At 64.9% G+C, this 456,435-nt stretch carries 428 protein-coding genes, 5 tRNA genes and 3 pseudogenes (2 of these 436 cut by a window edge); 216 read left to right on the top strand and 220 right to left on the bottom strand.

The window, feature by feature from the left end; all coding sequences use genetic code 11:
* Positions 1-100: the 5' end (the start) of a methyl-accepting chemotaxis protein gene (locus tag XH83_RS03510; RefSeq protein WP_194405700.1), read on the bottom strand. The gene continues 1,976 nt to the left of window position 1, outside the view; the window shows 100 of its 2,076 coding nt (coding positions 1-100); it begins with the start codon at positions 98-100; its stop codon lies beyond the left edge, outside the window.
* A 243-nt stretch (positions 101-343) separates the two neighbouring features.
* Here XH83_RS03510 and XH83_RS03505 point away from each other — a divergent pair, with 243 nt between their 5' ends.
* Positions 344-1,639, top strand: coding sequence for a hemolysin family protein (locus XH83_RS03505; protein WP_194405699.1), 1,296 nt, complete (start codon positions 344-346; stop codon positions 1,637-1,639).
* Positions 1,640-1,675: 36 nt separating this feature from the next.
* Here the strand turns inward: XH83_RS03505 and XH83_RS03500 are convergent, their stop codons facing one another.
* The 3 genes from XH83_RS03500 to XH83_RS03490 all read right to left on the bottom strand — a co-directional run bounded on the left by XH83_RS03500 (position 1,676) and on the right by XH83_RS03490 (position 4,791).
* A complete protein-coding gene (locus tag XH83_RS03500; RefSeq protein ID WP_194405698.1) occupies positions 1,676-1,915 on the bottom strand; it encodes a PilZ domain-containing protein in 240 nt (79 codons plus the stop codon).
* Positions 1,916-2,015: 100 nt separating this feature from the next.
* Positions 2,016-3,734 (bottom strand): FMN-binding glutamate synthase family protein, encoded by a 1,719-nt coding sequence (locus tag XH83_RS03495; protein WP_194405697.1) that lies wholly within the window; start codon positions 3,732-3,734, stop codon positions 2,016-2,018.
* Positions 3,735-4,017: 283 nt separating this feature from the next.
* A complete protein-coding gene (locus XH83_RS03490; protein WP_194405696.1) occupies positions 4,018-4,791 on the bottom strand; it encodes a ferredoxin--NADP reductase in 774 nt (257 codons plus the stop codon).
* Between XH83_RS03490 and XH83_RS03485 the strand changes: the two genes are divergently transcribed.
* Together XH83_RS03485 and XH83_RS03480 are read left to right on the top strand one after the other, a co-directional pair.
* Positions 4,790-4,942: a hypothetical protein gene (locus XH83_RS03485; protein WP_194405695.1), complete on the top strand. Its 153-nt coding sequence runs from the start codon at positions 4,790-4,792 to the stop codon at positions 4,940-4,942. The two genes, XH83_RS03490 and XH83_RS03485, sit on opposite strands and share 2 nt — an antisense overlap.
* A 235-nt stretch (positions 4,943-5,177) precedes the next feature.
* Complete coding sequence (locus tag XH83_RS03480) at positions 5,178-5,978, top strand: RimK family alpha-L-glutamate ligase (protein WP_194408151.1); 801 nt, start codon at positions 5,178-5,180, stop codon at positions 5,976-5,978.
* Between the two features lie 195 nt (positions 5,979-6,173).
* Here XH83_RS03480 and XH83_RS03475 read toward each other — a convergent pair whose 3' ends face one another.
* Together XH83_RS03475 and XH83_RS03470 are read right to left on the bottom strand one after the other, a co-directional pair.
* On the bottom strand, positions 6,174-7,127 hold the full coding sequence (locus tag XH83_RS03475) for an amino acid ABC transporter substrate-binding protein (RefSeq protein ID WP_194405694.1): 954 nt from the start codon (positions 7,125-7,127) through the stop codon (positions 6,174-6,176).
* Positions 7,128-7,136: 9 nt separating this feature from the next.
* The gene (locus tag XH83_RS03470) at positions 7,137-8,435 is read right to left on the bottom strand and encodes a dicarboxylate/amino acid:cation symporter (RefSeq protein WP_194405693.1); all 1,299 of its coding nucleotides are present in this window, start codon (positions 8,433-8,435) and stop codon (positions 7,137-7,139) included.
* A gap of 212 nt (positions 8,436-8,647) precedes the next feature.
* On the opposite strand from XH83_RS03470, the gene XH83_RS03465 reads away from it, so the two are divergent.
* From XH83_RS03465 to XH83_RS03445, 5 genes are all read left to right on the top strand, one after another.
* Entirely contained in the window at positions 8,648-9,649 is a 1,002-nt protein-coding gene (locus XH83_RS03465; protein ID WP_194405692.1) for an NADP-dependent oxidoreductase, read from the top strand.
* Positions 9,650-9,805: 156 nt separating this feature from the next.
* A complete protein-coding gene (locus tag XH83_RS03460) occupies positions 9,806-10,648 on the top strand; it encodes a cysteine rich repeat-containing protein (protein ID WP_194405691.1) in 843 nt (280 codons plus the stop codon).
* 110 nt (positions 10,649-10,758) lie between these two features.
* Complete coding sequence (locus XH83_RS03455; RefSeq protein ID WP_194405690.1) at positions 10,759-10,974, top strand: hypothetical protein; 216 nt, start codon at positions 10,759-10,761, stop codon at positions 10,972-10,974.
* Positions 10,975-11,163: 189 nt separating this feature from the next.
* Positions 11,164-12,303: an FAD-dependent monooxygenase gene (locus XH83_RS03450; RefSeq protein WP_194405689.1), complete on the top strand. Its 1,140-nt coding sequence runs from the start codon at positions 11,164-11,166 to the stop codon at positions 12,301-12,303.
* Positions 12,300-13,913, top strand: a complete 1,614-nt coding sequence (locus tag XH83_RS03445) for a benzoate-CoA ligase family protein (protein WP_194405688.1) — start codon at positions 12,300-12,302, stop codon at positions 13,911-13,913. The genes XH83_RS03450 and XH83_RS03445 overlap by 4 nt, the downstream gene beginning before the upstream one ends.
* Positions 13,914-13,967: 54 nt before the next feature.
* Here the strand turns inward: XH83_RS03445 and XH83_RS03440 are convergent, their stop codons facing one another.
* Positions 13,968-14,480, bottom strand: coding sequence for a MarR family winged helix-turn-helix transcriptional regulator (locus XH83_RS03440; protein ID WP_194405687.1), 513 nt, complete (start codon positions 14,478-14,480; stop codon positions 13,968-13,970).
* Positions 14,470-15,102, bottom strand: coding sequence for a maleylacetoacetate isomerase (maiA, locus tag XH83_RS03435; protein ID WP_194405686.1), 633 nt, complete (start codon positions 15,100-15,102; stop codon positions 14,470-14,472). The genes XH83_RS03440 and maiA overlap by 11 nt, the downstream gene beginning before the upstream one ends.
* A gap of 113 nt (positions 15,103-15,215) precedes the next feature.
* Here maiA and gtdA point away from each other — a divergent pair, with 113 nt between their 5' ends.
* Positions 15,216-16,256: a gentisate 1,2-dioxygenase gene (gene gtdA, locus XH83_RS03430; RefSeq protein WP_194405685.1), complete on the top strand. Its 1,041-nt coding sequence runs from the start codon at positions 15,216-15,218 to the stop codon at positions 16,254-16,256.
* Positions 16,257-16,332: 76 nt separating this feature from the next.
* On the opposite strand, the gene XH83_RS03425 is transcribed toward gtdA, so the two are convergent.
* From XH83_RS03425 to XH83_RS03410, 4 genes are read right to left on the bottom strand one after another with little or no spacing between them, the layout of a single operon-like run.
* Entirely contained in the window at positions 16,333-17,154 is an 822-nt protein-coding gene (locus XH83_RS03425) for an ABC transporter permease (protein WP_063198012.1), read from the bottom strand.
* Positions 17,147-17,920 (bottom strand): ABC transporter ATP-binding protein, encoded by a 774-nt coding sequence (locus XH83_RS03420; RefSeq protein ID WP_194405684.1) that lies wholly within the window; start codon positions 17,918-17,920, stop codon positions 17,147-17,149. Before XH83_RS03420 ends, XH83_RS03425 begins: the two co-directional genes overlap by 8 nt.
* A 16-nt stretch (positions 17,921-17,936) precedes the next feature.
* Positions 17,937-18,941, bottom strand: a complete 1,005-nt coding sequence (locus tag XH83_RS03415) for an ABC transporter substrate-binding protein (protein ID WP_194405683.1) — start codon at positions 18,939-18,941, stop codon at positions 17,937-17,939.
* Between the two features lie 47 nt (positions 18,942-18,988).
* Complete coding sequence (locus XH83_RS03410) at positions 18,989-20,356, bottom strand: FAD-dependent oxidoreductase (RefSeq protein ID WP_194405682.1); 1,368 nt, start codon at positions 20,354-20,356, stop codon at positions 18,989-18,991.
* Positions 20,357-20,467: 111 nt separating this feature from the next.
* Between XH83_RS03410 and XH83_RS03405 the strand changes: the two genes are divergently transcribed.
* Positions 20,468-21,352, top strand: coding sequence for a LysR family transcriptional regulator (locus XH83_RS03405; RefSeq protein ID WP_194405681.1), 885 nt, complete (start codon positions 20,468-20,470; stop codon positions 21,350-21,352).
* A 75-nt stretch (positions 21,353-21,427) separates the two neighbouring features.
* Positions 21,428-21,700 (top strand): hypothetical protein, encoded by a 273-nt coding sequence (locus XH83_RS03400; protein ID WP_194405680.1) that lies wholly within the window; start codon positions 21,428-21,430, stop codon positions 21,698-21,700.
* A gap of 3 nt (positions 21,701-21,703) precedes the next feature.
* Here XH83_RS03400 and XH83_RS03395 read toward each other — a convergent pair whose 3' ends face one another.
* The gene (locus XH83_RS03395) at positions 21,704-22,507 is read right to left on the bottom strand and encodes an enoyl-CoA hydratase-related protein (protein ID WP_194405679.1); all 804 of its coding nucleotides are present in this window, start codon (positions 22,505-22,507) and stop codon (positions 21,704-21,706) included.
* Between the two features lie 153 nt (positions 22,508-22,660).
* Between XH83_RS03395 and XH83_RS03390 the strand changes: the two genes are divergently transcribed.
* Entirely contained in the window at positions 22,661-23,635 is a 975-nt protein-coding gene (locus tag XH83_RS03390; RefSeq protein ID WP_194408150.1) for a ketopantoate reductase family protein, read from the top strand.
* 3 nt (positions 23,636-23,638) lie between these two features.
* Here the strand turns inward: XH83_RS03390 and XH83_RS03385 are convergent, their stop codons facing one another.
* Positions 23,639-24,316 (bottom strand): alpha/beta family hydrolase, encoded by a 678-nt coding sequence (locus XH83_RS03385; protein WP_194405678.1) that lies wholly within the window; start codon positions 24,314-24,316, stop codon positions 23,639-23,641.
* 126 nt (positions 24,317-24,442) lie between these two features.
* Here XH83_RS03385 and XH83_RS03380 point away from each other — a divergent pair, with 126 nt between their 5' ends.
* On the top strand, positions 24,443-25,588 hold the full coding sequence (locus XH83_RS03380; protein WP_194405677.1) for an acyl-CoA dehydrogenase family protein: 1,146 nt from the start codon (positions 24,443-24,445) through the stop codon (positions 25,586-25,588).
* Positions 25,589-25,625: 37 nt separating this feature from the next.
* Here the strand turns inward: XH83_RS03380 and XH83_RS03375 are convergent, their stop codons facing one another.
* Positions 25,626-26,510 carry a LysR family transcriptional regulator gene (locus tag XH83_RS03375; RefSeq protein ID WP_194405676.1) on the bottom strand — a complete coding sequence of 295 codons (885 nt, stop codon included), beginning with the start codon at positions 26,508-26,510 and terminating at the stop codon, positions 25,626-25,628.
* A 103-nt stretch (positions 26,511-26,613) separates the two neighbouring features.
* On the opposite strand from XH83_RS03375, the gene XH83_RS03370 reads away from it, so the two are divergent.
* The 4 genes from XH83_RS03370 (at position 26,614) to XH83_RS03355 (ending at position 29,897) form a co-directional block, all read left to right on the top strand.
* A complete protein-coding gene (locus XH83_RS03370) occupies positions 26,614-27,042 on the top strand; it encodes a DoxX family protein (protein WP_246776409.1) in 429 nt (142 codons plus the stop codon).
* Between the two features lie 19 nt (positions 27,043-27,061).
* Positions 27,062-27,523, top strand: coding sequence for a DsrE family protein (locus XH83_RS03365; protein ID WP_194405674.1), 462 nt, complete (start codon positions 27,062-27,064; stop codon positions 27,521-27,523).
* A 46-nt stretch (positions 27,524-27,569) separates the two neighbouring features.
* Positions 27,570-28,121 carry a TlpA disulfide reductase family protein gene (locus tag XH83_RS03360; protein ID WP_246776408.1) on the top strand — a complete coding sequence of 184 codons (552 nt, stop codon included), beginning with the start codon at positions 27,570-27,572 and terminating at the stop codon, positions 28,119-28,121.
* A 165-nt stretch (positions 28,122-28,286) separates the two neighbouring features.
* Positions 28,287-29,897 carry an ABC transporter substrate-binding protein gene (locus XH83_RS03355; protein WP_194405672.1) on the top strand — a complete coding sequence of 537 codons (1,611 nt, stop codon included), beginning with the start codon at positions 28,287-28,289 and terminating at the stop codon, positions 29,895-29,897.
* Between the two features lie 20 nt (positions 29,898-29,917).
* On the opposite strand, the gene XH83_RS03350 is transcribed toward XH83_RS03355, so the two are convergent.
* The 7 genes from XH83_RS03350 to XH83_RS03320 form a co-directional block, all read right to left on the bottom strand.
* Positions 29,918-31,057, bottom strand: coding sequence for an amidohydrolase/deacetylase family metallohydrolase (locus XH83_RS03350; RefSeq protein ID WP_194405671.1), 1,140 nt, complete (start codon positions 31,055-31,057; stop codon positions 29,918-29,920).
* Positions 31,058-31,345: 288 nt separating this feature from the next.
* Complete coding sequence (locus XH83_RS03345; RefSeq protein ID WP_194405670.1) at positions 31,346-33,862, bottom strand: Ig-like domain-containing protein; 2,517 nt, start codon at positions 33,860-33,862, stop codon at positions 31,346-31,348.
* A gap of 539 nt (positions 33,863-34,401) precedes the next feature.
* A tRNA-Arg gene (locus XH83_RS03340) sits at positions 34,402-34,478 on the bottom strand.
* Positions 34,479-34,582: 104 nt separating this feature from the next.
* The gene (locus tag XH83_RS03335) at positions 34,583-35,539 is read right to left on the bottom strand and encodes a tripartite tricarboxylate transporter substrate-binding protein (protein WP_194405669.1); all 957 of its coding nucleotides are present in this window, start codon (positions 35,537-35,539) and stop codon (positions 34,583-34,585) included.
* Positions 35,540-35,587: 48 nt separating this feature from the next.
* A complete protein-coding gene (locus XH83_RS03330) occupies positions 35,588-35,959 on the bottom strand; it encodes a dimethylsulfonioproprionate lyase family protein (RefSeq protein ID WP_194405668.1) in 372 nt (123 codons plus the stop codon).
* A 27-nt stretch (positions 35,960-35,986) separates the two neighbouring features.
* Positions 35,987-36,625: an RraA family protein gene (locus XH83_RS03325; RefSeq protein ID WP_194405667.1), complete on the bottom strand. Its 639-nt coding sequence runs from the start codon at positions 36,623-36,625 to the stop codon at positions 35,987-35,989.
* Positions 36,626-36,646: 21 nt separating this feature from the next.
* The gene (locus tag XH83_RS03320; protein WP_194405666.1) at positions 36,647-38,164 is read right to left on the bottom strand and encodes an AMP-binding protein; all 1,518 of its coding nucleotides are present in this window, start codon (positions 38,162-38,164) and stop codon (positions 36,647-36,649) included.
* A gap of 263 nt (positions 38,165-38,427) precedes the next feature.
* Here XH83_RS03320 and XH83_RS03315 point away from each other — a divergent pair, with 263 nt between their 5' ends.
* Positions 38,428-39,054 (top strand): hypothetical protein, encoded by a 627-nt coding sequence (locus XH83_RS03315; RefSeq protein WP_194405665.1) that lies wholly within the window; start codon positions 38,428-38,430, stop codon positions 39,052-39,054.
* Positions 39,055-39,147: 93 nt separating this feature from the next.
* Here XH83_RS03315 and XH83_RS03310 read toward each other — a convergent pair whose 3' ends face one another.
* Entirely contained in the window at positions 39,148-39,351 is a 204-nt protein-coding gene (locus XH83_RS03310) for a hypothetical protein (protein WP_194405664.1), read from the bottom strand.
* Positions 39,352-39,375: 24 nt separating this feature from the next.
* Positions 39,376-40,377 carry a 2-dehydropantoate 2-reductase gene (locus tag XH83_RS03305; RefSeq protein WP_194405663.1) on the bottom strand — a complete coding sequence of 334 codons (1,002 nt, stop codon included), beginning with the start codon at positions 40,375-40,377 and terminating at the stop codon, positions 39,376-39,378.
* 160 nt (positions 40,378-40,537) lie between these two features.
* Here XH83_RS03305 and XH83_RS03300 point away from each other — a divergent pair, with 160 nt between their 5' ends.
* Positions 40,538-41,110 (top strand): YidB family protein, encoded by a 573-nt coding sequence (locus XH83_RS03300; RefSeq protein WP_194405662.1) that lies wholly within the window; start codon positions 40,538-40,540, stop codon positions 41,108-41,110.
* Between the two features lie 42 nt (positions 41,111-41,152).
* Positions 41,153-41,425 (top strand): GlsB/YeaQ/YmgE family stress response membrane protein, encoded by a 273-nt coding sequence (locus tag XH83_RS03295; protein ID WP_083636342.1) that lies wholly within the window; start codon positions 41,153-41,155, stop codon positions 41,423-41,425.
* Positions 41,426-41,480: 55 nt separating this feature from the next.
* Here XH83_RS03295 and XH83_RS03290 read toward each other — a convergent pair whose 3' ends face one another.
* Positions 41,481-42,266 carry an SDR family NAD(P)-dependent oxidoreductase gene (locus XH83_RS03290; RefSeq protein WP_194405661.1) on the bottom strand — a complete coding sequence of 262 codons (786 nt, stop codon included), beginning with the start codon at positions 42,264-42,266 and terminating at the stop codon, positions 41,481-41,483.
* A gap of 239 nt (positions 42,267-42,505) precedes the next feature.
* On the opposite strand from XH83_RS03290, the gene XH83_RS03285 reads away from it, so the two are divergent.
* From XH83_RS03285 to XH83_RS03275, 3 genes are read left to right on the top strand one after another with little or no spacing between them, the layout of a single operon-like run.
* On the top strand, positions 42,506-43,570 hold the full coding sequence (locus XH83_RS03285) for an acyl-CoA dehydrogenase family protein (RefSeq protein WP_194405660.1): 1,065 nt from the start codon (positions 42,506-42,508) through the stop codon (positions 43,568-43,570).
* Positions 43,571-43,586: 16 nt separating this feature from the next.
* Positions 43,587-44,747 (top strand): acyl-CoA dehydrogenase family protein, encoded by a 1,161-nt coding sequence (locus tag XH83_RS03280; protein ID WP_194405659.1) that lies wholly within the window; start codon positions 43,587-43,589, stop codon positions 44,745-44,747.
* A gap of 15 nt (positions 44,748-44,762) precedes the next feature.
* Positions 44,763-45,575: an enoyl-CoA hydratase/isomerase family protein gene (locus XH83_RS03275; RefSeq protein ID WP_194405658.1), complete on the top strand. Its 813-nt coding sequence runs from the start codon at positions 44,763-44,765 to the stop codon at positions 45,573-45,575.
* 186 nt (positions 45,576-45,761) lie between these two features.
* On the opposite strand, the gene XH83_RS03270 is transcribed toward XH83_RS03275, so the two are convergent.
* The 4 genes from XH83_RS03270 to XH83_RS03255 all read right to left on the bottom strand — a co-directional run bounded on the left by XH83_RS03270 (position 45,762) and on the right by XH83_RS03255 (position 50,914).
* On the bottom strand, positions 45,762-47,876 hold the full coding sequence (locus XH83_RS03270; RefSeq protein WP_194405657.1) for an acetate--CoA ligase family protein: 2,115 nt from the start codon (positions 47,874-47,876) through the stop codon (positions 45,762-45,764).
* A gap of 98 nt (positions 47,877-47,974) precedes the next feature.
* A complete protein-coding gene (locus XH83_RS03265) occupies positions 47,975-48,724 on the bottom strand; it encodes a hypothetical protein (RefSeq protein WP_194405656.1) in 750 nt (249 codons plus the stop codon).
* A 2-nt stretch (positions 48,725-48,726) separates the two neighbouring features.
* The gene (locus XH83_RS03260) at positions 48,727-49,515 is read right to left on the bottom strand and encodes an enoyl-CoA hydratase (RefSeq protein WP_194405655.1); all 789 of its coding nucleotides are present in this window, start codon (positions 49,513-49,515) and stop codon (positions 48,727-48,729) included.
* A gap of 193 nt (positions 49,516-49,708) precedes the next feature.
* Complete coding sequence (locus XH83_RS03255; protein ID WP_194405654.1) at positions 49,709-50,914, bottom strand: ABC transporter substrate-binding protein; 1,206 nt, start codon at positions 50,912-50,914, stop codon at positions 49,709-49,711.
* A 361-nt stretch (positions 50,915-51,275) separates the two neighbouring features.
* Between XH83_RS03255 and XH83_RS03250 the strand changes: the two genes are divergently transcribed.
* The gene (locus tag XH83_RS03250) at positions 51,276-52,046 is read left to right on the top strand and encodes a thermonuclease family protein (protein ID WP_194405653.1); all 771 of its coding nucleotides are present in this window, start codon (positions 51,276-51,278) and stop codon (positions 52,044-52,046) included.
* Positions 52,047-52,180: 134 nt separating this feature from the next.
* Positions 52,181-53,572, top strand: a complete 1,392-nt coding sequence (locus XH83_RS03245; RefSeq protein WP_246776535.1) for a M48 family metalloprotease — start codon at positions 52,181-52,183, stop codon at positions 53,570-53,572.
* Positions 53,573-53,625: 53 nt separating this feature from the next.
* Here XH83_RS03245 and XH83_RS03240 read toward each other — a convergent pair whose 3' ends face one another.
* Positions 53,626-54,954, bottom strand: a complete 1,329-nt coding sequence (locus tag XH83_RS03240) for an MFS transporter (protein ID WP_194405652.1) — start codon at positions 54,952-54,954, stop codon at positions 53,626-53,628.
* Positions 54,955-55,134: 180 nt separating this feature from the next.
* On the opposite strand from XH83_RS03240, the gene cyoA reads away from it, so the two are divergent.
* From cyoA to XH83_RS03205, 7 genes are read left to right on the top strand one after another with little or no spacing between them, the layout of a single operon-like run.
* Positions 55,135-56,295, top strand: coding sequence for a ubiquinol oxidase subunit II (cyoA, locus tag XH83_RS03235; protein ID WP_194405651.1), 1,161 nt, complete (start codon positions 55,135-55,137; stop codon positions 56,293-56,295).
* A gap of 25 nt (positions 56,296-56,320) precedes the next feature.
* Positions 56,321-58,318 (top strand): cytochrome o ubiquinol oxidase subunit I, encoded by a 1,998-nt coding sequence (gene cyoB, locus XH83_RS03230; protein ID WP_194405650.1) that lies wholly within the window; start codon positions 56,321-56,323, stop codon positions 58,316-58,318.
* Complete coding sequence (gene cyoC, locus XH83_RS03225; RefSeq protein WP_194405649.1) at positions 58,319-58,948, top strand: cytochrome o ubiquinol oxidase subunit III; 630 nt, start codon at positions 58,319-58,321, stop codon at positions 58,946-58,948.
* Positions 58,945-59,325: a cytochrome o ubiquinol oxidase subunit IV gene (gene cyoD / locus XH83_RS03220; protein ID WP_194405648.1), complete on the top strand. Its 381-nt coding sequence runs from the start codon at positions 58,945-58,947 to the stop codon at positions 59,323-59,325. The genes cyoC and cyoD overlap by 4 nt, the downstream gene beginning before the upstream one ends.
* Complete coding sequence (locus XH83_RS03215; RefSeq protein WP_194405647.1) at positions 59,322-60,185, top strand: SURF1 family protein; 864 nt, start codon at positions 59,322-59,324, stop codon at positions 60,183-60,185. Before cyoD ends, XH83_RS03215 begins: the two co-directional genes overlap by 4 nt.
* On the top strand, positions 60,157-61,554 hold the full coding sequence (locus XH83_RS03210; RefSeq protein WP_194405646.1) for an ATP-binding protein: 1,398 nt from the start codon (positions 60,157-60,159) through the stop codon (positions 61,552-61,554). Before XH83_RS03215 ends, XH83_RS03210 begins: the two co-directional genes overlap by 29 nt.
* Entirely contained in the window at positions 61,551-62,084 is a 534-nt protein-coding gene (locus XH83_RS03205; protein WP_194405645.1) for a response regulator transcription factor, read from the top strand. The genes XH83_RS03210 and XH83_RS03205 overlap by 4 nt, the downstream gene beginning before the upstream one ends.
* A 205-nt stretch (positions 62,085-62,289) precedes the next feature.
* Here the strand turns inward: XH83_RS03205 and XH83_RS03200 are convergent, their stop codons facing one another.
* The 5 genes from XH83_RS03200 to XH83_RS03180 form a co-directional block, all read right to left on the bottom strand.
* Positions 62,290-63,114 carry a CarD family transcriptional regulator gene (locus XH83_RS03200; RefSeq protein ID WP_194405644.1) on the bottom strand — a complete coding sequence of 275 codons (825 nt, stop codon included), beginning with the start codon at positions 63,112-63,114 and terminating at the stop codon, positions 62,290-62,292.
* Positions 63,115-63,458: 344 nt separating this feature from the next.
* Positions 63,459-63,797 carry a ferredoxin FdxA gene (gene fdxA / locus XH83_RS03195; protein ID WP_063198086.1) on the bottom strand — a complete coding sequence of 113 codons (339 nt, stop codon included), beginning with the start codon at positions 63,795-63,797 and terminating at the stop codon, positions 63,459-63,461.
* A 132-nt stretch (positions 63,798-63,929) separates the two neighbouring features.
* Positions 63,930-64,154 (bottom strand): S4 domain-containing protein, encoded by a 225-nt coding sequence (locus XH83_RS03190; protein WP_246776407.1) that lies wholly within the window; start codon positions 64,152-64,154, stop codon positions 63,930-63,932.
* 51 nt (positions 64,155-64,205) lie between these two features.
* Positions 64,206-67,640 carry a helicase-related protein gene (locus XH83_RS03185; RefSeq protein WP_194405643.1) on the bottom strand — a complete coding sequence of 1,145 codons (3,435 nt, stop codon included), beginning with the start codon at positions 67,638-67,640 and terminating at the stop codon, positions 64,206-64,208.
* 642 nt (positions 67,641-68,282) lie between these two features.
* Complete coding sequence (locus XH83_RS03180) at positions 68,283-69,146, bottom strand: DUF3108 domain-containing protein (RefSeq protein WP_246776406.1); 864 nt, start codon at positions 69,144-69,146, stop codon at positions 68,283-68,285.
* Between the two features lie 494 nt (positions 69,147-69,640).
* Between XH83_RS03180 and rpmB the strand changes: the two genes are divergently transcribed.
* On the top strand, positions 69,641-69,952 hold the full coding sequence (rpmB, locus tag XH83_RS03175) for a 50S ribosomal protein L28 (RefSeq protein ID WP_194405642.1): 312 nt from the start codon (positions 69,641-69,643) through the stop codon (positions 69,950-69,952).
* 149 nt (positions 69,953-70,101) lie between these two features.
* Here rpmB and thyX read toward each other — a convergent pair whose 3' ends face one another.
* Together thyX and dut are read right to left on the bottom strand one after the other, a co-directional pair.
* Positions 70,102-70,932 carry an FAD-dependent thymidylate synthase gene (thyX, locus tag XH83_RS03170; protein ID WP_246776405.1) on the bottom strand — a complete coding sequence of 277 codons (831 nt, stop codon included), beginning with the start codon at positions 70,930-70,932 and terminating at the stop codon, positions 70,102-70,104.
* A gap of 74 nt (positions 70,933-71,006) precedes the next feature.
* Positions 71,007-71,408: a dUTP diphosphatase gene (gene dut, locus XH83_RS03165; protein WP_246776534.1), complete on the bottom strand. Its 402-nt coding sequence runs from the start codon at positions 71,406-71,408 to the stop codon at positions 71,007-71,009.
* A gap of 93 nt (positions 71,409-71,501) precedes the next feature.
* On the opposite strand from dut, the gene XH83_RS03160 reads away from it, so the two are divergent.
* From XH83_RS03160 to XH83_RS03135, 6 genes are all read left to right on the top strand, one after another.
* The gene (locus tag XH83_RS03160) at positions 71,502-72,836 is read left to right on the top strand and encodes a hypothetical protein (protein WP_194405639.1); all 1,335 of its coding nucleotides are present in this window, start codon (positions 71,502-71,504) and stop codon (positions 72,834-72,836) included.
* On the top strand, positions 72,829-73,812 hold the full coding sequence (locus XH83_RS03155) for a hypothetical protein (protein WP_194405638.1): 984 nt from the start codon (positions 72,829-72,831) through the stop codon (positions 73,810-73,812). Before XH83_RS03160 ends, XH83_RS03155 begins: the two co-directional genes overlap by 8 nt.
* On the top strand, positions 73,812-75,854 hold the full coding sequence (locus XH83_RS03150) for a hypothetical protein (protein ID WP_194405637.1): 2,043 nt from the start codon (positions 73,812-73,814) through the stop codon (positions 75,852-75,854). The genes XH83_RS03155 and XH83_RS03150 overlap by 1 nt, the downstream gene beginning before the upstream one ends.
* 368 nt (positions 75,855-76,222) lie before the next feature.
* Positions 76,223-76,807, top strand: a complete 585-nt coding sequence (locus tag XH83_RS03145) for a hypothetical protein (RefSeq protein WP_194405636.1) — start codon at positions 76,223-76,225, stop codon at positions 76,805-76,807.
* A 94-nt stretch (positions 76,808-76,901) separates the two neighbouring features.
* Complete coding sequence (locus tag XH83_RS03140; protein WP_194405635.1) at positions 76,902-78,233, top strand: DUF2235 domain-containing protein; 1,332 nt, start codon at positions 76,902-76,904, stop codon at positions 78,231-78,233.
* A gap of 517 nt (positions 78,234-78,750) precedes the next feature.
* Positions 78,751-79,002, top strand: a complete 252-nt coding sequence (locus XH83_RS03135) for a PilZ domain-containing protein (protein WP_194405634.1) — start codon at positions 78,751-78,753, stop codon at positions 79,000-79,002.
* A 227-nt stretch (positions 79,003-79,229) separates the two neighbouring features.
* Here the strand turns inward: XH83_RS03135 and XH83_RS03130 are convergent, their stop codons facing one another.
* The 5 genes from XH83_RS03130 to cobS form a co-directional block, all read right to left on the bottom strand.
* Positions 79,230-79,637 carry a hypothetical protein gene (locus XH83_RS03130; RefSeq protein WP_194405633.1) on the bottom strand — a complete coding sequence of 136 codons (408 nt, stop codon included), beginning with the start codon at positions 79,635-79,637 and terminating at the stop codon, positions 79,230-79,232.
* 236 nt (positions 79,638-79,873) lie between these two features.
* Positions 79,874-80,986: an NADH:flavin oxidoreductase/NADH oxidase gene (locus XH83_RS03125; RefSeq protein WP_194405632.1), complete on the bottom strand. Its 1,113-nt coding sequence runs from the start codon at positions 80,984-80,986 to the stop codon at positions 79,874-79,876.
* 132 nt (positions 80,987-81,118) lie between these two features.
* Complete coding sequence (locus XH83_RS03120) at positions 81,119-82,213, bottom strand: esterase-like activity of phytase family protein (RefSeq protein WP_194405631.1); 1,095 nt, start codon at positions 82,211-82,213, stop codon at positions 81,119-81,121.
* The gene (gene cobT / locus XH83_RS03115; RefSeq protein ID WP_194405630.1) at positions 82,210-84,111 is read right to left on the bottom strand and encodes a cobaltochelatase subunit CobT; all 1,902 of its coding nucleotides are present in this window, start codon (positions 84,109-84,111) and stop codon (positions 82,210-82,212) included. The genes XH83_RS03120 and cobT overlap by 4 nt, the downstream gene beginning before the upstream one ends.
* Before the next feature lie 52 nt (positions 84,112-84,163).
* Complete coding sequence (gene cobS / locus XH83_RS03110; RefSeq protein WP_028139017.1) at positions 84,164-85,162, bottom strand: cobaltochelatase subunit CobS; 999 nt, start codon at positions 85,160-85,162, stop codon at positions 84,164-84,166.
* 294 nt (positions 85,163-85,456) lie between these two features.
* Here cobS and XH83_RS03105 point away from each other — a divergent pair, with 294 nt between their 5' ends.
* The gene (locus XH83_RS03105; RefSeq protein WP_194405629.1) at positions 85,457-86,116 is read left to right on the top strand and encodes a DedA family protein; all 660 of its coding nucleotides are present in this window, start codon (positions 85,457-85,459) and stop codon (positions 86,114-86,116) included.
* 21 nt (positions 86,117-86,137) lie between these two features.
* Complete coding sequence (locus XH83_RS03100) at positions 86,138-87,010, top strand: LysR substrate-binding domain-containing protein (RefSeq protein ID WP_371746374.1); 873 nt, start codon at positions 86,138-86,140, stop codon at positions 87,008-87,010.
* A gap of 16 nt (positions 87,011-87,026) precedes the next feature.
* On the opposite strand, the gene XH83_RS03095 is transcribed toward XH83_RS03100, so the two are convergent.
* Positions 87,027-88,256 carry a citrate synthase family protein gene (locus XH83_RS03095; protein WP_194405627.1) on the bottom strand — a complete coding sequence of 410 codons (1,230 nt, stop codon included), beginning with the start codon at positions 88,254-88,256 and terminating at the stop codon, positions 87,027-87,029.
* An 82-nt stretch (positions 88,257-88,338) separates the two neighbouring features.
* Between XH83_RS03095 and XH83_RS03090 the strand changes: the two genes are divergently transcribed.
* Positions 88,339-89,430, top strand: a complete 1,092-nt coding sequence (locus tag XH83_RS03090; protein WP_194405626.1) for a citrate synthase/methylcitrate synthase — start codon at positions 88,339-88,341, stop codon at positions 89,428-89,430.
* A 184-nt stretch (positions 89,431-89,614) separates the two neighbouring features.
* Here the strand turns inward: XH83_RS03090 and XH83_RS03085 are convergent, their stop codons facing one another.
* Entirely contained in the window at positions 89,615-90,247 is a 633-nt protein-coding gene (locus XH83_RS03085) for a J domain-containing protein (RefSeq protein WP_194405625.1), read from the bottom strand.
* 106 nt (positions 90,248-90,353) lie between these two features.
* Between XH83_RS03085 and XH83_RS03080 the strand changes: the two genes are divergently transcribed.
* The gene (locus XH83_RS03080; protein ID WP_194405624.1) at positions 90,354-90,623 is read left to right on the top strand and encodes a BolA family transcriptional regulator; all 270 of its coding nucleotides are present in this window, start codon (positions 90,354-90,356) and stop codon (positions 90,621-90,623) included.
* Positions 90,624-90,653: 30 nt separating this feature from the next.
* Here XH83_RS03080 and XH83_RS03075 read toward each other — a convergent pair whose 3' ends face one another.
* From XH83_RS03075 to XH83_RS03065, 3 genes are all read right to left on the bottom strand, one after another.
* Entirely contained in the window at positions 90,654-91,958 is a 1,305-nt protein-coding gene (locus tag XH83_RS03075; RefSeq protein WP_194405623.1) for an HlyC/CorC family transporter, read from the bottom strand.
* An 88-nt stretch (positions 91,959-92,046) separates the two neighbouring features.
* Positions 92,047-93,195 carry a 3-dehydroquinate synthase gene (gene aroB / locus XH83_RS03070; RefSeq protein ID WP_194405622.1) on the bottom strand — a complete coding sequence of 383 codons (1,149 nt, stop codon included), beginning with the start codon at positions 93,193-93,195 and terminating at the stop codon, positions 92,047-92,049.
* Complete coding sequence (locus XH83_RS03065; protein WP_194405621.1) at positions 93,192-93,815, bottom strand: shikimate kinase; 624 nt, start codon at positions 93,813-93,815, stop codon at positions 93,192-93,194. Before XH83_RS03065 ends, aroB begins: the two co-directional genes overlap by 4 nt.
* A 187-nt stretch (positions 93,816-94,002) precedes the next feature.
* Here XH83_RS03065 and XH83_RS03060 point away from each other — a divergent pair, with 187 nt between their 5' ends.
* The 12 genes from XH83_RS03060 to XH83_RS03005 all read left to right on the top strand — a co-directional run bounded on the left by XH83_RS03060 (position 94,003) and on the right by XH83_RS03005 (position 103,249).
* On the top strand, positions 94,003-94,149 hold the full coding sequence (locus XH83_RS03060) for a hypothetical protein (RefSeq protein WP_014439243.1): 147 nt from the start codon (positions 94,003-94,005) through the stop codon (positions 94,147-94,149).
* Between the two features lie 17 nt (positions 94,150-94,166).
* A complete protein-coding gene (gene xerD, locus XH83_RS03055) occupies positions 94,167-95,123 on the top strand; it encodes a site-specific tyrosine recombinase XerD (RefSeq protein WP_194405620.1) in 957 nt (318 codons plus the stop codon).
* A 182-nt stretch (positions 95,124-95,305) separates the two neighbouring features.
* Positions 95,306-96,268 (top strand): acetyl-CoA carboxylase carboxyltransferase subunit alpha, encoded by a 963-nt coding sequence (locus XH83_RS03050; protein WP_194405619.1) that lies wholly within the window; start codon positions 95,306-95,308, stop codon positions 96,266-96,268.
* Between the two features lie 468 nt (positions 96,269-96,736).
* The gene (locus XH83_RS03045; protein WP_246776404.1) at positions 96,737-98,314 is read left to right on the top strand and encodes a murein L,D-transpeptidase family protein; all 1,578 of its coding nucleotides are present in this window, start codon (positions 96,737-96,739) and stop codon (positions 98,312-98,314) included.
* A gap of 212 nt (positions 98,315-98,526) precedes the next feature.
* Positions 98,527-98,769, top strand: a complete 243-nt coding sequence (locus XH83_RS03040) for a hypothetical protein (protein WP_194405618.1) — start codon at positions 98,527-98,529, stop codon at positions 98,767-98,769.
* Entirely contained in the window at positions 98,769-99,104 is a 336-nt protein-coding gene (locus XH83_RS03035) for a hypothetical protein (protein ID WP_194405617.1), read from the top strand. Before XH83_RS03040 ends, XH83_RS03035 begins: the two co-directional genes overlap by 1 nt.
* A gap of 53 nt (positions 99,105-99,157) precedes the next feature.
* Positions 99,158-99,883 carry a hypothetical protein gene (locus XH83_RS03030; RefSeq protein ID WP_194405616.1) on the top strand — a complete coding sequence of 242 codons (726 nt, stop codon included), beginning with the start codon at positions 99,158-99,160 and terminating at the stop codon, positions 99,881-99,883.
* Complete coding sequence (locus tag XH83_RS03025) at positions 99,874-100,218, top strand: hypothetical protein (protein WP_194405615.1); 345 nt, start codon at positions 99,874-99,876, stop codon at positions 100,216-100,218. Before XH83_RS03030 ends, XH83_RS03025 begins: the two co-directional genes overlap by 10 nt.
* Positions 100,219-100,499: 281 nt before the next feature.
* Complete coding sequence (locus tag XH83_RS03020) at positions 100,500-100,832, top strand: hypothetical protein (protein ID WP_194405614.1); 333 nt, start codon at positions 100,500-100,502, stop codon at positions 100,830-100,832.
* Between the two features lie 26 nt (positions 100,833-100,858).
* Positions 100,859-101,959 (top strand): tetratricopeptide repeat protein, encoded by a 1,101-nt coding sequence (locus XH83_RS03015; RefSeq protein WP_194405613.1) that lies wholly within the window; start codon positions 100,859-100,861, stop codon positions 101,957-101,959.
* Positions 101,960-101,972: 13 nt separating this feature from the next.
* The gene (locus tag XH83_RS03010; protein ID WP_194405612.1) at positions 101,973-102,707 is read left to right on the top strand and encodes a hypothetical protein; all 735 of its coding nucleotides are present in this window, start codon (positions 101,973-101,975) and stop codon (positions 102,705-102,707) included.
* A 53-nt stretch (positions 102,708-102,760) separates the two neighbouring features.
* Positions 102,761-103,249: a hypothetical protein gene (locus XH83_RS03005; protein WP_194405611.1), complete on the top strand. Its 489-nt coding sequence runs from the start codon at positions 102,761-102,763 to the stop codon at positions 103,247-103,249.
* A 22-nt stretch (positions 103,250-103,271) separates the two neighbouring features.
* Here XH83_RS03005 and XH83_RS03000 read toward each other — a convergent pair whose 3' ends face one another.
* The 7 genes from XH83_RS03000 to XH83_RS02970 all read right to left on the bottom strand — a co-directional run bounded on the left by XH83_RS03000 (position 103,272) and on the right by XH83_RS02970 (position 110,766).
* On the bottom strand, positions 103,272-103,973 hold the full coding sequence (locus tag XH83_RS03000; protein ID WP_194405610.1) for an ABC transporter ATP-binding protein: 702 nt from the start codon (positions 103,971-103,973) through the stop codon (positions 103,272-103,274).
* Positions 103,966-104,697 (bottom strand): ABC transporter ATP-binding protein, encoded by a 732-nt coding sequence (locus XH83_RS02995; RefSeq protein ID WP_194405609.1) that lies wholly within the window; start codon positions 104,695-104,697, stop codon positions 103,966-103,968. The genes XH83_RS03000 and XH83_RS02995 overlap by 8 nt, the downstream gene beginning before the upstream one ends.
* On the bottom strand, positions 104,687-105,781 hold the full coding sequence (locus XH83_RS02990; RefSeq protein WP_194405608.1) for a branched-chain amino acid ABC transporter permease: 1,095 nt from the start codon (positions 105,779-105,781) through the stop codon (positions 104,687-104,689). Before XH83_RS02990 ends, XH83_RS02995 begins: the two co-directional genes overlap by 11 nt.
* Before the next feature lie 19 nt (positions 105,782-105,800).
* Complete coding sequence (locus XH83_RS02985) at positions 105,801-107,018, bottom strand: substrate-binding protein (RefSeq protein ID WP_194405607.1); 1,218 nt, start codon at positions 107,016-107,018, stop codon at positions 105,801-105,803.
* 2 nt (positions 107,019-107,020) lie between these two features.
* Positions 107,021-107,878 (bottom strand): branched-chain amino acid ABC transporter permease, encoded by an 858-nt coding sequence (locus XH83_RS02980; protein ID WP_128919114.1) that lies wholly within the window; start codon positions 107,876-107,878, stop codon positions 107,021-107,023.
* Between the two features lie 36 nt (positions 107,879-107,914).
* Entirely contained in the window at positions 107,915-109,429 is a 1,515-nt protein-coding gene (locus XH83_RS02975) for an amidase (protein WP_194405606.1), read from the bottom strand.
* Between the two features lie 152 nt (positions 109,430-109,581).
* Entirely contained in the window at positions 109,582-110,766 is a 1,185-nt protein-coding gene (locus XH83_RS02970; RefSeq protein ID WP_194405605.1) for a substrate-binding domain-containing protein, read from the bottom strand.
* A gap of 179 nt (positions 110,767-110,945) precedes the next feature.
* Here XH83_RS02970 and XH83_RS02965 point away from each other — a divergent pair, with 179 nt between their 5' ends.
* The 4 genes from XH83_RS02965 (at position 110,946) to XH83_RS02950 (ending at position 113,860) form a co-directional block, all read left to right on the top strand.
* Complete coding sequence (locus XH83_RS02965; RefSeq protein WP_194405604.1) at positions 110,946-111,389, top strand: MarR family winged helix-turn-helix transcriptional regulator; 444 nt, start codon at positions 110,946-110,948, stop codon at positions 111,387-111,389.
* A 77-nt stretch (positions 111,390-111,466) separates the two neighbouring features.
* Positions 111,467-112,678 carry a tetratricopeptide repeat protein gene (locus XH83_RS02960; protein ID WP_194405603.1) on the top strand — a complete coding sequence of 404 codons (1,212 nt, stop codon included), beginning with the start codon at positions 111,467-111,469 and terminating at the stop codon, positions 112,676-112,678.
* 85 nt (positions 112,679-112,763) lie between these two features.
* A complete protein-coding gene (locus XH83_RS02955; RefSeq protein WP_210346995.1) occupies positions 112,764-113,357 on the top strand; it encodes a hypothetical protein in 594 nt (197 codons plus the stop codon).
* A 5-nt stretch (positions 113,358-113,362) separates the two neighbouring features.
* Positions 113,363-113,860, top strand: a complete 498-nt coding sequence (locus tag XH83_RS02950) for a hypothetical protein (protein WP_194405601.1) — start codon at positions 113,363-113,365, stop codon at positions 113,858-113,860.
* 249 nt (positions 113,861-114,109) lie between these two features.
* Here the strand turns inward: XH83_RS02950 and XH83_RS02945 are convergent, their stop codons facing one another.
* Positions 114,110-114,514, bottom strand: coding sequence for a DUF6006 family protein (locus XH83_RS02945; RefSeq protein WP_194405600.1), 405 nt, complete (start codon positions 114,512-114,514; stop codon positions 114,110-114,112).
* Positions 114,515-114,582: 68 nt separating this feature from the next.
* On the opposite strand from XH83_RS02945, the gene XH83_RS02940 reads away from it, so the two are divergent.
* Together XH83_RS02940 and XH83_RS02935 are read left to right on the top strand one after the other, a co-directional pair.
* Positions 114,583-114,720: a hypothetical protein gene (locus XH83_RS02940; RefSeq protein WP_194405599.1), complete on the top strand. Its 138-nt coding sequence runs from the start codon at positions 114,583-114,585 to the stop codon at positions 114,718-114,720.
* 158 nt (positions 114,721-114,878) lie between these two features.
* The gene (locus XH83_RS02935) at positions 114,879-115,289 is read left to right on the top strand and encodes a response regulator (protein ID WP_210346994.1); all 411 of its coding nucleotides are present in this window, start codon (positions 114,879-114,881) and stop codon (positions 115,287-115,289) included.
* Here the strand turns inward: XH83_RS02935 and XH83_RS02930 are convergent.
* Together XH83_RS02930 and secA are read right to left on the bottom strand one after the other, a co-directional pair.
* Positions 115,240-116,766 (bottom strand): sensor histidine kinase, encoded by a 1,527-nt coding sequence (locus tag XH83_RS02930; protein ID WP_194405597.1) that lies wholly within the window; start codon positions 116,764-116,766, stop codon positions 115,240-115,242. The two genes, XH83_RS02935 and XH83_RS02930, sit on opposite strands and share 50 nt — an antisense overlap.
* Positions 116,767-117,026: 260 nt before the next feature.
* Positions 117,027-119,867: a preprotein translocase subunit SecA gene (secA, locus tag XH83_RS02925; protein WP_194405596.1), complete on the bottom strand. Its 2,841-nt coding sequence runs from the start codon at positions 119,865-119,867 to the stop codon at positions 117,027-117,029.
* A gap of 353 nt (positions 119,868-120,220) precedes the next feature.
* On the opposite strand from secA, the gene XH83_RS02920 reads away from it, so the two are divergent.
* Together XH83_RS02920 and argJ are read left to right on the top strand one after the other, a co-directional pair.
* Positions 120,221-121,162, top strand: coding sequence for a peptidylprolyl isomerase (locus XH83_RS02920; protein WP_194405595.1), 942 nt, complete (start codon positions 120,221-120,223; stop codon positions 121,160-121,162).
* 104 nt (positions 121,163-121,266) lie between these two features.
* Positions 121,267-122,526, top strand: coding sequence for a bifunctional glutamate N-acetyltransferase/amino-acid acetyltransferase ArgJ (argJ, locus tag XH83_RS02915; protein ID WP_194405594.1), 1,260 nt, complete (start codon positions 121,267-121,269; stop codon positions 122,524-122,526).
* Positions 122,527-122,567: 41 nt separating this feature from the next.
* Here argJ and XH83_RS02910 read toward each other — a convergent pair whose 3' ends face one another.
* Positions 122,568-123,920: a TadE/TadG family type IV pilus assembly protein gene (locus XH83_RS02910; RefSeq protein WP_194405593.1), complete on the bottom strand. Its 1,353-nt coding sequence runs from the start codon at positions 123,918-123,920 to the stop codon at positions 122,568-122,570.
* Between the two features lie 141 nt (positions 123,921-124,061).
* Here XH83_RS02910 and XH83_RS02905 point away from each other — a divergent pair, with 141 nt between their 5' ends.
* A complete protein-coding gene (locus XH83_RS02905; protein WP_194405592.1) occupies positions 124,062-124,472 on the top strand; it encodes a (deoxy)nucleoside triphosphate pyrophosphohydrolase in 411 nt (136 codons plus the stop codon).
* A gap of 128 nt (positions 124,473-124,600) precedes the next feature.
* On the opposite strand, the gene XH83_RS02900 is transcribed toward XH83_RS02905, so the two are convergent.
* The gene (locus XH83_RS02900; protein WP_194408145.1) at positions 124,601-125,449 is read right to left on the bottom strand and encodes a methyltransferase domain-containing protein; all 849 of its coding nucleotides are present in this window, start codon (positions 125,447-125,449) and stop codon (positions 124,601-124,603) included.
* Positions 125,450-125,595: 146 nt separating this feature from the next.
* Here XH83_RS02900 and XH83_RS02895 point away from each other — a divergent pair, with 146 nt between their 5' ends.
* The 4 genes from XH83_RS02895 to XH83_RS02880 are packed head-to-tail and all read left to right on the top strand — an operon-like array spanning position 125,596 to position 128,073.
* Positions 125,596-126,393 carry a ComF family protein gene (locus XH83_RS02895; protein WP_194405591.1) on the top strand — a complete coding sequence of 266 codons (798 nt, stop codon included), beginning with the start codon at positions 125,596-125,598 and terminating at the stop codon, positions 126,391-126,393.
* A gap of 47 nt (positions 126,394-126,440) precedes the next feature.
* On the top strand, positions 126,441-126,716 hold the full coding sequence (grxC, locus tag XH83_RS02890) for a glutaredoxin 3 (RefSeq protein ID WP_194405590.1): 276 nt from the start codon (positions 126,441-126,443) through the stop codon (positions 126,714-126,716).
* The gene (locus XH83_RS02885; RefSeq protein ID WP_194405589.1) at positions 126,713-127,591 is read left to right on the top strand and encodes a carbon-nitrogen hydrolase family protein; all 879 of its coding nucleotides are present in this window, start codon (positions 126,713-126,715) and stop codon (positions 127,589-127,591) included. Before grxC ends, XH83_RS02885 begins: the two co-directional genes overlap by 4 nt.
* Complete coding sequence (locus tag XH83_RS02880) at positions 127,588-128,073, top strand: DUF1178 family protein (RefSeq protein ID WP_194405588.1); 486 nt, start codon at positions 127,588-127,590, stop codon at positions 128,071-128,073. The genes XH83_RS02885 and XH83_RS02880 overlap by 4 nt, the downstream gene beginning before the upstream one ends.
* On the opposite strand, the gene XH83_RS02875 is transcribed toward XH83_RS02880, so the two are convergent.
* The 4 genes from XH83_RS02875 to XH83_RS02860 all read right to left on the bottom strand — a co-directional run bounded on the left by XH83_RS02875 (position 128,070) and on the right by XH83_RS02860 (position 130,875).
* On the bottom strand, positions 128,070-128,969 hold the full coding sequence (locus XH83_RS02875) for an EamA family transporter (RefSeq protein ID WP_194405587.1): 900 nt from the start codon (positions 128,967-128,969) through the stop codon (positions 128,070-128,072). The genes XH83_RS02880 and XH83_RS02875 overlap by 4 nt on opposite strands.
* Positions 128,970-129,233: 264 nt before the next feature.
* Entirely contained in the window at positions 129,234-129,515 is a 282-nt protein-coding gene (locus tag XH83_RS02870) for a GIY-YIG nuclease family protein (protein WP_194405586.1), read from the bottom strand.
* A gap of 110 nt (positions 129,516-129,625) precedes the next feature.
* Complete coding sequence (ubiG, locus tag XH83_RS02865) at positions 129,626-130,393, bottom strand: bifunctional 2-polyprenyl-6-hydroxyphenol methylase/3-demethylubiquinol 3-O-methyltransferase UbiG (RefSeq protein ID WP_194405585.1); 768 nt, start codon at positions 130,391-130,393, stop codon at positions 129,626-129,628.
* Between the two features lie 14 nt (positions 130,394-130,407).
* Entirely contained in the window at positions 130,408-130,875 is a 468-nt protein-coding gene (locus XH83_RS02860; RefSeq protein WP_194405584.1) for a PH domain-containing protein, read from the bottom strand.
* Between the two features lie 149 nt (positions 130,876-131,024).
* Between XH83_RS02860 and XH83_RS02855 the strand changes: the two genes are divergently transcribed.
* The 3 genes from XH83_RS02855 to prfA all read left to right on the top strand — a co-directional run bounded on the left by XH83_RS02855 (position 131,025) and on the right by prfA (position 136,044).
* Entirely contained in the window at positions 131,025-132,281 is a 1,257-nt protein-coding gene (locus XH83_RS02855) for an aspartate kinase (RefSeq protein WP_194405583.1), read from the top strand.
* Positions 132,282-132,633: 352 nt separating this feature from the next.
* Complete coding sequence (gene ptsP / locus XH83_RS02850) at positions 132,634-134,901, top strand: phosphoenolpyruvate--protein phosphotransferase (protein ID WP_194405582.1); 2,268 nt, start codon at positions 132,634-132,636, stop codon at positions 134,899-134,901.
* Between the two features lie 57 nt (positions 134,902-134,958).
* Positions 134,959-136,044: a peptide chain release factor 1 gene (gene prfA, locus XH83_RS02845; RefSeq protein WP_194405581.1), complete on the top strand. Its 1,086-nt coding sequence runs from the start codon at positions 134,959-134,961 to the stop codon at positions 136,042-136,044.
* Between the two features lie 19 nt (positions 136,045-136,063).
* Here the strand turns inward: prfA and XH83_RS02840 are convergent, their stop codons facing one another.
* Together XH83_RS02840 and XH83_RS02835 are read right to left on the bottom strand one after the other, a co-directional pair.
* Positions 136,064-136,477 carry a MarR family transcriptional regulator gene (locus tag XH83_RS02840; protein WP_349643190.1) on the bottom strand — a complete coding sequence of 138 codons (414 nt, stop codon included), beginning with the start codon at positions 136,475-136,477 and terminating at the stop codon, positions 136,064-136,066.
* Positions 136,478-136,666: 189 nt separating this feature from the next.
* Positions 136,667-137,284: a hypothetical protein gene (locus tag XH83_RS02835; protein WP_194405579.1), complete on the bottom strand. Its 618-nt coding sequence runs from the start codon at positions 137,282-137,284 to the stop codon at positions 136,667-136,669.
* A 251-nt stretch (positions 137,285-137,535) separates the two neighbouring features.
* Here XH83_RS02835 and XH83_RS02830 point away from each other — a divergent pair, with 251 nt between their 5' ends.
* The 4 genes from XH83_RS02830 (at position 137,536) to XH83_RS02815 (ending at position 142,391) form a co-directional block, all read left to right on the top strand.
* Positions 137,536-138,867 carry a substrate-binding protein gene (locus XH83_RS02830; protein ID WP_194405578.1) on the top strand — a complete coding sequence of 444 codons (1,332 nt, stop codon included), beginning with the start codon at positions 137,536-137,538 and terminating at the stop codon, positions 138,865-138,867.
* Positions 138,868-138,961: 94 nt separating this feature from the next.
* Positions 138,962-139,837 carry a branched-chain amino acid ABC transporter permease gene (locus tag XH83_RS02825; RefSeq protein WP_194405577.1) on the top strand — a complete coding sequence of 292 codons (876 nt, stop codon included), beginning with the start codon at positions 138,962-138,964 and terminating at the stop codon, positions 139,835-139,837.
* Between the two features lie 11 nt (positions 139,838-139,848).
* The gene (locus tag XH83_RS02820) at positions 139,849-141,696 is read left to right on the top strand and encodes an ATP-binding cassette domain-containing protein (protein WP_194405576.1); all 1,848 of its coding nucleotides are present in this window, start codon (positions 139,849-139,851) and stop codon (positions 141,694-141,696) included.
* The gene (locus XH83_RS02815; protein ID WP_194405575.1) at positions 141,693-142,391 is read left to right on the top strand and encodes an ABC transporter ATP-binding protein; all 699 of its coding nucleotides are present in this window, start codon (positions 141,693-141,695) and stop codon (positions 142,389-142,391) included. The genes XH83_RS02820 and XH83_RS02815 overlap by 4 nt, the downstream gene beginning before the upstream one ends.
* On the opposite strand, the gene XH83_RS02810 is transcribed toward XH83_RS02815, so the two are convergent.
* The gene (locus XH83_RS02810) at positions 142,392-142,817 is read right to left on the bottom strand and encodes an HIT family protein (protein ID WP_194405574.1); all 426 of its coding nucleotides are present in this window, start codon (positions 142,815-142,817) and stop codon (positions 142,392-142,394) included. It abuts the gene before it with no gap.
* Positions 142,818-142,907: 90 nt separating this feature from the next.
* Between XH83_RS02810 and prmC the strand changes: the two genes are divergently transcribed.
* On the top strand, positions 142,908-143,804 hold the full coding sequence (prmC, locus tag XH83_RS02805) for a peptide chain release factor N(5)-glutamine methyltransferase (RefSeq protein WP_194405573.1): 897 nt from the start codon (positions 142,908-142,910) through the stop codon (positions 143,802-143,804).
* Between the two features lie 461 nt (positions 143,805-144,265).
* Positions 144,266-145,048: a DUF4167 domain-containing protein gene (locus XH83_RS02800; RefSeq protein ID WP_194405572.1), complete on the top strand. Its 783-nt coding sequence runs from the start codon at positions 144,266-144,268 to the stop codon at positions 145,046-145,048.
* Positions 145,049-145,103: 55 nt separating this feature from the next.
* Here the strand turns inward: XH83_RS02800 and XH83_RS02795 are convergent, their stop codons facing one another.
* A complete protein-coding gene (locus tag XH83_RS02795) occupies positions 145,104-145,847 on the bottom strand; it encodes a methyltransferase domain-containing protein (RefSeq protein WP_194405571.1) in 744 nt (247 codons plus the stop codon).
* Between the two features lie 108 nt (positions 145,848-145,955).
* On the opposite strand from XH83_RS02795, the gene gloB reads away from it, so the two are divergent.
* On the top strand, positions 145,956-146,723 hold the full coding sequence (gene gloB, locus XH83_RS02790) for a hydroxyacylglutathione hydrolase (RefSeq protein WP_194405570.1): 768 nt from the start codon (positions 145,956-145,958) through the stop codon (positions 146,721-146,723).
* A 50-nt stretch (positions 146,724-146,773) separates the two neighbouring features.
* A complete protein-coding gene (locus XH83_RS02785) occupies positions 146,774-147,196 on the top strand; it encodes a cupin domain-containing protein (RefSeq protein WP_194405569.1) in 423 nt (140 codons plus the stop codon).
* A gap of 55 nt (positions 147,197-147,251) precedes the next feature.
* On the opposite strand, the gene XH83_RS02780 is transcribed toward XH83_RS02785, so the two are convergent.
* The 3 genes from XH83_RS02780 to XH83_RS02770 all read right to left on the bottom strand — a co-directional run bounded on the left by XH83_RS02780 (position 147,252) and on the right by XH83_RS02770 (position 150,442).
* On the bottom strand, positions 147,252-148,121 hold the full coding sequence (locus XH83_RS02780) for a DMT family transporter (protein ID WP_194405568.1): 870 nt from the start codon (positions 148,119-148,121) through the stop codon (positions 147,252-147,254).
* A 164-nt stretch (positions 148,122-148,285) separates the two neighbouring features.
* On the bottom strand, positions 148,286-149,011 hold the full coding sequence (gene phbB, locus XH83_RS02775) for an acetoacetyl-CoA reductase (RefSeq protein WP_097666290.1): 726 nt from the start codon (positions 149,009-149,011) through the stop codon (positions 148,286-148,288).
* A 252-nt stretch (positions 149,012-149,263) separates the two neighbouring features.
* Positions 149,264-150,442: an acetyl-CoA C-acetyltransferase gene (locus XH83_RS02770; RefSeq protein ID WP_194405567.1), complete on the bottom strand. Its 1,179-nt coding sequence runs from the start codon at positions 150,440-150,442 to the stop codon at positions 149,264-149,266.
* Between the two features lie 317 nt (positions 150,443-150,759).
* On the opposite strand from XH83_RS02770, the gene phaR reads away from it, so the two are divergent.
* The gene (phaR, locus tag XH83_RS02765; RefSeq protein ID WP_194405566.1) at positions 150,760-151,350 is read left to right on the top strand and encodes a polyhydroxyalkanoate synthesis repressor PhaR; all 591 of its coding nucleotides are present in this window, start codon (positions 150,760-150,762) and stop codon (positions 151,348-151,350) included.
* A 44-nt stretch (positions 151,351-151,394) separates the two neighbouring features.
* The gene (locus XH83_RS02760; RefSeq protein WP_194405565.1) at positions 151,395-152,012 is read left to right on the top strand and encodes a trans-aconitate 2-methyltransferase; all 618 of its coding nucleotides are present in this window, start codon (positions 151,395-151,397) and stop codon (positions 152,010-152,012) included.
* 105 nt (positions 152,013-152,117) lie between these two features.
* Here XH83_RS02760 and XH83_RS02755 read toward each other — a convergent pair whose 3' ends face one another.
* The gene (locus XH83_RS02755; RefSeq protein WP_194405564.1) at positions 152,118-153,005 is read right to left on the bottom strand and encodes a branched-chain amino acid aminotransferase; all 888 of its coding nucleotides are present in this window, start codon (positions 153,003-153,005) and stop codon (positions 152,118-152,120) included.
* Between the two features lie 132 nt (positions 153,006-153,137).
* Here XH83_RS02755 and XH83_RS02750 point away from each other — a divergent pair, with 132 nt between their 5' ends.
* On the top strand, positions 153,138-154,073 hold the full coding sequence (locus XH83_RS02750; RefSeq protein WP_194405563.1) for an alpha/beta hydrolase: 936 nt from the start codon (positions 153,138-153,140) through the stop codon (positions 154,071-154,073).
* Positions 154,074-154,079: 6 nt separating this feature from the next.
* On the opposite strand, the gene XH83_RS02745 is transcribed toward XH83_RS02750, so the two are convergent.
* The gene (locus XH83_RS02745) at positions 154,080-154,325 is read right to left on the bottom strand and encodes a hypothetical protein (RefSeq protein ID WP_194405562.1); all 246 of its coding nucleotides are present in this window, start codon (positions 154,323-154,325) and stop codon (positions 154,080-154,082) included.
* 213 nt (positions 154,326-154,538) lie between these two features.
* Between XH83_RS02745 and XH83_RS02740 the strand changes: the two genes are divergently transcribed.
* The gene (locus tag XH83_RS02740) at positions 154,539-155,411 is read left to right on the top strand and encodes a hypothetical protein (protein ID WP_194408144.1); all 873 of its coding nucleotides are present in this window, start codon (positions 154,539-154,541) and stop codon (positions 155,409-155,411) included.
* Positions 155,412-155,645: 234 nt separating this feature from the next.
* A complete protein-coding gene (locus tag XH83_RS02735; protein ID WP_194405561.1) occupies positions 155,646-157,229 on the top strand; it encodes a sensor domain-containing diguanylate cyclase in 1,584 nt (527 codons plus the stop codon).
* A gap of 6 nt (positions 157,230-157,235) precedes the next feature.
* Here the strand turns inward: XH83_RS02735 and XH83_RS02730 are convergent, their stop codons facing one another.
* Together XH83_RS02730 and XH83_RS02725 are read right to left on the bottom strand one after the other, a co-directional pair.
* A complete protein-coding gene (locus XH83_RS02730) occupies positions 157,236-158,405 on the bottom strand; it encodes a PLP-dependent cysteine synthase family protein (RefSeq protein ID WP_194408143.1) in 1,170 nt (389 codons plus the stop codon).
* 66 nt (positions 158,406-158,471) lie between these two features.
* Complete coding sequence (locus XH83_RS02725; protein ID WP_194405560.1) at positions 158,472-158,936, bottom strand: Lrp/AsnC family transcriptional regulator; 465 nt, start codon at positions 158,934-158,936, stop codon at positions 158,472-158,474.
* A gap of 158 nt (positions 158,937-159,094) precedes the next feature.
* Between XH83_RS02725 and XH83_RS02720 the strand changes: the two genes are divergently transcribed.
* The gene (locus XH83_RS02720) at positions 159,095-160,111 is read left to right on the top strand and encodes a 1-aminocyclopropane-1-carboxylate deaminase (RefSeq protein ID WP_194405559.1); all 1,017 of its coding nucleotides are present in this window, start codon (positions 159,095-159,097) and stop codon (positions 160,109-160,111) included.
* Positions 160,112-160,249: 138 nt separating this feature from the next.
* Here XH83_RS02720 and recQ read toward each other — a convergent pair whose 3' ends face one another.
* From recQ to XH83_RS02690, 6 genes are all read right to left on the bottom strand, one after another.
* Positions 160,250-162,115 carry a DNA helicase RecQ gene (gene recQ / locus XH83_RS02715; protein WP_194405558.1) on the bottom strand — a complete coding sequence of 622 codons (1,866 nt, stop codon included), beginning with the start codon at positions 162,113-162,115 and terminating at the stop codon, positions 160,250-160,252.
* A 132-nt stretch (positions 162,116-162,247) separates the two neighbouring features.
* Positions 162,248-162,994: a polysaccharide deacetylase family protein gene (locus XH83_RS02710; protein WP_194405557.1), complete on the bottom strand. Its 747-nt coding sequence runs from the start codon at positions 162,992-162,994 to the stop codon at positions 162,248-162,250.
* Between the two features lie 65 nt (positions 162,995-163,059).
* Positions 163,060-164,100 carry a homoserine O-succinyltransferase gene (locus XH83_RS02705; RefSeq protein WP_194405556.1) on the bottom strand — a complete coding sequence of 347 codons (1,041 nt, stop codon included), beginning with the start codon at positions 164,098-164,100 and terminating at the stop codon, positions 163,060-163,062.
* 12 nt (positions 164,101-164,112) lie between these two features.
* Positions 164,113-165,414, bottom strand: a complete 1,302-nt coding sequence (locus XH83_RS02700) for an O-acetylhomoserine aminocarboxypropyltransferase/cysteine synthase family protein (RefSeq protein ID WP_194405555.1) — start codon at positions 165,412-165,414, stop codon at positions 164,113-164,115.
* A gap of 231 nt (positions 165,415-165,645) precedes the next feature.
* Positions 165,646-168,756: an efflux RND transporter permease subunit gene (locus XH83_RS02695; protein ID WP_194405554.1), complete on the bottom strand. Its 3,111-nt coding sequence runs from the start codon at positions 168,754-168,756 to the stop codon at positions 165,646-165,648.
* On the bottom strand, positions 168,756-169,859 hold the full coding sequence (locus XH83_RS02690) for an efflux RND transporter periplasmic adaptor subunit (RefSeq protein ID WP_194405553.1): 1,104 nt from the start codon (positions 169,857-169,859) through the stop codon (positions 168,756-168,758). The genes XH83_RS02695 and XH83_RS02690 overlap by 1 nt, the downstream gene beginning before the upstream one ends.
* 208 nt (positions 169,860-170,067) lie before the next feature.
* Between XH83_RS02690 and XH83_RS02685 the strand changes: the two genes are divergently transcribed.
* Positions 170,068-170,646 (top strand): TetR/AcrR family transcriptional regulator, encoded by a 579-nt coding sequence (locus tag XH83_RS02685; RefSeq protein WP_194405552.1) that lies wholly within the window; start codon positions 170,068-170,070, stop codon positions 170,644-170,646.
* 72 nt (positions 170,647-170,718) lie between these two features.
* Entirely contained in the window at positions 170,719-171,519 is an 801-nt protein-coding gene (locus XH83_RS02680) for an SDR family oxidoreductase (RefSeq protein ID WP_194405551.1), read from the top strand.
* Between the two features lie 174 nt (positions 171,520-171,693).
* Here the strand turns inward: XH83_RS02680 and XH83_RS02675 are convergent, their stop codons facing one another.
* Complete coding sequence (locus tag XH83_RS02675) at positions 171,694-173,259, bottom strand: amidase family protein (RefSeq protein WP_194405550.1); 1,566 nt, start codon at positions 173,257-173,259, stop codon at positions 171,694-171,696.
* A gap of 181 nt (positions 173,260-173,440) precedes the next feature.
* Positions 173,441-173,530, bottom strand: a tRNA-Ser gene (locus XH83_RS02670).
* A 197-nt stretch (positions 173,531-173,727) separates the two neighbouring features.
* Between XH83_RS02670 and XH83_RS02665 the strand changes: the two genes are divergently transcribed.
* Positions 173,728-174,069, top strand: coding sequence for a hypothetical protein (locus tag XH83_RS02665; RefSeq protein WP_194405549.1), 342 nt, complete (start codon positions 173,728-173,730; stop codon positions 174,067-174,069).
* 123 nt (positions 174,070-174,192) lie between these two features.
* Here XH83_RS02665 and XH83_RS02660 read toward each other — a convergent pair whose 3' ends face one another.
* The 3 genes from XH83_RS02660 to XH83_RS02650 form a co-directional block, all read right to left on the bottom strand.
* Positions 174,193-175,656: a trehalose-6-phosphate synthase gene (locus tag XH83_RS02660; RefSeq protein WP_194405548.1), complete on the bottom strand. Its 1,464-nt coding sequence runs from the start codon at positions 175,654-175,656 to the stop codon at positions 174,193-174,195.
* A gap of 244 nt (positions 175,657-175,900) precedes the next feature.
* Positions 175,901-176,719, bottom strand: coding sequence for a trehalose-phosphatase (gene otsB, locus XH83_RS02655; protein ID WP_194405547.1), 819 nt, complete (start codon positions 176,717-176,719; stop codon positions 175,901-175,903).
* Positions 176,720-176,723: 4 nt separating this feature from the next.
* The gene (locus XH83_RS02650) at positions 176,724-178,208 is read right to left on the bottom strand and encodes an MFS transporter (protein ID WP_194408142.1); all 1,485 of its coding nucleotides are present in this window, start codon (positions 178,206-178,208) and stop codon (positions 176,724-176,726) included.
* Positions 178,209-178,390: 182 nt separating this feature from the next.
* Here XH83_RS02650 and XH83_RS02645 point away from each other — a divergent pair, with 182 nt between their 5' ends.
* Positions 178,391-178,777 (top strand): DUF3175 domain-containing protein, encoded by a 387-nt coding sequence (locus tag XH83_RS02645; protein WP_194405546.1) that lies wholly within the window; start codon positions 178,391-178,393, stop codon positions 178,775-178,777.
* Positions 178,778-178,841: 64 nt separating this feature from the next.
* Here XH83_RS02645 and XH83_RS02640 read toward each other — a convergent pair whose 3' ends face one another.
* The 3 genes from XH83_RS02640 to XH83_RS02630 form a co-directional block, all read right to left on the bottom strand.
* A complete protein-coding gene (locus XH83_RS02640) occupies positions 178,842-179,783 on the bottom strand; it encodes an IS110 family transposase (RefSeq protein ID WP_194404488.1) in 942 nt (313 codons plus the stop codon).
* A 290-nt stretch (positions 179,784-180,073) separates the two neighbouring features.
* The gene (locus XH83_RS02635) at positions 180,074-182,107 is read right to left on the bottom strand and encodes a methyl-accepting chemotaxis protein (RefSeq protein WP_194405545.1); all 2,034 of its coding nucleotides are present in this window, start codon (positions 182,105-182,107) and stop codon (positions 180,074-180,076) included.
* A 356-nt stretch (positions 182,108-182,463) separates the two neighbouring features.
* Positions 182,464-184,503: a methyl-accepting chemotaxis protein gene (locus XH83_RS02630; RefSeq protein WP_194405544.1), complete on the bottom strand. Its 2,040-nt coding sequence runs from the start codon at positions 184,501-184,503 to the stop codon at positions 182,464-182,466.
* A gap of 247 nt (positions 184,504-184,750) precedes the next feature.
* Here XH83_RS02630 and XH83_RS02625 point away from each other — a divergent pair, with 247 nt between their 5' ends.
* Both XH83_RS02625 and XH83_RS02620 read left to right on the top strand, forming a co-directional pair.
* Positions 184,751-185,917, top strand: coding sequence for an FIST N-terminal domain-containing protein (locus tag XH83_RS02625; protein WP_194405543.1), 1,167 nt, complete (start codon positions 184,751-184,753; stop codon positions 185,915-185,917).
* Positions 185,914-187,272: a hybrid sensor histidine kinase/response regulator gene (locus XH83_RS02620; RefSeq protein ID WP_194405542.1), complete on the top strand. Its 1,359-nt coding sequence runs from the start codon at positions 185,914-185,916 to the stop codon at positions 187,270-187,272. The genes XH83_RS02625 and XH83_RS02620 overlap by 4 nt, the downstream gene beginning before the upstream one ends.
* 144 nt (positions 187,273-187,416) lie before the next feature.
* Here XH83_RS02620 and XH83_RS02615 read toward each other — a convergent pair whose 3' ends face one another.
* From XH83_RS02615 to XH83_RS02595, 5 genes and pseudogenes are all read right to left on the bottom strand, one after another.
* The gene (locus XH83_RS02615; protein ID WP_194405541.1) at positions 187,417-188,109 is read right to left on the bottom strand and encodes a response regulator transcription factor; all 693 of its coding nucleotides are present in this window, start codon (positions 188,107-188,109) and stop codon (positions 187,417-187,419) included.
* A 103-nt stretch (positions 188,110-188,212) separates the two neighbouring features.
* Complete coding sequence (locus XH83_RS02610) at positions 188,213-188,899, bottom strand: response regulator transcription factor (protein ID WP_194405540.1); 687 nt, start codon at positions 188,897-188,899, stop codon at positions 188,213-188,215.
* Positions 188,900-189,022: 123 nt separating this feature from the next.
* Positions 189,023-190,303 carry a c-type cytochrome gene (locus tag XH83_RS02605; protein ID WP_246776402.1) on the bottom strand — a complete coding sequence of 427 codons (1,281 nt, stop codon included), beginning with the start codon at positions 190,301-190,303 and terminating at the stop codon, positions 189,023-189,025.
* 39 nt (positions 190,304-190,342) lie between these two features.
* Positions 190,343-192,058, bottom strand: a complete 1,716-nt coding sequence (locus XH83_RS02600; RefSeq protein ID WP_246776401.1) for a PQQ-dependent methanol/ethanol family dehydrogenase — start codon at positions 192,056-192,058, stop codon at positions 190,343-190,345.
* Between the two features lie 260 nt (positions 192,059-192,318).
* Positions 192,319-192,708: pseudogene (locus tag XH83_RS02595) on the bottom strand (carbon monoxide dehydrogenase subunit G); the annotation flags it as partial.
* 463 nt (positions 192,709-193,171) lie between these two features.
* Between XH83_RS02595 and XH83_RS02590 the strand changes: the two are divergent.
* From XH83_RS02590 to XH83_RS02570, 5 genes are all read left to right on the top strand, one after another.
* On the top strand, positions 193,172-193,657 hold the full coding sequence (locus XH83_RS02590) for a (2Fe-2S)-binding protein (RefSeq protein ID WP_194405539.1): 486 nt from the start codon (positions 193,172-193,174) through the stop codon (positions 193,655-193,657).
* A gap of 82 nt (positions 193,658-193,739) precedes the next feature.
* On the top strand, positions 193,740-196,082 hold the full coding sequence (locus XH83_RS02585) for a xanthine dehydrogenase family protein molybdopterin-binding subunit (protein WP_194405538.1): 2,343 nt from the start codon (positions 193,740-193,742) through the stop codon (positions 196,080-196,082).
* 15 nt (positions 196,083-196,097) lie between these two features.
* Entirely contained in the window at positions 196,098-196,898 is an 801-nt protein-coding gene (locus XH83_RS02580) for a xanthine dehydrogenase family protein subunit M (RefSeq protein WP_194405537.1), read from the top strand.
* Between the two features lie 208 nt (positions 196,899-197,106).
* On the top strand, positions 197,107-198,219 hold the full coding sequence (locus tag XH83_RS02575; protein WP_194405536.1) for a CaiB/BaiF CoA-transferase family protein: 1,113 nt from the start codon (positions 197,107-197,109) through the stop codon (positions 198,217-198,219).
* A gap of 104 nt (positions 198,220-198,323) precedes the next feature.
* Positions 198,324-198,635, top strand: a complete 312-nt coding sequence (locus tag XH83_RS02570) for a DUF1272 domain-containing protein (RefSeq protein ID WP_194405535.1) — start codon at positions 198,324-198,326, stop codon at positions 198,633-198,635.
* A gap of 19 nt (positions 198,636-198,654) precedes the next feature.
* Here XH83_RS02570 and fahA read toward each other — a convergent pair whose 3' ends face one another.
* From fahA to XH83_RS02545, 5 genes are all read right to left on the bottom strand, one after another.
* Entirely contained in the window at positions 198,655-199,929 is a 1,275-nt protein-coding gene (gene fahA, locus XH83_RS02565; RefSeq protein ID WP_194405534.1) for a fumarylacetoacetase, read from the bottom strand.
* Positions 199,930-200,106: 177 nt separating this feature from the next.
* Positions 200,107-201,453: a homogentisate 1,2-dioxygenase gene (gene hmgA / locus XH83_RS02560; protein WP_194405533.1), complete on the bottom strand. Its 1,347-nt coding sequence runs from the start codon at positions 201,451-201,453 to the stop codon at positions 200,107-200,109.
* 2 nt (positions 201,454-201,455) lie between these two features.
* A complete protein-coding gene (locus XH83_RS02555; protein ID WP_194405532.1) occupies positions 201,456-202,412 on the bottom strand; it encodes an MBL fold metallo-hydrolase in 957 nt (318 codons plus the stop codon).
* A gap of 45 nt (positions 202,413-202,457) precedes the next feature.
* On the bottom strand, positions 202,458-202,682 hold the full coding sequence (locus tag XH83_RS02550) for a DUF2783 domain-containing protein (RefSeq protein ID WP_194405531.1): 225 nt from the start codon (positions 202,680-202,682) through the stop codon (positions 202,458-202,460).
* An 8-nt stretch (positions 202,683-202,690) separates the two neighbouring features.
* Complete coding sequence (locus XH83_RS02545; protein ID WP_194405530.1) at positions 202,691-204,307, bottom strand: FAD-dependent oxidoreductase; 1,617 nt, start codon at positions 204,305-204,307, stop codon at positions 202,691-202,693.
* A gap of 110 nt (positions 204,308-204,417) precedes the next feature.
* Between XH83_RS02545 and XH83_RS02540 the strand changes: the two genes are divergently transcribed.
* Complete coding sequence (locus XH83_RS02540) at positions 204,418-204,960, top strand: MarR family winged helix-turn-helix transcriptional regulator (protein WP_194405529.1); 543 nt, start codon at positions 204,418-204,420, stop codon at positions 204,958-204,960.
* 51 nt (positions 204,961-205,011) lie between these two features.
* Here the strand turns inward: XH83_RS02540 and XH83_RS02535 are convergent, their stop codons facing one another.
* Positions 205,012-205,818, bottom strand: a complete 807-nt coding sequence (locus XH83_RS02535; protein WP_194405528.1) for an N-acyl homoserine lactonase family protein — start codon at positions 205,816-205,818, stop codon at positions 205,012-205,014.
* Between the two features lie 367 nt (positions 205,819-206,185).
* On the opposite strand from XH83_RS02535, the gene XH83_RS02530 reads away from it, so the two are divergent.
* The 4 genes from XH83_RS02530 (at position 206,186) to XH83_RS02515 (ending at position 212,781) form a co-directional block, all read left to right on the top strand.
* Positions 206,186-207,712, top strand: coding sequence for a caspase family protein (locus tag XH83_RS02530; protein ID WP_194405527.1), 1,527 nt, complete (start codon positions 206,186-206,188; stop codon positions 207,710-207,712).
* A gap of 147 nt (positions 207,713-207,859) precedes the next feature.
* Positions 207,860-208,543 (top strand): OmpA family protein, encoded by a 684-nt coding sequence (locus XH83_RS02525; RefSeq protein WP_194405526.1) that lies wholly within the window; start codon positions 207,860-207,862, stop codon positions 208,541-208,543.
* A 159-nt stretch (positions 208,544-208,702) separates the two neighbouring features.
* Positions 208,703-209,632: an efflux RND transporter periplasmic adaptor subunit gene (locus XH83_RS02520; protein ID WP_194405525.1), complete on the top strand. Its 930-nt coding sequence runs from the start codon at positions 208,703-208,705 to the stop codon at positions 209,630-209,632.
* Positions 209,632-212,781, top strand: coding sequence for an efflux RND transporter permease subunit (locus XH83_RS02515; protein ID WP_194405524.1), 3,150 nt, complete (start codon positions 209,632-209,634; stop codon positions 212,779-212,781). The genes XH83_RS02520 and XH83_RS02515 overlap by 1 nt, the downstream gene beginning before the upstream one ends.
* A gap of 50 nt (positions 212,782-212,831) precedes the next feature.
* Here XH83_RS02515 and XH83_RS02510 read toward each other — a convergent pair whose 3' ends face one another.
* Positions 212,832-213,506 carry a Crp/Fnr family transcriptional regulator gene (locus tag XH83_RS02510; protein WP_063198283.1) on the bottom strand — a complete coding sequence of 225 codons (675 nt, stop codon included), beginning with the start codon at positions 213,504-213,506 and terminating at the stop codon, positions 212,832-212,834.
* A gap of 259 nt (positions 213,507-213,765) precedes the next feature.
* On the opposite strand from XH83_RS02510, the gene XH83_RS02505 reads away from it, so the two are divergent.
* The 3 genes from XH83_RS02505 (at position 213,766) to XH83_RS02495 (ending at position 219,741) form a co-directional block, all read left to right on the top strand.
* Complete coding sequence (locus XH83_RS02505) at positions 213,766-215,853, top strand: AsmA family protein (RefSeq protein ID WP_194405523.1); 2,088 nt, start codon at positions 213,766-213,768, stop codon at positions 215,851-215,853.
* Between the two features lie 249 nt (positions 215,854-216,102).
* Complete coding sequence (locus XH83_RS02500; protein WP_194405522.1) at positions 216,103-218,550, top strand: adenylate/guanylate cyclase domain-containing protein; 2,448 nt, start codon at positions 216,103-216,105, stop codon at positions 218,548-218,550.
* Between the two features lie 324 nt (positions 218,551-218,874).
* Positions 218,875-219,741, top strand: a complete 867-nt coding sequence (locus XH83_RS02495; protein WP_194405521.1) for a hypothetical protein — start codon at positions 218,875-218,877, stop codon at positions 219,739-219,741.
* On the opposite strand, the gene XH83_RS02490 is transcribed toward XH83_RS02495, so the two are convergent.
* Both XH83_RS02490 and XH83_RS02485 read right to left on the bottom strand, forming a co-directional pair.
* On the bottom strand, positions 219,742-221,058 hold the full coding sequence (locus tag XH83_RS02490; RefSeq protein ID WP_194405520.1) for a Spy/CpxP family protein refolding chaperone: 1,317 nt from the start codon (positions 221,056-221,058) through the stop codon (positions 219,742-219,744).
* Between the two features lie 152 nt (positions 221,059-221,210).
* A complete protein-coding gene (locus tag XH83_RS02485; protein ID WP_194405519.1) occupies positions 221,211-222,266 on the bottom strand; it encodes a LysM peptidoglycan-binding domain-containing protein in 1,056 nt (351 codons plus the stop codon).
* A 239-nt stretch (positions 222,267-222,505) separates the two neighbouring features.
* On the opposite strand from XH83_RS02485, the gene XH83_RS02480 reads away from it, so the two are divergent.
* Together XH83_RS02480 and XH83_RS02475 are read left to right on the top strand one after the other, a co-directional pair.
* Positions 222,506-223,156 (top strand): hypothetical protein, encoded by a 651-nt coding sequence (locus XH83_RS02480; RefSeq protein WP_194408138.1) that lies wholly within the window; start codon positions 222,506-222,508, stop codon positions 223,154-223,156.
* Between the two features lie 204 nt (positions 223,157-223,360).
* Positions 223,361-226,024 carry an EAL domain-containing protein gene (locus XH83_RS02475; RefSeq protein WP_194405518.1) on the top strand — a complete coding sequence of 888 codons (2,664 nt, stop codon included), beginning with the start codon at positions 223,361-223,363 and terminating at the stop codon, positions 226,022-226,024.
* A 94-nt stretch (positions 226,025-226,118) separates the two neighbouring features.
* Here the strand turns inward: XH83_RS02475 and XH83_RS02470 are convergent, their stop codons facing one another.
* From XH83_RS02470 to XH83_RS02445, 6 genes are all read right to left on the bottom strand, one after another.
* Entirely contained in the window at positions 226,119-226,904 is a 786-nt protein-coding gene (locus XH83_RS02470; protein WP_194405517.1) for an ABC transporter permease, read from the bottom strand.
* Positions 226,901-227,713: an ABC transporter permease gene (locus tag XH83_RS02465; RefSeq protein WP_194408137.1), complete on the bottom strand. Its 813-nt coding sequence runs from the start codon at positions 227,711-227,713 to the stop codon at positions 226,901-226,903. The genes XH83_RS02470 and XH83_RS02465 overlap by 4 nt, the downstream gene beginning before the upstream one ends.
* Positions 227,714-227,782: 69 nt before the next feature.
* Positions 227,783-228,832: an ABC transporter substrate-binding protein gene (locus tag XH83_RS02460; RefSeq protein WP_194405516.1), complete on the bottom strand. Its 1,050-nt coding sequence runs from the start codon at positions 228,830-228,832 to the stop codon at positions 227,783-227,785.
* A 28-nt stretch (positions 228,833-228,860) separates the two neighbouring features.
* Positions 228,861-230,168, bottom strand: coding sequence for an FAD-binding oxidoreductase (locus tag XH83_RS02455; protein ID WP_246776400.1), 1,308 nt, complete (start codon positions 230,166-230,168; stop codon positions 228,861-228,863).
* 12 nt (positions 230,169-230,180) lie between these two features.
* The gene (locus XH83_RS02450; RefSeq protein WP_194405514.1) at positions 230,181-230,897 is read right to left on the bottom strand and encodes an HAD family hydrolase; all 717 of its coding nucleotides are present in this window, start codon (positions 230,895-230,897) and stop codon (positions 230,181-230,183) included.
* Between the two features lie 35 nt (positions 230,898-230,932).
* Positions 230,933-232,015: an ABC transporter ATP-binding protein gene (locus XH83_RS02445; RefSeq protein ID WP_194405513.1), complete on the bottom strand. Its 1,083-nt coding sequence runs from the start codon at positions 232,013-232,015 to the stop codon at positions 230,933-230,935.
* Positions 232,016-232,225: 210 nt separating this feature from the next.
* Here XH83_RS02445 and XH83_RS02440 point away from each other — a divergent pair, with 210 nt between their 5' ends.
* A complete protein-coding gene (locus tag XH83_RS02440) occupies positions 232,226-233,179 on the top strand; it encodes a LysR family transcriptional regulator (RefSeq protein ID WP_194405512.1) in 954 nt (317 codons plus the stop codon).
* Between the two features lie 137 nt (positions 233,180-233,316).
* Here XH83_RS02440 and XH83_RS40185 read toward each other — a convergent pair whose 3' ends face one another.
* Entirely contained in the window at positions 233,317-233,439 is a 123-nt protein-coding gene (locus XH83_RS40185) for a hypothetical protein (RefSeq protein WP_256438880.1), read from the bottom strand.
* 103 nt (positions 233,440-233,542) lie between these two features.
* Complete coding sequence (locus XH83_RS02435; protein WP_194408511.1) at positions 233,543-233,719, bottom strand: hypothetical protein; 177 nt, start codon at positions 233,717-233,719, stop codon at positions 233,543-233,545.
* Positions 233,720-233,859: 140 nt separating this feature from the next.
* Between XH83_RS02435 and XH83_RS40180 the strand changes: the two genes are divergently transcribed.
* From XH83_RS40180 to XH83_RS02425, 3 genes are all read left to right on the top strand, one after another.
* Positions 233,860-233,991 carry a hypothetical protein gene (locus tag XH83_RS40180; RefSeq protein ID WP_256438879.1) on the top strand — a complete coding sequence of 44 codons (132 nt, stop codon included), beginning with the start codon at positions 233,860-233,862 and terminating at the stop codon, positions 233,989-233,991.
* A 127-nt stretch (positions 233,992-234,118) separates the two neighbouring features.
* Positions 234,119-235,240, top strand: a complete 1,122-nt coding sequence (locus tag XH83_RS02430) for a beta-propeller fold lactonase family protein (protein ID WP_194405511.1) — start codon at positions 234,119-234,121, stop codon at positions 235,238-235,240.
* A 70-nt stretch (positions 235,241-235,310) separates the two neighbouring features.
* Positions 235,311-235,481: a hypothetical protein gene (locus XH83_RS02425; RefSeq protein WP_194405510.1), complete on the top strand. Its 171-nt coding sequence runs from the start codon at positions 235,311-235,313 to the stop codon at positions 235,479-235,481.
* A 6-nt stretch (positions 235,482-235,487) separates the two neighbouring features.
* Here XH83_RS02425 and XH83_RS02420 read toward each other — a convergent pair whose 3' ends face one another.
* Positions 235,488-236,111, bottom strand: a complete 624-nt coding sequence (locus tag XH83_RS02420; protein WP_194405509.1) for a PAS domain-containing protein — start codon at positions 236,109-236,111, stop codon at positions 235,488-235,490.
* 289 nt (positions 236,112-236,400) lie between these two features.
* Here XH83_RS02420 and XH83_RS02415 point away from each other — a divergent pair, with 289 nt between their 5' ends.
* Positions 236,401-237,291 carry an efflux RND transporter periplasmic adaptor subunit gene (locus XH83_RS02415; RefSeq protein ID WP_194405508.1) on the top strand — a complete coding sequence of 297 codons (891 nt, stop codon included), beginning with the start codon at positions 236,401-236,403 and terminating at the stop codon, positions 237,289-237,291.
* A gap of 172 nt (positions 237,292-237,463) precedes the next feature.
* Here XH83_RS02415 and XH83_RS02410 read toward each other — a convergent pair whose 3' ends face one another.
* Positions 237,464-238,312: a caspase family protein gene (locus XH83_RS02410; RefSeq protein ID WP_194405507.1), complete on the bottom strand. Its 849-nt coding sequence runs from the start codon at positions 238,310-238,312 to the stop codon at positions 237,464-237,466.
* A 433-nt stretch (positions 238,313-238,745) separates the two neighbouring features.
* Here XH83_RS02410 and XH83_RS02405 point away from each other — a divergent pair, with 433 nt between their 5' ends.
* Positions 238,746-240,473 (top strand): hypothetical protein, encoded by a 1,728-nt coding sequence (locus tag XH83_RS02405; protein WP_194405506.1) that lies wholly within the window; start codon positions 238,746-238,748, stop codon positions 240,471-240,473.
* A gap of 71 nt (positions 240,474-240,544) precedes the next feature.
* Here XH83_RS02405 and XH83_RS02400 read toward each other — a convergent pair whose 3' ends face one another.
* A complete protein-coding gene (locus tag XH83_RS02400) occupies positions 240,545-241,486 on the bottom strand; it encodes an IS110 family transposase (protein ID WP_194404488.1) in 942 nt (313 codons plus the stop codon).
* Between the two features lie 375 nt (positions 241,487-241,861).
* Here XH83_RS02400 and XH83_RS02395 point away from each other — a divergent pair, with 375 nt between their 5' ends.
* Together XH83_RS02395 and XH83_RS02390 are read left to right on the top strand one after the other, a co-directional pair.
* On the top strand, positions 241,862-242,587 hold the full coding sequence (locus XH83_RS02395; protein ID WP_194405505.1) for a thermonuclease family protein: 726 nt from the start codon (positions 241,862-241,864) through the stop codon (positions 242,585-242,587).
* A 103-nt stretch (positions 242,588-242,690) separates the two neighbouring features.
* A complete protein-coding gene (locus XH83_RS02390; RefSeq protein ID WP_194405504.1) occupies positions 242,691-243,878 on the top strand; it encodes an alanine--glyoxylate aminotransferase family protein in 1,188 nt (395 codons plus the stop codon).
* A 166-nt stretch (positions 243,879-244,044) separates the two neighbouring features.
* Here the strand turns inward: XH83_RS02390 and XH83_RS02385 are convergent, their stop codons facing one another.
* Together XH83_RS02385 and XH83_RS02380 are read right to left on the bottom strand one after the other, a co-directional pair.
* Positions 244,045-245,145: a hypothetical protein gene (locus XH83_RS02385; protein WP_194405503.1), complete on the bottom strand. Its 1,101-nt coding sequence runs from the start codon at positions 245,143-245,145 to the stop codon at positions 244,045-244,047.
* Positions 245,145-246,581, bottom strand: coding sequence for an MBOAT family protein (locus tag XH83_RS02380; protein WP_194405502.1), 1,437 nt, complete (start codon positions 246,579-246,581; stop codon positions 245,145-245,147). The genes XH83_RS02385 and XH83_RS02380 overlap by 1 nt, the downstream gene beginning before the upstream one ends.
* 184 nt (positions 246,582-246,765) lie before the next feature.
* On the opposite strand from XH83_RS02380, the gene XH83_RS02375 reads away from it, so the two are divergent.
* Positions 246,766-248,871 (top strand): S9 family peptidase, encoded by a 2,106-nt coding sequence (locus XH83_RS02375; RefSeq protein ID WP_194405501.1) that lies wholly within the window; start codon positions 246,766-246,768, stop codon positions 248,869-248,871.
* 122 nt (positions 248,872-248,993) lie between these two features.
* Here the strand turns inward: XH83_RS02375 and XH83_RS02370 are convergent, their stop codons facing one another.
* From XH83_RS02370 to XH83_RS02345, 6 genes are all read right to left on the bottom strand, one after another.
* Positions 248,994-250,085: an SMP-30/gluconolactonase/LRE family protein gene (locus tag XH83_RS02370; RefSeq protein WP_194405500.1), complete on the bottom strand. Its 1,092-nt coding sequence runs from the start codon at positions 250,083-250,085 to the stop codon at positions 248,994-248,996.
* A 75-nt stretch (positions 250,086-250,160) separates the two neighbouring features.
* On the bottom strand, positions 250,161-250,880 hold the full coding sequence (locus tag XH83_RS02365) for a ribonuclease activity regulator RraA (protein WP_194405499.1): 720 nt from the start codon (positions 250,878-250,880) through the stop codon (positions 250,161-250,163).
* A gap of 64 nt (positions 250,881-250,944) precedes the next feature.
* Positions 250,945-252,681, bottom strand: coding sequence for an L-arabinonate dehydratase (gene araD, locus XH83_RS02360; protein ID WP_194405498.1), 1,737 nt, complete (start codon positions 252,679-252,681; stop codon positions 250,945-250,947).
* Positions 252,678-253,538: an ABC transporter permease gene (locus tag XH83_RS02355; protein WP_194405497.1), complete on the bottom strand. Its 861-nt coding sequence runs from the start codon at positions 253,536-253,538 to the stop codon at positions 252,678-252,680. Before XH83_RS02355 ends, araD begins: the two co-directional genes overlap by 4 nt.
* A 10-nt stretch (positions 253,539-253,548) precedes the next feature.
* Entirely contained in the window at positions 253,549-254,310 is a 762-nt protein-coding gene (locus XH83_RS02350) for an ABC transporter ATP-binding protein (RefSeq protein ID WP_194405496.1), read from the bottom strand.
* Positions 254,310-255,329: an ABC transporter substrate-binding protein gene (locus XH83_RS02345; RefSeq protein ID WP_194405495.1), complete on the bottom strand. Its 1,020-nt coding sequence runs from the start codon at positions 255,327-255,329 to the stop codon at positions 254,310-254,312. Before XH83_RS02345 ends, XH83_RS02350 begins: the two co-directional genes overlap by 1 nt.
* 94 nt (positions 255,330-255,423) lie before the next feature.
* Between XH83_RS02345 and XH83_RS02340 the strand changes: the two genes are divergently transcribed.
* From XH83_RS02340 to XH83_RS02330, 3 genes are all read left to right on the top strand, one after another.
* Positions 255,424-256,140, top strand: a complete 717-nt coding sequence (locus XH83_RS02340; protein WP_194405494.1) for a GntR family transcriptional regulator — start codon at positions 255,424-255,426, stop codon at positions 256,138-256,140.
* Positions 256,141-256,547: 407 nt separating this feature from the next.
* Complete coding sequence (locus XH83_RS02335) at positions 256,548-256,967, top strand: response regulator (RefSeq protein WP_194405493.1); 420 nt, start codon at positions 256,548-256,550, stop codon at positions 256,965-256,967.
* On the top strand, positions 256,945-260,541 hold the full coding sequence (locus XH83_RS02330) for a PAS domain S-box protein (protein WP_194405492.1): 3,597 nt from the start codon (positions 256,945-256,947) through the stop codon (positions 260,539-260,541). Before XH83_RS02335 ends, XH83_RS02330 begins: the two co-directional genes overlap by 23 nt.
* A 170-nt stretch (positions 260,542-260,711) precedes the next feature.
* Here XH83_RS02330 and XH83_RS02325 read toward each other — a convergent pair whose 3' ends face one another.
* A complete protein-coding gene (locus XH83_RS02325; protein ID WP_194405491.1) occupies positions 260,712-261,347 on the bottom strand; it encodes a response regulator transcription factor in 636 nt (211 codons plus the stop codon).
* Positions 261,348-261,497: 150 nt separating this feature from the next.
* Between XH83_RS02325 and XH83_RS02320 the strand changes: the two genes are divergently transcribed.
* Complete coding sequence (locus XH83_RS02320; RefSeq protein ID WP_194405490.1) at positions 261,498-261,800, top strand: hypothetical protein; 303 nt, start codon at positions 261,498-261,500, stop codon at positions 261,798-261,800.
* Positions 261,801-261,856: 56 nt separating this feature from the next.
* Here XH83_RS02320 and XH83_RS02315 read toward each other — a convergent pair whose 3' ends face one another.
* From XH83_RS02315 to XH83_RS02285, 7 genes are all read right to left on the bottom strand, one after another.
* Entirely contained in the window at positions 261,857-262,360 is a 504-nt protein-coding gene (locus XH83_RS02315; RefSeq protein WP_194405489.1) for a response regulator, read from the bottom strand.
* Positions 262,361-262,499: 139 nt separating this feature from the next.
* Positions 262,500-262,817, bottom strand: coding sequence for a PilZ domain-containing protein (locus XH83_RS02310; RefSeq protein ID WP_194405488.1), 318 nt, complete (start codon positions 262,815-262,817; stop codon positions 262,500-262,502).
* A 2-nt stretch (positions 262,818-262,819) separates the two neighbouring features.
* Positions 262,820-263,698 (bottom strand): protein-glutamate O-methyltransferase CheR, encoded by an 879-nt coding sequence (locus XH83_RS02305; RefSeq protein WP_194405487.1) that lies wholly within the window; start codon positions 263,696-263,698, stop codon positions 262,820-262,822.
* Between the two features lie 60 nt (positions 263,699-263,758).
* Positions 263,759-264,145 (bottom strand): response regulator, encoded by a 387-nt coding sequence (locus tag XH83_RS02300; protein ID WP_194405486.1) that lies wholly within the window; start codon positions 264,143-264,145, stop codon positions 263,759-263,761.
* Between the two features lie 31 nt (positions 264,146-264,176).
* Positions 264,177-264,653 (bottom strand): chemotaxis protein CheW, encoded by a 477-nt coding sequence (locus tag XH83_RS02295; protein WP_194405485.1) that lies wholly within the window; start codon positions 264,651-264,653, stop codon positions 264,177-264,179.
* 24 nt (positions 264,654-264,677) lie between these two features.
* Positions 264,678-267,464 carry a hybrid sensor histidine kinase/response regulator gene (locus XH83_RS02290; protein ID WP_194405484.1) on the bottom strand — a complete coding sequence of 929 codons (2,787 nt, stop codon included), beginning with the start codon at positions 267,462-267,464 and terminating at the stop codon, positions 264,678-264,680.
* Between the two features lie 429 nt (positions 267,465-267,893).
* Complete coding sequence (locus XH83_RS02285; protein WP_194408136.1) at positions 267,894-268,376, bottom strand: response regulator; 483 nt, start codon at positions 268,374-268,376, stop codon at positions 267,894-267,896.
* Between the two features lie 436 nt (positions 268,377-268,812).
* Here XH83_RS02285 and XH83_RS02280 point away from each other — a divergent pair, with 436 nt between their 5' ends.
* From XH83_RS02280 to XH83_RS02265, 4 genes are all read left to right on the top strand, one after another.
* A complete protein-coding gene (locus tag XH83_RS02280) occupies positions 268,813-269,523 on the top strand; it encodes a Crp/Fnr family transcriptional regulator (RefSeq protein WP_194408135.1) in 711 nt (236 codons plus the stop codon).
* A gap of 187 nt (positions 269,524-269,710) precedes the next feature.
* Positions 269,711-270,409 carry a Crp/Fnr family transcriptional regulator gene (locus XH83_RS02275; RefSeq protein WP_194408134.1) on the top strand — a complete coding sequence of 233 codons (699 nt, stop codon included), beginning with the start codon at positions 269,711-269,713 and terminating at the stop codon, positions 270,407-270,409.
* Between the two features lie 150 nt (positions 270,410-270,559).
* Entirely contained in the window at positions 270,560-270,937 is a 378-nt protein-coding gene (locus XH83_RS02270) for an Hpt domain-containing protein (RefSeq protein ID WP_194405483.1), read from the top strand.
* Positions 270,938-271,037: 100 nt separating this feature from the next.
* Complete coding sequence (locus XH83_RS02265; RefSeq protein WP_194405482.1) at positions 271,038-271,286, top strand: hypothetical protein; 249 nt, start codon at positions 271,038-271,040, stop codon at positions 271,284-271,286.
* Between the two features lie 81 nt (positions 271,287-271,367).
* Here the strand turns inward: XH83_RS02265 and XH83_RS02260 are convergent, their stop codons facing one another.
* Entirely contained in the window at positions 271,368-271,991 is a 624-nt protein-coding gene (locus tag XH83_RS02260) for a helix-turn-helix transcriptional regulator (protein WP_194405481.1), read from the bottom strand.
* A 343-nt stretch (positions 271,992-272,334) separates the two neighbouring features.
* Here XH83_RS02260 and XH83_RS02255 point away from each other — a divergent pair, with 343 nt between their 5' ends.
* Together XH83_RS02255 and XH83_RS02250 are read left to right on the top strand one after the other, a co-directional pair.
* Positions 272,335-273,498, top strand: a complete 1,164-nt coding sequence (locus XH83_RS02255; RefSeq protein WP_194405480.1) for a hypothetical protein — start codon at positions 272,335-272,337, stop codon at positions 273,496-273,498.
* Between the two features lie 691 nt (positions 273,499-274,189).
* Positions 274,190-275,398: an EAL domain-containing protein gene (locus tag XH83_RS02250; RefSeq protein ID WP_194405479.1), complete on the top strand. Its 1,209-nt coding sequence runs from the start codon at positions 274,190-274,192 to the stop codon at positions 275,396-275,398.
* 88 nt (positions 275,399-275,486) lie between these two features.
* On the opposite strand, the gene XH83_RS02245 is transcribed toward XH83_RS02250, so the two are convergent.
* Positions 275,487-276,347: an NAD(P)H-dependent oxidoreductase gene (locus XH83_RS02245; RefSeq protein WP_194405478.1), complete on the bottom strand. Its 861-nt coding sequence runs from the start codon at positions 276,345-276,347 to the stop codon at positions 275,487-275,489.
* Between the two features lie 90 nt (positions 276,348-276,437).
* Here XH83_RS02245 and XH83_RS02240 point away from each other — a divergent pair, with 90 nt between their 5' ends.
* Entirely contained in the window at positions 276,438-277,379 is a 942-nt protein-coding gene (locus XH83_RS02240; RefSeq protein ID WP_194405477.1) for a LysR family transcriptional regulator, read from the top strand.
* Positions 277,380-277,386: 7 nt separating this feature from the next.
* Here XH83_RS02240 and XH83_RS02235 read toward each other — a convergent pair whose 3' ends face one another.
* On the bottom strand, positions 277,387-278,247 hold the full coding sequence (locus tag XH83_RS02235; RefSeq protein WP_194405476.1) for a DMT family transporter: 861 nt from the start codon (positions 278,245-278,247) through the stop codon (positions 277,387-277,389).
* A gap of 162 nt (positions 278,248-278,409) precedes the next feature.
* Here XH83_RS02235 and XH83_RS02230 point away from each other — a divergent pair, with 162 nt between their 5' ends.
* The 4 genes and pseudogenes from XH83_RS02230 to XH83_RS40340 form a co-directional block, all read left to right on the top strand.
* The gene (locus tag XH83_RS02230) at positions 278,410-279,786 is read left to right on the top strand and encodes a PLP-dependent aminotransferase family protein (RefSeq protein ID WP_371746373.1); all 1,377 of its coding nucleotides are present in this window, start codon (positions 278,410-278,412) and stop codon (positions 279,784-279,786) included.
* Positions 279,787-279,933: 147 nt separating this feature from the next.
* The gene (locus XH83_RS02225) at positions 279,934-280,596 is read left to right on the top strand and encodes a hypothetical protein (RefSeq protein WP_194405474.1); all 663 of its coding nucleotides are present in this window, start codon (positions 279,934-279,936) and stop codon (positions 280,594-280,596) included.
* Positions 280,597-280,631: 35 nt separating this feature from the next.
* Positions 280,632-281,150: pseudogene (locus XH83_RS40345) on the top strand (hypothetical protein); the annotation flags it as partial.
* A 957-nt stretch (positions 281,151-282,107) separates the two neighbouring features.
* Positions 282,108-282,221 (top strand): annotated as a pseudogene (locus XH83_RS40340) (SEC-C metal-binding domain-containing protein); the annotation flags it as partial.
* On the opposite strand, the gene XH83_RS02215 reads toward XH83_RS40340, so the two are convergent.
* The 6 genes from XH83_RS02215 to XH83_RS02190 form a co-directional block, all read right to left on the bottom strand.
* Complete coding sequence (locus XH83_RS02215; protein ID WP_194405472.1) at positions 282,218-282,823, bottom strand: GDYXXLXY domain-containing protein; 606 nt, start codon at positions 282,821-282,823, stop codon at positions 282,218-282,220. The pseudogene XH83_RS40340 and the gene XH83_RS02215 sit on opposite strands and share 4 nt — an antisense overlap.
* The gene (locus XH83_RS02210; RefSeq protein ID WP_194405471.1) at positions 282,820-284,091 is read right to left on the bottom strand and encodes a DUF2157 domain-containing protein; all 1,272 of its coding nucleotides are present in this window, start codon (positions 284,089-284,091) and stop codon (positions 282,820-282,822) included. Before XH83_RS02210 ends, XH83_RS02215 begins: the two co-directional genes overlap by 4 nt.
* A gap of 113 nt (positions 284,092-284,204) precedes the next feature.
* Positions 284,205-284,489: a YciI family protein gene (locus XH83_RS02205; RefSeq protein ID WP_194405470.1), complete on the bottom strand. Its 285-nt coding sequence runs from the start codon at positions 284,487-284,489 to the stop codon at positions 284,205-284,207.
* Positions 284,490-284,499: 10 nt separating this feature from the next.
* Positions 284,500-285,099 carry a TetR/AcrR family transcriptional regulator gene (locus tag XH83_RS02200; protein WP_194405469.1) on the bottom strand — a complete coding sequence of 200 codons (600 nt, stop codon included), beginning with the start codon at positions 285,097-285,099 and terminating at the stop codon, positions 284,500-284,502.
* Positions 285,100-285,279: 180 nt separating this feature from the next.
* A tRNA-Ser gene (locus tag XH83_RS02195) sits at positions 285,280-285,369 on the bottom strand.
* Between the two features lie 713 nt (positions 285,370-286,082).
* The gene (locus XH83_RS02190) at positions 286,083-287,207 is read right to left on the bottom strand and encodes an ROK family protein (RefSeq protein ID WP_194405468.1); all 1,125 of its coding nucleotides are present in this window, start codon (positions 287,205-287,207) and stop codon (positions 286,083-286,085) included.
* Positions 287,208-287,552: 345 nt separating this feature from the next.
* Here XH83_RS02190 and rplU point away from each other — a divergent pair, with 345 nt between their 5' ends.
* The 3 genes from rplU (at position 287,553) to XH83_RS02175 (ending at position 289,057) form a co-directional block, all read left to right on the top strand.
* Complete coding sequence (rplU, locus tag XH83_RS02185; protein ID WP_194405467.1) at positions 287,553-287,939, top strand: 50S ribosomal protein L21; 387 nt, start codon at positions 287,553-287,555, stop codon at positions 287,937-287,939.
* Between the two features lie 102 nt (positions 287,940-288,041).
* On the top strand, positions 288,042-288,311 hold the full coding sequence (gene rpmA, locus XH83_RS02180; protein WP_024338898.1) for a 50S ribosomal protein L27: 270 nt from the start codon (positions 288,042-288,044) through the stop codon (positions 288,309-288,311).
* A gap of 152 nt (positions 288,312-288,463) precedes the next feature.
* Complete coding sequence (locus XH83_RS02175; protein ID WP_194405466.1) at positions 288,464-289,057, top strand: GNAT family N-acetyltransferase; 594 nt, start codon at positions 288,464-288,466, stop codon at positions 289,055-289,057.
* A gap of 42 nt (positions 289,058-289,099) precedes the next feature.
* On the opposite strand, the gene XH83_RS02170 is transcribed toward XH83_RS02175, so the two are convergent.
* Positions 289,100-290,014: a DMT family transporter gene (locus tag XH83_RS02170; RefSeq protein ID WP_194405465.1), complete on the bottom strand. Its 915-nt coding sequence runs from the start codon at positions 290,012-290,014 to the stop codon at positions 289,100-289,102.
* 119 nt (positions 290,015-290,133) lie between these two features.
* Here XH83_RS02170 and XH83_RS02165 point away from each other — a divergent pair, with 119 nt between their 5' ends.
* The 3 genes from XH83_RS02165 (at position 290,134) to XH83_RS02155 (ending at position 293,601) form a co-directional block, all read left to right on the top strand.
* On the top strand, positions 290,134-290,616 hold the full coding sequence (locus tag XH83_RS02165) for a MaoC family dehydratase (RefSeq protein WP_194405464.1): 483 nt from the start codon (positions 290,134-290,136) through the stop codon (positions 290,614-290,616).
* A gap of 85 nt (positions 290,617-290,701) precedes the next feature.
* Complete coding sequence (gene obgE, locus XH83_RS02160) at positions 290,702-291,742, top strand: GTPase ObgE (RefSeq protein WP_194405463.1); 1,041 nt, start codon at positions 290,702-290,704, stop codon at positions 291,740-291,742.
* Positions 291,743-291,966: 224 nt separating this feature from the next.
* On the top strand, positions 291,967-293,601 hold the full coding sequence (locus XH83_RS02155) for an alkaline phosphatase family protein (protein WP_194405462.1): 1,635 nt from the start codon (positions 291,967-291,969) through the stop codon (positions 293,599-293,601).
* A gap of 72 nt (positions 293,602-293,673) precedes the next feature.
* On the opposite strand, the gene XH83_RS02150 is transcribed toward XH83_RS02155, so the two are convergent.
* Positions 293,674-294,639: a Bug family tripartite tricarboxylate transporter substrate binding protein gene (locus tag XH83_RS02150; protein ID WP_194405461.1), complete on the bottom strand. Its 966-nt coding sequence runs from the start codon at positions 294,637-294,639 to the stop codon at positions 293,674-293,676.
* A gap of 217 nt (positions 294,640-294,856) precedes the next feature.
* Between XH83_RS02150 and proB the strand changes: the two genes are divergently transcribed.
* On the top strand, positions 294,857-295,978 hold the full coding sequence (gene proB, locus XH83_RS02145; RefSeq protein ID WP_194405460.1) for a glutamate 5-kinase: 1,122 nt from the start codon (positions 294,857-294,859) through the stop codon (positions 295,976-295,978).
* 18 nt (positions 295,979-295,996) lie between these two features.
* On the opposite strand, the gene XH83_RS02140 is transcribed toward proB, so the two are convergent.
* On the bottom strand, positions 295,997-296,215 hold the full coding sequence (locus XH83_RS02140) for a type II toxin-antitoxin system RelE/ParE family toxin (RefSeq protein ID WP_246776399.1): 219 nt from the start codon (positions 296,213-296,215) through the stop codon (positions 295,997-295,999).
* 57 nt (positions 296,216-296,272) lie between these two features.
* Positions 296,273-296,551 carry a type II toxin-antitoxin system ParD family antitoxin gene (locus XH83_RS02135; RefSeq protein WP_194405459.1) on the bottom strand — a complete coding sequence of 93 codons (279 nt, stop codon included), beginning with the start codon at positions 296,549-296,551 and terminating at the stop codon, positions 296,273-296,275.
* Between the two features lie 192 nt (positions 296,552-296,743).
* On the opposite strand from XH83_RS02135, the gene XH83_RS02130 reads away from it, so the two are divergent.
* From XH83_RS02130 to XH83_RS02090, 9 genes are all read left to right on the top strand, one after another.
* Positions 296,744-298,039 (top strand): glutamate-5-semialdehyde dehydrogenase, encoded by a 1,296-nt coding sequence (locus XH83_RS02130; protein WP_194405458.1) that lies wholly within the window; start codon positions 296,744-296,746, stop codon positions 298,037-298,039.
* A 20-nt stretch (positions 298,040-298,059) separates the two neighbouring features.
* Positions 298,060-298,704, top strand: coding sequence for a nicotinate-nucleotide adenylyltransferase (locus XH83_RS02125; RefSeq protein WP_194405457.1), 645 nt, complete (start codon positions 298,060-298,062; stop codon positions 298,702-298,704).
* A 233-nt stretch (positions 298,705-298,937) separates the two neighbouring features.
* Positions 298,938-299,294, top strand: a complete 357-nt coding sequence (gene rsfS, locus XH83_RS02120) for a ribosome silencing factor (protein WP_027515020.1) — start codon at positions 298,938-298,940, stop codon at positions 299,292-299,294.
* A 94-nt stretch (positions 299,295-299,388) separates the two neighbouring features.
* Positions 299,389-299,871 (top strand): 23S rRNA (pseudouridine(1915)-N(3))-methyltransferase RlmH, encoded by a 483-nt coding sequence (gene rlmH / locus XH83_RS02115; protein WP_194405456.1) that lies wholly within the window; start codon positions 299,389-299,391, stop codon positions 299,869-299,871.
* Positions 299,872-299,903: 32 nt separating this feature from the next.
* The gene (locus XH83_RS02110; protein ID WP_194405455.1) at positions 299,904-301,262 is read left to right on the top strand and encodes a murein hydrolase activator EnvC; all 1,359 of its coding nucleotides are present in this window, start codon (positions 299,904-299,906) and stop codon (positions 301,260-301,262) included.
* Positions 301,259-302,617 (top strand): S41 family peptidase, encoded by a 1,359-nt coding sequence (locus tag XH83_RS02105; RefSeq protein ID WP_194405454.1) that lies wholly within the window; start codon positions 301,259-301,261, stop codon positions 302,615-302,617. The genes XH83_RS02110 and XH83_RS02105 overlap by 4 nt, the downstream gene beginning before the upstream one ends.
* 155 nt (positions 302,618-302,772) lie before the next feature.
* Positions 302,773-303,996, top strand: a complete 1,224-nt coding sequence (locus tag XH83_RS02100; protein ID WP_194405453.1) for a divergent polysaccharide deacetylase family protein — start codon at positions 302,773-302,775, stop codon at positions 303,994-303,996.
* A gap of 78 nt (positions 303,997-304,074) precedes the next feature.
* Positions 304,075-304,581, top strand: a complete 507-nt coding sequence (locus tag XH83_RS02095; protein WP_194405452.1) for an RNA pyrophosphohydrolase — start codon at positions 304,075-304,077, stop codon at positions 304,579-304,581.
* A gap of 61 nt (positions 304,582-304,642) precedes the next feature.
* The gene (locus XH83_RS02090) at positions 304,643-305,143 is read left to right on the top strand and encodes an RNA pyrophosphohydrolase (RefSeq protein ID WP_194408133.1); all 501 of its coding nucleotides are present in this window, start codon (positions 304,643-304,645) and stop codon (positions 305,141-305,143) included.
* A 70-nt stretch (positions 305,144-305,213) separates the two neighbouring features.
* Here XH83_RS02090 and XH83_RS02085 read toward each other — a convergent pair whose 3' ends face one another.
* The 6 genes from XH83_RS02085 to XH83_RS02060 all read right to left on the bottom strand — a co-directional run bounded on the left by XH83_RS02085 (position 305,214) and on the right by XH83_RS02060 (position 312,176).
* Positions 305,214-306,884 carry an adenylate/guanylate cyclase domain-containing protein gene (locus tag XH83_RS02085; protein ID WP_194405451.1) on the bottom strand — a complete coding sequence of 557 codons (1,671 nt, stop codon included), beginning with the start codon at positions 306,882-306,884 and terminating at the stop codon, positions 305,214-305,216.
* A 153-nt stretch (positions 306,885-307,037) separates the two neighbouring features.
* Positions 307,038-307,445 carry a F0F1 ATP synthase subunit epsilon gene (locus XH83_RS02080; RefSeq protein ID WP_194405450.1) on the bottom strand — a complete coding sequence of 136 codons (408 nt, stop codon included), beginning with the start codon at positions 307,443-307,445 and terminating at the stop codon, positions 307,038-307,040.
* An 80-nt stretch (positions 307,446-307,525) separates the two neighbouring features.
* Complete coding sequence (gene atpD, locus XH83_RS02075) at positions 307,526-308,959, bottom strand: F0F1 ATP synthase subunit beta (RefSeq protein ID WP_025032831.1); 1,434 nt, start codon at positions 308,957-308,959, stop codon at positions 307,526-307,528.
* A 78-nt stretch (positions 308,960-309,037) separates the two neighbouring features.
* The gene (locus XH83_RS02070) at positions 309,038-309,910 is read right to left on the bottom strand and encodes a F0F1 ATP synthase subunit gamma (protein WP_194405449.1); all 873 of its coding nucleotides are present in this window, start codon (positions 309,908-309,910) and stop codon (positions 309,038-309,040) included.
* Between the two features lie 176 nt (positions 309,911-310,086).
* On the bottom strand, positions 310,087-311,616 hold the full coding sequence (gene atpA / locus XH83_RS02065; protein WP_194405448.1) for a F0F1 ATP synthase subunit alpha: 1,530 nt from the start codon (positions 311,614-311,616) through the stop codon (positions 310,087-310,089).
* Entirely contained in the window at positions 311,616-312,176 is a 561-nt protein-coding gene (locus tag XH83_RS02060; RefSeq protein WP_194405447.1) for a F0F1 ATP synthase subunit delta, read from the bottom strand. The genes atpA and XH83_RS02060 overlap by 1 nt, the downstream gene beginning before the upstream one ends.
* Before the next feature lie 684 nt (positions 312,177-312,860).
* On the opposite strand from XH83_RS02060, the gene XH83_RS02055 reads away from it, so the two are divergent.
* Complete coding sequence (locus XH83_RS02055; RefSeq protein ID WP_194405446.1) at positions 312,861-313,361, top strand: septal ring lytic transglycosylase RlpA family protein; 501 nt, start codon at positions 312,861-312,863, stop codon at positions 313,359-313,361.
* Positions 313,362-313,610: 249 nt separating this feature from the next.
* Here the strand turns inward: XH83_RS02055 and XH83_RS02050 are convergent, their stop codons facing one another.
* Positions 313,611-315,821, bottom strand: a complete 2,211-nt coding sequence (locus tag XH83_RS02050) for a primosomal protein N' (protein WP_194405445.1) — start codon at positions 315,819-315,821, stop codon at positions 313,611-313,613.
* Between the two features lie 121 nt (positions 315,822-315,942).
* On the opposite strand from XH83_RS02050, the gene XH83_RS02045 reads away from it, so the two are divergent.
* Both XH83_RS02045 and XH83_RS02040 read left to right on the top strand, forming a co-directional pair.
* Positions 315,943-316,908 carry a tyrosine recombinase XerC gene (locus XH83_RS02045; RefSeq protein ID WP_194405444.1) on the top strand — a complete coding sequence of 322 codons (966 nt, stop codon included), beginning with the start codon at positions 315,943-315,945 and terminating at the stop codon, positions 316,906-316,908.
* A 245-nt stretch (positions 316,909-317,153) separates the two neighbouring features.
* Positions 317,154-317,741: a DUF4337 domain-containing protein gene (locus XH83_RS02040; protein WP_194405443.1), complete on the top strand. Its 588-nt coding sequence runs from the start codon at positions 317,154-317,156 to the stop codon at positions 317,739-317,741.
* Positions 317,742-317,905: 164 nt separating this feature from the next.
* On the opposite strand, the gene XH83_RS02035 is transcribed toward XH83_RS02040, so the two are convergent.
* From XH83_RS02035 to XH83_RS01980, 12 genes are all read right to left on the bottom strand, one after another.
* Complete coding sequence (locus XH83_RS02035) at positions 317,906-318,436, bottom strand: hypothetical protein (RefSeq protein WP_194405442.1); 531 nt, start codon at positions 318,434-318,436, stop codon at positions 317,906-317,908.
* A gap of 33 nt (positions 318,437-318,469) precedes the next feature.
* Positions 318,470-319,870: a dihydrolipoyl dehydrogenase gene (gene lpdA / locus XH83_RS02030; RefSeq protein ID WP_194405441.1), complete on the bottom strand. Its 1,401-nt coding sequence runs from the start codon at positions 319,868-319,870 to the stop codon at positions 318,470-318,472.
* Positions 319,871-319,927: 57 nt separating this feature from the next.
* Complete coding sequence (locus XH83_RS02025; RefSeq protein WP_194405440.1) at positions 319,928-320,689, bottom strand: SDR family oxidoreductase; 762 nt, start codon at positions 320,687-320,689, stop codon at positions 319,928-319,930.
* 52 nt (positions 320,690-320,741) lie between these two features.
* Positions 320,742-321,977, bottom strand: a complete 1,236-nt coding sequence (gene odhB, locus XH83_RS02020; RefSeq protein WP_194405439.1) for a 2-oxoglutarate dehydrogenase complex dihydrolipoyllysine-residue succinyltransferase — start codon at positions 321,975-321,977, stop codon at positions 320,742-320,744.
* A gap of 162 nt (positions 321,978-322,139) precedes the next feature.
* Positions 322,140-325,112 (bottom strand): 2-oxoglutarate dehydrogenase E1 component, encoded by a 2,973-nt coding sequence (locus XH83_RS02015; protein ID WP_194405438.1) that lies wholly within the window; start codon positions 325,110-325,112, stop codon positions 322,140-322,142.
* A 137-nt stretch (positions 325,113-325,249) separates the two neighbouring features.
* Positions 325,250-326,134: a succinate--CoA ligase subunit alpha gene (sucD, locus tag XH83_RS02010; RefSeq protein WP_194405437.1), complete on the bottom strand. Its 885-nt coding sequence runs from the start codon at positions 326,132-326,134 to the stop codon at positions 325,250-325,252.
* Between the two features lie 36 nt (positions 326,135-326,170).
* A complete protein-coding gene (locus tag XH83_RS02005) occupies positions 326,171-326,650 on the bottom strand; it encodes a DUF1579 family protein (protein WP_194405436.1) in 480 nt (159 codons plus the stop codon).
* Between the two features lie 4 nt (positions 326,651-326,654).
* Positions 326,655-327,851 (bottom strand): ADP-forming succinate--CoA ligase subunit beta, encoded by a 1,197-nt coding sequence (gene sucC / locus XH83_RS02000; RefSeq protein WP_194405435.1) that lies wholly within the window; start codon positions 327,849-327,851, stop codon positions 326,655-326,657.
* A gap of 205 nt (positions 327,852-328,056) precedes the next feature.
* A complete protein-coding gene (gene mdh, locus XH83_RS01995) occupies positions 328,057-329,025 on the bottom strand; it encodes a malate dehydrogenase (RefSeq protein ID WP_008145224.1) in 969 nt (322 codons plus the stop codon).
* Positions 329,026-329,276: 251 nt separating this feature from the next.
* On the bottom strand, positions 329,277-330,461 hold the full coding sequence (zapE, locus tag XH83_RS01990; protein ID WP_194405434.1) for a cell division protein ZapE: 1,185 nt from the start codon (positions 330,459-330,461) through the stop codon (positions 329,277-329,279).
* A gap of 111 nt (positions 330,462-330,572) precedes the next feature.
* Positions 330,573-331,109, bottom strand: a complete 537-nt coding sequence (thpR, locus tag XH83_RS01985) for an RNA 2',3'-cyclic phosphodiesterase (RefSeq protein ID WP_194405433.1) — start codon at positions 331,107-331,109, stop codon at positions 330,573-330,575.
* Positions 331,110-331,281: 172 nt separating this feature from the next.
* Complete coding sequence (locus XH83_RS01980; protein WP_194408132.1) at positions 331,282-331,917, bottom strand: arylesterase; 636 nt, start codon at positions 331,915-331,917, stop codon at positions 331,282-331,284.
* Between the two features lie 55 nt (positions 331,918-331,972).
* Between XH83_RS01980 and XH83_RS01975 the strand changes: the two genes are divergently transcribed.
* From XH83_RS01975 to XH83_RS01960, 4 genes are all read left to right on the top strand, one after another.
* Positions 331,973-332,695, top strand: a complete 723-nt coding sequence (locus tag XH83_RS01975; RefSeq protein WP_194405432.1) for an ABC transporter ATP-binding protein — start codon at positions 331,973-331,975, stop codon at positions 332,693-332,695.
* Entirely contained in the window at positions 332,692-335,262 is a 2,571-nt protein-coding gene (locus XH83_RS01970) for an ABC transporter permease (protein ID WP_194405431.1), read from the top strand. Before XH83_RS01975 ends, XH83_RS01970 begins: the two co-directional genes overlap by 4 nt.
* A 281-nt stretch (positions 335,263-335,543) precedes the next feature.
* Positions 335,544-336,335, top strand: coding sequence for a Bax inhibitor-1/YccA family protein (locus XH83_RS01965; protein ID WP_194405430.1), 792 nt, complete (start codon positions 335,544-335,546; stop codon positions 336,333-336,335).
* Positions 336,336-336,651: 316 nt separating this feature from the next.
* On the top strand, positions 336,652-337,182 hold the full coding sequence (locus tag XH83_RS01960) for a GNAT family N-acetyltransferase (RefSeq protein WP_194405429.1): 531 nt from the start codon (positions 336,652-336,654) through the stop codon (positions 337,180-337,182).
* Between the two features lie 108 nt (positions 337,183-337,290).
* Here the strand turns inward: XH83_RS01960 and XH83_RS01955 are convergent, their stop codons facing one another.
* From XH83_RS01955 to acnA, 3 genes are all read right to left on the bottom strand, one after another.
* A complete protein-coding gene (locus XH83_RS01955) occupies positions 337,291-337,665 on the bottom strand; it encodes a DUF2794 domain-containing protein (RefSeq protein ID WP_194405428.1) in 375 nt (124 codons plus the stop codon).
* Between the two features lie 592 nt (positions 337,666-338,257).
* Positions 338,258-339,034 carry a thioredoxin family protein gene (locus XH83_RS01950; RefSeq protein WP_194405427.1) on the bottom strand — a complete coding sequence of 259 codons (777 nt, stop codon included), beginning with the start codon at positions 339,032-339,034 and terminating at the stop codon, positions 338,258-338,260.
* A gap of 230 nt (positions 339,035-339,264) precedes the next feature.
* Positions 339,265-341,985 (bottom strand): aconitate hydratase AcnA, encoded by a 2,721-nt coding sequence (acnA, locus tag XH83_RS01945; protein ID WP_194405426.1) that lies wholly within the window; start codon positions 341,983-341,985, stop codon positions 339,265-339,267.
* Positions 341,986-342,226: 241 nt separating this feature from the next.
* Here acnA and ccmA point away from each other — a divergent pair, with 241 nt between their 5' ends.
* The 5 genes from ccmA (at position 342,227) to XH83_RS01920 (ending at position 345,439) form a co-directional block, all read left to right on the top strand.
* The gene (gene ccmA / locus XH83_RS01940; protein WP_194408131.1) at positions 342,227-342,829 is read left to right on the top strand and encodes a heme ABC exporter ATP-binding protein CcmA; all 603 of its coding nucleotides are present in this window, start codon (positions 342,227-342,229) and stop codon (positions 342,827-342,829) included.
* 286 nt (positions 342,830-343,115) lie between these two features.
* Entirely contained in the window at positions 343,116-343,784 is a 669-nt protein-coding gene (ccmB, locus tag XH83_RS01935) for a heme exporter protein CcmB (RefSeq protein ID WP_194405425.1), read from the top strand.
* A 91-nt stretch (positions 343,785-343,875) separates the two neighbouring features.
* Positions 343,876-344,667 carry a heme ABC transporter permease gene (locus XH83_RS01930; RefSeq protein WP_194405424.1) on the top strand — a complete coding sequence of 264 codons (792 nt, stop codon included), beginning with the start codon at positions 343,876-343,878 and terminating at the stop codon, positions 344,665-344,667.
* Positions 344,664-344,849: a heme exporter protein CcmD gene (ccmD, locus tag XH83_RS01925; RefSeq protein ID WP_194405423.1), complete on the top strand. Its 186-nt coding sequence runs from the start codon at positions 344,664-344,666 to the stop codon at positions 344,847-344,849. The genes XH83_RS01930 and ccmD overlap by 4 nt, the downstream gene beginning before the upstream one ends.
* The gene (locus XH83_RS01920) at positions 344,846-345,439 is read left to right on the top strand and encodes a DsbE family thiol:disulfide interchange protein (RefSeq protein WP_194405422.1); all 594 of its coding nucleotides are present in this window, start codon (positions 344,846-344,848) and stop codon (positions 345,437-345,439) included. Before ccmD ends, XH83_RS01920 begins: the two co-directional genes overlap by 4 nt.
* A gap of 33 nt (positions 345,440-345,472) precedes the next feature.
* Here the strand turns inward: XH83_RS01920 and XH83_RS01915 are convergent, their stop codons facing one another.
* The 3 genes from XH83_RS01915 to ftsY form a co-directional block, all read right to left on the bottom strand.
* Entirely contained in the window at positions 345,473-346,669 is a 1,197-nt protein-coding gene (locus tag XH83_RS01915) for a hypothetical protein (RefSeq protein WP_194405421.1), read from the bottom strand.
* 216 nt (positions 346,670-346,885) lie between these two features.
* Positions 346,886-347,488: a septation protein A gene (locus XH83_RS01910; RefSeq protein ID WP_194405420.1), complete on the bottom strand. Its 603-nt coding sequence runs from the start codon at positions 347,486-347,488 to the stop codon at positions 346,886-346,888.
* Positions 347,489-347,490: 2 nt separating this feature from the next.
* A complete protein-coding gene (gene ftsY / locus XH83_RS01905; RefSeq protein WP_194405419.1) occupies positions 347,491-348,438 on the bottom strand; it encodes a signal recognition particle-docking protein FtsY in 948 nt (315 codons plus the stop codon).
* A gap of 60 nt (positions 348,439-348,498) precedes the next feature.
* Between ftsY and XH83_RS01900 the strand changes: the two genes are divergently transcribed.
* Positions 348,499-349,200, top strand: a complete 702-nt coding sequence (locus XH83_RS01900) for an RluA family pseudouridine synthase (RefSeq protein WP_246776398.1) — start codon at positions 348,499-348,501, stop codon at positions 349,198-349,200.
* A 176-nt stretch (positions 349,201-349,376) separates the two neighbouring features.
* Complete coding sequence (locus XH83_RS01895; protein ID WP_194405418.1) at positions 349,377-350,486, top strand: DUF2336 domain-containing protein; 1,110 nt, start codon at positions 349,377-349,379, stop codon at positions 350,484-350,486.
* Positions 350,487-350,687: 201 nt separating this feature from the next.
* Here the strand turns inward: XH83_RS01895 and mtaB are convergent, their stop codons facing one another.
* Both mtaB and dapF read right to left on the bottom strand, forming a co-directional pair.
* Positions 350,688-351,941 carry a tRNA (N(6)-L-threonylcarbamoyladenosine(37)-C(2))-methylthiotransferase MtaB gene (gene mtaB / locus XH83_RS01890; RefSeq protein WP_194405417.1) on the bottom strand — a complete coding sequence of 418 codons (1,254 nt, stop codon included), beginning with the start codon at positions 351,939-351,941 and terminating at the stop codon, positions 350,688-350,690.
* The gene (dapF, locus tag XH83_RS01885) at positions 351,941-352,816 is read right to left on the bottom strand and encodes a diaminopimelate epimerase (RefSeq protein WP_194405416.1); all 876 of its coding nucleotides are present in this window, start codon (positions 352,814-352,816) and stop codon (positions 351,941-351,943) included. The genes mtaB and dapF overlap by 1 nt, the downstream gene beginning before the upstream one ends.
* A gap of 240 nt (positions 352,817-353,056) precedes the next feature.
* Here dapF and XH83_RS01880 point away from each other — a divergent pair, with 240 nt between their 5' ends.
* Complete coding sequence (locus tag XH83_RS01880) at positions 353,057-353,851, top strand: GyrI-like domain-containing protein (protein WP_194405415.1); 795 nt, start codon at positions 353,057-353,059, stop codon at positions 353,849-353,851.
* A 5-nt stretch (positions 353,852-353,856) separates the two neighbouring features.
* Complete coding sequence (locus XH83_RS01875; protein WP_194405414.1) at positions 353,857-354,573, top strand: SIMPL domain-containing protein; 717 nt, start codon at positions 353,857-353,859, stop codon at positions 354,571-354,573.
* A 222-nt stretch (positions 354,574-354,795) separates the two neighbouring features.
* On the opposite strand, the gene XH83_RS01870 is transcribed toward XH83_RS01875, so the two are convergent.
* Together XH83_RS01870 and XH83_RS01865 are read right to left on the bottom strand one after the other, a co-directional pair.
* Positions 354,796-355,284: a hypothetical protein gene (locus XH83_RS01870; protein WP_246776397.1), complete on the bottom strand. Its 489-nt coding sequence runs from the start codon at positions 355,282-355,284 to the stop codon at positions 354,796-354,798.
* A gap of 89 nt (positions 355,285-355,373) precedes the next feature.
* Positions 355,374-356,438 carry an MBL fold metallo-hydrolase gene (locus tag XH83_RS01865; RefSeq protein ID WP_194405413.1) on the bottom strand — a complete coding sequence of 355 codons (1,065 nt, stop codon included), beginning with the start codon at positions 356,436-356,438 and terminating at the stop codon, positions 355,374-355,376.
* A gap of 339 nt (positions 356,439-356,777) precedes the next feature.
* Between XH83_RS01865 and ffh the strand changes: the two genes are divergently transcribed.
* The 7 genes from ffh to XH83_RS01830 all read left to right on the top strand — a co-directional run bounded on the left by ffh (position 356,778) and on the right by XH83_RS01830 (position 362,717).
* Positions 356,778-358,325: a signal recognition particle protein gene (gene ffh / locus XH83_RS01860; RefSeq protein ID WP_014490648.1), complete on the top strand. Its 1,548-nt coding sequence runs from the start codon at positions 356,778-356,780 to the stop codon at positions 358,323-358,325.
* 85 nt (positions 358,326-358,410) lie between these two features.
* Entirely contained in the window at positions 358,411-358,743 is a 333-nt protein-coding gene (gene rpsP, locus XH83_RS01855) for a 30S ribosomal protein S16 (protein ID WP_014438992.1), read from the top strand.
* A gap of 9 nt (positions 358,744-358,752) precedes the next feature.
* On the top strand, positions 358,753-359,313 hold the full coding sequence (gene rimM, locus XH83_RS01850; protein ID WP_194405412.1) for a ribosome maturation factor RimM: 561 nt from the start codon (positions 358,753-358,755) through the stop codon (positions 359,311-359,313).
* Between the two features lie 119 nt (positions 359,314-359,432).
* Positions 359,433-360,188 carry a tRNA (guanosine(37)-N1)-methyltransferase TrmD gene (trmD, locus tag XH83_RS01845; RefSeq protein ID WP_194405411.1) on the top strand — a complete coding sequence of 252 codons (756 nt, stop codon included), beginning with the start codon at positions 359,433-359,435 and terminating at the stop codon, positions 360,186-360,188.
* Positions 360,189-360,298: 110 nt separating this feature from the next.
* Complete coding sequence (gene rplS / locus XH83_RS01840; RefSeq protein WP_028133304.1) at positions 360,299-360,682, top strand: 50S ribosomal protein L19; 384 nt, start codon at positions 360,299-360,301, stop codon at positions 360,680-360,682.
* A gap of 324 nt (positions 360,683-361,006) precedes the next feature.
* Positions 361,007-362,413 carry a 3-isopropylmalate dehydratase large subunit gene (gene leuC / locus XH83_RS01835; protein WP_194405410.1) on the top strand — a complete coding sequence of 469 codons (1,407 nt, stop codon included), beginning with the start codon at positions 361,007-361,009 and terminating at the stop codon, positions 362,411-362,413.
* 94 nt (positions 362,414-362,507) lie between these two features.
* The gene (locus XH83_RS01830; RefSeq protein WP_194405409.1) at positions 362,508-362,717 is read left to right on the top strand and encodes a hypothetical protein; all 210 of its coding nucleotides are present in this window, start codon (positions 362,508-362,510) and stop codon (positions 362,715-362,717) included.
* A 77-nt stretch (positions 362,718-362,794) separates the two neighbouring features.
* Here the strand turns inward: XH83_RS01830 and XH83_RS01825 are convergent, their stop codons facing one another.
* Positions 362,795-363,343, bottom strand: a complete 549-nt coding sequence (locus XH83_RS01825) for a hypothetical protein (protein WP_194405408.1) — start codon at positions 363,341-363,343, stop codon at positions 362,795-362,797.
* A gap of 178 nt (positions 363,344-363,521) precedes the next feature.
* Between XH83_RS01825 and XH83_RS01820 the strand changes: the two genes are divergently transcribed.
* Positions 363,522-363,821 (top strand): DUF1330 domain-containing protein, encoded by a 300-nt coding sequence (locus XH83_RS01820; RefSeq protein ID WP_194405407.1) that lies wholly within the window; start codon positions 363,522-363,524, stop codon positions 363,819-363,821.
* Between the two features lie 4 nt (positions 363,822-363,825).
* Here the strand turns inward: XH83_RS01820 and XH83_RS01815 are convergent, their stop codons facing one another.
* The gene (locus XH83_RS01815) at positions 363,826-364,092 is read right to left on the bottom strand and encodes a hypothetical protein (RefSeq protein ID WP_371746244.1); all 267 of its coding nucleotides are present in this window, start codon (positions 364,090-364,092) and stop codon (positions 363,826-363,828) included.
* Positions 364,093-364,121: 29 nt separating this feature from the next.
* On the bottom strand, positions 364,122-364,403 hold the full coding sequence (locus tag XH83_RS01810) for a hypothetical protein (RefSeq protein WP_194408127.1): 282 nt from the start codon (positions 364,401-364,403) through the stop codon (positions 364,122-364,124).
* Positions 364,404-364,558: 155 nt separating this feature from the next.
* Between XH83_RS01810 and XH83_RS01805 the strand changes: the two genes are divergently transcribed.
* A complete protein-coding gene (locus XH83_RS01805; RefSeq protein ID WP_194405406.1) occupies positions 364,559-364,969 on the top strand; it encodes a metallopeptidase family protein in 411 nt (136 codons plus the stop codon).
* Here the strand turns inward: XH83_RS01805 and XH83_RS01800 are convergent.
* Positions 364,945-365,763: a helix-turn-helix transcriptional regulator gene (locus XH83_RS01800; RefSeq protein WP_194405405.1), complete on the bottom strand. Its 819-nt coding sequence runs from the start codon at positions 365,761-365,763 to the stop codon at positions 364,945-364,947. The genes XH83_RS01805 and XH83_RS01800 overlap by 25 nt on opposite strands.
* Positions 365,764-365,862: 99 nt before the next feature.
* Here XH83_RS01800 and XH83_RS01795 point away from each other — a divergent pair, with 99 nt between their 5' ends.
* The 4 genes from XH83_RS01795 to XH83_RS01780 all read left to right on the top strand — a co-directional run bounded on the left by XH83_RS01795 (position 365,863) and on the right by XH83_RS01780 (position 368,627).
* Positions 365,863-366,432 (top strand): pyridoxamine 5'-phosphate oxidase family protein, encoded by a 570-nt coding sequence (locus tag XH83_RS01795; RefSeq protein ID WP_194405404.1) that lies wholly within the window; start codon positions 365,863-365,865, stop codon positions 366,430-366,432.
* Positions 366,433-366,517: 85 nt separating this feature from the next.
* Positions 366,518-367,123, top strand: coding sequence for a 3-isopropylmalate dehydratase small subunit (gene leuD, locus XH83_RS01790; protein WP_194405403.1), 606 nt, complete (start codon positions 366,518-366,520; stop codon positions 367,121-367,123).
* A gap of 81 nt (positions 367,124-367,204) precedes the next feature.
* Complete coding sequence (locus tag XH83_RS01785; RefSeq protein ID WP_194405402.1) at positions 367,205-367,990, top strand: hypothetical protein; 786 nt, start codon at positions 367,205-367,207, stop codon at positions 367,988-367,990.
* A gap of 217 nt (positions 367,991-368,207) precedes the next feature.
* On the top strand, positions 368,208-368,627 hold the full coding sequence (locus tag XH83_RS01780; protein ID WP_194405401.1) for a hypothetical protein: 420 nt from the start codon (positions 368,208-368,210) through the stop codon (positions 368,625-368,627).
* An 82-nt stretch (positions 368,628-368,709) separates the two neighbouring features.
* Here XH83_RS01780 and XH83_RS01775 read toward each other — a convergent pair whose 3' ends face one another.
* Positions 368,710-370,386, bottom strand: a complete 1,677-nt coding sequence (locus XH83_RS01775; RefSeq protein ID WP_194405400.1) for a PAS domain-containing methyl-accepting chemotaxis protein — start codon at positions 370,384-370,386, stop codon at positions 368,710-368,712.
* Positions 370,387-370,907: 521 nt separating this feature from the next.
* Between XH83_RS01775 and XH83_RS01770 the strand changes: the two genes are divergently transcribed.
* Entirely contained in the window at positions 370,908-371,879 is a 972-nt protein-coding gene (locus XH83_RS01770; RefSeq protein ID WP_194405399.1) for an AraC family transcriptional regulator, read from the top strand.
* Between the two features lie 81 nt (positions 371,880-371,960).
* On the opposite strand, the gene XH83_RS01765 is transcribed toward XH83_RS01770, so the two are convergent.
* Positions 371,961-372,842, bottom strand: a complete 882-nt coding sequence (locus XH83_RS01765; RefSeq protein ID WP_194405398.1) for a CoA ester lyase — start codon at positions 372,840-372,842, stop codon at positions 371,961-371,963.
* A 133-nt stretch (positions 372,843-372,975) separates the two neighbouring features.
* Between XH83_RS01765 and XH83_RS01760 the strand changes: the two genes are divergently transcribed.
* On the top strand, positions 372,976-373,620 hold the full coding sequence (locus XH83_RS01760) for a carbonic anhydrase (protein WP_194405397.1): 645 nt from the start codon (positions 372,976-372,978) through the stop codon (positions 373,618-373,620).
* Positions 373,621-373,749: 129 nt separating this feature from the next.
* Here XH83_RS01760 and XH83_RS01755 read toward each other — a convergent pair whose 3' ends face one another.
* Positions 373,750-374,784, bottom strand: coding sequence for an aspartate-semialdehyde dehydrogenase (locus XH83_RS01755; RefSeq protein ID WP_194405396.1), 1,035 nt, complete (start codon positions 374,782-374,784; stop codon positions 373,750-373,752).
* A gap of 116 nt (positions 374,785-374,900) precedes the next feature.
* Between XH83_RS01755 and XH83_RS01750 the strand changes: the two genes are divergently transcribed.
* Positions 374,901-375,692 carry a hypothetical protein gene (locus XH83_RS01750; RefSeq protein ID WP_194405395.1) on the top strand — a complete coding sequence of 264 codons (792 nt, stop codon included), beginning with the start codon at positions 374,901-374,903 and terminating at the stop codon, positions 375,690-375,692.
* 157 nt (positions 375,693-375,849) lie between these two features.
* A complete protein-coding gene (locus XH83_RS01745) occupies positions 375,850-376,233 on the top strand; it encodes a hypothetical protein (RefSeq protein ID WP_194405394.1) in 384 nt (127 codons plus the stop codon).
* 70 nt (positions 376,234-376,303) lie between these two features.
* On the opposite strand, the gene XH83_RS01740 is transcribed toward XH83_RS01745, so the two are convergent.
* Together XH83_RS01740 and leuB are read right to left on the bottom strand one after the other, a co-directional pair.
* Positions 376,304-376,939, bottom strand: coding sequence for a DapH/DapD/GlmU-related protein (locus tag XH83_RS01740; protein ID WP_194405393.1), 636 nt, complete (start codon positions 376,937-376,939; stop codon positions 376,304-376,306).
* A gap of 119 nt (positions 376,940-377,058) precedes the next feature.
* The gene (gene leuB / locus XH83_RS01735; RefSeq protein WP_194405392.1) at positions 377,059-378,171 is read right to left on the bottom strand and encodes a 3-isopropylmalate dehydrogenase; all 1,113 of its coding nucleotides are present in this window, start codon (positions 378,169-378,171) and stop codon (positions 377,059-377,061) included.
* 130 nt (positions 378,172-378,301) lie between these two features.
* Here leuB and XH83_RS01730 point away from each other — a divergent pair, with 130 nt between their 5' ends.
* Positions 378,302-379,486 (top strand): YbfB/YjiJ family MFS transporter, encoded by a 1,185-nt coding sequence (locus XH83_RS01730; protein WP_194405391.1) that lies wholly within the window; start codon positions 378,302-378,304, stop codon positions 379,484-379,486.
* A gap of 110 nt (positions 379,487-379,596) precedes the next feature.
* On the opposite strand, the gene XH83_RS01725 is transcribed toward XH83_RS01730, so the two are convergent.
* The 5 genes from XH83_RS01725 to XH83_RS01705 all read right to left on the bottom strand — a co-directional run bounded on the left by XH83_RS01725 (position 379,597) and on the right by XH83_RS01705 (position 384,028).
* Entirely contained in the window at positions 379,597-380,379 is a 783-nt protein-coding gene (locus XH83_RS01725) for a molybdopterin-binding protein (protein ID WP_194405390.1), read from the bottom strand.
* Positions 380,380-380,400: 21 nt separating this feature from the next.
* Positions 380,401-381,030, bottom strand: a complete 630-nt coding sequence (locus tag XH83_RS01720) for a cytochrome b/b6 domain-containing protein (protein ID WP_194405389.1) — start codon at positions 381,028-381,030, stop codon at positions 380,401-380,403.
* 184 nt (positions 381,031-381,214) lie between these two features.
* On the bottom strand, positions 381,215-381,769 hold the full coding sequence (locus XH83_RS01715; protein WP_194405388.1) for a fasciclin domain-containing protein: 555 nt from the start codon (positions 381,767-381,769) through the stop codon (positions 381,215-381,217).
* Positions 381,770-382,017: 248 nt separating this feature from the next.
* A complete protein-coding gene (locus XH83_RS01710; protein ID WP_194404488.1) occupies positions 382,018-382,959 on the bottom strand; it encodes an IS110 family transposase in 942 nt (313 codons plus the stop codon).
* 307 nt (positions 382,960-383,266) lie between these two features.
* Entirely contained in the window at positions 383,267-384,028 is a 762-nt protein-coding gene (locus XH83_RS01705) for an SDR family oxidoreductase (protein ID WP_194405387.1), read from the bottom strand.
* Between the two features lie 94 nt (positions 384,029-384,122).
* Here XH83_RS01705 and XH83_RS01700 point away from each other — a divergent pair, with 94 nt between their 5' ends.
* Entirely contained in the window at positions 384,123-385,652 is a 1,530-nt protein-coding gene (locus tag XH83_RS01700; protein WP_194405386.1) for a malonyl-CoA synthase, read from the top strand.
* Between the two features lie 119 nt (positions 385,653-385,771).
* Here XH83_RS01700 and XH83_RS01695 read toward each other — a convergent pair whose 3' ends face one another.
* Entirely contained in the window at positions 385,772-386,632 is an 861-nt protein-coding gene (locus XH83_RS01695; protein WP_194405385.1) for a sulfite exporter TauE/SafE family protein, read from the bottom strand.
* A 498-nt stretch (positions 386,633-387,130) separates the two neighbouring features.
* On the opposite strand from XH83_RS01695, the gene sdhC reads away from it, so the two are divergent.
* From sdhC to XH83_RS01640, 11 genes are all read left to right on the top strand, one after another.
* Positions 387,131-387,529: a succinate dehydrogenase, cytochrome b556 subunit gene (sdhC, locus tag XH83_RS01690; RefSeq protein ID WP_194405384.1), complete on the top strand. Its 399-nt coding sequence runs from the start codon at positions 387,131-387,133 to the stop codon at positions 387,527-387,529.
* On the top strand, positions 387,526-387,930 hold the full coding sequence (sdhD, locus tag XH83_RS01685; RefSeq protein ID WP_194405383.1) for a succinate dehydrogenase, hydrophobic membrane anchor protein: 405 nt from the start codon (positions 387,526-387,528) through the stop codon (positions 387,928-387,930). The genes sdhC and sdhD overlap by 4 nt, the downstream gene beginning before the upstream one ends.
* Positions 387,931-387,933: 3 nt before the next feature.
* Positions 387,934-389,769, top strand: coding sequence for a succinate dehydrogenase flavoprotein subunit (sdhA, locus tag XH83_RS01680; protein WP_194405382.1), 1,836 nt, complete (start codon positions 387,934-387,936; stop codon positions 389,767-389,769).
* A gap of 24 nt (positions 389,770-389,793) precedes the next feature.
* Complete coding sequence (locus tag XH83_RS01675) at positions 389,794-390,576, top strand: succinate dehydrogenase iron-sulfur subunit (protein WP_194405381.1); 783 nt, start codon at positions 389,794-389,796, stop codon at positions 390,574-390,576.
* A 187-nt stretch (positions 390,577-390,763) separates the two neighbouring features.
* A complete protein-coding gene (locus XH83_RS01670; RefSeq protein WP_194405380.1) occupies positions 390,764-392,962 on the top strand; it encodes a hybrid sensor histidine kinase/response regulator in 2,199 nt (732 codons plus the stop codon).
* A 52-nt stretch (positions 392,963-393,014) separates the two neighbouring features.
* A complete protein-coding gene (locus tag XH83_RS01665) occupies positions 393,015-394,970 on the top strand; it encodes an ABC transporter ATP-binding protein/permease (RefSeq protein WP_194405379.1) in 1,956 nt (651 codons plus the stop codon).
* A gap of 163 nt (positions 394,971-395,133) precedes the next feature.
* Positions 395,134-395,973 carry an FkbM family methyltransferase gene (locus XH83_RS01660; RefSeq protein ID WP_194405378.1) on the top strand — a complete coding sequence of 280 codons (840 nt, stop codon included), beginning with the start codon at positions 395,134-395,136 and terminating at the stop codon, positions 395,971-395,973.
* Between the two features lie 10 nt (positions 395,974-395,983).
* Positions 395,984-396,370, top strand: a complete 387-nt coding sequence (locus XH83_RS01655; RefSeq protein WP_194405377.1) for a VOC family protein — start codon at positions 395,984-395,986, stop codon at positions 396,368-396,370.
* Between the two features lie 65 nt (positions 396,371-396,435).
* Entirely contained in the window at positions 396,436-396,921 is a 486-nt protein-coding gene (locus XH83_RS01650; RefSeq protein ID WP_194405376.1) for a pyridoxamine 5'-phosphate oxidase family protein, read from the top strand.
* Positions 396,921-397,163 (top strand): hypothetical protein, encoded by a 243-nt coding sequence (locus XH83_RS01645; RefSeq protein WP_194405375.1) that lies wholly within the window; start codon positions 396,921-396,923, stop codon positions 397,161-397,163. Before XH83_RS01650 ends, XH83_RS01645 begins: the two co-directional genes overlap by 1 nt.
* Positions 397,164-397,349: 186 nt before the next feature.
* Positions 397,350-399,479 (top strand): OmpA family protein, encoded by a 2,130-nt coding sequence (locus tag XH83_RS01640; RefSeq protein WP_194405374.1) that lies wholly within the window; start codon positions 397,350-397,352, stop codon positions 399,477-399,479.
* 159 nt (positions 399,480-399,638) lie between these two features.
* Here XH83_RS01640 and argG read toward each other — a convergent pair whose 3' ends face one another.
* The 6 genes from argG to XH83_RS01610 form a co-directional block, all read right to left on the bottom strand.
* Positions 399,639-400,976 carry an argininosuccinate synthase gene (gene argG / locus XH83_RS01635; protein WP_194405373.1) on the bottom strand — a complete coding sequence of 446 codons (1,338 nt, stop codon included), beginning with the start codon at positions 400,974-400,976 and terminating at the stop codon, positions 399,639-399,641.
* A 92-nt stretch (positions 400,977-401,068) separates the two neighbouring features.
* A complete protein-coding gene (locus XH83_RS01630) occupies positions 401,069-401,845 on the bottom strand; it encodes a phosphatase PAP2 family protein (RefSeq protein WP_194405372.1) in 777 nt (258 codons plus the stop codon).
* 71 nt (positions 401,846-401,916) lie between these two features.
* Positions 401,917-402,411, bottom strand: a complete 495-nt coding sequence (locus tag XH83_RS01625; RefSeq protein WP_194405371.1) for a hypothetical protein — start codon at positions 402,409-402,411, stop codon at positions 401,917-401,919.
* Positions 402,412-402,459: 48 nt separating this feature from the next.
* Positions 402,460-403,662, bottom strand: coding sequence for a 23S rRNA (adenine(2503)-C(2))-methyltransferase RlmN (rlmN, locus tag XH83_RS01620; protein ID WP_194405370.1), 1,203 nt, complete (start codon positions 403,660-403,662; stop codon positions 402,460-402,462).
* A gap of 192 nt (positions 403,663-403,854) precedes the next feature.
* A complete protein-coding gene (locus XH83_RS01615) occupies positions 403,855-404,493 on the bottom strand; it encodes an invasion associated locus B family protein (RefSeq protein ID WP_194405369.1) in 639 nt (212 codons plus the stop codon).
* Positions 404,494-404,600: 107 nt separating this feature from the next.
* On the bottom strand, positions 404,601-405,440 hold the full coding sequence (locus XH83_RS01610) for an SDR family oxidoreductase (protein ID WP_194405368.1): 840 nt from the start codon (positions 405,438-405,440) through the stop codon (positions 404,601-404,603).
* 208 nt (positions 405,441-405,648) lie between these two features.
* Here XH83_RS01610 and XH83_RS01605 point away from each other — a divergent pair, with 208 nt between their 5' ends.
* Positions 405,649-406,623 carry an NADPH:quinone oxidoreductase family protein gene (locus tag XH83_RS01605; protein WP_194405367.1) on the top strand — a complete coding sequence of 325 codons (975 nt, stop codon included), beginning with the start codon at positions 405,649-405,651 and terminating at the stop codon, positions 406,621-406,623.
* Between the two features lie 114 nt (positions 406,624-406,737).
* Here XH83_RS01605 and XH83_RS01600 read toward each other — a convergent pair whose 3' ends face one another.
* Positions 406,738-407,124, bottom strand: coding sequence for a YkvA family protein (locus XH83_RS01600; protein ID WP_194405366.1), 387 nt, complete (start codon positions 407,122-407,124; stop codon positions 406,738-406,740).
* 102 nt (positions 407,125-407,226) lie between these two features.
* Complete coding sequence (locus XH83_RS01595) at positions 407,227-407,517, bottom strand: 4a-hydroxytetrahydrobiopterin dehydratase (RefSeq protein ID WP_194405365.1); 291 nt, start codon at positions 407,515-407,517, stop codon at positions 407,227-407,229.
* Between the two features lie 152 nt (positions 407,518-407,669).
* Between XH83_RS01595 and XH83_RS01590 the strand changes: the two genes are divergently transcribed.
* Positions 407,670-409,115 carry a TAXI family TRAP transporter solute-binding subunit gene (locus XH83_RS01590; protein WP_194405364.1) on the top strand — a complete coding sequence of 482 codons (1,446 nt, stop codon included), beginning with the start codon at positions 407,670-407,672 and terminating at the stop codon, positions 409,113-409,115.
* Positions 409,116-409,327: 212 nt separating this feature from the next.
* Entirely contained in the window at positions 409,328-410,869 is a 1,542-nt protein-coding gene (locus tag XH83_RS01585) for an alkaline phosphatase (protein WP_194405363.1), read from the top strand.
* A 32-nt stretch (positions 410,870-410,901) separates the two neighbouring features.
* Here XH83_RS01585 and XH83_RS01580 read toward each other — a convergent pair whose 3' ends face one another.
* Positions 410,902-411,285: a response regulator gene (locus XH83_RS01580; RefSeq protein ID WP_246776396.1), complete on the bottom strand. Its 384-nt coding sequence runs from the start codon at positions 411,283-411,285 to the stop codon at positions 410,902-410,904.
* A 178-nt stretch (positions 411,286-411,463) separates the two neighbouring features.
* Between XH83_RS01580 and XH83_RS01575 the strand changes: the two genes are divergently transcribed.
* From XH83_RS01575 to XH83_RS01545, 7 genes are all read left to right on the top strand, one after another.
* Entirely contained in the window at positions 411,464-412,228 is a 765-nt protein-coding gene (locus XH83_RS01575) for a Crp/Fnr family transcriptional regulator (protein ID WP_194405361.1), read from the top strand.
* A gap of 52 nt (positions 412,229-412,280) precedes the next feature.
* The gene (locus XH83_RS01570) at positions 412,281-412,997 is read left to right on the top strand and encodes a prolipoprotein diacylglyceryl transferase (protein ID WP_194405360.1); all 717 of its coding nucleotides are present in this window, start codon (positions 412,281-412,283) and stop codon (positions 412,995-412,997) included.
* Positions 412,994-414,439, top strand: coding sequence for a radical SAM protein (locus XH83_RS01565; protein ID WP_194405359.1), 1,446 nt, complete (start codon positions 412,994-412,996; stop codon positions 414,437-414,439). Before XH83_RS01570 ends, XH83_RS01565 begins: the two co-directional genes overlap by 4 nt.
* Complete coding sequence (locus XH83_RS01560) at positions 414,436-414,663, top strand: hypothetical protein (RefSeq protein WP_194405358.1); 228 nt, start codon at positions 414,436-414,438, stop codon at positions 414,661-414,663. The genes XH83_RS01565 and XH83_RS01560 overlap by 4 nt, the downstream gene beginning before the upstream one ends.
* The gene (locus XH83_RS01555) at positions 414,660-414,941 is read left to right on the top strand and encodes a hypothetical protein (protein WP_194405357.1); all 282 of its coding nucleotides are present in this window, start codon (positions 414,660-414,662) and stop codon (positions 414,939-414,941) included. Before XH83_RS01560 ends, XH83_RS01555 begins: the two co-directional genes overlap by 4 nt.
* Positions 414,942-415,180: 239 nt before the next feature.
* Positions 415,181-417,007: a translational GTPase TypA gene (gene typA / locus XH83_RS01550; RefSeq protein WP_194405356.1), complete on the top strand. Its 1,827-nt coding sequence runs from the start codon at positions 415,181-415,183 to the stop codon at positions 417,005-417,007.
* A 200-nt stretch (positions 417,008-417,207) separates the two neighbouring features.
* Positions 417,208-418,452, top strand: coding sequence for an NAD(P)/FAD-dependent oxidoreductase (locus XH83_RS01545; protein WP_194405355.1), 1,245 nt, complete (start codon positions 417,208-417,210; stop codon positions 418,450-418,452).
* A gap of 64 nt (positions 418,453-418,516) precedes the next feature.
* Here the strand turns inward: XH83_RS01545 and XH83_RS01540 are convergent, their stop codons facing one another.
* The 4 genes from XH83_RS01540 to XH83_RS01525 form a co-directional block, all read right to left on the bottom strand.
* The gene (locus XH83_RS01540) at positions 418,517-418,924 is read right to left on the bottom strand and encodes a thiol-disulfide oxidoreductase DCC family protein (RefSeq protein WP_194405354.1); all 408 of its coding nucleotides are present in this window, start codon (positions 418,922-418,924) and stop codon (positions 418,517-418,519) included.
* Between the two features lie 62 nt (positions 418,925-418,986).
* Complete coding sequence (locus tag XH83_RS01535; protein WP_194405353.1) at positions 418,987-420,306, bottom strand: SDR family oxidoreductase; 1,320 nt, start codon at positions 420,304-420,306, stop codon at positions 418,987-418,989.
* Between the two features lie 8 nt (positions 420,307-420,314).
* The gene (locus XH83_RS01530) at positions 420,315-420,782 is read right to left on the bottom strand and encodes a DUF2269 domain-containing protein (RefSeq protein WP_194405352.1); all 468 of its coding nucleotides are present in this window, start codon (positions 420,780-420,782) and stop codon (positions 420,315-420,317) included.
* Positions 420,779-421,678: a dienelactone hydrolase family protein gene (locus tag XH83_RS01525; RefSeq protein WP_194405351.1), complete on the bottom strand. Its 900-nt coding sequence runs from the start codon at positions 421,676-421,678 to the stop codon at positions 420,779-420,781. Before XH83_RS01525 ends, XH83_RS01530 begins: the two co-directional genes overlap by 4 nt.
* 267 nt (positions 421,679-421,945) lie before the next feature.
* Between XH83_RS01525 and XH83_RS01520 the strand changes: the two genes are divergently transcribed.
* Together XH83_RS01520 and ppa are read left to right on the top strand one after the other, a co-directional pair.
* Positions 421,946-422,455: a GNAT family N-acetyltransferase gene (locus XH83_RS01520; RefSeq protein WP_194405350.1), complete on the top strand. Its 510-nt coding sequence runs from the start codon at positions 421,946-421,948 to the stop codon at positions 422,453-422,455.
* Positions 422,456-422,666: 211 nt separating this feature from the next.
* Positions 422,667-423,203: an inorganic diphosphatase gene (gene ppa / locus XH83_RS01515; protein WP_194405349.1), complete on the top strand. Its 537-nt coding sequence runs from the start codon at positions 422,667-422,669 to the stop codon at positions 423,201-423,203.
* Between the two features lie 44 nt (positions 423,204-423,247).
* Here the strand turns inward: ppa and folD are convergent, their stop codons facing one another.
* From folD to XH83_RS01500, 3 genes are read right to left on the bottom strand one after another with little or no spacing between them, the layout of a single operon-like run.
* The gene (gene folD, locus XH83_RS01510; protein WP_194405348.1) at positions 423,248-424,132 is read right to left on the bottom strand and encodes a bifunctional methylenetetrahydrofolate dehydrogenase/methenyltetrahydrofolate cyclohydrolase FolD; all 885 of its coding nucleotides are present in this window, start codon (positions 424,130-424,132) and stop codon (positions 423,248-423,250) included.
* A gap of 9 nt (positions 424,133-424,141) precedes the next feature.
* Positions 424,142-424,513 (bottom strand): DUF167 domain-containing protein, encoded by a 372-nt coding sequence (locus tag XH83_RS01505; protein WP_194405347.1) that lies wholly within the window; start codon positions 424,511-424,513, stop codon positions 424,142-424,144.
* 15 nt (positions 424,514-424,528) lie between these two features.
* The gene (locus XH83_RS01500; RefSeq protein WP_007598721.1) at positions 424,529-424,819 is read right to left on the bottom strand and encodes a YggT family protein; all 291 of its coding nucleotides are present in this window, start codon (positions 424,817-424,819) and stop codon (positions 424,529-424,531) included.
* A gap of 218 nt (positions 424,820-425,037) precedes the next feature.
* Here XH83_RS01500 and XH83_RS01495 point away from each other — a divergent pair.
* Positions 425,038-425,113: transfer RNA gene (locus XH83_RS01495), tRNA-Ala, on the top strand.
* Positions 425,114-425,215: 102 nt separating this feature from the next.
* Here XH83_RS01495 and XH83_RS01490 read toward each other — a convergent pair.
* The 7 genes from XH83_RS01490 to XH83_RS01460 all read right to left on the bottom strand — a co-directional run bounded on the left by XH83_RS01490 (position 425,216) and on the right by XH83_RS01460 (position 433,012).
* A complete protein-coding gene (locus tag XH83_RS01490) occupies positions 425,216-426,028 on the bottom strand; it encodes an enoyl-CoA hydratase (RefSeq protein WP_194405346.1) in 813 nt (270 codons plus the stop codon).
* 151 nt (positions 426,029-426,179) lie between these two features.
* Positions 426,180-426,980, bottom strand: a complete 801-nt coding sequence (locus XH83_RS01485; protein WP_194405345.1) for a glutamine amidotransferase — start codon at positions 426,978-426,980, stop codon at positions 426,180-426,182.
* 122 nt (positions 426,981-427,102) lie between these two features.
* Positions 427,103-427,882 (bottom strand): SDR family oxidoreductase, encoded by a 780-nt coding sequence (locus XH83_RS01480; protein WP_194408126.1) that lies wholly within the window; start codon positions 427,880-427,882, stop codon positions 427,103-427,105.
* Positions 427,883-428,110: 228 nt separating this feature from the next.
* Positions 428,111-428,599 carry a TerB family tellurite resistance protein gene (locus tag XH83_RS01475; RefSeq protein ID WP_194405344.1) on the bottom strand — a complete coding sequence of 163 codons (489 nt, stop codon included), beginning with the start codon at positions 428,597-428,599 and terminating at the stop codon, positions 428,111-428,113.
* A gap of 177 nt (positions 428,600-428,776) precedes the next feature.
* Positions 428,777-430,186 carry an adenylate/guanylate cyclase domain-containing protein gene (locus tag XH83_RS01470; RefSeq protein ID WP_194405343.1) on the bottom strand — a complete coding sequence of 470 codons (1,410 nt, stop codon included), beginning with the start codon at positions 430,184-430,186 and terminating at the stop codon, positions 428,777-428,779.
* Positions 430,187-430,237: 51 nt separating this feature from the next.
* Positions 430,238-431,608 (bottom strand): cytochrome P450, encoded by a 1,371-nt coding sequence (locus XH83_RS01465; protein ID WP_194405342.1) that lies wholly within the window; start codon positions 431,606-431,608, stop codon positions 430,238-430,240.
* Positions 431,609-431,641: 33 nt separating this feature from the next.
* Positions 431,642-433,012, bottom strand: a complete 1,371-nt coding sequence (locus tag XH83_RS01460; protein WP_194405341.1) for a hydrolase — start codon at positions 433,010-433,012, stop codon at positions 431,642-431,644.
* A 137-nt stretch (positions 433,013-433,149) separates the two neighbouring features.
* Here XH83_RS01460 and XH83_RS01455 point away from each other — a divergent pair, with 137 nt between their 5' ends.
* Entirely contained in the window at positions 433,150-434,838 is a 1,689-nt protein-coding gene (locus XH83_RS01455; RefSeq protein WP_194405340.1) for an MFS transporter, read from the top strand.
* 48 nt (positions 434,839-434,886) lie between these two features.
* Here the strand turns inward: XH83_RS01455 and XH83_RS01450 are convergent, their stop codons facing one another.
* Both XH83_RS01450 and XH83_RS01445 read right to left on the bottom strand, forming a co-directional pair.
* Positions 434,887-435,102 carry a cysteine rich repeat-containing protein gene (locus XH83_RS01450; protein WP_194405339.1) on the bottom strand — a complete coding sequence of 72 codons (216 nt, stop codon included), beginning with the start codon at positions 435,100-435,102 and terminating at the stop codon, positions 434,887-434,889.
* A 165-nt stretch (positions 435,103-435,267) separates the two neighbouring features.
* The gene (locus XH83_RS01445; protein ID WP_194405338.1) at positions 435,268-435,621 is read right to left on the bottom strand and encodes a hypothetical protein; all 354 of its coding nucleotides are present in this window, start codon (positions 435,619-435,621) and stop codon (positions 435,268-435,270) included.
* 253 nt (positions 435,622-435,874) lie between these two features.
* Here XH83_RS01445 and XH83_RS01440 point away from each other — a divergent pair, with 253 nt between their 5' ends.
* On the top strand, positions 435,875-436,930 hold the full coding sequence (locus XH83_RS01440; RefSeq protein WP_194405337.1) for a polysaccharide deacetylase family protein: 1,056 nt from the start codon (positions 435,875-435,877) through the stop codon (positions 436,928-436,930).
* A gap of 68 nt (positions 436,931-436,998) precedes the next feature.
* Here the strand turns inward: XH83_RS01440 and XH83_RS01435 are convergent, their stop codons facing one another.
* From XH83_RS01435 to XH83_RS01410, 6 genes are all read right to left on the bottom strand, one after another.
* Positions 436,999-437,391, bottom strand: coding sequence for a hypothetical protein (locus XH83_RS01435; RefSeq protein WP_194405336.1), 393 nt, complete (start codon positions 437,389-437,391; stop codon positions 436,999-437,001).
* A gap of 109 nt (positions 437,392-437,500) precedes the next feature.
* Positions 437,501-439,171, bottom strand: coding sequence for a glycosyltransferase family 39 protein (locus XH83_RS01430; protein WP_194405335.1), 1,671 nt, complete (start codon positions 439,169-439,171; stop codon positions 437,501-437,503).
* Between the two features lie 109 nt (positions 439,172-439,280).
* Positions 439,281-439,356 (bottom strand) — tRNA-Thr (locus XH83_RS01425).
* Positions 439,357-439,456: 100 nt separating this feature from the next.
* Positions 439,457-441,202, bottom strand: a complete 1,746-nt coding sequence (locus XH83_RS01420) for a heme biosynthesis protein HemY (RefSeq protein ID WP_194405334.1) — start codon at positions 441,200-441,202, stop codon at positions 439,457-439,459.
* Positions 441,203-441,238: 36 nt separating this feature from the next.
* A complete protein-coding gene (locus XH83_RS01415) occupies positions 441,239-442,432 on the bottom strand; it encodes a COG4223 family protein (RefSeq protein WP_194405333.1) in 1,194 nt (397 codons plus the stop codon).
* Positions 442,433-442,497: 65 nt separating this feature from the next.
* On the bottom strand, positions 442,498-443,244 hold the full coding sequence (locus XH83_RS01410) for a uroporphyrinogen-III synthase (RefSeq protein ID WP_194405332.1): 747 nt from the start codon (positions 443,242-443,244) through the stop codon (positions 442,498-442,500).
* Between the two features lie 132 nt (positions 443,245-443,376).
* Here XH83_RS01410 and tsaD point away from each other — a divergent pair, with 132 nt between their 5' ends.
* Genes tsaD through XH83_RS01395 form a run of 3 tightly spaced genes read left to right on the top strand, consistent with a single transcriptional unit; the run spans position 443,377 to position 445,848 of the window.
* On the top strand, positions 443,377-444,450 hold the full coding sequence (gene tsaD / locus XH83_RS01405; protein ID WP_194405331.1) for a tRNA (adenosine(37)-N6)-threonylcarbamoyltransferase complex transferase subunit TsaD: 1,074 nt from the start codon (positions 443,377-443,379) through the stop codon (positions 444,448-444,450).
* A gap of 1 nt (position 444,451) precedes the next feature.
* On the top strand, positions 444,452-445,432 hold the full coding sequence (locus XH83_RS01400) for an NAD(P)H-dependent glycerol-3-phosphate dehydrogenase (protein WP_194405330.1): 981 nt from the start codon (positions 444,452-444,454) through the stop codon (positions 445,430-445,432).
* A gap of 2 nt (positions 445,433-445,434) precedes the next feature.
* Complete coding sequence (locus XH83_RS01395) at positions 445,435-445,848, top strand: EVE domain-containing protein (protein ID WP_194405329.1); 414 nt, start codon at positions 445,435-445,437, stop codon at positions 445,846-445,848.
* Positions 445,849-445,857: 9 nt separating this feature from the next.
* On the opposite strand, the gene XH83_RS01390 is transcribed toward XH83_RS01395, so the two are convergent.
* Positions 445,858-446,931, bottom strand: coding sequence for an adenylate/guanylate cyclase domain-containing protein (locus XH83_RS01390; protein WP_194405328.1), 1,074 nt, complete (start codon positions 446,929-446,931; stop codon positions 445,858-445,860).
* A 101-nt stretch (positions 446,932-447,032) separates the two neighbouring features.
* Between XH83_RS01390 and XH83_RS01385 the strand changes: the two genes are divergently transcribed.
* Positions 447,033-447,488, top strand: a complete 456-nt coding sequence (locus tag XH83_RS01385; protein ID WP_194405327.1) for an SRPBCC domain-containing protein — start codon at positions 447,033-447,035, stop codon at positions 447,486-447,488.
* Positions 447,489-447,591: 103 nt separating this feature from the next.
* On the opposite strand, the gene XH83_RS01380 is transcribed toward XH83_RS01385, so the two are convergent.
* Entirely contained in the window at positions 447,592-448,758 is a 1,167-nt protein-coding gene (locus XH83_RS01380; RefSeq protein ID WP_194405326.1) for a DNA topoisomerase IB, read from the bottom strand.
* Between the two features lie 401 nt (positions 448,759-449,159).
* Between XH83_RS01380 and acs the strand changes: the two genes are divergently transcribed.
* Positions 449,160-451,106 (top strand): acetate--CoA ligase, encoded by a 1,947-nt coding sequence (acs, locus tag XH83_RS01375; protein WP_194405325.1) that lies wholly within the window; start codon positions 449,160-449,162, stop codon positions 451,104-451,106.
* A 445-nt stretch (positions 451,107-451,551) separates the two neighbouring features.
* On the top strand, positions 451,552-452,067 hold the full coding sequence (locus tag XH83_RS01370; protein WP_194405324.1) for a L,D-transpeptidase: 516 nt from the start codon (positions 451,552-451,554) through the stop codon (positions 452,065-452,067).
* A gap of 54 nt (positions 452,068-452,121) precedes the next feature.
* Here XH83_RS01370 and XH83_RS01365 read toward each other — a convergent pair whose 3' ends face one another.
* On the bottom strand, positions 452,122-452,712 hold the full coding sequence (locus XH83_RS01365; protein WP_194405323.1) for a thermonuclease family protein: 591 nt from the start codon (positions 452,710-452,712) through the stop codon (positions 452,122-452,124).
* A 190-nt stretch (positions 452,713-452,902) separates the two neighbouring features.
* Between XH83_RS01365 and XH83_RS01360 the strand changes: the two genes are divergently transcribed.
* The 3 genes from XH83_RS01360 to cysD form a co-directional block, all read left to right on the top strand.
* Positions 452,903-454,618: a methyl-accepting chemotaxis protein gene (locus tag XH83_RS01360; protein ID WP_194405322.1), complete on the top strand. Its 1,716-nt coding sequence runs from the start codon at positions 452,903-452,905 to the stop codon at positions 454,616-454,618.
* Between the two features lie 154 nt (positions 454,619-454,772).
* Positions 454,773-455,789: a sulfotransferase family protein gene (locus XH83_RS01355; protein WP_194405321.1), complete on the top strand. Its 1,017-nt coding sequence runs from the start codon at positions 454,773-454,775 to the stop codon at positions 455,787-455,789.
* A 5-nt stretch (positions 455,790-455,794) separates the two neighbouring features.
* Positions 455,795-456,435 carry the 5' portion of a sulfate adenylyltransferase subunit CysD gene (cysD, locus tag XH83_RS01350; RefSeq protein WP_194405320.1) on the top strand. 322 nt of this gene lie beyond the right edge of the window, so 641 of the gene's 963 nt are visible here — the first part of the coding sequence; its start codon is at positions 455,795-455,797; its stop codon lies off the right edge, out of view.

Below are 456,435 nucleotides of genomic sequence, written 5' to 3'. Positions count from 1 at the left end.
TGAAGATGCGCGTCTGGGGTATCAGCACCTCGGCGCCGAGGATGACCGCAAAAACCGTCACCGTCAGCATCGACAGCGCGAAAAGCTTCCCGATCCGCATCTTTGGGTCCCCCGAATACATTTCTGCAATCTCGAAAACCTAGCGGCGGGCCACTAAGGGGCCGTTAAGCATCGCTCCGTAGTTCCGCGGAGTGTCAGGTGGTCGCGGATCTCCGGGACCATTGTCGCGCGCGGGTTCCCTGGGGCGTTCGGATGCGGCAAAATTGACGGCATTTCCTCGCCGAATACCTATATCAAGGCGTGTGCCGCTAATCCGGCCACACTCCCTTACCTCGGAAACCCGATGCTCTCCGTCGAACTCGTCATCGTCGTCGTCCTGATCGTCATCAACGGCCTCCTGTCCATGTCCGAGCTGGCCGTGGTCTCGTCTCGTCCGGCCCGGCTGTCGCTGCTCGCGGCCAAGGGCGTGCGCGGCGCCGAGCGGGCGCTGACCCTGGCGGCCGATCCCGGCAAGTTCCTCTCGACGGTGCAGATCGGCATCACACTGGTCGGGGTGCTCTCCGGCGCGTTCTCGGGCGCGACGCTCGGACAGCGGCTGACGCAATGGCTGCTCGAGCTCGGCCTGTCCCCCGGCGTTGCCGACATCGTGGGCGTCGGCCTCGTCGTCACGCTGATCACCTACGCCACCCTGATCGTCGGCGAGCTGGTGCCGAAGCAGGTGGCGCTGCGCGACCCCGAGAGCATTGCGGTGAGGGTCGCGCCGGCGATGCACATTCTCGCGAAGGTCTCGCTGCCGCTGGTCTTCCTGCTCGACCTCTCCGGCAAGCTGATCCTCACTTTGCTCGGCCGCGGCGGCAAGTCCGAGGAGAAGGTCTCCGAGGACGAGATCCATCACCTCGTCAGCGAGGCCGAGAGCGCAGGCGTGCTCGAGCCCGGCGAGAAGGAGATGATCGCCGGCGTGATGCGGCTCGGCGACCGTCCGGTGGGCGCGGTCATGACGCCGCGCACGGAGGTCGACGAGATCGACCTGAACGACGATTTCGCCGCCATCCAGGAGATCATCGCCAAGAGCCCGCACTCGCGCTTTCCCGTCTCCGACGGCGACCGCGACAAGCCGATCGGCGTGCTCCAGGCCAAGGACCTCCTGGTCGCCTTTATGAACGAACGCGAGCCCGATCTGCGCGCGCTGGTGCGCGAGGCGCCCGGCATCCCGGCGTCGGCAGACGCGCGCGACGTGCTGACCATTCTGAAAACTGCTCCGGTTCATGTCGGCTTCGTCTACGACGAATATGGTGGCTTCGAAGGCATGGTGACGGCCGCCGACATCCTCGAGTCGATCGTCGGCGCCTTCCATTCTGAAGCGGGACCGCCGGAGCCGGCTTATGTCAGGCGCGCAGACGATTCATTCCTGATCTCCGGCTGGATGCCGGTCGACGAATTCGGCGAGCTGCTCGGCGTCGAATTGCCGCCGCACCGTTACAACACCGTGGCGGGCCTCGTGCTGCAACAATTCAGCGCGCTGCCCGACACCGGCGATGCCTTCGACTTCGGCGGCTGGCATATCGAGGTGATCGATCTCGACGGACGACGGATCGACAAGATCTTGGCGAGCCGGTTGAGCGAGGTCGAGACGGGATGAGGCGAGCGGCGTCGCGAATAGCGCTCCAACTCCCCCTCACCCGAACCGCACGCCGATCCGCTTCTCCTTGCGCCAGACCACGGTGCAGGACAGATGGGCTCCGTCGGCCGGGACAAACAGCGTGAAATGTTCGGGGATGCCGACCGGGCTGGTGACGTCGAGCGCAGCGCCGGTGTCGGACAGGTTGCGGACGGTGCAGTCGATCGCGCCGCCGCCGAACTCGATCGTTCCGGCCTTCAGCACACGATGTCTCGCCTTGTCGCGTCGTTCGTCCATGGGCACAATTTACACCCAAAGTTGAACCAACCGTTAAAAGCCCGCCCCGCTCTCGGCGTGATTGTGCGGACCGGTATCGCGGTGGGGCGAAGCGGTGCCGCTACAGCACCGGCTGGAACGTGTCCGCCCGTGCCATCCGCCAGGCATCGCTAAAGCGCGGGTCCTCGGTGCCGTCGATCAGCTCGCCCGGACGCAGCGCCGGATAGAGCTGGGCGAAGGATTGCACCTGCGTCGTCGACGTCCGTTGGCTGAAATGGATCGGACGCAGCTGCTGCGGATGCTCGAGGCCCGCGGCGGCGATCAGCTCGGTCAACGAATGCAGCGTCGCGTGGTGATAATTGTGCACGCGATCGATCTTGAGCGGCACGTAGAGGGCGCGCGCCCGCGTCGGATCCTGCGTCGCCACTCCGGTCGGACAGCGATCGGTGTGGCAGCTCAGCGACTGGATGCAGCCGAGCGAGAACATGAAGCCGCGCGCCGAGTTGCAATAGTCCGCGCCGATCGCCATCGCCCGCGCCATGTCGAAGGCGGTGGCGATCTTGCCGGACGCGCCGATCCTGATGCGGTCGCGCGCATTGATGCCGATCAGCGCGTTGTGGACGAAATTGACGCCCTCGCGCATCGGCATGCCCAGATGATCCATGAACTCCAGCGGCGCCGCGCCGGTGCCGCCTTCATTGCCGTCCACGACGATGAAATCAGGATAGATGCCGGTCTCGAGCATTGCCTTGCAGATCGCCAGGAATTCCCAGGGATGACCAATGCAGAGCTTGAAGCCGGCCGGCTTGCCGCCCGAGAGGCGGCGCATCTCGGCGATGAACTGCATCATGCCGGTCGGCGTGGAGAACGCGCGGTGCGAGGCCGGCGAGATGCAGTCCTCGCCCATCGCGACGCCGCGGATCTTGGAGATCTCCTCCGAGACTTTTGCCGCCGGCAGCACGCCGCCATGGCCGGGCTTGGCGCCCTGGCTGACCTTGAGCTCGACCATCTTGATCTGGTCGTCGCCGGCGACGCGCGCGAACGCCTCGGGATCGAAGGCGCCGTCCAGACGTCGGCAGCCGAAATAGCCGGAGCCGATTTCCCAGATGATGTCGCCGCCCATCTCGCGATGATAGGGGCTGACGCCGCCCTCGCCGGTGTCATGCGCGAAGCCGCCTTTCTTCGCGCCGGCATTGAGCGCCCGCACCGCGTTCGGACTGAGCGCGCCGAAGCTCATCGCTGAGATGTTGAACACCGATGCCGAATACGGCTTCTTGCAGTCGGGGCCGCCGATGGTGATGCGGAATTTCTCCTGGGCGTGCGTCTTCGGCGCGACCGAGTGATGCATCCACTCATAACCCTCGCGGTAGACGTCCTCCTGGGTGCCGAACGGACGCTTGTCGAGCTCCATCTTGGCACGCTGATAGACCACCGCGCGGGTGTCGCGCGAGAACGGCATGCCGTCCTTCTCGCTCTCGAAGAAATATTGCCGCATCTCGGGGCGGATCTCTTCGAGCAGGAAGCGGATATGCGCCGAAATCGGATAGTTGCGCAGCACCGCGTGGCTCTTCTGCAGGAGATCGCGGACACCGAGCAGCGTCAGCGCGCCGAAAATCAGGATCGGCACCAAGAGGATGTCGAAGATCTTGCGGTCGGCGATGCCGATGCCGATCAACAGCGCGGTGACGACCGCGCAGATCGTCAGCACGATGAAGCGCGGCGAGAATGGCAGCAGCAGGGTTTCCATGATCCCCTCTTCCGCCAGCGGCAGGCGTTTGGGGGATGCGTGCTGGGGGGCTGAGTATTGGGCGGATTCCTGCGTCTTGGTGTCGTTGGCCACGATTCCGATCCTCTCGCCAGCATGAGGCAGTACGATACGCCCTCGCCTGTCATACGGATATGACGCGGCCCTTGTTTCAGGCTAGCGAATTTGGCCGAGACAAATCAATCAGCCCGATGGGCGGGGTGCGGTGCAGCAAAGGGGGATGTTCGGACGGCGGGGCCGGTACAGGCGGCGCAATGGAAAGCAAGCCCGCGGCTGACGCCACAAACGCCGGTGTCGTCCCGGGCAAGCGCCAGCGCAGACCCGGGACGGCAGCTGAATTGATGGCTGCGAGCGGCGCTTACCGCTCGACGAACGCCTTCTCGATCACGAAATGGCCAGGCTTGTTGCCGCTTCCTTCGATGAAGTCGCGGCCTTCGAACATCACCTTCAGCTCTTCCAGCATCGCCGGGCTGCCGCACATCATGATGCGGTCGGTTTCGATGTCGAGGGGCGACTGCCCGATGTCGGTGAAGATCTGCCCGGAGTTGATGAGGTCGGTAATGCGGCCGCGGTTCTTGAACGGCTCGCGGGTCACGGTCGGATAGTACACGAGCTTGTCGGCGAGCAGCTCGCCGAACAGCTCATCCTCGCGCAAATTCGCGACCAGCTTCTCGCCATAGGCGAGCTCGGAGACCTGGCGGCAGCCGTGCACCAGCACGATGGACTCGAACTGCTCGTAGACGTCGGGGTCCTTGATCAGGCTCGCGAACGGCGCGAGGCCCGTGCCGGTCGAGAGCAGCATCAGCCGCTTGCCGGGGATGAGGTTGTCGGTGATCAGCGTGCCGGTCGCCTTGCGGCCGACCAGGATGGTGTCGCCTTCCTTGATCTTCTGCAGGCGCGAGGTCAGCGGACCGTCCTGAACCTTGATCGAGAAGAACTCGAGCTCTTCCTCGTGGTTGGCGCTCGCCATGCTGTAGGCGCGCAGCAGCGGACGGCCGTCGACTTCGAGGCCGATCATGGCGAACTGGCCGTTCTGGAAGCGGAAACCGGTATCGCGCGTGGCGCGGAAGCTGAACAACGTGTCGGTCCAGTGCTGAACGGACAGAACCTTCTCTCGGTAAAACGCGCTCATGATTTTCGATATTCCGAATAATTGCGGTTTTGGGGCAAAAGCGTTGCCCGGCCCTGAAAACGGGGCGGACACCATTGCCATGGCGGAGGATTTCGCGTGTGTGATCTACGCCATTGAGACCAATAATCAACCTCGTTTCGGGTGCAATTGATGCCGATCAAACCGGCATTTGCGGCTGAATTGGCCGCAGGATTAATGAATCTGCTGCCCGGCTTGCAGGAAGGGCAATTTCTTTTCCCTCCGGACCTCGATTGCAGCACTTAATTTCCGTCGCGCTCGCGAGAATTTCATTAAGAATAGCTCTGATTTCCACCCCGCTTGGCGCCGATCCCCGCATTTTTGCGGCTTTTCGCGCCAGGACTGATCGAAACGAACGGTTGAGGCAGATGGCAGGCGGCGAGCGAATCTTCGTTCAGGCAATTCGGCGCTATTGTGCCGACCACGGCATCGCCGTCGATGTCCGCGCCGGCGGCTGGCTGATCGCGATGCGCCGGGGCAACGAGCGGCGCTTCGCCTTCGGCTACGACATCGGCCTCAACAGCGCCGTCGCGCATCGTCTCGCCAATGACAAATCGGCGACATCGGAGGTGCTGGCACTCACGGGCGTGCCCTGCATCGCGCATCACCTCTTCCTCAATCCGAAGCTGGGCGGGAACGTCGTTGGCGCCGACTGGCGGGACGCGATGCTCGAGCTGCTCCACGACAATCCTCAAGGCGTGGTGATCAAGCCGAACGAGGGAACATCGGGGCGCTCGGTGTTCAAGGTGACGAATGAGGCGGAGCTCGACCACGCAACGGGCGAGGTTTTCTCGATGAGCACCGGGCTCGTGATCTCGCCCTATGTCGCGATCGAGGACGAGGTCCGTGTGGTGCTGCTCGATGATGTGCCCCTAATCGTCTACAGCAAGGAGCGTGGCACGGATTGGCGGCACAATCTCGATGCCGGCGCAAAGCCGGTGCTGCTGGCGGATGGCGAGACTCGTGCGGCCTGCGTGAAGCTCGCGACCGAGGCCGCGCGCACCACCGGCATTGTGTTTGCGTCGATCGACGTGGTGCGCGTCGACGGCGAATGGCGCGTGCTCGAGATCAATTCCGGCGTGATGATGGAAGCGTTAGGCAAGCTGCATCCGGAGCTGGTGCAGGCGACATATGACGCGGCGCTGGATCGGGTGTTTGGGGAAAATTAGCGGAGAACTCGCTGCCCCCTCTCCCCTTGTGGAAGAGGGTGGCTCACCGCGAAGCGGTGAGACGGGTGAAGGGTTCTCTCCGCGAATCCAACTCTCATCCGAATGAGCGGAAAGATACCCCTCATCCGGCGCTTCGCGCCACCTTCTCCCACAAGGGGAGAAGGGAAGGCAGCGAGTTCGCGGCGCGAGCGTGAACTAATTATTCGCGCTCGCCGAATCGTCCATCGCCTTGAACGCCTCCTCCAGCTGCAGCGAGATCGGCACGTTCAGGCGTTCGCCGGTCGGAAGTCGCGCGGTGAACCATTTGTTGTAGAGCGGGACGAGGTCGCGGTTGGAGCCGAGCTTACGGAAGGCGCGCTCGACGACGGCGGACAATTGCGGCTCGCCTTTCCTGAACATGATGCCGTAGGGATCGTAGGACAGGTAATCGCCGGTGACGCGGAATTTGTCCTGCGCCTTGTGGCGCGCGATCAGCCCGAAGAGCAGGATGTCATCGGTCGCGAACGCGTCCGCCTTGCCGTCGGCGAGCATCTGGTAGGACTGCTCGTGATCGGTGCCGGCGACGATATTCAGCCCCAATGCGGACTTCTTGTCCGCCGCCTGGATCGCCTGCTCGTTGGTGGTGCCCCTGGTCACCACGATGGTCTTGCCCTTCAGGTCAACCAGCGACTGCACGGTGGATGCTTTCGCCACCATCAGCTTGGTGCCCGCGACGAACATCAGCGGCGAGAAGGCGACGCGCTTGCCGCGCTCGGCATTGGCCGTGGTCGAGCCGCATTCCAGGTCGATCTTGTTCTGCAGCACGGCGTCGATGCGGCCGTCCGAGGTGACCTTGACGTAGTCGATCTTGAGATTGGGGTCGTCGACCTCGACGCCGATCTCCTCGACGATCGCCTCGCAGAGCTCGAGGCTGTAGCCGATCGGGCGGCCCGACTGGTCGAGGAAGGAGAACGGCGGCGAGCTCTCGCGATAGCCGAGCCGCACGGTGTGCGCCGTCTTGATGGCCGACAGCGTCGGGCTCAGCCCTTCGCCGGTCTGCGCGAGCGCCGGGGTCGCGAACAACGACGCAGCCAACAAGGAGGTCGCGAGCAACGATGCCGCGAGCCTCAGGCGGCCTGAGGTCAACGACCTCGCCAGGATCTGGCCCATGGTTCGCTCCTACCCATGGCCGGCCATCGCGGGCACCTCGCCGGGAATCATGTCATCAGGCACGGCATCGCCGGGTCCCATCGCGTGCTCAGGCCCGAGCTCGCCTTCCCATTTGGCCACGACCGAGGTCGCCAGCGTGTTGCCGATCACGTTGGTGGCGCTGCGGCCCATGTCGAGGAAGGTGTCGATGCCCATGATCATCAACAGGCCCGCCTCGGGGATGTTGAACTGCGCCAAGGTCGAGGCGATCACGACGAGCGAGGCGCGCGGCACGCCGGCGACGCCCTTGGAGGTGATCATCAGCGTCGCCAGCATCGCGAGCTGGGTGCCGAGCGACATGTCGATGTGATAGCTCTGCGCGATGAAGACGGCCGCGAAGGTGCAGTACATCATCGTGCCGTCGAGATTGAAGGAATAGCCGAGCGGCAGCACGAAGCTGGAGATGCGCGAGGAGGCGCCGAAGCGGTTGAGCGCCTCGAGCGTCTTCGGATAGGCCGCCTCCGAGCTCGCGGTCGAGAACGCGATCATCAGCGGCTCGCGAACCAGCTTCAACAGATGACTGTAGCGCGGCCCGATCACGACGAAGCCGACCACGACCAGGATCGCCCACAGGATCATCAGCGAGAGATAGAAGCCGCCCATGAAGACGATGAGCTTCCAGAGCACGGCGAGGCCGTTCTTGGCGACTGTCGCGGTGATGGCGGCCCACACCGCGAGCGGCGCGAACAGCATCACGTAGCTCGTGACCTTGAGCATGATATGGCCGACGTCGTCGATCATCGCGAGGATCGGCTTCGAACGTTCGGGCATGGAGCCCATCGCCACCGAGAAGAACACCGCGAAGATCACGATCTGCAGGATCTCGTTCTGCGCCATCGCATCCGCGATCGAGGTCGGGATCAGATGGGTGAGGAATTTCTCGATCGAGAAGGCCGACACCGGCAGGCCGGTCGATTGCCCGGCCTGGGGCAGCGTGCCCGGGAAGTTGGCGCCGGGCTGCAGCAAATTGACCATGATCAGGCCGAGCAGCAGCGAGATGAAGGAGGCGCTGATGAACCAGCCCATGGTCTTGGCGAAGATGCGGCCGAGCTTGGAGCCCGATCCCATATGGGCGATGCCGCCGACCAGGGTCGCGAACACCAGGGGCGCGATGATCATCTTGATCAGGCGCAGGAACATCATGGCGATCAGGTTGATGGCGGAGGCCCACTCGGCGCGCGTGTCGGGCAGGAAGTTGTAGATCGCTGCCCCCATGACGATGCCGAGCACCATCGCGGCCAGAATGTATTGCGTGAACCTGTTCGACATCGCTTACCCCCACGTACACCGGCGCTTCATGATGTCGCAGATATTTGAGCGACGCAACACGCTTTGCGTGTGATCGCGTTTTCACGATGTTCCCGTTGTGAAATCGCACGCCGCGATCTAGCCTTCACGCAGCGCACAACGCATGCGGCCTGCTCGTTTTGTTTGCGGCGGCTGCATCAATAATCGTCAAGACGATCAAAGAGGGAAACGCCATGAGCGGCAGCACCAATCGCCAAATTCTGCTGGTCGAAAAACCCAGCGGCAAGCTCGGCCCCGAGCATTTCAAGATGGTGGACGGTGCCGTGCCGGAACCGAAAGACGGCGAGGCCTTGCTGCGCGTGCGATACATTTCACTCGACGCCGCCAACCGTGCCTGGATGCACGGCGCGACCTACCGCTCCGCGGTCGAGGCCAACAGCGTGATGGCCGGCGGCGCCATTGCCGAGGTGGTCAGCTCGAAGGCTGAGGGCCTGGCTGCCGGCGACATCGTGTTCGGCGACACCGGCTGGCAGGAATTTGCCGCGGTGCCGGCGAAGCACCTCACCAAGATGCCGAAGCTCGAACCGATGACGCATCTGCTCAGCGTATTCGGCATCGCCGGCCTCACCGCCTATTTCGGCCTGCTCGAGATCGGCAAGCCCAGGGAGGGCGAGACCGTGGTGGTTTCCGCGGCCGCAGGCTCGGTCGGCTCGATCGTCGGACAGATCGCCAAGATCAGGGGATGCCGCGTGGTCGGCATCGCCGGCGGCGCGGACAAGTGCAACTGGCTGACCTCCGAGCTCGGCTTCGACGCCGCCGTGGACTACAAGGACGGCGCGGTGTTCAAGGCGCTGCGCGCGGCGGCGCCCAAGGGCATCGACGTCTATTTCGACAATGTCGGTGGCGACATTCTGGAAGCCTGCCTGCCCCAGATGAACAATTACGGCCGCATCGCCTGCTGCGGCGCGATCTCGCAATATGACGGCGCGCCCGCAGCGCACGGCCCGCGCGGCGTGCCGGGCCTGATCGTGGTGAAGCGGCTCGTCATGCAGGGCTTCATCGTGATGGACTACATGAAGGAGAGCCCCCGCGCGCTCGCCGATCTCCAGGGCTGGGTCAAATCCGGCAAGCTGAAGGTGCAGGAAGACATCATCGACGGATTGCAGAACACGCCGAAGGCGCTGATCGGGCTGCTCGCGGGCGAGAACCGCGGCAAGCGCATGGTCAGACTCTGACGACGTCGGCTCATCGCATTCGCGCCGGCACAATCTACTTGCGGTAGAGGCCGAAGCGGCCAATGATATCGTTCGCGAGGCATCACTCGCGACGATTGCGATTGCGCGACTTTGATTAAGCGTCGAACGATATCGACAGGGCAGGAATTCATCCCAATGTTCAATACGTTGAAACATGTCTCAACGCGCACGGCGTTGCTGGCGGCGGCACTGTTCGCAACTGCAGCAGGCGCATTCGCGCAGGCGCCGACCGAGGCCCAGAAGAGCGCCATCCGGTCCGCGTGCCGCTCCGACTTCATGGCGCACTGTTCGAGCGTGACGCCCGGCGGCACCGAAGCGTTTCAATGTCTGCAGAAGAACATGTCGAGCCTCTCGGGTGGATGCCAGACCGCGGTTCGCGCGATCGCGCCGCCCGCGGCTGCGAAGCCCGAAGCCGCTCCCGCCGCTGCGCCGAAGACCGAAGCGGCTCCCAAAGCGGAGCCGGCGCCGACACCTGCCGCGCCGAAGGCTGAATCGGCGCCCGCTGCAAAGCCGGCCGCTGCACCGCCGGCGCCGAAGACCGCTGCACCCAAGCAGCCGAGCAGCGCGCAACTTGCTGCGATCAAGAGCTCATGCCGCGGCGATTATCCCAAGGTCTGCGCCAGCGTGCCGCCGGGCGGCGCGCCAGCGCTCGAATGCCTGGAGAAGAACAAGGCCAAGGTCTCGCCGGCCTGCGAGAAGGCCGTGAGCGCCGCAACCGGCGGCGGCGCGGCGACCACCGCTGCGCCGGCGGCGGGTGCGGCGGCAGCGCCTGCCGCAGCCCCCACCGTGCTGGTGCTGCGCCCGATGCGGCCGCGCGAAGAACTGTTCGTAGCTCGATCGGCCTGTGGCGCCGACATCCGCGCGATTTGCGCCGGCGTCGAGGTCGGCGCCGGCCGCATCATGCAATGCCTCGCCAGCAATGCCGCATCGCTTTCGCCGGCGTGCAGGGACGTGCTGGCACCCTTTGCCGCGCGATAAGGCGGCACGCAACGATGAGCGGCGTGCGGTGGATGAATTCGCCGCACGCCTGCAACGACAAATCTTTTTCAGGCGTCCGATTTCGATCACGACAAGACCGGGAGGACAACATGCGTACATTGCTGCTCGTTGCTTCTGCGCTGCTCGCCTTCGGAGCGACCATGACCTTTGATGCCACCGACGCCAATGCGGTGGTGTGCGCCCGCGGGGTCTATCGCGCCGGCTGCGCCGGGCCGAACGCGGCCGTCGTGGTTCGCAAGCCGGTTCCGGTGGTCCGCTGCACCAGGGTGCTGGTGAACGGGGTCTATGTGAAGCGCTGCGTCTGATGCGCGAATAGCCAAGCCGGCGCGGTTTGGCTATGATTCCGCCCTGACGGTTCGGATGCGCGCAAAACGTGCGTCCGATAATGAGTTTCGGCGCGCCCGCGCCGGCGGATAATTCCGCTGGCGCCGGACGCCGGAGCACATTAGTCTACCCCTAGATAGTAAGTATACTGTCAATTAGGGAGGCAGACGTTGCGGATCGCCGTGATTGGCGGTGGGCCCGGTGGGCTCTACTTCGCCTATCTCTGGAAGAAGCGCCACCCCGAGGATCAAGTCGACCTGTTCGAACAGAACCCGGCCGACGCGACCTGGGGCTTTGGCGTCGTGTTCTCCGACCAGGCGCTGGAATTCCTGCGCGCCGACGACCCCGAGACGGTCGACGCGATCGCGCCGCATATGGAGAGCTGGGAGAACATCACGCTGAACCTCGGCGGCGACAGCGTCGCCATCGACGGCGTCGGCTTCTCCTCGATCGGACGGCTGGAACTGCTGAGATTCCTGCAGCAGCGCGCGCTCGGCGTCGGCGTCACGCCGCGCTTCGACACGCAGATCCACACCATCGACCAGCTCAATGGCCACGATTTGATCGTCGCCGCCGACGGCTTGAACTCACTGGTGCGCCGCGCCTTCGAAGGCGATTTCGGCACCTCGCTGTCCTATTCCTCCAACAAGTTCGTCTGGTACGGCACCTCGAAGCGCTTCGACACGCTGTCGCAAACCTTCGTGAAGACCGACCGCGGCGCCTTCAACGCCCATCACTACCGGTACTCGCCGACCATGAGCACCTTCCTGGTCGAATGCGATCACGCGACGTGGCAGGCCTATGGCTTCGCCTACAAGGACGTCGAGCAGTCCAAGGGCGTCTGCGAGGAAGTGTTCGCCGACACGCTCGGCGGCCGCTCGCTGGTCTCCAACAAATCGGTCTGGCGCAACTTCCCCTGGGTCTGGAACGAGCACTGGTCGTTCAAGAACATGGTGCTGCTCGGCGATGCCCTGCACTCCGCGCATTTCTCGATCGGCTCGGGCACGCGGCTCGCCATCGAGGACGCCATTGCGCTGGTCAAGGCGCTGGAATCGGATGCGCACCTGTCGACCGCGTTGCATCGTTACCAGGCGGCGCGAAAACCGGTGGTGCAGAAGCTCGTCAACGCCGCGCGCACCAGCGCCTTCTGGTACGAGCATTTTGCCCAGCACATGCAGCTCGACCTGATGGACTTCGCCTACAGCTACATCACGCGCTCCGGCCGCATCGACGATGCACGCCTGCGCCACATGTCCCCGGCCTTCATGGCCCGCTACGAGGCCGCCAAGAACGGCGGAGACGAGGCATGAGCAACGAGATTTTCGACCAGGTGCCCGCCGACAGCGCGGGGGCACGCGAGATCGGCTTTGCCGTTCCGGAACTTTACAACGCCAGCCGCGTCCTATTCGACAATCTCGGCAAGGGCCGTGGCGACAAGCTCGCGCTGTTGGGCCCCGCGGGCACGCGGACCTATGGCGAGCTCTGCGCGGACGCCTGCCGCTGGGGCAACGGCCTGGCTTCGCTCGGCCTGAAGCGCGGCGACCGCGTGCTGCTGTTCCTCGACGACACCCCGGCCTATCCGGCCGCGTTCTTCGGCGCGGTGCGCGCCGGCTTCGTGCCGCTCCTGATCAACACGCTGACGCCGCCGGACCTCTTGCAATTCTATCTCGCCGATTCCGGGGCTGAAGTTGCGGTGGCGGAGTCCGAGTTCTGCTCGCGCTTCAATGCGGAAGCTTGCAAGGACACGAAGCTGGATACGCTGATCGTCGTCAATGGCGAGGTGCGCGACCATGCGGCGCCGAAAGCGGTTGCGGCGGCAGACTGGCTCGCACAATTGCCGGCCGAGCTGGCCGAAGCCCCCACGCAGCGCAACGAGATGGCGTTCTGGATGTATTCCTCGGGGTCGACCGGACGGCCCAAGGGCATCGTGCATCTCCAGCACGACATGGCCTATAGCGAGGCCGCCTTCGCGCAGAGCGTGCTGAAGCTGACGCCTGACGACATCTGCTTCTCCGTGCCGAAAATCTTCTTCGCTTATGGCTTCGGCAACTCCGTCACCTTCCCGTTCTCGGCGGGCGCGGCGACGCTGCTGCTGCCGGGCCAGCCGAAGCCCGCGTCGATCTTCGCGGCGATCGCGCAGTACAGGCCGACGGTCTTCTTCGGCCTGCCGACGCTCTATACGTCGCTGACCAAGGCTGACGGCGCGGACAAGACCGACTTCTTGTCATTGCGCATGGCGCTCTCCGCCGCCGAGGTGCTCTCGGCCGAGGTCTTCAACGGCTGGAAGACGCTCACCGGCCTCGAGATCGTCGAAGGCCTCGGCTCCACCGAGGTGCTGCACATCTATCTCTCCAACCGGCCCGAGCAGAAGAAGCTCGGTGCCGCAGGCCTGCGCGTGCCCGGCTACGAGGTCGCGCTGCGCGACAAGGACGGCCGCGACGTCGCCGACAACGAGGAAGGCATTTTGTGGGTGCGCGGCGATTCCAACACGCCGCTGTACTGGAACCGGCCGGACAAATCCGCCGAGACCATCCGCGAGGGTGGCTGGATCTACACCGGCGATCGTTTCGTCAGGGATGCCGACGGCTTCCACTTCTTCCGCGGCCGCGCCGATGATCTCATCAAGATTTCCGGCCAATGGGTCTATCCGCTCGAGGTCGAGCTGTGCCTCGCCGACCACCCCGAGATCCGCGAATGCGCGGTGTTCGCCGCCGAGCTGCCGGACCGCCGGATGACGCTGAAGGCCGTGGTGGTGATGAACAACCGCACGGTCAACCAGGGCGACGCGACGCGGCGGCTGCAGGACTATGTGAAGGGCAAGCTGCTGCCCTACAAATATCCGCGCGAAGTGATCTTCACCGACGAGCTGCCGAAGACCGGCACGGGGAAGATCGATCGGCAGGCGTTGTTGAGGATGTGAGACGACGTTGAGGATGTGAAGCAACCGCGTCACCACACTCTCGCTGTCGTCCCCTCACCCACCCCTCCCCAGATGCTCCAGCGCATCTTCCGCCCGCAACGGCACGCGCGAGGCCTCGTTATTGAGGTCGACGAGCTGCGACATCAACGCCATCAGCGTCTTGCGGTCGGCCGGCTTGAGCGGCTCCAGCATGCGCGCCTGGGCACGCTCGACGGCGGGAATGATCTCGCGCAGGATCGCGGCGCCTGATTTGGTCAGGTAGAGCAGCTTGATCCGCTTGTCCTCGGGCGCCGGCTTGCGCTCGACAAAGTCCTTGGCCTGCAGCCGCTCGATCACGCTGCCGAGCGTGGAGCGGTCGAAGGCGATCACCGCCGACAGCCGTGTGGCGTCGATGCCGGGATGGGTGTGGATCGCGATCAGCGCGGCATATTGCACCGGGGTCAGGTCGAACGCCTTGCACTCCTCCATGAAGATCGAAACCGCGATCTGCTGCATGCGCCGGAACAGATAGCCCGGCGCGGCATAGACCGCATCGATCGTGATCGGAGGAGGCGGCTTACTCGGCATCGGGCTGCTTCTCCGGTGCGGCCTCGGCGAACGCCGCCAGCCCCTTGGCCGCGGTCTCCGCTTTGAGCAGGCGCGGATAGGCCGAGACATCGACGCCGAAGCGGCGCGCATTGGCGAGCTGCGGCACCAGGCAGAGATCGGCCAGCGTCGGCGCATTGCCGAAGCAGAACGGCCCCGGCTCGTCCTTGATCAGCGTCTCGCAGGCCGACAGCCCTTCGCGGTTGACCCAGGCGGCCCACTCCTGGACCTTCTCTTCGGCCAGACCGAGTTCGCGAAGCCGCGCCAGCACTTTCAGGTTCTGCACCGGATGGGTGTCGCAGGCGATCGCCAGGGCGAACGCCCGCACCTTGGCGCGCCGCAGTGCATCTTTCGGCAGCAGCGGCGGATTGGGGTGCGTCTCGTCGAGCCATTCGATGATCGCGACCGATTGTGTCAGCACAGCACCGCCATCGTTCTCCAGCGCCGGCACGAGGCCTTGCGGGTTGATGGCGAGATAAGCGGGCGCACATTGCTCGCCCTTGCGCAAATGATGCGGCAAGTGCGCGGCCTTGAGGCCCTTGAGGTTCAACGCGATCCGCACCCGATAGGCGGCGCTGGAGCGGAAATAGCCGTGCAGCTTCATTGGGACCTCCCTATATCCTCGGTCATTTTGGGGCCTTGTACGCCGTCCCTCGCATTGACGCTACCTAGATCGTCAGTATACTGTCAATCAACAAAACGAACGGGAGCGCCGCCATGGAAGCCGTGACCAAGACGCCGGAGCGCGAGGCCTTCTACAAGAAGATCGACGGCGAGAACCTCACCGCGCTGTGGACGGTGATGAGCGATCTGATCACGCCGGAGCCGAAGAGCGCCTGCCGGCCGCATCTCTGGCAATTCGACGTCATCCGCGACTACATGATCGAGGCCGGCAAGCTGATCACCGCCAAGGAAGCCGAGCGCCGCGTGCTGGTGCTGGAGAACCCCGGCCTGCGCGGCCAGTCCAAGATCACGACCTCACTCTATGCCGGCGTGCAGATGGTGGTGCCCGGCGACGTCGCACCGGCGCACCGGCACAGCCAGTCGGCGCTGCGCTTCGTGCTCGAAGGCAAGGGCGCCCACACCGCCGTGGACGGCGAGCGCACCGCGATGGAGCCGGGCGATTTCATCATCACGCCATCGATGACCTGGCACGATCATTCCAACGAAACCAACGAGCCGATGTTCTGGCTCGACGGCCTCGACATTCCGCTGGTGCAGTTCTTCGACTGCTCCTTCGCCGAGGGATCGAAAGAGGACCAGCAGAAGATCACAAGACCCGCGGGCGACAGCTTTGCGCGCTACGGCCACAATCTGCTGCCGGTCGATGTGAAGCGGAGCTCGAAGACCTCGCCGATCTTCAGCTATCCCTATGCCTACACGCGTGAGGCACTGGAGAAGGCTCGAACGAGCCAGGAGTGGGACGCCTGCCACGGGCTGAAGCTGAAGTTCAGCAACCCCGAGACCGGCGATTTCGCGATGCCGACCATCGGCACCTTCATCCAGCTGCTGCCGAAGGGCTTCAAGACCGCGCGCTATCGTTCGACGGATGCGACGGTGTTCTGCCCGATTGAGGGCAAGGGCCGCAGCCGCATCGGCGATACCGTGTTCGAATGGGGCCCGCGCGATCTGTTCGTGGTGCCGAGCTGGCACTGGGTCACGCATGAGGCGGATGAGGATGCCGTGCTGTTCAGCTTCTCGGACCGGCCGGTGCAGCAGAAGCTGGATCTGTTCAGGGAAGATCGCGGCAACGCGTGAGGCTCTCGTAGGGTGGATTAGCCGAAAGCGTAATCACCATCTTCGGAAACAGAAAAGGTGGCAGCGCGGATTGCCGCTACCGCCAGTGCAGCAACCGCACCTCCAGCCAGCCGATCAGCTTGCCGACCGCGAGGCCGAACACCGACAGGATCACGACGCCCGCGAGCAGCTGATCGGTCTGCATCAGATTGCCGGCCTGCAGCACGAAGGCGCCGATGCCGTATTGGGCGCCGATCATCTCGGCGCTGACGACGAGGAGCAGCGCGACAGAGGCCGTGATGCGAAAGCCGGCGAGGATCGCGGGCAGCGCGCCCGGCCAGATCACCTTGCGCACGATGGTCGCGAAGGGGACGTTGAAGCTCTGCGCCATGCGGATGAGGTTTCGCGGCACCGCATCGACGCCACTGTAGACCGAGATCGCGGTCGAGAAGAACACCCCGAGCGCAATCGTCGCGATCTTCGGCTCTTCGCCGATGCCGAGCCAAAGAATGAGCAGCGGCAGCAGCGCGATCTTCGGGATCGGGAACAGCGCCGAGATGAAGGTGATGCCAACGCTGCGCGCCAGCCTGGACAGGCCGATGGCAAAGCCCACAGCGACGCCCGCCGCCGTGCCGAGCAGCCAGCCTACGCCGATGCGCAGCAGCGAGGCCGACAGATGCTGCCAGAGCGCGCCGGAGATCGCGAGCTGATAGATCGCACGGACAATCGCGGCGGGTGTCGGCAGAAACAGCGCATTGACGAGGCCGGCGCTGCCTGCGGCCTGCCAGATCGCGATGACGATCGCGAGCGCGATCCAGCCGCCGTAGCGGCTCGATGCCGGCACGAAGCCGGCGCCGCGGAAGCGGACGCGCCGGGTTGCAGCGTCTTTCGCAATTTCGGCCGGCGCGCGATCAAGCATGCTGGACCTCGCGCTCGGCGTCGATCGCCTCGTTGCGGATCAGCGACCAGATCTGGTTCTGCAGCGCCGGAAGCTTTTCGCGCGCTTCAGCCTCCCCGCGCGCAGCGCGCGTCATCGGCACGGTCACGACCTCGCGGATGCGGCCGGGCCTGCGCGACAGCACCACGATGCGGTCGGCGAGCCGCGCCGCCTCTTCGAGATTGTGGGTGACGTAGACCGCGCCCATGCCGCCATCGGCGAGCAGGCGGACGAAATCCTCCATCAGCAATTCGCGGGTCTGCGAATCCAGCGCCGACAGCGGCTCGTCCATCAGCAGGATGGCCGGCTTGACTGCGAGCGCGCGCGAAATGCCGACGCGCTGGCGCATGCCGCCGGAAAGCTGTTTCGGATAGGCTTTACGGAAATCAGTCAGCGTCGTGCGGCGCAAGGCGTCCTCGACCAGCGCGCGTCGCTGCACGGCCGAAAGCTGGGTGTGCAGCAGCGGGAATTCGACATTCTCCTCCACCGTCGCCCAGGGCAGCAGCGCAAAGTCCTGGAACACGAAGGTCAGCGGATTGAGGCTGTCCGCCGGCGGCGAGCCCCGGAGTTCGGGCGCGCCGGAGGTCGGCTGCAACAGTCCGCCGAGGATCGACAGCAGCGTGCTCTTGCCGCAGCCGGAAGGCCCCACGATCGCCACCACCTCGCCGGCGCCGACGGTGAAGGAGACATCGTCGAGCACGGCGAGATCGCCGAAGCGGTGGGTGATGTGGCTGGCGATCAGGTCCATGAACTGGTTTCTGCTCTCAATCCGCCTTCACATAGTCCTTGGCGATGATCGCCTCCGCGTCAAAACCCTTGTCGGCAAAACCCTGCTCCTGCAGCCATTTGATCTGGTTGTCGACGTTCTTCACATCCAGCTTGCCGTCGGGGTCGATATAGGCGCAATTGCCGACCACCTGCTCGACCGGCAGGTTGGTATACTTGGCGATGATCTCCAGGAGCGGTTTCGTCTTGTCGTTGATGGGCGCGACGCCGTCCTTCATCGCGGCGAGGATGACGTCGTGATATTCGCGGTCGGCCTTGGCGAGCGCGCCGAGCAGCTTCGTCACCAGCGCCTTGTTGGTCAGCGTTTTCGGCGAGGCGAACACCGCGCCCAGCTGCCAGGGCGTCTCGTCGCCGACCCAGCCCAAAAATTTCGCGCCGCCCTCGTCCATCAGCTTGCGCGCGGTGGAGATCGGCAGCAGCGCGGCATCGACGGTCTCGCCCTTCAGCGCGGCGGCCGCATTCGACAGCGATTGCAGCGGCACGATCTTCACGTCCGCGAGCTTGAAGCCGTATTTGTCGGCGAGCAGGCCGAGCGAATAGTGAAAGCTCGATCCGACCTGCGTCATCGCCACGCGTTTTCCCGCGAGGTCCTTCGGCGTCTTCAGCCCGGCGGCGTAAGCGTTGTTGCTGGCGAAATAGCCGATCAGGGGATAGCCGGCTTTCTCGCGGCTCATGCCGCCGATCACCTTCAGCGTGCCCTTGCCGGCAAGGTTATAGAGACCCGCGGTGAAGGCGGTGATGCCGAAATCGACGTCGCCCGAGGTCGTCGCGACCGCGATCGGCTGGGCCGCGTCGAAGAATTTCAGCTCGACCTCTAAGCCGGCCTCGCGGAAATAGCCCTTGTCCTGCGCGATGAAGACCGGCGCGGAGGAGGACAGGCGCAGCACGCCGATCCTGGCCTTCAACGCGTCCTCGGCCCGCGCCGTGCCAATCGCCGTGATCGCCAGAAGACCCGCAAGCGCGAGCCGCACCATCCCGATCATCCCGTTTCCTCCGCCGTCGTTGTCTTGGTCGTTCTATTGCAAGCCCGTCACAAACCTTCAGGCAGCGCCTGGTCCCGGCCGATGAAGGCGCCCTGTTGTTTCAACGTTTCCTGCAACTTTTCAATGGGGATTTCGCGTGGGATCCGGTTTCCGGAGAGCGCCAGCGCGGCGGCGGAACCGGCAGCCTCCCCCATCACGAAACAGGCACCGGAGACCCGCGCCGCCGACTGGCCCTCATGGGTCATGGAGGCGCAGCGGCCGGCGACGAGCAGGTTGTCGACGCCCTCGGGGACCAGCATCCGGTAGGGCAACTCGTTATAGCCACGCGATTCCGGGATCGGCGGGAAGGTGAAGACGACATCGCCGGGAACATGGGCCTCGATCGGCCAGCCATTGACGCCGATGGAATCCGTAAACGAGGCACAGCCGAGTACGTCCTCGCCGCTGAGCTGGTAGCCGCCCGTGACGCGACGGGTCTCGCGGATGCCGAGCTGCGGCGGCAAATCGACGATGTAGGACTTTTCAAAGCCCGGCACAGTGCTGCGCAAAAACGCGTATGCGGCGAGCGCCTGCTTGCGGCCCTCGATCTCGCCGCGGGTGAGATCGTCGGGCTCAACGCCGTTGATGGCGTGACCGTCCTCGCGCGCCACCTGCGTGAAATTCACCCGCCATTCGATGCCGGATTTTTGCGGCCGCACGATCGCGCTTTTCCGCGGGAATGTGTGCGTGCCGGCCGCGGTCGCCTTCTCCATTAATTGCGGGATGGTACGCCAGGCGTCGCCCGCCCTTTCGGGATCGATGCCGTTGAGACGCAGCATCATCGAGGGATAGAGCGGATGACCGTCCGCGTCGCCGATCTCGAAGGGCGCGCCGGCCCACACCGCGAGGTCGCCGTCGCCGGAGCAATCGATGAAGATCTCAGATCGCACCGCCTGGCGGCCGGCCTTGGTCTCGACCATCAGCGCGTCGATACGGCTGTCATCGCTCATCACGACACCGGCGCCGAGCGCATGGAAGAGGATGTGCACCTTGTGGCTGGCGAGCAGCTCGTCGGCCGCGATCTTGTAGGCAGCGGTGTCGTAGGCCTGGGCGAACACCTTGCCGAGAATCAGGTGCGGCGTGTTGAGGCCACCCAGCCGATCGATCCGCGCCAGCAGCTCGGACGCCATGCCCTGCACCAGCCGCCGGTGCTCGCCATGGACATTGCCATGTAAGCCGCAGAAATTGGTGACGCCGGCCGCCGTGCCCATGCCGCCGAGGAAGCCGTAGCGCTCGATCAGCAGCGTCTTCCGCCCGGCCCGCGCAGCTGAAGCCGCCGCGACGATGCCGGCGGGACCGCCGCCGAGCACGACGACTTCATATTCGCCATAGAGCGGCACCTGGCGTGCCGGTTCTTCGATCGTCGTGGCCCGCATGGCGCGTCCCTTCCCGAATTTCCTTTGCTTGGGGCGACTATGAATTAACGCGCAGCGGGCTACAATCTACCAAAATACGCGATCAGCTTACGCGAATCGAGAAAGGTCGAGATGGACATCCTCGTGAACCTGCAGGCCTTCCTAGCCACTGCCGATGCCGCCGGCTTCTCCGCCGCCGCGCGAAAGCTGGGGGTCTCGACCTCGGTGGTCGCAAAACGCGTCACGCAGCTGGAGGCGCGGATCGGCACGCTGCTGTTTCACCGCTCGACCCGGCAATTGCGGCTGACCGAAGCCGGGCAGCGCTACGTGCACCGCGCCCGCGGCGTCGTCACCGATGCGACCGACCTGCTCTCGCGCATGGGCGAGAAGGGCCACGACCTCGTCGATCACCTCCGCATCAAGGCCCCGACCTCGCTCACGGTGGCGCGGCTCGCGGACGCCTTCAGCGCGTTCCAGACCCAGAACCCGCGGCTGAAGCTCGATATCGTGCTGATCGATCGCCCGGTCGATCCGGTCACCGAAGGGTTCGACATTGCCATCGGCGCCTTCCCGCATTCCTTCGGCGGCGTGGTCGATGAGCCGCTTTGTGCGCTGAAGCGGCTGCTCTGCGCTTCGCCGGCCTATCTGAAGAAACACGGCACGCCGAAGCATCCGCGCGATCTGGTCGAGCATCGCTGCCTCAGCTTCCTGCCGACCGGACCGGAATGGGTGTTCGACGGACCGCGCGGCCGCATCAGCATCCAGGTCAGCCCGCTGCTCTCCTCCAACGAGGGACACGTGCTGGCGCGCAGCGCCGTCGCCGGCAACGGCATCGCGCTACTCTCGCATTATCTCGTCGCCGACGCCCTGCGCGACGGGACGTTGAAGCCGGTGCTGCGCGACTTTCCGATTCCGGAATTATGGGTGAAGGCCGCGATCCCCGAGCGTCGGCGCAATGCCGCCGCGGTGCAGGCGCTGCTGACACTGCTGAAAACGTCACTCACGCCGTCGCTGTAGGCAGCGCCTCGCATGCGGGCTACACGCCCCATAAGATGGTTGCCCTTAACCGGCGGACCTGAGAGAAGGGCCGCCATGGATTCGATCGTCGTGAAATTCGCCCTGCCCGCCCTCGTCGCTCTCGCGCTCTGCAGCGCTCCCGCCGTAGCCGTGGAGCAGAACTGCCGCTTCATCCAGGCCAAGCTCGAGCGCGAAGCCTGCTACAAGCGGCAGGAGGACGAGCTCGCGGCCAAGCGCAAGCCCGCGCCCGCGAACGACGAGAGCAAGACGCTCGAAACGCTGCGCCAGATGCGACAGGACGACGACGCCGTCTATCGCAGTATCAACAACATCTGCCGCGGCTGCTGACGTTCAGCCCTTCGCGCCGCCCCAATTCCCGGCCCGCTTCTCGGCGAACGATGCCAGCCCTTCCGCCGCCTCCGCGCTCTGGCGCTTGAGCGAATGCAGCTGCACGAGCCGCTTGTAAGCCGCATCGTCCACCGCCATTCCGCCGAACGAGCTCTCCAGGGCAAGCCGCTTGGTCTCGGCCATCGCTTCAGGCCCGTTGGCGAGCAATTGCTCGACCACCTTGCTGCCTGCAGATTCGAGCTCGGCGAGCGGCACCACCTCGTGCACGAGGCCGATGCGGCGCGCGTCCTCGGCGCCAAAACGTTCGCCGGTCAGCGCGTAGCGGCGGACCTGCCGCACGCCGATGGCATCGCAGAGCTGCGGGATGATGATCGCGGCCGTCAGGCCCCAGCGCACCTCGGTGATCGAGAACAGCGCATTGTCCGCGGCGATCACGACGTCGCAAGCCGCAATCACGCCGGTGCCGCCGCCGAAGCAGCCGCCCTGCACCAGGGCGACCGTCGGAATCGGCAGCGTGTTGAGCCGCTGCACGGCCTCGAACGTCGCACGGGATGCCGCTTCGTTCGCCTCGGCCGATTGCGGCCGCACGCCGTTGATCCATTTCAAATCGGCGCCGGCCTGGAAGTGCTTGCCGTTACCCCTCAGCACGACGACGCGTAAATTGGGTTTCTTGCCGAGCTCGTCCATGGCCGCGAGCACGCCCGCGATCAGCGCGCCGTCATAGGCATTGTTGACCTCCGGCCGGTTCAACGTGACGGTTGCAACCCCACGCTCATCAAGGGTCCACAGGACGGGGCTGGCAGTCATCGGCGATCCTCCGCTTCGTTTCCTTGGCGCGCACTATGGCCGAGCTGGCGCACCCCGATCCATATCTTTCCAGCGTGGGGCGGTCGCGCCCATCGCATGGCGGCTTGTGTCATGCTGCGGCCTGACGGCACCAAGGGACAGGACGGAATCATCATGCGCATCTGCATTTTCGGCGCGGGCGCCGTCGGCAGCCACATCGCGGTCCGGCTGGCGCGGGCAGGCCATGAGGTTTCATGCGTGATGCGCGGTGCGCATCTGGAGGCGGCGCGCGCGGCCGGCCTTAAGCTGCGGGTCGGCGATTCCGAGGTCTCCGCCAAGGTGAACGCGTCAGGCGATGCGGCCCAGCTCGGGCCGCAGGATGTCGTGATCTCCACGCTGAAGGCAACCGCGCTGCCGGGGCTGGTCGCCAGCGTCAAGCCGCTGCTGCAGGACGATACCGCCATCGTGTTCGCGCAGAACGGCATTCCCTGGTGGTACGGGATCGGCCTGCCGCCGCGGCATCCGACGCCGCCGGACATATCCTTCCTCGACCCCGGCGGGCGCCTGCGCGCCTGCATACCGAAGGAGAGGATCATCGGCGGTGTCGTCTTCTCCTCCAACGAGGTGATCGCGCCCGGCGTGGTGCATAACCTCACCCCGGACCGCAACCGTCTCCTGATCGGCGAATGCGACGACCGCAATTGCGAGCGGATCACAAAACTTCGCAACGTCTTCAACGACGCGCGGCTGGAATCTCCGCCGGTGGCCGAGATCCGCGAGGCGATCTGGTCAAAGCTGCTGACCAACATGTCGCTGTCGGTGCTGTGCCTGCTCACCGGCCAGACCGCACGCGGCGTGCGCGACGATCCTGCTTTTACCGAGGTCATTCCGCGCATGCTGAACGAGGCCAACGACATCGCCCAGCATTTCATCCCCGAGGTCAAGCGCGTGACGCGCAGCGGCCCCGCCCCCAACCACAAGCCCTCGCTGCTGCAGGATTACGAACTGGGCCGCGCCATGGAGATCGACGTGCTGGTCAGGGCGCCTGCCGCGTTCGCGCGCGCCGCCGGCCTGTCGACGCCGACGCTCGATTTGATCGCGGCGCTGGCAATCCAGAAGGCGCGGGACAAGGGGCTCTATTCCGCCTGAACTTCAGGCGAGACTGTTGATCCAGGCCGCCAGCGTGTCCAGCACCTCCGTGAGCGCCTCATCATTGGTCCGGCCGGACCTCTTCAGCACCGCGAAGGAGTGATCGCCGCCTTCGACCTCGTGCAGCGTCGCCTTCGCCCCGAGCGATGCGATGACAGGCCTGAGATGACCGAGGTCGGCCAGCTCATCGCGGGTGCCTTGCAGGAACAGCATGGGGATGGCGATACCGGCGAGGTGCTCGGCGCGTTCGGATGACGGCTTCTTGGCGGCGTGCAGGGGAAAGCCCAGGAAGGCGAGCCCCTTCACTTCGGGCAACGGCGCCTTGGACTGCGCCTGCGAGGTCATGCGCCCGCCGAACGATTTGCCGCCCGCCACGAGTGTCATCCCGGGGCATAGCCGCGCCGCCTCCGCCACCGCCGCACGGACGGTGGCGTGCGCAACGGCCGGCTGGTCGGGACGTCCCTTCTTCTCTTCCATGTAGGGGAAATTGAAGCGGAATGTCGCGAGGCCGCGGTCGGCGAGACCTGCTGCGACCTTCGCCATGAAGGAATGCCGCATATCCGCACCCGCACCATGCGCCAGCACGTAGCAGGCGCGCGCCTTGTCAGGCTGCGTCAGGATCGCCGAGACCGTGCCGACGCGCTCGATGTCGAGCTTGAGCTCTCTTGTTTTGACAGCCACAATCAACCATCCCGACAGACGCTGTTACGGCCGCCTTGGTAGCGTCCCCGGCGCAGCCTGAAAACACAATAATTGCCGCCGCCCGCTGGCCTACCTAGCAGGCAAGCCGCAGCAACCGAGGGTATCATGGCCTATCGCTCCTCCTGGATGACCGAAGAGCTCGACGTCTTCCGCGACCAGTTCCGGAAATATCTCGCCAAGGATCTGGCGCCGCACGCCGAGAAATGGCGCGAGCAGAAGATGGTCGACCGCTTCGCCTGGCGCGGGCTCGGCGAGATGGGCGCGCTATTGGCGAGCGTGCCGGAGGAATATGGCGGCTTGGGCGCCACCTTCGCCTATGACGCCGCGGTGCTGGACGACCTCGAAAGCACAGTGCCGGAGCTGACGACCGGCGTCTCCGTGCACAGCGCCATTGTCGCGCATTACATCCTCAATTACGGTTCGGAGGAGCAGAAGAAGCGCTGGCTGCCGAAGATGGCCTCCGGCGAGATGGTCGGCGCCATCGCCATGACCGAGCCCGGCACCGGCTCGGATCTGCAAGCCGTCAAGACCACGGCGAAGAAGCAGGGCAATTCCTACGTCATCAACGGCCAGAAGACTTTCATCACCAACGGCCAGGCTGCAGATCTCGTCATCGTCGTCGCGCGCACGGGCGAAGCGGGCGCCAAAGGCATCTCGCTGATCGTGGTCGAGACCGCGGGCGCCGACGGCTACAAGCGCGGGCGCAACCTCGACAAGATCGGCCTGCACGCCTCCGACACGTCGGAGCTTTTCTTCGACAATGTGACGGTGCCCCCGGATAACCTGCTCGGCAAGGAGGAGGGCCAGGGCTTCGTTCAGCTGATGCAGCAATTGCCGCAGGAGCGCCTTGCGCTCGCGGTCGGCGCCGTCGCCGCGATGGAGCGCGCGGTCAAGCTCACCGTCGATTACACCAAGGAGCGCAAAGCCTTCGGCAAGCCGCTGATGGATTTCCAGAACACCGCCTTCAAGCTCGCCGAGCGCAAGACCGAGGCGATGATCGCGCGCGTCTTCGTCGACTGGTGCATCGAGCGCCTGGTCGCCGGAGATCTCGACACGGTCACGGCGTCGATGGCGAAATACTGGTGCTCGGAAAAGCAGGTCGAGACCGCCGACGAATGCCTGCAGCTGTTCGGCGGCTACGGTTACATGCAGGAATACCCGATCTCGCGCATCTTCATCGATTCCCGCATCCAGAAGATCTATGGCGGCACCAACGAGATCATGAAGCTGCTGATCGCCAGGTCGCTGTGATCGGGTCAGGTCGCTGTAATCAGGTCGCTGTGAGCGGCTACTTCATCCGCTGGTCGGCCACGACGAAGTCGATGAAGGTCCGCACCTTCGCGGAGAGATATTTGCGGCTCGGATAAACCGCGAACAGCTTTCCTTCGAAGATGACCTGCCCGGGCATGACGTGCTCGAGGCGGCCACCGGCGATGTCCTCGGCGACCAACCATTTCGGCAGGAAAGCGAGACCCATGCCTTCCAGCGCGGCCATGTGCAGCAGCGTTTCGTTGCCGCTGCGCAGCACCGGGTTGAGCTTGACGGTCTCGGTGCCGTGCTCGCCCGCAAAGGAGAAGCTTTCACCCGGGTACAGCGCGTAGTGCAGCAACGCCTGGCCGGCGAGATCGGCCAATTTGGTCGGGCGCCCCGCACGATCGAGATAAGCGGGCGCGCCGACCATATGGAAGGCGACCTTGGTGATGGGGCGCGCGATCAGCGCCTCGTCGGGCGCGCCGGTCGCGCGCAGGGCGAGATCGAATCCCTCCTCGACCAGATTGACCATCCGTCCGCTGAGATCGACGTCGAGGCGGACCTCCGGATAGCGCGCCTGGTAATCCGCCAGCACGCCCGCGAAGATCGTGTTCGCCATCCACACCGGCGCGGTCAGCCGCAGCGTGCCGCGCGGAACGACCGTCGCGTTGCTGACGGCGGCTTCGACCTCGTCGAGCGAGTCCAGCATCTGCCGCGCCTGCTCGAAATAGAGCGCGCCGCTTTCGCTCAGGCTGACGCGCCGGCTGGTGCGGTTAAGCAGCCGCGTGCCCAGCCGCTTCTCGAGTTGCATCACGTGCTTGCTCACCATCGCGGGCGAGATGCGCAGGCGCTGCGCCGCGGTCGCGAAGCTCTTCAGCTCGGCGACCAGGCAAAACATCCTCATGCTGGTCAGAGAATCCATAAGATCATCAACACCTGAGAAATGAACTAATCCCATTACACGTAGTGATCAAATATCAGGAAACTATCAAATGGTGGCGACCCTCACGTTTTGGAGAACCATCGTGTCCACTACCACCTATGAGACCACCACACCCGGCCGCGCCCTGCGTATCGGCCTTTGGGCCGCACAGGGCCTGATCTTCTTCGCTTTCACCGCGGCCGGGCTGGTCAAGCTGCTGACGCCGATCCCCGAACTTGCCGCGATGATGCCCTGGGCCGGCCAGCATTCCACAACGTTCGTCCGCTTCATCGGACTGGTCGATCTCGCCGGCGGGATCGGCATTCTGCTGCCGGCACTGACGCGGATCCTGCCGCGGCTGACGGTGCTGGCCGCACTCGGCTGTTCCGTGTTGCAGGTGTTCGCGCTCGTCTTCCACATCTCGCGCGGCGAAGCGCCTGTGACGCCGCTCAATGTCGTCCTGCTCGCGCTCAGCCTGTTCGTGCTGTGGGGACGCGGCCACAAGGCGCCGATTGCCGCTCGGCAATTTTGAGCAGCTGGACGCCGCAGCCATGATCCCAGCCAACGGATGGTCCCGCAGGGGCCTGCTCGCAGGCGCGTCGATCCTCACGGCCGGCGGCACCGCCGCGGCCAAGGAAGATCGCCTCACCGAGGGCGTCGTGATCCTGATCGACAGCAACGAGCCCTATGTCATGGGTCATGCGATCAGCTACTCTGCCAACCTCTCCAGGCATTTTGCCGACAGGGGTGCGAGATTGCTGATCGAGGTGGTCGCCAACGGCAAGGGCATTGACGTGTTCCGGGCGGACAAGACTCCGCTCGTCGAGCCGCTCGCGACGCTGCGGCAGTCGCTGCCCAACCTCGCCTACAGCATGTGCGCGTCGTCAAAAGCGATCGCGGAAACCAAGGAGCAGATCTCCATTCCGCTGATATCGGGCGCGAGCCTCGTCCCGTTCGGAATCGGACGCGTGGTCGATCTGCAACTCAAGGGCTGGGCCTATATCCATGCGTGAGAGGCCTCGCGTGCCCGGCACGGCGCCGTCCAGACGATCGCTCCTGATGGCCGCGCCCGCGCTCATTGCCTCGCTGCGCGCAGGCCGTGCGCGAGGCGGCGACCCGTCCTGGCCGCCGGTGTTCGAGACCGGCCGCAACCAGTTCACGGTCGTGCGGCCTCGTGCGCCGATGGCTCCGCTCCGGCTTCAGGACCTCAATGGCAGGGACATCGTTGCGACGGCAAAGCCGGGACGCATCACGCTGGTCAATTTCTGGGCGACGTGGTGCGCGGCCTGCCGGCTCGATCTGCCCGCGCTCGCAAGCCTGGTGGGATCGCGGCCGGACCGGCTCGACGTCCTCGCGATCTGCACCGATACGAAGGACTTGCGAAAGATTCGCGCATTCCTTGGCGGCCTGGCCGTGCCAAACCTTGCCTGCTACGTCGACGCGTACGACGCAATTGCGGAATCTTCGGTCGGGAATTTCAGGCTTGTCGGCATGCCCGTCACCTATCTGGTCGGAACAAGCAATCACGTCGAGGGCTATATCGCGGGCGCACCCGACTGGCTCTCGCCCGCCGGCGCCCGGCTGCTGCAATTCTATCGCGAGCAGGCCTAGGACGAAGCGGTCTGCCGTCACGCCGCCGATTCCGACGGCCCTTGCCCGATCGCAAAGGAATGAGATTCTACGACACAACCCGTCATTGCAAGGTGCGCCGACAGACCATACGCTGCCCGTCATCGGCAGCCGCCGTCGGTCTCGTTTGCATCGGGAGAATTGCGAATGGTTCACGTCTCGCGACGGAAACTGCTTCAGCTTGCGGTTATTGCACCATCGGCGCTTACTGCCGCTTGGACGTCGGTTGCATCCGCCGCGACCGGAAAGAAAATCCTGACTGCGGTGATGCAGTCGGACCTTCGCGTCACCGATCCCGGCTTCACGACGGCCATCATCACCCGCGACCATGGCTACATGGTCTACGATACGCTGCTGGGCATCGATTCCAGCTTCAAGGTGCGGCCGCAGATGGCCGACTGGACGGTGTCCGCGGACAAGCTGACCTACACCTTCACCCTGCGCGACGGCCTGAAGTGGCATGACGGCGCGCCGGTGACGGCGGAGGACTGCGTCGCCTCGCTGAAGCGCTGGTTCACGAGCGTCGACGGCATGGCGCGCAAGCTGATGGACTTCACTTCGGGAATCGAGGCAACGGACGCCAAGACCATCGTGCTCAAGCTGAAGGAGCCCTATGGCCTGGTGCTGGAGACGATCGCCAAGCCGTCGGCCGTTGTCGCCTTCATGATGCCGAAGCGGTTGGCCGAGACCCCGATCACCAAGCAGATTCCGGAGCAGATCGGCTCCGGCCCATTCAAGTTCGTCGCGAGCGAATTCCAGCCTGGCGTGAAAGCCATCTACGAAAAGAACACCGACTATGTGCCGCGCAAGGAGCCGGCCGAATGGACATCGGGCGGCAAGGTGGTCAAGGTCGACCGTGTCGAGTGGATCACGATGCCGGATGCGCAGACCGCGCTCAACGCGCTGCAATCCGGCGATGTCGATTTCGTTGAAACTCCGCCGTTCGACATGCTGCCCGCGCTCGAGTCCAACCCGGACATCACTGTTTCCATCTTGAACAAGTTCGGCTTCCAGTCGTTCGGCCGGATGAACTTCCTGCACCCGCCGTTCGACAATGTGAAGATCCGCCGCGCCGCGCTGCTCGCGATCAACCAAAAGGACGTGCTCGACGCCCAGATCGGCAATCCTAAGTACTACAAGTTCTGCGGCGCATTCTTCATCTGCGATACGCCGCTGGCCAGCGATGCCGGCGGCGAGACCCTGATGAAGGGAAACGGAATGGCGGACGCGAAGAAGGCGTTGGCAGAGTCCGGCTATGACGGCACGCCCGTGGTGATCTTGGCGCCAGGCGACCAGATCCTGCTGAAAGCGCAGCCGATCGTGGTCGCGCAGCTGCTGCGCGAGGCCGGATTCAAGGTCGACCTTCAGGCCATGGACTGGCAGACCTTAGTGACCCGCCGCGCCAGCCAGAAGTCGCCGAAGGAAGGCGGCTGGAACATGTTCTTCACCTACCAGGGCGCCGCCGACTCATTGAACCCGCTGGTCAACGTCCCGATGGGCGGCAAGGGCACGAGTGGCGGCTGGTACGGCTGGTCCGAGGACCCCAAGCTCGAGGAGATGCGCGACGCCTTCGCTCGCGCCACTTCACCTGAAGAGCAGAAGAAGATCGCCCTCGACGTGCAGAAGGAAGCCTACGATCAAGTGATCTACATCCCGCTCGGCCAGTTCCAGGCGCCGAGCGCATGGCGCAAATCACTGACCGGCGTGATCGACGGCCCGGCAACGCCGATGTTCTGGAATGTGGAAAAGAACGAGTAGGCTCGCGGCCTCACAAAGCTCTAGTTCGGATGCCACCAGCGGCCGCCGATGACGACGCCTTCGGACACGATCTTGCGATCACCGATCAGGTGCTCGCCGACGACGTCCTCGTAGTCGAACTGGCCTTGGCGCACCGAGATCAGCGTGGCGTCGCCGACGCTGCCCGGCTTGAGGCTGCCGAGCTCGGGACGCCGCAGCGCCATCGCCGCATTCACCGTCGAGGCCGCGATCACGTCGGACAGCTCCATGCCCATGCACAGGAATTTCGACAGGGTCGTGACCTGGTCGAAGGCCGGGCCGTCGATGCAGAGCTGATGGATGTCGGATGAGATGGTGTCGGGATAGAAGCCGTTGGCGAGCATCGCGCGCGCGGTCTTGAAGGCGAACGAACCCTTGCCGTGGCCGATGTCGAACAGCACGCCGCGCTCGCGCGCATCCAGCACCGCCTTCTTCACCGTGCCCTGCGCGGTTGCGGGCGTGTTCGGGAACGGGCGGAACGCGTGGGTCAGCACGTCGCCGGGACGCAGACGTGCCAGGACCTCTTCATAGCTCGGCGGCGGATGATCGATATGCGCCATCAGGGGCATGCCGACCTCGTCGGCAACCTGCAGCGCAATGTCGAGCGGCACCGCCCCTGACGTGCCCGAGGAATGCAGTCCGACGCGCACCTTGATGCCGACGATGAGGTCGCGATTGGCATCAGCGACCTTCGCGGCCTCGATCGGATTCATCAATCGCAGCTCCTCGCTCTCGCCGACCATGATCCGGTGCGAGAAGCCGAAGATACCGGCATGCGAGACATGCAAATAGGCGAGGATGCGGACCTGGCTCGGCTCGATCACATGCTTGCGGAAGCCGGCGAAATTGCCCGGCCCGGCGCTGCCGGTATCGACCGCCGTGGTGACGCCGGAGAGCCGGCAGAACTCCTCGGCGTCGATGCCGAGCGAGGTGCCGCCCCAATAGACGTGGGTGTGCAGATCGATCAGCCCCGGCGTGACGATGAACTGCGAGACGTCGCGTACCTCGGTGCCCGGATCGGCCTTCAGCGCGCTGCCGACCGCCGCCACCTTGCCGCCGGCGAAGGCGACATCGGTCACGGCATCGAGTTTCTGCGAGGGGTCGATCACGCGGCCCCCGCGCAGGATCAGGTCAAAGGGCATCGTCGTCTCCGGATGAGGCAGCGCGGTGCTGCGGCATGGCAGCCCCGCCAGCGAGGAAGGAAGCCATTCGTTTCTAGCAATTTTCGCGCCGAATGGCGCGGCAAACCATACCTCTTGCCTATGAAAAATGGGAATCCGGAAGGCTCGAACTTCCGACATGCGTTCTAGAAAGCCGTTGGCGGAGGGATTATCCCGCCGTCCAACTTTAGTCATGCCTATGTCGGGGGATCCCCCAAGAGATCCCCCGAGACAGCTGTTGAGTACCAGCTTGTGTGGCCGACCCGTCCCCTACGCGAAGTGGAAGTCGTGGCTGTTCAGCTTGTCGAGCTGCGTGTTCTTCAGCGTGAGGGTGTCGCTCCCCGTCGCGATGACGACGTCGTGGCCCGACTGGGCCGCGTGGGAGAGAACGCTCGCAAAACTGTCGAATACGCTTTTGCTGAACTCGATCGTGTCGTGAGCAGGTCCGCGGGCAGCGAAGTCCTTGATAACGTCCTGGCCGAAGTTCGACGCAAACTGGAACGTATCCGCTCCCGCTTTGCCAACCATGACATCGTTGCCGGTGGTGCCAGTCAGCGTGTCGCTGCGGCCCGAGCCGATCATCGCCGCGCCCGAGCTGGTTCCGACCACGTGGTCTGTGGTGTCGACCTGCTCCGCGGTAAAGGCGTGGGACTTACCCGACAGGTCGGAGGTCTGGAAGCTCCACTTGCCGTCGGCGTCCGTCGTGGACGAACCGACCGAGGTCGTGCCGTCATACAGCTTGATCTCGCTGTTGGGATCGGCCGTGCCCTTGATCGTCGCGGTGTGATCCGAGTGCTGGCGTACATTGGTGACTTCCACCGTCGAGGTGCCGCCACCGCTGTGCGAGCCGATCGGCGGATCGATCGGCTGCGACAAGGCGCTGGTGTTGCCGGCTGCGTCGGTCGCTGTCGCGGTGAAGGTGTGTGACCCGTGCTTGAGATTCGGGGTCGTCACGCTCCAGTCACCGTCACTTGCAACGGTCGTCGTGCCAAGCAGGGTCGCGCCCTCGTAGAGCTTGATCAAGCTGCCCGCTTCCGCCGTCCCGGAGACCGTGGCGCGGTTATGCGTGGTCGGATCGCTCAACAGCACCGGGGCATCGGGGGCAGCGGTATCCACCGTCACGTCCAGCGCAGTCGATGCCTTGCTGGTGACGCCAGAGACCGTGTCGGTCGCAGTGAAGCTGTGCTTGCCGTCCGGCAGCGCGGCGGTGGTGTAGTGCCACGCTCCATTCGCATCCGCCGTGGCCGTGCCGAGCTGGGTGGCGCCGTCGAGCACCTTGACCGTGCTGTTGGCAACCGCAGTCCCGGCCAGGGTCAGCGTCTTGTCGCTCGTGATGTGATCACCGGCAGTGCCGGTATCGTTTGAGAACGAGGCGATTTTCGGCGCGGCGGGCGCTGTGGTGCCCGTGCCCGACGTGCCCGAGCCGGTGGAGCCCGTCGTCCCAGAACCAATGACCGCATCCACGGCCGTCGACGCAGCACTGACGTTGCCGGCAACGTCGGTCGCCTTCGCCGTCAGGGCGTGCGAACCGGCCGACAATGCAGACGTCGTGACGCTCCACGCACCGCTCGAGTTGGTTGTCGCCGTCCCGACCTGGGTCGTTCCGTCAAACACCTTGATCGCGCTGTTCGCTTCGGCAGCCCCCGACAGAACGACTTGGTTGGCAGAGTTGACGGTGTCGCTCGCGATCGTCGGTGCAGCTGGCGCCTTGGTGTCGACGGTGACCGCCACCGCAGCCGATGCCGCGCTGGTTTGACCCGACGAGTTGGTCGCGGTCGCCGTCAGCGTGTGCTTAGCATCGGTCAAGACCTTGGTGATATAGTCCCAGCTTCCGGCCGAAGTCGCGGTCGCCGTACCGATCTGCGTCGAACCGTCATAGACTTTCACGGTGCTGCCAGCCGCGGCGGTGCCGTGCAGAGTGATCTGATTGGCGTCCGTGATGCCGTCGCCAGTCTTGCCCGTATCGGGTGACCAGGATGCGATGGTCGGTGCTGCCGGGACTTCGGGCGTTGCGGGGGGCGTCGTCGGAGACGACGTCTGCCATCCCGTGCCGAGTTCGTCGTTGTTCGTCAGGACGGGCGTGTTGTCCCTGAAGTAATAGTATCCCCACTTGCCCTGCCCGAGCTCGTTGTTGGTGAACGAGACGCCGGAAATCTTGTCGGTGCTGCTGAAGCTGCCATCGGAGTAAAGGGTATAGCCGCCCCCCGCAAGATAGTTGCCGTCCACCTGAATGTTGGAAACCGGACCGAAGTCATTATTGATCATCACGGCCGAGACGTAGCTGTTCTCGTTGATGACCGTGTTGTGCCGAATGACGACGTCTGAAACGCCGCCGTCGATCTCAATGCCATCGTAGTGCGGACCGCCCAAGGACGTGCCGAGACGCACATCCGGCGCATTCATATCATGGATATAATTGTCTTGGACGAGGCTCGAACCGGTGACGATAATGCCGTTCTCCACGTCATGGATGTCGTTGCGCAGGAATGTGCCGGACCCGACAATGCCGTTCGCGCCATCTGGGCTACTTCCAACGTTTAAAATCTCGCTGTCCTTGACGACAGTTCCTGTAATGCCATCCTTGATCCAGATTCCTGTCCAATCGCTGGACGTGATGCGAGTATTCTGAATCGTGACGTTATCGGCCAGGACCGTAATGGTGCCTTTGACATCGAGAGCGTCGATTACGGTGCCTGGTTGAGTGATAGTTACGTCGCCCGATGGAGTCAGGATAACGCCATCAGGAAGACCGGTGCTATTCGCGTCTGGAAATCCAGCAATTGCCATGTTTGTTCATCCCCTGAGCAATGCAGCGCAGACTGAGTTTCATGCGCATACTGATCGATACGTCGCGGCTCAGTCCAACTTGAGCTGGTCCTTTGCCGCCCCATCAGCCGCGTGTTCGAATTCGCACGCGCCTTTTTTGCGACGATTCATTGACCCGAGCATGGAGTTTTTAATCTCGCAGCCGCAATTCCTGCCGCCGCCCAAATTAATATTATCGCCGAACTGAAACTAATGATCAGGATTAAATTCTCGGTCGAGCGCGTTATTTAAATGAGCGGCGACCTGTTGTGATCCCTGTCCATACTAATATTTGTTGCGACCTCACGTCGCCGGCCCTCGCTTCGCCAATCACCAGCGGCGTACTGCGCGCACCAGTCGGGGCCACCGCCCTGGGGTCGTTAGCCACACGGCCATGACGTCGCGGGCCCGACTCAATTGCAGCCGCGACCGCATGCCTGCAATTGCGTCGCCCATCCGGTGCCGGCAGAGCGACTCCGCTTCATTCTGATAGCTAATGGCCGGCAAAGGACTAGAAAGAATGGCGATCCCGGGAAGACTCGAACTTCCGACCTACGGTTTAGGAAACCGTCGCTCTATCCGGCTGAGCTACGGGACCGCGGAACCCGCATCAGTCGGGTTGCCCGGGGGTGTACATATCAAAGCGGCGACAGGATCGGAAGCCCTCGCCGCGCCCAATGCGCAAGGACCGCCGCCGGCCACCTACGCCCTGATATTATTATCCTTCACCACCTTGCCCCAAGTGGCGACCTGCTTGTCGAAGAAGGTCTTGAAGGCCGCCCCGTCCTGCAGCAGCAGCGTCATGTGCTGCGTCTCCTTCAGCTGGGCGGCGGTCGCAGGCTCGCTCAGGATCTCCTTGGACGCTGCCGCGAAGGCTGCGACGATGTCAGGCGGCGTGCCCGCGGGCGCGAAGATGCCCCACCAGGCCAGTGTCTCGAAATCGGGAAAGCCGGCTTCGATCGCGGTCTGCGTATCAGGCAGGGCCGGCAGCCGCTCGCGGCCGAGCTGCAGGATCGGACGCAGCATGTTGGTGCCGAGCTGGGCGGCGACCAGCGCCGCCGATCCCGCGATGAGATCGACATGGCCGCCGAGCACGTCGTTCATCGCCGGACCGCCGCCGCGATAAGGCACATGCATGATCTCGACGCCGGCCTTGCTGCCGAGCACGGTCATGGCGAGATGGCCGAGCGTGCCGATGCCGACGGATGCATATTTCACCGCGCCCGGGCTCGCCTTGCAGGCCGCCACCACGTCGGCAAAGCTCTTGTAGGGGCGGTCGGCACCCGCCGCGATCACATAAGGTGCGGTGCCGATGAGCAGTACCGGCATCAGCTCGCGCTCGACGTCCACCGGCGGCTTGTCGAGGATGGACGGAATCACCGCGTGGGAATCGAACGTGACCAAAAACGAGGTGCCGTCCGCCGGGCTCTTGGCGACCTGCGCCGCGCCGAGCGCGCCGGCGGCGCCCGATTTGTTCTCGACCACGACGATGCGATTGAGCTTGGTTTGCAGGCTGGCCTGCAGCAGCCGCGCCATCGCGTCGGTCGAGCCGCCCGGTGGAAACGGCACGACCAGCGTGATCTTGCCGGCCTGCGCCATGGCCGGCGTGATTGCGAGAATGGCCGGCGCAGCGAGCAGCGCGCGTCGTGTGATCGTCATGGTCCCCTCCCGTTTTTGGTTCGCGCCCGGCTTTTTGCTCTTTGGCGCTTAGGTCGTGCCGAAGCCCGACCCGGCTTTTCTGTATTCTGGCCGAGGCGGACTGAAAATGTCCAGCACGCGGGCACCATCCGGGCCGGCCCGCATGGTGTGCGGCACGTTGCCCGGCGTGCGCCAGAAATCGCCCTTCTTGACGGCAATCTCCTCATCGCCCTGGACGCGGATGGCGGAGCCGTCGAGCAGCACGCCCCATTGCTCCTCGGGATGATGGTGCAGCGTGCCCTGCGCATGGGGCGCCAGCGTCACCACCGACAGCATCGCCTGCTCGCCGGAGAAGATGCGCGTGGTCACTCCCGCGGCGAGTTCGCGGAACAGGCCGTCATCGGGACTGTCGATGTTGTGGAATTCGTCCTTCTGGCTCACGCTGCCCTCCCCTTTCTTTTTCCTTGATCAGGATTTCCCATACGAACCCTGATAGCGGCCCTCGCGGATCGCCTTCAATGTCTCCTCCTCTCGCGCCACCTGTGCCCGCACGGTCTCCAATAGTGCTGCGGCACCTGCGGCGGGAAACGACACCACGCCGTCCTCGTCGCCGACCACGATGTCGCCGGGCGAGATCACGCTGCCGCCGATCGTGACAGGCACGTTGATCTCGCCGGGGCCGTTCTTGTAGGGACCGCGATGGATCACCGCGCGGGCGTAGCAGGGGAAGTCGTCGGCCGCGAACGCGGCGACGTCGCGGATCGCGCCGTCGATGACGTAGCCTTCCGCTTTGCGCCATTGCGCGATGTTCTTCATGATCTCGCCGACCAGCGCCCGCGTCTCGTCGCCGCCGCCATCGACCACGATGACGTCACCGGGACCGACCAGTTCCAGTGCGCGGTGGATGGCGAGATTGTCACCGGGACGGGTGCGCACGGTGAAGGCCGTGCCCACCAGTGCGCCGCCGCGATGATAGGGCTTGAGACCCACCGCGCCGGGCAGCCGGGCGAGATTGTCCGAAATGACCGAGGTCGGCGCACCGCGAAAACCCTCGATGATCTCGGCCGGCGGCTTCGGCACGCTGTTCGCTGCGATGGTGATCGTCATGTCGGTCCTTCCGCGTTTGTCTTATTCGGCGTGCGCCCGCGCCTTCGCCGGCCAGATCCGGAAGGCGCGCCCCTCCTTCAACCACGCCGCGCGCTCATCGCGCAACAGGGTGCGGCGGACTTTGCCGGAATCATCGCGCGGCGGTGCGCTGACGATCTCGAAGCTCTCGGGGTGCTTGTAGCGGCTGAGCCGCTCTTTGAGGAAGTCCGCCATGCCGTCGGCGATGGCCTGACCGTCGGCGCCGTCGTCCGCCTCGATGATGGCATGCACGCGCTGACCCAATTCCGGATCGGGCAATCCCACCACCACGCAGGAGCGCACGCCGGGCGCCTCGGAGACGGCGGCCTCGACCTCGGCCGGATAGATGTTGGCACCGCCGCGCAGCACCATGTCGGCGAGGCGATCGCCGAGATAGAGATAGCCGTCCGCATCCAGCCTGCCGATATCGCCGAGCGATTCCCAGCCGTCGCTGCGCCGCTTCGGCTCGGCGCCGAGATAGTGGTAGGTCGCGTCCGCACCATCATTGTTGAGGAAATAGATCTCGCCGGTTTCGCCCGGCGCGACGTCGTTGCCGTCCTCGCCGATGATGCGCAAGCGCGCCATGTCGCCGATCTTGCCGACTGAGCCCTTGTGCGTCAGCCATTCCGTGCCCGAGATGATGCAGGCGCCCTGCCGCTCGGTGCCGCCATAGAGCTCCCAGATCCGCTCCGGGCCGAGCCAGGCGATCCAGTTCTCCTTCAGCCAGGGCGGCATCGGAGCGGCCATGTGGAAGACGGTCTGGAGGCTCGACAAATCGTAGGCGCTCCGCACGTGTTCCGGCAACGCCCAGATCCGGTGCATCATGGTCGGCACGAAGTTGACCCATTGCACGCGCTCGCGCTCGATCTGCCGCAGCGTCTCCTCGGCGTCGAACTTGACGAGGCCGGTGAGCTGGCCGCCGGTGAACAGCGCGTAATGCGACACGATGAACGGCGCATTGTGATAGAGCGGCCCGGGATTGAGCAGCGAGACTCCGAAGGGGATGTTGAGCGGCGGCACGGCGACGGTGTCGGTCACCGCCGGATGATGATCGAGGATCACCTTGGGGCGGCCGGTCGAGCCGCCTGAGGTCATGGCTTTCCAATAGCGTGCCACCGGGGGATTGAGCGGCTCATCCGAAAATCCGTCCGGCACGAAATCCGCCGGCAGACGGTTTGGCGCGTTCCAGTCGGCTTCGCCGCCGACCACCAGCGCGGGCTTGAGAATGTCGAGCACGGCGGCGGCTTCGCCGCGCGGCAACCGCCATGACAGCGAGGTCGGCGTCGCCCCGCACTTCCACACCGCGAACGAGGTCTCGAAGAACGCGTTGCCGTTCGGCAATCCGATCGCGACGAAATCGCCGGGCTTGACACCCTTGGCCGCGAACGCCCGCGCGCGCCGGTTGGCGCCGCGCTCGAGCTCGTCCCATGTCAGCGTGTCCTGCCCATGACGGACGGCGATCGTGCCATGTGGCTTGCGTTCAGCGTACCAGCGCGGCACGTCGGACAAGGGCAGCAGCATCGGGCGTTTCCATTTCGTTTCTTGGGTCTTGTTCTTATTCTGTGTGTTTCGTGTTCTGGCATCGCCTCAGGTACGGCGCTTGCGAGGCGAAGTGTAGCAGCCCGACGCCACGGCGCTGTGACTCCCGCGCCACGTCAAGCCCAAAATGTCAGCATCCCAGACATGAAATTCCCGGGTTCCACGGGTGACAAGCCGGCGATAAAGAGGCAAAAATCTGGCTCGACTCAGTTCGGGTTGAGTTTGCCAGGGAATGCTCTCGTAGAATGTCGTCCGTGATTGCATTGCGTCGTGCGGCGCTGTTTCTCACTGCCGCAGCAGGAGTTCTTCTGCTGACGCTGCCGCATGCCCAGGCGCAATGGTGGAAGCGCGCGCCGGTCGACTTCGAGGAATGCGCCGACGCCGCAGAGAAGGCCGCGACCAAGGCCGAGAAGACCTCCGCGCTCGCCAATTGCAACGCCAAGTTCGCCGGCCGCCGCAAGCCGGGCGGCGGCTATTCCTATTACGACTTCCTGCAGGATCGCACCTTCGACATCGCCGGGCCCAACCCGACGCCGGAGGAACAGAAGAAGATCGACGAAGCCTACACCGCCTATCTCGCCAGGGAGCGTCGCAACAACGAAGCCGCCCAGGCGACTGCGCGCCAACAGCGCGAGCAGCAGGAGCAACAGGCGCGGCAACTCCAGCAGGTGGCGCTGCAGACCGAAACCGAACGCGTCCGCGTGCCGGTCCCGGTCGAGCGGCCGAAGGTGCAGCAAACCGTCGGCCAGCGAAAGGGCGCGCCCTGCACCAAGGGCTCCTTCTCCTGCGAATGGCCGCGGCTGTCGGAAAGCTTGAACGACCTGAAGAAGCTGTTCAACCCGGCGCCGAGCAAGCCGGCGAAGAAGAGCTGAGCTCCTCGGCTTCATTCCGCTGCCGCCGCAAACTCGGCTGTCGTCCCGGAGAAGCGTCAGCGCAGGTCCGGGACCACAATGGAGTCTGTGGCCTCAATTCGTGTGCTTCTTCTTGCTGCGCTTCGGCTTGACCACCGGCGCCGTCGCTGTCGGCGGACCACCCAATTGCGACCTGCTCTCCTGCAGGCGCCTGTCATAGCCGGGCGAGGTCACGACCGTCGGGGGTCTTGCGTGAGCAAGCGTCGAGATGCCGCAGAGCGCGACGAGCGCGAACCCGATCTTCAGACAATGCCTCATGGCATGCTCCATCACCGTCAAGCTCTACCCGCGGATCTGCTGCGGCGTCAGACGCGGCGGTCCGTTGCCGGCCGTCTCGGCTTCCCTGATCAGCGCAACAATGCGGCGCATCAGCGGCACCTCGACATGGTTCTGCTCGGCGAGCGCGATCACGGCGCCCTGGAGATAGTCGATCTCGGTCTTGCGGCCGTGTTTCAGGTCCTGCCACATCGAGGAACGCGCCTCGGGATCGATCTTCATGGTCCGCCCCAGGATCGCTTTGAAGATCGCATCGGGCAGCCGCAGCAAGGCCGGAGACCAGTTCATCGGGATCGGCGTCGCCGAGACCGGCGCGATGCCCGCGGCCTTCAGCGCGGCAAGCCCCTCCGCCATCTGGTCGGCGAACAATCTTCGCCAGTCGCGGCTCGCCAGTTGAGCGGCAAGCGGCATATCCGACAGCGCGCTGAGCGCGTTGTTCAAATTGATGATCAGCTTGCCCCATTGCACGCCGGTGATGTCACGGCTCGCACGCACACTGAGGCCCGGCACCGAAAGCGCAGCTGCCGTGTTCGCGGCGTCCTCGCCGATATGGATGTCGCCGGAGGTCGAGCGATGGAAACGGCCCTCGCCCATTGCGATCACGTTGAACGGCACCATCCCGGCGAGCACACGACGGCCACCGAGGCGCTCGCGCAGCACCGCGACATTGCCGACACCGTTCTGAAGCGAGACGATGACGGCATCCTCGGGCGCATGCCGCGCGATCTGATCCGCGACATCGGCGCTGTCGGCGCTCTTGACGGTGACCAGCACGATGCCGGCACTGTGCAGGATCGCGGGATCCTCCGATAGCGCGAGCTGGCCTGCGCCGAGCTTCTTCTCGGAGCCGTCGAAATCGGTCAGAACCAGGCCGAACCGCTCGATCTCGGTCTTCACCCGCGGCCGCGCCAGCAGCGCGACACGGCGGCCGCCGGCCGCCAGCATGCCGCCGACGAAACAGCCGATGGCGCCGGCGCCGGCCACAACGATCGGTCGATCCGCAACCACTGAGCTTGCTCCCTGAACGAGACGGCCTTCGATAGCAGAGGCGAGGCCGGCAACCAATCGCGTCGCATCCGACTTGTAACGGTCATGACGGCCCCATATGTTTTCGCCCCGGGGGCAGTCAGCGGCGCAATCGCCGAACGAGACGCCAAAGGAGAGCACCATGGGTCTACTCGACGTCCTCAACGGCATGCAGAACGGCCCGCGGGGCCCCTCCACGCCGAGCTCCGAAAAGTCCTCCGGCGGCATGTCGCCGATGACCATGGCGCTGCTCGGCCTGCTCGCCTGGAAGGCGTTCAAGCACATGACCGCAAACCAGTCCGGTACGGCGCCGCAACCGTCACCGACGCCGGCCCCTCCGCCGGTCGCCGCCGATAACGGCGGTCTTGGCGGTCTCGGAGGCCTGCTCAAGGGCGGGCTCGGCGGCCTGCTCGCGGGCGGCGCGGCCGGCACGGTGCTCAGCGGCGGCCTCGGCGACCTCCTCAACCAGTTGCAGCAGGGCGGCCACGGCGACGCCGCGAATTCCTGGGTCAGCAAGGGTCAGAACAAGCCGATCGCGCCGGGCGATCTCGCCAGCGCACTCGGCGCCGACCAGATCGAGAGCCTGTCCGCCCAGAGCGGCCTCTCGCGCGAGGAGCTGCTCAACGGCCTCAGCCAGTATCTGCCGCAAGTGATCGACCATCTGACGCCGGACGGGCGGCTGCCGACCGAGAACGAGCTCTCGGGCAGACTTTAATCCAACCTCGATCGACGCGTTCTCGGGAAGGGGAGCACACTCATGAGCATGGGCGGCCTGTTGTGGATCATCGTCGTCGGCTTCATTGCCGGCCTCATCGCGCGCTGGCTGGCGCCCGGGCCGAACAATCCGAGCGGCTTCATCCTCACCACCATCCTCGGCATCGCCGGCGCGTTCCTGGCGACCTTCGTCGGCCAGGCCATCGGCCATTACAGCCCCGACCAGGGCGCCGGCTTCATCATGGCCACCATCGGCGCGGTGGTGGTGCTGTTCATCTGGCACCGGCTGGTGGCAAGCGGCGTGATCAAGGGGTAGCTTGTCGTCATTCCGGGGCGCGCGAAGCGCGAGCCCGGAATGACGTTGCTTCACCTCACGTGATCAAATGCATCCCCGCATCCATGCGCACGACCTCGCCGGTCATGTTGCTGGACGCCGGCATAGCCAGGAAGCAGACGAGCTGCGCGATATCCTCCGCTGACGAGGCGACCTTGAGCGGCACCTTCGCCACGACGCTGTCGCGCACCTGCTTGGCGCCGGCCTCGCCGCGGCCCTTGGTGAACCAGGGCGTATCGATATAGCCGGGACACACCGTGTTGACGCGGATCAGCGGCGCCAGCGCGCGTGACAGCGACAACGTCATGGTGTTGAGCGCGCCCTTGCTCGCGGCATAGGCGATCGACGAGCCGACGCCGCTGATGCCGGCAACCGAGGACACGTTGACCACGGCCGAGGGCCGCTCCGAGGCCTTCGCGCCGGCCTCGAGCAGGCTGCGCGCCGCGCGTACCATCTGGAACGGGCCGATGGTATTGACGCCATAAACCCGCTGGAAATCTTCGGCCGACAATCCGTCGAGGTCGGCATGCGCCACGTGTTTGGTGGTGCCGGCATTGTTGACGAGGATATCGAGGCGGCCCCATCCGCTGGCGGCCGCGACGATCCTGCGGCAATCCTCGTCCTTCGAGACGTCGCCCTGGGCGACCAGCACCTCCGCCGCGCCGGCCTTGCGGCAGAGCTCAGCCGTGGCCTCGGCCTCGGTCTTGCTCGACGAATAATTAATGACGAGCCGCGCGCCGCTGCGCGCGAGAATTTCGGCGGTCGCCGCGCCAAGGCCGGAGGCCGACCCCGTCACGATTGCGCACAGATTGTCCTTGGCCATCTTGATGTCCTTCCCCGTGGCTCTGATCTTTCGCGTCCTGTTTAGCGAGTTTGCGGCGCCCTGCAAATCGAGCAAACTCCGCTAAGCGGAATTAGCTTGGTGCCCATGCCCGCGCCGCAGGTTGACCTGCGATCAACGCTTGTCAGGGCCATGGCTTTTTCGGATCATCGGGCGCAAGAAGACCTGCGCGGGTCGCCCGATCAGGCGGGACGCGCCAACGGCAAAACACGGGGAACGCTGTGGCGGAGAGTGACAACATCGTCGTCGAGACCGCGGAGAAGATCTTCGCCGATCTCGCCGATCCGCAAACCATCAACAACGACAAGAAGAATTCGTGGCAGGCGCCGCTGTGGCAGGCGCTGAGTGAAGCCGGCCTGCCCTTGTCCTGGGTGCCCGATGATCTCGGCGGCTCCGGCGCAAGCCTGGCCGACGGTTTTGCGCTGCTGAACGCCGCCGGGCGCTTCGCGGTCGCAGTTCCCCTCGCCGAGACCATGCTGGCGGGCTGGCTGCTGGCGCAGGCGAAGATCGCGTCACCAGAGGGTGAGATGACGGTGCTGCCGGCTTCCCCTCGGGATCGCATCACCCTCGATGCCGACGGCTCGCTCTCCGGCCGCGCGCGCGGCGTGCCTTTTGCGAAAGCGGCCAAGCATTTTGCGGTGCTGGCGCATGGCAAGGACGGCATTTCGATCGCGCTGGTCGATGCCGGCCAAGGCCGGATCGAATCCGGCCTCAATGTCGGCTACGACCACAGCGACACCGTGACGCTCGACAAGGTGCAGCCCGTCGCGCTCAAGCCTGCGCCGAAGGGCTTTGACCAGACCACGATGATGCTGATGGGCGGCGTTGCGCGCAGCCTGCAGATCGCGGGCGCGCTGGAATCGATGCTCGACATCTCCGTGCGCTATTCCAACGAGCGTGTCGCCTTCGAGAAGAAGATCTCGAAATTCCAGGCGGTGCAGCACAATCTCGCCCGCCTCGCCGGCGAATCCGCCGCAGCGCTTGCGGCGGCGACCTCGGCGGCCGACGCCATCGCGAATGCCAGAAGCTTTGACGACGAGGTCTATCTCGAAGCCGCCGCCGCAAAGATCCGCTGCGCGGAAGCTGCGGAAAAGGGCGGCGCCATCGCCCATCAGGTGCACGGCGCGATCGGCTTCACCCTGGAGCACATCCTGCACCGCTATTCGCTGCGGGCGCTGGCCTGGCGCGACGATTTCGGTTCGGAGAGCCACTGGGCCGTCGAGCTCGGCAAGCTGGTCGCCACCAGAGGGGCCGACGAATTGTGGCCGCTCGTGGCATCGCGCTGATCAGGGAGAGAAACACATGACCGCTGCCCTTCGTTTCGATCCGATCCGCCTGCCCGAGAAGTGCGAGCAATTGCGCAAGGAGGTGCGGGCCTTCCTCGCCGAGGAGATCGCCGCCGGCACCTTCGACCCGCACAAGCCCAACCGCGAGGACACCGACGCGCCGGAATTCTCCCGCCGGGTCGGCGCCAAGGGCTGGCTGGGAATGACCTGGCCGAAGAAATATGGCGGCCAGGAGCGCTCCTTCCTCGAACGTTACGTGGTGACCGAGGAGATGCGCGTCGCCAATGCGCCGACGCGGCGCTTCTTCGTCGCCGACCGCCAGAGCGGGCCGGTGCTGTTGAAGTACGCCCCTGAACATATCAAGATGGAAATCCTGCCGCGGATCTGCCGCGGCGAGATCTGCTTTGCCATCGGCATGAGCGAGCCGAACTCCGGCTCCGACCTGTTCGCCGCGAAGACGCGCGCGACCAAGACCGACGGCGGCTATCTCATCAACGGCACCAAGATCTGGACTTCGTCGGCACACATCGCCGACTACATGATCGCGATCTTCCGGACATCGCCGCCGACCAAGGAGAACCGCCGCCACGGCCTGACCCAGTTCCTGGTCAAGATGAAGCAGCCGGGCATCAAGGTGAATCCGATCGGCCAGATCACCGGCCAGTACGAGTTCAACGAGGTCGTCTTCACCGATTTCTTCGTGCCCGATGATCACGTGCTCGGCGAGGTCGACGGCGCCTGGAAGCAGGCGACGAGCGAGCTTGCCTATGAGCGCTCGGGCCCCGAGCGCTTCCTCGAAACTTATTACGTGCTGACCGAGCTGGTCCGCGCGGTCGGCCCCAACCCGGACACGCGCAGCGCCGAAGGCATCGGCCGGCTCGTCGCGCAGCTCCACACCATGCGGCGGATGTCGGTCTCGGTGGCCGGCATGTTGGAAGCCGGCAAGGAGCCGGTGGTCGAGGCGTCCATCGTCAAGGACATCGGCACGGTCTGGGAGCAGCAGCTTCCGCACCGCGTCCGCGATCTCGCCGCCTTCGTCGAGGAGACCGCGACCAACCGCGAGACCCTGGAGCGGCAGCTCGATTTCGCGATCAAGACCGCGCCGAAACTCACCATCCAGGGCGGCACCACCGAGGTGCTGCGCGGCATCATCGCGCGCGGCTTGGGCTTGCGCTAAACCTTCGAGGACATCATGAGCACCTATAAAGACATCGGCGTCGAGAAGGTCGGACATGTCGGCACCATCGAGATCCGCCGCCCGCCGCTGAACTTCTTCGACATCTCGCTGATCAACCAGATCGCGGACGCGCTCGACGAGTTCGATCGCGACATCGAGATCCGCGCCTCCGTTCTCTCGGCGCAAGGCAAGGCGTTCTGCGCCGGCGCCAACTTCCAGGATCCGGCGCGGCAGGCTCAGGAGGCGCGCGAGGCCGAGAAGAAGGGCGATCCCGCCGACAACCTCGGCTCGATCAACCATCTCTACATCCAGGCCGTACGCATCTTCCGCGCCAAGAAGCCGATCGTGGCCGCCGTGCAGGGCGCCGCCATCGGCGGCGGATTGGGCCTCGCGGTGTCGGCCGATTTCCGCGTCACCTGCCCCGAGGCGCGCTTCTCCGCGAACTTCACCAAGCTCGGCTTTCATCCCGGCTTCGGCCTGACGACCACGCTGCCGGAACTGATCGGCAAGAACAACGCCGAACTGATGTTCTACACCAGCCGCCGCGTTACCGGCGAAGAGGCGTACAAATGGGGCCTCGCCAACGAGCTGGTGCCGCAGGACCAGGTCAAGGCGGCCGCCATGAAGCTCGCCGGCGAGATCGCCGAATGCTCCCCGCTCGGCCTGCTCTCCACCCGCGCCACCATGCGCAACGGGCTCGCCGACCGCGTCATGGCCGCCACCAATCACGAGCTCGCCGAACAGACCAGGTTGCGTGCGACGGAGGATTTCAAGGAAGGCGTCAAGGCCACGGAGGAACGGCGCGCGGCGAATTTCAAGGGGCGCTAGTCGTTGTAGAGCGCCGACGCTGCAAACTCTTCCGCTGTCGTCCCTGCGAAAGCAGGGACCCATAATCCCAGGGAGCCGTTGTCACGCGAGTTGATAACTCCGAATCTTCGCCAAACTACTTCCTGTGGTTATGGGTCCCGGATCTGCGCTTCGCTTGTCCGGGACGACAGCGGTGCTTGTGGCACGCTACTTCCTTCCCACCACCAACGCATCGACGATCGTCACGCCCTGCCCTTCGGCGTGCACCAGCACCGGGTTGAGCTCGATCTCCGCGATTTCTTTTGCGTGCTGCGCGGCGAGCACGGAAATATCGGCGATCAGTTGCGACAGAGCCGCCACATCCGCCTTTGCCGCTCCCCGAAATCCATTCAGCAACGGCGCTGCCTTCAGGCTCGCCAGCATCGCGCCCGCCTCCTCCGCACTCACCGGCGCGGGCCGATAGACGACATCGCGGAACAATTCTGTGGTGATGCCGCCGAGACCCACCATCACCAGGGGACCGAACGTCTCATCCAGCATCGTGCCGACGATGATCTCGACGCCGCGCTTCGCCATCGGGCCGACCAGCACGCCCTGGATATCCGCCTCCGGCCGATGCTTGCGCGCAGCGTCGAGCAAGGCCTCGAACGCGAGAAACGCCTCACCCTTGGTGGCAATGTTGAGGCGCACGCCGCCGATCTCGCTCTTGTGAGCGATATCGGGCGACTGGATCTTCATCGCCAAGGGCAAGCCGACGCGGCCGACCGCCTGGTCGATCTCGCTCTTGTCCCGCACCAGCACCTCATCCGGCAGCACGATGCCGGCGGCGCGGAGCAATGACTTGCTGTCGGATTCGGACAGAACCGGCGCCTTCAGATGTGCGGAGAGATCGCGCGGCGGCAGCCGCGTCGCGTCCGCAGTCTTCGGAAGGTTGAACCTCGCGTAATCGACCAGCTGCCGCATCGCGGTGCCGACATGGGTGAGGCCGGAGAGCACCACCACGCCGGATTTCGCGAGCTCGCGCCGCGCGAAGTCGGATGGCACCGTGTAGGAGTAGAACACCACCGGCTTGTGCTGCGCGGACAGCACAGGCCTCAATTCCCCGTCCTTGAACGGCTTGCGCACTTCGCTCGACAGCGACAGCACGACCATGATCGCATCGACCTCGTCGGACACTGTGAGCAAGTCGACGCTCTTCTGCAGGCCGCCCGAGGTGACACCCTGCGCGGTGACGTCGATCGGGTTGCGCGCCGTGCCATAGGACGGCATCAACGCCTTGATCCCCGCCTGGATGGGCTCGGAGAGCTCCGGCACCCGCAAGCCTTGCAGTGCCACGGCATCCGCGCCCCAGATGCCGGCTCCGCCCGACACCGTCACCACTGCGACGCGGTCGCCCCTCGGCAGGGGATTGCTGGCAAGCATTGCCGCGATGGTCAGCGCCTCGTCGAGATCGTTGGAGACGATCAAGCCGTATTTCGCAAACACCGCGTCATAGGCCGCCGACCAGCCGGCCATGCTCGCGGTATGCGAGGCCGCCGCGCGCTGGCCCGCACCGGAGCGGCCGACTTTCGTGACGATGATCGGTTTCTTCACCTCTGCGGCGCGCCGGGCCGCGGCAAGAAATTTGTCGACGTCGCGGATGCCTTCGATGAACAGCAGGATCACGTCGGTCGAAGCATCCCGCACCATGTAATCCAGGAACTCGCCGGCGCCGAGATCGGATTCGTTGCCGGAGCTGACGACATAGCTGACGGCGACGCCGAGCGCCCGTGCGCGGTGATAATAGGCAAAGCCGATGCCGCCGCTCTGCGCGACGATGCCGATCCGCTTCGTGGTGGCAACGAGCGGCACAACGTCGGGCTTCACATCCACGGCCGGACTGAACGTCGCCGCCACGCGCTGCACCTGGCTGAAGAAACCCTCGGCGTTCGGACCTGAGATCCGCATGCCGGTGCGCCTCGCCAGCGCCCCGATCGCATCCTGCATCGCCGCGCTGTCACCGCCCTCCTCGGCAAAGCCCGAGGAAATGATCACGGCGTTCCTGACGCCGGCGGCGGCGCATTGCTCCAGCGCAGGGAGCACCGCACGGGCGGGGATGATGATGACGGCAAGATCGATGGGCGCGCCGATCTCGCCGATCGATTTGTAGCAGGCGAGCCCGTCGATGTCGGCATAGTTCGGATTCACCGGGTAGATCTTGCCGGGATACTCGTTCTTGCGCAGCATCGACAGCAGCCGGCCCGGGATCTTCTCGTGATCGCGCGAGGCGCCGATCAGCGCGATGCTGGCGGGAACGAAGAAGCTGTCGAGCGGATGCGGCATGTTGAGGTCCTGCTCTTGTGGCTATCCGTCATCCTGAGGCGCCGGAGCGCAGCGGAGGCCTCGAAGGATGACGGATTGAGAGCTGGGAAGGCAAGACCTCAACCGGCAAGCCGGAACGTCACCCCACCCAGCAGAAACTCGTTGCCGGCCACCGCGACCCCCCTGGCCTTGGCGGCATGCAGCACCTGAGCCACGTCGGTCACCCGAAACTCCAGCGCGCTCATGATCTCGCTGACGCCTTTCGCGAAACGGAAGGTCGCGTTGGGCAGCTTCAGCTCGGAGCCATCAGCCGCAATTCCGATGATCTTGCCCCAATGCTCGGCCAGCCCCTGCGGATCCGGGCTTTGCATCTCCACCGCGACAAGCGCCTGCGTCACGTCCTTGCGGATGAACTTCTGCCAATCCGGCCCCGCGGGCGGATACGGGCCCAGAATGTCGTCGCTGCCTTCGGTGTGATTGAACTCGATGAAGGCGGCGCGGCAGTCGCGGGGATGGAGCTGCACGCCGTGATAGGGCGCGTGGTCGATGACGTTGGCGGTGCGCACGCCAAGCGCATTGGCGTTGCGGCCGCGCTCGTCGGGATCGTTGCAGCAGAAGATCGCCATATAGCCGCCGCGACCGCCGGTCTTCTCAATGAAGCGGCCGGCCGTGGTGCCGTCCTTGAAAGGCGCGACAACCTCCAGCAGGATCGTGTCGACCGGGAGCAGCGCGTTCTCCAGGCCGTATTTCGCGACATTGCCGTCCCGGTAGCAGACGGCAAGGCCCATGATCTCCGCGATGTCGGAGATCACTGGCACGAGCTGCGGCGCGACGAGGCAGATCTGCCGCAGACGCATATAGGGCGCCACGGTCAGGCGCCCCTGAAGGTCGGCTTGCGCTTCTCCACGAAGGCTTTTGCGGCCTCCTTGTGGTCCTCGGTGTCGCCGCAGCGGGTGTGATGGATCGCCTCGCCGTCGAAGCAATCCTCCAGCGCCAGATGTTCGGCATTGTTGATGTTGCGCTTGATGAAGCCGAGCGCGATCGAGGGCCCCTGCGCCAGCGACAGCGCGAGCTCGTGGGCTGCGGCGTCGATCTCGGCGTCCGGCACGACCTTGGTCACCATGCCGATCGCGTGGGCTTCCCTCGCGGTCAGCACCGGCGACATCAGATAGAGCTCGCGCGCCCGCGCGCTGCCGAGCAGTTGGGTGAGGAAATAGGTGCCGCCGTAATCGCCGGAGAAGCCGACCTTGGCGAAGGCGGTGGTGATCTTGCAAGATTCGGATGCGATGCGGAGGTCGCAGGACAGCGCCATCGACAGGCCCGCGCCGGCCGCGGCACCATCGAGCTGCGCGACCACAGGCTTGGGCATCTGATGCAGGATGCGCGAGACCTCCATGCCGCGGCGCAGATTTGCAAGCTTCTGCTCGAACGGCAGCGGCGCGCGGCCGGCCGCCATCGACTTGACGTCGCCGCCGACGCAGAACGAGCCGCCGGCGCCCTTGAACAGCACAGCGCGCACCTCGGGATCGTCAGCCGCGCGCCGCGCCGCCTCGACCAGCCCGGCCACCATCTCCGGGTTGAGCGCGTTCTTCCGCTCCGGGCGGTTCATCGTGATGGTGAGCAGCCCGCCTTCGAGCTTCTGCAGGACCATGTCGTTCATGGGACGCCTTCCTCGTTGTTTTGCTCAGTCATTCCGGGGCGCGCCGTGGCGCGAACTATGGTGCGCAATTGCGCACCTGAGAATCCATTTCTCGACCGTCACTGCCGCCCGATGGATCCCGGGCTCTCGCTTCGCGAGCCCCGGGATGACGACCTATGTTGGGACGCGCTCGTCGTCACAACGATTCACGCCGTCACTTCTTCACCAGCGGACAGCGCGACTGCTCCAGCGACTGGAACGCCTCGTTGCCGGGCACGGTGGCGAGCAGCTTGTAATCGTCCCAGCGGCCCTTCGACTCCGACGGCTTCTTCACCTCGAACAGGTACATGTCGTGGATCATGCGGCCGTCCTCCCGGATCTTGCCGTTCTTGGCGAAGAAGTCGTTGATCGGCGTTTCCTTCATCACCTTCATGACAGCGGCCGCGTCGGTCGTGCCGGCCGCCTTCACCGCCTTCAGGTAATGCGTGACGGAGGAGTAGACGCCGGCCTGCGCCGAGGTCGGCGGCCGCTTCACCCGCTCCATGAAGCGCTTCGAGAACGCGCGCGTTTCGTCGTTCATGTCCCAGTAGAACGCTTCCGCCAGCAGCAGCCCCTGCGCGGTCTCGAGGCCGATCGAGTCGATGTCGGTGACGAAGACGAGCAGCGGCGAGACCTTCTGGCCGCCTTTCATGATCCCGAACTCCGCCGCCTGCTTGATGGCGTTGACGGTGTCACCGCCGGCATTGGCGAGGCCGATCACCTTGGCCTTGGAAGCCTGGGCCTGCAGCAGGAACGACGAAAAGTCCGAGGTGTTGAGCGGATGGCGCACGCTGCCGAGGACCTTGCCGCCGGTCTTGGTGACGACGGCACTGGTGTCCTTTTCCAGATCCTGGCCGAAGGCGTAATCGGCCGTGAGGAAGTACCAGCTGTCGAGGCCCGACTTCACCGCGGCAAGGCCGGTCACGTTGGCCTGGCCGTAGGTGTCGAACACATAGTGGATGGTGTAGGGGCCGCAGGCCTCGTTGCTGAGACGGATCGAGCCTGGGCCGTTGAACATGATGATCTTGTTGCGCGCTTTGGCGATCTCGCCGGCCGCAAGCGCCGTCGCGGACGCCGCGACGTCGTAGATCATCTCGACGCCCTGATTGTCGAGCATGTCGCGGGCGATGTTGCCGGAGAGATCGGCCTTGTTCTGATGGTCGGCCGCGAGCACCTGGATCTTGCGCCCCAGCACTTCGCCGCCGAAATCCTCCACGGCCATCTTGGCCGCGGTCTCGCTGCCGGGGCCGGTGATGTCGGCATAGAGGCTCGACATGTCCAGGATGCCGCCGATCTTGAGAGGCGGCTTGTCCTGGGCCTGTGCGGCATTCGCGCTGAGGGCCAACGCGGCGGCAAAAATGCCCGACATAATATGCTTCATGGAAAAGACCTCCCTTATCGCCTGTCTCTGATGGCGGCTTGGTTATTGGTGTTGCCGCAATCATGCCGCATGCGCAACAGCGCAGCAAGCGCGAGGCGCCATGCAGATGAATGATGAATTGCACGCTTTCCGCTAAGCGGAATGATGAGAAGACGCAAGGTGTCTCCGCATCGTCATTGCGAGGAGCTCTTGCGACGAAGCAATCCAGATTCTTCCCGCGGAAATCTGGATTGCTTCCGCCTTCGCCGAAGGCTTCAGCGGACAAGTCGCTGCGCTCGCAATGACGGAGCGTGAGGAAACATCTTCGCGACCCACTACGCATGGGCTATGATCGGTCCGCAACGCAACCTCTCCGGGCCACGTGGCGCAACGACGTTTCCTCATCGTCGCATTCCTTCTCGTCGCGGCTGACGCCGCGTTCGCCGCGCCGTGCCAATTCGAGTCCCAGGGCGAAGGCCGCGTCGCCGCCATTATCGATGCGCGCAGCGTCCGTCTCGACGACGGCCGCGAAATCCGCCTGATCGGGATCGAGCCCACGGCGACCACGAAACACGCGCTGGCCTCGCTGCTCGCCGGCCGCGACGTCGCGCTCCGCGGCAGCGACGACACGCCGGATCGTTATGGCCGCCAGGGCGCGCTGGTCTTCCTCGGCGAAAACGACACCTCGCTGCAGGCCATGCTGCTCGCCGAGGGCGACGCCATGGTCTCCGCCGAAATCACGGACAAGGACTGCGCGGCCGCCCTGATGGCGTCGGAAGCAGCGGCGCGGCGCCAAAAAATGGGCAGCTGGGCTGACCCGTCGGCCATAAAAAACGCGGAAAGTCCGGACGATATTTTGGCGGGGATCGGGCGCTTTGTGGTGGTCGAGGGTAAAGTCCTGTCCGTCCGGCAAGCTGGGGCAATGACCTACCTCAACTTCGGACGAAACTGGACACGGGGCTTTGCCGCGACTATTTCAAAACGCGCGCTGCCGGCGTTTGAAAACGCCGGAATTGCCCTTAAGTCCTTGGAGAATAAACGTATTCGAGTTCGGGGCTGGGTTGAGGGAACTACGGGGCCGCGTATCGATATACGCCTCGTAGGACAGGTCGAGTTGCTGGGCGCAAACGAGCCGACAGGGGTATGGCCTTAGAGCAGGCCGGGCACGGGTTAAACGACGTGAATGGGGTGCTAGAACGGCACGTACGGCATGAATGCCGCCGCCTGCGGGCTGCGCCGGCTGCGCTGTGCCTTGCCCTCAGCACGGCGCTGGCGGGCTGCGGCGACATGGGCCGGTTCCAGGCTGCCGCGACCCCTCCGGCCGTCGCGATGCCGAAACCGAAGCCGGCCGTCGCGCAGACCCCCGCGACCGAGAAGGAGCACGAACGCATCCTGGCGAGCTATGGCGGGGCCTATGACGACCCCAGGCTCGAATCGCTCGTCAGCAAGACCGTCGACCGGCTGGTCGCGGCCTCGGACCGTCCCGACCAAGGCTACAAGGTCACCATCCTCAATTCCGGCGCGGTGAACGCCTTCGCGCTGCCGAACGGCCAGCTCTATGTCACGCGCGGCCTGCTGGCGCTCGCGAGCGACACCTCGGAACTGTCCTCCGTGCTGAGCCACGAGATGGCGCATGTGCTGTCCAAGCACGCCGCGATGCGCGAGGACCAGGCGCGCCAGGCCGCGATCGTCACCCGCGTCGTCACCGACATGAGCAACGATCCTGACCTCACCGCGCTCGCGCTCGCCAAGACCAAGCTCACCATGGCGAGCTTCTCGCGCAAGCAGGAGTTCGAGGCCGACGGCATCGGCGTCGGCATTTCCGCCAAGGCGCATTTCGACCCCTATGGTGCGGCACGCTTCCTTTCGGCGATGGAGCGCAATGCCGAGCTGAAGGCCGGCAAGTCCTCGCTCGATCCGCGCGCGCAGGATTTCACCTCATCGCATCCGGCAACCCCGGAGCGTGTGCAGAACGCCCAGAACATCGCGCGGCAATACACGGCCCCCGAAGGCGCCGAGCGCGACCGCGAGACCTATCTCGCCGCGATCGACAACCTCGTCTACGGCGAAGACCCCAGCGAAGGTTTCGTGCGCGGCCGCCGTTTCCTGCATCCGAAGCTTGGCTTCACCTTCCAGGCGCCGGATAATTTCACGCTCGACAACACCGCCCAGGCCGTGATCGGCGTGCGCGAGGGCGGCGCGCAGGCGATGCGTTTCGACGTGGTGCGCGTGCCGGCCGAGCAGTCGCTCGGCGACTACCTGAATTCCGGCTGGATGGAGGGCGTCGAGAAGGCGTCCACCGAAGACATCACCATCAACGGCTTCCCGGCCGCGTCCGCCACCGCCAAGGGCGACCAGTGGCAGTTCAAGGTCTATGCGCTGCGCTTCGGCAGCGACGTCTATCGCTTCATCTTCGCGACCAGGCAGAAATCGACCGAGAGCGAGCGCAACGCGCGCGAGACCGTCAATTCGTTCCGCCGCCTGACGCTCGACGAGATCCAGGCCGCCCGCCCCTTGCGCATCAAGGTCATCACCGTGCAGCCCGGCGACACCGTGGAGTCGCTGTCCCACCGCATGGCCGGCGTCGATCATCCCGCCGAGCGCTTCCGCGTGCTCAACGGCCTCGACCGCACCGCGCAGGTCAAGGTGCGCGATCGCGTGAAGATCGTGGCGGATTGAGGCCGGAGAGAGCGTAGCCCTGCGGGACCTGCAATGCGGCTACTGCTCGCGCCTCAGCGCCCCGCGTCCATGTCGCCGGCCTCGCGCTGGCCGCTGAGCCAGAGCGCCAGCAACGTCCAGAATGCGCCCGACAGCAGATACGCGCCCGATGCGATGACGCCGAGATTGGTGGCGAGCAGTAGCGCGACCAGCGGCGCGAAGCCGGCGCCGAACAGCCAGGCCATGTCCGAGGTCAGCGCCGAGGCGGTGTAGCGATAGGCCTGCTTGAAGTTCGAGGCGATCGCACCGGAGGACTGGCCGAAGGACAGGCCGAGCAGGATGAAGCCGATCACCATATAGATGGTTTCGCCGAACGCGCCGGCGTCGAGCAGCTGCGGGGCAAAGCCGCTATAGATCGCAATCGCGATCGCCGATCCCATCAGCAGCGATTTGCGCCCCACCCGGTCGGCAATGATGCCGGAGACAACGATCGCACCGACGCCGAACACGGCGGCGACGATCTCGATGATCAGGAAGCGCACCGGGCTCTCGCGGGTGAACAGGAACACCCAGGACAGCGGAAACACCGTGACCATGTGAAACAGCGCAAAGCTCGCCAGCGGCGCGAACGCGCCCAGCATGATGTTCTGGCCTTCGCGCGCGACGGTCTCGGAGATGCGCGCCGGCTGCAATTCGCGAGTCTCGAACAACGAGGCGTACTCCTCGGTCGTCACCATGCGCAGGCGCGCGAACAGCGCCACGACGTTGATGGCGAACGCGACGAAGAACGGATAGCGCCAGCCCCAGTCGAAGAAATCGTCGGCCGAAAGATTGCCGGCGAAATAGGCGAACAGCGCGCTTGCCACGATCAGCCCGAGCGGAGCCCCGAGCTGCGGCACCATCGCGTACCAGCCGCGCTTGGAGGGCGGCGCATTCAGCGCCAGCAGCGAGGCCATGCCGTCCCAGGCGCCGCCCCAGGCCAGACCCTGCGCGATACGCGCCAGCGCCAATAGCCAGATCGCGGCAACGCCGATCTCGTGATAGCCGGGCAGGAACGCGAGTGCCACGGTGGCGGTGCCGAGCAGGAACAGCGCCGAGATCAGCTTGGCCGTCTTGCCGTAGGCACGGTCGACCGTCATGAAAATGACGGTGCCGATCGGGCGGGCCATGAAGGCCAGCGCGAAGACCATGAAGGAATAGAGCGTGCCGGTGAGCTCGCTCGCGAACGGGAACACCAGGCGCGGGAACACGATCACCGAGGCGATCGCGAACACGAAGAAATCGAAGAATTCCGAAGTGCGGCCGATGATGACGCCGATGGCGATCTCGCCGGGACTGGCCTGGTCGTGGCCATGCTCGCCCGAGTGGAGATCTGCCATTGCAGGGGTCTGTGCCGTCGCCATGCGTGCGCCCTTAGCGTCCTGAAAACAAAGCCGACCGCCCGGCGGGGCGCCAGGCAGACTGAGCCTGTCTGACCCAACATTCCGCACTGCAACATTGGACAAATTGTCCAATGTCCGGATTGCTGCGCCGCAGCTACCCCTTGGCCCCGCAAAGGAAACTCATTCTCAAAGGCTCGGCCCGTGTCTCGTCTCAAGATCCTGGCGCTACTACCTCTGGCTGCTGCGCTCACCGGCTGCGACTACGTCGTGCTGGCGCCAGCCGGCGATATCGCAGCCCAACAGCGCGACCTCGTCATCATCTCTACCGTCCTGATGCTCCTGATCGTCGTCCCCGTGATGGCGCTGACGGTGCTGTTCGCCTGGCGCTATCGCCAGTCCAACACCGAGGCCCGCTACGAGCCGGACTGGGATCATTCGACCGCCCTCGAGCTCGTCATCTGGTCCGCTCCGCTCCTGATCATCGTCTGCCTGGGCGCGCTGACCTGGATGGGCACGCACCTGCTCGACCCCTATCGAACGCTCGGCCGCATCCATGCCGACCGTGCCGTGGACCAGTCCAAGGCCCCGCTCGAGGTCGACGTCGTCGCGCTCGACTGGAAGTGGCTCTTCATTTACCCGGACTACGGCATCGCCACCGTCAACGAGCTCGCAGCTCCCGTCGATCGTCCGATCAACTTCCGCATCACCGCGTCCTCGGTGATGAACTCGTTCTACATCCCCGCGCTCGCCGGCCAGATCTACGCGATGCCGGGCATGGAGACGAAGCTCCATGCGGTGGTGAACCACGCCGGCACCTATAAGGGCTTCTCGGCGAACTACAGCGGCGCCGGCTTCTCCGGCATGCACTTCAGTTTTTGGGGTCTCGACGACAAGGGCTTTGACGACTGGGTCGCCAGGGCCAAATCCGCCGGCGGCGCGCTCGGCCGCGCCGAATATCTCCAGCTCGAGAAGCCGAGCCAGAACGAGCCGGTGCGTCGCTACGGCACCGTCGATGCCGATCTCTATCGCCTGATCCTCAACATGTGCGTCGAGACCGGCAAGATGTGCCAGAGCGAAATGATGGCAATCGACGCCAAGGGCGGCGCCGGCCATCAGGGCCTGAACAACACCCTGCCGCTGGCCTACGACAAGTATGCCCGCCGCGGCGCCCCGCTCGGGCCCGAGCCGGCCTTCGTCGCCGGCACCTGCACGCCTGATACGCCGCAGGGCAGAACCACGGCGTCCATCACGGCTCCCCTCGACATCGCGCCGCTCACCGGCGCCGGCCTGAAGCGGCCGACCTTCACGCCGCTGAAGTCCTCGTCGTTCTTCCTCGGACAACGTCCCAAGTCCGACTCTTGAAGTCAGATTCCTAAAGAGAGTTCGCATGTCTCCTGATCTTCTCAAGCTCATCTTCGGCCGGCTCGGCTTCGAATCGCTGCCGCTGCACGAGCCGATCGTGGTCGGCACTTTCGTGGTGGTCGCGCTCGGCGGCGCCGCGTTGCTCGGCGGCCTCACCTATTTCCGCCTCTGGGGCTATCTCTGGCGCGAATGGTTCACCACCGTGGACCACAAGCGCATCGGCATCATGTACATGATCCTCGGCATCGTGATGCTGCTGCGCGGCTTTGCCGACGCGCTGATGATGCGCGGCCAGCAGATGCTGGCCTTTGGCGGCTCCGAGGGCTATCTCAACGCCCATCACTACGACCAGGTCTTCACCGCCCACGGCGTGATCATGATCTTCTTCGTGGCGATGCCGCTGGTCACCGGCCTGATGAACTATGTCGTACCGCTGCAGATCGGCGCGCGCGACGTGTCGTTCCCGTTCCTGAACAATTTCAGCTTCTGGATGACGGTCGGCGGCGCGGTGCTGGTGATGGCTTCGCTGTTCATCGGCGAGTTCGCCCGCACCGGCTGGCTGGCTTATCCGCCGCTGTCGAACATCGGCTACAGCCCCGATGTCGGCGTCGATTATTACATCTGGGCGCTGCAGGTCGCCGGCGTCGGCACGACGCTGTCAGGCATCAACCTGATCTGCACCATCGTCAAGCTGCGCTGCCCCGGCATGACCATGATGAAGATGCCGGTGTTCACCTGGACCTCGCTCTGCACCAACGTCCTGATCGTCGCTTCCTTCCCGGTTCTGACCGTCGTGCTCGCGCTGCTCTCGCTCGACCGCTATGTCGGCACCAATTTCTTCACGAACGATTTCGGCGGCAGCCCGATGATGTACGTGAACCTGATCTGGATCTGGGGCCACCCCGAAGTCTACATCCTGGTTCTCCCGGCGTTCGGCATCTTCTCGGAGGTGACCTCGACCTTCTCCGGCAAGCGGCTGTTCGGCTACACCTCGATGGTCTACGCCACTGTCGTCATCACCATCCTGTCGTACCTGGTCTGGCTGCACCACTTCTTCACGATGGGCTCGGGCGCCAGCGTCAACTCGTTCTTCGGCATCACCACGATGATCATCTCGATCCCGACGGGCGCGAAGATGTTCAACTGGCTGTTCACGATGTATCGCGGCCGCATCCGCTACGAGCTGCCGATGATGTGGACGATCGCCTTCATGCTGACCTTCGTGATCGGCGGCATGACCGGCGTGCTGCTGGCGGTGCCGCCGGCCGACTTCGTCCTGCACAACAGCCTGTTCCTGATCGCGCATTTCCACAACGTGATCATCGGCGGCGTTGTGTTCGGCGCGTTCGCCGGCATCTCCTACTGGTTCCCGAAGGCGTTCGGCTTCAAGCTCGATCCGTTCTGGGGCAAGCTGTCGTTCTGGTTCTGGGTCACCGGCTTCTACCTCGCCTTCATGCCGCTCTATGTGCTCGGCCTGATGGGCGTGACCCGCCGCCTGCGCGTGTTCGACGATCCCAGCTTGCAGATCTGGTTCGTCATCGCCGCGATCGGCGCCGGCCTCGTCCTGCTCGGCATCATGTGCATGCTGATGCAGTTCGCGGTGAGCTTCCTCAGGCGCGAGCAGCTCAAGGACGTCACCGGCGATCCCTGGGATGCCCGTACGCTGGAATGGGCGACCTCCTCGCCGCCGCCGGACTACAACTTCGCCTTCACCCCCGTCGTTCACGACAATGACGCGTGGTGGGACATGAAGCGCCGCGGCTACCAGCGCCCGCTCACCGGCTTCAGGCCGATCCACATGCCCAGCAGCACCGGCACCGGCATCATCCTCGCCGGCCTCGCCACCGCGATGGGTTTCGGCCTGATCTGGTACATCTGGTGGCTGGCGGCGTTGAGCTTCATTGCGATGCTCGCCGTCGGCATCGGCCACACCTTCAACTATCACCGCGACTTCGACATTCCGGCTGAAGACGTCATCCGGAGCGAGGACGCGCGCACCAAACTGCTCGCCGGAGCCAAGTAAATGACCGTCGCTGTCAATCCTTCACAAACCGGCGAGCCGGTCTTCTACGTCGCCGAGGAGCATCCGCATCCGGAAGGCTGGAGCACCTCGCTCGGCTTCTGGATCTACCTGATGAGCGACTGCCTCATCTTCGCGATCCTGTTTGCCACCTTCGGCGTGCTCGGCGGCAATTACGCCGCCGGCCCGGCGCCGAAGGACCTGTTCGACCTCAACCTGGTCGCGGTGAACACTTCGATGCTGCTGCTGTCGTCGATCACCTACGGCTTCGCGATGCTGACGATGCAGCAGAACAAGCTGGCGCAGACGCAAATCTGGCTGGCGATCACCGGTCTGTTCGGCCTCGCCTTCATCGGCATCGAGCTCACCGAGTTCGCCCACATGATCCATGAAGGTGCCACGCCCCAGCGCAGCGCCTTCCTGTCGGCGTTCTTCACCTTGGTCGGCACCCACGGCCTGCATGTGTCCTGCGGCCTGATCTGGCTGGTGACCTTGATGGTCCAGGTCGGCAAGTTCGGCCTGATCGAGGCCAACCGCCGCCGCCTGATGTGCCTGTCGATGTTCTGGCACTTCCTCGACGTGGTCTGGATCGGCGTCTTCACCTTCGTCTATCTCCTGGGAGTTCTGCGATGAGCACCGATACCCACGCCGCCCATGCGGACGATCATCACCACGAGGGCGGCCACGCCCACAGCACATTCTCGGGCTACATGCTCGGCTTCGTGCTCTCGGTGGTGCTCACCGCCATTCCGTTCTGGCTGGTGATGAGCGGCGTCCTGCCGAGCAAGCAGATCACCGCCCTCGTCATCATGGCTTTCGCGGTCGTGCAGATCGTCGTGCACATGATCTACTTCCTGCACATGAACACGACGTCCGAGAACGGCTGGAGCATGATGGCCCTGATCTTCACCATCGTCATGGTGGTGATTGCGCTGTCGGGTTCGCTGTGGGTGATGAGCCACCTCAACAGCAACATGATGCCGATGCACCAGATGAGCGGGATGAAGTGAACGAAATCGGGACCGTGACAGACAGGGACGGTGCGCCGCGCGGCAAGGCTGCGCGCGCCCCGTCCCTGTGGCTCACGGTCCTCGCGCTGATCGTCTTCGTCGTTCTGATCGCACTCGGCATCTGGCAGATCGAGCGCCGGGCCTGGAAGCTGGCGCTGATCGACCGTGTCGAGCAGCGCGTCCATGCGACAGCCCAGCCGATCCCCTCGTCCGCCTCTTGGCCCGCGGTCAGCGCCACCAACGACGAATACAGGCATGTCAGCGTCAACGGCCGCTTCCTGCATGACCGCGAAACACTGGTCCAGGCCGTCACCGAGGAAGGCCCGGGCTATTGGGTGCTGACGCCGCTCCAGCGCAGCGACGGCACGCAGGTCCTGATCAACCGCGGCTTCGTGCCGTCGGAGCGACGTGCCGCATCGACGCGCCGGGACGGCAATCCGGACGGCCAGGTCGAGATCACCGGCCTGCTCCGCATCACCGAGCCCAAAGGCGGGTTCCTCCGCAACAACGTGCCCCAGCACAACCGCTGGTACTCGCGGGATGTCGCCGCGATCGCGGCGGCCCGCGGCCTGCACGATGTCGCACCTTTCTTCGTCGATGCCGACGCCGGATCACAATCCGCTGGCGGTCCCATCGGCGGATTGACCGTGGTGCGCTTTCCCAATAACCACCTGATCTACGCGCTGACGTGGTTTGCCCTGGCCTTCATGCTGGCGGCTAAGCTCTTCGTCACATTCGGCGGCGGGCTGTTCCGCCGCAAGACAGCCTTGGATGGCTTCGTCCACGAACCGGCCGGCGGCCCAGATGTCGCCGCGCGCAGGACGGGATCAGATGCTGGAACGATCGTCGAACAGGCCTGACGACGGGAAGACGCTTCCCCACGCGCTTGCTGATGGCGGGCTGGCCGTCACGCTGCAATCGCAGGCGGATGCGCGCAGCGAGCTGATCGGTGCCGCGCCGACCGACGACGAGACCAACCGCAAGAACATGGCGCTGCTGATCCAGCTGCGCTGGACCGCGGTGGTCGGCCAGATCGTGACCATCGGCGCCGTGCATTTCGGCCTCGGCATCCCCCTGCCGCTGGAGCGGATGGGCGCGGTGATCGGCGCCCTCGTGCTGCTCAACGTCTCCAGCCTGATCTGGGTGCGCCATCGCGCCGCGATCACCAACAACGAGCTCCTGGTCGCCTTGATGCTCGATGTCGCCGCGCTGACCGCGCAGCTTTACCTCTCCGGCGGCGCCACAAACCCCTTCACCTCGCTGTTCCTGCTCCAGGTGACGCTCGGCGCGGTGCTGCTCGATGCGCGCTCGACCTGGTCGCTGGTCGCGCTGACCTGCGCGAGTTTCGTGTGGCTGACCTTGGCGTACCGGCCGCTTGACCTGCCGCCGAACCCGTTGAGCGAGACTTATTCTCTCACCGTGCTCGGCATGCTGCTGGGCTTCGTGCTCAACGCCGTGCTGCTCGTCGTGTTCGTCACCCGCATCAACCGAAACCTGCGCGAACGCGACGCCCATCTGGCGGCGCTGCGCCAGCATGCCGCCGAGCAGGATCACATCGTGCGCATGGGCCTGCTTGCCTCCGGTGCGGCCCACGAGCTCGGCACGCCGCTGGCTTCGCTCTCCGTCATCCTCAGCGACTGGCGCCGCATGCCGGATCTTGCCACCGACCAGGAGCTCGCCGAGGACCTCGCGGAGATGGAAACCTCGCTGCAACGCTGCAAGTCGATCGTGACGGGCATCCTGGTCTCGGCCGGCGAAGCGCGCGGCGAAGGCTCCTCGCCGACGACGGTGACGGCCTTCGTGACCGCCCTGGTCGACGAGTGGCGCGACGCGCGCTCGGCGCGGACGCTCTATTTCGTCAACACCTTCGGCGCGGATGTTGCGATCGTCTCCGACATCGCGTTGAAGCAGGTGATCTTCAACGTGCTCGACAATGCCTATGAGGTGTCGCGCGATTGGGTCGAGCTCGTGGCCGAGCGCGAGGGCGACAATCTCGTGCTGGCGATCAGCGACCGCGGCCCCGGCTTCGCACCGGAGATGCTGGCCCAGCTCGGCAAGCCCTACCACTCGAGCAAGGGCCGCGCCGGCGGCGGGCTCGGCCTGTTCCTGGTGGTGAACGTGGTGCGCAAGCTGGGCGGCAGCGTCACGGCCGAGAACCACAGGAAGCGCGGCGCCACGGTGCGCCTGACGCTGCCGCTGGCAACGCTGGCGATCGGAGGGGAATTTTGACGCCTGACCGTTCGCTCATCGTCGTCGAGGACGATGCCGGCTTCGCCCGCACGCTGAAGCGCTCGTTCGAGCGCCGCGGCTATGACGTCGTGCTGGCGGCCTCCATCGAAGACGTGCGCCAGGTGCTGGAGGAGCGCTCCTTCGGGCATGCCGTGGTCGACCTCAAGCTCGGCGGCGCCTCCGGCCTTGCCTGCGTCGAGCTGCTGCACACGCACGACCCCGACATGCTGATCGTGGTGCTGACCGGCTTCGCCAGCATCTCCACAGCCGTGGAGGCGATCAAGCTGGGCGCCTGCCACTATCTCGCAAAGCCCTCGAACACTGACGACATCGAAGCCGCCTTCACCAAGGCCGTTGGCAATACCGAGGTCGCGCTCGACGCGCGGCCGACCTCGATCAAGACGCTGGAATGGGAGCGCATCCACCAGACCCTGATCGAGACCGACTTCAACATCTCGGAAGCGGCCCGCCGATTGGGCATGCATAGGCGTACGCTGGCGCGGAAGCTCGAGAAGCGGCCGGTGAAGTAGCGCAACTTCTCACAGCCGTCATTCCGGGGCGTGCGAAGCACAAGCCCGGAATCCATCGGGCGACAGAGACGGTGACGAATGGATGCCGGGCTCTCGCTTAGCACGCCCCGGAATGACGGCTGTGTCACACGGCTGTCTCCTCCGACCCCAAACAAAAAGCCCGGCCGAACGGCCGGGCTTTGATCTGTTGCGAGCGAGGGGACGCTTACGCGGCCTCGTCGGCGACGGTGGTGTCGTCGCCATCGGTATCGTCGGTATCGCCCTCGGTATCCGCATCGGCTTCACCTTCGGCGGCTTCCGCCTTGGCGTTGCGGCGCGGGCTCTTGGCAAGCTGGGCTTCGATCTCCTTGACCGCTTCGGTCTCGGTCGAGTGCTGCACCACCGCGATCTCGCGGGAGAGGCGATCGAGCGCCGCTTCGTAGAGCTGGCGTTCTGAGTAGGACTGCTCCGGCTGCGACTCCGAGCGATAGAGGTCGCGCACGACTTCCGCGATCGCGACGATGTCGCCCGAATTGATCTTTGCTTCGTATTCCTGGGCGCGGCGCGACCACATGGTGCGCTTGACGCGGGCGCGGCCCTTGAGCGTCTCGAGCGCCTTCTTCACCAGCGTCGGATCGGACAGCTTGCGCATGCCGACATTGGCGACCTTGGCGGTCGGCACGCGCAGCGTCATCTTGTCCTTGATGAAGTTGATGACGAACAGTTCGAGCTTCGCCCCGGCGATCTCCTGCTCCTCGATGGCCAGGATCTGGCCGACGCCGTGAGCGGGATAGACCACGAATTCGTTGGCCTTGAAGCCCTGACGCTGGGTCACGACCTTCTTTTCCTCGACCTTCGGGGCAGCAGCGGGCTTCGCGACCGGCTTGGCGGCAACGACCGGAGCCTTGGCAGGAGCAGCAGCAACAGGAGCCTTCGGCGCGGCGGGCTTGGCAGCGGGAGCCTTAGCGGCGGGGGCCTTGGCAGTCACAGGCTTGGCAGCAGGCTTAGCAGCGGTCGCTTTCGCGGCCGGTTTGGCAGTCTTGTTAGGCATTGCGCTTCTTTTGTTCTTCGAGGACTTTGCAGCCGGCGCCTTCGTCGCGGTCCGACCCTTGGATGCGCTACGGCTGGCCGCGGCGACTTTTTTGGCCTCCTTATGGGAAGCCCTCGCTGAAGTACTCTTTTTACGCGTTTTCTGTGACACAGCCTGCGCGCGGAAACTGCCACGCCCCTGTTCGACATTTGGTTTCACGGGAACCCAGAGGGGCCAACGGGGCTGACGGGGTTCGGCTTAATATGCCCAATATAGCACATTTCCCGCAAAAATCAATGATTTAGGGGTCTTCAGGGCTGGATTTCGGCCGCAGCGCCGCTATTAGGGTTAAGTTTGGGCCTGAATTAGTCGCCGGAGCCGGGGTTCGGAGAAAAATATTTCTCGAACTTGCCTTCCATGCCGTCGAATTCCTTGGCGTCGGCAGGTGATTCTTTCTTCTGGGTGATGTTCGGCCAGCTCTTGGCGTACTGGGTGTTCACTTCCAGCCACTTCTCGAGGCCCGGTTCCGTGTCCGGCTTGATGGCGTCGGCGGGGCATTCCGGCTCGCACACGCCGCAATCGATGCACTCGTCGGGGTGGATGACCAGCATGTTGTCACCCTCGTAGAAGCAGTCGACCGGGCAGACCTCGACGCAGTCGGTGTACTTGCACTTGATGCAGTTTTCAGTGACGACGTAAGTCATCCAACGCTCCGAAAAGCTCTTTTAAAAGTCGCGGCTTGCGTAGCGCGGATGGCCCGGCGCCGCAAGGTCGGGAAGGCCCGATCATGACGGCTTTGTGTGTTTGATCGACCAAGAAATGAATACGAAGCGCAATTAATTGCGTGTCCCGAGCTCCTCGTAGAGCACGCGCGCCGAGGCGGCATCGCCGCGGCGTTCGCTGAAGCCGGTGACCTTCAACACCCGTACGGTGCGATCGAGCGCGACGGTGATGACGTCGCCGAGCTTGATCGCGTGACCGGGCGACTTTTCCCGCTCACCGTTGACCCGAACGTGGCCGGTCTCGACGAGCTCAGCGGCCGAGGTGCGCGCCTTGACCACCCGCGCGTGCCACAGCCATTTGTCGAGGCGCTGCCGCTCGGTCGTCGTGGGTTACTCCTTGCGGCCCGACAGCTGCTCTTTCAGCGCAGCGAGTTTTGCGAACGGCGAGTTCGGATCAGCGGGCCGATCGCGCTCGCGCGGGTTCGCGCTGGAAGCGTAGGGACGCAGCGACGGACCGCCCTGGCGGTCGCGGCCCTTGTCGCGGTCGCGGCCACGGTTGTCACGGCCCTTGTCGCGATCGCCGCCGAACTTGCCCTTGTTGTCGCGGTTGCGATCCTTGTTGTCGCGACCCTTGTTGTCGCGATCCTTGCCCTCGAAACGGCGGCCCTTGTCGTCGCGCCCCTCGGGACGCGGCGCGCCTTCGCCGCCACCTTCGCGCGGCTTGCGGAAGTCTCTCCCGCCATCCCTGCGAGGGCCGCGATGGCGTTCGTTGCGCTTCTCGCCGTCGGCGGCTTGCGCGGCCCCGCCCTCCGCGGGCGCGGCGCCTGCTTCGGCGCCCGCCTGCGGGCGCTGATGGTGATGACGCTGGTGGCGGTGGCGCTCGTGGCGCGGCTTGCGGTCCTCGTGACGGCCACCGGGACGCCAGACCTCGACCAGCTCGGGCTCGGCCGGCGTAGCCACGGCTTCAGGCGCGGCAGCGTCGGGCATTGCCGCGGCTTCCGTCGCGGCGGCTTCGGCGGGAGCAGCCTCGAGAGCGTTGAATTCGGCTTGCGCAGCAGGCTCTTCGGCCGGCGGCGCGATGCCGGGGGCGTCTTCGGGCGTGACGGGCGCCGAGGCTTCCAGCGCAGGCTCGGCATCGTGAGCCTGCTCGTCCTGCGGCTCCATGCCGGGTGCATCTTCGACGGTGACCGGCTCAGCGGCTGCCTCTGCGGCCGGCGTCTCCGGCAGGCCGGCAACGGCCTCAGCCGCGGTCTCGCTCGAGGTCTCGGCGCTGCCTTCAACCGGCGGGGTCTCCGCTGCGACCGTTTCAGTCGGGGCCTGCTCAGTCGCGACGGGCTTTTGCGGCAGCGGCGGACGCTTCTCCATGCGATAGCCGAGGGCACGCAGCACCGAGGCGAAATCCTCGCCTGCAGATCCCGTGAGCGAGGTCATCGCCTGCGTGACCACGAAGCTGCGGCCGTCGAAGGCGCCGGCCGGCTTCTCGCCGGAGGCGTTCTCGCGCCAGGCCAGCGCCGGGCGGATCAGATCGGCAAGGCGCTCCAGGATGTCGACGCGCACGGCGCGCTCGCCCGCCTGCTTGTAGCCGAGCACGCGATAGGCATCGCGCGGCAACGCCTTGTCGACCGGGAACGAGGTGCGGCCCGAGGAGGCCAGATGCTGCGCGCCCGACAGCGAGGACAGATCGACATTGTCCTGCTTCAAGGCCCAGAGCAGCGCGGCGAGCGCGCGCGCGGCGGGCTTGAGCAGGCCGGGGAAATAGATGTGATAGGCGCCGAAGCGGACGCCGTACTTCCGCAGCACGGCACGCGAGGGCTGGTCGAGATCCTTCAGCTCGTTGGCGATCTTCGGGCGCTCGAGCACGCCGAGCGCCTCGACGAGCTGATAGGCGATGCCGCGGGCAATGCCGGTGACGTCCTCGGCCTTGGAGAGCTCGAACATCGGCCCGAGCAGTTTTTCGATATGGGTCTTGAGCCAGAGCTCGAGCCGCGCCTGCACCTTCTCCCGGGGGCCGCCGGTGAGGCGCTCGTCGGAGATGATGCGGATGCGCGGATGCAGCGCGTCCTCTGCGGCAGACAGCCGCGCCACGGCATCGCCGGTCCAGCGGATGATGCCTTCCGAGGTCAGCACGAACTGATCGTCCGGCGCATTGCCCAATCGTTCGGCGCGCGTGTTGATCTCGCCGGCGAGCACCGCTTGCGCTGCAGCCTGCAAGGCTTTCGCATCGGAGCCCGCTTCCGCCGCATCCGGTGCAAAGGTGAAGCCGTCGAGGCGGCCGATGACATGGCCTTCGACGATGACTTCGCCGGTCTTGCCGATTTCAGTATTCAAGCTCGTGTTCTCCCGCAGGCGGCGCATCAATACACTGGTCCGGCGATCAACGAAACGCTCAGTCAAGCGTTCATGGAGCGCATCCGATAATTTATTTTCGACGTCCCGCGTAATTCCCTGCCACCGATCGGGGTCTCTCAGCCAATCCGGGCGGTTGGCCACGAAGGTCCAGGTGCGGATCTGCGCGATCCGGGCCGACAGCGTGTCGATGTCGCCATCGATGCGGTCGGCCTGGGTGACCTGGGCTTCGTACCAGGAATCGGGGATGCATCCCTTCTGCATCAGGAAGCCGTAGAGCGTCGTCACCAGTTCGGCATGGGCCGCTGGCGACAGTTTCCGGTAATCGGGGACCTGGCAGGCCTCCCACAGCCGTTCCACCGCCGCCTTGCCATGCGCGATATCGCGCACCTCGGCGTCGCGGGCGGTATGGTCGAGCACGCGCATGTCCTCGGCGATGGGCGCGCGCGTCAGCGCCTCGTGGCCGGGGGCGAGGTTCAGCGAGACCTGCAGCGCACCGAGCGAGGCAAAATCCAGCTTGGAGTTGCGCCATTGCAGCATCTTCACGGGATCGAAAGTGTGGTTCTGCAGCGCGTTGACGAGCTCGGGCTCGAACGGCGCGCAGCGACCGGTGGTGCCGAAGGTGCCGTTGCGGGTGGCCCTGCCCGCGCGTCCCGCGATCTGCGCGAATTCGGACGGCGTCAGGCGGCGGAACTGATAGCCGTCGAACTTGCGGTCGGAGGCAAAGGCGACGTGATCGACGTCGAGATTGAGGCCCATGCCGACGGCGTCGGTGGCGACGAGATAATCGACGTCGCCGTTCTGGAACATCTCGACCTGCGCATTGCGCGTGCGCGGGCTCAGCGAGCCCAATACGACAGCAGCGCCGCCGTGCTGGCGGCGGATCAGCTCGGCGATGGCATAGACTTCATCGGCCGAGAACGCGACGATGGCGGTGCGGCGCGGCTGGCGCGTGATCTTGCGGTCACCGGCAAATTCCAGCTGCGACAGGCGCGGCCGCGTGATCATGGAGACGCCCGGCAACAGGCGCTCGATGATCGGGCGCATCGTCGCCGCACCCAGCAGCAGCGTCTCGTCGCGGCCGCGGCGGTTGAGGATGCGATCGGTGAAGACGTGGCCGCGTTCGAGATCGCTGGCGATCTGCACCTCGTCGACGGCGAGGAAGGAGAGGTCGAGGTCGCGCGGCATCGCCTCGACGGTCGAGACCCAATAGCGCGGGCTCTTCGGCTTGATCTTCTCCTCGCCCGTGACGAGCGCGACGGCCTCGCTGCCGACCCTTGCGGCGATCTTGTTGTAGACCTCGCGCGCGAGCAGGCGCAGCGGCAGGCCGATCATCCCGGACGGATGCGCGAGCATCCGCTCGATGGCGAGATGGGTCTTGCCGGTATTGGTCGGCCCGAGCACCGCGGTGACGCCGGCGCCAGGTACACGATCGGACGCGGCGCTATGGGACGCGAAGGGGGAGGAGGAAAAGGGCATCTGAGGGATTAGGTAGTGGCGATTTGGGCGAATGTCAGTGCTGGATTGGGGCGGTCGGGTGCATGGGGCTATCCGCACCCGTCGCTGTCATGCCCCCGGCCCTGGTGCGCCATTGCGCACTGGCCGGGCAACGACACCGCGTGCGTGGGAGCTGCTCCCCAAACCTCCCGCAACTGTCTCACTTTGCGACGCTTTTCCTGCCCGTCTTAAGCTTCGGAACGACTCTAGAACGAATCGCGGCCGAATCGCTGACTCCAGATTGAGTCCCGTTCCGTTCACGCAACATGTCGCGGGAGTCTTATCGGCCGCAACTAGATGGAGTTTTAGGCCGCCGCACAAGCGGCGTTTGGAGGGCGGAAAGCCTTAAGTTGGGGACGGCGCGGAGTCGAATCAGAATCGGGGAGGAGTCAAATGGATTCCCGGACCGCACCCCTCCCAACTCATTTTCGCGAAAACAACCCCATGCACAGTAGAAGGGCCATTGAAATTGCTGGAACTTTTATGAGCCAAAAATTCCGCTCGTCATTCCGGGGTTCGCGCCAAGGGGCGCGCCCCGGAATGACGGCGGAGGGAGGACGCGCTGCGAGCCGACCCTCCCCCTCCAGGGGAGGGTAAACGCGACCGCCGCTGCGGCGGCGCGCCCTACTGCGTCTTGGCCACGCGCGGCGGCTGGGCTGTGGTGATGAAGCTGGTCGCTTCCAGCATGGCGGGCCCGAGCGGCGTCGGCACTTTCAGCCAGAACGGGACCAGGATGCGGGTGCCTGCCACAGGCGCGAAGGCGATCTCGATGTTGCGCTGGGCGGCGAGGTATTTGATCACGGGGCGGTCGGGGATGTAGCCCGCGACCGGCACGAAATACAGCGAGCAGACCACGACCGGGCCGTGATAGCCCTTCTCCGCCTTCACGGTCTCCATGCGCTTGAAATCGAGCTTGAGGTCGTAGCGCATGCGGCCGTCGAACACGGGGGCCGAGTTGTGGCAGGCCTCCGGCGAGACGGGGTCGCCCGTGCCGGGCACCCGCAGCAGGGAGGCCGTCATGGGGTCCCAGACGCCGCGGCGATGGGCGTCGGTGACGACGATGCGGTCGGGATCGACCGGCGGCTCGGGCAGGATCGCAAAATCCTTCACATTGCCCTTGTCGAGCGTGATGCGGATCTCTTCGGTCTTCTTCGAGGTGGTGGTGGAGGCCTGGTAGCCGGTCGCAACCAGCGCGCCATTGACGACGCGGCCCTGGCTGGCGCCGGTGCCGGAGCCGCCGGTGAAGGATTTCAGCAGGCCCGAGGTGCCGCCGGCGGCGGCCGCCGCGAACACGTCGTCCTGGATATCGATGTTCCAGCCGCCCTTGCCGACCGGGATGCCCGCCAGCGAGGCCTCATATTGCGCCTCGAGCTTACCCTGCGCCGCCGCGGGCATCGCGCCCCACAGCACCGCGAGCCCGCAAACCGCCGCCAGCCAGCCGGTCAGGCGCGGCCGGGCGAAGCGCGATTTGGGCGCAGAAAAGGGCATGATCAGCACAATACAATCCATGGGAGCACGCGACGGCTGTTACTTAAGCCAAAAACCGCGGCAAACAATGTGTCCGGGTGTGTCGGGCCGGGAACTCCACTGGACTCTTCGGCGGCGATTACGCCCTTTATGTGATGGTAAGGTGCGACAAACATTGCCGTTTTGGTGATCGGGGGGCGCCCGCTGGGGGGCGAGAACCTCTCCCCACCCTCCGCTGTCATGCCCCGGCTCGACCGGGGCATCCAGTACGCCGCAGCCCCTCTGGCCAGCCGCGCCGCCTCGGCGTACTGGATCGCCCGCCCCCCGTGCGCAATTGCGCACTAGGGCGGGCGATGACACCTGTTGTGGGGCATGAATCCCCGCCCAAAACCTTGACTGTCCGCCCCTTCCCCCCTATACGTCCGCCGCTCCCTGCAAGGACAAGAGAATTAGCCCCCGTGGCGCCCAGAATGGCGGCCGCATTCGTGAGGGGTTCGAACTTAAGGATTTCTACCATGTCTCGCCGCTGCGAACTGACGGCCAAGGGCCCCCTCGTCGGCCACAAGGTCAGCCACTCCAACATCAAGACCAAGCGCCGCTTCCTGCCGAACCTCGTCAACGTGACGTTCATCTCGGAAGCCCTGGAGCGCAACGTGCGCCTGCGCGTCTCCACCAACGCGGTGAAGAGCGTCGACCACAATGGCGGCTTGGACGCCTTCCTGCTCAAGGCCAAGGCCGACGTCCTGTCGCCGCGCGCCCTCGAGCTGAAGCGCGCCATCCAGAAGAAGGTCGGCCCGACCACAGCGCCGGCGAAGAAGGCGAGCTAAAGAGTTTTACCGTTAGGGCGGGGGCTAGGTTGCGTCGCGTGGCGTAGGCTTAGCCAGTAGCGTTCTGCGTTTGCGGCCGGATCGGAAGATCCGGCCGTTTTGTTTTGCAGTTCCGGCCAATCGCAGGGAAAGCGCGCTGCCTCTGAAAATCAACGCTCAATATCCAACGAAAACATCTTCACGAGATCGTCCCACTCGCGGCGCGACAGTCCAGACTCTGGAAAGGAGACCTTCCCCCCTCTGGCTAGCTCGCCAATTATCCGGATGGCGGATCGAGAAAGGCGACCTCCATGCATCTGATATTCTACAAATGCACTATACGCAGCAGGCACCCATTTCTCGACAATTTTCAAAATCTCCTCTGCGTACTTTCGCACTTCGAGCTGTGCATGCTCGTCCGCCCGCAGTCGAAGAAAATGGAAGAGATTGTGCAGATCGATCTTCCAATACCACTCGGTGTAGGTCGACAAAGGCAATCCAATTCTGGCAAGCTCCCTTGATATTCCTTCGCTAGAATCAGACTGACCGAGCAGAGATTCGTACGTATCGAATGCTTTTTCTGCATCTTTGGCCATACGTCGACGCACGCTCTGCGCTATTTTTGAAGACGCGATATGGCCCCGTCCCTGTCGATTGTTCCCACTTTGCTGGGCAACGTTCTCCAGGTCCGGGACGTAGAACTCCCTTTCTAAGACAGAGTACCGCGCCGAGTATTCGTTGATATTGGCTGTGCGATGCCTCACCCACTGCCTGGCTACAAAGATCGGAAGTTTTATGTGGAGTTTCAGCTCACACATCTCGAACGGCGTTGTGTGCATGTGCCGCATCAAATATCGAATCAGAGCGGCGTCTGCCGAGACTGACTTCGTGCCCTTGCCGTAAGATACTCGCGCTGCTTGGACGATGGCACCATCGTCCCCCATGTAGTCAATGACCCGAATGAAGCCCTTGTCGAGAACCGGAAGCTTCTTCCCGATCAATTTCTCAAGCGCTGCGACCGTAGGACGAGAGGTCGTATGCCGCTCCAGGGGTTGCTTATCCGATCGCTTCGCGTTCACTTATCACCTGTTGACCCAAGACCTCTCCGACCGCGATCCGTGGGCAACAGTTGACGGGGATCATCAACCTCCTGCACGTTCACAGTCAGGACATTACTTATCACAAGCTGCGCGATCTTCATTCCAGGCAGGACCTCAAAATCCTCCTCGCCAAGATTCACCAGAAGAACAAGAACTTCCCCCCGAAAACCCGCATCGATCGTGCCAGGCGAATTTAGCACCGTGATGCCATGCTGTAGCGCCAACCCGCTGCGTGGACGAATTTGCCCCTCAGTTGCTCGTGGTAGTTGAACTAAGATGCCAGTTCGCACTAGACTTCTGTCTCGGGGCCTGAGTCGAACTTTCTCGATTGCAAAAAGATCTAAACCCGCATCGTTCAGATGAGCGTATTGGGGCATTTTGGCGCTTGGACTAAGCCTCACAACTCGGAGGGTCTTGCGAGTCATGTCGTCATCTTTTTGTTTACCTATCCATAGTCGACGGAGATTAATTTGACCGAAGCTGACTATGCTCGGACGCTTGAGACTTGGCGGCAACATGGCAGAACTAATTCACGGCCCATTGTAGTCGATTTTCGCGACCTCGTCTCAGAAATCGTTCCCGAGCGAAGCACCCACCTTCTTCACAGTTATCCAGCGAAACTATTGCCGCAGATTCCGCATTTCTTCCTCGGTGCTCATAAGACGATCCAGCCGGGCGCTCCACTTACAATCGCCGATCCATTCTGCGGATCGGGGACAGTGCTTGTTGAAGGAATCATTGGTGGCTGCCCTGTCGTAGGTGCAGACTCCAATCCCCTTGCAAGATTAATTGCGCGCGTAAAGACATGCCCTATCGAACGAGCAAGAATTACTCGGCAACTCGCACGCATACATGAGCAGATCGCCTTGATCGACGAGGCACCGCTACCGCGGACTGTTAATGTCAAACTCTGGTACAAGAAAACCGTCGCGAACGATCTTGCGAAACTCGCTTACACGATCAACCGCATCCGCTCGAACGACGTGCGGGAGTTTATGCAGCTTTGCCTATCGGTGTGTGCGCGCCGAATGTCTCGAGCCGATCCAAGATTATCAGTTCCTGTTCGGATTAATCCGGGCCGAAAGAAACAGTACGGGACGCACTATGAACAATTGCGAAAGCACCTAAGGGCAGCAGACACCCAAAGCACGATTACCGCATTTGACGAAATCGTTAAGCGAAATTGCTCTCGCCTCCGCGAGCTTGACGAATTGCCCGTCAGCCCCCTTGTGCAGATCCACGACGAGGCGCGCCACCTGGATAAAGCGATTGACCGCAATTCCGTCGATCTAATCATTACTTCGCCTCCTTATATTGGCGCGCAGAAGTATATTCGCGCTTCCAGCTTCGGTATCGGATGGCTGGGACTATCCGAGGACTCGCTTCGAACGATTGAAGACCAAAATATTGGACGAGAGCACTTTCCGAAGCGGACCTACGAGGAGCAGATCAAAACAGGAATTTCTAGGGCCGATCGCCAGCTCTCATCCATTCGCAATATCAATCCGTTGAGGGCGCATATTGCCGCCGAATACCTTCGCGAAATGAGAGACTCCTTAAAGGCCATGCACGCCAGTCTTAGAGTTGGGGGTAACTTAGTTCTAGTAGTTGGACCAAACACAATCTGCGGCCAAGCCTTCGACACACCGAGATATCTAGAGATTCTCGCAAATGAAATTGGACTGACGACAGAGTTTAAGCTCATTGACCACATTCGCTCACGAGGTCTGATGGTTAAACGCAACAAGACTGCTGGATTAATCTCCAGCGAGTGGGTTCTCTACTTGCGAAAAACAAATGATTGACACCAAGCACCAACGCCTAGCCGACCAACTTCGGTCCAAGATGAAGTCCCTCGACGAAACTCTTTGGGAGGGCCGAGCAAAGGAAGCGCACGTCAACCGCTGGCTTGCGCAATTCAATTCTACCGAGGACCTTGCGGACGATGCAGAACTCCAAATGCTCTTCTTGGCCAGCAACTTCCTTTATTTTGGAGCGCGCGAGATCCGCGCTCTGCTGCGATCGCTGTTCCGAGACCTGTATCAGTACAAGCTTTTGGAAAGTATTAGGAAGGAACGTTCCGACACCTTAGATCTATCCACGATTGAGGAGGAATACAAGAATAGGCTAAAAAACACGCGATTCATTGGAGTGGGAAATCCTTCGGAGAGCGGAAGCCACATGCTCTACTACTTCCGTCAAGAGAACCGCCTCGGAAAAGAGTACTTCATCAATTCGCATCAGGTACTTTCGACTACGCGCTTTCTGCTTAAGCATCACACCACGAAAGTACGAAACCCCGCCATCAAACACTACGTATTTATCGATGATCTGTGTGGTTCCGGCAGCCAAGCCAAGGACTATTGCAAATCCATCGTAGAGCCATTGAAGAGACTAAAGAGCGATGTTCGCGTCTATTACTTCACTTTATTCGCTACTTCATACGGCCTGGAGCAGATAAGAAACCTCCTTTGGTTCGACGAAGTTGCGGCAGTTGTTGAACTGGATGAGTCCTTCAAATGCTTCTCTGAAAAATCTCGCATCTACTCTGACGTAGCTACTCCCATAGACAAAGAAAAGGCGCGACAGATAAGCCATCGCCACGGATCGAAGCTCGCCCCAAAATATCCTCTGGGCTGGAGAGATGGCCAACTTCTCTTAGGCTTTTTCCATAATACGCCGGATAATACCCTTCCTATAATCTGGCATGACGACCCCGAGGGACATTCGTGGACCCCCCTCTTTCGACGCTTCCCCAAACAGTACGGGTGGGAGGCTTGATGGAACGGACAGAGAATCCATTTCGCATCACAAAATCGAACAATCTGATTGATGCACAGATTGATAGTCTTTGGGTCTCGCCGGGAGATGATGGAGACGACTTAACCGCGTTAGCACGGCCTGCTTCGCCAATGGCAATGTTCATCATGGGCGGCAAGGGCAGCGGCAAATCTCACTTGATGCGTCACTTTTCTTTCCAAGTTCAGCAGATTCGATTCATAAAAAGCCAAACTCCCATATTCACCGGCCTGGGCTCCGAAGGATATGTTGGGATTTATGCAAGATGCGGCGGGCTCAACTCGCATCGTTTCGCACGGAAAAACCAGAGTGATCACCGGTGGGCCGATCTATTTGCTTACTACTTTGAGCTATGGGTAGCAGATCGAACTTTAGAGATCCTTGAGGCGCTGACAGTTGCAACCAACGCATCCGGCATAGACGGTGAATTGGCGACTGATATTGCCAAGCTCTTCGACGCCGGCGACGTTCCAGCCAACTCTATGGGAGAAATTAGAACATTTTTGTCCCAGGTCCGACGCAAACTCGACTACGCGATTAACAACTCTTCTCTCACCGGCCGCATCGACGCCGAAATCCTCATAACGCGCGGAAAATTATTCTTCGGAATTCCCGCCGCTGCATGCGCTCGAATTCGACAGCTAGAAGGGGTTCGTTTCCTCTACTTGCTTGACGAGTTCGAGAATCTCACCGTCGAGCAGCAAGTGTATTTGAACACCCTGGTGAGAGAGACTGAAGGGCCAATGTCTTTTAAGATCGGCTCGCGCCTATATGGATTTCGAACCCAGCTGACCTTGAGCGGCGGCGAGCTTAACCGCGAGGGATCTGAGTACGAAGCACTGCGACTAGACGAAAGATTTCGCAGCGACAGTTCGCGATACGAAGAATTCGCGAGACGGCTTGTATCAAGACGGCTTAGCACCTCGTTCGGAAACGACATCTTCGAGAAGGAAGTCGAAAAGCTCGAGGAGTATTTCGAGCCGCCGCCGGATACGTCCGTTCTAAGTCAGGATCTAAGAAAGTGCATGCCGGAAAGCTCGGTCGACCGGCGACACGTCATCGAATTCAAGCGGAAGCTAATGAAGGGGATTGCAGAGGGCTTAGTCGTTGGACCATCAAGTACCTCCGATGCAGAAGAGATCATCCAAGCTGTTAGCTTCGCAGAAAGCCCCGTACTCGAAAAGCTGTCAATCCTGTCCACATATCAGCACTGGTTTCGTTCGGACGACCTTGTCCAAGCTGCGAGGATTACACGAGCGGCGGCGGAAGCGTATCTATCGGGATCGAGAAATGATCGGTTTGATGAATTCGTAAGGAAGCACAAGGGCGACATGGTCGCTCAACTACTTCGTGAAAATTCGCAGCGACAAATCTACTCCGGAATAAAGACGCTCATCCGAATGTCGGAAGGATTACCTCGCGCTTTGATAACTACGCTCAAGCATATCTTTGACTGGTCAATTTATATGCAAGAGAAGCCCTTTTCAGGCGGGAAGATATCACTCGCCGCTCAATCTCGTGGAGTCAGCGAGGCAGCAGATTGGTTTCTAGAACACATGTTAGAAGAAGGGGATGCCGGATTGCTTGTGCGGTCGAGCGTCGACCGTCTATCGCGCCTCTTCAGAGCGAACCGGTTCGCCGACAAGCCCGTAGAAACGTCCCTAATCGCGTTTAGCGTCGACGAAGTACAAATTGAACCGGAAGCGCGGTCGACAATCAAAAGCGCCATCGATACATCTATTCTGATCAATGTCGTGGGAGGGCAACGAGAGCGAAATTCAGAATTGGTAAGTCGAAAGCTCGAATTAAATACGATGCTTTCCCCGCGCTTTGATTTGCCAGTCGCCCGACGCGGCGTGACTACTTTCTCAGTCGATCAAACAAACGCGATCTTCGTCTATAGTCAAAGAGAGCTCTTCGAGAAACTGCTTTCCGATTGGGAGGCCAAAATGACAGCGCCATATTTTGGAAGAACTTCCTCTCCAGCGCCCAAGAGTACCGACCAACGCGATCTATTTGAATGATATCACGCTACAGCATTTTGTATAAGCAAGAACTGAACACAACCGAGAGCTGGCGATCTGCGCCTTGGGACGTGTTCATTTCTGCATTCAATTCGAGCGACCGCGTTAGAGACGTCTATTCTAAAGCGCCAGCTCGCCACAAATTCTGGATGATCCACTCGGAGTATGGCTACGCCGAGCACGAGCGTCCTAGCGGAAATTGCTACGTATCAAATTTCGGAAGTGAAGCTGAGTACGTTGCAGGACTAATCTCGCATGTAGAGACTACGATTGGAAAATCGATCGACACGCTCTCGGTTTGCGTTGACATAACAGGCTTTATGCGACCGCACCTCGTCTTCCTTCCATTTTATTTGAAGACGAAAAGAGTGAAGAAATACGACGTCCTGTACTCGGAACCGAAATACTACGCAAAGAAGGAACAGACTGTATTTTCAGAGGGAACCATAGTGGTGCGGCAGATCGAGGGATTCGAAGGCCTCAACTCGACGGATCAAACAAATGATTTCCTCATCGTGGGCTCGGGTTACGACCACAGACTTATAAAAGCTGTCGCCGAGAACAAAGACAAGGCTGATAAAGTTCAGATATTCGGCCTGCCCTCTTTGAGGGCCGACATGTACCAAGAGAACGTAATGAGAGCGGGGCGAGCTTCGGATGCAATTGGCGCGAACAAATCTTTCGACCGCGAGAGTTTTTTCGCTCCTGCAAACGACCCTTTTATTACAGCTGAGGTCGTGAGCGAGATAGTCAAGCTACGGAAAAAGCTCGGTCCAATTTCCAACCTTTATCTTTCCCCGCTGGCTACCAAGCCGCAAGCTTTGGGTTTTGCGCTTTTCTATCTGAGCGAATGTATTGGAACGACAACAAGTATCTTATTCCCTGTATCGAGTAAGTATGCTCGCGAAACAAGCGTGGGTCTTCAACGAGTTTGGCAATACACGGTGGAATAGTGATTTCCTCTGCGACTCCGCAGGCAATTGCTTTCACCGATGTCTCCAATTTCCGCTATACTCGCCCCGGTAGCATCCCCCCGAGGCGCATCCCATGGACTCCGCGCGCGACCCCGATCCCCACCCCTCCCCCAAAAACCTCGTCATCTGCTGTGACGGCACCGGCAACGAGATCTCGGAGAATATCTCCAACGTCCTGAAGCTGTATCGCTGCCTGCGCAAGACTGAGAGGACGCAGCCGCGGCAGATGGTGTTTTACGATCCCGGGGTCGGCACGGTGACGGAGCCGACGACGTGGCATCGCTTGAGGGCCAACGTCAACCTGGTGCTGGGGCTCGCCACCGGCTACGGGCTCGATGACAACGTGCTCTCGGCCTATGGCTTCCTGGTCGAGCATTACGCGCCGGGCGATCGCATCTATCTGTTCGGCTTTTCGCGCGGGGCCTACACGGTGCGCGTGCTGGCGGGGCTGATCCACAAGATCGGCCTGATCAGGCCGGAGCAGGCAAACCTCGCAGGCTCGGGCCTCGTCGCCTACAAGCAATATTCCGGCACCGGGCGCGGCAACGACATCGAGGACCTCGAGAATATCGCGACCGACGAGAGCGGGCCGCTGCCCAAGGACGCGTTCGACCTCGCCGCGCAGTTCGCGCGCATCACCTCGACGCGCTGGCCGACCATCCACTTCATCGGCGTCTGGGACACCGTGGCGAGCGTGATCGTGCCGCGCGCCGACCGGCTGTTCTGGCCGAGCCTGGAGGAGCTCGCCTTCACGCTGCGCAACCCCAGCGTCAGGATCTTCAGGCAGGCGATCGCGATCGACGAGCGGCGCTGCATGTTCCGCCTCAAGAAGTACTGGCAGCCGCAGGATTTCTGGAGCAACCGCTACGTGCCTGACGAGAAGAAGGTGCCGCAGGACATTCTGCAGGTGTGGTTCGCCGGCGTGCACAGCGACGTCGGCGGCGGCTATCCGGAGGCTAGAAGCGGCGATTCCAAATATCCGCTGATCTGGATGATCGCGGAAGCCGAGAAGGCGGGGCTGAACTTCAACCCGGCGACCATCAAGCAGCTCGCCTGGGGCATCCAGCGCAAGAACTCGCCGTTTCAATATGTCGCGCCCGCCTACACCGGCAAGACGGGCGTGCTGCACGATTCCATGACGGCGGGCTGGCGGCTGCTGGAATACGTGCCCAAAAGCGCGAAGTACAAGGAGTGGCCGGAGCGCAAGGTGTTCCTCGGCTTCTACATCCCCGATTGCGAGCCGCGCCCGATCCCCGAAGGCGCGCATGTGCATGAGAGCGTGTTGAAGCGGATGGCGGTGGAGCCGGAGTACCGGCCGGTGAACATGCCGAAGGAGTATGTGACGGTGCCGATGCCGGTGCCGCCGGGGGTGGAGCTGGTGGCGGGGGAGAGCGTGACGGGGTGATGGGGCGGCGGGCATGGCTCTCGCCGCTCGTCATGGCGAGCGCGGGCGTCTCGCAGCCGTCATTGCGAGCGCAGTGACTTGTCCGCCGAAGCCTTCGGCGAAGTCGGAAGCAATCCAGACTGTCTCCGCGAATGCATTTCTGGATTGCTTCGTCGCTGCGCTCCTCGCAATGACGGTGGTGGAGGTAGGCTCGCGCTACACCATTGCTGTCGTCCCTGCCTAGTGCGCAATTGCGCACGGGGCGCAGGGACCCATAACCACAGGGAGTGGTTTGGCGAAGACAGGTTGTTCGGTACTCCTACCGCGGACAACCCGAGAGATTACGCGGTATGGGTCCCTGCTTTCGCAGGGATGACAGCGGGGTTTGGACGATCCCACCCCACCCCGCTACCTTCGCTTTCTTCCGCCGCCGACACTTTTCATTAAAATTCTCCCGCGCGCCTTAGCCGGATCGCATCATCTCCCGTTCCATCATGGCCTCGAACCCGCTGCGAAACCTTGCGGAGCTGGAGGAGACGTGCCGCAATTCCCTCGCAAATACGCCCGCGTGAAGCCCGCAGGGCTGGTGTCGCGCCAGGCCAAGATCATCACCGACGCGCGCGCGCCGGTGATCCCCTGCACGCTGATCGACTATTCGCCCGGCGGCGCCTGCGTCGATCTCGGCGGCCAGGTGAACATCCCAGATCGCTTCGAGCTGTTGCACGTCAACACCAAGAAGCGCTGCCGCATCGCGTGGAAGCGCAGCACGCGCGTGGGCGTGGTGTTTTAGGGATGCATGTTTCTTCCCCTCTCCCCTTGTGGGAGAGGGTCGCTCGCCGCGCAGCGGCGAGACGGGTGAGGGGCCTGTCTCCGCAATCTCATCTCTCACGGCTAAATTCACTGAGGCAAATCCCTCATCCGGCGCCATAGCCGAGGCTTCGCCTCGGCGTTTTTTAGGGACGGCGGCCAAAGGCCGCCTATGCCACCTTCTCCCACAAGGGGAGAAGGAAAAAACACCTACTTCCGCATCCGCGCTTTCGCGCCGCCGACGATCTGCATGGCGACGCCGGCGATCCAGCCGAACAGAGCGAGCCAGGTCCAGGCCAAATGCGGATCGAGGCGGAGCACGATGACGGCGACGGAGGCGAGCGCGGTGAGCGTGGCGCAGAGCGTGCCGGCGGCGCTGAGGAATTCGGCGGCATCGATCTCGCTATGCGCGTCGTCGAACGGCAATTGCGGCGTGTCGATGCCCAGATAAAAGCCGACGAAGCCGAGCAGCATCATCAACAGCAGGAAACCCTGCGTGGTCAGCGCCGATATCGCCGAGCCCACATAAGCGCCGACGAACAGCCCGCATGCCGCACCCGCCATCGCAAGTCCGACGCGCTCGAAGATGTGAGCCGTTTTGCGAACACGAAACCGCATGGCGGGCCTCCGTTGCGGTGTTAAAGAGCCGGAGGTTAGGCCAGTTTTGCGGGGGGTGGAAGGTGAGGAGAGTTACGGAGGCGTAAGGGATGGTGAGGCGAAAGCGCTCACCTCACATCCCGCCGTCGTCCCTGCGAACGCGAGGACCCATAACCACAGGGAGTAGTTTGGCGACGGCTGTCAGTTAAGTTGTCAACGCAGACCGCGGATCATCGTGAGATCACGCGGTATCTCCCCTACCTCGCCCCGAAGGTCGTCTTGCCGAACAACGCCTTTTGCGTGGACGGCTGCGAGCGCCAATATTGCGGCGGGGCTTCGACCTCGCCGCCGAGCTCGGCGGCGGCGTGCCAGGCCCAGCGCGGGTCGTAGAGCATGCCGCGGGCGAGCGCGACCATGTCGGCCTTGCCGGATGCGACGATCTCTTCCGCCTGCTTCGGCTCCGTGATCAGGCCGACGGCGATGGTGGGCAATCCCGTTTCACGCTTGATGGCATCTGCAAACTGCACCTGATAGCCGGGGCCGAGCGGGATCTTCTGCAGCGGCGAGACGCCGCCGGAGGAGGCATCGATCCAGTCGACGCCGCGCGCCTTCAAGGCCCTGGCGAATTCAATCGTCTGCGCTAGATCCCAGCCGCCCTCGACCCAGTCGGTGGACGACACCCGCATGCCCACGGGCTTGTCGGCGGGAAAGACGGCGCGCACGGCGTCGTAGATCTCGAGCGGAAAGCGCATGCGGTTTTCGAGGCTGCCGCCATATTCGTCCGTGCGCCGATTGGAGATCGGCGACAGGAACTGATGCAGGAGATAGCCGTGCGCGCCATGCAGCTCGATGGCGTCGATGCCGAGCCGGTCGGCGCGCTTTGCGCTATCGACGAAGGCCTCGCGGATGCGCGTCAGGCCCGCGGCATCGAGCGCCAGCGGGGCGGCCTCGCCCTCCTTGTGCGGCACGGCCGACGGCGCCACCGTCTGCCAGCCGCCCTGTTCGACCGGAATCAACTGGCCGCCGTCCCAGGGCCGCGCGCTCGACGCCTTGCGGCCCGCATGAGCGAGCTGCATCGCGATCGCCGTCGAGGAATGCTTGCGCACCGAGCTGAGGACCTGATGCAGCGCGGCTTCGCAGGCATCGCTGTAGAGCCCGAGACAGCCCGGCGTGATGCGGCCGATCGCCTCGACATGCGTCGCCTCGATGCAGAACATCGAAGCGCCCGACAGGCTGAGATTGTTGATGTGGGTGAAGTGCCAGTCGTTGGCGACGCCGTCGTCGGCCGAATATTGGCACATCGGCGACACCACGACGCGGTTCTTCAAGGTCAGGCCGCGCAGCTTGATCGGGGAAAACAGGACGGACATGCGGGGGAGTTCCGGGATGGGGGCGGGATTGTGGAGAGAGTTTAGTGGGCGGACGGCGGATTGCCAGCGGCGCGAACGAATGGCGGGTGGTGGCGGCACGCATTGCGACCGCGGCTTGACGTGACGGCGCCGCTACTCCGCCAGCGTGAATTGCAGCAGCAGCGTCCGCTGCAGCATCGAGAAATTGTCGTCGGAGATCAGCGTCAGCACGGTCTCGCCCTCGGGCGTGACGTGGGCGTCGATGCCTTCCATGTTGTCGATCTCCTGGCCGAGATCGGCGACGAACAGCGCGGGGCCGTCGACCAGCGCACCCGGCGTGATCGACTTCAGCGGGATCGCGCGGATGCGGATGTTGACGCCGGTGAACCAGGAAAATTTGCGTTCGAGAATCAGGAGCTCGCCCGAGGGCAGCAGCACGGCATCGCTGATGTCGTATTTCTCGATGCGGCGCACGCTGAACTGGCCGGGCGTGGGACCGCCGATCAGGAAGGCCGTGAGATTGCCGTCGGCGTCGAGGCCGCGCTCGGAGAAGGCGATCAGCGTGCCCGCGAGCGGCATGTTCTGGTCTTTGCCCTTGTCCTTTTCCTTGGGCACGACGACAAGTGCCTCCAGCCCCTTGTTGGAGGGCAGCTTGCGCACGCCCGCCGGCACCGGCATCACCTCGCCGCGCGCGCGCGTGCCGCCCTTGGCAAAATCATAGCGCAGGATCTGGTTGACGCGCTCGAGCCCGACATAGACGAGACTGCCGTCGCGCGCGATCGATTCCGAATCCCACCACCCCCGCTTCTCCGTGATCGGTCGGCCCTCGGCGCCGAGCAGCGGCGCGGCCTCGACGTCGTCGAGACCGGCCATTTTGCCATTGGCGTAGCGGATGGTGCCGGTGAACCAGCCGCCCTGGTCGGAGACGGCGAGGAAGCGCTCGCCCTTGGCATCCAGCCGGATGCCGGACAATCCGCCGAAGCCGCGATAGGGCGAGGTCAGCACCAGGCCGCTGCGATAGTTCAGCGAGCCGAACCGGGTACGCGTGCGGTCACGCGGCTCGAAATTGGGAATGGCGCGCGCGTTGACCTCGACATTGACGGGGTCGGTGACGGCGCGCTCGTTCGCAAGCGCGTGCGGCGAAGGCTCGACCGTGGCTTGCGCCAGCGCGATGCGAGAGGCTGCGATGGTGGAAAATCCCGCCGCAGCGTATTTGAGAAAGCTGCGGCGGGATGAATGCGTGCTCACGAATGCAATTTGCGTCGCGGGCGACCGGCCGGCTGGGTGGGCGCGGTGTTGGTCTCGCTGAACAGCTCGGCGAGCTTCTCGGTGATGGCGCCGCCGAGTTCCTCGGCGTCCACGATCGTCACCGCGCGGCGATAGTAGCGCGTCACATCATGGCCGATGCCGATCGCGATCAGCTCGACCGGCGAACGGGTCTCGATCTCCTCGATGATGTGGCGCAGGTGCCGCTCGAGATAATTGCCGGGATTGACCGACAGCGTGGAATCGTCGACCGGTGCACCGTCCGAGATCATCATCAGGATCTTGCGCTGCTCGGGCCGGCCGAGCAGGCGCTTGTGCGCCCAGTCCAGCGCCTCGCCGTCGATGTTCTCCTTGAGCAGCCCCTCGCGCATCATCAGGCCGAGATTCTTTCGCGCACGGCGCCACGGGGCGTCGGCCGACTTGTAGATGATGTGGCGGAGATCGTTGAGGCGGCCGGGATTGGCCGGCTTGCCGGCGGCCAGCCACGCCTCACGCGATTGCCCGCCCTTCCAGGCGCGCGTGGTGAAGCCGAGAATCTCGACCTTGACGCCGCAACGCTCCAGCGTGCGCGCGAGAATGTCGGCGCAGGTCGCGGCGACCGTGATGGGCCGTCCGCGCATCGAGCCGGAATTGTCGAGCAGCAGCGTCACCACGGTGTCGCGGAACGTCGCCTCCTTCTCGTGCATGAAGGACAGAGGGTGATAGGGATCGGTGACGACGCGCGACAGCCGCGCGGGGTCGAGAATGCCCTCTTCGAGATCGAACTCCCAGGCGCGGTTCTGCTGCGCCATCAGCTTGCGCTGCAGGCGGTTGGCAAGGCGGGCGACGATGCCCTGCAGATGCGCGAGCTGCTTGTCGAGATAGGCGCGCAGGCGTTCCAGCTCGTCATGGTCGCAGAGGTCTTCGGCGGCGATGACCTCGTCGAATTTGGGCGCGAAGGCGTGGTATTCCGGCCCGCGCGGCTCGTTCTTGCCGTGCGAATTCGGACGCGTCGCCTCGCCCGGCGTCTCGTCGTCGCCGAGCTCACCGTCGTCGAAAGTGTCGGAGGTCGAGGCCTGCGCGCTTTCCATCGCGCTCTCGCTCATCTCCTCGGATGAGGCCTGCGCCTGGTCGGCGCTCATCTCCTGCGCGGCGTCGGAATCGGGCGAACCTTCGGCACCGGACTGATCGTTATCGCCGTCCTGGTTCTCGTCGTCGTTGTCGTCGTCCTCGCTGTCGGCGTTACGCTCGTCGCCGAGCTCGAGCGCGGTCAGGAGGTCGTGCACGGCATCGCCGAACCGGGTCTGGTCCTCGACCAGCGTGTCGAGCCGGTCGAGCCGCTTGCCGATCTTGTCTTCGAGAATCGGACGCCAGAGATCGACCATCTTCTTCGCGGCGGTCGGCGGCGCCATGCCGGTGAGACGCTCGCGCACCAGCATCGCCAGCGCATCCGCCAGCGGCGCGTCGGCGCGGTCGGTGATCTCGTCGAACTTGCCGCGATGGAAATGGTCGTCGAGCATCGCGGTGAGGTTTTTCGCAACGCCCGCCATGCGGCGCGCGCCGATCGCCTCGACCCGCGCCTGCTCCACCGCCTCGAACACGCCGCGCGCCTGCGGATTGCCCGGCATCAGCTTGCGATGCAGCTTGGCGTCGTGGCAGGCGATCTTGAGCGCGATGGAATCGGCGTGGCCGCGCACGATCGCCGCATCGCGCTTGGTCATCTTTCGCGCGGGCTCGGGCAGCCGCGCCTTGCCGGGCGCGAGGCCCGGACGTTCGGCGGCGAAGGAAACGTCGAGCTCCGGCGTCTTGGCGATCGCCTTCAGGCAGGAGGCGACCGAGCGCTTGAACGGCTCGGTCGGCGCTTCCTTGGTGCTGCGGAATTTGGAGTTGGAGGTGGTCATGTCACCTTGATCCGTCGTCCCGGTGAGAGCCGGGACGACACCCCGGGAGAAATCAGCTCAGCGCCACGTTGACTGCCGATTCCGGCAGCTCGGCGTTGAAGCAGCGCTGGTAGAACTCGGCGACCAGGGGACGCTCGAGCTCGTCGCACTTGTTGAGGAAGGTGACGCGGAACGCAAAGCCGATATCGCCGAAGATGTCGGCGTTCTCCGCCCAGGTGATCACCGTGCGCGGGCTCATCACCGTCGACAGATCGCCGTTGGCGAAGGCGTTGCGGGTGAGATCGGCGAGGCGCACCATCTTGTTGACGATGTCGCGGCCTTCGCTGGTGCGATAGTGCTTGGCCTTGGCCAGCACGATCTCCACTTCCTCGTCATGGCTGAGATAGTTCAGCGTGGTGACGATCGACCAGCGGTCCATCTGGCCCTGGTTGATCTGCTGGGTGCCGTGATAGAGGCCCGAGGTGTCGCCGAGGCCGACCGTGTTGGCGGTCGCAAACAGCCGGAACGCCGGGTGCGGCTTGATCACCTTGTTCTGGTCGAGCAGCGTCAGGCGGCCCGAGACTTCGAGCACGCGCTGGATCACGAACATCACGTCCGGGCGGCCGGCGTCGTATTCGTCGAACACCAGCGCGACGTTGTGCTGCAGCGCCCAGGGCAGGATGCCGTCGCGGAATTCGGTGACCTGCTTGCCGTCGCGGACCACGATGGAGTCCTTGCCGACGAGATCGATACGGCTGATATGGCTGTCGAGGTTGACGCGCACGCAGGGCCAGTTCAGGCGTGCCGCGACCTGCTCGATATGGGTGGATTTTCCGGTGCCGTGATAGCCGGTCACCATCACGCGGCGGTTGCGGGCAAAGCCCGCGAGAATGGCGAGCGTGGTGGCGCGGTCGAAGCGGTAGTCGGAATCGACTTCGGGTACATGAGGATCGACTTCGGAATAGGCGGGGACTTCGAGATCGCTGTCGATCCCGAACACCTGGCGCACCGACACCTTCATGTCGGGCAGACCGGAAACTTCCTCAACTTTGGACATGGCGGCGGTCGTCATCAATCCTCCGAGGTCCCGGGCGGTCCCGAAACCGGTTATTCGCACGTTGGCTGCGGCTGGGTGCTGAAACTCAACCTATCAGAGACAACGTGCCGGCAGAAGCCCGCCCCTCAATCAAAGTTCCGTTGTCTTTTCATTTAGATAGGCAAGGAACGCAGTTTTTGGAGGGCTGCCTTGCGAATCACGCCCAAATTCGGGCGGGGCCGCGCCGTTTCCTGCGAATGGCACTTTGGCCGTATGCGGTTACTTATGTAGGGTCCGAAGCCCCCATGCTCCAGCCCTGCAAGAGACGACGTGACGTCCTTTCTCGATCCCCTGATATCCTTCGTTTCGGCCCATCCGTGGCTGGCCTATCTGACCCTGTTCCTGGCGGCGCTGCTCGAAGCCGTGCCGGTGGTGGGATCGGTGATCCCCGGCTCGACCATCATCCTGGCGCTCAGCGCCCTGGTGTCGGGCGGCGAGCTGGCGCTGCCTTGGGTGCTGCTCGCCGCGGCCGCGGGGGCCGTGCTGGGCGACGGCTCGGCCTACTGGATCGGGCACCGGCAGCAGCGCAAAATCCTCACCACTTGGCCGCTGGCCAACTATCCGCGCGTGGTCGAGCAGAGCGAAAGCTTCTTCAACCGCTTCGGCACCTGGGCCGTGTTCTTTGCCCGTTTCGTGCCGCCGATCCGCGCCTTCGTGCCGGTGACGGCGGGCGCGCTGGGCATGGCGCCCGCGAAGTTCTATACGATCAACATCCCGGCGATCCTGGTGTGGGCCCCGGCGCATGTGCTGCCGGGCGTGCTCGCGGTGTCGGCCTTGCATGAATATGCCGGGCTGCATCATCACGGCCATGTCGGCAAGCACATCTGGATGCTGACCGTGGTGGGCGTTGCGATCGTGGGCGGCGTGGCGGTGTGGATCTATCGGAGGCGGAATGGCGGCGGTGTCGTGGCGGCGAAGCCTCGGGCCTGAAGTATGATTTTTTGAAGACGGCTGCGCACTTTTCCGGGCTTGAGTTCGGCAGCGTGCTTCTCTCATTGCAACGTCGCCATGCTCGAGCGCAATCTCGGCGTCCGATTGTTTCATCGTTCAACAAGGCGGCTGACGCTCACCGAGGCTGGCGAGACGTTCCGCACGGCGATTGCCGGCCACCTTGAGGGGCTCCAGGCCGCAATCGCCGGAGTCTCGACCGGACGCGAGGAGCCGGCGGGCATTCTCAAGATAAGCCTGCCTCCGACATTCGGCGCCGCCCATATCCTGCCGCTGCTTCCCGCCTTCTTGGCCCGGTACCCGCAGGTCCGCCCTGAGTGGCACTTCGAGAACCGCCAAGTCGACCTGGTCGGTGAAGGCTATGACGCCGCAATCGGAGGTGGGTTTGAATTGTTGCCGGGCCTCGTCAGCCGAACCCTAGCGCCCGCACACATCGTCGCTGTGGCCTCTCCAGTCTACATGTCAGGGCGGACATTACCGACCCAGCCGGACCAACTGGCCGCGCTGGATGGCATTGTCATGCGCTCGCTCCAGACCGGGCGGATCCGGCACTGGTCGATGCGCGATGTTTCAGGGCGCGAAGTTCAGGCGCCGCTGTCTGAGTCGATCGTGGTCAACGACCCGGCCGCAATGCGCGAGGCCGCACGGCTGGGCCTGGGAGTTGCAATGCTCGCCACCGCCGACATTCTTCCAGCGCTCGACGATGGGTCGCTGCTACGCCTGGTGCCACGCTGGTACTGTGACGCCGGCGCGATCTCGATTTACCACGCATCGCGCAAGCTTGTGCCGGCGAAGACGAGAGTCTTCGTGGACTGGGTCGCCGAGGAATTCAAGAAGAACAGGCTCGCCGAACGCTTCGCCGGAAGCCTGAGCTGAGGATTCGGAAAGAATTCTAGGCTCTGGGCTCCGCGCTCCCCACCCTCCGCCCCGGCGCCGGCCCCACATACCTTGCCCTTGGCCTGATCAACTTCCCGAACTGCAACTGCTCGCTCGCATGCGCGATCCAGCCGACGCTGCGGGCCATCGCGAACAGAGCGAGCTCGCTGCCGGCGGGCAGGCGCAGCGCGTGCACGAGCACGGCGAGGGCATAGTCGATGTTGACGAATTCGCCGGTGGCTTCCGCGATCCGCTCCGGCACCTCGCGGGTGAACTTTCGCGGCGCGCCGGCGCGGGACAGCGCGTTGAGCAGCGACTGCGCGCGGGGATCGCCGCGCTTGTATACGCCGTGGCCGAAGCCGGCAAAACGCTCGCCGAGCGCGACGCGCTCGCGCACAACAGGGGCGACGTCGCGGTCGATCAGCGTCTTGACGAGTTGCGAAGCCAGCACGCCGGCGCCGCCATGCTTCGGGCCCTTCAGCGCGGCGAGGCCGGCGATGACGGCATCGTACAGGTTGAGGCCGGTCGAGGCCGCGCAGCGCGCGGTGAAGGTCGAGGCGTTCAGCTCGTGATCGGCGAGCAGCACCAGCGCGCGGCGAATCAAATCGGGCGCGTGCTTGTTGTCCGCCGCCCAGGCTGTTGCGATCTGCTGGTGCAACGGCTCGGCCGAGGCTTCGGCATTGAGCATGGTCGCGACCAGCAGCCGGACGATGCGGCCGCCGACCATCGCGCGGCCGTCGGGCGCACGGGTAAACGCGCGAGGATCGACGCTCGCGGCCAGCGCGAGCACGGCGATGGCGCGATCGATCGGTGCCGCCCGGCGCGCGGCCTGCGCGATGGTTCGCATCTCCTCGGAAAGCGCAGGCTGATTGTCGGGCGCGAACGGATCGACGTCGGAGACGTCCCAGAGCAGCGTCGCGGTGTGCTCCAGCGTGTCGTTCTCGGAAAGATCGACGCAATTGACGCCGCGATAGATCGCGCCCTCCTCCGTGATGGTCGAGATCTCCGTGTCCATCACCGGCAGGTCGGCATCGAAGCTGCGCAGGCCCCGCGGCTCCGGCGACGGCACCCGGCGCTCCTTCAGCGCCCGGACGTCCTCGGCGCGGTAGCGGTTCTTCCGCGAGTCCGGCGTCGGCTCGGAGCGGATCAGGCCGCGGCTGACATAGGCGTAGAGCGTGGCCGGCGAGATCGCGAGTTCGGCCGCGGCTTCCCGGGCGGAGAGATAGAGGCCGTCGGAATTATTCATATTGATTTATGTAATCAAGATTGATCAATCTGTCGAGAGGCCCGACCTTTCCGCCCGTGCAGTGCAAAAGGGAGATTGGGCCATGAATATCCACCTCACCAAAAGCCAGATCGGGCTGGACGGCATTCCCGCGGCCGAGACCGTGCTGAGCCATGTCGATGGCGAGCGCGGCGAGCTGATCATTGCCGGGGAGCATGTCGGCCGGCTGGCGAGCCAGTCGAGCTACGAGGGCGTCACCGCCCGGCTCTGGAACGGCGCCAGCAAGACGACCTTGAGCGAAGCCAATGTGCGGGCGAGCCTGGGTGCGGGGCGCGAGCGCGCCTTCGCGCGCCTGCCGGACCTCTTGCCGGCGACGCGCGGCATGGGGGTCATCGACGGATTTCGTGCGGCCGTCGCCGGCCTTCGCGCCGAGCCTGGACTGGAGCACGAGGCGACGATCGTCGGCGCGTTTCCGGTGATCGCAGGCGCGTTGGTCCGGCGCGCCAAAGGGCTCGAGCCGGTCGCACCCGATCCGACGCTGAGCCATGCCGCAGACACGCTGCGCATGCTGCACGGACGCGCGCCCGCCGCACGCGAAGTCACCGCGCTCGACGCCTATCTCGTCACCGCCAGCGATCACGGCATGAATGCCTCGACCTTCACCGCGCGGGTGGTGGCCTCGACACAGGCCGATCTGTTCGCCGCGGTGACCGCAGGCTATTGCGCGCTGACCGGTCCACTGCATGGCGGCGCGCCGGAGCCGGTGCTGGAAATGCTGGACGCGATCGGCTCGCGCGAGCGCATCCAGCCATGGGTCGACGCTGCGCTGGCGCGCGGCGAGCGCATGATGGGTTTCGGCCACCGCGTCTATCGCGTGCGCGATCCACGCGCCGACGTGCTCAAGACCGCGGTCGAGGCGCTGGCGTCGAACGGAACCGATCTGCCGTTCGCCGGCGAGGTCGAGGCTTATATCCGCGGCGCGCTGCGCAAGAAGAATCCGGAGCGGCCGCTGGAGACGAACGTGGAGTTCTTCACCGCGATCCTGCTCGATGCACTGGCGATTCCACGGCAGGCGTTCACGCCGATCTTCGCGGTGGCGCGCGCCGCAGGCTGGACCGCGCATGCGCGCGAGCAGCAGCGCACGGGGCGGTTGATCAGGCCGAGCTCGTCCTATGTCGGGGCGATGCCGGAGTGAGGTCGTCCGACGTGCTTTCCCTCTCCCCATTGCGGGAGAGGGTGGATCGCGGCGTGGCGGCGAGATGGGTGAGGGTTGTCTCCGCGGGTGAATCTCTTGCGGTGAAACCGCGGAGAGATACCCCTCATCCGGCGCTTCGCGCCACCTTCTGCCGCAAGGGGAGAAGAAAGAAAGGAGCGAGGCCTTACGCCTCGCGCACCACCGTCTTCAGATAATTATACGCCTTGATGATCTCGATCAGGCGGTCTTCGGTGGAGCGGTCGCCGCCATTGGCGTCGGGATGGTGCTGCTTCACCAGCGCCTTGTACTTGGTCTTGACGTCGGCGAGCGTGGAATTGGGGCCGAGGCCCATCACCTGCAGCGCCTTGCGCTCGGCATTCATCACCTTGCGCGTCTCGGCCTGAGGCGCGGCCTCGGGGCCCTTGCGCCAGCTCGCGCGGCCGTTGATCTCCGAGAACATGCTGAACGGATCGGAGGCCATATCGATCTCGGCTTCCGCACCCTTCTTGCCGCCATTGGCGCCCATCTTCCAGGTCGGGCGGTGGCCGGTCAGCGCGTCCTTCTGGTAGCGCGCAACGGCATCGGCGTTCATGCCCGAGAAGAAATTGTAGTTCTGGTTGTACTCGCGCACATGGTTCAGGCAGAAGTGCCAGTACTCGCGCTGGTTCTCGCGGCCCTTCGGGGCGCGGTGCGCGCCCTTGTTCTGGCATCCTGCCCACTCGCAGCCGACCGCGGTGTCGCGCGGCTTCACTTCCGGCTGCTTGCCCCGCGGCTTGACGCGGATGGAGTCGAAGAATTTTGATGAATCGATCGGCATGGCTGACTTTGACTACGCAATGCAAAAACCTTCAAGTCTTGACATTGCAATTCGCCGCAAACCCGGCAATTAACGGGGCGTGATCTCTGCACCCGAATGGCACAACATGGCTATGGTCGACACTATCAGCAACAAGTTGCAGGAAGCTTTCACGCCGGAAAGCCTGCAAGTCGTCGATGAGTCACATTTGCATGAGGGCCACGCCGGGCATCGGCCGGGCGGTGAGACGCACTTTCGGGTCTATATTGTATCTGATGCCTTCAAAGGGAAGAGCCGGGTTGATCGCCATCGCATGATAAATTCGGCGCTGGCCGCGGAACTCGCTGCCAGCGTGCACGCATTGGCGATCCAGGCCAAGGCACCGGGGGAAGCTTGATTGCTTACCCTCCCCTGGAGGGTAAGAGAATCAAAAGGACGTCCCGGCGCGTCTCGGCTTGGCCTCTTCCAGCTCCGCCTCGCGCGGCACCGGTGAAATACGGAGCGCGGTGATGCGGTTGCGCTCGCGGCGCAGAACGCGGAAGCGGAAGCCGTGGAAGGTGAAACTCTGGCCGCGGTCGGGGATCGAGCGCGCCTCGTGAATGACGAGGCCGGCGACCGTCGTTGCCTCTTCATCGGGCAGATGCCAGTCCATGGCGCGGTTGAGGTCGCGGATCGGCACCGAGCCGTCGACCACGACCGAGCCGTCCGGCTGGGCGCGCACGCCGGCGACCACGACGTCGTGCTCGTCGGAGATGTCACCGACGATCTCCTCCAGAATGTCTTCCAGCGTCACGAGACCCTCGACTTCGCCATACTCGTCGACGACGAGCGCGAAATGGGTCTTGCGCCGGCGGAAGGCCTTGAGCTGCTCGGACACGGGCCGCATCTCAGGCACGAACCAGGGCGGCAGCGCGATGGTCGAGACGTCGATGCGCGAGGTGTCGCCATCTGCGGCGCGGATCGCGCGCAGGAGATCCTTGGCGTGGAGCACGCCGATGATGTTCTCCGGCTTCTCGCGCCACAGCGGAATGCGGGTGTACTCGGTCGCCAGCACCTCGCGCACCAGCTCCTCCGGCGGCAAATCGGCGTTGATCATCATCATCTCGGTGCGATGAATCATGACGTCGGAGACCTGGAGCTCGCGCAGGTCGAGCAGGCCGCCGAGCATGTCGCGGTCCTGCTTCTCGAACTTGCCCTCGTGATGCAGGAGGTCGACCGCACCGCGCAGGCGCTCGGTCGGCGACAGGATCGCCTGGTGCTCGCCGGCGAGGCCGAACAGGCGCAGCAACAGGCGCACGATGACCTCGACGATGCGCAGCAGCGGCCCCAGCACGTACATGGTGAGCCGCATCGGGCGCGCGACCGCGAGTGCGACCCGATCGGGCGCGTTGATCGCGATGGTCTTGGGCAGCACCTCGGCGAAGATCACGACCAGCGCTGTCATCACGCCGGTTGCATAGAGCACGCCGACATCGCCGAACCAGGCCGTGAAGATGGCGGTGGCGATCGCCGAGGAGCCGATATTGGCGATGTTGTTGCCGAGCAGCAGCGCCCCGATCAGGCGCTCGCGCATGTCGAGCAGATCGGAGACGACATCGGCGTCGCGATTACCCTGCTTGGAGAGGCGGAGCATGCTGGCGCGCGAGGCGCCAGTCAGCGCGGTCTCGCTGGCCGCGAAGAACGCGGAGACCAGGAGGCAGAGGACGACGATGGTGAATCCGAGCCAATCCATGCACCACTCTAGTTTCTCTTGACGCGTTTACTCAACGCGAACCGGTATCCAATTCGCGCGAAGACGCTTGGCGATAATCAGCCGCGCATCAGACCTTCTGCGCGAGCTTCTCCTTGAGGAAGTCGCGCACCGGGGCCGGGTCAACATCCCTGGCGATCACCGCGCGCCCGACCGCTTCGAGCAGGATGAAGGTGAGCTTGCCGCGCGTGACCTTCTTGTCCTGCGCCATCAGCGCCATCAGCGCGTCGGCGTCGGCAAGCCCTTCCTGCGCGAAGCCGGCGATATCCTGCAAGCGGGTCGGCAGGCCGACCTCGATGAGGTGCCGTTCGACGCGCGCCGCGTCCTGCTCGCCGATCATGCCGAGCTTCGCCGAAAACTGCGCCGCAAGCGTCATGCCGATCGCGACGCCCTCGCCGTGGAACAGGCGGTCGGAGAAGCCGGTCGCCGCCTCCAGCGCGTGACCGAAAGTGTGGCCGAGATTGAGCAGCGCGCGCTCGCCGGTCTCGCGCTCGTCGCGGGAGACGACGCCGGCCTTGGCCCGGCAGGAGGTCGCGATCGCGTGCTCGCGCGCCGAGCCGCCCTTGACGATGTCGGAATGGTTCTTTTCCAGCCAGGAGAAGAAGGCCTCATCTCCGAGCACGCCATATTTGGCGACCTCGGCATAGCCGGCGCGGAACTGGCGCGGCGACAGCGTGTCGAGCACGGCGGTGTCGGCGATCACAAGCACCGGCTGGTGGAAGGCCCCGAGCAGGTTCTTGCCCTGCGGCGAGTTGATGCCGGTCTTGCCGCCGACGGAGGAATCGACCTGCGCCAGCAGCGAGGTCGGCACCTGCACGAAGTCGACGCCGCGGCGCAGGATCGCCGCGGCAAAGCCGGCGAGATCGCCGACCACGCCGCCGCCGAGCGCGATGACGAGATCGTTGCGCTCGATCTTCGCGGCGATCAGGGCCTCGCTGACCCTCTCCAAGCCGGCATAGGTCTTGGAGATCTCGCCTTCCTCGACGACGATGCGCGAGGTCGGAATGCCGGCGGCCGAGAGCGAAGCCTCGGCGGGCTCGAGCCAGTGCTTTGCCACGGTGCGATCGGTCACGATGGCGGTGCGCACGCCCGGCCGCAGACGCGCCACGCGCTCACCGAGCGAGGCCAGGACGCCGCGGCCGATGACGATGTCATAGGCGCGATCCGCCAGCGCGACCTCGACTTTGACGGGGTCGGAATGTTTCAAGGGGGCGGTCATCGTGCGGCACTCGCGACGTCAGCAGGTGGTGGGGCGGCCTGTTCGCCGCAAAGATGCGCATGCAGCGCCGCGATGCATTCCTCGACGATCCTGTCGTGCGGCACGTCGCGCGAGGCGATGGTGAGGTCGGCATGGCCATAGACCGGCTCACGCTCGGTGAGGAGACGCAAGACGGTGCCTTCCGGATCGGTGGTCTGCAGAAGCGGACGGTCGGCGCGGCGGCGCACGCGGCGCATGATGACGTCATGGTCCGCCCTGAGCCAGATCGACACCGCTTTTGCCGCGATGCGCGCACGCGTCTCCTCGCGCATGAAGGCACCGCCGCCGGTCGCCAGCACCACCGGCCCGCTGTCGAGCAGCCGCGCGATCACCCGCGCCTCGCCGTCACGGAAATACGGCTCGCCGTGGCGCTCGAAGATCTCCGGGATGGTCATCTGGGCCGACGTCTCGATCTCGGTGTCGGCATCGACGAAGGGCAGCTTGAGCCTGAGTGCCATGCGACGGCCGATGGTGGATTTGCCCACCCCCATCATACCGACGAGCACGATCGAGCGCGCGCCCAGCGCCGACAGGATGTCGGCCTCGGGCGAAGCTGGTATCGGCAACGCGGCGTCGGACATTGTCTCGCTCGGTGGATCTCGCTCGATCTGCCGCCAAAGGCGGCACGCTTTGGCCACCTATACGACCCCGGAGGGGGCCTCGCCAGAGGACTCTTGCACCGAAACGGCGAACATGTTGGATGATTTCATTGGTTAATTTGCCCGCCAAGGGCTTGACCGAAAGTCCCTCGACCGAGACCCTGCAACGATGCCCAGCCTGTTCCGCTTCCTGACGGTCGTCGCCGTGATCGCCGGCATCGTCTATGGCGTGGTCTTCGCACTGGCCAATTTCGTCAGTCCCAAGTCGCGGGAAATGACGGTAACGATTCCGCCGGATAAGTTCCTCAAGAAATAGGAGCTAGGCTCCCGGGCATGCGCACCCAGCCCTCAGACGCCAAGCTCACCGGCCTGTTCCTCGACATGCTCGCGGCGGAACAGGGTGCCGGGCCCAACACGCTCGACGCTTATCGCCGCGACCTCACCGATTTCTCGGAGTTTCTCGGCCGCGCCGGCCACAGCTTTGTGGATGCCGAGACGCAAACGCTGCGCGACTATCTCGCCGATCTCGACAGCCGCGGCTTCAAATCCACCAGCGTGGCGCGGCGGCTGTCGGCGATGCGGCATCTCTATCGCTTCCTGCTGAACGAGCGCATCCGAGCTGAGGATCCCGCCGCGATCCTGTCCGGACCCAAGCGCGGTCGCAGCCTGCCGAAAGTGCTGTCGATATCAGATGTCGACCGCATGCTTCGCCGCGCCAAGGAATTGAGCGAGGCGGAAGATGCCTCGCCGTCGAAACGGCTGCGCGCGCTCAGGCTCTATTGCCTGCTCGAGGTGCTCTACGCCACGGGCCTGCGCGTCTCCGAGCTGGTGGCGCTGCCGCGCTCGGCGGCCAAGCGCGATGCCCGCATGATCGTGGTGCGCGGCAAGGGCAACAAGGAACGGCTGGTGCCGCTCAACGAGGTCTCGCGGCAGGCGATGGCGGATTATCTCGCCGCGACCGAAGCTGCCAAGGCCGACAAGAAGAACAGCGTGGCCGCCTCGAAATGGCTCTTCCCCTCGTTCGGCGAGAGCGGACATCTGACGCGGCAGCATTTCGCCCGCGACCTCAAGGAGCTCGCGGTCGCAGCGGGGCTGCAGGCCCGGCTGGTCTCCCCGCATGTGCTGCGCCACGCCTTCGCCAGCCACCTCCTGCACAATGGTGCCGATCTGCGCATCGTGCAGACCCTGCTCGGCCACACCGATATTTCCACGACCCAGATCTACACCCATGTTGTCGAGGAGCGGCTGAAAAGCCTGGTGCGCGACCTGCACCCGCTGGCGGAGAAGTAGGTGCGGGAGAGGTGAAGGAAACCGCCTTGACTTCGGCCACATCTCCGCAGAAAGAGCCGGGGCCTCACGCATGATTTGGCCCCTGCCAGGAGCGCACAGGCCAAACCGTTGAAAACGCTCTACTTCTTATCGCGGCCCCGACCTCGCTTCGCTCTCGAGCCCCGTCCCCCTATATTGAGTTGATGCAAGACCAGATGCGCAGCTATCTCGACTTTGAAAAGCCCGTCGCCGAGCTCGACTCCAAGCTCGACGAGCTCAGGACGCTGGCTGCCTCCGGCACGGACATATCCGACGAGATCGGGCGGATCGAGGACAAGGCGGCGCAGGCGCTGGCCGACCTCTATCAGAACCTGACGCCGTGGCAGAAGACGCTGGTGGCGCGGCATCCGCAGCGGCCGCATTTCAACGACTTCATCAAGGGCCTGATCACCGAATTCACCCCGCTCGCCGGCGACCGCAAGTTCGGCGAGGACGAGGCGCTGGTCGCCGGCTTCGGCCGCTTCCGCGGCGAGCCGATCTGCGTGATGGGCCAGGAAAAGGGCGATTCCACCGAGAGCCGTATCCGGCACAATTTCGGCATGGCGCGGCCCGAGGGCTATCGCAAATGCGTGCGGCTGATGGAGATGGCCGAGCGGTTCGGCCTGCCGGTGCTGTCGCTCGCCGATTCCGCGGGCGCCTATCCCGGCATCGGCGCCGAGGAGCGCGGCCAGGCCGAAGCCATCGCGCGTTCGACGGACGCCTGCCTCGCGCTGACCGTGCCGAACGTCGCGATCATCACCGGCGAGGGCATGTCGGGCGGCGCCATCGCCATCACCACCGCCAACAAGGTCTTGATGCTGGAGCACGCGATCTACAGCGTGATCTCGCCGGAAGCGGCATCCTCGATCCTCTGGCGCGACGGCACCAAGGCGCAGGAAGCCGCCAACAACATGAAGATCACCGCCCAGGACATGCTCCGCTTCGGGGTGATCGACAGCATCCTGAAGGAGCCGGTCGGCGGCGCCCATCGCGACCCCGCCGCCATGATCGCCACCACCGGCGAGGCCATCGCCAAGGCCTTCGACGAGCTCCGCGGCCTCGACGGCGACGCCATCCGCAAGCAGCGCCGGCAGAAATTCCTCGATATCGGCCGGAAACTGGGCTGATTCGGGCCGATTTCCGTGTCCCGGACGCGGTGCGGCACGAAGTGACGCTCCGCAGAGCCGGACCCATTGCGCGGGCTGGGCCCCAGCTCAGCAGCGCACCGCTAACGCGCTGCGCCGCGTCCGGGGCACGAGAGACCGACCCCGGAACAGCTCGGTAACCCGGCGTTAACCCTTTTTTTGCCCAAATCGGCGATCTGAGTCCTGATGGGGCCGAAAGGCCCAAGTTCCGTCTCAAGTCGCGTCCATTCAGTCTTCGTTGACCATGCCGACGGGCCAACGGGCTCGTGATCCCCGCTCGGGTTGCGACCACATGACCCAGAGGTTAGAATTTTAATCAATGGCTTCAGGGCATAAGCGCTGGGGCGTGAGCTGAAAAAGCCCGTCATGACGGGTCCGGTTGTCCGGTCGGATCACGCGCCAAACGAATTGGGGTTCGCGCTTTCTGTCCGGCACGGTGTGGGGTCCATCTTGATTTCTCGTTCGCTTGCTCGCGCGCTCTTGGCTTCGGTTGCGCTGATGACGGCCAGCGTGCTGCTGGCCGGCTGCGACACCGACCAGGTCTCGCTCGCGACCAACGCCAAGGCCAACCAGCCGGTGCCGCCGAAGCTTCTCGCCGCGATGGTCGAGAAGGACATGGATTTGCAATCGCCGATCCTGGTGCGCCTGTTCAAGCAGGAGGCCGAGCTCGAGGTCTGGAAGCAGACCCGCAGCGGCCAGTTCCTGCTGCTCAAGACCTATCCGATCTGCCGCTGGTCGGGTGACCTCGGCCCGAAGGTGCGCGAAGGCGACCGCCAGGCGCCGGAGGGATTCTACTCGATCAATCCGAGCCAGATGAATCCGCAGTCGGCGTATTATCTCTCGTTCAACACCGGCTATCCGAACGCGTTCGACAAGGCGCTGGGCCGCACCGGCTCGCAGCTGATGGTGCATGGCGACTGTTCCTCGCGCGGCTGTTACGCCATGACCGACGAGCAGATCGCGGAGATCTATTCGCTCGGCCGCGAATCCTTCTTCGGCGGCCAGAAGGCGTTCCAGCTGCAGGCCTATCCGTTCAAGATGACGCCGGTGAACATGGCCAAGCACCGGAACAATCCGAACATGCCGTTCTGGAAGATGATCAAGGAAGGCTATGATCATTTCGAGGTGACGCGGCAGGAGCCGAAGGTCGATTTCTGCGAGAAGAAGTACGTGTTCGATGCGACCCGCGCGCCCGATGCGAAGCGCGATCCCGTGTTCGACGCCTCCGCAAAGTGCCCGGCCTATGTGATCCCCGAGGACGTCGTCGCCGCCGTGCGCGGCAAGCAAGCCAAAGACGAGGCCGAATACGCCAGGCTCGTCGCCAAGGGCACGCCGGTGGCGCGCATGAACACCGGCATCGACGGCGGCATGAACAAGATCTTCGCCGCGAAGATTCCGGAAGGCTCGACCGGCCTGTCCGAAGGCGCCGAAGGCACCACGCTGCAGATGCTGGCGATGGCCAAGGCACCGGGCACGATTCCCGGCCACGTCAATCCGCCCAAGCCGAATCTCGATGCGGTTGCGTCCGCGCCTGCGCCGCAGGAAGAGCCGGTGGTCGCCGTCAGCGCGCCCGCGACCGGCACCCGCGTCGCCACGGCTCAGCCTGCCGAAAAGGCTCAAGAGAAATCCAGCTTCTTCTCGAATCTCGGCCGCAAGATGGGCATGGGCTCATCCGACACCACGGCCACCACGCCGCCGCCGCAAGCGACTGCATCGGTGGCGCCCGCCGCCACGACCACGACACCCACGACCGCAGCGTCGAGGCTGAAAGCCGCCGTGACCCGCTTCGTGCCGGGACACGACAAGTCCAAGGACACTGCGAAGGACGCGCCGAAGCCGGCCGTTGCCGCCGCCAAGCCGGCGGAGCCGGCAAAGCCCGACACACGCCTCGCCCAGACGCGTCCGGCGCAAAAGTCGTCGGCGTTCGACAGCGCGCCGCCTCCGCCGAGCAGCGGCGGCCAACTCTCCGGCGCAGCACCGGTGGTGTCGTCGAACTCGTTCGACAGCCGATTTTCGGCGATGAAGTAAGCGGCGACCGCCGCCCCTGCGGCCCTCGCCTTCCCTCCGCGATAAAGCCGCACGTGCGCAAGAAGGCCATTCTTCCACGCCAGCTGATTGCTGCGCGCGAATTCGCGCGGCCTGACCCGTTTGGGTCATGATTGAGGAATGGCGGGCATCCTAGGATTCCCACCGGCTGAGCCACAGACTCAACAACCCCGGGGGGATTCATGAAGGCCGGAATGCTGACCATTCTTCTGCTGCTGTCCACGCAGGCGTTTGCCGCGGAGCAGACGGCGAGCTACCCGCGCTCGAACATCCAGGTGGCCCAGGCGTCTCCGGCATGTCAGCAAATCCGGCAGGCCTACAACCAGTGCAAGACCAGCTGGCAGAACATCGGCGGCGGAAGCTCCGGCCAGGCCGGCGCCTTCAAGGACTGCATGGACGCCTATTACAAGGCCGGGGTGGCGGCGGGCTGCTGGTGATGAGAACCGCGCTTCTCGCCGTCATTGCCATCCTCATTGGCAATGCCCCGGCGAGCGCGGCTTCCTGCGGCGATCAAGTCATGAAGCGGGTCATCGCGTGCATGGCGGGGGATCTGGATAAAGCGGTCTCCTGCCGCGCTGCCGCTGAAGCCGTGCCATGTCAGCCCGACACGGCCGGCTCGGAGCAGCCTCCTGATCAGGCGCAGGCCCTCAAATGCGGTCCCGGCGAATACCGCTGGATTCCCGGCTACGGCGAGGCAGCCCGCTGCGCTCCCTATGCGAAAGGCAGCGGGACGGTTCAGCGCTCTCGCGAGAGCGGCATTTCAGGTCGATAGGCATGCGATTCATCGTCCGTTGCAACGTCTCCGCCCGGATCAGGCTTGTCTTCGTGCTGCTCGCCTTCTGCATGCTGGGGAGCCAGGTGGTACGGGCCCAAAGCTGCGGGGACGACATCACGCGCGCAGCGGGACTGTGCGTCCAGAAGCGTGGTCTCGATGCGGCACTCGACTGCCGTCAGGCCGCCGTCCGCGATTGCGCCTGCAACACGGCGACCAACCGCTGCTCCGGGGCCGGCGGGTCCTGCAGCGCGCAGCTCGAAGCCGAAGCGAAGATCAATGTCGACTGGATCCTCGCCGATCGCGGCGCGAGAGGGACCTTCGAATCGCACAAGCAGCTCGGTGAATCTCCCTTCGATGCGGCGGTGAGCGCACAAGCTCATAATCCGCCGGTCCAGAAGCTGCTGCGCCAGTGCCGGGGCTGGGTGGAGGCTTATCTCGGGCGCGGCGGGCCTTGCACGCTGTCCGATACCCCGCCCGACGCCGCGGCCTGCCGCTGCATCACCGTCCTGCCGACGGGACAGTTTGATCAGACGGGAGCGCCGAGCTACAAGGTCAGTTCCTCCTGCACCGGGGCTTACAACATATCGGTGCAATTCATCGACGCATCCGCAAGCGGCGCGCCGCCGTCCACGGGGCAGCCCCAACTGGTCTGCCCGTCCAAATCGTTCGTCGTGCGGGCTCCGCAGACCTTCCTCATTCCATCGATCAGCGGCGTGAGGCTACAATCGGCGAATGGGGGCCACACTTGCGTCTGTCGGGACAAGCTGTGCAGTTAGCGTCGCATGAAACGATCGAAGTCGGGCCCAGGCGCAAATGGGGCTGGGTCTTCGTCGTGATCTTCCTGGTCGAGCTGGCGACGTTCGGCACGATCGTGTCGAGCCGCAAGGCAGAGATCAATCAGCTGCAGCTCTTGGCCACCAAGGACACGATTTACCAGACCAACGTCCAGATTCAACGGAGGGAGAAAGAGATCAATCAGCTCTATCTCTGGGCGGCCGTCCTGCTGCCGATGACACTGTTATGCGCGGGATTCGGCTTGCGGCGGCGCGTCACGCTGACGGCGCCGGCTTCGATCACGGAGGGTGGCGATAGCTCGGCGCGTGGCGGCTAGCAACTGGAGCAGGGTCCTTCACAGAGCACTCGAAACGCCGCTTCGCAAGCTCGGCTGCCGAAGTCCACACGTGCCAGCCAATGCCCGCATGCGCGGCTGAAAATTGCACGTGCAAGCCGCGTTGCGAGGACGTAATCAGAATTCTTTCTGCTCCGTCCCATAGAGCCAAAGGCATGCTGCAACGCACTTTCCCTCCTCACGCGATACTTCTTTTCCTTCTCGCGACTGTCGCAATTCCGGTCCAGGCCGCCGAGGGCAGACCGCGCGACGATTTCAAGGGAATGAGCATCGTCGCGCTGATGCAGAAATACGGCCACCCCGACCAGATCGTCGCGTCCGGGCGCCGGGATCAGGACCGGGCCTATCGCTGGCGGTTGAAGACGACCGCCTCCTTCGAAGGACCCGACGAGGCCGGGCGGCACGAGGATTTCTTCTGCGACGTGACCGCCGTCGTTGGGCAGACCGGTCGGGTCAAGAGATTCGAGGCACGACCCGCAGATGTCGGGGCCAGCGCGCTGGCGTCTGCCGAAGCCTTCGGGCCAATGTGCAAGAAGACATTCGGCTCGCGACCGCGCCGGGCTCACGACGAGAAACTGGCCAGGATGCGGCTCTGAGCGGCTGGGGGTAAGCGAAACGGTCCATGGCATCTTGCTATGCAGAGAACCACCTTCGACATATCGCCTGGCTGGAAAAGCGCCACGGCCCAATCAGCGACGAGGTCGTCACGGCCCTGCGAACGCTGATCGGACTGATCTGCCGGAGTGAGGATCCCGTCGAAGCCATACCCTTTCTCGACCGTTGCACCTCGATCCAGGAAAGCCTGCACGGGCCGCAGTCCATCCTGGGCGACCTCAACTCCTGGATCAGCAAGGCAGGCGGCGTCGACTTCAAGCTCGTCGAGCCATTTCAGTTGAAGCGGCTGGCGATCAAGTCCGCGCTCTTTGGTGAGAACAGCCGGCAGACCGCCGGGGAATGCGAGGCCATCGCGCGAAGATGGGCCCTTCTTGGTGACTACGCGCGCGCCGCAGCTCTTCTGGAGCGAAGCATCTCGATCCTCGAGACGATCCACGGCGCCGTCAGCGTCGAGATGGCAGCCGCCGTCGACACGCTCGCCGAGATCGGGGCGCGGCTGAAGAAATGGGAGGCCACTGAGGCGAACCTGCAACGCAGCTTGCATCTGAAGCAAAAGATATTCGGCGAGCGCAGCGAGGAAGCGGCACGGACATTGCTGACCGTCGCCATCACCCACGCAAATTCCAGCAATCTGCAGGACCGCAGGCTCAGGAGCGAGCGTGCGCGCAAGGCCGTGACCGCCTTCGCGCAGGGCCTCGGCATCATGGAGGAGCGGTTTGGATCAGACAGCTTCGAGGTCCGGAAAGCTCTCGCCGCGATGATTTCGGCCTATGTGGATTGTGGAGAGTTCTGGGAGGCCGAACCTCTGCTCAAGCGGCTCCTCGCAATGAGCGAGCAGACCTATGGAAAGGACGCTGCGGCCCTGCTCTGGATTCTCGCCGAGCTCGCCGCCGGCTATGCGCGCGAAGGCTCGCAAGACGCCGAGCCGACCCTGGAGCGGGGCTTCTCGGTGCTGCGGGCATTCCTCGACCCCGCAAAGCCGGCCTCTCGGTACAGAACGGCAGATCTGGCAGGCAACAAGGCGGCGCCCCACGGCGGCGTGCTGGAGACGCTGGTCGAGGCCTCGGAGATGCATCGCCGCAACCTTCGAAAGCGATGGGGAGCGTAGGGCCCGACCTCCGATGACAGATTACAGAACCGAGAAACTGCAATGCCATTGCTGCGGCAAGTCCTCCGAGCATTCCGTGCTCATGAGCTCGAACACGCGCGGCTCACCCGACCTCGACCAGCGGCCGCCGAAAATGTACCGCTGGACCATTGGAAGCTGGCTGCAGGAGTGTCCCTATTGCGGCTACGTGGCCCCGAGCATCGACAAGGGCGACGCGAAGGCGCGCAGCTTCCTCGATACGGCCGAATTCCTCACCGCCTCACGCGACCCATCGTCCGACCCGGCATCGCGCCGCTTCCTGGTGCGCGCCGCGCAGCATGCCCATGACGGCGAACGGAGATCGGCGTTCCTGAGCACGCTGTCCGCGGCCTGGGTCTGCGACGACGCCAGCAGGCCGTCCGAGGCGGCGGCACTCCGCCTCAAAGCCGCACGTCATCTGGAAGGCCCGCGTATCACCTCGCTCGACACCAGGCTGCTCCTGCTCGACGTCCTGCGGCGCGCATCGAGCTGGGAGGCCGCCGAGGCACTGATCGCCGATTTGACGGCCGAAGAGCTGGAATATCCCTTCGCCGAAATCGTCGCCTTCCATCGCGACAAGATCGCGGCCAGGGATGACGCGCGATACACGATCGGCCAGGCGCTCGAGGGGAAGCCTGCGCCGCCGGTCGCGACCTCGGTCGCGGACCCCGAGCTGATCAAAGCCATCGCACGGCACATCCAGATCATTCCGAGCCCGCGGAAGACGTGACCATGAAAGCCGCTTTCCGTTGAATTGATTCGCGTATCCAAAAGGAGCTCCCCTTGATTCGGTCCTCTCGCACCATCCGCCTTTCGGTTTCGGTCGGCACCCTTTTTCTCGCCGCGGTTTCGATCCTGCCGGCCGCCTGGGCGGGCGATTACTGGGAGCCGAAGAATTACGCACCCGTGACCGACCCTGCGAAGCAAAAGCAGATCCACAATGACGGAGCCGCCATATGGAGAGAAGGCAACGAGCTCTACAAGGCCGGAGACTACAAGAAGGCTCTCGAGGTATTCGAACGGTCGATCGTCAAGTACCAGATCCTTCGCCTGACGAACGATATCGAGATCGTCACACGCGCGATAAAGGCCTCGGCCTGCATGGATCGGCTCAACTCCACCGACATCAATCAGCTCAAGGAACTTATCGGGGAGAATGAGGACAAGACGTCGGGCGCGATGACTCCGTACCCGAATTCATGCCTGCCCTTTTCAGACCTGGCGGCCCACGTGCAAAAACGCATCGCGGCTCTTCAGAAGACGAGCAGATGATCCCAGGTCCCGGCGGTTCGAGCTACGGCGCCAGATACCGCATCAGCTCCGGATTGCCCCTCACCTCGCCGGCCTCGCCTTGCAACGCGACCCTGCCGCGGTCGAGCACGTAAGCATAATCGGCGACGCGGAGCGCCAAATCGAGGTGCTGCTCGACGATGATGACGGCGATCGTCTTCGCCAGCTCGATCAGGCGCTCGGTGATCTCCTCGATGACGCCGATCCAGACGCCTTCGGTCGGCTCGTCCAACAGCAGCAGCTTGGGATCCCCCAACATGGCGCGGCCGATCGCGAGCATCTTGCGCTCGCCGCCCGACAGCGTGCCGGCGGGCTGATCGAGGCGCTGGCCGAGTTTTGGGAAGATCGCCAGCACGCGGTCGACGGCGGAGGCGTCCTTGTTCGCGAGCGAGCCGACCGCGAGATTGTCGCGCACCGACAGGCGCGCGAACACCGAATGCTCCTGCGGCACATAGCCGATGCCGGCGCGCACGCGTTCCTGGGTGGCACGGCGGCTGATGTCGCGGCCGTCGAAGGCGACCTCGCCGTTCCACGCCGGCAGCTCGCCGACGATGGTCTTCATCAGCGTGGTCTTGCCGGCGCCGTTGCGCCCGAGCACGGCGACGCCGCCGCGCCAGGGAATGCCGAGGTTGACGTCGAACAGCACCTGGCTCCGGCCGTAGCCGGCGTCGAGATGGCTGATGTTGAGAAATTGTTGCTCAGGCACGGCGCAGATAAATCTCCTGGACGGATGTGTTGGCCTGGATCTCGGACACGGTGCCCGACGCCAGCACCCTGCCCTGGTCGAGCACGGTGAGGCGATCGCAGATGTCGCGAATGAAATCGAGGTCGTGCTCGACGATGACGAGGGAGCAATGCTGCTTGATCGGCTGGAGCAGCTCGCCGGTGACGCGGCGCTCCTCCAGGCTCATGCCGCCGGTCGGCTCGTCGAGCAGCAGCAGTTTTGGCTTGCCCGCGAGCGCCATCGCGATCTCCAGCCATTGCTGCTGGCCGTGCGACAGCGCCGCCGCCGCATCGAAGGCGCGATCGGCCAGGCGGAACTGCGTCAGCATGGACATGACTTGGTCGTGCAGCGCGCCGCGCGTGCGCGAGAACACCAGGTCGAACAGCGAGCAATGCGCCTGCAACGCGAGCAGGATGTTGTCGTACAGCGTCAGCGAGGGCAGCACGGATGTGATCTGGAACTTCAGGCTCATGCCGGCCCGCGCGCGCTCGGTCGGCGTGAACGCGGTGATGTCGGTGTTGACGAAGGAGACCTTGCCTGTGGTCGGCACTTCTGCGCCGGCGATGCACTTCATCAAGGTGCTCTTGCCGGAGCCGTTCGGGCCGATCAGGCCGTGGAATTCGTTCTCGCCGACGCTAAGCGCCGCGTCGTCGAGCGCGGTGAGCTTGCCGAAGATCTTCTTGATGCCGGCGGCTTCAAGGAGCATGGCGCTTCTCTTTTGCTTTGGCGCCGAAGCTGCCGACGCGCTCGCGCTCGCCGAGGACAAAGCTGATCAGGCCGAGGGGACGGAACAGGATCACGAGCAGCAGCAACAAGCCCAGAATGATCGGCCAGACGTCGCGATAATTGTCCGACAGCCAGAAGCTGACGCCTTCGACGATCACGGCACCGATGACGGCGCCGATCAGCGTGCCGGAGCCGCCGAACAGCACGTAGAGCACCACCTGCGTCGAGACGACGACGCCGACCATGTTGGGCCAGACGAAGCCTTCGTGGAAGGCATAGAGGCTGCCGGCGAGCCCCGCGACGCCGCCGCCGATGGTGAAGATGATCGCCTTCAGGTGCTGCGCCTTGTAGCCGAAGAAGGCGATGCGCTGTTCGTTCTCCCGGAGCCCCGCGAGCGCGAGGCCGAATTGCGAGCGCACCAGGAAGCGGCAGAGCAGATAGACGGCGACGAGAATGCCGAGCACGAGATAATAGAACGCCGGCCCTTCCGTGAACTCGTAGCCGCCGAGCGTCATTGGCGCGATCGAGGGGATGCCGTTCTGGCCGCCGAGATAATACCAGCCGCGCGCGAGCCGATCGGCGGCGTAGGAGCCGGTCAGCGTGCCCAGCGAAACGAAGATCACGCTGGAGGGATGCCGGCCCAGCAGCAGGAAGCCGCCGAGCAGCAGCGCGAAGGTGAGGCCGATCAGCGTTCCCGCCGGCAGCACCAGCAGGATGTTGGTGATGTCGAGGTCGCGCGCGAGCAGTGCGACGCCATAGCCGGCCGAGCCGAAGAACAGGGCCTGGCCGAAACTCATGATGCCGGCATAGCCCCAGACCAGGTCGAACGACAGCGCGAACAGCGCGAGGATGATCACGCGCGTCGCGAACACCGTGAGATAGTCCTGCAGCACCAGCGGCGCGAGCAGCGCCGCGACCAGCACGACGCCCTCCACGATCGGCAGGACTTTTCGTCCTACTTTGACTCGGTCCCCGGCCTGTCCCGCCGCCACGCGTTCAGCCATCCCGTCGCCCGCTCCGTCGTCGGCGATGGCCTGTCTTACCACACTCATCGGCTTCAGCATTCCACCTCAGCATTCCGCCTTAGCATTCTTTGGGATCGACGAGGCCTTCGCTGCGGGCGACGATCTCGTAATTGCCGGCCTTGGCGACCGCGGTGTACATCTTCATCTTGCAGTGGCGCTTGCCGGGGACCATCTCGGCAGGCCCGCCCGGACCTTCGGCGATCTTGGCGTGGTCGAGCGCGGCGGCAACCGACTCGCGGTCGATCTTGCCGGCTTCCTTCACCGCCGCTTCCCACAGCTTCAGGCCGCGATAGGTGCCGGTCGCGGCGCTGCCGGCGGCGAACAGGAAGTTGCCCGGAAAATCCTTTTCATAGGCCGCCTGGATTTTTGCGTCGAACGGGTTCTCCTTGGTCAGCACCTTGAAATAGTCGAGGCAGCTGGCGAGCCCCTCGATCTCCGCGGCCTGATTGATGTTGAGCGTGTTCTCGTCATAGTAGACGCAGGCGAGCCGTCCGCCGTTCTTGAGGAAGCCGGCTTCATAGAGCTGCTTGAAGAACGGGCCGACACCCGGCGGAATGACGGTGTTGAAGACGACGTCGACCTTGTTGGAGACGATGCGGTTGACGGTCGCGGAAAAGTCGACCTGGTCGAGCGGGTAGTATTCCTCGAACACGACCTCGCCGCCGTTCGCTTCGATCACCTTGCGGGCATAGACGTTGAGCGTGTGCGGCCAGACGTAATTGGCGCTCGGCAGCGCGAACTTCTTGCCGCCGTTCTTGATCAGCCAGGGGATGAACTCGTCGCATTGCTGCGCCGGTGTGGGCCCGGTGCAGAACAGATAGGGCGTGCACTCCTTGCCCTCGTAGAGCTGCGGATAGATGTAGAGCGTCTTGCCACGCGCCACGATCGGATCCTTGATCGCGTTGCGCATCGAGGAGGTGATGCCGCCCAAGACCATGTCGACCTTGTCGCGCTGGATCAGTTTTCGCACGTTGCCGACGGCGACGGATTCGTTGGAGGCGGTGTCCTCGATATAGAGCTCGAGCGGACGGCCGAGCAGGCCGCCGGCGGCGTTGATCTCCTTGATCACCATCTTGGCGACATTGGCGTCGGCATTGCCGGCATAGGCGATCGGACCGGTGAGGTCGGTGGCGATGCCGACCTTGATCGGCGCCTCGGCCGCATTGGCCCAGGGCGCGGGGATCATCCAGCTGCCGACGCCGGTCGCAACCGCACCGGACGCAAAGGCGAAATTGGAGAGAAAGCGGCGCCGAGAGAGCTGCGTGCGATCGAACATGACTAAACCCCTTTTCCAGCGATGAGGCCCTGCGGGCGGAATTTGATGAAGACAATGGCGAGCACGAAGACGAGGACGTCGGCGACGACGGGCGCCATCACCCAGGGCAGCGCCGCGCTGAGCGTGCCGATGACGCCGGCGCCCGCGACAGGGCCGATGAAGGAGCCGACGCCGCCGACCATGACCGCGACAAAGCCCTGGATCAGGAAGCGCAGGCCGAGATCGGCGAACAGGCTGAACACAGGCACGATCAGCGCGCCGGCAAGTCCGGCCAGCGCCGCACCAAAGGCAAAGGTGGCGCCGTAGATCAGCGGCGTGGAGATGCCGGAGGCGCGCGCCAGCGACGGATTCTCCAGCGTGGCCCGCACGCGCAAGCCGAAGCTGGTGCGCGACAGCAGCAAATAGCAGCCCCCCATCACCAGGAGCGTGATGACGATGATGGTGAAGCGCCAGGCCGAGATGTGCATGGCGCCGATGTCGATCGAGCCGCCGATCGGCTCCGGGACGGTCAGGTAGAAGCCGCCGATCAGCCCGCGAACGGATTCGCGGATGATCAGGCCGAGCGCATAGGTGCCGAGCATGGCGACGATCGGCGCGGCATAGAAGCGGCGGATGATCAGCGCCTCCAGCACGAAGCCGAGCCCGCCGACCAGGAACGGTGCGGCGACCATGCCGGCCCAGATCGGCAGGCCCTTGGCGTAGGCGAGATAGGTGACGTAGGCCCCGAGCAGAACGAACTCGCCCTGCGCGAAGTTGAAGATGCCCATCATGCTGGCGATGATCCCGAGCCCTAGCACGATCAGGACGATGATCGCGCCGAAGCTCAGGATCTCGAACGCTGCGACGAACGCGTTAGCCATGCGTTGCTGTCCCGTCCGTCGGCATCGAAGCCTTGCTCACATCTTCTTCCAGTCGCCGATCTGCTCGAAGGCGTGGGCGGCGCGGTAGATGGTTGATTCCTCGAACATGCGGCCGACGAGCATCAGGCCGACCGGCAAGCCGTCGACCATGCCGCAAGGCAGCGACATCGCGGGATGATGGGTGATGTCGAACGGCGCGGTGTTGGAGATCATCTCCAGCGCGCGGGCGACGTAATCCTCGCGGCTGGCATTGGGCTCCGGCAGCTTGGTCGCCTTCATCGGCGTGGTCGGCATCAGCAGGAGGTCGTAGTCCGCGAACGCCTTGTCGTAGGCCGCGGTCAGCCGGCGCGAGATGTTGAGCGCCTTGCCGTAGAAGCGCGGACCGAAATTGTTGTTGATGTAGGTGCCGAGCATCATGAATAGCTTCGTGGTCTCGGACAGCGAATCGGCCTGCCGGCGCCAGCCGCGATGGAAATCCATCAGCGAGGTCGAATAGAGATCGCCGCGGGACAGGCCGTAGCCATCGCCGAACATCATGGTCTGGGTCAGGCCCTCGGTGCCGATCGGGGTCCAGATCGCGCCGCCCAAGAGATGCATCGGGATCGAGACGGTCTCGACGGTGGCGCCCAAATCCTTGAAGCGCTTGGCGGCCTCGCGCACGCTTTCGTTCACCGCGGCCTCCGCGACCGGCTGCTCAAAGCCTTCCTTGACGATGCCGATCTTCATGCCCTTGACGCCCTGGCCAAGCGCCTTGGTGTACTCCTCGACCTTGGGCGCCTTGATGCGCGGATCGTAGCCATCGTCGCCGGCGAGCACTTCGAGCAGCAGCGCGTTGTCGGCGACCGTCGCAGTCATCGGGCCGGTATGGTCGACGTAGATCTCGATCGGCATGATGCCGGTGTAGGGGACGAGGCCCCAGGTCGGCTTCATGCCGTAGATGCCGCAGAACGAGGACGGCATGCGGATCGAACCGCCCTGATCGCCGCCGATCGCCATGTCGACCTCGCCGAGCGCGACCACGACGCCGGAGCCCGACGACGAGCCGCCGGCCGAGTAGCCCATCTTGTGCGGATTATGCACCGGCCCGTAGGAGCCGGTGTGGCTGCCGCCGGACAGGCAGAAGTGCTCGCAATGCACCTTGCCCTTGATCTCGGCGCCGGCATCCAGCATGCGCGTGACGATGGTGGCGTCGAAATCAGGCACATAGCCTTCCAGCGTCGACGAGCCGTTGGTCATGGGCACGCCGGCCAGCATGATGTTGTCCTTCAGCGCGACGGTCTTGCCCTTGAGCTTGCCGCTGGCGGCGCCCTTCACGATCGACTTGCGATACCAGGCGTTGCGCGGGTTCTCCTCGGTCGAGGGCCGATAGCCCGGCGTGCGCGGGTACTTCACCTCCGGCAGCTCGTCCGGCATCGCGGCCACGAGATTGTAGGCCTCGATCGAGCCCTGCATCAGGCCGCGGAACGAGGTGACGTCCTCGTCGGTGAGCGATAGGCCGCATTGCTCGGCGACACTGCGAAGTTGGGCTGGCGTGGGAAGGGCAACTGTCACGGCGCTCTCCTGAATTTTCTTTGGCGAACTGGAGCGTGGCCGCCCCGGCGCGATGCACGTACCGGCGGCCTCGCGCAAACATTCAAAACGGAAATATTTTCCTTTTCAAGTATTATTTTGCAAGTCGGGCCCCGCCGATTGCCGCGGCGCGGTCAGATCGGCTTGATCAGCTTGAAGTCGAGACCGTCGGCCTCGGCAAGATGCATCGGCATTCGCGCGCGTCCGTCGCGGACGGTGACCGGACCGCGGGCGCCGCTGTAGACGATGTTGCGGCCGGCCACCAGCATCGGGCCCATCGACAACGAGCCGGCCTTGTTCGCGACGGCCTCGAGGAAGCGCAAGCCCTCGTAGCTCGACTGTCCGACCGAGCCGATCGGCGGCGCATTCGGCCCGAACATCGCGCGATAACGGCTCTGGAAGTCGTCATTGGCGCGCGTGCCGGTTCCGGTGAAATAGCCCGAGGCGCAGAACATGTTCTCGCTGTTGTCGGCGCCGATGCCGAGCAGCACGGTATCGTCCATCGCCCCGGCAAGGCGCAGCGTCGTGGCGCCGAGGCCCCATTCGCCGAAAGCCCGGTTGAAGGTGATGCTGTCGGTGCCGATCAGCGAGATCAGCACGACATCGGGCTTGGCGGCGCGGATGCGCGCCAGATGCGGCTCGTGATTGTCCTCGCCGAGGGGAACGAACTCTTCGCCGACGACGTGGCCGCCGGTTTCCCTGATGTAGTTCTTGACCGCACGGTGCGATTGCCACGGCCAGACATAGTCGCTGCCGATCAGATACCAGCGCTGGGCCTTCTTGACGTCGGCAAGCCAGTGGATGGCGGGGCGGCTCTGCCAGCGCGGCGTCTCGCCGATCGCCATCACGCCCGGCGTGCGCTCGCCGCCCTCGTAGACAGGCGTGTAGATGTAGGGGATGCGATGGCGCATGGTGACGTCGCGCAAGGCCACGCGGACCGCGCTGGTGTGCAGGCCGACGATCAGATCGACCTCGTCGAACGCGATCGCCTGCTCGGCACGGTCCAGAACCTCATCCAGCGGCCCGCCGGCGTCGTAGATCGACAGCTCGATCTCGCGGCCAAGGATGCCGCCGCGCTTGTTGATCTCGGCGACGGCGAGCTGCGCGCTGTTGGTGGCGCACGGCCCCCAGACGCCGGGCGAGCCGGTGCAGCAGATGAAGCCGCCGATGCGCAGCCTGTTGGCGCCGCGCCGTTTGAACAAGGCGTGGTCGCTCGGCGACAACGCGCCGCCGGCTGCCGACGACGACAGATTCCTGAACAGCAAAGACGGCGGCAACGCCGGGCCGCCGTGAGCCGGGAAGTTCACCGTCGCGCGCACGCCAACTCCTGTCTGGGACCAGACCTGAAAGCACATTCTACGGGCGGCCGCGGCACCCGCCCTATTGTTGGGCAATCATCCTATTTTGAAAATATTGAAACTTCAACAATTGAAGTGCATATAGATGCAGCATTGATTGCAAGACATTCACTCATTTGGGTCAAGACGAAGTCTTAGCCGTGGCAAAACCGACCAAAGCAAACATCCCGATCACCGAACACCTCGCCTACCTGCTCGCGCAAGCCAACCGGGAGATCAACCGGCAGCTCGAACTGCGGTTGAGCAAAGAAGGGGTTCCCGTCGAGCAATGGCGCATCCTGAAAGTGCTGTCGGATGGCAACGGCCATTCGATGGGCGAGCTTGCGGAGGCCGTGCTGCTCAACCATCCGACCCTGACCAAGATGATCGACCGCATGGTCTCGGACACGCTGGTCTATCGCGTGCAGGATCCGAACGACCGCCGCAAGGTGCTGATGTTCATCTCCGACCGCGGCAAGGTGCTGAGCAAGAAGCTCAACTCGCTCGCGGTGGACCAGGAGGAGCACATCCTGGAGAGCTACGGCGACAAGCCGACGAGCGAGCTCAAGCGGCTGCTGGAGAGCCTGATCGACAGCTCGAATTAGGCGCCGGCTTCGCCGAGCGACCTCACCGCCTGTCGCCCTGCCCGGCGCATAGTTGCGCTCAAACGCGCCCGCAGCTCTTGCGTTTTGGCGCATGCCATCCATGCTGGAGCGAACAGCGACCGGGGGAGCGCGGCATTGGGCATGTTGGCCAAGGCGCCTCATTGGGATGGAAATTGAGGCCGGCCATGACGTCTTTCTACGCCCCCCGTCATCTCGAGCACATTGCCGGGCTCGAAAAACGCTTCGGACCGGTCAGCGACGAGGTGGCAACCGCCCTGAGATCGCTGGTGCGCGTGATCTGCGATTATGAGGATCCCGTGGACGCGGCTCCCTTTCTCGAGCGCTGCATCACGATTGCCGAAAGCCTGCATGGGCCGAGGTCAGTCCTTCCCGACCTCGATAAATGGATCGGTCACGCAAGTGGCGCCGACTTCGAGCATATCGAGCCGTTTCAGCTGCGGCGGCTGGCGATCAAGACCGAAATCTTCGGCGAAGACAGTGAAGCGGTTGCCGAGGAATGCGAAGCGCTCGGCAGGGGCTACGCATCGAGCGGGGGGTATGCGAAGGCCAGGGTGCTGCTGGAGCGAAGCATCTCCATCAAGGAAAAGCTTCATGGCGCGCACAGCGCCGAGGTCGCAGCCGCCGTCGAACTGCTGGCCGAGACGAGCACGCACGTGAAGAAGTGGACGGACGCCAAGGCGGATCTCGAACGCAGCCTCAGCCTCAAACAGAAAGTCTTCGGAAAGCGCAGCGAGGAAGTCGCAAGGTGCCTGCTCGCCTCCGCGATTGTCCACGCCAATGCCAGCACGCGGCAAAGGCCTGGAAGCAGCCGACGAAGCATCGAGGAGGCAGTCGCCGCTTTCAAGCTCGGCCTGGGCATGCTGGAGAAGCGATTTGGACCTGATAGTGTCGAGGTGCAGGTCGCCCTCGAAGAGATGATACGGACCTATGTGGACTGCCGGCAATTCCGGACGGCCGAGCCTCTGTTGAAACGTCTGCTTTCGATATGCGAGCTGGCCTATGGCGAGGATGCGGCTGCCCTGCTCTGGATTCTCGCCGAGTTGGCCGTGGGATATGCGGATGCGGGATCGGAGGCCACCGAGCCCATGCTGGAGCGGGGCTTCGAACTGCTGCAGAATTTCCTCGGCGCGAGGAAGCCGATCTTTCGCAACGCGATCATGGACTATGCAGGCAACAAGTCTGTGCTCTATGGCGAAGGCGTGCTGGAAAGACTTGTCCAGGCGTCGGAGATGTTTCGCCGCAATTTGAGCAAGCGATGGGGAGCGTAGTCGCGCCGGATCTCACATGACGAGCTACGACACCCGAGTTCGGAAATGCTATTGCTGCGGCAAGAAGTCGGAGCATTGCGAGCTCATGAGCTCGAACTCCTGGGGCTCACCGGATCTCGACCAGCGCCCGCCGGGAATGTTCCGCGCCACCGTCGAGGACTGGCTGCAGGAATGCCCCTTTTGCGGTTACGTCGCTCCGAACATCGACAAGGGCGACGCCAAGGCACGCAGCTTCGTCGCCACACCGGAATTCCGGGCCGCCTGCCTCGATCCCCTGGCCGACCCGGCCTCGCGCCGCTTTCTGGTTCGCGCGGCGCAGGACGCCTATTACGGCGACAGGAGATCCGCCTTCCTGAACACGCTCTGCGCGGCCTGGGTCGCCGATGACAACAAAGAGCAAGCGTCCGAGGCACTCACGTTGCGCCTGCGGGCGGCCGCGCATCTCGAAGGGCGCACGATCAAGTCGATCGACACGCGTCTGCTGCTGCTCGACGTGCTCCGGCGGGCGCAACGCTGGGAGGCCGCCGAGGGTTTGGCATCGCAACTGGCCGCCGAGGACCTCGGGTACCCCTTCGCGGACATCGTGGCCTTCCATCGCGGCAAGATCGAAGCGAGGGACAGCCGGCGCTTCACGATCGCGCGGGCGCTCGAGCAAGCTGTAACGGAGGAGGAGTGGTGAGGCATATGTCCAAACCATCTATCCTGACGATCGTCCTTTGCCTCGTTGCCGGCCCCGCTCCTGCTGCGGCGGGATCGTGGAAGCTCGAATTCGACAACCGGGAGCTTCCCTCCCTGAGCTACTCGGAAAACGGAAAGCTGACCTTCGTCCTCGGATGCGGCCGCGCCTTCGGCCTGCACGCAAAATATCCGGGCCAGGCAGCACGCGCCGGCAAGGCCGTTCTGATGATCGGGGACCGCCGCAAGACCATGAAGCTGGTCGGCGAGTTCGAGGGGCTCTCGGGGGAGGACGATGATTTGACCAATTTCGTGCAATGGGATCTGGGCTTCTCGCGGCAGGACCCCGAGCTGTTCGGAAAGCGCTGGAAGCGCGTGGAGAAACAACTGCTCGACCTGATGGAGGGAGCGTCGCCGCTGACGATTTCGAGCAAGACCGCGAGCTATCAGCTTCCGAGGATCGACGCGCCGGGCTGGCGAGGCAGCATCGAGCGATGTGGGCGCTAACGTCGGCAGGCCAGGACCCCGCGCTCGGCGAGCAGATCAACTTCGTGAACGAATGGGGCAAATGAAATGACGTCAAATGAAGCCATCGAAATCCAGCCCAGACGCAAATGGGGGGGCTGGATATTCGTGGCGATCTTCCTGACTGCTGGAGAGTTTGATCGATAGTTCGAATTGAGCTTCGTGAATTGATGCGTGGCGCTTTGCCGAGCGCAAACACTCGTCTGCCGTTCAATGCAAAGCATTCGCGCATCATCGCCAGCACGAGAGGCGGTAGCGTTGGCCGTTCCATGTCGTCCAGCCTACGGCTTTGTTGCTCGCCGGCTTGGCTAAATACCATTGATTGCCATCGGCATGGTTGAAGTAGACGCCGCCCTGCGCTCCGCTGCGTGCATTTGTCAGCTTCACCCATCGCGAGCCATTGTCCGAGAACCTGCCAGACCAGCGTGCTCCCGACGTGCTGGTGCAAGTGCCGCCGTCGCAGGTCGTCTGACTGTCATCGACGGCGGCCCAATTCATCCGCGCCGGGCGGCCGTCGATGTTGCACGACCATGTTCCACCCCACCACCCGCCCACCTGGCTCGCAGGGGCGGGACCGCACGCGTAAAAACTCAGGGGGAGAACACAAATGGCCGATCGCAAGGCGCGTTTGGACATTGTCTGGGCTCCATTCTGTCGGGCCGCGTGATGCGCCTCAATCAAAACACGGATCGAGTTTTGTTGCGGTGATCCAGTTCACAAAGAGCAGCGGCAAAGATGGGGTGGTCTCCGACACGTTGCTCTATCGCCTGGGATCCGCGCGACCGCCGCCGACGAGCGAGCTCAAGCGGCTGCTGGAGAGACTGATCGACAGCTCGAATTGACGCTCCCCGTGCGGCCGGCGATCGGCCGATCGGGTGCGGCAGGCATGTGGAACAAAAGGCGGAACAGCAGGTTGAAGCCTGTTCTCCGTCCATGCGGGGAACAGTCCACTGAGCCGCCGTCTGTTGAGGCCAATTATGGGTCGCGAATGACACCCGCAGTGTTGATCGTCGAAGACGAAATCTTTGTCGCCAGCGACATCGCTCGTATCCTGGAGGATGCGGGCTATCGCGTTGCCGCGATCGCGGCGGATCGCAAGGAGGCCCTGGAAGCGGGCCCCCAGGCGCAAATCGCGCTAGTCGATATCAATCTGCGCGACGGCTCGACTGGGCCGCAGATCGCGCTCGACCTGTCGCGCGAATACGGCACAAAGATCGTTTACGTCACCGCCAATCCCGCGCAGATTGCCCCCCGTGCAGAGACGGCGATCGGCTTCATCCGCAAGCCCTTCAGCGACGATGCGATCCTGACCGCGGTAAACCACGCCGCCGGCGAGGCGCCTCAACCACGTTCTCCGGACGTCACGTTCTTTGCGGCGCCGGACGGCTCATCGAGGTCTTTGGAATCATAGCTATGGCCCGGAGCCCTTTGGGATTCCAGTCGTAGGACATCTTCCCGCCGAGCTGACTGGACATGCTCAAGGTGATCAGCCTTGAGCCGAAGCCTTCCACTGCAGGCGCCGACTTGATCTGCGGACCGCCGCTTTCCGTCCACGCGACGACGACATCATCGCCCACCTCGCTGACGTCCACCGCGACGCGTCCGTCCAGCGTCGAGAGCGCGCCGTACTTCGCCGCGTTGGTCGCGAGCTCGTGGAACGACAGCGCCAGGGGGGTGGCGGAGCGATCGTCGATGCGGAAGTCATCGCCGGTGATCAGGATCCGCTTCGCCTCCGACTGATAGGCCGACAGAAGCTGCTCCAGAAGCCCCTTGAGCGTCGCCTGGTTCGAGGTCGGCTGAGAGCGGGCGCTGTGCGGACGCACGAAATCATGCGCCTTGCCGAGCGACATGATGCGCGAACGCAACTCGTCCGCCAGACCCTTCAGCTCCGGATGCGTGCGTGTCGAAAGGCCGATCAGCCCATTGATCACGGAGAAGATGTTCTTGATGCGGTGGCTCAGCTCCTGGCTGATCATCTCGCGCTGCTCCATCAGGAGCTTCTGCTCGTGGATGTCGGTACAGGTTCCGAACCAGCGGGTGATATTGCCGTCGGCATCGCGGATCGGCAAAGCGCGTCCGAGAGTCCAGCGATAATTGCCCTCGGCGTTCCTCAAGCGATATTCGATCTCGTAGGGCTCGCCGGTCCGCAGCGAATGCCGCCAGCGCTCCCAAGCCTTGTCCTGGTCGTCCGGATGAAACATGCCGTTCCAGCCCTCGCCGTCGGTCGAGCCTTCCGGCACGCCCGTAAACTCGTACCATCTGGCATTGTAGTAGTCGTGGTGACCGTCCGGCAGCGTCGACCACACCATCTGGGGCATGGTGTCGGCCAGAATGCGAAACTTCTGCTCGGTTTCAGAAAGCGCCTGCTTCGCGATCGCTTCGCTGGCCTGCTGCCTTTTCGTGGTCTTGCGATACCCCATCGCACCCACCACCTGGGCGGCCATAACACGCAGGCCCTGCTCCTGCAGCGGCGTCAGGCCAGGTCTGGGCACGCGATCGATGACGCAGAGCGAGCCGAGCGGAAAACCGTCCTGCGTCTGGAGCGGCGCACCGGCGTAAAACCGGATGAACGGGTCGCCTGTGACCAGGGGATTGCCCGCGAACCTCGGATCCCGGGTGGCATCGGGCACGACCATCAGGTCCGACCCCAGCATGGCGTGCGCGCAGAAGGAGGATTCGCGCGGCGTCTCGGACACGTCGAGGCCGTGCTTGGCCACGAAGCGCTGCATCGTTTCGCCGACCACACTGACAAGACATATCGGAGCTTCGCACAGCGCCGCGGTGAAGCGCGTCAGCTCGCCGAAGCCCGCTTCATCGGCAAGGCCTTCGAGCTCGAGCGCGTCGAGGATTTCGGTTCTGGATGGCGGGAAATAGTCTGTGGAACTCATCAAACGGCCTTAACCCCGGTGCCTGCGCCGTCATCGAGCGATGCCGCCCGGCATGATGGCGCCTCCACGTTAAGCCGTCCCGACTTGCATTCCTATGGTCACGAGGTCAGGCGCGCGGACAGCGTTGTCCCCTTGCGAAGCGAGCGCACGCCCGCAAGGTCGTGCCGGGATAACAACATTTGTGAAAGAGGGTTCCATCCGTGCCGAGCACGGACAGGGACTTGATCGAACCGGCCGGCGCGGGCCGGCGGGTTCTCCGATCAGGCATACCGCCCGTGGCAGTGCTTGTACTTCTTGCCGCTGCCGCAGGGGCAATCCTCGTTGCGGCCGACCTTGCCCCAGCTGGTGGGGTTCTTCGGATCGCGCAGCGCGGCGTCGGTGGCCTGCGCACCGAGCGTGACGCTGGCGAGCGCCATCTCGTCCTCGCCGGTGTTCGGGTCGAACTTATGCGCCTCCATCGGCGGCAGGACGGGAGCTTCCTGCTCCGGCGGAACGATCTCGACGCGCATCAGCTGCGCCGTGACGGCCTCGCGCAAGTGAGCGCTCATCTCCTGGAAGAGATTGAAGGCCTCGGTCTTGTACTCCTGCAAGGGATCGCGCTGGCCGTACCCGCGCAGGCCGATGACCTGGCGCAGATGGTCGAGCATGATCAGATGCTCGCGCCAGAGATGGTCGAGCGTCTGCAGGAGAATGGTCTTCTCGACGTAACGCATCACGTCGGGACCCCATTGCGCGACCTTGGCCGCCATGTGCTCGTCGGCCTTGGTCTCGATGCGGTTGAGCAGCTCCTCGTCCGCGATGCCCTCTTCCTTGGCCCATTCGTCGACCGGCAGGTCGAGATCGAGCACGCGCTTCAGCTCGTCCTTCAGGCCGGCGACGTCCCACTGCTCGGCATAGGCATGCTCGGGCACGTGCTTGGCGACGAGATCGTCGATGAAGGCGTGGCGCATGTCGGTGACGGTTTCGGCGACGCTATCGTCCTTCATCAGGTCGACGCGCTGGTCGAAGATCACCTTGCGCTGGTCGTTCTGGACGTTGTCGAACTTGAGCAGGTTCTTGCGGATGTCGAAGTTGCGCGCCTCGACCTTCTGCTGCGCCTTCTCGAGCGCCTTGTTGATCCAGGGATGGATGATGGCCTCGCCCTCTTGCAGGCCGAGACGCTGCAACATGCTGTCGAGGCGATCCGAGCCGAAGATGCGCATCAGATCGTCTTCCAGCGACAGGAAGAACTTCGAGCGACCGGGGTCGCCCTGACGACCGGAGCGGCCGCGCAGCTGGTTGTCGATGCGGCGGGATTCGTGGCGCTCGGAGCCGATGATGTAGAGGCCGCCGGGCTTCTTCACGGTCTTGGCGGGCTTGGAGCCCTTCGCCGGCTCGATCTCGACCGTCTCCTCGGCCTTCAGCACGATGTCGCGGAAATGGGCAATGTCGGCCTTGATCTGCTCGATCTTCCTGGCCTTCTCGGCCTCGTCCTCGATGCCCGCGGTCTCCTGCTGGATGCGCATCTCGAGCGAGCCGCCGAGCTTGATGTCGGTACCGCGGCCGGCCATGTTGGTCGCGATCGTGATCGCGCCGGGCACGCCGGCTTCCGCCACGATGTAGGCTTCCTGCTCGTGGAAACGTGCGTTCAGCACGGCGAACAGCTTTGCCGGCTTGCCGGCGCGGGCCGCCGCGTACAGCTTCTGCATCGAATTTTCGTTTCCGAAATCGATCTGCCGGTAGCCGTGCTTCTTGAGGTATTCGGCGATCACTTCCGACTTCTCGATCGAGGCGGTGCCGACCAGCACGGGCTGGAGCCGCGCATTGGCGCGCTCGATCTCGGCCAGGATCGCGGCGTACTTCTCGTTCTGGGTGCGGTAGACCTCGTCGTCCTCGTCGAGACGGGCGACCGGGAGGTTGGTCGGGATTTCCACGACTTCGAGCTTGTAGATGTCGAACAGCTCGTCAGCTTCCGTCAGCGCCGTGCCGGTCATGCCGGCGAGCTTTTCGTACATGCGGAAGTAATTCTGGAAGGTGATCGAGGCCAGCGTCTGGTTCTCGGGCTGGACCGTAACGTGCTCCTTCGCCTCCAGCGCCTGGTGCAGGCCTTCGGAATAGCGCCGACCGGCCATCATGCGGCCGGTGAACTCGTCGATGATCACGACCTCGTCGTCGCGGACGATGTAGTCCTTGTCGCGGGTGAACAGCGTGTGGGCGCGCAGGGCCTGGTTAATATGGTGCACGACGGAGACGTTCTCGACGTCGTAGAGCGACTCGCCCTTGAGCTGGCCGGCATCGCGCAGCAGCCCCTCGATCTTCTCCATGCCCGCTTCGGTGAGGGTCACCGTACGCTGCTTCTCGTCGACGTCGTAGTCGGACTTGTCGAGCTTGGGCAGGAAGCTGTCGATGGTGTTGTAGAAGTCGGAGCGGTCGTCGAGCGGGCCGGAGATGATCAGCGGCGTCCGCGCTTCGTCGATCAGGATGGAGTCGACCTCGTCGACGATGGCGTAGAAGTGCGGCCGCTGGACCATGTCCTCGAGCCGGTACTTCATGTTGTCGCGCAGATAGTCGAAGCCGTATTCGTTGTTGGTGCCGTAGGTGATGTCGCAGGCATAGGCCGCCTTGCGCTCGGCATCGTCGAGGCCGTGCACGATCACGCCGGTGGTCAGGCCAAGGAAGCCGTAGATCTGGCCCATCCAGCCGGAGTCGCGGCGGGCGAGGTAGTCGTTGACGGTGACGACATGGACGCCCTTGCCGGCGAGCGCGTTGAGATAGACCGCCAGCGTCGCGACCAGCGTCTTGCCTTCGCCGGTCTTCATCTCGGCGATGTCGCCCTCGTGCAGCACCATGCCGCCGATCAGCTGGACGTCGAAATGGCGCTGGCCGAGCGTGCGCTTGGCCGCCTCGCGCACGGTGGCGAAGGCGGGCACCAGGAGATCGTCCAGCGTCTTGCCCTCGGCAAGCTGCTTCTTGAACTCGGCGGTGCGGGCCTTGAGCGCCTCGTCGGAAAGTTTGGAAACTTCGGGCTCCAGCGCGTTGATCGCGTTGACGCGGGACTGATATCCCTTCACCCGCCGGTCGTTGGCGGAGCCGAAAAACTTGCGGGCGAGCGCGCCGATCATGCCTGGTTCCTGTGTTCGCGATTTAACCGCGTTGGCCTAAGAAGTTGTCCCCCGCCTGCCTATCAACTCACCGTGACGCCTGGCGGCGTCAGAGCCCGGACTGCGGGGGTCGTCCGCCATATGGGTGGGAATTGGGCTAGTCTGGGTTCAACGGCCAAAAACGCAGCAAAATAAACGCCATCGCCATGGTCGCGACCGGGCAGAGATATGGCCCGGTCAGGGCCTTGTCAACGGCGGGCGCATTGCGGCTAATTCATCATTTTGACAGACTTTTCGCGTTGCCAAGCCCCCCTGAATTGGGCGAGTGTCCGCCGCGCTTCGAGCAGCCCCCTGCTTCAACATAAGGATTTTCCATGACCACCTCGTTCCCGGTAACCACCGGCCAGCGTTTCCGCCATGCGTCCGCCCTGGCTGGCAGCCTCGCTTTGGCGCTGTCCCTGGCGTTCGCGGGCCCGCTCCGGGCCGCCGACGATCCGGTGCTGGCGAAGGTCAATGGCGCGGAAATCAAGAAGAGCGACGTCGCCATGGCCGAAGAGGAGCTCGGACCGAGCCTCGCCCAGATGGACCCGGCGAGCAAGGACGAGAACGTCCTGTCGTTCCTGATCGACATGAAAATCGTCAGCAAGGCTGCCGAGGACAAGAAGATTGCCGACAGCGAGGAGTTCAAGAAGCGCCTGGCGTTCGCCCGCAACCGGCTGCTGATGGACAGCCTGCTCGCCAATGAGGGCAAGGCCGCCACCACCCCGGATGCCATGAAGAAGGTCTATGAGGAGGCCTCCAAGCAGATCACCGGCGAGCAGGAGGTGCGCGCCCGCCACATCCTGGTGGAGACCGAGGACGAGGCCAAGGCGGTGAAGGCCGAGCTCGACAAGGGCGCCGATTTCGCCGAGCTCGCCAAGAAGAAGTCCAAGGATCCGGGCTCGGCCGATGGCGGCGACCTCGGCTTCTTCACCAAGGAACAGATGGTGCCGGAATTCTCCACGGTCGCCTTCACCCTGGAGCCGGGCAAGATCTCCGACCCCGTGAAGTCGCAGTTCGGCTGGCACATCATCAAGGTCGAGGAAAAGCGCAGCCGCAAGGCGCCCGATTTCGAGCAGGTCAAGACCCAGATCGAGAGTTATGTCACCCGCAAGGCCCAGGCCGAATACGTCGCCAAGCTGCGCGCCGAGGCCAAGGTCGAGCGGCTCGACCAGCCGGCCGCGGATGCCAAGCCCGATGCGAAGCCGGCGGATGCGGCCAAGCCTTCTGACGCAAAGCCCTCCGACAGCAAGATGGCGCCGCCCGCCAAGAAGTAAGAATTTGCTGTCACTTCGCTGACGCCAAGAGTATCTAAGCCTTCGTGATGCCCGGCCCCCGTGCCGGGCATCTGCATATCCAGATCCCACCAAGGCGCCCCGCGATGTCCTCAACCGTCTCCCCGCTCGCCCCCAAGCACGTTCCCGATATGCCCGTGATCGCGGGCGTCCGCCTTGCGACGGCCGAGGCCGGCATCCGCTACAAGAACCGCACCGACGTGCTGCTGGCGGTGATGGACAAGGGCACGGCGGTGGCCGGCGTCTTCACTAAGTCCAAATGTCCCTCCGCGCCGGTGGAATGGTGCCGCGCCAAGCTGAAGGGCGGCGGATCTTCTAAAAAAGGATTGGCGCGCGCGCTCGTCGTCAATTCCGGCAATGCCAATGCCTTCACCGGCAAGACCGGTCGCGCCTCCACCGCGCTGACCGCCAAGATCGCGGCCAAGGCGGTCGGGTGCAGCGAAAGCGAGATCTTCCTGGCCTCGACCGGCGTGATCGGCGAGCCGCTGGACGCGACCAAGTTCGACGGCGTGCTCGGCCGCCTCGCCGAGACCGCGGAAGCGGGCGACTATCTCGCCGCGGCCAAGGCGATCATGACCACCGACACCTTCCCGAAGGTCGCGACCGCGACCGTCAAGCTCGGCAAGGCCAAGGTCACCATCAACGGCATGGCCAAGGGCGCCGGCATGATCGCGCCCGACATGGCGACGATGCTGTCCTTCATCTTCACCGACGCGCCGATCGCGCCCGCTGCGCTGCAGGCGCTGCTCAAGGCCGGCGTCGAGGACACCTTCAACGCCGTGACGATCGACGGCGACACCTCGACCTCGGACACGCTGCTGGCCTTCGCGACCGGGGCTGCCGCCGCGCATGGCGCACCCAAGATCAGCCGCGCCAGCGATCCGCGCCTGAAGGCTTTCACCAAGGCCTTCAATCTGATCCTGGCAAATCTTTCCGAACAGGTCGCCCGCGACGGCGAAGGCGCGCGAAAGCTGGTCGAGATCACGGTCGAGGGCGCCAAGACCAAGGCCTCGGCCCGCAAGATCGCGATGTCGATCGCCAATTCGCCGCTGGTCAAGACCGCGATCGCCGGCGAGGACGCCAATTGGGGCCGCGTGGTGATGGCGGTCGGCAAGGCCGGCGAGCCGGCCGATCGCGACAAGCTCTCGATCTCCTTCAACGGCATCCGCGTCGCCAAGAGCGGCGCGCGCGATCCCGATTATGACGAGGCCCAGGTGTCGGAAGCGATGAAGGCGCCGGAGATCGCAATCAAGGTCTCGCTCGGTCTCGGCAAGGGCCGCGACCGCGTGCTGACTTGCGACCTCACCAAGGAATATGTGGCGATCAACGGGGATTACAGGTCCTGAGTCTTCACCCTCGCCGCGTTCTTACGGGGAGACGGGAACAGTCACCCCGAGATCCGGGCGTCCGCGACCGCTTTCTTGAACAGCGCATTCATCGCGTCCGAGATGCCCTGGGTCGGGCTCACCTCGAAATACAGCCCCGGCGAAGCGCAGCTCTGCATGTTCTGCGCGATCTCGCTGTTCGGCGAGGGACCATAGGGGCCGGCATTGAACGGATCGACCCATTTCATGTACCAGGCGTTGGTGGGCAGCGCGAGATAGGTCGTGTACAGCACCGCGACCTTGACGCCCCGATCCTTCATCGTCTTGCAGAGCGACGCATTGAGCGGCGATTGGCAACGTGAGGACCCCGAGAGCGGCTTCAGGCAGCCCGGATTGCTTTCGTCGGCGACACCGTCGGAGACGAAGAACAGATATTTCAGGGGAGCGTTGGATTTACCGCTTCCGGGGTTGGGGATCTCGTTGTTGATCGCCGGAAAGATGGTGCTGAACTGCGTGTCCTGATCCTTGGTATAGCTGTCGTTGTTGCCGTAGACGCCCATCAGGTCGATGTTGCCGGCCGCCGTCTTCGCGCTCGACAAATTCGAGGACAACGGAAAAAGCGCCCGCAAGCCGATGGTCTTTGACGCCGCGCCGAAATCGTAGATCGCCATGCGGAACTGGTTCGAATAGGTCTGGCTCGCGGCAGCCGTATCCATCAGCGATTGCGTCGCGCTGCGCAGCACGTCGATCCGCGTGGTCACGCCGATGGACTTGGCGAGATTGTAGTAATTGTCGGGGTCGTTGTAGTCGTGACAGGCGAACGCGCACTGGTCGTTCGGCTTGAAGCTGTTGCCGGTGGTCGCGTTGACCAGCTTGGTGACGTCCGCCGGCGTTGCCGCCACGCCCATCGACGGCGAATTGTCCAGCAGGAGGTAGAAGTCGACATAGAGCGGCATGCTCGCCGTCGCCGTCGACGTGCCGCTCGTCGTCAGCGAGGTCTTGCCGATCACGCCGAGGAACATGGTGTTGATGGTGCCTTTGAACGCAACGGTCGAGGTGACCGTCGAGCCGTTCTTGACCACCGTCGGCGTGAGACTGTCGAGCGTATAGCCGGTCAGATTGGCGACGTTGGCATTGAAGATGTTCCTGGCGTCGGTGACGCCCACGGGAATCGAACCGTCCGAGGTCATCGTGCCCGCGGCCGCAAAGGCCGGCGATGCCTTGGCGACCGCGCCGACGCTGGCCGCGTCGGCCGCAGCCTGCAGCTTGGCCCGCATCTGAGTGGCGCGGGAGTAATCGACCGCGCAGCCAACCACCGTGACAAGGGGGACGCAGGCGAGTGCGAAAATCACCGCGACATTGCCGCGCCGGTCGGTTGCGAACCGGCCGATAAGGGAGCAAAGCACGGCGCGCATGGATGGAGCCCGGAATGGTTTAAATATGTTCCCACTCTAGGAACCCTTGATTAAATATGACTTATGGGGCCCCTGGAATCGTGGCCCCTCAGTACGGTTAACGAATCCTTGCGAACGACCCCAGCGAGCGACATTCCGGACATGGCCGATCTCAAACTGACCCTGGTGGTGGCCTGCGCGCTGGTCGATGCCGACAAGCGCGTCCTGATCGCGCAGCGCCCCGAGGGCAAGGCGCTCGCCGGCCTGTGGGAATTTCCCGGCGGCAAGTGTGAGCCCGGCGAGCGGCCGGAGCAGAGCCTGATCCGCGAACTTCACGAGGAACTCGGCATCACCGTCGCCGAACCATGCCTCGCGCCGCTGACCTTCGCGAGCTACGGCTATGAGAGCTTCCACCTGTTGATGCCGCTCTACATCTGCCGGCGCTGGGAAGGACAGGTGGCCTCGCGCGAGGGCCAGGCCTTGGCCTGGGTGCGCGCCAACAAGCTGCGCGACTACCCGATGCCGCCCGCGGATATTCCGCTGATCCCGCATTTGATTGATCTGCTGATGTGAGTTGCCGTGCCCCGGACGCAGCGCAGCGCCCTTGCGGTGCGCTGCTGAGCCGGGGCCCATACTTACCGCAGACTGGGTCCGGCTCTGCGCAGCAGCGTAAGAAAGCTGCAGCGCGTCCGGGACACGGCTCACTCTTTCCCCGCCTTCCTCACCGCCTCCGCCAGGCTCGCCTTCGCCGATCCCGGCTTCAGCGGCTGCTGCTGGCTCGCATGCGGGGCCCAGCCGGAGAGCCAGATGATGTCGAACGTCGCGCGGATGCGGCCGTCGGCATCGGCAAATCGCTCGGCATAGATCTCGGCCATCCGCAGCAGCGTCGCGCGCCGGCTCGGCGTGCGGCGGCGTTCGATCAGCACATTGGCCGCGCCCATGCGGCGCAGATCCTGCATCAAGGCGAACGCATTGCCGTAGCGCACGACGACGCGGTCGACGTCGGTCACTGGCAGCGCGAAGCCCGCCCGCTGCAGCAGCGCACCGACATCGCGCAAATCCGCAAACGGCGCCACGCGCGGCGACACGCCGCCCTCGCATTCGGCCTCGGCCGCCGCAAAGGCCTGACGCAGCTCGGTCAGGCTGTCGCCGCCGATCATCGCGGCCAGCAGCAGCCCGTCCGGCTTCAGCGCCCGACGAATTTGTGCGAACACGCCCGGCAGATCGTTGACGAATTGCAGCGCCAGGGCCGAGGCGACGAGGTCGAGACTGTCCGGCGAGAAGGGAAGTTTTTCCGCGCCGGCCGCATCAAGCGCGATGTGCGAGATGGAGGGAAGGCGCGTGCGGAGGGGCGCCAGACCATCGCCCGGCGTCCAGAGATCGACCGGGGCGTGAAACTCGCGCATCACCGCGGCGAGCCGCTCCACCATGTCCTCGGCGACACGATCGAGCAGGAAGCTTACCGCACCCTGCGCCTGCGCACGCCGCTGCCGCGCGTGCAGCAAGGCGCGATCGAACAAAGCGGGCGGAGTTTGCGGGGGCTGGGCCATGCCGCTGGTTACGCCGATCACGCTGGCCAATGCAATCTCCTCTCTCTTGTCCCGGACGCGCTGCAGCGCTCTTAGCGCTGCTGCGCTGCGACCGGGGCACGAGAGCGTGGCTTGAGCCCGGAAGCGTGGAACGCTAGCCTCCCCCCATGGACGCCGACGCCGCCCCCACCCGTTCTATTGCCTCACCGCTGCGTGCCGCGTGGACGGCCGGCCGCCACGTGCTGGCGCGGGCGGCGCGGCTCGCGCTCGACATCGCGCTGCCGACGCTGTGCGTGTCCTGCCGCGAGCCGGTCGATGGCGAGGGCGTTTGCGCCTCGTGCTGGGCGCGGCTGTCGTTCATCGAACGGCCCTATTGCCCGCGGCTCGGCATCCCCTTCGTCTACGACCCGGGCCCGGACATGCTGTCGATGGAGGCGATCGCGAACCCGCCGGCCTACCAGCGGGCCCGCGCGGCAGTACGCTATGACGACGTCGCGCGCACGTTGGTGCATGCGCTGAAATACCAGGACCGCACGGATCTCGCGCCCGCCATGGGGCGCTGGATGGCGCGGGCGGGCGGCGAGCTGCTGGCCGGGGCCGACATGCTGGTGCCGGTGCCGCTACACTGGCGGCGGGCCTGGCGGCGCCGCTACAACCAGTCCGGGGCGCTGGCGCAGATCATCGAGCGGCAGAGCGGGGTCAGGACGAAGGCCGAGGTGCTGCGCCGGGTGCGGGCCACCGAGCAGCAGATCGGCCTGTCGCGGGCCCAGCGCGCCACGAATGTGCAGGGCGCATTTCAAGTATCCCCGGACCGCCAGGCTGAAATCCAGGGCCGCCGCATTGTCCTGATCGACGATGTCCTGACCTCGGGTGCGACGCTGGATGCCTGCGCACGGGCCCTGCTCCGCGCCAAGGCCGCCCAGGTCGACGTCCTGGTCTTCGCCCGGGTTGTGGATCCCCGGTAAAGTCCCATATAATTCAATGGATTCATGACAAGAGAGCGCCAGACGAGATGACTGCTGCTGTCGAGATCTACACCAGGCCGGGCTGCGGCTATTGTTCCGCCGCCAAGTCGCTGCTGAGCCGCAAGAAGGCGGCGTTCACGGAATTCGACGTCGCCAAGAACCCGTCCTGGCGCAACGAGATGTACGACCGCGCCGGCGAGGGCTCGACCTTCCCGCAGATCTGGATCGGCGGAACGCATGTCGGCGGCTGTGACAATCTCTACGCGCTCGACCGCGAAGGCAAGCTCGACGGCATGCTCGAAAGCGTGAAGGCAACCTCATGAGCGAAGACCGCACGTTCACCGCCGCGATGGTGCAGATGCGCACCGGCCTGATGCCGGGGCCCAGCCTTGAACAAGCCACCAAGCTGATCCGGCAGGCGGCCGCCAACGGCGCCGACTACGTGCAGACGCCCGAAGTCAGCAACATGATGCAGCTGAACCGCAAGGCGCTGTTCGAGCATCTGCAGAGCGAAGAGAACGACACCTCGCTGAAAGCCTACCGGGCGCTCGCGGCCGAATTGAAGATCCATCTCCATGTCGGCTCGCTGGCGCTGCGCTTCTCCGCCGAAAAGGCGGTCAACCGCTCCTTCCTGATCGGGCCCGAGGGCAATGTGCTCGCGAGCTACGACAAGATCCACATGTTCGACATCGAGCTGCCGGACGGCGAGAGCTATCGCGAATCCGCCAATTACCAGCCGGGCGAGACCGCGGTGATCTCCGACCTGCCCTGGGGCCGGATGGGCCTGACGATCTGCTACGACGTGCGCTTCCCCGCGCTCTATCGCGCACTCGCCGAGAGTGGCGCCTACTTCATCACCGTGCCCTCGGCCTTCACCCGCAAGACCGGCGAAGCGCATTGGCACGTGCTGCTGCGTGCGCGCGCGATCGAGACCGGCTGCTTCATCTTCGCAGCGGCCCAGGCCGGCACCCACGAGAACAAGCGCGAGACCTATGGCCATTCGCTGATCATCGACCCCTGGGGCGAGATCCTCGCCGAGGGCGACGTCGAGCCCGGCATCATCATGGCCAAGATCGATCCGGCCAAGGTCGAGACCGCGCGCCGCGCGATTCCCTCGCTCCAGCACGGCCGCCGCTTCGGCGTGTCCGATCCCAAGGCCGGACCGGACCATCTGCACCTCGTGCGGGGATCGGCATGATCCGCTACGCACTTCGCTGCGACCGGGACCACGAATTCGAGAGCTGGTTTCAAAGTTCGACGGCCTATGACCAGCAGGTCAAGCGCAAGCTGGTGGCCTGCCCGATCTGCGGCTCGGCCAAGGTCGACAAAGCGATCATGGCCCCGCGCATTGTCGGCAAGAAGGGCCGCGGCCGTGCGACGCCGCCGCCGGAGCCGGTCACGACTGCCGCCGCGCCCGAGGCCGCGCCGTCAGGGCCGACCTCGCTGCTGATGGCGCAGGAGAAAGAGCTGCGCAACAAGCTCAAGGAGCTGCGCGACCACATCGTCAAGAACGCCGACAACGTCGGCGAGCGCTTTGCGAACGAAGCCCGCGCGATGCATTACGGCGACAAGGAACATCGCCCGATCTATGGCGAGGCCTCGCCGGAAGAGGCGAAGTCGCTGATCGACGAAGGCATCGAGGTCTCGCCGCTGCCGACGCTGCCGGAAGACCGGAACTAAGCCCCCACCAGCACCGCCACGCCGACGACGATCAGCGCGATGCCAAAAATCTCGCGCGGCGCGATCGGCTGCTTGAACGAGTAATAGGCCACGGCTTGTGCGAACAGCACCTCGATCAGAGCGAGCGTGCGGACATTGGCGGCGGCCGTCAGCGCGAAGGCTAGGAACCAGAACTGTGAGGCGAAGGCGCCCATGAAGCCCGCCAGCATCGACGGCTTCCACAGGCCGAGGATCGCCTGCAATATCGCTGGCGCGCGCCAGAGCAGATAGATCGTCAGCACCAGCGTCTGCACGAACAATCCGAGCACCAGCGTGAACGAGGCCGCCGTCACGAAGGAGACGCCAGGCACGTTGATGATGGCGCCGCGAAAGCCGACCGCGGAAAGCGCGAAAGCCGCTGCCGCGACGAGGCCGGTGATGGTCGGCTTCAATTCGGCAAAGCTCTTTTCCCCGCCAGGGCGCAGCGCGGTGATGACGACACCGACGGTCGCGATCACGATCGCCAGCACTTTCAGAAAGGTGAGGTGATCGCCGAGGAAGACGAAGCCGAAGATCGCGGTCTGGATCGCCTCGGTCTTGAGGTACGCCGTCGTCACCACGAAGGAGCGATCGTTCATAGCGAGCAGCATCAGGCCTGTCGCGACGATCTGGCTCAGCGCCCCGAGCAGCAGCCATGGCCAGAACGCGGTCGGCGGCATACCGAGATGATCGCCGGTCGCGATCAGCACCACGCCGAGGAACACCAGTGAGAACGGGAAGCCAAACAGGAAGCGAATATTGGTCGCGCCCCAAGTCCCCAGCGGCTTCGTGAGCGACCGCTGCATCGCGTTCCGCGCGACCTGGCCCAGCGCGGCGACGATGGTGAAGGGAATCCAGAGGCTGGCGACGGTGAGCATGGGAGGGGGCTAAAGTGCTTAGGAAGGTGGGTTTATTAGCGTGACGGGAACATCCTCGCTGGTCAACCACACGAGCGTCATGGGTGCGATGCTCTTGCAACAAGCACACTGTCGTCCCTGCGAACGCAGGGACCCATAACCCCAGGGAGCAGTTTGGCGAAGGCTGCCAACCCGCGCATATCACACCGAACCCCACGAGAGATCACGCGGTATGGGTCCCTGCGTTCGCAGGGACGACGACATTTGCTGGGCGGCATCACACTGTCAAACCAACAGATCACTCAGATCTCGCCAGTCCGGATTGTCTCGCTCGATCAGCTCGATCTTCCAGTCGCGCTTCCAGCGCTTGAGCTGCTTTTCCCGGGCAATCGCCTCCTCGACGCGTTCATAGGCTTCGGTGTAGACCAGCCGATGCACGCCGTAGCGCTTGACGAACTCGGAGCCCTTGCCGGCGCGGTGCTGCTCCATCCGCTTCTGCAGTGAGTTGGTGACGCCGATGTAGAGCGTTCCGTGATGGCGACTGGCGAGGATGTAGACGTAGTACATGCTCGGGGCGCCCGTCTTGGCTAACTCGATGGGCCTGTGGTTATGGGTCCCTGCGTTCGCAGGGACGACACCGCCCGGGGAGTTAGAGATCGCATCTCACTCATACGCCCTCACACCATCGCTTCCGCCACCATCATGTAGTTCACGTCCATGTCCGACGAGAGCGACCATTTGTCGGCGAAGGGCGAGTAGACCACGCCGGTCTGCTCGGTGATGACGAGGCGGTTGTCGAGCAGGTATTTCGTCAGCTCGTCGGGGGTGACGAACTTGTTCCACTCGTGGGTGCCGCGCGGCAGCCAGCGCAGGACATATTCGGCGCCGACGATGGCGAGCGCAAAGCTCTTCCAGTTGCGGTTCAGCGTCGAGACCACCATGAGGCCGTTCGGCTTCAGCATCGCGGCGCAGCGCTTCAGGAAGACGCCGACATCGACGACATGCTCGACCACTTCCATCGCCAGCACGATGTCGAAGCGCTCGCGCGGGTCGATCTCCTCGACCGTGGTGCAGCGGTAGTCGATCGCAAGATGGCCCTTGTCGGCATGCAGCTTCGCCGCGGCGATGTTGCTCTGCGAGGGATCGACGCCGATGACCTGCGCTCCCAAGCGTGACAGCGGCTCGCACAGAAGGCCGGCGCCGCAGCCGATGTCGAGCACGCGCAAGCCGGCGAGGCAGTTGAGGCTGCGCACGTTGCGCTCGAACTTGCGGCAGGCGGCATCGCGGATATAGCCGAGCCGCAGCGGATTGATCCGGTGCAGCGGCGCCATCTTGCCGTTGGGGTCCCACCACTCCGCGGAGAGTTTTGAGAATTTGGCGATCTCGGCGGCGTCGACGGTCGAGCCGGGCTGGGCGGAAACGGAAGTATTTTGCTGCATGCTCATGGTTACGCGCGGTCCTACCGCGTGGTGATCGAACTACGGAAGGCGAGCGGCGAGGCGATGGTCTTGATCGTCTCGATCCCCTCACCGACGCCGCGAATCGTCACGTCGCCGTAGTTGAGAATACGTCCAAGAATGGTCTGGTCGACGTCGACGCTCTCGACCTTGTCCAGCGCCATCTCGAAGGTACGACGCTTGATGAAGCCGGTCTTGTGCACGACCCTGAGATTGGTGACGTCGGTCTCGGTGGTGAAGCGGTGGAACCAGCCCTTGATGGTCCAGTACAGGGCCGCCAGCGCCGCGACGGCTGCGGCCGCCAGGCAGAGCAGAACGAGCCAGTCGATAACAACCTGGCGCGACAGGATCAGCAGGACCAGCGTCACGATCCAGGCCAGGATCGCCGGAAAATAGAAGATCCAGTGCGCATTGGTCGAATACAGCACCTTCTCGCCGGGCTGCAGAATCTCGTCGATATAACGCGCCATGACCTCAGCTAACCCATTGCCCGCACCCGGCCCCGCAGGAACCCGCTTGCCCCCGGCCTCGCCGCTATGTATACGCGCGGTCGGTGTCCGCCAGGACCGTCCGGTGCGGGCCACCATACTGATCCCTTTGAAGGAATGCACGCGTCGTCATGAGCCGCCTCGTGATGAAATTCGGCGGCACATCCGTCGCCAATATCGAACGTATCCGCAACGTCGCACGCCATGTGAAGCGTGAGGTCGACGCCGGCCACGAGGTGGCCGTGGTCGTCTCGGCGATGTCCGGCAAGACCAACGAATTGGTGGCCTGGTGCACCGAGGCCTCGCCGATGCACGACGCGCGCGAATACGACGCCGTGGTCGCCTCGGGCGAGCAGGTGACCTCCGGCCTGCTGGCCATCACGCTCCAGGGCATGGGCATCCAGGCCCGTTCCTGGCAGGGCTGGCAGATCCCGATCAAGACCAGCGACGCCCATGCCTCGGCCCGGATCGAGGACATCGACGGCAGCGAGATCATCAAGCGCTTCAAAGAGCGCAAGGAGGTCGCGGTCATCGCCGGCTTCCAGGGCATCGAGCCCAAGACCAACCGCATCACCACGCTCGGCCGCGGCGGCTCCGATACCTCGGCCGTGGCCGTTGCCGCGGCCGTCAAGGCCGACCGCTGCGACATCTATACCGACGTCGACGGCGTCTACACCACTGACCCGCGAATCGTGCCGAAGGCCAAGAGGCTCGACAAGATCGCGTTCGAAGACATGCTGGAACTGGCCTCCCAGGGCGCCAAGGTGCTCCAGGTCCGCTCAGTGGAACTCGGCATGGTCCACAACATGCCGATCTTCGTCCGCTCGAGCTTCGACAAGCCCGAGGATATCGACCCGCATGCCAACCAGCCGCCCGGCACGCTGATCTGCAGCGAGGAGGAGATCATGGAAAGCCACGTCGTCACCGGTATCGCCTTCTCCAAGGACGAGGCCCAGATCTCGGTGCGCCAGATCGAGGACAAGCCGGGCGTTGCGGCCTCGATCTTCGGCCCGCTCGCGGATGCCAACATCAACGTCGACATGATCGTGCAGAACGTCTCCGAGGACGGCAAGACCACCGATCTCACTTTCACGGTGCCGGCGGCCGATTATACCCGCGCCAAGGACACGATTACCGCCGCCAAGGCCAAGATCGGTTACGCCAGGCTCGATACCGCCACGGACGTCGCCAAGATCTCGGTGATCGGCAGCGGCATGCGCAGCCACGCGGGCGTCGCGGCCCAGGCGTTCTCGGCCCTCGCCGGGCGGAATATCAACATCCGGGCCATTACAACCTCCGAGATCAAATTCTCGGTATTGATCGACACCGCCTATACCGAGCTCGCGGTGCGCACCCTGCACACGCTCTACGGTCTCGATCAGGCCTGAAGCGCGACCACGGTCGCGCTTCCCGTTATTGTCTGAGCATGGTCTTTCCGGAAAACCGCTTCTTACGTTCCAGACCGCGCTTAGGCTAATTTTCTCTTAGCGGTCGCAGCAAACGCCGAGGTGTCCACACTTTCGCGTTTGGCAGGCGTTTTGCTTGGCAAAACAAGCCCCAATTCGCTATACGGCGAACAGGGTGGGCTGCCGCAAACTGTGTCCCAGTTCAGGCCGCTGATTCGGTGCAAGCGAAGGTTTGCGCCTGCGCCGGACAAACAATTTGGTTGTTTTTCTGGAATTTTGGGCCAGCCGCCGGCCGATACCGCCGGGCCCGGCAGACGGAGGAGATTGACGGTTCATGCGGAGCGCGTCGGGAGGTCCCCGCGTCTTGTTGAGACGGCTCCGCGAAACCATGGCGGAGCAGGTCTCGGCCCAGGAGCGGCTGGACAAGATCGTGGTGCTGATCGCCGCCAACATGGTGGCCGAGGTGTGCTCGGTCTATGTGCTGCGCATCGACAACACGCTGGAGCTCTACGCCACAGAAGGCCTCAACCGCGAGGCGGTGCACCACACGGTGCTGAGCGCCCATGAGGGCCTGGTCGGCCTCGTCGCCAGCGAGGCGACGCCGCTCAACTTAAACGATGCGCAGAGCCATCCGGCCTTCTCGTTCCGCCCCGAGACCGGCGAAGAAATCTATCACTCCTTCCTCGGCGTGCCGATCCTGCGGGCCGGCAACACGCTCGGCGTGCTGGTGGTGCAGAACCGCGCCAAGCGCAATTACGTCGAGGAAGAGCTCGAGGCGCTGCAGACCACCGCGATGGTGCTGGCGGAGCTGATCGCCTCGGGCGAGCTCTCCGCGCTGGCCCAGCCGGGCCAGGAGCCGGCGGCGCGCCATTCCGCGCAGAAGGTCGGCGCCATCCTGTCGGAGGGCATCGCGCTCGGCCACGTCGTGCTGCACGAGCCGCGCGTCGTCATCAAGGACTACATCGCCGAGGACCTGCCGAAGGAAATCAAGCGGCTCGACACCGCGCTCGCCAAGCTGCGCGCCGATCTCGACCGCATGCTGGAGCGCGGCGACGTCGCCGAGGGCGGCGAGCATCGCGAGGTGCTGGAAGCCTATCGCATGTTCGCCAACGACCAGGGCTGGTCGCACAAGCTGCACGAGGCGGTCGCCACGGGCCTCACCGCGGAAGCCGCGGTCGAGCGCGTGCAGTCCGACACCCGCGCGCGCATGCTGCGCTCGACCGACCCTTATTTGCGCGACCGGCTGCACGATCTCGAGGATCTCGGCTACCGCCTGATGCGGCAGCTGGTCGGCCAGGACCACGCGCCCTCGCGCGAGCAACTGCCCGACAACGCGATCGTCATCGCGCGCGCGATGGGCCCGGCGGCGCTGCTCGACTACGATCGCAAGCGCCTGCGCGGCATCGTGCTGGAGGAGGGCACCGCCAACTCCCACGTCTCGATCGTGGCGCGCGCGCTCGGAATTCCCGCGGTCGGCGAAGTGCCGAACGCGCCCGGCATCGCCGACCCCGGCGACGCCATCATCGTCGACGGCACCTCGGGCTCGATCTATGTGCGCCCGTCACAGGAGGTCGAAGCCGCCTTCGCCGAGCGCGTGCGCTTCCGCGCCCGCCGCCAGGCGCAATATCTGGCGCTGCGCGACCGGCCCTGCGTCACCAGGGACGGCCAGAAGGTCGAGCTGATGATCAACGCAGGCCTTGCCATCGACCTGCCGCATATCGAGGACACCGGCAGCGCCGGCATCGGCCTGTTCCGCACCGAGCTGCAATTCATGGTGGGCCAGAGCCTGCCGCGCACCAGCGACCAGCTGGCGCTCTATCGCACCGTGCTGGATGCCGCCGGCCCCAAGCCCGTCACCTTCCGCACCCTCGACATCGGCGGCGACAAGGCGCTGCCCTATATGGAAGCCGTGATCGAGGAGAATCCCGCGCTCGGCTGGCGCGCGATCCGGCTCGGGCTCGATCGCCCCGGCCTGTTGCGCGGCCAGATTCGCGCGCTGCTGCGCGCCGGCGGCGGCCGCGCCTTGCGCATCATGTTCCCGATGATCTCGGAGGTCGCCGAATTCGATTCGGCGAAGGCGCTGGTCGAGCGCGAGCTCACTTACTTACGCCAGCACGGCCACACGCTGCCTGAACGGATCGACATCGGCACCATGGTCGAGGTGCCCGCGCTGCTCTACCAGCTCGACGAGCTCTTGCGGAAAGTCGACTTCATCTCGGTCGGCTCCAACGACCTGTTCCAGTTCCTGTTCGCCGTCGATCGCGGCAACGCGAAAGTGTCCGAGCGCTTCGACACCATGTCGGCGCCGATCCTGCGCGCCCTGCGCGAGATCGCGCGCAAGTGCCATGCGGCGAATAAGTCGCTCTCGCTCTGCGGCGAGATGGCCTCCAAGCCGATCGGCGCGCTGGCGCTGATCGGGCTGGGCTATCGCTCGCTGTCGCTGTCGGCGACCGCGCTCGGCCCGGTCAAGGCCATGGTGATCGACCTCGATGCGAAGAAGGCCGAAGCCATGCTCGGCCCGCTCCTGGACGCGCCGGCGGGCAGCGTCTCGATCCGGCAGAAGTTGACGGAGTTTGCCGAGGCCGAAGGCCTGGCCTTGTAGCGGGCCTGTCGCCGCCTCCCGCCGCCTCGCCTCTTTCCGCCATTTGAGACTGAACCGATGTCGTCACTCCCCGAAGCCAAACTGGACGTGCTCCTTGCACATCATGCCTCTCTCGAGGCCGAATCGCTGGGGCAGCTCTCCTCCGAACGTTACGTGCAGGTCACGCGCGAGCTGGCCGAGATCACGCCGCTGATCGAAGCGGTGAAGGCCTACCGTTCCGCCGTGAAGGAGCTCGCCGATACCGAGGCGCTGATCGCCGATCCCGCAACCGATGCCGAGATGCGCGGCATGGCGGAAGCCGAACGCGACGAGCTCGCACCGAAGATCCAGGAGCTGGTCCAGAAGATCCGCGTGGCGCTGCTGCCCAAGGACGCCATGGACGATCGCAACGTGGTGCTGGAAATCCGCGCCGGCACCGGCGGCGACGAGGCCTCGCTATTCGCCGGAGACCTGTTCCGGATGTACGAGCGCTTCGCTGCCCTGCAGGGCTGGAAGGTCGAGGTGATCTCGGCCAGCGAAGGCACCGTGGGCGGCTACAAGGAAATCATCGCAGAGGTGCAGGGCCGCGGCGCGTTCTCCAAGCTGAAGTTCGAATCCGGCGTGCATCGCGTGCAGCGCGTGCCTGACACCGAGACGCAGGGGCGCATTCACACCTCTGCGGCGACCGTTGCCGTGCTGCCCGAGGTCGAGGATGTCGACGTCGAGATCAAGAACGACGACCTCCGCATCGAGACCATGCGCGCGCAAGGCGCGGGCGGCCAGCACGTCAACAAGACCGAATCGGCGATCCGCATCACCCACATTCCGACCGGCATCGTCGTGATGATGCAGGACTCGCGCTCGCAGCATAAGAACCGCGCCTCCGCCATGAACATCCTGCGCTCGCGCATCTACGACGCCGAGCGGCAGCGCGTCGACGCCGCGCGCTCGGCCGAGCGCAAGGAGAAGGTCGGCTCCGGCGACCGCTCAGAGCGCATCCGCACCTATAATTTCCCGCAAGGACGCGTCACCGACCACCGCATCAACCTGACGCTCTACAAGCTGCCGCAGGTGATCGCGGGCGAAGCGCTCGGCGAATTGACCGACGCATTGACCACCGAGCACCAGGCCGCGCAGCTCGCCGCCCAAGGCGTCGCGGCCTGACAGGCGCGATCACCGCGAATCAGGTCTCGCCGGAATCCTGGAACGACTTCAGCAGACGCCCCAAGGCCGGGCTCGCGGCATGGCGAAGCTCTTCGAGGTTCTTCCGCGAGAGTGCCCGGAGCTTCTGCTCACCCTTCTTGGTCAGATTGAGGTGCACGCGCCGGGCGTCATTGGGATCGGCAAGCCTGCTGACCAACCCGAGCTTGGCCAGACGGTCGACCAGTTCGACTGCGGAATGATGCCGGATCAGCAGGAAGCGCGCGACATCGCCGACCGTCGCAGGTCCCGGACGGACAAAGCCCTTGATGCCGAGCAGTGCCTGGTGCTGCGTCGGCGTCAATCCTTCGTTCGCCGCCGCCTGCTCGCTGAAGGCCAGAAAGCTTCGGATCTGATAGCGAAACTGCGCCAGCGCCGCGTAATCGGCGTCACGCATCGTACGGCTGTTCGAGCCCGGGGTGGTTTTCGTCGTCTTGGATCGCCGCGCCTGCATCGCCTGGACCGTGCCTGGCCGCCCTGCCTCGACACTGTCAAGCCGGGGACGCGAGCGACTTAGTCCAAAGTAGCAAGATGCAGCCTCGGAACCAACCGGGCCGGTACCGCACATGCACAATTAACCGAATGCCTATTCGAACCCGGACAGCAGGATCTTCACCAGGATGACCTGAAATGCGAGCGGGATGCGGACGCTCTTCCGCCGGATCGAGCGCTGCAGAGCACCAGCGATCTCGGCGCTGGTCAGGCTACCGGCCGACGCGCTGGCGATCAGCTCACCCCACATCTGCGACAGCGAGCCGCCGGCCGGGATCACCGGACTGATGGTCACGCCACAGCCCTGCGCCCAGTCGACGATCTCCCGCATGGTATGAGGGCCGCAATTGCGCGCGGTCGCGAGGCGCTCGGCTGTCAGCGCCAGCAGCAGTTCACGCGAGGGCGACCATGCTCCTTTCGGCGGCTGCTCGCCCGTCAGTTCGACCGCGAGCTCCTTGAGGACGTTCTGGGCGCGTACGCTCAGCTTCTTCATCGGAGCTGGCAGGCGCTTCGCCTGAACGGAGCCGACCGCCGGACCCCGCTCGCCGATCGGCCTGTGACGAGGTTCGGAGACGCGAACCGCTTCGCCGGACGGCGGTGCCGCGCGTTGTTCGTTGCCCTCCGCCGCCGGCCACGCCGGCTCCTGCGGCTCCGTCTCCAGAGGCCAGGACCGCCGCTTTCGCGTGCCCGCTGCTACCGTCCGCCGCGTCATGTCCCTCGCCGAACCCGTCTGCTTCGTACTCACAAAGACTAATATATATCGTGATCCGATATGTTTTCACGTGATAATTTCGGTCGTTCGACCAAAGGCGAAATTGACAGAAGGTCTTCACAAGCAATGTTTAGGTCCAAGAGCTACACGCGGATGTGACGTGCCCGGCGCGAGCAGACCCATCGAGGTCGGTTGCCGCCGGACGGGTTGTGTTTGCCTGCAAACAAGAACGACGTTCGGAGGAAACGATCATGACTGACGATCTCATCCGCCGCGGCCTGTCGCGCCGCGGCCTGCTCCAGACCACGGCGGGCCTCATCGGCGGCTCGGTGCTGCCCGCGATGCCGGCCTTCGCCGAGGACAAGCCGATCGGCTCCTATCCCGCGGGCGTCTCGGGCTCCACCGCCTTCATCGGAATCTCGGTGCCGCGCACCGGCACCTACGCCGTGCAAGGTGAAGACGAGCTCAAGGGTTATCAACTCGCGATCGAGCACATCAACAGCGGTCACGAGCTAATCAAGAAGATCTCGCCGAAGACCAGCAAGGGCGTGCTCGGCAAGGAACTGAAGTTCGGCGTTGCGGATTCCGCCGCCAAGCCGAACGAGGCGGTGCAGGCGCAGCAGCGCTTCATCAGCGAGAACAAGGCGATCATGATTACCGGCGGCACGTCAAGTGCCGTCGCGGTCGCGCTCAACAAGCTCGCGCAACGCGAGAAGGTGATCTTCGTCTGCGGCATCTCCGGCTCGAACGACACCACCGGCAAGGACTGCGTCCGCTACGGCTTCCGCCAGAACTTCTTCGGCCAGACCGCCGCCGCGGCGATCGGTCCGGTCATGGTCAAGGAATTCGGCAAGGGCAAGAAGGCCGCGTACCTCACGCCCGACTACACCTACGGCCACACCGTCACCAAGTCGATGCAGGACTTCCTTGCGACCGCCGGCTGGACCACCGTGACCAACCAGGTCGCGCCGCTCGGCGCGCCGGATTACTCCTCCTACCTGTTGAACGTCGCCAATTCCGGCGCGGACGTCTTGATCAACGTCAATTGGGGTCACGACGCGGTGCTGTCGACCCAGCAAGCCAAGCAGTTCGGCGTGCTCGACAAGATGAAGCTGGTGGTCCCGTATCAGGTGCCGTTCATCGCGCGCGAGACCGGCGGCCTGATGCAGGGCGTCTACGCCGCCACCGACTATTGGTGGACGATCGAGGACAAGTTCCCGCTGGCGAAGATGTTCAACGAGGCCTTCGAGAAGAAGTACGGCTACAAACCGGAATGGGGCGCCGAGAACGCCTATGTCAGCTTCGCGCACTGGGCCCGCATGTGCGAGCAGGCCGGCAGCTTCAACCCGCCCGACGTGATCAAGGCCTATGAGAAGGGCGAGACGATCCCCTCGCTCGTCGGCGACGTGCATTACCGTCCCGAGGACCATCAGTGCATCCGTCCCGTCCTGATCGTGAAGGGCAAGCAGCAGAAGGACATGAAGAACAAGGAAGACTGGTACGACGTGGTCGAGATCGTCCCCGGCGAAGGCCTGATGCAGAAGCCCGACGCGTTCGGCTGCCATCCCGGCGACTATAGCTGAGCCCGCGCTACTCCTCTGACGCCGTAGGTCGCTTCCAGCACCTGCGGCGTCACCTTTTTTGACTCTCCGTCGCGCCCCGCACAGTGACCAGTTCATGATCAGTTGGCCCAACCTCGTCTCGCAGCTTTTCAACGGGCTGGCGCTCGGCGCCTTGCTCGCATTGATCAGCTCCGGCCTGACCATCATCTACGGCACGCTCGGCGTGCTCAATCTCGCGCACGGCGCGATGTTCATGATCGGCGGCTATGCCGGCTTCGTCGCCTACCAGTACACGGAATCGTTCATCCTTGCCGTCATCGCGGGCTCGCTGTTCGTGATGCTGCTGGGCGTGCTCATGGAGCGCGTCATCATCCGCCACTTCTATCATCGCCCGCACGAGGATCAGTTGCTGGTGACCTTCGGGCTCGGCATCTGCTTCGTCGAGCTCGTGCGCCTGGCCTTCTCGAGCCAGTCGCAGCTGGTGCCGCCCCCGGCGCTGTTCCAGGGCATCACCAATCTCGGCTTCATGTTCTATCCGACCTACCGCCTCGCCGTGGTCGGCATCGTCGCGGTCGCGCTCGGCGCGCTGTTCATCGTGCTCTACCGGACCCGGCTCGGCATGATCGTGCGGGCCGGCATCGAGGATTCGGTGATGGTCGATTCGCTCGGCATCAACGTCTACCGCGTCTTCATGGTGGTGTTCGGCATCGGCGCGATGGCCGCCGGCTTTGCCGGCATCGTCAACGCGCCGGTGGTGTCGCTGACACCGGGCATCGGCGACGACATCCTGGTCCAGACCTTCGTGGTGGTGGTGATCGGCGGCGTCGGCTCGTTCCCCGGCGCGATCCTCGGCGGCCTGATCGCCGGCGAGATCATCAGCGTCACCTCCATGTTCAACCCCGGCTATGCCTATGTGATGCTGTTTGCGGCGATGACGCTCGTGCTCGTGGTGCGACCGCATGGCCTGCTCGGCGTCCAGGGCCGCGAGTAAGCGATTTCCCGATGCTCAAGCAACGCCCGTTCCTGATCGAGACCCTGACCGCGATCGGATTGATCGCAGCTCCCTTCGTGCTGCCTCATCTCGGCTTCGCGCCCAACACCGTGAACCGGATCCTGGTCTGGGGCCTGTTCGGCCTCGGCTTCGACATCCTGTTCGGCTTCACCGGCCTGTTGTCGTTCGGCCAGTCCGCCTTCTACGGCACCGGCGGCTTCGTCGCGGCCTACCTTCTGACCCGTGCCGGCTTCGGCAACGTGCTCGGCGCGCTGATCATCGGCATGATCGCGGCGGCCGCGACCGGCTATCTGATCGGCCTGATCGCCCTGCGCCGCACCGGCATCTATTTCGCCATGATCACCGTGGCGATCGCGGAGGTGTTCTTCTTCGTCGAGTTCAATCCGCTCTCCGACTTCACCGGCGGCGAGAACGGCCTGCCCGGCGTGCCGACGCCGAGCTTCGATCTCGGCCTCACCACCATTCACTTCACCAATGGCTGGTCGCTCTATCAGTTTATCGCGCTGTGCTACTTCATCGGCGTCATCATCGCGCTCAGGATCGTGCGCTCGCCGGTCGGCGCCATTTTCAGCGCGATCCGGGACAATCCGCTGCGCGCCACCGCCGTCGGCCACAACATCCACGGCTACAAGCTGACGGCTTTCGTGATCGCAGCGGCCTATGCGGGCTTCGCCGGCGGCCTGCTCGGCGTGCTCCAGGCCTTCATGCCGCCCGACGCCTTCACCTTCGACACCTCGGGCCAGCTGGTGATGCAGACCGCCATCGGCGGCCGCGGCACGCTGTTCGGACCTCTGGTCGGCGCAACCGTCTGGCTGTTCCTGCAGGATTTCCTGCAGTCAGCGCTGGGCTTGGGTGCGGCCTGGAAACTGGTGCTCGGCGTCGTGTTCGTGCTGCTGGTCTGCTTCCTGCGCGGCGGCATCATTGGCGGACTTGCCGATCTCTACCGCCTCGTCTCCGGCAAGCGTCAGCGAACGGAAGCCGAGACTGAACAGGAAGCTGCGGACGCCGAGGCGACACCGCAAGCCGCGCCGGCGCCGATGCAGGCCAAGGAGGTCGAGCACCCCGCTTATTCCGGGCCGATCCTGAAGGCCACCGGTCTCACCAAGCGCTATGGCGGCCTCGTCGCCAACAGCGACATCGATTTCAGCGTCAATCAGGGCGAGCTGCGCGGCATCATCGGCCCCAACGGTGCCGGCAAGTCGACCTTCTTCAAGATGCTGACCTGCGAGATCGCGCCGACGTCGGGCCGGATCGTGTTCGAGGGGCGCGACATCACGGGATTGAAGGTCACCGAGGTTTGCCAGCTCGGGCTCACCAAGAGTTACCAGGTCAACCAGCTCTTCACCGGCCTCACCGTGCGCCAGAACCTGACGATCGCCGCGCTCGCAGAGCTGCGCGGAAAATTCCGGCTTGATTTGTTCCGCAAGCTCTCGAGCGTCAAGGGCCTGACCGAGCAGGTCGAGCACACGCTGGCACTGGTCAATCTCACCCGCCGCGCCGACACGCCCGTCTCCGAGCTCGCCTATGGCGAGAAACGCCGGCTGGAGATCGGGCTTGCGCTCGCGACCTCGCCGCGCCTGCTGCTGCTCGACGAGCCGCTCGCCGGCATGAGCCCGCGCGAACGGGTCGAGACGGTGAGGCTTCTGAAGTCGATCGCGCGCGGCCGCACCATGATCATCATCGACCACGACATGGATTCCCTGTTCGAGCTGGTCGAGCGCGTCACCGTGCTGCAGGAAGGCCGCGTGCTGGTCTCGGGCACACCGGAAGAAATCAAGTCCAACGCCGCGGTGCAGGAAGCCTATCTCGGCGGCGTTCACGGAGAGATCGCCGCATGAGCCTGATCGAGGTCAACGGCCTGAACAGCTATTACGGGGATTCCCACATCCTGTTCGACGTCGCCATGCATGTCGAGCGTCACGAGGTGGTGGCATTGCTCGGCCGCAACGGCGCCGGCAAGAGCACCACGCTGAAGAGCCTGATGGGCGTGGTGACGCCGCGCAGCGGCAGCGTGAAATTCGACGGCATCGACATCGCCGGACGCCGAAGCCACAAGATCGCGCAGGCCGGCATGCAGCTCGTGCACGAGGAACGCCGGATCTTCGGCAGCCTGTCGGTGGAGGAGAACATCCTTCTCGCCGGGATCACCGCGCCGAAACGCTGGCCGCTCGGGCGCATCTACGAGATGTTTCCCCGGCTGAAGGAGCGGCGCAACAATCGCGGCACCGAGCTCTCCGGCGGCGAGCAGCAGATGCTCGCGATCGCGCGGGCGCTGGTGCGCGATCCCAAGATCGTGCTGCTGGACGAGCCGTTCGAGGGCCTCGCGCCCGTCATCGTCCACGATCTCGTCAAGGCGTGCCGCGATCTGGCGGCCGCCGGCCAGACCATCGTGCTGGTCGAGCAGAATCTGGCGGCCACGCTGGCCCTGGCGAGCCGGATCTACATCATCAACAACGGCCATATCGTGCATGAGGGACCGGCGCAGGAGCTGAAGGCCCAGCCGGAACTGCTGCAGCGCTATCTCGGCGTTTGATTAACCGCCGAGCGCCGCGACCATCCGCTTGGCGTGATCGGCGAGCACGGCCATGTCCTCTTTCCGCGTCTGCGCCGGCAACAGCTCGATCCCGGACCTGACCGGCATGACGTGCATGTGCAGGTGAAGAACCACCTGCCCGCTGGCCGGCTCGCTGAATTGCTGCAGGATGATGCCCTCGGCGTCGAACGCCCTCATCGCCGCAATCGCGATCCGCTTGGCGGTTCTCGTCACCGCGGCGAGATCGTCATCGGCGATGTCGAGGATGCCGCGCGCCGGCGCGCGCGGAATCACCAGCGTGTGCCCGGGCGAGCGCGGCATGATATCGAGGAAGGCGAAGCTGCGATCGTCCCTGAACACCTCGAAGCAGGGAATCTCGCCGCGCAGGATCTTTGCGAAGACGTTCTGATCGTCATAGGCCGTCATGGACCCCTCCACGCTTGCGAGGCGTGATCAAACGCGCTCCTTTCCGTTGACGCAAGCAAGCCTGCCGATCTATCCACGATGCCAGGCAGGATGGTTCCATTGACGACAAGCTTCGATCCCGGACACAGCATCGAGAGTGCGCGCCGCGCCCTCGCCGCGCGATTGCGATCGGCCGGCATCGAGGAGTCCGCCCTCGATGCTCGCCTGCTCGTCGGCGCGGCCCTGGAGCTCGATCTGACCGGAATGGTGACGCAGGCGGCGCGAACGCTCACGCCTGAAGAAACCGCACGCCTCGAACGATATGCGCAACGCCGGCTGGCGCACGAGCCGGTCGCTCGCATTCTCGGCGCGCGGGAATTCTGGGGCATGCCGTTCCGGCTGTCCGAGGCGACGCTGGTGCCGCGGCCGGACACCGAGACCGTTGTCGAACTGGCGCTCGAGATTTTTCGCGGGCTGACGATATCGGGACGGCGCCCGCGCATCGCCGATATCGGCGTCGGATCGGGCGCGATCCTGCTGGCGCTGTTGCACGAAATTCCCGATGCGTTTGGCATCGGCACCGATGTCAGCCTGGCGGCGCTCGACACGGCGCGCGACAATGCCGCCGCTCTCGGCCTCGGCGACCGGGCGGCCTTCGTCGCTTGCTCCTATGCGTCGGCGCTGCGCGGCCCGTTCGACCTCATCGTGTCGAATCCGCCCTATATCCCCTCGGCCGAAATTCCGACATTGAGCGTCGAGGTGCGCGAGCACGATCCGCATCTGGCGCTCGATGGCGGCAACGACGGATATGATGCTTACCGCGCCCTTATCCCGCAGGCGGCCGAGCGCCTCGCGCCCGGCGGCGCCCTGATCGTCGAGGCCGGACAGGGCCAGGCGAGAAACATTGAAACCCTGATGGCAGCGGCGGGGTTAACGTTGGACAGGCCGGCCAAGGCCGACCTGGCGGGCATTCCGCGGGCCGTTTCGGCCCGAAAAATGCCCCCATAAAAGCCGGATTGGCCTGCAAAAAGCTCTTGGAATATCCCTTGGGAACGACTACGTTCCGATCAACACATCGGTGCCGGCCCCGTAGACCTACGGGCGAAAGCCGGGCTCTCGGGCGAGAGCTTTACTGATAAAGGTTCCAAGCCGCAGGTCCTGTGAAGCGCGATAGCCAGTGGAGCTGCGCTGCTCTCCGACCGCAACGTGAACGAAAGCCTGATATTGCGCTTGAAGACTTACGCAACAAAGCTGGGCTTGTTTCGGCAGGCAAAATGAATGGGTTCGCTGGCGATCAATGCTGGCGGGTGGGGAACGCGTCCTTGTTGAACGCGACGGTCGACGAACATCGGCAGGGATCAATCCGCTCTTGCGCGCGGTGCGCACGGGCAATGTGAACCGCTGTCGCCAGGTCACTCCTAGCAATCAGTAATGCGTGCAACCTTTAGGGCTGGAATTAAAGGCAGGACATGAGAAACGGTCAGAACAAGCAGCGGATGCGCAACCGCAACAACAATAACAACAACAACAACCGGCGCAGCCAGAACCCGATGACCCGGGTCTACGAGTCCAACGGACCCGACATCAAGATCCGCGGCACCGCTTCGCACATCGCCGAAAAGTATCTCCAGCTTGCGCGCGACGCGCGCTCGTCCGGCGATCCCGTTGCGGCGGAGAACTACTACCAGCATGCCGAGCATTATTTCCGCCTGATCGCGGCGGCCCAGGAGCAGTTCCGCCAGAACCAGCAGCCGCGCGGTGACGAGCCCGTCAGCAGCCACAGCGACGACGGCGAGGACGACGGCGAGAATTTCTCGAATTTCGGCCAGGAGCCGGGCTTCGTCCCGCAGCCGCAGCAGCAGCCTTTCGCGCGCGACCGCGACGGCCAGCGCGATCATCACCAGCGTGATCATCAGCAACGCGACCAGCAGCAGCCTTATCAGCGCGACCAGCAGCCGCGCGAGCACCGCGAACGCGATCATCGCCCGCAGCCGCAATATCAGCCGCAGCCGCTGCCCGCGAACCAGCCGCAGCCCGTCATCGCCGATGCCGGCAGCGTCGATCGCCTGCCGTCCTTCATCACCGGTCCGCAGCCGCAAGTGAATGTCGGCGCCAATGGCGGCCAACCCGGCTTCGAAGGTGGCGGCGGTGGCGAACGCTTTCCGCGCCGGCGGCGCCGGCCGCATGGCCCGCGCCCCGAGCGCGAGGCAGCACCTGCCGCCTCGAGCGACGAAGTCGCGCCCGGCGAATAAGCCTGTTCTGAGTTTGTGAACTGCAATCGTCCCGGCCTCGCCGGGACGATTTTTTTCAGCTGCGCGTCACCGTCGAGGACGGCACCAGCACGGGCTTGGCGAGCGAGGGAATCAGCCGCGCCCGCTCGCGTTTGGCGGGGATCGCACGATAGACCTGCTTGGTGGCCTCGACGATGTGCACGCCGGCAAAGGGCAGCGACAGCGCCGCACCGGCGCGCTCCCACATCTGTGCGGATTTCAGCACCCAGCCACCGGCATAGGGCGGCATGAACAACGCCTCGCCCCAGGCGGTCGGCGTGAACCAGGTCTGGCGCAACAGGTCGGTGATCTGCGAGCGCGAATAGGGCCGGCCGTGACCGAACGGCGTGCTGTCGGTGCGGGTCCACACCCCACGCCGGTTCGGGATCACCGCGATCACGCGGCCCGAGGGCGACAGCACGCGCCACACCTCGCGCAGCAGCGCGGCCGGATCGTCCGACATTTCCAGCGCATGGATCAGCAGGATGCGGTCGACCGCGGCGTCGGGCAGCGGCAGCGAGAATTCGTCGACCAGCGAGGCCAGCGCCGGCCGCCCCGTCGGCCATTTCAGGACGCCCTGGGCCGCCGGCATGAAGGCGATGCAGCGCTCGGCGTCTTCGCGGAACAACCCCAGATAGGGCGTGGGATAGCCGAGGCCGAGCACGCGCTGGCCCTCCGCGCCCGGCCAGCGCTCCCTGATGCCGCGATTGATCATTTGACGCGCCACAATGCCGAGGCGACGGGAATAGAACTCGCGGAGGTCGACGACGTCGATGGTCATGACGGCAATGTAACATGCGTAAGGCCGCGCCTGCGCGCGGAATATTGCATTGCCTGTGCAACGTTAACGCCATATTTGTCTGGCGGGGCTGAGCGCGATGGAGATGACATGGCCGCCGAAATTCGTACTTTCACCTGTTTAAACGACAATTTCGGTTATCTGATCCACGATGTGGAAACCAAGGCAACGGCGTCGATCGACGCGCCCGAGGCTGGCCCGATCGTCCAGGCGCTGGAGCGCGAGGGTTGGCAGCTCACCGACATCCTGATCACCCATCATCACGGCGATCATGTCGGCGGAGTCGCCGAACTCAAGCGGAAATACAATTGCCGCGTCGTCGCGCCGCACGACAAGACCACCGCCATCGCCAATGTCGACCTGCGCGTCGCCAATGCCGACGTGGTCAAGATCGGCAATCTGCTGGCGCGCGTTCTGGAGACGCCCGGCCACACGCTCGACCACATCTCCTACGTGTTCGACACCGAGAAGACGGTGTTCGCCGCCGACACGCTGTTCTCGATCGGCTGCGGACGCGTGTTCGAGGGCACCTACCCCATGATGTGGGATTCCCTCCTGAAGCTGCGCGCCCTGCCCGACGACTTCAAGCTCTATTGCGGCCACGAATACACGGCCTCCAACGTCAAGTTCGCGCTCACCGTCGATCCCGACAATGCGGCGCTGCAGGCGCGCGCGGCGGAGGTGACGAAGCTCCGCGCCGAGAACAGGCCGACCATTCCGACACTGCTTGGCGAGGAGAAGCGGGCCAATGTGTTCCTGCGCGCCGACGAACCGTCGGTCGCAGCCAGGCTGCACATGAAGGGCGCGGATGCCGCCGCAGTGTTCGGCGAGCTGCGCGAGCGCAAGAACAAATCCTGACGCATAAATCCTGACGCGCAAGTCCTGAAGCATAGACCTGACGGGGATCGATGCCGACCGCAGCCGAGATCATCGCTCGCCTTGAACTGCGGCCGCATCCCGAGGGCGGCCATTATCGCGAGACGTTTCGTGACCAGGCCACGGACGCCAACGGCCGGTCGCGCTCGACCCTGATCTACTTCCTGCTCGCACGCGGCGAACGCTCGCACTGGCATCGCGTCGATGCGGTCGAGACCTGGCATTATTATGCGGGCAGCCCCCTGATGCTGCGCATCGCCCATGACGGCTGCTCGCGGCACGAAGTGCGGCTCGGCACCGATCTCGCCGGCGGCGAGCGGCCGCAGGCGATCGTGCCGGAGCAGGCCTGGCAGATGGCTGAGACCACGGGCGAGTGGACCCTGGTCGGCTGCACCGTGGCGCCCGCCTTCGAGTTCGCAGGCTTCGAGCTCGCACCGAAGGGCTGGGAGCCGTAGCGCCTACACCGTCATTCCGGGACGCCGCGCGCAAGCGGCGCGCCCGGAATGACGATCACCTCTTCCTCAGCACCATGTCCTTCGCCGCGATCAGGCCGCCGCCGGCAATCAGAATCGCGGCGATGGCGATGTTGGCGCTGGCCTTGGCAAAGCCGGCGGCGATGAGGAAGCCGGTCGAGAGCAGCGGCGTCGCGTAGGAGGCGGCGCCGAGCACGCGGATGTCGCCACGCTTCATGCCGATGTCCCAGGCGTAGAAGGCCGCCCCGACGGGACCGATGCCGAGGGCGAGAACCGAAAGCCATTGCAAAATGGTCTCCGGCCACACCGTGGTTTCAAGCAAACCGTGCATCAGCGCGGCCAGCGCTGCGGTGGCAAGGCAGAAGCCCGCGACGGCATCCGTCGGCACCGCTTTCAGCCGGCGCGACAGCACCGAATAGGCCGCCCAGACGAACGCGGCAATGAAGGCTGCGATCAGTCCCGGCACCGCCCCCGGTGCAAATCCGCTGGTGTTGCCGGCGAACAGCAGCACGGTGCCGACGAGGCCGAGCACGGCGCCGACGATGTGATGCAAAGCGAGCCGCTCGCCGGGCAGGAACGAGGAGAACAGCACGATCAAGAGCGGCCACATGTAGTTCAGAAGACCGGCTTCGGCCGGCGGCGCGAAGCGGAGCGCGAGGAAATACAGCGCGTGATAGCCGAACAGGCCGCCGACGCCGACGACCCAGACGACGAGCGGCTGACGCAGGCTTTTCGCGGCATCGCCGCGGCCGATCCAGGTGAGCAGGCCGACGAGGCCGCCGATCGCGAAGGTCATGGCCGCGAGCTGAAACGCCGGGATCGTTCCGGTCGCCACCGTCATCACCGAGAGCAGCGACCACATCAGGATCGCGGTCAATCCGATCAGCGTGGCGGTGCGGGGAGTCATCTTGGAAGGCCTCGTCATTCCGGGATGGCGCGTAGCGCCAGACCCGGAATCTCGAGTTTCCGGGTTCGCCGCTCTCGCGGCGCCCCGGAATGACAGGGCATGATGCCCGGGACAAGCCCGGGCACGCCGATGTGCAAAATATCAGCCGGCGTGATGCGATCGCATCACACCATGTATTGGCCGCCGTTGACGGTGAGCGTCGAGCCGGTGATGAAACCGGACTCGTCGGCCGCGAGGAACACGACCGCGCGCGCGATCTCTTCGGGTTCGCCGAGCCGGTTGGCCGGGATCTGCGGGATCACGTTCTTCTCCAGAACGTCCTTCGGCACCGCCTGCACCATTTCGGTGTTGATGTAGCCGGGGCAGATCGCGTTCACGGTGATGCCACCCTTGGCATTCTCCAGCGCGAGCGCCTTGGTGAAACCGATATCGCCGGCCTTCGCCGCGGAATAGTTGACCTGACCGAACTGCCCCTTCTGTCCGTTGATCGACGAGATCGAGATGATGCGGCCGAACTTGCGCGCACGCATGCCCTCGATGACCTGGCGCGTCATGTTGAACAGCGAACCGAGATTGGTGTTGATGACGGCGTTCCACTGCTCGAGCGTCATCTTGTGGAAGGCGGTGTCGCGGGTGATGCCGGCATTGTTGACGAGCACCTCGATCGGCCCGAGATCGGCCTCGACCTTCTTCACGCCTTCGGCACAGGCGTCGAAGCTGCTGACGTCCCATTTGTAGACGGCGATGCCGGTCTCGGCCTTGAACTTCTCCGCCGCCGCGTCGTTGCCGGCGTAGCTCGCCGCGACCTTGTAGCCAGCCGCCTTCAGTGCCTTGCTGATCGCAGCACCAATGCCCCGCGTACCACCCGTGACCAATGCAACACGTGCCATGTCGTATTCCTTCCCTTGGACTCTTCGGACGTTTCTGGAGTGATCGTTTTTTAACGTGGGATTATGCGGTTGGTTTGACGGACATCAAGAACAAAACGCCCGGCGTTGAGCCGGGCGTTTGATTTAGTCGAGGCCTGCGCGATTGCGAAGAATATTTGATTTGCAACCGCTGCCTTTTTAGTCGCGTGCAACGCACTCACCGACGTGTGCAGCGCACGCGCACACCGCGCGTCAGCTGCACGTCAGCTATCGTCAGTCGCGCGCGATGCACATCGCGATGCCCATGCCGCCGCCGATGCACAGCGTGGCGAGACCCTTCTTGGAATCGCGCTTCTGCATTTCGTGCAGCAGCGTCACCAGCACGCGCGCGCCGGACGCGCCGACCGGATGGCCGATCGCGATCGCGCCGCCATTGACGTTGACCTTGGAGGTGTCCCAGCCGAGGTCCTTGTTGACGGCACAGGCCTGGGCCGCGAAGGCTTCGTTGGCCTCGATCAGATCGAGATCGCCGACATTCCAGCCGGCCTTCTTCAGCGCGGCGCGCGACGCCGGGATCGGGCCCGAGCCCATGATCTTCGGATCGACACCGGCCTGCGCCCAGGACACGATACGCGCGAGCGGCTTCTTGCCTTCCTTGGCCGCCTGCTTGGCGGTCATCAGCACCACGGCGGCGGCGCCGTCATTGATGCCGGATGCAGATCCCGCGGTAACAGTGCCTTCCTTCTCGAAAGCGGGACGGAGCTTGGCCATCGCCTCGAGCGTTGCGCCATGACGCGGATATTCATCGGCGCTGACGACGACGTCGCCCTTGCGGGTCTTGATGGTGACGGGAACGATCTCGTCGTTGAACTTGCCGGCCTTCTGCGCCGCCTCGGCCTTCTGCTGCGAGGCGACCGCAAACTCGTCCTGCTGGGCGCGGGTGATCTGCCACTGCCGCGCGACGTTCTCGGCGGTGTTGCCCATGTGGTAGCCGTTGAAGGCATCCCACAGACCGTCCTTGATCATGGTGTCGACGAACTCGACGGGTCCCATCTTGACGCCGCCACGCAGATATTGGGCGTGCGGGGCCATGCTCATGGACTCCTGGCCGCCAGCAACCACGATTTCGGAATCGCCGTTGAGCAGCGCCTGGTAGCCGAGTGCGACCGTGCGCAGGCCCGAGCCGCAAAGCTGGTTCACGCCCCAGGCCGGGCTCTCCACCGGGATGCCGGCGCCGATCGAGGCCTGACGGGCCGGGTTCTGGCCCTGGGCGGCGGTCAGGATCTGTCCCATGATGACCTCGGAGACCCGGCCGGGCTCGATGCCACCGCGCTCCAGCGCGGCCTTGATGGCGATAGCGCCGAGATCGTGGGCGGGAAGGGTCGCGAACGCGCCGTTGAAGCTTCCGACCGGGGTGCGGGCGGCGCTGACGATGACGACATCGTCTGACATGGGCATCTCCTGAGGCTTGAGGTTTCTTTGAAAGGGGCAGGCGGGGCTTTAGGGAAACGGCTCGCCAGTCTCGTCAGCCATCCTGTTAACGTCGTTGAGGCATGTCAATCGGCCGGCGACCGAATTCATGCCGCAGCGCATTCAAAATAGCGTTCTTGGCGCTTTCGCAAGCAAGATTTTGCTCCGCGATTAACCGTGCCGCACAAAACGGTAGCGTGACCCCTTTGAAAATGCTTATTTTGTTGCGTTGCGTACTCTTCCCGCCCTGCGGCATGGCCCGTCGGGTTCCCGTTCTCCGCGCTTGCAAGTGAGAGCCCATGGCGAAATCAGACCAACCCACCACCATCAAAAAATACGCGAACCGCCGGCTCTATAACACCGGAACGAGCACCTATGTGACGCTGGAAGACCTCGCCGCGATGGTCAAGGATGGTGAGGATTTCCTGGTCTATGACGCCAAGACCGGCGACGACATCACCCGCTCCGTGCTCGCCCAGATCATCTTCGAGCAGGAGAACAAGGCCGGCCAGAACCTGCTCCCGACCACCTTCCTGCGCCAGCTGATCCGCTTCTACGGCGACAGCATGCAGATGGTGGTGCCGAAATATCTGGAGCAGTCGATCGCGACCTTGACCCAGGAGCAGGAGAAGTTCCGCAAGCAGATCGCCAATACCCTGTCCGGCACTCCTTTTGCTCCTTTGGAGGAACAAGTCCGTCGCAACATGGAGCTGTTCCAGCAGACCTTCTCGATGTTCAAGCCCTTCGTCCCGCCGCGCCCGGGGGCCACTGCAGAGACGGAGACCGATGCGACCGCAGAAGCGCCGAAGGACAGCAATATCGACGATTTGCGCCAGCAGATGAAGGAAATGCAGGAACGCCTGGAGCGGATGTCGAAGAAGGACGAATAATCCTTTCTATGCCCCGGCGCCCCAGGTGAGCCGGAGGATGCGCCATGTCCGACCGAAGCTCCCATTGGGACAACGGCTACGCCACCAAGGGCGAGACCGAGGTCAGCTGGTTTCAGACCAGCCCCTCGACCTCGCTCGCGATGATAAGGGCAGCCGATCCCGATCGCGAGACTGCCATCATCGATATCGGCGGCGGCGCCTCGCGTCTGGTCGATGCGCTATTGCAGGACGGATATCGCGACGTCGCCGTCCTGGATCTCTCTGCCCACGCGCTTGACGCAGCCAAGAAACGGCTCGGCGACACCGCATCACGTGTCGATTGGATCGTCGCCGACGCCACGACGTGGCGGCCGCCGAAGACCTACCAGATCTGGCACGACCGCGCCGCATTTCACTTTCTGACCGATCCGCAGGACAGGACGGCTTATGTCGAGCGCCTGCGGTCCGCGGTTGCCCCCGGCGGCCATGTCATCATCGCGACGTTCGCACCCGATGGTCCGGAGAAGTGCAGCGGCCTGCCGGTGCAGCGCCATGACAGCGCCAGCCTTCTCGCAGAGCTCGGGCCGGACTTCGCGCTGATCGAGACGCGCCGCGAGACGCATCATACGCCCTGGGATTCGACGCAGGCGTTTCAGTTCAGCCGGTTTCGGCGACGCGGATAGATCCCGTCATGGCCGGGCTTGTCCCGGCCATCCATGCGTGACGGCGTGCGAGGAAGAACGTGGATGCCCGGGACAAGCCCGGGCATGACGACTGAGAAGCCCCGATCACGCCGCCAGCTTCACTGCATGAGCAAAGTCCCAATAGAGCTTTCGCGCTCTTGTGTAGAACGGGCCCGGCTTCAGCTCGCGCTCGTCGATGCGGATCACCGGGGCGACCTTGGCGAAATTGCCGGTGGAGAAGATCTCGTCCGCGGCCAGGAAGTCGGCATAGCGCAACGTCTTCTCGACCACATTGACGCCGTCGCCGCGCAGCAGGCTGATGACGCGCTGGCGCGTGATGCCGTTGAGGAAGGTGCCGTTGGGCACCGGCGTATAGACCACGCCGTCCCTCGCCATGAACACGTTTGAATTGCCGAATTCCGCGACGTTGCCGAGCATGTCGAGCATCAGCGCGTTCTGGAAGCCGCGCGAGGCAGCTTCCGCGAGCGCGCGCGAATTGTTCGGATAGAGGCAGGCCGCTTTCGCCTCGACCGGCGCGCATTCGGCAGTCGGCCTGCGGAACGGCGACAGGGTGATGGCGTTGCCGACCGGCTTTGGCATCGGCGCCTCGTAGATGCACAGGCACCAATTGGTGGTCTCGGGGTCGAACAGCACGCCGCCGCCCGCGCCGTTCTGCGCCCAATACATCGGACGGACATAGAGCTCGGCATTCGCCGCAAAGCGAGCAATGCCTTCATTTGCCAGCGTCAGCCAGGTGCCGGTATCGACCACCGGCTTCAGGCCGAAATTGATCGCAGATTGATTGGCGCGCGCGACGTGACGGTCGAGATCGGGCGCGACGCCCTCGAAGGCGCGGGCACCGTCGAACACCACCGACCCGAGCCAGGCCGCATGCGTGCGCGGGCCCATGATCGGCACGTTGCCGTCGTGCCATTTGCCCTCGAAGAAGGTCCAGCTCGGCGAATATTCGATCGGCTTCTTGATTTCGGCCATATCCGGCCTCCCTTGGAATATCCGGCCACTATTGTCCCAATTTCTAAACGATTTGCTGCCCGATTGGCACCCTCTGCTGGAGGGCAGACAAGCCAAACAGGCTATAATGCGGGCAATGATACGGAGTTCGCCATGCCGCTCGATCCGCTCGCAAAGCGCTTGTTGACCATGATGGCTGCGGCTGCGCCGCCGGCGCGAAGCCGGCCGAGCGTGGAGGCGCGGCGGCAATCGCTGGCCAAGCTGATGCAGTTCGCGCGCGCTGATGCGCCTGACGTGACGACACGCGACGGCGTGCTGCCCGGCCGCGCCGGCGAGCTGCCCTATCGTCTCTACACGCCAGCAAATGCCGGCGAGCTTGCACCCGGCTTCGTATTCTTCCATGGCGGCGGCCTCGTCGCCGGCAGCATCGCCACGCATGATCGCATCGCGGCCGCGCTGGCGCATGCCACCGGCTGCCGCCTGGTTTCCGTCGATTACCGGCTCGCGCCGGAGCACCGATTTCCTGCCGCGGTCGACGACGCCATCGCCGCCACCGAATGGATCGCGCGCGAGGCGGCATCGCTCGGCATCGATGCGGACCGCCTGGTGGTCGGCGGCGATTCCGCCGGTGCAACGCTCGCTGCGATCGTATGCCAGGAGGCGGCGCAGACCGCCGGCCTTGCCATCGCCGCGCAATGCCTGATCTGCCCGGTGCTGGACTTCGAGGAGACCTCGCCCTCACGTGAGGCCTTCGCCGAGGGCCATCTGATCGATCGGGTCACGATCGAAGCCGATCTGTCCGACTACCTGCCTGACGGTATCGACACGGCCGACCCGCGCGTGTCGCCCCTGCGCGCCACACGGCTCACGGGCCTGCCGACCGCGATCATCCACACGGCCGAGTACGACCCGATGCGCGACGAGGGCAATGCCTATGCCCGCAAGCTGCTCACTGCCGGCGTCGCCGTCGAGCATGTCTGCCACGACGGCATGGTTCACAATTTCCACGCCATGGGCGCGATCCTGCCGCAGGCGCAGCTCGTGCTCTCGCAGATCGGCGAGCAGGTGCGCCGAGCGGTGGCGAAGTAGCGCGAATCACACGCGCGCGTCGAGCACGGCCCTGGCTGCCGTGACATAGTCAGGCCAATGCATGTCCGCATAACGCTCCGCCTGCCAGGCGCAAGTCACGTCGGGCGCATGCGCGGCGGCAATCATGCGCGCAAACCGTTCTTCGGCAACCGTCGTGTCATCGCGCATCGGCACGGGGGTGGCTGCCCTTGCGGCCGGAGCGACGGCAAGCCCGGCCATTCCGGCGAGCAGGATGCGGCGTGACGTGGTCATGGCTGTCGTCCTCCATTGTCCGGCCTGCAGTCTGGCGGGCGAACCTGTCGTGCAATTCTCGCAGAGTAGCCGCGGACGTCCGTGCCGTCCATCGCTCGCCGATATCGCTTGACCACACGAACGATCACGTTCCATCTAGCACGCGATTTCGCCACCGCCTTCCACGCGTCGGATTGTCACGTGTCCCCTCACCGCCCATCGCGTCGTCCGACCTTGCGCGCCGTCGCGATGGGACTGGCCTGCGTGATGCTGTCGGCCAGCGCCGCCTTCTCTGCCGAAGATGAGGACGACGAACCGGCGAAACCTGCGATCCCGAACATCTATCTCGATCTGCGCACGACCTATGCGTCGATTCCGGCCGGCACGCTCGGGCTCGGTTTCGGCACCACGTCGCTGTCGGCCGCGCTCGAAGCCCTGGCGGTGCGCCGAGGCGCAACGCTGCCGAACGGTCTGCCGGCCGCGAAGTCCATTGCCGTCGACCTGCCGCTGACCGTCGACGTCAACGACCGCGTCTCGCTCTACGGCGGCGTGTCGGGCTCGACGACCGACATCGGCGGCGGCTGGTCGACGTTCGACGTCACGAGCTGGAACATCGGCGTGCAGGCCGACCTCCACCGGCAGGACGGCGGATCGATTCCGACCATCACGCTGCAATCGACCCTGACCCAATCGGTGCCGAACGATCAGGGCATGACGAACTCGCTCAACAACATTCTGGAATTCGACTACGCGCTGGACGAAGACGAGACGCGGGGCTGGCTGGCCGGCATGCAACATACCTACACCACCATCGCCAGCCCGTTCGCCAGCATCCGGCCGAACACGATCCTCTATGCCGGCGGCTATTACCAATGGCCGAGCAACTGGAAGTTCACGGGCCGCCTCGGCATGCAGTCGTTCGGCGGCGCGCAGCTCGCCGGCCGAACGCTGGCCGAGTCCTTCACGCAGCCCATCCTGCGGCTCGACCTCGACCGCATGGATGACAATGACAACCGCCTGTTCGGCGTCACCGCGCAGATCGCCTGGACGCCGAAGCCGGCCTACCAAGTGACCTTGCGAACGCCGCTTTACGCCGTGCGCAATTGACTGTGATCATGGTGGACAGCTGGTAAAGCCAATCTACCGCTTGTTCCGGCATCCCAGGGCGGTCGCACTGGCCCGGCCTTGACGATGAGGGACTTTCGCAGGGCTTTCGGACCCCCGTGGTGGCTTCTCCCGGCCAAGGACTGCCGGTCGGTCTTATGGCCGCCGCGCCCATCCGGTTACCTCTCGGCAATATGCTTGCGACAGACTGGGCCGGAGTCACGCGGGAGGCTGCGAATGTCCCATCTGGTCCCGGAACGGACGCTACTTGCTGGGAAAATCTTCTTCAATTTCGGCCAGTCGACGATCGATTGCGTCGTGCGACGGCTGACCGACGAGGCGGCGACGCTCGAGATGGAGAGCGGCCTCGGCGTGCCCGAGCGCTTCCAGCTTCGGCTGGCGGGGCGCGAGGTCCTGACCTGTCGCGTGGTCTGGCGATCGGACCGTCAGGTCGGGGTCGCTTTCGAGGAGCCGAGCAATGTCGAGTCCCTCGCCGGCGAGGAGCGAAGGCGCTCGTCCGATGCGCTGATGCGCGGGCAGATGCTCGCACTTCGCGCAGCACTTGATTTCGTCCCGCTCGGCATTGTTCTGCTGGATGCCAATCTCCGTGCGAAGTTGATCAACCGTGCCTTCCGGGAGATGTGGCTATTGCCGGACGAGGTCGCCAACAGCAATCCGTCATTCGTGACCCTGATGCATCACGGCCGCGACACACTTGCTTACGAGATTCCGCCGGCTGAACTTGAAGCTTACGTCGCAGAGCGGGTCCGTCACGTCCAGGCGGGTGACGCCTCGCCGCTCGATCTGCGCCGCACCAAGGGTGACGTCGTGCGGATGCAGTGCACGCCACTGCCCGACGGCGGGCGAATGCTGACCTATACGCCAGTCACCGACATCGTGCGCTATTCCGACGAGCTGAAGCTGCTGCGCGACGCGCTCGAGAATGTCGAGGACGGCGTGCTGCTGCTCGATCGCGATCTCAACGCAAGCTTCATGAACAGGCGGATGCGCCGGTTCTGGGATGTGAGCGAGCAGGAGGCGGCGAGCCGACCGACCTATGCATCACTGGTGAGCCGGGTCCATCGCGCGAGCGCTCCGGACCTTCCGGCAAACGAGCTGACAAAATTTCCTGCCAGGCGGGTCGCCGAGGTCAAGGCCGGCGACCATGTGCGCGACCTGCAGACGCCGGACGGAAGGCGCATCAGGGCCCATTGCACCACGATGTCGAATGGCGGCCGCATGCTGACCTATGTCGACATCACCGACCTCACGCAAAAGGCCGCGATGCTGGAGACGCTCGCGACCACCGACTCTCTTACGGGCCTCTACAATCGCCGCCACTTCCTCGAATCCCTCGATGCGGAGTGGAGCCGGTTCCAGCGCTATTATCGCTCCGTCTCGGTGCTGATGCTCGACATCGACCACTTCAAGTCGGTCAACGACCGCTACGGCCATGCCGTGGGCGATGCCGCGATCAGAGCGGTTGCAGCCGCGTGTCTCGATGGCAAACGCAAATCAGACCTCGTCGGCCGCCTCGGCGGTGAGGAGTTCGCCGTGCTGCTGCCCGAAACCAGCCTGTCACGTGCGAGGACAGTCGCCGATCGCATCCGCAAACGCGTGATGAGCGCGCAGATCATCGCCGGCGAGATTCGATTCGGCGTCACCGTCAGTGTGGGCATCGCGGAGGCGACCGTCAGCATGTCCGGCATCGACGCGCTGATGAGCGCCGCCGATCAGGCGCTCTACCAGGCCAAGGCCGAGGGCCGCAACCGCTGCATCGCCTTTGTGCCACCAGCGCCCGCAAGCAAGGCGGCGGAGTGATCGACACTATTGCGGCGGCACCGGAGCGTCGAACGCGCTCTGCGGATTGACGACGTCGTCGAGATCAAGCGCGAGCGGCTCGCCCGTCGCGAGGAATGACGACAATTTGGCCTCGAACGGCGCCGGATCGAGGCCGCGGGCCTTCAGCCATTCGGGCTCGTAATAGGTCTGCCGATAGCGTTCGCCGGAATCGCAGATCAGCGTCACCAGCGATCCCACAACGTTGGCCTGACGCATCTCCGAGGCGAGCCGGCACAGCGCGAGGAAATTGGTGCCGGTGGAGCCGCCCACCGGGCGGCGCAGCCGGCGCGACAGCACGTTCATCGCCGCGATCGTGGCCGCATCCGGGATCTTCATCATGCGATCGACCACGCCGGGCACGAAGGACGGCTCGCAACGGGGACGGCCGACCCCCTCGATCAGCGACGGACGATCGCAGACATGGGAGCGGTCCTGCGAGCGGAAGCAGTCGAAGAAGGCGGAATGCTCGACATCGGCAACGCACAGACGTGTCGGATATTGGCGATAGCGCAAATAGCGTCCGATGGTCGCCGAGGTGCCGCCGGTGCCCGCGCCCATCACGATCCAGTCCGGCAGCGGGCGCCGCTCGCCCTGCAACTGCGTGAAGATCGATTCGGCGATGTTGTTGTTGCCGCGCCAGTCGGTCGCCCGCTCGGCGAAGGTGAACTGGTCCATGTAATGGCCGTTCAGACGGGCGGCGAGCGCGGCGGCTTCCGCATACAGCGCGCGGCCATCGTCGATCAGATGGCAATTGCCGCCATAATGCTCGATCGCGGCGATCTTCTCCGCCGACGTCGTGCGCGGCATCACTGCGTAGAAGGGGACGCCGATCATCTGCGCGAAATAGGCCTCCGACACCGCGGTCGATCCCGACGAGGCCTCGACCACGGGCGTGCCTTCGCGGATGTGACCGTTGCAGAGCGCGTAGAGAAACAGCGAGCGCGCAAGGCGATGCTTCAGGCTGCCGGTCGGATGGGTAGACTCGTCCTTCAGATAGATGTCGATGCCTGACAGCGCCGGCACGATCAGCCGGATCAGATGCGTATCGGCGGTGCGGCACTGGTCGGCCTCGATCGCGGCCACGGCCTCATCGACCCAGCCGCGGCGATAGGCCGGCCCGGCCGGATCGTGGTGGCGGAAGGGGAGCGGCTCCATCGGCATGACCAGGCGATTCCTCGAAAACTGTCGTCCATCTAGCACGAGGCGCTTCGTGCACGCCGCTCAAAATTCCAGCGGCGCGTTGTCGACGACCTCCTTCATCACGAAGAAGGTGCGGGTCTGCCGCACGCCGGGCAGCGCGATGAGCTGCTCGCCGTGGATGCGGTTGAAATCCTCCATGTCGCCGACGCGGATCTTCAGGAAATAGTCGAAGTCGCCGGCGACGAGGTGGCAGTCGAGCACGAATTTCAGCCTGGCGATCGCCTGCTCGAAGGTGGCGAAACTCTCCGGTGTCGAGCGGTCGAGCACGACGCCGACCATCACCAGCGTGCCCTTGGCCACCTTCTTCGGCGCAACCATGGCGCGGACGGCGGCGATGAAGCCGTCCTCGAACAGCCGCTGGGTCCGGCGATGGCAGGTGGCGGGGCTGATCGCGACTGAGACGGCCAGCTCGGCGTTGCTGAGCCGACCGTTATTTTGCAGCAATCTCAGGATCTTAAGGTCGGTTCGATCGAGCCGGGCGGCCATGAAAGAAGCTTCCGCAAAAGAGTGTCAGTATGGAAGAATCATGAGCCAATATTATCCTCGACGCAAGAATAGGCGCAACATTGGCGCAAAATTCGAGAGCACCTTTTCCCGGGGCGATGCTAGGGAGCCGCCAGCACCAACGCCAATCGGGATGACCCATGAAGCTCGACAAATTTCCGCGCTACAAGCTGACCTTCGGTCCAACCCCCATCGAGAAGCTGGAGCGGCTGTCAAAGCATCTCGGCGGCCAGGTCGAGATCTATGCCAAGCGCGAGGACTGCAATTCCGGCCTTGCCTATGGCGGCAACAAGCTGCGCAAGCTCGAATACATCATCCCCGATGCGATCGCCTCCAACGCCGACACGCTGGTTTCGATCGGCGGCGTGCAGTCGAACCACACCCGCATGATCGCCGCGGTCGCCGCCAAGATCGGCATGAAGTGCCGCCTGGTGCAGGAAGCCTGGGTGCCGCACGAGGACGCCGTCTATGACCGCGTCGGCAACATCATGCTGTCGCGCATCATGGGCGCCGACGTGCGCCTGGTCGACGACGGCTTCGACATCGGCATCCGCAAGAGCTGGGAGCAGGCGATCGAGGAAGTGAAGGCCGCAGGCGGCAAGCCCTATGCGATTCCCGCCGGCGCCTCCGTGCACAAATATGGCGGGCTCGGCTATGTCGGCTTCGCCGAAGAGGTGCGCCAGCAGGAAGCCGAGCTCGGCTTCAAGTTCGATTACATCATCGTCTGCACCGTGACCGGCTCCACCCATGCCGGCATGCTGGTCGGCTTCGCCGCCGACGGCCGCGCCCGCAAGGTGATCGGCATCGATGCGTCCTTCACGCCCGCACAGACCAAGTCGCAGGTGCTCGAGATCGCGAAGAACACGGCTGAACTCGTCGACCTCGGCAAGGACCTCGTGGCTGACGACGTCGTGCTGATCGAGGACTACGCCTATCCCGCCTATGGCGTGCCGTCGGAAGAGACCAAGGAAGCCATCCGCCTCAGCGCGCGTCTCGAAGGCATGATCACCGACCCCGTCTACGAGGGCAAGTCGATGCAGGGCCTGATCGACCTCGCGCAGAAGGGCTATTTCGAGAAGGGCGCAAAGATCCTGTACGCCCATCTCGGCGGCGCACCGGCGCTGAACGGCTACGCGTATGCCTTCCGCAACGGCTGAGGCATAAGGGAGGCGATAGCCGCCTCCTGCACCTTCGTAGCCCGGATGGAACGTAGCGTAATCCGGGACGGTGCCGTTGATGTGCGAGATCCCGGATTGCGCTTCGCTCCATCCGGGCTACGGCATCTGCGATAGCGCCTACCGCGTCTTGACGATCTGCAGCAGTTCGTCGCCGTAATGCTCGAGCTTCTTGTCGCCGATGCCCGGCACGTTGCGGAGTTCGTCGAGCGTGGTCGGCCAGGCCCGGACGATGCCGTCGATGGTGGCATCGTGCAGCACGACATAGGCCGGCACGCCGCGCTCACGGGCGATCTCCGAGCGCCACGAGCGCAGCCGCGCGCGCAGTTCGGGATCGACATCGCCTTGCGGGGCATTGGCGGCAGGCGCAAGGTCGCCGCGGCGGGACTTGCCGCGGCTTGCGCGAACGCGGGTGCCGGGCGCTTCCTCGCGCAGCCACACTTCGGTCTCGCCGCGCAGCACGCCGCGCGCGCTCTCGGTCAGCTTCAGCGCTCCATAGGCTTCGCTGTCGCTCTGCAAATGGCCCATCGCCACAAGCTGCCGCAGCACGGTGCGCCACTGCTTTTCGTTGAGCTCGCGTCCGATGCCGAACACCGACAATTTGTCGTGGCCGAACTGCGTCACCTTCTCGGTCAGGCGTCCGATCAGCACGTCGATCAGATGCATCGCGCCAAAACGCTGCCCAGTGCGATAGACGCAGGACAACAGCTTCTGCGCCAGCACCTTGCCATCGCGCATCTTCGGCGGCGTCAGGCAATTGTCGCAATTGCCGCAGCTCTCGCCCATCACGACCTCGCCGAAATAGGCGAGCAGCCGCCGGCGCCGGCAGCGCGGCGTTTCGGCAAGGCCGACCAGCGCATCGAGCTTGCCGATCGAGATCCGCTTGAACTCGTCGGAGGCGCTGGACTCGTCGATCATGCGGCGCTGCTGCACGATGTCGGAGAGCCCATAGGCCATCCAGGCCGCCGACGGCTTGCCGTCGCGGCCGGCGCGGCCCGTCTCCTGGTAGTAGGCCTCGATGCTCTTGGGCAGGTCGAGATGGGCAACGAAGCGCACGTCGGGCTTGTCGATGCCCATGCCGAACGCGACGGTCGCGACGATGACGATGCCGTCCTCGTTGAGAAAGCGGTCCTGGTTGCGTGAGCGCAACGCTCCGTCGAGCCCGGCGTGGTAGGGCAGCGCTGCAATGCCGGCGTCTTGAAGCGCGGCGGCGACCTCCTCGACCCGGTTACGGGACAGGCAATAGACCACGCCGGCATCGCCCTCATGACGCTCCCGGATGAACTCCTTCAGCTGCGACACCGCGTTGCGCTTGTCGACGATCTCGTAGCGGATGTTGGGCCGGTCGAAGCTCGAGACGAATTGCGGCGCATCCGCCAGCTGAAGTCGCGCGACGATCTCCTTGCGCGTCAGATCGTCAGCGGTCGCGGTCAGCGCGATGCGCGGCACGTCGGGAAAGCGCTCGGCGATGATGGAGAGGCCGACATATTCGGGACGGAAGTCATGGCCCCATTGCGAAACGCAATGCGCTTCGTCGATCGCGAACAGCGCCACTTTCGCCTGCGCCAGCAGCGACAGGCAGCGCGGCGTGACCAGGCGTTCCGGCGCGACATAGAGCAGATCGAGATCGCCCGCGAGCAGGCGGCGCTCTATGTCGGAGGCCTCCTGGAACGACAGTGACGAATTCAGCGCGGCGGCATTGACGCCGGCCTCGATCAGGCCGGCGACCTGATCGCGCATCAACGCGATCAACGGCGACACCACGATGCCGCAGCCTTCGCGCAGCAGGGAAGGAAGTTGATAGCACAGCGACTTGCCGCCGCCGGTCGGCATCAGCACCAGGCAATTGCCGCCCTCGGTGACATGCCGGACGATCTCTCCCTGCGCGCCGCGAAAACCCGGCAGACCGAACACCGAATGCAGCATCGACAGCGCATCGCGGCCGTTGGCCGGCGCAGGCAGCGGGGCGGTGGAGGGAGCGGGCATGAGCGGGATGGAACCAGGCGGTGAGATTCGTCACAAGGCCAGTCGCATGCTGGCGCGTGCGTGGCAAGGGCGTTTGCTCCCGAGGCGTGGCTCTCTCCCTCTCGCCTTACAGGGGGAGAAGTGAAGACGACACTACGCCCCAATCCTGCGTAGCGCCTCTGCGACCGTCACGATCGGCATATTGCGCTTTCCGGCCGCTTTCAGCGCATGACGCATCAGGTCCGGCGTGCAGCCATACGGGCTCGGCGCGTCCGCGACGTCGTGTCCATAGAAGATCAGCCAGCCGCCGCTCGCGACGGCCTCGTCGAAATAGCGATCGACGCCCGCGCGATCGATTTCGCGATCGATCAGGGGCGAGGCACGCAGGAACTGGAGATCGATGACGTCGCTATTGACGCCGGGAAGGATGCCACGCGCCGAACGGAATACCTTGGCAAGCTGCGGCTTGCGCCAGACCGAGGCGATGCCATAGGGATAGGCGAAATTCTCCAGCGCGATCGAGGAATCTATCGCACGAAAATAGGCGCGATTCCGCTCGATCTCGCGCGCCATGCCGCCCTCGTCGAGGTGGGCCGAGCTCTGGTGCGAGAAGGTATGGCAGGCGATCTCGTGACCGGTGCGGTGAAGCCGGACGATCGCGTCATCCGACAAGCCATGCCAATGGTCCGATGGCTGGCCGATCAGGCTGCCGGCGAGATAGAACGTGCCCCGGCCGCCATGCTGTTCGAGAAGTTCGGCGCCCTGCCCTGCTGCGCTGTCGGGGGCGTCATCGAAAGTGAAGCTCACGATCGGCGCATGCGAGGTGGGCAGCCGATGCGGGGCGGCACGGAAATGCCGGGCCAGCCGATTGCTCACGCGTCCCTGGAGTGCCGACCACACGACCTAAGCTTCCCGTGATTTGCGTATTTCTGTACTGAAACATTCGCGCGCCGGTTGAGGCAAGCCTAACGCTTGGGTAATCCTAACGCGGAACCAACATCCCTGGACGGACGCGCGAGGATCGCCGCCTCGGCTGCCGCGCTGAGATATTGCAACCAGTTGCGAAAAAGCACAGCCGCCGCGCTGCCGGCACCGATATCAGCGCGCAAGGTCAGCCCGGGCAGCTCGTTGGCGAGTGCCGGATGACGCTGGTGCGCCGCCTTCTTCTCGAAGCGGAGCAATTTCTCTTCCGTCGCTGCGTCAAAATAGCTCACGGGCAGGCGCGGATAGGTCTCGCGCTCCCGCGCGAGATAGCGGCCGATGTCGCGCAGATATTCGCGCTGGAGCGACAGCGCGTCATACTCCGGATGGCCCTGGAAGAACACGAAGCGGCTGGCATATTGACGAACGAAGACGTCGACGCCGGCCTCTGCCGAACGGGTCAGCACCTGATAACCGGCCTGAACCAGGTCGCACTCCGCGATCTCGTTCAGCCGCGAATGCGAGACCTTCAGCGGCGCGGGCGCGGCGCGCGTCAGTGCATCGCTCGTCATCACGTCGCAATCGAAGATGCCGTGGCATTTGGCTGGCAGCCGTCGCCGTGCGATGCCGTCGAGATGCAGCACCGCCGCGTGCGCGGCAAGGCACGACCAGATCGTCGAGCGCGTATTGGCCTTGGCCCAGTCGATGAGCTCGGTGAGGTCGCGCCAGTACGGCTCCTGGTCGAGCTCGGGCGCGACGGGCTCTGCGCCTGTCACGATCAGCCCGTCGAATTTCAGGCGCTTGAGATCGGAGAGGTTGGAATACTCGCTCTCGACGTGCCATCTTGCTTCCGGCGACCGCTTCACGGTGGGAAGCGAGAAGCAGTGGAAGCGGATGCGGCACGAGCCTGCTGCGGCCTGGAGCAGCTTCATGAACTGCCGCTCGGTCGCCTTCAGCGCGGGATCGGGCATGTTGTTGACGAGCCCGATGGTAAGCTCGGCGCCGGGATCGCGCGCGAGATCGCGCTCGGTCGGCACCAGCGCCGGGCTCGAGATGACTTGATCCCTGTCGATCAGGATCGTCATTGGCGGTGCCGCCTACTCCGCGGCCTCGAGGCGCGCCGACCGGCAGGCCTTGTCCAGCGCCTGGTCGATGTCCTCGATGATGTCGGAGACGTGCTCGATGCCGATCGAGAGCCGGATGGTTTCCGGCAGCACGCCGGCAACGCGCTGTTGCTCGGCCGACATCTGGCGGTGGGTGGTGGAGGCCGGATGGCAGGCCAGCGACTTGGCATCGCCGATATTGACGAGGCGCGTGATCAGCTTCAGCGCGTCGTAAAACGTCTTGCCGGCCTCCATGCCGCCCTTGATGCCGAAGGTGAACAGCGAGGAGGCGTTGCCATCGAGATATTTCTGCACCAGCGGATAATAGGGGCTGTCGGGAAAGCCGGTGTAATTGACCCAGGCGACGCGTGAATCCTTGCGCAGGAATTCGGCGACCTTGCGGGCGTTCTCGACATGGCGCTCCATGCGCAGCGCGACGGTCTCGATGCCCTGGAGCAGCAGGAAGGCGTTGAACGGCGACAGCACCGAGCCCATGGTGCGCTGATAGACGCTGCGCGCACGCTCGATATAGGCGGTGCGGCCGAACCGTTCGGCATAGACGAGGCCGTGATAGGAGGCATCGGGCTTGTTGTAGGCGGGGAAACGATCAGCGTGCTTCGCCCAGGGAAAATTTCCGGAATCGACGATGGCGCCGCCGAGCGTTGTGCCGTGGCCGCCCAAGAACTTGGTCAGCGAATGCACGGCGATGTCGGCGCCGTAGTCGAACGGCTTGAGCAGGATCGGGGTTGCGACCGTGTTGTCGACGATCAGCGGCACGCCATGGGCATGCGCGACCTTGGCCAGGGCCTCGATGTCGCAGACATTGCCGGCGGGATTGCCGATGGTCTCGGCGAACACCGCGCGGGTGTTCTCGTCGATCAGCCTCTCGACCGCATCCGGCGCGTCGCTCTCGGCGAAGCGGCCGGTGATGCCCTGCCGCGGCAGGATGTGCGAGAGCAGCGTGTGCGTTGTGCCGTAGAGCTGCGGCACGGAAACGATGTTGCCGCCGTGATCGGCAACGTTGACGAAGGCGAAATGCAGCGCCGCTTGCCCGGTCGCGACCGCCAGCGCGCCGACGCCGCCTTCGAGCTGGGCTATGCGCTTCTCCAGCACCGCGCTGGTCGGATTGGCAATGCGGCTGTAGCGAAAACCTTCGGTTTCGAGATTGAAGAGGGCTGCGCCGTGATCGGCGCTGTCGAAGGCATAGGCCGCGGTCTGGTAGATCGGCACGGCGACCGCGTGCGTGGTGGCTTCGGGCTCGTAGCCGGCGTGAATAGCGATCGTCTCGTTGCGCATCGTGCCACCTCCGCGTGGGGCGGGCCGCACTCATTGGCCTGGAATGAGGCATGTGCGTTTTCCGCCACGTCCGTGTTAGAGGCGGGTGGTAAAGCGGACAATAATTCGCTTAGAGATCGAGGAAGTAACCCTAACCGTTATTGGCGAATTGGCCGGAATTCGGGTTAAATTGCATTAATCAATCAGCGGCGGCGATGTCGGCCACCGATCCTCCATGGGATCAACGGAGCCTTACTCGGCAGCCAATGCCGCTTGCAGGTCCGGCTTCTCGCGCGAAGCTTCATGCATATCGTCTGCGGTCGGCTTGATGCGGAACCACGCGGCATAGAGCGCAGGAAGAAACAGCAAGATCAGAACCGTTCCGAGCGCGGTGCCGCCGATCAGCGTGTAAGCCATCGATCCCCAGAACACGGAATGAGTGAGCGGGATGAAGGCCAGCACGGCAGCCAAGGCAGTCAGGATCACGGGCCTCGTGCGTTGCACCGTGGCTTCGATGACGGCGTGATAGTCGTCAAGGCCGGCGGCAAGGTTCTCCTTGATCTGTTCGGTCAGGATCAACGTGTTGCGCATCAGGATGCCCGCCAGTCCGATCAGGCCCAGGATCGCGTTGAATCCGAACGGCTGGTTGAAGATGAGCAGTGCCGGCACGACACCGACCAGGCCGAGCGGTCCTGTCAGGACGACCATCGCCATCGTCGAGAAGGACCGCACCTGCAGCATGACGACGATCAGCATCGCGGCGATCATGGCTGGGAAGATCGTCGCCAGCGCGTCGTTGGCCTTGGTCGCTTCCTCGATCGATCCGCCCAGCTCGATACGATAGCCGGCCGGAAGGGATGCGATCAGGGGCTGCAGGGCTGTCTTGATCTCCTTGGAGACTTCCGGCGGTTGGGACGCCTCATTGATGTCGGAGCGTATGGTGACGACGGGGGTGCGATCGCGCCGCTTCATGATCGGCTCCTCGAGCCGGATTTCCGAATGACCGACCTGGTCGAGCGGAATCGAGCGGCCGTCGCGGCTCATCAATGAGAAATCCGCCAGACGCGCCGGATCGAGCCGCTCGCCACCCGCGCTGCGTGCCACGATGGGGACATTGCGGATGTCCTCGCGGACCTGCGTCACGGCGATGCCGGTGAGCAGGAACTGAAGCTGGCGACCGACCTCGGCCGGCGAAAGACCGATCAGGTTCAGTCGATCCTGATCCGGGACGAAGCGAAGCACGGGTGTGCGATCGCCCCAATCCCGATTTGCCTGCCGCGCGTCATGAACGCCGCGCATCACTTCGAGAGCCTTTTGAGAGATGGCGTAGAGTTGCGCGGGATCCGGCCCCATCACACGAAACTCGACCGGGAACGGCGTATAGGGTCCGAACACGAGTTGGGTGACGCGCACATTGGCCTCGGGCGCAAGGCCCTGCGACACGGTTTGTCGGAGCCGGTGCTTCAAGGCCTCGCGCGCTTCTGCGTCAGGCGTCAGGACGACGATCTTTGCGAAGGCCGGATCGGGCAGCTCGGGCGCCATCGCGAAGAAGAAGCGCGGCGCACCCTGGCCGACATAGCTGGTGATGATCTTGGCCTCGGGTTGATCGTGCAGCCAACCCTCGAGCTTCTCGACAGTGGCCGTCGTCGTCTCGATGCTGGTGCCCTCGGGCAGACGAACCTCCACCAGCACTTCCGGGCGGTCAGAGGTCGGAAAGAACTGCTGCTTGACACCACCCATGCCGAGGACGGAAAGCGCGAAGGCGACGGCGACGATGCTGCAGGTCAGGAATTTGTGGCGGACGGCGAGGGTGATCACGCCTCGCAAGCGCTGATAGTTGGGCGTGCCGTAGATCGCGTGGTGACCGCCTTCGACCGGCTTGATCGCGGGCAGCATCTTGACGCCAAGATACGGCGTGAAGATCACGGCGACGATCCAGGAGACGATGAGGGCGAACCCCACGACCCAGAAGATGTTGCCGGCGTATTCGCCGGCGGTCGAGCGGGCAAAACCCACCGGCAGGAAGCCCGCGATCGTCACCAGCGTTCCGGACAGCATTGGCGCCGCGGTGTGGCTCCACGCATAGGCGGCTGCCGAGATGCGGTCCATGCCCTCTTCCATCTTCACGACCATCACTTCAATCGCGATGATGGCGTCGTCGACGAGAAGACCAAGCGCCAGGATCAAGGCGCCGAGCGTGATGCGGTCGAAGAACCGGCCGGTCTCCAGCATGATCAGGAACACGACGGCGAGCGTCAGGGGGACGGCAGCTGCCACGACGATGCCGACGCGCCAGCCAAGGCTGAGCAGGCTCACCAGCAGCACCACGCCGAGCGCCATCGCGAACTTCATCATGAACTCGTCGACCGCCGAGGTGATGTTGACGGCTTGATCGCTGACTTTGGCCAGGCTCATACCGAGCGGCAGCGTCCGGGCGATCGCCGCGGACCTTTCCTCCAGCGCCTTGCCGAGCGCCAGGCCGTTCCAGCCCTCCTGCATCACCGCCGCGAGCATGATCGTGGGCTCACCCTGGTGCCTGATGATGTAGGTGGGAGGATCCTCGTAGCCGCGGCGGACCTCGGCGATGTCGGACAGCTTCAGCGTCCGCCCGGCAGCGACGATCGGCGTGTCTGCGATCCCCTGGACGCTGTCATAAGCGCCGTCGACGCGGATGAAGACCTGCGGGCCCTTGGTGTCGATCGAGCCTGCCGGTGTCACCGTGTTCTGCCGCTGCAAGGCAGCAACGATATCCGTTGCCGACACACCGAGAGTTGCCAGTTTGGCAAAGGAAAACTCGACGAAGATCTGCTCGGGACGCTCGCCGAGAATGTTGATCTTCTTGACGCCGGGCACGTGCAGGAGGTCCTGACGGATGACCTCGGCCTGCCTTGCGAGCTCGCGCATCGGCATGCCCTTGGCCTTGAGCGCATAAAGCGCGAAGCTGACGTCCGAATATTCGTCGTTGACGAAGGGGCCGAGCACGCCAGAGGGCAGCTTGCGCGCTTCATCGCCCAGCTTCTTGCGGGCCTGATAGAACTCCTCCTGCACGCTCGATGGCGGCGTGCTGTCCTTCAGCGTCACCGTCATGTAGGCATAGCCGGGCCGCGTCGTCGTCTCCACCCGATCGTACCAGGTCAGCTCCTGAATCCGCTTCTCCAGGGGTTCGGCGACCTGGTCCTGCATCTCGCGTGCGGTGGCGCCCGGCCACACGGTGGTGACCGTCAGGGTCTTGATGGTGAAGGACGGGTCCTCGGCCCGTCCGAGCTTGAAGAAGGCGTAGGCGCCCGCGGCCGCCAGCAGGAGGATGAAGAACAGGGTGACGGCCCGCTCGCGAACGGCGAGCGCGGAAAGATTGAAGCTCATCAGTTGCTCCTGCTGTCCGCGGCAGTCCTGACGTGGGCACCTTCGTGCAGCAGATGAGCGCCGAGTGAAACGATCTGGTCACCGGACCTCGATCCGGAGATAACGGCCGTCTCGCTGGTCACACGCAGAAGCTTGACGGGCTGCAGGCGTACGGTCGAGGTCGCAGCGTCGAAGACCCAGATGCCGGTCGTTCTGCCGTCGTCGCGCACGGCGCCCAGCGGCACCTGGACTTCCGGTTGACTGTCCTGGCTTGCAAGCCGAATGGTGACCGTCGCGCCAAGCGGCGCCGCCGCGGCCTCACCATCGAGCACGTAGCGGGCCTCATAGGTCCGGGTCTGCGGATCGGCGGAATCCGACAACTGACGAAGATGTGCGGTATGGCGGCGTCCGTCGCTTCCATACAGACTGGCCTCCGCGAGCGAACCGATCGCCGGCCGGATCGTCTCCGGAAGCGCCACCACGGCTTCGCGAGGACCGGACTGTGCCAGCCGAACGACAGCCTGGCCGGCGGAGACGACTTGTCCGGGCTCACCAAGCGTCTGGGTGACCGTCCCGTCGGCATCGGCAACCAGGACGGAATAGGTCGCCTGGTTCTCGGCAACCCCTGCATCGGCTTCCGCCGCGGCAAGCTGCGCTTTGGCGGTGTCCGATGCGGCCTTCGCCTGCTCGTAGCGTTGCTTTGACGTCCATCCGTCGTTCATCAGATTGGCGTAGCGCCGCTCGTCGGCATCGGTCTGCACGACAATTGCGCGCGCAGCGGCAACGGCGTTGCGCTTCGCGGTGAGCGCGAGACGGAGATCGGTTTCGTCGATCCGCATCAGCGGCTGGCCGGATTTGACCTGCTCACCGACATTCACGAGTCGTTCGACGATCTTTCCGGCGACGCGAAAGCCGAGATTGCTTTCCACGCGGGCGCCGATGGTCCCGGTAAAACCGCGTTCAGATCCTCCGACCCGGTTGGGGGTCACCAGACGGACCATAGGTGGCTCCTGCCTGGGATCGCTAACTGCGGAAGCCTCATGGGCGGGAATCGCAAGCGCAACGAAAGTCGCCACCCCCGCCGGGATCAAAATACCGGCGAGCACCGCAACACCCCTTTTCATGGCCGTCTCCCTTGAGATTTAGATTACGTACGAACTCTATACGTACATTAGATTTTGTTCGCAATCTAAATTGTGGCGGATAACGGGAGCGTGATCCCTTGAGCGGCGGTTTTCCTCGGGCGGCAGTCAAATTCCTGCAGATTGATAGATTGCAGTCGAACTCTATACTTGTTATAGAGGTCGAACGAAATCCAAATGGAGGTCCACGATGCGAGTGAGTCGCACCCAGGCGGCCGAGAACCGCCAAACCGTGATCAATGTGGCCAGTCGCCTCTTCAGGGAGCGCGGCTTTGATGGCATCGGCCTCAAGGACCTGATGAAGGGAGCCGGGCTCACTCAAGGCGCCTTCTACAAGCAATTCGCTTCGAAAGAGGATCTGGCGGTCGAGGCGTCCAGGCGCGCATTGGAAAGCGCGTCCGGCCGATGGTCAGACGCGGCCACGGCACATCCCGATGATCCGCTCGGCGCGGTAATCTCGTTCTACCTCAGTGACGACCATCGCGGAGAAAGGATGGACGGCTGCCCGATCGTGGCGCTCGGCGCAGATGCCGCCCGACAAGGCCCCGAGGTGAAGGCGGAATTCGAAGCGGGGATCAAGGCGCATCTCGACGTGCTCAGCCGCTTCCTAGCCGGAGCCGGCGAGGAGGCCTCGCGCGGCAAGGCCATGGCCATCCTCGCGACGATGATCGGCGCGGTGACGCTGTCGCGCGTCGTCAACGACCCTGATCTGGCTCAGGCGCTGTTGGATGCCGCGGCCGAGCAGGTTCGCGACACCGCAGCCGCTTGAGTGGATGGGCCGGTGTTCCGATTGAATGGGTGCGAGCCCATTCGCTGACTCCAGATAGACGAGAAGAGAACGATGTCGAAAGAAGCAACGGATAGCTTCGCCGGAAAATGGGCGCTGGTCACGGGGGCGTCGAGTGGCCTCGGCCTCGAATTCGCAGATCTCCTGGCAGCGCAGAAGGTCAATCTCGTCTTGGCGGCTCGACGGCGGGAGACGATGGACAAGCTTGCCTCCGATCTCCGCAGCAAATACGGGGTGGACGTGCTGGTCGAGGCGATCAATCTTGCCGCGCCGGACGCGGCCAGCCGCCTGAAAAGCAGTCTCGACGCGAGGTCCGTGACGATCGACATTTTGGTGAACAATGCCGGCTTCGGCTTGCACGGCAATTTTTTGGACACGCCGATCGAGCAGACCGCGAACATGATCCAGCTCAACATCACCACGCTCACAGAGCTGACCTATCTATTCGGCCGCGACATGGCTCAGCGGCGATCCGGACATATCCTTCTGATCGCCAGCCTCCTGGCCTTCCAGGCCGTCCCCACCTATGCGGCCTATGCAGCGACCAAGGCTTACGTGCTGGCCTTTGGCGAGGCCCTGCATGACGAACTCCGCCCACATGGTGTGGTCGTGACCAGTCTTTGCCCGGGACACACGGCGACAGGCTTTGATGCGGCAGCCGGTGCAACCGCTTCGAGCTTGCTGCGGCTCCTCACCATGAAGCCGCGTCCGGTCGCCGCGAGCGGTATTCGGGCGCTCATGCAAGGAAAGGCCACCGTGATCGCAGGCCTGTCGAACAAGATGGCTGCCTTTTCAAATCGTTTGACGCCGCGATCAATGCAAAGGGCCACCATGAAGAGGATAATGGACGCCTGACGCCTAGAGCGGCGGCATGTGGGCGCTTGTCGACCCGCGTTCTGCCCACGTGGTTCGGACGCCGCTAAACCGACATATGCGACTGTCTCGATCTAACTCTTCAGCGCAGCAGAGCGTCGGCTTGCCGAGACGCCGCCCGCGAGCCACCCTCTCCCGCACGAAGATAGGGTAAGATTATCGCCCTACCCCATCCCTCTCCCACAGTTGGCGCGTGAGCACGCCGGCCCGCTTCTCGATCGCGGCCGCCGCATCGAGCGCGAGATCCTCGCGATAGCGCCCGGCGATCAGCTGCACGCCGATCGGCTTGCCGTCGTGGAGCGCCACCGGCACCACCGCGCCGGGCAGGCCCAGCACGTTGATCGCGGAGATGAAGCGGATCTCGCCCCAGAAGATCTCGCGCACGCGCTCGGCGCTGACGGTGTCCTCGCGCGGGCCCGGCGTCGGCTTCACCGTGGTCGGCGCCAGCACGATTGGGTAGTCCTCGAAGAACAATTGCCAGGCGCGGATATGGCCGTTGCGCGCGGCGGTCGCCTGCATCCAGGCCTTGAGATCGAGCACATTGGCCTTGGCCTTCATGCCGCCCCAGGCCTTGTGGAAATCCTCGGAGGTGACCTTCAGCATGGAAGCTTCCTGCATCACCACAGTCTCGTTGGTGATGATGTCGCACCAGGTCTGCCAGACGCCGTTGATGTCGGGCACCTCGACCTCGCTGACACGGTAGCCGGACCGTTCGAGATGGTCGGCGGCCTGCCGCAGCGCCGCGCTGACGGACGGATCGACATCCATATCGGCGGGGATCTTGGCCAGCGCCACCTTGATCGGCCCCTTCGGCTTCTCGCCGACCAGCGGCGCCGGCACCCACCAGGGATCGCGCGGATCGCGCTGGCTCATCACCTCGAGCGCAAGGCGAACGTCGGCGACGTGGCGCGCGAGCGGCCCCTGCGCCGACATCAGATGCGCCAGCATCGGCCGCTCGGCCGTTGCGCTTTCGTTGAACGCGGGGATACGTCCCTGCGTCGGCTTGATGGTGGCAACGCCGTTGCAATGCGCCGGCCAGCGCAGCGAGCCGCCGATGTCATTGCCATGGGCGATGGTGCCGATGCCGGCAGCGACTGCCGAACCCGCGCCACCCGACGAGCCGCCGCAGGTGATATCAGGATCCCAGGGATTGAGCGTCAACCCATGCAGGGGATTGTCGGTGAAGCCGCGAAAGGAGAATTCCGGCGTGTTGGTGAGACCGATGACGATCGCGCCGGCCTTCTTCAGGTTGCGCACGACCGGCGCGTCCGACGGCGCGATAAGGTCCTTGTTGGCGGGCACGCCGTTGAAATTCGGCCGTCCCTCGTAATCGACGTTTTCCTTGATCGTGATCGGCACGCCGTGCAGAAGGCCGAGCGCAGCGCCCTTGGCGCGCTGCTTGTCGGCCGCGTGGGCAGCCTTCAACGCTTCTTCCGAGAGATCGACGACGACGGCGTTGAGCTTCGGATTGACCGCGCGCATCCGCTCGAGATGGGCTTCCACGGTCTCGACCGCGGAGATCGCGCCGGAGCGGATCGCGGCTGCGGTCTCGACTGCCGACCATTGCCAAGCCGGTCCGCGTGGGCGGGGCGGCTTCGCTGATTTGCCGGTGGCGGTTTTTCGGACCGGCTTCGCGACAGTCCCTTTGCGGGCCCCGCTCTTCGCCGCAGCTCGCGTTGCCGCCTTCTTCGCAGTCTTGTTCTTGGTCGCCTTCTTCGCCACGCCCCATCTCCCACAATTGCGCGCGAGAAGTTAGGGACGGCTCGCGTCTCTGTACAGGCGTGATTCTGCATCGCCGTCTTTCGCATCTGTGCCGACGTCAAATCGAACTGGTGCTGATGCGCACGAGCAGTCCGCGCTGACGGAGCGTGACATGGCGCGGATGAAGGGGGATGAGGGCCAATGGCGGAGAGAGTGGGATTCGAACCCACGGTACGGTTTCCCGCACACACGCTTTCCAAGCGTGCGCCTTAAGCCACTCGGCCATCTCTCCGGAGCGCCCTCTCTTGAAGGGGCGCCGCCGATTTTGCAAGGGATCGCGGCTCAATCGGGTGAATTTTCCGCAACTTGTTGTAGTTGCAAGACAATATCTGATGTAACAGGTCCACCGATCCGCCTGCCGGCTGAACCCGCGGCGGGTTTGGCGCGACGATTCACGCAGGAGCGGCGAACACGCCTACGGGGGACACCATGACCATCCGCAAGACCATCCTCGCCCTTGGCCTGGCATCAGGCCTCGGCTCCGCCCTCGCGGTCCCCGCTGCTGCCCAGGTCTGCACCCGGCAAGGCGTCGACGTCAGCTGCAACGACGGCCGGCGCGGGGTGCTGTCGGGCGATGCCATCATCTGGCCGGACGGCACGCGCTCGAGCTCGACGCCGCATCCGAGCGTGATCATCGGCAACAAGAGCTCGGTGCATGTCGGCCCCGGCGTGTTCGTCGGCCAGGGCAAGGGCATGGTGCCGATGGACGATCCCAACGCGCCGAACAAGCGGCAATGCGCGATCCTGGATGGGGTCTCGTATTGTTATTGATGGCGCTATGCGCTGTTTGCGGTCATGCCCGGGCTCGTCCCGGGCATCCACGTTGTCGGACGCAAGACGTGGATGGCCGGGTCAAGCCCGGCCATGACGAGTTGATAGGACTGAGAAAAAATCTCAGATCAGCCTTACGCCCGAGATCGCCGACTTCAGCCAGCGCAGCGCTTGCGGCGGTTGCGCGGCGAGCGGGGCGACGGCGGCCTTCTCGGTTCGGCACTTCTCCAGCTCGGCGACGAAATCGGCCGACCATTGCTGGATGGTGTGACCGCGCAGCTTCTTCATCATCGCGTCCCAGCGCATCTTGCGCTCGGTGAGCGGCATCGCGGCCGCGACCGCGATCGCGCGCGCCATGCCGTCGATGTCGTGCGGATTGACGAGCAAGGCAGTCTCGAGCTCGTTGGCAGCGCCCGCGAACTTCGACAGCACCAGCACGCCGGGGTCGGCCGGGTTTTGCGCAGCGACATATTCCTTGGCGACGAGGTTCATGCCGTCATGCAGCGGCGTCACCACACCGACCTGCGCGGTGCGATAGAGGCCCGCCAGCACCGCTTGGCTGAAACCCTTGTTCAGATAGCGGATCGGCGTCCAGTCGACCTCGCCGTGCCGGCCGTTGACGTCGGTGACGAGGCGCGCGACGTCGTTCTGGAGATTGCCGTAAGCCTCGATCGCGCCGCGCGAAGGGTTGGCGATCTGGAGCAGCGAAATGCTGCGCGCAAACTGCGGCTGCTCGGTCCAGAGCCGGTCGAACGCGGTGATGCGGTTGATCAGGCCCTTGGAATAGTCGAGCCGGTCCACGCCGATCGCGAGCCGCTCGCCATTGAGGCTGCGGCGCAGCCGAGACACGTCCGGATGCGAGGCCGATTTCGCGGCGTAAGCTGCGAACTTCTCCGCATCGATCCCGATCGGAAACACCTCGCAGCGGGTGCGGCCGTGCTGCGAGAGCACGACGCCGTCTTCGACGGTGAGACCGAGCTCGCCGCCGGCATAACCGAGGAAGTTCTGGCAGTCCTCATTGGTCTGGAAGCCGAGCAGATCGTAGGCCAGCATCGCCGTGATCAGCTCGCGATGATTGGGCACGCCCTGCATCACCGCGGCGACGGGCCACGGCGTATGCAGGAAAAAGCCGATCGGGTCGTCGACGCCGAGATCGCGCAGCTCCGCACCGAGCGCGAGGAAGTGATAATCCTGCACCCAGAACGCGGTCTTGGCTTTTCGGAAACGCATCAAGGCGCGCGCCATGAAGGCGTTGACCTCGCGATAGCTGACGTAATCCTCGCGCGAGACGCGGATCAGGTCGCTGCGCGAATGCAGCGCCGGCCACAGCGCGGAATTGGCAAAACCCTCGTAATAGCCGCCGTAATGCGCCGCGGGCAGATCCAACGTCGCGATTGCGCCGGTGCCAAGCGCTTCGATCTCGGCAAAAGGTTCCTTTTGATGGCCGTCGCGGACCCGGCCCGAAGATCCCACCCAGATCGCGCCCGAATGTTCCACCACCGGCAACAAGGCCGCCGCGAGGCCGCCCGTCATGGGCTCATTAGGCTTGCCGCGCGCGACGCGATTCGAAACGACGACTAAGTTCACAGGTCGTCCCCTCCTGTTTCATTCCACCCCGTTTAACTGCCGTTCATCAATATGGTTCCTGATCATCGTTTCAACCAATTGAAACCAAAATCGGGCGTGCGCGTTGGAACTGGTTTCGCTTGCGGAACCCGGGAAATTCCGCTGCAAAGACAGCGTGTGCGATTGTGTTGCACACCAAATAGCGCGGCGCGCCAAGACGCCGAGCCGACCGACATTATGTCTGCGAGAGGGCGCTGCCCTCGTTTCACCTGGGATCAAGCAGGCGGGCAAGGAACGCACGCACGTCGTTCGGCGCGTCGAAATGGCCATTCACGCCCATGGCACGACGTCCGACCGAGAAGGCGAGCCCGTTCATGTCGGGCATGATCGCGAAGACGGTTTCGTCGGTGACGTCGTCGCCGATGAAGATCGGACGCCGCCCTTTGAACGGCTCCCGCTTCATCAGCTCGCGTACGCCGGTCGCCTTGGTAAACCCGGAATGCTTGATCTCGCAGACGAACTTGCCGGGCAGCACCTCGATCGGCGCGTTGGGCAGATCGGCGCGGATCACCGAGACGGATTCGTAGATGGCTTTCTCCGCATGCGGCGCGAGACGGTAATGCAGCGCCAGCGAATAGCCCTTGTCCTCGAGCAGAATGCCGGGCGAAAGCTTGGCGATGGCCGCCAGCCGCCGCTTCAGCTCCTTGTCCAGCGGCGGCGCGTGCACGGCATCGGCCTCATTGTCGACCGACAGCCGCATCTCGGCGCCGTGGCCGGCGACGGCGCGAAACACGTCGGGCGCGAAGATCAGGTCGATGTCGTTGAGCGAGCGGCCGCTGACCAGCGCCAGCGCGCCGGAGGTCCGCTCGGTCAACCGGTTCAGCGTGTCCGAGAGGCCCGGCGGCACCCACACCTCACGCGGCGTCGGCATCAGGTCGAGCAGGGTCCCGTCGATGTCGAGCAGAATTGCGGTCTCGTCGAGATGCGGCACCAGTGCATGCGGCACCGGCACCGTTTCCGGGGTGTCGTCGTCGCGTAGGGTGTTCTGCTGGTCCAACGCCATCTCTGCAAGTTCCGATTTCATCAGTCTACTCCATAAAGGCGAGCGGCCGAGCGATTTGTTCGAGCGATTTGCGCTCCGCCGAGACGGCATAGCGCCACGCCACGATCGCGGCCGCGATCATCAGGACTGCCCCCAGCAGATAGCCGGCGAACACGCTGGTGCGTGATCCCGTGTCGATCAGTGCGCCGAACAGCGCCGGCCCGATCACGCCGCCGATGCCGGTGCCGACCGCGTAGAACACGGCGATCGCCAGCGCGCGAACTTCGAGCGGAAAGGTCTCGCTGACGGTGAGATAGGCCGCACTGGCGGCCGGCGATGCAAAGAAGAAGATCACCATCCAGGCGATGGTCTGCCCCTGCGCAGAGAGCACGCCGATGGAGAACAGATAGCCCGAGACCGCCAGGAGCACGCCGGACATGCCGTAGGTGAACATGATCATGGTGCGGCGTCCCAGCGTATCGAACAGCCGGCCGAGCAAGAGGGGCCCCAGGAAATTGCCGGCGGCAAACGGCAGCAGGTACCAGCCGACGTGATCGGCGCGGATGCCGTAGAAATCGGTCAGCACCAGCGCGAAGGTGAAGAAGATCGCGTTGTAGAAGAACGCCTGCGCGCTCATCAGCACGAGGCCGACCAGCGCGCGCTGGCGGTACGCCGAGAACAGCGTGTGCACGACCTCGCGGATCGGCGTGTGATCGCGCATCTTCAGCCGCATCTTGGTGAAGCGCGCCTCGCTCGTATCCTGGCCATGCCCGATCACGGAACGCTCGATCTCGTCGACGATCGCATGCGCCTGGTCGGGACGGCCATGGATCATCAGCCAGCGCGGACTTTCCGGAATCCACATTCGCATCAACAGCACGACGAGACCGATGCTGGCGCCGATCAGATAAGCGAGACGCCAGCCGAGATCGGGCGCGATCACGGCGGGATCGAGCAGCACGATGGCCGCGACCGCGCCCATCGCGGCGCCGATCCAGAAACTGCCGTTGATGACGAGATCGGTCCAGCCGCGATAGCGCGCCGGCACCAACTCCTGGATGGTCGAGTTGATCGCGGTGTATTCGCCGCCGATGCCGGCGCCGGTGAGGAAACGAAACGCCGCGTAGCTCGCGACATCCCACGACAGAGCGGTCGCCGCCGTCGCCGAGAGGTAGAGCGCCAGCGTGATGAAGAACAGCTTCTTGCGGCCGATGCGGTCGGTGAGCCAGCCGAAGCCGAGCGCACCGAGCACGGCGCCGGCGAGATAGGCGGAATTGGCAATGCCGAGATCGAGATTGGAGAAGTGCAGCGACGGGCTCTGCTTCAGCGCACCGGAGAGCGCGCCGGCCAGTGTCACCTCGAGCCCGTCAAGGATCCAGGTGATGCCGAGCGCGAGCACGACGCGGGTGTGAAACCCGCTCCAGGGCAGCGCGTCGAGCCGCGCCGGAATACTGGTCTCGACGATGCGGTCGGTCGCGGCCGCCGAGACCCCAGATGCATAGTTCCGCGCTGGGCTTTGCTGCAATTCCATCGGGCTGTTGCGTTCGATCAATAGAAGCGGCCCCGATTCACAGGACGTGAACGGGGTCGATCCGATCATTGGGGTGCGGCATTCCGCCTGCCACCTGCGACAACGTCCGCGGCGAGGCCGGGTTCCCGCAGGAACGGCCGCCAGCACCGGCCGTTTCCGATGGAGCCGCAAGGAGTTGACGCATGGCTCATGTCAGAAAGACGACACATTCGCGAAACAGCGGCGCCCGCAAATCCAGCCGCCGGAAGACAAGCACGCGGCGCAGCACGACCACGCGCAAGAACGCCAAACGCGCAACGCCAAAGCGCTGGTCGCAGCGTGTGACCAAAGAGAGCGACGCACTCGACCTCAAGCAGGGCGTGTTCAAGCTGACCAGCCCGAAGAAGATCGCGACGTCACTGAAGCGATCGGCCGAGCACAGCTCACGACGCAAGACCGGCGCCTATCGTTCGGCGCTGTCGATGCTGACCTTCTACATCAACCGCGCCGGCAAGACCTTGCCGAAAACACAGCGCGCGCGGCTGGAAAAGGCGAAGGTCGAGCTGAAGCGGGCGTTCGGGAGGGAGTGAGTCTCAGACGGCGCTCTTAACTCCGCTGTCGTCCCGGACGAGCGCAGCGAAGATCCGGCAACTGTTATGTTGGCCTAGTGTACAGGTACGGCTTTCGATCGCGGATGATGGCGTTGAGGACCGTCAACAGCTTCCTGGCAACGGCAATGAGAGCGAGCTTGGCAGGTTTACCGGCCTGTCGCAGTCGAGCGTAGAAGGCCTTGAATGGATCGGCCCGGCGGACCGCATTGAGAGCGGCCATGTAGAGGGCATCGCGGACGCGCTTTCGGCCCCCGACGATCTTCCGCTTGCCGCGGTAAGCGCCGCTGTCGACGTTGAAGGGAGCCAGGCCGGCGAGCGCGGCCACCTGCTTCGGTCCCACTTTTCCGAGTTCCGGCATCTGCGCGATCAGCTGCATGCAGGTTACGGGGCCCACGCCGGGAAGTGACCGCATCAACTGCGCATCATCGGAGACCTCCGGCTCAGTCTTGATCAGTGCGCTAATATCGGCCTCGATTGCGGCGATCTCATTGTCGAGGACTTCAATGAGCCGACCGATGCGATCGGCCATGGCGCGGTCCTCGGCCTCGCTGCGCCTGTTCTTCTCCTGGGCACGCATGAGAACCAGTTGATCCCGCCGTTTTGCAAGCCCCGCCAGGGCATTGCGGGCAGGATTGGCAGCCTGCTCAGCGGCAGGCTGCATGGCCCGGGCAAAGCTCGCCAGCATCCGGGCATCGATCGGGTCGGTCTTGGCGAGCTGGCCGCTGGCGCGCGCAAAGTCCCGGGCCCGGGCCGGGTTGATCCGGGCAAAGCGGATGCCGGCCTGGCTGAGCGCCTCACGAAGCTCAAGGTCATAGACGCCCGTGGCTTCAAAGACGACCAGCACATCGCATCGCCAACGCGCCGCGATCTGTGTGATGGCCTGCGGCGCGTTGGCGATGCGCTCCGGCACGCCCAGGCTCTCATCGAAGATATCGAGATATCGTTTGGAGACGTCGATTCCGACGTAACGAGGGCGTATGATCATGGTGCCTGTCCCTGTGATGCGAGGTCTGTTGGCGCAGCCTCGTGCAACTGTTCAGGTTGATAAATGGAACGGGCGGGAGACCGAGCCGGCTCACGGCGTCAAGCGCCAAGGACCCAACGGCTTCCCGCCCACTCCACCATGACAGGATTTCGATACACAGGGACCCATAACCACAGGAAGATGTTTGGCGAAGACTCGGAGTGACCAGTTTCGCGCAACCACTTCTCCCTGTGGTTATGGGTCCCCCGCTTTCGCGGGGACGACAACCGAGGGTGAAGCGACAGCGAGGCCTACGCCGCGCGGATATTCCCCATGAAGCGATCGAGCTCGGCGCGCAGACGGGTGCTTTCGGATGACAGCGTCTTGGCCGAGTGCAGCACCTCCTCCGAGGCCGAGCCGGTCTCGGCGGCGCCGCGGTTGACCTGGCCGATGTCGGTGGCCGCGGTCTGGGTGCCCTGTGCCACGGTCTGGACGCTGCGCGCGATCTCCTGCGTCGCCGCGCCCTGCTGCTCGACGGCACTGGCGATCGAGGTCGAGATCGACGAGATCTGGCCGATGGTCGCTCCGATCTCCTTGATCGCGGCAACCGATTCGGCGGTGGCGCCCTGCATGCCCGTGATGTGCGAGGAGATTTCATCCGTCGCCTTCGCGGTCTGGCTCGCCAGCGACTTCACTTCGCTCGCGACCACCGCGAAGCCGCGGCCGGCCTCACCGGCGCGCGCCGCCTCGATGGTGGCATTGAGCGCCAGAAGGTTGGTCTGCTCGGCGATCGCCGTGATCAGCTTGACGACCTCGCCGATCTGCTGCGCCGCATGCGAGAGTTTTCCAATGCGACCGTCGGTCTCCTTGGCCTGCACCACGGCAGCTTCCGCAATGCGGCTGGAATCGCGGACCTGGCGACCAATCTCCTCGACCGAGGCCGACAGCTCTTCCGTCGCGGTGGCGACCGACTGCATGTTGGAGGAGGCCTGCTCGGAGACGCCCGCGACCTGGCTCGACAGGCTCTGGGTGGTCTCGGCGGTCCGGGTCAGCGTTGACGCGGCCGATTCCAGCTGCACGGCCGAGGCCGAGACGTTGGACACGATGGCGCCGACCGCGCTCTCGAAATCATCGGCAAAGCGGATCAGCTCGGCGCGGCGGCTTGCGGCCTGCTCACGGTTCTGCACTTCGCTGGCCGCGGCATCGCGCTCGGCCTTGGCGACAGCCTGAACCTTGAACTCCTCGACCGCGCCGGCCATCTCGCCGATCTCGTCCTTGCGGCCGAGACCCGGCAGCACGACGTCGAAATTGCCCGAGGCGAGCTCCCGCATCGCCTTGCACATCGCGATCATCGGACGCGAGATGCCGTTGCCGAGCATCAGGGCAAGCACCGCGCCGATGGCGAGGCCGCCGAGCGCCAGCATCACCATGAGTCGCTCGGTATCCACGATCGTCGCATTGGCGCTCGCTTCGATGCGCTGCTGATCGGCCGTCAGGTCCGACCGCAGTTCGCCGGAGAGCTTGAGGATGCCCGCCGCCGTCTTGGTCATCTCGCCGTTCAGCTTGACGATGATCTTCACATTCTCCGACAGCTTCGTGAAGGAGGAACGGTACTGCTTCAGCAGATTACCGATCTCGGTGACGCGGTCGGTGATCTTCTGGTCGTTGGCATAGATCGAGACCAGCAGGGTCTCCAGGAATTTGACGCGGGCGATCACGCCATCGGCGGTCTTCGGCTCCGGCTTGGCGACGAAGGCGCTGACCGAGGTGGAGACCGCCAGATATTGCGAGGTGATGTCCTTGGCCGTGGTCTGGACTGAGGCCAGCCCCGCCAGCGCGGCCGTATCGGCGAGATCGTCGAACTTGAACCGGATCTTGTTGCCGACGCTGTTGAGCTCATCGGCCGCGATCTTGTTGTTCTCACGCGTCAGCGTGATGATTTCCCCGAACACCTTGGTGAAGCGCTGGAACTCGGCCTCGAGCTTGCCGACCTCCTCGCGTCGGGCGGCGCCGGTCGTGGCGGACATCGACTTGGCGATCGCGCTCTTCAGATTTTCCTCGGCAGCCTTGGCTGCGGTCTCGTCATCCGCGGCCCCCGTCAGGGTGTAGGCGCGGGCCAGTCCTTGATAGGCGATCAGTTCGCGGTCGACCGTCCGCGCGAGGTCGGCTTCCGAGACGCTGGTGCGATAGGAGGCCACGGCGCCGGCAATCCGCTCGAAGCCGAAATAGGCGAAGGCCATGCTGACGGCGAGGATGGCCAGCACCGCCACGAAGCCGAGGATGATTTTTGCGCGAAACCGCAAAGTTGGCAGCTTCGATTGGTTCGACTTCGACTTGACCGACATTCCCCCACCCCATTCCATTCGCGGAAAACCAGGCGCAGCCGAAAGAGCAGCCCGCTCTCTGACTCGTCCGCACGGTAATCGGCAAAGGATAAGCTGTGGTAAATTTGCGACGCCTGGCTGGCGGTTAGGTGACGCAGAGGAGTTGTTAAGGTCCGCTTTCCCGCGGCGTTACAATTGATCCGCGCGCCAATCTCCGCTGTCGTCCCGGACAAGCGAAGCGCAGATCCGGGACCCATAGCCACAGGGAGAAGTGTGGCGAAGACTCGGAGTTACCCGCTCGCTCCTTAGCCGCTCCCTGTGGTTATGGGTCCCCGCGTGCGCGGGGACGACAGTTGGATATGACGCAACAGCGCGCCTTACGCTGCCCGGATATTGCCCATGAAGCGATCGAGCTCGGCGCGCAGGCGGGTGCTTTCGGATGACAGCGTCTTGGCCGAGTGCAGCACCTCCTCCGAGGCCGAGCCGGTCTCGGCGGCGCCGCGGTTGACCTGGCCGATGTCGGTGGCCGCAGTCTGGGTGCCCTGTGCCACGGTCTGGACGCTGCGCGCGATCTCCTGCGTCGCCGCGCCCTGCTGCTCGACGGCGCTGGCAATCGAGGTCGAGATCGAGGAGATCTGGCCGATGGTCGCTCCGATCTCCTTGATCGCGGCAACCGATTCCGCCGTTGCGCCCTGCATCCCCGCGATGTGCGAAGAGATTTCGTCCGTCGCCTTCGCGGTCTGGCTCGCCAGCGATTTCACTTCGCTCGCAACCACCGCAAAGCCACGTCCGGCTTCGCCGGCGCGCGCCGCCTCGATGGTGGCATTGAGCGCCAGAAGGTTGGTCTGCTCGGCGATCGCCGTGATCAGCTTGACCACCTCACCGATCTGCTGCGCCGCATGCGAGAGTTTTCCGATGCGGCCGTCGGTCTCCTTGGCCTGCACCACGGCAGCTTCCGCAATACGGCTGGAATCGCGGACTTGGCGACCGATCTCCTCGACCGAGGCCGACAGCTCTTCCGTCGCGGTGGCGACCGACTGCATGTTGGAGGAGGCCTGCTCGGAGACGTCCGCGACCTGGCTCGACAGGCTCTGGGTGGTCTCGGCGGTCCGGGTCAGCGTTGACGCGGCCGATTCCAGCTGCACGGCCGAGGCCGAGACGTTGGACACGATCGCGCCGACCGCGCTCTCGAAATCATCGGCAAAGCGGATCAGCTCGGCACGGCGGCTTGCGGCCTGCTCGCGGTTCTGCACTTCGCTGGCCGCGGCATCGCGCTCGGCCTTGGCGACAGCCTGAACCTTGAACTCCTCGACCGCACCGGCCATCTCGCCGATCTCGTCCTTGCGGCCGAGACCCGGCAGCACCACGTCGAAATTGCCCGAGGCGAGCTCGCGCATCGCCTTGCACATCGCGATCATCGGACGCGAGATGCCGGTGCCGAGCAGGAAGGCGAGAACCGCGCCGAGCAGCGTGCCGCCGATGGCGAGGATCAGAACCAGATGCTCGGTCCGTCCGATGGTCGCTTCCGACTCCTGGTCCAGCCGTTGCTGTTCGGCGACGAGATCCGCCTTCATGGCGGTCGCGCCCTGCAGAATCGCACCGGCCGAGCCGCTCATCTCGGTGACGAGCTCGTCGACCAATTTCGCTTTCGCGATCAGCTTTTCCAGCGCATCGCGATAGGCGCCGAGCAGAGCCTTGGCCTCTTTCAGGCCGGTGACGATCTTGTCGTCCATGGAATAGACCGCGCCGAGCGAGTTCTCGACGAATTTCAGCCGCGCCATCGCACTTGCGCCGACGGCCTGGTCCGAGTTGAGGATGAAGTTGCCCGCGGCTCCACTCGCGGTCTGGAATTGGGCGTTGACCTGCTTGGTGCCGAATTCGATCGCCTGCGCCTCGGAGTCGGAGGCGTTGTTACCGATGTCGTCGAGCTTGTATTTCAGCAGATTGGCGTTGCGCTGGAGCTGGTTCTGGACCAGCAGCGCGCTGTCGCGCTTGGCTTGCAAGATCTTGGCGAAGGTCGCCGAGAAGTTGGAAAATTCCTTCGCCAGCTTGTTGAGGCTTTCGAGCCGGGCCGGGTTCTTCGCGTTCTGGATCGCCTGATCGATCGCGCTCTTCAGGCTGGCTTCGGCGTCCAGCGCCGCCTTGGCGTCGTCTTCCTTGCCGGTCACCACGAAATAACGCGCGGCCGAACGATAGCCGAGCAGCTCGCGATCGATATTGCGGGCGAGATCGGCCTCCGAGACGCTGCTGCGGTAGGATCCTACGCCTTCCGACACACGCTCGAAGCCGAAATAGGCGAAGGCGAGGCTCACCGCCGAGATGGCGAGCACGACCGCAAAGCCCAGGATGATCTTGGCGCGGAACCTCAGGGTGGGAAACAGTGTGCGCTTAGACGACGACGCGGTACGCCCGGACATTCCCACCCCCAAAGATCAGTTCTTGCACGTGCAACGCTGCCCGGGAGCAGCCCCTCCCGGACCCGCGATGAAAATTAGGGCACAATCGTCAAGGGGCGGTAAATTCGTGGCCGAGGGCCGCCTGGCGCGCGGAACGCACGTTCCGCGATTCTCGCCGCCATGTTGCGACCAGGCGAAAAAGGCCATACTCTCTGGGCACTTGTCAGGCACGGCATCAGACCGAGCGGGTCCTTGAGGGAGAAACGGAGTGGGGCAAACCGACTTTCGGTTTGGCGGTGCGTCTGGCGTTGCCGTCGCGAAGTCGAAGGCCGCGGGCGTCGAGCAAGCCGTTGCCGACCTCGCCGCTCAGCTCCCATCCGATGAGCTGGCGCTGCTCCTGCTCTTCGTCTCCCCGAGCTACGATCCGCACCAATTCATCGCGGAGATCAGCCGGCAATTTGACGGGATCCCGGTCTGCGGTTGCACCACCGCCGGCGAGCTGGCGCCCGACGGCTGGGACGAGAACAGCGTCGTCGCGCTCGCCTTCAGTCGCACCGATTTTGCGGCCGTGGTGCGGCCCATTCTCAATCTCGATGGTTTTCACGTCGAGGACGGCCGCAGGATCAGCGCCGAGGCCCGGCAGGAGCTGCTGCGGGCATCCCCCGAGGTCGAGCGCGGAAATTCGTTCGGCCTGGTCCTGATCGACGGCCTGTGCGGCCGGGAAGAAGCGGTGATGTCCGCGATCTATGCCTCGCTGGACGACATTCCCATCGTCGGGGGTTCTGCGGGCGACGGCATGCGCTTCGAGCGGACCTTTGTGTTTCTCGACGGCAAGGCGCACACCAACGCCGCCCTCCTGATCCTCCTGAGCACGTCGCTGCCGTTCCGGGTCTTCAAATGCGATAATTTCGAACCGCGGCCCCAGAAGATGGTGGTCACCGAGGCGGACATCGAGAATCGAACCGTCAGGGAGCTGAACGCCGAGCCCGCGGCGCAGGAATATTCCCGCGTCGTCGGGATCATGGATGCCAAGCTCGACCCGTTCTCGTTCGCCTCGCATCCCGTCCTGGTCCGCGTCGGCGGCTCCTACTACGCCCGGTCGATCCAGCGCGTCGAACCCGACGGGTCGCTGCACTTCTTCTGCGCGATCGACGAAGGCATGGTGCTGACCGCCGCGACATCGCGCAGCCTGGTCGGCACGACACGCGAGGCCTTTGCGGAAACGCGCGACCAGATCGGCGAGGTCTCGCTCTATATCGGCTTCGAATGCCTGCTGCGCCGGCTCGATGCCGAACAGCACCAGCTCGCCCGCGACATGTCCGAGCTCTACCGCCAGAATCGCGTCGTCGGTTTTCATACCTATGGCGAGCAGTTCGGATCGATGCACGTGAATCAGACGTTCACGGGCGTCGCCATCGGCAGGCGTCCCTCGTGACCGAGCTATTGCAGGAGCCAGACACGGTCGAGCAGCTGCAGCGGGAAACCGCGAAGCTGAGGAAGATCAATGCGGCGCTGATGTCCCGCGTCGAGCGCTCGATGGACCAGCAGCTCAACGCCTTCTCGCTGTTCGAGACGGCCATCGCGCTCGACCGCCAGGTCCGGGACCGGACCACCCAGTTGCGCGAGGCACTGCATTCGATCGAACGCGCCAATGAGGGCCTGTATCGCGCCAAGCAGCAGGCCGAGGCCGCAAGCTCGCTCAAATCGTCCGTCCTGATCTCGGTCACCCACGATCTGCTGCAGCCGCTGAACGCGGCGCGGCTGACGCTCTCGGCGTTAGCCGAGATGATGGAGGCACAGCAGGCTGGCCTTCTGATCGACCAGGTCGACCGCTCGCTGGTGACGCTGGAAGATCTGTTGCGGTCGTTGCTGGAGATCGCCAAGCTCGACGCCGGCGCGCTCAGACCCGAAGTGCGTCCGCTCGCGCTGGCGCCGCTGTTCGAGCAGCTTCACAACGAATTCGCGCCGCTCGCTGCGCGGCAGGGCCTGTCCTTGCGCATCCGCAACTCGCCGCTCGCGGTGTGGTCGGACGCGATGATGCTCCGGCGCATCCTGCAAAATCTGCTCGCCAATGCCATCCGCTACACGCGCAGCGGCGGCGTCGTAATGGGTTGCAGGCGGCGAGACGGCCGCATCTGCGTCCAGGTCTCCGACACCGGACCGGGAATTGCGCAGACGCAGCAAGAGGCCATCTTTCGCGAATTCCAGCGCGGTGAAGCCAGTGCCACCGACCAGGCCGGGTTCGGGCTTGGTCTGTCCATCGTCCGCCGCTTCGCGACCGTGCTCGGACACGAGGTGCGGCTGTCGTCGCAGGTCGGCAAGGGCTCGACGTTCGTCCTCGAGCTCGAGCCGGCCGATCTCGCCGAGGTCAGCGACGAGGTGCACGAGACCAAGCTCAGTGAACGCCAATATGGCGGCCTCGAAGGCGCCAAGATCCTGCTGGTCGAGAACGATCCCTCCGGCTCCGAGGCCATGGCCGCCCTGCTGGAAGGGTGGGGCTGCGACGTCGCGACCACGCCATCGGCGGCGGACGCGCTGCTGCGCCTCAGCGAGCTGGGCGGAGCACCCGACGCGGTCATCGCCGACCTTCATCTCGATCACGGCGAAAGCGGATTGTCGGCGATCGCCGATATCCGAGAGCACCTGAAGCTCGACGTGCCCGCGATGATCATCACCGCCGACTATTCCGAGAAGGCCGCCAAGCAGGCGAGCCTCTCCGGCCTCGAAGTGTTGAAGAAGCCGGTCAAGCCCGCCGAGATGCGCGCGCTGCTGTCGTTCCTGCTGAGCTAGCTCCCTGCGCCGGGGCGCCAAACCAAATATCGAAAAACAACCCCATGCACAGTAGCGGTACTAAATTACATTCCGCCAATGGCATGACTTACTTGCCGATCTAGCGGCCGTCGATCGGCGCGACAGGACCGGAAGACATTCGCGTCACGGCTGATCCGGCTGGGCACGATCGTGCTTGGCACGGCCCCCGTCGCTCGCCAGCGTCGCAAAATCGATTTTGGACATTTCGACGATCGCCTTGGTGCGGCTCACGACGTTCAGCTTGCGCAGGATGTCCGAGACATGGACCTTCACGGTGGTCTCGGAAATCTTCAGCTCAAAGGCGATCTGCTTGTTCTGAAGGCCGCGCTTGAGCATTTCGAGGACCCGCAATTGCTGCGGTGTCAGATCATGCAGCCGCTTCAGCAGATCATGAGCGGGACTTGGGGCACGTTGCGGCCGGAGGGCACGATAGGCGTCGGGAAGACAGACCAGCCCCTTCAGCGCCTCGCCGATCGACTGGGCGAGTTCCTGCTTGGACGAGGATTTGAAAATGTAACCGGCGACGCCGAGCGACAAGGCGCCGGAGATGATTCTGGGATCCTGATGTCCCGACACGACGACGACGGGGACCTTCGGGAAGGCCTTGCGGATGCGAACGATGCCCGAGAGGCCGGTCGTGCCCGGCATCGACAGATCGAGCAGGAGGAGATCGAGCTCGGCGCCCGCGGACAGCTGCTCGAGCGCGCCGTCGACTGACATCGCCTGCAGGATCTCGGCCTCGGGCGCCACCATTTGCAGCGCGCCTTCGAGCGCCTCGCGGAACAGCGGATGGTCTTCGACAATCAGAAATCGCATCACGCGTCAGCCATTTCCAAATATCTGCCGGATGTCGAACTCTTTTGAGAATGTATCAGCCGGCGCGCGCCGGCTTGATCGAAGTCAACAATGGCGGGGTGGATCATTGCGGCCTGCCGCGGTCGGCCCGCGCATAGGGCCGGTTCCTGGGGTCGGGCAGCTCCATCTTGCCGATCTCGATGATCGCCTTGTTGCGGCTGAATAGCCCTAGCTTGCGCAGGATCTCGGTGATGTGCGCCTTGACCGTGGATTCGGCGAGTTGCAGCTCCTGCGCGATCTGCCGGTTCGGATAGCCGCGCCGAAGCAGGTCCAGGACCCGAATTTGCTGCGGCGTGAGCTCGCGCAGCTTGACCTCGAGCGCCTTGCTGGTCTCGGCTTTTCGCCGCTGCGGCGTCGCCACGAAATCCCGCGGCACCGAGACCGATCCGGAGAGCACGCCCTCGATCGACTGGGCCAGCTCGCGCTTCGACGTCGACTTCGGCAGATAGCCGGCCGCGCCGAGCGCCAGTGCTTCGCGGACCACGTGCTGGTCCTCCTCGCTCGAGACGATGGCGACCGGCAGGCGCGGGTGAGTTTCGCGCAAGCGGAGGAAACCGGAGAAGCCGGTCGCATCCGGCAGCGACAGGTCGAGCAGCGCGAGGTCGATCCCCTGCTCGGCCGACAGGATGTCCAGCGCGTCCTCGATCGACATCGCCTCCAGGATGCGGGCCTCGGGCAAGGCCAGCCGCACGGCATTGCCCAGCGCTTCGCGAAACAGCGGATGATCGTCGATGATCAGGAAGCTGGCCATGGCGCCTTCCAAAGGATCCACCGCGCGAGCGGCAGCAGCGCACCCCTCCTGGACCGGTCCGGCGCCGGGAAGATGCAAGGTGGATGCTACCACATCTTCCCGATCGCGTGCGGTCAAGGGCGTTCAGTCATTCGATTCGACCTGGACCGTCATCAGGAAGGAATAGATGCTGTCGAACTGGGTGTCGGTGAAGACCTCCTTCCACGCCGGCATGCCCTTGGCGGGGCGCCCGTCATGCACGGTCTTCCAGAAGGTGTCGCGCATGTCGTCGCCGTAGCGGTGACGCAACAGCCGCAGATCGATCTTCCGCTCGCTCTGAATGGCGTCGGGGCCGTGGCAATGCGCGCAGGTTCCGTTGAAGATCTCCTTGCCCGCACCGGCGATCTCCGCATTCGGCGCCGTCGCATCGCCCTTGGCCTCGGTTGCCACCACGTTTGCGACTTGCGCCAAAGCGGGCCCCGGTCCGGTCCCGGTCGTGGTCCCCGCCGGCACCGCCTCGGCCGTTCCGAAGCGGACCGGCTGTCCGGCCGGCAGGCCGTATTTCACCGCGAGATCGGCGATCGTCTTCTGAAGTGTCGGCAGGATCGCGTCGACGCGGTCGCGCAGCTCGGTCGATCCCTTCGCAAAACCGATCGCGGCATCCCAGGACAGGCCTTCGCCTTCGGTGAGCCGGATCTGATAGCGATCCCCGTAGGTCGTCATGTTCAGCCAGCCGGCGACCGGCCCCCAGATGAAGGCGACGTCCGCCCTGCCCTGGTCGAGCGCCTGCATGGCCTCCTCGGGCGACAGCACGGTCACCTTCTGGACGTCGTCACGTGTCGCGAGAAGGTTTTGCGGCGTGCTGGCGTATTGGACCGCGACACGCTTGCCTTTGAGGTCGTCCACGCCGCCGATCGCCTGGCCCTTCGCGGCGACCAGGGCATAGCCCTCCTTCGCGAAGCTATTGGAGAAGATGACGGCGGGCCCCATGAAATCCTCGGAGCGCGGCAGGCCGATCATGGCGTCGCATTGCTTGCCGAGCAACGTGACCCGCACGGTGCGCTTGCCGAAATAGGATTTGTACCAGTCGTAAGTGATGGGCTGGCCGAGCGCCTGCGCCAGCGCCTGGCCGATCTCGACATAGAAGCCGGGCTGCGACGGATTATCGCTCGAGAACGGCAGATTGGTCGGATCGGCGCACAGGCGAAACGGTTTTGTGTCGTCGGCATGTGCCAATGCGGTCGATGCGATCACCGCAGACGCGGCGAGCCATGCGAGCCGTCCCGCGATGGTGTGATGTCGGCTCTTGCCGTTAGCTGGATTGATCGGACGCATCCTCATCTCCGGCAGTTGGGAATTGATGGACCAGGCGTTGCGGCACAGGATCTGACTGGTGCCGTCGCCGCGCGATGTCGAGAAAAGCACGCGCGTATCCCGTCTCCTTCGGGATACGCGCGCGAGTGGTCACTGGACGGAGAACACGAAGAGCGAACCGCCCTCGGGGGCTGCGGCCGTCATCTTCTTTCCAACCTCGCCCAGGAACGCGGGCAATGCTGCCGTGCGGCCGACGACGATGGCGACGTATTGCTTGCCGTCGACGCTGTAGGTCACCGGACCTGCGCCGATGCCGGAGCCGAGATTCTTGCTCCACAGCACCTTGCCGGACTTGGCATCGATGGCGCGGAAGTCGCCATGAATGTTGCCGGCGAATACGAGGCCGCCGCCGGTGGTCAGCGTGCCGCCGTTGAACGGCAGGTCTTCCTTGATCGACCAGACCTTCTTCTGGGCGATCGGATCCCAGGCCACGAGCTCGCCGAGGAAGCCGCCGGGACCTTCCTTGGTCGGGAATTCGGCGCCGAGATAGAACACGCCGCGTTTGTAGGCGACGTCGGAGACCGACCAGTCCATGCAGACATTGTTCGAGGGGATGTAGACGAGCCCGGTCTGCGGATTGAAGGACATCGGCTGCCAGTTCTTGCCGCCGATGAGGTTCGGGCAGATGTCCTTGGCGGGATGGTTCGGGCCGGGACGCTTGTCGGGATCCTCGACCGCGCGCATCGTGGCGACGTCCCACTTCTTGGCCCAGTTGGAGAAGACGTATTTCTCGGCCGAGAGCACCTTGCCGGTCTCACGGTTGGCGACGAAGAAATAGCCGTTGCGGTCCGCCTTCATCAGCGCCGGAACGGTACTGCCGCCGATCTTCAGATCCGCGAGCACGGCCTCGTTGACGCCGTCATAGTCCCAGGCATCGGCCGGCGTGGTCTGGATGTGCCACTTGATCTTGCCCGTGTTGGGATCGAGCGCGAGCGTCGACGCCGTGTAGAGGTTGGTCAGCTTGCCGAAATTGCCGTCGCCGGTGGAGCGGACGCCGGTGTTCCACGGACCGGGATTGCTGGTGCCCCAATAGACGGTATCGGTCTTGGGATCGTAGGAGCCGACCAGCCAGGCCGCACCGCCGCCGTGCTGGGCGGAATCGCCCTTCCAGGTGTCGCCGCCGGGCTCGTCCGGGCTGGGAACCGTGAAGGTCTGCCACAGCTGCTTGCCGGTGTTGATGTCGAAGGCCTGCAACGAGCCGCGCACGCCATACTCGCCGCCGCCGAAGCCGGTGATGACCTTGTCGCGCACGACCAGCGGAGGCGAGGTGATGACCGAGCCCTGTTTGTAGTCGACCACCTTCGTGGTCCACAGCGACTTGCCGGTCGCGGCATCGAGCGCCGTCAGCTTGCCGTCGAGACGGCCGACGAAGATCTTTCCATCCGCATAGGAGACGCCGCGATTGTTCACGTCGCAGCAGGCATATTGCAGCACGTCCTCGGGAATTTCCGGCTCCCAGGTCCACTTGCGCGCGCCGGTCGCCGCATCGAGCGCGTAAACGTATTTCGGGCCCCACGAGCTCGACACGTACAGCGTGTTGCCGACGACGATCGGCGAGGATTCGTTGGAGCGCAGCGATGCCAGCGAGAACGAATAGGCCAGCGTCAGCTTGCCGGCGTTCTCCGTGTTGATCTGCTTGAGCGGGCTGTAGCGCGTATTGCCGTAGTCGTGGCCGGCAACGGCCCACTGGTTCTGGTCGGACTGCGCCTTGATCAGCGAGTCGTTGGCGCGAACGCCTGACGTCACGGCGGCGAGCATCGCAACCATCGAGATGCCAGCCAAGAACCCCTTCGTTTCAAAGGTCATGTATTCCCTCCACGATGTTGTTGTGCACGCCACGTTGGACGCCTGAGCGCATTGCGCTCATGATGCGCAGTTCGTCTGCGAGCCATCGTTCGAAATTACAGCATCGACGTTTCGCGCTTAGTATAGGCGGAAGGTAGTAGTGCAAATCATTGGCGAATTTCGTCGCCCATCTCGTTGTCCTGCCTCGCGTCTTGCCCTTGTTTTACAGCTCGAAACGCGTCATCGAATTCAGGCAGCATCGTGCCGCAATCGCGCGGAGGTCACGATGATGGCGCTACCACCGCCGCAAAGTTTTCGAAGACGTTCGCGTCAAGTTTGCGTGACGTCGAACCGATCAATCGCGCGCCGAGCTGTGCGAGCGTGCCGCCAATCTGCGCCTCGGCTTCGTCATGGAGGATGGTGATGTCCCGTGTTTCTTCCGCGAAGGCGACCTTCGCACCGCCCGTGGCAAAATCGGCGGCGCCCTCGCCAACGATGTGGTAGCCGCTCGGCGCATCGATATCGGTCAGCGTCACCTTGCCGCTGAACGTCACCTTCACCGGACCAACCTTCAGCACAACAATTGCCGTCATCTCCGTGGGCGAGGTCATCTCGAGCGATTGGCAGCCGGGAATGCAGCGTTTCAGAATCTCGGGATCGTTGAGCGCGGACTAAGGCGGCACCCGCCGTCGATCAATCGCCAAGGAAGCAGGAGGGGGAGCGCCGGCAACGCTCCGGCCCGCCCGCAGCAAAATCAATGACTTAGCTCTCAATCACCTACTACCAAGATCGCGATTACAAAGCCGCGGGCGCGTGCTCCTATTCAGCCTAAGGAACAAGACATCCAAGGGGAGAATCACGTGCGGCAGGGCTGAACTCGCGCGCGAGCGGCGGCGATGCACGGCGTCGATGCTGCGACGTTGCCTGCAGGCGCGACACCGAACTTTCCAGACCTTCCCGTGCGGCTGCGCCCCATGTTGGCGACGGCCCGGAGCAGCTTGATCGAATCGCGCAACGCGCGACGGCCGCCACGATGACCTTTCCATGACGCGAGGTCACCAAAATGCCAGTTGCAAAGTTCCGTTGCGCTGTCTCTAATTAGAACCAATCAAAATCACTCTGGGAGGACGTCACGTGTCTACAGTCAAACTGACGGTGAACGGCAAGGCCGTTGCTGTCGACGTCGAGGACCGCACGCTGCTGGTCCATCTGCTGCGCGATCACCTCAACCTCACGGGGACCCATGTCGGCTGCGATACCAGCCAGTGTGGCGCCTGCGTCGTGCACATGGACGGCCGCGCCGTGAAATCCTGCACCATGCTGGCGGGCCAGGCCGACGGCGCCAGCATCACCACCATCGAAGGCATCGCCAAGGGCGACGAGCTGCACCCGATGCAGGCCGCCTTCCGCGACAATCATGGCCTGCAGTGCGGCTATTGCACGCCGGGCATGATCATGTCGGCGATCGACATCGTGCATCGCCATGGTGGCCAGCTCGACGAGGCCACCGTCCGCAGCGAGCTGGAAGGCAATATCTGCCGCTGCACCGGCTACCACAACATCGTCAAGGCCGTGCTGGATGCAGCCGGTCGCATGAAGGTCTCGCAGGCGGCCGAGTAAAGCGGCACGCCTCGAAAAGAATCACTGCTGCCGCTCTCGAAGGAGAGCGCAGCCATGAAATTTCCGGTCGGGAGGACCAGACATGGGTGTTGAAGGTATCGGCGCGCGCGTCGTGCGCAAGGAAGACAAGCGTTTCATCACCGGCAAGGGCCGTTACGTCGACGACATCAAGTTGACGGGCATGACCCATGCCCATTTCATCCGCAGCCCGCACGCCCACGCCAGGGTGAAGAAGATCGATTCGTCCGCCGCACTGAAGATGCCGGGCGTGGTCGCAGTGCTTACCGGCCAGCAGATCGTCGACGACAAGGTCGGCAACCTCATCTGCGGCTGGGCCATCACCTCCAAGGACGGCAGCCCGATGAAGATGGGTGCCTGGCCGGCGATGGCGCCGGAGACGGTGCGCTTCGTCGGACAAGCCGTCGCGGTCGTGATCGCCGAAAGCAAGAATCAGGCGCGCGATGCCGCGGAAGCTGTCGTTGTCGATTATGAAGAACTCCCTGCAGTCGCCGACGTCCAGGCCGCGATCAAATCGGGCGCACCGCAGCTTCATCCCGAAGCGCCCGGCAACCAGGTTTATGACTGGGTGATCGGCGACGAGGGCGCCACCGACGCCGCCTTCGCCAAGGCCGCCAATGTGGTCAAGCTCGACGTCACCAACAACCGCCTCGCCCCCAACGCGATGGAGCCGCGGGCGGCGATCGCCGATTACGACGCCGCGGAGGAGCACTTCACGCTCTATACGACGTCGCAGAACCCGCACGTCGCCCGCCTCGTGCTGTCGGCGTTCTACAACATCGCACCCGAGCACAAGCTGCGGGTGATCGCCCCTGACGTCGGCGGCGGCTTCGGCTCCAAGATCTTCATCTATCCCGAGGAGATGGTGGCGCTGTGGGCCTCCAAGAAGGTCGGTCGTCCCGTGAAATGGACCGGCGACCGCACCGAGGCCTTCCTCACCGACGCGCATGGCCGCGACCACGTGACCCATGCCGAGATGGCGTTCGACGCCAACAACAAGATCACCGGCTTCAAGGTGAAGACCTACGCCAATTTCGGCGCCTACATGTCGCTGTTCTCGTCGTCGGTGCCGACCTATCTCTACGCGACGCTGCTGTCGGGCCAGTACAACATCCCGGCGATCCATGCCGAGGTAATCGGGGTCTACACCAACACCACGCCGGTCGATGCCTATCGTGGCGCCGGCCGTCCCGAGGCGAGCTACCTGGTCGAACGTCTCATGGAGACGGCGGCGCGGCAGCTCAAGGTCGATCCGGCCGAGCTGCGGCGGACCAACTTCATCACCCAGTTCCCGCACCAGACGCCCGTGATCATGGCCTATGACACTGGCGACTTCAACGCCTCGCTCGATGCCGCGATGAAGGCGATCGACTACGCAGGATTTGCCGCGCGCAAGGCGCAAGCCAAGTCGCAAGGCAAGCTGCGCGGCATCGGCGTGTCCTGCTACATCGAGGCCTGCGGCATCGCGCCGTCGAAGGCGGTCGGCAGCCTGGGCGCTGGCGTCGGCCTGTGGGAATCGGCCGAGGTGCGCGTCAATCCCGTCGGCACCATCGAGATCCTCACGGGCTCGCATAGCCACGGCCAGGGTCACGAGACCACGTTCTGCCAGCTCGTCGCCGAGCGCCTCGGCGTTCCCATCAGCCAGGTCTCGATCGTCCATGGCGATACCGACAAGGTGCAGTTCGGCATGGGCACCTATGGCTCGCGCTCGGCGGCCGTCGGCCTCACCGCGATCCTGAAGGCGATGGAGAAGATGGAATCGAAGGCCAAGAAGATTGCAGCGCATGCGCTGGAAGCTTCCGAGGCCGACATCGTCATCGAGAACGGCGAGTTCAAGGTGACAGGCACCGACAAGGCGATTGCCCTGCCGATGGTCGCGCTCGCCGCCTACACCGCGCACAATCTGCCTGACGGGATGGAGCCGGGCCTGAAGGAAAGCGCCTTCTACGACCCGACCAACTTCACCTTCCCGGCCGGCACCTATATCTGCGAGCTCGAGGTCGATCCCGGCACCGGCAAGACCTCCTTCGTCAACTTCGTCGCCGCCGACGATTTCGGCCGGCTGATCAACCCGATGATCGTCGAGGGCCAGGTCCATGGCGGCCTCGTTCAAGGCATCGGGCAAGCGCTGCTCGAGCACGCGATCTACGATGCCAGCGGCCAGCCGGTCACGGCCTCGTTCATGGACTACGCCATGCCGCGCGCCGACGATGTGCCCTCCTTCAACCTCTCCCACACCACGACGCTGTGCCCGGGCAATCCCCTGGGCATCAAGGGTTGCGGTGAGGCCGGCGCGATCGGGGCGTCAGCGGCCGTGATCAACGCGATCACGGATGCCATCGGCAAGAACAATCTGGAAATGCCCGCGACCCCTGACCGGGTGTGGCGCACGATCCACGCGGCTTAAGAGGGAGCATCAAAGATGTACCAGACCACCTATCATCGCGCCTCCTCGGTCGACGAGGCCGTCAGCCTGTTCGGCAAGAGCAGCGAAGCAAAATTCCTCGCCGGCGGCCAGACGCTGCTGCCTGTGATGAAGCAGCGCCTCGCCAGCCCCTCCGACGTCATCGACCTCGGCAAGATCAAGGAGCTGCAGGGCGTCGAATTGTCGGGCGACACTTTGACCATCAAGGCCGCCACGACCTATTACGACATCATGACGAATGCCGATGTGAAGAAGGCTATCCCTGCGATCGCCCATCTCACTTCGGTGCTGGGCGACCCCGCCGTGCGCTATCGCGGCACGATCGGCGGCTCGATCGCCAACAACGATCCGGCCGCGGACTTCCCCGCCGCGCTGCTCGCGCTCGGCGCCACCGTGAAGACCAACAAGCGGTCGATCGCGGCGGAGGATTTCTTCCAGGGCCTGTTCTCGACGGCGCTCGAAGACGGCGAGATCATCACCGCCGTGTCGTTCCCGGTGCCGGCGAAGGCGGGCTACGAGAAGATGCGGCATCCGGCCTCGCGCTTCGCGCTGACAGGCGTGTTCGTCGCGCAGACCAAGTCGGGCGAGGTTCGGGTGGCCGCCACCGGCGCCTCGCAAAGCGGCGTGATGCGCGTGCCCGCGATCGAAGCGGCGCTGAAATCGAACTGGTCGCCGTCGGCGATCGATAGCGTCAGCATTTCGGCGAACGGATTGCTGGCAGACATCCACGGCACGGCGGAGTACCGCGCCAATCTCATCAAGGTGATGGCGCAGCGCGCGGTTTCTGCTGCGGGCTGATCCCGCAGCCAGCGTCTCGACACAAATTTTCCGCGGCGCGCACTTCGGTGCGCGCCGTTTTATTTTGGCCATGCGGCATGAAAACCGCTTGCCTCGCCGGCGCGAAGGCGAGAAAAGTTAATCGGCCGATTAACTCGCTCCACAGAAGAAATGTCGGAGACGATTGCCGGATCACCGGCATTCGCCCGCGACCCGAGGAAACAACAACGTGCTCGACAAATCAGCCCCCACCTCGACCGTCCGCGCCTCCGGCCCGCTCTCGGGCTTCCGCATCGTCGAATTCGCCGGCATCGGACCCGGCCCGTTTGCCTGCATGATGCTGGCGGACATGGGCGCCGACGTCGTCACGCTCGACCGGGTCGGCGCCAGGAAGAGCATGAAGTCGGTGGCGGGCCGCGGCCGCAAGGTGATCGAGCTCGATCTCAAGGACAAGGCGGCGATCGCGCAGGTGCTCGACCTGCTCGCGAGTGCCGATGCGCTGGTCGAAGGCTTTCGCCCCGGCGTGATGGAGCGGCTCGGCCTCGGGCCTGATGTCGTGCTCGCGCGCAATCCCAAGCTGGTCTATGGCCGCATGACCGGCTGGGGCCAGGAAGGCCCCCTGGCGAATGCCGCCGGCCACGACATCAACTACATCTCCATCACCGGCGCGCTTGCCGCGATCGGCACGAAGGAAGCGCCGGTGCCGCCGCTCAACCTGGTCGGCGATTTCGGCGGCGGCGCGCTCTATCTCGTCGTCGGCGTGCTCGCAGCGCTGCTGGAGGCGCAAAAGTCCGGCAAGGGGCAGGTGGTCGATGCCGCGATGTGCGACGGCGCGGCCTCGCTGATGTCGTTCTTCTTCGACATGACGACGCTCGGCCGCTGGACCGAAGGCCGCAACCAGAATTTTCTGGACGGCGGCGCGCATTTCTACGGCGTCTATGAATGCGCCTGCGGCCATTTCGTCTCGATCGGCTCGATCGAGCCGCAGTTCTACGCCCTGCTGCGCGAGCACGCCGGCCTGACGGACGCCGATTTCGACGCGCAGATGGACCGCAAGGCCTGGCCGGCGCTGAAGGAGAAGCTCAGGGCAGTGTTCAAGAGCAAGACGCGCGAGGACTGGTGCAAGATCATGGAAGGCACCGACATCTGCTTCGCGCCGGTGCTGACCATGTCGGAGGCGACAAAGCATCCGCACATGGTCGCCCGCAACGTCTTCGTCGAGCGCCATGGCGTGAAGCAGCCGGCACCGGCGCCGCGGTTCTCGCGCACGCCGTCGGCGGTGCGCGAGCCGGAAGGTGCGGAGATCGGCGCGGTGACGAAGGCGTGGAAGGCCGGCGGCTAGCGGCGCTGGATCATCGCTAGAGCCCGGCTGAAATCGAGGGAACTACGTCATTCGCACCGCGGGCGCGATCTGCGATGATCTCCGACGATCCGGGAGATTTTGCCATGGCCCTCCAGCTTCGGCCGAACTGCGAATATTGCGACCGCGACCTGCCGCCAAACGCAACGGACGCGCGGATCTGCTCCTATGAATGCACCTTCTGCGCGGACTGCGTCGAGACCAAACTGTCCAACGTCTGCCCGAACTGCGGCGGCGGCTTTGCGCCACGTCCGATCCGGCCCATGCAGGAATGGCGGCCGGGCGTCTGCACGAGCAAGCAGGCACCGTCCGACAAGCGCGTGCACTTGAAGTACAGCGTGGAGGATGTCGCCGCGCATTGCGCGCGGATACGAGACGTGCCGCCGGAGAAGCGATAGGTCTCGTAGGGTGGGCAACTCACTCCGCCGCCAGAATCGTCCCCTCGACCTCGCCGAAGCCGATGCGGTAGCCGTTGCCCTGGCACCAGCCGCGCATGACGAGGCTGTCGCCGTCTTCCAGGAAGGAGCGCTTGGCGCCGCCGGGGAGCTCGACCGGCTCGGTGCCGTTCCAGCTGATCTCGAGCAGGCTGCCGCGCTGGTTCTTCTCCGGGCCGGAGATGGTGCCGCTGCCGAGGAGATCGCCGACATTCATGGCGCAGCCCGAGGAGGCGTGGTGCATCAGCTGCTGCACCGAGGACCAGTACATGTATTTGAAATTGGTGCGGCTGATGCTGGCGGGCGCGTTGGCGCCGGCGGCGCGCAAGGCAACGTCGAGCTCGACATCGTAGTTCTGCGGTTTTGCCTGTTTGAGGTAATCGAGCGGCACGGGCTGTTGCTCCGGTCCCTTCAGACGGAACGGCTCCAGCGCCTCGCGCGCCACCACCCACGGGCTGATCGAGGTCGCGAACGCCTTGGCCAGGAACGGGCCGAGCGGCACATATTCCCATTGCTGGATGTCGCGCGCACTCCAGTCGTTGAGCAGCACGAAGCCGAAGATCATCTCCTCGGCCTGTTGCTCGCTGAGCATGCCGCCCATCGGCGAGGGCTGGCCGATCACGACGCCCATCTCGAGCTCGAAATCGAGCCGCTTGCAGGGCCCGAAGCTCGGCACCTCGACGTTCGGCGGCTTCAGCTGCCCGCGCGGGCGCTTCACGTTGGTGCCTGACACCACGACGGTGGAGGCGCGGCCATTATAGGCGATCGGCATATGCAGCCAGTTCGGCTGCAGCGCATTGTCCTTGCCGCGGAACATCACGCCGACATTGGTGGCGTGCTCCTTTGAGGAATAGAAGTCGGTGTAACCGGAGACGGCGAAGGGCATGTGGAGCTTGGCATCGCGCATCGGCACCAGAGCCTGCTTGCGCAGCTCCTCGTTGTCGCGCAGCTCCGGATGATCGTGACGCAGCAATTCGCTGAGCCGCGCTCGGGTCTTGCTCCAGACCTTCGGTCCCAGCGCCATGAAGGGATTGAGCGAGCCTCCGGAGAACACGCCGAGCGGACCGACGTCGAGCCGGGAATCCTGCTCGAGCTCCCAGAGATCGAGCACGTAGTTTCCGATCGCGACGCCGACCCGCGGCGTCGGATTGGCAGAGGTCGAGAACACGCCATAGGGCAGGTTCTGGATCGGGAAGTCGGAGGACGGATCGACCTCGATGAAGGAGCGAAGGCTGGGGTCGTTGGGGTGGGTTGTCACGTTTGGCCCGATTCTTTGTTCCTTCTCCCCTTGCGGGAGAAGGTGGCGCGAAGCGCCGGATGAGGGGTTCTATCCGCGTATTCAAAAATGAGAGGTTCGCTCGCTGAGAGAACCCCTCACCCGTCTCGCCGCCAGGCGGCGAGCCACCCTCTCCCACAAGAGGAGAGGGGAAGAACGCTACGGCTTGCTCGGATCGAACTTCTTCTCCAGGCCCTTCCAGCAATCCGCGTAGTCATCCTGCAGCGTGGACGCATTCGCCGCATGCGCGGTCACCCGCTGCGGGTAACGCGTCTCGAACATGAAGGCCATGGTCCCCGTCAGCTTCACCGGTTTCAGCTCGCCATTGCTGGCATGCTCGAAGGCGTCGCGATCGGGGCCGTGCGGCAGCATGCAATTGTGCAGGCTCATGCCGCCGGGCACGAAGCCTTGCGGCTTGGCATCATAGACGCCGTAGATCAGGCCCATGAACTCGCTCATGATGTTCATGTGATACCAAGGCGGACGGAAGGTGTTGTCGGCCACCATCCAGCGCTCGGGGAAGATGACGAAGTCGATATTCGCGGTGCCCGCGGTCTCCGAGGGCGAGGTCAGCACCGTGAAGATCGAGGGATCGGGATGGTCGAAGCCGATCGCGCCGACAGGGGAGAAAGTGCGCAAATCGTATTTGTACGGCGCGTAATTGCCGTGCCAGGCGACGACGTCGATCGGCGAATGCGCGAGCTGCGTCTTGAACAGCGCGCCACCCCATTTCACGTAGAGCTCGGTCGGCGTGTCCTTGTCCTCGTAATGCGCGACGGGCGTGAGGAAGTCGCGGGCATTGGCGAGGCAATTGGCGCCGATCGGCCCGCGCTCCGGCAGCGTGAAGGCGCCGCCGTAATTCTCGCAGAGATAGCCGCGCGCCGGCCCGCTCGGAATCTCGACGCGGAACTTGACGCCGCGCGGGATCACCACGATCTCGCCGGGCTCGGCGTCGATGCGGCCGAATTCGGTGACGAGGCGAAGATTGCCCTGCTGCAGCACGAACATCAGCTCGCCGTCGGCATTGTAGAAGTGCTGGTCCACCATCGATTTGGTAATGAGATAGACATGCGCCGCCATGCCGGCCTGCGTGTTGACGTCGCCCGCCGTCGTCATGGTCTGCACGCCCTGGACGAAGGTCACCTCATCCTTCGGCAACGGCGTCGGATCCCAGCGCATCTGCGCGATCGGCAGATCATATTCATGGCACGGCGCCGAGCGCCACAGGCCGGCATCGATCTTCTCGAAGCGGCCGGAATGCTTCACGGAGGGACGGATGCGGTAGAGCCAGGAGCGCTCATTGGTGCCGCGCGGCGCGGTGAAGGGCGAGCCGGAGAGCTGCTCGGCATAGAGCCCGTAGGCGCAGCGTTGCGGCGAGTTGCGCCCGATCGGCAGCGCGCCCGGCAGCGCCTCGGTCTCGAAGCTGTTGCCGAAGCCGGACATGTAGCCCGGCGTGACCTGGGCCGAGCTGCGGATGATCTGATCGGGCGAGGTGTTGATGTTCATGACTATCCTCCTCCTTGCAGGGCGGCCCACATCTCCTGGTCGCGCTTGTCGGTCCAGATCACGGGATCGTCGATCCCCGACGCCTCGTCATAGGCGCGCGACACGTTGAACGGAAGGCAGTGCTCGTAGATGGCGAAGCTGTGGAATTTCGGATCCATCACCTCGCGCGTCGCCGCCATCGATTCCTTCAAGCTGCGGCCCTTGGCGACCGAGATTTCGGCGGCGCCATAGAGCGAGGTGACGAAGTCGCGCGTCATCGCAATGGCCTCGCGTACCGTCGCGGTGCCCTTCAGCGCGTCGCCGCGCCCCGGCGCGATCGCCTTGGGATTGAAATTACGTATCTCGTTCAGCGTCAGCGGCCATTCGCGTAGATGCGCATCGCCGCAATAGCAGGCCGAGTGATATTCGATGAGGTCGCCGGAGAACATGACTTCGGCATCCGGCACCCAGGCGACGATGTCGCCCGAGGTGTGGCCGGCCCCCAACTGCATCAGCCGCACCTCGCGCTTGCCGAGATAGATCGACATCTCGCCTTCGAAGGTCAGCGTCGGCCAGGTCAGGCCGGGGATGCTCTGCGCATCCTGGAACAGGCGCGGGAAGCGGCCATATTCGGAATCCCAATCCTGCTTGCCGCGCTCCTCGATCAGCCGATAGGTCTCCTGCGAGGCGACGATGCCTTGCGCGTGATAGGCGGAGGCCCCGAGCACGCGGACGGCGTGATAATGCGACAGCACGACATATTTGATCGGCTTGTCGGTGACGGCCTTGACGCGCTCGATCACCTTGTTCGCCATCGCCGGCGTCGCCTGCGCGTCGAACACCAGGCAGCCGTCCTCGCCGACGATCACGGCGGTGTTCGGATCGCCCTCGGCGGTGAAAGCATAGAGATCGGTGCCGATCTCGGAGAAGGTGATCTTCTTTTCGGCGAGATCGCCGGTGGATGCGAAGTTCTTCGCCATCATCAGTCCTTTGAGCTTTGCTTTGAGTTCTTGGAGTTCTCAGCGTTATTGCTGCTGCTGTTGTTGCTGCTGGCCGTCGATCATGCGGCGCTTCGCGAGCCCGATCGCCTCGCGCAGCACGTCGATGTCGCCGATATGGTTGGCGAGGATCAGCACCAGCGCCGCATCGAAATCGGCGCTCTGCTCGTCGCTGAGGCCGCGATGCGCTTCGACGATGGCGCGAAAGGCATCGTCGGGGCGCGCGAAATTGGAGCTGGTGGACAACGGCATGCGAAACCTCAATTGAGACCCTGGGCCTGCGACAACGCCGCTGCAATCGCCTCGCCGGTCGGATGACGGAAGCGCGCGGCGACATAGCCGTCGGGCCTGAGCAGATAGGCGGTGCCGGGCGCGGCGTCATAGCGCTTTGCAACAAGGCCCGTGGGATCGGCAAGCCCGCCTTCGCCGCCGATACGAATGGTCTTGACGCCATCGGGCACATCAATCGCTCTGCCATTGCTGAACGAGAGCAAGGTGAAATCCGTTCCGCCCTTGCGGAAGGCATCCGTGAGGTAGGTCTGCTCGGCAACCGGCGCGTCGAGCATGGAGCAGCCGGGAGGCGGCCCGCCGTCCCACACATCGGCATCCGGCGACGACAGCGGCGAATCGTAGCTGCACGGCACCGACAGCCGGCCGCCATTGACCATGCGCTTGCCGAACTCGGTCTCCTTGGCGAGCGACAGCACCGCCTTGCGCAGCCGCGCTTCCTGATGCGAGTTCGGCGCCATGAAATCGGTCGAACGGGTGGATTCGCGGATGTTCTCGTCAGCCGCCATGCTGCGCTCGGCATGGTAGCTTTCGAGCAGGCGCGCGGGCGAAATGCCGCGCAGCACACGGTCGAGCTTCCAGGACAGATTTTCGGCGTCCTCGAGCCCGGAATTAGCGCCGCGGGCACCGAACGGCGAGACCTGATGCGCGGAATCTCCGGCGAAGAGCACGCGGCCATGGATAAAACGATCCATCCGCCGGCACTGGAATTTATAGAGCGAGATCCATTCGAACTCGAACTTGTCGTGACCGAGCATGCGCGCGATCCGCGGCCGCACGTTCTCAGGCTTCTTCTCGACCACGGGATCAGCGTAACGATTGAGCTGGAGGTCAATGCGCCAGACGTCGTCGGGCTGCCGATGCAGCAGCGCGGAGCGGCCGGCATGGAACGGCGGATCGAACCAGAACCAGCGCTCGGTCGGGAATTCCGCCGTCATCTTGACGTCGGCGATCAGGAACTGATCCTCGAACACTTGGCCCGCGAATTCGGCGCCGACCATCTGACGCAGCGAGGACCGTGCGCCGTCGCAGGCGACGACATATTGCGCGTGCAGACGATAGGCGCCCTCCGGCGTTTCGATCGTCAGCGCCACCGAATCGTTGCGCTGCTCCAGCGCCGTCACCTTGTTGCGCCAGCGCAGGTCGATCTCCGGAAGATCGCTGACGCGATCCACCAGATAGGCCTCGGCGTAATATTGCTGGAGGTTGATGAAGGCAGGCCGCTTGTGGCCGTCTTCGGGCAGCAGGTTGAACTGATAAAGCTGCGAGTCGCCATGAAAGATGCGGCCGACGCTCCACACCACGCCCTTGGCGACCATGCGGTCACCGACGCCGAGCCGGTCCCAATATTCCAGCGACCGTTTCGAGAAGCAGATCGCACGGGAGCCCTCGCCGATGCGGTCGGCGTCATCCAGAAGAACGACGCGCTGGCCGCGCTGGGCGAGATCAATCGCCAGCGACAGCCCGACCGGGCCGGCGCCGACAATGACGACCGCATGCTCGGCGGTGCCTTGGCCGTCGCGGTCCTGGTCGGGATGGCGGCGATAGCCGAACTGGGCTTTGGCTTGATGCGGATTGGCCTGCGCCATACGCGAACCTCGGCTATGGTCAGGAGAGCAGCGATCTGCTAGATAGTCTCACGTGCAACTATTTTGGACCGGAGCCGGCCGGCCGTCAACTGAAATTCGGAGCGCTCTCCTTGGCGAGGACATCTGGCGATATCGCAGTGAAGACGCGCGAGGCCGATGAGGCCTCAGGCCGGCGAAAGGCCCGACTCGATCTGTTCAAGTTCGTGCCGTTTCGCCTCAACCGGCTCGCAGCCGAAGTCAGTTCCGCCCTCTCGGTCGAATATCAGGACCGGCATGGCCTCGACATCCCGGCCTGGCGCGTGATCGCCACGCTCGGGTTCCGCAACGATGCCTGCAGCGCGCAGTACATCGCGCAATGCACCCGCACGCACAAATCCACTATCAGCCGCGCGGTGACCACGCTGCTCAACGAGGATCTGATCGAGCGGGTCGAGAACGAAGCCGACCGCCGCGAATTCCGTCTGCAACTGACGATGAAGGGCCGCGCGCTCTACGAGAAGCTGTTCCCGCAATTGCTGCGGCGTGAAGACGAGATCCTCGCCTGTCTCTCCGCGCAGGAGCGCAAGCAGCTCTCGATGCTGCTCGGCAAGATCGAGCAGAGCCTCGATCTGATCCAGACCAGCGAAGAGGCCGACGCGAAGCAGGCGTATTAGCTTTTTTCGTCATTCCGGGTTCGCGCTACGCGCGCCCCGGAATGACAATTCCTATTTCGCAAACGACCGCGACGGCGGCAAATGCAGCGCCCAGGCATCGACCTTGTCGCTGGCCCGCGGATAGATCTCGGTCACGATCGGGTCGTGGCCGGGGATGAACCGATCGGGATGGCCGGCGAGGCGCTCGATCGTCTCCCAACCCACCGCCATGTCGCCGACATTGTAGACGATCGGGAACGGGCTGCGGCGCTGCAGATTGGCGTAGTAATGCGCGGCATCGGACGCCAGCACCACCGGTCCTCGCGCGGTTTCGACCTTGACTACCTGCAAGCCGTCGGAATGGCCGCCGACACGGTGCACGGTGACGCCGGGCGCGACCTCGCCGTCGCCCGAATAGAAAGTGACGCGCTCGCCATAGACATGGCGCACCATCTGCGTGACGTGCTCGACCGAGAACGGATGTCGCAGCAGGCCGTTGCACATGCAGCGTCCCGTCGCATAGGCCATCTCGCGCTCCTGGAGATGGAAGCGCGCATTCGCAAAGCGATCGAGATTGCCGGCATGGTCATAATGCAGATGCGTCACGATGACGTCGCGGATGTTTGACGCCGCGACGCCAAAGCGCTCCAGCGCGTCGACCGGATTGAGCGTCAGCTTGCGCGCCCGCGCGCTCGCCTCCTCGGCATTGAAGCCGGTGTCGACCAGGATGTCGCGGCCGCCCCCGCGGATCAGCCAGACGAAATAGTCGAGGTCCTGCGCCGCGCTGTCATGCGGATCGGGCGCCAGGAAGTTCATGCTGGGGGTGCGCGGCGACATGGTCGCATAGCGCAGGGCGTAGATCTCGTAGGCGTTTCCCATGGTTCTTGCTTTGCTTTTCTGAGGGCGTCTTTACGGGACGACGCTGCGCAGCAAGCCATTGTCCGCAGCAAAGGTCAAACCTTGCGCGCGGCGCAACGGCAGGCGCCCCTTCAATGTGAGACCCCTCACATTTTCATCGGCTTGGTTGCCCTAACGTGCTGCCAACAGGATCGCGTCGAGCACAGCCCATGACAAACCCTTTTATTCCCTTGCGGCGCACCCTTGCGTTGCGGTCAATCGTCGCGATAACGCCGTATCTCCAAGCGGTTGACGCCCCCCGTCCCTGGTTTGATAATGCCTGAAGCGTAAGTTAAGGTCGCCGCGGCGCAAGCTGGAACGGCGCCTTTTTGGCTGGACCGCGCTGATTATGAAAATTCGCTTCTTTTTTCTTCTGCCCTTGCTCGTCTCGCTCGTCCCGACTGCCCCCTCGCTTGCGGCCGGTGACCGTTTTGCGCTGGTCATCGGCAATGCCAAATATCCGGACGCGGATGCCCCGCTGAAGGAACCGATCAACGATGCGCGCGACGTCGCCGACGAGCTCAAGCGCGACGGCTTTGCGGTCGAGATCGGCGAGAATCTGACCGGCGACGGCATGCGCCGCGCCTTCGACAAGCTCTACGCCAAGGTCAAGCCGGGTTCGGTGGCGCTGGTGTTCTTCAGCGGCTTCGGCATCCAGTCGGCACGCCAGAGCTACATGCTGCCGATCGATGCGCAGATCTGGACCGAATCCGACGTGCGCCGCGATGGGTTCAGCCTCGAGACGGTCCTCGGCGAGCTCAACACCCGCGGCGCCGGCGTCAAGATCGCGCTGATCGACGCCTCCAGGCGCAATCCGTTCGAGCGCCGGTTCCGCAGCTTCTCGGCCGGCCTGACCCCGGTCATCGCGCCGAACGGCACGCTGGTGATGTATTCGGCGGCGCTGGCCTCGGTGGTCTCGGACGCCGGCGGCGATCACAGCCTGTTCGTCCAGGAGCTGCTGAAGGAAATCCGCGTTCCCGACCTGATGGCCGAGGAGACGCTAAACCGCACCAAGATGGGCGTCACCAGGGCGTCGCGCGGCGAGCAGGTGCCGTGGATATCCTCTTCATTGGCCGAGGATTTCTCGTTCAGTCCGGGAGCCGGCGGATCGCGTCCGGCACCGAGCGCGTCGCCCGCGCCCCCCGCTCCGCCGCCGGTCGTCGCCAACAACCCGCCACCGGCACCGCCCGCCCCGCCGCCTCCGCCGCCGAAGCCGGCCGACACCGCCGCGGCCCCCGCACCTCCAGCTCCGCCGGCCCCGACGCCGAAGCCGCAGGTCGAGGCTGCATTGCCCCCGCCGCCACCGCCCCCGCCGGTCAAACCGATCGATACCGCTCCGGCGCCGAGCACGGACAGCGGGCCGAGTGCTGCGGCCCTGGCCGACGATCCCACGATCAAGAGCCTGACCACCAAGATTGCGACCAATCCGGATGACGTGAACGCGCTGTACCGGCGCGGCCAGGTCTATGCCAGCAAGGGCGCCTACAATCTCGCCATCAAGGATTTCGACGACACCCTCCGGATCAATTCGAAGGATGTCGAGGCGCTGAACAACCGTTGCTGGACCCGCACCGTTGTCGGCGATCTCCAGGGCGCGCTGAAGGATTGCAACGAAGCGCTGCGGTTGCGGCCGAACTTCGTCGATGCGCTGGACAGCCGGGGGCTCGTCAACCTCAAGTCGGGCGCGGTCAAGAACGCCATCGCCGATTTCGACGCGGCCCTGAAGATCAATCCGCGCCTGACCTCCTCGCTCTACGGACGCGGCCTCGCCAAGCAGCGCAACGGCTCCGCCCAGGAAGGGGCGCTCGATATCGCCAATGCCAAGGCGATGGATCCGAACATCGTTCAGGAATTCGCAAGCTACGGAGTGCGCTAGTATTTTTTTGAGTTGAGGCAGGCGTCGCCTCGAACCCTTGGTGGCCCAGGGAAGACTAACCAACGGATGCCGCAGGCGGCCTTCTCAGGGGGGCTCATTGCTGAAATTTTCGAACCGCGCGAACTGGCCGCGCAGGAGGGACTGGTTATGAAATCGGTTGCAAAGGGACTTACCGCGATCCTGTCCGTCATCACTCTTGCTGTAACTCTTGGCGCCGCCCTGTCGCTGCCGGCCTCGTCCGCCTACGCGGGCGAGGAAAGCAACAGCAAGAACGTCACCGAGGACGACATCGTCCGCGCATTGGCGCCGGCGCAGAAGAAACCCCTGACCCGCGGCCTCTCGATCGCCCCGCAGGCCGACCCCGCACCGAACGCGGCGGAGACCAAGCTGATCCAGTCCGTGCGCGGCCGCTCGACGCGTTCGCTGTCGTCGACCGAGCGCGAGGAGATCGCCTCGGTCGCCAAGGACAAGCCGAACATCGATCTCGAAATCACCTTCGACTACAACTCGGCCAATATCAGCGCCAAGTCGATGCCCTCAGTGCAGGCGCTCGGCCGCGCGCTGACCAGCCCCGACCTCAAGGGCTCGACCTTCGTGGTTGCCGGCCACACCGACGCCGCCGGCGGCGAAGCCTACAACCAGGACCTGTCGGAACGTCGCGCGGATGCGATCAAGCGCTACCTCGTCGACAAGTACAGCATCTCCGCGACCGACCTCGTCACCGTCGGCTACGGCAAGAGCAAGCTGAAGGACCCGAGCCAGCCGATGGCGGAGGCCAACCGCCGCGTGCAGGTCGTCAATATGGAAAACAAGACCACCGCATCGAAGTGAGCACGACGTAATCCTTTTGCAGTGACAAGTCGTGATGTGGTGTAACGTCTCGCTTCCAACGCGCGTCCCGCAGCCTTGCGGGACGCCGCTTCGTTTCAGGGAAACGCTTTTCATGGGCCTCGTGCGGACGGCCGTGAGCCCGGCCAGGATGATCCGGCGATGAATCTCTCCCAATATCTCAAGCCCGCCGGAACCGTGGTGTTCGTCGTCGCGCTCGGCGTCGGCTATTACCTGTTCGAGCATCGCAAGCGCCCCGAGCCGAAGGAGACGCAAAGCGAGGCGCTCGTCATCGTGACGAAGTCGACCAATGCCTGCTTCTCCGATCTCGTGCGCGTGACCGGATTCTTCGTGCCGCGACGCGAGGCCGTGGTCATCGCCGACCAGGAAGGCTCCAAGGTCACCGACCTCCTGGTTACCGAGGGCGCAATCGTCGCCGACAATCAGGAACTGGCGCGCCTCACCGCGCCGCCGCAGATCCCGGGCCAGCCGCAGCGACCCGGCCCGCAAGGTCCGATTTCGCTGAAGGCGCCTGCGCCGGGCCTCGTCACCGAAGTCCGCACCATCGTCGGCGCGCCGGCCTCGCCGCAGGCCGGCCCGATGTTCCGCATCGCCGTCAACAACGAGATCGAGCTCGATGCCCAGGTCCCGGCGGTGCACATGCCCAAGCTCAATTCCGGCGCCACCGTGCGCATCAGCCGCGACGACGCACCCGACCTGATCGGCCGGGTCCGGCTGGTCGCGCCCGAGATCGACCGCGCCACGCAGCTCGGCCGCGTCCGCATCAGCGTCACCAACAATCCCTCGCTGAAGGTCGGCGTGTTCGCGCGCGCCTCGATCGACGCCAAGCGAAGCTGCGGCGTCTCGATCCCCAAGACCGCGATCGACCATCTCACCATTCAGGTCGTCAAGGGCAACACGATCGAGACGCGCAAGGTGCGGGTCGGACTGTCGTCCGACAGCGCCACCGAAATTCTGGAAGGCCTCGACGTCGGCGAAATCGTCGTGGCCGACGCCGGTTCGTCCCTCCACGACGGCGACCAGATCAAGACCATGTTCGCCGATGAACTCGATCGCACGCGGGTACGCTGATGGCTCTCAATATCTCGGCTTGGTCGATCCGCAATCCGCTGCCGTCGGTCGTCTTCTCGATCATCCTGCTGATTCTCGGCTGGGTCTCCTTCACCAAGCTCGCGGTGACACGGCTGCCGTCGGCCGACATTCCCGTGATCTCGGTCGTGGTCTCGCAATTCGGCGCGGCACCCGCCGAGCTTGAATCCCAGGTCACCAAGACGGTCGAAGACGCGGTCTCCGGCGTCGAAGGCGTGCGGCACATCACCTCACAGATCACCGACGGCGTGTCGGTCACCACGATCCAGTTTGCGCTGGAGACCAACACCGACCGCGCCCTGAACGACGTCAAGGACGCGGTGACGCGCGTGCGCTCCAACCTGCCGCAGAACGTCACCGAGCCGCTGATTCAGCGCGTCGACGTGATCGGCCTGCCGATCGTCACCTACGCCGCGATCTCGCCCGGCAAGACGCCGGAGCAGCTCTCGTACTTCGTCGACGACGTGGTCAAGCGCGCGCTGCAAGGCGTGCGCGGCGTCGCGCAGGTCGAGCGCATCGGCGGTGTCGAGCGCGAGATTCTCGTCTCGCTCGACCCCGACCGCCTGCAGGCGATGGGGCTGACCGCGGTCAATGTCAGCCAGAGCCTGCGCGGCACCAATGTCGACGTCGCCGGCGGCCGCGCCGAGATCGGCAAGAACGACCAGGCGATCCGCACGCTCGCGGGCGCCAAGACGCTGAGCGACCTCGCCGGCACCATGATCCCGCTGTTCGGCGGCGGCGAGGTCCGGCTCGACGATCTCGGCACCGTCACCGACACCATCGCGGACCGCCGCACCTTCGCCCGCTTCAACGGCGAGCCGATCGTCGCGCTCGGCATCAAGCGCTCCAAGGGCGCCAGCGACGTCAAGGTGGCCGAGGCCGTGCAGAAGCGCGTCGACGCGCTCAAGGCATCCTATCCCGACGTCGACCTGAAGGTGATCGACACCTCGGTCGAATACACCAACGGCAATTACCACGCGGCGATCTCGACCCTGTTCGAGGGCGCCATCCTCGCCGTCGTCATCGTGCTGTTGTTCCTGCGGGACCTGCGCGCCACCATCATTGCCGCGATCTCGCTGCCGCTGTCGATCTTCCCGGCGTTCTGGGCGATGGACCTGCTCGGCTTCTCGCTGAACCTCGTCAGCTTCCTCGCCATCACGTTGTCGACGGGTATCCTGGTCGACGACGCCATCGTCGAGATCGAGAACATCGTCCGGCACATGAACATGGGCAAATCGCCCTATCGCGCCGCGCTCGAGGCCGCCGACGAGATCGGCCTCGCCGTGATCGCGATCTCGCTGACCATCATCGCGATCTTCGCGCCCGCGAGCTTCATGTCGGGCATCGCCGGACAGTTCTTCAAGCAGTTCGGCATCACCGTCTCGGTGCAGGTGTTCTTCTCACTGCTCGCCGCGCGCTTCGTCACGCCGGTGCTGGCCGCCTACTTCCTCAAGCATGGCCATCACGAGGAGCCGCCGCCCGGGCGCATCCTGCGGTCCTATCACCGCATCGTCGCCTGGTCGGTGAGACACTATTTCATCACGGTGCTGATCGGTTTCGGCGTGTTCGCCGCCTCGATCTGGAGCATCACGCTGCTGCCGCAGGGCTTCCTGCCGGCGCAGGACAGCGCGCGTTCGCTGATGGCCCTCGAATTGCCGCCGGGCACCCAGCTCGCCTACACCGAAAAGGTCACCGAGGACATCGTCGCGCGCCTGCGCAAACGGCCCGAGGTGAAGAGCATCTTCGTCGACGGCGGGCGCGTCCCGCCGGGTACGCAAGAAGTCCGGCGCGCCGCACTGATCATCAACTACACGCCCAAGGATGCCCGCGACATCACCCAGCGCGAGCTGGAGTTCTCGATCAGCCAGGAACTGGAGAACATCCCCGACATCCGCTTCTGGTTCCTCGACGAGAACGGCCTGCGCGCCATCTCGCTGGTCGTGACAGGCGTCGACGCCAACATCGTCAACAACTTCGCGAGCGAGCTCGCGACGCAGATGAAGCGGATTCCGACCATCTCCAACGTGATCTCGGAAACCACGCTGGAGCGGCCCGAGTTGCGCGTCGAGCCGCGCGCCGATCTCGCCGCGCGGCTCGGCGTCTCGACCGAAAGCCTGTCGCAGACCATCCGCGTCGCCACCATCGGCGATGTCGGGCCCGCGCTCGCCAAATTCGACGTCGGCGACCGCCTGGTGCCGATCCGCGTGCAGCTCGAGGACGCCGCCCGCGGCAATCTGAAGACGCTGGAGCAGCTCCGCGTGCCGCTCGGCGAGCATGGCGAGAAGGGCGGCGTGCCGCTCTCGGTCATCGCCGACGTCAAGCTCGACCAGGGTCCGACCAGCATCAACCGCTACGACCGCGAGCGGCAGGCGACGGTCGCCGCCGATCTCGTCGGCTCGGCCGCGCTCGGCGACGCCACCAAGAAGATCTACGATCTGCCGGTGATGAAGAGCCGGCCAAAGGGCGTGAAGGTCTCGCCCTCCGGCGACGCCGAGAGCCTGAACGAGCTGTCCGACGGCTTCGCCACCGCGATCACGGCCGGCCTGATGATGGTCTACGCGGTGCTGGTGCTGCTGTTCGGCACCTTCCTGCAGCCGATCACCATCCTGTTCTCGCTGCCGCTCTCGATCGGCGGCGCCATCGCGGCTCTGCTCCTCACCGGCAAGCAGCTCACCACGCCGGTGTGGATCGGCATCCTGATGCTGATGGGCATCGTCACCAAGAACGCGATCATGCTGGTGGAGTTCGCGATCGAAGCCATTCACGCCGGCAAGCCGCGCGACGAGGCTATGATCGACGCCGGCATGAAGCGCGCCCGCCCGATCGTGATGACCACGATCGCGATGGCCGCGGGCATGATGCCGAGCGCGCTCGCGGTCGGCGCCGGCGGTGAGTTCCGCTCGCCGATGGCGCTCGCGGTGATCGGCGGCCTGATCTTCTCCACCATCCTGTCGCTGGTGTTCGTGCCCGCGATGTTCATGGTGATGGACGATTTCGGCGCCCTGATCTGGCGCTTCGCCAAGCGGCTGATCGTGCACAGCGAGGACGCCGAGGTCACCGGGCATCACGGAGCGGCCCCTGCAGAAGCGGGGCCGGCGCCGAAGACCATCGTGCATCCTGCGGCGGAATAGGATTCAAAAGGCCACGCTCGTGCACTGGAGGAAGACGAGCGGTTAAAGCCCTACTCGTTCCGCGCGATCGCCGTCAGCTTGGTCATGTTCCTCAGCAATATCCGGCCGCGCTGGAGATCCAAGATCGCTTCCTTGCGCCAGGCCTGGAGCTGACGGTTGACGCTCTCGCGGGCGGCGCCGACGAAGACGCCGAGCTGTTCCTGCGAGATGTGCACCTCGGAGCCGAAATCGGCGGCGAGCGCGCAAAGCCGTCGCGCCAGGCGCACCGGCAGCGGCTGCAGCATGGATTCTTCCATGCGCTCGCTTTGCCAGCGGATGCGCTGGCACAGCAGTGCGATGATCTTGATCGCGACCTTCGGCTCACGTTCGAGGAAGGCGAGAAAATCTTCGCGCCGCAGTACGAACAATTCACTGGCCTCGCCCGCGGTCGCATCCGCGGTGCGGTTCTGGCCGTCGAGCACGGCCACTTCGCCGAACAGGTCGCCCGGTCCCATGAAATTGAGCGTGAGCCGGCTGCCGTCGGAGGCGCCGGTCTCGATGCGGACCTGACCGCGGCGCACGCCGAACAGCGCGTCCCCGGGATCGCCCTTCTGGAACAGCACCTCGCCATTGCCCAGATGCTGGGTGTGGCAGAGATTGGACAGCCGCTGGAGCTCGTCTGTACCGAGATCCGCGAACATCGCGTTCATCTTCAGAATGACCGCAAATTCGGCCTGCTTGCTCATTTCAATGTCCTTGTGAACGTCCAGGTCAGGTGTCTTGTCAGTGGTCTCGGCAAATCGCTTGAAATCATCACCGTCAGGATCGCGTAAAACCGCGCCGGGGAAGTGTGTCATAAGTCACATAACTTTGCAGCACCCCCTGACTATTTTTACGCGCTTGGAGCCGCTTCCCGTCCGGGGATAAACTCCGGCGCAAAGGACGGGTGCAAAGGACGGTCATCCGCGGGATTCGACGCCGATTGGCCGTCGCTGGAAAGTCGAGATGAGAGTAGTGAAATTCGCCGGCGCGGCTTTGTCCGCCGTCATCATCGTGATCGTGCTCCTGCTGGTGATCGGGATCCCATCGGGCTTCCTGAGCTCGACGATCGCCTCGCGCGTCGAGAGTGCGACCGGCTATCGGCTGTCGATCGACGGCACCACGAAGATCAGCCTGTGGCCGACGCTGAACGTCACCCTGAACGACCTCACGCTTGCCGACCCCCGGGATCGCAGCGGCATCACGCGCCTGACGATCGACAGCGTGCAGGCCGACATGTCGCTCTCCAGCGTGTGGTCGGGCCGCCCCGACATCAGCGAGCTCATCGTCACCCATCCCGTGCTCTACCAGCCGCTGCTGCGGGAGCGCCTGCCAAATGCGGGAGGCGCGTCGAAGCCGCTCGCGATCGATGCCAACGGCGCCTCGATCGCCCGCGTCAAGGTCACCGACGGCGAAGTCGCGTTCACGCGCGTGCGTGATCGTGTCGAGGGCCGCATCAGCGCCATCAACGCGGACGCGGTCGTGGGCCGCGACCGCAAGGTCAACATCACCGGCACCGCGCGCGTCGGCGAGCACCCGACCAAGTTCGACATCAAGGCGACGACGCCGGCGCCGCCGGCCGACCGGCCGACGATCCCGGTGGATTTCGCCATCGACATGCCCGATGTGCTCAAGTCCCAGCTCACAGGCCATGCCGAGATGCGGCTGAACGGTGATCTCGTGATGATCAACGGCGTGAATGGCAGGCTCGGCGACGGCGCCTTCAACGGCTGGGCGTCGGTCGACATTGCGAGCAAGCCGCTGGTGAAGGTCGATCTCGACTTCCAGCGGCTGTCGGTTCCGCTGGCGAAATCGCCGCAGGGGACGTCCGGGCAGCCCTGGAGCAATGCGCCAATCGACGTGTCCGGGCTCAATTATGTCGATGCCCAGATCAGGATCTCCGCGAACGAGGCCGTGATCGGCGATGCCCGCATCGCACCGCTGGCGCTCGATGCCAAACTCGCCGGCGGCGTATTGAAGGCCGGCACCGCCAATCTCGGCGCCTATGGCGGCCAGGTCTCGGGTGAAGTGATCCTCGATGCGACCACGGGCGCGCCGAGCTTTGCCATGCACTCCGACCTCGTCGGCGTGCGCGCGCTGCCGCTGCTGCAGGGCCTTGCCGAATTCGACCGCATCGACGGCAAGCTGCAGGCCAAGCTCGCGCTGCGCAGCGCCGGCACCAGCCAGCGCGCGCTGATGGCGAACATGCAGGGCACCGCCTTCGTCAATTTCCAGGACGGCGCCATTCGCGGCATCAATGTCGCGCAGATGATCCGCTCGCTGACATCGGGCACGCTGTCCGGCTGGCAAGACAACCAGAGCTCCAACCAGAGCCCCGGTCAAGAGCAGAGCACGGACCTGTCGCAGCTCTCGGCCTCGTTCCGCATCGACAAGGGTCAGGCGGTCACCACCGATCTCAACCTGATCGGTCCGCTGGTGCGCGTCACCGGCGCCGGCACCATCGCGCTCGACACCAAGATGATGGGTTTTCGCGTCGAGCCGAAGCTGGTGATGACGACCGAGGGCCAGGGCCGCGCCAACGAACCGGTCGGCTTCGGCATTCCCGTGATGATCCAGGGCTCCTGGTCGCAGCCGCGGATCTACCCCGACATGGCCGGCATGCTGGACAATCCGGACGCCGCCTATGCCAAGCTGCGCGAGATGGGCAAGGGCCTGTTCGGCCCCGACGGCGCCGGGCTCGGCAATATCCTGGGCAGCCTCGGTAGCAATCTTGGTCTTGGCGGAGCCGCCGCGCCGGGCGGCAATCCCGCCGGCACTGCCAATCCGCAGGCCCAGCAGCCGGGGCAGAATGATCTGCTCGGCGGGCCGCTGGGGGCGGCGATCGGCAATTTGATCCAGCAGGGCTTGTCGAGTGGCGCGGGAAGCAGCACCGGCGCCGCGCCAGGCAGTGGCCGCAGCCGCAGCCTGCCGGCGACACCCTCCACACCGGCGCCGCAGGCCTCGCCCGCGCCCCCCGCTATGGACGACCCGCCGGTCGCGCAGCAGGACAGTCAGCCAATGAACGACGTGCTGCGGCAACTCTTTAACCGGTGATGGGCGGATTGGCGGGCTGGGCTCCAGGGCAATCCCCTTACATCAGCCTCCCCGCCCCCGGCTTCCTCCGAACGGATGAGGCTGCGACAATTCAGCCCCGTCCGTCTGCCCCCGGCGCCCACAGCGGGTAACCAATCCGGCCAGTCGGCCCGGCCGCGCGGCGGTCCTTTGGCCCAAATTGTGATAGAACGGCCCCGCAGGGCCTACGGCCCGTAGCGCCGGCGTCGATGGCGGCGCGAGAGGATCGGGATGGCAGGAGCGAACGACAAGACACGATCTCTGCGCGGGGGCCTGTTCGCCAAATACGTCGTCTCCCTCGTCGGCCTCGTCGTGTTCGTCCTCGCCGTCAACGGTGCGATGGAGACCTGGATCTCCTACCGCGCCACCAAGACACAGCTGACCGACGGCCTGGAGGACAAGGCGCAGAGCGCCGCCCGGCGCATCGAGCAGTCGATCTCCGAGCTCGATCGCCAGATCAGCTGGGTGACGCGGGCGAGCCAGGACACGCTCGAGAAGCGCCGCGCCGACTATGCGTCGCTGCTGCACCAGGTCTCTGTCGTCAACCAGCTGTTCCAGCTCAATGGCGAAGGCCGCGAGGTGCTGCGCGTCTCGCGCCAGTCGACCACGACCGGCAGCAACGCGGACCTTTCCCGCGACATCCGCTTTACCGAGACCGTTGCCCGCGGCGTCAGCTATGCGCCGGCCTGGTTCGCCGGCGGCACGCCGTTGATGTCGATCTCGGTGGCGCATTCCGGCTTCAATGCCGGCGTCACCGTGGCCGAGATCGATCTCGGCTTTCTCTCCGACTTCCTGTCCGACGCGCAGGTCGGCAAGGCCGCCTTCGCCTATGTGGTCGATCCGCGCGGCCGCGTGCTGGCGACGTCCTCGAAGGGCCCCGAGGTCGGCAAGGATCTGTCGAAGCTGCCGCAGGTCGCGGCCGCGATCGCGCCCGGCCACGAGGGCGACAGCACGGGCACCGACTTCAACGGGCATTCGGTGATGAGCGCCGCGAGCACCGTGCCCAAGCTCGGCTGGAGCGTGCTGTTCGAGCAGCCGACCACGCAGGCCCTGATGCCGATCCGCGACCAGCTGGTGCGCATCGCGCTGCTGATCGGCATCGGCCTGATGGTCGCGATCCTCGCCGGCACGCTGCTCGCCCGCCGCATGATCATCCCGATCACGGCGCTGCGTGATGGCGCGCAACTGCTCGGCGAAGGCGATTTCAGTCACCGCATCGACGTGCACACCTCGGACGAGCTGGAGGACCTCGCCGGTCAGTTCAACCGGATGGCCGGCCAGATCCAGGAGACCTATTCGAACCTGGAGACCAAGGTCGAGGAGCGCACGCGCGACCTCGCGCAGTCCATCAACGAGCTGAAGGTGCTGGAGGAGGTCGGCCGCGCGCTCGCCGCCTCGCTCGATCTCAACGCCGTGCTGTCGACGATCGCCGCGCGCGCGATCGAGATCACCCATGCCGATGCCGTGCTGATCTACGGCTTCGATGCCGAGCGGCGCCGCTTCAACCTGGTCGAGGCCGGCGGCATCGACAAATCCGCCGACGGCGCGCATGTCACCATCGACGACGGCGAGAACATCCTGAGCGATGCCGCTGGGAGCGGCGAGCCGATCGCGCTGGCCGATCTCGAACAGGCCGCCGAGCAGCCGCTGCGCGAGGTCGCGCTCGCGGCCGGCTTCCACTCGGTGCTTGTGGTGCCGCTGGTCGACCAGCAGGGCACGCTCGGCTCGCTTGTGGTGCTGCGCCGCGCCGGCGGCGAGTTCGCACCTAGCATCATCGGCCTGATGCGCACCTTCGCCAACCAGGCCGTGCTGGCGATGCGCAATGCGCGCCTGTTCACCGAGGTCGATCACAAGGGCCGCGAGCTCGGGGCGGCGAACGAGACCGTCCGTGCGCAAGCCGACCAGCTGCGGAGGCAAACCGAGCAGCTGAAGGACTGGAACAAGTCGCTGGAGGAGCGGGTCCAGACCCAGCTCGGCGAGATCGAGCGCATCCGCAAGCTCGAGCGCTTCCTGGCGCCGCAGGTGGCGCAGCTGATCGCCTCCTCCGACAGCCCCGAGGGACTGCTCACCAGCCAGCGCCGCGAGGTGACGGTGGTGTTCTGCGATTTGCGCGGCTTCACCGCGTTCACGGAGGCGACCGAGCCGGAAGAGGCGATGAACGTGCTGCGCGAGTATCACGCAGCGCTCGGCGAGCTGATCTTCAAATACGAGGGCACGCTCGACAAATATGCCGGCGACGGCGTGATGATCCTGTTCAACGCGCCGATCCAGTTCGAGGACCACACCAGGCGCGCCGTGAAGATGGCGGTGGAGATGCGCGACACCATCGGTCCCCTCACCGAGCGCTGGCGCAACCGCGGACACAGCCTCGGCTTCGGTATCGGCATCGCGCTCGGCTATGCCACGCTCGGCCAGGTCGGCTTCGAGCAGCGGCTGGAATATGCCGCGATCGGCAGCGTCACCAACCTCGCCTCGCGCCTGTGCGGCGAGGCCAAGCCCAACCAGATCGTGGTGAGCCGCCGCGTCTACGGCATGGTCGAGCCCTGGGTCGAAGCGCAGCCGCTCGACGATCTCCAGCTCAAGGGCTTCAACCACCCCGTGCTGGCGATGGAGATCCTGAGCTGGCACGAGGAGGCGGACAACGTGGTGGACGCGGCCGCGGTGCGGATGCGGGGATAGCGGCTGCAGCGGCATCGTAGCCCGGATGGAGCGACGCGAAATCCGGGGGAGTGCCACAATCGACAGAAGTCCCGGATTGCGCGTCGCTCCATCCGGGCTACGGCCTCAAGCAAAACATGAAAAACAACCCCATGCACAGTAGGCGGGGTCTGCAAGATCAATGAGTTACGGGATTGCCCAGACGCCGGATTGCAAGGCTCTTTGACACATCGGCCAAAACATCGGCGGAGCTGCATCATCCCGTCATCCTCCGAACCACATCCCCCTTCCCCGCGACTAACCCTCGCCTCAACGGCGAGGCTCGAACCTGGATGGAGACGGTCCGTGGCGTTTGCCTTGCCTTCGCGTGCTTATGATCTGCAGATGCTGGACCGGCCCGCTAACCGGGCGCGCGACCAGGGCTGGGTCTATGGGTTGCCGCCGGGCATCTCGAGCGAGCAATGGCCGCTCGATCCCGTCACCGGCTATCCGCTGATGCACGGCTTCACGCTGAAGCTGCCGGAGGATTATCGCGTGCATGGCGAGGACATCGTCGCAGTGTCGTTCTTCGCCACCCCGCCCGATCACAATGACGGCGGCGCGCCTGATGATCCTGAAGTCCGGAACGCGGTCATGGCGCGGCCCTCGCATCCGCGCCTGTCGCGCATGACCGACATTCTCGACTACGAATATGCCGCGCTGCTGCTGACCAAAGCCGAATACGAAGGCCCGTTCGCGACACCGCCGGCGCCGCTTGCGCTGGCGACGGCCGATCGGCCACGCTGGCTCGATGTCGGCGGCGCCTGCGCTTTCTTCGAGGCCGCCCCGCCCTTCGCGCAGAAGATGTTCGCCCGCCCTCCGCGTGCCGATCTGGCCGAAACCCTCGCGATCGGCCTGATGCCGCGCGCGACCGATCCCAACGCCGGCAAGGCCCCGCAAGATCCGCATATCCCGCGCAACCCGCCGAGCGACTATCAGTCCTACTATTATTTTGCCGGCGGCGTCCCGACCACCGAGAACTACCGCCTGCATGATTGGGCCAAGGATTACGCCCGCGACCATCTCGGCGGCACCATGCGGCCCTGCCAGCAGGTGCCGGAGATGAGCCCGTTCTATATCGAGTTCGAGGAATATTTCGGCGGCTACAATTTCGGCGGCGGCAACGCGCAGCTCGACTTCAAGGACATGAAGTTCGACTGGGCGTGCGGCTGATCACGCCCCGCGCTTCGGCCCGATCGCCTCGAACCCCGCCTTCTGCTCATCGCTCAGATCAGCCTCGAAATCATCGAGCGCATCGGTGACGGCGTTCACGGCCGCAAGCATCGTCTGCAGCCGCGCCTTCGCGGCGGTGAGGCGGGCCTGCGGCGTCGCGGCTGCCTCCGTAGGGCACGCGCTCAGCGTTTCCATGGTACGCAGGGTGGTGTCCTGCAGCACCTCGAGGCGGGCGCGGGCGGTCTCGTCGAGGCGCAGCGTGGTAGCGATGTCGCCCGCAGGCCATTGCTGCTGCACCAGCTGCTCGTATTGACGCTGCAGCTTCTCGTCATAGCGGGGATCGGCGTCGGCGCTGCAGGCGGCGGCCGCCTGCGCATCCTTGCTCGGATCCTTGTTCGCGCCTTTGTTCGAATCCTTGCGCTGCATCGACGCAAACGCGGCGCGGCGCTGATCGGCGATGGCATTGAGCCGGGCCTTCTGATCGTCGTCGAGCAGGCTAGTGAACTTCGACAGCGGCGGTGCGACCGCGTCCAGGGCCTTGATCATGGCTTCGAGCCGCTCGCGCATGAGGCCGAGGCGCTCCGCCGCGGTCTCGGGCACTTGCGATGGGCAGGCGGCACGGATGCTGTCGCGGGCTTCGCTCCAGGCCGTCACGAGTTCGTCGAGCGCAGTGCGTTGCAATTCGTTCGGCGCTACGGCCGCGGCGATGCGATCCACCGGGAAGCCGCCGGGTTCGCTGGCATCGCAGACGTTCTGCGCCGATGGAATCCGGCGCGCGCGTTTGCCCTGCGGCGCGGTGTAGGCCGCGAGCTCGGTCGCCGCATAGGGCGCGAAGATCGCGGCATAGATGTCGCCATAGCCGTAGAGCGAGAGGCTGGTCGCATCGCCCGAGATCACAGCATTGGTGAGGTCGTCATGCGCGAACGGCCAGAACACCGGCCCGACCCAGCCATAGCTGCCGTCGGGATGACGCCACCAGCCTTGCGCGCGGCGGCCGCCCTGCCAGCCCGCAAGCGCGGCTTGCGCCGTCAGCGCCGCGCGCAGAACATAGGGGTTGGCAAGCTGGCCGCGCTCGGCACCGCGCGGGTCTTGACGTGGATCTTGCGATCTCAGCGCAGCGGAGCGGTAGCGGCCGCCCCGCACCGCCATGCGGGAATGGCGCAGGCGCGACATGCCGATCACGTGGCCGACGGCGAAACGCGCGACGCCGAATGGACCGCCGCGCAAACCGAACTGGGCCTCGGCTCTCTCGGGCAGCAGCACGGCCGCAATCAGGAGGGTCGCTCCGGTCAGCGCCAGTCCCATGCGTCCCGACATGACCGCCGACCTGACCAATTCGGCCTCCTCCAAGCGCGCACTGCGCCGCAGGCAAATGACGCGCGAGGGAACCAATTGTTCCCGGGGGATGCAGGGCAAAGCGTCGCGGGGCGTTCTCAAATGCCCTGCACGAACGACGCGGGGACGCTCGCTCACTCCGCCTTTTGCGGCATCACGAAGGTCTGGCCGGGATAGATCAGATTGGGATTGTGGATCTTGTCGCGGTTGGCGTTGAAGATCACGGCGTAGCGGGCGCCGTCGCCATAGGCGAGCCGGCTGAGCGTCCACAGGCTGTCGCCGCGGGAGATCACCCGGCTGCCGCCGGCCTCCGCCGGTGCGGCGTGAAGCGCGTCGGCCGGCGAGGCCGAGGCCACCGTGGTCGCCGCGGGCGCGCGCGCCATGACCCTGGGTTTCGGCCGGGCAGCTGACGCCAGACGCGGCGAGGCCGACGGCAGGGCGGCCACGACGTCCGATTTGTCATCCGCCTTCTCGGCCTGCTTCGGCTCTTGCCTGTTCTCTTGCTTCGCAACCGGCGCCGGGCGCGCGGGCGGCGGCGGCGCCTCGGCGATGGTCACCGGCATGGTCCGGCCGGACTGCGTGACCGTGCCATCCGGCGCCTTGGCCCGCAGCGTCAACTCATAGGATCCGGCGGGAAGCTGCGGCGGGGTCATCACGAACTGGCCCGAGGCGTCGGCAATCGCACTGTCGAGCGGCTTGCCGTCGCGCAGCAGCTCGACCCTGGCACCCGGCGCGGCCTGGCCCGCGATCACCGCCGCCTCGCCGTGATCGTCGACGCGGGCGACGTCGAAACGGGGGCCGGTGTCGGCGACCGCCGGCGGCGGCTTGACCGGCGCGAGATCGGGCAGCGCCGTGGCGAGCTTTTGGGTCTCGGCCAGTAGAGGCGCCTTGGACGCGGACTCGGGCTTGGGCTCGGCGGCCGGGACCGCCGCTGGCGCAGGTTCAGGTGCAGGCGGCGTCACGGCGGCCAGCTTGGGCTGGTCCGCTTTGGGCTGTTCCGGTTTCGGCTCAGGCTTGAGCTCGACCTTGGCCTCGGCTCTGGGTTCGACCTTGGCTTCCGGCTTGGCGGCGACCATGGTCTTGCTTCCGTCAGGCAGCAGGCGGCGCAGCTCGGTCGGGCCGATCACCAGCACCGTGCCGACCAGCGCGAGCAGGCAGAAAGCAATGAAGGCCTTGGATGCGGTAATCATCGGAAAAACCTTAATTGGCAAATCGACCGGGACCGGCAAATTGCGCCGATTTGGCTGCGGCAGCAAGACGGTCGATGGGATGATAGCGCCGTCCCGGCGCTATCAGGGATGAACCGGCGCCACGGTGCGGGTGTCCAATGATCAAGGCCGCACTCGCGGCATTTCTTCAAGGGAATTTTGCCGTGACCGTATTTTCCCGTGCCGCGCCAACTCTGTCATTTGGGCTGACGCTGGTCCTGATGCTCGCCGCCTCCCCTGCGCTCGCCGCCTCCGGTCCGCCGCCGGGGTTCGTCCTCACCGACAATGCCGACCTCGCCTTCACCTCGCCCGACGGCGCCACCAGGCTCGAGCAGTACATGAAGGACAGTGAAGACCTCTTCGAGGTCAAATGGCAGGTCTGGGCACGGCGCGGCAACCAGATGACGGAGCTGAAGCCCGAGCAAGGCTATGGCGCCGGCTTCCGCTTCACCAGCGACTCGCAATGGCTGGTGCGGATGCAGAAGACCGGCTCGGGCTCGCAGGATCTGTTTCTCTACCATGTCGAGAACGGCGCCTTCGTCAACGCGACGAAGCAGTCGCTCAGCGACCTCGCCTGGGCCTATTTCCACAGCCGGCCCGACACCAAGAACATGAAGCTCGACTACCACATCTCGGCCAATCTGATGAAGGGCACCGAGGATGCCTATCGCTGGCTCGGTGTCGACTGGCCCAACAACCGCTATCTCCTGATCTCGCTGTCAGGCGAAATGGACAATCATCCGAAGAACGTCGCGGTGAAGGGCCTCGCCAATTGGCGCTGCCGCTACGACCTCAAGACGGGGACCTTCGACGTGCCCAGGATGTTCGCCAAGAGCAACGCGGAAGCGTTGAACTGGGAGATCAAGCGGTAGATGCCGCAACGATGCTCTCTCCGTTCCTCCCCTCGCGAAGGAGGGAACACGCTTCCGTCGCGGCACCATGCGGGGTCTCGATCTGCGGTTGCTTTGCTCAGGAAGCCAACCTCCTGATTCCGCTCCGATTTACATTTGGCTAACCCTTACTGGTAACCGGGTCTTGTCGGTTTTGCCGCATCTTGCATCCCACGGGAGGGCTGCATGGGCACATCGATGCGATGGAGCGCGCGAGGACGCGCGTTGCTCCGCCGTTGGCGTGGGGCGCCGCTGACATGGTTGATCGCCGGCGGCTTCGTGCTGATGGCCGCGACGGCCGTCGGCACCGCGCTCACCGTCGACCGCTTCCGGCAGAATGCGATCGAGAGCGGCCGTGACCACCTCGAAAGCTCCGTGCGCCTGCTGGCCCGCCATTTCGACCGCGAGTTCGAGGATTTCGCGGTGCTGCAGAAGAGCATCATCGCCGAGCTCGAGAGCCGCGGCATCGCCTCCGTCGATGTGTTCCGCAGCGAGATGGGCACGCTGGCCATGCACGAGCTGCTGCGTGCAAAAGCCAGCGGCTGGTCCGACGTGGCCGGTGCCAATCTGTTCGATTCCCGCGGCATGCTGATCAACTCGTCGCGGCGCTGGCCGGTCCCCGATATCTCGGTCGCCGACCGCGGCTATTTCAACCGCCTCAAGAACGATCCCGCCTCGCAGGAAGAGATCGAGGTCGTGCCCGGCCGGTTCGGCACCGGGCCGGCGATCGTGTTCGCGCGGCGCGTTTCAGGTCCGCACGGCGAGTTCCTCGGGCTGGTCTCGCGCGCGATCGCGCCCGAGCAACTCGAGTCGTTCTTCGCCTCGACCGGGCTGGGCGAGGAATCCTCGATCGCCATGCACCATCAGAACGGCCAGCTGCTCGCGCGCATGCCGCGTGTCGATGCCATGATCGGGCAGAATTTCCGCAAGGGCAGCCCGGAACAGATGGCGGTGTTCGATCGCACCTTCGTCTCCATGCAGCTCGCAAGCCCGATCGACGGCAAGGACCGCATCGTCGCCTCACGTCTGCTCGCCGGCGAGCCGCTGGTCGTGGTCGCGACCAAGTCGCTGGACGCGACGCTCGCGACCTGGCGCACGCAGACGAAATTCTTCGTCACCGTCGCCGTGGCGTCGATCGGCCTCTTGGTGCTCACGCTATTCCTGATCTTCCGTCAGATGACGGGCCGGCTCTCGCTCGAGAAGCAGCGGCTCGACACCGCGATGAACACGATGACACAAGGACTCCTGATGTTCGATCAGGACGAGCGGCTGATCGTCTGCAACCGGCGCTACATCGAGATGTACGGCTTGTCCCCTGACGTGGTGAAGCCCGGCGCCGCGTTCCGCGACGTCATCCAGCATCGTCACGACACCGGATCGTTCCACGGCGACGTCTCGTCCTATTGCGACGACATCCTGAGCAATGTCGGGCGTACCCAGACCGCCATCGTCGAAACCGCCGACGGCCGCCTGATCGAGATCAAGAACCAGCCCGGCGCCGCCGGCGGCTGGCTCGCGACCCACGAGGACGTCACCGACCGCATCCGCGCCGACGAGCGCATCGCCCATATGGCGCATTACGACGCGCTGACCGATCTGCCGAACCGCGTGCTGATGCGCGGGCATCTGGAGCGGCGCGTTGCCGAGCTCCGCGAAGGCAAGCCGTTCGCCATCCTCTATATCGACGTCGACGAGTTCAAGGGCGTCAACGATTCGCTCGGACACGAGGTCGGCGACGAATTGCTCCGCCAGGTCGCGAACCGCCTGCGCGCCTGCGTGTCCGGCAACGATCTCGTCGCGCGGCTCGGGGGCGACGAGTTTGCCATCGTCAAGGCCGGCACGAGCGATCCGGCCGAGCTGACGGCGCTGGCGGAGAACATCCTCACGGCGTTGCGCGCGCCGGTGGACTGCAAGGGCCAGGACATTCCGACCGACGCCAGCATCGGCATCGCGATCGCGCCCGATCATGGCGACAATCTCGACGATCTGCTCAAGCGCGCCGATCTGGCGATGTACGCGGCGAAGTCGGAGGGGCGCCGCACCTACCGGATCTTCGCGCCCGAATACGACGCCAAGGCGCGGCTGCGCCGTCAGCTCGAGCTCGATCTGCGCCAGGCGCTGGTTCGTGGCGAGTTCGAGGTGCACTACCAGCCGCTGGTCGATCTCGCGGCCAACGTCGTAACCGGCTGCGAGGCGCTGTTGCGCTGGCGCCATCCGGAGCGCGGCATGATCTCGCCGGCAGACTTCATTCCCGTGGCGGAAGACACCGGGCTGATCGGCGAGATCGGCGAATGGGTCTTGAGGCAGGCCTGCCGCGAGGCAGCCTCATGGCCCGGCCAGATTCACATCGCGGTCAACGTCTCTCCGGTGCAGTTCCGCTCGCGGACGCTGGCGCTCAAGGTCGCAGCCGCGCTCGCGGAGTCGGGGCTGGCGCCCGGACGGCTCGAGCTCGAGATCACCGAGACGGTGCTGATCCGCGACGACGAGGAGGCGCTGACGATTTTGCAGCAGCTGCGCGAGCTCGGCGTGCGCATCGCGCTCGACGATTTCGGCACCGGCTATTCGTCGCTGAGCTATCTGCACCGCTTCCCGTTCGACAAGATCAAGATCGACCGCAGCTTCATCAGCGACATCGGCCAGTCCGAAGATTCCTCGCCGATCGTGCAGGCCGTGGTGCACATGGCCGCGGCCCGCCGCATGGCGACGACCGCCGAAGGCGTCGAGACCGAAGCCCAGCGCGAGGTGCTGCGCCAGCTCGGCTGCAGCCAGATGCAGGGCTGGCTGTTCAGCCCGGCGGTGCCGGCGGCGAAGCTGAAGCTGCTGCTGGCGGCGCAGGCGGCGGCAGCTTAGCGACGCCTCCTCTTCAGCGGGACGCCCGCTCCGCGAAATGGTCGCGGGGAAAGGCGCCCTCCTCGACGCCTCAGCCTGAAGGCCGCCATTCGCTCTACGTCTTCTTCCCCTGTCTTGTGGTCGCGAGCAGCACGAGGAGGAAGGAGCCCGCCGTCATCAGCGCCGATATCGCCGCAATTGTGGGATCGATCTCGTCCCGAAGCGCCGTGAACATGCGCTTGGTCAGCGGCTGGTATTGGCCGCCGGAGATGAACAGCGCGACGATGGTCTCGTCCATTGCCGAGATGAATGCGAAAATGCCGCCAGCGACCACGCTGGACTTGATCTGCGGCAGCGTCACCGCAAAGAAGCTGCGGAGACGGTTCATGCCGAGGCTGCGCGCCACCATTTCCTGCGCGGGATCGAAGCTCTGCAGGCCGGCCAGGACGGAAATGACGACATAGGGCAGGCCCAGCATCACGTTCGCGAGCACGAGACCGGGCATGGTCGCGACCAGGCCGACCTTGGCGTACACGAAGAAGATGCCGACAGCGGTGATGATGATGGGCACCACCAGCGGCAGCAGCAGCGTCATGTGGATCAGCCGCATGATCCGCAGCTTCGACTGGCTGATGGCATAGGCGGCGGCGACGCCGAAAGGGGTCGCGATCGCAACGGTCAGCAGTGCAACCGTCAGCGTCACCCGCGTCGCCTGCATCCATGCCGGATTGGAGAAATAAAGCTGGTACCAGCGCAGCGAGAAGGACGGCGGCGGGAAGGTCAGGAAGCGCGCGCTGGAGAACGAGATCGGCACGATGATCAGAACCGGCAGGATCAGATAGACCAGCACCAGCGCGCTGACCACGTACAGAACAATCCGTGCGGTTGAGGCGCGCATCATTTCTGCCCCAACACGCGATCGAGCGAGATGAAGCGGCTGACGACGAAGAAGGTCGCGAGCACGCTCGCGAGCAGCACCACCGCGACGGCGCTCGCCGCGCCGAACTGGTTGTAGAGCTCGACGTTTCGGCTGACGAGCATCGACACCATCACGGTGCGACCGCCGCCGAGCAATTCGGGCGTGATGTAGAAGCCGAGGCAGAGCACGAACACCATGGTGCAGCCAGCGAGCACGCCCGGCAACGACAGCGGCAGGAACACGCGGAAGAAGGTGAGCGACGGGCTCGCGCCCAGGCTGGCGCCGGCCTGCATCAGGTCGTTCGGGATCTTCTGCATGGCGGCATAGAGCGGCAACACCATGAACGGCAGCAGGATATGCACGGTCGCGACCACCGTGCCGAACGTATTGTGGACCAGCGCGAGCGGTTCCGAGATCACATCGAGATAGCGCAGGAACTGGTTGATCACGCCGGTACGCTGCAGCAAGGCCAGCCAGGCATAGGCGCGCACCAGCACGCTGGTCCAGAACGGAAGCACGACCAGCGACAGGATGAGGATGCTCCACCCTTTCGGCAACGAATTGGCGAGATAGGCCACGGGATAGCCGAGCAATAGCGCGATCACCGTGACTGCGAGGCTGATCTCGAAGGTCAGAGCGAAGCTGCGCCAGTACACGTCCTCGGTGAAGACGCGGCGATAATTCTCCAGCGTAAAGCCGTCATGGTAGACCGACTGCCAGGCGAGCCAGCCGACCGGCAGCACGATCAGCGCCAGGATCACCAGCAGCGCCGGCGACACCAATGCCAGCATCAGGCCGTGCTCGCGGCGCTGATGCTTCAGGGATGGATCTTGCACTGATGTCGTCAACGCTGGCTCCGCCTACTTCTGCATGAACGACGCCCAGCGCTTCTCGGCGGCCTCTCCGGCCGGCGAAGACCACCAGGCATAGGACATCAACGCCTGCTTCGCCGCATTCGCCGGCTCGCTCGGCAATTGCGCGGCACGCTCGGGCTTGATCACGTTGGTCTCGAACGCCTTGGGATTGCCCGGGCCGTAGTCAATCTGGAGCGGCAGATTGGCCTGGTGCACGGGGTCGACGGCCTCGTTGAGAAATTTCACCGCCGTGTCGAGGTTCGGCGCACCCTTGAGGATGCACAGCGAGGTGCTCTGCAGGATGCCCTGGTTATAGGTGAACGACACTTTGGCCCCTTCCTTGGCGACAGCGCTGACGCGGCCGTTCCACGCCATCTCCATGTCAACCTCGCCGTCGTTGAGGAGCTGCGCCGACTGCGCGCCCGAGGTCCACCACACCGTGATGTGCGGCTTGATCTCCTCCAGCTTCCTAAAGGCGCGGTCGACGTCGAGCGGATAGAGCTTGTCGGGCGCGACGCCGTCGGCCATCAGCGCGGCCTCGAGCGTGGCGAACGGGTGGTTGCGCAGCGCGCGGCGTCCGGGGAATTTCTTCACGTCCCAGAAATCGGCCCAGCTGTTCGGGGCGCCCTTCGGAAAGGTCTTCTGGCTAAAGGCGAGCACGCTGGAATAGAACTCGTAGGACACCGAATAGGCGCTGCGATACGCTTCCGGCATCGCCGCACCGTTCGGAATCTTGGAGAAATCGAGCTTCTCGATCAGGCCCTGCTCGCCGCCACGCAGGCAATTGCCGGTCGGCGTGTCGACCACGTCCCAGATCGGCTTGCCGCTGCCGACCTGCGTCTTGATCGCGGGCCAGGCGTCGGGAATGGAGTCCTGGTTGATGGTGATGCCGAGCTTCTTGGCGGAGGGATCGAGGATCGCCACCGTCTGCGCCTGCTGATAGGCGCCGCCCTGCGAGACGAAGGTGATCTGCTCGGCGGCATCAGCCGCGGTGCCCCCGAGCGCGAGCACGCCAAGCAGCGTGCAGCCAAGTTCGAAATTGCGTTTGGTGTTCATCGTCGCCTCCTCCTTCGCCAAAATTGGCTTACCGGCCGATCGCATCGAGAAACTGGTACCAGCCGGCGACCAAGCGTATGGCGGGCTCGCGCAGCGGATAGAACGGAATGGATTTCATGCGCCAGACATCGAGCAGGCCGACGTCAGGCGTCTCACCGCGCACGAGGGCCGCGAGATAGCGCCCCATCAGGCTCGACATCGCAACGCCGGCGCCGTTGTAGCCCATCGAGACCAGCGTGCGATCGTCGAGCCGGCCGATATGCGGCACCGAGTCCAGCGTCATCGCGACGAGGCCGGACCATTTGTATGCGAGCGGAATGTCGGCGAGATCGGGAAAGATGCCGACCATCGCCTTGCGCAAGGCGTCGAAGGCGGCCTGCGAGTCCTGTTTGCCGAACGCGCCGCGGCCACCGAAGATCACGCGGTTGTCGACCATGCGGAACCAGCGCATCATGCGCTTGGTTTCGGTATAGGTGCGCCCGGTCGGCATCAGTTTTCCCGCGAGATTGCGCGGCAGTCTTTCCGTCGCGACCATGGCGCTGCGGAACGGAATCAGCGTGCGCTGCATGTGCGCGGTGGCGGCGGTCAGATCCGAATAGCTGTTGGTCGCGATGATGGCCTGCTTGGCGCGCACCGCGCCTTGCGGCGTCTCGGCGACGATGCCGTCCTTGTCCCGGTAGAGCTTGGCCACAGGCGATTCCTGGAAGATCGGCACTCCGCGGCCGGTCACGCCATCGGCGAGACCGCGCAGATAATTCAGCGGATGGATGCCGCCCGAGCCGGGATTGAGGACGCCGCCGACGAAGACGTCGGAGCCGGTCTCCTCGCGCACGCCGTCCTTGTCGAGGATGCGGACCGCTGCCGAGCCCATCTCGCGCGTCATCCAGTTGGCCTCGTCGATCGCGGCCCGGAGCGTCGCCTCGTTGTGTGCGGCCTTGACCTGGCCGGTGCGCGTCAGGTTCGCGCCGGCGATGCCGAACTCCGACACCAGTTCCTCGACCATGTCGGTCGCTTGATGCGCGATTTCGTACATGCGCCGCGCCATGGCGCGGCCGTGTGCGGCGTCGATCTCGCGGAACGAGAGGCGAAACTTTGCGGTGATCACGCCGCCGTTGCGTCCGCTCGCGCCCCAGCCGGGGCGGTTTGCCTCCAACACGACGGGCGACAGGCCGCTCTTGGCGACATGATGCGCCGCGGACAGACCGGTATAGCCTGCGCCGATGATCACCACGTCCGCCTGGCTCTCGCCCGACAGCACCGGAAAGGCGCGAGCCGGATTCGCCGTGGCTTCCCACAGCGAATCGACCGATGGCAGCGCGCGCCAATCCTGCGTCATGGCCGCGCTCATCTACTCCACTGGCCCGATTGCGGCGTCGGCGAGCGCCTTCAGGGTCGGGTAATGGAAGTCCGGCTTGGTCAGCGCCTCCACCGCCGGCGTGCCGCCGAAGCCGGCGATGCCCTGTCGGCGTTCGATCCAGCACACCTTATAGCCGAGCTTCCGCGCGATCCCGATGTCGTGATACTGGCTCTGCGCGACGTGCAGAATGTCGGACTGCTTGTAGCCGAAGGCCGACTGGCGGCCCTTGTTGTAGGCGAAGAATTCCGGGTTCGGTTTCGCCACACCGGTGTCGTCGGCGCAGACGGTGTCGTCGAAGGGATTGCCGAGCGCATGGGCGTAGCAGGACAGCGCGACGCGGTCGGCATTGGTCATCGCGACCAGGCGGAATTTCGTGCGCAGCCGCTTGAGCGCCTCGACCGAATCCGGGAACGGCCCCCAGCGCAGCACGGCGAGCTGGAACACGTCGCAGGACGCATCGTCGGCGGGCAGCCCGAGCTCCTTCGCGAGATAGCGGTAGACATGGAACATCACCTCGCTGGAGCGCTCGTAATGCTTGTCGCGGCCGCGCTTGTAGGATTCGAAGATCACGTCGTCGCTGAGCTCGGCCGGCGTCTTGCCCGAAATCTTGCGCACGGCGGCGAGCACGCCGGTTTCGAAGTCGATCAAGGTGCCGACGACGTCGAAAGTGAGAACCTTGAAGTTGCTGAACGCGGCTTGGGTCGACATGTCGTTTCTTCTCTCGGCTTGGATGAATCTGAAGTTCAATCCCCCGCCCTGGGCACGACGATCGTGTCCTCGGGGTGGAGCGTGACGGTGAGGCTGCCGCCGAGCGGCGGGATACGGTGATAGGCCTGGTGGTAGCTCGGCTGGCGCAGGCTGAGCGCGATGCCGTCGGCGAGCGCCAGGAAAATGCGAAGGCTTTCGCCCTGGTAGACGATGTCGGTGACGGTGCCGGTCAGCCGGTTGCAAGCGGCGTCCTGCGCGCCGTCGTCGATCAACAGCTTCTCGCTGTGCACGGCCAGCATCAAGGCATCGCCATCGGGAACGGCGCGTGCGCTGCGCAGCAAAGCATTGCCGAGCGCGATGCTGGAGGCATCGACGCGCCGAACGGGCAGCATGGTGGCTTCACCGATGAAGCTGGCGACGAAGGAATCCGCGGGATGATCGTGCAGCCGCGCCGGCTCGTCGATCTGGACCAGCCGGCCGTCCTTCATCACGGCGACGCGGTCGCTCATGGTCAGCGCCTCGCGCTGGTCATGGGTGACGTAGATGATGGTGGCCTGGATGCGCCTGTGCAGCGAGCGCAGCTCGATCTGCATGGATTCGCGGAGCTGCTTGTCGAGGGCGGAGAGCGGCTCGTCCATCAGGATCAGGCGCGGCTCGAAGATCATGGCGCGTGCGAGCGCGACGCGCTGGCGTTGGCCGCCGGAGAGCTGCGCGATGCCGCGCTCCTCATAGCCGGCGAGGCCAACCATGCCGAGCGCGGCACGCACCTTGTCCGGCCATGAGGCTTTCGGCAGGCGCCGCGCGCGCAACGGAAAGGCGACGTTCTCGCCGACACTCATGTGCGGGAACAACGCGTAGTTCTGGAAAACCACGCCGATGTCGCGCTTGTGCGGCGGCATGTAGGTGACGTCGCGGCCGCCGAAGAGAATCGTGCCCGACGTTGGAAGAATGAATCCACCCAGGATACCGAGCAGCGTGGTCTTGCCGGAGCCGGAGGGGCCGAGCAGGGAGACGAATTCACCGGCGCCGACCGTGAGCGAAACATCATCGAGGGCGCGAACGGCGCCATAGGCCTTGCTGGCAGACCTGATCTCGACGCTTTCCGCTCGCTTGTCCAAGATCGACCTCGCCATGTCCCGAGCTGGCGTGCCTCGCTGCGCGCCATAAGCCTGCTTTATAGACAGAGTGCTCGCTGCGATCGTGGCGGAAGCGTGCGCTGCACCAAATCGTCGCTCTGAGCCGCTGTCTTTGGGCCGTCATGTCGATGACACCAGACTTGCGAAAACTCGGCAATTGCCAAATTCTCACCGCGCTCATAACATGACGTTATGCCCGAGCTCCGCCGCATGCTGCCATCCAGCAACGCCCTGTTCGTCTTTGACGCAGCGGCGCGCAATGGCAGCTTCACCGCAGCGGCGGCGGAATTGAACGTGACGCAGCCGGCGGTGAGCCGGATGCTCGGCCAGTTCGAGGAGCATCTCGGCGTGCGCCTGTTCGATCGCAAGGCAGGCCGCGCCGTGCTCACCGAGGAAGGCGAATTGCTGTATCACCGCGTGCTCGAAGGCTTCCGCAGCATCGAGAGCGGGCTTGTCGAGATCGAGCGGCGGCGCAAGGGCACCGAAACGGTGACGCTGTCGGTCTCCTCAGCTTTCACCACGCACTGGCTGATGCCGCGCATCGACAAGCTGCAGAAGCAGTTTCCGCAAGTCGACCTACGCTTCCAACTGATCTCCGGCGCGTTGCGCGGGCCGGTCGAGAACGTCGATCTCGGCATGCGCTTTCGCGATCGCGACGAGCCCTCCTCCGACGGCACGCTGGTGATGAAGGAGGTCATGCTGCCGATGTGCAGCCCCGGCTATCTCGGGGACACCGATCCTGCCGAGGGCAACACCATCATCCGTCTTGCCGAGACGCCGGGCGACTGGGCCGCGGATTACGCATCGTTTCTGACCGGGCGCCGCGGCTCAGCCAAGGGGCTGAGCTTCACCGATTATGCCGTGGTCGTGCAGGCAGCCCTGCTAGGCCAGGGCATCGCTCTCGGCTGGCTGACGGTGACCTCGCATTGGCTTCTGACCGGCGCGCTGGTACCGGCCTCCGATACACTGGCCACCACGCGCCGCCTCTGCGAGTTTCTGCCGCCCCGCAACCGGCCCATGCGGCCCATCGCCGCCGAAATCCGGGACTGGATCATCGCGCAGATGCGAAAAGAGGTGGCGGCGATCGACCGGCAATATCCGCAACTTGGATTGATGTCGGCCTGCTATGGCGTGAGCCTGACCTAGAATCGGCGACGGCAGACAAGCGATCTTGATCTGCTCTGCCTCGACGACGATCACTGGCTCTCCGCGCTGATGTCACTTGCGTCCTCGGCTGCCTTGGAAAAATCCGAACCGCGCCGAGCGCCGCGAGCAGGGGTGGCTCACATCTGCCGTCTGGCGGCCTGCACTTCGACGAACTCGGCGTCGGGATGGCTGACGATGGTGGCGACCCAAATGCCGCTGATGATCAGCGACCAGGCGGTGTCCCAATAAATCCAAAACACGAGCCAGCCTCCATCTTCATCTCACCCGCCCGCGGGACCGGGGTAACGGCAACGCGGTGCTGCCGTTCCCGACGCGGGGCGCGGCACGACCGCGCGGCAAGGGCTATTTGGATTTGGTCGGTGGCGGCGCCTGATCGGTTTGGCCGGTGTGGCGCTTTGCCACGACGTCCTCATCGCGCTCGCCCTGCTGCGGGCGCGGTGGCGACTTGGGCAGGCCGGCCTGACCGCCATGCTTGCCTCCCATGTCGGGCTTACCTTCGAGATCGTTTTCGCGGGGCATGCGCCTTCAATGCGCGGGCGCGGCTTTGGTTCGCATTGCGCCGGCCAATTTCGACTGTGAACGAGATCATAGGATTGCCGCGGTTTGCAGTGCACGATCGAAATGCCCTGACTTTCCATGACGCCGACGGATTCGACCAGATGCGGAAACGGCTCATCGCCTGGACCATCCTGACCTCAGCGCTGGTTGCGGTCGTCGTCTGGACCGTGCTCGGACCGCCCGCGCATCCGTCCGGCCCGCATCTGCCCTCGCGCACCGCGGCGATGCGGTAGCCGTCGGCGGCGACCGATGCGATTTCGGCATCGATCGATCCCCATTGGAATTTGGTGCGGCGGTGCGCCGCCCGCTATCCTCGTCGGCAAAACGGCAATGCCGCGCCGCGGCCTTCAGGAGGAGCCCATGTCGAGACCGACCCGACGCAGCGCATCGCCACGCGCTGCGATCGCCACCACCCTGTTCGCTGCCCTCACTCTCATTTCTGGAGTCCGCGCCGGCATGGCCGACACCTTCGCCTATGTCGGCAACGCCGACAGCAACGACATCAGCGTGTTCAAGATGACCGAGAGCGGCGAGATGAGTCCGGTGCAGACGGCCGCCTTCACGGGCGTCGACAAGCCCGGCTCCTCGACGCCGCTCGCGATCACGCCCGATCACCGCGTGCTGATTGCCGGCGTGCGCTCGCAGCCCTATCAGGCCGTGAGCTTTGCGATCGATCCCAGGACGGGCCAGCTCAGCCCTGCCGGCAACGGACCGCTGGCCGACAGCATGGCCAATATCGCCGTCGACCACAGCGGCAAGTTCCTGTTCAGCGCCTCCTATGGCGGCAACAAGGTCGCGCTGAATCCGTTGAACGCGAACGGCGTCGCCGGCGAGCCGAAGCAGGTGATCCCGACCGGGCTGAACGCGCACGCTTTCCTGCCCTCGCCCGACAACCGCTTCGTGTTCGCGACCAATCTCGGCTCCGACCAGGTGCTGGCCTTCGCGTTCGATGCCACCACGGGCACGCTGACGCCGAGCGATCCGCCGGCCCACAAGGTGCCGGAGAAATCGGGGCCGCGGCACTTCGTGTTCCACCCCAATGGCAAGTTCGTCTATCTCCTGCACGAGCTGAACGGCGACGTCGCGGCATTCACCTATGAAGCCAGGAGCGGCGCCTGGGACGAGATCCAGCGCACCACCGCGCTGCCGGAAGGCTTTTCAGGAAAGCCCTGGGCCGCCGACATCCACATCACCCCGGACGGCCGCTTTCTCTACGCCTCCGAGCGCACCACCAGCACGCTCACGGCCTACAAGGTCGACGTATCAAGCGGCAAGCTGACCACGATCGGCAGCGTGCCGACCGAGAAGCAGCCGCGCGGCTTCCAGGTCGATCCCTCGGGGCGCTACCTCGCCGCAGTCGGCGAGCTCTCCGACAGCATGACGGTGTACGCGATCGACCAGAGCAGCGGCGCGCTGGCCAAGCTGAAATCCTATCCGACCGGCAAGAAGCCGAACTGGGTGGAGTTCCTGACCCTGCCGTGAGGGGGGCCGGGCCGGCCTACGTAAACATCCGTAATTTCGGAAGGCGCGACTTATTGTCATATCAGCGGTCATGGACCGTCAGATCGTCTTCAAGTGCCCGCAGACCGGCATGAACGTGCAGCATCGGCTCAATGACGAGCCGACCGACCGCACGCATGTATCGGTGTCCTGTCCGGCCTGCACGCGGCTGCATCTGATCGAGCGGGCCAGCGGCAAGCTGGCGGGCAACCGCCGCGGCTGAGAGGCTTTACGGCCGCCCGGTGACTTGCCCGGTGACTTGCGCCGTGACGTCCTCGACGTGGTGCAGCAGGTAGACCAGATGGCCTGCCGCATCGTGGATCGGCGAGTTGATCGGCTGCCAATGGCGCTCGACGAAGACCCCGTCGGGATCGCGGATGTCGTAGCGCTGGACCGCCATGGCATGCGCCTGCCCGGTTTCACCGACGATCCTCAGGCTGCCGTAGAGGTTGCTGACGCCATCGGCGAGCGGATCGTCGGGATTGTCAGGAAATATCTCGAACAGCGACCGGCCGACGATGTCGGCCCGGCCGGTCAAGGTCGCGGCCGCATAGGCGTCGTTGACGTCGACGATCAACAGGCCCGGCCCTGGGTCCAGCAGCATATAGGGATGCGGTGACGCCTCGAATTCGGGCTGGAATTGCCTGCGGATCAACTCGGCGTCGCCATGCTGCCGCCGGCGCTGTTCAAGCGGCGTCGCGTCGGCTCCTGACGCCGCCGAGTTCAGCAACGCCAATTGGCGCTTCGCCGAGGCCAGCAGCGCGCGCACGGTGTTCTGCACCGTCGGATCGGCCGCTTCATTGAGCAGCCGCTCGAAATGAACGATATTCTGCTCGCAAACGAACCGTTGCATCCCGCCTCTCGACCATGAGCCGTGCGGCCGCGATACCGCGTCACCCCATCTTAGTTCCATACAGGCGGCTCTGGCAGCTGAGAAGACCGTGATAGTCCGCACTTTGGGAGTAGGTCGGTTCGCAACGCATCGCTCATAAGAAGCGAACCTGTTGTCCAATCACGCGACTAATCAAAGACTTGCCAAGATGGCCCGCGTCGGCGCGGCCTCCCTTTCGGGGCCATGCCGCCGTAGTCCGCGCCCCCGCCATCTGCTATCGATGGGAGGCATAGAACCCGTGGAATTTCCGATGCGTCATTTGCCCCGTGCCGTTGTTCGAAGCCTGTGTCCCGCAGCCGTCGCCGGGGTGCTGATCCTCGGTCAATCTCCGGCCAGAGCCGCCGATGACGAGGCGCCCAAGGGGCCGGCGGTCACGGTGCTGAAGGTCGCAAAATCCTGCTTCTCCGACATCGTCGAAGCCACCGGCACGATCATCGCGCGGGAGGAAACCTCGGTGCGGCCCGAGCGCCCGGGCCTGAAGGTCACGGACGTGCTGGCGGAAGCAGGCGACACCACCACCGCCGGCCAGGTGCTGGCGCGGCTGGCGCTGCCCGAGGGCGGCACGCTGCAGGTCACCGCGCCCGTGGCGGGCGTGATCGCGACGTCGACCGCCCAGATCGGCAATTTCGCCTCGGCCAAGGGCGAGGCGCTGTTCACGATCGTGGCGCGCAGCGAATACGATCTCGTCGGCCTCGTGGCGACCACCGATGTGCGCAAGCTCGCCGTCAACCAGCCGGCGACGGTGCGGATCGCGGGGGCCGGCGACATCGAGGGCAAGGTGCGCCGCATCGGCCCGACCGTCGAGCCCAACATCCAGCAGGGCATGGTCTATATCGGAATTTCCTCGCAGAAGCGGTTGCTGCTGAAGGCGAGCGGCCGCGCGCTGATCAAGACCGGACAGAGCTGCAACGTCGCGGTGCCGCTGACATCAGTGCAATATTCCTCGGCCGGCACTGTGGTTCAGGTGATCCGCCGCAACCGCGTCGAGACCAAGCGCGTCGAGGTCGGCCTGATGTCGGGCGGCAATATCGAGGTCCGCGACGGCCTCAACGAAGGCGACGTCGTCGTCGCCCGCGCCGGCGCGCTGCTGCGTGAAGGCGATCCGGTGCGCCCGGTGATGGCCGCGGAAGCGGCGAAGTAGTCTCTCGACAACTCTCGTGTCCCGGACGCGCTGCAGCGTGTAACGCTGCTGCGCAGGGCCGGGACCCATGTCGCCGCAAAAAAACACCCAAAATAATGAACCCCGGCTCAGCGTCGCATCATTGCATGATGCGCCGCGTCCGGGGCACGAGACGTCTCAAGATCTAAGGAAACTAGCCGCCGGCTTCGCCGAAATGGACGTCTTCGAGCAGCGAGGAGGAGACGGTCGGGACCTGATCGCCTTCGCTGGCGCGGGAGACGGCGAGGCGGGTCTTGTTGAAGACGCTTTCGGCGCTGCCCTTGGAATTGAGGTTGTTGAGGAACTCGCTGACCAGCACGCTGTGCTCGCCCTTGCCGTCGTCCACAACCTTGCCGGGCGAGGCCGAGGAGAGGATCAGCGCATTGTCGGACGCGCTGATCGGCGCGAGACCGTGGCTGTAGGAGCGGAAGCGGCGCTCGTAGGGGTTACGGCGGGAGGCGTCGACGACGACGAGCTTGGCCTTGGCGCCCTGCTCCTTCATCATGTCGAGCACGCCGTCGATCGAGACGCCCTGGCGGCGCACGTCGCTTTCCTTCCAGATCGCGGCATCGACCGGCAGCATGTAGCTCTCGCGTCCCGCCTGCACGCCATAGCCGCCGAAGAACAGCATGACGACGGTGTCGCGCTTGATCCGGGACTTGAGGCGGCTCACGGCACGAACCATGTCGTCCCGGGTCGCGTCTTCCACCATGTCGACGTCAAAGCCGTTCTTGCGCAGGGACGAGGACAGCGCGCGGGCGTCGTTGATCGACTGCGTCAGCGGCGCGCTGGCGTCGGGATAATGTCCATTGCCGATGACGAGGGCGAGGCGCGAGGACTGGCCGATCGAGCCGGTGATCTGGTCGGTCGAGACGGCCTTGGCGGCATCGATCGCACGCATGTTGAGAGCAGCATGGGCGCCGATCACCAGCGAGACCGAGCCGATCAGGGCTGCGGCCACCGCGATGGTGCGTCGGGAAAGGTCGAGCTGCTTTACGTTCATCTCGGTTCGGTTCCTGTGCCAAAGACCAGCCAAGCGCGCGCACACTGTTTGAGTAGCGCGATAGCGTCTTTAGGTTTGAGGGATCGGCCGGGGATGTGCCCCCGAATTGCGCGCAATTTGCGGCGCCGCACCAAACAAACCTTTAACCGGATATAGGGGCCCCGGCAATAGATTGCCCAAAATTTGATTTAAGCTTCTGAAGACGCTGGATAATTTTCTTCTCCAGATTTCTGCATTTCCGTGTTTCCCCGTATCATCCGGGGCCCTCAAAATGCAGCCCTTCCGCCGGCTTTTCCGTGACCTCTGTCACATTTGTATTTCCTGCGAATCCGGGTAGCCTTTTCAACGACTTGCATGGGGGTGGCGCGGGGCTGGGAGCGCGCCGGCCGGCCCCTGGCCTAACCCTGCCGAAGTCCCCGCGACCGAGTATTTCATGAGCTTTCAATATTTTGCCGGCGCCGCCTGCCGGGCGCTGCTGGCGCCGAAGGACGGCCCCTCGCTTTACGATGTCTGCGATCCCATCCTGTCAGGCCCGGCCAGCGGCGATCCGCATCTCGCCAAGTTCTACAAGACTGCGCTCGGCAATCCCGCGCTGCGGGTGCTGCTGCGGCGCGCCGGCCTGCCCGAGCTGCGCGACGAGGCCAGGCTGACGGCGCTGCGGCAGGCGCTGGCGCGCGCCCGCGACGAGGCCGAACCCGACTGGGCGGCGGTCGGCCAGCCGGTCGCCGATCTCGTCGACAGCATCGCGCTCGACCACCCCAAGCCGCCGCCGGCGATGTTCACCGGCTCCGCCCCGCCGCCGGCGCAGATCGACAGCGTGATCCGCGACTGCGCGCAGCATCTGCTCGGCTCCTACCGCAAGCACGGCTTTCTGCCGACCTATGCCGCCTTCAATCTGATCGGCGATCCCGACTTCCGCGGCCGCGAACTGATCATGGCGCTCACCGGCCTCAATGCCCGAGGCTACAAGAATTCTTCGCTGCTGTTCAACCTCGCCCGCGTCTTCATCGCGCGCTCGAAGGCCGCCGCCGTTGTCAACCCGCCCTGGCGCGGCATCGCCGAGCCGATGTGGGAGCCGGTGCAGATCCGGCACCGCTCGGCCTATTACGACGCATTCTTCATCGAGGCGCTGCTGAGCTATGGCGAGACCGGACTGGCCTCGCCGGCCGACAAGGTCGCAGCGGAGCGCGCCATTGCCGACATGGTGGATTTCTGCGTCAACATCAGCCGCGAGGAGGTCGAGGGCATCGACGGCGCGCGCTTCAACGTCGTCACGGCACTCGCGCCCGCGCCGCATCCGCGGTTCTCGCGCTACTTCGCACAGATCAAGCAGGATCTCGGCTTCGGCATCTACGTGCCGGATTGCGACACCACGGCCTGCTCGATCTCGGCGGCGACGCAGGCGGGCTGCCGCGATGCGATCATCGACCAGCCGCTGCTCGACTTCTATGCCGGCTATCAGGTGCATGCCGGCGTCAACGCGCCGCGCGTGACCGTGCCGCTCAACGACAATATCGACTATGAGGGCGGGGTCGCGACCTGGATCGACAACCTCAAGGGCGAGCGTCCCTACGGAAACGATCTCGACCCGACGCTCAATCTCGACATTCTCGAGGTGAGCTTCCGCAACCTGGCGCGCTGGAAGGTTTTGGAGACACCGTCGCGGCTCGCCACGGTGCATCGCATCATCGGCTTCCAGAAGCGGCTGGCCGCGAGCGGCGCCTTCTCCAATCCGCGCTCGCACATCTACTACCTGCCGGAACTCTACAGCGCCTATTTCGGCCGCTGCTATGCGGCTTTCCTGGCGCTGCCGCTTTCGGCGCAGGCCGCGATCGATCCCGCCGGCGATTTCGACTTCATCCGTCACCGCGTGCTGTCCTACGTCAAGGGCGAGCTGATGGCCGCGGAGATGAACGTGTTCGACGCCGCACTGGCGCTGATCGCGCTCGGCCATCTCGGCGCCGACCCGCGCGCCTTCGCGCCGGCGCTGAACGTCATCGTCGCGAGCCTTGGCGAAGGCGGCCGCCGCGGCCCGTTCCGCGCCTATGAATGGAACAAGATGAAGACGCCGACGCGGATTCTGGTCGGCGGGCCGGAGGTGACGTCGGCCTTCGTGCTGATGGGATTGGCGGTGGCGAAGCGGGCGATGGCGCGGGGGTGAGGGCACATTGTATCCGTGCCCCGGACGCAGCGCAGCGCCTCTTCGGCGGTGCGCTGCAGAGCCGGCAACTGTTATGTTGGCCTAGTGTACAGGTACGGCTTTCGATCGCGGATGATGGCGTTGAGGACCGTCAACAGCTTCCTGGCAACGGCAATGAGAGCGAGCTTGGCAGGTTTACCGGCCTGTCGCAGTCGAGCGTAGAAGGCCTTGAATGGATCGGCCCGGCGGACCGCATTGAGAGCGGCCATGTAGAGGGCATCGCGGACGCGCTTTCGGCCCCCGACGATCTTCCGCTTGCCGCGGTAAGCGCCGCTGTCGACGTTGAAGGGAGCCAGGCCGGCGAGCGCGGCCACCTGCTTCGGTCCCACTTTTCCGAGTTCCGGCATCTGCGCGATCAGCTGCATGCAGGTTACGGGGCCCACGCCGGGAAGTGACCGCATCAACTGCGCATCATCGGAGACCTCCGGCTCAGTCTTGATCAGTGCGCTAATATCGGCCTCGATTGCGGCGATCTCATTGTCGAGGACTTCAATGAGCCGACCGATGCGATCGGCCATGGCGCGGTCCTCGGCCTCGCTGCGCCTGTTCTTCTCCTGGGCACGCATGAGAACCAGTTGATCCCGCCGTTTTGCAAGCCCCGCCAGGGCATTGCGGGCAGGATTGGCAGCCTGCTCAGCGGCAGGCTGCATGGCCCGGGCAAAGCTCGCCAGCATCCGGGCATCGATCGGGTCGGTCTTGGCGAGCTGGCCGCTGGCGCGCGCAAAGTCCCGGGCCCGGGCCGGGTTGATCCGGGCAAAGCGGATGCCGGCCTGGCTGAGCGCCTCACGAAGCTCAAGGTCATAGACGCCCGTGGCTTCAAAGACGACCAGCACATCGCATCGCCAACGCGCCGCGATCTGTGTGATGGCCTGCGGCGCGTTGGCGATGCGCTCCGGCACGCCCAGGCTCTCATCGAAGATATCGAGATATCGTTTGGAGACGTCGATTCCGACGTAACGAGGGCGTATGATCATGGTGCCTGTCCCTGTGATGCGAGGTCTGTTGGCGCAGCCTCGTGCAACTGTTCAGGTTGATAGATGGAACGGGCGGGAGACCGAGCCGGCTCACGGCGTCAAGCGCCAAGGACCCAACGGCTTCCCGCCCACTCCACCATGACAGGATTTCGATACACAGGGGCCCATGCCTCTGCGAGATGCGTCTGTGAATTTCTGGATCCCGGCTCTGCGCAGCAACGCGACGCGTTGCAGCGCGTCCGGGACACGAGCCGAGAGGCCGTCGCAAGATGACGGGAAGTTGAAAGCCGATCTGTCAGGCATAAGCTGGCCCGGCGGCCAAAAGCCGACCACAATTGCGCGGCTTATCGAGATGTTCATCCCACGCGGACCGGCATGTTGCGAAAATTCCTGATTGCGCTGTCTCTCCTCGCGCTCCCCTCGCTGGCCGAGGCCGCCGACATCACCGGCACGGCAAAAGTCCGCGCCGGCGATGCCGTGGTGATCGGCAACACGCGGATCCGGCTCGGCGGCATCGACGCGCCCGCACTCGACCAGCTCTGCCTCAACACCAAGGCCGAGCGCTGGACCTGCGGCGTCGCCGCGCGCGACGAGCTCGCCAAATTTGCCGAGGGCAAGAGCTGGGTCTGTCACACCCGCTCGATCGACCGGCGTGGCCGCACCGTGGCGCGCTGCGAGGTCGGCGGCGAGGACATCCAGAAATGGCTGGTGCGCGCCGGCTGGGCGTTGGCCTATACCCGCATGTCCCACGATTACGAAGCCGACGAAAAGGCCGCGCGCGAGGCAAAGGCCGGGATGTGGCAGGGCGCTTTCATCGCGCCCTGGGACTGGCGCGTCCGCAACAAGAAGACCGTCATCCTGGGCGCCACCAAGCCGCCCGACGGAGCGCATGCGGTGCTGCTCGCCTCGGCCTCGGGGCCGGTCGCGCCTTCCCCGGATTGCACCATCAAGGGCAACGTCAACAGCGCCGGCGAATGCATCTTTCACCAGCCGACCAGCCGCTGGTACACCCAGATCAGGATGAAGATCAGCAAGGGCACCCGCTGGTTCTGCTCGGTCGAAGAGGCCGAGGCCGCGGGCTGCCGCGAGACGAAGCGATAACCCAGCCCTGCGTTTTGTGCGCTTTTCCGAGGCCCTCGCCCCGCGTAAGACTGTGAATCAGCAACCCACCAATCTGTATCTCTGGCAATAAGGACTGACAGCAATGACCGTTCGCGCGGGCCGGGAATTTCTGGCCATCCCCGGGCCCACCACGATGCCCGACGAGGTGTTGCGGGCGATGCATCGTCCGGCGATCGACATCTACTCCAAGGAGATGCTCGACCTGACCGAGAGCCTGCTCGGCGACATCTCGAAGCTGTTTGCGACCAAGGGCAAGTCCTACATCTACATCGCCAACGGTCACGGCGCCTGGGAAGCGGCGCTCAGCAACGTGCTGTCGCGTGGCGACAAGGTGCTGGTGCTGGAGAGCGGACGTTTCGCGATCGGCTGGGGCAATGCGGCGGCGCTGATGGGCGCCGAGGTCGAGGTGCTCAAGGGCGACTGGCGCCGCGCGGTGCGGCCGCACGAGGTCGAGGAGCGCCTGCGCCGCGACAAGGAGCACACGATCAAGGCCGTCGTCGTGGTCCAGGTCGACACTGCCTCGGGCGTGCAGAACGACATCGAGGCGATCGGCAGGGCGATCAAGGCGAGCGGCCACCCCGCGCTGTACATGGTCGACACCGTGGCCTCGCTCGGCTGCATGCCGTTCGAGATGGACAAATGGGGCATCGACGTCGCGATGTCCGGCTCGCAGAAGGGCCTGATGACGCCGCCCGGCCTCGGCTTCGTCGCCGCCAATGCGCGCGCGCTCGAGGTGCACAAGAAGGCCAATATGTCGACGCCCTATTGGAGCTGGAGCGAGCGCGAGGGCACCGAGAATTATCGCAAATATGCCGGCACCGCGCCGGTGCATCTGTTGTTCGCCTTGCGCAAGGCGATCGACATGCTGCACGAGGAAGGGCTCGAGAACGCCTTCCGCCGCCACAGCCTGCTCGGCGAAGCCGCGCGCCGCGCCGTTGCCGCATGGTCGGAAGGCCAGGTGCTCGGCTTCAACGTCGCCGAAGCCAGCGAGCGCTCCAACACCGTGACCACGGTGACCATGAGCAACGGGCATGATCCGGCCGTGCTGCAACGCTATTGCAAGGACAAATGCGGCGTCGTGCTCGGCACCGGCATCGGCGACCTCTCCGGCCAGGCCTTCCGCATCGCCCATATGGGCCACGTCAACGCACCGATGCTGCTCGGCACCCTCGGGGTGGTTGAGATCGCCTTGAACGCGCTGAAGATCCCGCACGGCAAGGGCGGGCTGGAAGCGGCGGTGTCGTATCTCGGGGACGAGGTGCCGGCGTAGGGCGCTTTCTTCCTTCTCCCCTTGTGGGAGAAGGTGGCGCGAAGCGCCGGATGAGGAGTAATCTCCGCGAATCGCATCGTGAGATTTTCACGCGCGGATAGAGACCCCTCACCCGTCTCGCCGCTTCGCGGCGAGCCACCCTCTCCCACAAGGGGAGAGGGAAAGATCAGCGCTCGACGCGATACGCTTCCACCTGCTTCTTAAGCTCATTTAGCGACGCAAGTGGCGCGTTCGGATCGACGCGATATTCGCTGCTTCTCAGCCATTGCAGCACCATCGCATCTACCTTCGGCGAATGGTGGATGACGTCGCTGTAATTATCCAGATCGTGAGTCACCGCCTTGATCGCGCGAAAGTCGTGCAGGCGAACATTGGGAAGCTGCGTCAGCCGCTCGGCGATGCGCGCCGTGAGGTCGGTGACGATCTTCAGCGTCTCCGGTGACGCCTCGCGCATCGCGACGAACTGCAGGATCGAATAGGGCGGCAAGTAGATGTCAAAGGTCACGTCGGGGTGGCGCGCGACCAAGTCGACGGCGTCGCGCTCGAAATGCCGCACCATGGCGTCGTAACTATAGCCTTCGCCGAGGAAGCGGCTGCGCACCGGGCTGGTGATATAGGCAAAGGAGGCAAGCGCCTTCTTCGCGTTGTAGTCGCGCGCAACGTCGAAATCTCGCGGCAGCGCGTAGATGTCGTCGACGTCGGCGAGCGCGAACTTGACGGGCAGATAGGGCGCGGCTCGCGTCAGCGGCGTCCGCAGCGGTGGCACAGACCGCAGCAGCGCGAACAGCGATTCCTTCGCCATGGCGGCGCTGAACAGGTAGGACGCGATGCCCTTTGCCGTCCCGCGATAGAGATCGACGGAGAGATAAGGATCGGTCTCGATGTCGGCGGCATCGACAAAGATAAAATCGTCCATCGCCCAGATCACGCGCTTAGCGCCACGGTCGATCGCCTGCTCCAGCACGAAACCCTGCTGGCGCGAGTTGGAGCCGGTCATCGCCAGCTTGAGCGAGCGGGTGCCGAGCGCGCGATCGATGTCGCTCTGGCGGAAATGGATCGCGAGCGAGGTGCCCATGAAGGCGGTGTCGAACGACTGGCTGCGGATCAGCCCGGCATTCTGCACCCGCGTGTCGTCGGAATAGAAGGCTAGATGCGAAGGGCGGAACAGTTGCAGGGGATCGACGGCATAGGTGAGCAAGGCCGCGCCCAGCACGCACGCGATGCCGGCGAGCAAAAGACGCTTCAATTGTGTGAACGCACCCTGCATCAGAACCGGAAATAGATGAATTCGCTGTGGCTCTGGATCCCCAGGATCCCGAACGCCAGCACCAGCGACGCCGCATAGAGGAACAGCGGCCGCATCCGCCCTGCCCGCAAGGCTTCGCCGACCCTGCGGCCCGCGTGGTCGTATCCCATGATGCTCTGCGTGTTCGGCGCCAGCCAGACCAGCGCGGCGTAGATGGCGACCATCACCAGCGCCGCGATCTCCTCGCGGCCGAACACGATATTCGAGGGGTCGGCCATGGCGCGAAGGACGCGCAACGCCCATTCCACAGTCGCGGCACGGAAGAACACCCAGGCGACCACGACGGCGAGGAACGTCAGCGCAGCGCCCGCGATGCGAGACGGGCGTTCAAGCAGCGGCGGAGCTTTCGGCACCAAGGCATTGAAGGCGTGATTGACGCAGAGATACACCCCGTGCAACGCGCCCCACACGACAAACGTCCAGGCCGCGCCGTGCCAGAGGCCGCCGAGCAGCATCGTGATCAGCAGATTGACGTAACGCAGCACGCGTCCCCTGCGGTTGCCGCCGAGCGCGATATAGAGATAGTCGCGCAGGAATTGCGACAGCGTCATGTGCCAGCGCCGCCAGAACTCGACGATGCTGGTCGCCTTGTAGGGCGAGTTGAAATTCACGGGCAGGAAGATGCCGAACATCAGCGAAATTCCGATTGCCATGTCGGAATAGCCGGAAAAATCGAAATAGAGCTGGAAGGTGTAGGCGAGCGCACCCAGCCAGGCCTGGTCGAAGCTCGGCGAGCGCGCCTCGAAGGCGAGCGCGACCAGCGGCTGGATGCCGTCGGCCAGGCAGGTCTTCTTGAACAGGCCGATGGCGAAGATGATGACGCCGCACAGCATGAGATGGCCGTCCGGATGCTTCGTTTCCTCCCGCTCGAATTGCGGGATCATGTCCTTGTGGTGCAGGATGGGCCCTGCGATCAGATGCGGGAAATAGGTCACGAACAGCGCGTAATGCGGCAGCGCATAGGCCGCGACCTGGCCGCGATAGGCATCGACCAGGAACGCAATCTGCGTGAAGGTGTAGAAGGAGATGCCGACCGGCAGCAGGATGTGGACCGCGGCATGCGTGCCGAGCAGCGCGTTGACGTTCTCGGTGACGAAGCCGGCATATTTGAAGATGCCGAGCACGAGGAGATCGCCGGCGACGCCGAGCGCGAGCGCCGCCTTGCGTTGCGACGACGTCAGCTTCGCCACGATCAGGAGATGACCGATGCCGTAGTTGAACGCGATCGACAGCAGCAACAGGGCCACGAACTGCCAGTTGCCGATCGCGTAGAAGGCGAGCGAGGCCAGCGCCAGCCAGATCACCGGCGTGAGATTGCTGCGCCGCCCGAGCCAGAAATAGCCGGCCAGCACGATCGGCAGGAACAGCAGGATGAACGGGTAGGAATTGAACAGCATCAGGCTGGACCGGCGGCGGGGATATTGGTTCGTAAAGCATAGACGGGAGCGATCAACAACCCGGCGATCTCCAGCAGACGTGCTGGCAATTCGTGGAATCGGGACGATATAAGGGAACGCGCGAGCCCGCTCCCCGCAAGCGGCGAGGTGAAACGCAGCGACGTCGGACACGAACGAGGACCGAGTGACCCAGACCAATACACCTTCGAAGCCCCCCGTCGCCCCGCGCCGGCCGCATTCCTTCACGCGGCACGGGATCACCGTGACCGACGACTATGCCTGGTTGAAGGACGACAAATGGCAGGAGGTGCTGCGCGATCCCACCGTGCTGGATCCTGACATCCGCAAATATCTCGACGAAGAGAATGTCTACACCGAGAGCCTGCTCGGCCATACGGCGGGCTTGCAGAAGACGCTGGTGCGCGAGATGCGCGGGCGGATCAAGGAGGACGATTCCAGCGTGCCGTCGCCGGACGGGCCGTTCGCCTATTTCCGCAGGTTCCGCGAGGGCGGGCAGCACGAGCTGTTCGGCCGCATGCCGCGCGATGGCGGCGAGGGCGAGGGCAAGATCGTGCTCGACGGCGACGCGCTCGCCAAGGGCCACAAATATTTCAAGTTCGGCGGCAGCCGGCACTCCTGGGATCACAAGATGCAGGCCTGGAGTGCGGACACCAACGGCTCGGAATATTTCTCCATCCGCGTCCGCGACTGGGCGAGCGGCAGGGACTTTGACGACCTCGTCGAGGAAACCGACGGCGGCGTGGTCTGGGCCGCGGATGCCAAGTCCTTCTTCTACGTGAAGCTCGACGACAACCACCGCCCCATGCAGGTCTGGCGTCACAGGCTCGGCACCAAGCAGGCCGACGATACGCTGGTCTACGAGGAGCAGGATGCCGGCTGGTTCACCCATCTGCACGAGAGCACCAGCGGCCGCTTCTGCGTGATCGCGGGCGGCGACCACGAGACGTCGGAGCAGCGGCTGATCGACCTCGCCAATCCCGAGGCGCCGCCGCGCCTCGTCGCGGCGCGCGAAGAGGGCGTGCAATATTCGCTCGCCGACCGCGGCGACGAACTGTTCATCCTGACCAATGCGGATGATGCCATCGACTTCAAGATCGTCACGGCGCCGCTTGCCCAGCCCGAACGCAAGAACTGGCGCGACCTGATTCCGTATCGCCCCGGCATCTACATCATCGACCTCGATCTCTATGCCGGTCATCTGGTGCGGCTGGAGCGCGCCAACGCGCTGCCGTCGATCGTGATCCGCGATCTCACGTCGAACGAGGAGCACGCCATCGCCTTCGACGAGGCCGCTTATTCGCTGGATACGATGGGCTCCTACGAATTCGAAACCACGAATCTGCGTTTCGCCTATTCGTCGATGACGACACCGTCGGAGGTCTATGACTACGACATGGTCACGCGCACGCGCACCTTACGCAAGCGCCAGGAGATTCCGTCTGGCCACGATGCGGCCGACTACGTCACGACGCGCATCATGGCGAAGGCGCATGACGGCGCCGAGGTGCCGGTGTCGATCCTCCATCGCCGCGGGCTGAAGCTCGACGGCACGGCGCCGCTGCTGCTCTACGGCTACGGCTCCTACGGCATGGCGATGCCGGCCTCGTTCAACGCCAACCGCCTGTCGCTGGTCGACCGCGGCTTCGTCTACGCCATCGCCCATATTCGCGGCGGGGCCGACAAGGGCTGGGGCTGGTATCTCGACGGCAAGCGCGAGAAGAAGACGAATTCGTTCGACGATTTCGCAGCCAGCGCGCGCGCGCTGATCTCAGCGAAATACACCAGCGCCAAGCGCATCGTCGGCCATGGCGGCTCGGCCGGCGGCATGCTGATGGGCGCGGTCGCCAACCGCGCCGGTGAATTGTTCGCCGGCATCGTCGCCGAGGTGCCGTTCGTCGACGTGCTCAACACCATGCTCGACGACACGCTCCCGCTGACGCCGCCGGAATGGCCGGAATGGGGCAACCCGATCGAGAGCGAGAAGGATTTTCGCACCATCCTGTCCTACTCGCCCTACGACAATGTCGCGGCGAAAGAGTATCCGGCAATCCTGGCGATGGGCGGCTTGACCGATCCGCGCGTCACCTATTGGGAGCCCGCCAAATGGATCGCCCGCCTGCGCGCCACCATGAGCGGCGGCGGCCCGGTCCTGCTCCGCACCAACATGGGTGCCGGCCATGGCGGCGCCTCGGGGCGGTTCGACCGGCTCGACGAGGTCGCGATCGTCTATGCGTTCGCGCTATGGGCGGCGGGGATGGCGGAGGCGTAATCTTGTAGCCCGGATGGAGCGCAGCGAAATCCGGGGTTCGCGCAACTGAAGACTGCTCCCGGATTACGCTTCGCTCCATCCGGGCTACGGCCTCTCCCCGCAAGCGGGGAGAGGCAAAAGGCTCACACCGCCCCGTGCGCCTCGAGATACAGCGCATACACCGAGTGGCTGCTCGCCATGTACAGCCGGTTGTTCTTCGGCCCGCCGAAGCAGAGATTGGCGCAGCGTTCGGGCAGCTTGATGAAGGCGAGCGGCTTGCCGTCCGGATTGAACACCATGACGCCGTCGAGATCCTCGGGCCTCGCCTTGAGCTGAAACACCTTGCGGCCGCCGATGTCGCTCGGCTCGGATTGCAGCGCGCCGTTGGAGCCCCAGCCGCACCAGAGATTGCCGTCGCGATCGACGCGAAAGCCGTCGAGCGAGCCCTGGTCGGCGGCGTCGATCAGCTTGGTCTTGCCGCTGAGCGCGCCGTCGTCGCCAACATTGTAGCTCCAGATGCTGCGATTGGGCGTACCCTTCCATTCGACGACATAGAGCTTCTTCTCGTCTGGCGAGAAGGCGAGGCCATTGGGATTGACGAGGTCGGTGAGCACGGCGCTGATCTTGCCGTCCTTGGCGATGCGGTAGACGTTGGTGGTGGCCTGCTCGGCCTTCTCCTTCTTGCCTTCCCACTCGCCGTTGATGCCGAACAGCGGATCGGTGAACCAGATGCTGTCGTCAGACTTCACCACGATGTCGTTCGGCGCGTTCAGCCGCTTGCCCTCGAACTTGTCGGCGAGCACGGTGATCTTGCCGTCCTTCTCGGTGCGGGTGATGCGGCGGGTGACGGAATGCTCGCAGGTGACGAGGCGGCCCTGGCGGTCACGCGCATTGCCGTTGGCGTAGTTGGCGTTGGCGCGGAACACGCTGGTCTGCCCGGTCTTCTCGTCGAACTTCATGATCCGGTTGTTGGGAATGTCCGAGAACAGCAGGTAGCCGCCTTCGGGGAAATAGGCCGGGCCTTCGGCCCAGCGGAAGCCGGTCGCGACCTGCTCCACCGTCGAAGAATAGAGCCGGTATTTGGCGAAGCTCGGATCGAGGATCTGGACCGCGGGATCAGGATAGCGCTGGTTCGGCGTGAACGGGAACGACTGCGCGCCGGCGGCGCGGGCGAGCAACGTGGAAGCGGCCACCGCACCGGCGCCGGCCATGAGGTTACGTCGCGTGAAGTTCATGGAAATCCTCCCTGCTTGTCAAAAGGCCGGCGCTTGATGCGGCCGGCCCGTTTCTCGACGTGATTTCGTTATGCCTTACCGGCCGTTCTTCTTCCGCCATTCCGCGAAATCGGTGAGCGTCTGCGGGTCGGTGGCGGGATAGAGACCGAAGATGCCGCGGCCCTTGCCGACCTCTTCCGTGACGAAATCCTCGAACGCCGTCATCTCGAAGGTCTCGTTGGCGATCTCGTCCGCGAGATGCGCGGGGATGACGATGACGCCGTCGGCATCGCCGAGGATGACGTCGCCCGGAAACACCGGCGCATCGCCGCAGCCGATGGGTACGTTGATCTCGATCGCCTGGTGCAGCGTCAGGTTGGTCGGCGCGCTCGGGCGGTGGTGATAGGCGGGAATGCCGAGCCTGGCGATCTCCGCGGAATCGCGAAAGCCGCCGTCGGTGACGACGCCGGCGACGCCGCGCTTCATCAGGCGCGTCACCAGAATCGCGCCGGCGGAGGCCGCGCGCGCGTCCTTGCGGCTGTCCATCACCAGCACGGCACCCGGCGGACAATCCTCGACCGCCTTGCGCTGCGGATGCGAGCGGTCCTTGAAGACCTCGATCGTGTTGAGGTCTTCGCGCGCCGGCATGTAGCGCAACGTGAAGGCTTCGCCGACCATGGTCGGCTGGTCCGCACCGACCGGATGCACGTCCTGGATCATCTGGATGCGCAGGCCGCGCTTGAACAGCGCGGTGGCGACGGTCGCGGTGGAGACCGATTTGAGCTTGGTGCGGGTGGCTTCGCTGAGTCTTGTCATTTGTTACGCTCTCTCTGTCGTCATTCCGGGGCGCGCGTAGCGCGAACCCGGAATGACGGGGTCATCAATAAATCGAAGGCTCGCCGATCGGCGCGCCGAAATCGGTCTCGAGGAAGTCGAAGTCGCAGCCGTCATTGGCCTGCTTGATGTGTTTTGTGAACATCCAGCCATAGCCGCGCTCGAAGCGGCGCTCGGGCTGCTTCCAGGCGGCGCGGCGTTTTGCGAGCTCGGCTTCGGGGACGTCGAGATTGATGGTGCGCGCGGCCACGTCGAGCGTGATGCGATCGCCGTTCTGCACCAGCGCCAGCGGGCCGCCGATGTAGGATTCCGGCGAGACGTGCAGGATGCAGGCGCCGTAGCTGGTCCCGCTCATGCGCGCATCAGAGATGCGCACCATGTCGCGCACGCCCTGCTTCACCAGCTTTGTCGGGATCGGAAGCATGCCCCATTCCGGCATGCCCGGCCCGCCCTGCGGCCCGGCATTGCGCAGGATGAGGACGTGATCTTCGGTGACGTCGAGGTTGGGATCGTCGACCGCCTTCTTCATCGAAGGATAATCGTCGAACACCAGCGCTGGTCCCGTGTGCTTGAGGAAGCGCGGCGCGCATGCGCTCGGCTTGATGACGCAGCCATCGGGCGCGAGATTGCCCTTGAGCACCGCGAGCGCGCCCTCCTTGTAGATGGGATTGTCGACGCCGCGGATCACGTCGGCATTGTGCACCTCGGCGCCTTCGATGTTCTCAGCCACCGTCTTCCCTGTCACGGTGATGCAGTCGAGGTGCAGATGCGGCTTGATCTGGCCCATCAGCGCCGGCAGGCCGCCGGCGTAGAAGAAGTCCTCCATCAGATAGGCATCGCCGCTGGGACGGACGTTGGCGATCACGGGCACCTTGCGGCTCGCGATCTCGAAATCATCGAGGCCGATGTCCTGGCCAGCGCGGCGGGCCTGGGCGATCAGGTGGATGATGGCGTTGGTCGAGCAGCCCATCGCCATCGCCACCGCGATCGCGTTCTCGAAGGCTTTTCGGGTCTGGACCGTCTTCGGCGTCAGATCCTCCCACACCATCTCGACGATGCGGCGGCCGCATTCACTGGCCATGCGGATGTGATTGGCATCGGCGGCGGGGATCGAGGAAGCGCCGGGCAGCGTCATGCCGATCGCCTCCGCGATCGCGGTCATGGTCGAAGCGGTGCCCATGGTCATGCAGGTGCCGTAGCTGCGGGCGATGCCGGCCTCGATGTCGAGCCAGTCCTTGTCGGAGATCTTTCCGGCGCGGCGCTCGTCCCAATATTTCCAGCCGTCCGAGCCGGAGCCGAGCGTCTTGCCCTTCCAATTGCCGCGCAGCATGGGGCCTGCCGGCAGGTAGATCGCCGGGATGTTCATCGAGGTCGCGCCCAGCAGCAGTGCCGGCGTGGTCTTGTCGCAGCCGCCCATCAGCACGACGCCGTCGACCGGATGGCTCCGCAGCAGCTCCTCCGCGTCCATCGCCAGCAGATTGCGATAGAGCATGGTGGTCGGCTTGAGCAGCGATTCCGACAGCGACAGCGCGGGCAGCTCCAGCGGGAGGCCGCCGGCCATCAGGATGCCGCGCTTGACGTCGTCGACGCGCGACTTGAAGTGCATGTGGCAGGGCTGCGCGTCCGACCAGGTGTTGAGGATCGCGATGATGGGGCGATCCTTCCACTCCTCGGGCGCATAGCCCATTTGCATGGTGCGGGAGCGATGGCCGAACGAGCGGAGATCGTCGGGCGCGAACCATCGCGCGCTGCGGAGCTGGTCGGGTGTTTTCTTCTTGGTCATGATTGGGTGCCCCATTTCTGCACGGTGTTCCGCTCGATGGCGCGGAAGATCAGGTTCTCGACAAAGAGCCCGATGATGATCACCGTCAAGAGGCCCGCGAACACTGCGGGTATGTCGAGCAGGTTGCGGTTCTCGAAGATGAACCAGCCGAGCCCGCCCTGGCCCGAGGACACACCGAACACCAGCTCGGCCGCGATCAGCGTGCGCCAGGCGAAGGCCCAGCCGATCTTGAGGCCGGTGAGGATCGAGCCGAAGGCGGCCGGGATGAGAATCCTGGCGACATAGGGCAAGCCGCGCAGGCCGTAATTGCGCCCGACCATGCGCAGCGTGTTGGACACGCTCTTGAAGCCGGAATGGGTGTTGAGCGCGACCGGCCACAGCACCGAGTGGATCAGCACGAAGACCAGGCTGCCATTGCCGAGGCCGAACCAGATCAAGGCGAGCGGCAGCAGCGCGATCGCCGGCAGCGGGTTGAACATCGCGGTCACCGTCTCGAGGAAATCGGTGCCGATCCGGGTGGAGATGGCGAGGATGGTGAAGATCGCCGCCAGCACGATGCCGGCCGAATAGCCCATGAACAGCACCTTCAGCGAGGTCCAAGCCCGCATCGGAATGGTGCCATCCTTGACACGGTCGAACAGCGTGATGGCGGTGTCATGCAGCGTCGGGAACAACAGCGGATTGTCGAGAGCGACGCCGTAGGCTTCCCAGATCGCCGCCAGGAACAGGATGATGACGGTCTTGCGGACGAAGCCGTCGTTCCAGAGCATTTCAGGCACGCTCAGCTTGCGCTCGACCTCGCCGGCAGCCGAAGCGGCGGCCGGCTCTGCGCGCAGCAATATCTTGGCTTCGCCCATCAGAGGCTCCTCAATGCGCGGTGGCTTCGCCGGCGAACAGGAGATCGTGGATCTCCTTCTCCAGCCGGCCGGCGCTGCCGTCTTCGCTTCCGACCTTGTCGACATCGACCACCTCGGCCTTGACGCGGCCGGGATGCGGCGACAGCAAGAGGATGCGGTTACCGATGCGGATCGCTTCCGCGATCGAATGGGTCACGAACAGCACCGTGAACTTGGTCTCGCTCCAGAGCTGGAGCAGCTCGTCCTGGCAGGTCCGGCGCGTCAGCGCGTCGAGCGCTGCGAATGGCTCGTCCATCAGGAGGATATCGGGCTCCATCGCCATGCCGCGCGCGATCGCGACGCGCTGCTTCATGCCGCCCGACAGCGTGTGCGGATAAGCATCGACGACGCGGGTCAGGCCGACCTTCTCGATATAGGCCCGCGCCTTCGCTTCCGCGTCCTTGCGCGAGAGCTTGCGCGCGGTCAGCAGCGGGAACATCACGTTGGCGAGCACGCTCTTCCAGGGCAGCAGTTGGTCGAACTCCTGGAAGATCATCATGCGATCGGCGCCGGGACCGTGGATCTCGCGGTCGTTGATCGTCATGCGGCCTTCGCTGGGCGTCATGTAGCCGCCAACGGCCTTGAGCAGCGTGGACTTGCCGCAGCCGGAGGGACCGAGCAGAACGAAGCGGTCGGACTTGTCGACCTTAAAGCTCACCCTCTCCGTGGCGGTGACGACGGCGCTTGAGGTCTTGTAGCGCAGCGTCACCCCACTGACGTCGAGCAGCGCCATCAGTTGCCCTTCAGATCGTGCGCGACGGGGAGATAATAGTCCGTCCAGGCCTTGGGCTGGTTCTTTAGCGTGCCGGTCTTGAACAGATGGGCCGCGAATTTCATCGTGCCCTGCGGCTCCAGATTCCACTCCATCATGCCGGGCTCTTTCAGAAGATGGAGCAGCTCCTCGACCGAGGTCTTGTCGCCGGTGATCTCCTTGTAGATCTCGACCGCCTGTTTGGTGTCGCTGCGGATCAGGTCCTGCGCTTCCTTGGTGGCGTCGCGCACGGCCTGGATGATCTTCGGATTGGCGTCGGCGAACTTCGTGGTGGTGAAGAACTGCGCCTGGCTGAGCGGGCCGCCCATCACATCGGGCGACGACAGCACGATATGCGCGCCCGGCACGTTCTTCAGCTCCAGGAAGGTGAAGGGCGGGATCGAGAAGTGGTTGTGCACCTCGTGCTTGGGATTGGACAGCGCCGCATAGGCGTCGGGATGGCCGAGCTGCACGGTGTTGGCGTCGAGCTTGGACCATTGATCGGCGCCGAAAGCCTCGGCGGCCGCGATCTGCAGCACGATCGCCTGCGTGGACACCTTCACCGTCGGCACCGCGATCTTGTCGCTGGGGCCGAAGTCCTTGATCGACTTGATGTTGGCGTCGCGGCTGATCAGCGTCATCGGCTGCGCCGAGGTCGCGACGATGCCCTTCACGCCGCCGCGGGTGCGGTCCCACAGCAGCAGCAGATTGCCGGTGCCGGTGTTGAGGATGTCGACGCCGCCCGCGAGCAGCGCATCGGTCTGCGCGCCGCCGCCGGAGAAGGTGATCCATTTGGTGGTGACGCCGGAGACACCGAGCGAAGCCGCGTGCTTCTCGATCAGCTTCAGCTTCTCCATGATGTGGCTCGGCATGTAGAAGATGCCGGGCTGGCGCGACAGCGCGATCTCGGACTTCTGCTGCGCACGCGCCGGCGAAGCCGCCAGCACGGTCGCGACGATCAGGGCGATGGCGGCAACGCCACGCTGAAAGGGCTTGATCATAATTGTTCGTTTCCTCCGGGCGCCATTGACGAGCGGCCTTGCTGATGCACTAATGCATTAGTGCATCAAAGGCAAGCCCGCCGGAGCCCTTCGCATGGAAACCGCCCATCCCGCGCCCCGCGCGACCGCCCGCCGCGGGCCGCGGCTGGACCGGGCGCGGCAGGCCGCACCGCAGGTGTTCGAGCGGCTGCGCAACGCCATTCTCGCGCTCGAACTCCCCCCGGGCGCGCCGCTGTCACGCACCGATCTCGCCGCGCAATTCGGCGTCAGCTCGACGCCGATCCGCGATGCCCTGATGCGGCTGGAAGAGGAAGGTCTGGTCGACGTGTTTCCGCAGCACGCGACCGTGGTCAGCCGGGTCGATGTCGGCCGCGCCGAGCAGGCGCACTTCCTGCGCCAGGCGCTCGAGCTCGAAATCGTCCGGCTGCTCGCCGAGCAGCACGACCAGGCCCTGGTCCTCCGCCTCGACCACGCGATCGCGCTCCAGCAGCAATTCGCCAAGGCCGGCGATTTCGCGAGCTTCATCGCCGCCGACAATGATTTTCACGCGCAGCTTTATGCCGCAGCCGGCAAGCAGGAGCTGTGGACGCTGGTGCGCAGAAGCAGTGGACATATCGACCGGCTGCGCAGGCTGCATCTGCCCTCACCCGGCAAGGCCCAGAACATCGTCCGCCACCACAAGCTGATTACCCGTGCGATCGAGGCCGGCGACCCCGATGCCGCGCAGCAGCATCTGCGCAAGCACCTGTCGGGCACGCTGAGCGAGCTCGACAAGATCCGAAGCCATTATCCGGAATATCTGACGGATTAGAGCGATGAGACGGGGGCTAGCGCCACGAGGAAAGGCGCACTCCCTCTCCCGCTTGCGGGAGAGGTGAACGAGCCCGCGCCGATCGTTTCATCGTTGCACACGATTGAGCCGCATTCTTCGGAACTGACGCCGACTTTGATCGGCCGCCTTCATTTCAGTGAAATCTCGCTCCCGTGCAACTACGGCGAGAAAAACGGTTCTGGCCATCGCGCAGGTGGGATAAGGTGCGGCGGCGCCATGTGCACGGAACCATGCATAATGACGGCATCCGCCGAGACCGGACCAAGCGGCCGCGCGCACTTCGCGAAGTGCTTGCAGGATGAGCGGAATCCGCGCAACAATTTCGTCTTTGATGGTTTGATTTGCGGCCGGTAGGAACGTCCTGTCCGGCCCGGAGGAATTTAGACGTGGCCAACATCCTGATCGTGGATGACGACCCGGCCGTTCAACTCACGATCCGGCTGCTCCTGGAGAGGGCCGGTCATCACGTCACCGTCGCCGGCGATGGCCGCAAGGGACTTGCGCTGTTCGAGGCGAGCCGGTTCGATCTGTTGTTTCTCGATATCTTCATGCCTGGCATGGATGGGCTGGAGACGATGCGTCACATCCGGGCGCTGGCTCCGGCCATTCCGATCATCGTCATTTCCGGCCGCTCGATCACGCCGGATGCCTATGCGGAGCCGGACTTCCTGAAGATGGCGACCAAGCTCGGCGCGGTGGCAAGCCTGCAGAAGCCATTCAGGCCCGCGGCGCTGCTCGCCGCGGTCGATGGCTGCCTGAAGGCCGGCGAGCCGGAGGGGTCCGATGTCAGCTCCGGCCGCAGATAACGAGGGCTCCGCTGCTTCAGGCCAGATCGACCGCGATCATCCCGGAAATGCCGCGACGAGCATCCCCATGACGCTCGCCACGCGGCTGGCCATCGCCATGATCCTGCTGGTGGCGGTCACCGTGGCCGCGGTGGGCTGGCTGGGCTATCGCAACACCAGCCAAGCCGTCATTCCGCGGGTGCTGGAGCGGGTCGAAGCCCAGTCACGGCTGCTCGCGACCAATCTTGAATCATACGTCGCCGGCGTGCGCGGCGATCTGATCGGCTATCACGCCGCCGCGGCCATCCAGGGCCTGATCCGTGCCCATATCGGCGGCGGAGTTGATCCTACTGACGGTGTCTCCGAGCAAACCTGGCGAGAGCGTATCGCGACACGGTTGGCGGCCGAGATCGACGCGAAGCCCATCTACGGGCAGTTTCGAATCATCGGCGTTGATAACGATCAGCTCGAGCTGGTTCGTGTCGATCGCTCCGGCCCCAACGGAGCCGCGCGGATCGTCCCCGACAGTGAGCTCGAGCGCAAGGGCGATCGAACCTACTTCCAGGAGGCGATCCGACTCGGGCCTGGCGAGATCTATATTTCGGCCGTCGAGCTCGCCACGCGGCAGGGGGGAACCACGGCCCCTCACGTTCCGACCCTGCGGGCGGCGATGCCGCTCTTCGCGCCGGGCGGCAAGCCGTTCGGCATCATCGTCACCAATGTCGACATGCGCCCGGCGCTCGACCAGGTCCGATCGACCGCGAGCTCCGGAGGAGACATCTACCTCGTGAACGGGCGCGGCGACTATCTCGTCCACCCCGATCGCGCGCGCGAATTCGGCACATTGCGTGACCGTCCCGACGATTGGCGCAAGGACTTTCCGTATTTCGCGGCTCTGGCGGGCACACGGGAAGGATCTACGCGGCTCATGACCGATGGGTCGGGCAAGCCAAGCGGCGCGGCCATCGCCCCTGCGCTGCTGGCTGGCAAGGAATGGGTCGCGATCATCGAGACGATTCCCGCGCCTGTGTTTGGCGTGGTCCCGGCGGCGATCCAAAAGACGTCCCTGCTGGTCGGCTTCCTGGCCGTGCTCGCGGCAGCTTCGCTTGCGGTGCTCCTGTCACGTTCGCTGACGCGGCCGATCGGTCGCCTGACCGCGGCCGTGGAGGCGATCGGCCGCGGCCGTCACGCCGACATTCCCGTCGACGCCAGCGGCGAGACCGGCGTGCTGGCACGCGCCTTCGCCCGGATGGTCGAGGAGACGCGGGCGAAAACGGCCGCGCTCGAGCGCGAGATCGAGGAGCATCGCCGCACCGAGGAAGCGCGAAGCCATCATGCGGCGCGCGAGCATTTGTTCAGCGCCGCCGTCGAATCCTCCGACGACGCGATCGTGATGCAATCGCTCGATGCCATCATCACGGGCTGGAATCCCGCAGCCGAACGCCTCTATGGCTATTCGGCAGGCGAGGCGATCGGAAAATCCACCGCGATCATCGTCCCGCCCGACCGCCGTAACCATGGCAAGGACTATCTGGCACGGATCGCGCGGGGCGAGCCGATCGAGCGGTTCGAGACGGTGCGCCTGCGCAAGGACGGCACGCCGGTCGAGATTTCGCTCAGCCTGTCGCCGATCAGGGGGCCTTCGGGCGAGATCATCGGCGCCTCCGGGACAGCGCACAGCCTCACCGAGGCGCGGCGGGCCGAGCGGCAGCTGCAGCAGCAGATCGAGGAACGCCGGCAGATCTTCGAGACCTCGCAGGATCTCATCATGATCATGGATGCGCGGGGCCATATCGCGCAGATCAGTCCGAGCAGCGAGACCATTCTCGGCTACCGGCCGGATCAGATGATCGGCCGCAGCGGCGCCGACTTCATTCATCCCGATCATCTGGAGCAATCGCGCGAGGACATGCGCGCGCTGCGGCGCGGCGAGCGCCCCAAGCTCGGCGACACGCGCTGCTTCCACCGCAATGGGCACGAGGTCTGGCTGTCGTGGCTGGGCAGCTGGTCCGAGCAGGCGCATCGCTTCTTCTTTGTCGGGCGCGACATGACGGAAGCGCGGCTCGCGCAGGAATCGCTGCGCGAGAGCGAGCGGCTCGCCCGCAATATCGTCGAAACCTCGCTCGACGCCTTCATCCAGACCGACGAGACCAGCAGCATCCTGAACTGGAACTCGCAGGCCGAACAGCTGTTCGGCTGGCGACGCGACGAGGTGCTCGGCAAGAGCACGATCGACCTCATCGTCGCCGAGAGCGAACGCGACAGGGTCAGGGCCGGCCTGAAGCAGTTCCTGGAGAACGAGGACGGCAGGACGCTGAACCGCCGCCGCGAGCTGATGTGCCGCCGCCGCGACGGCAAGGAATTCAGGGCCGAGGTCAGCGTCACCGCGCTGAAGCGCCGCGAGGGCCTGCTGTTCAACGTGTTCTATCGCGATCTCACCGACAAGATCGCGGCCGACGAGCGCATCCGGCACGCCGAGAAGATGGAGGCGATCGGCCAGCTCACCGGCGGCGTGGCGCACGATTTCAACAACATCCTCACCGTCATCACCGGCACGATCGAGATCCTCGCGGAGGCCGTCGAGAAGGAGCCGGAGCTTGCCGCCATCACCAAGATGATCGACGAGGCGGCCGCGCGCGGCGCCGACCTGACCCAGCACCTGCTCGCCTTCGCGCGCAAGCAGCCGCTCCAGCCGCGCGAGATCGACATCAACTCGCTGGTCGTCGACACCGCGAAGCTGTTGCGGCCGACGCTGGGCGAGCAGATCCAGATCGAATCGGTGTTCGAGGACGAGAACTGCGTCGCGATCGTCGATCCCAACCAGCTCACCACCGCGATCCTCAACCTCGCGCTCAACGCGCGCGACGCCATGCCCGGTGGCGGCAAGCTGATCGTGGAGACCGGCGCCGCCTATCTCGACGAGGTCTATGCCAGCGTCAACGACATCCGCCCCGGCCATTACGTGCTGATTGCCGTGAGCGATACCGGCAGCGGAATCCCTGCGAACATCCTGACCAGGGTGTTCGACCCCTTCTTCACCTCGAAGGGACCGGGCAAGGGCACCGGGCTCGGGCTTTCGATGGTCTACGGCTTCATCAAGCAGTCCGCCGGCCACATCAAGATCTACAGCGAGGAAGGCCACGGCACCACGATCAAGATGTATCTGCCCCCCGGCAAGACGCCGACGGCGGCCGGCGAGGGGGTGACGCCGGCGACGATCGAGGGCGGACACGAGACGATCCTGGTGGTCGAGGACGACCGGCTGGTGCGAGACTACGTGCTGGCGCAGCTGCATTCGCTGGGTTACGTCACCTTGCAGGCCGCGAACGCCGCGGAGGCGCTCGCGATCGTCGCCGCCGGGAAGCCGTTCGACCTTCTGTTCACCGACGTCATCATGCCCGGCAAGATGAACGGACGGCAGCTCGCCGACGAGCTCCTGAAGACGCGCCCGGATCTCAGGGTGGTCTATACGTCAGGCTATACCGAGAATGCGATCATCCATCACGGCCGGCTGGATTCCGGCGTGATGCTGCTGGCCAAGCCTTATCGCAAATCGGATCTGGCGCGCATCATCCGCAAGGCGCTGGGCGCCTGAAACGCGTGGCCCGGATGGAGCGCAGCGCAATCCGGGGCAGTCTTGCCGCTCGCGCGAGCCCCGGATTGCGCTGCGCTCCATCCGGGCTACGCAAGGTCGCTGACAGAGCTCTCGTAGGGTGGAAGGCGCACTTATGCCGTGCCCACGATCTCTTTCTACATCGTCTAACGCTACGACGCGCGCTGCGCCGCGGTCATCACGATGCGGATCAGATCGGCGGCGTTGCGCGCGCCGAGCTTCTTCATGATGTTGGCGCGGTGATCCTCGATGGTGCGCGGGCTGATGCCGAGCGTGCGGCCGGCCTCCTTGTTGGACGCGCCGGTAGCAAACTGCTCGAGCACCTCGCGCTCCCTGCGCGTCAGCGGCTCGCGTCCGGGGAAATGCAGCGAGCCGAATTTCGGCGAAGCGCTCTCCGCCTGCCTGCGCGCATAAGCGCCGATCGCTTCGTCGAGCCGGCCGACGATCTCGCTGCCGCGGAACGGCTTCTCGATGAAGTCGAGCGCGCCGCTCTTGATCGCGCCCACCGCCATCGCGATGTCGCCCTGTCCGGAAATCATGAAGATCGGTGCCGGATAGTCCTCGCCCTGCAGCTCCTTGAGAATGTCGAGGCCCGACTTTCCGGGAATGTTCACGTCGAGCAGGATCGCAGCAGGCGTGCGGTTTCGCGCGACGGAGAGCAGCGCTGCGCCGTCCGCAAAACAGATCACCTCATAGCCCGCCGCCTTCAACACCATCGACAGGGTGTCGCGAACGGCAGGGTCGTCGTCCACTACGAAGATTTCACCGCGAGAGCTTTGTTCGGCCATGTGCCACATCCGGTTGGCATGAAGGACTCGCGTCCGCCCCAACCGTTTATGGCGTTCGGCGCGGATTCGGCCCACCCGTATTTGTACGGGACATGGACTTAACGCACAAGTAGCGGCAGGGTGCCTAATTGCGGGGTACGGAGAATATCCATGCTAAATTTCGCCGGCACACCCCCGCTCGTCGCGATGGCTGAAACCGACAGCCGTCAGTTGATCGCCGCCGATCTTCGCGCCCTGATCACACGGATCGAGAGCAGCATGCGCCTGATCGACGCAGCCATGATGGAAGCTGGCGTATTGGAAACGGGCGGCGATCCGGCCGGTTCCGCCGATATTTTCGTGCTCGACGACGTCACGCCGCGCTATGCGACGGCGAGCGCCGCCCTCAACGCCTGTCGGGCGGGCCTTGGCCACGCCCTGCAATGTCTGTCGGAATCCGGCACGCCGGGATAGCGCGCGATCGGCACGGCGCGCCGGCCGCATGCCATCGCATGGCAGCTCCGCGAACCCTAGGCGCGGTGCCGTTCCACGATCGCGTCGGTGGCGACACCACCCCAGGTGTGGATCGCGGGAAGGCCCATCGCGGTCTTGCCGAGATTGGCGAGGCTGATGCGCAGGGCCGCAAGGTCGAGCGGTTTCGGCAGGCTCTGCAGCTCGATCCCGACGGACCGGGCGAAGCTGCGGGCAGCGCTGCGGCGCTTGCCGTCCATGCCGCTGATGACGATCACGGCACCGCCGAACTTCGCAGCCGCCATCTCGCGCAGCACGTCGATGCCGTCGCCGTCCTCCAGCACGAGATCCAGCGTCACGCAATCGAAGCGGGCGGCGCGCAGCTTCTCGATCGCATCCGCCACGGACGGCGCCACGGTGACCTCGTGTCCGGCCTGTTTGGCGGCGACCGTGATCAGGCTGCGCTGCGTGGCATCGTCGTCGACCACCAGAAGCTGAAGCGGACGCCGCTCAGTGCCGTCGGCCAGGTTTGACGTGATGGGCGAAAGAGAACTTCTGGGCATTTCCGTATCCTGAGATTGAGACCGTCAATGGATACGATGTTCGCGCTTAAGCCACGTAAAGCCGCCCTCGCGAATTCGTTTTGATATCTTCAGAAAATGTGAAGCAAGAGATCGGAAGGACGGCAATGGACGCGGCGGATCACGCCGCGGCGTCGTGGCCGCCGGCCGCTCCGCGCTTCTTCCTGTTCTTGCCGCGCAGGAACTGGATGTCCATTTCGGCGCCGTTGACGCGGATCAGTTCGCAGCGGCGATAGGCAAGTCCCGTGGACGACAGCAGCAGGAAGAACTCTTTCAGGTTCAACCCCTGGATCGAGCCTTCCACCGTGAGAACGGCGTCGGTGTCGGAGATCGCGTTGAGCTTGCAGTCGCGGCGCCAGGTGCCGTCGATGGCCATGATGCAGACATCATAGCCACGACTGAAAGTCACGCGTTCCGTACCCTTGCCATCCTCGGCCATGTCTATCGCCCTGCCATGACCGCCAGGCGCGGCGCCGCGCCGGCGAGAGCCGGCTTGGCGGCAGCAGTGCGCGGATCGTTCGGCTTGTAGAGGCCGCGCCGCTCCGGAATCGGGCGGAACGTGTCGGTCAGGCCGACCACGGTTTCGGCCGCGCCCAGCACCAGGAAGCCGTCGGGCTCGATCTGGCGCGCCAGCCGGTTGAAGATGTTGATCTTGGTGTCCTGGTCGAAATAGATCAGCACGTTGCGGCAGAAGATGACGTCGAACGTGCCGAGCTGCGAGAAGTCGTGCAGCAAATTGAGCTGGCGATGCTGGATCATCGCCCGCAATTCGGGATTGACCTGCCAGGTCTCGCCGGTCTGCTTGAAATATTTGACCAGCATCTGGATCGGCAGACCGCGCTGCACTTCGAACTGGCTGTAGATGCCGGCCTTGGCCTTCTCCAGCACCTCCTGCGACAGATCGGTCGCGATGATCTCGATGCGCCAGCCGGTGAGGGCCGCGCCCATCTCCTTCAAGCACATCGCCAGCGAGTAAGGCTCCTGCCCGGTCGAACCGGCGGCGCACCAGATGCGCACACTGCGTCTGGCGGCACGTGCCTTGATGACCTCCGGCATGATGGTGTCGCGGAAATGATCGAACGGGACCTTGTCGCGGAAGAAGAAGGTCTCGTTGGTGGTCATGGCTTCGACCACGTCGGTGATCAGCTGACGCGCGCCGCCTTGCAGCTTCTGCACGAGCTCCGGAATACCGGAGAGGCCCGCCTTGCGGGCGAGCGGCAGCAGCCGGCTTTCGATCAGATATTGCTTGTCTGCGGAAAGGTCGAGCCCGGAATTGTCCTTCAGGAACTTACGCAGGTACTCATACTCGGTCGGGGTCACTGGTAGCCTCTTCGAAGCTGTACTGGAACACTCTGGCCAAAATGCGCGGGCCAGACTCACTCAGACCATGGCTTGTCCGACCGGGAGCAAGCCGACCTCAGCAAACTTGTCGGCGATGATGTCTTTGTCGAAAGGCTTCATGATGTACTCGTTGGCGCCGCCGCTGAGCGCCTGGGCGATATGAGCCACATTGTTCTCGGTGGTGCAGAACACCACCTTGGGCTGGTCGCCGCCGGGCAGGCGGCGCATGTGGCCCATGAATTCGAAACCGTCCATCACGGGCATGTTCCAGTCGAGCAGCACCGCATCCGGCAGCTGCCGCTGGCAGATTTCGAGCGCCTTCGAGCCGTCCTCGGCCTCGGTCACTTGGAATTCCAGGCCCTCCAGGATCCGACGCGCGATCTTGCGCACCACGCTGGAATCGTCGACCACCAAGCAGGTTTTCATTTTGGTTCTCCGGCTCCGATGTTTCGTTGGCTCACGCGGCCATTTGCACTTTGGTTTCGAGGTCGAGGACGCGATCGACGTCGAGGACGACCATGAGCTGACCGTCGAGGCGGTGGACGCCGCCGGCGAGCTTGGCCATGCGGGGATCGAGGTTGACGGGGTTCTCTTCCATGCCGGCCTCGGGCAGGCGCAGCACCTCGCCGATCTGGTCGATCAGCAGGCCATAGGATTCGCCGCGCAGGTCGACGCCGACCGCCATCGGCACCTTGCCGTCCTCGGGCTGCGGCAGGCCGAGACGGGCGCGCATGTCGACCACGGTGACGATGCGGCCGCGCAAGTTCAGCACGCCCGCGATCTCGCGCGAGGACAAGGGCACGCGGGTGACGCGCTCCGGCATGAACACGTCCTGGACGCGGGAGATCGGCAGGCCGAACAGCTGGCCGCCGATCATCGCGGTGACGTATTCGACCATGGCGCCTTCGGCGGATTGGGTCTTGTTGGTGGCCATAAGCGTATCTCCTGATCCCGTTGGTTACGCCGCTGCCCGGCTCAGCTCGGAGGCGCCGGCGGCGCCCGCGGTCTGCTCCTTCAGCGCCGCGATCAGACCGGGACGGTCGAACTTGGCGACATAGTCGTGGAAGCCGGCCTGACGGCCGCGCTCGATCGCCGCCGGCGACACCAGCGCGGAGAGGCCGATGATCGGCATCGAGCCGAGATTGTTGTCCGAGCGGATCACCTCGGCGAACTCGAACCCGTTCATGTCGGGCATCTCGATGTCGGTCAGCACCACGTCGAAGCTCTGCGCGCGCAGGGCAGCCAGGCCCTCCTGCGCGGTCGGCGCGGTGCGGACGCGGTATCCGGCGGCCTTGAGGACCGGGGCCAGCATGTTGCGGAAGAACGCAGAGTCGTCGACCAAGAGCACCGACTGCGAGTGCAGCGACGGCTTCATCTCCTTGCGGGTGAACCAGTCGGAGAACGCCATGGGCAGGAAGTGGCCGACGTCGATCACCTCGGTGGCCTGGCCCTTGATCACGGCCGAACCGAGGATGCCGGAGGAGGAGCCGCCGACCTCGATGTTGAGGCGTTCCTCGACGATGTCGATGATCTCGTCGACGACGAGGCCCATGGAGCGGCCGTCGTCGGCGAACACCAGGATCGGCTGGGCGCCCTGGCTTGCAATGGTGACGCCGTCCATGGCGACGAGCGGCATCAGCTGCTCGCGGTACTGCACCATGTAGCGGCCGTTACTGAACTCGATCTTGTCGGCGGGCAGCTCTTCGAGGCGCGTGACGAGCCCGAGCGGGACCGCCTTGGGCTGCGCCGAGCCGGCGCGGAAGACGAGGAGCGAGGTGGTCTGCTCGCCCGAGCCGATGTGGTGCGCGCCGTTCTCGTCGCCCATGTCATGGGCCGAGGAGCCGGCGGCGCCGAGCGCCTTGGCAATGCCGTTGGGGTCGATGATCATGATCACAGCGCCATCGCCCAGGATGGTGTTGCCGGAGAACATGTCGATGTGACGCAGTTTCGTCGACATCGGCTTGACCACGATTTCTTCGGTGTGGAACACGCCGTCGACGACGATGCCAAAAGTCTGGCTGCCGACCTGGGTGACCACGATGAAGCCGTTCTCGGGATCGGAGGCCGCGCCGTCGTCGATCTTCAAGAGCTTCTTCAGGTGGATCAGCGGCAAGAGCTTGTTGCGCAGACGAAGGACCGCGGTGTCCTTGATGCGCTCGATGCGGTGCTCGGAGTTGGCGCGGGCGCGGACCAGCTCGACCACCGAGAGCTGCGGGATCGCAAAGCGGTCGCCGGCGGCTTCCACGATCAGGGCCGAGACGATGGCCAGCGTCAGCGGGATCTTGATGGTGACGGAAGAGCCCTCGCCGGCCACCGACTTGATGTCGATGGTGCCGCCGATCTGGTCGATATTGGTGCGCACCACGTCCATGCCGACGCCGCGGCCGGAGACCGAGGTGATGGCGGCCGCGGTCGAGAAGCCCGGCGCGAAGATGAACTTGTGGATCTGGGCTTCGCTCATCTTCTCGAGCTCGGCCTCGGTGACGAGGCCTGAGGAGATCGCCTTGGCCTTGATCTTCTCGGTGTTGAGGCCGCGGCCGTTGTCGGCGATGCAGATGATGATGTGGCCGCCCTCGTGATAGGCGGACAGGCGGATGGTGCCCTGCTCGCCCTTGCCGCTGGCGAGGCGCTCGGCGGGGGTCTCCAGACCATGATCGGCGGAGTTGCGCACCATGTGGGTGAGCGGGTCCTTGATCAGGTCGAGCACCTGGCGGTCGAGTTCGGTGTCGGCGCCATGCATCTCGAGTTCGATCTGCTTGCCGAGTTCGCTCGAGAGGTCGCGGACGATGCGCGGCAGCTTCTGCCAGGCATTGCCGATCGGCTGCATGCGCGTCTTCATGACGCCCTCCTGCAGCTCGGCGGTGACGTTGGACAGGCGCTGCAACGGCACCTTGAACTCGGTGTCCTCGTTGCGGCGGGAGATCTCCAGAAGCTGGTTGCGGGTCAGGACCAGCTCGGAGACCATGGTCATCAAATGCTCCAGCGTATCCACGTTGACGCGGATCGACTGGTTGGCGATGCGGTCGCCTTCGGAGGCGCCCTCGTCGGCCATCGACTTCTTCGGGGCGGCCTTCTCCTTGGCGGGCTTGGCCGCTTCCTTCGCAGCGGGTGCAGGAGCCGGGGCTTCGGCGGCCGGCGCCGGCGCAGCCTCGACCTTGGCAACAGGCGCTTCGATCGCGGTCTCGCGGAAGGCGCGCTCGAGCTCGTCGAGCGAGACTTCGCCGGGGCGCAGCGGACGCTCCAGGGTCTGGTCGATCAGCGTGCCCGTGGTCAGGTCCTTGGCGGGCGCGGCAGCAGCAACAGGTGCCTCCGGCGCCAGCGGCGGGGCCTCGGTGACAGGAGCAGCAGCACCCGCCGCCATAGCCGCCATGCCCTGCTCGACCATCGCTTCCAGCTTGTCGATGAGATCGCGGTCGTTCCCCTCGGGCTCGGCCTCGGTCGCCTCCAGGCCTGCCAAAATCTCCTTGATGCGGTCGATCGAGGACAGGATCACCGTGACCGCCTGGCCCGTCACCGGCATGCCGTCGCGGAATTTGCCCATCAAGGTCTCGCCGGCATGCGCCAGCGCTTCGAGCCGGGGCAGTCCGAGGAAGCCGCACGTGCCCTTGATGGTGTGGACCAGGCGGAAGATGTTATCCAGGATCTTGGCGTTGTTCGGCTCCTGCTCGAACTTCACCAATTGATTGTCCACGGTGTCCAGGCTCTCGCTGGTCTCCGTCAGAAACTCCCGCAACAGATCATCCATGAGCTACGCCTTACTGACCTGAACCCTGGGACCTCGACGCCTGAGCCACCCTTGGCACGGACGGAAGCCCTCCTCTGGATCGTTAGACATCCCCTTTCACAGTCCCGTTAATTTCATCCTCCGTGCTAATACGGATATTGAAGAGAAGTTTGCGGTTCGGCGGCGTGCGGCAACGCTTTTCGGCAAACCCGGCTCCGTGCCGCCGCAGCTTGGAGTCGCGCAGTAAACGGGCCGATAACAGTGAGACGGCGCGCGCGGGAAAGCCCTGCCCATGAAGTGCGATAGGCACGGCCTGCGGGACGTCGACCCGAGCCGTCCGCAATCGGGAGCGCACCCGGGCCCCCTGTTTCGCGTGGTCGCCGCGACCTGCGAGGTCCGCACATGCGGTAAACGAACGGTTACCCTGTCGCCATGGCGGCCTGCGCCGCGCTAACCCAACCGCGCGGCCGAGGTCATGCCGCCGTCGGGACGATGCTCCGCCAGGCAATCGTTGATGGCGGCGAGCAGCGCATGCGGCGTGAACGGCTTGCGCAGGCAGCGTGCGGCACCGAGCTCCAGTGCCATCCGAAGAAAATCCGGTGCAGGCGAATTCAGGTCGGCGAAAGCATAGCCGGACATCGCGATCAACGGAACGACCGGCGCACGCTCGTGAAAGATCCGGATCGATTCGAACCCGCGCATGTGCGGCATGAAGATATCGATGATCATCAGATCGAATTGTCCATGTTCGAGGGCACGCAGGCCGGCTTCGCCTCCCTCGGCAATCGTCACTCGAAAATTGTTGCGCTGAAGATAGACATCGATGGCCATGCACACCATCGGGTCGTCGTCGACAACGAGAATGTGGCGTAGACTTTCGGTCCCCGTATGAGCTTCCGGTTTCGGCGATTCAATAATTGAACCGTGGGGCACGCCGTTCTCCTTTGCTTTCGAACAAGAGAGGAATGGTCGCAAACGTCATTGGCGGAACGAGCAAGACGGAGACGACGGAGATAAAATCCGCGGTCGTCGGCCGCCAAGGTTCAAGGCAATGTCGGATCATCGTAAGCGCTCGTCCGGCGGACGAGGCGGGGCGAGTGGACCGGCATCCGATGCCAGCACGGGTGCAATGCTTCCGGCTCATGAAGGCCCCCTTACCGCTTTTTCCTGCATGCCCTTGCAGGACACGCGCCGTCACGAGCGAATCAGCGCGCCATTCATATTTCCGCCGCAAATGAGACAGCCTGTCTGCCCTCTAACGGGTATATGGACGACGCCACAACCTTTACAATAGTATTTGTTCGCCGTGCAGCTGAACGACGAACGGACGCCGCGCCGATCGTCGATCGAACCCCTCGGATTGACCTGCATGACCGCAAGCGGGCGGCCGCCCAATCAGATCCTGCAACTGCTCGACGTCGCGGGTTTCAATCTGCTGCGTCCGCATCTCGCGACGATCGAAATGGTCAGGAAGTCTGTCTTGGGCGAAGCCGGGACCGCGCTGAGATATGTGTACTTTCCGCATGGCGGATCGGTTTCGATCACGGTGGGCCTGTCCGAGGGACAGATGATCGAGGTTGCGATGCTGGGCCGCGACAGCGTCGTGGGCGGCGGTGCGGCGCTTGCCGACGGCATCGCGCCGACGGACGCGGTCGTGCTGTTCCCCGGCGCGGCTTCCACGCTTGAAATAGCGGCTTTCCGCGCTGTCGCCGCCGCAAGCGCGCCGTTTCGCGAGCTGATGGTCCGGCACGAGCAGTCCTTGCTCGCGCATGCGCAGCAGTCGCTGCTCTGCAATACGTTGCACCCGGTCGAAGCGCGGCTCGCACGCTGGCTGTTGCGGGCCCGCGACCTGTCCGACAGTGAAATACTGCCGCTGACCCAGGAGGCGCTGGCGCAGATGATGGGCGTACGGCGCAATGCCGTCTCGCTGGTCGCGCACGCGCTGCAGCGTGCCGGCATCATCCATTACAGCCGGGGCCAGATCGAAATCCTCGATCTGCGGGCATTGGAGAAGACGTCCTGCGACTGCTATGCGGCGGTAAAGGCCCAACATCTGCGTCTGGTGGGAGCCGTGCCGTGAGGATGACTCCAGCCCTCAATCGTGTGCCGGCGTGAATGCAGCATCCGGGGAACGATCGCCGGGGCGGACATCTTGTCCCAATTGCCAATATATCCCGGCGGGAACATGATGGAACCTACCCGTGCAGGACGTGATGTCGCGTGTCGCGAGACGAGCGCGCGGGAAACGGGAGGCAGCTTTGGAAACGATGGTGCGCTCGTCCAACGGTTTCCTGTCCTCACTGCCGGCAGACGATTATGAATTGATCCGCCCGCATCTGCGAACAGTTGATCTGCCCCACGAGGCGGTGCTGGTCGAGACCGGCGAGGCGCTGAAGCGCGCTTATTTTCCTCACCGCGGCGTCATCTCGCTGGTGGTGAAACTCGCCAAGGGCGAACATGTCCAGGTCGCCATGATCGGCCGTGACAGCCTGCTCGGGGCGCTCTCGACCCTGGGCGATGCATGTGCGTTGAACACCGCCATCGTGCTGGTGCCGGGCCTTGCGTCGGTGATGGATCTCGACCGGCTGCGGATCGCCGCCGATCAGAGCAGCACCCTGCGCACCTTGCTGACGCGCCACGGACTGGCGGTCTACGTCCAGGTCCAGCAGACCGCGGGCTGCAACGCGGCCCATCCGGTGGAGTCGCGGCTGTCGCGCTGCCTGTTGCACACGCACGACCTGTCGGGCGACTACCGCCTGCTGCTGACCCAGGAGGCCATGGCGCAGATGATCGGAGCGCGGCGCAACAGCGTGTCGCTGGTGGCCAATACCTTGCAGCAGGCCAATTTCATCCATTACAGCCGCGGACACATCCAGATCGTCAACCTCGACGGCCTGCGCCAGACGGCGTGCGAGTGCTACGCCACCGTCAAGGCCCAGTACGACCGGCTGCTCGGCGCGCGCTGACCGCGGCCCGCATGGTGAACCGCCGGCTAACGCCGGCCTGCAAACACCTGATGTCCCGCTACCGGAACTGAAATTCGAATGCCGTAGAGACGGCGACGTGCCCTCGCGCGGGACGTACCGCGCGACAATGACCAATGATCAGGCAAGGCCATGTTTGACGTCACCATCGCGCCCGCGCAGCAAGTGCTCGATGCCGAACCCGCACGCGAGCCGCGCGCCTATGAAGCACTGGTGCGCGAGATCGGCGAGGATGGTGCGAGTGAAGTGCGCGACGTGTTCTGGAGCGAGACCTGCGCGCGCCTGCAGCTCTTCCGCACGCTCTCGCTCGCGCAACACCACGCCAGGATCGCGCGCGAAGCGCATTCGCTGAAGAGCGCGGCCGGAACGTTCGGCTATGTCAGGCTCGCGGCGCTGGCGCTCGTGCTGGAGAAGACCGCGGACAGGCTCGGCGATGTCGAATTCCGCGACCTGCTGGACCTGATGGATGCCGCCTACGCCGCCGCGCGCGCACAGGAGCCGCCGCGCTAACCACTCGGGCGTGCATTCCCGCCGTACTTCTACGGCGTGCGATTTTTAGAGATGGCTAATCATAGGTGGCGATAGTCCCGGAAAACCAGGAGGGTTTTCCATGTTCACCTACGAGACCGCGGACCAGAAAGAGGTTCGCCGCTTCCGCATCGCTCAGTTCAACGGCCGCATGGCGACGGTGAAGGCTGGCGAGTCGACGGTGACCGGCTTCGTGCGTTCGGTGCTGGAGCAAGAATCGACCATGCCTCCCCGCTGGACCATCACGATCATCCCGAACGGGCCGAGGGAAGAGATCAAGCCGCTGCGCCCCGCCTCGCGCGCGCGTCCCTTCGCCGAGGACTATTTCTGAGCGCGATCGGGCTTTCCGGACTTCCGGAGAGAGATCTCGGGTCTTGCCGGCGCCGCCTGCCGGCAATGCAACACGCCAGCCTCAGTCGATTGAATGCAGCAGCGCCGCACGGACGAGGTCCGCGGTGTTGCGCGCACCGAGTTTGCGCATCGCCTCGGCCCGATGGCTCTCGAAGGTGCGCGGACTGATCTGCATCCGAAGTGCCCCCTGCTTGTTCGAGTAACCTTCGCTGATCAGCCTCAGCACCTCGCGCTCGCGCTTGGTCAGGCGCTTCTGGCCCGCCAGGCCGAGCAGTTCGGTGCTCGGCACGCGCTGGGCGGGCTGTGCGCGCATCGCCTTGGTCTCCGCGTCCTCGACGCTGGACGGGATCGGCAAGCCGCCCTTGCCAGGGCCGGCAAGCTGCTTGACCAGGCCGCAGACGCGCTCGGTCTGCGCCAGCGCATTCTCGACCACCCGCTGCAGATAGGCACGGTCGCCGGTCACAGGCGCGAGCTGATCGCTGTGATGCTTGATCTCGCCCATATAGAGCAGCAGCGCGGTCAGGGGGCCGTTGAGCTCGCGGGCGATGGCAGCGGCCATTTCGTCGGCCGCCTTGGCCCGGGCGGCGCTCAGGCGGACGAAATCGAGCTCTTCAGTTGGAGCAGCGCTGCTTTCGTACCATTCCGACGGCCGCGAATCGGTGGCCGTTTCATTCTGTGACCCCATGTCACTCATTTAGCGGAACCCGGGGCGCTCTGTGGTTAACTTTTTGCTCCGTAAGACTACGGTGATTTTGACGGTTTTGCGCTAAAATGGCGGCGTCGGCACAATTTGTGCTTGAGTCATGCTTCCCTCGACCGCGCAGAGGTTGAGTTTCCCGCCGAATTCCTGGCTAATTCTTGGGCAGACAGGCGAAAACTCCTTAACTGCGGCCTTCGCCGCGAGGGCGCCCCCCGGTTTTTACGGAATAATTAACGGCGACTTGCTTCTCTTGGGGTTGAGAGCGCGCAAATGCCTCCACGCATTGGGCCCGCACGCCCGCGGGAAACGCTGCGAAAGATTGCGTGCCATGAACGAGATCGATCGGCTGTCGGAATTCCTGCAGAGGCTGACGCCGCTGTCGCGCAGCTGTCTGCTCAGCGAACTCGAGCGGCTCGAGCTGTGCGGCATCGACATGCCGGGCTCGGCGGAGATCCAGGCGCGACTGCGCGCCGAATTTCGCAAGGACGGATCGACCCAGGCGCGCGCCACCAGCCCTTCGCGCTACTTCTTCGCGCCGCTCGAGCTGCTGCTGATCGACGGCGCGCCCGAGCACGCCAACATGGGGCGGATCTCGCGCAACACCCTCACGCCGATCTGGGAGTGGATCTGCCGCGATCTGCTGCCGACCATGGCACGCGACTACATCAAGGCGATCGGCGACCAGGTCGCCGCCAACAACCCGAAGGAAGTCCTGAAGATCGCGTCGACCTTCCAGACCAAGGTCGTCAAGGTTCTCGAGAGCACGTTCGCTTCGGCGGAGAGCGCCGAATTCGCTCGCGGCAAGCTCGCGCAGTACACGGCATCACGCAGCGCCTTCGACGACGTCAAGAAGATGCTGCATGTGCTGCGCGCCGGCAATGCGCTGCCGAAATTCAACGAGAAGCTGCCCGAGAAGATCGCGAAGTTCGGCGACGGCCAGGTTGCCCAGATCACCGCGCAACTCGACGCCTTCAAGAAGGCCCATCCGGAAGCACTGCCCTTCGCGCTGGCGCTGGTGGCGCGGCGCCTCGCGACGTCCTGGCAATTGGCGCGCCTCGCCACCAAGGCTGCCGCGAGCAAGAGCGCCGCTGACGTCGCCGCCACGCCCTATGCCTGCGTCATCCCCATGGTGCTCGACCGGCTCGACGACAAGCGCCTCGCGCTTCGTGTCGCGCTCCGGCACAACCGGGTGCTGGTCGCGCGCGATCTGCTCGCCGATATCTACGACACCGAATATGCGCTCAAGGTGCGCATCGACGGCATCGAGAATTGCGAATGGGGCGTCCGCCTTCAGCAATTGATGGACGCGATCGCGGCCCTGGTGTCCGCCGAGGTCAGCCGCTTCCCGTCCAATGTCGGCCATATTCTCGGCTCGCGCCGGCTGCGCAGCCATGACACGATCGGCGGCAAGCTGACCTATCTGGCCTGGAAGGGGCGCGACGCGATGCAGGACGGCGCCGCAGCGTTTCGCAAATTGATCGGACAGAGCTGATATCGCACGTCGCGCTTAATGCGCGCGAGGCAGGCATAGGAAGCGATCGAGAAATCGCCCTGACATCACGACCCTGAACCACCAATACATCAACCGCCGCGTCGTCATTGTCGCAAATCCTCGACAGCCCACCACCGGCTACGCGGAGCAATAGCGCAAGTGCAGCAATACGCGTGTGATGCGTTTCACATTCGCGGCGGCACGCGCGGCCGCGTTGTCGCAGCATCTCCGCGCGCACTGGCGAAACATGCCCGCACCGCGCGAACGCGAGCCGTCCCCTGCCCACCCTCGCTCGTTGGTTAGGGTGGACGACTGACACACTGTCCACGGACGGCGCTCCATTCACCATCGGCGTCGCGCACGGCCGGTCGCGCATCGCAAAATGGCGTCTTAAATTAATCTTCCGATGGTGTTGCAGGTGCTTCGAAAGGATACATCACGTCATCGCTCACCAGCGTCCGCCGGCGCGCAGGTTGCGCCCATGTTGCGCGATCGAAGATCTGCATGCGCGTGCAGCCGTTGCGCGTGAGGTGCTGGGGTATGCGAGTTGTTTTCGAAGAATTCGTCGAAAAATTAGCTCGAGTTGCAGGGTTTAACGTTACTCAAATAATTCAACAACGATGTGAAGCTCACCTTATTTGGACCCACGCTCGCCGTTTAAGAAACCGTCACGGAACGGGAGTGGTATACGATGAACGATGGGATGGTTGAGCTCGTCGGACGAAGGCCTGTGACCTTCGGACGGCGAAAGGTGACGCCGCGCGCCTGCGTGGCCGACAGCAAGCGTCACTTGCGCGCCTTCCTCAGCGAAGTGCTGGAGGATCTCGGCTTCGTCACCAGCGAATGCGCCAGCGCGGACGAGCTGCAGACCGTGCTCGCCACCGAATTGCCGGATCTGATCCTGCTCGGCGTCGCCACCGACGGCATCGAGCCGGGACGGTTTCTGGAGATATTGGTGCGTGAAGCCTTCGCCGGGAAAGTTTTGGCGGTCGGCGCGCGCGAATCCATCATCGTCAGGGCCGTGCGGCAGGTCGGCGAGGAATATGGCCTTGCCATGCTGCCGCCGCTGACCACGCCCTTTGCCGCGGAGACGCTGCGCGAGCGTGTCGCGATGCTGCTGCCGGACGAACCGGCGCCGAGCCCGGCCGTCCATGTCGGCGAAGCCCTGCACGCCGGCTGGCTGGAGCTCTGGTACCAGCCCAAGATCGACGCGCGTACGCTGGTCCGCAGCGGCGCCGAGGCGCTGGTGCGGATGCGGCATCCGACCTGGGGCGTCGTGCCGCCGGCCTATTTCATTCCGGAGCCGCACGATCCGCATTTGCGCGACCTGTCGGAGTTCGTGATCGATCGCGCCATGCAGGACTGGCACTATCTTCTGGAACATCAAAGCCCGGTCGATCTGTCGATCAACCTTCCCGCCTCCTATCTCAGGGATCCGCAGGCGGTGCGCGATCTCTGCCGCCGCGTGCCGACGCATCCGGCCTTCGGCGGGCTGACGGTCGAGATCGACAGCGAGGAGGCGATCCGCGACCTCGATCTCCTGACCGAGGTCGCGCGCGAGGTCGGCCTGCACAATATCGGCCTGTCGGTCGACAATCTCGGCGCCAACTGGCCGGCGCTGATGGAGCTCGACAGAATTCCCTTCGTGAAGCTGAAGGCCGACCGGCAATTCGTCACCGGCAGCGGCAATGACCGGCTCAAGCGCACGGTGTGCCGCCACATCGTCGAGCTCGCGCAGGGCTATGGCGCGCGCAGCGTGGCGCAAGGCGTCGAGAGCCGCGCCGACCTCGTCGCGGCCAACGAGCTCGGCTTCGACCTCGTGCAGGGCTTCCTGTTCGGCAAGCCGATGCCGCTGAAGAAGTTCGCCCGTTCGACGCTGACGAAAACGGTGATGGAGTAAGTTCGCCTGCGGCTCACGTCGTTGAAGGCGCGCGAGACTTGTCGGTCTCGCCCGCGCCTTCGCCGGCCTGCCCTTGCAATCTTCGCGCTCAGGCTTTCGCGGCGCAGGCATCCGCCGGCAAGTGAACACCCGCCTCTCTCGTCGAGTCTCTCGGCGCGGTGCTGGCCTCGGGCGCGAGGTGGATCGCAAAGCCGCTCGCCGCGGGAGGCTCGAGCCCGGGGCGCAGCTGCATGCTTGGAATCAGGTAGTCGCCGCCGTTTTGGCGCCGATACGGAATGGGCGAGGCCGTCGCAAGCGTCCTGACCCTCTCCCGCAAACGTTCGGCCATCGCGTCGAAACCGGCTTCGTCGAGCTTGTCGGCCTTGTAGACGACGAACGGCGGAAGGACGTCGTATCCCGGATAGTAGAGAATGCCGTGATGGATTGGAAACAGCAGGTCGTCGATCGGCCCGTTGATTCCGCGAGCCGAGTAATGCTCCTGCCAGCCGCCGGTCGTCACGATCAGCATCGCCCGTTTGCCCGCCAGCTTGCCTTCGCCGTAGCGATCGCCCCACCGCGTGTCGCTGTGCTCGCCGACGCCATATGCGAAACCATAGGCGAACACGCGATCGACCCATCCCTTGAGGATCGCCGGCATGCTGAACCACCACAGCGGGAATTGCAGAATGAGCGTATCTGCCCATAGCAACTTCTCGATCTCGCCCCTGACGTCGGGGGTGAGCGCGCCGCTTTCGAAAGCCTGCTTGGATGCAGCCGCGGGCGCAAGGCGCGCATCCGTCGGCAGCGCCGGGAAGTCGGCGCGGCCGATGGCCGAGGTCCAGCCCTGCGCGTAAAGGTCCGACACCCGCACGTCGTGGCCCTGCGCCTCGAGCTCTCGGACCGCAACATCCCGCAGCGAGCCGTTGAGCGAACGCGGCTCCGGATGCGCAAAAACTATCAATACCTTCATGATCGGCACCATTCGTTGAGGATGTCCCGCAGCTAGCGCGGCCCCCTGCAATCCGCTAGATGACGGTAATGGATAGGATCATACCGAAAAATGGATAGATCGGAGGTCAGCCTCGAGCGCATGCGCAGCTTCGTGAGGGTCGCCGAGCGGGGAAACCTGTCGGCCGTCGCGCGCGAGCTCGGCGTTGGCCAGTCCAGCGTGACGCGGCACATTCGGGAACTGGAGCAGGCCGTGGGCGTGCCGCTGCTCACGCGGACCACGCGCAGCGTGACGATGACCGAGGAGGGGCGCCGCTATTATGCCGATTGCGTGCAGATCTTGCGCCTGGTCGAGCACGCCGGCGACGAGGCACGCAGCGCCCGCGGCGCGCCCGCCGGAACGATACGGATATCCTGCACCGCGGCGTTCGGCGTGCTCCACGTCAGCCGTCTCATCTTCGCTTTCCAGGACCGCTATCCCGATGTGTCGGTGGACCTCAATCTGACGGACGAACGGGTCGACCTCGTGAGGGAAGGTGTCGATGTCGCGCTCCGCCTGGGGCCGCTCGCCGAGAGCTCGATGAAGCTCAGATCCCTGGGGCAGTCGCGGCGGCTGCTTGTTGCCGCGCCCGACTATCTGACGAGGTGCGGCAGGCCCGCGCGTCCGCTGGACCTCGCAAGCCACCAGGGAATCAGAATGTCCAACGTCGCCGGCAGTGATGTGCTCGTGCTGCAAGGCCGCCGCGGCGGACGCCATGAGGTCCCGTTCACGGGGCGATTGCGCGTGGATCACGGACTTGCCGCGCGAGAGGCGTTAGCGGCCGGCCGCGGCATCGGGCCCACGCATCTGTGGCTCGTCCACGATCTTCTCGCGGCCGGCAGGCTCGAACGCGTGCTCGCGGACTATTCGCCGCCTCCCGTCCCGCTGAGCCTACTGATCGTGCCGGAGCGCTCCGGCGTCGCACGGGTACGGCTGCTGGTCGATTTCCTCGCCGGGCAGATCGCGCGAATTCCCGGAATCGAAAAGGCTCAGTCGGGCAGGCGACAGAGCTAACGTGCCGTCAGGCAAACCGCCGCGCGAAGAACACGCAGGCGACCACGAGCACGGTCGCGGCGATCATGCTCCAGGCGACGGGCTCGTGCAGCAGAAGGCCCGCGAGCGCGAGGCCGAAGAACGGCTGGAGCTGTTGCAACTGGCCGACCCGCGCGATGCCGCCGAGCGCGAGGCCGCGGTACCAGAAGATGAAGCCGACGAACATGCTGAAGATCGAGACGTAAGCGAGCCCGACCCAGGCGGGCACGCTGATGCCGCTCCATGCGGACGGCCAGGTGAGAAGCGCGACCGGCAGCATCAGCGGCAGAGCAAGCAGCAGCGCCCAGGAGATCACCTGCCAGCCGCCGAGCCGGCGCGACAGCGCCGCGCCTTCGGCATAGCCGAGGCCGCACAACACGATCGCGGCCACCATCAGGAGATCGCCGGTGAACGAGGCCGATCCGTCGCCGGACAAGGCAAAGCCGGCCACCGTGGCACTGCCGAGACCCGCGAACAGCCAGAACAGCGGCTGCGGCCGCTCGCCGCCGCGCACGACGGCGAAGACCGCCGTCGACAATGGCAACAGGCCGATGAAGACGATGGAATGCGCGGAGGTGATGTGCTGGAGCGCGAGCGCGGTCAGCAGGGGAAAGCCGACCACGACACCGACGGCGACGATCGTGAGGGAGACGAGATCCTTGCGCTGCGGCCGCGCCTGACGGAGCAGACCGAGCACGGCAAGACCGATCAGCGCCGCGATGACCGCGCGCACCGAGGTCAGGAACAGCGCGGAGAAGCCGCCGACCGCGACGCGCGTCGCCGGCAGGGAGCCGCTGAAGATGATGACGCCGAGAAGTCCGTTGCCCCAGCCGCTGCCCGCAGATTGCATCGCCGTCCCATTGTCCTGTGTCGCGACACTGAGCCCTCGGCGGTGGCGAGACCAGTGACAATCCAGTACAATCCGGCAAAACTGTGTGGGTATGGAAGGTCATACACTTTGGACAGCGAGGCGCAAACCAGGGGACGCGGCGGCAGGCGGACCATCGACGTGATGAGCGCGATCCGCGCCAAGGTCGCCGGCCGCGCGCTCGGTGCCGGCGACCGCCTGCCGTCGATCCGCAGCTTCGCCGCAGCGATGAACGTCTCGCCCTCCACGGTGGTGGAAGCCTATGACCGCCTCGCCGCCGAAGGCCTGATCCGCGCCCGTCGCGGCTCGGGCTTCTATGTTGCGCCGGCGATCATGCCGCCGCTTGCGCTTGCCGAAGGCGGGCCGCGGCGCGACCGGGAGGTCGATCCGTTCTGGGTCTCCCGGCAATCGCTCGATGCCGAAGCTGGCGTGCCAAAGCCCGGTTGCGGCTGGCTGCCGGCGAGCTGGATGCCGGAGGCTGGCTTGCGCCGCGCGATCCGTGCGCTGGCGCGGACCGATGCGGATCTGTTGACCGACTATGGCAGCACGCGCGGCGGACTTGTGCTGCGCCGGCTGCTGCTCGCGCGCCTCGCCGAGGATGCGATTCACGCGTCCGTCGATCAGCTCATGCTGACGGGCTCGGGGACGCAAGCCACCGACCTCGTCTGCCGCTTCCTGCTGCGTCCCGGCGACACGGTGCTGGTCGACGATCCCTGCTACTTCAATTTCCGTGCGCTGCTGCGGGCGCATCAGACCAGGATCGTCAGCGTGACCATGACGCCGACGGGCCCGGACATCACGCGCTTCGAGCAGATCCTCGCCACTGAGCGTCCCAGGCTCTACATCACCAATTCGGCCCTGCACAATCCGACCGGCGCGACGCTGTCGCTTCAGACGGCGCACCGTCTGCTGACGGCGGCCGCGGCGCACGACCTCACCATCATCGAGGACGACATTTTCGGCGACCTCGAGCCGGAGCGCTCGGCGCGGCTTGCCGCGCTCGACGGGCTCAATCGCGTGATCCGCATCGGCAGCTTCTCCAAGACGCTGTCGGCCTCGGTCCGCTCCGGCTACATCGCCGCGCGGGCCGACTGGATCGAGCATCTCGTCGACCTCCAGGTCGCAACCAGCTTCGGCGGTCCGAGCCCGGTCGCGACGGAGATCATCGCGAAAGTGCTGGCCGGCGGCGGCTATCGCAAGCACATGGACGAACTCCGGCAGAAGCTCGCGAGCACCCGGCGGGACGTTGCGCGAAGACTCGGGGCGATCGGCATCGAGCCCTGGCTGATGCCGCGCGGCGGCTTCTTCCTGTGGTGCCGCCTCACGGGCGGGCAGGACGCCGCACAACTCGCGCGCGCGGCGCTCGCGGAGGATGTGGTGCTGGCGCCGGGCAACGTGTTCAGCGTGGCGCAGACCGCCTCGCACTTCATGCGCTTCAACGTGGCGCAGATGAACGATCCCCTGGTGTGGGACGTGCTGCGGCGGGCATTGAAAAAGCACTCCCGAAACAACGGCGCCTGATCCGCGGCAACGGGATTAAGCAAACTGAAACGCCGATACGGGCTAAGTGGGCAGAAAGAGGTTGCGGCATGGGCCCGCTGGATTAAGCTGCGCAGTGTAAATTTCAGCCGGCCACGGGTCGGTCACATCATTAGCTGAACGACATTCATGCGCTATTTCATTCTCGCGGCAATTGCCGTTCTCGCAATCTGCAATTGTCCGGCCCAGGCCGAGACCTTGCAGAAGAAATACGGCCCTGGATGGAACTGCAGCTACATCTCCTTCGACTTGTATGAGCTGTACAAAAAATGCATGGACTGCGACAAGGGCGGAGAGGATGTCGCTGAAATCGGCTGGAATCAGGGACAATGCGTCAGCAGGCTCTCGTTGAGAGAGAATCTCGTCACCAGGCCGGACTACGAAAGTCCTCAAGAGGAACGGATGCGGCTGAACAGCGCCGCCGCCGCCGCTCGCGAGCTGATGGAGCTGCAGCGTTGGCGAAATCAGCGCACGCCACTGGAGTCGGACGTTTCAGGTGACGGTGGCGGGCGCGTGGCTCCCAGTGCCAGGAAGCCAAATTCCTCCCCGAGCGGACATTCCTTCCCAACCAGAGAATCGGGCGTCAGCGGCTCCCGCGAGCCTGCCGGCTCGAGCCCGAATTCACCCAACATCGGCTCAAAGCCATCCGCGTCGAACGTCAGCGGGCCAACGCGTCCCTCAGCTTCGGCGCCCGTCGGCGGCGTGCACATCGGAGCGGCGCCGACCGGGACGGAAAGCGACCTGAGCGAACTCAGGCGCAAGATTCTCAATTTGAAGAAGCCGGATACTTGACCGAAGAATTTATAAGGGCGGGGACATAGACTTCCATGATGCACAAGGTGCTTGTCGATCGGCGCGGTTTTCTGGCGTCAGGAGTGAGCGCGTTAGTCCTGCAAAAGCCCCTGGCTGCGATGGCGGCGGACAAGTCGTGCAGCGTTCCCGCCGCGGTTTCGAAAACGGACATGCGGGCGGAGGTCGCCGTCTCGCTGCGCGAGGCGTTGAAGCGGGCGAAATCGGGCGGGTCAAAGCGGCTCACCGGATTGAGCCGGATCGATACCGTCTGCCGGGACGACGACTACGACATCCTGCTCTGCGGCATTGCCGAGAAGGGGCAGCCGGATCTTTATCTCGACGATCTCATCGTCGCGATCAGGTCGGCCGCGAGGAAGTACGGCAACATCGAGCCGGGAATCTCTCTGGATCCGGACAGAGATCAAACGCCGCATCTCGACCAGATTTCGGGGCGCGATGCAGCCGCGAAGCAGCAATATTTGCGGATGTGCTCCCAGCAGCCGCAAAAGGTTCGCGTCGACTCCCTGCCCAGGCATTGTCGCGTGACGAAGGTGCTGGTCGAAGCCGACTATCGCATGAAGCAGGTTTCGCAGGGCACGCTGCAATTGCCGGTCAGTCCGCCCTTGCCCGGGACGTTCGCGCGCCGGCTCGATCAGTCGCGACAGATGCTGCGGGCCGGCACGTCCATGGGCGATTGGAGCAGCCGGCGCCGGTTCTGGTTCGAGCCAGGCAAGTTCGAATATTCACACGACTACCAAATAGCGTCGCTGCAGTCGGCCCAGGTGATCCTCAGCGACGCCGATGCCAATGCGGATGCAGGCGCCAAGAGCGGCAACGAAGATCCCATCGCAAGGGAGTTCGCCTGCGACTGGACCGCCCGCATGGAAGAGACCATCCGCGCCGAGCCGATCTGGCGCGACATGTACAATATCTACCGGCATTTCGCGATCGCCCATATGCTGAAGGAGCAGAACCTCCACCATTATGAGCTCACGCGGCTGATCGACGCTCACGAGATCGATCACGTCGAATTGCCCGATACACTTCCAGGCCTGGGGCGTTGGGAAACCATCGAGGAGACCAAGGGCAACCGTCGCATGACGCTGGTCTCATCGGTGTGCGGCGGGGTGTCGCTCGGCCTTGCATCGCGCGTGACAGCAACCCGGATCAACTCTGAAAGCAATTCTCCGTCGCAGATGGCATTGCTGTCGCGGGCCGTCATGCTCTCGCGGCCGGAAAAGACATCGGTGAGCTGGAGCATTCCCGCGACGGCGCTTCAAGCCGCCGCAAAATGGTATGTGGAACGGGAAGAGCAGCGCCAGCAAGCGGCCAGAGAGTCCGAGGAGCGGGACCGCAAGCAGGCTTTCGACACCAAGCTGGGCATGGCGCTTCTGGGCGGGTTCGTGGTGACCTCATGTTTCGTCGGATGGCTGATGAACCGCCGAAACGCCCCGGCCGCTTCATTGCCGGCCGCAGCTTCGGATGGATCATCGACGCTCGTCATGAAGATTCCCGCCGAACCGGGGTCGTCGGCGGAGGTTGCAGGCTTGCGGCGCAATGACCCTTGCCCGTGCAATTCAGGAAAACGCTACAAGCATTGTCACGGCGCGCACGAGGCAACCTAATACAGCGGTTCCTCATACACCGGCTGTCCGTCGAGCAGCAGCCGCTTGATGGCGGCGCGGCCTGAGGGCAGCACGGCGGCGACGATGCGCAACTTCTGCTGGTTGCGGGCCTGCTCGAGCTTGCCGCCCTCGCCTTCCGGCACGAAATAGCTTTCAAGGCCGTATTTGACCGTCAGCTTGTCGCAGAAGGTGCGGATGTGCGATCCGCAGGAATAGCTGACGCGGCCGCGGATCAGCACCTCGGGCGCGGTGACCGGCACCGGCTCGGCATGCGCGGAAACGGCGGCGTAAACGCCGTCGGCGTTGGGCACGAGCTTGACGAACACGGCGGGGTTGCGCGACTCCGCCGGCTTGCCGGCGAGCGCGCCGGCCGCGACCTGCGAGATGTCGTAGCGCAACACGACATAATCGCCGCGCAGGAGATCGCGCGGATCGACCGGCTGGGTCTGCAGCGTGACCTCGGTGCCTTCGCGCAGGATCTGCACGCGGTCGACCACCATCAGCACCAGCAGCAGGCATTGCAGCAGAACGGCGACGCCGAACAGCACGGGCTTCGGGATGCGCTGCCAGAGCGCGGACATGGATGTGATCAGCTGGTTCATCGTGCACTCCTCGGCAGCGCGCGGTTGAGCGCCGTTGCGAAGGCGACGGCGACGATGCCGGCCGCCGCAAGGAACGCCGAGCGGGCGAGCAGCGAGCCCTTCACCGCCCAGGTGATGCCGGCGATGACGCCGGCAATGCCGAGCCAGCCGGCCACGATGCGCGGCCGCACGTCGTCGAGCACGCCGGAGACGACGAGGCACAGCATGGCGCACAGCAGCGCGGCATAAGCGAGCCACGGCTCGCCGGCTGTCGCGACCGGCCAGAGCGGTGCGGCAAGCAACACCAGCCCGATCGCGCAGGCTGCGAGGATCTCACCTTTGCGCTTGGTGAGCGCGGCGGAGACGAGTGCGAGGACCACGCCGGCCGCTCCGCACAGGATCGCCCACAAGGGCTGGGCGGATCCCGCGCCGGTGCGGAAGCGGATGATGTCGTCGACCGTCGTGACCTCGAGGACCGCGGCCGCGGCGAGCGAGAACGCGCCGTAGATCGACAGCACGCTCCCGAGTTGCAACGCCCGCGGCGAGGGCGCAGCTGCGATCGCAAGCCCGGCGCCGAACAGCAGGGCCGCGCTGTTCGCGAGCACGAAGGACGGCTGCGGCCCGTCGAAGTCGAAGCGCAGCGAGGTGGCGATCCACCACGGCAGCACCGCGAGCGCGACGAGGTGGGCCGCGACGCGGGAATTCCACGCGAACGCAAGGCCGGCGGCGAGCAGCCAGACCGCCAGATACGGAAGATGCAGGATGTCGGGCGCATCAATGATCCGCATGCAGGTCCAGATGCCGGCGGCGGCGAGGCCGACCGCAAGCGCCCCGCGCGAGCCGGTGAGCAGCGCCGCGGCCAACGCGCCGATCGACCACAGCAGCATGCCGCCGGCAAAGTCGTCGCCGAGATGATACATCTGGCCGACCAGCGCGATGCCCGCACCGAAGATGATCGCACCGATGCTGGCGCAGAGATCGGCGAGAACCTCACGCCCCCGCGCAGCGAACCAGGCGCCGAGAGCAGAGGTCACGACCATGCCGGCGATGAGGATCGCAAACCGCAGCAGCCGCGCGATCTCCGTCCAGTGCGCGGCGACGAAGGCGAGGAACGCCGCCGCGATCAAGAGACCACCGACGATGCCGACCACCACCGCGATATTGATGCCCGCAGGCAGCGGCGGCAGTGCATGGCGGATCGCGGCGGCAGCCGCCGGCGCAATCACGCCGTCGGCCTCCCATCGCGCAAGATCGGCGTCGAGGCGGTCGCGGTAGGTCTTCTCGAACATCGGGGTGGGTTACCTCGGGCCCGCCGGAGGGCGGGGCATTGCTGGGTCGGGGCGGGCGCGGCGTGGGTTCAACTGGCCTGCGGAAGGCTGAGCGATCGGCCAGCATGCGCAGCTCAGGCCTTGAGAAAGGCGAGCCGCTCGTCGGTACGCCCAGGCGTGATGGCGTGGATTTCAGCATTGACGACGCCCTCGGCGACGAAGGGGTCGTCCTGGACCCTCGCCGCGATGTCCTCGGGCGAGGCATTGTGCGCGAGGATTGCGCCGCCGGCGTTCGGTTGAAGACTTCCCGTCAACAGGAAGACGCCATCGTCGAAGCCCCGTTTGATCCAGACATTGTGCCCCTCCATGAAAAGAGGCGCCTTGGCCTTGTCCGCAAAGCGAAGGGTGATGACAAACATGATCTCTCCATCAAGCAAGTTGTTGGGCGTTTGAATTTGGAGCGCCCCGACTTTGGGCAAGCACCCACGCGTCCAAGTCCGCAACTTCGCGGCGGATGAACGCTTCATCGCGGAACGCGGCGGCGAGCGTCGCAACGCCTTGGCTGCGCATCAGGACGTGCAGGGCCAGCGCATCCGCATCTGCTTCACGCCCGAGTTCGGTGAACTGGCGGCGCAGCCAGTCGCGAAACAATGTGAACAGGGCAGCCGCGTCGGCCCTTGCGATATGATCCAGCTTTGCCAATTCGGTGCACAGCGTGCCGACCGGGCAACCGAACACCATGAGCTTGGTCCGGTTCGCGATGAGGATGTGGACGAAGCTGCGGACCCGATCCACCGGCGAAGAAGTGCTTTGTTGCCAAGCATCGAGCATGTTGAGCGTATCGGCCACGCGCCGCGCGATCACGGCGTCGAGAATCTCGTCCTTGGTCTTGAAGTGGTAATAGAAGTTGCCGCGCGACAAGCCCGCCGCCGCTGCGATGTCAGCGAAAGAGGTCGCGTCGAAGCCGCGCTCATAGAAGAGCCGGTCGGCGACTTCTACGATCTGCTGGCGAGTTTCGCTGGCGCCCATGGCTGCTTCACGATCGGTGCGGACGGCAAGACCGCACGTAGGACAATTGACCTAAGAATTAGGACGAACGTCCTACAAAATCAAGGCCAAGCATCCGTCCCGCATTCGCGCGACGAAGCTGTCCATGAGGGAATGCTCCCGCGACGGCCGCGAATCTTTGACCGGAGATTTTGACTGAGCTGGCGGAGAGGGAGGGATTCGAACCCCCGATAGGCTTGCACCTATGCCGCATTTCGAGTGCGGTGCATTCAACCACTCTGCCACCTCTCCTGAAGGCGCCATGGTAGGAGCAGGGCCCCTGTGGTTGGGGGCGTTAATAGGCGAGGATGGCGGGCCAGACAAGGCGCGAAAGGGGAAAATCCGCTGCCTGTTTCGGCCGCTGCCCGGGCTTCCCGGCACGAACGCTCCGGAAAGGTGGTGCGGATTGCCGGGTTGAGGCGTTTTGTCGGGCGAATCGGAGGCCGCCTTGCGCGACAACGGCTCTGCCTTGGGGGAGGAACTGGCATGGAGCACCTGATGATCTCGGCCAACGGGGCAAATGCCATTGGCGATCCCAGCGCGGAGAGACCCTCTCCCCCGACCCTCCCCCGCAAGCGGGGGAGGGGGCGCAGCGCCGGTGGGGCGGAGGCCGGATTCAAAACATGCTTGGAAAAACGGGGTGGGACCGCCAGACGCGGTAAACACTGGCGGTCCCGGTGCCGCTCATTGAAATTCTGGCTGGGAAGGGCGGCTTCGCCGGCCAGGTGGAAGCGACGGTTCGACCCTAGCGTGCGGCGGGCGCACCGCAACGCAATCCGGTCCTTAACCTAACCGGTCAAGGTTACTTGGGGGGACGGTTCGGCGGTCGCGCCGACGGCGCGGCGGACGCCTCTGTCCGCAGGGGGTCCCAACGCGGAGGCACCCTCTCCCCGGCCCTCTCCCGCAGGCGGGAGAGGGAGTGGACCTCCGCCGTGGCGGCGATCGCACCCAGGAAGAAGCAGCGGCTAGTCGCCCTTCTTGCTGTCCTTGTCCTTTTTCTTCCCGTTGTCCGCGTCCTTGCCGTTCTCCTTGCGGCGGTTGGTGAAGCGGGCATTGCCGAGGCCGGTGCCGATGGTGAGCACGCCCCAGCGATCGACGTCCTGCATGAACGGCACCTCGGAGAGGCCCTGCACCACGCCGTCATTGTGCATCAGGATCGCGGTGTCGTGCTCGCCAATCTGCGGAATGCCCTCGAGCAGGCTCGCCGGCAGGTTGAACTTGCTGCTCTCCCAATTGCCCGGCAGATTCTGCGCGCCCTTCTCGATCGAGCCGTCCGCGTTGATCACGCCGGGACAGGCGATGCCGATGAAGGGCGCGAGCTTGAAGCCGTCCTTCTCGGCCTCCGTGATCAGCCCCTTCAGCATCTTGGTGAGCCGCTTCACCGCGCCTTCGCGCGTCGGCTCGTCGTCGGCATGACGCCACAGCTCGGATTTCACCACCTTGGCCTTCGACAGGTCCTTTGCCTTCTTCCAGGCCGTTTCGACGAGGCCGCAGCGGATATTGGTGCCGCCGATGTCGACGGCGAGGATGCTGTCATGGGCCTCGAAGATCCAGGACGGCGCCAGATGCAGCGCGCCGATCAGGCCGGCTTCATCCGGGTGATGGCGGATCGGCATCATGTCGATCTTGAAGTCCTCCGATTTGAGGATGATCTCGGTGCGCGCGATCGCGAGCTCGCCGAGCCGGGAATCGCGGAAACCGCCGCCGACCACGATGCGCTCGGTCTTGGCCCAGGCTTTTGTCTTCAGGAAGCGGCGCGTGACGTAAGCGAGCTCCTGGGCGAAATCCTCGATGGCGCTATGCACCAGCGCGGAGGCCTCGGTGTCGTCACCGACCAGGATCGCATCCAGCGTCTTCTTGCTGATGTTCTCCGACGGCTCCTTGCCGAACGGGTCCTCGCCCGTCTTGCGCAGCGGCTTGCGCCAGCGGTCGAGGATGTCGCGGAACGCGCCCTTGCTGGCGCGGTCGCCGAGAAAGCCGTCCTCGTCCTTCATCTCGATGTTGAAGCTGTCGATGTCCACCGACGGCAGCCGCTCGGCGCCGTGATGGGCGATGCCCGTCGTCGTCTTGACCAGTTCGTCCGTTGCCATTGAAGAGCCCTTGCCCGCTGATCTGTTCCGGCCTGACTAACGGCGCGGGAACCGGTTTGTTGCAAAGCCAAATCGAGATTCGGCTGAAGGCCGCGAGAGAGCCAAATCCTTCAAATCCGGGCGCTTTTCGCCGGCTTTTCCCTGACTCTTGCTTGACTCTTGGCTGATCGCGGCTATAAGTCCCACAACCGGCGTGGGGCGTTTCTCGCGCCGCTTGTTTTTGCGTGGGTTTTCAAAGGGATAAACCCTGCCCGCACAAGACTCGTATAAACCCTTAGCGACTGACAAAAAGCCGGCCCCGACGTAGCAGTCGCGAGGCCGGGATTGAACACGGAGAAAAAAACGATGTTCGCAGTCATCAAAACCGGCGGCAAGCAATACCGCGTCGTGCCGGATGATGTTCTCGAAGTAGGCAAGATCGAAGGCGAAGTCGGCTCGATCGTGCAGCTGAATGAAGTTCTGGTGGTCGGCGGCGACTCGCCGGTGCTGGGCGTTCCGACGGTGGCAGGCGCCTCCGTTGCGGTCGAGGTGCTCGACCACAAGCGCGGCCCCAAGGTCATCGCGTTCAAGAAGCGCCGCCGCAAGAATTCGCGCCGCAAGCGCGGCTATCGCGACGAGATCACTGTCTTGCGCATCAGCGAGATCCTGACCGACGGCGCCAAGCCCACCAAGGGCCCGCGTCCGAAGAAGGAAAAAGTGGCGAAGGAGCCGGCAGCGGAAGCCGCCGAATAGCTGAAATCGATCACGCCAATTCACGAATTGATGCGTGAGAAATTTTGAAATGATTCCGTCAAGGAATTGACCTAGAACTACGCAGGATTTCGGAGACGAGCCATGGCTCACAAAAAAGCAGGCGGTTCATCGCGTAACGGACGCGATTCCAAGGGCAAGCGCCTCGGTATCAAGGCGTTCGGCGGGGAGGTCGTCACTCCCGGCAACATCATTGCGCGTCAGCGCGGCACCACCTGGCACCCCGGCCTTAATGTCGGCATGGGCACGGACCATACTCTGTTCGCCAAGATCGAGGGTCGTGTTGCGTTCCAGGCCAAAGCCAACGGCCGCACCTTCGTATCGGTACTCCCGATCGCAGAGGCTGCTGAATAGACGGTGGATCAAATTGGAGTCCGCCGGTCCCGACTGAACCGGCGGAGTCCAGATCATAGAGATCGAAGGCTCCAGGGGGAGGCGGGAAACCGGCCTCCCCTTTTCTTTTGACTTGCTCACTTTGACTTAGTGACTTTCTAGCGGAGCCGGACATGTTGCAGGATTTCTCGAGCGTGACCTTGGCTGAGGCGAGACCTGGCGTCGTCGCCACCGAACGGCTGACCTTGCGGCGGCCGACGCTTGCCGATGTCAGGACCATCGCCCGGCTCGCCAACGACCGCCGCGTCGCCGAAAACACCCGCCGCCTGCCGCATCCCTATTCGCAGGACGACGCCGTCGCATTCATCCGCGCCACCGCCGCGCTCGGAGCTGAGACCGTGTTCCTGATCGAGCACGATACCAACCCGGTCGGCATGGTCGGCATCGACTGCTCCACGCCCGGCAATGCCGAGCTCGGCTATTGGCTCGGCGTCGAGCATTGGGGCCAGGGCTTTGCCACGGAAGCTGCGCGCGGCGCGATCGACTTCTTCTTCGAGGAATTCGAGGACGAGCATCTCCATGCCGGCGCGCGTGTCACCAACCCGGCCTCGCGCAAGGTGCTGGAGAAGTGCGGCTTCCAATGGAGCGGCGTGCAGCTGCATCGCTTCCTGGCGCTGGGCTCCTCGACGCCGGTCGACTGCTTCCGCCTGTCCCGCGGCGTGTGGGCCTCGCTGAAGAGCTGGAGCAGCGCGCGGCGGATGAGGTAGGCAGGGCGGCGCTTACCCTCCCCTGGAGGGGGAGGGTGGGCATCACGCCGGCGGATTCACTTCGGCGCTCTCGCGCCCGAGATCCCTCTCGCGCAGATAGATGTAGAACCCGGCGCCGATGATGATCGCCGCGCCGATCAGCGTTGCGACCGACGGCACGTCGCCGAACACGACGAAGCCGAAGATCACCGCCCAGACGATCATCGAATATTGATAGGGCACGACGACGCTGGCCGGCGCCAGCTTGAGCGAGCGGTTGACGCAGAACAATGCCGTCACCGAGACGACCCCGGCCAGCGCGAAGAACACCAGGCTGCCCGATGTCGGCGGCACCCAGTTGAACGCCGACAACACGGCGCCGAGCGAAAACGTGCCGACGAATTGCGAGGACGCCATCACGATATCGGGCGTCTTGCGCAGGCTGCGCGTGATCAGCATCAAGGTCGCGAAAGACAGGCTGCCGCCGAGCGCGATCAGCGCCGGCAGGCTGACGGTCTGCGCCGAGGGCCGCAGCGCGATCAGGACACCGCTGAAGCCGATCAGGATTGCGGTCCAGCGCCGCCAGCCGACCTTCTCCCCTAAGAAGATCGCCGACATCGCGGTGACGAAGATCGGGCCGGCGAGATAATAGGTGATGACGTCGGCGAGCGGCAGATAGACGGTCGCAAGGAAGAAGGCGGCAACCTCCAGCGTCGAGAGCACGACGCGAAACAGCTGCAGGCGCGGCCGCTCCAGATGCAGGAACTGGTGACGCTGCGTCCAGATCAGCGGCGACAGCAGCAGCAGCGCCGCGCAGGCGCGCAGGAACAACAGCTGCCCCACCGAATAAGTCCCGACCAGGAACTTGCCCATGGCATCGCCGAACGAGAACATGAAGATCGACAGCACCATGAGCGCAATGCCGGCGAGGCGCGCGGAGCGATCGTCATAGGCGGAGAGGTTCTTGAAGATGGGCATTGGCGCCGTTGTAATGCCATGAGCAATACGGACAAGCCCGCCACGCTGAATTGAACGGATTGTCGCACTCTTCGCATCGCAGTAGCGATAGACGCCACATCGACAAAGCGAGCTTTGACATGACCGATTTCGACCCGACCCGGCATCGCATGATCTCCACGCAACGCTGGTTTGAGGATTTCGTCGTCGGCGAACGCTTCGTGCTGCCGAGCCGCACCCAGACCTCGGCGATCTTCGCCGCATTCCAGACCGCGAGCGGCGACACCCATCCGGTGCATTATGACGTGGAATATTGCCGCAGCCGCGGCATGCCGCATCTGCTCGCCCACGGCTTCCAGACCCTGATCCACACCGCGCCCGGCGCCGGCCTGTTTCCGTTCATGGTCGAGGACTCCCTGGTCGGCTTCCTCGAGCAGTCGAGCCGGTTTCTCAAGCCGGTGTTCGCCGACGACACGATCTATCCGGCGCTCGAGGTCATCGAGCTGGTGCCGGGCCGCACGACCGGCGCGGTGACGCTGCGCAGTACCGTGTTCAACCAGCGCAAGGAGCTGGTGCTGGAGGGAGCGCAGAAATTCCTGATCCGGAAGCGACCGGCGGGTTAAGCAAGGGTCGCAATTCGCGGAATTTCGGCCGATTTGCGGGTCTATCCGGGTTGCCGCAGGGGGCCGGCTGGCCTACCTATGGCCCATGAAATTCCTCGACGAAGCAAAGGTCTATATCCGCTCCGGTGACGGCGGGAACGGCTGCGTGGCGTTCCGCCGCGAGAAGTTCATCGAATTCGGCGGCCCCTCCGGCGGCAATGGCGGCCGCGGCGGCAATGTCATCATCGAGGTCGCCGACGGCCTCAACACACTGATCGACTACCGCTATCAGCAGCACTTCAAGGCCCAGAAGGGCGAGAACGGCTCGGGCTCGGACCGTCACGGCGCCAACGGCAAGAACATCGTGCTGAAGGTGCCCATGGGCACGCAGATCTTCGACGAGGATCGCGAGACGCTGATCCACGACTTCACCAAGGTCGGCGAAAAGTTCGTGCTGGCCGAGGGCGGCAATGGCGGCTTCGGCAATGCGCATTTCAAGTCGTCGACCAACCGCGCGCCGCGCAATGCCAATCCCGGCCAGCCGGGCGAAGAGCGCTGGATCTGGCTGCGGCTGAAATTGATTGCGGATGCCGGCCTCGTCGGCCTGCCCAATGCCGGCAAGTCGACCTTCCTCGCCAAGGTCAGCGCGGCCAAGCCGAAGATCGCCGACTATCCCTTCACCACGCTGCATCCGCAGCTCGGCGTCGTGAATGCCGACGGCCGCGAATTCGTGCTGGCCGACATTCCCGGCCTGATCGAGGGCGCGCATGAAGGCGCCGGCCTCGGCGACCGCTTCCTCGGCCATGTCGAGCGCTGCCGCGTGCTGCTGCATCTGGTCGATGCCACCTGCGAGCATGCCGGCAAGGCCTACAAGACCGTGCGCGCGGAGCTCGACGCCTATGCCGGGCAGCTCACCGACAAGATCGAGATCGTCGCGCTGAACAAGATCGACGCGGTCGAGCCGGACGAGCTCAAGAAGCAGAAGGACCGGCTGAAGCGCGCCGCCAAGAAGACACCGCTGCTGCTGTCCGGCGTGACCGGTCAGGGCGTGACGGAAGCGTTGCGCGCGCTGGCCGAGGTGATCGGCGAGGCCCCGGTGTCGGCCAAGGCAAAGAGCGCGGCCGAAGCGGAGCCGTGGTCGGCGTAATTGTCGTCCCTGCGAACGCAGGGACCCATATCGCGTGATCTCTCGATTGCGGATGGTCGCAGTACCGAACTACGAATCTTCGCCAAACTACTCCCTGGGGTTATCGGTCCCTGCGTTCGCGGGGACGACAGCGGTGCGTGCGGCTGGGGCATGCACCTCACCGGCTTGTCTTCATCGCTCCGATATCGCAGCATCACACAATCAAGAAACGGCAGGGATGACGCATGGCGCGCGCGAAGAACGTTCTCTGGATCATGTGCGACCAGCTTCGCTATGACTATCTCGGCTGCACCGGCCATCCCACGCTGAAGACCCCGAACATCGACGCCATGGCGAGGCGCGGCGTGCTGTTCAGCAAGGCCTATGTGCAATCACCGATCTGCGGGCCCTCGCGGATGTCGTTCTACACCGGCCGCTACATGCGCTCGCACGGCTCCCACTGGAACGGCTGGCCGCTGCGTGTCGGCGAACCCACGCTCGGCGATCACCTCAACAAGATCGGCGTGCGCAACGTGCTGGTCGGCAAGACCCACATGGCGCCCGATATCGAAGGCATGAAGGCGCTCGGCATTCCCCCGGAATCGATCATCGGCGTGCACGTCGCCGAATGCGGCTTTGAGCCTTATGAGCGCGACGACGGCCTGCATCCCACGGGGCGGCCGCGCCCGAAATATGACGAGTATCTGCGTCAGCACGGCTTTGAAGCCAGCAATCCCTGGGAGCACTGGGCCAATTCAGGCGCGGCGGAAGATGGCTCATTGCAGAACGGCTGGCTGCTGGTCCATGCCGACAAGGCCGCGCGCGTGCCGCAGGAGCATTCCGAGACGCCCTATATGACGCGGCGCGCGATGGACTTCATCAGCGAAGCCGAGACCGACGGCAAGCCGTGGTGCCTGCATCTGTCCTACATCAAGCCGCACTGGCCCTATATCGCGCCGGAGCCCTATGCCAGCATGTATTCGACGGATGACATGATTCCGGCGATCCGCTCCGAGCGCGAGCGGCAAAATCCGCATCCGGTGTTCGGCGCCTATATGGACATGCGCTACTCCCGCAACATGGCGCGCGACGACGCCCGCGAGAAGGTGATCCCGACCTATATGGGCCTGATCACCCAGATCGACGACCAGATGGGCGTGCTGATGACGTTTCTGGAGGCGCGCGGCCTGCTGGATACCACCATGATCGTGTTCACGTCGGATCACGGCGATTATCTCGGCGACCACTGGATGGGCGAGAAGGACCTGTTCCACGAGCAGTCCGCAAAAATTCCGCTGATCATCATCGATCCTTCCAGGGAAGCCGACGCCACGCGCGGCACACGCAGTGACGCGCTGGTGGAAGGCATCGATCTCGCGCCGACCTTCGTCGATTATTTCGGCGGCAAGGTGCCCGGCCACATCCTAGAGGGGCGCTCGCTGCTGCCGCTGCTGCGCGGCGAGAAGCCGTCAGACTGGCGCAAGGTCGCGTTCTCCGAATACGATTATGCCATGCAGGACGTCAGGTTGAAGCTGAACCAGCCGATCGAACGCTGCCGCCTGTTCATGGTGTTCGACGGCCGCTGGAAATACATCCACGTCTCCGGCTTCCGTCCGATGCTGTACGATCTCGAAACCGATCCGGAAGAGTTTTTGGATCGCGGCGACGACCCGGAGTGTGCGGCGATCATCGCGCGGCTGCAGGCCGAGCTGTTCGACTGGGCGCTGCATCCGAGCGGCCACATCACCACCCCGCGCGAGAAGATCGCGGCCTATGCCGACAACCAGCTCCAGGTGAAGAACGGCGTTTTGATCGGCATCTGGGATGAGAACGAACTCGCCGCGATCAAGGACGGCATCGCGCAGCGCGGAAAGATGTGAGCGACCGGAGCGAGGCCCTCTCCATTCGTCATGCCCGGCCACGACGGCTGAGTGTGCGGCGCCGCGGGCGACTCAATTCTCGATCTTGTAGCCCGTGGCCTTCACGATCGGCTGCCACAGCGCGATGTTCGCGGCGAGCTCCTTGGTCAACCCATCCGGGGTCGACCCGACCGGGATCAGCCCGATCGCCGTGAGCTTCTCCTTCACCTCGGGCTTGGCGAGCGCCGCGCTCGCGGCCGCACCGAGCTTGCTGGCGAACTCGGGCGGGCTGCCGGCGGGAAGCCACATGCCGTACCAGGCATCGGCGACGAGATCGATGCCGCTCTCCTTCAACGTCGGGACTTCAGGCGCGAATGGCGAACGTTCGGCGCTCGAGGCCGCGATGATCTTCACACCCTTGGCACGATGCTGCGGCAGCGCGTCGGCCAATGTCACGATGCCGAACGAGATATGGCCGCCGACGAGATCGTTGAGGATCGGCGCGCTGCCGCGATAGGGCACGCGGGTCAGCGGGATGCCGAGGTCCTTCTCGAGCTTGGAGCCCATGAAGTGCGGAATGGTGCCGTTGCTCGGCACGCCGAACGAGGTCTTGTCCGGATGCGCCTTCAGCCAGGCCACGAAGCTCCTGAAATCGGAGGCCTCCACCGCCGGATTGATCACCAGCGCGAATTCGAACCGCGCCAGCAGTGACAGCGGCATGAAATCCTTCGCCGTGTCGAAGCTCGGCGTCGTCTCCACCATTGGTAGCAGGTACATGGTGGGGCCTGTCGTCACCAGCACCATGCTGCCGTCGGGGCTTGCGCCCTTCACCGCCTTGATGCCGATCAGTCCGTCGCCGCCGGTGCGGTTCTCGACCACGATGGTCCGCTGCAGCGCCGGCGCCATCTCCTGCGCGATCAAGCGGCACAGCGTGTCGCCGCCGGCCCCCGCGGCGAACGGGAAGATGATCTTGCTCAGCCCGGCCTGCGCGTGCACGTTGCCGGCCTGCGCCAGCAGCGGCAGAGCGACACATCCGGCCATGAATTCGCGGCGATCCATGCGTTTCCCCTTTTGACCCCATTTTAGTTGGCATCAATTAGAACCAGAGCAGCGTCCCGGACAAGGCCGACCTTCGCCGTTTACCATCCGTTGCCATCTTGGCCGCCTTGCGCCGGCCATCGTCCTGCTGCAAAAGCAGGCCCATCGGCGCCGCTTTCTCGCTCCGCCGTCTCCAATGCAGTGCAGATCGTCCAGGCGCCCAAGTACACATAGACACATGGCCAGCCCCGAACTCAGTCAATTCCGCCGCATCGTCGTCAAGGTCGGCTCAGCGCTGCTGGTCGATTCCGACAAGGGCGAGGTGCGGGCGTCCTGGCTCGCTGCGCTGGCCGACGACATGGCCAAGCTGCACAAGGAAGGCCGCGACGTCCTCGTGGTCTCCTCCGGCTCGATCGCGCTCGGCCGCAGCCGCCTCAAGCTGCCGCGCGGCCCGCTGAAGCTGGAGGAGAGCCAGGCCGCCGCCGCCGTCGGCCAGATCGCGCTGGCACGGATCTGGTCGGAGGTGCTCGGGGCGCACGGCATCGGTGCCGGCCAGATCCTGGTGACCTTGCAGGACACGGAGGAGCGCCGCCGCTATCTCAACGCGCGCTCCACCATCGGCAAGCTGCTGGAATGGCGCGCCATTCCCGTGATCAACGAGAACGACACGGTGGCGACCAACGAGATCCGCTACGGCGACAACGATCGCCTCGCCGCGCGCGTCGCCACCATGGCGAGCGCCGACCTGCTCGTGCTGCTGTCCGACATCGACGGGCTTTACGACGCGCCGCCGAAGAACAACCCGAACGCAAAGCTCATTCCGGTGGTCGAGAGCATCTCCTCGGAGATCGAGGCCGTGGCGGGCGACGCCGAATCCGAGCTGTCGCGCGGCGGCATGCGCACCAAGGTCGAGGCCGCGAAGATCGCCACGACAGGCGGCACGCATATGCTGATCGCCTCCGGCAAGATCGAGCATCCGCTGCAGGCGATCGCCGATGGCGGCCGCTGCACCTGGTTCCTGACGCCCGCCAATCCCATCACGTCGCGCAAACGCTGGATCGCGGGCACGCTGGAGCCGAAGGGCACGCTGACCATCGATGCCGGCGCCGTGACGGCGCTGCGCGCCGGCGCCAGCCTGCTGCCGGCCGGCGTGATCAAGGTCGAGGGCCAGTTCGCCCGCGGCGATGCCGTGATCGTGCGCGGCCCCGACACCAGCGAGATCGGCCGCGGCCTGATCGCCTACGATGCCGACGAGGCCGAGCGGATCAAGGGCCGCTCCTCCCCCGACGTGATGACCATTCTCGGGATCAGCGGCCGCGCCGAGATGATCCACCGCGACGATCTGGTGGTGGGCGGGTAAGAGCGGACAGGCCGCCAACTATTGCATGTCGTCAGCGCCGATATCCTGCCGGCCATGCATGACCCGGACGACCTCAACACCGTCGGGTGTGGGTACGTGGAAAACCAGGTAGTTGCCGACCGGAAAGCTACGTAACTCGGCGCGCAATTCGCTGCGATCACGGGCGGCAAACGGCGTCTCTGCCAGCATATCGAATGTTGCATCGATGCGATCGATCAGCGTATCGGTCGCTCTCACACTTTCCGCGGCGATGTAGTCCAGATCGCCATAAGGTCGACTTCTGTCTGCGGACTCTTAAGTGGTCTTTTTGGCATTTTTAGCCGCCAGACGCTTCCGACCCTCTGACTTGATCCGCTCGAACATGTCGCCGATCTCCTCCATCGGCCCGCTGTCAAAGCCCTTCTGGATTTCCTCCCGCAGCGCTTGCAGCTTGAGCTTGCGCTGTTCTTCGCGCTCCTCAATCAAGCGAAGACCTTCGCGCATCACCTCGCTCGCACTGGCATAGCGCCCGCTCTCGACCAGACCATCGATCAGGTCCTCGAAATGCTTGCCGATGCTGTAGCTGCTGGCCATAGGGGGCTCCGATATCAAATAATGATAATTGTTGATATTTTGGGTGTTCGCAAGGATCGATCGAGCATTCGGCGCACAACCCGGCCATTGGCCGACCGGCGGCGAACCGAGGCCCTGCCATACCCGCCCCGCCCTTCGCAGGCCCGGGATTTCCGTGCTAGGACACCACCTTAGCAGAAGGTTGAAACTCCCATGGCCGCCCCCCTCAAAGCCGTTGACGGCACTGCCGATCTTCAGGCGCTGATGTCCGATCTCGGAACCCGTGCCCGCGCTGCCGCGCGCGTGCTGGCGCTGGCGCCGCCGGAGCAGAAGAACCGGGCGCTGGAGGCCATGGAGCGGGCGATCCGGGGCAATGCGGCCGCCATTCTCGCCGCCAATGCCGAGGACGTCGCGGAGGCCCGCGCCTCCGGCAATGCCACCTCCGCCTTCATCGACCGCCTGACGCTGACCCCGGCGCGCATCGAGGGCATGGCCGAGGGCATCGGCATCGTGCGCGGCATCGCCGATCCTGTCGGCATCGTCACCGAGAGCTGGCAGCGGCCGAACGGCATGACCATCGAACGCGTGCGCGTGCCGCTCGGCGTCGTCGGCGTGATCTTCGAGAGCCGGCCCAATGTCGCCGCGGACGCCGGCGTGCTGTGCCTGAAGTCGGGCAATGCCGTGATCCTGCGTGGCGGCTCGGACAGTTTTCGTTCGTGCCGCGCGATCCATGAATGCCTGGTGCAAGGCCTGCGCGAAGCTGGCCTGCCCGAGGCCGCCATCACGCTGGTGCCGACGCGCGACCGCGCGGCGGTCGGCATGATGCTGTCAGGGCTGAACGGCGCGGTCGACGTGATCGTGCCTCGCGGAGGAAAAAGCCTCGTCGCGCGCGTCGAGCAGGAAGCGCGCGTGCCCGTCTTCGCGCATCTCGAAGGCGTCAATCACGTCTATGTCGATGCCAGCGCCGACCTCGCCATGGCGAAGTCGATCGTGCTCAACGCAAAAATGCGCCGCACCGGTGTCTGCGGCGCAGCCGAGACGCTGCTGGTCGATCGCGCCGCTGCCGGCAAGAATCTCAAGCCGCTGGTCGAGATGCTGCTCGAGGCGGGTTGCGAAGTGCGCGGCGACGACGCCGTGCAGAAGGCCGACGCGCGCGTAAAACCTGCCAGCGAAGATGATTGGGACACCGAATATCTCGATGCGATCATCGCGGCGAAGGTGGTGGACGGCGTCGACGGCGCGATCGCGCACATCCAGAACCACGGCTCGCATCACACCGATGCGATCGTGAGCGCGGATGAGGCGGCTGCGAACAAATTCCTGAGCGAGGTCGATTCCGCGATCGTGCTGCACAACGCCTCGACGCAGTTCGCCGATGGCGGCGAGTTCGGCTTTGGCGCCGAGATCGGCATCGCCACCGGCCGCTTCCATGCCCGCGGCCCTGTCGGCGCCGAGCAATTGACGAGCTTCAAATATCGCGTTCGCGGCACCGGGCAGACGCGGCCGTAACCGACGCAAGGCGCGGAGCATTGAGCAACAATTTCGTCGCGCCACGCTTCTTCGCGCAGGCCATACCAGCCCACACGTCGGGCATGCGTATCGGCCTGCTCGGCGGCTCGTTCAATCCGCCGCACCAGGCCCATCGCGCGATCAGCCAGTTCGCGCTGAAGCGGCTTCAGCTCGATCGCGTGTGGTGGCTGGTGACGCCAGGCAATCCGCTGAAGGAGAACGGCACGCTGTATGAGCTCGGCGAGCGCATGCAGGCGGCGCGCGACGTCGCCGACGACCCGCGGATCGAGGTGAGCTGTCTCGAATCCGTCATTCGCACCCGCTATACTATCGACACGATCAACACCTTGCGCCGCCGCCTCTCGGGCTTGCGCTTTGTCTGGATCATGGGCGCCGACAACCTCGCTCAATTCCATCGATGGCAGGACTGGCGGCGCATCGCGGGCCAGGTGCCGATGGCGGTCATCGACCGTCCGCCCCAGAGCTTTCGCGCCCTCGCCTCGCCTGCCGCCAAAGCCCTAGCGCGTTACCGCCTGCCCGAGAACAAGGCAGCGCTGCTCGCGGATGAGCCGGCGCCCGCCTGGGTGTTCCTGACCGGATTGAAGCTGAATCTGTCCTCCACGGGCCTGCGGAACCCGGACGGGAGCTGGAAAGGTACGAAGTGAGACAGAGTGTGCGGACGGGGGTGGCTCCGGGCTCTCTGGCATATTGAAACCCTTAACCCCACATGATGTAGTGTAACCGGTGGGCGCCGGATTCGGCGTTCGCGATACAGTGAAAGGAATGGTCCCTGACCACATCTGTATTGTCCAAGTCAACTTCAGCGAAGTCAGCTTCAACGAAGTCTGTTTTACCCAAGGCAAAACCGGCGCGTAAAACATCGACCAAAGCTGCGGCCTTGAAGGCGCAACCCGACGCCGACAAGACGCTGAGCCTGATCCTCTCCCGCCTCGACGACATGAAGGCGGAAGAGACGGTCACCATCGACCTTCGCGGCAAATCGGCCTACTCCGACTACATGATCGTCACCACCGGCCGGGTGAACCGGCACGTCGGCGCGATCGCGGAGAACGTCGCCAAGGGCCTCAAGGAAAACGGCATCAAGAACATCCACGTCGAGGGCTTGCCCAATTGCGACTGGGTGCTGATCGATTCCGGCGATGTGATCGTGCACGTGTTCAGACCCGAGGTCCGCGAGTTCTACAATCTCGAGCGATTGTACACGCAGGGCCCAGGGGCGGCGAAGGCGATCTAGGCTCATCGGGCCGATTTCGAATCGGCTGACGCGCATGCTAGCGTCGTGCGCGCGCTCGTTGCGCGCGGTCTTGAAACACGGCTCCGAAGAATCCATGCGTGTGGCTGTCATTGCGGTGGGCCGGCTCAAGCAGGGCCCCGAACGGGAGCTCGCCGACCGCTATTTCGAGCGGTTCGACGAGGCCGGTCGCAAGCTCGGATTCCGCGAGCTCGTCGTCCACGAAATCCCCGAGAGCCGCGCGCGCGACACCGCGACGCGGATGGCCGAGGAGGCCACGGCGATCTCGGCCCATATTCCGGAAAAATCGATCCTGGTGGCGCTCGACGAGCGCGGCCAGAATCTCGATTCCACCGTATTCGCACGGCATCTCGGCCGCTGGCGCGATGAAGGTGCCGGACATACTATCTTCGTGATCGGAGGGGCGGACGGACTTTCGCCCGAATTGCGCCGTAAGGCCAAGCTCGCGATCGCGTTCGGCTCTGCGACCTGGCCGCACCAAATGGTCCGCGTCATGCTTCTGGAACAGCTTTACCGGGCCGCCACCATTCTGGCCGGCCACCCCTATCACCGCGCGTGATGCGCGCCATAACGAGCATCTTTGCCGACACGATGCGAGCGCCGCTCCTCAACCTGCTGCTGATCACTGGCGTTGCCGGCGCAAGCCTCGCGCAAGCAAGCACAAGCCTCGCGCAAGCTCAGACGGCAACGCCGGCGCCACAGACCGCGGCCGTCTCGCCCGATGCCATCAAGCAGCGCGAGCAGGAGCTGGAAGCCGCCCGCGCCAGGCAGAAGAGCGCGGAAGAGGCGCAGGCCAAGCTGAAGGCCGAGATCACCTCGCTCGGCAGGGACCGCACCCAGCTCAACCAGCAGCTGATCGACACCGCCGCCAATGTGCGCGGGGTCGAGAGCAAGATCGACGACACCGAAGCGCGGCTGCGAAGCCTGAACGGCCGCGAACAGCAGATGCGCGCGTCGCTGGATTCGCGCCGCGCCGACATCGTCGAGGTGCTGGCCGCCTTGCAGCGCGCCGGCCGGCGCACGCCGCCGGCGCTGCTGGTGCGGCCCGAAGACGCGTTGCAATCGCTGCGCACCGCGATGCTGCTCGGCGCCGTCGTGCCGGAGTTGCGCGGCCGCGCCGAGAAGATCGCAGGCGAGCTCGGCGAGCTCGTGGCCTTGCGCAAGACCATCGCGACCGAGCGCGACCAGCTCGCCGCAGACCGCGACAAGGTCCGCAGCGACCAGACCCGGCTCACCGCCCTGGTCGAGGAGCGGCAGCGCCAGCAGGCGGCGCGCGAAAAGGATCTCGACGCCGAGAACACGCGCGCGATCATGCTTTCAAAGCAGGTCGGCGATCTCCAGGGCCTCATCACCAAGATGGAGCAGGATCTGCAAAGCGCCGCCAAGGCCGCCGAGAAAGCCGCCGAGGCCGCAAAGCAGGCCGAGGCCAAGGAAGCCAAGCTGGCAGCCGCCAGCGCCAAGTCGGGCCCGGCCGCATTCAAGGATCGGTCCCGCACCACCCCCGCAATCGCTTTCGCCTCCGCCAAGGGTCTCCTGCCGCTTCCGGTTAACGGTAACAAGATCAGGGATTTTGGCGGTTCCGACGGTGTCGGCGGGGTCCAGAAGGGCATTTCGCTGGCGACCAAGCCCGGCTCCCAGGTCACGACCCCGTGTGACGGCTGGGTGGTCTATTCCGGCCCGTTCCGCAGCTATGGACAACTCTTGATCCTCAACGCCGGGGGCGGGTATCATGTCCTGATCGCCGGGATGGAGCGCATTTCGGTCAACATCGGACAGTTTGTGCTCACGGGGGAGCCGGTCGCGACCATGGGGTCGACATCTCAAGTCGCCTCCATTCTCGCGACGAACGCGAGTCAACCTGTGCTGTATGTCGAGTTCCGTAAGGACGGCACTCCAATCGATCCAGGCCCATGGTGGGCCGCAAATGAAGGCGAGAAGGTTCGCGGATGATGCGCAAGACTTCAGTAATCCTCCTCAGCGCAGCCACCGGTGCGGCGCTGACGCTGTTCGTGACCCAGCCGCGCGCGGTGTTCATGGGCTCCAGCGCGCGAGCCGCCACCGCGGACACCTATCGCCAGCTCAACCTGTTCGGTGACGTCTTCGAGCGCGTGCGCTCCGACTATGTCGAGAAGCCCGACGACACCAAGCTGATCGAATCCGCCATCAGCGGCATGCTCACCGGCCTCGATCCGCATTCGAGCTACATGGACGCCAAGAGCTTCCGCGACATGCAGGTGCAGACGCGCGGTGAGTTCGGCGGCCTCGGCATCGAGGTCACGATGGAAGACGGCCTCATCAAGGTGGTCTCGCCGATCGACGACACGCCGGCCTCGCGCGCCGGCGTCATGGCCAACGACATCATCACCAACCTCGACGACGAGGCGGTGCAGGGCCTGACCTTGAACCAGGCGGTCGAGAAGATGCGCGGCCCGGTCAACACCAAGATCAAGCTGAAGATCATCCGCAAGGGCCAGGACAATCCGATCGACGTCACCCTGGTGCGCGACAACATCCGCGTCCGCTCGGTGCGCGCGCGCGTCGAGCAGGACGACATCGCCTATATCCGCATCACCACCTTCAACGAGCAGACCACCGAAGGCCTGAAGCGCGAGGTCGCCAACCTCTCGAACCAGATCGGCGACAAGCTCAAGGGCTACATCATCGACCTCCGCAACAATCCGGGCGGCCTGCTCGAGGAAGCCGTCACCGTCTCCGACTCCTTCCTGGAGAAGGGCGAGATCGTCTCGACCCGCGGCCGCAATGCCGAGGAGACCCAGCGCCGCACCGCGCATTCAGGCGACCTCACCAAGGGCAAGCCTGTCATCGTGCTGGTCAATGGCGGCTCGGCCTCGGCCTCGGAGATCGTCGCCGGCGCGCTGCAGGACCACAAGCGCGCGACCATCGTCGGCACGCGCTCGTTCGGCAAGGGCTCGGTGCAGACCATCATCCCGCTCGGAAGCGGCAACGGCGCGCTCCGTCTGACCACGGCGCGCTACTACACGCCGTCGGGCAAGTCGATCCAGGCCAAGGGCATCGTGCCCGACATCGAAGTGCTGCAGGACGTGCCGGACGAGCTGAAGTCGCGGACCGACACCAAGGGCGAGGCTTCGCTGCGCGGCCATCTCAAGAACGACGGCGACGAGAAGACCGGCTCGCAATCCTATGTCCCGCCGGACGCCAAGGACGACAAGGCGCTCAAGCTCGCCGGCGACCTGCTCCACGGCATCAAGAACAGCGCCTCGGCCGCGCCCACGCCTAGCGGCGACAACAAGGCCACGACCGACAAGCCGAAAGCGGCGAACTAGGTCGGAATCACACGATCCCAACGCAAAGGGCGGCTCCTGGAGCCGCCCTTTTTGCTTGGGAACTCGTATTGAACAGTGGCATCCCCGGCCTATCCCGGCCTGCCGCCGCTTGACCTCGGCGTGGTATCGTCCGTCGCAGTGATTCGGGATCGCGCATGACTGAAACGGCCGATGATCTGAGCGCCCCGCTCGGACAGGACAAGCCGCGCCGGAAACGCCGGCTGCGGCTGCCGTTCTCGGCCATGCAGCTGATCGCCGTGCTGCTCGGCCTGTTCCTCCTGACCTTTGCCGGCTTCGCCATCTTCAACAAGGATCCGCTCGGCGGCGAGCCGCTGACGCGGATCGCGATCAAGCCGGTGGACAAGGCCGCAGACGAAAAGCCGGCGGCCTCGAGCCATGCCGGCGACAGCAAGCAAGAGAGCAAGCACGAGACCAATGAGACGCCGAAGCCGCCGGGCGAGCAAAAGACCGTCACCATGATCGACGGCTCCACCGGCGCGCGCCACGACGTGGTGATCGGCGGCGATGCCGCGGGCAAGAGCGAGGCAGCCGCAGCTTCGGCGCCGCCGGCGGTGATGGCCGGGATCGACCAGAAGCTGCTGGAGAAATCGCGCTACGGCATGATTCCAATGGTCTCCGGCGACCTCAAGCCGTTCAACGTCTATGCGGCGGAGGCCGATCGCGCCAAGGCGGCCAAGATGCCGGTGGTCGCCATCGTGATCGGCGGCCTCGGCGTCGGCGCCGCCAAGACAACCGACGCCATCATGAAGCTGCCGGCCGCGGTGACGCTGGCCTTCACGCCTTACGGCGCCGACCCCGGCAAGCTCGCCGAACGGGCCCGCGCGCAGCGCCACGAGATCTTCCTGCAGATCCCGATGGAGCCCTACGACTTTCCCGACAACGACCCGGGACCGCAGACGCTGCTGACCTCGCTCAGCGCCGACCAGAACATGGACCGCCTGTACTGGCATCTCAGCCGGATGCAGGGCTATGCCGGCATCGCCAACTTCATGGGTGCGCGCTTCGTCGCGACCGAGCCGGCGATGCAGCCGATCATCCGCGAGGCAGCCAAGCGCGGCCTCGGCTTCTTCGACGACGGCTCCTCGCCCCGCAGCATCGCAGGCCAGGCGGCGGCGAACCAGGCCATGCCGTTCGGCAAGGGCGACCTTGCGATCGACGTGGTGCCGACGGCGACCGAGATCGACCGCGCCCTGAACAAGCTCGAATCGACGGCCCGCGAGCGCGGCATCGCCGTCGGCACGGCCTCCGCCCTGCCCGTCTCGATCGACCGCATCGGTGCCTGGACCAAGACATTGGGCGACCGGGGTATTCTTCTGGTGCCATTGACAACCGCGATGCTGAAATCAAAATCCAGCTAAATCAACGGATTGGTACGGCACGGGTCCTGGCGGGGGGCCGGTTAAGCCGTACCGGCAGCATGCGAGAGGTCTGGCGGAATGGCGCGTTATGAGGATCTGCCCTACCGGACCTGTGTCGGCGTGATGCTGATCAACACAGCGGGACTGGTGTTCATCGGCCGCCGTGCCGGCGGCATCGAGCATGTCGACGACACCCATGTCTGGCAGATGCCGCAAGGCGGCGTCGATCCCGGCGAGGACACCTGGGAGGCCGCCAAGCGCGAGCTCTATGAGGAGACCAGCGTGCGCTCGGTCGAGCGGCTCGGCGAGGTCCCGGACTGGCTGACCTACGACATCCCGCGCACGGTCGCCGGGCGCGCCTGGAAAGGCCGCTACCGCGGCCAGCGCCAGAAATGGTACGCGGTGCGCTTCACCGGCAAGGACAGCGAGATCAACGTCGAAAAGCCCGGCGGCGGCGGCCACAAGGCCGAGTTCGTCAGCTGGCGCTGGGAGCCGATGAAGAACCTGACCGGGCTGATCATCCCGTTCAAGCGCCCGGTCTACGAGCGCGTGGTGCAGGAATTTTCCGCGCTGGCGGAGGAATGATTTGCATCGTCATTCCGGGGCGTGCGAAGCACGAACCCGGATGACGACGAAAGACCTGCAAGTGACGCCTGAAAAACCCTACCGTCCCAATGTCGGCATCGCCCTGTTCAATGCCGACGGCCGCGTCCTGATCGGCCACCGCTTCAAGGGCGACGGCCCCGAGATCATCCTGCCCGGCCTCGACTGGCAGATGCCGCAGGGCGGCGTCGACGAAGGCGAGAACCTGCGCGATGCGGCGATGCGCGAGCTCTGGGAGGAGACCAGCGTCGTCAGCGCCGATTATCTCGGCGAGACGGACTGGTTCACCTACGAATTCCCGCCTTACGACGGCCCGCAGACGCATCGCCTCGCGAAGTTTCGCGGCCAGCGGCAAAAATGGTTCGCGCTGCGCTTCACCGGCAAGGACGACGAGATCGACCCGCTGACGCCGCGCAACGGCCAGCCCGCCGAGTTCGACGCCTGGCGCTGGGAGCGCCTCGACCGCGTCGCGGACGTCGTGGTGCCGTTCCGGCGCGAGGTCTATCAGGCCGTGGCGCGGGAGTTTGCGGTGTTCGCAAACTGAAATCGCGAAAACAACCCCATGCGCAGTAGAATGGGGGTTGGAATTGTTGAAGAATTTTCGCCGGAAATTTCTAATTAATCGGTCCCACCGTGAATGGGCCGATGGCGATGACGTGGCAGTCGCTGTCGCGCTTGGCGCAGTCGGCGAGGGCCGAGGTGACGGCGGCCTGCTCCGCGGCGGCTTTGAGGCCGAGGCCCGGCCGGCCGGCGGTGCCGACGGCGACCGCGTTCCAACCCATGGCGTCGCCGAGCTTGCGCACCACCTCGCCGCGCGCATCGGCCACGATCGAAGCGTTGGAAGCGGCATTGAAGAAGCCGGTGATCCTGAACAGGGTCGGGATCGGCACGACGAAATTGTCGTCGATCGCAACGACGAGGCAGGCGACGCCGGCGATCGCGCCGCAGGATTCCAGCGACCGTCGCGCCGCGTCCTCGGCGGATGAGGCGCCGAGCACCATGAAATATTGCCCGCCCGGACCGAGCGCAACCGAGCGGGATTTCGCCGCCGGCACGAAGATGTTCTCGAGCCGGACTTTCTGCGGCTCGCGCACGATCGGAAAATCCTTCGGCGCGAAGGCTCGCTCCGTCATCGCATCATGCCGGAAGTAGGGAGACGGCGGCATCGGCGGCTTGCCGTGCGCGTAGACGACGGTGTCGCCGACCGCATAGAGCTCGCAGCGGCGCGGCGATTGCGCGGCGTCGGCGCGCTTCTGGCACTGCTCGAGCGCGGTGTTGCGCGCCGCCTCCTCGCTTGCCTGGTTCAGCGCCGAGCCGGTGAAGCCGCCGACATTCAGCGCGAAGGCCTTGTGATCTCCGGAGGCCGCGTAGTCGCCCGCGAGGAAACTGCGCACGCGCTCGTTGATGAAGGGCACGCTGTCGGCGGAGAATTTGACTGACATCGGTGATGCCGACGGCGTCGGCGCCATCGCGGCGCTAACGCTCGGCGATGCCATTGGAGCCATCGGCGCCTTGGCGAGCTGGGTCGGTGACGGGCTCGGCGAGACGGCACTTGCCGTTGGCGCCGTGCTGGGGGCTGCGTTCGGCGTCGCGGCGAGCGGCGCCACGGCGACATTCGCCGCCTGCTTGAGCTTGGTGTTGTAGAGAAAGCCTGTGACGCCGATGCCGACGATCGAGACCACCGCGACCACCAGCGGCCACATCCACACCGGGGCGGCGGCCAGCTTGGCGGCCGGCTTCTTCAGTTGCGGCTTGCCATAGGTCCCGTCCTCGCGCCGCATCGCCACCATGTAGGCGTGAACGGGCGTCGGGATATTCTTCACTTCCTGCGCGCCGATATCGGCGAACTGCACCGAGAGCTTGTTGGCGACCTGCTCGTGTACCGCGCGGGAGACGCAGATGCCGCCGACCTCTGCGAGGCCCTCCAGCCGTGCCGCGATGTTGACGCCGTCGCCCAAGAGATCGCCGTCGCGCTCGACCACGTCGCCGATGGTGATGCCGATGCGGAACGACATCTGCCGGCTCGGCGGATAGGCCATGTTGCGGGTCCGCAGGGATTCCTGGATGTCGATCGCGCAGCGCACCGCATCGACCGCACTGGGGAATTCCGCGAGCACGGCATCGCCCGCCGTGTTGAAGACGCGCCCGCTGGCCTTGGCGATGAAATCGTCGACGACCTCACGATAGGAGGCCAGACGCCGCAGCGTCTCCTCCTCGTCTTCCGCGACCAGCCGCGAGTAACCGGCAATATCGGCTGCGAAGATCGCTGCGATCTTGCGTTTCATCTGCACCCTGCCCCGGGAACAAAATTCACCGGGGAGAATGCCGCTATCGCAAGCGCGGTGCAACAAAGTTTCAGCGCCCGCCACCGGCCGGTGACGAGCGCTGAACCTGTTCAGGAATCCTAGGCCCAAAGCCCCGGAGCAGTGCCCCGGGGCTTAGTGCATAGCCGTCGCGTTGAGCTGATGCTGAATGCTCTTGTAATGGTCGAGCCGCTCGATGGCGTGATCGAGCTCGCCGCCTTCATGCTCCTTCAGGTTCTCTTCCATCTCCGAGATGGTCTCGGCGAACTGCGCACGGTCGAGCTCGGCGAGCGACGTCGCAACGTCGGCGAGCACGGTCAGGCCCTTTTCGGAGACTTCGGCGAGGCCGCCGAGCACGATGATCTTCTCGTGCTTGCCGCCGGTGGTGATGGTGAGAATGCCGGGGCGGATCGCCGCCACGACCGGCGCATGCCCTGCCAGCACGCCGAAATCACCCTCGACGCCGGGAATGTCGACCTGATCGACCTCGCCCGAGAAGGCGAGCTTTTCCGGAGAGACGAGATCGAAATGGAAGGTGGCCATGAGAAACCTGCGAATGGTGAGTGGCGAGTGGTTGAAAGAGGGAGCAGCTATTCGCCACTCCCTATTCGCTATTCGCCAGCTTAGGCGGCTTCCGCCGCCAGCTTCTTGCCCTTCTCGACGGCTTCTTCGATGGTGCCGACCATGTAGAAGGCGGCTTCCGGCAGGTGGTCGTACTTGCCTTCCACCAGGCCCTTGAAGCCCTTGATGGTGTCGGCGAGGTCGACGAACTTGCCCGGCGAGCCCGTGAAGATTTCGGCGACGTGGAACGGCTGCGACATGAAGCGCTCGACCTTGCGGGCGCGGGCCACGGTCAGCTTGTCCTCTTCCGAAAGCTCGTCCATGCCGAGAATGGCGATGATGTCCTGCAGGGCCTTGTAACGCTGCAGCACCTGCTGGACCTGACGGGCGACCGCGTAGTGCTCCTCGCCGACGACGAGCGGGGAAAGCATGCGCGAGGTCGAGTCGAGCGGGTCCACCGCCGGGTAGATGCCCTTTTCGGCGATCGAGCGCGACAGCGTGGTGGTCGCGTCAAGATGCGCGAACGAGGTCGCGGGCGCCGGGTCGGTCAAGTCGTCGGCCGGAACGTAGATGGCCTGCACCGAGGTGATCGAGCCCTTCTGGGTGGTGGTGATGCGCTCCTGCAGCGCGCCCATGTCGGTCGCGAGCGTCGGCTGATAACCCACCGCCGAAGGAATACGGCCGAGCAGCGCCGACACTTCAGAGCCGGCCTGGGTGAAGCGGAAGATGTTGTCGACGAAGAACAGCACGTCCTGGCCCTTGTCGCGGAAGTCTTCCGCGATGGTCAGACCGGTGAGCGCGACGCGGGCGCGGGCGCCCGGGGGCTCGTTCATCTGGCCGAACACCAGCGCGCACTTCGACTTCACGCTCGGATCCGGATTCTTCGGATCGGCGTTGACCTTGGATTCGATGAACTCGTGATAGAGGTCGTTGCCCTCGCGGGTGCGCTCGCCGACGCCGGCGAACACGGAGTAACCGCCGTGCGCCTTCGCGACGTTGTTGATCAGCTCCTGAATCAGCACGGTCTTGCCGACGCCGGCGCCGCCGAACAGGCCGATCTTGCCGCCCTTCGCATACGGGGCAAGAAGATCGACGACCTTGATGCCGGTGACGAGAATTTCAGCTTCCGTCGACTGGTCGGTGTAGGTCGGTGCTTCCTGGTGGATGGCGCGCAGGCCTTCGGTCTTGACGGGGCCGGCTTCGTCGATCGGCTCGCCGATGACGTTGATGATGCGGCCGAGCGTGCCTTCACCGACGGGAACGCGGATCGGAGCGCCGGTGTCGGTCACTTCCTGGCCGCGGACCAGACCTTCGGTGGTGTCCATCGCGATGGTGCGGACCGTGGACTCGCCGAGATGCTGGGCGACTTCGAGCACCAGGCGGTTGCCGCCGTTCTTGGTCTCGAGCGAATTGAGAATGGCCGGGAGGTGGCCTTCGAACTGCACGTCGACGACGGCGCCGATGACCTGGGTGACGCGACCGACCTGGGCTGCCATTGAATGTCTCCTTCGATCCGAACTTCTAGACCACGGTCAACGACCGGGATGATGGGTTGAATGGGTGCCGACGCGTCCTTAGACGGCTTCGGCGCCCGAGATGATTTCGATCAGTTCCTTGGTGATCTGCGCCTGACGCGTGCGGTTGTAGACCAGCGTCTGCTTGCGGATCATCTCACCGGCGTTGCGCGTCGCGTTGTCCATCGCGCTCATCTGCGCGCCGTAGAACGAGGCGTTGTTCTCGAGCAGCGCGCGGAAGATCTGGACCGCGAGATTGCGCGGCAGAAGACGGGTGAGAATCTCGTCTTCTTCCGGCTCGTATTCGTAAGACGTCGTGTTGGCGGCAGCGGCCGTCTCGACCACCAGCGGAATGATCTGCTGGGCGGTCGGGATCTGCGCGATCACCGAGCGGAAGCGCGAATAGAACAGCGTGCAGACGTCGAACTCGCCGTTGTCGAACCGCGCCAGAACCTTCTTGGCGATCTCCTCGGCATTGACGAAGCCGAGCTGGCGGACGCTGCGCAGGTCCATGTGCTCGACGATCTGCTTGTCGAACAGGCGGCGGAGCTGCTCGTAACCCTTGCGTCCGACGCAGAAGAATTTGACTTCCTTGCCCTGCGCCATCAGCGCCTGGGCGCGCTCGCGGGCGAGACGCACGATCGACGAATTGAAAGCGCCGGACAGGCCGCGCTCGCCGGTGCAGACCAGCAGCAGGTGAACCTGATCCTTGCCGGTGCCGGCCAGCAGAACCGGCGCGCCGGGCGAGCCCGCCGCGGCGCTGGCGATGTTGGAGATCACCGCGCTCATCTTGTCGGCGTAGGGACGCGCGGCTTCCGCCGCGGTCTGCGCGCGGCGCAGCTTGGAGGCCGCGACCATCTGCATGGCCTTGGTGATCTTTTGCGTCGCCTTGGTGGAGGCGATGCGGACGCGCATGTCTTTAAGTGACGCCATTCTTCGTCCCCGACGGTTCGATCTCTCGGATCAAGCCGCTAGCCTATCTCTGTCGTCATGCCCGGGCTCGTCCCGGGCATCCACGTCTCGCCTCCCACACCGTAAGGCGTGGACGGCCGGGACTTCAGTTGCGAAGACGCGCTTCGCTCCTTGACCCGGCCATGACGGCGTTCTTCTTACGCGAAGCTCTTCGCGAAACCTTCGACCACCGACTTCAGCTTGGCAGCGGTGTCGTCGGTGAGGTCGCGGGTGTCGCGGATCGAATTGAGGATGTCGGCGTTCTTGCCGCGCAGCAGCGACAACAGGCCATCCTCGAACGCGCGCACCTTGTTGACCGGGAGCGGATCGAGATAGCCGTTGGTGCCGGCCCAGATCACGCAGACCTGCTCTTCCATCTTCAGCGGCGAGAACTGCGGCTGCTTCAGGAGCTCGGTCAGGCGCGAACCGCGGTTCAGCAGGCGCTGGGTCGAGGCGTCGAGGTCGGAGCCGAACTGCGCGAACGCCGCCATTTCGCGGTACTGCGCGAGCTCACCCTTGATCTTGCCGGCGACCTTCTTGGTGGCCTTGGTCTGCGCCGACGAACCGACGCGCGACACCGACAGACCGACGTTCACCGCGGGACGGATACCCTGGAAGAACAGGTCGGTTTCCAGGAAGATCTGGCCGTCGGTGATCGAGATGACGTTGGTCGGGATGTAGGCCGACACGTCGTTGGCCTGGGTTTCGATGACCGGCAGAGCGGTCAGCGAGCCGGAGCCCTGGTCCTTGTTCAGCTTCGCCGCGCGCTCGAGCAGGCGGGAGTGCAGATAGAACACGTCGCCGGGATAGGCTTCGCGGCCCGGCGGGCGGCGCAGCAGCAGCGACATCTGGCGATAGGCGACGGCCTGCTTGGACAGATCGTCATAGATGATGACGGCGTGCATGCCGTTGTCGCGGAAGTACTCGCCCATGGTGCAGCCGGTGAACGGCGCGATGTACTGCATCGGCGCCGGATCGGATGCGGTGGCGGCGACGACGATCGAATATTCGAGCGCGCCCTGCTCTTCCAGAACCTTCACGAACTGAGCGACGGTCGAACGCTTCTGGCCGACCGCGACGTAGACGCAGTACAGCTTGATGTTCTCGTCGGGCTGCGCGTTGAGCGGCTTCTGGTTCAGGATGGTGTCGAGCGCGATCGCGGTCTTGCCGGTCTGACGGTCGCCGATGATCAGCTCGCGCTGGCCGCGGCCGATCGGGATCAGGGCGTCGATCGCCTTGAGGCCGGTCGCCATCGGCTCGTTCACCGATTTGCGCGGAATGATGCCGGGCGCCTTGACGTCGACGCGCATGCGCTTGTCGGCCTGGATCGGACCCTTGCCGTCGATCGGATTGCCGAGACCGTCGACAACGCGACCGAGCAGGCCCTTGCCGACCGGGGCGTCCACGATGGCGCGGGTGCGCTTGACGGTCTGGCCTTCCTTGATCTCGCGGTCGGCACCGAAGATAACGACGCCGACGTTGTCGGTTTCGAGGTTCAGCGCCATGCCGCGGGTGCCGTTCTCGAACTCGACCATTTCACCGGCCTGGACGTTGTCCAGACCGTAGACGCGAGCGATACCGTCGCCGACGGACAGCACCTGTCCGACTTCGGAGACTTCAGCTTCCTGGCCGAAATTCTTGATCTGGTCCTTGAGGATCGCGGAAATTTCCGCGGCGCGGATGTCCATCAGCCTGCCTCTTTCATCGCGTGCTTGATCGAATTGAGTTTGGTGCGAAGCGAACCATCGACCATGCGGCTGCCCAGCTTGACGACGAGGCCACCGATGATCGCGGGATCGACTTTCACGTTCAGCGCGACGTCCTTGCCGGTCACCGACTTCAGGGCAACCTTGAGGGCGTCGAGATTCTTGTCAGAGAGCGCTTCCGCCACCGTGACGTCGGCCGTCGTCTCGCCCTTGAACTTGGCGACGAGGGCGCGGTAGGCGCGGATGACGTCCGTCACCGCGAACAGGCGGCGGTTGGCGGTCAGCACTTTGAGGAAATTGGCGGAGATGCCGGCGATGCCGGCCTTGGCCAGCACGGCCGACAGGGCCTTGGACTGGGCGTCGGCGGCGAACACCGGGCTGCGAACGAGGCGCGTGAGATCGGCGCTTTCGTTCAGCAAGCCCTCGAATTTCTCGAGGTCGGCCTTGACCTCGTCGACCACTTTCTGGTCGCGGGCCAGGTCGAACAATGCCGTTGCATAACGGCCGGACACACCGGAAACGGACGTATCTTCTGCAGCCACAGACGCGCTCTTTTTGCTGTCAAACTCGCAAGGGAAAAACCGTCGCCACAAAGCGGCGCCTAGCGATCCAAGCCCTTGGAATTCAAGCGGGACTTCGATTTTCGACCAGCACGGGACGTGCCGGGCTCGTTAAAATCGCGGCTTTGCTAACATAGCAGGCGCGCAGGTGCAACATGACGCCAAATTAAAGGCACGAGGTTCTGTCGCCAGTTCGTCGCACGCTGCGAGACACCGAACACTGCCTGATCCAAGGATCGATCACGAAGGGATCAAGGACTTGGGTGACGGGCTACCGTGTCGCGGAATGGTTTGAGCCCGGCCGCCCTCAACTCCCCCGTTGGTTCCTGCCTCCAGCGCATAGCGGCCATGAACACGGATCGCTGAGGCGTGATTCCGACGTCCGTTGCTCCCCGCCCCGAATACTTACCCAATTCTAAACAATGAAAGCGATAACTTCGTTTTACAGTATTTCGAAGTAATCACCTGCTTAACAAATCGTTAAAAGCGAAGATTTGGAGATGCAAGCTGAATATCCTGCGCCGGTAACAAGATGTTTCATGACGACACGGAACGGATTTACTGCCCAATTCACGCCGCATTGGGAATCGAAACGCGAACCCGCTCACAAACTGATGGGGGCTCCACTAGCCACATATGTGGCAATACTAGCTTAGGGACCACTAAATGCTGTCTTTGAAGACGCTGGGCCTTGTTACCCGGCCGCGTACGGCGATCGCTTTCGTTGCCGCAACTCTCCTCATCGGTGGAACTGCCACCGAAGCTTCCGCCAAATCCCGGCATCACCGGCATCATCACCACCGCCACCACGCCCAGACCGATACCAACGCGACCTCCGATTGGCGCAACGCCAACGCGTCGATGAATCCGACCTCGGGCGGCGGCCACAGCTTCTCCGGCATGGCCTCCTATTACGGCAACGAGTCCGGCAGCCGCACCGCCTCGGGCCAGCGCTTCAACCAGAACGCCCTGACCGCGGCGCACCGCTCGCTGCCGTTCGGCACCAAGCTGCGCGTCACCCACCGCGGTTCGAGCGTCATCGTCACCATCAACGACCGCGGCCCGTTCATTCGCGGCCGGGTTCTCGACCTCTCCACGGGTGCGGCCCGCGCCATCGGCCTCACCGGCGCCGGCGTCGGCCGCGTCACCGCGGAAGTCGTCTCCTAAGGCGCGTTAGCGCCTCAGTGATCGCGCAGTTTTCCATCAGTTTGCTGCGCGAATAAAACAAGCCCGCGGTCTTGGGGGACCGCGGGCTTTTTTTCGTGCTGTCATTGCCGCTGGTCTCCCGGACAAGCTGCAACGTGTGAGCGTTGCGGCGCAGAGCCCAGGAGCCACGAAGTCCGCTCCGCATGGTCCCGGCTCTGCAGTGCACCGCTGAAGAAGCGCTGCGCTGCGTCCGGGGCACGAGACCATTTCCTACAAAAAGCTCTGCGGATCGACGTCGACTTCGAGCTTCTGATTGCCCGTCGGCTTCGGGCACACCGCGAGCCAGTTGCGCAAATAGTCCGACAGGTCGAAACCGCGGGCCGATTTCACCAGGATGCGGAAGCGGTAGCGGCCCTTGATCACGGCGAGCGGCGCTTCCGCAGGTCCCAGCACCACGACGCGCTCGTCGCGCGGCGCGAGCGCGACGAGACGGCGGCCGAGACCTTCGGCGCTCGGGCGGTCGCCGGCGGAGATGATCAGGCTCGCGAGCCGGCCGAACGGCGGATAGAGCGTCCTCTCGCGCAGGTCGATCTCGCTATCGTAGAAGGCCTCGCGGTCGCAGGCGATCAGCGCCTTCATCACGGGATGGTCGGGCTGGTGCGTCTGCAAATAGCCGACGCCGCGGCCCTGCTCGCGACCGGCGCGGCCGATCACCTGGTTGAGCAATTGCCAGGTGCGCTCCGCCGCGCGCGGATCGCCGTTGCTGAGGCCGAGATCCGCATCGACCACGCCGACGAGGTTGAGCCGCGGAAAATTGTGGCCCTTGGCGACGAGCTGCGTGCCGATGATGATGTCGACGCGACCCTCCGCGATCTCGGCGAGTTCTGAGCGCATCGTCTCGATCGAGGTGATGAGATCGCTCGACAGCACCATGGTGCGTGCCTGCGGGAACAGCGCGGCCGCCTCCTCCTGCAGGCGCTCGACGCCGGGCCCGACCGCGACCAGCGATTCCTCCGCCGCGCAATGCGGACAGGTCGGCGGCCGCGGCATCGAGAAGCCGCAATGGTGACAGACGAGTCGCTGGCGGAAACGGTGATCGACCAGCCAGGCATCGCAGATGGTGCAGGCGAAGCGATGGCCGCAAGCCCGGCACAGCGTCAGCGGCGCATAGCCGCGGCGATTGAGGAACAGCAGCGCCTGCTCGCGCTTTTCGATCGCGGTCCTGATCTCGCCGGCAAGCCGCGGCGAGATGAAGCGGCCGCGGGCGGGCGGCTCGCGGCGCATGTCGATGGCCTCGATATGCGGCATGTGCTGGCCGCCGAAGCGCGAAGGCAGCGCGACGCGCTGATAGCGGTTCTTGCGCGCATTGACCTCGGACTCGACCGACGGCGTCGCCGACGCCAGCACGACCGGAATCCTGGCGATATGCGCGCGTACCACCGCCATGTCGCGGGCGTGATAATGCACGCCGTCGTCCTGCTTGTAGGCCTGGTCGTGCTCTTCATCGACGACGATCAGCCCGAGATTGGCGTAAGGGAGAAACAGCGCCGAGCGCGCGCCGACCACGACCGGCGCGGTGCCGGAGGAGATCGCCGCCCAATTGCGCGCACGTGTGCGCGGGGTCAGCTCGGAGTGCCACTCGATCGGGCGCACGCCAAAGCGCTGCGCGAAGCGATCGAGGAACTGGCCGGTGAGCGCGATCTCCGGCATCAGGATCAGCGATTGTTTTCCGCGGCGGATGGTTTCAGCGACGGCCTCGAAATAGACCTCGGTCTTGCCCGAGCCGGTGACGCCGTCGAGCAATGCGACATGGAACGTGCCGTTGGCCGCGAGCGCGCGCATCGCATCCACGCCGGCCCGTTGCAGCGGCGAAAAATCCGGCCTGCCGAACTCCGGATCGGGGCTAGGTGGCGGCGCAGGCGGCGGCATCGGCTCGACCGTGAGCGTGCCTTCGTCGACGAGGCCGTCGATCACGCCCGAGGAGACGCCGGCTTCCTTGGCGGCTTCCGACTTGCCGTGCAGCAGCCGGTCCGACAGCACCTCGAGCAAGCGCGCCCGTGCCGGCGTCAGCCTCTTCGGCGGATCGCCGGTGAGGCGCACGCCGGGACGCACCCGCTCGGGGCCGAGATTCTCGCCCATCCGCAGGCACATGCGCAGCACCATGCCGCGTGGGCTCAGCGTGTAATTGGCGACCCAGTCGACCACGGACCGCAGCTCGGGCTTGAGCGGCGGGATGTCGAGCTTCTCGCTGACCTCCTTGAGGCGGTTGTGCAGGCGCGGATCCGGATTGGCGTTCTCTCCCCAGACCACGCCGAGCACCTCGCGCGGCCCCAGCGGCACGCCGACGAGATCGCCCGCCTTCAGCTCCATCCCGCGCGGCACCTTGTAGGAATAGGTCTGGTCGAGCGCAACCGGCACCAGCACGTCGACCATGCCGGTCGCGTTGGTGGGGGCGGCGTTGCTGCGCGACGAATGGTCCATCAACGGTCTTTGCAGGGAGAATCGGAACCTGGAGCGCCAAGGCTAGCGCCCTGGGGCGGCCTTAGCGAACAGTAAACGGGTGTGATGCGATATACTGAGCGGAATCAATCCGTCCAGAGCGATGAGCAAAGCCGCCGCACCCCAAATCGAGTTCGCCAGCGCCGATCCCTCGATCGCGCAGGAGATGACGCGCTGGCTGTCGCATCTCGGCGCCGAGCGACGGCTGTCGCCGAAGACGCTGGAAGCCTATGGCCGCGATTTGCGGCAATGCCTGGATTTTCTCTGCGCCCATTGGGGCGAGCGCGTCACGCTGAAACGTTTCGCCGCGCTGGAAGCAACCGACGTGCGCGCCTTCATGGCGATGCGCCGGGCCGACGACATCGCCGGCCGCAGCCTGATGCGCGCGCTGGCAGGCCTGCGCTCGTTCGGACGGTTTTTGGAGCGCGAGGGCAAGGGCAAGGTCGGCGCGCTCTCCGCGATCCGCGCGCCGAAAGTCGCCAAGAGCTTGCCGAAGCCGCTGCCGATGGCATCCGCCAAACGTCTTGCCGATGCCGACGAGCGCGCCGGCGAGGATCGCGAGACCTGGATTCTCGCGCGCGACGCAGCCGTGATGGCGCTCCTGTATGGCTCGGGCCTGCGCATCTCCGAGGCCTTGGGGTTGAAGCGCCGCGAGGTGCCGAAGCCCGGCGAAGGCGACGTGCTGATCGTCACCGGCAAGGGCAATAAGACCCGCATGGTGCCGGTGCTGCAGAACGTGCTCGAGCTGGTGCAAGAGTACGTTGCGATGTGCCCCTATCCGCTGCCGGCAGAGGGGCCGATCTTCGTCGGCGCGCGCGGCGGTCCCTTGAGCCCGCGCATCATCCAGCTCGCGATGGAGCGGCTGCGCGGCGCGCTTGGGCTGCCCGACAGCGCCACGCCGCACGCGCTCCGTCATTCCTTCGCCACGCATCTGCTCTCGCGCGGCGGCGACTTGCGCGCCATCCAGGAATTGCTCGGCCATTCCTCGCTCTCGACCACCCAGGTCTATACCGGCATCGATTCCGAGCGCTTGCTGGAAGTCTATGCCAGCGCCCATCCGCGGCGCTGAAGTCTCACGATTTATCGTGCCCCGGACGCGGCGCAGCGCTCCTTAGCGGTGCGCTGCAGAGCCGGGGCCTATCCCACCGCGTGATCGCCTGTAGCTTCTGGGTCTCGGCTCAGCAGCGCAGCGTTGCACGCTGCGCTGCGTCCGGGACACGAGAGCTGCTGACACACCGACGTCACAACGCGCGTGCCTCTTGCGCAGGCCGCACGGTTCGGTCAATCGTTGCGGAACCGAAGCGGAGGGGAATCATGAGCGCACACGAAAGCATGGAGCATGCCGAGCACGCCGAACACGCGTCCGGCTCCAACAAGAAGATCGCGCTCCTGATCGCGGTGCTGGCGCTGTTCCTGGCGGTCTCGGAGACGCTCGGCAAGGGCGCCCAGACCGAATCGATCAGCAAGAATGTCGAGGCGGCCAACCTCTGGGCGTTCTTCCAGGCCAAGAGCATCCGCCGCACCGTGGTGGTGACCGCGGCCGAACAGGGCAAGCTCACGCTCGCCACCGCGGACGAGGCGCAGAAGCCCGCCGTGCAGAAGCAGGTCGAGGACTGGACCAAGACGGCGCAGCGCTACCGCTCCGAGCCCGAGACCGGCGAAGGCACCGAGCAGCTCGCCGAGAAGGCCAAGCATGCCGAGCACGACCGCGACGAGGCGACCGCGAAATACCACCATTTCGAGCTGGCCTCGGCCGCCTTCCAGATCGGCATCGTGCTGGCCTCGGCCACCATCATCACCGGCATGTTCGCGCTGGCCTATGTCAGCGGCATCCTGACGATCGCCGGCCTCTTCATGACCGCGCTCGGCCTGTGGTGGCCGCATCTGCTGCATCTGCATTAGTCGGTGCGTGTGGCGCGCCGTTTGACGCCACACAGACAGTGTCATGCCCCGGCTTGACCGGGGCATCCAGTACGCCGCGGCTTCTCGGTTCAATCATTGACGTCTCTGGGATACTGGATCGCCCGGTCAAGCCGGGCGATGACAGCCGAGCGTGTGGCTGGCAACTACCGCGCCTGGTGAACGCTCTTCCTGAAGCGCTGGATCAGACGCAGCGTACGGGCGGACCAGCCTTCGCCGTTGCCGGCGATCAGCTCGCGGATGCGCTGCTTGATGGGATCGACCAGCTCGGCGGCCTTGGCGCGGATCTTCAGCACGAGATCGTAGATCCGCTCGAACCAGTGCATCTCCAACAGCTTGTCGCGCGTGACGTCGAACACGAAGGCGGTGACGCCGACGCCGAGCAGTTTTGCGAACAGGAACGTGGATACGCCGGTCATCCAATATTCGTGGGTGAGCAGCCACAGGCCGATCAGCTTGAGCGGGAACAAGGGGATGATCGGCACGGCGAAGATGATCAGCGTCGCCGCCGGCGACAACGCGTCGACGCGCTCCGTCAGCCACTGCTTGAAGCGCGCCAGCGGAATCGCCGCGACAACGCGCGCGACGATCGGCTCGAGATGGTCCCACAGCCAGGCTTCGATCAGGAAGATGATCGCAAGCAGGACCCAGACCGGTTGAAGAAGGCGGCGCAACATGTGTTTCCCGCCCGATTCGGCGCTGGGCGCTTGCTACATATGGATGGCCCGCTTGCCGACTGCAAGCGCGGCTTCCTTGATGGCCTCCGACCGGGTCGGATGGGCGTGACAGGTGCGCGCGAGATCTTCCGCGCTGCCGCCAAACTCCATGAGAACGGCCGCCTCGTGGATCATTTCGCCGGCCTCGCGGCCGATAATGTGCACGCCGAGCACACGATCGGTCTTCGCATCTGCGAGAATCTTCACGAAGCCGTCAGTGGTCTGATTCACCTTGGAGCGGCCGTTGGCGGTGAACGGAAACTTTCCGACGGTATAGGCGGTGCCCGCCTGCTTCAGCTCCTCCTCGGTCTTGCCGACGGAGGACACTTCCGGCGTGGTATACACGACGCCCGGAATCACATCGTAATTCACGTGGCCGGCCTGGCCGGCGATGATCTCGGCGACCGCAACGCCTTCATCCTCGGCCTTGTGCGCCAGCATGGGCCCAGCGACGACGTCGCCGATGGCATAGACGCCCTTCAGGCTGGTGGCGAAATGCGGATCGATCTGCACGCGGCCGCGCGCGTCGAGCGCGACGCCGGCTTCCTTCAGGCCGAGCGCCTCGGTGTAGGGCACGCGGCCGATGCAGACGAGCACGACATCGGCGTCCAGCGTCTCGGCCGCGCCGCCGGCGGCCGGCTCGATCGTCGCCTTCAGCGACTTGCCGGAGGTGTCGACGCCGGTGACCTTGGCGCCGAGCTTGAACGCAAAGCCCTGCTTCTCGAGGATGCGCTGGAATTGCTTGGCGATCTCGCCGTCCATGCCGGGCAGGATGCGGTCCAAGAATTCGACGACGACGACTTCGGCGCCGAGACGGTGCCACACCGAGCCGAGCTCGAGGCCGATCACGCCGGCGCCGACGATCAGGAGCTTGCCGGGGACCTTGTCCAGCGACAGCGCGCCGGTCGAGGACACGATGCGCTTCTCGTCGATCTCGATGCCCTTGAGGCGCGCGATGTCCGAGCCGGTGGCGATCACGATGTTCTTGGTCTCGACCACCTGCGACTTGCCGTCGGCGGAGACTTCGACCTTGCCGGTGCCCAAGATCTTGCCGGTGCCCTTGAGCACGTCGATCTTGTTCTTCTTCATCAGGAACTCGACGCCCTTGACGTTGCCGTCGATGCCCTGCTGCTTGAAGTTCATCATCGCGGGCAGATCGAGCTTCGGCGCGGAAACGCTGACGCCCATCTTGGCGAAGGAGTGGCCGGCTTCCTCGAACATTTCCGACGCGTGCAGCAGCGCCTTCGACGGCATGCAGCCGACATTGAGGCAGGTGCCGCCGAGGGTGGCGTTCTTTTCGACCACGGCGACTTTCATGCCGAGCTGGCTGGCGCGCACCGCACAGACATAACCGCCAGGTCCGGTGCCGATGACGACGAGATCGTAGGTAGCCATGAGAGAAAGTCCCGTGAGTTTAACGTGATGAGGATGCGTCAGCGTCCGCGCGGCGCCTCAGCGTCCGCCGGACACATCGAGAGTGGCTGCGGTGATGTAGGAGGCCTCGTCCGACATCAGCCAGATGATGGCGTTGGCGATCTCGTCGGCGGTGCCGACGCGCTTCATCGGCACCATATGGGCCAGGCGATGGTGCCGGTCGGGCTCGCCGCCGGAGGCGTGGATTTCGGTGTCGATCAGGCCGGGGCGAATGCCCGCGACACGAATGCCCTCGCCGGCGACCTCATAGCCGAGACCGGTGGTGAAGGAATCGATCGCGCCCTTGGACGCGGCATAATCGACATAGGTGTTGGGCGCGCCGAGCTTGGCGGCGACCGACGACAAATTGACGATGACGCCGCCCTGGCCGCCATGCCTGGTCGACATCCGCTTGACGGCTTCGCGCGCGCAGAGGATCGAGCCGGTGACGTTGACCGCCAGCACGCGCTGGATGCGCTCGGCCGACATCTCGTCGACCCGCACGCCGCTGGTGCCGACGATGCCGCCATTGTTGACGAGCGCCCCGAGCGTGCCGAACTTGTCGGCCTCCTTGAAGAGGTCGATGATGTCGCGCTCCTCGGCGACATCGCATTTCACCGCAACGGCCTTGCCGTTGCTGGCCTCGATCGTAGCGACCACCTCGTCGGCGGCCTTCTTGTTGCTGGCGTACCCGACCACGACGCGATAGCCGCGCGCGGCCGCCGCAAGCGCAGTCGCCCGCCCAATGCCGCGGCTGCCGCCGGTGATGACAACGACTTTATCGGTCACGCGCGCCTCCATGGTTCGACACGCGCCGTCGCAAGTAGCGACGGCGCTCGCAGAGCATCAGGAATCAGAGATCGAGCACCAGGCGCGCCGGATCTTCCAGGCTCTCCTTGACGCGCACCAGGAAGGTGACGGCTTCCTTGCCGTCGATGACGCGGTGATCGTAGGACAGCGCCAGATACATCATCGGGCGGACCTCGATCTTGCCGCCGACGACCATCGGACGCTCCTGGATCTTGTGCATGCCGAGGATGCCGGACTGCGGCGCGTTCAGGATCGGGGTCGACATCAGCGAGCCGTAGATGCCGCCATTGGTGATGGTGAAGGTGCCGCCCTGCATCTCGTCGATCTTGAGCTGGCCGTCACGGGCGCGGCGGCCGAAATCGGCGATGCCCTTCTCCATGTCGGCGATCGACTTGTGGTCGCAGTCGCGCACCACGGGCACGACGAGGCCCTTGTCGGTGCCGACGGCGACGCCGATGTGGTAGTAGTTCTTGTAGATCAAATCGGTGCCGTCGATCTCGGCGTTGACGGCCGGGATGTCCTTCAGCGCCTGCACGACGGCCTTGGTGAAGAAGCCCATGAAGCCGAGCTTGGAGCCATGCTTCTTCTCGAACGCATCCTTGTAGTGCGCGCGCAGCGCCATCACGTTGGTCATGTCGACCTCGTTGAAGGTCGTGAGCATGGCCGCGGTGTTCTGCACGTCCTTGAGGCGGCGCGCGATGGTCTGGCGCAGCCGGGTCATCTTGACGCGCTCTTCGCGGGCGGCGTCGTCGGCCGGCGACGGCGCACGAACCTGCACGGCGGCAGCGGGCTGGTTGACCGGCGTCGGCGCGGAGGCGGCGCGCTCGATCGCAGCCAGCATGTCGCCCTTGGTGACGCGGCCGTCCTTGCCGGAGCCCGGAACGGTGGAAGCGTCGACACCGCTCTCGGCCGAGAGCTTGCGCACTGACGGAGCGAGCGGCGCATCGGCCGGCGCGGCCTTCGCGGCCGGAGCCGGTGCAGCAGCGGCGGGGGCCGCAGCCGCGGCAGGCTTGGCGGGCGCGGCAGCAGGCTTCGCAGCACCGGCACCATCGGTGATCTGGCCGAGCAGCGCGCCGACCGCAACGGTCGCGCCATCAGCGGCGATGATCTCGCTCAGCGTGCCGGCGGAGGGCGCGGGGACTTCGATGGTGACCTTGTCGGTCTCGAGCTCCACCAAGGGCTCGTCGACAGCGACGGGATCGCCGGCCTTCTTGAACCAGCGGCCGATGGTGGCCTCGGTGACGGATTCGCCGAGCGTCGGCACACGAATTTCAGTCATGGTCTTTTCCTTAAGGGATCGCCAATGCGGTCATAGGTCGGTCGTCAATGGCCCGCGAAAAGCAAGCCAACCAGCAAGCCGCGACGTTGCAGTCACGGCGTACCGGGTGCCCCGCCTCGAGCGCGTTGCGCACGAGGCGGGGCATGACGCAGTTCAAAAAGTTCAGCTCAGTGCTTCGTCCAGGAACGCCTTCAGCTGAGCCTGATGCTTGGACATCAGACCCGTCGCGGTCGCGGCGGAAGCGGCGCGGCCGACATAACGCGGACGCCGGCTCGCGCCGTTCACCTGGTTCAGCACCCATTCCAGATAGGGCTCGATGAAGTGCCAGGCACCCATGTTGCGGGGCTCTTCCTGGCACCACACCACTTCGGCCTTCTTGAAACGCGACAGTTCGGCCACCAGCGCCTTCAGCGGCACCGGATAGAGCTGCTCGACGCGCATCAGATAGATGTCGTCGATGCCGCGCTTCTCGCGCTCCTCGTAGAGGTCGTAATAGACCTTGCCCGAGCACAGCACGATGCGGCGGACCTTCTCGTCCGGAACGAGCTTGATGGCCTCGTTCGGCAGCATCTGGGCGTCATCATAGAGGATGCGGTGGAAGGTCGTTCCCTTCGCCAGCTCTTCGAGGCGCGACACCGCCCGCTTGTGACGCAGCAACGACTTCGGCGTCATCATGATCAGCGGCTTGCGGATCTCGCGATGCAGCTGGCGGCGCAGTGCATGGAAGTAGTTCGCCGGCGTGGTCGGGTAGACCACCTGCATGTTGTCTTCCGCGCACATCTGCAGGAAACGCTCGAGGCGCGCCGAGGAGTGCTCCGGTCCCTGGCCCTCATAGCCGTGCGGCAAGAGGCAGACGAGGCCGGACATGCGCAGCCATTTGCGTTCGCCCGAGGAGATGAACTGGTCGAACACGACCTGCGCACCGTTGGCGAAGTCGCCGAACTGCGCTTCCCACAGCGTCAGCGTGTTCGGCTCGGCGAGCGAATAGCCGTATTCGAAGCCGAGCACGGCCTCTTCCGACAGCAGCGAGTTGATGACCTCGTAATGGCCCTGCTCGTTGCCGAGATGGTTGAACGGCGTGTAGCGGTTCTCGGTCTCCTGATCGATCAGGACCGAATGGCGCTGCGAGAAGGTGCCGCGCTCGGAATCCTGCCCGGACAGACGGACATGGTGGTTTTCCTGCAGCAGCGTGCAGAACGCCAGCGCTTCGCCGGTCGCCCAGTCGATGCCGGCACCGGTATCGATCGCCTTGGCGCGATTGTCGAGGAAGCGCTGGATGGTACGGTGGACGCGAAAACCGTCCGGCACCTTGGTGATCTTGCGGCCGATGTCCTTGAGAACGGGCAGGTCGACACCGGTGACGCCGCGACGGGCGTCCTCTTCCTGGTCGGCGATCTTGAATCCGGACCACTTGCCGTCGAGCCAGTCGGCCTTGTTCGGCTTGTAGGAGGTGCCGGCCTCGAACTCGGCATCGAGCCGGGCGCGCCAGTCGGCCTTGAGCTTGTCGACCTCGCCCTCGGTGACCACGCCTTCGGCGATCAGGCGCTTGGAGTAGAGCGTCAGCGTCGAGGGATGGGCCGCGATCCGCTTGTACATCACCGGCTGGGTGAAGGCCGGCTCGTCGCCCTCGTTGTGGCCGTAGCGGCGATAGCACCACATGTCGATGACGACCGGCTTGTGAAACTTCTGCCGGAATTCGGTCGCGACCTTGGCCGCGAACACCACGGCTTCGGGATCATCGCCGTTCACATGGAAGATCGGCGCGTCGATCATCTTCGCCACATCCGACGGATAAGGCGAGGAGCGCGAATAGCGCGGATAGGTGGTGAAGCCGATCTGGTTGTTGACGATGAAGTGCACGGAGCCGCCGGTGCGGTAGCCCTTCAGGTCCGACAGGCCGAAGCACTCGGCAACCACGCCCTGGCCGGCGAACGCGGCGTCGCCGTGCATCAAGAGCGGCATCACCGAGATGCGCATGTCGGGCGGATCGCCGTGCTGGTCCTGCTTCGCGCGCACCTTGCCGAGCACGACGGGATCGACGATCTCGAGATGCGAGGGGTTGGCCGTCAGCGACAGATGGATGCGGTTGCCGTCGAACTCGCGGTCCGAGGAGGCGCCGAGGTGATACTTCACGTCGCCCGAGCCTTCGACCGCGTCGGGGTTGGCCGAGCCGCCCTTGAATTCGTGGAACAGGGCGCGGTGGGCCTTGCCCATCACCTGCGTCAGCACGTTGAGGCGGCCGCGATGCGGCATGCCCAGCACGATCTCCTTCACGCCGAGATTGCCGCCGCGCTTGATGATCTGCTCGAGCGCGGGGATCAGCGCTTCGCCGCCGTCGAGGCCGAAGCGCTTGGTGCCGGTAAACTTGGTGTCGCAGAATTTTTCGAAACCTTCGGCTTCGACCAGCTTCATCAGGATCGCCCGGCGGCCTTCGCGGGTGAACGAGATCTCCTTGTCGGGTCCCTCGATGCGCTCCTGGATCCAGGCCTTCTGCGCGGCGTTGCTGATGTGCATGAACTCGACGCCGAGCGTCTGGCAGTAGGTGCGCTCGCAGATCGCGGTGATCTCGCGCAGCGTGCCGTATTCGAGACCGAGCACGTGATCGAGGAAGATCTTGCGGTCGAAATCGGCTTCACTGAAGCCGTAGGTGCGCGGGTCGAGCTCTTCGCGGTTGCGCTGGGCTTCGATGCCGAGCGGATCGAGCTTGGCGTGGAAGTGGCCGCGCATGCGGTAGGAGCGGATCAGCATCAGGGCGCGGACCGAGTCGCGCGTCGCCTGGAGCAGGTCGCCTGAGGAGAGGCCGGCGCCGCCCTTGTCACCGCCCTTGGCCTGCGCCTTGGCGGCGATCTTGGCACCAACAGCCTTCTCGACTTCCGCCCAATTGCCGTCGAGCGCGGAGGTCAGGTCATCCTGCGGGGTGAGCGGCCAGTTGTCGCGCTCCCAGGACGGGCCTTCCGCGTTCTTGCTGATGTCAGCAGGCGCGTCATTCAGGCTCTTGAAGAACTCCTGCCACTCGGCGTCGACCGAGGAGGGGTCCTTCTGGTAGCGGGCGTAGATTTCGTCGATGTAGGTGGCGTTGGTGCCCTGCAAAAAGGATGACAGGGCAAAGGCTGCGTTCGCGTCCTGGCGAGACATACTTGAGTTCCTGGCGATTTCGGTTCGCGCATAACAAACGGCGCTGGCACCGAGCTCCCCGGCAGAGGCTCGGCGCGACAGGCACCCTTTACCCTATTTGCTGCGAAACTTCGCCCGGAAAAGTACGAAGAAGTGAATTAGCCTTTCAACTTTTCGGCAAGCGTGTGGCCGAGGCGTGCGGGCGACGGGGACACTGTAATCCCTGCCGATTTCATCGCTTCGGTCTTGGAACCGGCGTCGCCCTTGCCGCCCGAAATGATCGCGCCGGCATGGCCCATGCGGCGGCCGGGAGGGGCCGTGACGCCGGCGATGAAGCCGACCATCGGCTTCTTGCGGCCGCGCTTGGCCTCGTCCTTGAGGAACTGGGCGGCGTCCTCCTCGGCGGAACCGCCGATCTCGCCGATCATGATGATCGATTCGGTCTTGGGGTCGGCCAGGAGCATTTCGAGGACATCGATGAACTCGGTTCCCTTGACCGGGTCGCCGCCGATGCCGACCGCGGTGGTCTGGCCGAGGCCTTCCTGGGAGGTCTGGAACACGGCTTCATAGGTCAGCGTGCCCGAACGGGAGACGATGCCGACCGAGCCGGTCTTGAAGATGTTGGCGGGCATGATGCCGATCTTGCACTCGCCGGCGGTCATGACACCCGGGCAGTTCGGCCCGATCAGGCGCGACTTGGAGCCGACCAGCGAGCGCTTGACCCGCACCATGTCGATGACGGGAATGCCTTCGGTGATGCAGACGATCAGCGGGATCTCGGCGTCGATGGCTTCGCAGATCGCGTCCGCCGCGCCCGGCGGCGGCACGTAGATCACCGACGCGTCGGCGCCGGTCTTCTCACGCGCATCGCGCACGGTGTCGAACACCGGCAGGCCCAGATGCGTCGAGCCGCCTTTGCCGGGCGAGGTGCCGCCGACCATCTTGGTCCCATAGGCAATCGCGGCCTCCGAGTGGAAGGTGCCGTTCTTGCCGGTGAAGCCCTGGCAGATGACCTTGGTGTTCTTGTCGATCAGGATGGACATGAGGTCTGCTTTCGCGAAACTAACGGAGTGAGAGGGTCAGTGGATGCGGCGGTAGACGCCGGTGAGCACGTCGGCCCAGCCTTCCGCATCCGGCGAGAACTGGATCTTCAACGAGTAGGAATTCTCATTGATGATTTCGTAGACGTGGCGCGCATTGCCGCGGAGCGAGCCGCGCACCAGCGTCAGGGTCTGGCCGACCCACCCGCCGGACGCGGGCGAGGGCGGCGTGTAGCCGAGCGAGTCGTACCAGAACAGCTTGTAGGTCCGGTCGTCGCGGTCGTAGGTGAAGAGGCCGTGCGTGGCGAAGAGCTGCTTGCCGTCGCGCATCTGGACACTGTCCTGGATCAGATAGAACCCATTGAGGTCCATGCGCGCGACGGTGCGCGATGTCGCCGGCCCGCCCGCCGTCCAGCGCGACGGGAAGACCACCTCTTCGCCATCCCATTCGCCGGCGAACGCGGCGAGGCGCGCATGCTCGGGAAGCGGAGATGATGCGGCGAGATGGTCCTGGGCCATGGCCTTAGCCTCCCTTGACGGCCTTCACGATCTTCTGCGCGGCGTCGTCGAGATTGTCGGCGGGCACCACGTTCAGTCCGGATTCACGGATGATCTTCTTGCCGAGCTCGACATTGGTGCCTTCGAGGCGGACCACCAGGGGAACGCTGAGGCCGACTTCACGCACCGCGGCCGTGACGCCCTCGGCGATCACGTCGCACTTCATGATGCCGCCGAAGATGTTGACCAGGATGCCCCTCACGTTGGGATCGGCGGTGATGATCTTGAACGCCGCTGCGACCTTCTCCTTGCTGGCGCTGCCGCCGACGTCGAGGAAGTTGGCCGGCGACATGCCGTAGAGCTTGATGATGTCCATCGTCGCCATGGCCAGACCGGCGCCGTTGACCATGCAGCCGATGTTGCCGTCGAGCGTGACGTAGTTGAGGTCGTATTTGGACGCCTCGATCTCCTTGGCGTCTTCCTCGGTCTCGTCGCGCAGCGCGAGCACCTCGGGGTGACGGAACAGCGCGTTGTCGTCGAACGACACCTTGGCGTCGAGCACGCGGAGCTGGCCCTGCTTGGTCACGACCAGCGGGTTGATCTCCAGCATCGCCATGTCCTTGGCGACGAAGGCGGTGAACAGCTGCGCGGTGAGCTTCTCGGCCTGCTTGGCGAGATCACCGGACAGCTTGAGCGCATTGGCAACCGTGCGGCCGTGATGGCCCATGATGCCGGTGGCGGGATCGACGGAGAAGGTCACGATCTTCTCGGGATTGTTGTGCGCGACGTCCTCGATGTTGACGCCGCCCTCGGTCGAGACGACGAACGACACGCGCGAGGTCTCGCGGTCGACCAGGAGCGAGAGATAGAATTCCTTGTCGATGTCCGAGCCGTCCTCGATGTAGAGGCGGTTGACCTGCTTGCCGGCGGGGCCGGTCTGGATCGTCACCAGCGTCGCGCCCAACATCTGCTTGGCGAATTCGGAGACCTCTGCGGCCGACTTGGCGATGCGAACGCCGCCCTTGTCTCCGGCCGAGGCTTCCTTGAACTTGCCCTTGCCGCGGCCGCCGGCATGGATCTGGCTCTTCACCACATAGACCGGACCCGGCAGCGCCTTGGCGGCGGCTTCGGCGTCGGCGGCCTTGAGGACCGGCACGCCCTTGGAGATCGGCACGCCGAACTCACCCAGCAACGCTTTGGCCTGATATTCATGGATATTCATATGGTCGCTCCCTGAACCCGCGGGCGGTGACCTCTAGGGCCCACCTCAGTCTTGTGGCTGGCATACCATATACCACAGGAACTGCAACCCGGATTCTTTGACATCGATCTCTGGACTGCCGACCCGAAGCCTGTCCCGACAACCGGGCCCCGGAAATGAAACCGCCGAAGACCGGTTTTCGGGCTTCGGCGGGAATTGCTAGCGCTTAGCGGCCGAGAAGATCGGGGGCGATCTTCTTGCAGGCGTCGACCAGGCCCTGCACGGCACCGACCGACTTGTCGAAGGCCTCGCGGTCCTTGCCGGCGAGCTCGATCTCGACGACGCGCTCGACGCCCTTGGAGCCGATCACGACGGGCACGCCGACATACATGTCCTTCACGCCGTATTCGCCGTTGAGATACGCAGCCGAGGGCAGCACGCGCTTCTTGTCACGCAGATAGCTCTCGGCCATCGCGATCGCGGAGGCGGCGGGCGCGTAGAAGGCCGAGCCGGTCTTGAGCAAATTGACGATCTCGGCGCCGCCGTTGCGGGTGCGGTCGACGATCTCGTCAAGGCGCGCCTGCGAGGTCCAGCCCATCTTGACGAGGTCGGGCAGCGGGATGCCGGCAACGGTGGAATACTTCACCAGCGGCACCATGGTGTCGCCATGGCCGCCGAGCACGAAGGCGGTGACGTCCTCGACCGAGACGTTGAACTCGTCGGCGAGGAAGTAGCGGAAGCGGGCCGAATCCAGCACGCCGGCCATGCCGACGACCTTCTTGTGCGGCAGGCCGGAAGCCTTCTGCAGCGCCCATACCATCGCATCGAGCGGGTTGGTGATGCAGATGACGAACGCGTCGGGCGCATACTTCTTGATGCCGGCGCCGACCTGCTCCATGACCTTGAGGTTGATGGAGAGCAGATCATCGCGGCTCATGCCGGGCTTGCGCGGCACGCCGGCGGTGACGATGCAGACCTTGGCATTGTCGAGCGCTTCGTAGGAGTTGGCGCCGGTGTAATGCGCGTCAAAGCCGTCGACTGGCGAGGACTGCGCGATGTCGAGCGCCTTGCCCTGCGGCACGCCCTCGGCGATGTCGAACATCACGACGTCGCCCAGCTCCTTCAAGCCGATGAGGTGAGCCAGCGTTCCGCCGATCTGACCGGAGCCAATCAAAGCAATCTTGTCGCGCGCCATGTGAGCCTGTCCTTTAGACACGTAAGGAGGGGAAAACTGAGACGGGTGGTTATCCCTTTCGCCTCCCCCGTTCAAGTCGCCCAATGCCCAATTGTCGGGCTTGGCGCGGCCGCGGGCACGCAGCCCTGTCATTCCGGGGCGCGACGAAAGTCGCGAGCCCGGAATCCATCGGTCGGCAGAGCGCGCCGAGCAATGGATTCCGGGCCCCTCGCTTCGCGACGTCCCGGAATGACAGCGCTGGCAAATAGGACTTAAGTCTCCACCAGGCCCTTGGTGGAGCCGCTGGCGGTGGAATCCTTGCGGCCGTGAGCCAGCGCCAGATAGGATTCCGAGCTCATCTCGATCAGGCGCGAGGCGGTGCGCTTGAACTCCATGGCCTCGACGCCCTCGTTGGCGAGGTAGAGCGAGATCGGGTTGGCGTCGGCCGAGGCCATCAGCTTCACCGCATTGTCATAGAGCGCGTCGATCAGCGTGATGAAGCGCTTGGCGGCATTGCGCTGGGAGATATCCATCACTGGAATATGGTCGACCAGGATGGTGTGATAGTCGTGCGCCAGCCTGAGGTAGTCGGATGCCCCCAGCGGCTTCTCGCAGAGATCGGCGAACGAGAACCGCGCCACGCCATGGGCCGAGCACGGCACGTGCAGGATGCGGCCCTTGATCGAGATGTCGCGCGAGCGGCAGGTGGCGCCGCCCGACATCCGCTTCCAGGCGCGGTCGAGGGCTGCATCCGCATCACTATCCGCCGGCGTCAGCCACATCGGCACGCCCTGAAGTTTCTCCAGCCGGAAATCGGTGCGCGCATCGAGCCGCGCGACGTCCATGTGGTCGGTGATCTGCTTGATGAAGGGCAGGAACAGCGAGCGGTTCAGGCCGCCCTTGTAGAGATCGTCAGGCGCGACGTTGGAGGTCGCGACCACGACGGTGCCGAGCTCGAACAATTTTGCGAACAGGCGTCCGAGGATCATCGCGTCCGCGATGTCGGTGACGTGGAATTCGTCGAAGCAGAGCAGCCAGCTCTCCTCGAAGATCGCATTCGCGGTCAGCGCGATGACGTCGCCGTCGGCGATCTCGCCGCGCGCGATGCTCTGGCGATAATCGTAGATGCGCTCATGCACGTCGGCCATGAATTCGTGGAAGTGCGCGCGCCGCTTGTGCTCGACGGTCGCGTGCTGGAAGAACAGGTCCATCAGCATGGTCTTGCCGCGGCCGACCTCGCCATGGATGTAGAGCCCGCGCGGCGCCTCGTCCTTGTCGCTGCTGAACAGGCGGCTGAGCAGCCCCTGCTTGCGCGCGGGCTTGTAGCTTGCGAGCCGCTGGTCGAGCGCCGCATAGGCCTCGGCGACCTCGGCCTGCGCGGCATCCGGCTCGATAGCGCCTGACGCGATCTGGGCCTGATAGGCTTCGCTGAATGGGGAACTGGGGGTCGAGAGCATGGCCCTTACCCGCCAGAGACCGGCGGAAATTGCAAGCCGTGAATTGGTGCGAGGCGCTATGCGTTCCGTGTCCCGGACGCGCTGCGCAGCGTCCGGGACACCAGAGCGGACCTACTCACACAGCTCGTAGGCGTCCTCGACCACATACGGTCCGCCGCCGGTCGAGGCGCGCGAGGAGAACAGCACAAAACGCTCCGCCATGAACGCCTTGCTGGGGAAATAGCCGCGCAGCGAGAGATAGTCGGCGACGTCGCGGTCGGTGGCGTCGTGCAGCCGGGCGAGCGTGACGTGCGGGATGAACTTGCGGCCCTCCGGGTTGAGACCGATCCGCTGCATCATGCGTTCGAGCTCGGCCTGCAACTCCATCAGCGGCTTGCTCGGCGCGATGGTCGCAACGACGGCGCGCGGCTTGCGGCCGCCGAAGCTGGTGAGGCCCTGCACCTTCACTTCGAACGGTTTGCGATCGACGCGAAACAGCATCGAGGCGATCTCGTTGGCGGAGACGCCGTCGATGTCGCCGATGAAGCGTAATGTGACGTGGTAATTTTCGGGATCGATCCAGCGGGCGCCGGGAAGGCCACCCCTCAAGTTGGAAAGCGACTGGCCGATCTCGGCCGGAATTTCCAGACCTGTGAACAAACGCGGCATCGTTTCGCACTCCCGATGCTTGGGTACGATCCTTCGAGCAGGATCATATCCAAATTAGAGCCGGCGACGAATCACCGGTACCCTGATTCCTATCGCAGTTGTGTGACTCTGCGAAGCATCGCACGCCTGACCCCGGGAAAACCCTGGGTATGAAGGAGGCGCTGCATGCTTTTCAACGTCGTTGCTCAGCGATCGTGCCAAGGAATGCCTCGACGGTGGGCATGATGTTGCCCACGATGACGTCGACGCCTTGAGCGGTCGGATGAATGCCGTCGGCCTGGTTGAGCTTGGCGTCGGCCGCAACTCCTTCAAGGAAGAAAGGATAGAGCGGCACGTCGAATTTTTTCGCCAGATCCGGATAAATCGAATTGAAGCGCGCGGCATAATCGGCGCCGTAGTTCGGCGGCGCCAGCATGCCGCAGAGCATGACCGGAATCTTGCGCGTCTTGAGCCGCTGGATGATGTCGGCGAGCGCGGCGCGCGTCAAATCGGGATCGATGCCGCGAAGTGCATCGTTGGCGCCGAGCTCGACGATGACGCCCTCGGTTCCGTCCGGCACCGACCAGTCGAGCCGGTCGCGCCCCCCCGAGGTGGTGTCGCCGGACACCCCGGCATTGGTCATGTCGACTGCTATGCCTTTGGCCTGCAAGGCTTTTTGAAGTTTCTGGGGGAATGCCTCCTGGGCCGGAAGGCCGAGACCGGCGCTCAGGGAATCGCCGAGGACGACCAGCTTGACCGGTTTTGTCGCGTCCGCCCAAGCCGGGTTCGCTATTGTCATGAAGGCGAGCATCAACACGGCTATGTGCATGAACAATCCGTAACGCCTCTCGACCGCGCTATCGGAGTTGCCATATGACCGGACCATGGACACTCGCATCGATCCCTCTTCGCTCGCCGTCACTACGGCGGACACCATCGCCATCTCCAACGTCAATCTCTCATTGGGCACGGGCGCGGCACGCGTTCACATTCTCAAGGATATCAGCTTGCGAGTCGGCCGTAGCGAGACGATCGGCCTGATCGGCCCGTCAGGCTCGGGCAAATCCACGCTGCTGATGGTGATGGCGGGGCTGGAGCGTCCTGATAGCGGAGAGGTGGTGGTGAATGGCACGCCTTTCAATGCCCTCGACGAGGACGCGCTGGCCCGCTTCCGCGGACGCCAGGTCGGCATCGTCTTCCAGTCCTTTCATTTGATCCCGACCATGACCGCGCTCGAGAACGTCGCGGTGCCGCTCGAGCTTGCCGGCAATCCCGACGCGGCCAAGCGCGCGGCGCAGGAGCTGCAATCGGTCGGGCTCGGCGACCGCCTGCATCATTATCCGACACAGCTCTCCGGCGGCGAGCAGCAGCGCGTGGCGCTGGCCCGCGCGCTGGCGCCCGATCCCGCGATCCTCGTCGCCGACGAGCCGACCGGCAATCTCGACGAGGCCACCGGAAAACAGATCGTCGATCTGCTGTTCAGCAAGCACGCCGAGCGCGGCATGACCCTGGTGCTGGTGACGCACGATTCCTCGCTCGCGCATCGCTGCGACCGCGTGATCCGGCTGCGCTCGGGCCGCATCGACACGCAGTCGGCGCCGGCATGAGCGTGGCTGCCGAACCCTTCGCGAAGCCGGGCGGCGTCGCGCTCTCGCTGCGTTATGCGCTGCGCGAATTACGCGGCGGCCTGCGCGGCTTCTACGTCTTCATCGCCTGCATCGCGCTCGGCGTGATGGCGATCGCCGGCGTTGGCTCGGTGTCGGCGAGCCTGTCCGACGGCCTCGCCCGCGAGGGCCGCACGCTGCTCGGCGGCGACGTCTCCTTCGTGCTGTTCCAGCGCGAAGCGAAACCCGACGAGGTTGCCTTCCTGCGCTCGCGCGGCGCCGTGTCGACCGCCGCCACCTTGCGCGGCATGGCGCGCGCGGCCGACGGCCAGCTCGCACTGGTCGAGATGAAGGCGGTCGACGACACCTATCCGATGCTGGGCCAGCTGACGCTGAAACCGCAATTGCCGATGTCGGACGTGCTCGCGGAGCGCGACGGCGCGTTCGGTGCGGCCGCCGATCCGACGCTGCTGGCGCGGCTGTCGCTGAGGAACGGCGACCGCGTCACCATCGGCTCGGCGACCTTCCAGATCCGCTCCACCGTCGAAGCCGAGCCCGACAAGCTCGCCGGCGGCATCGGCTTCGGCCCGCGCTTCCTGATCAGCCAGGAGGCCTTGCGCGCCACCGGCCTGATCCAGCCCGGCAGCCTGGTGCGCTGGGTCTACCGGGTGAAGCTGCCCGACGTCGCCAACAACGAGCGCGCCACCGAAACCTTCATCGCGGATGCGCGCAGCGCCGCGCCGCAAGCCGGCTGGGAGATCCGCAGCCGCTCCAACGCCTCGCCGCAGCTCGAGCGCAACATCAATCGCTTCACGCAGTTCCTGACGCTGGTCGGACTTGCCGCGCTGCTGGTCGGCGGCGTCGGCGTCGCCAATGCCGTGAAGAGCCATATCGACCGCCGGCTCGAAGTGATCGCGGCCCTCAAGGCCGTGGGCGCCACCGGTCGCGACGTGTTCGGCATCTATCTCGCACAGGTCCTCCTGCTCGCCGCGATCGGCTCGGTGATCGGCCTTGCGCTCGGCGCGGCGATGCCGTTCGCCATCGTCGGCCTGTTCGGCAAGCTGCTACCGCTGCCGGTGGTGCCGGCCGTGCATGCCGACGAGCTCGCGCTGTCCTTCATCTACGGCCTCCTGACGGCGCTGGCCTTCGGCCTCTGGCCGCTCGGACGCGTCCACGACGTGCCGGTAGCCGCGCTGTTCCGCGACACCATCAGCTCGGAATGGCACCGGCCACGCGCGGGCTATCTCGTGTTCATGGGCGTGGTGATCGCGCTGCTGATCGCGGTTGTCATCGGGCTCTCCTTCGACAAGCGCATCGCCGCGGTGTTCGTGGCCTCCTCGGTCGTCGTGTTCGCCCTGCTGCGCGGCATCGCCGCGCTGCTGATGGCCATCGCGCGGCGGCTGCCGCGGACGCGGCTGCCGATGCTGCGGCTTGCGATCGCCAACATCCACCGGGCGGGCGCCCTGACGCCCTCGGTCGTGCTGTCGCTGGGACTCGGGCTCGCCGTGCTCGTCACCATCACCCAGATCGACGGCAATCTGCGGCGGCAGTTCCTCGCGGCCCTCCCCGACCAGGCGCCATCCTTCTTCTTCATCGACATCCCGAGCGCGCAGGCCGAGCAGTTCGACCTTTACTTGCGCAAGATCGCGCCCGGCGCGACGGTCGAGGACGTGCCGATGCTGCGCGGACGCATCGTCGCCGCGCGCGGGCTGCGCGCCGAGGAGCTCAAGCCGTCCACCGATTCCGAATGGGTGCTGCAGAGCGACCGCGGCCTGACCTACACCGGCGAGCTGCCGAAAGGCTCCAAGGTGGTCGAGGGCGAATGGTGGAGCGCCGACTATTCCGGCCCGACGCTGGTGTCGATGGAGAAGAAGATCGCCGACGGCCTCGGCCTCAAGCTGGGCGACGAGATCGTGGTCAACGTGCTCGGCCGCGACATCCCGGCCAAAATCGGCAATCTGCGCAGCATCGACTGGCAGGGACTCGGCATCAATTTCGTCCTCGTGTTCTCGCCGAACGCCTTCAAGGGCGCGCCGCACACCCATATCGCGACGCTGACGGAACCGGGCGGAAATGCGGCAGGCGACGGCAAGATCATCAAGCAGGTGGCCGACGCCTATCCGATGGTGACCAGCGTGCGCGTGCGCGAGGTGATGCAGACGGTCGGCGCGGTGGTGACCAATCTGGCGCTGGCGATTCGCGGCGCCAGCGCGGTGACCCTGATCTCGGCGATCCTGGTGCTGGGCGGGGCGCTCGCCGCCGGCCATCGCCACCGGGTCTACGATGCCGTGATCCTGAAGACGCTGGGCGCGACGCGGCTGCGGCTGCTGGGCGCCTATGCGCTCGAATATCTCTTGATCGGGCTCGCCACCGCATTGTTCGGCGTGATCTCCGGCAGCTTGGCTGCCTGGATGATCGTGACGCGGCTGATGACGCTGAGCTTCGTCTGGCAGGCCGGCAGCGCGGCCGGAGTCGTCGCGGCCGCGCTCGTCGTCACGGTCGGGCTCGGGCTCGCAGGCACGCTGCTGGCATTGAACAAAAAGCCCGCAACGGTGTTGCGGAATTTGTGACAAATGGTAGCGGCTGGCCGCACGGATGCGGAATCGCACGATTCCCGCGATTAACCACGACTGCTCGTCAGGTTCGCGTCAGGATTGCCGCCAAGGGCGACATTCAGCCGCGCGTGGAAGGTTGCAGCGAATGTGTTAGTTTCCCACATATCGAGTGGGTTCGGAGCCCCGATTGTTAGCCAAAATTTAGTCGGTTGGCATCGGTATCCGAGATAGAGTTTGACGAACCGGCGGCACGGCGACCCCAGTGCCGGACCGGACCAACCAACGGGAATTCGACCATGTCGGACCTAGACCGTAACTACGCTTCTCCTTTCGGCAGGGCCGCCGGGCGTGTTGACGCCGCGACGGTCGATGCCGGCCTGCGCGCCTACATGCTGCGCATCTACAACTACATGAGCATCGGCCTCGCCATCACCGGCCTGGCCGCGCTCGGCGTCTACATGGCTGCCGTGACCGACGTTCCGACGGCGGAATCCGTCCGCGTCGGCAAGCTGTTCCTGACGCCGTTCGGCTACGCGATGTTCGTCAGCCCGCTGAAATGGCTGTTCATGCTCGCGCCGCTGGCCATGGTGTTCGTGATCTCGGCGGGCATCAACCGTCTCGCGCCCTCGACGGCCCAGATCCTGTTCTGGGTGTTCGCGGCGCTGATGGGCGTCTCGCTGTCGTCGATCTTCTTGGTGTTCACCCACACCTCGATCGTGCGGGTGTTCTTCATCACCGCGGCGACCTTCGGTGCGCTGAGCCTCTACGGCTACACCACCAAGCGTGACCTGACCGGCATGGGCTCGTTCCTGTTCATGGGCCTGATCGGCATCATCATCGCGAGCCTGGTGAACCTGTTCCTGGCGAGCTCGATGCTGCAGTTCATCGTGTCGGTGGTCGGTGTCCTGGTGTTCGCGGGCCTCACCGCCTGGGACACCCAGCGGCTGAAGAACGACTACATCTACGGCTATGCTTCGGCCGGCGGTGACATCGCAGAGCGTGCGGCCATCACCGGCGCGCTGTCGCTGTACCTGAACTTCATCAACCTGTTCACGCTGCTGCTGCAGCTGCTCGGCCAGCGCGACTAAGCGACTGACAGAGCGAACGACACGAACCCCGGCCGAAAGGCCGGGGTTTTTGTTTGGCCGGGAGCACCGTTCCCGTAGCCCGGATGAAGCGCAGCGCAATCCGGGAACGTGGCATCAGCCGATACACCTGTCCCGGATTTCGCTGCGCTCCATCCGGGCTACAAGTGATGCCTTTCCCTTCATTACGAACTCCGCGAAGCAATCCAGAGTCCCTCCGCAGATGCATTTCTGGATTGCTTCGCTTCGCTCGCAATGACGACGTGGAAAGGCCGTTCGCCCCTTCCAGCCGTCCCGGGAACGCTTTAATCTTCGCCCCATGACCGCAGCAGACATCCGGCCCACAACCGAGGCCGACCTTCCCGCCATCACCGCCATCTACCAGCAGGCCGTCCGCGAGGGCACCGCCACGTTCGAGCTGGAGCCGCCCGACCTCTCGGAGATGACGCGCCGCTATCGCGCGCTTGTCGACGGCGGCTATCCCTATTTCGTCGCCATGCTCGACGGCCGCGTTGCCGGCTATGCCTATGCCGGCGCCTACCGGCCGCGGCCGGCCTATCGCTTCACGGTCGAGAACTCGATCTATCTCGATCCCGCCTTCCATCGCCGCGGCGTCGGCTCAGCGCTGCTGGAGCGGCTGGTCGCCGAATGCGAGGCGCGCGGCTTTCGCCAGATGATCGCGGTGATCGGCGATTCCGCCAATGCCGGCTCGATCGGCGTGCACACCAAGGGCGGCTTCAAGATGATCGGCACGCATCGCAATGTCGGGCTGAAATTCGGCCGCTGGCTGGACACGGTGATGATGCAGCGCGACCTCGGCGAGGGCGCGAGCACGGTGCCGGGGCAGTAGGAAGCTCTTGCAGCCCGGATGGAGCGAAGCGAAATCCGGGACAGGTCCATCCGCTGGTACAACGGCCCCGGATTACGCTTCGCTCCCTTCGGGCGACGGGGTCAGTGGCTACACCACTGCCAGTTTCCGGTCGATCACCAGCAGCACGCGCTCGAGCTCGTGGCCGCGGCGCAGGATCAGGCCCGTCGCCGAGATCACGCTGTACATGCCCTGCTTGCGCGCCAGCCGCGGATCCTTCTCGATGCGATAGATCGGCACTTCCGAGGCGCGGCGATAGACCGAGAACACCGCGCGGTCCTTCAGGAAGTCGATGGCGTAATCGCGCCACTCGCCGTCGGCGACCATGCGGCCGTAGAGATTGAGAATGCGGTGCAGCTCGAGCCGGTTGAACGTCACCCGGCTCAGTTGTTGCGCATTCGCAGCGGCGGGGCGCGCCGCCGCGCGCTGCTCGCTCGGATCGGCATCCTCCGACATCAGACTCATGGAGAGCCTCCTCATCGCACGACTTGAACCCCGTCCGCGAACCGTCCCCGGAACCGGATCATGACAATGGTATGATTGCGCCATCCGTCTCTCGCCGCAAGGCTCTTGATGGAACTCGCCCCCCCCCATTCAACCGATCGAATCAGGTGCGATGCCGGGCACACGCAAAGGTGGAACTTTGTCGCGGCGAACCGTCACGGGATCGTTAGAAGGAATCATAGTCTCGCCGCTTTTCCGCCTAGCGACTGCCGCCCTGCACTGCGAAAAGATTCATGTGCGTTGACCCGGTCCTTTCGGTTCCGGATTCCTCAGCCCCCAGCCCCCCGGGGTCGAACAGGATCGGGTCTGTACGCACGACAAGGAGGGCCAACGCAAGTTGGTCCTTTTTTGTTTGTGTCGGGATGTTGCTGGCGCGCTGCCATTCCGAGGCGCGCCTCTTGGCGCGAACTACGATGCGCAATTGCGCATCTAAGAATCCATTTCTCAGCTTGTCCATGGATAGATGGATTCTAAGGTGCGCAATTGCGCACCCTAGCTCGCGCTTCGCGCGCCCGGAATGACGAGCAACAATTGCCGAGATGCTGTGCTTACTTCAATGCAGCGACGTGTATGCCGCGCCGAGCATTGGGCCCGGCCGCTCGCGGCTGCCGTCCTGGACGTAGACCACCGCGCCGTCGACGCCGTCGCGCGTCAAATTCTCGATCGGCACCGTCCAGCTTTCCGAACGTCCGGTCCAGTCACCGACCTTGAGCAGGTTGCGCACCACGTTGTGATAGGTGACCTGCTGCCCGCGATTCTCGCCGCGGGTGATTGCGATCGGGACCGACTTGGCGATTGAGCAGATCCAGACCTCGCCATGCGAGACGGCCGGCTCTTTGCTCGCGGCCACCGAGACGTTGATCTGCTTGCCCGCGAGCGACATCGTCACCGGCACGCTCATCACGCCCACACCCTTGTCGGTCTTGCCGATCGCATTCTCGATGCTGGTACGGTCGCTGCCGATGACATGGGTGGAGCCGTTGACCACGACCTGCGGGGTGTAGACCTCGCGGTCGCCGCGCATCTTCGAATAGGCACGCTGTCGTGCAGAGAAGCGCGAATCCGCCAGCGTGTCCTTCCAGCCGAGATAGTCCCAATAATCGATCGGCATGCTCAGCGCGATGATCGACGGATCCTTGGAGAGATCGCCGATGATCTGGTCGGCGGGCGGACAGGAGGAGCAGCCTTGCGAGGTAAACAATTCGACAACGGCGCGGGGATCGGCAGAGGCGGGAACGACGACGGCGACGATGGCACAAAGGCCGAGAGCACTCGACCAGAGGGCACCGGACCAACGTGAAACCAGATGAGAAGCCGTCATTGTTGTCATGTCGAACGTCACACACCGTCACTCGTGGAGGGGGATCTTATCGCCTGATGGTCACCGTAGTCTTACGGGGCACGATACTTCATCCGTCCAGATAACCGCCCAAGGACCGTTTTCCGCCGCGCGGGCCCATCCGAACGTGCCGCAAACGCATGAAAGGCGGCCTTGTGATAGGCCGCCTTCATTTAACCTTCTACTCACTTCGCAGTGAGCCACCGTTCACAAATCCGCGCTTAGGCCGCGAGCTTGCGCAGCACGTAGTGCAGGATACCGCCGTTGCGGTAGTAGTCGAGCTCGTCCAGCGTATCGATGCGGCAGAGCAGCGAAACGCGCTGCAACGAGCCGTCGCCGGAGACGATCTCCGCGGTCAGCTTCTGACGCGGCTTGAGGTCGCCCTGCAGGCCGCGCAGCGTGACCTTCTCATCGCCCTTCAGGCCGAGCGACGACCAGGAGGTGCCTTCCTCGAAGGTCAGCGGCAGCACGCCCATACCGACCAGGTTGGAGCGATGGATGCGCTCGAAGCTCTGGCAGATCACGGCGCGCACGCCGAGCAGGCGCGTGCCCTTGGCAGCCCAGTCGCGCGAGGAGCCGTTGCCGTATTCGGCGCCGGCGAACACCACCAGCGGCACCTGCTCCTGCTGGTACTTCATCGCGGCGTCGTAGATCGACATCTGCTCGCCGTCGGGCCAATGCTTGGTGAGGCCGCCTTCGGGGATGTTGCCGTCGGCGCCCTTCAGCATGAAGTTCTTGATGCGGATGTTGGCAAAGGTGCCGCGCATCATCACTTCATGGTTGCCGCGGCGCGTGCCGTACTGGTTGAAGTCGGCGGGACGCACCTGGTGCTCGCTGAGATATTTGCCCGCGGGCGAGGTGAGCTTGATCGAACCGGCCGGCGAGATGTGGTCGGTGGTGATCTTGTCGCCGAACATGGCGAGGATGCGCGCCTCGACGATGTCGGTGACCGGCTCCGGCTCCTTCTTCATGCCGTCGAAATAGGGCGGGTTCTGCACGTAGGTCGAAGACATGTTCCAGCGATAGGTCTCGCTCTCGACCGTCTTGATCTTGCGCCAGTTGGCGTCGCCCTTGAACACGTCGGCATACTTCTTCTTGAAGATCGTCGAGGTCACGAACTTCTTCATGAAGGCGTTGATTTCCTTCGTCGTGGGCCAGATGTCCTTGAGGTACACCGGCTTGCCGTCCTTGCCCTCGCCGATCGGCTCGACGGCAAGGTTTTTGGTAACGCTGCCCGCGAGCGCGTGGGCGACGACCAGCGGGGGCGAAGCGAGATAGTTCGCCTGCACGTCGGGCGAGACGCGGCCTTCGAAGTTGCGGTTGCCGGACAGCACGGCGGCGGCGACGATGCCGTTGTCGTTGATCGACTTCGAGATCTCCTCGGGCAGCGGACCGGAATTGCCGATGCAGGTGGTGCAGCCGAAGCCGACCAGGTTGAAGCCGACCTTGTCGAGATCCTTCTGCAAGCCGGAATCGGCGAGATAGCCCGCGACGACCTGGCTGCCGGGGGCGAGCGAGGTCTTCACCCACGGTTTTGCCTTCAGGCCCTTCGCGGCGGCGTTACGGGCCAAGAGGCCGGCGCCGATCAGCACGCTCGGGTTCGAGGTGTTGGTGCAGGAGGTGATGGCGGCGATCACGACGTCGCCATGGCCGATCTCGAAATCCTTGCCCTCGACGGAAAAGCGCTTGTTGGGCTCCTCGGCCTTCTTGTATTCCGTGCCGAGCGCGAGCGAGAAGCCTTCGGCGACCGACGGCAGCGCGATGCGGCCTTCGGGGCGCTTCGGACCGGCCATCGACGGCACGACGTCGGCGAGATCGAGCGTCAGCGTTTCCGTGAACACCGGATCGGGCGACTTGGCGGTGCGGAACAGCCCTTGCGCCTTGGCATAGGCCTGCACCAGTGCAACGCGCGGCGCGGCGCGCCCCGACGTCTTGAGGTAGTCGATCGCGGCGGCATCGACCGGGAAGAAGCCGCAGGTCGCGCCATATTCGGGCGCCATGTTGGCGATCGTCGCCTTGTCGGCGACCGAGAGATTGTCGAGACCGGGGCCGAAGAACTCGACGAACTTGCCGACCACACCGAGCTTGCGCAGCATCTGCGTGACTGTCAGCACGAGGTCGGTCGCGGTGACGCCTTCCTTCATCGCGCCCTTCAGCTTGAAGCCGACGACGTTGGGCAGCAGCATCGACAGCGGCTGGCCGAGCATGCAGGCTTCCGCCTCGATCCCGCCGACGCCCCAGCCGAGCACGGCCAGACCATTGACCATGGTGGTGTGGGAGTCGGTGCCGACCAGCGAGTCAGGGTATGCGACCTCGAAGGTGCCGGTCTTCTTGCCGACCGTCATCTTCTCCTTCTTGGTCCACACCGTCTGGGAGAGATATTCGAGATTGACCTGGTGGCAGATGCCGGTGCCGGGCGGCACGACGGAGAAGTTCGAGAACGCCTTCTGGCCCCACTTCAGGAACTCGTAGCGCTCCTGGTTCTGCTTGTACTCTTCGGTGACGTTCTTGCCGAAAGCCTTGTTGTCGCCGAAGAAGTTCACGATCACGGAGTGGTCGATGACGAGGTCGACCGGCACCAGCGGATTGATCTTCTCGGCGTCGCCGCCGAGCTTCTGCATCGCGTTGCGCATCGCGGCGAGATCGACCACCGCCGGCACGCCGGTGAAATCCTGCATCAGCACCCGCGCCGGGCGGAACGCAATCTCATGCTCCAGCGACTTCTTGCGCAGCCATTTCGAGACGGCGACGATGTCCTCTTTCTTGACCGAACGGCCGTCCTCGTTGCGCAGCAGGTTCTCGAGCAGGACCTTCATCGAGTAGGGAAGTTTGGAAATTCCCTTCAGACCATTCTTCTCGGCCGTGGGCAGGCTGTAATAGACATAGGTCTTGGCGCCGACCTTGAGGGTCTTTTTGCATTTGAAGCTGTCGAGCGAGGTCATGTAGGAAATCCCAATTGTTAGTTATACCCGGCAGGGTATTTTAACACCGTCAGCACATCTAGGCTGGGCCGCTTGCGGGGGCAGGTTGAGTTGCTGCATCAAGTAGTTCCGGGCTTATAGAAGCTTTCTAACCGCGCCGCCACAGCCACAATCGTGCCGCAGCAACCGCCAGCCAAAAATTCCCATGCGCTACCCCAAGTTTTCCTGAGGCCCGGTTTTGAGTGACCTGAAACAAGGCGAGATGCAGCTCTCCGGACACGGGGTCGCCTGCGTGCGGGGCGGCCGCCAGGTGTTCGCCGGGCTCGATTTCGCCGCGGTCTCCGGCGAGGCCGTGGCGGTCGTCGGCCGCAACGGATCGGGCAAGACCTCGCTGCTGCGGCTGATCGCCGGCCTGCTCGTGCCGGCGGAAGGCAAGATCGCGCTGGCGGGCGGCGATCCCGAGCTGACGCTGCCCGAGCAGTGCCACTATCTCGGCCATCGCGATGCCCTCAAGCCGGCGCTCAGCGTGGCCGAAAATCTGACCTTTTGGGCCGAATTTCTCGGCGGCGAGCGTTTTGACTTCGCCGAGAGCCTCGCCATTGTCGGTCTCGCGCACGCCACCCACCTGCCCGCCGGCTTCCTGTCGGCCGGCCAGCGCCGCCGCCTGTCGCTGGCGCGCCTGCTGACTGTCCGCCGCCCGGTCTGGCTCTTGGACGAGCCGACCAACGCGCTGGATGTGGCGGGACAGGACATGTTCGGCGACCTGATGCGCGAGCACCTGTCGCGCGGCGGCATGATCGTCGCGGCGACCCACGCGCCGTTGGGGATTGAGTCGCGGGAGCTGCGGATCGGGGGTGTGGCGTGATGCGGCCCGACCCTCAGCTTTCCGAGCGGCCAGGTGGCGGCCGCTCCGTCCCCTCGCCTTCCCTGCTTGCGGGAGAGGCCGGCATAGGCGGCCCCTGGCCGCCGTCCCTAAAAAACGCCGATGCTTTGCATCGGCTAAGGCGCCGGGTGAGGGTTCTATCCTCAGGGGAAATCTTCGTTGTCGAGATCCCCTCTCCCCACTCCTCCCCCGCAGGCGGGGGAGGGAGCGCACCGTCCCCGCAGCGCCAGCCCGACTCCCATGGCCGCTTCGCCAGAAGGGCCACCTCATGACCGCCCTGTCCGCCATCGTCCGCCGGGACATCCGGATCGCGCTCCGCGTCGGCGGCGGGGCGCTGATCGGGGTGCTGTTCTTCCTGACCGTGGTGGTGCTGATGCCGTTCGCAGTGGGGCCCGATCTGGCGCTGCTGTCGCGGCTGGGGCCGGCCATCCTCTGGCTCGGAGCGCTGCTGGCGAGCCTGCTCACCCTCGACCGGCTGTTCATGGCCGACCACGAGGACGGCTCGCTCGACCTGATCACGATGAGCCGGACGCCGCTGGAACTCGCCTGTGCCGCCAAGGCACTGGCGCATTGGCTGGCCGCCGGCCTGCCGCTGATTGTCGCAACCCCCGTGCTCGGCCTCCTGCTCAACCTCGACATGGTCGCGACCGGCGCGGTGGCGCTGACGCTTCTGGCGGGTACCCCGGCGCTGACGTTTACCGGTATGATCGGCGCGGCGCTGGCGGTGACGCTGCACCGCGGCGGGCTGCTGATGGCGGTGCTGGTGCTGCCGCTGTCGATTCCCGTGCTGATTTTCGGCGTAGCGGCCTCGCAGGCCGTGATCGTCGGCCCGATGACCTTCGGCGCGCCGTTCTCGATCCTGTGCGCGCTGTCGCTGGTCAGCCTCGTGATCGGCCCCTTCGCAGCCGCGGCGAGCCTGCGGCATGGACTTGATTAGGATGGACTCGGCCGACCTTGACCCCGATCAACTTTCGTCCCTCGCTTTCGTGCTGATTGCCTGAGCGGCCATCGACGATTATCAGGGTACCATGACACTGATCGACCTCGCCAACCCCACGCGGTTCCTCGCGCTGACAGCGCGGGTCCTGCCGTGGCTTGCGGCCGCGACCGTCGTCCTGCTCGCGATCGGTCTCTATCAAGCCGCGCTCGCACCCGACGACTACCAGCAGGGCGCGACGGTGAAGATCATGTTCATCCACGTGCCCAATGCCTGGCTGTCGATGTTCGTCTGGGGCGTGATGAGCATCGCCTCGCTGGGAACGCTGGTGTGGCGTCATCCGCTCGCCGACGTCGCCGCCAAGGCGGCCGCGCCGATCGGCGCCGCCTTCACCTTCCTCGCGCTGCTCACGGGCTCGCTGTGGGGCCGGCCGATGTGGGGCACCTATTGGGAATGGGACGCGCGGCTCACCTCGGTGCTGATTCTCTTCCTGATGTATCTCGGCCTGATGGCGCTGTGGCGGGCGGTCGACGATCCCTCGCGCGCGGCCCGCGCCGCCGCGGTGCTGACCCTGGTCGGCGCGATCAATTTGCCGATCATCAAATTCTCCGTCGACTGGTGGAACACGCTGCACCAGCCCGCCTCGGTGATGCGCATGGGCGGATCGGCCCTCGACAAATCCTTCCTGATTCCGCTGCTGGTGATGGCGATCGCCTTCACGCTGCTGTTCGTCACGCTGCATCTGGCCGCGATGCGCAACGAGATCCTGCGCCGCCGCGTCCGCTCGCTGCAGATGATGCAGGCGAGCCGTGTCGCGTTCTCGAGCGAGATCGGTGCCGGCGCGCGCGGACAAAACGCGTCGAACGAAGTCGGGGCCGCATGATCATGTCGCTGGGTCCCTATGCCTCCTTCATCGTGACGTCCTATGCCGCCGCGGCCCTCGTGGTCGCGATCCTGATCGGCTGGATCGCGCTCGACCATCGCAACCAGACGCAGCGCCTGCGCGAGCTGGAGGAGCGCGGCATCACGCGCCGTTCCGGCCGCAGCGCGACGGAATTGCGATGACCGATCAACCTGCCTCCGCGCCGCCGCAGCGCCGCACCGTCCTGATGGTGCTGCCGCTGATCGCCTTCATCGGACTTGCGCTGCTGTTCTGGTTCCGGCTCGGCAGCGGCGATATCTCTCGGATCCCCTCCGCGCTGATCGGTCGTCCGGTGCCGCAGACCGTGCTGCCGCCACTCGAGGGATTGCAGGCCGACAACGCGCACGTACCGGGGCTCGATCCCGCCGCGTTCAAGGGCAAGGTCAGTCTCGTCAATGTCTGGGCGTCCTGGTGCGTGCCCTGTCATGACGAAGCACCGCTTCTGACCGAACTGGCAAAAGACAAGCGCTTCCAGCTGGTCGGCATCAATTACAAGGACACGGCCGACAATGCGCGCCGCTTCCTCGGCCGCTACGGCAACCCGTTCGGCCGCGTCGGCGTGGACGCCAACGGCCGCGCCTCGATCGAATGGGGCGTCTACGGCGTGCCGGAAACCTTCGTCGTCGGCCGCGAGGGCACCATCGTCTACAAGCTGGTCGGCCCGGTCACGGCGCAAAACCTCAAGACGGTGCTGATGCCGGAGCTGGAGAAGGCGCTCAAGGCAGGAAGCTGACCTGGCGCGGACAAGCTGCCCGAGGGCGTGAGTTCACGGCACGTTGTCGCGACGATGGGTCGGGTCCGTGTGGCCCGCGAGCAGGCCAGCCACGGCATCCCAGCCCTTCTCGAAGATATGGCCGACCTTGTGGCCGAAGGAATCGTCCGGGCGCAGCCGCGGCGATTCCAGAATGTGCGTCAGGTGCCGGTGATCGCCGGGAATGCTGCTGACCTCCGCGTCGACGGCGGCTTGGACATCCGTCATGAGGTCATCGAGGCGCTGGGCCCAGCCGGACCCTTTGAGCTCGATCTGCGTTCGCAGTGCCTGCTCGATCCGGTAGATCTCGCTCACGATCTCCCTGGCCCGCACCGGGCGATTGTTCCTGAGCGCGAAGAGCAGGAGGTGGTGCTTCTGCTCGATCTGATCGAGCACCATCGAAACCGCGATCGCGAAGGGGCCCGCCGCGATCCGCGCCGCAGCCCGGTCGTCGGCTGTCGTGGTCGCGAGCGACAGCAGCTCCCATGGACGTTCCAGACGCCTTGCGACGATCGTGAGCGCGAACGGCACCGCATCGGCGCGCCTGGACTTGAGCGTGCTGAGGAGGCCAAGGACCTTGTCGAGGCTGGCGCCCTCGAGCCGGGCGATCTTCGGCGCAAGCGCACGGCCAAACTCGTCGAGCTCCCGCTGCAGGTCGAGACAGCGCAGCATCTTCTTGAGGTCATCGAACGTCGCATGGGAGCTGGTATAGGCCATCAGCCCGTCGCGAATGCCGGCTGCGCCCTCGGCAGACCCAAGCTGGCCGTTGAGAGAGGTCAGCACCTTCTTCTGGAACGCCTGGGCCATCTGCCGTGCTTCGGGCTGCTTGTCGGCAGAGATGGCCTTCGTCGCGTTGGCGATGTAGTCGGCCGCCATGCTGCGCAGCAATTGCTCGGTCACGAGGCTCCAGATCGGTGCGAGCGATCCACGGGCGATCTGTCCGCTATTGGCCCGCTCTGGCGCGCTGTCCACCAGCACCGGCTCGAGCGGCTCGAAGAAGTAACGTGAGGGATTTCCGACGCGGTAGTGGTTCGGGCCCGTGTTGCGAAACTCGGCACGCAGCGCCGCGATCAATGGCTCGGAATGCGGGATGTCCTCGCCGAGGAGGTGCAGCCGCTCCAGTTCGGCAAGCAGGCGGCGCCGGACCTGCGGAGCGAGTTGCCGGAGGTACTGAATCAGGTGTTCAGCGGTCTGGTCCTGTTTTGCACTCATCACCGGGCCCTCCGGCGTGCCACCCTCTCTTCACGACCCGAGGCTATCGCCTGCGACCGTTCGGACAAGGTCCGGAGCTGAAGAATCTCAGCTTGCGGTTATAGAGCGATGAAGGAACCCGCCGGACGCGTCGCTCGATCCGGTCAGTTGCGCGCGCGAAGTGCACGCCAGCGTGAATAGAGGGTGGTGGTTGGATGCCCCGGCCGGCGCCGGCCGCTACCCCTTGCTCACGTCCCCCGCTTCGGCCTCGCTGGCCTCCAGTGACACCGGCTCGAGGTGATAGCGCTTGGTCAGCGGCATCTGGGCGACGGCGAAGATCATGGTCAGCGGGGTGACGCCGAACACCTTGAAGTTCACCCAGAAGTCGGTGCTTTGCGTGCGCCAGATGATCTCGTTTAGCACCGCCATGCCGGCGAAGAACAGCGCCCAGCGCAGGGTCAGGATGCGCCAGCCCTGCGGCGTCAGATTGAACATCTGGTCGAACATCACGGCGATGAAGGAGCGGCCGAACAGCAGGCCGCCGCCGAGGATCGCGGCGAACAGGCCGTAGATGATGGTCGGCTTGAGCTTGATGAAGGTCTCGTCGTGCAGCACCAGGGTCAGCGTGCCGAACACCAGCACGATCACGCCGGTGACGATCGCCATGATCGGGATATGGCGCGTCACCACATAGGACGCCGCCATCGCCGCCACGATCGCGACCATGAAGGCGCCGGTTGCCGCGAACAGATTGAACTTCGCATTGACGAAGAAGAACACGAGCAGCGGACCGAGCTCGGTCGCCAGCTTGAACAGCGGATGCGGCTGGGTCTTGTCCATCTCTAGCTTTCGATTCCGGCGATGGCGCGGGCGAAGTCGCGCGCGGTGAACGGCGCGAGATCGTCGACGCCTTCGCCGACGCCGATGAAGTGCACCGGCAGTTTGAATTTCTCCGCGAGCGCCACCAGGATGCCGCCACGCGCGGTGCCGTCGAGCTTGGTCATCACGAGGCCGGTGACCCCGGCGGTGCGATGGAACGCCTCGACCTGCGACAGCGCGTTCTGGCCGACGGTCGCATCAAGCACCAGCAGGACGGCATGCGGCGCAGTGTCGTCCACCTTGCGGATGACGCGCACGACCTTTTCGAGCTCGTTCATCAGCTCGGCCTTGTTTTGCAGACGCCCGGCGGTGTCGATCAAGAGCACGTCGATGCCCTGCTCCTTCGCCGCGGTGAGCGCGTTGAAGGCGAGGCTCGCCGAATCCGAGCCTTGCGCCCCCGCGACGACGGGCGTCTTCGTCCGGTCGCCCCACACCTTGAGCTGCTCGATCGCTGCCGCGCGAAACGTGTCGCCGGCGGCCAGCATCACCTTGCGGCCTTCGGAGGCGAATTTCTGCGAGAGCTTTCCGATCGTGGTGGTCTTGCCGGAGCCGTTGACGCCGACCACGAGGATGACGAACGGCTTCTTGGCCGCGTCGATCACGAGCGGCTTTGCCACCGGCGACAGCACCTTCTCGACCTCGGTCGCGACGACGTCCTTGACCTCGTCGGCCGAGATCGCCTTGTCGTAACGGCCGGTGCCGACCGCGTCCGCGATCCGCACCGCGACTGACGTGCCGAGGTCGGCGCGCAGCAGCACGTCCTCGATGTCGTCGAGCATGGCGCGGTCCAGCTTGCGCTTGGTGACGAGGTCGGCGACCGCGGTCCCGAGCGAGGACGAGGTGCGCTTCAGCCCGTTGGACAGGCGGCGCCACCAGCTCAGCTTGGGGGGATCTGACGTGGTATCGTTCATGGTGGCGGTGTGTTAGCCGTTCCGGCTTCCAAACGAAAGACTTGACCGAAAGTCCTGCAATTGCTCGATGTTCCCCAATTGTCCGCCGACGAGATCATGGCCCGCGTGCTCCATCGCGACGGCCTGATGCTGATCATCGACAAGCCGGCCGGCCTTCCCGTGCATCGCGGCCCCAAGGGCGGCGCCAATCTGGAGGATTCCTTCGACGCGCTGCGTTTCGGCCTGCCGCGGCCGCCGGTGCTGGCCCACCGGCTGGACAAGGACACCTCCGGCTGCCTCGTGCTCGGCCGCCATCGCAAGGCGACCGCCTCGCTCGGCCTGCTCTTCAAGCACGGCAAGATCGGCAAGACCTACTGGACCGTGGTCGAGGGCGGGCCCACTGAAGACGAAGGAACCATCGACATGCCGCTCGGCCGGCTCAATGCCGAGCGCGGCTGGTGGCAGAAGCCGGACCCGGAAGGGCAAAAGGCGATCACCAACTGGAAGGTGATGGGCCGCGGCGACGGTTTCACCTGGCTCGCCATGGAACCGGTCACGGGGCGGACCCATCAATTGCGGGTACATTCGTCCGCGACGGGCTGGCCGATCTTCGGCGATAACATTTACGGCAACGGCCCGCGCTTCGGCGAGCCGAAGCTGCATTTGCATTCCCGCGAGATCGTGGTGCCGGTCTCCCGGAACAAGGAGCCGGTCCGCGTCGTGGCGCCGGCGCCGCCGCATATGCACGAGAAGCTCAGGGCCTGCGGCTGGAATGGGGAATAGGCGCCGCAAGGTGCACCTCTCCCGCAAGCGGGGGAGGGAGCGCACCGACGCCGCGGCTGCATCTTGCGGACGCTCGCCGCTCCCGCCCATGGTTTACGAAACCTTCAGTCCTCGTCCCTCATGATGACGGTTGCTTAGAACAAGCTTCTGTAACCGCTCAGGACGAGCAACGCGTCATGTCCACGGCCGGGCTATCGATCATCGACGAGGTCGAATCCGCAATTCGCGCGGGCTCGCCGGAAAAGGGCCTTGCGACAGCCCGACGCGTCACCGACCTGTTCCTCTCCTCCGCCGGCAGTTTCGACGACGAGCAGATCGCGCTGTTCGACGAGGTGCTCGATCGCCTGATCGGCACCATCGAGCTGCGCGCGATTGCCGACATGGGCGCTCGCATCGCGCTCGCCGAGATCAGCGCGCAACTGGCGCCGGTGGCTCAAGCGCCGCCCTCCGTGATCCGCCGCCTCGCCAGCAATGACGAGATCCGCATCGCCGGTCCCGTGCTGCAGGAATCCGCCCGCCTCGACGACGGCGAGCTGGTGAAGATCGCCTCGGCCAAGGGCGAGCCGCATCTGCTCGCGATCGCCGGCCGCTGGTGGCTGAAGGAGATCGTCACCGACGCACTGCTGGCGCGCCGCTATCCGAGCGTCAGCCGCAGGCTCGCCGCCAATCCCGGCGCGCGAGTCTCGGGCAACGGATTCGCACTTTTGGTCGCCCAGGCCGAGGCGGATCCCGAGCTTGCCCTCAGCGTCGGCGTCCGCGTCGACCTGCCGTCGGAGCTGCGCCGCGGATTGCTGCGCTCGGCGACCGATGCCGTGCGTGCCCGCCTGTTGTCTCGCGCGCCGCCCCATCTGTTCGAGGAGATCCAGAGCGCGATCGCGGCCATCGCCGTCGGCGTCGAGCGCGAGATGTCCGGTGTCCGCGATTTCGAGGGCGCCAAACGCGCGATTGCCATGCTCAAGGCCACCGGCCAGCTCAATGAGGCCACGTTGCTCGGCTTCGCCAGGCAGCGGCGCTACGAAGAGACCGCAGCCGCCCTGGCGGCGCTGTCCGGATCGACCGTCGAAGTCATTCGTCCACTGATGCAGAGCCTGCGCGACGACGGCCTCCTGGTGCCGTGCAAGGCCGCGCAGCTGAGCTGGGAAACCACCACCGCCGTGCTCGAATGCCGTTTTGCGACCGGCGCGATGAAGCCAGCGGACCTCGCGCGGGCGCAGGGACACTACGCGCGGATGACGCAGGAGAATGCAAAGCGGACGCTGCGGTTCTGGCAGGTGCGGGCGTCGTAGCGGCGCGCGCGATCGAGGACAGAGTCTCCACACCCTCGGTGTCGTCCCTGCGAACGCAGGGACCCATAACCACAGGGGGAGGTTTAGCGAAGATTCGCAGTTCGGTACTCCTACCATCCACGACCGATAAATCACGCGGTATGGGTCCCTGCGTTCGCAGGGACGACGTTGGGGATGCCATGCGTGGCAACTCCGACACCGCTATACGGTCAGCCGCTCGCCATCGCTGCCGGCAATCACGAGCGGCACGACGCTGCCCGCACGCTCGCCCGCAATCGCCACCGGCAGATAGTGCTCGGTGCGCCCCTGTCCCTCGCTCTCGATCAGCACCTCACGCGTCGTGCCGATCTCGGCTTGCAGCCTTCGCCGCAGCGCCGCCTCGCCTGCCGCACGCAGCCGTCGCGCACGCTCTTTGATCGCACCGCCCGCAACCTGGGGCATCCTTGCAGCCGGCGTGCCGGGGCGCGGCGAATAGGGGAAGACATGCAGGAATGTCAGCCCGCACGCTTCGACGAGATCGAGCGACCGCAAGAACATCTCGTCCGTCTCGGTCGGGAAGCCCGCGATGATGTCGGCACCGAAGACGACGTCGGGGCGCAGGCGGCGGACCTGGTCGCAGAATGCGATCGCATCCTGTCGCGAATGCCGCCGTTTCATGCGCTTCAGGATCATGTCGTCGCCGGATTGCAGCGACAGGTGCAGGTGGGGCATCAGCCGCGCATCATCAGCGATGGCATCGAGCAGATCGGCATCCGCCTCGATCGAATCGATTGAGGAGATGCGCAGGCGCTTCAGCTCCGGCACATGCCGCAAGATCTGCTTCGTCAGCATGCCGAGCCTGGGCGCCCCGGGCAGATCAGCGCCGTAGCTGGTGAGGTCGACACCGGTCAGCACGATCTCGGCATGGCCGCGCTCGACAAGGTTGCGCACTTGCTCGACCACCGCGCCCATCGGCACCGAGCGCGAATTGCCGCGGCCATAAGGAATGATGCAGAAGGTGCAGCGATGATCGCAGCCGTTCTGCACCTGCACGAACACGCGCGGCAGGCCGCTCGCATAGCCGTCGATGAGATGCGGCGCCATCTCCTTCACAGCCATGATGTCGCTGACGGCGATCTTTTCGCTGGCGCCAAGGTCAAAGGCGCTGCGCGTCTCGTGCCACGCTTCGCTGCGCATCTTGTCGTCATTGCCGACGATGCGATCGACCTCGGCCATGTCGGCGAACATGCCGCTTTGCGTCTGCGCCGCGCAGCCGGTGACGACGATGCGCGCTGAGGGGCGCTCACGCTTCAATTTGCGGATCGATTGCCGCGCCTGCGCCACCGCCTCGTTGGTGACGGCGCAGCTGTTGATGACGATGGTATCTTCGAGCCCCGCAGCTTCCGCTTCGCGGCGGATCACCTCGGCCTCGAAGGCGTTGAGGCGGCAGCCGAACGTGACGATGTCGACGGCCATCAGGCGGCCGGCGCAAACAGCGCCGGATCGAATCGGCCCTCATATTCGAAGGTCGCCGTGCCCGTCATCAGCACGTGGTCGTCGCGCTCGCGCCATTCGATGCCGAGCTTGCCGCCGGGCAGCGTGATCTCGACATTGCGCTCGGCCCGCTTCAGGCGGGCCGCGGCGACCGCCGTGGCGCAAGCCGCCGAGCCGCACGCCCTGGTCAGGCCGGCACCGCGCTCCCAGGTGCGGATCGTGATGTGCTCGGGATCGACGATATGGGCGAGCGTGATGTTGGCACGCTCCGGGAAGATCGGGTGGTTTTCCAGCAGCGGACCGAAGCGGCCGAGATCGTAGGCGTCGACGTCGTCGACCCAGAAGATCGCATGCGGATTGCCCATGCTCACCACGGAGGGCGAATGCAGGATCGGATTGTCGATCGGCCCGATCTGCAATTCGATGTAGCGGGTGTCGCGGAACTCTTCGGCCAGCGGGATGTCCTGCCAGCCGAACTTCGGCATGCCCATGTCGACGGTGTAGAGATCGGGCGCCGGCCCTTGCCAGGCATTGAGCAGGCCGGAAGCGGTCTCGAACGTCGCATTGGTCTGCCCGTTCTTCTCGAAGATGCGCCGCACCACGCAGCGCATGCCGTTGCCGCAGGCGCCGGCTTCCGAGCCGTCATTGTTGTAGATGCTGATGAAGGCCTCGGTGCCGTCGAGCCGCGGCTTCTGCAGCACCATGAGCTGGTCATAGGCCACGCCGCCATTCGCGGAGGCCACCGCGCGGGCGTCGTCGGGCGTCACCCGGCCTGCGGAATCGCGCATGTCGACAACGACGATCTCGTTGCCGATGCCGTTCATCTTGGCAAATGCGTGATTGGCCAGCGCGCTCATGAAAATTCCCGAATTTCGCCTGTCTTATATGGCGATCCTTGCCGGCTTGGCCAGTGTTTTGCCGGCGGTCGCCAGAGGTCTGCCATGACGCATCTGTCATGGGACGAATTTGGCGCCCGCGTGTTAGAACGGCGCGTTCGCGCGAACCGGGCGCGGCCGGGCGCAAAGACGGATTTAGGCCTTGGTGGTTAAGGCCTTGGTAGTTGAGGCCTTAGCAGTCGAGGCCTTGGGGAGAATAAAATGTTCAGGTTTCGTCGTCTCGCTCTGGCCGCGCTGATCCCGGCCGCGGCCTTGTCGCTTGGCCTGCCCGAGGTTCTGGCGCAGACCCCGAGCCCGGCGACCCCAAGCCCGGTGCCGGCCGCCTCGGCAAGCCCCTCGCCGGCCCCATCGGCCTCCTCTGCGCCGGCCGCGAGCGCGTCGCCGGCGCCCGCGGCGACGGCCTCACCCGCACCAACGCCTGCAGCCAGCGCTTCGCCTGCTCCGGCGGCGTCGCCCTCGCCCGCCGCCAGCGCCTCACCGAGCCCAACGGCCCCGCCGCCGGCGGCCGCCGCGACCCCCGCCCCGGTGCAGACCGCCGATCCGTTCGGCCTCGAGACCACGCTCGAGGCCAAGAAGGTCGTGATGGTCAAGGGCACCGCGAACTGGGATTCGGCCTTCGATACGCTGATCGACGCCTTCAAGGCGCTGAACACGCTGCTGGACAAGCAGGGCATCAAGCATGCCGGCAATGCGATGATCGTCTACACCTCGACGGACGATACCGGCTTCACCTTCCTGGCCGAGATCCCGATCGAGCAGGATCCCAAGAACCTGACCAAGGACATGAGCATCGGCAAATCGCCGGAAGGCAAGGTGCTGAAATTCGTCCATCGCGGCTCCTACGACAACATGGACAACACCTACGAGGCGATCACCAATCACCTCGACGACAAGAGGCTGGAAGCCAAGGACACCTTCATCGAGGAATACCTCACCGATCCCCTGAAGACCGCCGAAGACAAGCTCGTGATCAACGTTTTCGTGCCGCTGAAATGAGAGACATGACGAAGCCTGCCATCCTTGCTGCCTCCCTCGCCGCCGTTCTTGCCGTCACCCTGCCGGCAACGTCCGCACTCGCCGACGATGTCGTCTCCGCCATTTCGGTGAGCGGCGAAGCCAGCGTGTCCGCAGCGCCGGATCTCGCGCAGATCGACGCCGGCGTCGCCAACGACGCCAAGACGGCGAAGGAAGCCTCCGACGCCAATAACGCCGCGATGGGCAAGGTGCTGCTGGCGCTGAAGGGCGCCGGCATCGCCGAGAAGGACTACCAGACCTCGCGCCTGTCGCTGCAGCCGCAATACGGCCAGAACAAATCCACCGGCGCCTCCCCTGTGGTCAGCTTCCGCGCCAGCAATCGCGTCACAGTGAAGATCCGCGACGTGACCAAGGTCGCCGGCATCATCGACACGCTGGTTGCCGCCGGCGCCAACGACATCGGCAACATCTCCTTCGAGGTGACGCAGGTCTCGAAACTGCTCGACGACGCGCGCGAGCAGGCGGTGGCGGACGCCCGCCGCAAGGCCGATATCTACGCCAAGGCAACCGGAGTGACGTTGGGCGCGCCGCTCAGCGTGTCCGAGGGCGGCGCGCCGGTGCCGCTGTTCAAGGGCCGGATGGCCGCAGCTCCCCTGGCCGCAGGTGCCGCCGTCGCGCCGGGCGAGGAGACGCTGTCGGTGACGGTGAATGTGAGCTGGACGATCAAGGCGAAAGAGCAATAGCTCTCGTCATCTAATAAGTGACACATCGCCGCGACATCAATGGCGTCGTCTCCGCGAACGCAGGGACCCATGACCACAGGGAGTGGTTATGGCGCGACGCAGGTAACTCCGAAACTTCGCCAGACATCCCCTGTGGTTATGGGTCCCGGATCTGCGCTTCGCTTGTCCGGGACGACAGCAATATTTGGAGACAGCGGAGCCAAATCTCCACCACCTGCCTGATCAATCATTCGCGCTGATATCCGTAAAAAGGAACCCCGTCGGCGTCTTGGTAAAGACGAAGATGAGCTCGCCGCAGAAGACGAAGTAACTGTCGTTCTTGTAGTCATCGCGATCGTAGACGGCCTTGCCGCGCTGGATACACGCGCGATTTTTCGCCGTGAACGAGGTCCGATAGGTCTTGGCGCCAAATTGCGCGGCGTCGCGAATGGCGTTGTCGTTCATGAACGGCAATCGTGTCATAGCGGCGACGGCGGCGGAATCGTTTGCCTTCAGCGCTGCGCGAAACTTCTCGATGAAGCCATCGAATTCCTTCTGCAAGGCAGGAGAAGCGACGGCGTTCTTCGCCTGGACGACGGCAGGAGCAAGGCTCGCGAGAGCGGCTGCAAGCACAATTCTCAGCAAAAATCCCACAGGCCGGCTCCATCCATCAATCAAGGTCTTCCGACCAAATCCATGGTGTTTGGTTGCGTCATGGGCTTTCTGGTTCAATACCGCAGAGCCGCATGAACTTGTCGCCATGGGAGCAAAGCGGACACTGCTTTCGTCGCATCACGCCGCCGGGCTTATGGGTACACGACCTAGATCTCCACCACCTGCCCCGGCTTCATCGCCACGAACCGCTCCTGCGGAATCTTCGCGGCATCCAGCGCTTCCACCAGCGCCTTCGCCGGCGCGTCGATCGCTTCATCCGTCAGCTGGAACGTACCGTGATGGTGCCCGAGCGCGGCCTCGGCGCCGCAATCGGCCAGCGCCTTCACGGCGTCTTCCGGATTCATGTGCTGGTCGCGCATGAACCATCGCGGCTCGTAGGCGCCGATGGGGAGGATGGCGAGGCGCAGCTTGCCGTGCTTCTCGGCGACGCGGCGGAAATGCCGGCCATCGCCGTAACCGGAATCGCAGACCACATAGATCTTGCCGGCCGGCGTCTCCAGGACAAAGCTCGCCCACAGCGCCTTGTTGCGATCGAACATGCCGCGCGCGCTCCAGTGCCGCGTCGGCACCAGATGCACGGCGATGCCGCCGCCGAGCTCGACGCGGTCGTGCCAGTCGAAGGCTTCCACCTTGATCGTGGAATCCCAGCTGCGCATCGTCACGTCGTTGCCGAGCGGGGTGACCACACGCGGGGCACAATTCTTGGTGAGCCGTGACAGCGTCGCGATGTCGAGATGGTCGTAATGGCCATGCGAGACCAGCACGACGTCGATCTTCGGCAGCTTCTCGAACGCAATGCCGGGATCGTTGTGCCGCTTTGGCCCGGCCCAGGCGACCGGTGAGACCCGCATCGACCAGACCGGGTCAATGAGGATGTTGAGGCCGCCGGTCTGGACCAGCCAGCTGGCATGGCCGACGAAGGAGAGCCGCAACCGATCGCCGTCGACCCGCGCCGGCGGGGTGTCGGCATGAGGGCTGGGCGCCCAGTCGGGCCATTCGGCGCGATTCCGCTTGCCGCCGAGCTGCCAGCGCAGCACCTCGCGCAGCGACTTTGGCGGTGCGCCGTCCGGATCGAAGAAGGTCAGGCCGTCGAAATGATCGGAGACCGGGCCGTCATAGGTTTTCATGTAGGACATCCAGAGCGAGGGCACGCCGACCACCGCGCCGGCCCCGGCAAGCAGTCCGAACAGGCGGCGGCGGGTGATCGGCATGGGAACTTCAAGGGTGGTAACGGAGGCAGGTCATCGCCTCTATATGGGCGGACCCCCGCGAAAAGGAACCGGCCGCTAAAATTGCTCTCTTTTCAGGACCTTGGCCTGGCAGCGGCGGCCCGGCACCCTAACTTTCCTTGACTTTTGGGCGGGAGCGGCGTTTAACCCCGCCACTTTATCGGAAAGGCTTTCTTTTCGACCCGCCGACCGGCCCTCGGGGCCGGAGGTCAACGCCCGACAGCGCTGTGCGCCCTCGGGCGCAAAGGTGTTTGGAAGATCGTTTGGCCGAGGAAGTGGTCATCCCCCGCGAAGGCGGGGGACAGCAACAGGACAACTTCATTGTTCGACAATCTGTCGGAACGGCTTGGCGGAATTCTCGATCGTCTGACGGGGCGCGGTGCGCTGACCGAAAAGGACGTCGACGCCGCGATGCGAGAGGTGCGCCGCGCGCTGCTGGAGGCCGACGTTGCGCTCGAGGTGGTCCGCAGCTTCACCGAGCGCGTCCGCGAGCAGGCGATCGGCGCCACTGTCGTCAAGTCGGTGACCCCCGGCCAGATGGTGGTCAAGATCGTCCATGACGAGCTGATCAACACGCTCGGCGCCGAAAGCCAGACCATCGACGTCAATTCCGTGCCGCCGGTGCCGATCATGATGGTCGGCCTGCAGGGCTCGGGCAAGACGACCACCACCGCAAAGCTCGCCCGCCGCCTGGTCCAGCGCGACAAGCGCAAGGTGCTGATGGCTTCGCTCGACGTCTACCGTCCGGCGGCGATGGAGCAGCTGGCCGTGCTCGGCCGAGATCTCGACATTCCGACCCTGCCGATCGTGGCGGGGCAACAGCCGCCGCAAATTGCCAAGCGCGCGCTGGAGGCCGGCAAGCTCGGCGGCTACGACATCGTGCTGCTCGACACCGCCGGCCGCACCACGCTCGACGAAGACATGATGGCGGAAGCGGCGGCGATCAAAGCCGCCGCCAATCCGCACGAAGTGCTGCTGGTCGCGGACAGCCTCACCGGCCAGGACGCCGTGAACCTCGCGCGCGCCTTCGATCAGCGCGTCGGCCTCACCGGCATCGTGCTGACGCGCGTGGACGGCGACGGCCGCGGCGGTGCCGCGCTGTCGATGCGTGCCGTCACCGGCAAGCCGATCAAGCTGATCGGCACCGGCGAAAAGACCGACGCGCTGGAAGATTTCCACCCCGACCGTATCGCCGGCCGCATCCTCGGCATGGGCGACGTGGTCTCGCTGGTCGAACGCGCCGCTGCCAATATCGACGCCGAGAAGGCCGCGCGCACCGCCGAGCGAATGCGCAAGGGTCAGTTCGACCTCAACGACATGCGCGAGCAGCTGTTGCAGATGGCGAACATGGGCGGCATCAGCGGCCTGATGGGCATGATGCCCGGCATCGCCAAGATGAAGAACCAGATCGCGGCCGCCGGCATCGACGACAAGATTCTGAAGCGTCAGGTCGCAGTGATCGATTCCATGACGCGCGACGAGCGCCGTCATCCCGACCTGCTCAAGGCCAGCCGCAAGAAGCGCATCGCCGCCGGTTCCGGCCAAAGCGTCGAGCAGGTCAACAAGCTGCTCAAGATGCACCGGAACATGGCCGACGTGATGAAGGCCATGGGCTCGGGCAAGCGCGGCCCGCTCGCCGGCATCGCGCAGGCGATGGGCTTTGGCGGCGGCATGAAGATGCCCTCGCCCGAAGAGATGAAGGCGATGCAGGAAAAGATGCAGAGCGGCGGCGGCCAGGGTCTGCCCAGCCTGCCGAAGGATCTGCCGCCCGGTCTTCGCTCGGGCCTGCCGAATTTGCCGGGGCTAACGGGCCTCAGCGGCAAGCCGACGCTGCCGGGCCTCGGCGGTTTCCCCGGCAAGAAGAAATGAGGAATTCGTCGCGAGGGACCGCACGGTCTCGCGCGGCGCGCAAATACCGATCAACCGAACAAACCGTATTTTGAAGGAGAACTAGATGTCCGTCGTTATCCGCCTCGCCCGCGCAGGCACCAAGAAGCGTCCCGTCTATCACGTCGTCGTCGCTGATTCGCGCTTTCCGCGCGACGGCCGCTTCATCGAGCGCCTCGGCTATTTCAACCCTCTGCTGCCGAAGGACAACGAGACCCGCCTGAAGCTCGACATGGACAAGGTGAAGGCTTGGCTCGCCAAGGGCGCGCAGCCGTCGGACCGCGTGTCCCGCTTCCTCGATGCCGCCGGCGTCAAGAAGCGCGAAGCGCGCAACAACCCCGAGAAGGCCGTGCCGCGCAAGGAGCGCAAGGCGCAGGCCGAAGCCGCCGCCAAGGGCTAAGGCTAGACCATGTCGGCGCTGGTCTGCGTCGCGCGGATCGGCGCCGCGCATGGTGTGCGCGGTGCGGTCAAGCTTTGGACTTTTACGGAAGATCCGTTTGCCGTCCGTCGCTACGGGCCCCTGCTGTCCAAGGATGGCAGGCGCCAGTTCGAAGTCGCGCAGGCGCGCGAGGCCAAAGATCATCTGGTCGCGACGTTCAAGGGCGTCACGACCCGCGATGAGGCCGAGCGCCTCAACGGCATCGAGCTTTACGTCGCGCGCGAAAAACTGCCCGCGACGGACGAGGACGAATATTACCACACCGATCTGATCGGGCTCGCCGCCGTCACCACGGGCGGCGATGCGCTCGGCCGCGTACTCGCGATCCATAATTTCGGCGCCGGCGACATCATCGAAATCGCGCCGCCGAAGGGACCGACGATGCTGCTGCCGTTCTCGAATGCGGTGGTGCCGGAGGTCGACCTCAAAGCCGGCCGCGTGGTGATCGCGCTGCCGCAGGAGATCGAGGGCGATCGGGACGACGACAACGATCCCTCCCCGAGTCGTCCCGGCGAACGCGGGGACTCATAACCACAGGCCGTCGTTTTTTGGCTAAGCTGATAGCTCCGATCATCGCAAAATGACGTGCGGTGGTCAGGGGTCCCGGGCTCGCGCTTCGCTCGCCCCGGGACGACGAGAACCGAGATCCGATGACCAATCCCTCACCCTGGCGCGCGACTGTGCTGACGCTGTTTCCGGAGATGTTTCCGGGACCCCTCGGCGTGAGCCTTGCCGGGCGGGCGCTGGCCGCGGGACTCTGGCATATCGAGGCGCGGGACATCAGGGCCTCCGCCACCGACCGCCACCGCAGCGTCGACGACACCCCCGCCGGCGGCGGACCGGGCATGGTGCTACGGGCGGATGTGCTGGCGGCCGCGATCGACGCCGCCGAGATCGCACCGGAGCGGCCGCGCCTGCTGATGAGCCCGCGCGGTCGGCCATTGACCCAGGCCCGGGTGACGGAGCTTGCCCGGGGCCCCGGTCCCCTGATCGTCTGCGGACGGTTCGAGGGGATCGACCAGCGGGTGATCGACAAGCGGGGCCTGGAGGAGGTCTCGATCGGGGATTACGTGCTCTCGGGGGGCGAAATCGCAGCCTTAGCCCTGATCGACGCCTGCGTGCGGCTGCTGCCGGGGGTGATGGGCAAGGAGGCCTCGGGAACCGAGGAAAGCTTCTCCGATGGTCTGCTGGAATACCCCCAATACACCCGCCCGCAGCTGTTCGAGGGGGTCCCGATCCCTGAGATCCTGACCTCCGGGGACCATTCCAAGGTGGCGGCCTGGCGGCGGGCGCAATCCGAAGCCCTCACCGAGGCCCGGCGGCCCGATTTATGGGCCAAGATCCCGCCCAAGCCGGCGAATCGAGCCCGTCGCCAAAAAACGCCAAAAAACAAGACAGACGGGTGACAAACGCTCCGGCTTGCCTTATAGCAGCGGCCAAATCCGCAATGGCTGGATAGACGAATTTTGCGCAGCCCCCCGTTTCCAGGGCTGGGCGCGCCGATGGAGATTTACCCATGAACCTGATCAAGCAGCTCGAGCAAGAGCAATTCGACAAGCTGTCCGCCGGCAAGGACATTCCGGAATTCGGTCCCGGCGACACCGTGATCGTCAACGTGAAGGTCGTCGAAGGCGATCGCACCCGCGTGCAGGCCTATGAAGGCGTCTGCATCGGCCGTTCCGGCGGTGGCCTCAACGAGAGCTTCACCGTGCGCAAGATCTCCTACGGCGAAGGCGTCGAGCGCGTGTTCCCGGTGATGTCGCCGATGATCGACTCGATCAAGGTGGTGCGCCGCGGCAAGGTGCGTCGCGCCAAGCTCTATTATCTCCGCAACCTGCGCGGCAAGTCGGCCCGCATCGTCGAGAAGACCGAGCACGCCAAGGCTGCCGTCAACGAGTAAGCCTCGCTTCTCCAGGCACGTTTTCGAAAGCGCGGGGCTCGGCTCCGCGCTTTTTTGTTGCGTCAGCCGTGCGCTTCAAACCACTCGCGCTTCCAGTTCGGCCTGCTATATATTCCTGGAATGTTTCCAGATCCGACCAGCCTCGCCCCCGTCCAGCGCATCGTCATCGACGATCGCTCGCGGCTGCCTGGCCGGTTCTTCGGCCGCTTCGCGACCTCGGCAACGTCAGAGCTTAGTCCCGCAGCCTAACAGGCTGCGCTGACGATTTTGTTGCCCGCGCGATGCGCGCTTACCCGCTTCACACATTCTTCGGAGCTGACGCTCATGTCCAAGCCCACCACATTGTACGACAAGATCTGGAACGACCATCTGGTGCACGAAGCCGACGACGGCACCTGCCTGCTCTATATCGATCGCCACCTGGTGCACGAGGTGACCTCGCCCCAGGCGTTCGAAGGCCTGCGCGCGACGGGGCGCAAGGTTCACGCGCCGGAGAAGACGCTCGCCGTCGTCGACCACAACGTGCCGACCACCGATCGCACCAAGCCGAATCCCGATCCGGAGAGCATCGAGCAGATCAAGGCGCTGGCCGAGAACGCCAAGGAATTCGGCATCGAATATTACAACGAGTTCGACAAGCGCCAGGGCGTCGTCCACGTCATCGGCCCCGAGCAGGGCTTTACGCTGCCCGGCACCACCATCGTCTGCGGTGACAGCCACACCTCGACGCATGGCGCCTTCGGCGCGCTCGCGCACGGCATCGGCACCTCCGAGGTCGAGCATGTTCTGGCGACGCAGACGCTGATCCAGAAAAAGGCGAAGAACATGCGCGTCACCGTCGACGGCAAACTGCCTGACGGCGTGACGGGCAAGGACATCATCCTGGCCATCATCGGCGAGATCGGCACCGCCGGCGGCACCGGCTATGTGCTGGAATACGCGGGCGACGCGATCAGTGCGTTGTCGATGGAAGGCCGCATGACGGTCTGCAACATGTCGATCGAAGGCGGCGCCCGCGCCGGCCTCGTCGCGCCCGACCAGAAGGCGTTCGACTTCCTGCGCGGCCGCCCCAAGGCCCCGAAAGGCGCCGACTGGGATGCGGCCATGCGCTACTGGGAGAAACTGCGCTCCGACGACGGCGCGCATTTCGACAACGAGCTGCGCCTCGACGCGGCCAAGCTGCCGCCGATCGTGACCTGGGGCACCAGCCCCGAGGACGTGATCTCGGTGACCGGATTCGTGCCCGATCCTGATCAGATCGCGGACGAGGCCAAGCGCATCTCCAAGCATCGCGCGCTGAAATACATGGGCCTCACCGCGGGAACGAAGATCACCGACATCAAGGTCGACCGCATCTTCATCGGCTCCTGCACCAACGGTCGCATCGAGGATCTGCGCGCCGCCGCCAAGATCGCGGAGGGCAAGACCGTCTCGGCCAACGTCAATGCCATGGTCGTGCCGGGCTCGGGCCTCGTGAAGGAGCAGGCCGAGGCTGAAGGTCTCGACAAGATCTTCATCAAGGCCGGCTTCGAATGGCGCGAGCCGGGCTGCTCGATGTGCCTTGCGATGAATCCGGACAAGCTGGCGCCGGAAGAGCGCTGCGCCTCGACCTCGAACCGCAATTTCGAGGGACGCCAGGGTTTCAAGGGCCGCACCCATCTGGTGTCGCCGGCGATGGCGGCGGCGGCGGCGATCGCCGGTCACTTCGTCGACGTCAGGGACTGGCGCTAAGCCAATCCCAGCAATTGTAGCGATCGCGGCAAACCGCCGTTAAACGATAGCCTGACACTGTCGTCCTCGCGAGGTTTTCGCGAGGACGCGCGCCATGGCGAACAAGCCTGAATATGTCGACCTGATCAGCGAAGCCACGCGCCAGCACCGCCGGCGCGCGACGCCCTTGCGCATCGTCGCCAAGCCGGAGGTCGAGGAAACATCGAAGCTCAGCCGCTGGCCGCCCGCGATGTTCAGGCAGTGGAAGCTCGAGAATTTGATGCGGTGGAAGGCTTCGTCGTGGAAGCTGAAGGATTGGCTGTAGGCCGTCCAACCCCGACGTCATTCCGGGGCGCCCGACGGGCGACCCCGGAATCTCGAGATGACGTCACCTCACTCACATCACCAATAGTACCGGTACGGATGGTGCCAGCGATGCCAGCGGCAGACCCGTCGCGGGCCGTAATAGGTCCAGATGATCCGGCAGCGGCGCGGATGGTGGTAGTAGGGATAATAGCCGCCGACATAATAGCGCCGGTGGAAGTGGCGGTGGCCGTAGTGCGGCCGATAGATTCCGTAGCGATGAAATCCGCCATAGCGGTGAACGCCGCCATAGCGATAGCCGCCGCCGTGGAAGGCCGGCGCGGCGCGGATGCCGCCGATATGAGCGCCGTGGAATCCACCGCCGCGGAAGCCGCCGATATGTCCGCCGCCACCGCGGAATCCACCGCCGCCGTGAAAATGTCCGCCCCCGCCATGTCCGCCGCCGCCATGGCGAACCTGCGTGACGAGATCGTCGCTCGCCCCCTTGGTCGCGGGTGACGTCGCCGGATTGATCAAGTTCAGCGCTTCAGCCCGGCGCGCGGTCCCGGCCGTCAGCATCAGCGTCGCCGCGGCCGCAATCCCGAGCAGGCGCATCGGGCTTGCCCTGAGACCCATTATCCTCAGCATGGAAATCCTCCCTGAATCCGGACAGCGGAGTTGCGGTGCTCGTTCCGAGCCCGCGTCATCCCTGTTCAATTGCAGTCGCTCCCGGGATTAAATTGCGGACAGCGATGTGAACGCGCCATGAATGAACGAAGCTGGCTGCGCGCTGCGGCGCTGTGCCGCGATGGGAGGAAGTCGTGAGATGACGGTCTACGCGATTGCACAATTGAAGATGACGGACCGCGCGGCCTATGACCGCTACCAGGCGCGGTTCTTCGACGTGTTCAGGAGATACAATGGCCGGCTGCTCGCCGCCGACGAGCGCCCGCGCGTGCTCGAAGGAACCTGGCCGCACGACAAGCTGGTCATGATGTCGTTTCCCGACGAAGCGGCCTTCCTCGCCTTCTCGAACTCACCGGACTACGAGGAGATCTCCCGCGACCGCAAGGCGGGCGCTGAGGCCACCGTGCTGCTGGTGAAGGGATTTGCGCCCGCCGGCTAGCGCGTCACCAGAACGGGCCGTAGCCGAACACGAAGGGTGCAGGCACGCCGTAGGGATAGGGACGGTAGTGCGCGGGCCGCGCGTAGTAGCGGGGATCACGGCGCACGAGGGGCGGCACGACGTATTGCGGTCGCGCCGGGCGCCGCACATCGAAGACCGCAATCCCGGCCGAGGCCTCCGGGATCGCCACCCGATGCGCCGCTGACGCGCAAGGCAGGCCGGCGGCCAGCGCGCCGGCAACGGCCCATGCAAACCATCTCGCAATGATCACCCCACTGGGCTCCAACGCCGCGCGCCGCCCTAACCCGGGCGCCAGTAGCAGCTCACGCGCGGCACGATCACCGTGCCGCTCGGCCGGAATTCCTGCACATAGGTCGCGTTGCATTCGCGGACCGCATTGGGACCGGGATTGTAGCGCGGATAGACGCCGTCAGGGCTGTAATAGGGCGTGACGCGCAGGCGCGCCGGGTGCCGTTTGCGCGGCGGCGGGATGTCGTCCGGTGAGGCGGCCTGGGCCAGCCTGACGCCGGGGGCCGCCGTCTGCGCCTCCGCGCCAACGCAAAATTGCGAAAACAACCCCATGCACAGTAGCGTCAGCGCTGTTCTTGCTCGCATTTTTTCGCCCACCTGAAACGTCCCGTCGAGCGGCCACGCTCCCCGTTTTGGCGCCGCCCGTCAACCTCGCCGCATCTATAAAGCGGGATGCATCGCCGCGGAACCCACGCTATGAGAAGCCCATGTGGACGGAATTGAAAGCGCCCTCGCTGGCCGAGATGGAAGCGACGGCGCACGAGATCTTCGAAGGCCTGCCGGCGGAATTCCGCAAGCTCTGCGAGGGCGTGATCATCCGCGTCGACGACTTCCCGACCGAGGAGGTCCTGGACGAGATGGAGTGCGAGAGCGAGTTTGACCTGCTCGGCCTGTTCCAGGGCGTCGGCCTGCCGCAGCAGAGCCTGGGCGACGTGGCGCGGCTGCCCAACATGGTCTGGCTCTACCGCCGGCCGATCCTGGATTACTGGGCCGAGCACGACGAAAGCCTCGGCCACATCGTCCGCCACGTCCTGATCCACGAGATCGGCCACCATTTCGGTCTTTCGGACGACGATATGGAAGCGATCGAGGCTCAGGCGGAGCAGGACGCGGACTGACCAAGGCGCGGCGCAGAGAGGAGCATCGTCAGTCGATAATCGGACCACCCCGCGAGAGACAGCGACACCTGCTGATAGTGCAGGTGCCCCATGGTCGGATGATTGAACGCACGCTCGCCTCCTTCGCGAGCCAAGACCCCCTGCGTGTCCCAGCAGCGCTCGAAATCGGGACTTTCTCGTCTCAGTTGCTCCACCAGCCAGCGAATCTCGGGATCATCGGAGTAGGCTGTCACCGCGGCACGGAACTCTGCAACGACGCGGCGTGCTCGGGAAGTCCAGTCAAGGATCAGGGTTCGAGCCTCAGGCCTCAGAAAGATGTAGCGCAGGAGATTCTTTTCGCCGTCTGCATCGAGCCATCCTGCAAACAGGAGGGACGCTTGTGCATTCCAGCGACGCGCACGCCATGTGCGATCGAGGATATAGGCCGGTCCATCGATCGCATCGACACAGGCCAGGATTTCTTCAGGCGGATCATCCCTTGTGCTGGGACGTTCGGGATCGCGCTTGCCCGCAACCTCGAACAGGTAGCTGCGCTCGGCGCGTGACAGACGCAATCCGTGCGCGAGGCGCGAAAGTGCCGCCGCGGAGACGGACACGTCGCGCCCCTGCTCGATCCACGTGTACCAAGTGACGCTCAATCCGCAGAGCTGCGCGACCTCTTCTCGCCGAAGTCCGGGCGTGCGCCGTCGTGATCCACCGGCGAGGCCGAATTCTGCCGGTGACTGGCGCTCCCGGAGCGCCCGCAAGAACGCGCTGAGCGAGAGAGCCGGGGCGGTTGGATCCTGTCCTTTCATGGTGGTAATTATACTAGCATAATATGGGTTCTTAAACTGGTATTAGCCGCATGCTAGCTTTCCGTCGTTATTTCGTCGCTGCGCAGAGGACGCACGGGCATGGGCAAGCAGTTCACGCGGATCGAGCCGGAGCACAGGGCTTTCATCGAGGGGCAGAAGATCTTCTTCGTTGCCAGCGCCCCGCCCAAGGGACGCATCAACGTGTCCCCCAAGGGCCTGTCCTCATTCCGGGTGCTCGGAGACAATGATGTCGCCTATCTCGACGTCACTGGCAGCGGTAGCGAGACGCGCGCGCACCTGATGGCTTCTGACGACAAGCGGCTGACCATCATGTTTTGCGCCTTCGATGGCGCCCCGATGATCCTGCGCCTCTATGGCCAAGGCCGGTCGCTCATGCGAGGCACGCCTGATTACGCCGACCTCGCCCCTCGGTTCGAGGACGTCGCCGGGGCACGTCAGATCATACGCCTCTCGATCGACCTCGTGCAGACGTCGTGCGGCATGGGCGTGCCACTGTTCGACTACAAGCAAGAGCGTGGCAGCCTCGTGCGCTACTGGACCAGGCAGGGCCTCGACAATTTGCGAAAGTACTGGGGCCTGAAGAACGTGAAGAGCATCGACGGTCTGCCGACCGGCTTTGCGCCTGACCGGATGGCTCCTCAGGGCTGACAGACCAAGATTGCCGATTCCGGCCTAGGATTTGTGTGCCAACCGGGCTAAACAGCCCTCCCTGAGACAAACCGGGAAGCCCAAGATGGACAAGTTCACCACGCTGGAAGGCGTCGCGGCGCCGCTGAAGATCATCAATGTCGACACCGACATGATCATTCCGAAGCAGTACCTGAAGACCATCAAGCGCACCGGCCTTGGCAAGGGGCTGTTCTCCGAGCAGCGCTACAAGGACGACGGCAGCGAGAACCCGGATTTTGTGCTGAACCAACCCGCCTATCGCAACGCGAAGGTGCTGGTCGCTGGCGACAATTTCGGCTGCGGCTCGAGCCGCGAGCACGCCCCCTGGGCGCTGCTCGACTTCGGCATCCGCTGCGTGATCTCGACCTCGTTCGGCGACATCTTCTACAACAACTGCTTCAAGAACGGCATCCTGCCGATCCGCGTCTCCCAGGAAGACCTCGACAAGCTGTTCGACGACGCCGAGCGCGGCGCCAACGCGACGCTGACGATCGACCTGCCGAACCAGGAAATCCGCGGGCCCGACGGCGGCAAGGTCATGTTCGAGATCGACCCGTTCCGCAAGCACTGCCTGATCAACGGCCTCGACGACATCGGCCTGACGATGGAGAAGAAGGCCTCGATCGACTCTTACGAGGACAAGCTCAAGCGCGAACGCGCCTGGGCCTGAGATCGCTCTTTGCTTCGAGCCCCGGTGCCGTCAGCGCCGGGGCTTTTTCTTTGCCTTGGTTATCCCGTATAGCTTCGCCGCATGCTCCCCGAGATCGTCACCTTCTGGCATGGCCCGATGGATGCGCTGCGCCAGACCTGTCTGCGCTCGCAGTTAGCTGCCGGCCACAAGGTCACCGTCTACAGCTTCGACACCATTCCCGGCCTTCCCGCCGGCGTCGCCAACGCGGATGCCGAGGCGATCCTGCCGCATGCGTTCTCAGAACGGCTGCGGCCGCCGCAGCCGGACGGCAGCTGGCGCGACTGGACCATTCTGCAATTCAGCGACTTCTTCCGCATGAAGCTGATGGCGAAGGGCCTCGGCCTCTGGCTCGATGCCGACGTGCTGCTCTTGAAGCCCGTCGAGATCGATCCGGCAAAACCCTATTTCGCCTGGGAGCGGCCGCGCCAGCTCGGCAATTCCGTGATCTATCTTCCGCCCGCGCACGGCATCGTCGCCGCCTTCGAAGAGCTGATGGAGCAGGAGGAGCTGACGCCGAACTGGCTGTCGATCCGCCATCGCGTCACCTTCATGATGCGACGCCTGCGCGGCGGCTCGAACCGCCTCTCGGACATTCGCGTCGCGATCTACGGACCCGCAGCCTTGACCGCGCTGGCGCGCCGCACCGGCGAATTGCAATACGCGCTGCCGAAGCAGTCGTTCTATGCCGTGCATGCCGAGCCGAAATTGTTCTTCGATCCCTCGAGCTATCTCGGCCTCGTCACCAGCCCCGAGATCATCGGCCTGCACATCTCGCCCAAGGGCCGCGGCGGCGAAAAGCCGATCCCGGGCAGCCTGTATGCCTGGGCGACGGAGCGGTTTGGCTAGGTCTCGTGCCCCGGACGCAGCGCAGCACCCCCTGGTGATGCGCTGCTGAGCCGGGGCCCAGCGCAGCGGAAGAATGGGTCCGGCTCTGCGCAGCAGCGTTGCACGCTGCAGCGCGTCCGACATGAGCCTCGGGCACTCCCAGTTTGATCCAGCGCAACGCGCCCCTGCATCATTGTGCTTAATTCGCTCCAGTTCCGCTGTCCGAAGGGAGCTTTCCATGAGCACCGCAAGCAGGCCATATCCGATCGTCCAGGACCTCATCGAGTCCTTTGCGAGCTGGCTGAAGCATCGCCGCGAGATGAACGAGATGCGGCAGCTCGACCGCGCCGATTTCGACCGGATCGCGAGCGATTTGCGGATCGCGCCCGACGATCTGGAAGAGCTGGTCCGTCACGGCAGGCATTCCGCCGACGAGCTGCCCATGATGCTGCAGCAGCTCGGCATCAGCGCCGAAGGGCTCGGCCGCGCGCAGCCGCTGCTGCTCCGCGACATGGAGCGGGTCTGCTCGCTGTGCAATCACAAGGGACAATGCGACCGCGATCTCGCCGACGGCACCGCCGCGGAGAATTATCGCGGCTATTGCGCCAATGCCTCGACGCTGGAATCGCTCGACCGCGCCGACGTCGCACCGCGCTGAGGCGGCGCAACGGATTTTCCGACCGGAGACGTCTGTCTCCATTTGCGTAGCGGAACGCGCGCCGACGCATCAGGCCGCCTGATCAAGCCCGATCGGCCATCGCAGCGGCCTCGGCCGCAGCGCGCTGCATGCTGGTCGACATCTCATTCGTCACCGTGCTCTGCTCCTCGATCGCCGCGGCGGTCGACGTCACGTACTCACTGACATTGTTGATCGCCTGCTTGATCGCACTCAGGGCACTGACGACATCACCCGATATCTGGTTGAGGCTGCCGATTTCCTGGGCGATCTTGTCGGTCGCCTGCTTGGCCTGGTTGGCGAGGCCCTTCACTTCGGAGGCGACCACGGCAAAGCCGCGGCCGGCTTCACCGGCACGCGCCGATTCGATCGTCGCGTTGAGCGCGAGCAGATTGATCTGCCCGGTGATGTTGTTGATCATCTCGACGATGCCGCTCATTGCCTGCGCGGCGTCGGTGAGGCGCTGGGCCTGCGCATCGGCGGAGGCGACCTGCTCCACCGCGCCGACTGCGGTTTCGCGCGACTTGGTCATGGCTTCGGAAATCTCCCGCACCGAGGCGTTGAGCTCTTCCGAACCGGCTGCGACCGATTCCATCATGGCGCGGACGCGCTCGTTGCCCATGCGGACCAGCACCTGCTTGGTGGTGTCGGTGGCGTATTTCACGACCTTGAACGGCTTGCCGTTGAGGTCGAGGATCGGATTGTAGGAGGCCTGGATATAGATCTCCTTGCCGCCTTTGCCGATGCGTTTGTATTCGGCCGCCTGGTATTCGCCGCGATTGAGCCCGGCCCAGAACTCGCGATAGGCGGCACCGTCGCGCTCACTGGGCTCGACGAACATGCTGTGATGCTTGCCCTTGATCTCGGCCAGCGAGTAACCGAGCGCACCGAGGAAATTGGCGTTGGCGGCGATGATCGTGCCGTCCATGTTGAACTCGATCACGGCCTGCGCCTTGTCGATCGCCGCGATCTGACCGGCGAGATCGGCATTCTGCAGCTTCTGCGCCGTGACGTCGGTTGCGAACTTGACGACGCCGAAGGGCTTGCCCGTGTCGTCCATCACCGGGTTATAACTCGCCAGGATCCACACCTCACGGCCGCCCTTGCCGATGCGCTTGAATTCGCCGGCCTGGTACTCACCGCGGTTGAGCTTCTCCCAGAACTCGCGATAGGCCGCGCTATCGCGGTCTGCCTGCGGCATGAACAGGCTGTGGTGCTTGCCCTCGATCTCGGCCAGCGAAAAGCCGAGAGCCTTGCAGAAATTCTCGTTGGCGGTGACGACGGTGCCGTCGAGCTTGAACTCGATCACGGCCTGGGCCCGATTGATGGCGGCGAGCTTGGACGCATCGGCCATGCTGCGCAGCTTCTTCGCCGTGATCTCGGTTGCGATCTTGACCACCTTGACCGGCCTGCCGGCACCATCGAGCACCGGATTGTACGACGCCTCGATCCAGATCTCATGGCCACCATTGGCGAGGCGCTTGAATTCGCCTACCTGAAATTCACCGCGGCGCAGCGCCGCCCAGAACGCCTGATAATCCGCGCCCTCACGTTGGTCGACCGGCACGAACATGGAATGGTGCTTGCCCTGGATCTGATCGAGACCATAACCGAGCACGGTCAGGAAGTTCTTGTTGGCCGCGAGGATCGTACCGTCCATGGTGAACTCGATCATGGCCTGCGAGCGACCGACCGCATCAATCTGCGCCTGCGCATCGCCGTGGGACTTGCGACCAAACATTCTTTTGCTCCGAAATTGTCGTTGCGTCCGCAACGCATGCGCGAACCGGACTTCAGCACGCATTGTCTCGCCGCGGAGCGCGCTCGGTTGGAGCGTCGCTCGACGGGCAAGCCGTGCGAATGAAGCAGATATCTGAATCGAATTATCAGAGTATTTGTCCGATCGCAGACACAATGGCCGCATTTTGCCAGGCCGATTAACCTGACTGCGACACACGACCACCTCGGCCGCGTCGCTGATGCTGAACTGCGAAGCTCACGCTAAATTCGTTATCGGTATTCGGCAAAACGCCGATCGCCAGACATCGAATGCCCAGCTCGGAAGCCCGCACATGGCTGGTCTGCGAGCGAAACGAAGCGATCTTCGTCGCACGAAGATCTCCGGCAATTTGTCGCAGGAGCGAGCAAGTGGCCGCATTTCGCTTGGCAACGGATCGTCACGCTCGCTAGCTATTCCCTGCAATCTCCAATTGGTAGCACTCGGATTCCGATTCGGTAGTTTGAGCGTTTGGGGAAACTGATTTGGGCGCCGTCTCATACCTTGACCGCTATCCCTTGCTTCGATCGCGTGACAGCGAGTTCGCGCGCGATCGCCTGTTCTCGGCGTATGGTGCCGACCGGTTTGGCAAGCAGGGGCATGAATTCGGCATCCAGGCCAATTTTGCCCGCCTGAATTCCATCGGCCTCGCGTTCTGCGCCTATGACGGCGCGGCATCCTTGTCATTTCCTGAATCGCAGATCCTCCGCCAGTTCTTCTCCATCCAGGGAGCTGCGGGCTTCAGGACCAAGGGGAATAGCCGGCCTCTCGAGGCCTGGAGTCCGATCATCTCCGGAGACGCCAGGCTCGATCTCGACTTCGCACCGGGCTACCGCCAATTGGTGCTGAGGATCGATGTCCCGGCCATCTCGCGCCTGTTGAACAGCCTGCTCGGCGACGATTGCGGCATGACCTTGCGTTTCGCCTCGGGCGACGCCGACCCGGCGGTCATGACGCAGATGCGCCATGACGTTTTCAGATTTGCCGAGGAACTGGAAAGGTTCGGGCAGGATTACTCGCCCATCGCCATCGCCGAACTCGAGCGGGCGCTGATGGTCCGGATTCTCCTGGCGCATCGACACAATTTCTCCGATCGGCTGCAGCGCTCCGCGCCGAGAACCAACCGGTCCGTGGTCGACATCGTGGAGTCTTATATCGAGGCCCATTGGGACGAACCTCTCGATCTCCAGGTAATCGCCGAGGTCGCCAATGTGAGCTTGCGGACGGTGTTCCGCGAGTTCGCCGAGTCCGGACGGGGATCACCAGGCCAGTTCGCGCGGCGCGTCCGGCTTCATCGCGCGGCAGAGCTGTTGCGACGGCCTGATGCGCAGACCAGCGTGCTGGCCGTGGCCTTCAAATGCGGCTTTCGAAATCTCGGACGCTTCGCATCCGAATATCGTCAGGCCATCGGCGAGCTGCCATCCGAGACGCTGAAGAATTCGCGACGACGGCAATAAGGGACGCAGGCAGGCGACAGCGGCGCCTCGCTGCGCGTGAGCGAGGCCTGGTCGCGAATGGCGCGGCGACGCGATAGGCCTTCAGCCCTTCCCCATCGCCGCGATCGCGTCCGCGATGGCGATCGTCCGGCGGGCCATGTCGGCGTGCAGGCGTTCCACCATTGCACCATCGAGGCGGATCGCGCCGCGCGAGACATTCTCCGGCAGCTCGAACGCCGCGATGATTTTTCGCGCGCGCGCGACTTCCTCCTCCGGGGGCGTGAAGATCGCGTTGCAGGCGTCGATCTGCGAGGGGTGGATCAGCGTCTTGCCGTCGAAGCCGAGATCGCGGCCCTGCGCGCATTCGGTGGCGAAACCGTCGGGGTTGGCGATGTCGCTGTAGGGGCCGTCGAGGATTTCTAGGCCATGAGCGCGGCTCGCCAGGATGCAATGGGTGATCATCGGGATCATCGCGGCGCGGCCGGGCAGCATCCTGATCCGCGTCTCGCGCGAGATGTCGTTGGGGCCGAACACGAAGCCTTCGAGCCGCCGCGACTTATCGCGCCCGGCCTCGGCGAGCTCCTCCGCATGCAGCACGGCGCGCGCCGTCTCGATCATGGCCCAGACCTTCACCGTCGGCGCCGCGCCGAGCTCGGTGAGACGCAGGCCGATCGTGTCGAGATCTTCGATGCTTGAAACTTTGGGAACCAGGATGCCGTCGGGCGAGGCCTTGGCGGCCATTGCGACGTCATCGGCCCACCAGGGCGTGTCGAGGCCGTTGGTCCGGATCAGAATCTCGCGCTTGCCAAAGCCCTTGGCTGCGATCGCGGCGGCGATGCCGTCACGCGCCGCCGCTTTGGCATCGGGGGCGACGGAATCCTCGAGATCCAGGATGAGGCCGTCGGCGGCCAGATTGCGCGCCTTTTCCAGCGCGCGGGGATTGGAGCCTGGCATGAACAGATGGCTGCGGCGCGGGCGGGTCATGCGGGCGTTCCTTCCGGTTGTCTTGGCGGTTGTCTTGGCGGTTTCCTAGCGGCGTCCTCGCGGAGCGGATAGCACTTGGCCTGCCTCTTCGAAAGGCTTGTTCACCCCAGCGGTATATGATTAGGCATAGGCCATGATGACATTCCCGAAGCATTTGCTGGAAGGCTACCAGGCCTTCGCCACCCAGCGGCTGCCGACCGAGCAGACCCGCTATCGCGAACTGTCGGTGAAGGGACAGTTCCCGGAAGTGATGGTGATCGGCTGCTGCGACAGCCGCGTCTCGCCCGAGGTGATCTTCGACGTCGGCCCAGGCGAATTGTTCGTGGTCCGCAACATCGCCAATTTGGTGCCGGTGTATCAGCCCGACGGCAACGCGCACGGCGTCTCGGCGGCGCTGGAATATGCGGTGACGGTGCTGAAGGTGAAGCACATCGTCATCCTCGGCCACGCCCAATGCGGCGGCATCCGTGCCTTCGTCGACAAGATCGAGCCGCTGACGCCCGGCGACTTTATCGGCAGATGGATGCAGATGTTCATCAAGCCGGGCGAAGTGGTCGAGCAGCGCGACCACGAGACCATGGCGCAGTTTGTCGAGCGCATCGAGAAGGCCGCGGTGTTCCGCAGCCTGGAAAACCTGATGACGTTCCCGTTCGTGCGCAAGGCCGTGGAGAGCGGCCAGATGCAGACCCACGGCGCCTATTTCGGCGTCGCGGAGGGATCGCTGTTCGTGCTGGACAAGACGAGCAAGGAATTCAGGAACGCGCGGGCCGTGGCGTAGGCCACCGCTCTCGTAGGGCGGATTAGCGAAGCGTAATCCGCCGGCGTTCGTATCGCGAAGGGAAGCGGCGGATTACGCCAAGCGGACTGCGCTTCGCGCAGCCGCGGGCTAATCCGCCCTACGGCAGCGTCAGGCCGCCTGCTTTTTCGCGCTGATCAGCTTGCGGTTGATCAGGACTTCGGCGATCTGGATCGCGTTGAGGGCTGCGCCCTTGCGGAGATTGTCCGACACGCACCACAGCGCGAGGCCGTTCTCCACCGTCGCGTCCTCGCGGATGCGGCTGATATAGGTGGCGTCTTCGCCGGCCGCCTCATACGGCGTGGCGTAGCCGCCGGGCTCCTGCTTGTCGATGACGAGACAGCCGGGCGCCTTGCGCAGGATATCGCGGGCTTCGTCGGCGCTGATCGGATTCTCGAACTCGATGTTGACCGCCTCGGAATGGCCGACGAACACCGGCACGCGCACGCAGGTGGCGGAGAGCTTGATCCTGGGATCAAGGATCTTCTTGGTCTCCGCCATCATCTTCCACTCTTCCTTGGTGTAGCCGTCCTCCATGAAGACGTCGATCTGGGGGATGACGTTGAAGGCGATGCGCGCAGGAAACTTCTTATTGACGATCTCGCTGTTGGTGTAGACGGCCTTGGTCTGCGAGAACAATTCGTCCATCGCATCCTTGCCGGCGCCCGACACCGATTGATAGGTCGAGACCACGACGCGCTTGATAACCGCCTTGTCGTGCAGCGGCTTGAGCGCGACGACGAGCTGCGCGGTCGAGCAGTTCGGGTTGGCGATGATGTTCTTCTTCTTGAAGCCTTCGGTCGCGGCAGCATTCACCTCGGGCACGATCAGCGGCACGTCCGGGTCCATGCGCCAGGCCGAGGAATTGTCGATCACCACCGCGCCGGCGGCGCCGATCTTCGGCGACCATTCCTTCGACACCGAGCCGCCCGCCGACATCAGGCAGATGTCGACATCGGAGAAATCAAAGTGCTCGAGCGCTTTGACCTTCAGGGTGCGGTCGCCATAGGAGACCTCGACGCCCATGCTGCGGCGAGAGGCGAGGGCCACGACCTCGTCCGCGGGGAATTTGCGCTCATCCAGGATGTTGAGCATTTCCCGTCCGACATTGCCGGTCGCGCCGACGACTGCGACTTTGTAACCCATCGTTCACTCTCCGATGAAAAAGCCCGTTCCTGAAGCTGACGCTTAAACAGGAAGAGCAGCGCTTCTATGCGAGAACCGGCCTCAAGACAACGTGGGACCATGCCGGATGGCCGTGGATGCAGTCGCCTGAGGCCAGCATGGCCGCAATCTCGACCCGGACCAGTCTCCATCTGGCATTGGCAGCCTTCGCCGACGAGGTGGTCGGCACGCTGGCGCGGCTGTTCGCCTATGTGGGGACGCTGGCGCTGTTTGCCATCCTCGGCCTTGCGGCGCTTGGCCAGCTGCCCGATTTGCGCGGCGACGAACCGGCGCCGGGGAAGGCTTGGAGCGTGGCCGACCGCTCGCATCCGGCCTTCGCTCTCAGTCGGCTTGATTCGTCAGAAAAAACAGCCTCTTACACCATCCTTCGGCATCTCGCAGGCGGTCGCAGGGACGTCATGCGCTGGACCGGCGAAGCCGACAAGGTGCTGGCCGAGCTCGAGATTTACCGGGAGGGCGGCGAATTCGACTTGGGCCGTCCGGCAACCATGGATCTCGCCGTCCAGATGGGTCTGAACGCGGCGACCCCGCTCGAGCAGGCCGGCCTGATCGACACCAAATTCGGCCCCGTGGCGCTGTTCCGGCCGATGGGCACGACGGGGACGCCGGCCTGCCTCGGCTACCTCAAGCGCAGCGAGGAGCCTGCCTTGCAGATCTCCGGCTTCTCCTGCCAGGGCAACACCCTGCCCGCCCAGCGTGCGGCCGTTGCCTGCACGCTGAACCGGCTGACGCTGCTCACCTCCGGCAACGAGCCGAAGCTGGCGGACCTGTTCGCCCGCGCCGAGCTGAAGCGCCGGGCTTGCGACCTCCAGGGCTCGCCGGACTGGCTGCTGGGCGCCGCGAATGCGCAATTGCGCGGGGCGCTCTAGTCCGCATCAAGCTCAAGTGGCTGGTATTGATGCAACTTTCGCCGACGCGCGCGATTATTTTCGAGCTGGTGTGACCCAATAGACCTAGTTGCGCTCACCCCGGCCGGGCTAGTATGGGGTGACATCGACTGGCGGTGCGCCGCCTGAAGGGGACGTGATGAGCTCGAAATTCTCTGCCATATTGGCGACCTTGTTTGCTGCGGGCGCCGTGATTGCCATGTCCTCTGTCCTGGCGACGCCGGCTTCGGCCGACAACAAGACCAAGCGCTATGACGAGCGCGGCCGGCACTATTACGGCCCGGCGGGCCCCAACGCCGTCTATCAGCAGGGCCGCACCCGCATCTATGTCAGCAAGCGCTCCTGGCTCGACGGCGGCACCGAGGTGAATCCGGGCGACCGCAAGTTCAGCGACTACGCCTTCCCGCCGGCCGTGGGCTATCCGTCCTTCGCCCGCGAGAACCTCAATCGCCCGATCGACCGCCAGCCGCTCTCGCCGCCGCAGGATATCGGCGGCTACCCGCAGAATTTCCCGCTGTACTGAGCGGACGTCACGACCGAATCAAAAGGCCGGGCTCGCGCCCGGCTTTTTTGTTTGGAGAGCTGCCTGCGCCTCACGCATTCGCCGCAGGGTCATAACGCCGACAGAACTCCTCGATCGCCTCGGAGCGGAAATCGGCGAGACGTTCAAAGATGAGCTCGTCCGGCCAGTCCCACCAGGCGATGCGGTGCAGGCTTGCCGCGACCGCGTCGTCGAAGCGCTTGCGGATGGCGCGTGCCGGCACGCCGCCGACGATCGTGTAGGGCGCGACATCACGGCTGACGACCGCGCCTGCCGCGATCACCGCGCCGTCGCCGACGTTCACGCCCGGCAGCAGGATGGCGGCGTGGCCGATCCAGACATCGTTGCCGACGATGACGCGATCGCCGCGACGATCCGCGAAGAAGTCGCGGTCGCGGCTCGCCGACGCCTCGTAATATTCGGGGACATAAGTGAAGCGGTGCTGCGAGGGGCGGCCCATCGGATGATTGGGCGCGCCGATCCGCACCGAATTGGCGATGGCCGTGAACTTGCCGATCACGGCATCGGCGACGTCGCAATTCTCGCCAAGATAGGAATAGTCGCCGAGCGAGGCGTATTCGATGCGGGTGTTGGCGAGAATTTCGCAGCGGCGCCCGATCTGCGCTTCGCGCCGGCGCACCGTGTCATGGATGATGGTCTCCGCGACCTTGGGGCGGGGTGAATCCATGAGGCGGTCTCCAATGAGGCCGTAGCCCGGATGGAGCGAAGCGCAATCCGGCAAGGTCTGTCTACGGGGTGAGAACCCGGATTTCGCTTCGCTCCATCCGGGCTACGATTCTTCCCGCCTTACCCGTGCAGCTTCTGCAATTCCTTCAAAATCGCTTCACCCATCTGCGTGGTCGAGGCAGCGGTCGTCCCCTCCGACTTGATGTCGGCGGTGCGCAGGCCGCTCGCCAGCACCGCGGCGATCGCAGCGTCGACCTTGTCGGCGAGATCGCCCATGTCGAAGGAGTAGCGCAGCGCCATGCCGAAGGACGAGATCATCGCGATGGGATTGGCGAGGCCTTGGCCTGCGATGTCAGGCGCCGAGCCGTGCACGGGCTCGTACAGCGCCCGGCGCTTCTTGGTCTTGACGTCGACCTCGCCGAGCGAGGCCGAGGGCAGCATGCCGAGCGAGCCGGTCAGCATCGCCGCGATGTCGGACAGCATGTCGCCGAACAGATTGTCGGTGACGATGACGTCGAACTGCTTCGGCCATTTCACCAGCATCATGCCGCCGGAATCGGCGAGCTGATGCTCGAGCGTGACGTCAGGATATTCGCGCTTGTGAACCTGAGTCATGACCTCGTTCCAGAGCACGCCGGACTTCATGACGTTGCGCTTCTCCATCGACGTCACCTTGTTCTTGCGCTTCCTGGCAAGCTCGAAGGCGACGCGGCCGATGCGCTCGATCTCATAGGTGTCGTAAACCTGGGTATCGATGGCGCGCTTCTGGCCGTTGCCGAGATCGGTGATGGTCTTGGGCTCGCCGAAATAGACGCCGCCGGTGAGCTCGCGTACGATCATGATGTCGAGGCCCTCGACCGCCTCGCGCTTCAGGCTCGAAGCCTCGGCCAGCGCCGGGTAGCACACGGCGGGACGCAGATTGGCGAACAGCGCGAGATCCTTGCGCAGGCGGAGCAGGCCGGCTTCCGGGCGCACCTCGTAGGGAACGGCATCCCATTTCGGACCGCCGACCGCGCCGAAGATGATGGCGTCGGCGGCCAGCGCCTTGGCCATGTCGCCCTCGGAGATCGACACCTTGTGCGCGTCATAGGCGGAGCCGCCGACGAGGCCGGTATCGGTCTCGAACTTGGCGATCCCGGCCGAATTGAGCCAGTCGATCAGCCGCTTCACCTCGCCCATCACCTCGGGGCCGATACCGTCGCCGGGAAGCAGCAGCAGTTTGTGGGTCGCCATGGTCGTTCCTCTCAGGTCGAATTCGGCCGGAGTGCTAGAGCGGCGTTGCGCGCTTGGCAAGACACCATTGCCGGGGTGCGGCTGTGCAAGGCGGACGGGGCCTGCCACACTGCGAGGGCCGGAGATTCCCTTGCACGCCCCTGACCGCCCGCCCTACGCGCATCCCGCGCGGCTGATCCTGACGCTGTCGCTGGCCGCCACCGTCGGGCTCGGCATCGGCCGCTTTGCCTATGCGCTGGTGCTGCCGGACATGCGGGAGACCCTCGGCTGGTCCTACTCGGCGGCCGGATTCATGAACACCATCAACGCCGTCGGCTATCTCGTCGGCGCGCTCTTGGCGTCCCGCCTGATCCAGCGCGTCGGCTGGGCGGCCGCCATCCGCGGCGGAACCCTCGCCTGCGTCGCCGCGCTCGCGACGTGCGCGCTATCGGGGAATTTCGTCGCGCTGAGCCTGGCGCGCCTCGTGCTCGGTCTCGGGGCTGCGGCCGGCTTCGTCGCCGGCGGGGCGCTCGCCGCCACCATCGCGCAGTCGCAGCCCACGCGGGCCAATTTCCTGCTCAGCCTGTTCTATGCCGGGCCCGGCATCGGCATTCTCGCCTCGGGGCTGATCGCCCCGTTCACGCTGCAATATTTCGGGCCGGGCTCGTGGTGGATCGTCTGGTGGGCGCTGACGCTGCTCTCGGTCGCGATGACGATCCCGCTGTTCCTGATCCGCATCGAGAGCGATGTCCGCTTCTCGGAAGGCGGTCACGGCTCGTTCGCGATTTGGCCGGTGCTGATTTATCTGGCCGCCTACTTCCTGTTCGGCGCCGGGTACATCGCCTACATGACCTTCATGATCGCCTATGTGCGCGACGGCGGCGGCGGGGCCGCGGCGCAGGCGGGATTCTGGGGACTCATTGGCCTCTCCGCCTTCGTCACGCCCTGGGCCTGGCGCGGCGTGCTGGCGCTCGATCGCGGCGGGCTCGCCACCGCCATCATCCTCGGAACCAACGCGGCGGGCGCGGCCCTGCCGATGCTCGGGCATTCGCCGGCATGGCTTGCGGTCTCGGCCGTGGTGTTCGGCGTCGCCTTCTTCGCCGTGGTCGGCTCGACCACCGCCTTCGTGCGCTTCAACTATCCGCCGCAGGTGTGGCCGACCGCGATCGCGGCAATGACGATCTCGTTCGGCGTCGGCCAGACGCTCGGCCCGATCGTGGTCGGCGCGATCACGGATGCACTGGGGAGCTTGAGCTACGCGCTGAACGTGTCGGCGGCGCTGCTGGCGCTGGGTGCGGTGGCGGCGCTGTGTCAGCGGAAAGTGGGGCCGGGCTAGGTTGTCATTCCGGGGGCGCGCGTAGCGCGAACCCGGAATCCATTCATCCACCAGTCCTGCGGCCCGATGGATTCCGGGCTCTCGCTTCGCGAGCCCCGGAATGACGGCCATCAGCTCCCGCTGAACGAATTATACCCCTGGTCTTCCCAATAGCCGCCCTTGTAGTCGTTGGTGACTTCCATCGAGACCACGTATTTCGGGTTCTTGAAGCCCAGCTTGGTCGGCACGCGGATCTTCATGGGGAAGCCGTAGGCGCGCGGCAGGATCTCGTTCGCATATTTGAACGTCATCTGGGTCTGCGGGTGCAGCGCGCTGCGCATATCCAAGGGCGAATTGTAGCCCTCCTTGTCGGCGCATTGGAACCAGACATATTTCGCGCGCGTGTCCGCGCCGATCAATTTCAGGAAATCGCGCAGGGGCGTGCCGGTCCAGCTGCCGATCGCGCTCCAGCCCTCGACGCAGATGTGACGGGTGATCTGAGTCACTTGCGGCAGCTTGTGCAACTCGTCCAGCGTCCAGGGCTTCTTGTTGTCGACGAGGCCCCGGACCTCGAGCTTCCAGTCTGCGGCCGAGACATCAGGCGCGTCGTCGAGATCGTAATAGGCGTTGAACGGAAACGGCTTGGTGATCGCGCTCTCGGGGAAGGTCGGCGCCAGCGCGTCGGGATTGAAGATGAAGGCCTGCACCGCGTCGTTGAATTTCGAAACACTCTTCAGCATCTCCTCGGCCGAGGAGGAATCGACGACGTCGCAGCCGGTGAGCAATGTCAGGGCGCCGAGACTGGCGCCGCCGGCGATGAAGCGGCGGCGGGTGACGTCGGGCATGGTCTTGATGGAGTCCTTGATCAGGAGCCGCTTGTCGACGCCGGGGATCAGGAATGAACGCTTGGCCATGGCTGTGTTCTCCGCTCCGCTTTAGCGACCGATGATCATCGCGCGCAGGCTCTTCGGCACCAGCAGCGCGAGCAGGACGTGAACGACGAGGAAGGCGCAGATCGCGGCCATGCAGAAGAAATGGATGTAGCGCGCGGTCGGGTAATCTCCGAACAGCGCAACGAGGTAATAGAGCTGCACCGGCTTCCACATGCCGAGGCCCGTGAGCACGATCAGCACGCCGACCAATATGATGCCGGCATAGAGCAGGCGCTGCACGTAATTATAGACGGTGAGATCGTCATGGCCGAGCTTGAAGGTCAGGGCAGCCCTGACGTCGTGGAGCACGCCTGACGGGGTGATTGGAAACAGCTTCTTGGCGAAGCGGCCGGTGGCAAAGCCGGTGACGAGATAGGCAAGGCCATTGAGCATCAACAACCACATCGCGGCAAAATGCCAGAGCAGGCCGCCGCCGAGCCAGCCGCCGAGCGTGTAGTCGCGCGGAAAGGTGAAGCCGAACAGCGGCGAGGCGTTGTAGATCTGCCAGCCCGACAGGATCATCAGGATCATGGCAAGGGCGTTGATCCAGTGCATGACCCGCACCCAGGCCGGTTGGATCACTTTGGCCTTGATGGCCCTGACCTGCTCATCGGTGACTGTGAGGCTCGCCATGATGGTTCCGTCCTGGAGGATCGTGTGTTGGGAATTATACGCCAGACCGTCCGCTTCCGTTACGTCCTGCTCGTCATCGAATCGATGCCGTCAGGCTATTGTGGTCACAAAAAAGCGAGCCGGGTATCCCCGGCTCGCGGTCTGAAGCCATTCCTGTCCGGGGATGAAACAGGATCGCGCGGTGTTACGAGGCCGGCATCAGCACGGTGTCGACCACATGGATCACGCCGTTGGACTGGTTGACGTTGGAGATCGTGACCATCGAGGTGCCGCCCTTGGCATCGACGATCCAGACCTTGCCGTCCATCTTCTTGACCGTCAGCTCCTCGCCCTCGGCGGTCTTCAGCTTCTTGCCCTCGGTGAGGTCGGAAGCCTCGAGCTTGCCCGGCACGACATGGTAGGTGAGGATCTTGGTCAGCGTGGCCTTGTTCTCGGGCTTGACCAGATTGTCGACGGTGCCGGCCGGCAGCTTGCCGAAGGCAGCGTTGGTGGGCGCGAACACCGTGAACGGGCCCTTGCCCTCCAGCGTCGGCACGAGGCCAGCCGCCTTCACCGCCGCGACCAGCGTGGTGTGGTCCTTCGAGTTGACCGCGTTCTGCACGATGTTCTTCGAGGGGAACATCGCGGCGCCGCCGACCATGACGGTCTTTTCCTCGGCACTCGCCGGCGCGACGATGGTCGCGGTGATGGCCAGGGCGCTGAAGGCGGCGGCAGCGATATAGGCAATGCGCTTCGACATGGAGAGTCTCCCGATTGGATTGTGACCGGCGATGGCCGGTGTTGGGTTGGGGCAACAACGGCGACTGCGACAATTTGGGGCGATGCAGCAGTGCCGTCGTTGGACCGAACTACGGGAGGGTTTGGCGTGCGGTTTCGGAGAAAAATTCTTTGTGATGCGTGAAACTCTGGGGCGGGATGTTCGTGTGGGGGCGCGCGCCACACACTCTGCCGTCGTCCCGGACAAGCGAAGCGCCGATCCGGCAACTGTTATGTTGGCCTAGTGTACAGGTACGGCTTTCGATCGCGGATGATGGCGTTGAGGACCGTCAACAGCTTCCTGGCAACGGCAATGAGAGCGAGCTTGGCAGGTTTACCGGCCTGTCGCAGTCGAGCGTAGAAGGCCTTGAATGGATCGGCCCGGCGGACCGCATTGAGAGCGGCCATGTAGAGGGCATCGCGGACGCGCTTTCGGCCCCCGACGATCTTCCGCTTGCCGCGGTAAGCGCCGCTGTCGACGTTGAAGGGAGCCAGGCCGGCGAGCGCGGCCACCTGCTTCGGTCCCACTTTTCCGAGTTCCGGCATCTGCGCGATCAGCTGCATGCAGGTTACGGGGCCCACGCCGGGAAGTGACCGCATCAACTGCGCATCATCGGAGACCTCCGGCTCAGTCTTGATCAGTGCGCTAATATCGGCCTCGATTGCGGCGATCTCATTGTCGAGGACTTCAATGAGCCGACCGATGCGATCGGCCATGGCGCGGTCCTCGGCCTCGCTGCGCCTGTTCTTCTCCTGGGCACGCATGAGAACCAGTTGATCCCGCCGTTTTGCAAGCCCCGCCAGGGCATTGCGGGCAGGATTGGCAGCCTGCTCAGCGGCAGGCTGCATGGCCCGGGCAAAGCTCGCCAGCATCCGGGCATCGATCGGGTCGGTCTTGGCGAGCTGGCCGCTGGCGCGCGCAAAGTCCCGGGCCCGGGCCGGGTTGATCCGGGCAAAGCGGATGCCGGCCTGGCTGAGCGCCTCACGAAGCTCAAGGTCATAGACGCCCGTGGCTTCAAAGACGACCAGCACATCGCATCGCCAACGCGCCGCGATCTGTGTGATGGCCTGCGGCGCGTTGGCGATGCGCTCCGGCACGCCCAGGCTCTCATCGAAGATATCGAGATATCGTTTGGAGACGTCGATTCCGACGTAACGAGGGCGTATGATCATGGTGCCTGTCCCTGTGATGCGAGGTCTGTTGGCGCAGCCTCGTGCAACTGTTCAGGTTGATAGATGGAACGGGCGGGAGACCGAGCCGGCTCACGGCGTCAAGCGCCAAGGACCCAACGGCTTCCCGCCCACTCCACCATGACAGGATTTCGATACACAGGGACCCATAACCACAGGAAGATGTTTGGCGAAGACTCGGAGTGACCAGTTTCGCGCAACCACTTCTCCCTGTGGTTATGGGTCCCGGGTTCGCGACTTCGTCGCGCCCCGGGACGACAGCGGAGAATGTGGCCCGCGCTGTGCTCGCTCAATCCCGGTTGTTCGGCGTCTGGATGAATCCGCGATTATGCGTTGGGCTGATCAGCACCTCGTTGATGCAGACGCGGGCCGGCATGCTCGCGATGAACGCGATGGTGCGGCCGAGATCTTCCGGTTGCAGCATCTTCGCCTGCTCCGCTTCGCTCGGCACCACCGGGCGCAGCTTCAGGATCGGCGTCGCGACCTCGCCAGGCATCAGGCAGCAGGCGCGCAGGCCGTTGACGCACTCGTCCATGTTGAAGGAATGGGTCAGCGCCAGCACCGCATGCTTGGTGGTGGTGTAGGCCGGGCCCGGCATCTTCGAGACGTGGCGGCCGGCCCAGGACGAGACGTTGATGATCGCGCCGTCCTGCTGCTTGCGCATCGTCGGCAGCACCGCGCGCATGCAATAGAGCACGCCGTTGAGATTGACCCGGACCAGCTGGTCCCAGCCCTCCAGCTCCATGTCCTTCCAGCTGCGCTTGGGAACATTGATGCCGGCATTGTTGACCAGCAGGTCGATGCGGCCGTGCCTGGCGACGATCTGATCGGCGGCCTTCTGGGCCTCGGTCGCGTTGGAGACATCAAGCGCGAGCGCCTCGGCGGCGCCGCCCGCCTTGATGATCTTCGCCACCACGGTATCCAGGGCCGACTGGCGCCGGCCCGAGACCACCACCATCCAGCCGTCGGCCGCCAATGCCTCCGCGCCGGCCTCCCCGATCCCGCTGCCGCCGCCCGTGACCCAGGCCACGCGTTTCCCAATTTTGGTCATGCAAACTGTCTCCGTTGCTTCATCGGGGCGGTTTTTGCTAATCCAGCCCTCGGTTTGACCGGCCTTGTCAGCCTTGCGGTCGAGGAATTCTTGCATGAACCCAGCAGCCAACGCCAATCTGTTTTCCCGCCTGTTCGATGGCCTGGACGATCCCAACCGCCTCGCGATCGAGACGCAGGACGGGGTTCGCATCAGCTATGGCGATCTGATCGCGCGGGCCGGGCAGATGGCGAACGTGCTGGTCGCACGCGGCGTGAAGCCCGGCGACCGCGTCGCGGTGCAGGTGGAAAAATCCGTGGCCAATATCGTGCTGTACCTAGCCACGGTGCGGGCCGGCGCGGTCTACCTGCCGCTCAACACCGCCTACACGCTGAACGAGCTCGATTATTTCATCGGCGACGCCGAGCCGTCGCTGGTTGTGTGCGATCCCGCCAAGGCCGAAGGCCTCGCCCCGATCGCCGCCAAGGTGAAGGCCAAGGTCGAGACGCTCGGGCCTGACGGCAAGGGCTCGCTGACGGATGCCGCCGAGAAGGCGAGCAGTGAGTTTACGACGGTGCCGCGCGCAAACGACGATCTCGCCGCGATCCTCTACACCTCGGGCACCACCGGCCGTTCCAAGGGCGCGATGCTCAGCCACGACAATCTCGCGTCGAACTCGCTCTCGCTGGTCGGCTATTGGCGCTTCACCGACAAGGACGTGCTGATCCACGCGCTGCCGATCTATCACACGCACGGCCTGTTCGTGGCGACCAACGTCACGCTGTTTTCGCGGGCGTCGATGATCTTCCTGCCAAAACTCGATCCGGACCTCATCATCAAGTTGATGGCGCGCGCCACGGTGCTGATGGGCGTGCCGACGTTCTACACGCGGCTGCTGCAGAACCCGGCGCTGTCGCAGGAGACGACAAAGCACATGCGGCTATTCATCTCGGGCTCGGCGCCGCTGCTGGCCGAGACGCATCGCGAATGGTCGGCGCGCACGGGCCACGCGGTGCTCGAGCGCTACGGCATGACCGAGACCAACATGAACACGTCGAACCCCTATGACGGCGAGCGGGTGCCCGGCGCGGTCGGCTTCCCGCTTCCCGGCGTCTCGGTGCGCGTGACCGAGCCCGAGACGGGCAAGGAATTGCCGCGCGACGAGATCGGCATGATCGAGGTGAAGGGGCCGAACGTCTTCAAGGGATACTGGCGCATGCCGGAGAAGACCAAGGCTGAATTCCGGCCCGACGGCTTCTTCATCACCGGCGACCTCGGCAAGATCGACGCCAAGGGCTATGTCCACATCCTCGGCCGCGGCAAGGATCTCGTGATCTCCGGCGGCTTCAACGTCTACCCCAAGGAAATCGAGAGCGAGATCGACGCCATGCCGGGCGTGATCGAGTCCGCCGTGATCGGCGTGCCGCACGCCGATTTCGGCGAGGGCGTCACCGCGGTACTGGTGCGCCAGCCCGGCGCGAGCATCGACGAAGCGGCCGTGCTCAAGGGCCTCGACGGACGGCTCGCAAAGTTCAAGATGCCCAAGCGCGTCTTCGTCGTCGACGAGCTGCCGCGCAATACGATGGGCAAGGTGCAGAAGAACGTGCTGCGCGAGACGTACAAGGATATTTACGCGAAAAAGTGAGGGGGCGCGCTCTCTCGCCGTCATTGCGAGGAGCTCTTGCGACGAAGCAATCTAGGCTTTCACAGCGCAGAGATTTCTGGATTGCTTCGCTTCGCTCGCAACGACGGAGTATGCGGCGGCTACAGCCCACCCACCAAGCTCAGTACAAACCGGCTGCCCACGATGAACAGATAACACCCGAACGCCACTTCCAGCGTGCGCTTGGACATCGCATGCGCGGCTCTCACGCCGAGCGGCGCGGTGACGAGGCTCATCGGCATCACCAGTACGGCGCCGATCAGCGAGACATAGCCGAGCGCGAACGGCACTTGCAGTGCGGCGACGGCCGGATAGTTCGCCGCCGCCGGCCAGCCGGCATAGACGTAGCCGAGCGCGCCGGGGATCGAGATCAGCACGGCGAGCGCCGACGAGGTCGCCACCGCCTGATGAATCGGACGGCCGTAGAACGTCATCAACAAGTTCGAGAACAGGCCGCCGCCGATGCCCATCAGCGTCGAGAGAATGCCGACGCAGAAACCGTAGGCGCGCATCAAGGGACCCTTCGGCAGATCCTCGCCGAACCGCCAGCCCTCGCGCGCGAAGATGAGACGCGCTGCCGCCGAATAGGCGACACAGACGAACACGATCTTGAACAGCCGCTCCGGCGCATAGCGCGCGATCACGCTGCCGGCGACGACGCCGACCACGATCGGCAGCCACCACGCGCGCAGGATCCTCATGTCCACGGCGCCGCGCTTGTAATGCGCCTGGAACGAACGGATCGAAGTCGGGATGATCACGGCGAGCGAGGTGCCGATGCAGAGCGGCATGCGCACTTCGAGCGGCACGCCGGCGATGCGGAAGCATTCGTAAAACACCGGCACCAGAATCGCGCCGCCGCCGATGCCGAACACGCCGGCCAGAAACCCTGAGAGCGCACCGGTTGCGATCAACAGCAGCGCGAGCTCGACGATGTCCTTGATATCCAGACCTGCAATCACCCCTGACCTGCCCCCGGCGACTGGTCGCAGCGGCTCGCTTCCGAGAGCTGCGTACGGAGCATTAGGCGATCTGATTCCCGCGGTCGACACGCCGGGCTTCCCGGCTGGGGTGGAATGCAGGGCGTGCATATCCAAAACCGGATCGAACCGGCCGCAGCGAGGGCGCAGAATGGCGCCCACAGATGGGGTGGATGCCGCCGCCGGGCCCCCTCGGCCGGTTTGGACGGCATGGTCCGTTTAGATGCGTTCCAATAGCAATTTCAACGGACCTCGCAGTCATCGCAATAAATGAATTTATATTCGGTACTTCATTGGCGGACAGGCATGCTGGTATACCAAGACCCTGATTGGGCTTGCATCATCAAGGCTCTAGGGCTGAACGACGGTTCGATTTATGGCGATTTGGTGATTGCGCGGGCCAAATCGACTCCGTAAATAGAGCCGACCTTTCCGATCCCCGCGCGCCCCCTGCTGGGCCGCAAGACAACATCAAAGCCCATGACCGCACGGATCGAACGACCGCTCTCGCCACACATGCAAGTCTACCGCTGGACGCTGACGATGGCGCTGTCCATCGTCCATCGCGCCACCGGCATCGCCCTTTACGTCGGCACCCTGCTGCTGGCCTGGTGGCTGATCGCAGCGGCCTCCGGCCCGGCCGCCTATTCCCATGTCCAGGCCTTCACCGGCAGCATCATCGGCCGTCTGATCGTGTTCGGCTACACCTGGGCGCTGATGCACCACATGCTGAGCGGCATCCGGCATTTCGTCTGGGACCTCGGCTACGGCTTCAAGGCCAATGAGCGGGAAGCGCTGACCTGGGGCGCACTGATCGGCGGCATCGCGCTGACCGTGCTGGTCTGGATCATCGCCTATGCGATCGGAGGCGGCCGATGAGCTCAGCCGACACGCCCAAGCGCAGCATGCGCACGCCGCTCGGCCGCGTCCGCAATCTCGGCGCGGCACATTCCGGCACCTCCGATTTCTGGCGCCAGCGCATCACGGCCGTCGCCATGACACTGCTGATGATTCCGGTGATCGTGATCGTCATGATGCTGCTCGGCCGCAATCAGGCCGGCGCCGCGCAGATCCTCGGCTCGCTGCCGATCGCGGTGATCCTGCTGCTCTTCATCTTCGCCAGCGCCTGGCACATGAAGATCGGCATGCAGGTCGTGATCGAGGACTACGTCCATAACGAGAAGCTGAAGCTCGTCTCGATCATGCTCAACAACTTCTTCTCGGTCGCCGTCGCGCTCGCCTCGACCTACGCGATCCTGAAACTGTCCTCCGGAGTGTAACCCATGGCCAATACAACGAATGGCTCGGGCAACGGCGCTCCCGCCACCAACGGCAAGGCCTATCCGATCGAAGACCACACCTACGACGTCGTCGTGGTCGGTGCCGGCGGCGCGGGCCTGCGCGCCGTGGTTGGCTGCAGCGAGGCGGGCCTGCGCACGGCCTGCATCACCAAGGTGTTTCCGACCCGCTCGCACACGGTCGCTGCGCAAGGCGGCATCTCCGCTTCGCTCGGCAACATGCACAAGGACGACTGGCGCTGGCACATGTACGACACCGTCAAGGGGTCGGACTGGCTCGGCGACCAGGACGCGATCGAATACATGGTGCGCAACGCGCCCGACGCGGTCTACGAGCTCGAGCATTGGGGCGTGCCGTTCTCGCGCACCGAGGACGGCAAGATCTATCAGCGCCCGTTCGGCGGCATGACCATGGATTTCGGCAAGGGCCAGGCGCAGCGCACCTGCGCCGCCGCCGACCGCACCGGCCACGCCATGCTGCACACGATGTACGGCCAGTCGCTGCGCCACGCGGCCGAGTTCTTCATCGAGTTCTTCGCCATCGACCTGATCATGGACGACCAGGGCACCTGCCGCGGCGTCATCGCACTCAAGCTCGACGACGGCACGCTGCACCGCTTCCGCGCCCAGACCGTGATTCTCGCGACCGGCGGCTACGGCCGCGCTTATGCGTCCTGCACCTCGGCGCATACCTGCACCGGTGACGGCGGCGGCATGGTGCTGCGCGCCGGCCTGCCGATGCAGGACATGGAGTTCGTCCAGTTCCACCCGACCGGCATCTACGGCTCGGGCTGCCTCGTCACCGAGGGCGCGCGCGGCGAAGGCGGCTATCTCGTCAACTCCGAAGGCGAGCGCTTCATGGAGCGCTACGCGCCGTCGGCCAAGGACCTCGCCTCGCGCGACGTCGTCTCGCGCGCGATGACCATCGAGATCCGCGAGGGACGCGGCGTCGGCAAGAAGAAGGACCACATCTTCCTGCATCTCGACCATCTCGATCCCGCGGTGCTTGCCGAGCGGCTGCCGGGCATCTCCGAATCCGCAAAGATCTTCGCCAATGTCGACGTGACGCGCGAGCCGATCCCGATCGTGCCGACCGTGCACTACAACATGGGCGGCATCCCCACGAACTATCATGGCGAGGTGCTGACCAAGAAGGACGGCGACGACAATGCCGTCATCCCCGGCCTGATGGCGATCGGCGAAGCCGCCTGCGTGTCCGTGCACGGCGCCAACCGCCTCGGTTCCAACTCGCTGATCGACCTCGTCGTGTTCGGCCGCGCCGCCGCGCTCCGCCTCGCCGAGAAGCTGACGCCGAACGCCAAGCAGCCGGAGCTGCCGGCGAACTCGGCCGAGGTCGCGCTCGGCCGGCTCGACCATTACCGCTACGCCTCCGGCGGCACGCCGACCGCAAAACTGCGCGAAGGCATGCAGCACGTGATGCAGAGCAATTGCGCGGTGTTCCGCACCGGCGAAGTGCTGAGCGAAGGCCAGAACCTGATCGCGAAGGTCCACAGCGGCATCACCGACATCGCCGTGTCGGATCGTTCGCTGGTGTGGAATTCCGATCTCGTCGAGACGCTGGAATTCGACAATTTGATCTCGCAGGCGGTGGTGACGATGAATTCGGCCGCCAACCGCACCGAGAGCCGCGGCGCCCATGCCCGCGAGGACTTCTCCGAACGCGACGACAAGAACTGGATGAAGCACACGCTGGCCTGGCTGGACGATGCCGGCAAGGTCAAGATCGAGTACCGCCCGGTTCACGACTACACCATGACCAACGACGTGCAGTACATCCCGCCGAAGGCGCGCGTGTATTGAGCGAACAGCGAAGGCCTTATCGAAATGGTTGAATTCGCACTTCCGAAGAACTCCAAGATTTCAGGCGGCAAGACCTGGCCGAAGCCCGCGGGCGCGACAGAGGTTCGCGAGTTCCGGGTCTATCGCTGGAATCCGGACGACGGCAAGAATCCGAGCGTCGACACCTATTACGTCGACACCAATGATTGCGGCCCGATGGTGCTAGACGGCCTGATCTGGATCAAGAACCACATCGACCCGTCGCTGACCTTCCGCCGCTCCTGCCGCGAAGGCGTCTGCGGCTCCTGCGCCATGAACATCGACGGCCAGAACACGCTGGCCTGCACCCGCTCGATGCACGACGTCAAGGACGGCGCGGTGAAGGTCAATCCGCTGCCGCACCAGCCTGTCGTGAAGGACCTCGTTCCCGATCTCACCAATTTCTATGCGCAATACGCATCCGTCGAGCCGTGGCTGAAGACGACATCGCCGACGCCTCAGAAGGAATGGCGCCAGACCCACGAGGACCGCGAGAAGCTCGACGGCCTCTACGAGTGCATCCTGTGCGCCTGCTGCTCGACCTCGTGCCCGAGCTATTGGTGGAACAGCGAACGTTATCTCGGCCCCGCCGCGCTGCTTCAGGCCAATCGCTGGGTGTCCGATTCCCGCGACGAGGCGACCGGCGAGCGGCTCGACAATCTCGAGGATCCGTTCCGGCTCTATCGCTGCCACACCATCATGAACTGCGCCAAGGCCTGTCCGAAGGGCCTCAACCCGGCCGAAGCCATCGCCGAGCTCAAGCTCAAGATGGTCGAGCGCCAGATCTAAAGACGTATTTCGTGCTTCGCGTTCCGGCTGACCGGCCGGGACGTTCCGGGATCGCGGCCAATTCGAGGAGAATTTTCTCCGGCCCGCCGCGCGCGTATATTTTCGTCTCACAACCTGCGGTTCCCGCACAAGCTGCTTCCTTCCTCACGCGAGATTCAGTTAAGCTCGCGTCAGGGACGGAGCGACTGTGCAGAGGGCGCAACGCAACTCGCTAAGGCTGTTACAGTGGATGATGGCGGCATCCCTGGCGCTGCCGGTTGCGCTGTTCGCGATCGCCGCCACGATTTCCTACACCTCGACCAGGGAGATCGCCGACCGGGAGATCGAGCGCACGCTCGACGTCGCGCATGAGCACGCGCTCAAGGTGTTCGAGACCATCGACCGCAGCCTTGCCGAGCTCAACGAGGTGGTCCGCGGCCTTTCCGACGACACCATCCGCGCGCGCGAGCCGGCGCTGCACCGGCGGCTGAAGCGGCTGAGCGATTCGCTGCCGCAGCTCAAATCGGCCTGGATCTTCGATGCGGACGGAAAGGCGCTGGTCAACAGCCTCGCCTCCCCCCCGCCGGAGCTGAGCTTTGCCGACCGCGACTATTTCTACGCCCATATCGACCAGAGCATCGGCACGTTCATCGGCACCGCCCTGACGCCACGACCGCCCTATCAGGGCGCCCGCTTTTTCGGCGTGAGCCGCCGCCGCGACTCCGACGACGGTCGCTTCATCGGGGTGATCCAAGCCTCGGTCCTGCCGGAATATTTCGAGAGCTTCTACGCTCGCATCGGATCGGATCCCGGCAGCTTCTTCGCGATGGGCCGCACCGACGGCGCCATGCTCACGCATTTCCCGCGGCTTGACCGCGACATCAGGCTCGATCCGACCGGGCCGGTCGGCCGGGAAATCGCGGCGCGCCCCGAGCGTGGCCTCATCACCGTCGCCTGGCCGTCGGACGGGGTCGAGCGCCGCATCGGCTACCGGCGCGTCGCGGAATACCCGATCTATGTCAGCGCCGGGCTCGAGACCTCGGCGATCCGCGCGCGCTGGTTCGCCACGATCGGCCAGCATCTGGTGTTCGGCATTCCCGCCACCGCACTGCTGTTTCTGCTGTTGGCGCTGGCGTTGCGACGCACCCAGCACCTTCAGGCCGAAGCCGCCAAGCGGCGCGAAGCCGAGGAAGCGCTCAAGCATAGCCAGCGCCTCGAGGCGCTCGGACAGCTCACCGGCGGCGTCGCGCACGACTTCAACAATCTGCTGACGGTGATCCGCGCCTCCGTCGACCTGTTGAACCGGCCGCAGCTGACGGAGGAGCGGCGCCAGCGCTACATCACCGCCATCGCGGACGCCGTGGCCCGGGCGGCCAAGCTGACCTCGCAGCTGCTCGCCTTTGCGCGGCGCCAGACCCTGAAGCCGGAGGTGTTCGACGTCGGCGAACGGATGCAGTCGCTGCACGACATGCTCGCGCCCCTGCTGGGGCCGGCCATCGAGATCGCCATGCGGCTGCCCACCGAGCCCTGCCTGGTCCGTGCCGATGCCGGCCAGTTCGAGACGGCGCTGATCAACATGGCGACCAACGCGCGCGACGCCATGCAGGGCAAGGGCAGGATCACTTTCAAGGTCGAGACCGCGTCGGCCGTTCCGGACGCGCTGGCCGGGGCCTCGGCTAGCCAGAGCTTGGGAAATCAGCCCTTGGGCAGCCACAGTCTGGGAAACCAGAGCCCGGCAAGCCATGGCTTCGTCAGCGTGACCGTCAGCGACACCGGCATCGGCATTCCCGCCGCCCGGTTGGGACGCATCTTCGAGCCGTTCTTCACCACCAAGCAGGTCGGCCACGGCACCGGCCTTGGCCTGTCCCAGGTGTTCGGCTTCGCCCGGCAATCCGGCGGCGAGGTGACGGTCACGAGCGAAGTGGGACACGGCAGCACCTTCTCGCTCTATCTGCCGCGCGTGCCGCCGGAGCTTCTGCCGCAGCGGCAGGCGCCCAACACGGCGCCGGCGGTGGCCGGCAGCGGCATGTCGGTGCTGGTGGTCGAGGACAATATCGAGCTTGCCAATTTCGCCGCCGACGGTCTCACCGAGCTCGGCTACAGCATCACGCTGGTCGACAATGCGACGGATGCCCTCGCCGAGCTCGTGATGGACGCCGATCGCTTCGACGTCGTGTTCTCCGACGTGGTGATGCCGGGCATGACCGGGCTCGATCTGGCGCAGGCGATCCGCGACCGCGCCATCGACGTGCCGATCGTGCTGACCACGGGCTACAGCCAGGCCCTGTCACAAGAGGGCGTGGCCGGCTTCGATCTGGTGCAAAAGCCCTATTCGGTCGAGGAATTGTCGCGCGTTCTGCATCGGGCCGCCCGTATCCGGCGCGTCCGGGACGGCGCCGCCGAATAGGAACCTTGCGGAACCCGAGGGAACCGGTTGATTTCCCTCGCGTTGTCCGCGCATGCCCAAGCCCGCCCCCAAGCGTCAAGACAATTCCAAGTCGCCCATCGTCGGAATCAAGGGCGAGAACGGCGACGAGGTCGCCCCTCCGCCGCCGGAGCTGCTCGAGCCCGACCCGGAGCTCTCGCCCGAGGAGGCCGAGCAGGTTCGCAAGGATTATCTGCTGACGCGGTTCTGGATCAGCGCGCGCGGCTTCTGGGGACGCAGCGGCGACCGCCTCGCCTGGCCGTTCTCGATCGGCCTCGTTGTCCTGATCATCCTCACCGTCGGCTTCCAGTACGGCATCAATGTCTGGAACAGGGCGATCTTCGACGCGATCGAGAAGCGCGAGGCCGCGAGCGTCTTCCATCTCACCGCGGTGTTCTTTCCGCTCGCGATCGGAAGCATCGTGCTCGGCGTCGCGCAAGTGTTCGCGCGCATGGGCATCCAGCGGCGCTGGCGGGCCTGGCTGACGTCGAGCGTGCTGACGCGTTGGCTCAAGAACGGGCGCTACTACCAGCTCAATCTCGTCAGCGGCGACCACAAGAATCCCGAATACCGGATCGCGGAAGATCTGCGCATCGCGACCGATTCCCCGGTCGACTTCCTCGCCGGCGTCGCCTCGGCGCTGTTGTCGGCCGCGACCTTCATCGTCGTGCTCTGGACCATCGGCGGCGCGCTCACCTTGACGCTTGGCGGCACGAGCATCACCATTCCAGGCTTCCTCGTGATCGCCGCGATGCTCTATGCGGGAATAGCTTCCGGCTCGATCCTGGTGATCGGCCGCCGCTTCGTGCAGGTGTCCGAAGACAAGAACCAGGCCGAAGCCGACTTCCGCTACGCGCTGACGCGCGTGCGCGAGAACGGCGAGAGCATCGCGCTGCTCGGCGGCGAGGAGGAGGAGCGCGGCGGCATCGACCGCAACTTCACCAATGTGATCCGGCAATGGGCGCGGCTGGCGGGCCAGCACATGCGCACCACGCTGGTGTCGCAAGGCTCGAGCCTGGTTGCGCCCGTCGTGCCGCTCCTGCTTTGCGCACCGAAATTCCTCGACGGCAGCATGACGCTGGGACAGGTGATGCAGGCGGCCTCCGCCTTCACCATCGTGCAGAGCGCGTTCGGCTGGCTGGTCGACAATTATCCGCGGCTCGCCGACTGGAACGCCTGCGCGCGCCGCATCGCCTCGCTGATGATGTCGCTCGACGGCCTCGAGCGCGCCGAGCAGGGCGACGGTCTCGGCCGCATCAAGCGCGGCGAGACGCACAACGACGCCATGCTGGAGCTGCACGACCTCTCGGTCACGCTCGACGACGGCACCGCGGTGGTCGGCGAGACCGAAGTGGTGATCGAGCCGGGCGAGCGGCTGCTGGTCGCCGGCGAATCCGGCACGGGCAAGAGCACGCTGGTGCGCGCCATCGCCGGCCTCTGGCCCTGGGGCGGTGGCGGCGTGAATTTCCATCCGGACCGCCGCCTGTTCATGCTGCCGCAGCGGCCTTACGTGCCCTCGGGATCGCTGCGCCGCGCGGTCGCCTATCCCGGCGCAGCCGATCACTGGACCGTCGACGAGATCGGCGAGGCCCTGCACAAGGTCGGGCTCGATCATCTCAAGGAGAAGATCGAGGAGGAAGGCCCCTGGGACCAGACGCTGTCAGGCGGCGAGAAGCAGCGCCTCGCCTTCGCGCGGCTCCTGTTGCACAACCCCGACATTGTCGTGCTGGACGAGGCGACCTCGGCGCTCGACGAGAAGAGCCAGGACAAGATGATGAAGATGGTCACCGACGAGTTGCCGAAGGCGACCATCGTCAGCGTGGCGCATCGCGCGGAGCTCGAGGCCTTCCACAGCCGCAAGATCGTGCTGGAGCGCCGCAAGGGCGGCGCCAAGCTGGTCAGCGACATCGACCTGATCCCGCGCAAGGGCAAGCGCCGACTGCTCGGGCGATTCCTGAGGCAGCGAAAGGCGCCGAAGAAGGCGGCGTGAGGCCGTAGCCCGGATGGAGCGAAGCGCAATCCGGGGCTCGTGCCGCAAGCGGAAAAGGTCCCGGATCTCGCTGCGCCTTATCCGGATTACGAACTTCTCGTGAAGATTGGAGTCCTCCGCAAAACCGGCTATGCATGCGCCGCTTGCAACGAGGATCTGCTGCTTGACGACCGACAATACCCCTTCGTCCGCGCCGTTCGGCGCGTTTGCGCCGAACGCGGCGCAGGCCGCGATCATCCGCCTCACGACGCAATCGGGGCTGAAGCGCGGCGCGTTCCGTCCGTGGATGTCGCGGCTGGTGAACCTGCTGCGGAGCGGCCCCGTCGACGTGCAATATCAGGGCGCCTCGTTCCGGCTCTATCACCAGGGCAGCGCGACCGAGCGCGGCGCATTGTTCAATCCCGATTACAATCTCGACGAACTCGACTTCCTGCGCCAGTACACCCCTTCCGGCGGCACCTTCGTCGATGTCGGCGCCAATGTCGGCACGTTTGCGCTGGTGATGGCGCGACAGGTCGGCAGCACCGGCAAGGTGGTCGCGATCGAGCCGCATCCGCTGACGTTTGGACGGCTTTCCTTCAATCACGCCGCATCGAAAGCTGCGCAGGTGCGCCTGGTGCAGGCCGCGGCCGGTGAGACCGACGGCGAGCTGATGATCGAGAGCGGCGGCGGCAATCTCGGCGCCACCCATGTCGTCACCGGCACGGCCGGCGCGGACGCGATCAAGGTGCCGTCGCTGCGCCTGACGCGCATCCTCGACGAGGCCGGCGTCACCCAGATCGATTCGCTCAAGATCGACGTCGAAGGTTTTGAGGACCGCGTGCTGATCGGCTTCTTCCGCGACGCACCGCCCGCGCTGTGGCCGCGCGCGGTGGTGATCGAGCACCTCTCGCAAAACGAATGGCAGCAGGATTGTATCGCCGACATGGTCGCGCGCGGCTTTACGATCGTGCGCAAGACACGAAGCAATACGTTCCTGTCACGGCTTGCAAGAACGAACTAGGGAGCTGGCGATGATCGACCATTTGGGCTTTTCCGTCTCCGACTACGAGCGCGCGAAAGCGTTCTACGCCAAGGCGCTGGCGCCGCTCGGCTACGGCCTGGTCATGGAGGTCACGGCTGAGCAGACCGGGCACGCCGCGGCCGCAGGCTTCGGCACTGAGGGCAAGCCGGATTTCTGGTTCGGCGGCGAAGGCGCCATGAACAAGCCGGTGCATATCGCCATTCGTGCCGACAACCGCGCTATCGTCGACGCGTTCTACAAGGCGGCGATCGCGGCCGGCGGACGCGATAACGGCCCGCCCGGCATCCGCCCGCATTATCACCCGAACTATTATGGCGCCTTCGTGCTCGACCCCGATGGCCACAACATCGAGGCGGTCTGCCACACCCCGGAATAGCCGGGTTCCTGCCGGAACCTCAAATCCCGGCGGCCGTTATCGTTGCTTGCAGCAAGGAGTACGATATGGCCAACGACAATGCCCGCGACGTCGATCGCGCCTGGGAGCTGATGAAGAAGATCGGCTTCGCGATGCTGGTGACGCGCGACGGCGACAAGCTCCGTGCGCGGCCGATGAGCGCCCATCTCGATCGCGACGCGAACACGATCTACTTCCTGACCGACGCACGGCGCCACAAGGACGAGGAGATCGCCCGCAATCCCTCGATCAATTTGTCGTTCGCGGATTCCGGCAGCCAGAAATATGTCTCGCTGACCGGCACGGCCGTGGTCTCCAACGACCGTGCAAAGATCAAGGAGGCGTTCTCGACGCCAGCCAAGGCGTGGTGGGACAGCGCGGAGGATCCCAACATCCGCGTGCTCAAGATCGCACCCGACGATGCCGAGTTCTGGGATTCGCCGGGCACGGTGATCTCCTATGTGAAGATGGCGGCTGCGGCGGTGACGAACACGCGCCCGGACATCGGTGAGAACCGCAAGGTCTCGATGTGATGCCGATCGAGCCGCCCGAGATTCCACCCTCGACACCGGGCACGCCGACCGAGCCGCCGCCGGGAATTCCGCCCGGCAATCCGCAGCCTGAAATCGCGCCGCCGGTGCGCGAGCCCGGTGAATCCCCGCGGCCCGATGAACTCCCGGGCAACGTGCCCGAAGAGATTCCATCACGCGGGCCGAACGGGCCGCTCACCCCCAACCCCGCGACGGACGCGAATCCGCCGCGGGATGGCGCATGAGATGCCTCATCACATGTGAGGCAATTGCAACCAGCGTCTGAATGCGCAATGAACGTCGCTGGAGTGACGTGATTTCCATGCAGAAATAAATCGGGCCGCGATCGCTTCGCCCGCCACAATCCGGCCTAACGCGTAGCTGTTCATCCCAACACTTCGTCAAAGAACCTTCCGGGGAAGTTCACCACCATGACCAATCTTCGTTTCGTGCTGCTTGCGACGACGGCTCTGACCGCGATGCAATTCGCAAGCTCCGCATCGCAAGCGCAAAGTGCGCCGCCGCTCGTGGTCGCGCAGGCCCAGCCGCAAGACACGGGCCCTGACGGAAAACCGAAGCAGCCGCCGAAGGGGCCGCCAGCAGCCGCGCCGCCTGCCCCGCCCGCGCGCCCCGCCGCGCCGCCGCCCGCAGCTGCACCTCCCCATCCGCCTGCTGCGCCGCCGCCGGCGGCCGCACCGCCTCGCCCGGCCGCGCCACCTCCGCCTCCACCGCCACCTGCGGCCCGCCCGGCCCCGCCGCCGCCACCCCCGCCGCCTGCCGCGCCGAAGCCGCCGTCACCGCCCCCGGCTGCGGCCCCGCAGCAGCATGCCCCGACGCCGCCTCCCGCACCGCCGGCAGCACGCCCAGCACCGCCGCCCGCCGCGGCGCCGCAGCACGCGCCCACGCCGCCGCCCGCCGCACAACCCCACACGCCGCCTCCGCCACCGCCGGGCACGCGTCCCGCTCCGACTCCACCGGCTCCGCCTCCCGCAGCAACTCCCCAGGGCCGCCCTGCGCCCGCGCCCACGGCAACGCCGTCTCCGTCACCGGCCGCGCCGACGGCACGACCGGGCGCGCCAGCTCCGGCCGCGACACCGGCGCCAACCGCAACGCCGGTTCCTGGCAGCACACCTGGCAGCACACCCGGCGCACCGCCGGCTGGCCGTCCCGGTACACCGCCGCCCGGTCGTCCCGGTGCGCCTCCGGCCGCAGGGGCTCCAGCTCCCGGGGCCGCTCCGACCGCGACGCCAGCTCCGGCTGGCACGCCGACACCGCCGCCCGGACGCCCAGGTGCGGCACCCGGCGCGACACCGGCTCCGACCGCGACGCCAGCGCCTGGCCAGCAGGGCGCAACGCCGCCTGCCGCCGGAACTCCGCCCGCCTCACCGCAGGCTGGCGCTCCGCCCCGGCCGCCGGCACCTCCCGCCGGCGCGGCAGCACCGACTGTCGTCCCCGGCTCGGCGGCCGCAGCGCCGCCGCCGAACAGGGCTCAATACGCTCCGCCGACGGTTGCCCCGGCCTTCCGGGCCGCCCCGACGGTCGCCGCGCCCTTGCCGCCTGCCCCGCGTCCGCCGCAGCGTGACCTCACGCCGCTCGCGGTCGGTGCAGGCGTGGTGGCCGGCGCCGTGATCGGCGCCACCATCGCCGACATGCACAATCAGCGACGCGAGACCATCGAAGGCGGCCGCACCGTCTACACCGAGCCGGACCGCATCATCATCCGCGATCCGGGCGGGCAGGCCTATGTCCGCGGCAACGACCTCTATCGTTTCCGTTACGGCGCCCGCGACATCCGCACGGACACGGTCGGCGGCGAAACCCGCACGGTCGTCGTTCGTCCTGACGGCAGCGAAATCATCACCGTCGTCGGCGCCGACGGCCGGCTGATGCGGCGCATCCGCAGGGATCCCCGTGGACACGAGCTCATCATCATCGACAACACCTACCGCGATCCACGGGCGGTCGGCGGCTTCTATGTCGACGTGCCGCCGCCGGTCGTGAACATTCCTTACGATCGCTACATCGTCGACGCCCAGGAAGCGTCACCTGATGTCATCTACCAGACCATGGTGGCACCGCCTGTGCAGCGGATCGATCGGCGCTACTCGCTCGACGAGATCCGGTACAGCCCGAATGTTCGCATGCAGATGCCGAGCATCGACGTCAACACGATCGTCTTCGAAACGGGATCGTGGACCATCCCGCCGGACCAGGCGGCCCGGCTGCAGACGATCGCCGACGGCCTCAACCAGGCGATTCAGCGCAATCCGCGCGAGGTCTTCCTGATCGAGGGACACACCGACGCGGTCGGCAACGAGGTCGACAATCTCTCGCTGTCGGACCGTCGTGCGCAGGCCGCGGCCGAATTGCTCACGCAGCAGTTCGGTGTCCCCGCGGAGAACCTGACGTCGCAGGGCTATGGCGAGCAGTATCTGAAGGAGCAGACGCAAGGCCCGAGCGCGATAAACCGTCGCGTCACGATCCGCAACATCACGCCGCTGCTCAACGGCGGCCAGGCCTCGCTGCCGCCGCCCCCGCCCGGCACCGCGCCGCCGCGGTAACGGCACACACAAATGCAAAATGGCCGGGAGCGATTCCGGCCATTTTTGTTTGTGCCTTTGGCAGGCCGTAGCCCGGATGGAGCGAAGCGCAATCCGGGATCTATCCGCTTGGCGACAAAGTCCCGGATTTCGCTTCACTCCATCCGGGCTACGAGAAACTCAGCCCTTGTCGCTCTCGAGCCGGAAGATCTGCGAGCCTTCGCTGCCCGAGAGCAGGCCCGTATCGGTGTAGAGCTTCAGCTTGGCGCGGGTATCGTTGATGTCGAGGTTGCGCATGGTGAGCTGGCCGATGCGGTCGGCTGGCGTGAAGGCGGCGTCCTCGACCTTCTCCATGCTGAGCCGCTCGGGCGCATAGGTGAGGTTCGGACTCTCGGTGTTGAGGATCGAATAGTCGTTGCCGCGGCGCAGCTCCAGCGTCACCTCGCCGGTGACGGCGCGCGCGACCCAGCGCTGCGCGGTCTCGCGCAGCATCAGGGCCTGCGAGTCGAACCAGCGGCCCTGATAGAGCAGGCGGCCGAGGCGCATCCCGCTGATGCGGTACTGCTCGATGGTGTCCTCGTTGTGGATGCCGGTGACGAGGCGCTCATAGGCGATGTGCAGAAGCGCCATGCCGGGCGCCTCATAGATGCCGCGGCTCTTGGCCTCGATGATGCGGTTCTCGATCTGGTCGCTCATGCCGAGACCATGACGACCGCCGATCGCGTTGGCTTCGAGGAACAGCGCGACGGGATCGGCGAAGGTCTGGCCGTTCAGCGCCGTGGGCTGGCCTTCCTCGAAACGCACCACGACCTTCTCGGCCTTCACGGCGCAATCGTCGCGCCAGAACGGCACGCCCATGATCGGGTTGACGATCTTGATGCCGCTGTCGAGGCTTTCGAGATCTTTTGCTTCATGCGTGGCGCCGAGCAGATTGCTGTCGGTCGAATAGGCCTTCTCGGCGCTCATCTTGTAGGCGAAGCCCTGCGCCGTCATGAACGCCGACATCTCGGCGCGGCCGCCGAGCTCGTCGATGAACTGCTGGTCGAGCCAGGGCTTGTAGATCTTCAGGCCGGGATTGGTGAGCAGGCCGTAACGGTAGAAGCGCTCGATGTCGTTGCCCTTGAAGGTCGAGCCGTCGCCCCAGATGTTGACGCCGTCTTCCTTCATCGCCGCGACCAGCATCGTGCCGGTGACGGCACGGCCGAGCGGCGTGGTGTTGAAATAGGTGATGCCGCCGGTCGAGATATGGAAGGCGCCGGACTGGATCGCGGCGATGCCCTCGTGGACCAGCTGCGTGCGGCAATCGACGAGCCGGGCCTTCTCGGCGCCGAACTCCATCGCCTTGCGCGGGATCTCATTGTAGTCGGCCTCGTCGGGCTGGCCGAGATTGGCGGTGTAGGCGTAGCAGCGCGCGCCCTTCTGCTTCATCCAGAGCAGCGCCGCGGAGGTGTCGAGGCCGCCCGAAAAAGCGATGCCGACTTTCTCACCCTTGGGCAGGCTTTTCAGGATCGTGGTCATGGGGCTTCCAATCGGGTCTCAAGGGGCTGATGTGAGGACGGATTGACCGCGCGAATAACAAATTTCGCGGGGCTCGGCACCCATTTAATGGCCTAAACGGACGGTTCGGCACTCGTCTTGCGGCCGAACAGGCGCTGGCGGAGCCGGTAGGCGGGCATGTTCAGCCGGGTCAGGGCGGCATCGACCGCCTCGTCGGAAAACCGGGTCCGCGGCCAGCGGTAAATCAGCGCGTAGGCAAACCAGATCACGACGAAGGTGACGAGGCCGGCGATTGAGACGTCGGTGAAGAAGTGCCCGCCAAAGGCCATGCGCAGCCCGCTCGTGACGGCGCCAAAGATCACGGCGGCGGCATAGGCGAGCGGCCGCCAGGCCGGCGGCGCCAGCGCGGCCGGCGCCAGCGTCCAGAACGCGGTCGCGCCTTCGCCCGAGAAGAACGAGCAATTGCGCGCGCAGCCGCCGCGCGGATCCCACCACGGCACGAATTGCTGGTCGCCGGCGAACTGCGTCACCACCACCGGGCGCGGCCGGCCCCAATAGGTCTTGAAGGTGAGGTTGGTGAGAATGCCGGCCGACAGGATGATCGTGACCAGCAGGAACACGATCGCGCGCCCCGACACCATCAAGGGCCGGTCGGGCCTGACCATCTTGACCACGAGCGCCACCAGCGACGGCAACACGAAGGCCCAGGCGACCCACATCGCAGCGTCGCGCGCGAAGCCGGCCCAATCGTTCAGCTTGAGCGGAAAGGTTTTCGTCTGGGGGTCGAAGAACAGCGAGGCGAGCTTGAGATCGAGCTCGGGATAGAGGCCGAAAACGACGCCGATCACGAGCCACAGCGAAAGGCCGATGAAGAGTCCGGTACGGTTCATGGCGCGCGGTTTAGCGGAGTGAGGCAGAGATGGAAACCCTTGCAGCGGTCATTCCGGATTGACGGCGTAAACTACGGCGCATCCGGCCTTGAATTCGACGGCAAAGGCGGAGGCGGCATGCGCGGAGGCGGCGGGATGCGCCAGGCACCGGCGTTGCGGCCGGCGATCAGCCAATAGACCACACCGGCGACGATGCCCGCGCCGGTCATGATCTCCAGATGACGCCGCACGATGCCCTCGAACTGAAACGTGTCGGAGTGGAACGGGACGAGGCCGAGATAGCAGGCGAGCCCGACGAGGCCGCCGCCGACGGCGTAAGCGAGCGCGCTGCGAATGTAGAGCGCCTCGGTGATCGCGACGATCACCATCGCCGGCACCAGTGCAAAGCCCGAGACGAAGATGAAGCCGAAGCCGAGCAGAACGTCGATCGTGCCCTGGTCGACGGGACCGGCGCCGAGATCGGCGAATTCCGGGAACAGCAGCGCGACAACGACGATCATGCCGCCGACGAAGCAGGCGGCGAGGAAGCCGATGAAGATGACGACGAGGCGGCCGATCAGGGACATGACGCGAAAGCCACCGTTGCCGTCATTGCGAGAGCGTCGCCGCCATCATCAATCCGTCATCGCCATGGCGCGCAGCGCCTGGCGTTCCCTGGCTGAGAGCTTCTCGGTCTCCGACTTGAGCTGGCCGCAGGCCGCAAGGATGTCGCGGCCGCGGGGGGTGCGCACCGGGGATGAATAGCCGGCGTTGAAGATGTATTCGGAGAATTTTTCGATCTGGTCCCAGTCCGAACACTCGTAAGCCGTGCCGGGCCAGGGATTGAACGGGATCAGATTGATCTTGGCGTGAATGCCCTTGAGCAGCTTCACCAGCAGCTTGGCATCGTCGAGCGAATCATTGACGCCCTTGAGCATCACATATTCGAAGGTGATGCGGCGCGCGTTCGATGCCCCGGGATAGTCGCGGCAGGCCTGCAGCAGCTCCTTGATCGGATATTTGCGGTTGAGCGGCACCAGCTCGTTGCGCAGCTCGTCGCGCACCGCATGCAGCGAGATCGCGAGCATGACGCCGATCTCTTCGCCGGCGCGCACGATGTTCGGCACCACGCCGGAGGTCGACAGCGTGATGCGGCGGCGGGAGATGCCGATGCCTTCATTGTCGCCGACGATCAGCAGCGCATCGCGCACCGCGTCGAAATTGTAGAGCGGCTCGCCCATGCCCATCATCACGATATTGGTGACGCGGCGCGTGCCGTCCTCGCGATCGGCCCAGTCGTTCAGGCGATCGCGCGCGACCATGATCTGGCCGACGATCTCGCCCGCCGTAAGGTTGCGCACCAGGCGCTGCGTGCCGGTGTGGCAGAACGAGCAATTCAGCGTGCAGCCGACCTGCGAGGAGACGCACAGCGTGCCGCGATCGGTCTCGGGGATGTAGACGCACTCGACTTCATGCGCCTTCTGAACATTGTCGCCGCTCGGCAAACGCAGCAGCCATTTGCGGGTGCCGTCGTTGGAGATCTGCTCGGCCACGACTTCGGGACGGTCGACCGTGAAATGCTGCGCGAGCTCGGCGCGAATGCCCTTCGAGATCGAGGTCATGTCGTCGAAGCTCTGGGCGCCGCGGAAATAGAGCCAGTGCCACAGCTGCTGCACCCGCATCTTGCGCTGCGCCGGCGCGACGCCGATCTCGCCGAGGCGATCGGCCAACCCCGTGCGCGACAGGCCGATCAGCGACGGCCTTGCCGGCGGCACATAGGTTTCGAGCGGAGTCTTCTCCACCAGGATTGCGTTGTGCGGCTCGGTCGTCGGTTGCATTGAATAGGCCCGATTGTGTTGTCGTTCCGGGGGCGATGCGAAGCATCGAACTATGGTGTGCAATTGCGCACCTGAGAACCTCAAGATTCCGGGTCTGGTCCTTCGGACCATCCCGGAATGACGGAAAGAAAATCTGGAACCGCCCCTATATAGCAACCGGAACCGCCGATTGCGACCTTCCCGCCGGCAGGCTTAACGCCTGCAATCCTGCGCGATCTTGTCGAGCGCCTGGGCGAGGCCCTTCAGCGAGAACGTGTCGGTCGTCTCGGTGCCCTTGGCCGAGACCCCCTTGACGACGAGGTCGGCGGATTTGCGCATGGCCTCGACCATCCGCTCCTCCTCGGCCGCGTTCTTGATCCAGAGGCCGTCGCCATGCGTATACATGGCAAAGGCGGCGCCGCCGACCTCGACCGAGGATTCCGAGCCCGGCTTCAGCGCATAGCCGATCATCACCGAGACTTCGTTGTTCACCTTCTCGGCCGGCCGGGTCGAGACGAAGGCATAGGCGGGATCGCGCGGCCGGTTCGGCGGGTTGGTCTTCGACGACGACGGCTTGGCCAGCGCGAAGCAGACCTTCTTGCCATTGGGCGTCGCCGAATAGGCGCCCCAGGTGCCGAACTGGCCGATCAGGGTCGGCTCCGCGCCACCTGCAACTGACGCGGGCGGTGCTGCCGGCTTGCTCTCCGGCTTTGCAGCCGATTTTGCGGTCGTGGGAGCAGGCGCGGCCGCCTTCGGTGCAGCGCTCTTGGGCGCCGGCTGCGCCCGCGCGGAATCGGCGATTCCACCGGCCATCACACCAGTCATCAAAGCTAAAATCAGCACCCGCCACATGCTGGAGTGGTTCCCTCAATATTGTGACTGGAAGATGGCCCGGCCGCGCTTTGTCCCCGCGGCAGGGATAGCCGGGAAAGTTCAATTTGGGAAGGCAGTTAGCGGTCTCAACCTTTGGATCGCGCGGCGCGCTGGGCGGCCCATTGCGCCTCGGTCCAGCCAAGCAAATCCTCGGCGCCTGAACTGCGCAAATGTGCGCCACCGTCAATGACGACCATCTCGCCATTGATGTAACCGGCGCGATCCGAGACCAGGAAGCTGGCGAGATCGGCAAGCTCGCCGTGCTCTCCGGTCCGGCCCAGCGGATTGCGCGCGGTCCAGCCTTCGTCCCGGCCTTCGGGGCGGAGCTGCCCCGACGCGCCGGCGGTCGGGAACGGACCCGGCGCGATGGCGACGGTGCGGATGCCCTTCGGCCCCCATTCCACGGCAAGACTTTTGGTCATCGCCAGCAGCGCCGACTTCGCCATCGCCGACGGCACGGTGAAGGCGCGGCCGGTGATGGTCGAGGTCGAGAGGATCGAGAGCACGACGCCGCCATGCTTGTCCTCGATCCAGCGCCTGCCGGCCGCAAGCGTGCAATACATCGCACCATGCAGCGTCGGCGCCAGGATCGCATCGGCCGCACGGAGCGACAGATGCTCGCTCTGTGCGATGAACGTGGCGGCAGCGTTGTTGACGAGGATATCGAGCGGCGCCTCGCGCCAGATCTGGTCCATCATGGTCTCGACGGCAACGCCGTCGCGGATATCGCAGGCGATGGTGGTGACCTTGCCATTGGTCTGTTCGCGCATCTCGGTTGCCGTGGCCTCGAGCCGGTCGCGCTTGCGGCCGCAGATCACGAGCTCGGCGCCAAGCGCAACGAAGCGGCGTCCCATCGCGGCGCCGAGACCCGAGCCACCGCCGGTGACGAGGATGCGCTTGTTCTCGAGCAGACCCGTTTCAAACATCGTTTGAATCCTTCTTCCGTCATTGCGAGCGCCGGGAAGCAATCCAGAGTCCGTGCCGCGGAAATAGCCTGGATTGCTTCGCTGCGTTCGCAATGACGAGGATAAGCCGGTGCGTGGCCGCAGACAAAGAATCCGGATTGTCGCCCGCGGCTAAATCCGGCAGAAACGGCCCAACTATAATTCCACTCGAAACGCTTCAGGTGCCGCCATGAAAGCCATCCTCTGCTCGCAATATTGCCAGCCCGACGATCTCGTGCTGGCCGAGGTGCCGGATCCGGTGGCGGGTCCCGGCGAGGCCGTGATCGCGATCAAAGCCGCGGCGCTGAATTTCTTCGACATCCTGATGATCCAGGGCAAGTACCAGATCAAGCCGCCGTTTCCGTTCTCGCCGGCCGCTGAAGTTGCCGGCGTGATCGAGAGCATCGGCGCGGGTGTGAGCGATCTGAAAGTCGGCGATCGCGTCGTCGCCTCCTGCGGCCACAACGGCGCGCGCGAGAAGATCGCGCTGCCTGCGGCATCCATCGTGAAGATTCCCGACAATCTCGATTACGACCGCGCCGCCGGCATCATCATCATCTACGGCACCGCGCTGCATGCGCTGGAGGATCGCGCCAGCCCGAAGCCGGGCGAGACGCTCGCGGTGCTGGGCGCGGCGGGCGGCACCGGCCTTGCCGCCTGCGAGCTCGGCAAGCTGATGGGGTTGAAGGTGATCGCCTGCGCCTCGTCGGACGAGAAGCTCGAATTCGCCAAAGCGCACGGCGCCGAGCTGACGCTGAACTACGCCAAGGAGGACCTGAAGGAAGGCCTGCGCAAGCTCACGGGCGGCAAGGGCGTCGACATCATCTTCGATCCCGTGGGTGGTGCGTATGCCGAACAGGCGCTGCGCTCGATCGCCTGGGAAGGCCGCTTCCTCGTCATCGGCTTTGCCGCCGGCGACATTCCGAAGATGCCGCTCAATCTCGCGCTGCTGAAGGGCTGCGACATCCGCGGCGTGTTCTGGGGCGCCTGGACCCGGCAGAATCCAGAGAAGAACCGCGCCAATCTCGAGAAGCTCGTGAAGTGGACGGCGGAAGGAAAGATCTCATCGCATGTCGATCGCACCTTCCCGCTGGCCCAGACCGCTGACGCACTGAAGGTGCTTGCGGGACGCCAAGCCATGGGCAAGGTGATTTTGCATCCGTGAGGTCATGCCGTGGCGAATGGTGTCGCGACGCCATCGCCACGAAGGGCCGCGGCGTACTGGATTCCCCGCCTTCGCGGGGAATGACAATGGTGGGTGTGGCTGAGACGGCAGCCGTTACGCCGCTTCCGCGTCCCCTTCCTCTACTCCACGCTTCAGCGCGGCACGGGCGGCTTCGCGGTGCTCGTTGGTGATATGACCGGCGACCATGCGGATGGCGGTGGCGAGCACGGCGGCGTCGTCGGCGAAGCCGAGGATCGGCATCACGTCGGCGACGAAGTCGAACGGCAGGATGAAATAGGCGATCGCCCCTAACAGCGAGGCCTGGACGTGGCGCGGCGTCTGCCGGTCGAACGCGCAATAGTAAGCCGCAAGCAGGTCTTCGGCGAATGGCAGATGCGAGGCGCCACGCTTCAGCTTGCGCCAGAAGCGGCGGCGCACGCTCTCGCGATCTTCCGCGAGCCGATCGGCCGGCTCGAAACCGACACTGTGTTCGGCAGCCATGTTCGATAAACTCCCCGTTCAGCCCCGAAGCGGCGGACCGCCGCATCCTGGCTGATCACAAGATGGGGATGTGGCCGGTCCCTGCAAGACGCCGGTAGGGTCTCAGCCTGCGATCGCGTTCATCGCCTTGGCCAGCGTGACGTCGAGCGCCGTGACGCCGCCGGCGTCGTGGGTCGACAGCACCACCTCCACCGTCTTGTAGACGTTACGCCATTCGGGATGGTGATCCATCTTCTCGGCGACCAGCGCGGCGCGGGTCATGAAGCCGAACGCCTCGTTGAAATCCTTGAAGATAAAGGTCTTGGCGATGGCATCCCGGCCTTGAACCTCGGTCCAGCCGGGCAATCCACCCAAAGCCTGCTTGCGCGCCTCCGCCGAGAGCCGTTCTGCCATGGTCATCTCCGTTCTTCAGGGGAACTTTACCCTAACACGGTGCTGACGCCCGGGTTCATACGGGGATTTCCGCCATCCGCTAACCATGACGGAGATGTAACCCCGCCGGACAAGAAATTTGCTACAATTGCGGGCGTAAATCGCCGGCCAAGATGAAACTGAGCCTCAAGCGCCTGTTTGGGAGATCGATGACCGGGGGATTGGACCTGGCCGAAGCGCCCTCTCCGCCTTCGCCGCGATCCACGGCGCGGAAGACCGCCTTGGTGACTCTCGCATTCGTGCTCGCGATCGTCGGCGCGCTCGCCGGCGGCTATTACTTCGCAATGCGGCCCTTTGCGCTGAGGATCGCGGTCGGCCCCGCCAACAGCGATGACGTCAAGGTCGTGCAGGCGCTGACGCAGGCCTTCACGCAGAACAAGAGCCAGGTGCGGCTGCGGCCGATCCAGACCGACGGCGCCACGGCCAGCGCAAATGCGCTCGCGGAAGGCAAGGTCGATCTCGCCATCGTGCGCGGCGACGTCGATGTTCCCAAGAACGCGCAAGCGGTCGCGACCCTGCGCAAGAACGTCGTGGTGCTGTGGTCGGTGCCTGGCAAGGGCAAGAAGCGCGGCGCGAAGATCACCAAGATCTCGCAGCTCGCCGGCCACCGCGTCGGCGTGGTCGGCCGCACCCAGGCCAACGTCAATCTGCTCAAGGTGATCCTGCAGCAATACGGTGTCGATCCCGCCAAGGTCGAGATCGTGCAATTCCCGGCCAACGAAGTTGCCGAGGCGATCAAGGGCCAGAAGGCGGACGTCTATCTCGCGGCGGGCCCGGTCAACAGCAAGATCACGGCGGATGCGATCGCCGCCACCACCAAGGATTTCGGCGCGCCCAGCTTCATCGCGATCGATTCGGCGGACGCGATCGCGCAGAACCATCCGGTCTACGAAGCATCCGAGATTCCCGCCGGCACCTATGGTGGCTCGCCGGCCCGCCCCGAGGACGAGGTCAAGACCGTCAGCTTCTCGCACCACATCGTGGCGCGCAAAGGCGTGTCCGAAACCACCATCGCGGCGTTCACACGCCAGCTCTTCGCGGTGCGCCAGCAATTGGTGGCGGAATTCCCGCTCGCGGCGAAGATCGAAACGCCTGATACCGACAAGGATGCGGTGATCCCCGTGCATCCCGGCGCGGCCGCCTTCGTCGACGGCGAGGAAAAGACCTTCCTCGACAAATACAGCGATTACATCTGGTGGGGCCTGATGGCGCTCTCCGCCATGGGCTCGATCGGCGCCTGGTTCGCCGGCTATCTGAAGAAGGACGAGCGCGACAACAACAGCCATCTGCGCGAACGGCTGCTGGACATGATCGCGACCGCGCGCAAATGCGAGACGACCGAGGAGCTCGACCAGATGCAGGCCGAGGCCGACGAGATCCTGCGCGATACGCTGCGCTGCTTCGATCACGGCGCGATCGAGGAGGGCTCGCTCACTGCCTTCAACATCGCGCTGGATCAGTTCCACGCCGCCGTCGCCGACCGCAAGACGGTGCTGTTCAGCCTGCCGCAGAACCTGCAACGCGCGGGCGCGCAGTTCCGGGCCGCCGGCAACGCGTAAGCCCTCGCGCGCGTAATCGCTGCGTCACATTGCCTCAATATAGCTCCTCGTGTCATTCCGGGGCGATACGCCAGTATCGAACCCGGAATCCATCGCGCCGCATTCGCGAGGAGACATGGATTCTCAGGTGCGCAATTGCGCACCATAGCTCGCGCTACGCACGCCCCGGAATGACGGCCTCTTCTGCAAGCTCGGATTTGGAGCCAACCTCCATGCACATCAAATTCTCCCGCCGCCGCTTCCTCACCACCGGCGCCGGTGCGCTCGGCACGATCGCGATGCCCTATCCGTCGCGCGCGGCCGATCGGCCGGCGGTGACGCACGGCGTCCAGTCGGGCGACGTCACGGTCGATGGCGGCGTGGTGTGGGCACGCACCGACCGGCCCGCGCAGATGCTGGTCGAGGTGGCAACGACCGAGTCTTTCAAGAATGCCCGGGCGCTGCCGCCGATCACGGCGCTCCCCGAGAGCGACTTCACCGCAAAGATGCTGATCGAGAACCTGCCGGGCGGCCAGGACATCTTTTACCGCGTCCGCTTCCGCGATCTCTCGCACAGCGCGGTCGAGGGCGAGGCGGTCGTCGGCCGTTTCCGCACCGCGCCGGCCGACCGCCGCGACGTCAGCTTCGTCTGGGGCGGCGACGTTGCGGGCCAGGGCTGGGGCATCAACCCCGACGACGGCGGCATGTTCACCTTCTCGGCGATGCGCACGCACCGGCCGGACTTCTTCCTGCATTCCGGCGACGCCATCTACGCCGACGGCCCGATCCAATCCGAAGTGAAGCTCGCCGACGGCAAGATCTGGAAGAACCTCACCATTCCCGAGAAGGCCAAGGTCGCCGAGACGCTGGACGAGTTCCGCGCCGCGCACAAATACAATCTCACCGACGGCAATCTTCGCGCCTTCAATGCCGAGGTGCCGATCTTCGTGCAGTGGGACGACCACGAGGTGACCAACAACTGGTCACTGTCGAAGGATCTGCCGGCGACCTATAAGGAACGCAATATCGCGCTGCTCGCCGCGCGCGCGGGCCGCGCCTTCCACGAGATGTATCCGCTGCGCGAGAGCATCAACGAGCCCGGCCGGGTCTATCGCCAGATTGCCTACGGCCCGCATCTCGACGTGTTCGTGCTCGACGAGCGCAGCTATCGCGGCGCGAACGGCCCGAATCTGGAAACGGAATACGGCCCCGCCAGCTATTTCCTCGGGCCGGACCAGATCGCCTGGCTGAAGCGCGGCCTCATCAATTCGCGCGCGACCTGGAAGGTGATCGCCTCCGACATGCCGCTGAGCCTCGTCGTGTCGGACACGCCGAAAGGCGGCTCGGAAGCCATCGCGCAAGGCGACGGTCCGGTGCGCGGCCGCGAATTCGAGATCGCCGACATCCTGCGCTTCATCAAGATGGCGCCGATCAGCAACACGGTCTGGCTGACCGCCGACGTGCACTACGCCGCCGCGCATTATTACGATCCGAACAAGGCGCAATTCCAGGAGTTCGAGCCGTTCTGGGAATTCGTCTCGGGCCCGCTGCATGCCGGCACATTCGGTCCGGCCGCGCTCGACAACACCTTTGGACCCGAGGTGCGCTTCGTCAAGGCGCCCGGCAAGGACAGCCAGAACCTGCCGCCGTCCGCCGGCATGCAGTTCTTCGGTCACGTCAAGATCGACGGCGCCTCCGGCCAGATGACGGTAACGCTGCGCGACCGCGCCGATGTCGCGCTGTGGTCGACCACGCTCGATCCGAAGCCAAGCTGACTGTTGCAGCTTCTCCTTCGCCGGAGAACGCTCTAACCGGTGGCGCGCAGCTTCAGCGCCGCCTCCAGGGCGTCGCTCGAACACGGCTTCTGCAGCCGGGGCTGGCCGGAGAATTCGGGCGGAATGCGCGCTTCGGCACCGTAGCCGGTGACGAAGACGAACGGGATCTTCAGCGCGACCAGCCGCTCGGCGACCGCAAAGCTCGTCTCGCGGACCAGCTCGACATCGAGCAGCGCGAAGTCCGGCGCACGCTCCGAAATGGCGTTCAGCGCCTGGGTTACCGAGCCGACAGTCCGCACATTCGTCACGCCGAAGCCGAGCAGCCGGTCCTCGAAATCGATCGCGATGATCGGGTCGTCTTCGACAATCAGAACGTCAGCCGGCCAGCCTGTGCCATCGGGAACTACGGGTGTCATGATCGGATCTTGGTGCGGGGGTTTTGGATCAGGACAGCCGCGACACGATGCCTGCGCACAGCGCATCGAAGGGTTCCCGGAACGAAACCCACCACATCGCCGTTTCCTAGTCTGTCCACTTGTGCACACAGGATCTTGACGGAACTCGCTAGGGTAGGGAGGAGGATGGGAGTTCACGATGGATGCGCGTATCGGCAAGACAATCGAGGCCGAGAGCCGGCCGGCCAACAATTTGTTGCGGCGTTTGAGCCAGGCGGACTACGCCCTGCTTGCGCCGCATGTGACGGTCGAGACCGCCGCGGCCAATCAATTGCTCTACAGTCCCGGCGATGACGTCCAGGTCGTCCACTTCCCCTGCGGACCGGCGCTCGCGACCTTTCTCGTTCCCAACGAGGACGGCCGCGACGTCGAAACCATCCTGGTCGGCCGCGAGGGCGCGGTGGGCGGCATCGTCAGCGAGGGATACTTGCCGGCCTATACCCGGATCTGCGTGAAATTCGGCGGGCCGTTCGCGCGCATTCATGTCGCCAAGCTGGAAGCGGCCAAGCTGCGCTCGGCGTCGCTGCGCAACATCTTCGCCCGCTATGCCGATTGCATGCTGGCCCAGATCTTCCAGTCGACCGCCTGCAACGCGATCCATTCGATCGAGCAACGCACCGCCAAATGGATTTTGGCGGCGATGGAGCGGACCGGCGACGAGAGCAGCGTGCCGCTGACCCACGAGCAGCTTGCGACACTGCTCGGCGTTGGCCGCTCCTATGCCAGCCGCGTGCTTCAGTCGTTCAAGGCAGAACGGATTCTCGACACGCGGCGCGGCTCGATCCTGGTCCTCAACCGCGACGGCCTGAGGCTTCGCGCCTGCCTGTGCAACGACGCGGTGAAGATGCACTTCGAAGAGGTGCTGCGCGGCGTCTACCCGACCGAGGAGCGGGAGGCGGGGTAGCGGCTTCTTCCCACTATCCCGCACCGCCTGAACCTGCGCTAGTATCCCCGGCATGAGCGGGGCTTTGCTGCACACTATCTTCGACATCCTGGCGTGGCTGGCGGCGGCCGCCGCCGTCTGGTGGCTGTCGCGACAACGCCTGCAGTTTCCGGCGCAATCCTTCCAGCTGCCGTATGTCGCCGCGCTGGTGTTCGGCGCCGGCCTCGGCGCCTATCTGTTCGGCTCCGCCAATCTCTGGCTGTCGGGCCAGAGCGGCATTGCGCGCTCGGTCGAGGGCGCGCTGGCGGGCGGCATCGTGGCGATCGAGCTCTATAAATGGACGGCCGGCATCACCTTGCGCACCGGCGCGCGGTTTGCGCTGCCGCTGGCCGTCGGCATCGCGATCGGCCGGCTCGGCTGCTACTTCGCGGGCCTCGACGACTTCACCTATGGCACGCCAACATCGCTGCCCTGGGGCCATGATTTCGGCGACGGCGTTCTGCGTCATCCCGTGCAACTCTACGAGAGCGCGGCCATGGCCGTGTTTGCCCTCATCTATGTGCTGGCAGTCTTGAACCGGAACGCGTTTGTAATCACCAATGGTTTCTACCTGGCGCTCGCCTATTATGGAGCGCAACGCTTTCTATGGGAATTCCTCAAGCCCTACGGCGCGCTGATCGGCCCCCTCACCCTGTTTCACCTGCTGTCGCTGTCCATCCTGCTCTACGCCGGCGTCATGCTGGCGACGACGCCCAAAGCGAGACCTTTGCAGAATGAGTTATTTGCATGAACGCGCCGTTGCGTAGATCGCGCCCCTATATTTTCTGGGGCCAGACCCAATCTCTCTGCGAGACCTGCCTGAAGCTGGTGCCGACGAAGATCCAGATCCTGGACAACGAGGTCTGGTACGAAAAGCGTTGCAGGGAGCACGGTGTCCAGTCGACCCTGGTCTCGACGGACGCCGCCTATTGGCGCCTGTGTAAGGACTTCATCAAGCCCGGCGACCGGCCGCTGCAATTCCAGCAGCGCACGGAGTTCGGCTGTCCCTATGATTGCGGTCTCTGCCCCGACCACGAGCAGCATTCCTGCCTGGCGCTGATCGAGATCACCGAGCACTGCAACCTCACCTGCCCGGTCTGCTTCGCAGAATCGTCGCCGGCGCGAACGAAATTCACCCCGCTCGCGACCATCGAAAAAATGCTCGACGCGCTGGTCGCGAGCGAGGGCGAGCCCGATCTCGTGCAGATCTCAGGCGGCGAGCCGACGCTGCATCCGGACTTCTTCGCGATCCTCGACGCTGTGCGCGCACGCCCGATCCGCCACGTCATGATCAACACCAACGGCCTGCGCATCGCTCGCGAAAAGGATTTCGTGGCGCGGCTGGCCGAGAACAAGCGTGGCCTTGAGGTCTATCTCCAGTTCGATTCGCTGCAGCGCGACGCGCTCATCAATCTGCGCGGCGCGGACTTGCGCAAGATCCGCCAGCAGGCGCTGGAAAATCTCGAGCATTTTGGCGTATCGACCACGCTGGTGGCGACCATCAAGCGCGGCGTCAACGATGCCGAGATCGGCGACATCGTCCGCCACGCACTCACCTGGACATGCGTGCGCGGCGTCACCTTGCAGCCCGTGCAGGACGCCGGCCGCAACGACGATTTCGACGAGAAGACCGACCGCATCATGCTGTCGGAGATCCGCAAGCGCGTGATCGAAACCGGCGTGTTCGGCGACAAGGACATGATCCCGCTGCCGTGCAATCCCGAGAGCATCTCGATCGGCTATGGCCTGCGCAATGGCGAGAAGGTGCTGCCGTTGACCTCGCTGATCCCGCAGGAGCAGCTCGTCGCGGTGATGCCCAACACGATAAGCCCGGAGAAATACCCGGTGCTGCGGGAAAAATTCGTCGATCTGTTCTCGCTGTCGTCGGGCCCGCTCAACACGAGCGAGCGCGTCTGCGAACTCTTGTGCTGCCTGCCGAGCTTCCAGGTGCCGGACGGGCTGTCTTACGAGAACGTCTTCCGCGTCACCATCGTGCAGTTCCTCGACCGCTTCAATTTCTGCGTCGGCAACGTCAAGCGCAGCTGCATCCATTTCGTGACGGAGCAGGGGGCGATCATTCCGTTCGACACCTACAATTTGTTCTACCGCAACGGCAAGATCGACGGCATCCGCGCCGAGTTGGCCGGCGAAACCTATCGGGACGCCGGGCAGCGTGAGGAGATGCCGCGTTGAGCGAGACGCCTTCACCTCCAGCGTCGCGGAGCGGATGTGTCACCGCGTTCATGGTAATGTGCGGGGTGATCCTGCTGCTCCCCGGCATCTGCGCCCTGATCTTTGCCTTCGACCAGACCCAGTCGTCACACTTCGACACCCGTTTCATCCCCGTCCTCGTGCTTGCAATGCTGGTGGCCTTTGCCGGCGTGATGTTGATCAGGGCAGCGAGAAAGAGACCATGAGCGATTCCAGCCCCACCCCACCGGCAGTGCCTCCACAGATCCAGCAACCGCGCAGCGGCTGCCTGACCGCACTGATGGCGATCGCCGGGATCTTCATGCTGCTGCCGGGACTCTGCGCGCTCCTGTTCGGCGGAATGTCGGTGGTCGAGGGTGGCCAGATCCCCTCCGACATCGCCTCGCTGGTCTTTTTGGGGTTGGTCATCGGCATCGGAGGCGTCGTCATGATCTGGGCGGCCATCGTGGGCCGAAAGGCCCCGCCGGCCCGGAATGGGAGCTAACCCCCGGGGATTCCCGGACAAAATTCAGTCAACCAAGGCCCAAAGAACGCATTGTTTTTTGGCCGTTTTTGCATATATTGCGCCGCAACGCGTAAGGTGCCCGGTCTGATATGGCCGGGCTTCCTTTTTGGGCAGAAAGCGCCCCGTTTCCAGTCTTCCAGCGTTGTTTCGAGAAGAGGTCCCGGTCTGACCGGCGAGATCGCGCTTAACCCATTGTTCGACCGCAAAGAAGCTCATCCATGAATCTTCGTAACGTCGCCATCATCGCCCACGTCGACCACGGCAAGACGACCCTCGTCGACAAGCTCCTCCAGCAGTCCGGCACGTTCCGCGAGAACCAGAAGGTGACGGATCGCGCCATGGACTCCAACGATCTGGAGCGCGAGCGCGGCATCACCATTCTGGCCAAGGCGGCCTCGGTGCAGTGGAAAGACACCCGCATCAACATCGTCGACACCCCCGGCCACGCCGATTTCGGCGGTGAGGTCGAGCGCATCCTGAACATGGTGGATGGCGCCCTGGTGCTGGTCGACGCCGCCGAAGGCCCGCTGCCGCAGACCAAGTTCGTGGTCTCCAAGGCGCTCAAGGTCGGCCTCAAGCCGATCGTCGTCATCAACAAGGTCGACCGGCCCGACGCGCGCCCGACCGAAGTCATCAACGAGGTGTTCGACCTGTTCGCGGCACTCGATGCCAGCGAGGAGCAGCTCGACTTCCCAATCCTCTACGGGTCGGCCAAGCAGGGCTGGATGGCCGACAGCCCGGAGGGTCCGAAAGACAAGGGCATGGAGCCGCTGTTCGACCTGATCCTGCGCCACGTCGCACCGCCGAAGGTCGAGGAGGGTCCGTTCAAGATGATCGGCACCATTCTGGAAGCCAACCCCTATCTCGGCCGCATCATCACCGGCCGCATCTCGTCCGGCGTGCTCAAGCCAAACCAGCAAGTCAAGGTGCTGAACGCCGAGGGCAAGCTGGTCGAGTCCGGGCGCATCACCAAGATCCTGGCGTTCCGCGGCCTCGAGCGCACGCCGCTCGATGAAGCCGAAGCCGGCGACATCGTCGCCATTGCCGGCCTGACCAAGGGCACCGTCGCCGACACCTTCTGCGACCCGACCGTCGAGGTGCCGCTGCCGGCACAGCCGATCGATCCGCCGACCGTCTCGATGTCGTTCATCGTCAACAACTCCCCGCTCGCCGGCACCGAAGGCGACAAGGTGACGAGCCGCATGATCCGCGACCGTCTGCTGCGCGAGGCCGAAGGCAATGTCGCGCTGCGCGTGGTGGAAGCCGCGGACAAGGACGCGATGGAAGTCTCGGGCCGCGGCGAATTGCAGCTCGCGATCCTGATCGAGACCATGCGCCGCGAGGGCTTCGAGCTCTCGGTGTCGCGTCCGCGCGTCGTCTACCAGAAGGACGAAGCCACCGGCGGCGCCCTGGAGCCGATCGAGGAAGTCGTGATCGACGTCGACGAGGAGCATTCCGGCGTCGTCGTGCAGAAGATGAGCGAGCGCAAGTCCGAGCTGATCGAGATGAAGCCCTCCGGCGGCAACCGCCAGCGCCTGGTGTTCTACGCGCCGACCCGCGGCCTGATCGGCTACCAGGGCGAACTGCTCACCGACACCCGCGGCACCGCGATCATGAACCGCCTGTTCCACGGCTATGCGCCGTACAAGGGTGAGATCCAGGGCCGCCGCAACGGCGTGCTGATCTCCAACGACCAGGGCGAAGCGGTGGCCTACGCCATGTTCAAGCTGGAGGATCGCGGCCCGATGATGATCGAGCCGGGCTGGAAGGTCTACAAGGGCATGATCGTCGGCGAGCACACCCGCGACAACGATCTCGAGATCAACGTGCTCAAGGGCAAGCAGCTCACCAACATCCGCACGACGTCGAAGGACGAAGCCGTGCGCCTGACCCCACCGATCCGCATGACGCTGGAAAAGGCGCTCGCCTATATTGAGGACGACGAGCTCGTCGAGGTCACCCCGAAGTCGATCCGCCTGCGCAAGAAGCACCTCGACCCGAACGAGCGCAAGCGCGCGGAAAAGGCCAAGGAAGCGGTGGCGTAAGCCACCTCTCGCGTGCCCCGGACGCGGCGCAGCGCGATAGCGGTGCGCTGCCGAGCCGGGGCCCAGACGTTCTCCCTCCTGCACATCACCATGGGTCCCGGCTCTGCGGAGCGGCGTCACACGCCGCACCGCGTCCGGGACACGAGATCGGCATATCCGTCCGGCTTCAGCACATCCAGCGAACGTGCTAGAGCCGACCCATGTCGCTTCCCTCCTCCGTCGACGTCGCGATCATCGGCGCCGGTGCCGCCGGCCTCGGTGCGGCGCATGCGCTGGCGGGCTCCGGCCTCTCGGTGATGGTGCTCGAGGCGCGTGACAGGCTCGGTGGCCGGGCCTGGACGGTGCAGGCCTCGCCCGAGGTCACATTCGACGTCGGCTGCGGCTGGCTGCATTCGGCAGACAAGAACTCCTTCGTCCCCATCGCGCAGCAGCTCGGTTTCGAGCTCAACAAGGACCTGCCGCCGTGGCGCGAGCGCGCCTATGGCAACGCGTTTCCGCAAGTCGAGCGCGACGATTTCATGCGCGCGATGGACGCGTTCTATGAGCGCCTCTGGCAGGCCGCGCACAGAGGCAAGGACGAGCCCGCGAGCATGAGCCTCGACGTGGGCAATCGCTGGAATCCCATGATCGACGCGATCTCGACCTACATCAACGGCTGCGAGCTCAAGGACATGTCGACGCTGGATTGGGACGCCTACGAGGACACCGGCCTCAACTGGCGCGTCCGCCGCGGCTATGGCGCGCTTGTGTCGGCCTACGGCGCGCCCTGCCCGGTGGCGTTGAGCTGCAACGTCACCCTGATCGATCATTCCGATAGGCGCATCCGCATCGAAACATCGCAGGGCAGGCTGACCGCCGACAAGGCGATCGTCACCGTGCCGACCAATCTGCTCGCCGATGAGACGATGCGCTTCTCACCGCCGCTGCCGTCCAAGGTCAATGCCGCCGCCGGCCTGCCGCTCGGCGTCGACGACAAGGTGATGCTGGCGCTCGAGGGCGCTGAAGCTTTTCCGAAGGACGGCAATTTGCGCGGCGCCACCATGCGCACCGAGATGGGCACCTATCACATCCGCCCGTTCGGCCAGCCCTGCATCGAAGGCTTTTTCGGCGGCAGCTTTGCCCGCGCGCTGGAGGATTCCGGCGAAGGCGCCATCGCCGCGCAGGCGATCAGCGAGATCGCGGGCTTTCTCGGCAATGATATCAGGCGCAAGCTGAAGCCGCTGTACGAGTCGCGCTGGGCGCACGACCCCTTTGCGCGCGGCTCCTATTCGCACGCGCTGCCCGGCCACGCCGGCGATCGTGCGGTGCTGGCAGCGCCGGTGGATGGACGGCTGTTCTTTGCCGGCGAGGCGACCTCGCCGGAGTTCTTCACGACAGCGCACGGGGCGAGGGACAGCGGCGAGCGGGCGGCGAAGGAAGTGCTGGCGGCGATAGGGAAGCGCTAGCTTCCCTACCAATGTCGTCCCGGCGAACGCCGGACGACACCAATCATGTGGCGTGGCTATCGCGTCACTCGATCACCCGCGCCCGCAGATCAGCATCGGGCACGAAGCACGCATCGTATTTCCCAAAAATGCGATAGCGGTTGCGCGCCACGAGGCTATAGACGGCGTCCCGCAGCGGCTTCGGCACGGCGAACAACGCGCGCACCCAGCTCCAGCCTGGAAGCTGCGACAGCACCGTCAGCGCGGCATCGGACTTCATGAAGACCTCCCCGCCATGAACGACCGCGTTGGTATCGGGATCATGGGGATCGATGCCGAAGGTGCGCGCGAGCCGGGCGCCGTAATCCGACTGGATCGGCGTGAAGCGAAACCGCCTCGCCGTGTCGCGCGCGGCAACGAAGCGGACCCAGCGCGAGCAGAAGATGCAGACGCCGTCGAACAGGATCACGTCATCGTCGGGCCATCTACTCATCAGACTCTCTTTTTGACGCGTTGTCTTCACGCGAAGCCGGAATTCCACTTCGCTCGAAGACGCTACCGGTTATCCAGCATCAGCAGTGCGACGAGCATCAGCACGATCGCCGGTCCCGTCTTCACCAGCGCACCGAGCGGTTCGATCCAGAGATCTGGCGTCAGGATCGCCGCGCCGACCATATAGCCGAGCGAAGCCATGATACCCGCGGCGAGCCCGATTGCCGCCGTGCGGCGGACGGCGATCAGCACGCCGATGCTCATGTCCATCAAGCTGGTACCGATGGTGATGGGATCGACCAGCGCCGGTGGAAAGTTGTGCGCCGTCAGGATGCCGGCGGCGGCACGATAGGACACGAACAGCGCGATGCAGCCGGAGACGAGCCAGAACGCGACCAGGCTCGCGAAGATCAACGCCTTGATCAGGAACAGGCGCGCGAACCATTTGTCCTGGACGGTGGCAGGATGGCGGCCGATCGTCTCAACCAGCGTCTTTGGCGTGATGCCGGTCGCGGCGATCCAGGCGGCGGGATTGCCCGTCACGCCGCGGCGCAGCTCGGCGATGGCCGTGGAGCGCATCGGCGGCATCCAGCCGAGAGCGTTGGCGAGATCGCCGATTTTGGCCCCGAGATCGAGCATGAAAGCCGGCACCGCGATGCGGAGCCAGCCGGATGTGCCGAACGCGCGGCGGAATTGCCCGATGACGGCGGCCATCGTGACAGGCTCAGCCTGCATGAGATCCCAGCTCATCGCGGTCACGGCGGCATCGCCAATGTCGCGCGTGGCGAGCCAGGCGATGGTGGCCGAAATATCCTCCACCGCGACAGGCTGGAACGGCGTTGCCATCTCCTTGGCCGGCAGATCGAGCGGAAAGGCGGCGAGCGCGCGGAGCATGGCGCTGCCGCCATAGGCTGACGGTACCACGACAAAGCCGGGCCGCAGGACGGCATGTGAAATGCCGGAGGCGGCGATCAAGCGCTCGGCCTCGCGCTTGGTCGTCGCGAAGGCGGTGCGGTCGGCCTCCGCCGTTCCCGGAATCGAGATGTGCACCAGCCTGATTGCGCGACCGCTCTCGCCGATCGCCGCGAGCAGCCGCGTGACGAAATCGCGATGCACGGCGCCCGTATCGCTGCCAGGCCCGTCCTGGAGCACGCCGAGGCAATTCACGACGACGTCGGCTTCACGCTCGCGCAGGAGCCGCGCCAGAGCTGCGGCATCCAGCGAGAGGATCGGCAGCTCGATGTCCAGCGGGCTCATCCTTTGCGCCGGCAACAGGCTGCGTGCAAGGCCTACGACACGAAATCCCCGCGCGCGCAGATCATCGGTGACGAAGCGACCGATCAGGCCGGAAGCACCGAGCACCAGAATGGTTCGCTCACTCATTGCGCCTCTCAAAACGGTTTCGCGATCATCAGCCACAGGATCAGCATCGTCGCGCCGAAGCCGGGGAAGCCGAATGCGAACCAGCGGCGGAACAGGATGAAGTAGCGCTCCGGCAAGGCGGCGCGCTGATCGGCAGCCTGGCGCGCGAGATCGCGCATCTCGATCTGCATGAACACGACGGGGATCCAGAACAGGCCTGCGACGACGTAGAGCGCGAGCGAGGCGAGCAGCCATTGCTCGGTGATCGGCGTCGCCGAGAGCATCATCAGCAGCCCGCCCGTCAGCGGCTGCAGGATCACTGCCGACAGCGTGAAGATCGCATCCGCGACCACCACCACCGAGGCCGTGCGCGCAATGAACGCCACGTCGTTCGTGCGATGCGCCATCAGCATGAAGAAGGCGATGCCGCTTCCGGTGCCGAGGATGACGATGGCGCCGAGCACGTGCAGATATTTTACCAGGAAGTACAGCGTCATGGCTTCTTGGTCGCCACGGGCTTCGACGGGTTCAGCACGCGCGCGAGCGCGTCGCCTGCGGCTTTGACACCGGCCTGGCTCTCGATCAGCCAATGCCCCTCGCCGCCGACCGCGGGCAAGGTGCGAAAATCGGCCTTGCCACCGCTGCCGCGAAACGTATCGGCAAGCGCCTTCGAAAATGCCGGCGAGAAGTAGCTGTCATTGGCCGCAACGAGCCATGTGACGGGGACGCGCGCGCCCCTGCCGAACTCCGCGGCGGCGGCAAGCAGCGTGTGCGGCGCGCAGATCCGGTTCGGCTCGTCATTGGCATGGCCGCCGCGCCCCGGCGCGAATACGGCGATCGCGGAAATCGTCTTCGGATCGGCATTGGCGAGCGCCAGCGCGCCCCAGCCGCCGGCGGAATGGCCGATCACGATGGCGGCTTCCTTGCGAATGAAATCCTGCTTTCGTAAATGCTCCAGCGCGAGCCGGATTTGCTCGGCCGTTGCACGGCCCGAACGCGCATAATCGGCTTCGTCACATCCGCCCTGGTCCTCGACATAGCGGCCGCCGGTCGCGCCGTGGCCGAGCCGCTCCGGCACCAGCACGGCAAAGCCGCGCGCGACCAGGAAGGCTGCGAGCGCGCGGTATTCCGGCTGCGGCATCTGCGCACGACGCAAGACGTTCTGCGTCGAGGCGTGCGCGATCACCGCAAGCCGGAACGGACCCGCGCCGGTGGGGCGAAACAGCAGGGCATGCGCGGCAATGTCGGTATCCGGCGACGGCACCAGCCACTCTTGGCGGCGCAGCGGTTCGCCCTCCTCGCCCGATGGGCCGAACGTGACCTGGGCGCACAGAGGCGACGCAGTCAGCGTGGCCAGCAGAGGCAGGAGCGCGATGGTGTTGAGGAGCCGCATGAATGGCCGAGGGCGAACGCGAATTGCAACAGTCACACTAGTAGGAACGAATCAGGATGGGCGGACTTTCTGCGTCGCCATTGCCGTTCATCCGTTGCCGCAGCTGGAGTTTTGCACCGACGCACGGCGTGCCGGCGCCATTTCAGTTGGCGTCTTGTCTTTTTTCGGTACAACACGGCTTAGATACTGATGCACAAAGTCCACACGTTAACCGATAATTAACGATAGGTCTTGCCGCCGACGCGGCGACTTGGTTTGATTGCGTCCATGAGCACAACCCTGATCGAGGTCCGGCCGGCCAAAGCTGCAGATGCAACTGCGGTGGCGTCCACTCATGACGAAGCCTGGCGTTCCGCCTATCAGGGCATCATTCCCGGCGCTGAGCTGGAAAAGCTCATCAACCGCCGCGGCCCGCAATGGTGGGACAGCGCGATCCGCAAGGGCAGCCGCGTCAGCGTGCTCGTGTTCGGCGACAAGATCGCGGGCTATGCCAATTACGGTCGCAACCGCGCCCGCAGCCTGCATTTCGACGGCGAGATCTACGAGCTTTATTTGCGTCCGGAATTCCAGGGTCTCGGCTTCGGCCGCCGCCTGTTCGCCTCCGCCCGCCGCGACCTGATGCAGAGCGGACTGAAGAGCATGGTGGTGTGGGCGCTCTCGGACAACGACCCGGCGACCGAGTTCTACCGGGCGCTGGGCGGCCGTATGGTGGCGCGCTCGTCGGAGCGGTTCGGGCCGAAGGCGCTCGACAAGGTCGCCTTCGCCTGGACCAATTAAGATCTGGACCAACCAAATTTGGACCAATTGAGCTGCTGAAAGCCTAAGCGGCAGCCGTCCTCCTTCCGTCGATACCGTTCGCCTTCGCGCCGGTGATTTCCGGATTCATTATTTCACAAAAACGCGATGGATCAGCGGGCCAAGCCCGCGTATGACAGCGCCAAAATCGGCTGCCGGGCGCGATTTTACCTCGGCAACAACGGAGCCTTGAATGCGTATCGATGCGATCTCGATCGGGAAGAACGTACCGCACGAAGTCAACGTCCTCATCGAAGTCCCCGTGGGCGGCGAACCGATCAAATACGAGATGGACAAGGAGGCCGGCACGCTGGTGGTCGACCGCTTCCTCTACACGCCGATGCGTTACCCCGGTAACTACGGCTTCATTCCGCACACCCTGTCGGATGATGGCGACCCCTGCGACGTCCTGATCGTCAACACCCGCGCCATCATTCCCGGCGCCGTCATGAGCGTGCGCCCGGTCGGCGTGCTGTTCATGGAGGATGAAGCCGGCGGCGACGAGAAGATTCTGGCGGTGCCGTCGTCGAAGCTCACGCAGCGCTACGACAAGGTGAAGTCGTACTCCGACCTGCCCGACATCACGCTGCAGCAGATCCAGCACTTCTTCGAGCACTACAAGGATCTCGAGAAGGGCAAATGGGTGAAGATCCTGCGCTGGGGCGGCCCCGAAGAAGCGCACAAGCTGATCCTCGAAGGCATGGATCGCGAGAAGAAGAAGAAGGGCTGAGTTCTTTTTCCTGGACGCGCCGCGTCCGGGACACGAGAGTTCGCCTACACCGCCGGCTTCCGCAGCCCGGCGATCGCGCAGGCCGCGCGCAGCGTGTTCACCAGCAGGCAGGCCACCGTCATCTGACCGACGCCGCCCGGCACCGGCGTGATGGCGCCGGCAACCCCGAGCGCTTCCTGATAGGCGACGTCGCCGACGAGGCGCGTCTTGCCGTCTTCCTTGGGGATGCGATTGATGCCGACATCGATCACGGTCGCACCCGGCTTCAGCCAGTCGCCGCGCACCATCTCCGCCTTGCCGACCGCGGCATAGACGAGATCGGCCTGCTTCACGAGGCCGGGCAGGTCGCGCGAGCGCGAATGCGCGATCGTCACCGTGGCGTTCTCGTTCAGCAGCAATTGCACCAGCGGGCGACCGACCAGATTGGAGCGGCCGATGACGATGGCGTTCATGCCTTCCAGCGAGGCGTGCACGCTCTTGGTCAGGATGATGCAGCCGAGCGGCGTGCAGGGCGACAGCGCCTGGAAGCCTCCGGCGAGCCGGCCGGCATTGTTCGGATGCAGACCGTCGACATCCTTGGCGGGATCGATGGCGTTGATGACGGCTTCGGTGTTCAGCCCCTTCGGCAGCGGCAGCTGCACTAGGATGCCATGCACGGCCGGGTCGTTATTGAGCTTTGCGACCAGCGCCAGCAGATCTGCCTGCGAAACGTCGGCCGGCAGCTTGTGCTCGAACGAGGCCATGCCGGCGGCCTGGGTCTGGGTGTGCTTGGAACGGACATAGACCTCGCTGGCGGGGTCGCTGCCGACCAGGACCACGGCGAGACCCGGCACCAGATTGTGCTCGCGCTTGACCCGGGCGACCTCCTCAGTGACGCGCGCCCGAAGCTCCGCGGCGATGACTTTCCCATCGATGATTTTGGCGGTCATGTCAGTTCCTCAGTCTGTCGATTTGGCGTCAGCCGATTTGGCCTGGACGAGCTGGCGCAGGGCTTCGCCGAGCCGCACCGGATCGCCGTCGACCGCGATCTGCTTCAGCCGCGAGGTGGCTCCCGACAGGAGCCTCACGCTGGCCTTGGGCACGCCAAGCGATTTCGCCAGCAGGACCAGAACGGCCTTGTTGGCCTCGCCGCCATCGGCGATGGCGCGCACCCGCACCTTGAGCACGCTGCGGCCGTCGGCCAGCTGCTCGATCCCGTCGATGTCGTCGCGACCGCCGCGCGGCGTCACCCGCAGCGCGATGCTGATACCGGAGGCCCCGTAGCGCCAAGGTTCCTTGTGAGCTTGCTTGCGAGCTTCGTTCGCGACCAAGGCGCTCCAGCCCGCTCAGATCACGTTGGGGTAGATGTAGTACAGGATCACCCGCTCGATGAACATGATGAGCAGGATCAGGATGATCGGCGAGATGTCGAGGCCGCCGAGGCTGGGCAGGAAATTGCGGATCGGCGCCAGCACCGGCTCGGTGATTCGGTACAGGAACTCCGCCACAGCCGACACGAACTGGTTGCGGGTGTTCACGACGTTGAAAGCGATCAGCCAGGACAGGATCGCAGACGCGATCAGCAGCCAGACGTAGAGGTCGAGCACGATGATGACGATGTCGAGAACGGCACGCATGATTTTTCAGGGCTCTGGCTTTTGAAGACTGCGGCTTTTGAAGACTGGCTGCGGGCGGAAGTGACGCCTTTTGCTAGATATCGGTTCCCCCCCGCCCAAACAAGGGAAGTCGGCACCCCGAATGGCTAAAACCGGGCGACACCCGTCCTTGACTTGACCTTGGCGGGGACTTAAATGGCGCCCGGTTGTCGGCCGCGTTTACCAGAGCGGCCAGCAAAGGGGCCATAGCTCAGCTGGGAGAGCGCGTCGTTCGCAATGACGAGGTCGGCGGTTCGATCCCGCCTGGCTCCACCAGCCTTCGTAGGCTGCGCCTGCTTCGGCTCGGCAAGCCCTTTCGTAGCGAAGGCTGCCGCGGCGTAGCCCGCAGGTCGAAGCCGGGCTCTCTCCGATCTCCCCTTACCTCCCCGTAAACCGCGGCGGCCGCTTCTCCATGAAGCTCGCCACCCCCTCCCGGAAATCGCTGCCGGCCAGCGCCACCATCATCTCACGGTTGGCTTCGATCGTTGCCTCGGCCAGGGACTGGAACGGCACCTCGTAGAGCTGGCGCTTGATCACGGCCATCGCACTCGGCGAGACGAAATCAGCGAGATCGCGGGCATAGGCGTAGGTCTCCTCGCGCAGCTTGTCGGGCGCGCAGAGCCGATTGACCAGCCCGATCCGAAAGGCTTCCTCGCTCGAGACGCGCCGCGCCGATAGCAACAGATCCATCGCGTTGGCATGACCAACGATGCGCGGCAGCATCCAGCTGATACCGTGCTCGGCAATCAATCCGCGCCGCGCGAAGGCCGTGGTGAACACCGTGTTGTCGGCGGCAAAGCGCAGGTCGCAATACAGCGCGTGGACGAGGCCGATGCCGGCGGTGGCGCCATTGAGCATGGCAATGACCGGCTTCTTGATCGACGGATAGAAGCCATAGCGCGTCTGCCAGTCCGGCCGGCGGTTCATGTCGAAGGGCGGCAGGTTCGACGCCCGCCTGATATCATCGGGGTCGAGTCCCTTCAAAGCATCCATATCGGCGCCAGCGCAAAACGCGCGGCCCGCGCCGGTGAGGATGATGACGCGAACATTGTCGTCGGCGCTTGACGCTTCCATCGCGTGACGCACGTCGCGCTCCATGGTGGGCGTCCACGCATTCATGCGATCAGGGCGGTTGAGCGTGATGGTCGCGATCTTGTCGCTGACGTCGTAGAGAATGTGCTCGTAGGCCATGGCGCTCTCCCTTGTTCGCCGGCACGCATTGGTGCGCGCGCGTTGGCGGAGAGCCTAGCATATCAAGGATGGAGGCAGCGACTTGCGCCAAGGACCTGCGCCAAGGACTTGCGCCAAGAACTCGCGCCAAGAACTCGCGGCAAGGCGCGGGTTACTCGGCGGCTTGCGCCAGCACGGGCCGGCGCGCCAGCCAGCCGTCGATGAAATGGTCGAGCCAGGCGCGCTCTGCGGCATCGTACACGGCACGATCCGCGAAATGATGATGTCGCTGCCGCGCACCGGGCGCGCTGAAGCCGTCATAGCCCCGCGTGGTCCAGCGATGCATCATTGCGTAGGTCACATCGGGATGAAACTGCACGCCGAAGGCATTGCCGGCGCGGAACGCCTGCACCGGAAAATCATCGCCTTCCGCCAGCAGCTCGGCGCCGACAGGCAGCTCGAATCCCTCGCGATGCCAGTGATAGACCTGCGCCGGCCAGGCCGGGCAGAGCGCGTGACCCGCGGCTGTGGGGCGGATCGGGTAATAGCCGATCTGGGTCAGCCCATCGGCATGCGGCGCGACGCGCGCCCCGAGCTGCATCGCGAGCATCTGGGCTCCAAGGCAGATGCCGAGGAACGGCCGCTGCTCGCGCAGCGGAATTTCGATCCAGTCGATCTCGCGGCGAATGTAATCGTCGGAATCATTGGCGCTCATCGGACCGCCGAAAACCACGGCGCCGGCGTGCTGATCGAGCGTCTCGGGCAGGGGATCGCCGAAGCGGGGACGGCGGATGTCGAGGCGATGGCCCAGCGCGCGGAACGCATTGCCGACGCGGCCCGGGGTCGAGGATTCCTGATGCAGGATAATGAGAACCGGCAGGCCGCTCGCCGAATCAGAGGCAGCCGCGCCAGGCGCCCTTCGCGGGAAGGGCACCACCTCTGCGCCACCAAACCTGTCCGTCCGGAACGACATTGCCCTTGCGAAAGCTATTGGTTCAGACCGCCAGCATAACTAAGCGATCGTTAATTTCGTGTGAGTTCGCGCACACACCCAAGAGGAAGCAAGCTCCGGGCCAATACGGACACTGGGGGCTCTCAGCGCCTCTGCCTCTGGAACCGACTGGTGGCGGCCAGGATGAAGCCCCGCGGGAAGAAGCGCAGCGCAAACGGCACGATCTTGATGCCCAGACCGGGCAGCACTGCCCGTTTATTGGCCATCAGGCCACGATAGGCCTCCTGCGCGACATCGGCTGCAGACACATTGAGCAGGGCCGTATCGTGCTGCGACCCGACACCGGCGCGCGCCTGGAATTCGGTGGGCACGGGGCCCGGGCAAAGCACGGTGACGCGAACGCCGCGCGGCGCGAGCTCCGCGCGCAGCGCTTCGGTGAAGGATATTACGTAGGCCTTGGAGGCATAATAGACGGCCATGCCGGGGCCGGGCAAAAAGCCCGCGACCGACCCGACATTGAGCAGACCACCCTTGTTCCTGATGAGCTGATCGGCAAAGCGCAGCGACAAATCCGTCAGGGCCCGCACGTTGACATCGACGATCCCGATCTGCGTATCGCGATCGCGCTCGATGGCATCGCCGAACACGCCGAAGCCGGCATTGTTGACGAGGTGATCGAGCTCGACGCCTTCGGCGGCGAGCCTTGCAGCGATCTTCTCTCCGGCATCCGGGACCTCGAGATCGCAGGCGATCACGATCGGCTTCTTGCCGCCCTTGGCAACGAGTTCGCTCGCGAGCGCCTCCAATCGATCCGCGCGCCGCGCCGTCAATGCCAGGCGATGTCCGTTGGCGGCAAATACGCGCGCCAGCTCCGTGCCTATGCCCGCCGAGGCACCGGTGATCAACGTTACCCGCTCAATCACGATCGAAGTCTCTTGAATTGAAGTCTTTGGCCCCGCAATGGCTGAACGAGAGCATAAGCCGTGCGCGACAGGCAAGCGGCGTTGGCGGAATGGCGGCTTGAGCGGGCGACAGGGGGGCAGGAAGGACAGGGATTTGCTGGCGAATCCGCCAGAACGGGGACGGCCGGCGATTACATTAAAGTTTCGTCATGTGGCTCGCAGGCCACGCCATCCGCCGGGCGGGACGGGTCAGCCGCCGACGGCGCCATTCTTCACCTGACCGCCGACGCGCTCCGCAACGAAATGCTTCAATTCGATCCGCTCGCGCTGGGAAATCCCGAGCAGATCGGAGGCGCGCCAGACGACGTTGTCCTCGAACTCGCTGACCTGGCCGTCGGCATAGACCAGCTCCCACATCATCCGGACGATGCGCTTGCGACCCTCTTCGTCGAGCGAGCGCATGATCACACTGGTGAAGTGATAGAGGTCCACCGCCTCGCCCTCGACCTCGGTGGCGTCCGCGATCAGGCGATCCGCCGTGCCGTGATCGAGCCCAAAATGGCTTTCGATCAGGCTGTGCAGCTTGCGCCGCTCGGCGGCCGTCGGCTGGCCGTCCAGCGAGACCACATGGACCAGCAGCGCCGTGGCCGCCAGCCGATAATCGCTGTCGCCGAAGCTGCGGCTCTGGTCGTGGGGAGCGACAATGTCGGCGATGAATTGGCGCAGGCCGTCGAGCATAAGGTCCTACCGAAATCGATGCCGCCGCGGGGAGCGCGGCTGTTAACAGCATTATATGAGCAGGAAACTCAACCGGCGCAACGTGCGTCAGTTCCGCGCGCCGGATTACGTTTCGGCAATATGGGCGCTGGCATTCCGGGGCGCGTAAAGCGCGAATCCGGAATGACGATCCAAAGCTCAAGGAATCTCGTACACCACCATCTTGTCCGCGATGCCGCGCAGCGCCGCCTGTTTCTGGATCGGCGTGATTTCGCGCTGCTTCAGCACCTCGGCAACCGCGGGCGCGTCCAGCACCGGGCCGGTGATGTGGATCTCCTGCGCGGTCGACAGGCTCTGCACGCGGGCGGCGATATTGACGGTCTGGCCGAAATAATCCTGCCGCTCGTTGAGCATCACCGCGAGGCACGGGCCTTCATGGATGCCGATCTTGACGATGAGATCGTCGGTGCCGCGCTGCTTGTTGAGCTCATCCATGGCCGCGCGCATCCGCAAGCCTGCGACGATGGCGTGCTCGGGTCTGACGAAGGTCGCCATCACGGCATCGCCGATGGTCTTCACAACCGCGCCCTTCTCGGAGGAGATGATCTCGAGCAGCGCATGAAAATGCGCGCGCACGAGGTCGAAGGCGGCGAGATCGCCGACCCGCTCATAGAGCGCGGTCGAGCCCTTCAGATCTGTGAACAGGAAGGTGAGCGAGGTGATCTGGAGCCGCTGATCGAGACTGAGATTGTCCGCCTTGAACACATCGCGGAAGGTCTGGTTCGACAGCATCCGCTTGGCGGTGAGGAACGGCTTGCGCTTGCCGATGAGGTGGTGAAGCGCCTCGGCCGCGATGAACACCGACGGCAGCACGCGCACGCCGGCCTGGTTCTCCAGCGACAGCCGCAGCGGACCGGGCCGCATGGTCGTGGTCCCGGTCGGGGCCTGCACCTTGTTGTACATGATGGCGAGCTGCTGACGGTCCCTGGTCGGCTCGCCCTGCACGTCGATGAAATGAGCGGCGTGCGTCACCGGCTCGAAGATGATGACGAAGTCATTGGGCAGCTGCAGCGACATGGTCGCCTTCTCGCCCGCCGGCAGCTCCATCGTATCGAGCGTCACTTCGTTGGCCAGCGCCGCGAAGGATTCCTTGTTGAAGTCGACGCCGGAGCTCCAGAACACCTGCTTGAAATAGTCCCAGACCGGAAGCGTATCGGGGTCATGGGCCGCGATTCGGCGGACACGCGGGTTCACCGTGAAGGAGACCTCGACTTGGTCGTCGACGGAGGCCTTGTAACCGCAGGCGCAGAGGGCGCAATGATAGTCGTCGGGCTTGAGCGCCTTGAGCGTCGAGTGCGCGCCGAGCACGCCGCCGCACCCCGGGCACAGCACGTTCCAACCGAGATCGAACAGCCCGAGCCGCGCCGAATGCAGGAAGGCGGAGATCGCGTGCTCTTCGTCGAGGCCGTGCGCCGTCGAGAAATCGAGGACATTGACGCGGTTGAGCTCGTGATCCTCGCCATCCTCGATGAGGTGCACGATCGCATCGACCACCTTCGCGTCGGCGGTCTGCTTCAGAACGGAGAACTGGGCCTGGATGTCGCTCATGGCGAGACTCTATCTAGGGTGGACCACGCCATCGGCCAGACGAGAGACCCGTCACCGACGCGTGATGCGGAACATGGGCGAATGGTCCGGCTGGGTCGTGACCACGCCGAGCGGGATCACGGGATCGGCCTGATCGGCGAGTTCGACACGGAACGCACCGATCAGCCGGGCCAGCGCCAGCACGGATTCGGCTTGCGCGAACGGTGCGCCGATGCAGACGCGCGGACCCGCGCCGAACGGCAGATAAGCGAAGCGGTCGGGCGCCTCCGCCGACATGAAGCGCTTTGGAATGAACGCGTTCGGCTGATCCCACAGCTTCTCGTGCCGGTGCAGCAGCCAGGGCGCGATCATGATGATGTCGCCCTTGCCGATCTCGATTCCGGCCGCATTGTCCTTCTCGCGCGCGGCACGCGCGACCAGGAACGCCGGCGGATAGAGCCGCATGGTCTCATCGATCACCGCGCGGGTGAATTTCTGCCGGTCAATGTCGGCGATGCTGTCGAGATGCTCGCCGCGCGCTTCGGAGGCAATCTCCTCCTGCGTGTCCGGATCGAGCGCGAGCAGATAGAGCGCCCAGAACAGCGCCGTCGCCGTGGTCTCGTGACCCGCAAGGATCATGGTCGCGACCTCGTCGACGAGCTGCTCGTCGGAAAAGCCCTTGCCGGTTTCAGGATCGCGCGCCGCGTCCATGAGATCGAACAGGTCCCGCGGCGGCGCGCCGTCCTTCTTGCCGGCCCCGCGCCGCTCGGCGATCAGCATGGCGACGAACTCGGTCCAGCGCTGGCGGAAACGGGCGCGGGCAAAATCCATCGGGCTCGGCCACGACACCGGCAGCACCATGTCGAGAAGATATGGGCGCCCCAACCGCGCGGCATATTCCATGATGAAATTGCGCAAGGTCGCGCCATGCCGGTCCGTGCCGAACGAGAACATCGTGCGCCCGGCGATCTCCAGCGTCATGCGCTGCATGATCTCGCGCAGGTCGAGGTCTTCGCCCGTGCGCGCATCCAGCTTGGCGATGGTCTCGTCGAGCACCGCCGTCATGTGCGGAACGAGATTGGCAGTGGCGCGCGGCGTGAAGGCCGGCGCGAGGGTGCGGCGCTGGAACGTCCAGGAATGGCCTTCCGCGATCAGAAGGCCGTCACCCAGCACGGGACGCAGCATGCGAATGCCCGCCGGCGTGCGCGTATAGTTCTCGTAGTTGGTCAGCAGGACATGCCGGATCGCGTCCGGCTGGTTCAGGATGAAGCTGTTGCGGAGGAAGAAGCGGCCCTTGATGACGTCTTCCTCATAGGCGCGCTGTCCCCAGGTCGCGATCATGTTCTGCCGGATCACGGCAAGCCGGCCGAAGAACGACATGTCGTCGGGCGCACGCGGGGGAGCCGGAGGGATGATGGGCCGACGCACGCTGGCGATATTCATGGCTCTCTCCCGCTGATGTGACGCAGGCAACAGCTAATAAGTCAGCTCGGCAATCGCAATCCTGTTCTCGGAAGCGGGCCAGGCCCGCGCCACAATCCGCTCTTCGCCGAATTGAGCCACGATGTTACGTCCAACCTCGCCGGCCGCAAGCCGCAATGTTGCCGCCGAATCCGTCGGCACGCCCGGCTTGACGTCGGCCGGCTGCTTTCCGTCGAATAGAACCACGTCCCGCGGCAGGCCGAAATAGCCGCGCGGCCGCGACATGATGACGACCGCGCCGGCGTCCTTGTCGGCCGGCCCGAGCGGCCGTGCGGCGCGCAAATGGACGACGTCGGACGAGCGCGGGAACGGCGAGCGATAGATGTGCGTGATCGGCGCGCCAGGCGACGTCAGCACGATTTCGAGCGACCAGGAGGGATCGACCGGCGCGGGGCCCCAGCGACCGTCGGCGCCGGTCTGCGCGCTGTACACTGCGCCGTCCTTGCGCTCACCGGTATCAGGATCGACGCGGAAGACATCGACGGTTGCACCCGCGACCGGACGGTTGGTCGACACGCCGCCGGGCGTACCCGTGACCAAGCCGCCCAACTTCACATTGGCTTCCGGCAGGATCGCGATGCGCGCGGGCTCGCGGCCGGCAATGAACTTGTAGATCTCGCGGAACGCCCTCGGGTGGAACGCCACCTCGCGATGGTCGAGCGCACCGAGCACGAGGTTGGTTGCGCCCTTCAGCTCCGGCCCTTCATTGGTGACGCCGGTCGGCGTGCCGGGCTTGCCGATGAAACGGCCATCGGCCTGGGCGTATTTGTCCATGCCGTCGCTGCGCAGCGTCAGGAAGGCGACGCCCGGCGTCACCTCGCTCTCGCCCTCGTTCAGGCCGCGCAGAAATGGGCCGCGGCCGTTGAACTCGTTGTTCTGCTGATCGTCGGTTGCGAACACGCCGTGATTGGGCGTGCCGCACAAAACGGCGTGGCTGACATCGGCGACACCGCCGTTCTTGATGACGTTGCGGATCGCATTGCCGCCGCGCGAGCTGCCGACCAGTGCGACCCGCGCCGCGCCGGTCCGGCGCTTCAGCTCGGCGATGGCAGCCGTGAGCTCGCGGCGCTGGTCCTCGGTGGAGGAGCGGTTCGCCTGCTCGACCTTGTCGTCGGTACGCGCATTGGGATCGGTGAAATTGATCGCCATCATGCGATCGCGCGCGACGCCGTTGGATTCCATCCGCCACAGCGTGGTCATCCAGAGCGCGTCGTAGTCGCCATTGCCGTGCACGAACAGGATCGGCGGCACCTCATTGCCCGGCGTAGCCGGCGCGGCCTGGGCGAATGCCCCGGTCCGCAAGCTCGCAGTTGCGAAGGGCAAGCTGCCAGCCCCCAGCACGATCGTCCGTCGTGACAGCTTCATCTGTTCCTCCCCGGCAAACCGCCTCTTTGCACCGCTTATAGCGGCCTAACCACTGGACAGCGAAGGACTTTCGCAGGCATCAAAGAAATTGCCGGAATCGCCCGAAACCCGTTCTGCCAGCCCATATGGAAGGGGATATGACCGAGCAGCCAAACCGTCAGAAAATGGCCGCCGACGGCATCACCGCGCCGTTGCGCTACACCGTGTTCCGGCGCATCTGGCTCGCCAGCCTGCTCTCCAATCTCGGCCTGCTGATCCAGGGCGTGGGCGCGGCCTGGGCGATGACGCAGATGGCGGCATCGGCCGACCAGGTTGCGCTGGTGCAGACCGCCCTGATGCTGCCGATCATGCTGATCTCGATGCCGGCCGGCGCCATCGCCGACATGTATGACCGCCGCATCGTCACGCTGGTCTCGTTGATGATTGCTTTGATCGGCGCAAGCGCGCTCACCGTGCTGGCCGGCCTCAACCTGATCAGCCCCGAATTGCTTCTGGCCTTCTGCTTCGTGGTCGGCAGCGGCAACGCGCTGTTCGGCCCGGCATGGCAATCTTCGGTCAGCGAGCAGGTGCCGCCCGATGCGCTGCCTTCGGCCGTCGCGCTGAACGGCATCAGCTACAACATCGCGCGCAGCTTCGGTCCCGCGGTCGGCGGCGTCATCGTCGCCGCCCTCGGCGCTGTCGCGGCCTTCGCCTGCAACGCGATCCTTTATCTGCCGCTGCTGGTGGTGCTACTGCTCTGGCGGCGCAGCACCGAGCCCTCCCGGCTGCCGCGCGAAAAGCTCAACCGGGCCATGGTGTCGGGCTTCCGCTACATCACCAATTCGCCGCCGATCAAGATCGTGCTGTTGCGCACGCTGGTGATGGGCCTGATCGGCGGCGCCATCATGGCGCTGATGCCGCTGGTCGCGCGCGACCTCCTGCATGGCGGCGCGCAGACCTACGGCATCATGCTCGGCGCCTTCGGCATGGGCGCCGTGATCGGCGCGCTGAACATCCACGAATTGCGCAAGCGCATGAGCGGCGAGGCCGCGATCCGCGCCTGCACCATCTCGATGGCGTTCGCGATGGCTGCGCTCGCCCTCAGTACGGAGCCGGTGCTGACGGCGGCGGCGCTGGTGCTGGCCGGCGCGGTCTGGATGGCTGCGATTGCACTGTTCAATATCGGCGTGCAGCTTTCGGCGCCGCGCTGGGTCGCCGGCCGCTCGCTCGCGGCGTTCCAGGCCTCGATTTCCGGCGGCATCGCCATCGGCGCCTGGGGCTGGGGCCATCTCACCGACTATGCCGGTGTCGAGGTCGCGCTGCTGACCGCGGCTGGCCTGATGCTGATCTCGCCGCTGCTCGGGCTTTGGCTGACGATGCCGCGCGTCGGTGCCCGCAACGAGGATGCCGACGTGCTCGCCGACCCCGAGGTGAAGCTGTCCCTGACCGGGCGCAGCGGCCCGCTGGTGGTCGAGATCGAATATCGCGTCGCGCAGGACAACGCGCGCGCCTTCCACAACGTGATGCAGGACGTGCAGCTCTCCCGCCAGCGCAACGGCGCCTATGGCTGGTCGATCGCCCGCGACATCGCCGATCCTGAATTGTGGACGGAGCGCTACCACTGTCCGACCTGGTTCGACTATCTGCGCCAGCGCAACCGCTCGACCCAGAGCGAACGCGCGCTGCACCAGGAGGCGATCGCCTTCCACATCGGCCCCGAGCCGGTGCGGATCCGCCGCATGCTGGAGCGCCCGTTCGGTTCGGTGCGCTGGAAGGAAGACACGCCGGACCGCGCCAGCGCCGAGGTGCTGCCGGTGGTCGCGACCGCAGCGGGAAGCAGCACGTAGACGTCGTCATTCCGGGGGGCGCCGTCAGGCGCGAGCCCGGAATGACCATCACTGCCCGTGCTCGGTCAGCACCTTGTCGCAGCCTTTGCTCAGCTTCGTGCGGTTCTGCTTCAGGCAGGCGAGCACGGCGCCATCGCCATTGTTCATCACGGCACGGCAGAAGCGCGAGACATCGCGCGCGCAGGCATCATGGCCGGGCTGCTGTTGGGCGGAGGCGCTCGATGCGCACAGGAGCAGAGAAATAACGAAAAGAAATCTGGTCATCGCGTAATGCCTCTTGCCCGGAAGGACGTGCGGGGAAGCTAGTGCGATGATCCCACACCTGCAACGCTTTATTGCGAGCAGGAGCCGCGCCGCCGCGTGGCCCCGGCTTGACGCCGGGGCACATCGCGAAGGGAGCTGATCACACGACGATGTGGTCGTGCGCTGTTACTGACTGTCCTGGGCGTCAGCGACCTTGCGCGAGGCGCCCTTGGCGAGATCCTTGTCCATCACCGCGCGGCAGCCGGCGCTCAGGTCCGAGCGATGCTTCATCATGCATGCCGTGATCTTCGGGATGTTGGGGATTTCCGACGAGCACAGGCGGAAGGCATCGCCGGTGCACATCTGCTGCGCCTCGGCCGAGAAGGCGAAGCTCGAGGTCGTCGAGATCAGAGAGACGATGGCGGCAAAGCCCAGAGCCAGGCTTGTGTCGCGGATCCTGCTGGTCAACGACCTGGTGTTCAGAGACGTGGTGCTAAAGGACCTGGTGTCAGAGGACTTGGTGTCAGAAGACTTGGTCATTTGAGGCTCCCATTGGCGCCGTCGCAACGGCGCCCGTTGTTGATGGGAACTACGATGCTCCAGCAAAACAGTTTCCACTGTGATGACAGTCACGCGGCCCGCCTCGATTGTGATCTCAGTCACATTGGCGCACCGCCCTGAAATTCCTCCACAACCGCCGTCGTGTTGGTGTCACGTTAACTGTTACTTCGCATTAATGGCTCGTCGCGCGGGAAATTCCGCAGGTTTGGTTGCGTAATTGGAAAGAGTAGCGATGCGTAATGCGTTGGGCCTGATGCTGGCCAGTGTAGTTGCGGCGGTCGTGATCGCCGCCGGCGGTTGGTTTTATTATTCCGCGCGCGCCGATCAGGGCGCTCCCAAGACAATTGCCGCCCGTGCTGCCGATCCGTTGCCGGCGCCGGCGAAGCTCGCCGCCAGGGATGACGTCGAGACCACCGCGACGGTTGCGGCCAAGCCGGCGGCGATGGCCCAGGCGCCTGCGCCCGCTCCCGTCATGCCGGTGCAGCCGAAGCAGGCCTGCGCCAATCCGAATGCGCTGGGCGTCTCCCGCGTTGTCGAGATCGACACCACCGGCGGCCCCGGCTTCGGCTTCGATCATTTCAAGCAGTTCGACTTCCTCACCGAGAAGGAGGTCGTGCTGACCTTCGACGACGGTCCCTGGCCCGTGAACACGCCGAATGTGCTGAAGGCGCTCGCGGATGAATGCACCAAGGGCCTGTTCTTCTCGGTCGGCAAGCACGCGACCTATCATCCGGAAATCCTGCGCCAGGTGCTGGCCCAGGGCCATACGGTCGGCACGCACACCTGGTCGCACGTCAATCTGAACGGCAAGAAGATGACCGAGCAGATGGCCAAGGACGAGGTCGAGAAGGGCATCAGCGCGGTGAAATTCGCGCTCGGTGCCAACCCTGCGCCGTTCTTCCGCTTCCCGCAGCTTCAGCATAATCCGGCGATCGTGAGCTATTTCGGCACCCGCAACGTCGCGATGTTCTCGACCGACGTGGACTCCTTCGACTTCCGCAAGGGCGCCACGCCGGAGAAGATCGTCGAGACGGTGATGACGCGGCTGGACAAGCTCGGCAAGGGCATCGTTCTGATGCACGATTTCCAGAAGAACACCGGCATCGCCCTGCCGACGCTGCTCGCGCGGCTGAAGGCCGGCGGCTACAAGGTCGTGCAGATGAAGGCCAAGGCGCCGCTGCAGACGCTGCCGGAATATGACGAAGCGATCATGAAGGACATGAAGGTGCCGACCGCGAGCACGAATACGCGTCCGATCTCGAGCGTGGTGCAGACGGTCTCGCAGTAAACGCGACCACCAAGGCGGGAATGCGCATGGCCGGGCTTTTGCCCGGCCATTTGCTTTGGGCAGGCAGCTTACCAATAGATGCCGTGGCGGTGCAGCTCGCTGATGATGCGGCGCTCGGTCCAGCTGCGCTTGGGCTTCGGCTTGTCCGCCCTTGCGGTCTTCCTGGTGGCGGGCTTGGCCGTCGCGGCGGGCGCCGCGGCGGTGGCAGGCGCGGCCGCCGCAGGTGCGGCCGTGGTGGCCGGTGGCGCGGAGAGCGACACGGCCGGCGGACGGTCGGAATATTTCGGCGCCTCGGTGGCCGGCGCTGGCTCGCTCACTTGTGCCGTAGTCGCCGACGTCGGCGTGGTCAGCGGAGCCGGTGCCTGAGCGCCTGACGCTGACAGCGACAGGCTGCGGGAGCCGTCCGCCTGGGCGGATGCGGCGGTCAGGACCATGGCGGCAACCAGAATGATCTTGCGCATGTGAAAGTCTCCCCGTGTTGGCGTGACCGGGACATTACGGGGGATGCGCGTGGGGTTAAGTGATTGGCCTCACACAATCGCGGTACAATTTCGAACCGGCCGGCTGCGCTCAACACCCGCGCCGATACACCCGCAGAGTCACGTCCGGAAAGCTCTTGCTGTCGAGCAGGCAAACGCCCTTCTCCGCGTCCATGCGGGCGATGAGCTCATCGCCGACGCGCGGCCCGACCAGCGTGTGCTGGATCGAGCTCGAGAGCACGAGAATCTCCGACTTCAACAATGCATCGCCCGTTTCCTGCGCGCTCCGGAAATACAGCTCGTCGCGTACGACGAGATTCATCTTCGCCTGCGCCGCGTAGAGCTGGATGGCCGCCGACGTCACCGGATAAGGGCTGGAGAAGCCGACATAGAGCGGGCCGGGCGCTTGCGGCTTGATCTCGCGCAGCAGCGACCAGAGCCGTCCGGTCGCGCGGCGGATGCTCTCCTGCTGCTGCGCGCTGAGCGGTGTCGCCGTGCTGATCTGACCGATGACGACGTGCCTGAGAAAGAGCTGAAGAACAAAGGCGAGCGCCAGCACCCGACAGGCGGTGAGAAGGTAGCGGCGGATGTCGTTGCGGAGGCCGAAACGGATGAGCAGCTCTTCAATGAGCGCCATGCTGGCGCAGCCGTTGAGCACCATCGCGACGATGAACACGCCATAGAACATCGCGCCGAAATAATAGGTCTTGATCGCCGCGACGGAGGGAATGGCATAGGCGATCAGCACAGCCGCGAGCAGAACGACGGCGTCGCGCAGCGCGGCGCTTCCGCAGATGACCGCCAGCACCAGACGCAGCAGCATCAGGCCCGTCCCGATGGCGAACCAGTAATGCAGGCCGAACTGACCTTCTCCGCCGATCGAGAAGCGCAGCAAACCGGCCGAGAAACTTTCGCCTGTCGTCCAGAGGTCGCGCTGACCGACGAAAACGTGAAGGATGTAGGTGACGGTCTCGACCAGTGCAGGCCCGATCAAGAGGGCCGTTGTCGCAAGCAGCGGCAGCACGAACCACAGCAGCGCAGCGAGCGCCTTGCGGATCGAGATGCGCAATCCGCCCGCCTCCAGGCAATCGACGAACAGCCGGATCGCAAATGAACTGCCGAGCAGAGCGAGCGTGGCAAAGAACGCGGTCGGCTTGATGCTGACGGCCAGTGCGCAGGCAATGCCGAGACCGGCCAGGGCACGTGCGCTCCGATCGAGCACGCCGCGGTGAACGATCGCCCCGGCAGCAAGGCCAATGGCAAGACCCGACGGCAGATCCGGTCGCGCCTCGGTCACCGTGTGCCACAGCACCGGGACGCAAGCGACCGCGATCAGGCACGCCGCGATCTCGAGCACCGGCCGCCGCCACGCCAGCCAGACGATCCCGAGCAGAAATGCAAAGACCAATACGGCGTGGACGAGATAAGGCCCGATGAAGCTGCCGGGAAACAGCGCAAATCCCGTGATCGCCACCATCGTCGAAAACGGCGCGTGGTCGTGAAGCAGAGTCCAGCTACTTGCGGCGATGCTCCGGTCACCGACCGCATTCATCCACCTGATGGCATCCAGGAAATAGGAGACGTCGTCATAAAGCGGGGGAACGGACAACCGCCCGCGCAGCTGCGAGGTATCGAGCGATCTCGCGGCGACGATGGCGGTGATGCCGGCGGTGAGACTGACGAAGCCGAAGATCCGCAGCCATGCAATCCAATTCGTCCTGGCCGTCGTCTCGGTACCCACCACTTGCCCCGTTGCGCGCATTTCCGTCCCCACGCATCGTAGTGACACGAGGGCGGAGCGCAACGCGCGGGCCGGCCTCAAGGAGCAAAGCGCTGGCGCTGGTTGGAAGGACCGGGATGAACCGAGGCGCTGGTGCCGCAAGAGGGATTCGAACCCCCGACCCCGTCATTACGAATGACGTGCTCTACCGACTGAGCTATTGCGGCGAACCCTGCCGGGGCCCGGGCGATGCCGGCCCCGATACGCGCGCTCCTGATATCGGGCATGGCCCGAATTGGCAAGGACAAGCCGGCTTCGAAATGCGGCTCACGCGCCCCAGCGGGACCAGAATCCGCGCCAGCCGCCGGCCTGGGCCTTGGGCGTGCCGATTTGTTCCGTAAATTCATCGCTCGGACCCTCGTCGTCGATCCCGGGATCGTCGGGAGCCCGGACGATCGGGACGACCGCGGGAATCGGCGCCGGCGCGGGTTTGCCGAGATCGGCGCGGGTCCGGAACACCGGTGTCGCCGCCGGCGGCGATGATTCGGCGGGCTCGGGAGCCGGCTGGACCGGTTCGGCGGCGGCCACTGCGGCCGGCTCTTCTTTGGCGTTCGGAGGCGAATTGTCCTGGGCGGCCGGCACGGGGGCTGGCTCGGGCTCGACTGCTGCCGGTTCCGCCGGGCTTTCGCTGGGAGCCACCGTCACGCGCTTCGGCGGCGGGGCCGCCAGCATGGCCTCCTCGAAGGCCGAGGATTCGATCGTGGTGCCTTTGTCCGAGGGCAGGCTGGCGACCGGCGTCTGCCACTGGAACGCATCGAGCCGGCCGGTGACCGGGGAGACCGGGCGCCAGCGGTCGCTGACGTAACCGTCCGCAGTCCAGGCGGGATCGTGACGGGCGCGCACCGCGCGCAAGGTCCAGGCGCGGGCGCGGCCGCTATCGCCGTGTTCGGCGCGCTCGATCTCGGCCATCAGCAGCGCAACGCGCTGGGTCGGGTCATTGACGTAGGGCGCCAGCACCTCGCGTGCGCGGGCGAATTCGGAGGCGTCGATCGCGGCACGCGCGATCGCGAGCTGGCCCTCGACATGGCCTGACTTGTCGGCGGGCGTCTTGGCCGCGAGCGTCTCGACCCGCTGCAGGCGCTGGCGCGCGGAATCACCGAGCTTCACATGGGCGTAAGCATCGGCGAGATCGGGGTGCGGATTGGCGAGCCAAGCGGCCTCGACCAGCTTCATAGCGCGGCGCACCTGATGCGCCTCGCTCTCGAATTTCGCGGCGAGCACCGCAGCCGGCACCAGGGTCGGCGCGAGCTTGATCGCTTCCATCACGCTCTCGCGCGCGACGTCGCGGTCCATGGTTTCCAATTCCAGCGCGCGCGCCGTGAGCAGCACGCCGCGCTGGCGGCGATAGGCCGGCTTGTCGATCAGGCCTGCGGACAAATTCGAATCGAGGATCGCGAGCGCGCCGCTCCAATCGCCGCGCGCGCAGCGGAAGCCGAGCACCGCATGCGAGGCCCAGGTCGAGGACGGCGACAGCTTGATCGCTTCCTCCGCGATCATCACCGCGCCGACCGCATCGTCGGCACGCTGCGCCTCGATGAACAGGCCGCGCAGCCCGAGCAGCCGCGTGTCCTCGCGCTCGGCCATGGCGCGGAAGGCGCGCTGCGCCTCATCGCGATTGCCTTCGAGCTGCGCCGACTGCGCGTGCAGCAGCAGCGCAAGCGGATCGTTCGGCGCGTGCCGCCGCGCAGCCTCGGCGTGACGGCGGGCCAGCGCGGTGTCGCCATGGCCGATCGCGAGCAGGCCGTGCGTGATGGCGTGGCGGCCCTTCGCGTGGCGCTTGTCGTGGCGGCGCCGCCGCAGACGCCCCGGCATACGCCAAATCGTCGTCAGGATGCTCCAGAGCAGGACGACCGCGACGGCGAAGACGCCGAGAAGCAGCACGAACGCTGGAATGGTCGGCGAGGCGCGCCAGGGGCCCCAGGTCAAGACCACTTCGCCGGGCTGGTCGGCAACCCAGGCCGCGCCGGCCGCCGCCAGCGCAATCAGGACGAGGAAGAGGACGATGCGAAGCATGACGATCCCTATACGCGCTGATTGTTGCGCGAACCTTTATTGAGCAGATTTGGCGAGATCCGCCATCGCATCGTCGGCGAATTTGCGTGAGGCGGCGAGCGCGGCGTCGCGGGCATCGGCCTTGTCGAGCCAGGCCTGTGCCGGTGCGCGATCGGCCTCGGGCAGCGCCTTGAGCTCGCGCCGCGCTTCCACGAAATCATTGCGCAGCGCGGCCGCCGTGACGCGTGCCACGATCGCGCCACGGTCGTTGCCCACGCCGTCAGTGCGTTCGATGCGGACCAGTTTTGACGCGCCTGCCTGAAGGCGCTCGACGATGCCGGCACTCGCGGCCGGGGCTTCCGCCGGCGGCGACAGTTTCGGCACGATGGTGAGCAGCTCGCGGCTCAGCGCGACCGGCGTCGGGATGCCCGACGATGCAAACGTGTCGAGCGGCTTGAGCATGTCAGGCTTGGCGGCAAGCGTGCGCGCCGCGGACAGCTGCGACTGGTAGGGATCGCCATGGCGAACGGCGACGTCGAGCAGCGCCGCGGCCACCACGAAGCGCAGCGGCTTGTCATCCCTGGCTTTTGCATCGGCGATCTTCTCGCCCTGTTGCGCGAGCTCGGCCCGCTCCGTCTTGCTGGCGCGCTCGAGCTGCGCGATGCGCTCGTTGAGCGCGGCAAGATCGGGCGCGGCCGCGGCGGGGCTCGACTTCGTGTCGTTCAGCGCGTTCGCGGTCTTGTCGAACTGCGTACGTAGATTGGCGACGTCGCTGCGCAAGCTGTTTGCGGACTTCTCCAGCGCGTCGATCCGCGCCGCCATAGCCGGATCGGGGACAGGCTTGCCGGCCCTGGCTTCGACCGCCGCAACACGGCCGCTCAGCGCATCGACCGTCGCCGTGGTGACTTGCGGCGCCGCCGGCGGTGCCTGCACGGCGGGCCAACCCAGCATCCAGCCGACCGCGATGACCACCGTTGCTGCGACAGCGCCGGAGAGCGGCGCAATGACCCAGGGCGAAACCGACGACACGGGAGCCTGCGCTTCGACGGGCTCCGGCTCTGCGTCAACCTTGTCGGAATTTGCCTGCTCGGGCGCAGCCTGTTCCGGCGCCGGCGCGGCCTCCGGCTCAACCGCCGTCTCCTGTGGCTGGGTCGAGACTTCGGTGGCTTCAAGATCAATGGTGGGCGGAATGCGCTTGGCACGACCGCTGTCGGGCGCCAATCCTGCGTCTTCAGGCTTGTCGTCGGCCATCGTGACGGTTCCTCACACTTCCATACCTGGGTAGATCAGATTGCGTCGGATTCGGACCCGACCTCTTACGCCAAACGGGTGCGCAAAGCACGCTCCAAGGTGCCAAACAGGGCGTTTTCATCCGGCGTCTCCGCCACCAGGACCTGTGACGCGCCAGCGTCGCGCAGCACGCTCGCGACCGTCGCGGACAAGCAGCAATGTGGTATGGCGAGCGCCGAGATTTCGACGCCTTCGTCCCTGGCCGCATCCAGGAACGCCCGGGCGCTGCGCCGGGAGTAGTGCAGCACCGCCTCGACCCCGTGAGCGGCAAAGCCCTCGCAGACCGCGCGGGGCAGATGCTTGACCGGAATCATCCGATAGGTCGTCTGCGTGACCACGGAAAAGCCCTCCGCGTCGAGCTCGCCGCCGAGGTCGCGCGACAGATCCGCGCCCGCGAGATACAGCAGCGTGCTCTTTTTCTTCAGCACCTTGTCGCGGGCGCTCTGCATCACCTTGTCGCGCAAGGAGGCGGCATCGCCACCGGCGACGATCACCCGGACAAAGCCGGCGTCGCGCGCCGCAGCGGCCGTATGTTCGCCGACCGCGAACAGCGGCAGCTCCAGGAGACCAGGGTCCCGCAATTGTGGCGCGACGGCACGGATCGCGTTGGCCGACGTGACGAGGATGGCACCGTAGGGAGCTTCACCTTCGTCGTGAAAGGCGACCGGCTCGAACTTGAGCGCCGGCGCAAGCAGCACCTCGTGCCCGCGCGCGCGCAGACTTTCCGCCGTCGCTTCATTGTCGGGATGCGGCCGTGTGACAAGAATGGACATCGCTGGTGTTCCCGAACCAATTGGCGGTGACGCATGACCGATTGCGCTATCCGGCCCCGGAATGCTACCGGACGTACCAGAACTCTGCTTTACGGATGAGCGCAAGGGCGCAAATTGGATAACAATTCGCCAATGCTGGTACTCGGCATCGAAACCACCTGCGACGAGACCGCCGCGGCCGTGATCGAGCGCGCGTCCGACGGCAGCGGCAAGATCCTGTCCAATATCGTGCGGTCGCAGATCGAGGAGCACGCCCGCTTCGGCGGCGTGGTGCCGGAGATCGCCGCCCGTGCCCATGTCGACCTGCTCGACGGTATCGTCGATCGCGCCATGCGCGAGGCCGGAATCGGCTTCAGCCAGCTCGGCGGTGTCGCGGCCGCCGCGGGGCCGGGCCTGATCGGCGGCGTCATCGTCGGACTCACCACCGCGAAGGCGATCGCGATGGTGCACGACACGCCGCTGGTCGCAGTGAACCATCTGGAGGCGCATGCGCTGACGCCGCGCCTCACCGATGCAATCGAATTTCCCTATTGCCTGTTTCTCGCCTCCGGCGGCCACACCCAGATCGTCGCGGTCACCGGCGTCGGACAATATGTGCGGCTCGGCACCACCGTCGACGACGCGATCGGCGAGGCCTTCGACAAGGTCGCGAAGATGCTGGGCCTGCCTTATCCCGGCGGGCCGCAGGTCGAGCGCGCGGCCGCAAGCGGCGACGCCGCTCGCTTCGCTCTTCCGCGTCCGATGCAGGGCAGACCCGACGCCAATTTCTCGCTGTCGGGATTGAAGACGGCGGTGCGCACCGAGGCGAGCCGGCTCGCCGAGATCACACCGCAGGACATCAGCGATCTCTGCGCGAGCTTCCAGGCTGCCGTGCTCGAATCGACGGCGGACCGGTTGAGTGTCGGCCTAAAACTCTTCCGCGAGCGGTTCGGCGCGCCCCGCGCCCTCGTCGCCGCCGGCGGCGTCGCCGCCAATCAGGCGATCCGCGGCGCCCTCGACGACGTCGCAAAGCAGGCCGGGACACAATTGATCATGCCGCCGCCCGAGCTCTGCACCGACAACGGCGCGATGATCGCCTGGGCTGGCGCCGAGCGCCTCGCGCTCGGCATGACCGACACGATGGATGCACAACCGCGGGCGCGCTGGCTGCTCGATGCCAACGCAACGGCGCCGGCAGGCTACGGCAAGACGCGGGCGGGATATTAAAATGTCTGCGTTCAAATCCGTCGCGGTGATCGGCGCGGGTGCCTGGGGCACGGCGCTGGCGACCGTGGCCGCGCGGGCGGGGCGCGCCGTGACGCTGTGGGCACGTAATGCCGAACATGCCGCGCGGATCGCCTCGACGCGCGACAACCCGCGGCTGCCCGGCGTCCGAATCCCGCCCGAGATCATTGTCACGAGCGATCTCGCCGAGGCGTCGCGCGCGGACATGCTGCTGATCGCAGCGCCGGCGCAGCATGTCCGCGGCGCCGTCAACATGCTGGCGTCGCATCTGGTACGACCGGCACCGGTCATTGCCTGCGCCAAGGGCATCGAGCACGGCACCCACAAATTCATGACCGACGTGATCGCGGAAGCCGCGCCGAGCGCGCTGCCGGCTATCCTGTCGGGCCCGAGCTTTGCCGACGACGTCGCGCGCGGTCTGCCGACGGCGGTGACGTTGGCGGCAGGCGACGAGACGTTGGCGAGCGCGCTCGTGCAAGCGTTGGGCTCGCCGACATTCCGTCCTTACCACTCCACCGACATTCGCGGCGTCGAGATCGGCGGCGCTGCCAAGAACGTGCTGGCGATTGCGGTCGGGATCGCGGTCGGGCGCAAGCTCGGCGCCTCCGCCCAGGCCGCGCTGACGACGCGTGGCTTTGCCGAGCTGACGCGTCTCGGTCGCGCGCTCGGCGCGCGCGGCGAGACGCTGACGGGCCTGTCCGGCCTCGGTGATCTCATTCTGACCTGCTCGAGCCCGCAATCACGCAACTTCGCCCTCGGACTCGCACTCGGCCGCGGCGAGCAGCCGCCCGCCGGCAAGCTTGCCGAGGGCGAATTCACTGCGCCGGTGCTGGTCGAACTCGCAGCTTCGCAAAACATCGAGATGCCGGTATCAGAAGCGGTCGCGTCGATCCTGAGCGGCCGGAGCACGATCGACGCCGCGATCTCGGGGCTGCTGACGCGCCCCTTCAAGTCAGAGGAATAGATATGGCGTACTGGCTGGTGAAATCCGAACCGTCGGTGTGGTCCTGGGACCAGCAGGTGGCGAAGGGCGCCAAGGGCGAGGCCTGGACCGGCGTGCGCAACTACACCGCGCGCCAGCACCTCGTCGCCATGAAGAAGGGCGACAAGGCGTTCTTCTATCATTCCAACGAAGGCAAGGAGATCGTCGGCATCGCGGAGATCATCAAGGAAGCCTATCCGGATCCGACCGACAAGACCGAAAAATTCGTCTGCGTCGACATCAAGGCCGACAAGCCCTTGAAGACTCCGGTGACGATGGCCGCGATCAAGGCCGACAAGAAGCTCGCCGACATGGCGCTGGTGAAGTATTCGCGCCTCTCGGTGCAGCCGGTGACGGCGGAGGAGTGGAAGCTCGTCTGCAAGATGGGCGGGATGTAGTCTCTCACCTCACGGCAAAGCGAACACCTCGCACGGCGCGGCGATGCCGCGCAGCGAATGCGATCCGAGCGCGACCAGCGGCATGTCCGTCTCGGCGGCGAGCGCGCCCGATACCAGCACGGTTCTTCCCAACGCCTTGCACAATCCCTCGAGGCGGCTGGCAAGATTGACGGCGGGACCGATCGCGGTGAAATCGAGCCGATTGGCCGCGCCGATATTGCCCCAGAGCATCTCACCGAGATGCAGCGCGGCACCGAATGCCAGCGGCGGCAGGCCCTTGGCGCCGCGCTCGGCGTTGAGATAGGCCATCCCGGCCTCGGCGGCACCTGCCGCACGCAAAGCGGCCTCGCAGGCCCGTCGCGGCGACGCCTCGACCACAGGAAAGATCGCCAGCACGCCGTCGCCGATGAATTTCAGCACCTCGCCGCCGAAAGCGTGAACGGCGCCGGCGATGCGATCGAACCAGGCGTCGAGCGCGGCAATGACCTCTCCAGGCGGTGAGGTGTCCGACAACGTCGTGAAATTGCGCAAATCCGCATAGAGCAGCGCGGCCTGAATGGTCTCGCCGAGATCGCGCCGCAGGGGTGCCGCCAGCACCCGCTCGGCGCTGCGCTTGCCGAGATAGGCATCCAGCGTCGCCCGCAACGTGGCGCGCGCGGCGAGCACGGCGAGGGGCGTTGCAGCAAAACGCGCGGCCTGACGCAATTGCCCGATTTCATCTGCGGTGAACGGCCGCGGCCCGATCCAGCCGAGCAGCGGGCCGTCGGGCCGTCCGACGGCGTCTTCGTGCACCTCGCCGCGCGCGATGTCGCGTAACCAGCGGCGACCGGCATCGTTCGGCGGATCCGGTGCGAGCCCGCCCGGCGCGAAGCCGAGCGCTTCGATCACCTGGCCGCTGTCGGCACGCCACAGCCAAGTTCGCTTCGCGATCAGCGGATGCGGCACTTCCAGCGTCAGGGCGCCCGCCGCGAGCGGCACGCCGTCGGCCATCAGATGAGCGCCGAGTTCCGCGAGCAGGCGGTCGGCCCCGGCACTGTCCGAGGCGACATCGACAAGCCAGGCGAGCGTCGGCGAGAGCTGCATGGTCCGATCATGACGAAGGCGGGCCGGGTTTGTCACGGGCAATCCTTGACGGGCCGCCCGGGCGCCGCCATGTCGTGATGTCAGCGAAGGGATGATGGCCCATGACTGAACCGTTCATCGTGCGACGCGAGACCCATATCGCAGCGCCACGCGCGACCGTTTTCGCTTACCTGACCGACCCCGAAAAGATCTTGAGCTGGATGGGATCCGACGCGACCACGGAGCCGCATCCCGGCGGGCTCTATCTGCTGAGGGGCGTCGGCCCGCGCGGCGGCGTCGCCCGCGGTGCTTTCCGCGAGGTCGTGCCGGTGCACCGTCTGGCCTACACGTTCGGCTGGGAGGGCGGCCAGGAAGTGCCGCCGGGCTCCAGCCTGATCGAGATCGACCTGATCGAACGCGATGGCGGCACGCTGCTGCGCATGACCCATAGCGGCCTGCCGAGCGAAGCGCAGGCCGCGGCGCACGCGACGGGGTGGGGGCATTATCTGGGTCGGCTGACGATCGCAGCCGCGGGCGGCGATGCTGGTCCCGATAACGGCGTCTCGACCAAGCCGTAGCTCTGTGGGGTCGGCAGAGCGTCGCGCGCCCACCATCCTGCGGTTGGAGAGGTGGGCACGGCGCTAAGCGCCTTTGCCCATCCTCCGGCGCTGCCTTGGCCCGTTACACCGCCGCGGTCGCGACGACCTGCGCCAGCAGTTGCTCGCGCCTTGCCTGCGAGCGCTGGCCCTTCATGGTCGCCGCAAAACGTTCGAGGATTCCGTCCTCGAAGGCGGTGACGATGGTGTCGTGGACATAGCTCTTGCGGCAGATCGCCGGCGTGTTCGAGAGCTTGTCGGCGGCGGCGCGGATCGCGTCGAGCACCTGCTTCTTGCGGCCGCGCTGGCTGGTCGCCGGCGTGATCCGCGACAGCGATTCCACGACGACGGCCGAGGCCATCAGCGTACGAAAATCCTTCAGCGAGATCTTGATGCCGGCGATCTCGCGCAGGAACGCATTCACCTGCGTGGTGCTGACAGCGCGCACGATGCCGTAGGCATCGCGATACTGGAACATGCGCTTGCCGGGGACGCCCTGCAGAATACCGATGGCGCGCACGAGCTTGGCCGCGTCGCACTCCTTGCGTACCGCCTTGCCGCCCTTGGCCTTGAAGGTCAGCACGAAGCAATCGTCTTCCAGCGTGACGTTGGACTTCAAGAGCGTGGTCGCGCCGCGCGTGCCGTTGAGGCGGGCGTAGGATTCGTTGCCGGGGCGGATCGCGGTGCGCGCGATCAGCTCGATCACGGCCGAGAGCGCGAATTCACGCGTCGGCTCGTCGCCCGACAGGAACGCCGAAACCTTGCGCCGGATCTTTGGCAGCGCGCCGACGAGCTTCTCCAGGCGATGCGCCTTGCGATGCTCGCGGACCTTCTCCCAATCGGCGTGATAGCGATATTGCAGCCGGCCCGCCGCATCCCGGCCCACGGCCTGAAGATGCGAGCTCGGATCGGCCGAGTAGCGCACCTCGCGATAGGCCGGCGGCACCGCCATGGAATGCAGCCGGCGGATGGTGCGGGCGTCGCGGATGTGCGCGCCGTTGGGACGGACGAAGGAATAGCCCTTGCCGCGCTTGATGCGGCGGATGGTCAGCTCATTCTGGTCGCCGAGCCGCAGGCCAAGCTCCTTGGCGAGCGCCTCGACCGTCGCGGGCGCGGTGTCGTAGGTCTTTTTGGGGCTGGGACGCCTGAAACCGGTCGGTTTCGGCCACTGTCCGAGGGCTTTGGCCAGCGCAATGGCAGCAGGATCGGCCGAAGCGGGCCGTATCGTCCCGAGATTCTGCTGATCCATCATAGTCTTATGCCTTAGCCCTGTCTGTTACCGGTCAATGCCGCTGTTCTGATTTTTGTTCCAAGGGGTCTCTTCGGACCCGGGTTGGCCATTTAGGGTGTTCCGAACCGTATTGCGAGTCCCGAATCAGTGACAGGCGGTTTCTAAATACCTCCCGGAATGCATGGAGGCTCTGCGCAGGCTTGCTCCATGGTCTGAGTAAACTCAGTGAAAGCCGCCCACGGGCCTGTTTCAGATCTGCGACAATCGCAGCAGGTGGCCTTGATCCTCCGCATGGTCGGCGGCCCGCCGAAGGTCCAGCTTGTGCTCCTTGTCGGGCCCGGTTAGCCCGACGCATAATCAGTCAATGATCAAGTCGGCTCGCCAGTCGCTAGCGTTCGGCCTGCCGTATGTGGAGGGAAAGCATGTCCGAGAAGATCTACGACGTCCCCGCGGAGTGGGCGAAGCGCGCCTGGGTCGACCAGGCCAAGTACCAGGAGATGTACGCTCGCTCGATCTCGGACCCCAACGGTTTCTGGGCGGAGCAGGCCAAGCGCATCGACTGGATGCACGCGCCCACGAAAATCGAGAACGTTTCGTTCGCGCCCGGCAACATCTCGATCAAATGGTTCGAGGACGGCATCCTCAACGTCGCCTACAATTGCATCGACCGGCATCTCGCCAAGCGCGGCAACCAGACCGCGATCATCTGGGAAGGCGACGATCCCTCGCAGTCCAAGCACATCACCTATCAGGAGCTGCACGACGAGGTCTGCCGGATGGCCAACATCCTGCGCACCCGTAACGTCAAGAAGGGTGACCGCGTCACCATCTACCTGCCGATGATTCCGGAAGCGGCCTATGCGATGCTCGCCTGTGCACGCATCGGCGCTGTTCACTCCGTGGTATTCGCGGGCTTCTCGCCGGACTCACTCGCCCAGCGCATCAATGACTGTAAATCCAAGGTCATCATCACCGCGGACGAAGGCCTGCGCGGCGGCAAGAAAGTGCCGCTGAAGGCCAATGTCGACGCGGCGCTGGCCAAGACCGATGGCGTCGACTGGGTCGTCGTCGTCAAGCGCACCGGCGGCAAGGTCGACATGAACCCGACGCGCGACCTCTGGTATCACGAGGCGGCGGCCATGGTGACGACGGAATGCCCGGTCGAGCACATGCACGCCGAGGACCCGCTGTTCATCCTCTACACCTCAGGCTCGACCGGCCAGCCCAAGGGCGTGCTGCACACCTCCGCCGGCTATCTCGTGTTCGCCTCGATGACGCATCAATACGTCTTCGATTATCATGATGGCGACATCTACTGGTGTACCGCCGATGTCGGCTGGGTCACCGGTCACAGCTACATCCTGTACGGGCCGCTGGCGAACGGCGCGACCACGCTGATGTTCGAGGGCGTGCCGAATTACCCTGATAATTCCAGGTTCTGGAACGTCATCGACAAGCACAAGGTCAACATCTTCTACACCGCGCCGACCGCGATCCGCGCCTTGATGCAGTCGGGCGACGAGCCGGTGAAGAAGACCTCGCGCGCCTCGCTCCGCCTGCTCGGCTCGGTCGGCGAGCCGATCAACCCGGAAGCCTGGGAGTGGTATCACCGCGTCGTCGGCGACGACCGCTGCCCGATCGTCGACACCTGGTGGCAGACCGAGACCGGCGGCATCCTGATCACGCCGCTGCCGGGCGCGACCAAGCTGAAGCCGGGCTCGGCGACGCAGCCGTTCTTCGGCGTGGTCCCCGAGATTGTCGACGCCGACGGCAAGGTGCTGGAGGGCGAAACGTCGGGCAATCTCTGCCTCACCCGCTCCTGGCCCGGCCAGATGCGCACCGTCTATGGCGACCATGCCCGCTTCGAGCAGACCTATTTCTCGACCTACAAGGGCAAGTATTTTACGGGCGACGGCTGCCGACGCGACGCCGACGGCTATTACTGGATCACCGGCCGCGTCGATGACGTCATCAACGTCTCCGGCCATCGCATGGGCACCGCGGAAGTCGAGAGCGCACTGGTCGCACATGAGAAGGTCTCGGAGGCCGCGGTGGTCGGCTTCCCGCACGACATCAAGGGCCAGGGCATCTACGCCTATGTCACCCTGATGGCCGGCATCGAGCCGACCGAGGATCTGCGCAAGGAGCTCGTGACCTGGGTGCGCAAGGAGATCGGCCCGATCGCCTCGCCCGACCAGATCCAGTTCGCGCCGGGCCTGCCCAAGACCCGCTCCGGCAAGATCATGCGCCGCATCCTGCGCAAGATCGCCGAGGACGAGCCGGGCAGCCTGGGCGACACCTCGACCCTGGCCGATCCCGCCGTGGTCGACGATCTCGTCAAGAACCGACAGAATCGTAGACCGGCGTAAGGCAGGCTCTCGTGCCCCGGACGCAGCGCAGCGCCTCTTTGGCGGTGCGCTGCTGAGCCGGGGCCCATCTGACGAGGGAACGTGCGGCCTGCTGGGTCCTGGCTCCGCGCAGCATGCGCCTTGGCGCTGCAGCGCGTCCGGGACACGAGAGTGCATCACCCTCCAACGCGCTCCCCAAAACAACAGCCGTTCACATCCTCACGCGCTTGTCAGCGCGCGCCGCACGGCGCCCGCATCTTTCCCGCCGAGTGTTGTTTTCAGGTCATTTACTTTATTTCGAACATTTCCTTTGTTCCCCCTGCTGACCGGCCTTCGGAGGCCGCGCGTGGAAACCATCCGGTTAACGGGCGCGGTTAAGAATGTCCCTCACAAGGACTTGGCGCGGCGGCGATTGCCGGGTTCTGCGTCATTCTGGACGATCCGTTTTGGGGCAAGGGGGAGATCGATGTCGATGAGGATTGCGGTGGCGATGGCCGCCACCATCGGGGCTGGCGTCTTGATGTCGAATGCAGCAGAGGCGCGGCCGGAAATGGTCGGGACGCATCTGGCTGACTATTCGCCCGGCACCATTGTGGTCAAAACCAGCGAGCGACGGCTCTATCTCATCGTCGGTAACGGCCAAGCCGTGCGTTATCCGGTCGGCGTTGGCAAGGCCGGCAAGCAGTGGGCCGGTACGACGAAGATCGACGGGAAGTATCGCAACCCGGCCTGGGCACCGCCGGCCGAGGTCAAGCGTGACAAGCCCAACATTCCCGACATGATTCCGGGCGGCTCGCCGCGCAACCCGATGGGCGTCGCGGCGATGACTCTCGCCGGCGGCGAATATGCCATCCATGGCACCAACGTGCCGGGTTCGATCGGCGGCTTCGTGTCCTATGGCTGCATCCGCATGCTCAACGACGACATCACCGATCTCTACGGCCGCGTCTCCGTCGGCACGACGGTGATCGTGACGCGCTGATCCCGCGATCAGCCGCGACAGCAAAGGGCCGCGTCTCCGGACGCGGCCTTTTTGTTACCAGAAGCGCCAGCCGCGTGCGCACCAGCCGTCGCGATGTCCGCCATTGTAGCTTCGCGCAAAACCGCCGGCGAGCAGCGCCGCCGAGACGTTCGCCGTCCGCCGGGTCGCGACGTCGGCGAGCACGCGGCCGTATTTGTCGGGGCCGAGATTGGTGATGGTCACACCGCCCTGGCCAAGCAGACCGCGCAACGCACGGGCCGCTGCTTCCGCCTTGTCCAGCTCCTCCTGGCAGGACGCCTTCAGCTCGGGCGCATCAATGCCGCGCAGCCGGACGCGCACGACGAGATCGCGGCCGTCGCGCTGACGAACACGCGCCAGAAACGTATCGCCGTCGATGGTGCGAACGACGTCTACGGGCTCGCGGACATCGGGATGGCCCGCCTGCCGGAGAACGATCTCGGCATCCCCGGTGCGGTCGCCATCGCTCCGCGGAACAAGCCAGTCCGTTCCATGGCGGAACGTCAGCACGACGGCCAGCACGATGCCCACCACGAACATCCACGGCAACAATCCGGAGAAGTGCCGACCGAACGGCGAACCGCTGAACTGTGGCCGATAGGAACTGGGACGATCGGGGAAACGCATCAACTCTCGCTAAGACTGAGTCGGGGAACTCACAAGCGGGGCTGCAGCAGGCCAGAACCGGCAACAACCTCTGCAAGAAAGTTCCGGTCCCCACTACGTCAGCCGTAGTTCTACTGGAGATCCGCGAATATTACCCAAATCTCAATCATTGGTTGCGAATACGTGTTACGGGTAACGCGAGGAGATTGCGGTGAGGTCTTTCAGATTTCGCATTGGAACGAAGCTCGGCATCGTGACGGGCGTGAGCATCGTGCTGGTCTGCGGCATGCTGACCAACCAGATGCTCGGGAACCGGTCGATTGCTGAATCCAATCGCCTGGTCACGATCAACTATCTCAACAAGGGCAATGCCCAGGCGACGCAGACCGCGATGGCGCGGGCGCAGCTCGCAGCTCTCGAGATCGGTTCCGCTGCGACGGCCGGAGAGGTCGACAAGCTCCTGGAGAATCTCCGCGCACGAGCAAGCGAAGCCGGTGCGGAAATCGATGCCGCGACGGAGCGGGCGACCCGGAAGGTCACCCAGGACGCCTATCGTGAGACCAAGAAATTTGTCGATGCGTATCTGGCCAGCGGCATTGAACTGGCCGTCGCGCAAAAGACCGTCATCAGCGCCGCCGGCAGCGCCAGGACTGCAGCCGAAGCGGCGAGGGCAAGCATTCTCGCCGAGCTTATGCGTCCGGCAGCGCTCGAAGTCGGCAAACGTATCGACGATCTGGTTGGCGTTGCCAACGAATTCGCCGCGCGCCGCAAGGGCGAGATGCTCGCCGAACTGGATCGCGTCGCCAATTTCGCATTGATCGTCGGCGTATTCGTCGTTCTCACGTTGATCGGGTCCGCAGTGTTCTCCGTGTTGAACATCGCCCGGCCGATCCGGCGTATCGGCGACGTGCTCCTCCAGCTCGCCAGCGGCAACAAGGCGGTCGAGATCCCCTACACGCGCCGTGGCGATGAAGTCGGCGACAACGCTCGCGCGGCTCAGACCTTCAAGGAAAATCTGATTCGCATCGAGCAGATGGAAGCCGAGCAGAAGAATCTGGAAGCTGCAGCCGCTGCTCAGCGTAAGGAGGAGATGACCAAGCTGGCCGGCGTGTTCGAAGCCGCCGTGGGTAGCATCATCGGCTCCGTGTCGGCAGCCTCCCAACAGCTCGAGGCTGCCGCCGGCACGCTGTCGGGAACCGCGGAAGAGACTCAGCAGCTCTCCGGGATGGTCGCGGCCGCTTCGGAGGAAGCGTCGACCAATGTCGGAGCCGTAGCGTCGGCCGCCGAAGAAATGAGCACGTCGGTCGTCGAGATCAGCCGCCAGGTCCACGATTCCAGCCGCATCGCCGGCGAAGCGGTCAAGCAGGCCGAGCGCACCGACATCCGGATCAATGAACTGCTCAAGGCGGCCGGCCGAATTGGCGACGTCGTCAAATTGATTACGGCGATCGCCGAGCAGACCAATCTCCTGGCGTTGAACGCAACGATCGAGGCGGCGCGCGCCGGCGAATCCGGCCGCGGCTTTGCAGTCGTGGCGAGCGAGGTCAAAGCGCTTGCGGCGCAGACGGCGCGAGCGACCGAGGAAATCAGCGCGCAGATCGCCGGCATGCAATCGGCTACGGAGGACTCCGTCGGCGCAATCAAGGAGATCGGCGCGACCATCGCCCGCATCTCCGATATTTCGACGACCATTGCTGCGACGATCGAGGAGCAGGGTGCGGCCACGGCCGAGATTGCGCGAAACGTCAGCGAGGCCGCCAAGGGAACCGTGGAAGTCGCGGACAAGATCGCCCAGGTCAGTCACGGCGCGAGCGCCACCGGCGCGGCGTCGGGACAGGTGTTGACATCGGCGCGTTCGCTCTCCAGCGAAAGTGCCCTGTTGAAGACCGAGGTGGAGAAGTTCCTCAACACGGTGCGCGCGGCATGAATCCGCAAAGCGGCAACATATCTCCGATGCTCGTCGCATAGAGATCGCGCCTCCGGGATTGCCCGGAATTGTTAGGCACCGTCAGCAACTGTAGGTTGGATAAGAACCCACGAGCAATTGCTCGTGGAACTCCCAGCCGTGTGGGTCCCCCAACATGAACATCGACGCAACAGCCGATTCGCTCGAACGAATGGCCGATCTCGTTCGGCAGCAGCATCATTCCCTCGACACCATGCCGTTGTCGCCAGTGGGCGAATTCCAGACCAGAACCGTCACCCTCGCGACGTTGATGCGCGAAGTGACGGACTGCCTCGCCGGACATTTCCAGCATCGCTCCGCGCAAGACTTTCCGATGCTCTATTTCGCATGCGGCAAGGCCAGGGTCGGATCGACTGCTCTCAGCAATCTGTTCGGCATGACCGGCATGCCCTCATATTATCAACCGCTGAAAGCGATCCTGCGCGAGGCGCTGGTCGGCCGTCCGCTGACGCCCTGGGTCATCCCCTCGGCGACCGACGAGCCGCACATCTTCAGCAAGGAAACGATCGGGCCCTACGTGCTCGCCGAGAGCTTTTTCAATCCGTTGCAGCTCCTGATCGACGCGGGCTATCCGCGGCACCGCCTGCATCTCATCATGCTCGATCGTGAGCCTGCGAGTTCGCTGGCGTCATGGCTCGAGAAGCTGATCTCGCGCGCGCCCGCAGATACGTTGCTGCGGCACTACGTCGTCGCCGCGCTCAGCGCGGCCCGCGTCGCAAGCTACGCCCGGCAACAGGGCGTTCCCGTCACCCACTACGTCTACGAGGTGAGCAAGGAGGCTCTATCCTCGGTGCGCGTCTTGTTCGATCGCCTCGGCCTTTCGAGCAGCTTCACCGAGCATGCCGTGACGTCATGGCGGGAACCGGGGGACGTTCAAGCGAACAACGCACGCGTCATCTTTCCGAGCGAAGCGACGATCTACAAGGTGCCCAATCTGCACACGTCCGACAGCGCCTATCGCTATCAGCGCCGCGCGACGGCCTCGGTGAGCGAAGCCCAGCTGGAAATTCTGGAGCGCTGCGGCGTCAATGACGCCTATCGAGCCTCGGTCGCGGCATGCGTTCGCGATCTCGGCCTCAATGCCGCAATCTCCGCGGACCTGTTCGGCGACTGGTTCGCTGAGGCCGCGTGATCAGCATGCTGGAGTGCCCCACGACCGCCGAACCCGCCTTCGCTGAAAGAACGGGCGGCGAGCAGCGTCACGCTGCCAGCCATCTCCGCCGCCTGGAGGCGGAGAGCATCCATATCCTCCGGGAGACAGCGGCCGAGTTCCGCAAGCCGGTCATGCTGTATTCCATCGGCAAGGACTCGTCGGTGCTGCTGCATCTGGCGATGAAGGCGTTTCATCCCGGCAAGCCGCCGTTTCCGCTGCTGCACGTCGACACGACCTGGAAGTTTCGCGAGATGATCGCGTTCCGCGACCGCCGCGCGCGCGAGCTCGGCGTCGATCTGATCGTCCATACCAACAACGACGGATTGCGGGAGGGGATCGACCCCTTCACCCACGGCTCGGCCCGCTACACCGACGTCATGAAGACGCAGGCGTTGCGGCAGGCGCTCGACTTTCACGGCTTCGACGCCGCGATCGGGGGCGCACGGCGCGACGAGGAGAAGTCGCGCGCCAAGGAGCGCGTGTTCTCGCACCGGAGCGCGGCGCATCGCTGGGATCCGAAGAACCAGCGGCCCGAGCTGTGGAGCCTGTACAACACGATGCTTGCGCCCGGCGAGAGCATGCGGGTGTTTCCGCTGTCGAACTGGACCGAGCTCGACGTCTGGGA

It is taken from the genome of Bradyrhizobium sp. CCBAU 53351 (assembly GCF_015291745.1).
Taxonomy (GTDB): Bacteria; Pseudomonadota; Alphaproteobacteria; order Rhizobiales; family Xanthobacteraceae; genus Bradyrhizobium.
Note: the sequence above shows the minus strand (reverse complement) of the source record. Positions and strands in the feature narration are given on the sequence as shown.

Coding starts and splice junctions, on each gene's coding strand:
- XH83_RS03200 (WP_194405644.1), bottom strand. CDS start 63,114: ATGCCTAACAAGACTGCCAAACCGGCCGCGAAAGCGACCGCTGCTAAG.
- XH83_RS02920 (WP_194405595.1), top strand. CDS start 120,221: ATGACCACCTCGTTCCCGGTAACCACCGGCCAGCGTTTCCGCCATGCG.
- XH83_RS02905 (WP_194405592.1), top strand. CDS start 124,062: ATGGCCGATCTCAAACTGACCCTGGTGGTGGCCTGCGCGCTGGTCGAT.
- XH83_RS01450 (WP_194405339.1), bottom strand. CDS start 435,102: ATGACCAGATTTCTTTTCGTTATTTCTCTGCTCCTGTGCGCATCGAGC.
- rlmH (WP_194405456.1), top strand. CDS start 299,389: ATGCGTGTGGCTGTCATTGCGGTGGGCCGGCTCAAGCAGGGCCCCGAA.
- XH83_RS03240 (WP_194405652.1), bottom strand. CDS start 54,954: ATGGCGACGGCACAGACCCCTGCAATGGCAGATCTCCACTCGGGCGAG.
- XH83_RS01555 (WP_194405357.1), top strand. CDS start 414,660: ATGAGCGATTCCAGCCCCACCCCACCGGCAGTGCCTCCACAGATCCAG.
- XH83_RS03390 (WP_194408150.1), top strand. CDS start 22,661: ATGCGCATCTGCATTTTCGGCGCGGGCGCCGTCGGCAGCCACATCGCG.
- XH83_RS02465 (WP_194408137.1), bottom strand. CDS start 227,713: ATGCTGGCATTGGTGTCGCCGGCGCTGCTGGTGATCCTGGCGCTGATC.
- XH83_RS02870 (WP_194405586.1), bottom strand. CDS start 129,515: ATGTACTACGTCTACATCCTCGCCAGTCGCCATCACGGAACGCTCTAC.
- argG (WP_194405373.1), bottom strand. CDS start 400,976: ATGACCACGATCCTGAAAAGCCTGCCCAAGGGTGAGAAAGTCGGCATC.
- XH83_RS02260 (WP_194405481.1), bottom strand. CDS start 271,991: ATGGGGTCACAGAATGAAACGGCCACCGATTCGCGGCCGTCGGAATGG.
- recQ (WP_194405558.1), bottom strand. CDS start 162,115: ATGCCCGCTCCCTCCACCGCCCCGCTGCCTGCGCCGGCCAACGGCCGC.
- XH83_RS02600 (WP_246776401.1), bottom strand. CDS start 192,058: ATGACCTTTGAAACGAAGGGGTTCTTGGCTGGCATCTCGATGGTTGCG.
- XH83_RS02190 (WP_194405468.1), bottom strand. CDS start 287,207: ATGGCAACGGACGAACTGGTCAAGACGACGACGGGCATCGCCCATCAC.
- XH83_RS02380 (WP_194405502.1), bottom strand. CDS start 246,581: ATGCTGTTCAATTCCTACCCGTTCATCCTGCTGTTCCTGCCGATCGTG.
- XH83_RS03185 (WP_194405643.1), bottom strand. CDS start 67,640: ATGCCCTTTTCCTCCTCCCCCTTCGCGTCCCATAGCGCCGCGTCCGAT.
- XH83_RS01755 (WP_194405396.1), bottom strand. CDS start 374,784: ATGGGTTACAAAGTCGCAGTCGTCGGCGCGACCGGCAATGTCGGACGG.
- XH83_RS03050 (WP_194405619.1), top strand. CDS start 95,306: ATGCAAGACCAGATGCGCAGCTATCTCGACTTTGAAAAGCCCGTCGCC.
- XH83_RS03155 (WP_194405638.1), top strand. CDS start 72,829: ATGATTGACACCAAGCACCAACGCCTAGCCGACCAACTTCGGTCCAAG.
- phaR (WP_194405566.1), top strand. CDS start 150,760: ATGGCGAAATCAGACCAACCCACCACCATCAAAAAATACGCGAACCGC.
- XH83_RS01825 (WP_194405408.1), bottom strand. CDS start 363,343: ATGCTGAGGATAATGGGTCTCAGGGCAAGCCCGATGCGCCTGCTCGGG.
- XH83_RS01430 (WP_194405335.1), bottom strand. CDS start 439,171: ATGCGCGCAACGGGGCAAGTGGTGGGTACCGAGACGACGGCCAGGACG.
- XH83_RS02885 (WP_194405589.1), top strand. CDS start 126,713: ATGAGCGAAGACCGCACGTTCACCGCCGCGATGGTGCAGATGCGCACC.
- XH83_RS02255 (WP_194405480.1), top strand. CDS start 272,335: ATGAACGAGATCGATCGGCTGTCGGAATTCCTGCAGAGGCTGACGCCG.
- prmC (WP_194405573.1), top strand. CDS start 142,908: ATGGTTCCATTGACGACAAGCTTCGATCCCGGACACAGCATCGAGAGT.
- XH83_RS03490 (WP_194405696.1), bottom strand. CDS start 4,791: ATGAGCGCGTTTTACCGAGAGAAGGTTCTGTCCGTTCAGCACTGGACC.
- XH83_RS02525 (WP_194405526.1), top strand. CDS start 207,860: ATGAAATCGGTTGCAAAGGGACTTACCGCGATCCTGTCCGTCATCACT.
- XH83_RS02225 (WP_194405474.1), top strand. CDS start 279,934: ATGCGCTATTTCATTCTCGCGGCAATTGCCGTTCTCGCAATCTGCAAT.
- cyoC (WP_194405649.1), top strand. CDS start 58,319: ATGACCGTCGCTGTCAATCCTTCACAAACCGGCGAGCCGGTCTTCTAC.
- XH83_RS03315 (WP_194405665.1), top strand. CDS start 38,428: ATGTCGTCCGTGATTGCATTGCGTCGTGCGGCGCTGTTTCTCACTGCC.
- xerD (WP_194405620.1), top strand. CDS start 94,167: ATGCGCACCCAGCCCTCAGACGCCAAGCTCACCGGCCTGTTCCTCGAC.
- XH83_RS02800 (WP_194405572.1), top strand. CDS start 144,266: ATGAGAAACGGTCAGAACAAGCAGCGGATGCGCAACCGCAACAACAAT.
- XH83_RS01760 (WP_194405397.1), top strand. CDS start 372,976: ATGATGACATTCCCGAAGCATTTGCTGGAAGGCTACCAGGCCTTCGCC.
- dapF (WP_194405416.1), bottom strand. CDS start 352,816: ATGAGCGCGCTGGCCAATCACGCATTTGCCAAGATGAACGGCATCGGC.
- XH83_RS01910 (WP_194405420.1), bottom strand. CDS start 347,488: ATGGACAAGACCCAGCCGCATCCGCTGTTCAAGCTGGCGACCGAGCTC.
- XH83_RS03275 (WP_194405658.1), top strand. CDS start 44,763: ATGAGCACCTATAAAGACATCGGCGTCGAGAAGGTCGGACATGTCGGC.
- XH83_RS01500 (WP_007598721.1), bottom strand. CDS start 424,819: ATGCGTGCCGTTCTCGACATCGTCATCATCGTGCTCGACCTCTACGTC.
- XH83_RS02105 (WP_194405454.1), top strand. CDS start 301,259: ATGATGCGCAAGACTTCAGTAATCCTCCTCAGCGCAGCCACCGGTGCG.
- rimM (WP_194405412.1), top strand. CDS start 358,753: ATGTCGGCGCTGGTCTGCGTCGCGCGGATCGGCGCCGCGCATGGTGTG.
- sucD (WP_194405437.1), bottom strand. CDS start 326,134: ATGTCCATCCTGATCGACAAGAACACCAAGGTCATCTGCCAGGGCTTC.
- XH83_RS03365 (WP_194405674.1), top strand. CDS start 27,062: ATGATCCCAGCCAACGGATGGTCCCGCAGGGGCCTGCTCGCAGGCGCG.
- atpD (WP_025032831.1), bottom strand. CDS start 308,959: ATGGCAGCCCAGGTCGGTCGCGTCACCCAGGTCATCGGCGCCGTCGTC.
- zapE (WP_194405434.1), bottom strand. CDS start 330,461: ATGCTCTCGACCCCCAGTTCCCCATTCAGCGAAGCCTATCAGGCCCAG.
- XH83_RS02910 (WP_194405593.1), bottom strand. CDS start 123,920: ATGCGCGCCGTGCTTTGCTCCCTTATCGGCCGGTTCGCAACCGACCGG.
- XH83_RS02450 (WP_194405514.1), bottom strand. CDS start 230,897: ATGTCGACCCAAGCCGCGTTCAGCAACTTCAAGGTTCTCACTTTCGAC.
- XH83_RS02135 (WP_194405459.1), bottom strand. CDS start 296,551: ATGGCCAGCAGCTACAGCATCGGCAAGCATTTCGAGGACCTGATCGAT.
- XH83_RS03350 (WP_194405671.1), bottom strand. CDS start 31,057: ATGCCCTTTGACCTGATCCTGCGCGGGGGCCGCGTGATCGACCCCTCG.
- XH83_RS02460 (WP_194405516.1), bottom strand. CDS start 228,832: ATGAACACCAAACGCAATTTCGAACTTGGCTGCACGCTGCTTGGCGTG.
- XH83_RS02025 (WP_194405440.1), bottom strand. CDS start 320,689: ATGGAGGCGCGCGTGACCGATAAAGTCGTTGTCATCACCGGCGGCAGC.
- XH83_RS02735 (WP_194405561.1), top strand. CDS start 155,646: ATGTCCCATCTGGTCCCGGAACGGACGCTACTTGCTGGGAAAATCTTC.
- XH83_RS01400 (WP_194405330.1), top strand. CDS start 444,452: ATGTCTGCGTTCAAATCCGTCGCGGTGATCGGCGCGGGTGCCTGGGGC.
- XH83_RS02500 (WP_194405522.1), top strand. CDS start 216,103: ATGGCAGGAGCGAACGACAAGACACGATCTCTGCGCGGGGGCCTGTTC.
- XH83_RS02005 (WP_194405436.1), bottom strand. CDS start 326,650: ATGGCCCAGGACCATCTCGCCGCATCATCTCCGCTTCCCGAGCATGCG.
- XH83_RS03480 (WP_194408151.1), top strand. CDS start 5,178: ATGGCAGGCGGCGAGCGAATCTTCGTTCAGGCAATTCGGCGCTATTGT.
- XH83_RS02235 (WP_194405476.1), bottom strand. CDS start 278,247: ATGCAATCTGCGGGCAGCGGCTGGGGCAACGGACTTCTCGGCGTCATC.
- XH83_RS01460 (WP_194405341.1), bottom strand. CDS start 433,012: ATGAAGCTGTCACGACGGACGATCGTGCTGGGGGCTGGCAGCTTGCCC.
- XH83_RS02150 (WP_194405461.1), bottom strand. CDS start 294,639: ATGGATCGCCGCGAATTCATGGCCGGATGTGTCGCTCTGCCGCTGCTG.
- mtaB (WP_194405417.1), bottom strand. CDS start 351,941: ATGGCCGTCGACATCGTCACGTTCGGCTGCCGCCTCAACGCCTTCGAG.
- XH83_RS02980 (WP_128919114.1), bottom strand. CDS start 107,878: ATGGCTAACGCGTTCGTCGCAGCGTTCGAGATCCTGAGCTTCGGCGCG.
- XH83_RS03380 (WP_194405677.1), top strand. CDS start 24,443: ATGGCCTATCGCTCCTCCTGGATGACCGAAGAGCTCGACGTCTTCCGC.
- XH83_RS02825 (WP_194405577.1), top strand. CDS start 138,962: ATGATCAGTTGGCCCAACCTCGTCTCGCAGCTTTTCAACGGGCTGGCG.
- XH83_RS02505 (WP_194405523.1), top strand. CDS start 213,766: ATGAGAGTAGTGAAATTCGCCGGCGCGGCTTTGTCCGCCGTCATCATC.
- XH83_RS02425 (WP_194405510.1), top strand. CDS start 235,311: ATGGACCGTCAGATCGTCTTCAAGTGCCCGCAGACCGGCATGAACGTG.
- XH83_RS03020 (WP_194405614.1), top strand. CDS start 100,500: ATGAGCATCGTCGCGCTGATGCAGAAATACGGCCACCCCGACCAGATC.
- XH83_RS02400 (WP_194404488.1), bottom strand. CDS start 241,486: ATGATCATACGCCCTCGTTACGTCGGAATCGACGTCTCCAAACGATAT.
- XH83_RS03325 (WP_194405667.1), bottom strand. CDS start 36,625: ATGACGATCACCATCGCAGCGAACAGCGTGCCGAAGCCGCCGGCCGAG.
- XH83_RS02985 (WP_194405607.1), bottom strand. CDS start 107,018: ATGTTCGATCGCACGCAGCTCTCTCGGCGCCGCTTTCTCTCCAATTTC.
- XH83_RS02165 (WP_194405464.1), top strand. CDS start 290,134: ATGACCGATTTCGACCCGACCCGGCATCGCATGATCTCCACGCAACGC.
- XH83_RS02855 (WP_194405583.1), top strand. CDS start 131,025: ATGAGCCGCCTCGTGATGAAATTCGGCGGCACATCCGTCGCCAATATC.
- XH83_RS03210 (WP_194405646.1), top strand. CDS start 60,157: ATGCTGGAACGATCGTCGAACAGGCCTGACGACGGGAAGACGCTTCCC.
- XH83_RS02055 (WP_194405446.1), top strand. CDS start 312,861: ATGCTGTCTTTGAAGACGCTGGGCCTTGTTACCCGGCCGCGTACGGCG.
- XH83_RS01630 (WP_194405372.1), bottom strand. CDS start 401,845: ATGAACCGTACCGGACTCTTCATCGGCCTTTCGCTGTGGCTCGTGATC.
- XH83_RS01725 (WP_194405390.1), bottom strand. CDS start 380,379: ATGGCCAAGCGTTCATTCCTGATCCCCGGCGTCGACAAGCGGCTCCTG.
- XH83_RS02665 (WP_194405549.1), top strand. CDS start 173,728: ATGACCATCCGCAAGACCATCCTCGCCCTTGGCCTGGCATCAGGCCTC.
- ppa (WP_194405349.1), top strand. CDS start 422,667: ATGCGTATCGATGCGATCTCGATCGGGAAGAACGTACCGCACGAAGTC.
- XH83_RS02610 (WP_194405540.1), bottom strand. CDS start 188,899: ATGGCCAGCTTCCTGATCATCGACGATCATCCGCTGTTTCGCGAAGCG.
- XH83_RS02430 (WP_194405511.1), top strand. CDS start 234,119: ATGTCGAGACCGACCCGACGCAGCGCATCGCCACGCGCTGCGATCGCC.
- XH83_RS01605 (WP_194405367.1), top strand. CDS start 405,649: ATGAAAGCCATCCTCTGCTCGCAATATTGCCAGCCCGACGATCTCGTG.
- XH83_RS02830 (WP_194405578.1), top strand. CDS start 137,536: ATGACTGACGATCTCATCCGCCGCGGCCTGTCGCGCCGCGGCCTGCTC.
- XH83_RS02280 (WP_194408135.1), top strand. CDS start 268,813: ATGACCGCAAGCGGGCGGCCGCCCAATCAGATCCTGCAACTGCTCGAC.
- ptsP (WP_194405582.1), top strand. CDS start 132,634: ATGCGGAGCGCGTCGGGAGGTCCCCGCGTCTTGTTGAGACGGCTCCGC.
- XH83_RS02695 (WP_194405554.1), bottom strand. CDS start 168,756: ATGAGCTTCAATCTTTCCGCGCTCGCCGTTCGCGAGCGGGCCGTCACC.
- XH83_RS03400 (WP_194405680.1), top strand. CDS start 21,428: ATGGATTCGATCGTCGTGAAATTCGCCCTGCCCGCCCTCGTCGCTCTC.
- lpdA (WP_194405441.1), bottom strand. CDS start 319,870: ATGGCTACCTACGATCTCGTCGTCATCGGCACCGGACCTGGCGGTTAT.
- ccmA (WP_194408131.1), top strand. CDS start 342,227: ATGCAGCTCTCCGGACACGGGGTCGCCTGCGTGCGGGGCGGCCGCCAG.
- XH83_RS02545 (WP_194405530.1), bottom strand. CDS start 204,307: ATGGCGCAGGCCAATCCGCATCAAGCCAAAGCCCAGTTCGGCTATCGC.
- XH83_RS03475 (WP_194405694.1), bottom strand. CDS start 7,127: ATGGGCCAGATCCTGGCGAGGTCGTTGACCTCAGGCCGCCTGAGGCTC.
- XH83_RS01590 (WP_194405364.1), top strand. CDS start 407,670: ATGAAACTGAGCCTCAAGCGCCTGTTTGGGAGATCGATGACCGGGGGA.
- XH83_RS02155 (WP_194405462.1), top strand. CDS start 291,967: ATGGCGCGCGCGAAGAACGTTCTCTGGATCATGTGCGACCAGCTTCGC.
- XH83_RS01960 (WP_194405429.1), top strand. CDS start 336,652: ATGACCGCAGCAGACATCCGGCCCACAACCGAGGCCGACCTTCCCGCC.
- XH83_RS01915 (WP_194405421.1), bottom strand. CDS start 346,669: ATGAGTGCAAAACAGGACCAGACCGCTGAACACCTGATTCAGTACCTC.
- XH83_RS01415 (WP_194405333.1), bottom strand. CDS start 442,432: ATGGCCGACGACAAGCCTGAAGACGCAGGATTGGCGCCCGACAGCGGT.
- XH83_RS02820 (WP_194405576.1), top strand. CDS start 139,849: ATGCTCAAGCAACGCCCGTTCCTGATCGAGACCCTGACCGCGATCGGA.
- XH83_RS02205 (WP_194405470.1), bottom strand. CDS start 284,489: ATGTTTGTCATCACCCTTCGCTTTGCGGACAAGGCCAAGGCGCCTCTT.
- gtdA (WP_194405685.1), top strand. CDS start 15,216: ATGGAAGCCGTGACCAAGACGCCGGAGCGCGAGGCCTTCTACAAGAAG.
- XH83_RS01805 (WP_194405406.1), top strand. CDS start 364,559: ATGTGGACGGAATTGAAAGCGCCCTCGCTGGCCGAGATGGAAGCGACG.
- XH83_RS02860 (WP_194405584.1), bottom strand. CDS start 130,875: ATGGCGCGTTATATCGACGAGATTCTGCAGCCCGGCGAGAAGGTGCTG.
- XH83_RS02295 (WP_194405485.1), bottom strand. CDS start 264,653: ATGGCCACCAACAAGACCCAATCCGCCGAAGGCGCCATGGTCGAATAC.
- XH83_RS02750 (WP_194405563.1), top strand. CDS start 153,138: ATGCCGCTCGATCCGCTCGCAAAGCGCTTGTTGACCATGATGGCTGCG.
- XH83_RS02840 (WP_349643190.1), bottom strand. CDS start 136,477: ATGCGTGACGCCGATTACGCGGCGCTGGCGCAGTTTCGCTATCAGATC.
- XH83_RS02175 (WP_194405466.1), top strand. CDS start 288,464: ATGTTGCAGGATTTCTCGAGCGTGACCTTGGCTGAGGCGAGACCTGGC.
- XH83_RS03460 (WP_194405691.1), top strand. CDS start 9,806: ATGTTCAATACGTTGAAACATGTCTCAACGCGCACGGCGTTGCTGGCG.
- XH83_RS02720 (WP_194405559.1), top strand. CDS start 159,095: ATGAAGCTCGACAAATTTCCGCGCTACAAGCTGACCTTCGGTCCAACC.
- XH83_RS02770 (WP_194405567.1), bottom strand. CDS start 150,442: ATGTCAGACGATGTCGTCATCGTCAGCGCCGCCCGCACCCCGGTCGGA.
- XH83_RS02355 (WP_194405497.1), bottom strand. CDS start 253,538: ATGGGCGAAGCCAAGATATTGCTGCGCGCAGAGCCGGCCGCCGCTTCG.
- XH83_RS01830 (WP_194405409.1), top strand. CDS start 362,508: ATGGCGAACAAGCCTGAATATGTCGACCTGATCAGCGAAGCCACGCGC.
- XH83_RS02420 (WP_194405509.1), bottom strand. CDS start 236,111: ATGCAACGGTTCGTTTGCGAGCAGAATATCGTTCATTTCGAGCGGCTG.
- gloB (WP_194405570.1), top strand. CDS start 145,956: ATGGCCGCCGAAATTCGTACTTTCACCTGTTTAAACGACAATTTCGGT.
- XH83_RS01975 (WP_194405432.1), top strand. CDS start 331,973: ATGGACACTCGCATCGATCCCTCTTCGCTCGCCGTCACTACGGCGGAC.
- XH83_RS01530 (WP_194405352.1), bottom strand. CDS start 420,782: ATGACGCTGTACTTCCTGGTAAAATATCTGCACGTGCTCGGCGCCATC.
- XH83_RS02705 (WP_194405556.1), bottom strand. CDS start 164,100: ATGACGATCCTGATCGACAGGGATCAAGTCATCTCGAGCCCGGCGCTG.
- rlmN (WP_194405370.1), bottom strand. CDS start 403,662: ATGCAACCGACGACCGAGCCGCACAACGCAATCCTGGTGGAGAAGACT.
- ccmB (WP_194405425.1), top strand. CDS start 343,116: ATGACCGCCCTGTCCGCCATCGTCCGCCGGGACATCCGGATCGCGCTC.
- XH83_RS01820 (WP_194405407.1), top strand. CDS start 363,522: ATGACGGTCTACGCGATTGCACAATTGAAGATGACGGACCGCGCGGCC.
- XH83_RS02650 (WP_194408142.1), bottom strand. CDS start 178,208: ATGGAATTGCAGCAAAGCCCAGCGCGGAACTATGCATCTGGGGTCTCG.
- ubiG (WP_194405585.1), bottom strand. CDS start 130,393: ATGAGCATGCAGCAAAATACTTCCGTTTCCGCCCAGCCCGGCTCGACC.
- XH83_RS01600 (WP_194405366.1), bottom strand. CDS start 407,124: ATGGCTGCCGAACACAGTGTCGGTTTCGAGCCGGCCGATCGGCTCGCG.
- XH83_RS01440 (WP_194405337.1), top strand. CDS start 435,875: ATGCGTAATGCGTTGGGCCTGATGCTGGCCAGTGTAGTTGCGGCGGTC.
- XH83_RS02570 (WP_194405535.1), top strand. CDS start 198,324: ATGGCCCTCCAGCTTCGGCCGAACTGCGAATATTGCGACCGCGACCTG.
- acnA (WP_194405426.1), bottom strand. CDS start 341,985: ATGACCTCGCTCGACAGCTTCAAATGCAAAAAGACCCTCAAGGTCGGC.
- XH83_RS02580 (WP_194405537.1), top strand. CDS start 196,098: ATGTACCAGACCACCTATCATCGCGCCTCCTCGGTCGACGAGGCCGTC.
- XH83_RS03150 (WP_194405637.1), top strand. CDS start 73,812: ATGGAACGGACAGAGAATCCATTTCGCATCACAAAATCGAACAATCTG.
- XH83_RS02270 (WP_194405483.1), top strand. CDS start 270,560: ATGTTTGACGTCACCATCGCGCCCGCGCAGCAAGTGCTCGATGCCGAA.
- XH83_RS01380 (WP_194405326.1), bottom strand. CDS start 448,758: ATGATGGATCAGCAGAATCTCGGGACGATACGGCCCGCTTCGGCCGAT.
- XH83_RS02370 (WP_194405500.1), bottom strand. CDS start 250,085: ATGAACTTCACGCGACGTAACCTCATGGCCGGCGCCGGTGCGGTGGCC.
- thpR (WP_194405433.1), bottom strand. CDS start 331,109: ATGCCGCGTTTGTTCACAGGTCTGGAAATTCCGGCCGAGATCGGCCAG.
- XH83_RS02330 (WP_194405492.1), top strand. CDS start 256,945: ATGTCAGCTCCGGCCGCAGATAACGAGGGCTCCGCTGCTTCAGGCCAG.
- XH83_RS03080 (WP_194405624.1), top strand. CDS start 90,354: ATGGCTATGGTCGACACTATCAGCAACAAGTTGCAGGAAGCTTTCACG.
- XH83_RS03290 (WP_194405661.1), bottom strand. CDS start 42,266: ATGGCCAAGGACAATCTGTGCGCAATCGTGACGGGGTCGGCCTCCGGC.
- XH83_RS03270 (WP_194405657.1), bottom strand. CDS start 47,876: ATGCCGCATCCGCTCGACAGCTTCTTCGTTCCCGCCAGCATCGCGCTG.
- XH83_RS01740 (WP_194405393.1), bottom strand. CDS start 376,939: ATGGATTCACCCCGCCCCAAGGTCGCGGAGACCATCATCCATGACACG.
- XH83_RS02410 (WP_194405507.1), bottom strand. CDS start 238,312: ATGAACGTAAAGCAGCTCGACCTTTCCCGACGCACCATCGCGGTGGCC.
- XH83_RS03245 (WP_246776535.1), top strand. CDS start 52,181: ATGGGCCGGTTCCAGGCTGCCGCGACCCCTCCGGCCGTCGCGATGCCG.
- XH83_RS03280 (WP_194405659.1), top strand. CDS start 43,587: ATGACCGCTGCCCTTCGTTTCGATCCGATCCGCCTGCCCGAGAAGTGC.
- XH83_RS03075 (WP_194405623.1), bottom strand. CDS start 91,958: ATGGATTGGCTCGGATTCACCATCGTCGTCCTCTGCCTCCTGGTCTCC.
- leuB (WP_194405392.1), bottom strand. CDS start 378,171: ATGGCGACCCACAAACTGCTGCTGCTTCCCGGCGACGGTATCGGCCCC.
- XH83_RS03085 (WP_194405625.1), bottom strand. CDS start 90,247: ATGCCGATCGATTCATCAAAATTCTTCGACTCCATCCGCGTCAAGCCG.
- XH83_RS02240 (WP_194405477.1), top strand. CDS start 276,438: ATGGATAGATCGGAGGTCAGCCTCGAGCGCATGCGCAGCTTCGTGAGG.
- XH83_RS02835 (WP_194405579.1), bottom strand. CDS start 137,284: ATGACGCGGCGGACGGTAGCAGCGGGCACGCGAAAGCGGCGGTCCTGG.
- XH83_RS01675 (WP_194405381.1), top strand. CDS start 389,794: ATGGTTGAATTCGCACTTCCGAAGAACTCCAAGATTTCAGGCGGCAAG.
- XH83_RS02875 (WP_194405587.1), bottom strand. CDS start 128,969: ATGCTCACCGTCGCCAGCCTCTGGATTCCCTTCACCATCGTCGCCGCG.
- XH83_RS02950 (WP_194405601.1), top strand. CDS start 113,363: ATGTCCAAACCATCTATCCTGACGATCGTCCTTTGCCTCGTTGCCGGC.
- XH83_RS02345 (WP_194405495.1), bottom strand. CDS start 255,329: ATGATCAAGCCCTTTCAGCGTGGCGTTGCCGCCATCGCCCTGATCGTC.
- XH83_RS01365 (WP_194405323.1), bottom strand. CDS start 452,712: ATGCGTTTCCCCGATCGTCCCAGTTCCTATCGGCCACAGTTCAGCGGT.
- XH83_RS03455 (WP_194405690.1), top strand. CDS start 10,759: ATGCGTACATTGCTGCTCGTTGCTTCTGCGCTGCTCGCCTTCGGAGCG.
- XH83_RS02480 (WP_194408138.1), top strand. CDS start 222,506: ATGCTCGCCGCCTCCCCTGCGCTCGCCGCCTCCGGTCCGCCGCCGGGG.
- XH83_RS02470 (WP_194405517.1), bottom strand. CDS start 226,904: ATGATGCGCGCCTCAACCGCACGGATTGTTCTGTACGTGGTCAGCGCG.
- XH83_RS01750 (WP_194405395.1), top strand. CDS start 374,901: ATGCAGTCGCCTGAGGCCAGCATGGCCGCAATCTCGACCCGGACCAGT.
- XH83_RS01880 (WP_194405415.1), top strand. CDS start 353,057: ATGTTCAGGTTTCGTCGTCTCGCTCTGGCCGCGCTGATCCCGGCCGCG.
- XH83_RS01640 (WP_194405374.1), top strand. CDS start 397,350: ATGACCAATCTTCGTTTCGTGCTGCTTGCGACGACGGCTCTGACCGCG.
- XH83_RS01445 (WP_194405338.1), bottom strand. CDS start 435,621: ATGACCAAGTCTTCTGACACCAAGTCCTCTGACACCAGGTCCTTTAGC.
- dut (WP_246776534.1), bottom strand. CDS start 71,408: ATGCCCCAATACGCTCATCTGAACGATGCGGGTTTAGATCTTTTTGCA.
- XH83_RS02780 (WP_194405568.1), bottom strand. CDS start 148,121: ATGACTCCCCGCACCGCCACGCTGATCGGATTGACCGCGATCCTGATG.
- XH83_RS01930 (WP_194405424.1), top strand. CDS start 343,876: ATGACACTGATCGACCTCGCCAACCCCACGCGGTTCCTCGCGCTGACA.
- XH83_RS02015 (WP_194405438.1), bottom strand. CDS start 325,112: ATGTCTCGCCAGGACGCGAACGCAGCCTTTGCCCTGTCATCCTTTTTG.
- XH83_RS02690 (WP_194405553.1), bottom strand. CDS start 169,859: ATGAAAAGGGGTGTTGCGGTGCTCGCCGGTATTTTGATCCCGGCGGGG.
- XH83_RS02515 (WP_194405524.1), top strand. CDS start 209,632: ATGGCTCTCAATATCTCGGCTTGGTCGATCCGCAATCCGCTGCCGTCG.
- rpmB (WP_194405642.1), top strand. CDS start 69,641: ATGTCTCGCCGCTGCGAACTGACGGCCAAGGGCCCCCTCGTCGGCCAC.
- XH83_RS02990 (WP_194405608.1), bottom strand. CDS start 105,781: ATGCTGAAGCCGATGAGTGTGGTAAGACAGGCCATCGCCGACGACGGA.
- XH83_RS02340 (WP_194405494.1), top strand. CDS start 255,424: ATGGAAACCGCCCATCCCGCGCCCCGCGCGACCGCCCGCCGCGGGCCG.
- phbB (WP_097666290.1), bottom strand. CDS start 149,011: ATGGCACGTGTTGCATTGGTCACGGGTGGTACGCGGGGCATTGGTGCT.
- XH83_RS02265 (WP_194405482.1), top strand. CDS start 271,038: ATGTTCACCTACGAGACCGCGGACCAGAAAGAGGTTCGCCGCTTCCGC.
- XH83_RS02475 (WP_194405518.1), top strand. CDS start 223,361: ATGGGCACATCGATGCGATGGAGCGCGCGAGGACGCGCGTTGCTCCGC.
- XH83_RS01540 (WP_194405354.1), bottom strand. CDS start 418,924: ATGAGTAGATGGCCCGACGATGACGTGATCCTGTTCGACGGCGTCTGC.
- XH83_RS01580 (WP_246776396.1), bottom strand. CDS start 411,285: ATGACACCCGTAGTTCCCGATGGCACAGGCTGGCCGGCTGACGTTCTG.
- XH83_RS02630 (WP_194405544.1), bottom strand. CDS start 184,503: ATGTCCGGGCGTACCGCGTCGTCGTCTAAGCGCACACTGTTTCCCACC.
- trmD (WP_194405411.1), top strand. CDS start 359,433: ATGACCAATCCCTCACCCTGGCGCGCGACTGTGCTGACGCTGTTTCCG.
- XH83_RS01920 (WP_194405422.1), top strand. CDS start 344,846: ATGACCGATCAACCTGCCTCCGCGCCGCCGCAGCGCCGCACCGTCCTG.
- XH83_RS01585 (WP_194405363.1), top strand. CDS start 409,328: ATGCACATCAAATTCTCCCGCCGCCGCTTCCTCACCACCGGCGCCGGT.
- XH83_RS01595 (WP_194405365.1), bottom strand. CDS start 407,517: ATGGCAGAACGGCTCTCGGCGGAGGCGCGCAAGCAGGCTTTGGGTGGA.
- XH83_RS03035 (WP_194405617.1), top strand. CDS start 98,769: ATGAGAACCGCGCTTCTCGCCGTCATTGCCATCCTCATTGGCAATGCC.
- typA (WP_194405356.1), top strand. CDS start 415,181: ATGAATCTTCGTAACGTCGCCATCATCGCCCACGTCGACCACGGCAAG.
- XH83_RS02215 (WP_194405472.1), bottom strand. CDS start 282,823: ATGAACCAGCTGATCACATCCATGTCCGCGCTCTGGCAGCGCATCCCG.
- XH83_RS03410 (WP_194405682.1), bottom strand. CDS start 20,356: ATGCGGGCCACGACGATCGAAGAACCGGCACGCCAGGTGCCGCTCTAT.
- XH83_RS02520 (WP_194405525.1), top strand. CDS start 208,703: ATGAATCTCTCCCAATATCTCAAGCCCGCCGGAACCGTGGTGTTCGTC.
- XH83_RS02130 (WP_194405458.1), top strand. CDS start 296,744: ATGGCCGCCCCCCTCAAAGCCGTTGACGGCACTGCCGATCTTCAGGCG.
- XH83_RS01785 (WP_194405402.1), top strand. CDS start 367,205: ATGCTCCCCGAGATCGTCACCTTCTGGCATGGCCCGATGGATGCGCTG.
- XH83_RS01950 (WP_194405427.1), bottom strand. CDS start 339,034: ATGACAACAATGACGGCTTCTCATCTGGTTTCACGTTGGTCCGGTGCC.
- XH83_RS01710 (WP_194404488.1), bottom strand. CDS start 382,959: ATGATCATACGCCCTCGTTACGTCGGAATCGACGTCTCCAAACGATAT.
- XH83_RS01455 (WP_194405340.1), top strand. CDS start 433,150: ATGACCGAGCAGCCAAACCGTCAGAAAATGGCCGCCGACGGCATCACC.
- XH83_RS02645 (WP_194405546.1), top strand. CDS start 178,391: ATGGCTCATGTCAGAAAGACGACACATTCGCGAAACAGCGGCGCCCGC.
- XH83_RS02895 (WP_194405591.1), top strand. CDS start 125,596: ATGGACGCCGACGCCGCCCCCACCCGTTCTATTGCCTCACCGCTGCGT.
- XH83_RS03335 (WP_194405669.1), bottom strand. CDS start 35,539: ATGACGATCACACGACGCGCGCTGCTCGCTGCGCCGGCCATTCTCGCA.
- XH83_RS03360 (WP_246776408.1), top strand. CDS start 27,570: ATGGCCGCGCCCGCGCTCATTGCCTCGCTGCGCGCAGGCCGTGCGCGA.
- XH83_RS01470 (WP_194405343.1), bottom strand. CDS start 430,186: ATGAGCGACATCCAGGCCCAGTTCTCCGTTCTGAAGCAGACCGCCGAC.
- XH83_RS02680 (WP_194405551.1), top strand. CDS start 170,719: ATGTCGAAAGAAGCAACGGATAGCTTCGCCGGAAAATGGGCGCTGGTC.
- XH83_RS03425 (WP_063198012.1), bottom strand. CDS start 17,154: ATGCTTGATCGCGCGCCGGCCGAAATTGCGAAAGACGCTGCAACCCGG.
- XH83_RS03065 (WP_194405621.1), bottom strand. CDS start 93,815: ATGTCCGACGCCGCGTTGCCGATACCAGCTTCGCCCGAGGCCGACATC.
- XH83_RS02635 (WP_194405545.1), bottom strand. CDS start 182,107: ATGTCGGTCAAGTCGAAGTCGAACCAATCGAAGCTGCCAACTTTGCGG.
- XH83_RS02955 (WP_210346995.1), top strand. CDS start 112,764: ATGAGCTCGAACTCCTGGGGCTCACCGGATCTCGACCAGCGCCCGCCG.
- XH83_RS01700 (WP_194405386.1), top strand. CDS start 384,123: ATGAACCCAGCAGCCAACGCCAATCTGTTTTCCCGCCTGTTCGATGGC.
- obgE (WP_194405463.1), top strand. CDS start 290,702: ATGAAATTCCTCGACGAAGCAAAGGTCTATATCCGCTCCGGTGACGGC.
- proB (WP_194405460.1), top strand. CDS start 294,857: ATGGCCAGCCCCGAACTCAGTCAATTCCGCCGCATCGTCGTCAAGGTC.
- XH83_RS02395 (WP_194405505.1), top strand. CDS start 241,862: ATGTTGCGAAAATTCCTGATTGCGCTGTCTCTCCTCGCGCTCCCCTCG.
- ftsY (WP_194405419.1), bottom strand. CDS start 348,438: ATGAACGATACCACGTCAGATCCCCCCAAGCTGAGCTGGTGGCGCCGC.
- XH83_RS02795 (WP_194405571.1), bottom strand. CDS start 145,847: ATGACCATCGACGTCGTCGACCTCCGCGAGTTCTATTCCCGTCGCCTC.
- fdxA (WP_063198086.1), bottom strand. CDS start 63,797: ATGACTTACGTCGTCACTGAAAACTGCATCAAGTGCAAGTACACCGAC.
- folD (WP_194405348.1), bottom strand. CDS start 424,132: ATGACCGCCAAAATCATCGATGGGAAAGTCATCGCCGCGGAGCTTCGG.
- XH83_RS02900 (WP_194408145.1), bottom strand. CDS start 125,449: ATGGCCCAGCCCCCGCAAACTCCGCCCGCTTTGTTCGATCGCGCCTTG.
- odhB (WP_194405439.1), bottom strand. CDS start 321,977: ATGACTGAAATTCGTGTGCCGACGCTCGGCGAATCCGTCACCGAGGCC.
- XH83_RS03500 (WP_194405698.1), bottom strand. CDS start 1,915: ATGGACGAACGACGCGACAAGGCGAGACATCGTGTGCTGAAGGCCGGA.
- XH83_RS03485 (WP_194405695.1), top strand. CDS start 4,790: ATGATTTTCGATATTCCGAATAATTGCGGTTTTGGGGCAAAAGCGTTG.
- XH83_RS02170 (WP_194405465.1), bottom strand. CDS start 290,014: ATGCCCATCTTCAAGAACCTCTCCGCCTATGACGATCGCTCCGCGCGC.
- XH83_RS01745 (WP_194405394.1), top strand. CDS start 375,850: ATGAGCTCGAAATTCTCTGCCATATTGGCGACCTTGTTTGCTGCGGGC.
- XH83_RS03310 (WP_194405664.1), bottom strand. CDS start 39,351: ATGAGGCATTGTCTGAAGATCGGGTTCGCGCTCGTCGCGCTCTGCGGC.
- XH83_RS01395 (WP_194405329.1), top strand. CDS start 445,435: ATGGCGTACTGGCTGGTGAAATCCGAACCGTCGGTGTGGTCCTGGGAC.
- XH83_RS03445 (WP_194405688.1), top strand. CDS start 12,300: ATGAGCAACGAGATTTTCGACCAGGTGCCCGCCGACAGCGCGGGGGCA.
- leuD (WP_194405403.1), top strand. CDS start 366,518: ATGGACAAGTTCACCACGCTGGAAGGCGTCGCGGCGCCGCTGAAGATC.
- XH83_RS03130 (WP_194405633.1), bottom strand. CDS start 79,637: ATGCGGTTTCGTGTTCGCAAAACGGCTCACATCTTCGAGCGCGTCGGA.
- rplS (WP_028133304.1), top strand. CDS start 360,299: ATGAACCTGATCAAGCAGCTCGAGCAAGAGCAATTCGACAAGCTGTCC.
- XH83_RS02810 (WP_194405574.1), bottom strand. CDS start 142,817: ATGACGGCCTATGACGATCAGAACGTCTTCGCAAAGATCCTGCGCGGC.
- XH83_RS03040 (WP_194405618.1), top strand. CDS start 98,527: ATGCTGACCATTCTTCTGCTGCTGTCCACGCAGGCGTTTGCCGCGGAG.
- XH83_RS03260 (WP_194405655.1), bottom strand. CDS start 49,515: ATGAACGACATGGTCCTGCAGAAGCTCGAAGGCGGGCTGCTCACCATC.
- XH83_RS02275 (WP_194408134.1), top strand. CDS start 269,711: ATGGTGCGCTCGTCCAACGGTTTCCTGTCCTCACTGCCGGCAGACGAT.
- XH83_RS03470 (WP_194405693.1), bottom strand. CDS start 8,435: ATGTCGAACAGGTTCACGCAATACATTCTGGCCGCGATGGTGCTCGGC.
- XH83_RS03015 (WP_194405613.1), top strand. CDS start 100,859: ATGGCATCTTGCTATGCAGAGAACCACCTTCGACATATCGCCTGGCTG.
- XH83_RS01485 (WP_194405345.1), bottom strand. CDS start 426,980: ATGTCGTTCCGGACGGACAGGTTTGGTGGCGCAGAGGTGGTGCCCTTC.
- XH83_RS03345 (WP_194405670.1), bottom strand. CDS start 33,862: ATGGCAATTGCTGGATTTCCAGACGCGAATAGCACCGGTCTTCCTGAT.
- rplU (WP_194405467.1), top strand. CDS start 287,553: ATGTTCGCAGTCATCAAAACCGGCGGCAAGCAATACCGCGTCGTGCCG.
- XH83_RS02760 (WP_194405565.1), top strand. CDS start 151,395: ATGTCCGACCGAAGCTCCCATTGGGACAACGGCTACGCCACCAAGGGC.
- XH83_RS02555 (WP_194405532.1), bottom strand. CDS start 202,412: ATGGCGAAGAACTTCGCATCCACCGGCGATCTCGCCGAAAAGAAGATC.
- XH83_RS02755 (WP_194405564.1), bottom strand. CDS start 153,005: ATGGCCGAAATCAAGAAGCCGATCGAATATTCGCCGAGCTGGACCTTC.
- XH83_RS01865 (WP_194405413.1), bottom strand. CDS start 356,438: ATGCCGATCACCCGCCGCCGCCTGTTCGGACTGCTTGCCGGGGCCGGC.
- XH83_RS02315 (WP_194405489.1), bottom strand. CDS start 262,360: ATGCCCAGAAGTTCTCTTTCGCCCATCACGTCAAACCTGGCCGACGGC.
- XH83_RS01765 (WP_194405398.1), bottom strand. CDS start 372,842: ATGACCCGCCCGCGCCGCAGCCATCTGTTCATGCCAGGCTCCAATCCC.
- XH83_RS01535 (WP_194405353.1), bottom strand. CDS start 420,306: ATGAGTGAGCGAACCATTCTGGTGCTCGGTGCTTCCGGCCTGATCGGT.
- XH83_RS01475 (WP_194405344.1), bottom strand. CDS start 428,599: ATGCTCGACGGCCTGCGCCAATTCATCGCCGACATTGTCGCTCCCCAC.
- XH83_RS02070 (WP_194405449.1), bottom strand. CDS start 309,910: ATGGCGTCACTTAAAGACATGCGCGTCCGCATCGCCTCCACCAAGGCG.
- sucC (WP_194405435.1), bottom strand. CDS start 327,851: ATGAATATCCATGAATATCAGGCCAAAGCGTTGCTGGGTGAGTTCGGC.
- XH83_RS01650 (WP_194405376.1), top strand. CDS start 396,436: ATGGCCAACGACAATGCCCGCGACGTCGATCGCGCCTGGGAGCTGATG.
- grxC (WP_194405590.1), top strand. CDS start 126,441: ATGACTGCTGCTGTCGAGATCTACACCAGGCCGGGCTGCGGCTATTGT.
- XH83_RS02435 (WP_194408511.1), bottom strand. CDS start 233,719: ATGCCCCGCGAAAACGATCTCGAAGGTAAGCCCGACATGGGAGGCAAG.
- XH83_RS01795 (WP_194405404.1), top strand. CDS start 365,863: ATGGGCAAGCAGTTCACGCGGATCGAGCCGGAGCACAGGGCTTTCATC.
- XH83_RS02035 (WP_194405442.1), bottom strand. CDS start 318,436: ATGTTGCGCCGCCTTCTTCAACCGGTCTGGGTCCTGCTTGCGATCATC.
- XH83_RS02110 (WP_194405455.1), top strand. CDS start 299,904: ATGCGAGCGCCGCTCCTCAACCTGCTGCTGATCACTGGCGTTGCCGGC.
- XH83_RS02385 (WP_194405503.1), bottom strand. CDS start 245,145: ATGCAGGGTGCGTTCACACAATTGAAGCGTCTTTTGCTCGCCGGCATC.
- XH83_RS40180 (WP_256438879.1), top strand. CDS start 233,860: ATGCGGAAACGGCTCATCGCCTGGACCATCCTGACCTCAGCGCTGGTT.
- XH83_RS02455 (WP_246776400.1), bottom strand. CDS start 230,168: ATGACGCAGGATTGGCGCGCGCTGCCATCGGTCGATTCGCTGTGGGAA.
- rpsP (WP_014438992.1), top strand. CDS start 358,411: ATGTCCGTCGTTATCCGCCTCGCCCGCGCAGGCACCAAGAAGCGTCCC.
- XH83_RS01705 (WP_194405387.1), bottom strand. CDS start 384,028: ATGACCAAAATTGGGAAACGCGTGGCCTGGGTCACGGGCGGCGGCAGC.
- XH83_RS02310 (WP_194405488.1), bottom strand. CDS start 262,817: ATGGCCGAGGATGGCAAGGGTACGGAACGCGTGACTTTCAGTCGTGGC.
- XH83_RS02785 (WP_194405569.1), top strand. CDS start 146,774: ATGCCGACCGCAGCCGAGATCATCGCTCGCCTTGAACTGCGGCCGCAT.
- XH83_RS02615 (WP_194405541.1), bottom strand. CDS start 188,109: ATGCGATTTCTGATTGTCGAAGACCATCCGCTGTTCCGCGAGGCGCTC.
- XH83_RS02725 (WP_194405560.1), bottom strand. CDS start 158,936: ATGGCCGCCCGGCTCGATCGAACCGACCTTAAGATCCTGAGATTGCTG.
- XH83_RS02200 (WP_194405469.1), bottom strand. CDS start 285,099: ATGGGCGCCAGCGAAACTCGCCAGCAGATCGTAGAAGTCGCCGACCGG.
- XH83_RS02045 (WP_194405444.1), top strand. CDS start 315,943: ATGAGCAAAGCCGCCGCACCCCAAATCGAGTTCGCCAGCGCCGATCCC.
- XH83_RS02250 (WP_194405479.1), top strand. CDS start 274,190: ATGAACGATGGGATGGTTGAGCTCGTCGGACGAAGGCCTGTGACCTTC.
- XH83_RS02040 (WP_194405443.1), top strand. CDS start 317,154: ATGAGCGCACACGAAAGCATGGAGCATGCCGAGCACGCCGAACACGCG.
- XH83_RS02100 (WP_194405453.1), top strand. CDS start 302,773: ATGACTGAAACGGCCGATGATCTGAGCGCCCCGCTCGGACAGGACAAG.
- XH83_RS02685 (WP_194405552.1), top strand. CDS start 170,068: ATGCGAGTGAGTCGCACCCAGGCGGCCGAGAACCGCCAAACCGTGATC.
- XH83_RS02085 (WP_194405451.1), bottom strand. CDS start 306,884: ATGAAACGCAAGATCGCAGCGATCTTCGCAGCCGATATTGCCGGTTAC.
- XH83_RS02930 (WP_194405597.1), bottom strand. CDS start 116,766: ATGAGTTCCACAGACTATTTCCCGCCATCCAGAACCGAAATCCTCGAC.
- XH83_RS02490 (WP_194405520.1), bottom strand. CDS start 221,058: ATGTCGGGACGCATGGGACTGGCGCTGACCGGAGCGACCCTCCTGATT.
- XH83_RS03395 (WP_194405679.1), bottom strand. CDS start 22,507: ATGACTGCCAGCCCCGTCCTGTGGACCCTTGATGAGCGTGGGGTTGCA.
- XH83_RS02095 (WP_194405452.1), top strand. CDS start 304,075: ATGGCGCGTTATGAGGATCTGCCCTACCGGACCTGTGTCGGCGTGATG.
- cyoD (WP_194405648.1), top strand. CDS start 58,945: ATGAGCACCGATACCCACGCCGCCCATGCGGACGATCATCACCACGAG.
- XH83_RS02945 (WP_194405600.1), bottom strand. CDS start 114,514: ATGTCCAAACGCGCCTTGCGATCGGCCATTTGTGTTCTCCCCCTGAGT.
- XH83_RS03090 (WP_194405626.1), top strand. CDS start 88,339: ATGAATATCCACCTCACCAAAAGCCAGATCGGGCTGGACGGCATTCCC.
- XH83_RS02440 (WP_194405512.1), top strand. CDS start 232,226: ATGCCCGAGCTCCGCCGCATGCTGCCATCCAGCAACGCCCTGTTCGTC.
- cobS (WP_028139017.1), bottom strand. CDS start 85,162: ATGACGACCGCCGCCATGTCCAAAGTTGAGGAAGTTTCCGGTCTGCCC.
- XH83_RS01775 (WP_194405400.1), bottom strand. CDS start 370,386: ATGTTTGGTCGCAAGTCCCACGGCGATGCGCAGGCGCAGATTGATGCG.
- rpmA (WP_024338898.1), top strand. CDS start 288,042: ATGGCTCACAAAAAAGCAGGCGGTTCATCGCGTAACGGACGCGATTCC.
- XH83_RS01980 (WP_194408132.1), bottom strand. CDS start 331,917: ATGCACATAGCCGTGTTGATGCTCGCCTTCATGACAATAGCGAACCCG.
- XH83_RS02700 (WP_194405555.1), bottom strand. CDS start 165,414: ATGCGCAACGAGACGATCGCTATTCACGCCGGCTACGAGCCCGAAGCC.
- XH83_RS02230 (WP_371746373.1), top strand. CDS start 278,410: ATGAGCGCGATCCGCGCCAAGGTCGCCGGCCGCGCGCTCGGTGCCGGC.
- prfA (WP_194405581.1), top strand. CDS start 134,959: ATGTCGTCACTCCCCGAAGCCAAACTGGACGTGCTCCTTGCACATCAT.
- ccmD (WP_194405423.1), top strand. CDS start 344,664: ATGATCATGTCGCTGGGTCCCTATGCCTCCTTCATCGTGACGTCCTAT.
- otsB (WP_194405547.1), bottom strand. CDS start 176,719: ATGAAATCGGAACTTGCAGAGATGGCGTTGGACCAGCAGAACACCCTA.
- atpA (WP_194405448.1), bottom strand. CDS start 311,616: ATGGACATCCGCGCCGCGGAAATTTCCGCGATCCTCAAGGACCAGATC.
- araD (WP_194405498.1), bottom strand. CDS start 252,681: ATGACCAAGAAGAAAACACCCGACCAGCTCCGCAGCGCGCGATGGTTC.
- XH83_RS01525 (WP_194405351.1), bottom strand. CDS start 421,678: ATGCGGCTCCTCAACACCATCGCGCTCCTGCCTCTGCTGGCCACGCTG.
- XH83_RS03180 (WP_246776406.1), bottom strand. CDS start 69,146: ATGCCCTTTTCTGCGCCCAAATCGCGCTTCGCCCGGCCGCGCCTGACC.
- XH83_RS02640 (WP_194404488.1), bottom strand. CDS start 179,783: ATGATCATACGCCCTCGTTACGTCGGAATCGACGTCTCCAAACGATAT.
- XH83_RS03010 (WP_194405612.1), top strand. CDS start 101,973: ATGACAGATTACAGAACCGAGAAACTGCAATGCCATTGCTGCGGCAAG.
- sdhC (WP_194405384.1), top strand. CDS start 387,131: ATGACCGCACGGATCGAACGACCGCTCTCGCCACACATGCAAGTCTAC.
- XH83_RS03255 (WP_194405654.1), bottom strand. CDS start 50,914: ATGAAGCATATTATGTCGGGCATTTTTGCCGCCGCGTTGGCCCTCAGC.
- XH83_RS02730 (WP_194408143.1), bottom strand. CDS start 158,405: ATGGAGCCGCTCCCCTTCCGCCACCACGATCCGGCCGGGCCGGCCTAT.
- maiA (WP_194405686.1), bottom strand. CDS start 15,102: ATGAAGCTGCACGGCTATTTCCGCTCCAGCGCCGCCTATCGGGTGCGG.
- XH83_RS03415 (WP_194405683.1), bottom strand. CDS start 18,941: ATGATCGGGATGGTGCGGCTCGCGCTTGCGGGTCTTCTGGCGATCACG.
- XH83_RS03125 (WP_194405632.1), bottom strand. CDS start 80,986: ATGTCCGTCCTGTTTTCCCCGATCAAGCTGCGCGGCCTGACCTTGAAG.
- XH83_RS01965 (WP_194405430.1), top strand. CDS start 335,544: ATGTCGGACCTAGACCGTAACTACGCTTCTCCTTTCGGCAGGGCCGCC.
- XH83_RS02390 (WP_194405504.1), top strand. CDS start 242,691: ATGACCGTTCGCGCGGGCCGGGAATTTCTGGCCATCCCCGGGCCCACC.
- XH83_RS02485 (WP_194405519.1), bottom strand. CDS start 222,266: ATGATTACCGCATCCAAGGCCTTCATTGCTTTCTGCCTGCTCGCGCTG.
- cobT (WP_194405630.1), bottom strand. CDS start 84,111: ATGACCACCTCCAACTCCAAATTCCGCAGCACCAAGGAAGCGCCGACC.
- XH83_RS02300 (WP_194405486.1), bottom strand. CDS start 264,145: ATGAAAACCTGCTTGGTGGTCGACGATTCCAGCGTGGTGCGCAAGATC.
- XH83_RS02320 (WP_194405490.1), top strand. CDS start 261,498: ATGCTAAATTTCGCCGGCACACCCCCGCTCGTCGCGATGGCTGAAACC.
- XH83_RS03060 (WP_014439243.1), top strand. CDS start 94,003: ATGCCCAGCCTGTTCCGCTTCCTGACGGTCGTCGCCGTGATCGCCGGC.
- XH83_RS02415 (WP_194405508.1), top strand. CDS start 236,401: ATGCGTCATTTGCCCCGTGCCGTTGTTCGAAGCCTGTGTCCCGCAGCC.
- XH83_RS01780 (WP_194405401.1), top strand. CDS start 368,208: ATGAGCACCGCAAGCAGGCCATATCCGATCGTCCAGGACCTCATCGAG.
- XH83_RS02815 (WP_194405575.1), top strand. CDS start 141,693: ATGAGCCTGATCGAGGTCAACGGCCTGAACAGCTATTACGGGGATTCC.
- XH83_RS02325 (WP_194405491.1), bottom strand. CDS start 261,347: ATGGCCGAACAAAGCTCTCGCGGTGAAATCTTCGTAGTGGACGACGAC.
- XH83_RS01570 (WP_194405360.1), top strand. CDS start 412,281: ATGAGCGGGGCTTTGCTGCACACTATCTTCGACATCCTGGCGTGGCTG.
- XH83_RS01615 (WP_194405369.1), bottom strand. CDS start 404,493: ATGTGGCGGGTGCTGATTTTAGCTTTGATGACTGGTGTGATGGCCGGT.
- XH83_RS03505 (WP_194405699.1), top strand. CDS start 344: ATGCTCTCCGTCGAACTCGTCATCGTCGTCGTCCTGATCGTCATCAAC.
- argJ (WP_194405594.1), top strand. CDS start 121,267: ATGTCCTCAACCGTCTCCCCGCTCGCCCCCAAGCACGTTCCCGATATG.
- secA (WP_194405596.1), bottom strand. CDS start 119,867: ATGATCGGCGCGCTCGCCCGCAAGTTTTTCGGCTCCGCCAACGACCGG.
- XH83_RS01420 (WP_194405334.1), bottom strand. CDS start 441,202: ATGCTTCGCATCGTCCTCTTCCTCGTCCTGATTGCGCTGGCGGCGGCC.
- XH83_RS01720 (WP_194405389.1), bottom strand. CDS start 381,030: ATGGCGAGCCTCACAGTCACCGATGAGCAGGTCAGGGCCATCAAGGCC.
- XH83_RS03095 (WP_194405627.1), bottom strand. CDS start 88,256: ATGAATAATTCCGACGGCCTCTATCTCTCCGCCCGGGAAGCCGCGGCC.
- XH83_RS02210 (WP_194405471.1), bottom strand. CDS start 284,091: ATGTTCGAGAAGACCTACCGCGACCGCCTCGACGCCGATCTTGCGCGA.
- XH83_RS02535 (WP_194405528.1), bottom strand. CDS start 205,818: ATGGGAAACGCCTACGAGATCTACGCCCTGCGCTATGCGACCATGTCG.
- XH83_RS01610 (WP_194405368.1), bottom strand. CDS start 405,440: ATGTTTGAAACGGGTCTGCTCGAGAACAAGCGCATCCTCGTCACCGGC.
- XH83_RS01645 (WP_194405375.1), top strand. CDS start 396,921: ATGCCGATCGAGCCGCCCGAGATTCCACCCTCGACACCGGGCACGCCG.
- XH83_RS01545 (WP_194405355.1), top strand. CDS start 417,208: ATGTCGCTTCCCTCCTCCGTCGACGTCGCGATCATCGGCGCCGGTGCC.
- XH83_RS02290 (WP_194405484.1), bottom strand. CDS start 267,464: ATGGATGATCTGTTGCGGGAGTTTCTGACGGAGACCAGCGAGAGCCTG.
- XH83_RS01390 (WP_194405328.1), bottom strand. CDS start 446,931: ATGCAGCTCTCGCCGACGCTCGCCTGGCTTGTCGATGTCGCCTCGGAC.
- XH83_RS01810 (WP_194408127.1), bottom strand. CDS start 364,403: ATGGGGTTGTTTTCGCAATTTTGCGTTGGCGCGGAGGCGCAGACGGCG.
- XH83_RS01385 (WP_194405327.1), top strand. CDS start 447,033: ATGACTGAACCGTTCATCGTGCGACGCGAGACCCATATCGCAGCGCCA.
- XH83_RS03355 (WP_194405672.1), top strand. CDS start 28,287: ATGGTTCACGTCTCGCGACGGAAACTGCTTCAGCTTGCGGTTATTGCA.
- XH83_RS01490 (WP_194405346.1), bottom strand. CDS start 426,028: ATGGCCTACGAGCACATTCTCTACGACGTCAGCGACAAGATCGCGACC.
- XH83_RS01575 (WP_194405361.1), top strand. CDS start 411,464: ATGGATGCGCGTATCGGCAAGACAATCGAGGCCGAGAGCCGGCCGGCC.
- aroB (WP_194405622.1), bottom strand. CDS start 93,195: ATGACCGCCCCCTTGAAACATTCCGACCCCGTCAAAGTCGAGGTCGCG.
- XH83_RS02585 (WP_194405538.1), top strand. CDS start 193,740: ATGGGTGTTGAAGGTATCGGCGCGCGCGTCGTGCGCAAGGAAGACAAG.
- XH83_RS02995 (WP_194405609.1), bottom strand. CDS start 104,697: ATGCTCCTTGAAGCCGCCGGCATCAAGAAGATCTTCGGCAAGCTCACC.
- XH83_RS03375 (WP_194405676.1), bottom strand. CDS start 26,510: ATGGATTCTCTGACCAGCATGAGGATGTTTTGCCTGGTCGCCGAGCTG.
- XH83_RS03420 (WP_194405684.1), bottom strand. CDS start 17,920: ATGGACCTGATCGCCAGCCACATCACCCACCGCTTCGGCGATCTCGCC.
- XH83_RS03295 (WP_083636342.1), top strand. CDS start 41,153: ATGAGCATGGGCGGCCTGTTGTGGATCATCGTCGTCGGCTTCATTGCC.
- XH83_RS01465 (WP_194405342.1), bottom strand. CDS start 431,608: ATGAATATCGCCAGCGTGCGTCGGCCCATCATCCCTCCGGCTCCCCCG.
- XH83_RS03320 (WP_194405666.1), bottom strand. CDS start 38,164: ATGCTGCTGCCCTTGTCCGACGTGCCGCGCTGGTACGCTGAACGCAAG.
- XH83_RS01520 (WP_194405350.1), top strand. CDS start 421,946: ATGAGCACAACCCTGATCGAGGTCCGGCCGGCCAAAGCTGCAGATGCA.
- XH83_RS03440 (WP_194405687.1), bottom strand. CDS start 14,480: ATGCCGAGTAAGCCGCCTCCTCCGATCACGATCGATGCGGTCTATGCC.
- tsaD (WP_194405331.1), top strand. CDS start 443,377: ATGCTGGTACTCGGCATCGAAACCACCTGCGACGAGACCGCCGCGGCC.
- XH83_RS02530 (WP_194405527.1), top strand. CDS start 206,186: ATGAAAATTCGCTTCTTTTTTCTTCTGCCCTTGCTCGTCTCGCTCGTC.
- XH83_RS01715 (WP_194405388.1), bottom strand. CDS start 381,769: ATGTCGAAGCGCATTGCCTATATCGCTGCCGCCGCCTTCAGCGCCCTG.
- XH83_RS01565 (WP_194405359.1), top strand. CDS start 412,994: ATGAACGCGCCGTTGCGTAGATCGCGCCCCTATATTTTCTGGGGCCAG.
- XH83_RS01875 (WP_194405414.1), top strand. CDS start 353,857: ATGACGAAGCCTGCCATCCTTGCTGCCTCCCTCGCCGCCGTTCTTGCC.
- XH83_RS01370 (WP_194405324.1), top strand. CDS start 451,552: ATGTCGATGAGGATTGCGGTGGCGATGGCCGCCACCATCGGGGCTGGC.
- XH83_RS03465 (WP_194405692.1), top strand. CDS start 8,648: ATGAGCGGCAGCACCAATCGCCAAATTCTGCTGGTCGAAAAACCCAGC.
- XH83_RS01655 (WP_194405377.1), top strand. CDS start 395,984: ATGATCGACCATTTGGGCTTTTCCGTCTCCGACTACGAGCGCGCGAAA.
- cyoB (WP_194405650.1), top strand. CDS start 56,321: ATGTCTCCTGATCTTCTCAAGCTCATCTTCGGCCGGCTCGGCTTCGAA.
- XH83_RS02405 (WP_194405506.1), top strand. CDS start 238,746: ATGAGCTTTCAATATTTTGCCGGCGCCGCCTGCCGGGCGCTGCTGGCG.
- XH83_RS01355 (WP_194405321.1), top strand. CDS start 454,773: ATGAACATCGACGCAACAGCCGATTCGCTCGAACGAATGGCCGATCTC.
- XH83_RS02880 (WP_194405588.1), top strand. CDS start 127,588: ATGATCCGCTACGCACTTCGCTGCGACCGGGACCACGAATTCGAGAGC.
- sdhD (WP_194405383.1), top strand. CDS start 387,526: ATGAGCTCAGCCGACACGCCCAAGCGCAGCATGCGCACGCCGCTCGGC.
- XH83_RS02510 (WP_063198283.1), bottom strand. CDS start 213,506: ATGAGCAAGCAGGCCGAATTTGCGGTCATTCTGAAGATGAACGCGATG.
- mdh (WP_008145224.1), bottom strand. CDS start 329,025: ATGGCGCGCGACAAGATTGCTTTGATTGGCTCCGGTCAGATCGGCGGA.
- XH83_RS03140 (WP_194405635.1), top strand. CDS start 76,902: ATGGACTCCGCGCGCGACCCCGATCCCCACCCCTCCCCCAAAAACCTC.
- XH83_RS03405 (WP_194405681.1), top strand. CDS start 20,468: ATGGACATCCTCGTGAACCTGCAGGCCTTCCTAGCCACTGCCGATGCC.
- XH83_RS02550 (WP_194405531.1), bottom strand. CDS start 202,682: ATGCCGTTGTCCACCAGCTCCAATTTCGCGCGCCCCGACGATGCCTTT.
- acs (WP_194405325.1), top strand. CDS start 449,160: ATGTCCGAGAAGATCTACGACGTCCCCGCGGAGTGGGCGAAGCGCGCC.
- XH83_RS02080 (WP_194405450.1), bottom strand. CDS start 307,445: ATGGCCACCTTCCATTTCGATCTCGTCTCTCCGGAAAAGCTCGCCTTC.
- XH83_RS02365 (WP_194405499.1), bottom strand. CDS start 250,880: ATGACAAGACTCAGCGAAGCCACCCGCACCAAGCTCAAATCGGTCTCC.
- XH83_RS03300 (WP_194405662.1), top strand. CDS start 40,538: ATGGGTCTACTCGACGTCCTCAACGGCATGCAGAACGGCCCGCGGGGC.
- XH83_RS01625 (WP_194405371.1), bottom strand. CDS start 402,411: ATGTCCCTGATCGGCCGCCTCGTCGTCATCTTCATCGGCTTCCTCGCC.
- XH83_RS01895 (WP_194405418.1), top strand. CDS start 349,377: ATGTCCACGGCCGGGCTATCGATCATCGACGAGGTCGAATCCGCAATT.
- XH83_RS02245 (WP_194405478.1), bottom strand. CDS start 276,347: ATGAAGGTATTGATAGTTTTTGCGCATCCGGAGCCGCGTTCGCTCAAC.
- hmgA (WP_194405533.1), bottom strand. CDS start 201,453: ATGAACATCAACACCTCGCCCGATCAGATCATCCGCAGCTCGGCCCAG.
- XH83_RS01435 (WP_194405336.1), bottom strand. CDS start 437,391: ATGCGCAAGATCATTCTGGTTGCCGCCATGGTCCTGACCGCCGCATCC.
- XH83_RS01410 (WP_194405332.1), bottom strand. CDS start 443,244: ATGTCCATTCTTGTCACACGGCCGCATCCCGACAATGAAGCGACGGCG.
- XH83_RS02745 (WP_194405562.1), bottom strand. CDS start 154,325: ATGACCACGTCACGCCGCATCCTGCTCGCCGGAATGGCCGGGCTTGCC.
- XH83_RS01665 (WP_194405379.1), top strand. CDS start 393,015: ATGCCCAAGCCCGCCCCCAAGCGTCAAGACAATTCCAAGTCGCCCATC.
- XH83_RS02350 (WP_194405496.1), bottom strand. CDS start 254,310: ATGGCGCTGCTCGACGTCAGTGGGGTGACGCTGCGCTACAAGACCTCA.
- XH83_RS01800 (WP_194405405.1), bottom strand. CDS start 365,763: ATGAAAGGACAGGATCCAACCGCCCCGGCTCTCTCGCTCAGCGCGTTC.
- sdhA (WP_194405382.1), top strand. CDS start 387,934: ATGGCCAATACAACGAATGGCTCGGGCAACGGCGCTCCCGCCACCAAC.
- XH83_RS02050 (WP_194405445.1), bottom strand. CDS start 315,821: ATGGACCATTCGTCGCGCAGCAACGCCGCCCCCACCAACGCGACCGGC.
- XH83_RS01955 (WP_194405428.1), bottom strand. CDS start 337,665: ATGAGTCTGATGTCGGAGGATGCCGATCCGAGCGAGCAGCGCGCGGCG.
- leuC (WP_194405410.1), top strand. CDS start 361,007: ATGTCCAAGCCCACCACATTGTACGACAAGATCTGGAACGACCATCTG.
- XH83_RS01970 (WP_194405431.1), top strand. CDS start 332,692: ATGAGCGTGGCTGCCGAACCCTTCGCGAAGCCGGGCGGCGTCGCGCTC.